The organism is Devosia faecipullorum (genome assembly GCF_015158295.1).
Classification (GTDB): domain Bacteria; phylum Pseudomonadota; class Alphaproteobacteria; order Rhizobiales; family Devosiaceae; genus Devosia; species Devosia faecipullorum.
Window position 1 is genome coordinate 169,379 of record NZ_JACDXV010000001.1, and the last position, 457,770, is coordinate 627,148.

General features: G+C 61.4%; 442 protein-coding genes, 16 tRNA genes and 2 pseudogenes (1 of these 460 running past the window's edge). 186 read left to right on the top strand and 274 right to left on the bottom strand.

Going from position 1 to position 457,770, the window contains the following annotated elements; all coding sequences use genetic code 11:
- The 8 genes from lexA to H0482_RS00880 all read right to left on the bottom strand — a co-directional run.
- Positions 1-288, bottom strand: the beginning of a protein-coding gene (lexA, locus tag H0482_RS00845; protein ID WP_193729044.1) for a transcriptional repressor LexA. It extends 426 nt beyond the left edge of the window; 288 of the gene's 714 nt are visible here — the first part of the coding sequence; it begins with the start codon at positions 286-288; the stop codon falls past the left edge of the window.
- A 77-nt stretch (positions 289-365) separates the two neighbouring features.
- Positions 366-1,568 (bottom strand): molybdopterin molybdotransferase MoeA, encoded by a 1,203-nt coding sequence (locus H0482_RS00850; RefSeq protein WP_193728145.1) that lies wholly within the window; start codon positions 1,566-1,568, stop codon positions 366-368.
- On the bottom strand, positions 1,565-2,044 hold the full coding sequence (gene moaC, locus H0482_RS00855) for a cyclic pyranopterin monophosphate synthase MoaC (RefSeq protein WP_193728146.1): 480 nt from the start codon (positions 2,042-2,044) through the stop codon (positions 1,565-1,567). The genes H0482_RS00850 and moaC overlap by 4 nt, the downstream gene beginning before the upstream one ends.
- A gap of 2 nt (positions 2,045-2,046) precedes the next feature.
- Complete coding sequence (trpC, locus tag H0482_RS00860; RefSeq protein WP_193728147.1) at positions 2,047-2,859, bottom strand: indole-3-glycerol phosphate synthase TrpC; 813 nt, start codon at positions 2,857-2,859, stop codon at positions 2,047-2,049.
- Positions 2,856-3,878, bottom strand: a complete 1,023-nt coding sequence (gene trpD / locus H0482_RS00865) for an anthranilate phosphoribosyltransferase (protein WP_193728148.1) — start codon at positions 3,876-3,878, stop codon at positions 2,856-2,858. The genes trpC and trpD overlap by 4 nt, the downstream gene beginning before the upstream one ends.
- The gene (locus H0482_RS00870) at positions 3,875-4,474 is read right to left on the bottom strand and encodes an anthranilate synthase component II (protein WP_193728149.1); all 600 of its coding nucleotides are present in this window, start codon (positions 4,472-4,474) and stop codon (positions 3,875-3,877) included. Before H0482_RS00870 ends, trpD begins: the two co-directional genes overlap by 4 nt.
- 224 nt (positions 4,475-4,698) lie before the next feature.
- Positions 4,699-6,207, bottom strand: coding sequence for an anthranilate synthase component I (trpE, locus tag H0482_RS00875; protein WP_193728150.1), 1,509 nt, complete (start codon positions 6,205-6,207; stop codon positions 4,699-4,701).
- Positions 6,208-6,236: 29 nt separating this feature from the next.
- A complete protein-coding gene (locus H0482_RS00880) occupies positions 6,237-8,111 on the bottom strand; it encodes a peptidylprolyl isomerase (RefSeq protein ID WP_193728151.1) in 1,875 nt (624 codons plus the stop codon).
- 122 nt (positions 8,112-8,233) lie between these two features.
- Between H0482_RS00880 and tpiA the strand changes: the two genes are divergently transcribed.
- The 4 genes from tpiA (at position 8,234) to gatB (ending at position 12,935) form a co-directional block, all read left to right on the top strand.
- Positions 8,234-8,989 carry a triose-phosphate isomerase gene (gene tpiA / locus H0482_RS00885; protein WP_193728152.1) on the top strand — a complete coding sequence of 252 codons (756 nt, stop codon included), beginning with the start codon at positions 8,234-8,236 and terminating at the stop codon, positions 8,987-8,989.
- A 149-nt stretch (positions 8,990-9,138) separates the two neighbouring features.
- Entirely contained in the window at positions 9,139-9,615 is a 477-nt protein-coding gene (gene secG, locus H0482_RS00890) for a preprotein translocase subunit SecG (protein WP_193728153.1), read from the top strand.
- Between the two features lie 112 nt (positions 9,616-9,727).
- Complete coding sequence (locus tag H0482_RS00895) at positions 9,728-11,356, top strand: CTP synthase (RefSeq protein ID WP_193728154.1); 1,629 nt, start codon at positions 9,728-9,730, stop codon at positions 11,354-11,356.
- A 79-nt stretch (positions 11,357-11,435) separates the two neighbouring features.
- The gene (gene gatB, locus H0482_RS00900) at positions 11,436-12,935 is read left to right on the top strand and encodes an Asp-tRNA(Asn)/Glu-tRNA(Gln) amidotransferase subunit GatB (protein ID WP_193728155.1); all 1,500 of its coding nucleotides are present in this window, start codon (positions 11,436-11,438) and stop codon (positions 12,933-12,935) included.
- Between the two features lie 62 nt (positions 12,936-12,997).
- Here the strand turns inward: gatB and H0482_RS00905 are convergent, their stop codons facing one another.
- From H0482_RS00905 to purM, 3 genes are all read right to left on the bottom strand, one after another.
- Positions 12,998-13,888, bottom strand: a complete 891-nt coding sequence (locus H0482_RS00905) for a DMT family transporter (protein ID WP_193728156.1) — start codon at positions 13,886-13,888, stop codon at positions 12,998-13,000.
- A gap of 117 nt (positions 13,889-14,005) precedes the next feature.
- On the bottom strand, positions 14,006-14,542 hold the full coding sequence (gene purN, locus H0482_RS00910; protein WP_193729045.1) for a phosphoribosylglycinamide formyltransferase: 537 nt from the start codon (positions 14,540-14,542) through the stop codon (positions 14,006-14,008).
- Positions 14,543-14,586: 44 nt separating this feature from the next.
- On the bottom strand, positions 14,587-15,663 hold the full coding sequence (purM, locus tag H0482_RS00915) for a phosphoribosylformylglycinamidine cyclo-ligase (protein WP_193728157.1): 1,077 nt from the start codon (positions 15,661-15,663) through the stop codon (positions 14,587-14,589).
- 135 nt (positions 15,664-15,798) lie between these two features.
- Here purM and H0482_RS00920 point away from each other — a divergent pair, with 135 nt between their 5' ends.
- From H0482_RS00920 to H0482_RS00935, 4 genes are read left to right on the top strand one after another with little or no spacing between them, the layout of a single operon-like run.
- Positions 15,799-16,890 (top strand): AI-2E family transporter, encoded by a 1,092-nt coding sequence (locus H0482_RS00920; RefSeq protein WP_193728158.1) that lies wholly within the window; start codon positions 15,799-15,801, stop codon positions 16,888-16,890.
- A complete protein-coding gene (locus tag H0482_RS00925) occupies positions 16,871-17,605 on the top strand; it encodes a P-loop NTPase family protein (RefSeq protein ID WP_193728159.1) in 735 nt (244 codons plus the stop codon). The genes H0482_RS00920 and H0482_RS00925 overlap by 20 nt, the downstream gene beginning before the upstream one ends.
- Positions 17,598-19,763, top strand: coding sequence for an RNA degradosome polyphosphate kinase (locus tag H0482_RS00930; RefSeq protein ID WP_193728160.1), 2,166 nt, complete (start codon positions 17,598-17,600; stop codon positions 19,761-19,763). The genes H0482_RS00925 and H0482_RS00930 overlap by 8 nt, the downstream gene beginning before the upstream one ends.
- A 2-nt stretch (positions 19,764-19,765) precedes the next feature.
- Complete coding sequence (locus H0482_RS00935; protein WP_193728161.1) at positions 19,766-21,301, top strand: Ppx/GppA phosphatase family protein; 1,536 nt, start codon at positions 19,766-19,768, stop codon at positions 21,299-21,301.
- Between the two features lie 32 nt (positions 21,302-21,333).
- On the opposite strand, the gene rnd is transcribed toward H0482_RS00935, so the two are convergent.
- Complete coding sequence (gene rnd / locus H0482_RS00940; RefSeq protein ID WP_193728162.1) at positions 21,334-22,503, bottom strand: ribonuclease D; 1,170 nt, start codon at positions 22,501-22,503, stop codon at positions 21,334-21,336.
- A gap of 189 nt (positions 22,504-22,692) precedes the next feature.
- Between rnd and aspS the strand changes: the two genes are divergently transcribed.
- From aspS to H0482_RS01000, 12 genes are all read left to right on the top strand, one after another.
- Positions 22,693-24,477: an aspartate--tRNA ligase gene (aspS, locus tag H0482_RS00945; RefSeq protein ID WP_193729046.1), complete on the top strand. Its 1,785-nt coding sequence runs from the start codon at positions 22,693-22,695 to the stop codon at positions 24,475-24,477.
- Positions 24,478-24,615: 138 nt separating this feature from the next.
- Positions 24,616-26,223: an EAL domain-containing protein gene (locus H0482_RS16830; RefSeq protein WP_193728163.1), complete on the top strand. Its 1,608-nt coding sequence runs from the start codon at positions 24,616-24,618 to the stop codon at positions 26,221-26,223.
- Positions 26,224-26,328: 105 nt separating this feature from the next.
- Positions 26,329-28,614, top strand: coding sequence for an NADP-dependent malic enzyme (locus tag H0482_RS00955; protein WP_330998154.1), 2,286 nt, complete (start codon positions 26,329-26,331; stop codon positions 28,612-28,614).
- 108 nt (positions 28,615-28,722) lie between these two features.
- Positions 28,723-29,121, top strand: coding sequence for an FtsB family cell division protein (locus H0482_RS00960; protein ID WP_193728164.1), 399 nt, complete (start codon positions 28,723-28,725; stop codon positions 29,119-29,121).
- Between the two features lie 112 nt (positions 29,122-29,233).
- Positions 29,234-30,253, top strand: a complete 1,020-nt coding sequence (gene pdhA, locus H0482_RS00965; protein WP_193728165.1) for a pyruvate dehydrogenase (acetyl-transferring) E1 component subunit alpha — start codon at positions 29,234-29,236, stop codon at positions 30,251-30,253.
- Positions 30,254-30,333: 80 nt separating this feature from the next.
- Positions 30,334-31,719, top strand: a complete 1,386-nt coding sequence (locus tag H0482_RS00970; RefSeq protein ID WP_193728166.1) for a pyruvate dehydrogenase complex E1 component subunit beta — start codon at positions 30,334-30,336, stop codon at positions 31,717-31,719.
- An 11-nt stretch (positions 31,720-31,730) separates the two neighbouring features.
- Entirely contained in the window at positions 31,731-33,095 is a 1,365-nt protein-coding gene (locus H0482_RS00975; protein WP_193728167.1) for a pyruvate dehydrogenase complex dihydrolipoamide acetyltransferase, read from the top strand.
- 10 nt (positions 33,096-33,105) lie between these two features.
- The gene (locus H0482_RS00980) at positions 33,106-33,744 is read left to right on the top strand and encodes an SGNH/GDSL hydrolase family protein (RefSeq protein WP_193728168.1); all 639 of its coding nucleotides are present in this window, start codon (positions 33,106-33,108) and stop codon (positions 33,742-33,744) included.
- Between the two features lie 24 nt (positions 33,745-33,768).
- Positions 33,769-35,208, top strand: coding sequence for a dihydrolipoyl dehydrogenase (gene lpdA / locus H0482_RS00985; protein ID WP_193728169.1), 1,440 nt, complete (start codon positions 33,769-33,771; stop codon positions 35,206-35,208).
- A 177-nt stretch (positions 35,209-35,385) separates the two neighbouring features.
- On the top strand, positions 35,386-36,336 hold the full coding sequence (lipA, locus tag H0482_RS00990; protein ID WP_193728170.1) for a lipoyl synthase: 951 nt from the start codon (positions 35,386-35,388) through the stop codon (positions 36,334-36,336).
- Entirely contained in the window at positions 36,337-36,780 is a 444-nt protein-coding gene (locus H0482_RS00995) for a type II toxin-antitoxin system RatA family toxin (RefSeq protein ID WP_193728171.1), read from the top strand.
- A gap of 3 nt (positions 36,781-36,783) precedes the next feature.
- Positions 36,784-37,074 carry a putative quinol monooxygenase gene (locus tag H0482_RS01000; RefSeq protein ID WP_193728172.1) on the top strand — a complete coding sequence of 97 codons (291 nt, stop codon included), beginning with the start codon at positions 36,784-36,786 and terminating at the stop codon, positions 37,072-37,074.
- Here H0482_RS01000 and H0482_RS01005 read toward each other — a convergent pair.
- Together H0482_RS01005 and H0482_RS01010 are read right to left on the bottom strand one after the other, a co-directional pair.
- Positions 37,052-37,555 carry a CinA family protein gene (locus H0482_RS01005; RefSeq protein WP_193728173.1) on the bottom strand — a complete coding sequence of 168 codons (504 nt, stop codon included), beginning with the start codon at positions 37,553-37,555 and terminating at the stop codon, positions 37,052-37,054. The genes H0482_RS01000 and H0482_RS01005 overlap by 23 nt on opposite strands.
- Positions 37,556-38,746 carry a bifunctional 2-C-methyl-D-erythritol 4-phosphate cytidylyltransferase/2-C-methyl-D-erythritol 2,4-cyclodiphosphate synthase gene (locus tag H0482_RS01010; protein ID WP_193728174.1) on the bottom strand — a complete coding sequence of 397 codons (1,191 nt, stop codon included), beginning with the start codon at positions 38,744-38,746 and terminating at the stop codon, positions 37,556-37,558. It lies immediately after the preceding gene.
- Positions 38,747-38,924: 178 nt separating this feature from the next.
- Between H0482_RS01010 and dusB the strand changes: the two genes are divergently transcribed.
- From dusB to ntrC, 3 genes are read left to right on the top strand one after another with little or no spacing between them, the layout of a single operon-like run.
- Positions 38,925-39,926 (top strand): tRNA dihydrouridine synthase DusB, encoded by a 1,002-nt coding sequence (gene dusB / locus H0482_RS01015; RefSeq protein WP_330998155.1) that lies wholly within the window; start codon positions 38,925-38,927, stop codon positions 39,924-39,926.
- Positions 39,923-41,053, top strand: a complete 1,131-nt coding sequence (locus H0482_RS01020; RefSeq protein WP_193728175.1) for a two-component system sensor histidine kinase NtrB — start codon at positions 39,923-39,925, stop codon at positions 41,051-41,053. Before dusB ends, H0482_RS01020 begins: the two co-directional genes overlap by 4 nt.
- Entirely contained in the window at positions 41,050-42,498 is a 1,449-nt protein-coding gene (ntrC, locus tag H0482_RS01025; protein ID WP_193728176.1) for a nitrogen regulation protein NR(I), read from the top strand. Before H0482_RS01020 ends, ntrC begins: the two co-directional genes overlap by 4 nt.
- Before the next feature lie 29 nt (positions 42,499-42,527).
- On the opposite strand, the gene fliP is transcribed toward ntrC, so the two are convergent.
- Both fliP and H0482_RS01035 read right to left on the bottom strand, forming a co-directional pair.
- Positions 42,528-43,289 (bottom strand): flagellar type III secretion system pore protein FliP, encoded by a 762-nt coding sequence (gene fliP, locus H0482_RS01030; protein ID WP_330998205.1) that lies wholly within the window; start codon positions 43,287-43,289, stop codon positions 42,528-42,530.
- A complete protein-coding gene (locus H0482_RS01035) occupies positions 43,279-43,956 on the bottom strand; it encodes a flagellar biosynthetic protein FliO (RefSeq protein WP_193728178.1) in 678 nt (225 codons plus the stop codon). Before H0482_RS01035 ends, fliP begins: the two co-directional genes overlap by 11 nt.
- 227 nt (positions 43,957-44,183) lie before the next feature.
- Here H0482_RS01035 and flgB point away from each other — a divergent pair, with 227 nt between their 5' ends.
- From flgB to hflX, 10 genes are all read left to right on the top strand, one after another.
- A complete protein-coding gene (gene flgB, locus H0482_RS01040) occupies positions 44,184-44,588 on the top strand; it encodes a flagellar basal body rod protein FlgB (RefSeq protein WP_193728179.1) in 405 nt (134 codons plus the stop codon).
- Positions 44,589-44,599: 11 nt separating this feature from the next.
- Entirely contained in the window at positions 44,600-45,010 is a 411-nt protein-coding gene (gene flgC, locus H0482_RS01045; protein ID WP_193728180.1) for a flagellar basal body rod protein FlgC, read from the top strand.
- A gap of 20 nt (positions 45,011-45,030) precedes the next feature.
- Positions 45,031-45,363, top strand: a complete 333-nt coding sequence (locus H0482_RS01050) for a flagellar hook-basal body complex protein FliE (RefSeq protein ID WP_193728181.1) — start codon at positions 45,031-45,033, stop codon at positions 45,361-45,363.
- A 105-nt stretch (positions 45,364-45,468) separates the two neighbouring features.
- The gene (gene fliQ, locus H0482_RS01055) at positions 45,469-45,735 is read left to right on the top strand and encodes a flagellar biosynthesis protein FliQ (RefSeq protein WP_193728182.1); all 267 of its coding nucleotides are present in this window, start codon (positions 45,469-45,471) and stop codon (positions 45,733-45,735) included.
- Position 45,736: 1 nt separating this feature from the next.
- Entirely contained in the window at positions 45,737-46,504 is a 768-nt protein-coding gene (gene fliR, locus H0482_RS01060) for a flagellar biosynthetic protein FliR (RefSeq protein WP_330998157.1), read from the top strand.
- A 3-nt stretch (positions 46,505-46,507) separates the two neighbouring features.
- Complete coding sequence (gene flhB / locus H0482_RS01065) at positions 46,508-47,596, top strand: flagellar biosynthesis protein FlhB (RefSeq protein WP_193728183.1); 1,089 nt, start codon at positions 46,508-46,510, stop codon at positions 47,594-47,596.
- A gap of 171 nt (positions 47,597-47,767) precedes the next feature.
- On the top strand, positions 47,768-50,101 hold the full coding sequence (locus tag H0482_RS01070; protein ID WP_193728184.1) for a sensor histidine kinase NtrY-like: 2,334 nt from the start codon (positions 47,768-47,770) through the stop codon (positions 50,099-50,101).
- The gene (gene ntrX / locus H0482_RS01075) at positions 50,102-51,484 is read left to right on the top strand and encodes a nitrogen assimilation response regulator NtrX (RefSeq protein WP_193728185.1); all 1,383 of its coding nucleotides are present in this window, start codon (positions 50,102-50,104) and stop codon (positions 51,482-51,484) included.
- 184 nt (positions 51,485-51,668) lie between these two features.
- Positions 51,669-51,920, top strand: coding sequence for an RNA chaperone Hfq (gene hfq / locus H0482_RS01080; protein WP_056307782.1), 252 nt, complete (start codon positions 51,669-51,671; stop codon positions 51,918-51,920).
- An 8-nt stretch (positions 51,921-51,928) separates the two neighbouring features.
- Positions 51,929-53,296: a GTPase HflX gene (hflX, locus tag H0482_RS01085; RefSeq protein ID WP_193728186.1), complete on the top strand. Its 1,368-nt coding sequence runs from the start codon at positions 51,929-51,931 to the stop codon at positions 53,294-53,296.
- Here hflX and mazG read toward each other — a convergent pair.
- A complete protein-coding gene (gene mazG / locus H0482_RS01090; RefSeq protein ID WP_193728187.1) occupies positions 53,290-54,102 on the bottom strand; it encodes a nucleoside triphosphate pyrophosphohydrolase in 813 nt (270 codons plus the stop codon). The two genes, hflX and mazG, sit on opposite strands and share 7 nt — an antisense overlap.
- A gap of 296 nt (positions 54,103-54,398) precedes the next feature.
- Between mazG and H0482_RS01095 the strand changes: the two genes are divergently transcribed.
- A complete protein-coding gene (locus H0482_RS01095) occupies positions 54,399-54,704 on the top strand; it encodes an ArsR/SmtB family transcription factor (protein WP_193728188.1) in 306 nt (101 codons plus the stop codon).
- 6 nt (positions 54,705-54,710) lie between these two features.
- On the opposite strand, the gene H0482_RS01100 is transcribed toward H0482_RS01095, so the two are convergent.
- From H0482_RS01100 to H0482_RS01125, 6 genes are all read right to left on the bottom strand, one after another.
- A complete protein-coding gene (locus H0482_RS01100) occupies positions 54,711-55,712 on the bottom strand; it encodes a hypothetical protein (RefSeq protein ID WP_193728189.1) in 1,002 nt (333 codons plus the stop codon).
- Positions 55,709-56,797, bottom strand: a complete 1,089-nt coding sequence (locus H0482_RS01105; RefSeq protein WP_193728190.1) for an AAA family ATPase — start codon at positions 56,795-56,797, stop codon at positions 55,709-55,711. Before H0482_RS01105 ends, H0482_RS01100 begins: the two co-directional genes overlap by 4 nt.
- Positions 56,794-59,070 carry a DDE-type integrase/transposase/recombinase gene (locus H0482_RS01110; RefSeq protein WP_193728191.1) on the bottom strand — a complete coding sequence of 759 codons (2,277 nt, stop codon included), beginning with the start codon at positions 59,068-59,070 and terminating at the stop codon, positions 56,794-56,796. The genes H0482_RS01105 and H0482_RS01110 overlap by 4 nt, the downstream gene beginning before the upstream one ends.
- Positions 59,067-59,867, bottom strand: a complete 801-nt coding sequence (locus tag H0482_RS01115) for a TnsA endonuclease N-terminal domain-containing protein (RefSeq protein WP_193728192.1) — start codon at positions 59,865-59,867, stop codon at positions 59,067-59,069. The genes H0482_RS01110 and H0482_RS01115 overlap by 4 nt, the downstream gene beginning before the upstream one ends.
- 127 nt (positions 59,868-59,994) lie before the next feature.
- On the bottom strand, positions 59,995-60,858 hold the full coding sequence (locus H0482_RS01120; RefSeq protein WP_193728193.1) for a site-specific integrase: 864 nt from the start codon (positions 60,856-60,858) through the stop codon (positions 59,995-59,997).
- 80 nt (positions 60,859-60,938) lie between these two features.
- Positions 60,939-61,871 (bottom strand): nucleotidyltransferase family protein, encoded by a 933-nt coding sequence (locus H0482_RS01125; protein ID WP_193728194.1) that lies wholly within the window; start codon positions 61,869-61,871, stop codon positions 60,939-60,941.
- 210 nt (positions 61,872-62,081) lie between these two features.
- Between H0482_RS01125 and H0482_RS01130 the strand changes: the two genes are divergently transcribed.
- The 3 genes from H0482_RS01130 to H0482_RS01140 are packed head-to-tail and all read left to right on the top strand — an operon-like array spanning position 62,082 to position 64,611.
- Positions 62,082-62,612 carry a TIR domain-containing protein gene (locus tag H0482_RS01130; RefSeq protein WP_193728195.1) on the top strand — a complete coding sequence of 177 codons (531 nt, stop codon included), beginning with the start codon at positions 62,082-62,084 and terminating at the stop codon, positions 62,610-62,612.
- 8 nt (positions 62,613-62,620) lie between these two features.
- A complete protein-coding gene (locus H0482_RS01135) occupies positions 62,621-63,796 on the top strand; it encodes a toll/interleukin-1 receptor domain-containing protein (RefSeq protein ID WP_193728196.1) in 1,176 nt (391 codons plus the stop codon).
- Positions 63,793-64,611: a hypothetical protein gene (locus tag H0482_RS01140; protein WP_193728197.1), complete on the top strand. Its 819-nt coding sequence runs from the start codon at positions 63,793-63,795 to the stop codon at positions 64,609-64,611. Before H0482_RS01135 ends, H0482_RS01140 begins: the two co-directional genes overlap by 4 nt.
- On the opposite strand, the gene H0482_RS01145 is transcribed toward H0482_RS01140, so the two are convergent.
- The 8 genes from H0482_RS01145 to H0482_RS16835 form a co-directional block, all read right to left on the bottom strand.
- A complete protein-coding gene (locus H0482_RS01145; RefSeq protein WP_193728198.1) occupies positions 64,608-65,156 on the bottom strand; it encodes a toll/interleukin-1 receptor domain-containing protein in 549 nt (182 codons plus the stop codon). The two genes, H0482_RS01140 and H0482_RS01145, sit on opposite strands and share 4 nt — an antisense overlap.
- Positions 65,157-65,419: 263 nt before the next feature.
- On the bottom strand, positions 65,420-66,256 hold the full coding sequence (locus H0482_RS01150) for an MBL fold metallo-hydrolase (RefSeq protein WP_193728199.1): 837 nt from the start codon (positions 66,254-66,256) through the stop codon (positions 65,420-65,422).
- On the bottom strand, positions 66,256-67,035 hold the full coding sequence (locus H0482_RS01155) for a TatD family hydrolase (protein WP_193728200.1): 780 nt from the start codon (positions 67,033-67,035) through the stop codon (positions 66,256-66,258). The genes H0482_RS01150 and H0482_RS01155 overlap by 1 nt, the downstream gene beginning before the upstream one ends.
- Positions 67,036-67,043: 8 nt before the next feature.
- Entirely contained in the window at positions 67,044-68,594 is a 1,551-nt protein-coding gene (metG, locus tag H0482_RS01160) for a methionine--tRNA ligase (protein ID WP_193728201.1), read from the bottom strand.
- The gene (locus H0482_RS01165; RefSeq protein ID WP_193728202.1) at positions 68,591-69,616 is read right to left on the bottom strand and encodes an AAA family ATPase; all 1,026 of its coding nucleotides are present in this window, start codon (positions 69,614-69,616) and stop codon (positions 68,591-68,593) included. The genes metG and H0482_RS01165 overlap by 4 nt, the downstream gene beginning before the upstream one ends.
- Complete coding sequence (tmk, locus tag H0482_RS01170) at positions 69,613-70,299, bottom strand: dTMP kinase (RefSeq protein ID WP_193728203.1); 687 nt, start codon at positions 70,297-70,299, stop codon at positions 69,613-69,615. Before tmk ends, H0482_RS01165 begins: the two co-directional genes overlap by 4 nt.
- 492 nt (positions 70,300-70,791) lie before the next feature.
- The gene (locus H0482_RS01175; protein ID WP_330998160.1) at positions 70,792-71,934 is read right to left on the bottom strand and encodes a D-alanyl-D-alanine carboxypeptidase family protein; all 1,143 of its coding nucleotides are present in this window, start codon (positions 71,932-71,934) and stop codon (positions 70,792-70,794) included.
- A gap of 54 nt (positions 71,935-71,988) precedes the next feature.
- A complete protein-coding gene (locus H0482_RS16835; protein ID WP_330998161.1) occupies positions 71,989-73,026 on the bottom strand; it encodes a septal ring lytic transglycosylase RlpA family protein in 1,038 nt (345 codons plus the stop codon).
- A 264-nt stretch (positions 73,027-73,290) separates the two neighbouring features.
- Between H0482_RS16835 and metH the strand changes: the two genes are divergently transcribed.
- The 3 genes from metH (at position 73,291) to H0482_RS01195 (ending at position 78,490) form a co-directional block, all read left to right on the top strand.
- Entirely contained in the window at positions 73,291-77,046 is a 3,756-nt protein-coding gene (gene metH, locus H0482_RS01185) for a methionine synthase (protein WP_193728204.1), read from the top strand.
- Between the two features lie 126 nt (positions 77,047-77,172).
- Positions 77,173-77,523, top strand: a complete 351-nt coding sequence (locus tag H0482_RS01190) for a P-loop NTPase family protein (protein WP_193728205.1) — start codon at positions 77,173-77,175, stop codon at positions 77,521-77,523.
- A gap of 34 nt (positions 77,524-77,557) precedes the next feature.
- Positions 77,558-78,490 (top strand): patatin-like phospholipase family protein, encoded by a 933-nt coding sequence (locus tag H0482_RS01195; protein ID WP_193728206.1) that lies wholly within the window; start codon positions 77,558-77,560, stop codon positions 78,488-78,490.
- A gap of 37 nt (positions 78,491-78,527) precedes the next feature.
- Here H0482_RS01195 and H0482_RS01200 read toward each other — a convergent pair whose 3' ends face one another.
- Positions 78,528-80,069: an NAD(P)H-hydrate dehydratase gene (locus H0482_RS01200; protein ID WP_230989410.1), complete on the bottom strand. Its 1,542-nt coding sequence runs from the start codon at positions 80,067-80,069 to the stop codon at positions 78,528-78,530.
- 157 nt (positions 80,070-80,226) lie between these two features.
- Here H0482_RS01200 and H0482_RS01205 point away from each other — a divergent pair, with 157 nt between their 5' ends.
- The gene (locus H0482_RS01205; protein ID WP_193728207.1) at positions 80,227-80,892 is read left to right on the top strand and encodes a PilZ domain-containing protein; all 666 of its coding nucleotides are present in this window, start codon (positions 80,227-80,229) and stop codon (positions 80,890-80,892) included.
- Between the two features lie 105 nt (positions 80,893-80,997).
- The gene (locus H0482_RS01210) at positions 80,998-81,654 is read left to right on the top strand and encodes a hypothetical protein (RefSeq protein ID WP_193728208.1); all 657 of its coding nucleotides are present in this window, start codon (positions 80,998-81,000) and stop codon (positions 81,652-81,654) included.
- A 54-nt stretch (positions 81,655-81,708) separates the two neighbouring features.
- On the opposite strand, the gene glnA is transcribed toward H0482_RS01210, so the two are convergent.
- Both glnA and H0482_RS01220 read right to left on the bottom strand, forming a co-directional pair.
- Positions 81,709-83,118: a type I glutamate--ammonia ligase gene (gene glnA, locus H0482_RS01215; RefSeq protein ID WP_193728209.1), complete on the bottom strand. Its 1,410-nt coding sequence runs from the start codon at positions 83,116-83,118 to the stop codon at positions 81,709-81,711.
- Positions 83,119-83,174: 56 nt separating this feature from the next.
- Positions 83,175-83,513 (bottom strand): P-II family nitrogen regulator, encoded by a 339-nt coding sequence (locus H0482_RS01220; protein WP_193728210.1) that lies wholly within the window; start codon positions 83,511-83,513, stop codon positions 83,175-83,177.
- Positions 83,514-83,831: 318 nt separating this feature from the next.
- Between H0482_RS01220 and H0482_RS01225 the strand changes: the two genes are divergently transcribed.
- The 3 genes from H0482_RS01225 to H0482_RS01235 all read left to right on the top strand — a co-directional run bounded on the left by H0482_RS01225 (position 83,832) and on the right by H0482_RS01235 (position 86,685).
- Positions 83,832-83,916, top strand: a tRNA-Leu gene (locus H0482_RS01225).
- 47 nt (positions 83,917-83,963) lie between these two features.
- A complete protein-coding gene (gene tig / locus H0482_RS01230) occupies positions 83,964-85,343 on the top strand; it encodes a trigger factor (protein WP_193728211.1) in 1,380 nt (459 codons plus the stop codon).
- Positions 85,344-85,509: 166 nt separating this feature from the next.
- Positions 85,510-86,685, top strand: coding sequence for a GGDEF domain-containing protein (locus H0482_RS01235; RefSeq protein WP_193728212.1), 1,176 nt, complete (start codon positions 85,510-85,512; stop codon positions 86,683-86,685).
- Positions 86,686-86,750: 65 nt separating this feature from the next.
- Here H0482_RS01235 and H0482_RS01240 read toward each other — a convergent pair whose 3' ends face one another.
- Positions 86,751-88,262 carry an ATP-binding cassette domain-containing protein gene (locus tag H0482_RS01240; RefSeq protein ID WP_193728213.1) on the bottom strand — a complete coding sequence of 504 codons (1,512 nt, stop codon included), beginning with the start codon at positions 88,260-88,262 and terminating at the stop codon, positions 86,751-86,753.
- A 708-nt stretch (positions 88,263-88,970) separates the two neighbouring features.
- On the opposite strand from H0482_RS01240, the gene parE reads away from it, so the two are divergent.
- The 4 genes from parE to H0482_RS16840 all read left to right on the top strand — a co-directional run bounded on the left by parE (position 88,971) and on the right by H0482_RS16840 (position 94,401).
- Positions 88,971-90,986, top strand: a complete 2,016-nt coding sequence (gene parE, locus H0482_RS01245) for a DNA topoisomerase IV subunit B (RefSeq protein WP_193728214.1) — start codon at positions 88,971-88,973, stop codon at positions 90,984-90,986.
- 7 nt (positions 90,987-90,993) lie between these two features.
- A complete protein-coding gene (locus H0482_RS01250) occupies positions 90,994-91,416 on the top strand; it encodes a GFA family protein (RefSeq protein ID WP_210319080.1) in 423 nt (140 codons plus the stop codon).
- Between the two features lie 331 nt (positions 91,417-91,747).
- Positions 91,748-93,190, top strand: a complete 1,443-nt coding sequence (locus H0482_RS01255) for a DEAD/DEAH box helicase (protein WP_193728216.1) — start codon at positions 91,748-91,750, stop codon at positions 93,188-93,190.
- A 143-nt stretch (positions 93,191-93,333) separates the two neighbouring features.
- Positions 93,334-94,401: a GGDEF domain-containing protein gene (locus tag H0482_RS16840; RefSeq protein ID WP_193728217.1), complete on the top strand. Its 1,068-nt coding sequence runs from the start codon at positions 93,334-93,336 to the stop codon at positions 94,399-94,401.
- A 41-nt stretch (positions 94,402-94,442) separates the two neighbouring features.
- On the opposite strand, the gene aroA is transcribed toward H0482_RS16840, so the two are convergent.
- The 8 genes from aroA to H0482_RS01300 all read right to left on the bottom strand — a co-directional run bounded on the left by aroA (position 94,443) and on the right by H0482_RS01300 (position 103,002).
- On the bottom strand, positions 94,443-95,711 hold the full coding sequence (gene aroA, locus H0482_RS01265) for a 3-phosphoshikimate 1-carboxyvinyltransferase (RefSeq protein ID WP_193728218.1): 1,269 nt from the start codon (positions 95,709-95,711) through the stop codon (positions 94,443-94,445).
- A gap of 192 nt (positions 95,712-95,903) precedes the next feature.
- Positions 95,904-96,299: a HesB/IscA family protein gene (locus H0482_RS01270; protein WP_193728219.1), complete on the bottom strand. Its 396-nt coding sequence runs from the start codon at positions 96,297-96,299 to the stop codon at positions 95,904-95,906.
- A 53-nt stretch (positions 96,300-96,352) separates the two neighbouring features.
- A complete protein-coding gene (locus tag H0482_RS01275) occupies positions 96,353-96,727 on the bottom strand; it encodes an SUF system Fe-S cluster assembly protein (protein WP_193728220.1) in 375 nt (124 codons plus the stop codon).
- A 10-nt stretch (positions 96,728-96,737) separates the two neighbouring features.
- A complete protein-coding gene (locus H0482_RS01280; protein WP_193728221.1) occupies positions 96,738-97,958 on the bottom strand; it encodes a cysteine desulfurase in 1,221 nt (406 codons plus the stop codon).
- 204 nt (positions 97,959-98,162) lie between these two features.
- A complete protein-coding gene (sufD, locus tag H0482_RS01285; RefSeq protein ID WP_193728222.1) occupies positions 98,163-99,371 on the bottom strand; it encodes a Fe-S cluster assembly protein SufD in 1,209 nt (402 codons plus the stop codon).
- Positions 99,372-99,373: 2 nt separating this feature from the next.
- Positions 99,374-100,135 carry a Fe-S cluster assembly ATPase SufC gene (gene sufC, locus H0482_RS01290; protein WP_193728223.1) on the bottom strand — a complete coding sequence of 254 codons (762 nt, stop codon included), beginning with the start codon at positions 100,133-100,135 and terminating at the stop codon, positions 99,374-99,376.
- A 60-nt stretch (positions 100,136-100,195) separates the two neighbouring features.
- Complete coding sequence (gene sufB, locus H0482_RS01295; RefSeq protein ID WP_193728224.1) at positions 100,196-101,725, bottom strand: Fe-S cluster assembly protein SufB; 1,530 nt, start codon at positions 101,723-101,725, stop codon at positions 100,196-100,198.
- 131 nt (positions 101,726-101,856) lie between these two features.
- A complete protein-coding gene (locus H0482_RS01300; protein ID WP_193728225.1) occupies positions 101,857-103,002 on the bottom strand; it encodes a cysteine desulfurase family protein in 1,146 nt (381 codons plus the stop codon).
- A 383-nt stretch (positions 103,003-103,385) separates the two neighbouring features.
- Between H0482_RS01300 and H0482_RS01305 the strand changes: the two genes are divergently transcribed.
- The gene (locus H0482_RS01305) at positions 103,386-104,048 is read left to right on the top strand and encodes an alpha/beta hydrolase (protein ID WP_193728226.1); all 663 of its coding nucleotides are present in this window, start codon (positions 103,386-103,388) and stop codon (positions 104,046-104,048) included.
- A 130-nt stretch (positions 104,049-104,178) separates the two neighbouring features.
- On the top strand, positions 104,179-105,423 hold the full coding sequence (gene tyrS, locus H0482_RS01310) for a tyrosine--tRNA ligase (protein WP_193728227.1): 1,245 nt from the start codon (positions 104,179-104,181) through the stop codon (positions 105,421-105,423).
- Positions 105,424-105,604: 181 nt separating this feature from the next.
- Here the strand turns inward: tyrS and H0482_RS01315 are convergent, their stop codons facing one another.
- Positions 105,605-109,087: a hypothetical protein gene (locus H0482_RS01315; RefSeq protein ID WP_193728228.1), complete on the bottom strand. Its 3,483-nt coding sequence runs from the start codon at positions 109,085-109,087 to the stop codon at positions 105,605-105,607.
- A gap of 235 nt (positions 109,088-109,322) precedes the next feature.
- Here H0482_RS01315 and H0482_RS01320 point away from each other — a divergent pair, with 235 nt between their 5' ends.
- Positions 109,323-109,796 carry a peroxiredoxin gene (locus H0482_RS01320; protein WP_193728229.1) on the top strand — a complete coding sequence of 158 codons (474 nt, stop codon included), beginning with the start codon at positions 109,323-109,325 and terminating at the stop codon, positions 109,794-109,796.
- 74 nt (positions 109,797-109,870) lie between these two features.
- A complete protein-coding gene (locus tag H0482_RS01325) occupies positions 109,871-111,010 on the top strand; it encodes a M23 family metallopeptidase (protein WP_193728230.1) in 1,140 nt (379 codons plus the stop codon).
- 102 nt (positions 111,011-111,112) lie between these two features.
- Here the strand turns inward: H0482_RS01325 and prfB are convergent.
- A protein-coding gene (gene prfB / locus H0482_RS01330; RefSeq protein WP_193728231.1) for a peptide chain release factor 2 occupies positions 111,113-112,238 on the bottom strand; the annotation gives its coding sequence in 2 pieces (ribosomal slippage) (positions 111,113-112,168 and positions 112,170-112,238; 1,125 coding nt in all).
- Between the two features lie 71 nt (positions 112,239-112,309).
- Complete coding sequence (locus tag H0482_RS01335; RefSeq protein ID WP_193728232.1) at positions 112,310-112,810, bottom strand: peptide deformylase; 501 nt, start codon at positions 112,808-112,810, stop codon at positions 112,310-112,312.
- A 76-nt stretch (positions 112,811-112,886) separates the two neighbouring features.
- Between H0482_RS01335 and H0482_RS01340 the strand changes: the two genes are divergently transcribed.
- A tRNA-Arg gene (locus tag H0482_RS01340) sits at positions 112,887-112,963 on the top strand.
- A 12-nt stretch (positions 112,964-112,975) separates the two neighbouring features.
- Here the strand turns inward: H0482_RS01340 and H0482_RS01345 are convergent.
- The 4 genes from H0482_RS01345 to H0482_RS01360 form a co-directional block, all read right to left on the bottom strand.
- Positions 112,976-113,959, bottom strand: coding sequence for a carbohydrate kinase family protein (locus tag H0482_RS01345; protein WP_193728233.1), 984 nt, complete (start codon positions 113,957-113,959; stop codon positions 112,976-112,978).
- 69 nt (positions 113,960-114,028) lie between these two features.
- On the bottom strand, positions 114,029-114,916 hold the full coding sequence (locus H0482_RS01350) for a siderophore-interacting protein (RefSeq protein WP_193728234.1): 888 nt from the start codon (positions 114,914-114,916) through the stop codon (positions 114,029-114,031).
- Positions 114,913-116,655: an ABC transporter ATP-binding protein gene (locus tag H0482_RS01355; protein ID WP_193728235.1), complete on the bottom strand. Its 1,743-nt coding sequence runs from the start codon at positions 116,653-116,655 to the stop codon at positions 114,913-114,915. The genes H0482_RS01350 and H0482_RS01355 overlap by 4 nt, the downstream gene beginning before the upstream one ends.
- 98 nt (positions 116,656-116,753) lie before the next feature.
- On the bottom strand, positions 116,754-118,217 hold the full coding sequence (locus H0482_RS01360; protein WP_193728236.1) for a sensor histidine kinase: 1,464 nt from the start codon (positions 118,215-118,217) through the stop codon (positions 116,754-116,756).
- Between the two features lie 291 nt (positions 118,218-118,508).
- Between H0482_RS01360 and H0482_RS01365 the strand changes: the two genes are divergently transcribed.
- Both H0482_RS01365 and H0482_RS01370 read left to right on the top strand, forming a co-directional pair.
- Complete coding sequence (locus tag H0482_RS01365; protein ID WP_193728237.1) at positions 118,509-118,985, top strand: CAP domain-containing protein; 477 nt, start codon at positions 118,509-118,511, stop codon at positions 118,983-118,985.
- Entirely contained in the window at positions 118,975-119,205 is a 231-nt protein-coding gene (locus H0482_RS01370) for a sulfurtransferase TusA family protein (RefSeq protein ID WP_210319051.1), read from the top strand. The genes H0482_RS01365 and H0482_RS01370 overlap by 11 nt, the downstream gene beginning before the upstream one ends.
- A 4-nt stretch (positions 119,206-119,209) precedes the next feature.
- On the opposite strand, the gene H0482_RS01375 is transcribed toward H0482_RS01370, so the two are convergent.
- Positions 119,210-120,376, bottom strand: coding sequence for a D-alanyl-D-alanine carboxypeptidase family protein (locus H0482_RS01375; protein ID WP_193728238.1), 1,167 nt, complete (start codon positions 120,374-120,376; stop codon positions 119,210-119,212).
- A gap of 156 nt (positions 120,377-120,532) precedes the next feature.
- On the opposite strand from H0482_RS01375, the gene H0482_RS01380 reads away from it, so the two are divergent.
- Both H0482_RS01380 and H0482_RS01385 read left to right on the top strand, forming a co-directional pair.
- Positions 120,533-121,102 carry a DJ-1/PfpI family protein gene (locus H0482_RS01380; RefSeq protein ID WP_193728239.1) on the top strand — a complete coding sequence of 190 codons (570 nt, stop codon included), beginning with the start codon at positions 120,533-120,535 and terminating at the stop codon, positions 121,100-121,102.
- Positions 121,103-121,219: 117 nt separating this feature from the next.
- Positions 121,220-121,636 carry a winged helix-turn-helix transcriptional regulator gene (locus H0482_RS01385; protein ID WP_193728240.1) on the top strand — a complete coding sequence of 139 codons (417 nt, stop codon included), beginning with the start codon at positions 121,220-121,222 and terminating at the stop codon, positions 121,634-121,636.
- 12 nt (positions 121,637-121,648) lie between these two features.
- Here H0482_RS01385 and H0482_RS01390 read toward each other — a convergent pair whose 3' ends face one another.
- Positions 121,649-122,545: a division plane positioning ATPase MipZ gene (locus H0482_RS01390; RefSeq protein ID WP_210319052.1), complete on the bottom strand. Its 897-nt coding sequence runs from the start codon at positions 122,543-122,545 to the stop codon at positions 121,649-121,651.
- Between the two features lie 226 nt (positions 122,546-122,771).
- Here H0482_RS01390 and H0482_RS01395 point away from each other — a divergent pair, with 226 nt between their 5' ends.
- From H0482_RS01395 to H0482_RS01410, 4 genes are all read left to right on the top strand, one after another.
- Positions 122,772-122,924 (top strand): hypothetical protein, encoded by a 153-nt coding sequence (locus H0482_RS01395; protein ID WP_193728241.1) that lies wholly within the window; start codon positions 122,772-122,774, stop codon positions 122,922-122,924.
- A 200-nt stretch (positions 122,925-123,124) separates the two neighbouring features.
- Entirely contained in the window at positions 123,125-123,274 is a 150-nt protein-coding gene (locus H0482_RS01400; protein WP_193728242.1) for a DUF1127 domain-containing protein, read from the top strand.
- 200 nt (positions 123,275-123,474) lie between these two features.
- Positions 123,475-124,857, top strand: coding sequence for a methylenetetrahydrofolate--tRNA-(uracil(54)-C(5))-methyltransferase (FADH(2)-oxidizing) TrmFO (gene trmFO / locus H0482_RS01405; RefSeq protein WP_193728243.1), 1,383 nt, complete (start codon positions 123,475-123,477; stop codon positions 124,855-124,857).
- Positions 124,854-125,297 carry a YiiD C-terminal domain-containing protein gene (locus tag H0482_RS01410; protein ID WP_193728244.1) on the top strand — a complete coding sequence of 148 codons (444 nt, stop codon included), beginning with the start codon at positions 124,854-124,856 and terminating at the stop codon, positions 125,295-125,297. The genes trmFO and H0482_RS01410 overlap by 4 nt, the downstream gene beginning before the upstream one ends.
- 492 nt (positions 125,298-125,789) lie before the next feature.
- On the opposite strand, the pseudogene H0482_RS01415 reads toward H0482_RS01410, so the two are convergent.
- From H0482_RS01415 to yajC, 4 genes and pseudogenes are all read right to left on the bottom strand, one after another.
- Positions 125,790-126,491 (bottom strand): annotated as a pseudogene (locus H0482_RS01415) (phytoene/squalene synthase family protein); the annotation flags it as partial.
- Positions 126,491-126,895 (bottom strand): Mth938-like domain-containing protein, encoded by a 405-nt coding sequence (locus H0482_RS01420; protein WP_193728246.1) that lies wholly within the window; start codon positions 126,893-126,895, stop codon positions 126,491-126,493. The pseudogene H0482_RS01415 and the gene H0482_RS01420, both read right to left, overlap by 1 nt.
- Before the next feature lie 161 nt (positions 126,896-127,056).
- A complete protein-coding gene (secD, locus tag H0482_RS01425; RefSeq protein ID WP_193728247.1) occupies positions 127,057-129,618 on the bottom strand; it encodes a protein translocase subunit SecD in 2,562 nt (853 codons plus the stop codon).
- 63 nt (positions 129,619-129,681) lie between these two features.
- Positions 129,682-130,029, bottom strand: coding sequence for a preprotein translocase subunit YajC (yajC, locus tag H0482_RS01430; RefSeq protein ID WP_193728248.1), 348 nt, complete (start codon positions 130,027-130,029; stop codon positions 129,682-129,684).
- 203 nt (positions 130,030-130,232) lie between these two features.
- Here yajC and H0482_RS01435 point away from each other — a divergent pair, with 203 nt between their 5' ends.
- Positions 130,233-131,096: an ATP-binding protein gene (locus H0482_RS01435; protein WP_193728249.1), complete on the top strand. Its 864-nt coding sequence runs from the start codon at positions 130,233-130,235 to the stop codon at positions 131,094-131,096.
- A 205-nt stretch (positions 131,097-131,301) separates the two neighbouring features.
- Here H0482_RS01435 and H0482_RS01440 read toward each other — a convergent pair whose 3' ends face one another.
- The 12 genes from H0482_RS01440 to H0482_RS01495 form a co-directional block, all read right to left on the bottom strand.
- Positions 131,302-132,588: a peptidoglycan DD-metalloendopeptidase family protein gene (locus H0482_RS01440; protein ID WP_193728250.1), complete on the bottom strand. Its 1,287-nt coding sequence runs from the start codon at positions 132,586-132,588 to the stop codon at positions 131,302-131,304.
- A gap of 303 nt (positions 132,589-132,891) precedes the next feature.
- Complete coding sequence (gene surE / locus H0482_RS01445) at positions 132,892-133,665, bottom strand: 5'/3'-nucleotidase SurE (protein ID WP_193728251.1); 774 nt, start codon at positions 133,663-133,665, stop codon at positions 132,892-132,894.
- Position 133,666: 1 nt separating this feature from the next.
- Complete coding sequence (gene serS, locus H0482_RS01450) at positions 133,667-134,995, bottom strand: serine--tRNA ligase (RefSeq protein WP_193728252.1); 1,329 nt, start codon at positions 134,993-134,995, stop codon at positions 133,667-133,669.
- Positions 134,996-135,094: 99 nt separating this feature from the next.
- Positions 135,095-135,913: a twin-arginine translocase subunit TatC gene (tatC, locus tag H0482_RS01455; RefSeq protein ID WP_193728253.1), complete on the bottom strand. Its 819-nt coding sequence runs from the start codon at positions 135,911-135,913 to the stop codon at positions 135,095-135,097.
- A gap of 3 nt (positions 135,914-135,916) precedes the next feature.
- A complete protein-coding gene (gene tatB / locus H0482_RS01460) occupies positions 135,917-136,582 on the bottom strand; it encodes a Sec-independent protein translocase protein TatB (protein WP_193728254.1) in 666 nt (221 codons plus the stop codon).
- Between the two features lie 57 nt (positions 136,583-136,639).
- Positions 136,640-136,852, bottom strand: coding sequence for a twin-arginine translocase TatA/TatE family subunit (locus H0482_RS01465; protein ID WP_193728255.1), 213 nt, complete (start codon positions 136,850-136,852; stop codon positions 136,640-136,642).
- A 59-nt stretch (positions 136,853-136,911) separates the two neighbouring features.
- Positions 136,912-138,021 (bottom strand): ABC transporter ATP-binding protein, encoded by a 1,110-nt coding sequence (locus tag H0482_RS01470; RefSeq protein ID WP_193728256.1) that lies wholly within the window; start codon positions 138,019-138,021, stop codon positions 136,912-136,914.
- On the bottom strand, positions 138,021-138,689 hold the full coding sequence (scpB, locus tag H0482_RS01475; protein WP_330998164.1) for an SMC-Scp complex subunit ScpB: 669 nt from the start codon (positions 138,687-138,689) through the stop codon (positions 138,021-138,023). The genes H0482_RS01470 and scpB overlap by 1 nt, the downstream gene beginning before the upstream one ends.
- The gene (locus H0482_RS01480; RefSeq protein WP_193728257.1) at positions 138,686-139,474 is read right to left on the bottom strand and encodes a segregation and condensation protein A; all 789 of its coding nucleotides are present in this window, start codon (positions 139,472-139,474) and stop codon (positions 138,686-138,688) included. Before H0482_RS01480 ends, scpB begins: the two co-directional genes overlap by 4 nt.
- 189 nt (positions 139,475-139,663) lie before the next feature.
- The gene (locus H0482_RS01485; RefSeq protein WP_193728258.1) at positions 139,664-141,634 is read right to left on the bottom strand and encodes an SPOR domain-containing protein; all 1,971 of its coding nucleotides are present in this window, start codon (positions 141,632-141,634) and stop codon (positions 139,664-139,666) included.
- Between the two features lie 98 nt (positions 141,635-141,732).
- Entirely contained in the window at positions 141,733-143,478 is a 1,746-nt protein-coding gene (gene argS, locus H0482_RS01490) for an arginine--tRNA ligase (RefSeq protein WP_193728259.1), read from the bottom strand.
- 30 nt (positions 143,479-143,508) lie between these two features.
- Entirely contained in the window at positions 143,509-144,699 is a 1,191-nt protein-coding gene (locus H0482_RS01495) for a deoxyguanosinetriphosphate triphosphohydrolase (RefSeq protein WP_193728260.1), read from the bottom strand.
- An 84-nt stretch (positions 144,700-144,783) separates the two neighbouring features.
- Here H0482_RS01495 and H0482_RS01500 point away from each other — a divergent pair, with 84 nt between their 5' ends.
- Both H0482_RS01500 and xth read left to right on the top strand, forming a co-directional pair.
- Positions 144,784-145,137 (top strand): HesB/IscA family protein, encoded by a 354-nt coding sequence (locus H0482_RS01500; RefSeq protein ID WP_193728261.1) that lies wholly within the window; start codon positions 144,784-144,786, stop codon positions 145,135-145,137.
- A 7-nt stretch (positions 145,138-145,144) separates the two neighbouring features.
- Positions 145,145-145,924: an exodeoxyribonuclease III gene (xth, locus tag H0482_RS01505; protein WP_193729056.1), complete on the top strand. Its 780-nt coding sequence runs from the start codon at positions 145,145-145,147 to the stop codon at positions 145,922-145,924.
- Positions 145,925-146,211: 287 nt separating this feature from the next.
- On the opposite strand, the gene H0482_RS01510 is transcribed toward xth, so the two are convergent.
- The 9 genes from H0482_RS01510 to H0482_RS01550 all read right to left on the bottom strand — a co-directional run bounded on the left by H0482_RS01510 (position 146,212) and on the right by H0482_RS01550 (position 157,196).
- The gene (locus H0482_RS01510) at positions 146,212-147,015 is read right to left on the bottom strand and encodes a tetratricopeptide repeat protein (RefSeq protein WP_193728262.1); all 804 of its coding nucleotides are present in this window, start codon (positions 147,013-147,015) and stop codon (positions 146,212-146,214) included.
- Positions 147,016-147,640: 625 nt separating this feature from the next.
- Positions 147,641-150,394 (bottom strand): valine--tRNA ligase, encoded by a 2,754-nt coding sequence (locus tag H0482_RS01515; protein WP_193728263.1) that lies wholly within the window; start codon positions 150,392-150,394, stop codon positions 147,641-147,643.
- Positions 150,395-150,575: 181 nt separating this feature from the next.
- On the bottom strand, positions 150,576-151,373 hold the full coding sequence (locus H0482_RS01520; protein ID WP_193728264.1) for a DUF2497 domain-containing protein: 798 nt from the start codon (positions 151,371-151,373) through the stop codon (positions 150,576-150,578).
- A gap of 186 nt (positions 151,374-151,559) precedes the next feature.
- Entirely contained in the window at positions 151,560-152,927 is a 1,368-nt protein-coding gene (locus H0482_RS01525; RefSeq protein WP_193728265.1) for a TolC family outer membrane protein, read from the bottom strand.
- 302 nt (positions 152,928-153,229) lie between these two features.
- Positions 153,230-153,400 carry a hypothetical protein gene (locus H0482_RS01530; protein WP_193728266.1) on the bottom strand — a complete coding sequence of 57 codons (171 nt, stop codon included), beginning with the start codon at positions 153,398-153,400 and terminating at the stop codon, positions 153,230-153,232.
- 162 nt (positions 153,401-153,562) lie between these two features.
- Positions 153,563-154,216 (bottom strand): HD domain-containing protein, encoded by a 654-nt coding sequence (locus H0482_RS01535; protein ID WP_193728267.1) that lies wholly within the window; start codon positions 154,214-154,216, stop codon positions 153,563-153,565.
- Positions 154,217-154,244: 28 nt separating this feature from the next.
- Positions 154,245-155,531: a TRAP transporter large permease gene (locus tag H0482_RS01540; protein ID WP_193728268.1), complete on the bottom strand. Its 1,287-nt coding sequence runs from the start codon at positions 155,529-155,531 to the stop codon at positions 154,245-154,247.
- A gap of 5 nt (positions 155,532-155,536) precedes the next feature.
- Positions 155,537-156,085, bottom strand: coding sequence for a TRAP transporter small permease subunit (locus tag H0482_RS01545; RefSeq protein ID WP_193728269.1), 549 nt, complete (start codon positions 156,083-156,085; stop codon positions 155,537-155,539).
- A gap of 43 nt (positions 156,086-156,128) precedes the next feature.
- Positions 156,129-157,196 carry a TRAP transporter substrate-binding protein gene (locus H0482_RS01550; RefSeq protein ID WP_193728270.1) on the bottom strand — a complete coding sequence of 356 codons (1,068 nt, stop codon included), beginning with the start codon at positions 157,194-157,196 and terminating at the stop codon, positions 156,129-156,131.
- 141 nt (positions 157,197-157,337) lie between these two features.
- On the opposite strand from H0482_RS01550, the gene H0482_RS01555 reads away from it, so the two are divergent.
- Entirely contained in the window at positions 157,338-158,237 is a 900-nt protein-coding gene (locus tag H0482_RS01555; RefSeq protein WP_193728271.1) for a LysR family transcriptional regulator, read from the top strand.
- Between the two features lie 174 nt (positions 158,238-158,411).
- On the opposite strand, the gene H0482_RS01560 is transcribed toward H0482_RS01555, so the two are convergent.
- Positions 158,412-158,485: transfer RNA gene (locus H0482_RS01560), tRNA-Cys, on the bottom strand.
- 79 nt (positions 158,486-158,564) lie between these two features.
- On the opposite strand from H0482_RS01560, the gene H0482_RS01565 reads away from it, so the two are divergent.
- The 10 genes from H0482_RS01565 (at position 158,565) to H0482_RS01610 (ending at position 167,496) form a co-directional block, all read left to right on the top strand.
- Positions 158,565-158,777: a hypothetical protein gene (locus H0482_RS01565; protein ID WP_193728272.1), complete on the top strand. Its 213-nt coding sequence runs from the start codon at positions 158,565-158,567 to the stop codon at positions 158,775-158,777.
- Positions 158,778-158,840: 63 nt separating this feature from the next.
- On the top strand, positions 158,841-160,019 hold the full coding sequence (locus H0482_RS01570; protein WP_193728273.1) for a benzoate/H(+) symporter BenE family transporter: 1,179 nt from the start codon (positions 158,841-158,843) through the stop codon (positions 160,017-160,019).
- Positions 160,016-160,612: a molybdenum cofactor guanylyltransferase gene (gene mobA, locus H0482_RS01575; RefSeq protein WP_193728274.1), complete on the top strand. Its 597-nt coding sequence runs from the start codon at positions 160,016-160,018 to the stop codon at positions 160,610-160,612. The genes H0482_RS01570 and mobA overlap by 4 nt, the downstream gene beginning before the upstream one ends.
- A gap of 93 nt (positions 160,613-160,705) precedes the next feature.
- Positions 160,706-160,781, top strand: a tRNA-Asn gene (locus H0482_RS01580).
- 96 nt (positions 160,782-160,877) lie between these two features.
- Positions 160,878-162,098 (top strand): MFS transporter, encoded by a 1,221-nt coding sequence (locus tag H0482_RS01585; RefSeq protein ID WP_193728275.1) that lies wholly within the window; start codon positions 160,878-160,880, stop codon positions 162,096-162,098.
- The gene (locus H0482_RS01590; protein ID WP_193728276.1) at positions 162,095-162,547 is read left to right on the top strand and encodes an SRPBCC family protein; all 453 of its coding nucleotides are present in this window, start codon (positions 162,095-162,097) and stop codon (positions 162,545-162,547) included. The genes H0482_RS01585 and H0482_RS01590 overlap by 4 nt, the downstream gene beginning before the upstream one ends.
- Positions 162,548-162,601: 54 nt before the next feature.
- Positions 162,602-163,999: a cryptochrome/photolyase family protein gene (locus H0482_RS01595; protein WP_193728277.1), complete on the top strand. Its 1,398-nt coding sequence runs from the start codon at positions 162,602-162,604 to the stop codon at positions 163,997-163,999.
- 209 nt (positions 164,000-164,208) lie between these two features.
- Positions 164,209-165,258 (top strand): cysteine synthase A, encoded by a 1,050-nt coding sequence (locus H0482_RS01600; protein WP_193728278.1) that lies wholly within the window; start codon positions 164,209-164,211, stop codon positions 165,256-165,258.
- Between the two features lie 64 nt (positions 165,259-165,322).
- The gene (gene cls / locus H0482_RS01605; protein WP_330998166.1) at positions 165,323-166,774 is read left to right on the top strand and encodes a cardiolipin synthase; all 1,452 of its coding nucleotides are present in this window, start codon (positions 165,323-165,325) and stop codon (positions 166,772-166,774) included.
- Between the two features lie 8 nt (positions 166,775-166,782).
- Positions 166,783-167,496, top strand: a complete 714-nt coding sequence (locus H0482_RS01610; protein ID WP_193728279.1) for an alanyl-tRNA editing protein — start codon at positions 166,783-166,785, stop codon at positions 167,494-167,496.
- A gap of 11 nt (positions 167,497-167,507) precedes the next feature.
- On the opposite strand, the gene H0482_RS01615 is transcribed toward H0482_RS01610, so the two are convergent.
- The 5 genes from H0482_RS01615 to H0482_RS01635 all read right to left on the bottom strand — a co-directional run bounded on the left by H0482_RS01615 (position 167,508) and on the right by H0482_RS01635 (position 172,953).
- The gene (locus H0482_RS01615; protein ID WP_193728280.1) at positions 167,508-168,530 is read right to left on the bottom strand and encodes a transporter substrate-binding domain-containing protein; all 1,023 of its coding nucleotides are present in this window, start codon (positions 168,528-168,530) and stop codon (positions 167,508-167,510) included.
- A gap of 161 nt (positions 168,531-168,691) precedes the next feature.
- Positions 168,692-169,492, bottom strand: a complete 801-nt coding sequence (locus H0482_RS01620; protein WP_210319053.1) for an amino acid ABC transporter ATP-binding protein — start codon at positions 169,490-169,492, stop codon at positions 168,692-168,694.
- Between the two features lie 5 nt (positions 169,493-169,497).
- Positions 169,498-170,625, bottom strand: coding sequence for an amino acid ABC transporter permease (locus H0482_RS01625; RefSeq protein WP_193728281.1), 1,128 nt, complete (start codon positions 170,623-170,625; stop codon positions 169,498-169,500).
- A gap of 9 nt (positions 170,626-170,634) precedes the next feature.
- Positions 170,635-171,825, bottom strand: coding sequence for an amino acid ABC transporter permease (locus H0482_RS01630; protein ID WP_193728282.1), 1,191 nt, complete (start codon positions 171,823-171,825; stop codon positions 170,635-170,637).
- Between the two features lie 111 nt (positions 171,826-171,936).
- Positions 171,937-172,953 carry an amino acid ABC transporter substrate-binding protein gene (locus tag H0482_RS01635; RefSeq protein ID WP_193728283.1) on the bottom strand — a complete coding sequence of 339 codons (1,017 nt, stop codon included), beginning with the start codon at positions 172,951-172,953 and terminating at the stop codon, positions 171,937-171,939.
- 217 nt (positions 172,954-173,170) lie between these two features.
- On the opposite strand from H0482_RS01635, the gene metC reads away from it, so the two are divergent.
- Complete coding sequence (gene metC, locus H0482_RS01640; RefSeq protein ID WP_193728284.1) at positions 173,171-174,358, top strand: cystathionine beta-lyase; 1,188 nt, start codon at positions 173,171-173,173, stop codon at positions 174,356-174,358.
- Here the strand turns inward: metC and H0482_RS01645 are convergent.
- The gene (locus H0482_RS01645) at positions 174,340-175,077 is read right to left on the bottom strand and encodes a phosphatase PAP2 family protein (RefSeq protein ID WP_193728285.1); all 738 of its coding nucleotides are present in this window, start codon (positions 175,075-175,077) and stop codon (positions 174,340-174,342) included. The two genes, metC and H0482_RS01645, sit on opposite strands and share 19 nt — an antisense overlap.
- A 103-nt stretch (positions 175,078-175,180) precedes the next feature.
- Between H0482_RS01645 and H0482_RS01650 the strand changes: the two genes are divergently transcribed.
- From H0482_RS01650 to H0482_RS01660, 3 genes are all read left to right on the top strand, one after another.
- Positions 175,181-175,257, top strand: a tRNA-Pro gene (locus tag H0482_RS01650).
- A 29-nt stretch (positions 175,258-175,286) separates the two neighbouring features.
- Positions 175,287-175,592, top strand: a complete 306-nt coding sequence (locus H0482_RS01655) for an ETC complex I subunit (RefSeq protein ID WP_193728286.1) — start codon at positions 175,287-175,289, stop codon at positions 175,590-175,592.
- 89 nt (positions 175,593-175,681) lie between these two features.
- Positions 175,682-176,560 carry a TraB/GumN family protein gene (locus H0482_RS01660; RefSeq protein ID WP_193728287.1) on the top strand — a complete coding sequence of 293 codons (879 nt, stop codon included), beginning with the start codon at positions 175,682-175,684 and terminating at the stop codon, positions 176,558-176,560.
- A gap of 128 nt (positions 176,561-176,688) precedes the next feature.
- Here H0482_RS01660 and H0482_RS01665 read toward each other — a convergent pair whose 3' ends face one another.
- The 8 genes from H0482_RS01665 to H0482_RS01700 form a co-directional block, all read right to left on the bottom strand.
- Positions 176,689-177,840 (bottom strand): Gfo/Idh/MocA family protein, encoded by a 1,152-nt coding sequence (locus H0482_RS01665; RefSeq protein WP_193728288.1) that lies wholly within the window; start codon positions 177,838-177,840, stop codon positions 176,689-176,691.
- 87 nt (positions 177,841-177,927) lie between these two features.
- A complete protein-coding gene (locus H0482_RS01670) occupies positions 177,928-178,986 on the bottom strand; it encodes a sugar phosphate isomerase/epimerase family protein (RefSeq protein WP_193728289.1) in 1,059 nt (352 codons plus the stop codon).
- Positions 178,987-179,144: 158 nt separating this feature from the next.
- On the bottom strand, positions 179,145-180,287 hold the full coding sequence (locus H0482_RS01675) for a Gfo/Idh/MocA family protein (protein ID WP_193728290.1): 1,143 nt from the start codon (positions 180,285-180,287) through the stop codon (positions 179,145-179,147).
- A 5-nt stretch (positions 180,288-180,292) separates the two neighbouring features.
- Positions 180,293-181,042 (bottom strand): sugar phosphate isomerase/epimerase family protein, encoded by a 750-nt coding sequence (locus H0482_RS01680; RefSeq protein ID WP_193728291.1) that lies wholly within the window; start codon positions 181,040-181,042, stop codon positions 180,293-180,295.
- Between the two features lie 156 nt (positions 181,043-181,198).
- The gene (locus tag H0482_RS01685; RefSeq protein ID WP_193728292.1) at positions 181,199-182,281 is read right to left on the bottom strand and encodes an ABC transporter ATP-binding protein; all 1,083 of its coding nucleotides are present in this window, start codon (positions 182,279-182,281) and stop codon (positions 181,199-181,201) included.
- A gap of 6 nt (positions 182,282-182,287) precedes the next feature.
- Positions 182,288-183,223, bottom strand: a complete 936-nt coding sequence (locus tag H0482_RS01690) for a carbohydrate ABC transporter permease (protein WP_193728293.1) — start codon at positions 183,221-183,223, stop codon at positions 182,288-182,290.
- The gene (locus H0482_RS01695) at positions 183,220-184,161 is read right to left on the bottom strand and encodes a carbohydrate ABC transporter permease (RefSeq protein ID WP_193728294.1); all 942 of its coding nucleotides are present in this window, start codon (positions 184,159-184,161) and stop codon (positions 183,220-183,222) included. Before H0482_RS01695 ends, H0482_RS01690 begins: the two co-directional genes overlap by 4 nt.
- 95 nt (positions 184,162-184,256) lie before the next feature.
- Positions 184,257-185,495 (bottom strand): ABC transporter substrate-binding protein, encoded by a 1,239-nt coding sequence (locus H0482_RS01700; RefSeq protein ID WP_193728295.1) that lies wholly within the window; start codon positions 185,493-185,495, stop codon positions 184,257-184,259.
- Between the two features lie 232 nt (positions 185,496-185,727).
- Between H0482_RS01700 and H0482_RS01705 the strand changes: the two genes are divergently transcribed.
- Positions 185,728-186,771, top strand: a complete 1,044-nt coding sequence (locus H0482_RS01705; protein WP_193728296.1) for a LacI family DNA-binding transcriptional regulator — start codon at positions 185,728-185,730, stop codon at positions 186,769-186,771.
- A gap of 5 nt (positions 186,772-186,776) precedes the next feature.
- Here H0482_RS01705 and H0482_RS01710 read toward each other — a convergent pair.
- Positions 186,777-186,853 (bottom strand) — tRNA-Arg (locus H0482_RS01710).
- A gap of 245 nt (positions 186,854-187,098) precedes the next feature.
- On the opposite strand from H0482_RS01710, the gene H0482_RS01715 reads away from it, so the two are divergent.
- A complete protein-coding gene (locus H0482_RS01715; protein WP_193728297.1) occupies positions 187,099-187,839 on the top strand; it encodes an HAD hydrolase-like protein in 741 nt (246 codons plus the stop codon).
- Here H0482_RS01715 and H0482_RS01720 read toward each other — a convergent pair.
- Positions 187,836-188,279 (bottom strand): ArsR/SmtB family transcription factor, encoded by a 444-nt coding sequence (locus tag H0482_RS01720; protein WP_193728298.1) that lies wholly within the window; start codon positions 188,277-188,279, stop codon positions 187,836-187,838. The genes H0482_RS01715 and H0482_RS01720 overlap by 4 nt on opposite strands.
- Positions 188,280-188,444: 165 nt before the next feature.
- Between H0482_RS01720 and trhA the strand changes: the two genes are divergently transcribed.
- Entirely contained in the window at positions 188,445-189,131 is a 687-nt protein-coding gene (gene trhA, locus H0482_RS01725; RefSeq protein ID WP_230989411.1) for a PAQR family membrane homeostasis protein TrhA, read from the top strand.
- 10 nt (positions 189,132-189,141) lie between these two features.
- Here trhA and H0482_RS01730 read toward each other — a convergent pair whose 3' ends face one another.
- Positions 189,142-189,636, bottom strand: a complete 495-nt coding sequence (locus H0482_RS01730) for a DUF192 domain-containing protein (RefSeq protein WP_230989412.1) — start codon at positions 189,634-189,636, stop codon at positions 189,142-189,144.
- 7 nt (positions 189,637-189,643) lie between these two features.
- Complete coding sequence (locus H0482_RS01735; RefSeq protein ID WP_193728299.1) at positions 189,644-190,264, bottom strand: cold-shock protein; 621 nt, start codon at positions 190,262-190,264, stop codon at positions 189,644-189,646.
- 188 nt (positions 190,265-190,452) lie between these two features.
- On the opposite strand from H0482_RS01735, the gene H0482_RS01740 reads away from it, so the two are divergent.
- From H0482_RS01740 to H0482_RS01790, 11 genes are all read left to right on the top strand, one after another.
- On the top strand, positions 190,453-190,869 hold the full coding sequence (locus H0482_RS01740) for a VOC family protein (protein ID WP_193728300.1): 417 nt from the start codon (positions 190,453-190,455) through the stop codon (positions 190,867-190,869).
- A gap of 245 nt (positions 190,870-191,114) precedes the next feature.
- Positions 191,115-191,591, top strand: a complete 477-nt coding sequence (locus H0482_RS01745; protein ID WP_193728301.1) for a YcbK family protein — start codon at positions 191,115-191,117, stop codon at positions 191,589-191,591.
- Positions 191,592-191,683: 92 nt separating this feature from the next.
- A tRNA-Glu gene (locus H0482_RS01750) sits at positions 191,684-191,758 on the top strand.
- Positions 191,759-191,805: 47 nt separating this feature from the next.
- A tRNA-Glu gene (locus H0482_RS01755) sits at positions 191,806-191,880 on the top strand.
- Between the two features lie 557 nt (positions 191,881-192,437).
- Positions 192,438-192,740: a hypothetical protein gene (locus H0482_RS01760; protein WP_193728302.1), complete on the top strand. Its 303-nt coding sequence runs from the start codon at positions 192,438-192,440 to the stop codon at positions 192,738-192,740.
- Positions 192,740-193,237 (top strand): hypothetical protein, encoded by a 498-nt coding sequence (locus tag H0482_RS01765; RefSeq protein WP_193728303.1) that lies wholly within the window; start codon positions 192,740-192,742, stop codon positions 193,235-193,237. Before H0482_RS01760 ends, H0482_RS01765 begins: the two co-directional genes overlap by 1 nt.
- 38 nt (positions 193,238-193,275) lie before the next feature.
- Entirely contained in the window at positions 193,276-194,409 is a 1,134-nt protein-coding gene (locus tag H0482_RS01770) for a leucine-rich repeat domain-containing protein (RefSeq protein ID WP_193728304.1), read from the top strand.
- A gap of 136 nt (positions 194,410-194,545) precedes the next feature.
- Positions 194,546-195,268: a hypothetical protein gene (locus tag H0482_RS01775; protein WP_193728305.1), complete on the top strand. Its 723-nt coding sequence runs from the start codon at positions 194,546-194,548 to the stop codon at positions 195,266-195,268.
- Positions 195,269-195,364: 96 nt separating this feature from the next.
- Positions 195,365-197,113, top strand: a complete 1,749-nt coding sequence (locus H0482_RS01780; protein ID WP_193728306.1) for a LuxR C-terminal-related transcriptional regulator — start codon at positions 195,365-195,367, stop codon at positions 197,111-197,113.
- 320 nt (positions 197,114-197,433) lie between these two features.
- A complete protein-coding gene (locus H0482_RS01785; RefSeq protein WP_193728307.1) occupies positions 197,434-197,919 on the top strand; it encodes a hypothetical protein in 486 nt (161 codons plus the stop codon).
- A 29-nt stretch (positions 197,920-197,948) separates the two neighbouring features.
- Positions 197,949-198,269, top strand: coding sequence for a Rap1a/Tai family immunity protein (locus H0482_RS01790; protein WP_193728308.1), 321 nt, complete (start codon positions 197,949-197,951; stop codon positions 198,267-198,269).
- 338 nt (positions 198,270-198,607) lie between these two features.
- Here the strand turns inward: H0482_RS01790 and H0482_RS01795 are convergent, their stop codons facing one another.
- From H0482_RS01795 to H0482_RS01810, 4 genes are all read right to left on the bottom strand, one after another.
- Positions 198,608-198,823: a cold-shock protein gene (locus H0482_RS01795; RefSeq protein WP_193728309.1), complete on the bottom strand. Its 216-nt coding sequence runs from the start codon at positions 198,821-198,823 to the stop codon at positions 198,608-198,610.
- A gap of 332 nt (positions 198,824-199,155) precedes the next feature.
- Positions 199,156-199,638 carry a transcription elongation factor GreA gene (gene greA, locus H0482_RS01800; protein WP_193728310.1) on the bottom strand — a complete coding sequence of 161 codons (483 nt, stop codon included), beginning with the start codon at positions 199,636-199,638 and terminating at the stop codon, positions 199,156-199,158.
- 133 nt (positions 199,639-199,771) lie between these two features.
- Positions 199,772-200,494 carry a DnaJ domain-containing protein gene (locus tag H0482_RS01805; RefSeq protein ID WP_193728311.1) on the bottom strand — a complete coding sequence of 241 codons (723 nt, stop codon included), beginning with the start codon at positions 200,492-200,494 and terminating at the stop codon, positions 199,772-199,774.
- Positions 200,491-201,213, bottom strand: coding sequence for a VWA domain-containing protein (locus tag H0482_RS01810; RefSeq protein WP_193728312.1), 723 nt, complete (start codon positions 201,211-201,213; stop codon positions 200,491-200,493). Before H0482_RS01810 ends, H0482_RS01805 begins: the two co-directional genes overlap by 4 nt.
- Positions 201,214-201,336: 123 nt before the next feature.
- Here H0482_RS01810 and H0482_RS01815 point away from each other — a divergent pair, with 123 nt between their 5' ends.
- Positions 201,337-202,560 (top strand): MFS transporter, encoded by a 1,224-nt coding sequence (locus tag H0482_RS01815; protein ID WP_193728313.1) that lies wholly within the window; start codon positions 201,337-201,339, stop codon positions 202,558-202,560.
- A 15-nt stretch (positions 202,561-202,575) separates the two neighbouring features.
- Here H0482_RS01815 and H0482_RS01820 read toward each other — a convergent pair whose 3' ends face one another.
- The 4 genes from H0482_RS01820 to H0482_RS01835 all read right to left on the bottom strand — a co-directional run bounded on the left by H0482_RS01820 (position 202,576) and on the right by H0482_RS01835 (position 205,439).
- On the bottom strand, positions 202,576-203,925 hold the full coding sequence (locus H0482_RS01820) for an MFS transporter (RefSeq protein ID WP_193728314.1): 1,350 nt from the start codon (positions 203,923-203,925) through the stop codon (positions 202,576-202,578).
- A gap of 210 nt (positions 203,926-204,135) precedes the next feature.
- On the bottom strand, positions 204,136-204,618 hold the full coding sequence (locus H0482_RS01825; RefSeq protein ID WP_193728315.1) for a hypothetical protein: 483 nt from the start codon (positions 204,616-204,618) through the stop codon (positions 204,136-204,138).
- Positions 204,619-204,706: 88 nt separating this feature from the next.
- Positions 204,707-205,006, bottom strand: coding sequence for a hypothetical protein (locus H0482_RS01830; RefSeq protein WP_193728316.1), 300 nt, complete (start codon positions 205,004-205,006; stop codon positions 204,707-204,709).
- 109 nt (positions 205,007-205,115) lie between these two features.
- A complete protein-coding gene (locus tag H0482_RS01835) occupies positions 205,116-205,439 on the bottom strand; it encodes a hypothetical protein (RefSeq protein WP_193728317.1) in 324 nt (107 codons plus the stop codon).
- A 110-nt stretch (positions 205,440-205,549) separates the two neighbouring features.
- Here H0482_RS01835 and H0482_RS01840 point away from each other — a divergent pair, with 110 nt between their 5' ends.
- Positions 205,550-205,867 (top strand): hypothetical protein, encoded by a 318-nt coding sequence (locus tag H0482_RS01840; protein ID WP_193728318.1) that lies wholly within the window; start codon positions 205,550-205,552, stop codon positions 205,865-205,867.
- Between the two features lie 92 nt (positions 205,868-205,959).
- Complete coding sequence (locus H0482_RS01845) at positions 205,960-206,433, top strand: cell wall hydrolase (protein ID WP_193728319.1); 474 nt, start codon at positions 205,960-205,962, stop codon at positions 206,431-206,433.
- 53 nt (positions 206,434-206,486) lie between these two features.
- Here the strand turns inward: H0482_RS01845 and H0482_RS01850 are convergent, their stop codons facing one another.
- The 7 genes from H0482_RS01850 to H0482_RS01880 form a co-directional block, all read right to left on the bottom strand.
- The gene (locus H0482_RS01850) at positions 206,487-206,765 is read right to left on the bottom strand and encodes an EscU/YscU/HrcU family type III secretion system export apparatus switch protein (RefSeq protein WP_193728320.1); all 279 of its coding nucleotides are present in this window, start codon (positions 206,763-206,765) and stop codon (positions 206,487-206,489) included.
- Complete coding sequence (fliK, locus tag H0482_RS01855; RefSeq protein ID WP_193728321.1) at positions 206,762-208,483, bottom strand: flagellar hook-length control protein FliK; 1,722 nt, start codon at positions 208,481-208,483, stop codon at positions 206,762-206,764. The genes H0482_RS01850 and fliK overlap by 4 nt, the downstream gene beginning before the upstream one ends.
- A gap of 62 nt (positions 208,484-208,545) precedes the next feature.
- Positions 208,546-209,286, bottom strand: coding sequence for a glycosyltransferase family 2 protein (locus tag H0482_RS01860; RefSeq protein WP_193728322.1), 741 nt, complete (start codon positions 209,284-209,286; stop codon positions 208,546-208,548).
- 83 nt (positions 209,287-209,369) lie between these two features.
- Positions 209,370-212,081: a sensor histidine kinase gene (locus tag H0482_RS01865; protein ID WP_193728323.1), complete on the bottom strand. Its 2,712-nt coding sequence runs from the start codon at positions 212,079-212,081 to the stop codon at positions 209,370-209,372.
- On the bottom strand, positions 212,081-212,284 hold the full coding sequence (locus H0482_RS01870) for a hypothetical protein (RefSeq protein ID WP_193728324.1): 204 nt from the start codon (positions 212,282-212,284) through the stop codon (positions 212,081-212,083). The genes H0482_RS01865 and H0482_RS01870 overlap by 1 nt, the downstream gene beginning before the upstream one ends.
- A gap of 13 nt (positions 212,285-212,297) precedes the next feature.
- The gene (locus H0482_RS01875; RefSeq protein WP_193728325.1) at positions 212,298-212,681 is read right to left on the bottom strand and encodes a response regulator transcription factor; all 384 of its coding nucleotides are present in this window, start codon (positions 212,679-212,681) and stop codon (positions 212,298-212,300) included.
- An 84-nt stretch (positions 212,682-212,765) separates the two neighbouring features.
- Entirely contained in the window at positions 212,766-214,367 is a 1,602-nt protein-coding gene (locus H0482_RS01880; RefSeq protein ID WP_269144652.1) for a helix-turn-helix domain-containing protein, read from the bottom strand.
- 189 nt (positions 214,368-214,556) lie between these two features.
- On the opposite strand from H0482_RS01880, the gene H0482_RS01885 reads away from it, so the two are divergent.
- From H0482_RS01885 to H0482_RS01905, 5 genes are all read left to right on the top strand, one after another.
- On the top strand, positions 214,557-215,912 hold the full coding sequence (locus H0482_RS01885; RefSeq protein WP_193728327.1) for a substrate-binding protein: 1,356 nt from the start codon (positions 214,557-214,559) through the stop codon (positions 215,910-215,912).
- 147 nt (positions 215,913-216,059) lie between these two features.
- A complete protein-coding gene (locus H0482_RS01890; protein ID WP_193728328.1) occupies positions 216,060-217,091 on the top strand; it encodes a branched-chain amino acid ABC transporter permease in 1,032 nt (343 codons plus the stop codon).
- 1 nt (position 217,092) lies between these two features.
- Entirely contained in the window at positions 217,093-218,235 is a 1,143-nt protein-coding gene (locus H0482_RS01895) for a branched-chain amino acid ABC transporter permease (protein ID WP_193728329.1), read from the top strand.
- Positions 218,236-218,244: 9 nt separating this feature from the next.
- Entirely contained in the window at positions 218,245-219,012 is a 768-nt protein-coding gene (locus H0482_RS01900) for an ABC transporter ATP-binding protein (protein ID WP_193728330.1), read from the top strand.
- Between the two features lie 11 nt (positions 219,013-219,023).
- On the top strand, positions 219,024-219,803 hold the full coding sequence (locus H0482_RS01905; RefSeq protein ID WP_193729061.1) for an ABC transporter ATP-binding protein: 780 nt from the start codon (positions 219,024-219,026) through the stop codon (positions 219,801-219,803).
- Between the two features lie 118 nt (positions 219,804-219,921).
- On the opposite strand, the gene H0482_RS01910 is transcribed toward H0482_RS01905, so the two are convergent.
- The 5 genes from H0482_RS01910 to H0482_RS01930 all read right to left on the bottom strand — a co-directional run bounded on the left by H0482_RS01910 (position 219,922) and on the right by H0482_RS01930 (position 223,034).
- On the bottom strand, positions 219,922-220,746 hold the full coding sequence (locus H0482_RS01910) for a LamB/YcsF family protein (RefSeq protein WP_193728331.1): 825 nt from the start codon (positions 220,744-220,746) through the stop codon (positions 219,922-219,924).
- Entirely contained in the window at positions 220,743-221,645 is a 903-nt protein-coding gene (locus H0482_RS01915; RefSeq protein WP_193728332.1) for a 5-oxoprolinase subunit C family protein, read from the bottom strand. Before H0482_RS01915 ends, H0482_RS01910 begins: the two co-directional genes overlap by 4 nt.
- On the bottom strand, positions 221,642-222,289 hold the full coding sequence (locus tag H0482_RS01920) for a 5-oxoprolinase subunit B family protein (RefSeq protein ID WP_193728333.1): 648 nt from the start codon (positions 222,287-222,289) through the stop codon (positions 221,642-221,644). The genes H0482_RS01915 and H0482_RS01920 overlap by 4 nt, the downstream gene beginning before the upstream one ends.
- Positions 222,290-222,414: 125 nt before the next feature.
- Positions 222,415-222,591 (bottom strand): hypothetical protein, encoded by a 177-nt coding sequence (locus tag H0482_RS01925; protein ID WP_193728334.1) that lies wholly within the window; start codon positions 222,589-222,591, stop codon positions 222,415-222,417.
- A gap of 206 nt (positions 222,592-222,797) precedes the next feature.
- Entirely contained in the window at positions 222,798-223,034 is a 237-nt protein-coding gene (locus tag H0482_RS01930) for a hypothetical protein (RefSeq protein ID WP_193728335.1), read from the bottom strand.
- 121 nt (positions 223,035-223,155) lie between these two features.
- Between H0482_RS01930 and H0482_RS01935 the strand changes: the two genes are divergently transcribed.
- Positions 223,156-223,245, top strand: a tRNA-Ser gene (locus tag H0482_RS01935).
- Between the two features lie 74 nt (positions 223,246-223,319).
- Positions 223,320-224,150, top strand: a complete 831-nt coding sequence (locus H0482_RS01940) for a hypothetical protein (protein ID WP_193728336.1) — start codon at positions 223,320-223,322, stop codon at positions 224,148-224,150.
- A gap of 84 nt (positions 224,151-224,234) precedes the next feature.
- Here H0482_RS01940 and H0482_RS01945 read toward each other — a convergent pair whose 3' ends face one another.
- The 3 genes and pseudogenes from H0482_RS01945 to H0482_RS01955 form a co-directional block, all read right to left on the bottom strand.
- Positions 224,235-225,206, bottom strand: coding sequence for a quinone oxidoreductase family protein (locus H0482_RS01945; RefSeq protein WP_193728337.1), 972 nt, complete (start codon positions 225,204-225,206; stop codon positions 224,235-224,237).
- Between the two features lie 224 nt (positions 225,207-225,430).
- Positions 225,431-226,171, bottom strand: a pseudogene (locus H0482_RS01950) (TerC family protein); the annotation flags it as partial.
- On the bottom strand, positions 226,164-226,358 hold the full coding sequence (locus H0482_RS01955) for a hypothetical protein (protein WP_193728339.1): 195 nt from the start codon (positions 226,356-226,358) through the stop codon (positions 226,164-226,166). The gene H0482_RS01955 and the pseudogene H0482_RS01950, both read right to left, overlap by 8 nt.
- Here H0482_RS01955 and H0482_RS01960 point away from each other — a divergent pair.
- Positions 226,357-227,559: an FAD-dependent monooxygenase gene (locus tag H0482_RS01960; protein ID WP_193728340.1), complete on the top strand. Its 1,203-nt coding sequence runs from the start codon at positions 226,357-226,359 to the stop codon at positions 227,557-227,559. The two genes, H0482_RS01955 and H0482_RS01960, sit on opposite strands and share 2 nt — an antisense overlap.
- 167 nt (positions 227,560-227,726) lie before the next feature.
- On the opposite strand, the gene H0482_RS01965 is transcribed toward H0482_RS01960, so the two are convergent.
- The 3 genes from H0482_RS01965 to H0482_RS01975 form a co-directional block, all read right to left on the bottom strand.
- Complete coding sequence (locus H0482_RS01965; protein ID WP_193728341.1) at positions 227,727-228,443, bottom strand: invasion associated locus B family protein; 717 nt, start codon at positions 228,441-228,443, stop codon at positions 227,727-227,729.
- A 145-nt stretch (positions 228,444-228,588) separates the two neighbouring features.
- Positions 228,589-232,077 carry a transcription-repair coupling factor gene (mfd, locus tag H0482_RS01970; RefSeq protein WP_193728342.1) on the bottom strand — a complete coding sequence of 1,163 codons (3,489 nt, stop codon included), beginning with the start codon at positions 232,075-232,077 and terminating at the stop codon, positions 228,589-228,591.
- Positions 232,074-232,352: an FAD assembly factor SdhE gene (locus tag H0482_RS01975; protein WP_193728343.1), complete on the bottom strand. Its 279-nt coding sequence runs from the start codon at positions 232,350-232,352 to the stop codon at positions 232,074-232,076. Before H0482_RS01975 ends, mfd begins: the two co-directional genes overlap by 4 nt.
- Positions 232,353-232,795: 443 nt before the next feature.
- On the opposite strand from H0482_RS01975, the gene recG reads away from it, so the two are divergent.
- Positions 232,796-234,904, top strand: coding sequence for an ATP-dependent DNA helicase RecG (gene recG / locus H0482_RS01980; RefSeq protein WP_230989414.1), 2,109 nt, complete (start codon positions 232,796-232,798; stop codon positions 234,902-234,904).
- A 134-nt stretch (positions 234,905-235,038) separates the two neighbouring features.
- On the opposite strand, the gene glmS is transcribed toward recG, so the two are convergent.
- Together glmS and glmU are read right to left on the bottom strand one after the other, a co-directional pair.
- Entirely contained in the window at positions 235,039-236,865 is a 1,827-nt protein-coding gene (gene glmS, locus H0482_RS01985) for a glutamine--fructose-6-phosphate transaminase (isomerizing) (RefSeq protein WP_193728345.1), read from the bottom strand.
- A 1-nt stretch (position 236,866) separates the two neighbouring features.
- Positions 236,867-238,216, bottom strand: a complete 1,350-nt coding sequence (gene glmU / locus H0482_RS01990; protein WP_193728346.1) for a bifunctional UDP-N-acetylglucosamine diphosphorylase/glucosamine-1-phosphate N-acetyltransferase GlmU — start codon at positions 238,214-238,216, stop codon at positions 236,867-236,869.
- A gap of 142 nt (positions 238,217-238,358) precedes the next feature.
- On the opposite strand from glmU, the gene H0482_RS16845 reads away from it, so the two are divergent.
- The 4 genes from H0482_RS16845 to H0482_RS02010 all read left to right on the top strand — a co-directional run bounded on the left by H0482_RS16845 (position 238,359) and on the right by H0482_RS02010 (position 240,145).
- A complete protein-coding gene (locus H0482_RS16845; RefSeq protein WP_193728347.1) occupies positions 238,359-239,141 on the top strand; it encodes an SPOR domain-containing protein in 783 nt (260 codons plus the stop codon).
- Between the two features lie 138 nt (positions 239,142-239,279).
- Positions 239,280-239,354: transfer RNA gene (locus H0482_RS02000), tRNA-Lys, on the top strand.
- Positions 239,355-239,385: 31 nt separating this feature from the next.
- Positions 239,386-239,559 (top strand): hypothetical protein, encoded by a 174-nt coding sequence (locus H0482_RS02005; RefSeq protein ID WP_193728348.1) that lies wholly within the window; start codon positions 239,386-239,388, stop codon positions 239,557-239,559.
- Positions 239,560-239,617: 58 nt separating this feature from the next.
- Complete coding sequence (locus H0482_RS02010) at positions 239,618-240,145, top strand: hypothetical protein (RefSeq protein WP_193728349.1); 528 nt, start codon at positions 239,618-239,620, stop codon at positions 240,143-240,145.
- 229 nt (positions 240,146-240,374) lie between these two features.
- Here the strand turns inward: H0482_RS02010 and map (H0482_RS02015) are convergent, their stop codons facing one another.
- From map (H0482_RS02015) to tgt, 3 genes are read right to left on the bottom strand one after another with little or no spacing between them, the layout of a single operon-like run.
- Positions 240,375-241,130: a type I methionyl aminopeptidase gene (gene map / locus H0482_RS02015; RefSeq protein WP_193728350.1), complete on the bottom strand. Its 756-nt coding sequence runs from the start codon at positions 241,128-241,130 to the stop codon at positions 240,375-240,377.
- 4 nt (positions 241,131-241,134) lie between these two features.
- Entirely contained in the window at positions 241,135-242,775 is a 1,641-nt protein-coding gene (pgi, locus tag H0482_RS02020) for a glucose-6-phosphate isomerase (protein ID WP_193728351.1), read from the bottom strand.
- A 10-nt stretch (positions 242,776-242,785) separates the two neighbouring features.
- Positions 242,786-243,913 carry a tRNA guanosine(34) transglycosylase Tgt gene (tgt, locus tag H0482_RS02025; RefSeq protein WP_193728352.1) on the bottom strand — a complete coding sequence of 376 codons (1,128 nt, stop codon included), beginning with the start codon at positions 243,911-243,913 and terminating at the stop codon, positions 242,786-242,788.
- 127 nt (positions 243,914-244,040) lie between these two features.
- On the opposite strand from tgt, the gene H0482_RS02030 reads away from it, so the two are divergent.
- Complete coding sequence (locus H0482_RS02030) at positions 244,041-244,472, top strand: hypothetical protein (protein ID WP_193728353.1); 432 nt, start codon at positions 244,041-244,043, stop codon at positions 244,470-244,472.
- Between the two features lie 205 nt (positions 244,473-244,677).
- Here H0482_RS02030 and H0482_RS02035 read toward each other — a convergent pair whose 3' ends face one another.
- From H0482_RS02035 to gyrA, 8 genes are all read right to left on the bottom strand, one after another.
- On the bottom strand, positions 244,678-245,301 hold the full coding sequence (locus H0482_RS02035; protein WP_193728354.1) for an exopolysaccharide biosynthesis protein: 624 nt from the start codon (positions 245,299-245,301) through the stop codon (positions 244,678-244,680).
- Positions 245,298-246,377, bottom strand: coding sequence for a tRNA preQ1(34) S-adenosylmethionine ribosyltransferase-isomerase QueA (gene queA / locus H0482_RS02040; RefSeq protein WP_193728355.1), 1,080 nt, complete (start codon positions 246,375-246,377; stop codon positions 245,298-245,300). Before queA ends, H0482_RS02035 begins: the two co-directional genes overlap by 4 nt.
- A 92-nt stretch (positions 246,378-246,469) precedes the next feature.
- Complete coding sequence (locus H0482_RS02045; protein WP_193728356.1) at positions 246,470-246,982, bottom strand: peptidylprolyl isomerase; 513 nt, start codon at positions 246,980-246,982, stop codon at positions 246,470-246,472.
- A 196-nt stretch (positions 246,983-247,178) separates the two neighbouring features.
- Positions 247,179-247,763 (bottom strand): peptidylprolyl isomerase, encoded by a 585-nt coding sequence (locus H0482_RS02050; protein WP_193728357.1) that lies wholly within the window; start codon positions 247,761-247,763, stop codon positions 247,179-247,181.
- Positions 247,760-248,254, bottom strand: coding sequence for a pantetheine-phosphate adenylyltransferase (gene coaD, locus H0482_RS02055; protein WP_193728358.1), 495 nt, complete (start codon positions 248,252-248,254; stop codon positions 247,760-247,762). Before coaD ends, H0482_RS02050 begins: the two co-directional genes overlap by 4 nt.
- Before the next feature lie 36 nt (positions 248,255-248,290).
- Complete coding sequence (locus H0482_RS02060; RefSeq protein ID WP_193728359.1) at positions 248,291-249,511, bottom strand: MFS transporter; 1,221 nt, start codon at positions 249,509-249,511, stop codon at positions 248,291-248,293.
- Positions 249,501-249,887 carry a tautomerase family protein gene (locus H0482_RS02065; RefSeq protein ID WP_193728360.1) on the bottom strand — a complete coding sequence of 129 codons (387 nt, stop codon included), beginning with the start codon at positions 249,885-249,887 and terminating at the stop codon, positions 249,501-249,503. The genes H0482_RS02060 and H0482_RS02065 overlap by 11 nt, the downstream gene beginning before the upstream one ends.
- Before the next feature lie 134 nt (positions 249,888-250,021).
- A complete protein-coding gene (gene gyrA / locus H0482_RS02070; protein ID WP_193729062.1) occupies positions 250,022-252,700 on the bottom strand; it encodes a DNA gyrase subunit A in 2,679 nt (892 codons plus the stop codon).
- Positions 252,701-253,046: 346 nt separating this feature from the next.
- Here gyrA and H0482_RS02075 point away from each other — a divergent pair, with 346 nt between their 5' ends.
- Together H0482_RS02075 and H0482_RS02080 are read left to right on the top strand one after the other, a co-directional pair.
- Positions 253,047-255,446 carry an efflux RND transporter permease subunit gene (locus H0482_RS02075; protein WP_193728361.1) on the top strand — a complete coding sequence of 800 codons (2,400 nt, stop codon included), beginning with the start codon at positions 253,047-253,049 and terminating at the stop codon, positions 255,444-255,446.
- 187 nt (positions 255,447-255,633) lie between these two features.
- On the top strand, positions 255,634-256,161 hold the full coding sequence (locus tag H0482_RS02080) for a hypothetical protein (RefSeq protein WP_193728362.1): 528 nt from the start codon (positions 255,634-255,636) through the stop codon (positions 256,159-256,161).
- Positions 256,162-256,211: 50 nt separating this feature from the next.
- Here the strand turns inward: H0482_RS02080 and ssb are convergent, their stop codons facing one another.
- A complete protein-coding gene (gene ssb / locus H0482_RS02085; protein WP_193728363.1) occupies positions 256,212-256,706 on the bottom strand; it encodes a single-stranded DNA-binding protein in 495 nt (164 codons plus the stop codon).
- 334 nt (positions 256,707-257,040) lie between these two features.
- Here ssb and H0482_RS02090 point away from each other — a divergent pair, with 334 nt between their 5' ends.
- Complete coding sequence (locus tag H0482_RS02090; RefSeq protein WP_193728364.1) at positions 257,041-258,543, top strand: succinate CoA transferase; 1,503 nt, start codon at positions 257,041-257,043, stop codon at positions 258,541-258,543.
- A 339-nt stretch (positions 258,544-258,882) separates the two neighbouring features.
- Here H0482_RS02090 and uvrA read toward each other — a convergent pair whose 3' ends face one another.
- From uvrA to mgtE, 4 genes are all read right to left on the bottom strand, one after another.
- Positions 258,883-261,777 (bottom strand): excinuclease ABC subunit UvrA, encoded by a 2,895-nt coding sequence (gene uvrA, locus H0482_RS02095; RefSeq protein WP_193728365.1) that lies wholly within the window; start codon positions 261,775-261,777, stop codon positions 258,883-258,885.
- 235 nt (positions 261,778-262,012) lie between these two features.
- Positions 262,013-262,438 (bottom strand): DUF1489 family protein, encoded by a 426-nt coding sequence (locus tag H0482_RS02100; RefSeq protein ID WP_210319054.1) that lies wholly within the window; start codon positions 262,436-262,438, stop codon positions 262,013-262,015.
- Positions 262,435-263,112 (bottom strand): glutathione S-transferase family protein, encoded by a 678-nt coding sequence (locus tag H0482_RS02105; protein ID WP_193728366.1) that lies wholly within the window; start codon positions 263,110-263,112, stop codon positions 262,435-262,437. Before H0482_RS02105 ends, H0482_RS02100 begins: the two co-directional genes overlap by 4 nt.
- Positions 263,113-263,489: 377 nt before the next feature.
- The gene (mgtE, locus tag H0482_RS02110; RefSeq protein ID WP_230989415.1) at positions 263,490-264,905 is read right to left on the bottom strand and encodes a magnesium transporter; all 1,416 of its coding nucleotides are present in this window, start codon (positions 264,903-264,905) and stop codon (positions 263,490-263,492) included.
- A 117-nt stretch (positions 264,906-265,022) separates the two neighbouring features.
- On the opposite strand from mgtE, the gene H0482_RS02115 reads away from it, so the two are divergent.
- Positions 265,023-265,379 carry a hypothetical protein gene (locus H0482_RS02115; RefSeq protein WP_193728367.1) on the top strand — a complete coding sequence of 119 codons (357 nt, stop codon included), beginning with the start codon at positions 265,023-265,025 and terminating at the stop codon, positions 265,377-265,379.
- A 78-nt stretch (positions 265,380-265,457) separates the two neighbouring features.
- Here the strand turns inward: H0482_RS02115 and H0482_RS02120 are convergent.
- From H0482_RS02120 to H0482_RS02130, 3 genes are all read right to left on the bottom strand, one after another.
- Positions 265,458-265,542: transfer RNA gene (locus H0482_RS02120), tRNA-Leu, on the bottom strand.
- A gap of 92 nt (positions 265,543-265,634) precedes the next feature.
- Positions 265,635-266,123: a hypothetical protein gene (locus tag H0482_RS02125; protein WP_193728368.1), complete on the bottom strand. Its 489-nt coding sequence runs from the start codon at positions 266,121-266,123 to the stop codon at positions 265,635-265,637.
- 20 nt (positions 266,124-266,143) lie between these two features.
- Positions 266,144-266,377 (bottom strand): FliM/FliN family flagellar motor switch protein, encoded by a 234-nt coding sequence (locus H0482_RS02130; RefSeq protein ID WP_193728369.1) that lies wholly within the window; start codon positions 266,375-266,377, stop codon positions 266,144-266,146.
- Between the two features lie 76 nt (positions 266,378-266,453).
- On the opposite strand from H0482_RS02130, the gene lipB reads away from it, so the two are divergent.
- Positions 266,454-267,191, top strand: a complete 738-nt coding sequence (lipB, locus tag H0482_RS02135; protein WP_193728370.1) for a lipoyl(octanoyl) transferase LipB — start codon at positions 266,454-266,456, stop codon at positions 267,189-267,191.
- A gap of 39 nt (positions 267,192-267,230) precedes the next feature.
- The gene (locus H0482_RS02140) at positions 267,231-267,776 is read left to right on the top strand and encodes a DUF4282 domain-containing protein (protein WP_193728371.1); all 546 of its coding nucleotides are present in this window, start codon (positions 267,231-267,233) and stop codon (positions 267,774-267,776) included.
- 67 nt (positions 267,777-267,843) lie between these two features.
- Here the strand turns inward: H0482_RS02140 and H0482_RS02145 are convergent, their stop codons facing one another.
- On the bottom strand, positions 267,844-268,221 hold the full coding sequence (locus tag H0482_RS02145; RefSeq protein ID WP_193728372.1) for a DoxX family protein: 378 nt from the start codon (positions 268,219-268,221) through the stop codon (positions 267,844-267,846).
- A 240-nt stretch (positions 268,222-268,461) separates the two neighbouring features.
- Between H0482_RS02145 and rimO the strand changes: the two genes are divergently transcribed.
- Positions 268,462-269,781 carry a 30S ribosomal protein S12 methylthiotransferase RimO gene (rimO, locus tag H0482_RS02150; protein ID WP_210319055.1) on the top strand — a complete coding sequence of 440 codons (1,320 nt, stop codon included), beginning with the start codon at positions 268,462-268,464 and terminating at the stop codon, positions 269,779-269,781.
- A 21-nt stretch (positions 269,782-269,802) separates the two neighbouring features.
- Here the strand turns inward: rimO and H0482_RS02155 are convergent, their stop codons facing one another.
- Positions 269,803-270,534, bottom strand: a complete 732-nt coding sequence (locus H0482_RS02155) for a GGDEF domain-containing protein (protein WP_330998171.1) — start codon at positions 270,532-270,534, stop codon at positions 269,803-269,805.
- Positions 270,535-270,745: 211 nt separating this feature from the next.
- Between H0482_RS02155 and H0482_RS02160 the strand changes: the two genes are divergently transcribed.
- From H0482_RS02160 to folK, 4 genes are all read left to right on the top strand, one after another.
- Positions 270,746-270,997 (top strand): GlsB/YeaQ/YmgE family stress response membrane protein, encoded by a 252-nt coding sequence (locus H0482_RS02160; RefSeq protein WP_193728375.1) that lies wholly within the window; start codon positions 270,746-270,748, stop codon positions 270,995-270,997.
- Positions 270,998-271,183: 186 nt separating this feature from the next.
- Positions 271,184-272,029: a dihydropteroate synthase gene (gene folP / locus H0482_RS02165; RefSeq protein WP_193728376.1), complete on the top strand. Its 846-nt coding sequence runs from the start codon at positions 271,184-271,186 to the stop codon at positions 272,027-272,029.
- A gap of 96 nt (positions 272,030-272,125) precedes the next feature.
- A complete protein-coding gene (folB, locus tag H0482_RS02170) occupies positions 272,126-272,509 on the top strand; it encodes a dihydroneopterin aldolase (protein WP_193728377.1) in 384 nt (127 codons plus the stop codon).
- Positions 272,506-272,940 carry a 2-amino-4-hydroxy-6-hydroxymethyldihydropteridine diphosphokinase gene (gene folK, locus H0482_RS02175; RefSeq protein ID WP_230989416.1) on the top strand — a complete coding sequence of 145 codons (435 nt, stop codon included), beginning with the start codon at positions 272,506-272,508 and terminating at the stop codon, positions 272,938-272,940. The genes folB and folK overlap by 4 nt, the downstream gene beginning before the upstream one ends.
- Positions 272,941-272,978: 38 nt before the next feature.
- Here folK and H0482_RS02180 read toward each other — a convergent pair whose 3' ends face one another.
- From H0482_RS02180 to crcB, 4 genes are read right to left on the bottom strand one after another with little or no spacing between them, the layout of a single operon-like run.
- On the bottom strand, positions 272,979-273,755 hold the full coding sequence (locus H0482_RS02180; protein WP_193728378.1) for an ATP12 family chaperone protein: 777 nt from the start codon (positions 273,753-273,755) through the stop codon (positions 272,979-272,981).
- A 2-nt stretch (positions 273,756-273,757) separates the two neighbouring features.
- Positions 273,758-274,423, bottom strand: coding sequence for an HAD family hydrolase (locus H0482_RS02185; protein ID WP_193728379.1), 666 nt, complete (start codon positions 274,421-274,423; stop codon positions 273,758-273,760).
- Entirely contained in the window at positions 274,420-275,409 is a 990-nt protein-coding gene (locus tag H0482_RS02190) for an RluA family pseudouridine synthase (protein ID WP_193728380.1), read from the bottom strand. Before H0482_RS02190 ends, H0482_RS02185 begins: the two co-directional genes overlap by 4 nt.
- Positions 275,406-275,789, bottom strand: coding sequence for a fluoride efflux transporter CrcB (gene crcB / locus H0482_RS02195; RefSeq protein ID WP_193728381.1), 384 nt, complete (start codon positions 275,787-275,789; stop codon positions 275,406-275,408). Before crcB ends, H0482_RS02190 begins: the two co-directional genes overlap by 4 nt.
- Positions 275,790-275,896: 107 nt before the next feature.
- On the opposite strand from crcB, the gene H0482_RS02200 reads away from it, so the two are divergent.
- Positions 275,897-277,018, top strand: a complete 1,122-nt coding sequence (locus H0482_RS02200) for a patatin-like phospholipase family protein (RefSeq protein WP_193728382.1) — start codon at positions 275,897-275,899, stop codon at positions 277,016-277,018.
- Here the strand turns inward: H0482_RS02200 and H0482_RS02205 are convergent, their stop codons facing one another.
- Both H0482_RS02205 and H0482_RS02210 read right to left on the bottom strand, forming a co-directional pair.
- On the bottom strand, positions 277,019-278,341 hold the full coding sequence (locus H0482_RS02205) for a replication-associated recombination protein A (RefSeq protein WP_193728383.1): 1,323 nt from the start codon (positions 278,339-278,341) through the stop codon (positions 277,019-277,021).
- A gap of 34 nt (positions 278,342-278,375) precedes the next feature.
- Positions 278,376-279,857, bottom strand: coding sequence for a Do family serine endopeptidase (locus H0482_RS02210; RefSeq protein ID WP_193728384.1), 1,482 nt, complete (start codon positions 279,855-279,857; stop codon positions 278,376-278,378).
- 245 nt (positions 279,858-280,102) lie between these two features.
- Between H0482_RS02210 and H0482_RS02215 the strand changes: the two genes are divergently transcribed.
- Positions 280,103-281,284, top strand: coding sequence for a type III PLP-dependent enzyme domain-containing protein (locus H0482_RS02215; protein ID WP_193728385.1), 1,182 nt, complete (start codon positions 280,103-280,105; stop codon positions 281,282-281,284).
- Positions 281,285-281,462: 178 nt separating this feature from the next.
- Here H0482_RS02215 and rplQ read toward each other — a convergent pair whose 3' ends face one another.
- From rplQ to secE, 43 genes are all read right to left on the bottom strand, one after another.
- Positions 281,463-281,885, bottom strand: a complete 423-nt coding sequence (gene rplQ, locus H0482_RS02220; RefSeq protein ID WP_193728386.1) for a 50S ribosomal protein L17 — start codon at positions 281,883-281,885, stop codon at positions 281,463-281,465.
- A gap of 31 nt (positions 281,886-281,916) precedes the next feature.
- Complete coding sequence (locus H0482_RS02225; protein WP_193728387.1) at positions 281,917-282,936, bottom strand: DNA-directed RNA polymerase subunit alpha; 1,020 nt, start codon at positions 282,934-282,936, stop codon at positions 281,917-281,919.
- 102 nt (positions 282,937-283,038) lie between these two features.
- On the bottom strand, positions 283,039-283,431 hold the full coding sequence (gene rpsK, locus H0482_RS02230) for a 30S ribosomal protein S11 (protein ID WP_169194879.1): 393 nt from the start codon (positions 283,429-283,431) through the stop codon (positions 283,039-283,041).
- A gap of 156 nt (positions 283,432-283,587) precedes the next feature.
- Positions 283,588-283,956: a 30S ribosomal protein S13 gene (gene rpsM, locus H0482_RS02235; protein ID WP_164534017.1), complete on the bottom strand. Its 369-nt coding sequence runs from the start codon at positions 283,954-283,956 to the stop codon at positions 283,588-283,590.
- A 175-nt stretch (positions 283,957-284,131) separates the two neighbouring features.
- The gene (locus H0482_RS02240) at positions 284,132-284,695 is read right to left on the bottom strand and encodes an adenylate kinase (RefSeq protein ID WP_193728388.1); all 564 of its coding nucleotides are present in this window, start codon (positions 284,693-284,695) and stop codon (positions 284,132-284,134) included.
- Positions 284,692-286,029 carry a preprotein translocase subunit SecY gene (gene secY, locus H0482_RS02245; protein WP_193728389.1) on the bottom strand — a complete coding sequence of 446 codons (1,338 nt, stop codon included), beginning with the start codon at positions 286,027-286,029 and terminating at the stop codon, positions 284,692-284,694. The genes H0482_RS02240 and secY overlap by 4 nt, the downstream gene beginning before the upstream one ends.
- Positions 286,030-286,166: 137 nt before the next feature.
- The gene (gene rplO, locus H0482_RS02250; RefSeq protein WP_193728390.1) at positions 286,167-286,667 is read right to left on the bottom strand and encodes a 50S ribosomal protein L15; all 501 of its coding nucleotides are present in this window, start codon (positions 286,665-286,667) and stop codon (positions 286,167-286,169) included.
- 13 nt (positions 286,668-286,680) lie between these two features.
- Entirely contained in the window at positions 286,681-286,869 is a 189-nt protein-coding gene (gene rpmD, locus H0482_RS02255; protein WP_067453366.1) for a 50S ribosomal protein L30, read from the bottom strand.
- Between the two features lie 21 nt (positions 286,870-286,890).
- Positions 286,891-287,424 carry a 30S ribosomal protein S5 gene (rpsE, locus tag H0482_RS02260; protein WP_193728391.1) on the bottom strand — a complete coding sequence of 178 codons (534 nt, stop codon included), beginning with the start codon at positions 287,422-287,424 and terminating at the stop codon, positions 286,891-286,893.
- Between the two features lie 21 nt (positions 287,425-287,445).
- A complete protein-coding gene (gene rplR / locus H0482_RS02265) occupies positions 287,446-287,808 on the bottom strand; it encodes a 50S ribosomal protein L18 (RefSeq protein WP_193728392.1) in 363 nt (120 codons plus the stop codon).
- Positions 287,809-287,820: 12 nt separating this feature from the next.
- Positions 287,821-288,354, bottom strand: a complete 534-nt coding sequence (gene rplF, locus H0482_RS02270) for a 50S ribosomal protein L6 (protein WP_193728393.1) — start codon at positions 288,352-288,354, stop codon at positions 287,821-287,823.
- A gap of 36 nt (positions 288,355-288,390) precedes the next feature.
- A complete protein-coding gene (rpsH, locus tag H0482_RS02275; RefSeq protein WP_193728394.1) occupies positions 288,391-288,789 on the bottom strand; it encodes a 30S ribosomal protein S8 in 399 nt (132 codons plus the stop codon).
- Positions 288,790-288,802: 13 nt separating this feature from the next.
- Positions 288,803-289,108, bottom strand: a complete 306-nt coding sequence (rpsN, locus tag H0482_RS02280) for a 30S ribosomal protein S14 (RefSeq protein ID WP_193728395.1) — start codon at positions 289,106-289,108, stop codon at positions 288,803-288,805.
- Between the two features lie 30 nt (positions 289,109-289,138).
- A complete protein-coding gene (gene rplE / locus H0482_RS02285) occupies positions 289,139-289,696 on the bottom strand; it encodes a 50S ribosomal protein L5 (RefSeq protein WP_193728396.1) in 558 nt (185 codons plus the stop codon).
- Positions 289,689-290,000, bottom strand: a complete 312-nt coding sequence (rplX, locus tag H0482_RS02290; protein ID WP_193728397.1) for a 50S ribosomal protein L24 — start codon at positions 289,998-290,000, stop codon at positions 289,689-289,691. The genes rplE and rplX overlap by 8 nt, the downstream gene beginning before the upstream one ends.
- A complete protein-coding gene (rplN, locus tag H0482_RS02295; RefSeq protein WP_169194892.1) occupies positions 290,000-290,368 on the bottom strand; it encodes a 50S ribosomal protein L14 in 369 nt (122 codons plus the stop codon). The genes rplX and rplN overlap by 1 nt, the downstream gene beginning before the upstream one ends.
- A 64-nt stretch (positions 290,369-290,432) precedes the next feature.
- Positions 290,433-290,666: a 30S ribosomal protein S17 gene (rpsQ, locus tag H0482_RS02300; protein WP_193728398.1), complete on the bottom strand. Its 234-nt coding sequence runs from the start codon at positions 290,664-290,666 to the stop codon at positions 290,433-290,435.
- Between the two features lie 11 nt (positions 290,667-290,677).
- Positions 290,678-290,872, bottom strand: a complete 195-nt coding sequence (gene rpmC / locus H0482_RS02305) for a 50S ribosomal protein L29 (protein WP_046104452.1) — start codon at positions 290,870-290,872, stop codon at positions 290,678-290,680.
- Positions 290,873-290,883: 11 nt separating this feature from the next.
- A complete protein-coding gene (gene rplP / locus H0482_RS02310) occupies positions 290,884-291,297 on the bottom strand; it encodes a 50S ribosomal protein L16 (protein ID WP_193728399.1) in 414 nt (137 codons plus the stop codon).
- A gap of 15 nt (positions 291,298-291,312) precedes the next feature.
- Positions 291,313-292,050 (bottom strand): 30S ribosomal protein S3, encoded by a 738-nt coding sequence (rpsC, locus tag H0482_RS02315; RefSeq protein WP_193728400.1) that lies wholly within the window; start codon positions 292,048-292,050, stop codon positions 291,313-291,315.
- Positions 292,050-292,430 (bottom strand): 50S ribosomal protein L22, encoded by a 381-nt coding sequence (gene rplV, locus H0482_RS02320; RefSeq protein WP_193728401.1) that lies wholly within the window; start codon positions 292,428-292,430, stop codon positions 292,050-292,052. The genes rpsC and rplV overlap by 1 nt, the downstream gene beginning before the upstream one ends.
- Positions 292,431-292,432: 2 nt before the next feature.
- On the bottom strand, positions 292,433-292,711 hold the full coding sequence (rpsS, locus tag H0482_RS02325) for a 30S ribosomal protein S19 (RefSeq protein ID WP_193728402.1): 279 nt from the start codon (positions 292,709-292,711) through the stop codon (positions 292,433-292,435).
- A 3-nt stretch (positions 292,712-292,714) separates the two neighbouring features.
- The gene (gene rplB / locus H0482_RS02330) at positions 292,715-293,554 is read right to left on the bottom strand and encodes a 50S ribosomal protein L2 (RefSeq protein ID WP_193728403.1); all 840 of its coding nucleotides are present in this window, start codon (positions 293,552-293,554) and stop codon (positions 292,715-292,717) included.
- Positions 293,555-293,572: 18 nt separating this feature from the next.
- Positions 293,573-293,866: a 50S ribosomal protein L23 gene (locus H0482_RS02335; RefSeq protein ID WP_193728404.1), complete on the bottom strand. Its 294-nt coding sequence runs from the start codon at positions 293,864-293,866 to the stop codon at positions 293,573-293,575.
- Positions 293,863-294,483: a 50S ribosomal protein L4 gene (rplD, locus tag H0482_RS02340; RefSeq protein ID WP_193728405.1), complete on the bottom strand. Its 621-nt coding sequence runs from the start codon at positions 294,481-294,483 to the stop codon at positions 293,863-293,865. Before rplD ends, H0482_RS02335 begins: the two co-directional genes overlap by 4 nt.
- On the bottom strand, positions 294,484-295,179 hold the full coding sequence (gene rplC, locus H0482_RS02345) for a 50S ribosomal protein L3 (RefSeq protein WP_193728406.1): 696 nt from the start codon (positions 295,177-295,179) through the stop codon (positions 294,484-294,486).
- A 134-nt stretch (positions 295,180-295,313) separates the two neighbouring features.
- Complete coding sequence (rpsJ, locus tag H0482_RS02350; RefSeq protein WP_035080820.1) at positions 295,314-295,622, bottom strand: 30S ribosomal protein S10; 309 nt, start codon at positions 295,620-295,622, stop codon at positions 295,314-295,316.
- Between the two features lie 67 nt (positions 295,623-295,689).
- Positions 295,690-296,880 (bottom strand): elongation factor Tu, encoded by a 1,191-nt coding sequence (gene tuf / locus H0482_RS02355; RefSeq protein ID WP_193728407.1) that lies wholly within the window; start codon positions 296,878-296,880, stop codon positions 295,690-295,692.
- Positions 296,881-296,945: 65 nt separating this feature from the next.
- Positions 296,946-299,036, bottom strand: a complete 2,091-nt coding sequence (gene fusA, locus H0482_RS02360; protein WP_193728408.1) for an elongation factor G — start codon at positions 299,034-299,036, stop codon at positions 296,946-296,948.
- A 12-nt stretch (positions 299,037-299,048) separates the two neighbouring features.
- Positions 299,049-299,519, bottom strand: coding sequence for a 30S ribosomal protein S7 (gene rpsG / locus H0482_RS02365; RefSeq protein WP_193728409.1), 471 nt, complete (start codon positions 299,517-299,519; stop codon positions 299,049-299,051).
- Positions 299,520-299,531: 12 nt separating this feature from the next.
- A complete protein-coding gene (rpsL, locus tag H0482_RS02370; RefSeq protein ID WP_035080811.1) occupies positions 299,532-299,903 on the bottom strand; it encodes a 30S ribosomal protein S12 in 372 nt (123 codons plus the stop codon).
- A 410-nt stretch (positions 299,904-300,313) separates the two neighbouring features.
- Complete coding sequence (locus tag H0482_RS02375; RefSeq protein ID WP_193728410.1) at positions 300,314-301,426, bottom strand: Gfo/Idh/MocA family protein; 1,113 nt, start codon at positions 301,424-301,426, stop codon at positions 300,314-300,316.
- Between the two features lie 17 nt (positions 301,427-301,443).
- Complete coding sequence (locus tag H0482_RS02380) at positions 301,444-302,226, bottom strand: ATP-binding cassette domain-containing protein (RefSeq protein ID WP_193728411.1); 783 nt, start codon at positions 302,224-302,226, stop codon at positions 301,444-301,446.
- Between the two features lie 3 nt (positions 302,227-302,229).
- Positions 302,230-303,354 (bottom strand): ABC transporter permease, encoded by a 1,125-nt coding sequence (locus H0482_RS02385; protein ID WP_193728412.1) that lies wholly within the window; start codon positions 303,352-303,354, stop codon positions 302,230-302,232.
- A gap of 80 nt (positions 303,355-303,434) precedes the next feature.
- A complete protein-coding gene (locus H0482_RS02390; RefSeq protein ID WP_193728413.1) occupies positions 303,435-304,385 on the bottom strand; it encodes a sugar ABC transporter substrate-binding protein in 951 nt (316 codons plus the stop codon).
- Between the two features lie 172 nt (positions 304,386-304,557).
- Positions 304,558-308,742 (bottom strand): DNA-directed RNA polymerase subunit beta', encoded by a 4,185-nt coding sequence (gene rpoC / locus H0482_RS02395; protein ID WP_193728414.1) that lies wholly within the window; start codon positions 308,740-308,742, stop codon positions 304,558-304,560.
- Between the two features lie 79 nt (positions 308,743-308,821).
- Positions 308,822-312,964 (bottom strand): DNA-directed RNA polymerase subunit beta, encoded by a 4,143-nt coding sequence (gene rpoB, locus H0482_RS02400; RefSeq protein ID WP_193728415.1) that lies wholly within the window; start codon positions 312,962-312,964, stop codon positions 308,822-308,824.
- A gap of 423 nt (positions 312,965-313,387) precedes the next feature.
- Positions 313,388-313,759, bottom strand: coding sequence for a 50S ribosomal protein L7/L12 (gene rplL, locus H0482_RS02405; protein WP_193728416.1), 372 nt, complete (start codon positions 313,757-313,759; stop codon positions 313,388-313,390).
- A gap of 57 nt (positions 313,760-313,816) precedes the next feature.
- Positions 313,817-314,335 carry a 50S ribosomal protein L10 gene (gene rplJ, locus H0482_RS02410; protein ID WP_193728417.1) on the bottom strand — a complete coding sequence of 173 codons (519 nt, stop codon included), beginning with the start codon at positions 314,333-314,335 and terminating at the stop codon, positions 313,817-313,819.
- A 400-nt stretch (positions 314,336-314,735) separates the two neighbouring features.
- Positions 314,736-315,428 carry a 50S ribosomal protein L1 gene (gene rplA, locus H0482_RS02415; protein WP_193728418.1) on the bottom strand — a complete coding sequence of 231 codons (693 nt, stop codon included), beginning with the start codon at positions 315,426-315,428 and terminating at the stop codon, positions 314,736-314,738.
- 5 nt (positions 315,429-315,433) lie between these two features.
- Positions 315,434-315,862 carry a 50S ribosomal protein L11 gene (rplK, locus tag H0482_RS02420; protein ID WP_193728419.1) on the bottom strand — a complete coding sequence of 143 codons (429 nt, stop codon included), beginning with the start codon at positions 315,860-315,862 and terminating at the stop codon, positions 315,434-315,436.
- A 115-nt stretch (positions 315,863-315,977) separates the two neighbouring features.
- Entirely contained in the window at positions 315,978-316,508 is a 531-nt protein-coding gene (gene nusG, locus H0482_RS02425; RefSeq protein WP_193728420.1) for a transcription termination/antitermination protein NusG, read from the bottom strand.
- A gap of 39 nt (positions 316,509-316,547) precedes the next feature.
- The gene (secE, locus tag H0482_RS02430; protein WP_193728421.1) at positions 316,548-316,742 is read right to left on the bottom strand and encodes a preprotein translocase subunit SecE; all 195 of its coding nucleotides are present in this window, start codon (positions 316,740-316,742) and stop codon (positions 316,548-316,550) included.
- A gap of 258 nt (positions 316,743-317,000) precedes the next feature.
- Here secE and H0482_RS02435 point away from each other — a divergent pair, with 258 nt between their 5' ends.
- Both H0482_RS02435 and H0482_RS02440 read left to right on the top strand, forming a co-directional pair.
- Complete coding sequence (locus H0482_RS02435) at positions 317,001-317,267, top strand: hypothetical protein (RefSeq protein WP_193728422.1); 267 nt, start codon at positions 317,001-317,003, stop codon at positions 317,265-317,267.
- 182 nt (positions 317,268-317,449) lie between these two features.
- Positions 317,450-317,525, top strand: a tRNA-Trp gene (locus H0482_RS02440).
- A gap of 378 nt (positions 317,526-317,903) precedes the next feature.
- Here H0482_RS02440 and H0482_RS02445 read toward each other — a convergent pair.
- Positions 317,904-318,395, bottom strand: a complete 492-nt coding sequence (locus H0482_RS02445) for a hypothetical protein (protein ID WP_193728423.1) — start codon at positions 318,393-318,395, stop codon at positions 317,904-317,906.
- A gap of 292 nt (positions 318,396-318,687) precedes the next feature.
- Here H0482_RS02445 and H0482_RS02450 point away from each other — a divergent pair, with 292 nt between their 5' ends.
- Positions 318,688-319,224 (top strand): DUF488 domain-containing protein, encoded by a 537-nt coding sequence (locus H0482_RS02450; RefSeq protein WP_193728424.1) that lies wholly within the window; start codon positions 318,688-318,690, stop codon positions 319,222-319,224.
- 223 nt (positions 319,225-319,447) lie between these two features.
- Here H0482_RS02450 and H0482_RS02455 read toward each other — a convergent pair whose 3' ends face one another.
- A complete protein-coding gene (locus H0482_RS02455) occupies positions 319,448-319,771 on the bottom strand; it encodes a hypothetical protein (RefSeq protein ID WP_193728425.1) in 324 nt (107 codons plus the stop codon).
- Positions 319,772-320,069: 298 nt separating this feature from the next.
- Positions 320,070-320,143, bottom strand: a tRNA-Gly gene (locus H0482_RS02460).
- Between the two features lie 199 nt (positions 320,144-320,342).
- On the opposite strand from H0482_RS02460, the gene H0482_RS02465 reads away from it, so the two are divergent.
- A tRNA-Tyr gene (locus H0482_RS02465) sits at positions 320,343-320,427 on the top strand.
- Positions 320,428-320,622: 195 nt separating this feature from the next.
- On the opposite strand, the gene H0482_RS02470 is transcribed toward H0482_RS02465, so the two are convergent.
- The gene (locus H0482_RS02470; protein ID WP_193728426.1) at positions 320,623-320,949 is read right to left on the bottom strand and encodes a hypothetical protein; all 327 of its coding nucleotides are present in this window, start codon (positions 320,947-320,949) and stop codon (positions 320,623-320,625) included.
- 351 nt (positions 320,950-321,300) lie between these two features.
- Here H0482_RS02470 and H0482_RS02475 point away from each other — a divergent pair, with 351 nt between their 5' ends.
- The 4 genes from H0482_RS02475 (at position 321,301) to H0482_RS02490 (ending at position 323,731) form a co-directional block, all read left to right on the top strand.
- Positions 321,301-322,200, top strand: coding sequence for a glycosyltransferase family 32 protein (locus H0482_RS02475; protein ID WP_193728427.1), 900 nt, complete (start codon positions 321,301-321,303; stop codon positions 322,198-322,200).
- Between the two features lie 72 nt (positions 322,201-322,272).
- Positions 322,273-323,028, top strand: coding sequence for a 23S rRNA (guanosine(2251)-2'-O)-methyltransferase RlmB (gene rlmB, locus H0482_RS02480; RefSeq protein WP_193728428.1), 756 nt, complete (start codon positions 322,273-322,275; stop codon positions 323,026-323,028).
- Positions 323,025-323,414: a hypothetical protein gene (locus H0482_RS02485; protein WP_193728429.1), complete on the top strand. Its 390-nt coding sequence runs from the start codon at positions 323,025-323,027 to the stop codon at positions 323,412-323,414. The genes rlmB and H0482_RS02485 overlap by 4 nt, the downstream gene beginning before the upstream one ends.
- Positions 323,415-323,506: 92 nt before the next feature.
- A complete protein-coding gene (locus H0482_RS02490) occupies positions 323,507-323,731 on the top strand; it encodes a hypothetical protein (RefSeq protein ID WP_193728430.1) in 225 nt (74 codons plus the stop codon).
- Between the two features lie 12 nt (positions 323,732-323,743).
- Here H0482_RS02490 and H0482_RS02495 read toward each other — a convergent pair whose 3' ends face one another.
- Both H0482_RS02495 and H0482_RS02500 read right to left on the bottom strand, forming a co-directional pair.
- The gene (locus tag H0482_RS02495) at positions 323,744-324,634 is read right to left on the bottom strand and encodes a polysaccharide deacetylase family protein (RefSeq protein WP_330998172.1); all 891 of its coding nucleotides are present in this window, start codon (positions 324,632-324,634) and stop codon (positions 323,744-323,746) included.
- 80 nt (positions 324,635-324,714) lie between these two features.
- Entirely contained in the window at positions 324,715-325,179 is a 465-nt protein-coding gene (locus H0482_RS02500) for a YaiI/YqxD family protein (RefSeq protein ID WP_193728431.1), read from the bottom strand.
- Positions 325,180-325,277: 98 nt separating this feature from the next.
- Here H0482_RS02500 and hemN point away from each other — a divergent pair, with 98 nt between their 5' ends.
- Positions 325,278-326,633 carry an oxygen-independent coproporphyrinogen III oxidase gene (hemN, locus tag H0482_RS02505; RefSeq protein ID WP_193728432.1) on the top strand — a complete coding sequence of 452 codons (1,356 nt, stop codon included), beginning with the start codon at positions 325,278-325,280 and terminating at the stop codon, positions 326,631-326,633.
- A gap of 133 nt (positions 326,634-326,766) precedes the next feature.
- On the opposite strand, the gene H0482_RS02510 is transcribed toward hemN, so the two are convergent.
- The 5 genes from H0482_RS02510 to xylF all read right to left on the bottom strand — a co-directional run bounded on the left by H0482_RS02510 (position 326,767) and on the right by xylF (position 331,999).
- The gene (locus tag H0482_RS02510) at positions 326,767-327,894 is read right to left on the bottom strand and encodes an S-(hydroxymethyl)glutathione dehydrogenase/class III alcohol dehydrogenase (protein WP_193728433.1); all 1,128 of its coding nucleotides are present in this window, start codon (positions 327,892-327,894) and stop codon (positions 326,767-326,769) included.
- Positions 327,895-327,956: 62 nt separating this feature from the next.
- Positions 327,957-328,574 (bottom strand): DUF1345 domain-containing protein, encoded by a 618-nt coding sequence (locus tag H0482_RS02515; protein WP_193728434.1) that lies wholly within the window; start codon positions 328,572-328,574, stop codon positions 327,957-327,959.
- 165 nt (positions 328,575-328,739) lie between these two features.
- On the bottom strand, positions 328,740-329,522 hold the full coding sequence (locus H0482_RS02520; RefSeq protein ID WP_193728435.1) for an ATP-binding cassette domain-containing protein: 783 nt from the start codon (positions 329,520-329,522) through the stop codon (positions 328,740-328,742).
- Positions 329,523-329,533: 11 nt separating this feature from the next.
- The gene (locus H0482_RS02525; protein WP_230989466.1) at positions 329,534-330,835 is read right to left on the bottom strand and encodes a sugar ABC transporter permease; all 1,302 of its coding nucleotides are present in this window, start codon (positions 330,833-330,835) and stop codon (positions 329,534-329,536) included.
- Between the two features lie 129 nt (positions 330,836-330,964).
- Positions 330,965-331,999, bottom strand: a complete 1,035-nt coding sequence (gene xylF / locus H0482_RS02530) for a D-xylose ABC transporter substrate-binding protein (RefSeq protein ID WP_193728437.1) — start codon at positions 331,997-331,999, stop codon at positions 330,965-330,967.
- A gap of 229 nt (positions 332,000-332,228) precedes the next feature.
- Between xylF and H0482_RS02535 the strand changes: the two genes are divergently transcribed.
- Complete coding sequence (locus H0482_RS02535) at positions 332,229-333,482, top strand: ROK family protein (protein ID WP_193728438.1); 1,254 nt, start codon at positions 332,229-332,231, stop codon at positions 333,480-333,482.
- A 166-nt stretch (positions 333,483-333,648) separates the two neighbouring features.
- On the opposite strand, the gene cysN is transcribed toward H0482_RS02535, so the two are convergent.
- Positions 333,649-335,535: a sulfate adenylyltransferase subunit CysN gene (cysN, locus tag H0482_RS02540; protein WP_193729067.1), complete on the bottom strand. Its 1,887-nt coding sequence runs from the start codon at positions 335,533-335,535 to the stop codon at positions 333,649-333,651.
- Between the two features lie 2 nt (positions 335,536-335,537).
- Complete coding sequence (cysD, locus tag H0482_RS02545; protein ID WP_193728439.1) at positions 335,538-336,446, bottom strand: sulfate adenylyltransferase subunit CysD; 909 nt, start codon at positions 336,444-336,446, stop codon at positions 335,538-335,540.
- A 310-nt stretch (positions 336,447-336,756) separates the two neighbouring features.
- Here cysD and H0482_RS02550 point away from each other — a divergent pair.
- A tRNA-Thr gene (locus H0482_RS02550) sits at positions 336,757-336,832 on the top strand.
- A 109-nt stretch (positions 336,833-336,941) separates the two neighbouring features.
- On the opposite strand, the gene H0482_RS16850 is transcribed toward H0482_RS02550, so the two are convergent.
- The 5 genes from H0482_RS16850 to H0482_RS02575 all read right to left on the bottom strand — a co-directional run bounded on the left by H0482_RS16850 (position 336,942) and on the right by H0482_RS02575 (position 342,550).
- A complete protein-coding gene (locus H0482_RS16850; protein WP_193728440.1) occupies positions 336,942-338,603 on the bottom strand; it encodes a GMC oxidoreductase in 1,662 nt (553 codons plus the stop codon).
- A gap of 191 nt (positions 338,604-338,794) precedes the next feature.
- Positions 338,795-339,961, bottom strand: a complete 1,167-nt coding sequence (locus tag H0482_RS02560) for a glycosyltransferase family 4 protein (protein ID WP_193728441.1) — start codon at positions 339,959-339,961, stop codon at positions 338,795-338,797.
- A gap of 471 nt (positions 339,962-340,432) precedes the next feature.
- On the bottom strand, positions 340,433-340,978 hold the full coding sequence (locus H0482_RS02565) for a transglutaminase-like cysteine peptidase (protein WP_193728442.1): 546 nt from the start codon (positions 340,976-340,978) through the stop codon (positions 340,433-340,435).
- An 88-nt stretch (positions 340,979-341,066) separates the two neighbouring features.
- Positions 341,067-341,441, bottom strand: a complete 375-nt coding sequence (locus H0482_RS02570; RefSeq protein WP_193728443.1) for an EamA family transporter — start codon at positions 341,439-341,441, stop codon at positions 341,067-341,069.
- 20 nt (positions 341,442-341,461) lie between these two features.
- Positions 341,462-342,550, bottom strand: coding sequence for a UbiA family prenyltransferase (locus tag H0482_RS02575; RefSeq protein ID WP_193728444.1), 1,089 nt, complete (start codon positions 342,548-342,550; stop codon positions 341,462-341,464).
- Between the two features lie 330 nt (positions 342,551-342,880).
- On the opposite strand from H0482_RS02575, the gene H0482_RS02580 reads away from it, so the two are divergent.
- From H0482_RS02580 to H0482_RS02610, 7 genes are all read left to right on the top strand, one after another.
- Positions 342,881-344,203 (top strand): hypothetical protein, encoded by a 1,323-nt coding sequence (locus H0482_RS02580; protein ID WP_193728445.1) that lies wholly within the window; start codon positions 342,881-342,883, stop codon positions 344,201-344,203.
- A gap of 4 nt (positions 344,204-344,207) precedes the next feature.
- Positions 344,208-344,903: an HAD family hydrolase gene (locus tag H0482_RS02585; RefSeq protein ID WP_193728446.1), complete on the top strand. Its 696-nt coding sequence runs from the start codon at positions 344,208-344,210 to the stop codon at positions 344,901-344,903.
- A gap of 123 nt (positions 344,904-345,026) precedes the next feature.
- On the top strand, positions 345,027-345,803 hold the full coding sequence (gene rfbF, locus H0482_RS02590) for a glucose-1-phosphate cytidylyltransferase (RefSeq protein WP_193728447.1): 777 nt from the start codon (positions 345,027-345,029) through the stop codon (positions 345,801-345,803).
- A gap of 41 nt (positions 345,804-345,844) precedes the next feature.
- A complete protein-coding gene (locus H0482_RS02595) occupies positions 345,845-347,164 on the top strand; it encodes an NAD(P)H-dependent oxidoreductase (protein WP_193728448.1) in 1,320 nt (439 codons plus the stop codon).
- Entirely contained in the window at positions 347,161-347,706 is a 546-nt protein-coding gene (gene rfbC / locus H0482_RS02600; RefSeq protein ID WP_193728449.1) for a dTDP-4-dehydrorhamnose 3,5-epimerase, read from the top strand. Before H0482_RS02595 ends, rfbC begins: the two co-directional genes overlap by 4 nt.
- A gap of 15 nt (positions 347,707-347,721) precedes the next feature.
- Entirely contained in the window at positions 347,722-348,822 is a 1,101-nt protein-coding gene (locus H0482_RS02605; RefSeq protein ID WP_193728450.1) for an NAD(P)/FAD-dependent oxidoreductase, read from the top strand.
- 103 nt (positions 348,823-348,925) lie between these two features.
- Positions 348,926-349,966, top strand: a complete 1,041-nt coding sequence (locus H0482_RS02610) for an NAD-dependent epimerase/dehydratase family protein (RefSeq protein WP_193728451.1) — start codon at positions 348,926-348,928, stop codon at positions 349,964-349,966.
- A gap of 582 nt (positions 349,967-350,548) precedes the next feature.
- On the opposite strand, the gene H0482_RS02615 is transcribed toward H0482_RS02610, so the two are convergent.
- Entirely contained in the window at positions 350,549-351,877 is a 1,329-nt protein-coding gene (locus H0482_RS02615; protein ID WP_193728452.1) for an O-antigen ligase family protein, read from the bottom strand.
- 97 nt (positions 351,878-351,974) lie between these two features.
- Complete coding sequence (locus H0482_RS02620; protein ID WP_193728453.1) at positions 351,975-352,655, bottom strand: hypothetical protein; 681 nt, start codon at positions 352,653-352,655, stop codon at positions 351,975-351,977.
- Positions 352,656-352,838: 183 nt separating this feature from the next.
- On the opposite strand from H0482_RS02620, the gene H0482_RS02625 reads away from it, so the two are divergent.
- Positions 352,839-353,318: a hypothetical protein gene (locus tag H0482_RS02625; RefSeq protein WP_193728454.1), complete on the top strand. Its 480-nt coding sequence runs from the start codon at positions 352,839-352,841 to the stop codon at positions 353,316-353,318.
- 352 nt (positions 353,319-353,670) lie between these two features.
- On the opposite strand, the gene H0482_RS02630 is transcribed toward H0482_RS02625, so the two are convergent.
- From H0482_RS02630 to H0482_RS02645, 4 genes are all read right to left on the bottom strand, one after another.
- On the bottom strand, positions 353,671-355,611 hold the full coding sequence (locus tag H0482_RS02630) for a tetratricopeptide repeat protein (RefSeq protein WP_193728455.1): 1,941 nt from the start codon (positions 355,609-355,611) through the stop codon (positions 353,671-353,673).
- Positions 355,612-355,735: 124 nt separating this feature from the next.
- Positions 355,736-356,131 carry a hypothetical protein gene (locus H0482_RS02635; RefSeq protein WP_193728456.1) on the bottom strand — a complete coding sequence of 132 codons (396 nt, stop codon included), beginning with the start codon at positions 356,129-356,131 and terminating at the stop codon, positions 355,736-355,738.
- A gap of 111 nt (positions 356,132-356,242) precedes the next feature.
- Complete coding sequence (locus H0482_RS02640) at positions 356,243-357,394, bottom strand: glycosyltransferase (protein ID WP_193728457.1); 1,152 nt, start codon at positions 357,392-357,394, stop codon at positions 356,243-356,245.
- 15 nt (positions 357,395-357,409) lie between these two features.
- Positions 357,410-358,468 (bottom strand): glycosyltransferase family 4 protein, encoded by a 1,059-nt coding sequence (locus H0482_RS02645; RefSeq protein ID WP_193728458.1) that lies wholly within the window; start codon positions 358,466-358,468, stop codon positions 357,410-357,412.
- A gap of 246 nt (positions 358,469-358,714) precedes the next feature.
- Here H0482_RS02645 and H0482_RS02650 point away from each other — a divergent pair, with 246 nt between their 5' ends.
- Complete coding sequence (locus H0482_RS02650; RefSeq protein WP_193728459.1) at positions 358,715-359,632, top strand: hypothetical protein; 918 nt, start codon at positions 358,715-358,717, stop codon at positions 359,630-359,632.
- Positions 359,633-359,655: 23 nt separating this feature from the next.
- On the opposite strand, the gene H0482_RS02655 is transcribed toward H0482_RS02650, so the two are convergent.
- On the bottom strand, positions 359,656-361,785 hold the full coding sequence (locus tag H0482_RS02655) for a GumC family protein (protein WP_193728460.1): 2,130 nt from the start codon (positions 361,783-361,785) through the stop codon (positions 359,656-359,658).
- Positions 361,786-362,065: 280 nt separating this feature from the next.
- Here H0482_RS02655 and H0482_RS02660 point away from each other — a divergent pair, with 280 nt between their 5' ends.
- The 3 genes from H0482_RS02660 to H0482_RS02670 all read left to right on the top strand — a co-directional run bounded on the left by H0482_RS02660 (position 362,066) and on the right by H0482_RS02670 (position 366,808).
- A complete protein-coding gene (locus H0482_RS02660) occupies positions 362,066-364,279 on the top strand; it encodes a LamG-like jellyroll fold domain-containing protein (protein WP_193728461.1) in 2,214 nt (737 codons plus the stop codon).
- A gap of 305 nt (positions 364,280-364,584) precedes the next feature.
- Positions 364,585-365,352 carry a sugar transferase gene (locus H0482_RS02665; RefSeq protein ID WP_330998174.1) on the top strand — a complete coding sequence of 256 codons (768 nt, stop codon included), beginning with the start codon at positions 364,585-364,587 and terminating at the stop codon, positions 365,350-365,352.
- Between the two features lie 76 nt (positions 365,353-365,428).
- Positions 365,429-366,808: an O-antigen ligase family protein gene (locus H0482_RS02670; protein WP_193728463.1), complete on the top strand. Its 1,380-nt coding sequence runs from the start codon at positions 365,429-365,431 to the stop codon at positions 366,806-366,808.
- A gap of 23 nt (positions 366,809-366,831) precedes the next feature.
- On the opposite strand, the gene H0482_RS02675 is transcribed toward H0482_RS02670, so the two are convergent.
- The 6 genes from H0482_RS02675 to H0482_RS02700 are packed head-to-tail and all read right to left on the bottom strand — an operon-like array spanning position 366,832 to position 372,796.
- Positions 366,832-367,572: an SDR family NAD(P)-dependent oxidoreductase gene (locus H0482_RS02675; protein ID WP_193728464.1), complete on the bottom strand. Its 741-nt coding sequence runs from the start codon at positions 367,570-367,572 to the stop codon at positions 366,832-366,834.
- A gap of 2 nt (positions 367,573-367,574) precedes the next feature.
- Positions 367,575-368,873 (bottom strand): class I adenylate-forming enzyme family protein, encoded by a 1,299-nt coding sequence (locus tag H0482_RS02680; RefSeq protein WP_193728465.1) that lies wholly within the window; start codon positions 368,871-368,873, stop codon positions 367,575-367,577.
- On the bottom strand, positions 368,870-369,115 hold the full coding sequence (locus tag H0482_RS02685) for an acyl carrier protein (protein WP_193728466.1): 246 nt from the start codon (positions 369,113-369,115) through the stop codon (positions 368,870-368,872). The genes H0482_RS02680 and H0482_RS02685 overlap by 4 nt, the downstream gene beginning before the upstream one ends.
- Positions 369,116-369,164: 49 nt before the next feature.
- A complete protein-coding gene (locus tag H0482_RS02690) occupies positions 369,165-370,616 on the bottom strand; it encodes an MBOAT family O-acyltransferase (RefSeq protein ID WP_193728467.1) in 1,452 nt (483 codons plus the stop codon).
- A 36-nt stretch (positions 370,617-370,652) separates the two neighbouring features.
- Positions 370,653-371,690: a hypothetical protein gene (locus H0482_RS02695; RefSeq protein ID WP_193728468.1), complete on the bottom strand. Its 1,038-nt coding sequence runs from the start codon at positions 371,688-371,690 to the stop codon at positions 370,653-370,655.
- Positions 371,687-372,796 carry a glycosyltransferase 87 family protein gene (locus H0482_RS02700; protein ID WP_193728469.1) on the bottom strand — a complete coding sequence of 370 codons (1,110 nt, stop codon included), beginning with the start codon at positions 372,794-372,796 and terminating at the stop codon, positions 371,687-371,689. The genes H0482_RS02695 and H0482_RS02700 overlap by 4 nt, the downstream gene beginning before the upstream one ends.
- 557 nt (positions 372,797-373,353) lie before the next feature.
- Here H0482_RS02700 and H0482_RS02705 point away from each other — a divergent pair.
- Positions 373,354-374,133, top strand: a complete 780-nt coding sequence (locus H0482_RS02705) for a metallophosphoesterase family protein (protein ID WP_193728470.1) — start codon at positions 373,354-373,356, stop codon at positions 374,131-374,133.
- Between the two features lie 529 nt (positions 374,134-374,662).
- On the opposite strand, the gene H0482_RS02710 is transcribed toward H0482_RS02705, so the two are convergent.
- The 3 genes from H0482_RS02710 to H0482_RS02720 form a co-directional block, all read right to left on the bottom strand.
- Positions 374,663-376,009, bottom strand: a complete 1,347-nt coding sequence (locus H0482_RS02710) for a UDP-glucose dehydrogenase family protein (RefSeq protein ID WP_193728471.1) — start codon at positions 376,007-376,009, stop codon at positions 374,663-374,665.
- 175 nt (positions 376,010-376,184) lie between these two features.
- Complete coding sequence (locus tag H0482_RS02715; protein ID WP_193728472.1) at positions 376,185-377,192, bottom strand: glycosyltransferase family A protein; 1,008 nt, start codon at positions 377,190-377,192, stop codon at positions 376,185-376,187.
- 206 nt (positions 377,193-377,398) lie between these two features.
- A complete protein-coding gene (locus tag H0482_RS02720) occupies positions 377,399-378,889 on the bottom strand; it encodes an oligosaccharide flippase family protein (RefSeq protein WP_193728473.1) in 1,491 nt (496 codons plus the stop codon).
- A gap of 191 nt (positions 378,890-379,080) precedes the next feature.
- Here H0482_RS02720 and H0482_RS02725 point away from each other — a divergent pair, with 191 nt between their 5' ends.
- A complete protein-coding gene (locus H0482_RS02725; RefSeq protein WP_193728474.1) occupies positions 379,081-379,482 on the top strand; it encodes a hypothetical protein in 402 nt (133 codons plus the stop codon).
- A 429-nt stretch (positions 379,483-379,911) separates the two neighbouring features.
- Here H0482_RS02725 and H0482_RS02730 read toward each other — a convergent pair whose 3' ends face one another.
- A complete protein-coding gene (locus tag H0482_RS02730) occupies positions 379,912-380,781 on the bottom strand; it encodes an inositol monophosphatase family protein (RefSeq protein WP_230989417.1) in 870 nt (289 codons plus the stop codon).
- A gap of 254 nt (positions 380,782-381,035) precedes the next feature.
- On the opposite strand from H0482_RS02730, the gene H0482_RS02735 reads away from it, so the two are divergent.
- Positions 381,036-382,052, top strand: a complete 1,017-nt coding sequence (locus H0482_RS02735) for a LacI family DNA-binding transcriptional regulator (protein ID WP_193728475.1) — start codon at positions 381,036-381,038, stop codon at positions 382,050-382,052.
- Between the two features lie 89 nt (positions 382,053-382,141).
- On the opposite strand, the gene H0482_RS02740 is transcribed toward H0482_RS02735, so the two are convergent.
- The 7 genes from H0482_RS02740 to H0482_RS02770 form a co-directional block, all read right to left on the bottom strand.
- Positions 382,142-383,734: a metallophosphoesterase family protein gene (locus tag H0482_RS02740; protein ID WP_193728476.1), complete on the bottom strand. Its 1,593-nt coding sequence runs from the start codon at positions 383,732-383,734 to the stop codon at positions 382,142-382,144.
- Positions 383,731-384,369, bottom strand: a complete 639-nt coding sequence (locus H0482_RS02745) for a dual specificity protein phosphatase family protein (protein ID WP_193728477.1) — start codon at positions 384,367-384,369, stop codon at positions 383,731-383,733. Before H0482_RS02745 ends, H0482_RS02740 begins: the two co-directional genes overlap by 4 nt.
- Complete coding sequence (locus H0482_RS02750) at positions 384,366-385,211, bottom strand: inositol monophosphatase family protein (protein WP_193728478.1); 846 nt, start codon at positions 385,209-385,211, stop codon at positions 384,366-384,368. Before H0482_RS02750 ends, H0482_RS02745 begins: the two co-directional genes overlap by 4 nt.
- A gap of 182 nt (positions 385,212-385,393) precedes the next feature.
- Positions 385,394-386,500 (bottom strand): ABC transporter substrate-binding protein, encoded by a 1,107-nt coding sequence (locus tag H0482_RS02755; RefSeq protein WP_193728479.1) that lies wholly within the window; start codon positions 386,498-386,500, stop codon positions 385,394-385,396.
- Between the two features lie 62 nt (positions 386,501-386,562).
- Positions 386,563-387,621: an ABC transporter substrate-binding protein gene (locus tag H0482_RS02760; RefSeq protein WP_230989472.1), complete on the bottom strand. Its 1,059-nt coding sequence runs from the start codon at positions 387,619-387,621 to the stop codon at positions 386,563-386,565.
- Between the two features lie 73 nt (positions 387,622-387,694).
- Complete coding sequence (locus H0482_RS02765) at positions 387,695-388,843, bottom strand: ABC transporter ATP-binding protein (RefSeq protein WP_193728481.1); 1,149 nt, start codon at positions 388,841-388,843, stop codon at positions 387,695-387,697.
- Positions 388,843-390,663: an ABC transporter permease gene (locus H0482_RS02770; protein ID WP_230989418.1), complete on the bottom strand. Its 1,821-nt coding sequence runs from the start codon at positions 390,661-390,663 to the stop codon at positions 388,843-388,845. Before H0482_RS02770 ends, H0482_RS02765 begins: the two co-directional genes overlap by 1 nt.
- A 401-nt stretch (positions 390,664-391,064) precedes the next feature.
- Here H0482_RS02770 and H0482_RS02775 point away from each other — a divergent pair, with 401 nt between their 5' ends.
- Complete coding sequence (locus H0482_RS02775; RefSeq protein WP_193728482.1) at positions 391,065-391,220, top strand: hypothetical protein; 156 nt, start codon at positions 391,065-391,067, stop codon at positions 391,218-391,220.
- A gap of 51 nt (positions 391,221-391,271) precedes the next feature.
- The gene (locus H0482_RS02780) at positions 391,272-392,072 is read left to right on the top strand and encodes an NAD kinase (protein ID WP_193728483.1); all 801 of its coding nucleotides are present in this window, start codon (positions 391,272-391,274) and stop codon (positions 392,070-392,072) included.
- 64 nt (positions 392,073-392,136) lie between these two features.
- On the opposite strand, the gene H0482_RS02785 is transcribed toward H0482_RS02780, so the two are convergent.
- Positions 392,137-393,303, bottom strand: a complete 1,167-nt coding sequence (locus tag H0482_RS02785; protein WP_193728484.1) for a DUF2336 domain-containing protein — start codon at positions 393,301-393,303, stop codon at positions 392,137-392,139.
- A 290-nt stretch (positions 393,304-393,593) separates the two neighbouring features.
- Here H0482_RS02785 and H0482_RS02790 point away from each other — a divergent pair, with 290 nt between their 5' ends.
- The 3 genes from H0482_RS02790 to H0482_RS02800 all read left to right on the top strand — a co-directional run bounded on the left by H0482_RS02790 (position 393,594) and on the right by H0482_RS02800 (position 396,739).
- Complete coding sequence (locus H0482_RS02790; protein ID WP_193728485.1) at positions 393,594-395,018, top strand: mannose-1-phosphate guanylyltransferase/mannose-6-phosphate isomerase; 1,425 nt, start codon at positions 393,594-393,596, stop codon at positions 395,016-395,018.
- 126 nt (positions 395,019-395,144) lie between these two features.
- Positions 395,145-395,405 (top strand): spike base protein, RCAP_Rcc01079 family, encoded by a 261-nt coding sequence (locus H0482_RS02795; protein WP_193728486.1) that lies wholly within the window; start codon positions 395,145-395,147, stop codon positions 395,403-395,405.
- Positions 395,405-396,739 (top strand): hypothetical protein, encoded by a 1,335-nt coding sequence (locus H0482_RS02800; protein WP_193728487.1) that lies wholly within the window; start codon positions 395,405-395,407, stop codon positions 396,737-396,739. The genes H0482_RS02795 and H0482_RS02800 overlap by 1 nt, the downstream gene beginning before the upstream one ends.
- A 21-nt stretch (positions 396,740-396,760) precedes the next feature.
- Here the strand turns inward: H0482_RS02800 and H0482_RS02805 are convergent, their stop codons facing one another.
- The 8 genes from H0482_RS02805 to gmd form a co-directional block, all read right to left on the bottom strand.
- Positions 396,761-397,321, bottom strand: a complete 561-nt coding sequence (locus tag H0482_RS02805) for an LbetaH domain-containing protein (protein ID WP_193728488.1) — start codon at positions 397,319-397,321, stop codon at positions 396,761-396,763.
- Positions 397,318-398,478: a glycosyltransferase gene (locus tag H0482_RS16855; protein ID WP_193728489.1), complete on the bottom strand. Its 1,161-nt coding sequence runs from the start codon at positions 398,476-398,478 to the stop codon at positions 397,318-397,320. Before H0482_RS16855 ends, H0482_RS02805 begins: the two co-directional genes overlap by 4 nt.
- Positions 398,475-399,572 carry a glycosyltransferase family 4 protein gene (locus H0482_RS02815; RefSeq protein ID WP_193728490.1) on the bottom strand — a complete coding sequence of 366 codons (1,098 nt, stop codon included), beginning with the start codon at positions 399,570-399,572 and terminating at the stop codon, positions 398,475-398,477. The genes H0482_RS16855 and H0482_RS02815 overlap by 4 nt, the downstream gene beginning before the upstream one ends.
- Positions 399,569-400,681 carry a polysaccharide biosynthesis protein gene (locus H0482_RS02820; protein WP_193728491.1) on the bottom strand — a complete coding sequence of 371 codons (1,113 nt, stop codon included), beginning with the start codon at positions 400,679-400,681 and terminating at the stop codon, positions 399,569-399,571. The genes H0482_RS02815 and H0482_RS02820 overlap by 4 nt, the downstream gene beginning before the upstream one ends.
- A 252-nt stretch (positions 400,682-400,933) precedes the next feature.
- Entirely contained in the window at positions 400,934-402,160 is a 1,227-nt protein-coding gene (locus H0482_RS02825) for a hypothetical protein (RefSeq protein ID WP_193728492.1), read from the bottom strand.
- Positions 402,126-403,406, bottom strand: coding sequence for a WcaI family glycosyltransferase (locus H0482_RS02830; RefSeq protein ID WP_193728493.1), 1,281 nt, complete (start codon positions 403,404-403,406; stop codon positions 402,126-402,128). Before H0482_RS02830 ends, H0482_RS02825 begins: the two co-directional genes overlap by 35 nt.
- Positions 403,403-404,350, bottom strand: coding sequence for a GDP-L-fucose synthase (gene fcl, locus H0482_RS02835; protein ID WP_230989419.1), 948 nt, complete (start codon positions 404,348-404,350; stop codon positions 403,403-403,405). Before fcl ends, H0482_RS02830 begins: the two co-directional genes overlap by 4 nt.
- The gene (gmd, locus tag H0482_RS02840; protein WP_193728494.1) at positions 404,338-405,417 is read right to left on the bottom strand and encodes a GDP-mannose 4,6-dehydratase; all 1,080 of its coding nucleotides are present in this window, start codon (positions 405,415-405,417) and stop codon (positions 404,338-404,340) included. Before gmd ends, fcl begins: the two co-directional genes overlap by 13 nt.
- Positions 405,418-406,034: 617 nt before the next feature.
- Between gmd and H0482_RS02845 the strand changes: the two genes are divergently transcribed.
- Positions 406,035-408,161, top strand: coding sequence for a GumC family protein (locus H0482_RS02845; protein WP_193728495.1), 2,127 nt, complete (start codon positions 406,035-406,037; stop codon positions 408,159-408,161).
- Between the two features lie 36 nt (positions 408,162-408,197).
- Here the strand turns inward: H0482_RS02845 and H0482_RS02850 are convergent, their stop codons facing one another.
- The 5 genes from H0482_RS02850 to H0482_RS02870 all read right to left on the bottom strand — a co-directional run bounded on the left by H0482_RS02850 (position 408,198) and on the right by H0482_RS02870 (position 413,232).
- Positions 408,198-408,932, bottom strand: a complete 735-nt coding sequence (locus tag H0482_RS02850; RefSeq protein WP_230989420.1) for a sugar transferase — start codon at positions 408,930-408,932, stop codon at positions 408,198-408,200.
- Positions 408,933-409,131: 199 nt separating this feature from the next.
- Entirely contained in the window at positions 409,132-410,565 is a 1,434-nt protein-coding gene (locus tag H0482_RS02855) for a phosphohexomutase domain-containing protein (protein WP_230989421.1), read from the bottom strand.
- Positions 410,562-411,572, bottom strand: a complete 1,011-nt coding sequence (locus tag H0482_RS02860) for an NAD-dependent epimerase/dehydratase family protein (RefSeq protein WP_193728496.1) — start codon at positions 411,570-411,572, stop codon at positions 410,562-410,564. The genes H0482_RS02855 and H0482_RS02860 overlap by 4 nt, the downstream gene beginning before the upstream one ends.
- Positions 411,573-411,756: 184 nt before the next feature.
- On the bottom strand, positions 411,757-412,563 hold the full coding sequence (locus H0482_RS02865; RefSeq protein WP_193728497.1) for a transglycosylase SLT domain-containing protein: 807 nt from the start codon (positions 412,561-412,563) through the stop codon (positions 411,757-411,759).
- Between the two features lie 84 nt (positions 412,564-412,647).
- Positions 412,648-413,232 (bottom strand): nitroreductase family protein, encoded by a 585-nt coding sequence (locus H0482_RS02870; protein ID WP_193728498.1) that lies wholly within the window; start codon positions 413,230-413,232, stop codon positions 412,648-412,650.
- A 193-nt stretch (positions 413,233-413,425) separates the two neighbouring features.
- On the opposite strand from H0482_RS02870, the gene H0482_RS02875 reads away from it, so the two are divergent.
- Together H0482_RS02875 and H0482_RS02880 are read left to right on the top strand one after the other, a co-directional pair.
- Positions 413,426-414,400 carry a hypothetical protein gene (locus H0482_RS02875; RefSeq protein ID WP_193728499.1) on the top strand — a complete coding sequence of 325 codons (975 nt, stop codon included), beginning with the start codon at positions 413,426-413,428 and terminating at the stop codon, positions 414,398-414,400.
- Between the two features lie 302 nt (positions 414,401-414,702).
- Positions 414,703-416,493 carry a hypothetical protein gene (locus H0482_RS02880; RefSeq protein ID WP_193728500.1) on the top strand — a complete coding sequence of 597 codons (1,791 nt, stop codon included), beginning with the start codon at positions 414,703-414,705 and terminating at the stop codon, positions 416,491-416,493.
- Between the two features lie 424 nt (positions 416,494-416,917).
- Here the strand turns inward: H0482_RS02880 and arfB are convergent, their stop codons facing one another.
- The 5 genes from arfB to H0482_RS02905 all read right to left on the bottom strand — a co-directional run bounded on the left by arfB (position 416,918) and on the right by H0482_RS02905 (position 420,585).
- On the bottom strand, positions 416,918-417,346 hold the full coding sequence (gene arfB / locus H0482_RS02885; protein ID WP_193728501.1) for an alternative ribosome rescue aminoacyl-tRNA hydrolase ArfB: 429 nt from the start codon (positions 417,344-417,346) through the stop codon (positions 416,918-416,920).
- Between the two features lie 22 nt (positions 417,347-417,368).
- Positions 417,369-417,593: a hypothetical protein gene (locus H0482_RS02890; protein ID WP_126150163.1), complete on the bottom strand. Its 225-nt coding sequence runs from the start codon at positions 417,591-417,593 to the stop codon at positions 417,369-417,371.
- The gene (thrS, locus tag H0482_RS02895; protein WP_193728502.1) at positions 417,593-419,584 is read right to left on the bottom strand and encodes a threonine--tRNA ligase; all 1,992 of its coding nucleotides are present in this window, start codon (positions 419,582-419,584) and stop codon (positions 417,593-417,595) included. Before thrS ends, H0482_RS02890 begins: the two co-directional genes overlap by 1 nt.
- A gap of 237 nt (positions 419,585-419,821) precedes the next feature.
- Positions 419,822-420,121 (bottom strand): membrane protein insertion efficiency factor YidD, encoded by a 300-nt coding sequence (gene yidD / locus H0482_RS02900; RefSeq protein ID WP_193728503.1) that lies wholly within the window; start codon positions 420,119-420,121, stop codon positions 419,822-419,824.
- Between the two features lie 11 nt (positions 420,122-420,132).
- Complete coding sequence (locus tag H0482_RS02905; protein WP_193728504.1) at positions 420,133-420,585, bottom strand: iron-sulfur cluster assembly scaffold protein; 453 nt, start codon at positions 420,583-420,585, stop codon at positions 420,133-420,135.
- Positions 420,586-420,736: 151 nt separating this feature from the next.
- Between H0482_RS02905 and folE the strand changes: the two genes are divergently transcribed.
- Complete coding sequence (gene folE, locus H0482_RS02910) at positions 420,737-421,360, top strand: GTP cyclohydrolase I FolE (protein WP_193728505.1); 624 nt, start codon at positions 420,737-420,739, stop codon at positions 421,358-421,360.
- A 182-nt stretch (positions 421,361-421,542) separates the two neighbouring features.
- Positions 421,543-421,992 carry a phosphoribosyl-AMP cyclohydrolase gene (gene hisI, locus H0482_RS02915; protein ID WP_193728506.1) on the top strand — a complete coding sequence of 150 codons (450 nt, stop codon included), beginning with the start codon at positions 421,543-421,545 and terminating at the stop codon, positions 421,990-421,992.
- Between the two features lie 17 nt (positions 421,993-422,009).
- Here hisI and H0482_RS02920 read toward each other — a convergent pair whose 3' ends face one another.
- A complete protein-coding gene (locus tag H0482_RS02920) occupies positions 422,010-422,756 on the bottom strand; it encodes a rhomboid family intramembrane serine protease (protein WP_193728507.1) in 747 nt (248 codons plus the stop codon).
- Between the two features lie 183 nt (positions 422,757-422,939).
- On the opposite strand from H0482_RS02920, the gene H0482_RS02925 reads away from it, so the two are divergent.
- The 3 genes from H0482_RS02925 (at position 422,940) to H0482_RS02935 (ending at position 425,180) form a co-directional block, all read left to right on the top strand.
- Complete coding sequence (locus H0482_RS02925) at positions 422,940-423,593, top strand: PAS domain-containing protein (RefSeq protein WP_193728508.1); 654 nt, start codon at positions 422,940-422,942, stop codon at positions 423,591-423,593.
- A gap of 103 nt (positions 423,594-423,696) precedes the next feature.
- Positions 423,697-424,329: a PilZ domain-containing protein gene (locus H0482_RS02930; protein ID WP_193728509.1), complete on the top strand. Its 633-nt coding sequence runs from the start codon at positions 423,697-423,699 to the stop codon at positions 424,327-424,329.
- A 230-nt stretch (positions 424,330-424,559) separates the two neighbouring features.
- On the top strand, positions 424,560-425,180 hold the full coding sequence (locus H0482_RS02935; RefSeq protein ID WP_193728510.1) for a transglutaminase-like cysteine peptidase: 621 nt from the start codon (positions 424,560-424,562) through the stop codon (positions 425,178-425,180).
- Between the two features lie 152 nt (positions 425,181-425,332).
- Here H0482_RS02935 and H0482_RS02940 read toward each other — a convergent pair whose 3' ends face one another.
- Entirely contained in the window at positions 425,333-425,653 is a 321-nt protein-coding gene (locus H0482_RS02940; protein WP_193728511.1) for a DUF6949 family protein, read from the bottom strand.
- Between the two features lie 86 nt (positions 425,654-425,739).
- On the opposite strand from H0482_RS02940, the gene H0482_RS02945 reads away from it, so the two are divergent.
- Positions 425,740-426,417 carry a hypothetical protein gene (locus tag H0482_RS02945; protein WP_193728512.1) on the top strand — a complete coding sequence of 226 codons (678 nt, stop codon included), beginning with the start codon at positions 425,740-425,742 and terminating at the stop codon, positions 426,415-426,417.
- 27 nt (positions 426,418-426,444) lie between these two features.
- Here the strand turns inward: H0482_RS02945 and H0482_RS02950 are convergent, their stop codons facing one another.
- From H0482_RS02950 to H0482_RS02960, 3 genes are all read right to left on the bottom strand, one after another.
- Positions 426,445-426,663 (bottom strand): DUF3126 family protein, encoded by a 219-nt coding sequence (locus tag H0482_RS02950; protein ID WP_193728513.1) that lies wholly within the window; start codon positions 426,661-426,663, stop codon positions 426,445-426,447.
- A 116-nt stretch (positions 426,664-426,779) separates the two neighbouring features.
- A complete protein-coding gene (gene cysE, locus H0482_RS02955; protein ID WP_193728514.1) occupies positions 426,780-427,604 on the bottom strand; it encodes a serine O-acetyltransferase in 825 nt (274 codons plus the stop codon).
- An 80-nt stretch (positions 427,605-427,684) separates the two neighbouring features.
- The gene (locus H0482_RS02960; RefSeq protein ID WP_193728515.1) at positions 427,685-428,455 is read right to left on the bottom strand and encodes an alpha/beta fold hydrolase; all 771 of its coding nucleotides are present in this window, start codon (positions 428,453-428,455) and stop codon (positions 427,685-427,687) included.
- Positions 428,456-428,615: 160 nt separating this feature from the next.
- On the opposite strand from H0482_RS02960, the gene H0482_RS02965 reads away from it, so the two are divergent.
- The 4 genes from H0482_RS02965 to H0482_RS02980 all read left to right on the top strand — a co-directional run bounded on the left by H0482_RS02965 (position 428,616) and on the right by H0482_RS02980 (position 432,024).
- Positions 428,616-428,861 carry a zinc-finger domain-containing protein gene (locus H0482_RS02965; protein WP_193728516.1) on the top strand — a complete coding sequence of 82 codons (246 nt, stop codon included), beginning with the start codon at positions 428,616-428,618 and terminating at the stop codon, positions 428,859-428,861.
- 8 nt (positions 428,862-428,869) lie between these two features.
- Complete coding sequence (locus H0482_RS02970) at positions 428,870-430,042, top strand: FAD-dependent monooxygenase (RefSeq protein ID WP_269144653.1); 1,173 nt, start codon at positions 428,870-428,872, stop codon at positions 430,040-430,042.
- A gap of 187 nt (positions 430,043-430,229) precedes the next feature.
- Positions 430,230-431,564 (top strand): TCR/Tet family MFS transporter, encoded by a 1,335-nt coding sequence (locus H0482_RS02975; RefSeq protein ID WP_193728518.1) that lies wholly within the window; start codon positions 430,230-430,232, stop codon positions 431,562-431,564.
- Complete coding sequence (locus tag H0482_RS02980) at positions 431,545-432,024, top strand: GNAT family N-acetyltransferase (protein ID WP_193728519.1); 480 nt, start codon at positions 431,545-431,547, stop codon at positions 432,022-432,024. Before H0482_RS02975 ends, H0482_RS02980 begins: the two co-directional genes overlap by 20 nt.
- Positions 432,025-432,317: 293 nt before the next feature.
- Here the strand turns inward: H0482_RS02980 and gndA are convergent, their stop codons facing one another.
- Entirely contained in the window at positions 432,318-433,736 is a 1,419-nt protein-coding gene (gene gndA / locus H0482_RS02985; RefSeq protein ID WP_193728520.1) for an NADP-dependent phosphogluconate dehydrogenase, read from the bottom strand.
- A 192-nt stretch (positions 433,737-433,928) separates the two neighbouring features.
- Between gndA and H0482_RS02990 the strand changes: the two genes are divergently transcribed.
- Both H0482_RS02990 and H0482_RS02995 read left to right on the top strand, forming a co-directional pair.
- Positions 433,929-434,708, top strand: a complete 780-nt coding sequence (locus tag H0482_RS02990; RefSeq protein ID WP_407925678.1) for a glucose 1-dehydrogenase — start codon at positions 433,929-433,931, stop codon at positions 434,706-434,708.
- Complete coding sequence (locus H0482_RS02995) at positions 434,677-435,240, top strand: gluconokinase (RefSeq protein WP_193728521.1); 564 nt, start codon at positions 434,677-434,679, stop codon at positions 435,238-435,240. Before H0482_RS02990 ends, H0482_RS02995 begins: the two co-directional genes overlap by 32 nt.
- 45 nt (positions 435,241-435,285) lie before the next feature.
- Here H0482_RS02995 and H0482_RS03000 read toward each other — a convergent pair whose 3' ends face one another.
- The 4 genes from H0482_RS03000 to H0482_RS03015 form a co-directional block, all read right to left on the bottom strand.
- A complete protein-coding gene (locus tag H0482_RS03000) occupies positions 435,286-436,038 on the bottom strand; it encodes an SDR family NAD(P)-dependent oxidoreductase (protein WP_193728522.1) in 753 nt (250 codons plus the stop codon).
- A 113-nt stretch (positions 436,039-436,151) separates the two neighbouring features.
- Entirely contained in the window at positions 436,152-436,925 is a 774-nt protein-coding gene (locus H0482_RS03005) for a MerR family transcriptional regulator (RefSeq protein WP_193728523.1), read from the bottom strand.
- Positions 436,926-436,961: 36 nt separating this feature from the next.
- Entirely contained in the window at positions 436,962-437,450 is a 489-nt protein-coding gene (locus H0482_RS03010; RefSeq protein WP_407925679.1) for a CYTH domain-containing protein, read from the bottom strand.
- Entirely contained in the window at positions 437,451-438,041 is a 591-nt protein-coding gene (locus H0482_RS03015) for a methylated-DNA--[protein]-cysteine S-methyltransferase (protein ID WP_230989422.1), read from the bottom strand.
- Positions 438,042-438,068: 27 nt separating this feature from the next.
- On the opposite strand from H0482_RS03015, the gene H0482_RS03020 reads away from it, so the two are divergent.
- Positions 438,069-438,740 (top strand): RluA family pseudouridine synthase, encoded by a 672-nt coding sequence (locus tag H0482_RS03020; protein WP_193728524.1) that lies wholly within the window; start codon positions 438,069-438,071, stop codon positions 438,738-438,740.
- A gap of 247 nt (positions 438,741-438,987) precedes the next feature.
- Here H0482_RS03020 and H0482_RS03025 read toward each other — a convergent pair whose 3' ends face one another.
- The 5 genes from H0482_RS03025 to H0482_RS03045 form a co-directional block, all read right to left on the bottom strand.
- Positions 438,988-439,272, bottom strand: a complete 285-nt coding sequence (locus H0482_RS03025; protein WP_193728525.1) for an ASCH domain-containing protein — start codon at positions 439,270-439,272, stop codon at positions 438,988-438,990.
- Positions 439,272-439,652 carry a RidA family protein gene (locus tag H0482_RS03030; protein ID WP_193728526.1) on the bottom strand — a complete coding sequence of 127 codons (381 nt, stop codon included), beginning with the start codon at positions 439,650-439,652 and terminating at the stop codon, positions 439,272-439,274. Before H0482_RS03030 ends, H0482_RS03025 begins: the two co-directional genes overlap by 1 nt.
- Before the next feature lie 16 nt (positions 439,653-439,668).
- Positions 439,669-439,752 (bottom strand) — tRNA-Leu (locus H0482_RS03035).
- Between the two features lie 11 nt (positions 439,753-439,763).
- Positions 439,764-440,261, bottom strand: a complete 498-nt coding sequence (gene gpt, locus H0482_RS03040) for a xanthine phosphoribosyltransferase (RefSeq protein WP_193728527.1) — start codon at positions 440,259-440,261, stop codon at positions 439,764-439,766.
- Between the two features lie 112 nt (positions 440,262-440,373).
- Entirely contained in the window at positions 440,374-441,150 is a 777-nt protein-coding gene (locus H0482_RS03045) for a competence/damage-inducible protein A (RefSeq protein WP_193728528.1), read from the bottom strand.
- A 219-nt stretch (positions 441,151-441,369) separates the two neighbouring features.
- Between H0482_RS03045 and map (H0482_RS03050) the strand changes: the two genes are divergently transcribed.
- Both map (H0482_RS03050) and radC read left to right on the top strand, forming a co-directional pair.
- Positions 441,370-442,206 carry a type I methionyl aminopeptidase gene (gene map, locus H0482_RS03050; protein WP_193728529.1) on the top strand — a complete coding sequence of 279 codons (837 nt, stop codon included), beginning with the start codon at positions 441,370-441,372 and terminating at the stop codon, positions 442,204-442,206.
- 29 nt (positions 442,207-442,235) lie between these two features.
- Complete coding sequence (gene radC, locus H0482_RS03055; protein WP_193729076.1) at positions 442,236-442,925, top strand: RadC family protein; 690 nt, start codon at positions 442,236-442,238, stop codon at positions 442,923-442,925.
- Here radC and H0482_RS16860 read toward each other — a convergent pair.
- Both H0482_RS16860 and H0482_RS03065 read right to left on the bottom strand, forming a co-directional pair.
- Positions 442,911-444,143, bottom strand: a complete 1,233-nt coding sequence (locus H0482_RS16860; protein WP_193728530.1) for a GNAT family N-acetyltransferase — start codon at positions 444,141-444,143, stop codon at positions 442,911-442,913. The two genes, radC and H0482_RS16860, sit on opposite strands and share 15 nt — an antisense overlap.
- Before the next feature lie 127 nt (positions 444,144-444,270).
- Positions 444,271-445,008 carry a cytochrome c biogenesis CcdA family protein gene (locus H0482_RS03065; protein WP_330998179.1) on the bottom strand — a complete coding sequence of 246 codons (738 nt, stop codon included), beginning with the start codon at positions 445,006-445,008 and terminating at the stop codon, positions 444,271-444,273.
- A gap of 205 nt (positions 445,009-445,213) precedes the next feature.
- Here H0482_RS03065 and rpe point away from each other — a divergent pair, with 205 nt between their 5' ends.
- Positions 445,214-445,894, top strand: coding sequence for a ribulose-phosphate 3-epimerase (rpe, locus tag H0482_RS03070; protein WP_193728532.1), 681 nt, complete (start codon positions 445,214-445,216; stop codon positions 445,892-445,894).
- Positions 445,895-446,306: 412 nt separating this feature from the next.
- Here the strand turns inward: rpe and H0482_RS03075 are convergent, their stop codons facing one another.
- Positions 446,307-446,564 (bottom strand): PilZ domain-containing protein, encoded by a 258-nt coding sequence (locus H0482_RS03075; RefSeq protein WP_193728533.1) that lies wholly within the window; start codon positions 446,562-446,564, stop codon positions 446,307-446,309.
- Positions 446,565-446,780: 216 nt separating this feature from the next.
- On the opposite strand from H0482_RS03075, the gene purB reads away from it, so the two are divergent.
- The 3 genes from purB to H0482_RS03090 all read left to right on the top strand — a co-directional run bounded on the left by purB (position 446,781) and on the right by H0482_RS03090 (position 449,177).
- The gene (purB, locus tag H0482_RS03080; protein WP_193728534.1) at positions 446,781-448,112 is read left to right on the top strand and encodes an adenylosuccinate lyase; all 1,332 of its coding nucleotides are present in this window, start codon (positions 446,781-446,783) and stop codon (positions 448,110-448,112) included.
- Positions 448,109-448,657, top strand: coding sequence for an RBBP9/YdeN family alpha/beta hydrolase (locus tag H0482_RS03085; RefSeq protein ID WP_193728535.1), 549 nt, complete (start codon positions 448,109-448,111; stop codon positions 448,655-448,657). The genes purB and H0482_RS03085 overlap by 4 nt, the downstream gene beginning before the upstream one ends.
- Positions 448,658-448,889: 232 nt before the next feature.
- Positions 448,890-449,177 carry a DUF1344 domain-containing protein gene (locus tag H0482_RS03090; protein WP_193728536.1) on the top strand — a complete coding sequence of 96 codons (288 nt, stop codon included), beginning with the start codon at positions 448,890-448,892 and terminating at the stop codon, positions 449,175-449,177.
- 71 nt (positions 449,178-449,248) lie between these two features.
- On the opposite strand, the gene H0482_RS03095 is transcribed toward H0482_RS03090, so the two are convergent.
- Positions 449,249-449,572 carry a DUF1476 domain-containing protein gene (locus tag H0482_RS03095; protein ID WP_193728537.1) on the bottom strand — a complete coding sequence of 108 codons (324 nt, stop codon included), beginning with the start codon at positions 449,570-449,572 and terminating at the stop codon, positions 449,249-449,251.
- A gap of 206 nt (positions 449,573-449,778) precedes the next feature.
- Between H0482_RS03095 and purC the strand changes: the two genes are divergently transcribed.
- The 9 genes from purC to H0482_RS03140 all read left to right on the top strand — a co-directional run bounded on the left by purC (position 449,779) and on the right by H0482_RS03140 (position 457,683).
- Positions 449,779-450,543 (top strand): phosphoribosylaminoimidazolesuccinocarboxamide synthase, encoded by a 765-nt coding sequence (gene purC, locus H0482_RS03100; protein ID WP_193728538.1) that lies wholly within the window; start codon positions 449,779-449,781, stop codon positions 450,541-450,543.
- 14 nt (positions 450,544-450,557) lie between these two features.
- On the top strand, positions 450,558-450,803 hold the full coding sequence (gene purS / locus H0482_RS03105) for a phosphoribosylformylglycinamidine synthase subunit PurS (RefSeq protein ID WP_193729077.1): 246 nt from the start codon (positions 450,558-450,560) through the stop codon (positions 450,801-450,803).
- 434 nt (positions 450,804-451,237) lie between these two features.
- Complete coding sequence (locus H0482_RS03110) at positions 451,238-452,305, top strand: acyltransferase family protein (protein WP_193728539.1); 1,068 nt, start codon at positions 451,238-451,240, stop codon at positions 452,303-452,305.
- 224 nt (positions 452,306-452,529) lie between these two features.
- Positions 452,530-453,198, top strand: a complete 669-nt coding sequence (purQ, locus tag H0482_RS03115; RefSeq protein ID WP_193728540.1) for a phosphoribosylformylglycinamidine synthase subunit PurQ — start codon at positions 452,530-452,532, stop codon at positions 453,196-453,198.
- Positions 453,199-453,411: 213 nt separating this feature from the next.
- A complete protein-coding gene (gene purL / locus H0482_RS03120; protein WP_193728541.1) occupies positions 453,412-455,637 on the top strand; it encodes a phosphoribosylformylglycinamidine synthase subunit PurL in 2,226 nt (741 codons plus the stop codon).
- 87 nt (positions 455,638-455,724) lie between these two features.
- Complete coding sequence (locus H0482_RS03125) at positions 455,725-456,324, top strand: hypothetical protein (protein ID WP_193728542.1); 600 nt, start codon at positions 455,725-455,727, stop codon at positions 456,322-456,324.
- A gap of 112 nt (positions 456,325-456,436) precedes the next feature.
- The gene (locus tag H0482_RS03130; protein ID WP_193728543.1) at positions 456,437-456,670 is read left to right on the top strand and encodes a BolA family protein; all 234 of its coding nucleotides are present in this window, start codon (positions 456,437-456,439) and stop codon (positions 456,668-456,670) included.
- A 69-nt stretch (positions 456,671-456,739) separates the two neighbouring features.
- Positions 456,740-457,051, top strand: a complete 312-nt coding sequence (locus H0482_RS03135) for a DUF6665 family protein (RefSeq protein WP_230989423.1) — start codon at positions 456,740-456,742, stop codon at positions 457,049-457,051.
- Positions 457,048-457,683 (top strand): HAD family hydrolase, encoded by a 636-nt coding sequence (locus tag H0482_RS03140; RefSeq protein WP_193728544.1) that lies wholly within the window; start codon positions 457,048-457,050, stop codon positions 457,681-457,683. The genes H0482_RS03135 and H0482_RS03140 overlap by 4 nt, the downstream gene beginning before the upstream one ends.
- The last annotated feature ends 87 nt before the right edge of the window (positions 457,684-457,770 follow it).

A 457,770-nucleotide genomic window follows, 5' to 3' on the forward strand; every position in this document is an offset into this window, starting at 1 on the left:
CACCTTGCCCAGATTGCCTTCGATCACCGCAGGCTCGAAACGCGCCTTGCGGCCGCCCAGCGACGGGTTCATCGAATCGGGGAGCTTGATCACCTCCAGCGCCCGAGCCCGATTGGGCAGGCGGCGGATGAAGCCGCGTTCCTCGAGCGCGGTGATCAGCCTGTGGATGCCCGATTTGGACGCCAGATCGAGCGCGTCCTTCATCTCGTCAAAGGAGGGCGGGATACCGCTTTCCTTCATCCGTTCGTGGATGAACATCAGCAGTTCGTGTTGTTTGCGTGTCAGCATCGGCCCCAGACCCCAGAATCGGAACATAGACGGAACGACCATATCTGTTCCATTTATGTTCTGCAATAGCGCCGAAACTAGAAGGCGTCGATGGGCAGCACTTCAACGAAGGCCCCTGCGGGCTGGCCGGGATCACTTTCGGGCTGCACGATCAGCATGTCGGCATAGGCCAGCGAAGAGGTGTGACCGCTATCGGTCTGGGCGATGGGCATGACTTGCGGCCCGGAGGGCGTATGCAGCAGATTGGCGCGCATGAAATGGCGCCGGGCGCTGTTGGGCGGCGTCGGGCCGGCGAGGGGCAGGCGCCAGTGAGCCGGTTCGGCATAGCCCAGCCAGGCCCGCAATGCCGGCTTGATGAAGACAATGGCGGTGACCATGGCCGAGACCGGATTGCCCGGCAACCCGAAAACCAGGGTCTTGCCGCAAGTGCCGAACATCAACGGCTTGCCGGGACGCATATTGATCCGCCAGAAATCCAGCGTCACGCCGAGATCCTTCAAGGCGTCCTGAACCAGATCATGCTCACCCACCGAAGCGCCGCCGGTGGTGATCAGAATATCGGGCGAGGCCGCGAACGCCTCGGCGAGGCGCTGGCGGAGCAGGACAGGATCGTCAATGGCAATGCCCCAGTCATCCACGGCCTGGGCATAGGGGGAGAGCATCGGCGTGAGGCCAAAGCTGTTGGATGCCACGATCTGATCGGGAGCCAGCGCCGTACCGGGGAGAACCAGTTCGTCGCCGGTGGCGACGAGGCCGATGCGCGGCCGGCGAGCGACGGAAAGCGATGGCTGATTGGCGGCGGCGGCCACGGCAATCTGCATCGGCGTGAGACGCGATCCGGCCGCGACCAGCACATCACCCGTCATGAAGTCGTTACCCTTGGGCCGGACGCTGTGGCCGAGCCGGGCAGGGCCGGTGAAACGGACTAGGTCGCCATCCCGCACGGCTTCTTCCTGCATGATGACGGTGTCGGCACCCGGCGGCAGCGGCGCGCCGGTGAAAATGCGCACGGCTTCGCCCGGCCCGATCACGCCGGAAAAACGCGCCCCTGCCTGCGACATGCCCACAACGCGCAAGGCGACACCCTCGGCCACATCGGCGGCGCGCATGGCATAGCCATCCATGGCGCTGGCATCGAAAGGCGGCTGATCATGGGCGGCGATGATTGGCGCGGAGAGCACTCCGCCAGCGGCGGCGGTGAGGGGCACGGATTCCGACAGGGAGGAAGGAACCCGGGCGAGAATGGCTTGCAGCGCCTGTTCGACGGGCATCAGGCTCATGGCTGATGCACATAATCGCCCGACTTGCCGCCGGATTTCTCCAGCAGACGGATGTCGGAGACGACCATGCCCCGGTCGAGCGCCTTGGCCATGTCGTAAAGGGTGAGCGCAGCCGTCGAGGCGGCGACGAGTGCCTCCATCTCGACGCCGGTCTGTCCATTGGTTTCCGCGCTGGCGAGGATTTTGATGCTGGCGGCGCCGTCCCCGGCAATGTCCACACTGACTTTGGTGAGCGGGATGGGATGGCAGAGCGGGATCAGTTCGGCGGTTTTCTTGGCCGCCATAATGCCAGCGATGCGGGCAGCGGCCAGGGCGTCGCCCTTTTTCATGTCGCCAGCCAATATGGCGGCAATGGTGGCTTCCGCGCCGCTGATCCGCGCCTGGGCAACGGCGCGGCGGCGCGTGACCGACTTGTCGCCGATGTCGACGATATGGGCCTCGCCCCGCTCGTTGAGATGCGTGAGGCTCCCCGACACGGTCAGTGTCCCGTTTCGGCCGCGCCCATCAGCAGCGTCCGCGTGGCGGCGACAACATCGTTCTGCCGCATCAGGCTTTCACCGACGAGAAAGGTGCCGACATTGCAGCGCTCATCGAGCATTTTGATATGTTCGTGGGTCATGATGCCGCTTTCGCTGACCAGCAGCACATCGTCGGGAACGCCGGCGGCCAGCGTGACCGTCGTTTCCAGCGTCGTCTCGAAGGTGCGCAGATTGCGATTGTTGATGCCGATGAACTTGGCGTCGAGCGCCAGCGCCCGATCAAGTTCGAGTTGGTCATGCACTTCGACAAGGGCGTCCATGCCCCATTCCTGCGCGGAATCGAGCAGATAGCGGGCGGCATCGTCGTCCACGGCGGCGAGGATGACGAGAATGCAATCGGCACCCCAGGAGCGCGCCTCGGCGACCTGATAGGTCTCGAACAGGAAATCCTTGCGCAGGACCGGCAGGCTGGTCGCGGCGCGGGCCTCGATCATATAGCTCGGAGAGCCCTGAAAGCTGGGACGGTCCGTCAGCACGGAAAGGCAGGCGGCGCCGGCCGTTTCGTAATCCCGGGCAATCGCGGCGGGGTTGAAATCGGCACGGATCAGGCCCTTGGAGGGGCTGGCCTTTTTCACCTCCGCGATGAGGGCATATTCGCCCCTCGCGCGTTTGTCCTTGATCGCCTTGACGAAGCCGCGCGGCGCCGGTTGGTCATGCGCAGCCGCGACTACTTCGGCCCAGGGCCGCATGGACTTGGCGGAGGCAATCTCCTCGCGCTTATAGGCTTCGATCTGCTTGAGAATATCGGTCATTCCGCTCGTCCGTTCGATGCCGCCACCAGGCGGGCGAGTGTTGTCTTGGCCTTGCCCTTGTCGATGGTCTCGCGCGCCAAGGCAATGCCATCCTCGATGGTTTCAACCTTGTCGGCGACCAATAGGGCCGCGCCGGCATTGAGAAGCACCGTATCACGGTAGGCGCCCGGAGCCCCCTCGAACAAAGCGAGGATGGCCGCGGCATTGTCGGCGGGCTCGCCGCCCAGCAAGTCTTTGGGATCGGTGAGTGAGAGGCCGACCTTTTCGGGGTGAATTTCAAAGCTGCGCAAATCGCCGTTGGCGATCTGGGCGACGAAATTGGGGCCGGAAGTGGAAAGCTCGTCCAGCCCTTCGCTGGAATGGACCACCCAGGCCTTGATGGCGCGATTGGCCAGCAGCGCCGCCGCCACCGGCTCCACCCATTCCTGCGCATAAACGCCGAGCAGGTAACGGCGAACTCCGGCAGGATTGGATTGGGGGCCGAGAAGGTTGAAGAGGGTCCGCACCCCCAGTTCCGCCCGGGCGGGGCCGACATGGCGCATTGCGGGGTGGTGGTTGGGCGCGAACATGAAGCCGATATTGGCCTCGGCAATGGTCTTGCCGATCTGCTCCGGCGTCAGGTCGAGCCTGACGCCCAGGGCTTCTAGGGCCTGGGAGGAGCCTGATTTGGACGACAAGGCCTTGTTGCCGTGCTTGGCGACCGGCACGCCCGCAGCGGCCACGACCAGGGCGGTGGCGGTGGAAATATTGAGGCTGCCGACGCCGTCGCCGCCCGTGCCCACGATGTCGATGGCGTTTTCGGGCGCGATGACCGGCACCATCTGCTCGCGCAGGATGGAGACGGCGGCGGCGATTTCGCCGACGCTCTCACCCTTGATGCGCATGCCCATGAGAAAGGCGCCGATCTGGGCCGAACTGGCCTCGCCGCCCATGATGATTCGCATCACCGAGCGCATTTCCTCGCCGGTCAGATCCTTACGGTCCGCGATTTTGCCGAGAGCTTGCCTGATGTCCATCACGCGGCCTTTTCCAAGTTGAAATCGCGCGCAATGTTGAGGAAATTCTGTAGCAGCGCGTGGCCGTTCTCGGAGGCGATGCTTTCGGGATGGAATTGCACGCCATGCAGGGGCAGGCTCTTGTGCTGCATGCCCATGACGAGGCCGTCATCGGTGGTTGCCGTGACCTCCAGAACATCGGGCAGGGTCTCCGCGCTGACGATCAGCGAGTGATAGCGCGTGGCTTCAAATCCGGCGTTGAGGCCACGGAAAATGCCCTTGCCATTGTGATTGATGCGGCTGGTCTTGCCGTGGAACAGGCTCGGCGCGCGGATGACTTCGCCGCCCAGCGCCTGGCCCATGGCCTGATGGCCAAGGCAGACGCCCAGCATGGGAATGTCCGCCTTGAAGCGATCGATGACCGCAAGGCAGATGCCGGCCTCGTTCGGCGTGCACGGACCGGGCGAAAGCACGATGGCCTCCGGCGCCATGGCGGCAATTTCATCAAGCGTAATCTTGTCGTTACGTCTGACGCAGATGTCCGCGCCCAGTTCGCCAAGGAAATGGACGAGATTGTAGGTGAAACTGTCGTAATTATCGATGACGAGAATCTTGGTCATTTTGGCTCGGTCCTCAGTAGGCTGTTTCTAACCAAAGGGGCATTGCGGCCAGCGCAGCGATCCCTGTTTTCAGAACCAGCCCCGCCATCGATTTGACGATCTCTCAATGACGTCACCACGGGACCTCTCCCTATGGTCCATGCGATGCGGCATCGAGCCATGGATTGTCCGGACCGGCCGGGCAATGACGGTGAAGGGAAGCATGGTAGACGTCTGCGCTGCCATCATTGCCCCAAACCTGCCTCGCCGGCATAGCGTAGCGCTTCTTCGGCGGCGCTGAAAAGGGCGCGCGCCTTGTTCTCGCATTCGAGTTGCTCAAGCTCCGGCTTGCTGTCGGCGACGATACCGGCGCCGGACTGCACATATAGCGTGTTGTCCTTGACGATGCCGGTGCGCAACACAATGCAGGTATCCAAGGTGCCGTCGGCGCCGAAATAGCCGACACAACCGCCATAAATGCCACGGCGCGACTTTTCCAGCTCGTCGATGATCTCCATGGCCCGCACCTTCGGCGCGCCGGAAACCGTGCCCGCCGGGAAGCCCGCCGAGAGGGCATCGACGAAATCATATTGCGGGTCCAGCACACCGACCACGTTGGAAACGATGTGCATGACGTGCGAATAATATTCGAGGAAGAACTTGTCCGTAACCTTGACCGTACCGGTCTTGGCGACGCGGCCCACATCGTTGCGGCCAAGATCGAGCAGCATCAGATGCTCGGACAATTCCTTGGGATCGGACAGGAGTTCTTCCGCCAGTTCCTTGTCCCGCGCCGGGCTGTCTCCGCGCTTGCGGGTTCCGGCGATGGGTCGGATGGTCACGTCGCCGTCCTGCACGCGGACGAGGATTTCCGGGCTCGATCCGGCAATCGCGAAGCTGCCGAAATCAAGGAAATACATATAGGGGCTGGGATTGGTCCGCCGCAGCGCCCGGTAAAGCGCCGTCGGCGGCAGGGTAAAATCGGCCGAGAAGCGCTGGCTCAGCACGACCTGGAAAATATCCCCGGCGCTGATGTAGTCCTTGGCGCGCGCCACCATGCTGAAATAGTCGTCTCGGGACGTATTGCTGGTGACGGCAATGGATTCGAGATCGGTCAGCGCGGGACTGGTGGGCAGGGCCCTTGACAGCCGGGATATGGCGTCGTCGATGCGGCTTTCTGCGGCCTCCAGCGCCTGCGCGGCGGTGACGCCGGCGCGGACATAGGCGGGGGCGGTCAGGTAAAGCTCGTCCTTGACCGTATCGAAAATGGCGAGCAGCGATGGCCGCATCAGGATTGCTTCTGGCGTCTGCAGATCGTCCGGATTGCCGTTCGGCAGCACTTCCATGTAGCGGACCATCTCATAGCCGAGATAGCCATAAATGCCCGCCGATTGCGGCGGCAGGCCAGCCGGCATCTCGATCCGGCTTTCGGCCACGAGGGCGCGCAGTGCATCGAGCGGCATGTCATCCAGCGGCTCGAAAGCCTCGGGAGCCGATTGCGCCGAGCGATTGATCGCCGCCTTGCCGTCTTCGACCTTGAGGATCAGGTCGGGCAACAGGCCGATGATGGAATAACGGCCGCGCGTGGTGCCATCCTGAACGCTTTCCAGCAGGAAGGAATGCGTACGCCCGGCCGCGAGCTTGAGATAGGTGCCGATCGGCGTTTCCAGGTCGGCCACGACGCGACGCCAGACGATTCCAGACTTTCCGGCGTCATATTGCGCGGCAAAGGTCTTGGAAAAGTCGTCGTCCATTTTGGTCTGGTTCCGTGTTCTGGCTCGGCCTATTCGCCGAAATTTTGGATAAGCAGCTGATTGAGCGCCTGCTGGTTGACCCGCAACCCGGCATCGTCGCGCAGGGCCGAGACGAATTCGGCATAGAAACCATTGCGGGCTTCGTTGCCGAGGCTGGCAAGGATCTGTGCGTCGAGGGCGTCAGCCGGGGCGGCATTGTCCACCACGTCAAAGATGATGAACTCGCCGCTTTCGCTGACCACCGATCCCTTGTGGCCCGGGCCGCCGGCAAAGACCGCCGAGGCCAGCGTGCCGTCGATGAAGCCATCGTCGGAGCCGAAACGGGTAAAGGGGGTGCTGATCTGGGGGAATGTATTCAGCTCGAAGGCAATATCCGCCAGCGCCTCGCCGTTCTCCAACCGGGTGACCACAGTCTCGGACAGTGCCAGAAGAGCCTCGTTGACGCGCTGCTCGGTAATGGCGGCGACGATGGCGTCACGCACCTCGTCCAGCGTCTGGTCGCGGGCAGGCTCGACATTTTTGAGGTCGAACCACAGATGCGCATTGCCGCCCAGCGCTACGGAAGGAAGCAATTGCCCGTCCTGGGCCCTGAAAATCGCCTGAGCCACGCGGGCATAGTCGGTCGGGGCCAGATTGGGCAGGGCGGACAGTTCCGCGCCCGAAGCGGTGACATCGATCTCGTAAACGTCAAGGCCGAACCGGTCGCCGATGGCGTCGAGAGGCTGGAAGGCAGCCCGCAATTCCTCGATCTGGTCGAGAACGTCGTTGATTTCGGTCCGGGCTGCGGCGGTGCCGAGGCGCGCGACGATGTCGGCGCGGGCTTCTTCCAGCGTCGGCTGGCCCTGGGATTCGATGGCGGCGACATGCACGGCGCGCTTGCCGCCAATGCCGGCGATAATGGCGAATTCGCCTTCGGCAAGGCCGAATGCAGCCTCGGCCAACCTTGCATCGGTCACCTGGCTCCGCGCCAGGGTACCAAGACTGGTGGGGGTAACGCCGGCTTCGGCGATCAGCGCGCCGAAATCAGTGCCCGCAGCGAGCCCTGCTTCAAACTGCGCCTCGCGCTCCGGTGTATTGAGGACCACCTGTTCGATGGTGCGGCGCTCGGGCGTGGTCATCGTATCCTTGACCCGCTCGAACTCGGCGGCAATCTCGGCCTCCTCGAAGGTCCGGGTCGCAGCAAGCGAGGCGAGAGACAGGTCGAGCAATTGCACCTTGCGCGTCTCGACAGTGCGATATTCGCCCTGATGCTCGGTGAGATAGGCCGAAAGCTCGGCTTCGGTCGGCTCGGCAGGCGTTTCGATATTGGTCTCGCCCAGCGCGATATAATCGATCGTGCGCGTCGCCGAAGCATAATCGGTAACCAGTTCGATGGCCACCGAAGGCAGGCCGATATTGGCAAAGAGCGAGTCGGTGAGCTGGTCGCGCTTGGCCTCGTCGCCGCGCACGGCGAAATATTCGGCCTCGGTCCAGCCGGCGCGTTGCAGCGTCTGCGAGAAAATTGCCGGCTCAAACGTGCCAAGCGTGCCCTGGAACGAGGGATCTTCGCGCAGCATCTGCCCCAGCTTTGCATCGGACACACCAAGCCCGAACTGATCAGCAAGGCCGTCCAGTGCCGCGCCTTCCGACAGGCCCAGCAGCACTGCGGTAGGAATGCCCATCGCTTGCGCCTGGCTGGTGGTGGGAATGGTGCCGATCTGGCTCGACAGGGCGTTGACCTGGCTCTGATAGGCCCGCAGGAATTGCCGCGCGCTGATCTCTTCGTTTCCGACGCGGGCGACATTGCTGCTGCCCAGATCGACGATCACATTATTGATGCCGAAGCCCGCGACGCCGACAAGGAGAAATGCGCCAAGAATTTTTCCCGGCCAGGATTTTGCAAAATCACGCAAACCATCGAGCATTTCAAACGTTCCAGTTTGGGGTCATAGCCTTTACCCAAGGGCAGGGGCCGGACTAGTAAGACAATTCGACTGCCGGGGTTAGGACAAAGCCCTCTCCGGCGCAAGAGGCAGGAGTAGCAAGATTGACGACCATTTCACCGCTGATCGCCGGAAACTGGAAGATGAACGGGCTCACCCACTCGCTGGAAGAGCTTGCTGAACTGGCGCGTCTGCTGACGGCCGGCGCTGCTCCGCGCGCCGTGGTTGCGATCTGCCCGCCCGCCACTTTGTTGGCAATCGTGGCGGCACAGGGCGCCTCAAGCGGCATTCTCGCTGGTGGCCAGGATTGCCACATGGCAGCATCGGGCGCCCATACCGGCGACATTTCGGCGGGAATGATCGCCGATACCGGTGCGCAATTCGTCATCGTGGGGCATTCCGAGCGCCGCGCTGACCACAACGAGACCGATGATGTGGTGCGCGCCAAGGCCGAAGCGGCCATCGGCGCCGGCCTCAAGCCGATCATATGCGTTGGGGAAACCGAAGCGCAGCGCGACGCCGGCGAAGCCGAATCCGTGGTGGCGGCGCAATTGGCCGGTTCCATTCCCGATGCCGCCGAACAGCACGAAGTCGTTATCGCCTATGAGCCGGTCTGGGCCATCGGCACCGGGCGTACGCCGACGCTTGAAGACATCGCTGCCATGCATGCCTCCATCCGCTCTAGGCTCGAGGGCCGCTTCGGCGCTGACCACGCCGCCACTATCCGCATCCTCTACGGCGGGTCGATGAAACCGCAGAATGCCCGCGATATTCTGGCCATCGAAAACGTCAATGGCGGCCTTGTTGGTGGCGCGAGCCTCTTGGCAAAGGACTTCTATACGATTATCTCGGCTGTGTAGCTGAACGGAACGCTGTCCGGTTGGGGCGAATAATCGCCGCGACCGGCTGGTATTTGCCGTTAGAGGGGTGTATGACCCCCCATCCTTTCATAACCGGAGCTGGTGGCTTTTTCACCCGATCCGGCCTGACGCGAAGACAAGACCGACACATGGCCAATGCTCTGCTCGCCGCCTATCTGCTGATCGTATTGGCGCTGATCGTGGTAATCCTGATGCAGCGCTCCGAAGGTGGCGCGCTGGGCATAGGTGGCGGCAATAATGGCATGATGGCGCCGCGCGGGTCGGGCAATCTGATGACCCGCACCACGGCCATCCTTGCCACTCTGTTTTTTGCCTCGGCCATCGGGCTGACCCTGTTGAGCGAACTGGACCGCACGACGTCCGACATTCTTCGGAATGCCACGACGACGCCCGAGGGGCAGCAGCCGGCCACCGTTCTCGACGCGCTCGGCGCCATGCAGGGCGATCTGCCGATTCCTGCGCAGACGACCCCCGCCGCTCCGGCCGAGACCACCGGCACCGACCTGCCCGTGCCCGCCGCTCCCGCTGAGACCGAAATCACGCCCGACGCCGACACGATGATGGCGCCTGCGCCTGAAACGCCGTCCGCGCCGACGGGCAATTGATCCGCCGAAAGGCGTAACCGGAAAAGGGGATGGCGACATCCCCTTCTTCTTTTTGTGTAGAGCGGGCTTCCCACTCTGCGAATCGTTGTTGATATGCTTATGGTGATCGCCCATGGCTCGGTACGTTTTCATCACCGGAGGCGTGGTTTCCTCCCTTGGCAAAGGTCTCGCTTCGGCGGCGCTTGGCGCTGTGCTGCAGGCGCGCGGTTATAAGGTCCGCCTGCGCAAGCTCGACCCCTATCTCAATGTCGATCCGGGGACGATGTCGCCGACCCAGCATGGCGAGGTCTTCGTCACCGATGACGGCGCCGAGACCGACCTCGATCTGGGCCATTACGAGCGCTTCACCGGCCGTTCCGCCAACAAGCGCGACAATATCACGACGGGCCGCATCTATTCCGACCTGCTGGCCAAAGAGCGCCGCGGCGAATTTCTGGGCGCGACCGTGCAGGTCATTCCCCACGTTACCGACGCCATCAAGAACTTCGTTCTCGAAGACAATGAGGACTTCGATTTCGTTCTCGTCGAAATCGGCGGCACGGTCGGCGATATCGAGGGCCTGCCGTATTTCGAGGCCATTCGCCAGCTCGGCAATGATTTGCCGCGTGGCCACGCGGCCTATCTGCATCTGACGCTGATGCCCTACATCCCCTCGGCGGGAGAATTGAAGACCAAGCCGACCCAGCATTCGGTCAAGGAATTGCGCTCCATCGGCATCGCGCCCGATGTACTGCTGGTGCGTTGCGACCGGCCGATTCCCGAAGGTGAGAAGAAAAAGCTCAGCCTGTTCTGCAATGTCCGCGAAAGCGCGGTCATTCAGGGGCTGGACGTGTCTTCGATCTATGACGTGCCGCTGGCCTATCATCGCGAGGGGCTGGATCGCGAAATCCTTGCCGCCTTCGGCATCACCGACGCGCCGGAGCCCGATCTGTCGGCCTGGGAGGAAGTCTCGCAGCGCCTCCACAATCCCGAGGGCGAAGTCAATATCGCGATCGTGGGCAAATATACCGGTCTCAGGGACGCCTACAAATCGCTGTCGGAAGCCCTGTACCACGGCGGCATCGCCAACAAGGTCAAGGTCAATATCCAGTGGATCGATTCCGAGGTATTCGAGCGCGATGAACCGGCGCCCTATCTCGACCATGTCCATGGCATTCTCGTGCCCGGCGGTTTCGGCGAGCGCGGCTCGGCTGGCAAGATCGAAGCAGCCCGCTTCGCCCGCACCAAGGACGTACCCTATTTCGGCATCTGTTTCGGCATGCAGATGGCTTGCATCGAAGCGGCCCGCAATACGGCAGGCATCAAGAATGCATCCTCCACCGAATTCGGCCCGACCAAGGAGCCGGTGGTCGGCATGATGACCGAATGGGTGAAGGGCAACGAGACGCAAAGCCGCGCCTCGGACGGCGACCTGGGCGGCACGCTGCGCCTCGGCGCTTACCCGGCCCAGCTGACGCGCGGCTCGCGCGTGGCCGACATCTACGGCACGACCCGCATTTCGGAGCGCCATCGTCACCGCTATGAGGTGAATATGGATTACCGCAAGCTTCTAGAAAAGAACGGTCTTTTGTTCTCCGGCGTTTCGCCCGACGGCACGCTGCCAGAGATTGTGGAGCGCACGGATCATCCCTGGTTCATCGGCGTGCAATTCCACCCCGAACTCAAGTCCAGGCCGTTTGAGCCGCATCCGCTGTTCACCAGCTTCATCGCGGCGGCGATGGACCAGAGCCGGCTGGTCTGACCGGGCGGGGTTCTTGCCACGCAAGGGCAAGCCCGCTAAGCACTCGAGCTGACATTTCAAGACTATTCAGGACTGCCAAGTGAGCCTCGTCGATACCCGCACCCCCGACAAGAAGCGCCTGATTTCCGGTTCGACCGGCGATTGGGAAGTGATCATCGGCATGGAAGTGCATGCGCAGGTGACCAGCGAAAGCAAGCTGTTCTCCGGCTCATCTACCGAGTTCGGCAATCCTCCCAATGCCAATGTCAGCTTCGTGGATGCGGCCATGCCCGGCATGCTGCCGACCATCAACGAGGAATGCGTGCGCCAGGCCGTGCGCACCGGTCTTGGCCTCAAGGCCCAGATCAACAAGCGCTCAGTGTTCGACCGGAAGAATTATTTCTATCCCGACCTGCCGCAGGGCTATCAGATCTCCCAGTTCAAGGATCCCATTGTAGGCGAGGGCAAGGTGCTGCTCGACGTCGATGGCGAGCAGATCGAGATCGGCATCGAGCGGCTGCATCTGGAGCAGGACGCGGGCAAGTCGATCCACGACCAGCATCCGAACATGAGCTTCGTGGACCTGAACCGCTCCGGCGTGGCGCTGATGGAAATCGTCTCCAAGCCTGACCTGCGCTCGTCCGAGGAAGCCAAGGCCTATCTCTCCAAGCTGCGCACCATTCTGCGCTATCTGGGCACCTGCGACGGCAATATGGAGCAGGGCTCCATGCGCGCCGACGTCAACGTGTCGGTGCGTCGCCCGGGCGGTGAATTCGGTACGCGCTGCGAGATCAAGAACGTCAATTCCATCCGCTTTGCGGGCCAGGCCATCGAATATGAAGCCCGCCGCCAGATCGACATTCTGGAAGATGGCGGCTCGATCGATCAGGAAACCCGCCTGTTCGACCCCAAGAATGGCGAGACCCGGTCGATGCGCTCCAAGGAAGAAGCGCATGACTATCGCTATTTCCCCGATCCCGACCTGCTGCCGCTCGAATTCGACGATGCGTTCGTCGCCGGTCTCGCCAAAGACCTCCCTGAACTTCCCGACGAGAAGCAGGCGCGTTTCATTGCCGATTATGGCGTGACGCCATACGATTCCATGGTGCTGACGCTCGACCGCGAAACCGCCGATTATTACGAAGCCTGTGTCGGTCACGATGGAAGCAAGCGCGACGGCAAGGCCGTGGCCAATATCCTCAATGGTGACGTGGCGGCCTTTGCCAATAGCCAGGGCCTCGCCGTGTGGGAAACTCATCTCAAGCCGGCGCAGATCGCCGGGCTGGTCGATCTTATCGCCGGCGGCACGATTTCGTCCAAGGGCGGCAAGGACGTGCTGCAAATCCTGATCGCCGAGGAGCCGGAAGGCGAGCCGGCTGAAATCGTCGAGCGGCGCGGCCTCAAGCAGGTGACCGATCTGGGCGCCATCGAGAAGATCGTCGATGAGATCATCGCCGCCAATCCCGACCAGGTCGAGAAGGTCAAGGCCAAGCCGACCATGATCGGCTGGTTCGTCGGCCAGGCCATGAAGGCATCGGGCGGCAAGGCCAATCCGCAGGCGCTGAATGATCTCATGAAAGCCAAGCTCGGGATCGAATGATCCGGACCACAAGTTCATTTGCGAAGGGCCGCCCCAGCCGGGCGGCCCTTTCTATTTGACCTTCAGGCCGCTCTCGGCCGCCAGATCTGGCGGATACGGCCATCGATGAACAAAAGTCCCGAAAAGATCACCAGCATGCCCAGGATCTGGATCGGCAGAACGGTTTCGTTCAGCACCGTGACGCCGATCAGCAGCGCCGAAATCGGAGCGATGAAGGTCGTGGTGGCAAAATTGGTGGCGCCGACGCGCGGCAGGATCCTATACATGATCTGAAAGGTGAAGGCCGTGGACAGAAGGCCGATTGCCAGCGCCGCGGCCCAGCTTTCCGGGCGGGTCATCACGGGCACCCCTTCGCTGACAAAGGCGACGGGAATGGCGACAAGGGCTGCTCCGGTCAATGCGATTGCCGCAAAGGCGGTCGGCTCGACATGCTGAAAACTGCGGGTGATGTTGAGCGACAGCGCATAGCACAAGGTTGCGCCCAGGCACGCCAGAACGGCCCAGAGCTGCGAGGCGCCGCCGGATGACAGGGCGGGCGAGACGAGGATCGCAGCGCCGATGAAACCGATGAAAACGCCGGTGAACTTGGTGCGGGTCGCCTTTTCGCCACCAATCCAGAAATGAGAGATGACGGCGGTGACCATCGGGGTCAGGGCGTTGATGATCGCCGCGATACCGCTGGCCAGATGCGCCTGCGCCAGCGGAAATAGCGCAAAGGGAATGGCATAGGCTATGACGCCCAGCGCGCCCAATTGCAGCCAGAGTCGTGGGTCGCGCGGCACTGATTTGCGCAGGGCGAAAAGAAAGACCCAGCAGCCAAGGGCTCCGATCCCCACACGGAAAGAGGTCACCCAGAGCGGGCCGATCTCGCGGATCAGTATGGCGTTGAACACAAATGAGCAGCCCCAGATGGCGCCCAATGTAATAATTAAAAACCAGTCCCGCAGACTCATTCCGATCCCCTGAAAACTCGCGCGACGCTATGCCCGGGAAGAACCCAGGTCGAACCGATTTTGACGATGGGTGTGATCAATTGCGGTGATGTGGGCCTCGCCACCGGCAAGCCAGTGCTAAAGGCCGATTTCACCGCCGGCGAGCATGCGCAGGGCTTCGGGATAAATCCGGTGTTCCTCCACCAGAACACGCGCCGACAGCGTGTCCGACGTGTCGTCTGCAAGCACGGGCACACGGGCCTGCAGGATCGCGGGGCCCTCATCGAGGCCGGGCGTCACGAAATGCACCGTGCAGCCATGCTCGCCAACGCCATCGGCCAAGGCGCGTTCATGGGTGTGCAGACCCTTATAGGCGGGGAGCAGGGAAGGGTGGATATTGATCATCCGGCCCTGCCAGCGGGCGACGAAATCCTCGCCCAGAATACGCATGAAACCGGCGAGGCAGACAATGTCGGTCTCCCAGCTTTCCAGCACCTGGGTCATGGTGTCTTCGAACATGTCCCGGCTGGGAAACCTGCTCTGCGCCAGAGAGGCCGTGGCGATGCCGTTTGAGGCGGCAAGGCCGAGACCCGGCGCGCTGGCCTTGTTGGACAGCACGCCCACGATTTCAGCTGGATAGTCAGGTGCGCGCGCCGCCTCGATCAGCGTTGCCATATTGGAGCCGCGTCCTGAAATCAGGATGGCGACCTTCTTGCGGCTCACAGCGACAGCTTGCCGCGGAAGGTGACGGCTTCGCCACCCCGCTCGGTCAACGTACCGACGATGGCGGCGATTTCGCCGGCGGCATCGAGGTGCCGGACGAGGTTTTCGGCGTCGTCCGGCGCCACGGCCACCAACATGCCGACGCCGCAATTGAAGGTGCGCAGCATTTCGCGCTCCGCCATGCCGCCAGTGCGGCTGAGCCAGCCAAAGACCGGGGGCACATTGACTGCGCCCAGATCGATGTCGGCGGCCAGTGCGTCAGGCAAAACGCGCGGAATATTGTCGATGAAGCCGCCGCCGGTGATGTGGGCCAGTGCCTTGATGTTGAGTCCGGCGCGAAGCGCGGCGAGCAGCGGCTTCACATAAATGCGGGTGGGTTCGAGCAGGGCCTCGGCCAGGGTCTTGCCCTCGGCGAAGGGGGCAGGGGCGTCCCAGGCCAGGCCAGACAGTTCGACGATCTTGCGGACCAGCGAATAGCCGTTGGAATGAACACCCGAGGAGGCAATGGCCACCAGAACGTCGCCAGCGGCAATATCGGTGCGGGGCAGGAGAGCGCCACGCTCGGCCGCGCCCACCGCAAAGCCGGCCAGATCATAATCATCGCCGTGATACATGCCCGGCATTTCCGCGGTTTCGCCGCCGATCAGCGCGCAACCGGCGAGGCGGCAACCATGGGCGATTCCTTCGACGATGGCCGTGCCCTGCGCCACGTCGAGCTTGCCGGTGGCCAGATAGTCGAGGAAGAACAGCGGCTCGGCCCCTTGCACCACGAGATCGTTGACGCACATGGCGACGAGGTCCTGCCCGATCGTATCGTGCCTGCCGGTATCGATGGCGATCTTGAGCTTGGTGCCGACGCCATCATTGGCCGCCACCAGAACAGGGTCGGTGAAGCCGGCGGCCTTGAGATCGAACAGGCCGCCAAAGCCCCCGATCTCGCCATCGGCGCCGGGGCGGCGCGTGGAGCGCACAGCCGGCTTGATCGCTTCGACCAAGGCATTGCCGGCATCGATATCGACCCCTGCCTGCTTGTACGAAAGTCCGTTTGGTGGCAGGTTTTGCGCGTCGGACATGAGCCTCAATGCCAATGCTGGGGATTGCGGGCGCAACAGGATGCGCGCGATCCGGGTTGGTTGAATTTTTCGGTGCTGGCCGTTAGACGGCCTGATAGCTTTTCGGTTACTCATACGCAAGGGCCGCCCGGCACCATGACGCTCAGAAATCAAGTGTTCATCTGGATCGGCCTGCTGCTGGTGCTGATCCTGTCGCTATGGATTTTCCGCGGCATCCTGCTGCCATTCGTGGTCGGCGCCGCGCTGGCCTATCTGCTCAATCCGCTGGTCAACCAATTGCAGCGCTGGCGTTTCAACCGCGTCTGGGCCAGCGTGGTGGTGCTTTTGTGCATGATGGCCATCGTCGTCACGCTGTTCTCGATTTTCCTGCCATTGATCGGGCAGCAGATCGTTGGCCTCATTCAGCGCCTGCCGGCCTATTTCAGCGATCTGCAGCAATTGGCGACTCGCTATTCGCCCGAGCTCAATGAGTGGCTTGGACCGGAGCGGGCCGGGCAAGTGCAGGCGAGCATTAATGACCTGACCCGCAATGCGCTGGGATTCATCGCTACGCTTCCGGCCGAACTGGTCAATATTGGCCTGACCGGCGCGGCGGTTGTCGGCTTCACCATTCTCTCCCCCGTCGTTGCCTTTTATCTGCTGCTCGATTGGGAAGGCATGGTGCGGGGCATCGATGGATTGCTGCCAAAGGCCCACAAGAGCGAAATCAAATCCATCCTGCACGACATCGACCGGTCCATGGCCGGGGTTATTCGCGGGCAGGGCGGTGTGCTGCTGATCGACGCCGCATTCTATGCTTCGGCGCTGAGTCTCGCTGGGCTCAACTACGGCCTCGCCGTCGGCCTGATCGCCGGATTGCTCAGCTTCATTCCCTTTGCAGGCTTCACGCTCGGCCTGGCGCTGTCGGTGGGCATCGCCATCGTGCAATTTGCGCCGAACTGGTGGGCGGTGGCCGGCATAGCCAGCATTTTCCTGTTCTGGCAATTCATCGAGGGCAATGTGCTCTATCCCAAGCTGGTGGGCTCCTCGATCAATATCAATCCGGTCTGGATGATGTTTGCGCTCCTGGCCATGGGCGCCCTGTTCGGCTTTGTCGGCCTTCTGTTGGCCGTGCCATTGGCGGCCATCGCCTCGGTTCTGGTGCGTTATGGGGTGCGCAAATACAAGGAAAGCGCCCTTTACCTGGGGCCCGAGCCCGGCGGGGCCGATGACGATGCCGCTGCCTGAAAACGGAATACGGCAATTGCCGCTCGATCTGGGTCACGAGCCATCGCATGCCGAGGATGATTTTCTGGTGGGCGATGGCAATGCGCTGGCGCATGCGCGCATCCTGGCCTGGCCGCTTTGGCCCGATGGAATGACGGTGCTGATCGGGCCCGCCGCATCCGGCAAATCGCATCTGGGGCGGATATTCGTGGAGCGAAGCGGGGCGCTGGTCGCAGCCCCCGAAAATATCGCCGCTATTGCCGCGTCGGGCGGAAACGCGCCGCTCCTGATCGAGGATGTGGATCGCGCCCATTATGATGAACACGCCTTGTTCCATCTGCTCAACCAGGCCATGCGCGGCGAACGCAGCCTGTTGATGAGCGCGCGCGAGGATATTGCCAATTGGCCACTCCAAACCGACGACGCGCGTTCCCGGGCCCGGCGGGCGCCAATTTTCCGGCTGGAGATCAGCGACGACATCGAACTGTCACAGATGATGGTAAAACTGTTCGCGGATCGGCAGATCAGGGTCGATCCCAAGGTGGTGGCATATGTGGTGCAGCGCATGGAGCGCAGCCAGCAGGAAGCCGCCGCCCTTGTCGATCTGATGGACCGGCTGGCCCTTGCCAAGGGGACGGCCATTACGCGTAATCTGGCGGCAGAGGCGCTGGCGCATCGCCAGGACAGGCGGGCCGCTGCCCGCGAACAGGATTTGGACGACCACGACGATGAATGATTCCGGTGATTTCGCTGAAAACTCTGCGTCCGGTCCCGATATCGAGGCCCTGCGCACCAGCCCGGCCCGCTTCGTCAACCGCGAGGTGAGCTGGCTGCAATTCAACATGCGTGTGCTGGAGGAAGCGGGCAACACTGCCCATCCCTTGCTGGAACGGCTGCGTTTCGTCTCCATTTCTGCGAACAATCTCGACGAATTCTACATGGTGCGCGTTGCCGGAATCAAAGGGCAGATCCGGGCAGGCCTCTCCAAGCAGAGCGCCGATGGCCTGACCCCCAGCGAACAGCTCGAAGAGATCGGTACGCTGGCCCAGCACCTGCAATTGGAGCAGCAGGATCAGTGGAAGGATCTGCGCGAAGAACTATTCGCGCAAAACGTGGTAATTCACGAGGCCGATGACCTCAGCCCAGAACAGGTCGGCTATCTGCAAAAGCTGTTCCGCGAGGAAATTTTCCCTGTCCTCACCCCCATCGCGGTCGATCCGGCCCATCCCTTTCCCTTCATCCCCAATCTGGGTCTGGCGCTGGCCTTCGAACTGAAGCGCCCCAATAGCGACCAGAATCTCACGGCGCTGGTGCGCATTCCCGGCAATCTCGACCGCTTCATCAATCTGCCGCTCGACCTCGTTTCCGAAGGGCGCAGCGAAGTCGTGACCATCGATACTTTGGTCAAGCTCTTCTTCCACAAGATGTTTCCCGGCCATGAAGTGGTCGGCTCCGGCGCCTTCCGTATCATCCGCGACAGCGAGATCGAAATCGACGACGAAGCGGCTGACCTGGTGGTGGAGTTCGAATCGGCGCTGCGCCAGCGTCGGCGCGGGCAGGTGATCCGCCTCGAAATAGAGCGCTCCATGCCGCGGGCGCTCAAGCGGCAGATCGGCGAACAATTGGGCGTCAAGGAGGCCGATGTCTTCGAAGTGCAGGGCTTTCTCGGCCTCGCCGATGCCCGCAAGATCTGCGATATCGACCGACCCGACCTCAAGTTCACGCCCTATCTGGCCCGGTTCCCCGAGCGCATTCGCGACTATAACGGCGACAGCTTCGCCGCCATCCGCGCCAAGGACATTCTGGTCCACCACCCCTTCGAGAGCTTCGACGTGGTGGCGCAATTCCTGATGCAGGCGGCGCGCGATCCCGATGTCGTGGCCATCAAGCAGACGCTTTACCGCACCTCCTCGGACAGCCCCATCGTCAAGGCGCTGGTGATGGCGGCGGAAGCGGGCAAGTCCGTCACCTGCCTGGTCGAACTCAAGGCGCGCTTCGATGAAGAAGCCAATATCCGTTGGGCCCGCGATCTCGAACGGGCCGGGGCGCAGGTCGTGTTCGGCTTCATCGAACTCAAGACCCACGCCAAGCTGAGCCAGGTCGTGCGGCGCGAAAAGGGCAAGCTGGTCAGCTATTGCCATATCGGCACCGGCAATTATCATCCGATCACCGCCAAGATTTACACCGACCTGAGCTATTTCACCATCGACCCCGCCATTACCCGCGACGTTGCCCGGGTGTTCAATTTCATTACCGGCTATGCCCGCCCCACCGAGCTGGAAACGCTGGCGGTCTCGCCGGTCAACCTGCGCCAGACGCTCATCGACAATATCAACCGCGAGATCGAATTGGCGCGCGGCGGCCAGCCGGCGCATATTCTCTTGAAAATGAACTCGCTGGTGGACCCCCAGGTCATCGACGCGCTCTACGACGCCAGCCAGGCCGGGGTGAAGATCGAGCTGATCGTGCGTGGCATCTGCTGCCTGCGCCCGGGCATTCCCGGCTTCTCCGATAACATCCGGGTCAAATCGGTGGTCGGCCGGTTCCTCGAACACAGCCGCATCTATTGCTTCGGCAATGGCGAGATGATGCCGTCGGCGCGGGCCAAGGTCTATATTTCCTCGGCTGACCTTATGGGCCGCAATCTCGATGGTCGTGTCGAAGTAATGGTGCCGATCCTCAACAAGACCGTGCACAAACAGATTCTCGACCAGATCATGGTTGCCTATCTCAAGGACAATCACCAGAGTTGGGAAGTGTTGCCCGATGGAAGTTCCCATCGCATTAGGCTGGCCGAAGGCGAGGAAATGTTCAACGCCCACGCCTATTTCATGACCAATCCCTCGCTGTCCGGCCGCGGCAGCGCCGGCATGGTGGAGATCGACGAAGGTTGAGCGTGACACAATTCTGGGGCGTCGATGCCGATCCGACCGCGCAGGGGCGCATCAAGGGCGCTCGTCCGGTCGCGGTTCTGGACATCGGCTCCAACTCGGTGCGCCTCGTGGTCTATGAACGCCATGCCCGCGCCCTGACCCCGCTATACAACGAGAAATGCTCCTGTGCCCTGGGCCGCGGCATGGCCAAGAGCGGCAAGCTGTCCAATGCGAGCATGGCGACGGCGCTCGACGCCATCAGGCGCTTCGCGCTGGTGGCGCGCATGATGCGCGTCGGCAAGGTATACGTGCTTGCCACGTCCGCAGTGCGCGGCGCCTCCAACCGTGACGAATTCGTTTCCCAGGTCGAAGCGGTCATCGATACTTCGGTCCGGGTGCTGAGCGGTGAGGAGGAAGCCCATTTCGCCGCCATGGGCGTGGTGGCGGGCATACCCGGCTTCGCCGGCATAGTCGGGGATCTGGGTGGCGGCAGCCTCGAGCTTTCCAGAATCAGCAACGGCTCCGATACCAATGGCGAGAGTTTCGAGCTCGGCGTCATTCGTTTGCAGGACGATGCCGACGGTTCCCCGAAACAGGCCGCCAGCCTGATCCGACAGCGCCTCGAGGGCAGCATTCTGGCCGCCGCCGCCCCGGGCGGCCGGTTCGCGGCAATCGGCGGCACTTGGCGGTCGCTGGCCAAGTTGCATCAAGCGCGCACCGATTATGCGCTGCATATGGTGCAGGACTATGTGGTGCCGGCAGCCGACATGTTGGCCTTCTGCGACGATATCGTTGCCGCCGACTCGCTCAAGACCTATCCCGGCTCGAACAGTGTCAGCGCATCGCGACGCGATCTCGTGCCGATTGGTGCCGCCGTCCTGGCCGAAGTGCTCCGCGCCGGAAATTTTGGCAGCGTCGTCTTTTCGGCGCTCGGCGTGCGCGAGGGCTACCTCTATAGCATGCTGGACCAGCGCGAGCGCTCCATCGACCCGCTAATTCAGGGTGCGGAAGAATTGTCGGTCCTGCGCTCGCGTTCGCCGGCCCATGCCAATGACCTGATCATGTTTACTGCGCAATATCTCGGAATTGCCGGTATTCTGGAATTGCCATCCGAATTGCGGCTGCGCACCGTCGTCTGCCTTCTGGCCGATATAGGCTGGCGCTCGCATCCCGACTATCGCGGTCCCCAGAGCGTCGATGCCGTCGCCTATGGATCGCTGACCGGCGTCGATCATCCCGGCCGCTCATTCCTCGCCCAGACCATCGCCATTCGCTATGAGGGGCCAAAGAGCAAAGCAGGCCAGTCCGTCGTGGCCCTCGGCACGCCGGAGCTCACGGCACGGGCGCGGCTGATTGGCGCCCTGTTCCGGGTCGCCTATCCGATGACGGCGGCGATGCCGGGCATCCTGCTGCGCACGGGCTTCAGTATCGAAGCCGAAACATTGGTGCTGCACCTGCCAGCGGACTTCGCCTTCCTGGATGGCGACCATCTCCGCAACCGCCTGCGGCAGTTCGCGGAGATCGCCGGGCACGAAAGCTCACGGGTGCAGGTCGGATAGATCGGTTCAGCGTTAAGTGAAAACGCTTGCCTCTATTCGGCCGCTTCGGCGCGGGTGACGGCGAATTCAACAATTCCCTGGCGGGTGGCCACGAGGCCGACGCGGCCATGCTTGATGGCCAGCGCCTTGTCCCCAAACAATTTGCGCCGCCAGCCCTTGAGGGCAGGGACATCGGCATCGTCGTCGAGAACCAAAGCGTCAATGTCGTCCGAGGTGGCGATGATCCTGGCAGCAACGCCATGCTGTTCGGCCACGGCCTTGAGCAATACCCGAACCAGGTCTCCGACCGCACCCTTGGGCGAGGGACCGCGATAACGCTCGGGCAGGACGGGTAATTCGGACTTCGGCAGGGCCTCAACGGCCTTGAGCAGGGCCATGATTTCACCTGCCGCGCCGCTGCGGCCGAAGCCGCGCGGCACGGCGCGCAGCTTTTCGAAGGCCTCCGGGGTCAGCGGGCGCTGGGTCGCCAGTTCGGCGATCACGTCATCCTTGAGCACCCGGCTGCGGGGCTGGTCCGTCTCTTGCGCCCGCCGCTCCCGCCATTGCGCCAGCACCTTGAGGGCCGCAAGGTCGCGGGAACGGTTGAATTTCATTTTCAGCCGTTCCCAAGCCTGTTCCGGGCGAACGACATAGGTGTCGACGCTGCGCAAAATGCTCAATTCGTCCTCGACCCAGTCCCAGCGCCGCGTCGCTTCCACTTGCTTGCGCAATTCGCGATAGATGTCGCGGAGCCAGGTGACGTCAGCCAATGCATAGGAAAGCTGCTTTTCCGAAAGGGGACGGGCAGACCAGTCGGTGAAGCGGGAGGACTTGTCGAGTTCCACCTTGCAGATGCCTCGCACCAGGCTGTCATAGGAGGCGCTGTCGCCAAATCCGCAGACACTGGCCGCGATCTGGGTGTCAAAGATGTTGTGCGGCACCACGCCGGTCAGCTTGACGAAGATTTCGATGTCCTGCCGCGCGGCATGAAAAACCTTGGTCACATTGGGGTTGGCCAGCAGCTCGAAGAATGGGGTGAGCCTGATGTCGGGGGCCAGAGGATCGATGAGCACGGCTTCGTCATCGGTCGCCACCTGAATGAGGCACAGCCGGGGCCAATAGGTGGTTTCGCGCAGGAATTCGGTATCAACCGTCACGAATTCGTATCTGCCAGCGCGCTCGCAAAAAGCGGCAAGCGCATCTGTGGAAACAATCAAGTCCATCCGGCTACCGTCCTAGAAAAGTCATTATTCTTCCTAGCAGGTGTGATTGGTTTGCTCCACCGTCGACTTCCCTTGGGGTGAAGAGCGAAAGGCCGATATGCCGCGCAGCTTGACAAGGGCGGGTTGCCATGCGCTTTTCCCGCCCGAGATTCCGGCATTTTTCCAGTAAATTCGAGCTTCGCCATGACCATACATCGCTACCGCACCCACACCTGTGGCGCCCTGACGGCTGCCGATGCCGGCAATAATGTTCGCCTCAGTGGCTGGGTTCACCGCGTTCGCGACCATGGCGGCCTGCTTTTTATCGACCTGCGCGACCACTACGGCATCACCCAATTGGTGATCGATCCTGATTCTGCTGCCTTCGCGCAGGCCGAGAAGGTGCGTTCCGAATGGGTGCTGCGCATCGACGGCGAGGTGAAGCTGCGCGACGCGGCGGCGGTGAATCCGAACATTCTCACCGGCGGCATCGAAATTTTCATCCGCGAGATCGAAGTGCTCTCCGCCGCCAAGGAATTGCCGCTGCCGGTCTTCGGCGATCAGGAATATCCGGAGGATATTCGCCTGCGCTATCGCTTCCTCGATCTGCGCCGCGAAAAGCTGCACGCCAATATCGTTAAGCGCACGCAGATCATTTCGGCAATGCGCGCCGGCATGGGTGGGGCAGGGTTCACCGAATTTTCGACCCCGATCCTCACCGCCTCCTCGCCGGAAGGCGCACGCGACTTCCTCGTGCCCAGCCGCATTCATCCCGGAAAGTTCTTTGCGCTGCCCCAGGCGCCCCAGCAATATAAGCAATTGCTGATGGTGGCGGGCTTCGACCGCTATTTCCAGGTTGCTCCCTGTTTCCGCGACGAAGACCCGCGCGCCGACCGCCTTCCGGGAGAATTCTACCAGCTCGATCTCGAAATGAGCTTCGTCACCCAGGAAGACGTGTGGAACACGGTCGAGCCGGTGATGACGCAAGTGTTCGAGCAGTTCGCCGATGGCAAGCGCGTCACCAAGGGTTGGCCGCGCATCCCTTATTCCGAGGCCATCCGTAGATATGGTTCGGACAAGCCCGACCTGCGCAACCCCATCGAAATCCAGAGCGTGACCGAGCATTTCTCCGGTTCCGGCTTTAAGGTTTTCGCCAGCCAGATCGAAGCCGATCCGAAGGTCGAAGTTTGGGCCATTCCGGCCAAGAACAAGGCGGGCGCCGAGCCGATTGGCCGCGCCTTCTGTGATCGCATGAATGGCTGGGCCCAGGGCGAAGGTCAGCCGGGGCTCGGCTATATCTTCTTCAAGGATGGCGCCGGCTCCGGCCCCATCGCCAAGAATATCGGTGAAGAGCGCACGGCGGCACTCAAGGCACAGCTTGGCCTGACGGATGGCGACGCGGTGTTCTTCGTCGCTGGCCGCCCGGAAAAATTCTACAAGTTCGCCGGGGAAGCGCGCACCAAGGTCGGCACCGATCTGGGCGTCGTCGACACCGAGCAATTCGCTCTGTGCTGGATCGTGGACTTTCCGTTCTACGAATGGAGCGAGGAAGAAAAGCGCCTCGACTTCGCCCACAATCCGTTCTCCATGCCGCAGGGCGGCATTGACGGGCTCAACGGCGACGATCCGCTCTCGCTCAAGGCCTATCAATACGATGCCGTGTGCAATGGTTTCGAAATCGCCTCGGGTTCGATCCGTAACCAGGAGCCCGAAACCATGGTCAAGGCGTTCGAATTGACCGGAAAGAGCCGGGAAGAGGTCGAGGAACAGTTCGGCGGGCTCTATCGTGCCTTCCAATATGGCGCTCCGCCCCATGGTGGTGCTGCCTTCGGCATCGACCGCGTGGTGATGTTGCTTTGCGGTGTGCAGAACCTGCGCGAGATCACCGCCTTCCCAATGAACCAGCAGGCGGAAGACCTGCTGATGGGAGCACCCAGCCCGGCAGACAACAAGCAATTGCGCGAATTGAGCATCAGGCTCAACATCCAGAGCTGACCAGCTCGATCGAACCAGAAAGGGCAGCCCCGGTGCTGCCCTTCATTTTTGGTTAGCGCCAATTAATCTGCGTTAATGACCTGTTAAATCCTTGATTGCTACCGCTTGAATACACCTGTCTCGGAGTGGATTCGTGGCGTGAAGTCAAACTTGTCCCATGTCCTGATGTTGGCTGGCGCCATTCTGGCGTTCGTGCCGATCATTGCCGTGGACTATTTGCTGGACGCTTATGTTCGGTACAAGGAAAAGACGATTGCTCAACAATATGTTGAGACGGTAAGTTCACAAATAAATTTAAGCGCTATGGATGGCGTTGCGGCTCTGCGCAAGGTCGTTGCCGAGAGTCCGTCTCTATGCACGCCGACCTTTGTGACCAATGCCCAGGTGGCCATCGAAACCAGCCTGAACATCAAGCAGTTTCTGGTCGAGAACAACGATAACGTTCAATATTGCGATGCCTATGGCCGGATCGTCGCCTATTCGCCGCTGTCGCAGGTGCTGCCGGTACCGGGGCTGACGGAAACCGTTACCGTGGTGAAATTCGCCGAAATGGCCATGCCCGCGCTCAAGATCAGCCAGGCTTTCGGGGGGGCGCGGCGGGTCTCGGTCTTCGTGCCGTTGCTGAGCCAGTCGGAAGCCGCATTGTCCGAGCCACTTGGCAGTGCAGCGATGATGCGCGTCACTCTGACAAACGGCTTGTCCATCGTTGCCATAGGCGATCCCGCCAGCTTCGACCGGCGCCCGGCAAATACCGAATATGTCAGTGCCCAGAGTTATGCCGGGCAGTTTCCCATCAAGGTGGAACTGGCCGTGCCTTTCGCCATCCTGCGCGCCAATTATGCTGACCTCGACGCTGTCTTCACCGTTCTTGCCTGCATTGCCAGCGCGGCCTTCCTGCTGTTGAACCTGAGTTATGCGCGCCGCACCCGCATGCCGGCCTTTGACCTGGAAAGGGCTATCGAGCGAAACGAGATCAAGCCTTATTATCAGCCGGTGATCAATCTGCGGACCGGCGAACTGGTCGGGTGTGAAGTGCTCTGCCGCTGGGAAAAGCGCAACGGACAGATGATCATGCCGGGCGCCTTCATCGACTATGCCGAGGTGACCGGCCTCGCCATTCCCATGACCCTGTCGCTGATGCAGCAGGTGCGCAACGATCTGGGTGACCTGTGCACGACGCTGCCGGACATGAAGATTTCGATCAACCTGTTCGAAGGTCATTTCCGCGATGGCGGCATCGTGGAAGACGTGCAGGCCATTTTCGGGCAGTCGCCCATCAGTTTCCGCCAATTGGTGTTCGAGATCACCGAAAGACGGCCGCTGAACAATTCTGTCGCCACCACCAGCGTCATTGCCGGCCTGCACGCGCTCGGCTCGCGCCTGGCCATGGATGATGCCGGCACCGGCCATTCCAACCTTGCCTATCTCGCAACGCTCGGCATCGATGTCATCAAGATCGACCGTATCTTTGTGGACATGATCAAGCCCGGTACGACGCAGGTTCCGGTTCTGGACGGGCTGATCGCCATGGCCAAGGATCTCGATTGCGAGATCGTCGCCGAAGGCGTGGAAACAGAAGAGCAGGCGCTGTATCTGCGGGCTCGCGGCGTCTTGCATGCGCAGGGCTATATCTTCGCGCCGGCGCTCAAGGCGGCGGCCTTCAAGGAATTGGCGCTTGCCCTGGGCACGGCTGGCGCACCGCAGATCGACGCCGCCGTTCCCGGTCTTATCTCGACGGCGGCCTGACGCCGTAATTTCGCCCGCAAACGCCATCATCGACTTATTGTCCCCTTTTCAATCGATGTGATTGATGGCACCAACGCGGCGCATGGGAGCGGGGAGGTAATTTACGTGTCCACCGACATCAATGAACAACGCAAGGCTCTGCGGGACGCCGCGCTGCATTTCCACGAATTTCCCAAGCCGGGCAAGCTGGAAATCCAGCCGCTGAAGCCATTGGGCAATCAGCGCGACCTCGCCCTGGCCTATTCCCCCGGTGTGGCCGCGCCATGCGAGGAAATTGCGCAGACGCCCGAAGCGGTGGCGCGCTATACCTCCCGGCAGAACCTCGTCGCCGTGATCTCCAATGGCACCGCCGTGCTGGGCCTCGGCAATATCGGTGCGCTGGCCAGCAAGCCGGTCATGGAAGGCAAGGCCGTCCTGTTCAAGAAGTTCGCCGGCATCGATGTGTTCGATCTGGAGATCGACGAACTCGATCCAAAAAAATTCAGCGATGCCGTGGTGCCGCTCTGGCCAACCTTTGGCGGCATCAATCTTGAAGACATTCGCGCGCCCGATTGCTTCGAGATCGAGGAAACGCTGCGCGAGCGCATGCCGATACCGGTCTTTCATGACGACCAGCACGGCACGGCCATCATCGTCGGTGCCGCTGTTCTCAACGGCCTCGAACTGGCCGGAAAAAACATCGAGGACGTAAAGATCTGCACGTCGGGGGCAGGGGCCGCGGCCATTGCCTGTCTCAACGTGCTGGTGGCGCTGGGCGCAAAACACGAGAATATCTGGGTTGCCGACAAGGATGGCCTAGTGACTCACAGGCGCAATGACGTCAACGACAAGTGGCGTGGACAATTCCGCCGCACCAGCGACGCCACGAGCCTCGCCGAAGTGATTGAGGGCGCCGATGTGTTCCTCGGCCTGTCCGCCGCCGGCGCCTTGAAGCCCGAAATGCTGGCGAAAATGGCCTCCAAGCCGCTGATCCTGGCCCTGGCCAATCCCAACCCGGAAATTATGCCGGAACTGGCCAAGCAAACCCGCCCCGACGCCATGGTGTGCACCGGGCGGTCGGATTATCCCAACCAGGTCAACAACGTCCTCTGTTTCCCCTTCATTTTCCGTGGTGCGCTCGACGTTCACGCCACTACCATCAACGAGGAAATGAAGCTGGCGGCCGTGCGCGCCATCGCCAAGCTGGCACATGAGCCGGGTCTGGAAGTCTCGCCTTCGGGAGCGCCGGCCGTTTATGGCCCGGATCATATCATTCCCAACCCCTTCGATCAGCGCCTCATGCTCCGCATCGCGCCGGCCGTGGCGCGGGCGGCGATGGAATCCGGCGTGGCCAAGAAGCCGATCGAGAACTGGGGTGCCTATCTCGACGGGCTCAACCGTTTCGTTTTCCGTTCCGGTCTGGTGATGAAGCCGATCATCGATCGCGCCCGGGGGAAGGACAAGCGCATTGCCTTCGCCGATGGCGAAGATGAGCGCGTGTTGCGCGCTACCCAGGTGCTTTTGGAAGACCAGATCGCGCGGCCCATCCTGATCGGGCGTCCCGCCGTGCTGGAAGCCCGCATCGAACGCTTCGGCCTCAGCATCAAGCCAGGCGTAGATTTCGAGGTCATCAACCCCGAGGACGACCCGCGCTATCGCGATTACGTCACCCTGTTCCACTCGCTGGTGGGACGCGACGGGGTGACCCCGGATACGGCGCGCACCATCGTGCGGACCAATACGACGGTGATCGCCGCGCTGGCGGTGAAGCGCGGGGAGGCCGATGGCCTGATCTGCGGCTTGCAGGGGCGCTATATCAAGCATGTGCGCGATATCCGCTCGATCATCGGCCTGCAGGACGGAGTCACCGACGTTTCCGCCATGTCGATGCTGATCATGTCGCGCGGCGCGTTCTTTCTCACCGACACCTATGTGACGCAGAGCCCGAGCGCCGACGAAATCGTCGCCATCGCCCTGCAGGCACGGTCGCATTTGAAGCGGTTCAACATCGAGGCTCGCGCCGCGCTGCTGTCCTATTCCAATTTTGGTTCGCGAGAAGGCGATAGCGCCTCCAAGATGCGCGAAGCCTATGAAAAACTACGGCTGGCAGCGCCCGATTTCATCGTCGAAGGCGAAATGCAGGGCGATCTGGCACTGAACGAGTCGCTGCGCGAGCGCTACGTGCCGGGCACGGCGCTGCGCGGCGAGGCCAATCTGCTGATCTTCCCCGATCTGGACGCGGCCAACCTCTCCATGACCCTGCTCAAGGAGATGAACAATGCGCTGTCGGTGGGGCCGATCCTGATGGGTACGAGATCGCCTGCTCATATTCTGGCGCCTTCGGTGACCAGCCGCGGCATCGTCAATATGGCCGCCATTGCCGCCAATGAGGCGCTGGGGCTGGACGCATAAATCGATCATGCCGAAAGAGGATTGGCGGATATGTCTTGATCCCGCCAATCCTCAACCCTGCATTAATTCCTCATTGGGCATAATGGGCTGGTCTAGATCGGTCAGCCCATGCCCACCCGCCTCAAACGTCCTCCATTCTGGCGCCCCCTCGGCATTACGGCCAGCTTGCTGGCCTTCCAGTTTTATCTGGGCTATTCGGCAATTTCCGGCCAGTTCGGAATTGAGAGCCGGACCGAGATTCGTGGCGAAATCGAAATTCTTGAGGATCGCAGTGCGGCCTTGCAGGCGGAAATCGACGCCTACAAGCATCGCAATTCGCTGATGAATCCGCGCCATCTCGATCCCGATCTGGTCACGGAACGCGCCCGGGCGCTCTTGAACATGGCACATGCCGACGATGTGCTGATCATGGTTCATCCGCAGAACGGTAAACCGATTTCTGGTCAATTCGTAGAATTAATCGATGATGAGTTAATCTCGATTATTGAAGCGGATTCAACGCTCTAAGTGCAATAGATGCGTCAGTTTCGGGTAATGTTATTGCCTGGATGCTTGCGATATGATGCGCATCGTGGCCTGATTGGCCCAGCGGCAAATCCCGACCCAAGCGGAGTGTAGCATGGCGCGCAAGGCGACGGCCCCCAAGGCCAAGGCACAAGCCAACGTCCCCCAGTTTACCAACGAACAGGATCTCGAAGCATTCCGCGAAATGCTGCTGATCCGCCGGTTCGAGGAAAAGGCCGGCCAGATGTATGGCATGGGCCTGATCGGCGGCTTCTGCCACCTCTATATCGGCCAGGAAGCGGTCGTCACCGGCATCACCATGGCCTCGGAAAAGGGCAAGGATGCCCAGATTACCGGCTATCGCGATCACGGCCACATGCTGGTCATGGGGCTCGACCCCAAGGGTGTCATGGCTGAGTTGACCGGACGACAGGGCGGCCTTTCCAAGGGCAAGGGCGGTTCGATGCACATGTTCTCCAATGAGCATCGCTTCTATGGTGGCAATGGCATTGTTGGCGCGCAGGCTTCGCTCGGCACCGGACTCGGCTTCGCTGCCAAGTACAAGGGCGATGGCTCGGTCTCCATCGCCTATTTCGGCGACGGTGCGGCCAATCAGGGCCAGGTCTATGAGAGCTTCAACATGGCCAAGCTCTGGAAACTCCCGGTCGTCTACATCATCGAAAACAACAAATATGCCATGGGCACGTCCATCGAGCGCGCCGCGGCGACGACGGATTTCTCCATGCGTGGAGCATCCTTCGATATTCCTGGCGAACAGGTGGACGGCATGGATGTGCGCATGGTCTTTGATGCCGCCCAGCGCGCCATCGAGCATGCCCGCTCCGGCAAGGGGCCGTACATTCTCGAAATGCTGACTTATCGCTATCGCGGCCATTCCATGTCCGACCCGGCGAAATACCGGTCCAAGGACGAAGTCACCAAGTTCCGTCAGGAACGCGATCCGATCGAGCAGGTCCGCGCTAGGCTTCTCGAAAACGGCGTCGTGACCGAGGACGATCTCAAGAAGATCGAAACCGATATTCGCGCCATCGTCACCGAGGCCGCCGATTTCGCTACAAACGATCCCGAGCCCGATCCGTCCGAATTGTGGACCGATATCACCATCGAGGCTTGAGCCGGCGGGACGCCACGCCGTTTTATTTGAGTTTCGCCGTGCGGCCGCAGAGCCCGGCGTAGAGTTGCTGGAGAGCAGATATGCCCCAAATCCTGATGCCCGCTCTGTCCCCGACCATGGAAGAAGGCAAGCTCGCCAAGTGGCTAGTCAAGGTTGGCGACGTGGTGAAATCGGGCGACGTGCTGGCCGAAATCGAAACCGACAAGGCGACGATGGAAGTCGAGTCGGTCGATGAAGGCACGGTGTCCGAAATTCTCGTGGCCGAAGGCACCGAGGGCGTGAAGGTCAATACGCCCATTGCCTTGGTTCTCGCCGAAGGCGAGGCGGCGGGTGAGGCCCCAGCCACAGCGCCTGCCGCCGTCGAAGCACCTGCACCGAGCATGGTTGAGGCCCAAGCGCCCGCAGCGCCGGCTGCTGCGCCCGTGGCCGCCGCCCCGAAATTCGAGCCGCAGGCTGATCCCGATCTGCCCGCCGACGTCGAAATGGTCGAAATGACCGTTCGCCAGGCGCTGAACGAGGCCATGGCCGAGGAATTGCGCCGTGATAAGGACGTCTTCATCATGGGTGAGGAGGTCGCTGAATATCAGGGTGCCTACAAGATCACCCAGGGCCTGCTGCAGGAATTTGGCCCAGAGCGCGTCATCGATACCCCGATCACCGAGCACGGCTTTGCTGGTCTCGCGGTCGGTGCAGCCTTTGCCGGGTTGAAGCCGGTCGTCGAATTCATGACCTGGAATTTCGGTATGCAGGCCATCGACCAGATCATCAATTCCGCTGCCAAGCAGCTTTACATGTCCGGCGGCCAGGTGACGGCGCCGATGGTGTTCCGTGGCCCCAACGGCGCCGCCGCCCGCGTCGCCGCCCAGCACAGCCAGGACTTTTCTGCATGGTACAGCCATGTTCCTGGTCTGATCGTCATCGCGCCCTATAGCGCCGCCGATGCCAAGGGCCTGCTCAAGGCCGCCATCCGCTCACCCAATCCGGTGATTTTCCTCGAGAACGAAATTCTCTACGGCTCCACCGGCCTCGTGCCCAAGGTTGATGACTTCCTGCTGCCGATCGGCAAGGCCCGCATTGCCCGCAAGGGCGCGGACGTCACCATCGTCTCCTTCTCCATGGGCATGCGCTACGCATCGCAGGCCACCGAGAAGCTGGTCGCCGCCGGGGTGGATGTGGAACTGATCGACCTGCGCACCCTGCGCCCACTCGACAGCGACACCGTGATCGAATCGGTCAAAAAGACCGGCCGTCTGGTGACCGTCGAGGAAGGCTGGCCGCAGGGCGGCATCGGCGCCGAGCTCTCGGCCCGGGTCATGGAACAGGCTTTCGATTATCTCGACGCGCCGGTGCTGCGTGTCACCGGAAAGGACGTTCCCATGCCCTATGCCGCCAATCTCGAAAAGCTGGCGCTGCCCAACGTTGATGAAGTGATCGCGGCGGTCAATGCCGTGACCTATCGCTCGTAAGGAGACAAGGGATGCCAATCGATATCACCATGCCCGCACTCTCCCCGACGATGGAAGAGGGCAAGCTCGCCAAGTGGCACGTCAAGGAAGGCGACAATGTCTCCTCCGGTGACGTCATTGCCGAGATCGAGACGGACAAGGCCACGATGGAAGTCGAGGCTGTAGACGAGGGCAAGATCGGCAAGATCCTCGTCGCCGAAGGCACCGACAATGTGAAGGTCAATGCCGTCATCGCCGTGCTGTTGCAGGATGGTGAAGAGGCGGGTTCTATCGGCGCGGCTCCCAGGGCCGAAGCCACCAAGACCGACGCGCCCAAGACCGACATTGCCAAGACGGAAAAGCCCAAGGCCCCCGAGCCCGCGCTTGCTCCGGCGCCAGCTGTGAGCAATGCCAATAAAGGCACCAGCGCGCCTGCCGCCGCTCCGGCGAAAACCGAAGGCGCCCGCGTCTTTGCTTCGCCTCTGGCCAAGCGCCTCGCCAAGGAGGCAGGCATCGACCTCGCTGCCATTTCCGGCACCGGTCCCAAGGGCAGGGTGGTGAAATCGGACGTTGATGCCGCCAGGTCCGGCAAGGCTCCGCTTAGGGCTGTTGCGGCTCCTGCTGCGGCCTCTGCCGCTGCGGCGCTGCCGGCGGGCCTCAGCAAGAACCAGGTCATGGCCATGTTCGAGGAGGACACCTACGAGGTCGTCCCCAACGATGGCATGCGCAAGGTTGTTGCCGCGCGCCTCACCGAGAGCAAGCAGACCGTTCCGCATTTCTATCTGACGCTCGATTGCAAGATCGACTCGCTGATGGCTGCCCGCGAGCAGATCAATGCATCTGCTTCCAAGGGCGCGGACGGCAAGCCGGCCTATAAGCTTTCGGTCAATGATTTCGTCATGAAGGCCTGGGCCGTAGCGCTACAGCGCGTGCCTGCCGCCAATGCGACATGGGCCGGCGACTCGATCCTCTACCACAAGCGTTCGGATGTGGCGGTTGCCGTATCAGTGCCGGGTGGTCTGTTCACTCCGGTGGTCAAATCAGCAGACACCAAGAGCCTGCGCGAGATTTCCGAAGAGGTGAGGGATCTGGCCACGCGCGCCAAGTCCAAGAAGCTCGCGCCGCATGAGTATCAGGGCGGCTCGTCGTCGGTGTCCAATCTCGGCATGTTCGGCATCAAGCACTTTGCCGCCGTGATCAACCCGCCGCATGGCACGATCCTGGCGGTCGGCGCCGGCGAAGAGCGGGTCTATCCCGAGAATGGCCAGATCAAGATCGGCCAGTTCATGACGGCGACGCTTTCCTGCGATCACCGCGCCGTCGATGGCGCGCTGGGCGCCGAAGTGCTCGGCGTCTTCAAGAGCCTCATTGAAAACCCGGTGATGATGCTGGCTTAGGAACAGCGCGATGAAGACCATTCTCGCCTATGGTGACAGCCTGACCTTCGGCGCCAACCCGACAGGCGGGCCGCGCCACGCCTACGAGGATCGGTGGCCGACCGTGCTCGAAAATGGCCTGGCGGGCAAGGCGCGCGTCATCGCCGAAGGGCTGGGTGGCCGCACGACGGTATTTGACGACTTTTCCAGCGTCGCCGACCGCAACGGCGCGCGTGTGCTGCCCACTTTGCTCGACAGCCACAAGCCGCTCGATCTGGTCATCATCATGTTGGGCAGTAATGACCTCAAACTCTATCTGAACGGCACCGCCTTCGGCGCCGCCATGGGGATAAAGCGGCTGGTGCAGATCGTCCGCCAGCATCCTTATGATGTGGGCCAGCCCGTTCCCGACGTGATTATCGTCGCCCCGCCGTTGACCGTGAAAACCGATCATGCCGACCTGCATCCGATGTTTTCGCCCGGCGCTGACGAGGTCAAGCTGTTCGATGTCCATTACAGCCGCGTCGCCCGCGACCTGGGCACCGGTTATTTCAACGCCGCTTCGGTTGCCGTCGCCGACAAGGCCGATGGTGTCCATCTCGACCCGGCCAATACCCGCGCCATCGGCGAGGGGCTGGTGCCGCTCGTCAAACAAAGATTGGGCCTCTGAGTCCGAAACATTCTGGAGGCCCTCATGGCTGACCAATACGATCTTCTCGTCATCGGCGCCGGCCCCGGCGGCTACGTCGCAGCCATTCGTGGCGCGCAATTGGGCATGAAGGTGGCCATTGTCGAGCGCGAACATATGGCGGGCATCTGCTCCAATTGGGGCTGTATCCCGACCAAGGCACTGCTGCGCTCCGCCGAGATTTACGGCCATATGTCCCACGCCAAGGATTATGGCCTCACGGCGGAAAAGTTCGGCTTCGACCTCGATGGCATCGTCAAGCGTTCGCGCGCCATTGCGGCGCAGATGAACAATGGCGTGCAGTTCCTGATGAAGAAGAACAAGGTCGATATCATCTGGGGCGAGGCGACAATCACGAAGCCCGGTGAAATCAAGGTCTCGGCCAGCAAGAAGCCAATCGTGCAGCCGCAAGGGCCGGTGCCGAAAAATGCGCTGGGCGAGGGCGCCTACAAGGCGAAGAACATCATCATCGCCACCGGCGCCCGCCCGCGTGTGCTGCCGGGCATCGAGCCCGATGGCGACAGAATCTGGACCTATTTCGAGGCGCTCAAGCCGGCGGAAATGCCCAAATCCCTGGTGGTTATGGGGTCGGGTGCCATCGGCATCGAATTCGCCTCCTTCTATCGCTCGCTGGGCGCGGAAGTGACCGTCATCGAACTCTTGCCGCAAATCCTGCCGGTTGAAGATGCGGAGATTTCTGGCCTAGCCAGGAAACGGCTGGAAAAGCGCGGCATCAAGTTCCTCACCGAAGCCAAGGTTGCCAAGGTCGAAAAAACGGCGTCCGGCGTCATCGCTCATGTCGAGACCAAGGACGGCAAGAGCCAGCAGATCGTCGGCGACAAGCTGATTTCCGCTGTTGGCGTCATGTGCAATATCGAAGGACTTGGCCTTGAGGCTCTCGGCGTCAAGACCGAGCGCGGCGCCATTGTCATCGACGCCTATGGCAGGACCAATGTGGATGGCATCTGGGCGATCGGCGACGTGGCCGGCCCGCCCATGCTGGCGCACAAGGCCGAGCATGAAGCCGTCATCACGGTGGAGAAGATCGCTGGGCTCAAGGTGCATGGCCTGGATAAGACCAAGGTGCCCGGCTGCACCTATTGCGAGCCGCAAGTTGCATCTGTCGGCCTGACCGAAGCCAAAGCCAAGGAAGCCGGTCGCGAGATAAAGGTCGGGCGTTTCCCCTTCGTCGGCAACGGCAAGGCCATCGCGCTGGGCGAGCCCGATGGGTTGGTCAAGACCATTTTCGATGCCAGGACCGGCGAATTGCTCGGTGCGCATATGGTCGGCGCGGAAGTCACCGAACTCATTCAGGGCTTCGTCGTGGCCATGAACCTCGAAACCACTGAGGAAGAGCTGATCCACACCATCTTCCCGCATCCGACCCTATCGGAGACAATGAAGGAAAGCGTGCTGGACGCCTATGGAAAGGCGCTCAATATCTAAAGCCTGTCTCCCGAAAGCGGCCCCCGATTCCGGGACAAGGACAGGCGATAGAATAATGTGCCGAAGCGCACGATGCGACAATCTCGGCGCACTTCGGTGCCTGCTGCAAAAGGCCGGGTTGCACCGGCCGGGTGGGGGGACGATATAGAGGGCTCCATAAGCCCAGTCAGGACTGATATGGTCACGCTCATCGATAGTGCGGCTCGCCCGCGCCACCCAGAAAAAGCCAACCGGCCCGACAGCATCGTGCTGCGCAAGCCGGATTGGATTCGCGTCAAGGCGCCCGGTTCCCCGGTCTATAAGGAAACCCAGCAGATCGTGCGCGAGAACAATCTCGTTACGGTTTGCGAGGAAGCCGGCTGCCCCAATATCGGCGAATGCTGGAGCAAGAAGCACGCCACCATGATGATCATGGGCGAGATCTGCACTCGCGCGTGCGCTTTCTGCAATGTGCGCACCGGCATGCCGACAGCGCTCGATCCGAATGAGCCGGAAAATGTCGCCAGGGGTGTGAAAACGCTCGGCCTGGAACATGTGGTGATCACCTCGGTGGACCGCGACGACCTGCCGGATGGCGGCGCGCAGCATTTTGCCGATGTCATCCTGGCCATCCGCGCGCTCAATCCGAAGACCACAATTGAAATTTTGACGCCGGACTTCCTGCGCAAGGATGGGGCGCTGGAAATCGTCGTGGCGGCGCGGCCCGACGTGTTCAACCACAATCTGGAAACGGTGCCGTCGAAATATCTCAAGGTGCGTCCCGGCGCGCGCTATTTCCACTCGATCCGGTTGTTGCAGCGGGTCAAGGAACTCGACCCGACCATCTTCACCAAATCCGGCATCATGGTCGGGCTGGGCGAGGAGCGGAACGAAGTGCTCCAGCTGATGGACGACCTGCGGTCGGCCGATGTCGATTTCCTCACCATCGGCCAGTATCTCCAGCCGACCAAGAAGCATTATCCGCTACAGCGGTTCGTGACGCCGGAGGAATTCAAGTCCTTCGCTACGGTCGCGACGGCCAAGGGGTTCCTGCTGGTGTCGTCCAGCCCCCTGACGCGCTCGTCGCACCACGCGGGGGAGGATTTCGCCCGGCTCAAGGCCAATCGCATGGCAAGGCTCGGCCACTGAATGAAACGCTTTTACGAACGGCACGTCGAACATCTGCCCGAGCAGATGTTCGACATTGTCGCCGACCTGTCCGATTATCCCCGGTTCATTCCCAATTGCAGCGCCATGCAGGTGCGCCCGGACCCGCAGGCCGGCAGCGGCAATGTTTATCTGGCGAAGATGACGATTTTCTTCGGCCCCATCACCCAGGCCTATACCAGCCGGGTGACGCTCGACCGGGAGGCGCATACCATTCGCGCCAAGGCGGTGGACGGCCCCTTCGCCTATCTCGACAGCGTCTGGAGCTTCGCGTCTGAAGGGCAGGGCACGCGCGTGCGTTTCGAGATTGACTTCAAGATTTCCAATCTCCTGATCGCCGCCGTGGCCGAACCTGCATTCGCAGCCAAGCAGGAAGAAATCATGCAGGCCTTTTCCGACGAGGCCGATCGCAGGTTCGGACTATGATCCATGTCCGGTAACATCAGGCTGACAGGCAGCCTGATTTGCACATCGGAGGCGGAATGCGACATGGTTCGCGCCTATCTGCCCGAGCATATAAGGCTCACAAGACAGGAGCCCGGCTGCTTGTCCTTTGCGGTCACGCAGAGCGATGATCCGTTGATCTGGCGCATCGAGGAACTTTTCGTGGACCGCGCGGCATTCGATGCGCATCAGGCACGAACGCTTGCGTCCGAATGGGCCCACAAAACCGCTTCGATCCGCCGCGACTACACGATCATTGCGGAGGATCGCTCGTAAGCACCTGCAGCACCAGATTCAGCGCCGCCTCGACGCTTGCCTGGCGAATGCCGTTGCGGCCCAGATCGCCGAAGCGGTGCTCAATCACCAGCGTGGTCAGTTCCGAAGACACGGCGATATAGACCAGGCCCACCGGCTTTTTCTCGCTGCCCCCGTCGGGTCCGGCAATGCCGCTCACGGCAACGGCGAAATCGACATTGGCGGTGTTGCGGGCGCCGTCCGCCATGGCGCGGGCGACTTGATTGCTCACCGCGCCATAATCGCGGATGAGCCGCGACTGTACGCGGATCATCTTCGACTTGGCGCTATTGGCATAGGTGACATATCCCCCATAGAGCACCGCCGATGCGCCGGGAATATCCGTCAACGCCGCCGCCACCAGCCCGCCCGTGCAGCTCTCGGCCGTCACGATGGTCTGGTTGCGCTCGGTGAGGATGTCGATGATCTGCTTGCCAATGTCAGGTTTGGTCTTGGCTGCCATTCATTCGCCCCTCGGCATTTCCACGCTTGCACTGGCCATGGCCACGATCCCTTCCTCCCGCCCGATAAAACCGAGCTTCTCATTGGTTGTCGCCTTGACCGCCACGCGGCGCACCGAAATCCCCAGGGTTTCGGCGATCTCCGCGCACATGGCAGGGGCGTAGGGGCTGATCTTCGGCGCTTCGGCGACTATTGTCACGTCGCAATTGACGATGCGCCCACCGGCCCTGGCTACCAACTCGCCGGCATGCTTGAGGAAAATGCTTGAGGCCGCGCCTTTCCATTGTGGATCGCTGGGCGGGAAATGCACGCCGATATCGCCTTCGCCGATGGCGCCGAGGATGGCGTCGGTCAGGGCATGCAGGGCCACGTCGGCATCAGAATGGCCATTGAGCTTTGAATGATGCGGAATCCTGACGCCGCCCAGCCACACGGCATCCCCCGGCTCGAAGGAGTGCACGTCATAGCCGGTGCCGATGCGGGTTTCCATGCGTGCGTCTCCTAGAAGAATGTGTTCTGCCCGCACAAAATCCTGCGGGTGGGTAAGCTTGATATTGTTCGGATCGCCCTTGACCATCGCGACTCGCAAGCCCGCCCATTCGGCGATTTCCGCGTCATCGGTGAAGTCGCGCCGCACGTTGCCGGCGCGCATATGGGCGGAAAAAATCTGTCCGAACCGGAATCCCTGCGGCGTTTGCGCCGCCGAAAGCTGCCTCCGGTCTTCGGTACCGCTGACCTCGTGCCCGTCCCGGGAGCGCTTGATCGTGTCGGTTATCGGCAGGGTTGGCAGGGCGCCGTCGGCCTGTTGCAATGCGGCGATGACATTCCCAATCAGCTCGACTGTGGCAAAGGGGCGGGCGGCGTCCTGGATCAACACCAGATCGGGGCGCAAGGGTGCAAGTGCCTTAAGTCCCTCCAACACCGAGGCCTGACGGCTCGCTCCGCCCGCAACCGGCGGCAAGAGCCGGACGTCTTCAAGCTCCAAGGCATCATATTGCTGGCGGTGCTCGTCATTGATCACCGCGATAACCTGGCTCACCTGCTCATGCGCGAGGAAAGCGGCAATCGTACGCGACAGGACCGGAACGCCCAGGAGGCTGCGATATTGCTTGGGAATGACATTGCCATCCAGGCCGGCGCGCTCGCCCTTGCCGGCGGCGACGACGATCACGGCTATGGATTTTGACTGCATGGGCCTATACGCACTTCGAGATGAAAACCGTCTCCCTGCATGGGTCTAGCCTCCGCCCCGTCATGCGGCAAGAGCAGGGCTGATTTACCGCTGTCGAGGCGGTTGAGCCAGTTGCGCCCTGCAACGAACTGACTATTATGCAGGCACCTATCAAATTTGATCATTTCTGGGGCAGATCGTGCAAGACAATGCCTGCGCTTTCAGCATTGGAGGCCATGCGATCCGCAATCGCGCCTTTCTGGCGCCGATGGCGGGGATCACCGATCGACCCTTTCGCCAGATCGCCGAGCGTCATGGTGCGGGCATGGTCGTCTCCGAAATGGTGGCCAGCGCCGCTCTGAGCACCGGGCATGACGATATGGTCCGCAAGCTCACTCGCACGGGGGACCTGCCGCATATGGTGCAATTGGCGGGATGCGAGCCGGCCTGGATGGCCGAAGGCGCGCGCATTGCCGAAGCGTCGGGCGCTGACATCATCGACATCAATTTCGGCTGCCCGGCAAAACGCGTCACCAATGGCTACGCCGGGTCGGCGCTGATGCGGGTGCCGGATCAGGCCCTTGCCATCGTCGATGCCGTGGTCAAGGCGACCCGGCTTCCGGTCACGGTCAAGATGCGGCTGGGCTGGGACGACGAGAGCCTCAACGCGCCTGAAATCGCGCAGCTTGCCGTTGGAGCCGGGGCGCAGATGATTACCGTTCATGGACGGACGCGGCAGCAATTTTACAAAGGCGTCGCGCGCTGGGAAAAGGTTCGCGCCGTCGTCGAGGCGGTGCCGGTACCTGTCATCGTCAATGGGGATATTGTCGATGCCGACAGCGCCCGCTTGGCATTGCAGCGATCTGGCGCCGCCGCCGTGATGCTCGGCCGTGGGGCGCAGGGGCGCCCATGGCGCGTCGGCCAGATTGGCGCTGAACTGGAGGGGAATAGCCCTGCGCAGGCTCCCGAGGGCACTGAACTCATTGCTTTGATATGCCGGCATTACGAGGACATGCTGAGCGATTACGGAATCGAGGTCGGTCTGCGCGCTGCGCGCAAGCACCTCGATTGGTACGCAGAGGCCGCTGGCCTGCAAATGGACAAGCCGACGCGCAAAGCATTGCTGGACAATGATGATCCTCAGGCCGTCATCGCCCTGATCGGCGCCCTGTTTTCCGGCACCTGGAAGGCGGCGGCATGAGTGCCGACGACACGAGAATCGATTCCGTGCCGGCGCGTGCAGTGTTGCAGGCATTGCCGCAACCCATTCTGGTTCTCGACGAAAACCGGCATATCCTCTTCGCCAATTATGCTGCCGAAGGCTTTTTCGGTGCTTCCCTGGCGGTGCTGACGCGGCAGCGTCTGGACGATCTCATCGCCTTCGGCTCGCCGATCATCTCCCTCGTCGAAACCGTCAGCCAGCGCCACGCGCCGATGACCGAATATCGCGTGCGGGTTGGCTCGTCCCGTTTTGGCGACGAACGGGTGGCCGACGTATTCGCCACGCCGATCTCCGATAGTGATGGTCGAGTCACTGTGCTCATCCAGGAGCGTACCATGGCCGACAAGATTGACCGGCAGATGGTGTCGCGTGGCGCGGCCCGTTCAGTGACGGGCCTTGCTTCCATGTTGGCTCATGAGATCAAGAACCCGCTCTCCGGCATACGCGGCGCGGCGCAATTGCTTGAACAATCGGTTCCCGCCGAAGAAGTGCCTCTCGCTCGGCTCATCCGCGACGAGACGGACCGCATTGTCGGCCTGATCGACCGGGTTGAAGTGTTTGGCGATGAGCGGCCGCTAGAGCGGGAGCCGATCAATATCCACATTGTCCTCGACCGGGTAAAATTGCTGGCCCGCAATGGCGTGGCGCACGGCATTACCTTTTTTGAGGAATACGATCCCTCGCTGCCACCCGTCTTCGGAAACCGCGACCAGCTCATCCAGATATTCCTTAACTTGATCAAGAACGCCTCGGAAGCGCTTGAAAGAACACAGAAACCTGAGATCAAGATAACCACCGCTTTCCGCCCGGGCATTCGGATCAGCGTCGCCGGTGTGGCGGAGCGCATTTCGTTGCCGCTGGAAATCGTCATCGAGGACAACGGGCCGGGCGTGCCTCCGGACATCCTGCCTTTCCTGTTTGATCCCTTCGTTACCACCAAGACCAATGGATCGGGCCTAGGTCTGGCGCTGGTCGCCAAAATCGTCGGCGACCATGGTGGCGTCATCGATTGCGAGAGCCGCCCAGGCCGGACGCGGTTCCGTATTCTGCTGCCGGTTGCCAGTGGCGTCTTCCAGTCACAAGCCGAAGAGGGGCCGTTTCAATGAGCCATGTTGTCCTGCTCGCCGATGACGATGCCGCCATCCGCATGGTGCTCAACCAGGCGCTGACCCGGGCCGGCTATGAGGTGAGGCCCACCGGTAATATCTCCACCATGTGGAACTGGGTAAGTCGTGGCGAAGGAGACATCCTTATCACCGACGTTGCCATGCCCGATGGCAATGCCTTCGAGGTCATGCCCAGGATCAAGAAGCTGCGGCCCGACCTGCCGATGATCGTCATGAGTGCGCAGAACACCTTCATGACCGCGATCCGCGCCTCCGAAGTGGGTGCTTATGAATATCTGCCGAAGCCTTTCGATATCACCGAGGTGCTTTCGGTTGTGGCCCGGGCCCTGGCCGATTCCAGAAAACCGAATTCGGCCGAACGCAAAGTGGAGGAGACCGGCGAAACCATGCCGCTGGTGGGGCGCTCCACCGCCATGCAGGACATCTACCGCGCATTGGCGCGGTTGATGCAGACCGATCTCACCGTGATGATCACCGGCGAAAGCGGCACCGGCAAGGAATTGGTGGCGCGGGCGCTGCACGATTTCGGCAAGCGCCGCAACGGTCCGTTCGTGGCGATTAACATGGCCGCCATTCCACGCGACCTGATCGAAGCCGAATTGTTCGGGCACGAAAAAGGGGCCTTTACCGGCGCCAGCACCCGCTCCTCCGGCCGCTTCGAGCAGGCGGAAGGCGGCACTCTGTTTCTCGACGAAATCGGCGACATGCCGATGGATGCCCAGACGCGCCTGCTGCGGGTGTTGCAGGAGGGTGAATATACGATGGTGGGTGGCCGCAACGCCATCAGGACCAATGTGCGTATCGTCGCCGCAACCCATCGCGACCTGGGCCAGTTGATCCGCCAGGGTCTGTTCCGAGAAGATCTCTATTATCGCCTGAATGTCGTGCCGATCCGCCTGCCGCCGCTGCGCGAGCGTGCCGACGACATCCCGGACCTGGTGCAGCATTTCCTCAGGCTGGCCGAACGCGACGGCGAAGCCTCTAAGTCGATGTCGATGGACGCCATAAGGCTGATGCAGAACTATTCCTGGCCGGGGAATATCCGCGAGTTGGAAAATCTCGTGCGGCGGCTCTCCGCACTTTATGCCGATGAGCAGATTTCTGCCGAGATCGTGCAGAACGAGCTCAATATTGGTGATCGCCCATCGGCAGGCAATGGTGCTGGTCCGGTGGACATCTCCACGGCGATCGAAACCCATGTGGGTCAGATTTTGCGGGAATATGAACCCAACCTGCCGCCGGCGGGCCTTTACCAGCGGGTTCTCGACAAGGTTGAGGCGCCGCTGATCGCGATGACGCTGAATGCCTGCGGTGGCAACCAGATCAAGGCGGCGGATCTGCTCGGCGTCAACCGCAATACGCTGCGCAAGAAAATTCGCACCCACAGCATCGAGATCGTCAAGCACAGCCGCCGCGGCGGCTGAGATCCGGCATGGACGGCAGCGCGCCTGTATTACCCCGTGAAACTGCGGACCAGTGAACCGGCGACGAGGAACCAGCCGTCCACGAGTACGAAGAAGATCAGCTTGAAGGGCAGGGAGATGACCACGGGCGGCAGCATCATCATGCCCATGCTCATCAAAACCGATGCCACCACCATGTCGATGACGACGAAGGGCAGAAACAGGAGAAAGCCAATCTCGAAGGCGCGGCGCAGCTCCGAGATCATGAAGGCCGGAATCAACAATTGCAGGGGAATGGCTTCGGGCTCGTCGGGCGGTTCAGCGGCGGTCAGGTCGTAGAACAGCTCCAGATCCTTGTCGCGCACATTGCTGCGCATGAATTCATGCACTGGCGCGGCGCTTGCCTCGAAGGCCTCGGCAAACTCGATCTGCCCCGCTATCAGTGGGGCAATGCCCTGATCGTAGCTTTGCTGCAGCACAGGTTGCATGATGAACAGTGTCAGGAACAGCGCCAGCGACACCATAACCGAATTGGGCGGCGCCGTTTGCAGGCCTATTGCCGTGCGCAGCAGCGACAGCACCACCACGATGCGGGTGAAGCTGGTGACCATTACCAGAATGGATGGCGCCAGCGACAACAGGGTAATAAGCCCGATGAGCTGGACGGCCCGCTCGGTCAGCGTCGTTTCGTCGCCGAAATCGATGGAAAGATCCTGGGCCTGACCTTGTGCGGTCAGGGCTAGCACTAGGAAGCCGGCGGCAAGAAACGGAGCCCAGCGCAGCCAGCGCTTTCGCGCGGGCTCAGCCGCGATTTGCCTCGTTTCCGTCCTGCTTTTCAAGCGCCGCGCCTTCGCTGATCCCGCCCTTGCCGACTTCATTAGCTGAGTCGGCGGCGGTCTCGGCCGAAATGTCCGGGTTTTGCCCGGATTCAGGCCGCTCCGTGGCGGCGCCCTGGCGCATCAGGCCGGTCTTGCGCAGTGAAACCCTGGTCTTGCGCGCACCGGAATGACCCGCCTGCTGCAATTCTTCCAGGAGGGTCCCCGGCTCGGCCTTGGGAAAGGGGGCGGCGGGGCGCACCGTTTCTACAATTGGAGCGGGAGCGGAAGGCACAGAGGCAAGGGCAGGGTGTTGCGCGGCAGGCGCGGGGATAGTGGCCGTACGCCGCGCTGGCAGGGCCGCTGGCCCCTCCGCAATCGCGATGCCGGTTTCCACGACCACGTCCTGCGGCCCGCCGGTCAGGATAAGGTGTTCGACATTATCGCGCCGGACGATCAGCAATTGCCGCTTCTGGTCCAGAACCAGCGTGTCCACCACCGCCAGCCTTCTGTTTCGCCCGCGCGCGCCAGTGCTGGACACCTTGAAGACGACCTTGAGCAGCCAGACCACCAGCAGGATCAGCGCGATGACCGCCGCGAGCGCGAAAAGCATGGTCAGGATGGTGGCGCCGCTATCGCCAAAAAGGCCGGTAATGAACTGCACGAATCAAAGCTCCCACTGCGTCCGCAGATAAATGCGTTGCCTTATACGCCGTCAGGGCCACCGACAGCGAGCCGCGGCCGAATCCTGGTCGGCACTTATTGCCTAATTAGCCGATGCAATGTGCAAAATGCGAGGCATGTTTCGCGCGGTGCTGGCAGGTTGTTAACCAATACTTAACCATGACTGGGCAGAATTTGCCCATTAAGGACTCGTTTGGAGGTCGGCCCATGGGCCTCATGGATATGCCGGTTTTCTCGGCGCTGACCGACAAGATGCGCTGGCACCAGACCCGCCAGGGCCTGCTGGCCGAGAATGTCGCCAATGCCGAGACGCCCGGCTATCGAGGACGCGACCTCAAGCAATATGACGCAAATTCGTCCTTCGCCGCAATGAGTTCCGCCAGCGTTTCGACGCTGGTGACGCAGCCGATGCACTTTTCCGTTTCCTCCGGCGCCGGCGGGTTCGACGCCCAGCGCATGGCCAATTTCGAGATCACGCCGGAAGGCAATGGCGTCACACTCGAGGAAGAGATGATGAAGGTCACCACCAATATGATGGATTATCAGGCCGCCACGTCGCTGTACCAGAAATCCATCCGCATCCTGCGCGTCGCGCTGGGAAAGAACGCCTAAGGGATTGATTTGTGGATTTTAATTCTTCCCTCCGCATCGCAGCGACCGGCCTTCAGGCCCAGACCGCACGCATGCGCGTCATTGCCGAAAACATCGCCAACGCCGATTCCGCCGGCAAGGCGCCGGGCGATGAGCCCTATCGCCGCCGCATCCCCACCTTCCAGACGGTGCTGGATCACGAGATTGGCGGGCGTGTCGTCGAGGTAGGACGCCTCGCCTATGACATGAGCGATTTCTCGTCGCGCTACGAGCCGGGCCACCCGGCCGCCGACGCCGCCGGTTTTGTTCAATATCCCAACGTCAACACGCTGATCGAGACGGTGGACATGCGCGAGGCCCAGCGCAGCTACGAGGCCAATCTCAACGTCGTCACCGTAACCCGCCAGATGCTCGGGCGCACGCTCGACATCCTGCGCGGCTGATCGGTTCAGGGAAGCTCTCCATGGCTACTACTACCCCGTTCAACGCCGCAACCGCCGCCTATGGCAATGCCAGCCGCCTGATCAATCAGGCCGCAAAGCCGGCGACCGACCTTACCGCCAAGGCCAACATTGGCGGCAACAGCTTCGCCGATCTTCTGGCGCAGAATGTCCAGGGCGTGATCGATCAGGGCAAGGTGTCGGACCAGATGGCAATGGACATGGTCAGCGGCAAGGCCAATGTCGTGGACATGGTCACGGCCCTGTCCGAGACCGAAATGGCCATCGAAAGCATGGTCACCATCCGGGACCGAGTCATCTCCGCCTATGAAGAAATCATGCGGATGCCGATCTGAGCGCCCCGCACCCCATCCATATTAGTGGGTATGTAGCGCCTGCGGCGGTAGAAAGGACGTGGCAGGGGTATAATCTATGCTGGTGATTCCAACGGACCCTAGGCCATGACCGGCGCAGAAGTGCTCGACATCGCGACGCAGGGCATCTGGACGCTTCTTATCGTGTCCCTGCCGATGATGCTGGTGGGTCTGATTGTCGGCGTCGTGATCGCCCTGTTCCAGGCCCTGACGCAAATCCAGGAAATGACCCTGGTTTTCGTGCCCAAGATCATCGCCATCTTCATCACCATGCTCATTGCTTTGCCATTCCTGGGCGCAACCATGGCCGCCTATATGGACCGGGTAGTCGACATGATCATCATGGGCTCTTGAGGTGACCCTGAGCCTGGACTGGCTCCCGGCCATGGCCTTTACCTATATCATTCTCTTCGCGCGCATCGGCGCCATGATAATGCTTCTGCCTGCGCTTGGAGAGCAGATGATCCCGATGCGCCTGCGCCTGAGCTTCGCGCTGGCCTTCACGCTGGTGCTGTTCCCGCTGCTGAGTGACCTCATGCCGGCCATGCCCGCCGCGCTTGACGGCATGATCGGGATTTTAGGCCATGAACTGGCTATTGGCCTGATGATCGGGGCCATAATACGCCTCACGGTCATGGCCACGCAATTAGCCGGCGCCGTCGTCGCCTTTCAGACCGGACTTTCCGGTGCCATGACAGCGGATCCGACCATGAGCGGCATGCAGAGCGCGGTTTTCGCCAGCTTCCTGTCGTTCCTCGGCGTGACGCTGATCTTTGCGACCGACCTGCATCACGTCGCGCTGGCGGCCATTTATGACAGCTATATGGTGTTTTCCCCCACCGATCCGCTGATGATCGAGGACGCAATGCAGATGGCCATTCGCACCTTAGCCGCCGCATTCACCGTCGGCGTGCAGATGGCTGCGCCTTTCGTCGTCTTCGGCCTTGTGTTCAACCTCGGAGCCGGCATCCTGGCGCGCCTTATGCCGCAATTGCAGGTTTATTTCGTGCTCATGCCGGCAAATATCATCGTCGGCCTGCTTCTCTTTGCCGTTTTGCTGACCATGATGATGGGCTGGTATCTCACCGCCTTCGAAAATCATCTGGCAATGTGGAGGGGGTGATCCATGTCGTCCGAAGCGCCCGACAAAGACTCCAAAACAGAAGATCCGTCCCAGAAAAAGCTCGAGGATGCGCACAAGAAGGGTGATGTCGCCAAAAGCCAGGAGGTGACGACCTGGTTCATGTTGCTCGGCTCGGCCATCGTGTTCACCGGGCTGGCCCCATGGGTGAGCGCGAATCTGAGCGCTTCGCTAAGCCTGGTCATCATGAACGCCGACCAGTTTGATCTCAGCGGTTCGGGTTTTTCCGATTTCTTCAATGGGTTGGCACTCAATCTGCTGGCGATCGTCTTGGCGCCGCTGGCGGTGCTTTACACCTGCGGCATCGTTGCCAATCTGATTCAGCATCGACCGGTCTGGTCCGCCGAGCCGATAACACCAAAGTTCTCGAAAATCTCGCCGCTTTCCGGCGCTAAGCGCCTGTTCTCCAGCGATGCGCTGGTCAATTTCGGCAAGGGCCTGTTCAAGATCAGCGTTGTGGGCACGGTCGTGGTGGTGGTCTGCTGGCCCGAGCGCGACCGGCTCGACACCATGATGACCGCCGATCCTCTGTTCATCTTGCTCGATTTTCAGGAGATTGGCATCAAGATATTTGCCGCCACCCTGGCGATCATCACCGCCGTGGCCGCCGCCGACTATTTCTATGTGCGCCAGAAATGGTGGAAGCGACAGATGATGACCGTTCAGGAAACTCGTGAGGAATACAAACAGATGGAAGGCGATCCTCATGTAAAGGGTCGCATCCGGCAACTGCGTCAGGAGCGGTCGCGGCAGCGCATGATGGCTGCCGTACCCGACGCCACAGTGGTCATCACCAACCCTACCCACTATGCCGTCGCACTCAAATACGACAAGTCGATGAGCGCGCCGAAATGCGTGGCGAAGGGCGCCGATGCCATTGCGCTGCGAATCCGCGAACTTGCCAATGAGCATGACGTTCCCATCGTTGAAAATCCACCGCTGGCCCGCGCCCTTTTCGCCGCCGTGGACGTGGACGACACGGTGCCGACCGAGCATTTCAAGGCCGTCGCCGAAGTGATCGGGTTCGTTATGAAACTAAAGCAGGGCAGAAGCGGATCGGGTAGGGGCGCATAGCTTGACTAGGGTCTCGCTTGCCGGTGTCACATTTTGGCAACATTTGTCTTGAAGGCTTAGGCGAATTGGGTCAGGCTTCGCGTTCCATCTTTGCTCCCTCCATAGCGGGGGCAGGATTGGAAAGGTTTGGTGCTGGATCGGCACGCTGACGAAGCGGAGGAATAGGCTTTTATGACCGATCTGGTCTCGCCCACGGACGAACAGGCAGTCGGTCGCGCGGCATCAATACGGCCATGGCGTCCGCCGCTGCTGGGCTGGGAGCAGAACCGCTCCCTGCGCATCCTCGGCTTTGTGGTGGTCTCTGCCTCGGTGCTGATGTCCACAATATCGTTCCTCATCCTGTCTGGAACCACTGGCATCGAGCCTTCGGCGGTCATCTGGACCATTATCTGGATCGCCACTGGTATCCTGGTCCTGCTGGTGATCGCGCTGGTCGTCACCGAGGCCGTGCTGCTGTTGCAGGCGCGGGCGCGCCACGCTCCCGGCTCTGGACTGCAATTGCGGATGGTCACCATGTTCGCCTTTGTCGCCACGGTGCCCGCCGTGCTGGTGGCTGTGGTCGCCACGATTTCCCTCAATCAGGGGCTCGATCAATGGTTCTCGGAACGCACCCGCGCCATGGTGGAAAGCTCGCGGCTCGTCGCCCGATCCTACATGCTCGAACATGCCCAGGTGCTGCGCGACGACATCATCTGGGTCGCGACCGAACTGGAGCAGGCGCACAGTACTTTCGAGAGCGATCCCGCCCGCTTCGAGCGCATCCTTACAGCTCTTGCGGTGACCCGTTCGCTGCCCTTCACATCGCTGATCGACCAGAACGGCAATACGCTGATCCGGGCCCAGATCAACGTCGCCGGCGCCTATCCACGCCTGCCTGACGGCATCACGCAAGGGGTCATCGAAGGAGTGCCAACCGCCATCGCGCCGGGTTCGACAAATCTGGTCGGCTCTGTGGTCAAGCTGCGCGGCTATACCGAAACCTATCTGTTCGTCGCCCGGCCGGTGGAAGCGGAAGTGCTTCAATATATGCGGCTAACCGATGAGAATATAACGGAATACCGAGAATATGCGTCGAACCGCCTGGTGTTCCAGATCACCTTTACCATCATGTATGTCGGCCTCGCCGTGGTGTTGCTTCTGGCGGCGTTGTGGATCGGCATCGCGCTGGCCAATCGATTCGTCGATCCCATCCGCAACCTCATGATCGCCTCGCGGCGCGTCAGCGGCGGCGACCTTGACGTGCAAGTGCCGGTGCAGGAGGGCAGGGGCGACCTGCGCGATCTCAGCAACGGCTTCAACCGCATGACGCAGCAGCTCAAGACGCAGCGCGAGGAATTGCTCAAGGCCAATGAGGTGAACGAGAAGCGGCGCCAATTCACTGAGGCGGTGGTGGAGGGCGTGTCGGCCGGCATTATCGGCCTCGATCCCTTTGGCGCCATCACCCTCGTTAATGCGCGCGCCTGCGAAATGCTGGGAAAGACCGAGATCGAGCTCATGGGCGAGCGCATGGAGGCCATCCTGCCCGAAATCGGCCCAACGATGGAAAAAACCCGTTCTGCCCGCCGGGGGCAGGTGCGCGATCAGATCCAGCTCGGCAACGAAACCAATCGCCGCATCTATCAGGTGCAACTGACGCGCGAGGGCTCGATCACCGAATCGAAGGGCTATGTACTGACATTCGACGACATCACCGACCTCGAATCCGCGCAGCGCACCAGCGCCTGGGCTGACGTGGCGCGACGCATTGCCCATGAGATCAAGAACCCTTTGACGCCCATCCAATTGTCGGCGGAACGCCTGCGCCGCCGCTACGGCAACAAGCTGGACGATGACCGCGAAGTTTTCGACAAATGTATCAACACGATCGTGCGGCAGGTGGGAGATATCGGCCGCATGGTCGATGAATTCTCCGCCTTTGCCCGCATGCCGGAATCAGCGCCGGAGACGGCCGACCTGAGCGATACGATCCGCCAGGCGGTGTTCCTTGAAAGTGTGCGCCTCCCAGAGGTCAATATTGTCACGCTCCTGCCTGAGGAGGCGATCCACGCCTGGTTCGACAACCGCCTCGTGTCGCAGGTTCTGACCAACCTGATAAAAAACGCCGTCGAAGCATTCGAGGGCATTTCTCTCTCCGATGGCTGGCAGCCGACGATCACAGTCGAAGCCCATATCGAAGACAACCACGCCCGCATTGCGGTTTCCGACAATGGCAAGGGCTGGCCTGGCGACAATCGCCAGCGCCTGCTCGAGCCTTATATGACGACCCGAGAGAAAGGCACCGGCCTGGGGCTGGCCATTGTCGCGAGGATCATCGAGCAACACGGCGGTATCGTCGAACTCATCGACGCCGAACCGGATCCACAGGGTCGGGTCGGGGCATGCGTTACTTTCACCCTTCCTTTGCATTCACCTGCAAAGTCCACCAGCGCGGGCGATTCTGCATCGGCAGAAGCAATTCCGTCCCAACAGGAGGAGTCGCGGGCTGCCGCGATTGTTCATAAATAAATGGCTTTGGATATTTTGATTATCGACGACGAGGATGACATCCGCGACCTGATCGCGGGCATCCTTGAGGATGAGGGCTTCGAAACGCGGCAGGCTCAAGACGCCGATAGCGGTCTCAACGAGATTGCGCGGCGCCGTCCGAGCCTGGTGTTTCTCGACATCTGGATGCAGGGCTCACGCCTCGATGGGCTGCAATTGCTCGACGTGTTCCAGAGCCAGCATCCCGACATGCCGGTGGTGATGATCTCCGGCCACGGCAACGTCGAGACCGCCGTCTCCGCCATTCGCCGTGGCGCTTATGATTATATCGAGAAGCCATTCAAGATCGACCGGCTGCTGCACATCACTCAGCGGGCCATGGAGGCTACGCGCCTGCGCACCGAAGTGGCGGAACTTAAGGAACGCTCGGCCAGCAAAAGCGTGGACATGGCGGGAAATTCCCCGGCCCTCCAGCAGGTCAGGGCGATCATCGACAAGTCCGCGCCGACCAATTCTCGGATATTCGTCTCCGGTCCCTCGGGCGCCGGCAAAGGCCTCGTGGCCCGCCTCATTCACCAACGCAGCCCGCGCACCAATGCGCCCTTTGTGGAAATCAACGCCTCGCTCTACGCGCCCGATGAAGTTCCAGTCGTGCTCTTCGGTCGTGAGGCCAGGGAAAAGAACGGCCTGCTCAAGGTGGAGGTCGGCGCCCTGGAACGTGCCCATGGCGGCACGCTCTACCTCTCCGAAGTGACGACGCTGCCCCAGCAGGTGCAGACGACGCTGCTCCGCACTCTGGTGGAAAACCGCTTTCACCGCGTAGGCGGTTCCCAGGCCGTGCCCATCGATGTCCGCATTATCGCTTCGAGTTCTCAGAACGTCGCCGCACAGATCGAGGCCGGTGAATTCCGTTCCGATCTTTTCCACCGGCTTTCCATCGTTCCGCTGCCGCTCACGCCTCTGCGCGACCGCCGGGAAGACGTGCCGCCGCTGGTCTCGGTATTCATCGACCAGGTCTGCCGCATGCACAATCTGCAGCGGCTGACCATCGGCGACGACGCCATGGCGGTCTTGCAGGCCCAGGAATGGCCGGGCAATGCGCGCCAACTGCGAAATTCCATCGAACGCCTGCTCATCTTGATGAAGGATCAGCAGCCCGAAGACGGTGTTATCACCGCCACCATGTTGCCGTCCGATATCGGCGAAGTGCTGCCCACGGTCGGGGACACGGACGCGTCGGCGCATCTGATGAGCCTGCCGCTGCGCGAGGCTCGCGAAGTGTTCGAGCGGCAATATCTGCTGGCACAGATCGAGCGATTTGGCGGCAATATCTCCAGGACTGCCGAATTCGTGGGCATGGAACGCAGCGCGCTACATCGCAAGATCAAGTCGCTGGGACTCTAGGCGGCGCAGAAATACCTTGGTGCCATGCGTTTGCGGCGGGTAGGCAGGTTCACGCTTCTGTGCCATAGTGCCGAACGCTTGATAATTCCGGACCTTAGGGACTGTGCGGCAGTCCGTAAGCGCCGGGCGCAAGTGATTGCGACGACAACAGCGACAATCAATGCCGCGGCAAAAGAGGCCACAAATGGCTAGCGAAAAGCAGCAAAACCTGCAGGATTCCTTTCTCAATCACGTCAGGAAGCAGAAGGTTCCGGTCACCATCTTTCTGGTCAACGGCGTCAAGCTGCAGGGTGTAATCACCTGGTTCGACAATTTCTGCCTGTTGCTGCGCCGCGATGCGCAGTCGCAACTGGTCTATAAGCACGCCATTTCCACCATCATGCCCGGCGCGCCGATCCAGTTGTTCGATCCCGAGCAAAACAACGACCACGACTGACGGTTTTCATGGGCGAATATGACGAGGATGGGGGCGCCGTCCCGGGCGGTCCCAAGCCCTATATCGATCGGCAATCCATGCCGACGAGGACCGGGCTCGTCTGTCCTGATGTTCGCGGAAACTCTTCGCGTCACGACATAGACTCCCGCCTGTCCGAGTTTGAAGGACTGGCCGGTGCCATTCGGCTGGACGTAATCTTTTCCGAAATCCTGAAAGTGCGCGAGGTCAAGCCCGCCACCTATCTGGGCGCGGGCCATGTCGAAACCCTTGCTGACCGAGTCAAAGCGGACGATATCGAGCTCCTCCTGGTCGATGCTGCGCTTTCACCCATCCAGCAGCGTAATCTCGAACGAGAAATCGGCGTCAAGGTGCTCGATCGCACGGCGCTCATTCTCGAAATTTTCGGCGAGCGGGCGGCAACGCGCGAAGGCGTTCTGCAGGTCGAACTGGCCCATCTCAACTATCAGAAGGGGCGCCTGGTGCGCTCCTGGACCCACCTGGAGCGCCAGCGCGGCAGCGGCGGCATGGGCTTCATGGGCGGTCCGGGCGAAACCCAGATCGAAAGCGACCGCCGCCAGATTGGCGACCGTATTGCCTTGTTGGAAGACCGGCTCGAAAAGGTCAAAAAGACCCGCGCCCAGCAGCGCCGGCAACGGACGCGGGCGCAAATTCCAGTCGTCGCGCTGGTCGGCTATACAAATGCCGGAAAATCCAGCCTTTTCAACAGACTGACGGGAGCAGGGGTGTTTGCCGAAGATTTGCTCTTCGCCACGCTCGATACCACGGTGCGCAAGATCGAACTGCCCCATGGCCGCGAAGTGATGCTGAGCGATACGGTGGGTTTCGTCGCTGATCTGCCACATGACCTCGTCGCCGCCTTCCGCGCCACGCTGGAAGAAGTTATCGACGCCGACATCGTCCTGCATGTCCGCGACATTGCCAATCCCGACCACGCGGCACAGGCCCAGGACGTTCTGGGCGTGCTCGAGGAACTGGGCGTGTCGTCTGAAACCACCACCATGATCGAGGTCTGGAACAAGGTCGATCTTCTGGAAGATGCCACCCTGACGATCGCCGCGGCGGTGCCGGCCGGCAAAGTCATGGCCGCAATCCCGGTCTCAGCCCATACCGGGCAGGGCATACCCGCACTGCTGCTGGACATCGAAAAGGCGCTAGGCGAACAAAGCCGGACCTATCACGTCCATGTTCCGCACACGGCAGGGAGCGATATCGGCTGGCTCCACAGCCATGCCGAAGTAATTTCGCGGCAGGAGCCGACCGAGCATGGGTCCGATTTCGTGGTAAGGATCGATCCCCGGCACCGGACGGAATTCCTGGAACGGTTCAACGGCCGGATCGCCGCGACCGATCACTGATCCTTGTCGCGCATCCGTATTTCGTTCCAATAGCGATCCAGCCGCTCAAGCCCGGCCATTGCCGGCTCGATATTATCCTCGCGACATCGCGCCTCGACGTGATGGAACCGGCGGGTAAATTTGCTATTGGCATCCCGCAATGCTGCCTCCGGGTCGAACCCAGCCTTGCGAGCCAGGTTTGCGACCGCGAACAGCAGATCGCCGATTTCCTCGCGCAGCGCCGCCTCATCGCCTTGAGCCTCAGCTTCGGCAGCTTCCGCCAATTCTTCGCTAACCTTGGCACGGACGGACGTCAGATCGGGCCAATCGAACCCCACCTTGGCGGCGCGCTTGGTCAGCTTTTCAGCGCGGGCAAGGGCAGGGAGCACTTGCGGCACGTCGTCGAGCAGCGACGGTTCCGCTTCGCCTTTGCGCTCGGCCTTGGCGGCCCGTTCACGCACCTTGATCGCTTCCCAGCGCTCCTGCGCATCAACGGCGCCATCGGCCACCACATCGCCGAACACATGCGGATGCCGGCGGATCAGTTTCTCGGTGATGGCATAGACGACGTCGCCAATGTCGAAATGACCGGCTTCCTTGGCCATCTGCGCGTGATAGATCGGCTGCAACAAGAGGTCGCCAAGTTCTTCGCGGAGATCGGAGAAATCCTCGCGCTCAATCGCGTCGGCGACCTCATATGCTTCCTCGATCGTGTAGTGGCGGATCGAACGAAAATCCTGCTCCAGGTCCCAAGGACAACCACCATTCGGATTGCGGAGCGCCGCCATGATTTCGATGAGGCGGGAAATATCGCGGGAAGGCTGCATGGGAATCGTCCTGTGAATCGCTGCGGACACTGTAGCAAAACGCAGGGGGAGATGCTGAAGGCCGATGTCGCACCGGACTGAATCTGGCACTGGGGTCTATGCTAAATCCCACGAGACCGGGCCCGCTCTGATGGGCCAATTTGGCACTACCGCAGCCTAGTCTGGCACTGCGCGGAGACCTGCGGTCAGATTTTGGCACTACGCGGAGAATCAACGCGTGGCAGAACGAGAACACTTTAATCAAATGCTGAGGGGATTGATGCAGGCTACGTGCTTTCTGCACAGGTAGCTCTCTCATGTTCAATTCGGAATTCCCGGCGCCGCTGCCGAATGACCCCGACTATGTCTATGAGAATGCCGCTTTCCTTGCCTTGGGGCACCCGCCCAGCCGGCGCATCCTGGAATTGCTACGCGTACAGCCGCGAACGGCGTTCGAACTCAGTCCGCACGTGTCCGGGCATATCCACGCCACTGATCGCTGGCTTCGAGATCTCGAGGCAACGGGTTTCGTGTCATCGACCGTCGTAGCCAAGAGCAAGGTCTATCGTCTCGAAGGCAATGCCATGGAGCGCGTCAGGACATGGCTGGCGGGTTTCGACTGACCGGTCTCAAATATCGACGTATTGGGCAGGCCTGCCTGTCGAGGGGGGCTTGCCCCTATCCTTGATGGCGAGGCGCATCAGCTCGATAGCTTGCGGCAAGATGGACTTCTTGAGCTCACCCACCTGCAACGTCTTCACCAGGTGGGGCAAGACTAGAAGGGCCTTTTCGTCCGTTTCCCACGATTGCCGTGCCGTCAGGATCACCAGCTCGGACATTGCCTGCGGCCACTGCTGGGCAACACGCAGTCCGACGACCGCGTTCAGAAAGCTGGAAGACGTCCCGGTTCTCCGCAGCATTCCGTCCAGCTGGGCGCACCATCCCAACACCTTCACCTGCTGCTCAAGCGTCAGATCACCGAACGGGGGCGGAAGATCCAGAGGTTGGCCGGCAAGTGCCTTCTCGCCTAACCCCAGCGGACCTGCCAGGGTCCGTGTCGCTTGTAACGTCTCCCCGTCCGCGTATGCCTGGCGCGCTTGGCGCAGATCGAAGCGGCAGGAATGACAGAAGGCAACTTCCGTTGCTTCCCACCTGAGCTGTTCGACACAGCGGGGACAGCGGGTAACCAGCATCTCGCCGGTCTCGATATCGCAAGGCAGCGCGGGGAATCGCCATGCCAATCGTACATACGGGTCGTCTCCATCGGCAAGGAGCTTTCCCGGCGCGATGCGCTTCTGCGTTCCTATCCAGGCCTGATGCATCTTCACGCCCCGGAACAACCCTCGGTGCCGAATATCACCAGGCGCTTCGCTTGTCCCGCCGATCGCATTCGCTAGCAGGTCTTCCAAGGGATTTCCGGATAAGATCGCCAAGCGCGTCACGGCGGTGAGGTTGAAGGGGAGATGGGCCGGATCGAGTTCTTTCTGCCCAAGATACCTGACCACGAAATCACGAACCGACATGGCACCCATCGCCGCCATGCGCGCGACGAGAGAGCAAATGTCCTCATCGTGGTAAAACACAGCGGGTGTGCGCCATGGCTCCAGGAATACGTCAGGCTCCATCGTCATCCGGCAATCTTACTCGCACGCTGTCGCCTGCGCTTGGTGACCGCCGGTATCTCGAAAGGCTCTACCTGTTCCTCCGCCTGATTGCGTGGCACGGTCGGGAGGTCACCCTTATGATCGAAAGGGTTTATGCCGTGCATTCTGCTCTCCTGCAGGAACGTCATGTCGAACGCCTGCTTGAGATGTGCGATTTCCAAGGTCACCGGCATGACGTCCTTCTTGGCCTGGAACGCAAATATCGTCGCCTTCTCGACCAGCTTGGACAGTCGCCCCGGACGCCCCCGGGTGGCGAAGAAGAACGCATCGTCGAGCTTCGGGTTGGATAGCGGGGTAGTCAAGAAGGGCATCTCCACGTCGAACTCACGGAGGAACTTGCGGAATGCGGCCCGGTCAGCGGCTGTCTTGTGGGCGAACGGTTCGATCTCGATGAAACTGTCTTTTCGGTCGCGGATGGTCGGGTGGCTATCCATAAGCAGCTGGAGGTCGGGGCTGCCTGCGACGACCACCCGGAACAGGCGTGCGTTCTCCAGAGAAAGCAACCAGTTGGCGAACTTCTCCGCGGCGGCACCCGTGCCTCGGGCGATCATCTTCTGGCCTTCGTCGATGATGAACATGTCGATCTTGGCCTTGCCGAAGAAGTGGATCACCTTCTCGCTTGCCTGGTTTTCCCTCACCGTCAGCCGGTACTGGAAGAGGTCGGCCAGCATGGATATCGATGCTTGCAAGGGAGTGGCGCCGTTGGTGCAGTCGAGGAAAACAATGCGATTGCCGTTTCCCTCAAGATAGACCGAGCTCGTGGACCTGCCGTTCGGCATGGGCTTGCCGATTTTGTCCCGAATGAAGCGGCGCAACGTCTGGGTCTTTCCGCAGCGGCTGTTGCCTATGATGAACGACGTGCTCCCTTCGTGAAGCCGCAGTGCGTAATCCCAAGAAAAATCCAGTGCCTGCCGCGCCTTCACCACCTGGCGGTGAAGGATATAGATCTGGTTGATGCGCTTGAGCCGCCGGTCGATATCCCAGGTGGACATTTCGCCCTTGGTCGGCCCGGTCTTCTTGACCGCGTCGTCGGACGCATTTTCGCTCGTCATTGCTCGTCCTCGTCATAAGCGGCGGCACCCCAGTCGGCTTCACTCCCAGCACCGCTGTCCTGCTCGCTTGACGTCTGCGTTTCGGGCTCCGGAACTGTCGTGTCTTCCAGATCTGCAAGGCTATTTTCCTTGCCACCGCCCGCCGCAAATTCCGCGAGCAGATCGTATCGGTCCATGGTCTCCCGAACCCTGGCCATTGCAGGCTGCGCTGCGCCTGCCAGATAGACACCGGTGAACCTGGGTGCCTGGCCTCCGGTCAAGGTGACCTTGCCGCCATCGCCATCCGTATCCATTCCCATCGCCACCATGGCGTTGCGGAACAGGGTAAGGAAGCCGATTTCATAGTCGGCGGCATTGGTAGCAAGACGCTTCTTGGAGCGGAGCCAGTCGCATACCGCCTGATGCTGCCACATGGTCCGTCCATGGGAATGCGGGTTGGTGGCCGGCACGACGATCTCGCCGCCGTCCGGGAAGCCGGGAGTGTTCCTGGGAACGGCCACGTATGCCTTGCCGATGTCGAGCAGGGGAATGCGAACGGTGACCGGCGTCGGGCCATTGGTGCGCTGGCCGGACAGTCCACCGAAACGGCGGAGCTTCTGCAGCTCGGTAGACTGATAGAAGAGGTTCTTCCAGCGGATGCCATCACGCGTCGCGTTGAGATCCAGCTCCAAGGTCGTGACGACATCCCAACGCGACTTCTCATAGGTCGTCAGCGGGCGCGGACGGTGCGACGGGCTGCTCGCGCCGCGAACCCATCGCTGTTCCGGAGTGTCCCAGTCGAGACCCTCCTGCGGTCGGCGGGCGAGCACTTCGATCAGGTACTGATGGAACAGCATCTGGAAGTCATCGAGATTGACGGCGGCCTCGCGCTGCGGGCGGCGATCGCCCTTCTCGCCGATGTTGGCGCCCATGGAGCCCTTGAGCCAATGGACGAAGTCGCGTTCGATCGTGCCGAAGTGGCGCTCGACATAAGGCTTGCTGTTCGGTCGACCGGGAATTGCCAACTCAAAGCCGACGCCGATACGGGCCAGGTTCTGCTGGAGCTGCAGGCTGACGAACTCCTTGGCATTGTCGTAACGAACCTTGACCGGCTTGCCGAAGCCCAGGAGATCGCCCTTGATGTCCGGCCAACGCTCGGACACGTAGGTCTTGGGGCGGACCGCATGGTCGATACACATGACGGCGGGGATTAGCCCGCCCGGCTCGAAGGTAATGGCGAATCCAAGCGGATATCCCGAGTGCACATCAAGTGCCAAGCAAACCCAGAAGCGGTCGAGACCGCCCTTGGCGAGCTCAAGACCGAGGTCGGTCTGGCCCAGGTCACCGGTGACCGGATGCAGGTCGAACTTGTGGTGGTCGATCTCGACCAAGTCGAGGATACGCTCCGGACGCGGCAGCTTGCCGATGGCGCCATATTCGAGATCTGCGGCGGCGACACCCTTTTCACGCGCCAGGCGAATCCAGGCATCGTAGCGGCGGTACTGGTCCTGGACCGTGGAGATCGACGGGTAAGGCAGGGACGTTCCGTGTTCGAGATTATGGGCGTCGATGGCGGCCTTGACCATGATGAGGATCTTCGTGGGTCCGAACTTGTGGGAGACCCCGACCATCACGCGGATCTTGGCCGCGATGATCTCATATACGGTGCGCGGGATTACATGGGGCCGTGGCGTCACCGAATTGCCGTGCAGCAACCCGGACTCCTGTAGCCCGAGCGCTTCTTCCTTCGCGATCCAGCGGAGCACGGTGCGCGGCGAGACCTTCCTGGGCAGGATCACGCCTTCCGTCCCGGCTTCCCCGTTGGCAACATCGGTGAGGACCGACTTGATGACTTCGGCGGCGTTATCCTCGTTGCGGGGGAAGACGCCTCCCTTTTCGCCGAGCAGCTGCCTGTACTTGGCGACGAACAGGAACTTGCCCTTCGCCTTTAGGCGGCCCTCTTGAGGGAATGCGTTGAAGGCGACCTTGATGCGGTCACGATGCTCCTGCTCTGCGCCGTCATCACGGAACACCGGGCCCGAACGACCCGGGCGGAAATAGCGATCCGCCGCCATCAGGTTCAACAGTTCGACGGTGCCGTAACGCTCCTCGCGGTTTTCGCCGCCGTTCCAGAATACGTGGGGCCCGTGCGGCACCTTGAGCAGGAACTTGTGCGACACGTCGTCGATCATGACGATGTCGTTTTCGCGCAGGTCGTCCGCCATCAGGTCGTCGAGCGTGGAATGGTGGACCGGGACTTCGCCGCCTGCGCGGTCGGTACTGAGGTCGTTCATCGGGCGGCCTCCAGCAGCGTTACCGGCGTGTCGTCGCCGATCGTTTCATGCAGGTCGATCGACACCAGGCGCTCGGGCATCCGGGCCAGCACGTCGCCCCTGGGGAATTCGGAGGCTTCCAGCTGCATGCAGCAATCGGCCATGCTGGCAGTGTGTCCGGGAGCCGCCGCCAGAAACGAGACAAGGCGCGCCAGGTCGGCAGGCTCCAACGGGCGACCGGCATTGGCCACGATCTCGTCGACGGTCGCGCGGCTGGCCAGGGCATCGAGATCGCGCTCGGTGAAGAGCTGCCAGTCGATCCCGCAGTCGCGGTAAGCCATTGCCACCAGCGCCAGACGGCGACGCGTCTTTTCGGCCTTCGCGAAGCGGTACCAGCCGGCTTCATCATGGTCGCTGTCTGGCCGGGGCGGGCGGATGTCGTCATAGAACTTGTATTCGACGCGCAGTTCTCGGCTGCCGAACCGGATCAGGAAATCGGGGGTATAGCGCACCGGGCGCCTCTCGCCTTCGACCTGGAAACGGATCTGCTCGGGCTGGCCGAAGTACGCGGTGACGTCGGGATGCACCTCGAGGACGCGAGCACAATGCTCCTCGCCCGAGGATTCGTGGGCGACATGGGCTCGGTTCTTCCAGCTCCAGAAGGCACCGACCTTACCGGCACGACGACCCGTGATGATCCGGCGAACCGGCTCGTTGCCGGGCAGGCGAAACCGTTGGATACCGGGAGCGAGCTGCTCCCAGTTCTCGGCCAACGTTTCGACCTGCTCGTTTTCCCAGCTGTTATTCTGACTGACCATGGCTGACGTCCCTGTGCTGCGGACTCTGCGGCCCTCGAGCGGATGAACAATGAGGCGGCAAGGGTTTACGGGATCCTCACGCCAATGCCGGTGGAGGGGTGGATCTGTCGTGGTGGTTTCCGAGGCGTTATCCGTCGCGCAGGTGCACCAGGACCGTTTCGGCCACGATGCCCATCTGTTCGGCGATCAGGTCGACTGGCATCCCGGAGGCGGCGAGCTCGCGGATACGGTTGCGACGGAAGGCTCCGGCGACGACGTATTCGGGCAAATCCGCCATGGCGCGCCGCCGGCGCAGCATCTGCTGCAGGGAGCGAGACGACATCCGTCCACCCTCGAGATTTCGCCAGAGCGGTCCTCCGTCCTCGAACGGATAAGGGCATTGCTCGCGATAGGCGTCGATCGCGGCCATGGCCCGTTCGGTCAGCTCCACCAGGCGAAGCCTGCAGTCGGTCCGGTAAATCAGCATGAGACGCCCGGCCAGGTGCTCGCAGCTCCCGTTGGAGAGCTCGCCGGTGGTCAGGCCGCGCTCGAGCACCAGCGTCAGGATCGCTTCGTCACGGAGCGAAACCCAGTCGCGGGCACCACCGCTGGAGGACAGCAGGATCTCGAGGTTTTCAAGGTGCACCGGCGGGGCCACAGGGACGTCGATTTTCGGAAAGGTCGCGGACAGCAGATGACCGGTGGCACCTGTGCTCGCCGCCAGCCAAAGCGAATACCTCCGCAGCGAGACAAGGCGCCGCCGGGCCGTCGAGGGTGCCTCCGCCGACCATTGCGCCACCAGTGCCTCCAGATCCGCAGTTCCGAGGTTCAGCAGATCGGTCGGTGTCACGTCGGGTGTCGCCGAGCTCTGCAGTGCAGCGGCGATCTGCCGGATATCGCGCAGATAGCAGTCCACCGTCGAGCTGGACTTGTCCCCGAGGTGCTCCGCCCATAGCGAAAGCGAGGCGGACAGGGGCCGGGAATTGGTTGTTTCGGTATCGAATGAGGGCATTTCGTACCTCCGTTACGGCAATAGGGTTCCGCACCGCCGGCAGGGTGGCCGCGGCCGAGTTCATGGCTGCTTGGATTTTCCTAGATACGGGGGCCGAGGCCGCCTATCCGGTCAGCAATCGCGGGAAATTTCTCGAGTTCGTGCTCCTCCACGACGAAGTCGCCGTTGCGGGTGGCCAGTTCGGCCAGGGCAGGGCCGACATCGGCCTCGGGATCGCCGATGCAGGCCATCATCGCCATGGTGATCGGATCCGGCACCGAAATCGGCACGGGGCGCCCGGACCGGTCGAACGTAAAGGTCGCGATATGGTCGTCGGCCAACCGGGCCTCGACGCATTCGACCTGATCGTCGTCGCCATTCCTGGCCAGGCCGCGCAGAAGCCGCGATCGCGTCATGACGGCGAACTCGATGTCGCCGAATGCCAGATCGACCATGCCTGATCGGCTCTCCTCGATCGAAACCCCAGGCAGCGCGCCCGACAATTCGCCATAGAAGTCGTCGGCAATGGCGTCGTCGAGCAGCATGAAGTGCAGGGCAGGGGCCTCGGACACGGACAATTCGTGCGCGAACATCGTTTCGTAGCCATGTAACGCGAGCGAGCTCGTCATCACTAGGTGAGCTGCCATCCCGGTGCTGTCCAGCACCGTCAGGAACTCGCCGGTCGCCCGCGGCAGCCGACCGAGGCGCAATGCCTTGGACACCCGCGCCTGGGTGGCGACGGCGTCCTCTAGCGGCGGCAAGTCCAACTTCACCAGGGCCCGACGCTCCATGAAGCGCGCGTGGACCGCTTCGGTCTCTGCCGTTCGTGGGCCCAATGACGTGGAGCGCTTCTTCTTGGTCACCGGATCGGGTGCGTAGCGGTACAGGTATTCCCTTCCACGGATCGTCTTCCACTGCATGCCACCGACCAGGTCGCGGCTTTCGGCCATGAGCGGGGCGTACCGCGCCCACAGGTTCTGGACCTCGCGGACGTGGCGCTTCTGCTCTGCGGAATAGGGTTCGATGTCCATCATGCATCCTGCATATCACACGAATGCACAAATTGGTAGTAATTTATCTCTTACAAGGCGCGGAGGAGAATTTTCTTAGGCCCGTAACCAGGTGAGCTGCGCGTTTCCCTGAAATGTATTGCTTAATTCTTACTCAAACCCGATCTTAGGCGTCTGATGTGTCGGGAAGGCTACTGCAGCCTGATATGAGTTTCGAGGGTTAGGGGCTACTACATGAGCGGACTGGGGCTGTCGCTGCTCGACTTAAGCATTCGAAGGAAGGTGTTCGTGAGCTATCATCATGGTGGTGATCAAGCGTACTACGACGTTTTCACAACTACGTTTCACGACAACTATCAATTGATCTCGGACACTTCTTTGGAGCGACGGGTAGACAGCGACGATCCGCAATACGTTATGCGCCGCATTCGTGAAGACTACATAACTGGCAGTTCTTGCACGATCGTATTGGTGGGTTCTAACACGGCAGGCCGCAAGTATGTGGATTGGGAGATCGACGCATCGCTGCAAAAGGCCCATGGCCTCATAGGTGTCCAACTTCCATCATTGCCGGTTTCGGCAAATGGGATAGTCCAGGTGCCCCCGCGCCTAAACGACAACATCAAGTCTGGATATGCTGTTTGGGTTCACTGGTCGCACATCACCTCAAACGAGACAGCGTTACGCCACTGCATCGAACAGGCAAACGCAGCCAGTGCGCTTTTAATCGATAACACCCGTGAACGCCGATACCGTAACGCGTAGGCAACCAAATGTCCGCACCCACTCGACCATTTCTAGTCGTTTACATTGTTTGGCACCCGGCATTTGAACAGGGCAGGGAACTTGCCCGACACCTGTTCGAGCATTACCGCCGCGAACATTATGGGAATGTGGCCGGCGGAGCAGGGCTTAGCGTTCTCTATAGATTTGAAGCAGACGCCAGTACCGGCGTTCCGATAGCGATAGACTTGAATGAAGGTGATACGACCGCTGTCGTCGTCCTTTTCGACGAACATTTTGCGGGTGACGCTGCGTATATGGGATGGCTCAAGCAGGTTGAACAATCCTGTGACGAGGCTGGGCTATCTGCCCGAGTGTTTCCCGTTGCTATGGATGCTTCGCTGGTGCGCGTTGGCATCGAAGAACAGGGAACTCGCTGGGACAAATGGGACGGCCTTGAGCAGGGGGCCAAGCAGCAGAAACTGACCTCCGACCTGACCTACCAATTCAGTCGCATGCTCCGAACCTATCTCGAAGGCCTTAAACGTCCACAGGATGACGAAGAGGCTCTGCAAAGCTACCTAAAGAAAGTTCAAATTTTCCTTAGCCATTCCAAACGAGACAATGATGGTCAGAGGATCGCTAAGGCGATCCGCGCGGCCTTATTCGAAAACGGCGGTCTCTCTTCTTTCTTTGACGTGATCGATATTCCGACAGGAATTAAGTTTAGTCGCGCGCTGCTTGCCCAAGTACGCGTCAGCGCGGTCGTAGCGATCCATACCGACAGTTTTTCTTCGAGGGAGTGGTGTAGACGCGAGATCATCGAGGCTAAGATTCACAACGTTCCGCTGGTCGTGGCAAATTGCATCTCTGATGTGGACGAACGCGGGTTTCCTTACATGGGAAACGTGCCTGTGGTGCGCATGGACCCAATCGCTGTCGATCGTATCGATTTCGTGGTCGGGCGATTGCTGGATGAAGTGCTGAAGGATTTTCTTTGGCGCTGCCGGGTGCTGTTGGCTGGGGATGGCGCTGTCTTTCTACCGCGTCCACCTGAACTAATATCCCTCGCTGGCCTAGCCCAGCACGCCGACGCCGCTGTCACCCTGGTATATCCAGATCCACCAATCGGGTCTGAAGAACAGCGCCTGTTCGAACTGATTGCCCCGCGAGTGGTTTTAAGAAGTTTGACGGAGTGGATCGCACAGTCGGGATTGAAGCCATGACCTATAAAGAACCGCTCAGTCAGATGGCCGTCGCAATATCGATTTCCGAAAGCGACGACCTGTCGCAACTTGGCTTGGCAGAGGAACACTTACACGACGCGATGGCGGAGATGGCCGGGCACTTTCTGGCTATGGGCGCGCGGCTGGTGTACGGCGGAGACCTGCGAGCCAACGGTTTTACTGAACTTCTGTATGAACTGGTTGCAAGGCACAGAAGGGACGCTGACATCGGGGATAAACGACCTGCAGTCATTAGCTATCTCTCTTGGCCAGTGCATTCCATGAAATCAGCCAAAGAACTTGTCGAACTGAGGGACGAGCTTCAGGGTGTCGGCGAACTGCATTGCCTAGACGAGAACGGTATGGACATTGCGATGGATAACCTCGCGACTGACCCATCGCCGTCGGCAAGCGAACGCGTATGGTCCGACAGTTTAACGGCGATGCGCAATGTGATGACGAAGGCAAGCGATGCACGCGTCGTGGTCGGTGGGCGCGTGACCAAGTTCAAGGGTAGGATGCCAGGCATCGCTGAGGAGACTGTGGTCTCACTGGACGCAAAGCAGCCAGTTTATCTAATGGGCGGCTTCGGTGGATGTGCACGTGATATTGCGGTCGACATGGGGGTGATGGACCAGGATAGAAAAGCATTGGAATGGCCCGGGCGCAGGCAGTTCGATGCTTTCAACATCTCCGACTTTAACAACGGGCTACAACCAGAGGAAATCAAGACTCTGGCTCGGACCGTCCACGTAGATGAGGCGATAGCTCTCATTCTTCGCGGTTTACTTCGGCTTTCCAGGTTAGAATCTTAGCGTCGCAACCACTCTGACAGGGTAACCGCAGTGTTAGTGGCGGAGTCCCTCACAATCCAAAGAAAGCCACTGTGCCCCTGGAGGTCGCCCCACACCACCTTGGGATACAGTCCCATATATTCCCATTCTGGCCAGGTATCCGATCCTGAATCGACGGCAGGGAAGATCGCAATACGATCAAGTCCCTTTTTCCCGTCTGCGATGCCAAGCTCCCACGGCACCCAGTTACTGTTCTTGCTGTTTTCCGAGGCTAGAAGAATAAAACGTCCGCACTGGCCAATACGGTCCTTCAGTGTTTTAGCGGTCTCTTTTGATGTGTAGGGTGGGAGGGTGGGATCCTTCTTGTCGAGATACGCTACGCCACCGTGCCCCTCGATCACACGCAGTGCGCCGACAACCAGATCCTCATCTTTGCTGGAATGGGAAAGAAACGTCGCGTTGGAAGGCTGCCGCTGCTGCGCACTTCTCTTGATTGTCGTCTGCTCATTCAAGGGCAGTTCGTTGGCAAAACGCCTGAAGGTTTCCTTGGTTGTGTAATTGAACATGTCTGACGCTTCCCACGGGGTACCGGCGCTAGGTTAGGGCGCCTCGTGGCTAGCCACAACTGCAGGCTATGAGCTCCCAGTGCCAAATTGGATTGTGGCCAGTGTCAAATTGGATTGCGTACGACAGCCGATTACCACGCCGGCAAATCCATGTATCACTGATTCGCATAATATATATTATGGAACATTTATGTGTAAGAATTTGCAGGAATTGCTGGGGTTCTCAGCTTTTACCATACCCACTGCATGCGAGGATAAGTCTGTTATCGATTGAGGATTTGACCAGTCATAACGTCGATCCGCATGCCGTCGAAGGCCGGCGTGACATTGTCTGGCGTTTCGGCCTCGGTTGTAGCGTAGTCGAGGTCGATATGCATGTCGGTCAGCACGGCCTGGCGCGGACGGAAACGCCCGATCAGGTCAAGGGTTTCTGGAAGACTGAGATGGCTGGGATGCGGCGTTGGTCGCAAAGCGTCGATGATCCAGAGGTCGAGATTGCTGATCGCTTCGTGCGAGCTTTCGGGAAAACCGGACAGATCGCAGCTATAGGCGAAATTGTGCAGGCGGAATCCGAGAGAGTCGATATTGCCGTGCAGCTGCAGAAAAGCCTGTAATTTCAACGTTCCGCCCGGACCATCGACGGAAATTTCGTCCCCGGGCACGATGTCGTTGGCATTGAGGATCGGCGGATAGCCACTTCCTGTGGGCGTAGCGAAGCAATAGCCGAAGGCCTCGCGGAGCCGCTCGCCGCATTCATGGGTGAAATAGACGTCGACCCGCTTGCGATTGCGCAAGGCCAGGACGCGCAGATCGTCGATCCCATGGGTGTGGTCGGCATGTTCGTGGGTATAGAAAACCGCGTCGACGCGGTCCACTTCGGCGTCCAGAAGCTGCTCGCGCACGTCGGCGCCGGTATCGATAAGTGCCCGTGTTGGTTGATCAATTCCGTCGCGCCATGCCTCGATGAGCAAGGAACAGCGGCGGCGGCGATTGCGGATTTCGTTGGGATCGCAGGCACCCCAATCATTGCCGATGCGCGGCACGCCACCCGAGGAGCCGCAGCCCAGAATGGTGGCGATGATCCGGTCCGGCGGCGCCATTAGCTTATGCCGGTCTTTGAGAACAGGCGGCCAAAATTGCTGGTGGTTTCCGTGCCCAGCTGTTCGAGGCTAAGTCCCCGTATTTCCGCAACTTTTTCCGCCGTGTGGCGCACGAAAGCAGGCTCGTTGGGCTGACCGCGATGCGGGATCGGCGCCAGATATGGGGCATCGGTTTCGACCAGATAGCGGTCGGCGGGAACGATGGCCGCAACCTCTTGAATTTCCTTGGCATTCTTGAAAGTCACGATGCCGGAAAACGAGATATAGCCGCCCAGGGCCAAGGCCCGTCGGGCTAGGTCCATTCCGGCCGTAAAGCAATGTAAAACAAAGGGAAAAGCCCCCTGCCCGGTCTCTTCTTCCAGGATTGCCGCCATGTCGTCGTCGGCAGCGCGGCTGTGGATAATCAGTGGAAGATTGGTGATTCGAGACGCCGCGATATGGCGGCGCAGGCCGATGGCCTGAGCCTCGCGCGGGGCATTGTCGTAGAAATAATCGAGACCGGCCTCGCCGATGGCAACGCAGCGTTCATGGGCACTTAGCCGCACCAAGTCGCTGGTTTCGATGTGCAATTCCTGATCTGCATTATGCGGATGGGTGCCCACCGAGCACCAGACGTTGCTGAAACGTTCCGCCAGCGCGGCATAGGTGGAAAAGTTATCCACCCTTGTGGAAACCGTCACCATGCCAGTGACGCCAGCCGCCGCCGCCCGTGCCATGATCCCGTCCAGATCGGCGGTCAGGGTCTCGAAATCGAGATGGCAATGGCTGTCAATCAGCATGATTTTCGTCACTCATTCGGCTTTTCCAGCCGCGCAAATACGCCCTGGGGTAGCGGCAGATCGCTCTTCGCTAGCAGACTGTTCACATTTGCGGCTGCGGCGAGCGAACGTTGGTCTTCCGGCACACCAAGCTGGTCGAGCAGGCGCGCTGCCGAAGCCGGAACGAAGGCCAGCATCGGGATCGACAGGCGGCGGACGGTATCAGCGGTAACGTAGAGTACGGTCGCCATACGGGCCGGATCGGTCTTTTTCAGCGCCCAGGGTTCCTGCCCTGCAAAGTAATTGTTGGCCGAACTCAAGGCAGCGATGATCGCGCCGGTCGCCTCATGGACCAACTGCTGGTCCATGGCCTTCTGGGCCGCGTCGAGCGCTTCGCTCACTTCGGCGATGATGGCGTTGTCGGCATCGGTCAGCGGGCCAAGCTCGGGCACCTTGCCGTCGCAATTCTTGTTGATCATCGACAGCGAGCGCTGCGCCAGATTGCCGAGATTGTTGGCGAGGTCGGCATTGACGCGGTTGACCAGCTTTTCGTTGGAATAATCGCCATCGTTGCCGAAGGAAACTTCGCGCAGGAAGAAATAGCGCACGGCATCGGCGCCGAAGCTGTCGACCAGATGGAACGGGTCGATGACATTGCCAAGCGACTTGCTCATCTTCTGGCCATCGACGGTGAGGAAGCCATGGGCGAAGACGCGATGTTGCACTTCGAGGCCGGCGCTCATCAGGAACGCGGGCCAATAGACGGTGTGGAAGCGGATGATGTCCTTGCCGATGACATGCAGGTCCGCCGGCCAGAATTTCTTGAACAATTCGCTCTGTTCATCGGGATAGCCGACGCCGGTAATGTAATTGGTGAGCGCATCGACCCACACATACATGACATGCCCAGGCGCATCGGGAACCGGAATGCCCCAGTCGAACGTGGTGCGGGAAATGGACAGATCCTGCAGGCCGCTCTTGACGAAGGAAATGATCTCGTTGCGCCGCTCCTTGGGCGCGATGAAATCGGGATTGGCTTCGTAAAGGTCGAGCAGCTTCTGTTGATAGGCCGAGAGGCGGAAGAAATAGGTGGGCTCCTCCACCCATTCCACCTCGGCGCCGGACGGCGCGAGGCGCTTGCCGTCTTTCTCGGTCAGCTCGGATTCATCGAAATAGGCTTCGTCGCGCACAGAATACCAGCCCTTGTAGGTGGACTGGAAAATGTCGCCATTCTGACTTTCCGCCATCTTCTTCCAGATGGCCTGCGAGGATTCGAAATGGCGCTGTTCGGTGGTGCGGATAAAATCATCGTTGGACAGATTGAGCGCACCGGCGAGCTTCTTGAATTCGCCGGCATTGCGATCAGCCAGTTCGCGCACCGGAATGCCTTCCTTGGCGGCGGTCTGCACCATCTTGATACCGTGCTCGTCGGTGCCAGTGAGGAAATAGACCTCCCTGCCCTCCAGCCGCTTCCAGCGGGCGATGGCGTCGGTGGCGATCATCTCATAGGCATGGCCGATATGGGGGGCGCCATTGGGATAGGAAATCGCGGTGGTGACGTAAAAGGGCTTGCTATTCATGCGGGCTCGGCGGGGCTGGCGGACAGGGCGCAATGCTTCCGGATGGAATCGAAGATGACTACCAGCGTCTGCTTCATATCGAGATTGACGCTGTCGGCTTCGCCCAGAAGTGCGCCTGCCTTCTCCCATAGCTCGGTTGCCGAGGCAAGCCGCCAGCGCAGCCCCTGCTGCATGGCCGCCGCGCGTATCTCATCGGCCAGCCAGTCATTGAGGATTTCGCGGGCAAAGGACATGTCCGGCCCCTGCGGGTCGCTGCCCAGCGCATCAGCCAGTTTCAGCTCCGCTGCAATGGGCATTTCATCGGGGCGCTGAAGCCATTGGATCAGCGCGCCCACCGGCGAATCCTCGGCCAGAGCCAGCGTCTCGAACGCGCGGCGCGGCCTGCCGCCCGCCAATTGCACCGCCCGCGTCAGCGAAGCGCTGTCGAGTTCGGGCATGCTGGCGGTGACGACCTGCGCCAGGAGATCGTCGGACAAGGCCCGCAGGCCCAGATTGTGGCAGCGCGAGCGTATCGTGGGCAGCAATTGGCCGGGGCGATGGGAAATCAGGAAGAAGGTCGTATCTGCTGGCGGCTCCTCCAGCGTCTTGAGCAACGCATTGGCGGCATTGGGATTGCAATCGTCGATGGCGTCGAGCACGGCGATGCGGTGCCCCGCCCTGCCCCGCGTATGTTGCAGGCTTTCGCGCAGCTCGCGCACATCCTCGACGCGGATCACCGAGTAAAAGCTCTTGCTGTCCTTGGCGCGGCGCCGCAGCACCGAGAGATTGGGATGGGACAGGGCCGCGATCTGCTCGCGGACGCGCAAGGGGTCTTCATCGCCAGTGGCCATCAGGATGGCGGCGGCCAATTCGAACGCCAGCGTGGCCTTGCCGATGCCCTGCGGGCCATGCAGCATGATGGCGCCCGGCAGGCGATGTTCAGCCAATTGCCCGAGAATGGCGGCGCGGGCCGCGTCATGGCCGATGGCCACCTGCCTCTGTTCCGGCAGCGGCAGGCCGGAAATCGCGCTTGGATCGGTCACGCCAAAGACCTGCCCTGCAGTTCGGGGAAGCGGCTGGTGATCAGGGACCAGATGGCGCTTTCAAGCGCTTCCTCACTCTGCTCAGCTGAAATGACGACGCAGCGATCGGGATTATTGCGGGCGATGTCGAGAAAATTGGCGCGCAGAACCTTGTGCCATTCCAGCTCCTCTTTTTCGAAGCGGTCGCCGGTCAGTTGCAGGCCATCCTCGATGGTGCGCTGTTCGACACGGCGAAAGGCAGTTTCGGGGTCCATGTCGAGTAGGATGGTGAGGTCCGGATTGTGTCCGTCGAGCGCTAGGTCTTCCAGCGCATTGATCAGCCGGTCATCGACGCCACCGGTCAGTCCCTGATAGGCGCGGGTGGAATCGCAAAAGCGGTCGGAAATGACCCAGGTGCCCTTGGTAAGATTGGGCGCGATCAACTGGGTGACGTGATCGAGCCGCGCGGCGGCGAACAATACCGCCTCGGCGCCCGCGCCCCAGACCTCGGACCGGCCTTGCAGGATGAAGGAGCGGATGGCTTCGGCCTTGGGCGTTCCTCCCGGCTCGCGGGTGCGCACAACATCGATCCCCTCGCGGCCCAGATTGTTGAGCAGACGCCGCACCTGCGTCGATTTCCCCACGCCTTCGCCACCCTCGAAAGTGATGAAGCGGGCTGGTCGTCGATTGGGCGCTTCGAGCATGGGCAGGTCGATTCCTTGATTATTAGTCTTTTAGGACACTCAGGCCGGTGGGGAAAGACGGGGCCGCATGGACGCCACCCTTTGTCGTCATTGCCGGCCCTGTCTCGGCAATCCACGTTCGGGCCGGCATCGTGTGGACCACCCGGATGAACCGGGTGGTGACGTTGGGGAGGGAGCGGTTTTCAGGGCTGGAAACATTTTGGCCCGATTGGAAGGTCGATAGATCGGTCGGGCTGCAATTCCTGATGCCGGAGGTGGATTAGGGACAGGGCGCGGACCAGGCATGTATGTCCAATTCCATCGTCATTGCCCGGCTGGTCCGGGCAATCCAGTCTTGTTGCATCCTCCATGGACCACCCGGATGAACCGGGTGGTGACGTTGGGGAGGGAGCGGGCGCGGTTGAGGCGAGCATGTTGAGCTATTCGTCCACAGCTCTCATGGCCTTTTCGCCTCAAATCGCTCCACCGGAGCGATTTGGCCTGCGGCGCGATTTAAAGCCAGCCCAATGCCAGATGTTTCATCGCATCCGTAGCGCGGCGGACCAGGTCGCCTTGCCTGACGTCTTCGGCGGCGTAGAGCGGAGCGGCTTGCACGAGCTGGTCGTTGCAGAAGACGCGCAATTCCGCGACCTTGTCGCCCTGGCGCACCGGCGGCATGAGCGGGCCGGTATAGTTGAGCGTCGCCGAGAGGCATTGGCGCGAGCCGCGCGGCAGGTAGAGGGCGATTTCGCCCTTGCCGACCAGCCCGACCTGCGGATTGTCTCCACCATAGACATCGGCATAGCCAACGACGGTGCCGGCAGCGTAGGGCGTGATCCGCTCGAAGGCGCGCTGGCCCCAGGTCAGCAATTTCCGCCCTTCCTCGGCGCGCTCGCGCATCGAGGCGAGGCCATGGACGACGGCGATCAGCCGCCGGTCGCCCTGCGCGGTGGAAAGGACGACGCCGTAACCGGCCGATTGGGTATGGCCGGTCTTCAGCCCATCGACGCCAATGCCCACATCGATCAGCGAATTGCGATTGGCCTGCTTGATCTTGTTCCACTCCATCTCCGGCTCGGAGAAATAGTGGTAATATTCCGGAAATTCGCGGATCAGGTAGCGGCCCAGATCCGCCAGGTCGCGCGCCGTGGAATATTCGTCGGCGTCCGGCAGGCCGGTTGCGTTGGTGAAATTGGAGCCCTCGAGGCCCAGATCGCCCGCCAGCTCGTTCATCATCAGGGCGAAGGTCGCCTCGGTGCCGGCAATGCCTTCGGCCAGGATGATCGCAGCGTCATTGCCGGACTGGATGATCACCGAGCGAATGAGGTCTTCAACGCGGATCTGTGAATTGAGCTCGGCGAACATGGTCGAGCCGCCTGAGGTCGCGCCGCCGGTGCGCCAGGCATTTTCGGAGACGAAGAACAGATCGTCGAGACTGACGCGGCCGGCACGGATTTCGTTGAACACCACCGCCAGCGTCATGAGCTTGGTCATGCTGGCCGGCTCGAGCCTTGCATCAGCGTCTTTCTGGAAGATGACGGCGCCGGATTCATGATCCATCAGCACCGCGAACCTGGCCTTGGTGTCGAAATCCACCTGTGCGGAGACCGGCGCGGCCAGCGCCAGAATGGCGGCAATGGCGATCAGCAGTCTCACGCAGGCCCCTCCCTCGCGCCCGCACCCCGCAATGAAGGGTGGCAGGCCTTTATATCAATAAAGAACTATGTCAGTGACGCCAAGCGCCCGGGCCAGATCGGAAATATCCGCCTGGTCCACGCCGGGCTTCAGATAGGTGAGCGTCAGCCTGGTGGCGGCACGGCCATTGCTGGTCACCGCATCTTCGGTGACGGCGCCGAGCAGCGCGAATTCCTGGGCCAGCCGGGCGGCATTGGCGGGATCGGAATAAAGGCCGAGGCCGATGCTGACCTTGCGGTTGTCGGCATCGACCGAAGCGGCCCAATCGGCCAGTTCGGCATTGCCCGAAGCCATGGCGTTGACGGCTGCATGGGCGCTGCCGATGGCCGCGTCGGCTTCCGTCGCATCGGCATAGGAGAACAGGCCATTGAAGAAATTGGTGGTCATGCCGACCAGGCTGCGATCGCTTTCGGCACTGGCCACGCGGGTCGCGCCCGTATCGTAGCCGGAGGGACCATTATAGCTGGCCACCAGCGTGCGGGTGTCGTCGCCATTGAGCGGGGCCTCGCCCACATATTCGACCTTCACATTGGCCGAGCCGTTATTGACATAGCCGAGCATGGAGGCAGCGCGGTGGCTGAGGTCGATGATGCGGCCCGAAACATAAGGGCCGCGATCGTTGACGCGCACCACGATGGAGCGGCCATTGTCCTGATTGGTGACGCGCGCATAGGACGGCAGCGGCAGGGTCGGATGCGCGGCGGTGATGTGATTGGCCGAGAAAATCTCGCCATTGGCGGTCTTGCGGCCATGGAAGTCCGAACCGTACCAGGAGGCGGTGCCGGTCGCCGCGTAATTGGGATTATGCTCGGGCACATAGGTCTTGCCGCGCACCGTATAGGGCTTGCCGACCTGATAGCGCCCGCCCCCGCGCGGCGGATTGGGATTGGAGGTGACGCGGGGCGAGACGGCGACGCCATATTCGCCGGAGGTAAAGGCGGAGCGCTTGACGGTGGCGCCAAGCCCCCCGCCCGTCGCGCAGGCAGCGATCATGGGAACAATCAGGGCCGAAAGGGCGATGATACGGACGGCGCCGCGCCAGGAGGTCGTCACGATATGCAATACTCTAGAAAACCGGAACTATTCGCGCGCAAGGGTAACGCAGCGGCCCGGGCGTTCACAGAAAGGAACAATTTTACGGTTTAGAGGAGGTTAAGGTGAGCGAAGCGTTAGCCTTTGGAGGCGCATTGTTGACAAATGCCCCGCGCATCGCCGGCACAGCCTCCCATATCGCCTTCGCGCTTGACTGATATAAAGATATCTTTATGTGATGTCCCGAGCGCAGTTTGCGCAGACCCCGAAAAGAAAGAGGACGCGATGAGCCCCGCCCCTGTCGCCACCATCATTCCCGATTGGAAAGAGGTGCGCAAAGCCCTGGCCAAGGCCATGGAGGAGCGCATCCTGATCCTCGACGGCGCCATGGGCACCATGATCCAGCGGTTGGGGCTGTCGGAGGAGAATTTCCGCGGCGAGCGTTTCAAGGATTGGGCGCACCCACTCAAGGGCAACAACGACCTGCTGGTGATCACCGAGCCGCAGATGATCGAGGATATTCACTACGCCTATTACATGGCGGGCGCCGATATCGTCGAAACCAACACCTTTTCCGGCACCTCCGTGGCGCAGGCAGACTATGGCTGCGAAAGCGCGGTCTATGACATCAATTATCAGGGCGTGGTCGTGGCGCGCCGCGCGGCGCTGCGCGCCGAGGCGGTGGACGGCAGGCGGCGGTTCGTCGCCGGCGCATTGGGGCCGACGACTAAGACCTCGTCCATGTCCACCGACGTCAATAATCCCGGCCACCGCTCGATCACCTTCGACGATCTGGTGGTAGCCTATGGCGAAGCGGTGCGCGGACTGGTCGATGCCGGGGCGGACCTGCTGCTCTTCGAGACCGTCACCGATACGCTGAACATCAAGGCCGGCATTTTCGCGGCGCAGAAGCTGTTCCGCAAACGCGGCATCGACGTGCCGGTCATGATCTCGGGCACTATTACCGACCTCTCGGGCCGCACGCTGAGCGGGCAGACGCCGACCGCCTTCTGGTATTCCATCCGCCACGCCAATCCGCTGACCATCGGGCTGAACTGCGCCCTGGGCGCCGACCTGATGCGCGACCATATCGCCGAGCTTTCGGGCGTGGCCGACACCTTTGTCTGCGCTTATCCCAATGCCGGATTGCCCAACGAAATGGGCGCCTATGACGAGACGCCCGAGCAGATGGCCAGCCAGTTGCGCGCCTTTGCCAGCGACGGCTTGCTCAACATCGTCGGCGGCTGCTGCGGCTCGACGCCCGACCATATCCGCGCCATTGCCGAAATGGCGGCGCAATATGCACCCCGCAAGGTGCCTCATATCGAGCGCAGGCTGCGGCTGGCAGGCCTGGAGCCGTTCACGCTTACCAAGGACATTCCCTTCGTCAATGTCGGCGAGCGCACCAATGTCACCGGCTCGGCGCGGTTCAAGAAGCTGATCAAGGCCGGAGATTACAGCACGGCGCTCGACGTCGCGCGCGACCAGGTGGTCAATGGCGCGCAGATCATCGACATCAACATGGACGAGGGCCTGATCGATTCCAGGCAGGTGATGATCGATTACCTCAACCTGCTGGCGGCCGAGCCCGACATCGCCAAGGTGCCGCTGATGATCGACTCCTCCAAATGGGAGGTGATCGAGGCGGGCCTGAAATGCGTGCAGGGCAAGGCGCTGGTCAATTCCATTTCGCTCAAGGAAGGCGAAGAAGCGTTCATCCATCACGCAAGGCTGGTGCGCGCCTATGGCGCAGCGGTCGTGGTGATGGCCTTCGACGAGACCGGACAGGCCGACACCAAGGAGCGCAAGGTCGAAATCTGTAGCCGCGCCTACAAGATCCTCACTGAAGTGGTCGGCTTCCCCCCCGAAGACATCATCTTCGATCCGAACGTGTTCGCGGTGGCGACCGGCATCGAGGAGCACAACAATTACGGCGTCGATTTCATCGAGGCCACCAGGGAGATCACCAACAGCCTCCCGCATGTGCATATTTCGGGCGGTATTTCCAACCTCTCCTTCTCGTTTCGCGGGAACGAGCCGGTGCGCGAGGCGATGCACGCCGTCTTTCTCTACTATGCCATCCAGAATGGCATGGACATGGGCATCGTCAATGCCGGCCAATTGGCCGTCTATGAAAGCATCGACAGGGAATTGCGCGACGCCTGCGAGGACGTGATCCTCAACCGGCGCCCTGACGCGACCGACCGGATGCTGGAACTGGCCGAGCGCTACAAGGGCCAGGGCGGCGGCGCCGGCAAGGAAAAAGACCTCTCCTGGCGTGAATTGCCGGTCGGCGAGCGCATTTCTCACGCGCTGGTCAATGGCATAACCGAATTCATCGAGGCCGACACCGAGGAAGCGCGGCTGTCCTATGACCGCCCGCTGCACGTGATCGAAGGCCCGCTGATGGCCGGGATGAACGTGGTCGGCGACCTGTTCGGTTCGGGCAAGATGTTCCTGCCTCAGGTGGTGAAATCCGCCCGCGTGATGAAACAGGCCGTGGCCTATCTCCTGCCCTTCATGGAAGAGGAAAAGGCCGCCAATGGCGATGTCGGCGGCCGCCAGAGCGCCGGCAAGGTGCTGATGGCGACGGTGAAGGGCGACGTACACGATATTGGCAAGAACATCGTGGGCGTCGTGCTCGCTTGCAACAATTACGAGATCGTCGATCTCGGCGTCATGGTGCCGACGCAGAAAATCCTGGAAACCGCCAGGGCCGAGAATGTGGACATTATCGGGCTCTCCGGGCTCATCACCCCCTCGCTCGACGAGATGGTGCATGTGGCCTCGGAAATGGAGCGCGAAGGCTTCGACATTCCGCTTCTGATCGGCGGCGCGACCACCAGCCGCGTGCACACGGCCGTCAAGATTCACCCGCGCTATGCGCGCGGCCAGGCCGTCCATGTCAATGACGCAAGCCGCGCCGTGGGCGTGGTGTCCAACCTGCTCTCGAGCGACAGCAAAGTGACCTTCATCGAAGGGCTTCGGGCCGAATATGCCAAGGCGGCGGCGGCGCATGAACGGGCTGAATCGGAAAAGAAGCGGTTACCGTTGGCGGTCGCCCGCGCCAATGCGTTCAAGCCGGACTGGCAGACCTACGATCCCCCTGCCCCCAGCTTCCTCGGAACGCGCACTTTCGAGGAATTCGACCTCGCCGAACTCGCCGAATATATCGACTGGACGCCCTTCTTCCAGACCTGGGAATTGCGCGGGCGCTATCCGGCTATTCTCGAAGACGAAAAGCAGGGCGAGGCGGCGCGGGCGCTGTGGGCCGACGCCCAGAAAATGCTCAAGCAGGTCATCGACGAGAAATGGTTCGCGCCCAAGGCCGTAGTCGGATTCTGGCCGGCCAACGCCGTGGGCGACGACGTGCGCCTGTTCACCGACGAGAGCCGGAACCAGGAACTGGCCACCCTCTTTACCCTGCGCCAGCAATTGACCAAGCGCGACGGCAAGGCAAACATGGCGCTTAGCGATTTCGTGGCGCCGCTGGAGAGCGGCAAGCCCGACTATCTGGGCGGCTTCGTGGTGACGGCGGGCCTTGGCGAAGTGGCGATCGCCGAACGTTTCGAGCGCGCCAATGACGATTATTCCTCCATTCTGGTCAAGGCGCTGGCCGACCGCTATGCGGAAACGCTGGCCGAGTTCATGCATCTCAAGGTGCGCCGCGAGCTCTGGGGCTACGCCGCCGACGAGAACCTGACGCCGGCTGAAATCATCCTCGAAAACTATCAGGGTATTCGTCCGGCACCGGGTTATCCGGCCCAACCAGACCACACCGAGAAAACCACCCTGTTCGCGCTGCTCGATGCCAAGAACAAGGTCGGCGTCGAACTGACCGAGAGCTATGCCATGTGGCCAGGCTCGTCGGTGTCTGGGCTCTATTTCTCCCATCCTGATTCCTATTATTTCGGGGTCGCCAAGGTGGAGCGGGACCAGGTGCTGGACTATGCGCAGCGCAAGGGCATGGCGGTGGAAGACGTCGAACGCTGGCTGGGGCCGATCCTGAACTACATGCCAGGCAAGGTGGCGGCGGCGTGAAATCGTCGCGCGCATTCGGTGCCCTCACCGGGATGGTCCATGCGCCAGGACGATGAAACTGGATTGCCCGGCCAAGCCGGGCAATGACGCCGAACGAAAGAATTGAGCGAAACAGCGATCGAGATCATGTCCCGCAGTGCCCCGATCCCCGTCACCCTCGTCACCCGGCCCGGCAAGCCCCTGTCGGTCGATGCGGATATTGCGTTGATCCGGCTGCCGGCCAATTCGGGGCATGGGCACAAGGATGGCGAGGTCTGCATTGCCTGTTCGGGCCAGACCGATATACGCGCCCTGCTCTACAATCTGCTCGAAGAACAGAAACGCGGCATGCGCCCGGCCTTCAGCCGCGTCGTTGTGGATGCAAGCGCACTGGCCGATCCCGAGCAGGTGGTGCTGGCGCTCAAGGGGAAACTGCCCGCGCAGGCATTGCGCGACCATAGCGTCGCCCGCATGTTTTTTCTTGCCGACACACTGTGAGCGGCTATCGTCGCCCTAAGTGAGGGAGTGGGCGATGCGCAAACCGAAAATCGGCCTGGCCCTGGGCACTGGCGCGGCGCGCGGCTGGGCTCATATCGGGGTGCTGGATGCGTTGATCGAGGCGGGCATAGAGCCCGATATAGTCGTGGGCACGTCCATGGGCGCGCTGGTGGGCGGCGTCTATGCCAGCGGACGCCATGATATTTTGCGGGACTGGGCCATGTCCGCAGACCGCCGTGTGGTGGCCTCGCTGATCGATGTCGGCTTTCTCGCCGGCGGGCTGGTGGACGGCATGCGCATTCTCGATTGGCTGGGCGGGCTCGAAATCGCCCGCAATATCGAAGACCTTGAACTCCCTTTTGCCGCCGTCGCCACCGATCTGACGACCGGAAGGGAAGTGTGGCTGCGCGAAGGACCGCTCGACCGGGCCATTCGCGCCTCGATCTCGCTGCCGGGTATTTTCAGCCCCGTTGATATTGACGGCGAATGGCTGGTGGATGGCGGATTGGTCAATCCCGTCCCGGTGTCGGTCTGCCGGGCGCTGGGCGCCGATTTCGTCATCGCCGTCAATCTCAACGAAGACCTGCTGGGACGGCGGCTGCTGCCCGAGGCGGTAGCGGCGCCTGACCCCGATGACAGGCAGAAGCCGGGAAATTGGCTTGATATGGTCAAGTCCATGCCGGCAGCGCTGGCGGCGCAGGTGTCGGGCTTCAAGCTATTCGGCAATCCCGGAACGACGCCGGGCTATTTCGACGTTCTGGGCAATGCGCTCAACATCATGCAGGATCATATCACCCGCTCACGGCTGGCCGGGGAGCCTCCGCATGTGCAGATCCTGCCGCGCGTCATCGATATTGGCCTCATGGACTTTCATCGGGCGCCGGAGGCCATTGAGGAAGGCCGCGCGGCGGTCGAAAGGGTGCTACCAATCATCGAGGCCAAATTGGGTCGAAGTCCCGCGAACTAGGGCGTTCCCAACCTGCTGGGAAGCTGGTCCATTACGGTCAAGCCGTGGAACTGGATTGCCCGGACCAGCCGGGCAATGACGATGAACCGGAAGTATCCGGCAAGTCGGCCAGCGCCTTGAGGATGGGCGGCAGCAGCGCGGGCAAATCCTCGCTCAGCATGCCGGAACCGCCAAAGCTTTTTGCCGCCTCGCCATGCAGCCAGACCGCGGCCGCGGCAGCCTCGAATCCGGGCATGCCCTGGGCCAGGAGGCCGGCAATTATTCCGGCCAGCACATCGCCCGATCCCGCCGTGCCGAGCCAGGCCGGTGCATTGTCGTTTATCGCGGCGCGGCCATCCGGCGCGGCAATGACGGTGTCGCTGCCCTTGAGGATCACGACCGCGCCGGACTGGCGGGCAGCGGCACGGGCGCGATCTAGCTTGCTGCCGGACTTGTCGCCGAACAGGCGCTGAAATTCGCCTTCATGCGGGGTGAGCAGGACGGGCGCCTGCCGGGCGGCGATGGCGTCGAAGAGGCGCCGGGGGTCGGCGGCGCTGACACTTATGGCGTCGGCATCGAGCACGGCGGCGGCGCTGCCGGCCAGCACCAGATCGACCCTGGCCTGGGTATCGGAATTGATGCCGGCAGCGGGGCCGATGACGATTGCGTTGATCCGCTTATCGGCGAGCACTTCGGCAAAGTCGCCTGCGCTCTCGACCGGCTTCAGCATGATGGCGGTGACGTGGGCGGCCTGGACCAGCAGCGCGTCCTTGCCGCCGGCAAGCGTCACCAGCCCCGCGCCGCTGCGAAAGGCGGCAAGGGCGGAGAGGCGGGACGCACCGGTCTGCAAGGGGCCGCCGGAGACGACCAGAACATGGCCGCGACTGAACTTGTGATCGTCGTCGCGCAAGGCGGGCAAAGTCCAGAGAGCCGGGCAATTGCGCCAGGTCCGGGCTCCTATGGGCTCCAGAACCGCATCGGGAATGCCGATATCGGCAAGCGCCAGCGCGCCGCAATGAGCGCGGCCGGGCAGCAGCAAATGGCCCGGCTTGCGACGGAAAAACGTTGATGTGCGCATCGCCCTGATGGCCGTGCCGCGGATTTCTCCGGTCGCGCCGTCGATGCCGGAGGGAATATCGATGCTGAGGACGGGAACGCCCGAAACATTCACCGCATCGATCAGTCCGGCCATTGCGCCGATCACCGGCCGGTCCAGCCCCGCCCCGAGCAAGGCGTCCACCACGAGGCCGAAATCCGTCACGTCAACGCCCGAAACCGGGCGCACGGGGCCATCCCATCGCGCGGCCACAATGGCCGCCTCGCCTCGGAGAGCGGCGATGTCGCCTGCCAGGACCAGAGTCACGGCCCATCCATGCGCCCGCAATTGCCGCGCGACCACGAAACCGTCGCCGCCATTATTGCCCGGCCCGCACAGCACCAATGTGGGACGCGGCGAAAAATGGGCGATTATGTCGGCGGCCACGGCCTCCCCCGCTGTCTGCATCAGTGTCAGGGCGCTGATCCCGGATTGAACCGCCAGCGCATCGGCCTGCGCCATTTCGGCGGGCGTGAGGAGTGTTTCAGCCGATCCAGAACTCATTCAGATGCCCTCCGCCTCAAAAGATCGCCTATTTGGCCTTTGCAATCGATGCAGTTAGCAACAAATTTACAAACATCAGGTCTTCTGCGCCCGCCCTGGTATAATTCCGTACGAACATGTTCGGGGCCATGTCGAGTGATTTATGGGAGGGGGGCCCGTGTCACTGATTGCTGCATCCAATGGTGATGGGCAAAAATCGGACTATGAAAGGCATGACGTGCGCTTCATCGGTGCGCTGCACGGACGCTATGCCCTCCCCGATCGCCGCCAGTCGCCCAATGAAAAACTTCCCGTCTATGCCTGCCGCCTCTGTTCCATTTCCACCCGTATGCTGGTGGCCGTGGGGCCGATGGTCGGCCGCGAGGGCGAAATCGTCTCCTCTCACTTCGATGAATTCGGCATATTGCGGGGCCGCATCACCCGACGCCTGCCATCCGGCTTCGTCACCGACATCATGATGTCCGACAATGACCGCAACAGGCTCGGCGCCAGGATTGAATGGCACAAGAAGCGGGTCAATGCGCAGGTGCCCGACAAGCGCGGCCACAAGCGTATCCAGCCGCGCGATCCGCGCAGCGTCCTCACCCTGGGCGACGGCACCACCATCGCTTGCTTCGTGATGGACATTTCCCAGTCCGGCGCGGCAATCTCCGCCCATCTCTGGCCGGAAATAGGAACCCCGCTGGCGGTTGGGCGGCTGGTCGGTCGCGTGGTGCGCCATCTCGATGTCGGTTTCGCGCTGCAATTCGTCGAGGTTCAGGACGTCGATGACCTGGAAACGCTGCTTCAGCCGCCCAGCGGCCAATCGGCGGCCCCATCATAGTAACCGCAAGGTTACGCTTTCCGGCAAAGTACGATGGTTGCGCGAAACAGCCCATTGACGCGGTGCGCTCATGCTGATGGGTAGGCACCGGAGGAAGGCTGCATCATGACCGACATTCTCGAACGGCCCAGCATTGCATTGCACGGCATACGTACGGTCACCGGCCGCTATGTCATCGGCAAGCAGGCAGTGCAGCCGGGCGTCAACCTGTTCGGTTGCCGCCTGCGCATGATGTCCAGCGACGCCTTCCGCGTCACGGCTCCGGTCATTCCCGAACAGGGCGAAGAGGTGACGGCCAGCTTCGGCCCGCTGGGGACGCTCAATGGCCGGGTCGAGCGGCAATTGGAGGACGGCTTCGTCGTGGCCATCGCGCAGAATCAGGTGAGCCGGGACAAGCTCAATGCCCGCATCACCACGTTCAGCGAACGCCTCTGGACCGGCGAGCTCGACCGGCGCAGCGACAAGCGCCTCATGCCCCGCAATCCGCGCACCGTACTTTCCCGTCCCGATAACTGGTCCCAGCCCTGCCTCGTCCTCGACTATTCCGGGGCCGGAGCCGCTCTGTCCGCCGCCTTCCAGCCCGCCGTGGGCGAAGTGGTGACGATTGGAAAGATCACGGGCGAAGTGGTGCGGCTTTTCGATGTCGGCTTTGCCGTCCGCTTCTTCGAAAGCCAGCAAGTCGATCAGGTGGAGGGCTTGCTCGAAGCCCCGGACGAATGGAGCGCCATCGTCCGGCGGTCCTTTCCCCCGGACCTGTCGTAGAAACTCAAAAGCGAAGGGGCCCCGAAAGGCCCCTTCCCCATTTCTGCCCAGCGGTCAGGCCGAATAGTACATCTCGTACTCCACCGGATGCGGTGTCTGGTCGACCCGGACCACTTCAGCCATTTTCAGGTCGATATAGGCATTGATGAAATCGTCATCCATCACGCCGCCGACCTTGAGGAAATCGCGGTCCTTGTCGAGGTTTTCCAGCGCTTCGCGCAAGGAGGCCGACACGGTGGGGATTTCCTTGAGTTCTTCCTTGGGCAATTCATACAGATCCTTGTCCATCGGATCGCCGGGATGAATCTTGTTCCTGATGCCGTCGAGACCGGCCATCAGCAGCGCGGTATAGGCGAGATAGGGATTGGCCAGCGGATCAGGGAAGCGCACTTCCACGCGCTTGGACTTCGGCGACTGGCCGAAGGGAATGCGGCAAGAGGCCGAGCGATTGCGCGCCGAATAGGCCAGCAGCACCGGCGCTTCGAAGCCGGGAACCAGGCGCTTGTAGGAATTGGTGGTCGGATTGGTGAAGGCGTTGATGGCCTTGGCATGCTTGATGACGCCGCCGATGTAATAGAGGCATTCCATCGACAGGCCCGCATATTGATCGCCGGCGAAGAGCGGCTTGCCGTCCTTCCAGATCGACATGTGGCAATGCATGCCCGAGCCATTGTCGCCATAGACCGGCTTGGGCAGGAAGGTCGCGGTCTTGCCATAGGAATTGGCGACCTGCTGCACGGCGTATTTGTAGATCAGCACGTCGTCGGCCGACGGGATCATCTGCTTGTATTTGAGCCCCAATTCGTGCTGAGCAGACGCCACTTCGTGGTGATGCTTCTCGATGATGACGCCCATCTGCCCCATGGCTTCGAGCATTTCACCGCGCATGTCCTGGGCGCTGTCCAGCGGCGGCACCGGGAAATAACCCTTCTTGATACCGATATGGTGGCCATTGTTGCCGCCTTCATATTCGGCGTCATTATTGGTCGGCAGCTCGGGATGATCGACGGAGAAACCGACCTTGTAGGTGGTGGCCGAATAGCGCACGTCGTCGAAGATGAAAAATTCCGGCTCCGGCCCGAACAGGACGGTGTCGCCGACGCCGGAGGACTTGACGAGAGCCTCGGCCTTCTTGGCGATGGAGCGCGGATCGCGGTTATAGGGCTGGTAGGTCGCCGGTTCGAGAATGTCGCAATTGATGGCCAGGGTCGACGCGGCGAAGAACGGGTCGATATAGGCCGAATTCGGATCGGGCATCAGCACCATGTCCGACTCATTGATCGCCTTCCAGCCGGCGATGGAGGAGCCGTCGAACATGATGCCGTCTTCGAACAGATCGGCGTCGACGACCGATGCGTCCATGGTCACGTGCTGGAGTTTGCCGCGCAGGTCGGTGAAGCGCACGTCGAGATACTTGATGTTCTCGTCTTTCATGCGCTGGATAATGTCGGCTCCGGTCGTCATTCGGTATTCCCCTGTCTAAATCGGAATGCTGGTATTGTATGGTGCGGTGCGTGCGGTCAGAGCGCGTCGTCGCCGAATTCGCCCGTGCGGATGCGGATGGCCTGCTCGATGGAGTAGACGAAGATCTTGCCATCGCCGATGCGCCCGGTCTGGGCGGCAGTACGGATCGCCTCGACCGCCTTGTCGGCAAGTTCATCGGAGCACACGACCTCGACCTTCACCTTGGGCAGGAAATCCACGACATATTCCGCGCCGCGATAAAGCTCGGTGTGGCCCTTCTGGCGGCCAAAGCCCTTGGCCTCGGTTACGGTGATGCCCTGCAGGCCAACCTCTTGCAGCGCTTCCTTGACCTCGTCGAGCTTGAACGGCTTTACGATAGCCTCGATTTTTTTCACTTACGCCTCCACTGACCGTTTTCGGCAGTTACCGCCAAGCCGTATGCACTTGCCATGCCACGCCATGCCAGGACCAAAAACACCATATAATATAACCATTTAGACGAGCAGACCCCAGGGGATGTGGATGCCGCTCATAGGCTGTTTGCGCAAAAAATGAGCAATATGCCCACGATATAATCAAGTCTGGCGCGGCGCGCCATAGGATGTGACGCGCAAATGGGCGGCCTCATCGACAGGGGGCGGTGAACAATGAGGCTTTGACTGGCTTTCAGTCTTCATATAGATGCAACGCCAACCCGGCCGACGGGGGCCCTTGCGGGTGTGGCGGAACTGGTAGACGCACTGGATTTAGGTTCCAGCGCCGCAAGGCGTGGAGGTTCGAGTCCTCTCACCCGCACCAAAATGGCCTCGGCCTAACGAGACAAATCAAGACGGAACAAGACCCCAATGCAGGTTACCGAAACCCTCAATGAAGGCCTGAAGCGCAAACTGAGCGTCACCATTCCGGCCGCGGACCTCAACACGCGCCTCGATGCCAAGCTCGAAGAGCTCAAGGGTCAGGCCAATATCAAGGGCTTCCGTCCCGGCAAGGTGCCGACCGCGCATCTCAAGAAGGTCTATGGCCGCTCGGCCATGTCCGAAGTGATGACCGACGCGATCAATGCCACGGTGTCCGACACGCTCGACGAGCGCAAGGAACGCGCCGCCGCACAGCCGAAGGTCGATCTGCCGCAGGACCAGGCCGTCATCAATGACGTGCTGGACGGCAAGTCCGACCTGGCTTTCGAAGTCGAATATGAAATCCTGCCGCCGGTCACGCTGATGGACATCAAGGGCGTCAAGCTCGAGAAGCCCGTCGTCGCCGTCACCGACGAAGAAGTCGAAGCCGAAGTCAATCGCGTGTTCAGCCAGAACCGCGGCTATACCGACAAGGGCGAAGGCGCCATCGTTGAAAACGGCGACCGCCTGGGTCTCTCCTTCGTCGGCAAGATCGACGGCGTTGCCTTTGATGGCGGCACTTCGGACCACGCTCACCTGACCGTCGGTTCGGGCGAATTCATCCCCGGCTTCGAAGAACAGCTCGTGGGCATGAAGAAGGACGAAACCCGCACCATCACGGTGACCTTCCCCGCCGACTACCAGAACAAGGAACTGGCCGGCAAGGAAGCGACCTTCGACGTCACCATCCTGCATGCCGATGGCCCGAACCAGGGCGATCTGGACGACGATTTCGCCAAGCGCCTTGGCCTCGAGGACGTTGCCGCCCTGCGCAAGGCCGTGCGCGACCAGATGGAAGCCGCTCTCACCTCCATGGGCCGCCAGCACATGAAGCGTCAGGTTCTCGACGCTCTCGATGAAGGTCACAAGTTCGACGTTCCGGCCCAACTGGTCGAAGCCGAGTTCAACACGATCTGGCAGCGCGTCGAGCACGAAATCCAGAGCCATGGCCGCTCCTTCGCCGATGAAGGCACGACCGAGGAAGAAGCCCGCGCCCAGTATCAGCGCATCGCCGAGCGCCGCGTGCGCCTGGGCCTCGTCGTTGCCGAAATCGGCAATGTCAACGAAGTGCAGGTGACCGACGAGGAGCACCAGCAGGCGCTGATCGCCGAAGTCCGCCGCTTCCCCGGCCAGGAACAGCAGGTTTACGACTATTACCGCAAGAACCCGCAGGCGCTTGCCAGCCTGCGCGCTCCGATCTTCGAGAACAAGGTCGTCGATCACATCATCGAACTGGGTGAGATCACCGACAAGACGCTGAGCCGCGACGAGCTGGCCAAGCTGATCGAAGCTGGCGAGGACGAGGTTCCCGAGGAACACCACCACTAAGCGAAGCCATTCGCCGGTGAATTCAAGGCCGCCCCCCGGGGCGGTCTTTTTTTTGCTCTGTGCCCAAATTGAATCGACACGTCGAAACGAAGTTTAACGCTCGATTATCGGTCTTCCCGCTACGATCCGGACCGCTTTGGGGAATCGGGAAGCACGAGCAATCAGAATGGCGGGCCATATCTTTTTTTCGCTGCTCAATCCGGTCATCGCCGCCATCTTTGCTACGATGTTCCTGCTTCTCTGGCGGCGATTCCAGGCGCATCGGCATTTCGGGCTGCTCGCGCTGGCCTTCCTGCTATTGGCGGCCGGATTCGCGTTTTACGATTTCAGCCCCCTCGGCAGCGAAGTGGCGAACCGGCTGATCAGCAATATCGCTTTCGCCGCAGCCATCATCATCGCTTGTTGCGCCGCGTTGCAGCGGAGCCGGATCCCCATTCCATTTGCGGCCTTCGCCGCCCTGCTCATTCCCGGATACGCCGCCTTCGTCTGGTTTCTCGTCCTTGTGCCGTCAATAGATGCCCGCATTGTCATCGTCGGCCTGATCTTCAGTGGCCTGTTCCTGATCTCGGTCACCAAGCTGTTGCAGGCCGGGCCCTCCTCCACACCCGACCGCCTGATCGTTGCTGCCGGCATCCTGGGCGCAATTCTGCCGCTCGCGCGCCCGATCCTGATCCTCCTGGGCATTCTCGACGCCGCCGACGGCCCTACATTCCGGGAATCGAGCTATTGGCTCTCACTACAGGCCTTTTCGCCCATCCTTAGCGGAACAGTGGCGCTGCTGTTCCTCTCGGCCATGACCATGGACATGGTGGATCGGCTCAAGGCCGAAGCCAATCATGATTATCTCACCGGCCTGCTCAACCGGCGCGGCTTCGAATCGGCCATCGGCAAGGCGCTGCTCGGCAACCGGCATTCGGCGCTGCTGATCGCCGATATCGATGATTTCAAGCAGGTGAACGACCGTTTCGGACACAAGGTCGGTGATCTGGTGATCGCCGGCGTGGCGCGGGCCCTGTCCAGCCATAGCGGGGCGAAATTTGCGGCACGCGTCGGCGGCGAGGAATTCGCCCTTTATTACGACCACAGCGACCAGGACGCGCTGCAGCGCCACGCCGAAGCCATCCGCGCGGCGGTCCGGCATATGGTGGTGGGCGGACTGCCCAAGGATTATAATCTGACGCTCAGCATCGGCCTGCATACACATGGCCCGGGGCAAACGCTGTCGGACATGCTGATCGAAGCCGATCGCGCGCTCTATAGGGCCAAGAGAGATGGCAAGGACCGGGCGGTCACTTCCAGAGCGCCGCTGCACTCCTTCAAGCCCAAGGCGCGGCTCGCTTGAAGCATCGGACCGAAAAGTGTCCTCGCGGCTTTCGGTCCGATGCGCAAACAAGGGATTAGAGCGGATCAGCCCGCCATACCGGCCAGAAACGCTTCCGGACCATCCACCTCGCGCAGTTTGCGGCCCTCGATGACCAGAAAGCGCGTACCGATGGCGCGGAGGAAGGCGCGGTCATGAGTGACGAGGATCGTCGTCGCCCCCTGCCCTGTGATGTCGGCCTCCAATTGCTCCTGACCGGGAATGTCGAGATGATTGGTCGGCTCGTCCAGAAGGTAGAAGTTCGGTTTGGCAAGGCGTAAGGCCAGAAGGGCCAACCGCGCCCGCTGGCCCAGCGACAGCGTCTGGATGGGCTTTGTCTGCCGGTCCGGCTGAAAGCCTGCGCCGGCCAGAAGCGCAATCGTCCGGCGGTCGCCTTCATCGAAACGGTCCAACAGGTAATCGAGCGGTGACGGATCGAGCGGCAGCCAGCCCAAGGCCTGGTCGAGATAGCCTGGCGCCAATTGCGGGCTGACGCGCATTCCCTCAGGCACAGCGCCAGCCAGCGCTTCTGTGACCAGACGCATGAATTGCGATTTCCCGGTGCCATTGCGGCCCAGCAGCACCAGCCTTTCCCCTTGAAAGACATGCAGCTTGTCGATGGTGAACAGCAGCCTCGCGTCGGGCGTGGTGACAGCTACCTTGTCGATGGCCAGCATTACCCGCGCGTCGGCGCCGCTATTGCCCAGCCTGACAAGGCCCGTGCGGTCGCGATGGGCCTCCTGCACCTGCGCTTCGATCTTTTCGGCGCGGTCGCGCAATTGCCGGGATTTGACAGTCAGCAGGTCGGAGCCCGAATTGATACCGATATTGGTGAGTTTGGCCGCCTGCCGGCGTAGTTGGCTGGCCTGTTTCAGATCGCGCTCGCGCTGGGCCTCGATGGCGGCGTCCACCTGATCCAGCTCGGCCCGGGCCGCCGTATAAGCCAGCGGCAGATAGACCTGCTCGCTAGGCCGCAGGAACAGCGTGCGGTTGGTCGTCGCGTCAAGAAAGGCGCGGTCGTGGCTGGCGATGATGACAGGCAGGCTTTTCGCCGCATAGGCGAGCCAGTCTTCTAGCATCGTGATCCGGCCCAGATCAAGATGATTGGTCGGCTCGTCCAATAGCAGCGCACCGGGCTGGGTGACCCAGGCGCGCGCCAGAAGCGCCATGCGCTGCCAGCCCCCGCTCAGCTGGTTCAAGGGACGATCGCGCAGGTCGAGGGGAATGGAAAATTCCTCCATCACCACATCGACCCGCCAGCCTTCGCTGTCCAGAATGGCCGTATCGAGCGCCGAAGCGACGAATTGGCTGAGGGACTGGCCCAGCGCTGCCTCCGGCACATCCTGCGGCACATAACCGACGGCAAGGCCGCGCGAGCGGGTGATTTCGCCGTCACTGAGTTCGGCGAGACCGGCCATGGCGCGCAACAGTGTGGACTTGCCCCGTCCATTGGGGGCGACAAGGCCGACATGATCGCCTTCGCCGATGACTAGATTGAGATTGGAGAACAACAGCTCGCCAGCGCGGTGGCCAGCATTGCGGAGGCTGATCATGCCCATGGGATTTCACTCACTGGATCGGCGCGATGATTTCGAGCGCCATTTGCCTACAAGCGGAGCGCTGAAACATGCAGCGCGCCATGACGGGCAAACCAGAGGTGAGGCAAACTTGACGAAGCGCCCGGACCGGCTGGTCAGCCCTGCAGCGAAAACCGCAGGGCATGAACGGGACCGCGCGTGCGATGCGTATGAAATGTCATGCAGCCCTCCCCGTTTCAGGTGTTGAACAATGCTTCATTGCTAACCACGTTGGGCAGGCAAGGCAAGTAGGATCACACGAGGTAGAACACCAGGCTCACGCCCAGCAACGCCCCAAGGCGCGACACGCGGAAATTGGCCAGCCGGTACGCAATACTCAATCCGGCTTCCGGCCAATGTCCAGGCGTGTTCGTCCCGAACCTGATCCCTCGATACGCAATACTGGGCAATTCGGGTCGCATACGGCAACTCCAGACAAACCGTATGTCCCTAGTTCTAACAGCGGGCATTTAAGAAAATGCTCCCAAAGGACGAATGGGCGGTAAACCGAGTGACTTATCTTGGGACGAACCTGTCCCGACCGGCGCGCGGGGTTCGCCAACCGTTCCCCTTGACGCCCCCGATGCGGCCATCCCTGTGGGAATTGCTCATGCGGCCAGACCCACGGAAACGGCTGGGATATGGTAGAAAACGACCCGGCCTGATTCGGGCAGAACATATGGAACGTGCATGTCTGATCTCTTCGGTAGCGCCGCGCCCCAGCCTGAACAGCCCAAGAAGGCAGAGTCCAAAAAGGCGGCAGCAAATGCCTCCCTGCCGACAAATGGCGACTATGGCGCGGGCGATATCGAGATTTTGGAAGGGCTTGAGCCGGTCCGGCGTCGGCCCGGCATGTATATTGGCGGCACCGACACCAATGCCTATCACCACCTTTTTGCTGAGGTGATCGACAATTCCATGGACGAGGCCATTGCCGGCCATGCCACGCGGATCGAGGTGCATCTGGGCGCCGACGGATACCTTACGGTTACCGATAATGGCCGGGGCATTCCGGTCGAGAAGCACCCGAAATTCCCCAATCGCTCGACCCTCGAAATTGTGCACACCGTGCTGCATGCCGGCGGCAAGTTCGATTCAAAAGCCTATGAAACCTCCGGTGGCCTGCACGGCGTCGGCGTTTCCGTGGTGAATGCCCTTTCCGACGACATGGTGGTGGAGGTGGCGCGCGACCAGCAGCTGCACCGCATCATCTTCTCGCGCGGCAAGGTGGTGCAGGACGTGGAAAATATCGGCCGGGTGCAGAACCGGCGCGGCACCTCCACCCGGTTTCATCCCGACCCCGAAATTTTTGGACCGTCGGCGCATTTTTCGGCGGGCCGTATCTTCCGCATGACGCGGGCCAAGGCCTATCTGTTCGGCGGCGTGGAACTGCGCTGGAGCTGCGACGAGAGCCTCGCGGGCGAGGACGTGCCCGCCAAGGCAGTGTTCCACTATCCCGATGGCCTCAAGGATTTCATGACCGCTCGGATCGAGGGCGAGACGCGGATCACCGACGAGCTTTTCGCCGGCAAGAGCGGACGCCCCGGCAGTCACGGTTCTGTGGAATGGGCCATTGCCTGGACGCTGGGCGATGGTGGGGTGCAATCCTATTGCAACACCGTGCCGACGCCAGATGGCGGCACCCATGAATCGGGCATGCGCCTCGCTTTGCTGCGCGGCCTCAAGAATTATGCCGAACTGACCAAGCACAAGGGCGCTGCCAACCTCACCGCCGAAGATATCCTGACCTCATGCTCGGTCATGCTCTCGGTCTTCGTGCGCGAGCCAGAATTCGTCGGCCAGACCAAGGACAAGCTGGCCTCGGGCGAAGCGGCCCGCATCGTCGATAATGCGCTGCGCGACGCCTTCGACCATTGGCTGGCCGCCTCCCCCAACCAGGCGGGGAAGCTGCTGGACTGGGCTGTGGAGCGCGCCGAGGAGCGCCTGCGCCGCCGCAAGGAAAAGGAAATCGACCGCGCCAGCGCCACGCGCAAGCTGCGCCTGCCGGGCAAGCTGGCCGATTGCACGCAGAACGCGGCGCAGGGCGCGGAGCTTTTTATCGTCGAAGGGGATTCGGCCGGCGGTTCGGCCAAGCAGGCCCGCAGCCGTGCCAATCAGGCAGTGCTGCCCCTGCGCGGCAAGATCCTCAACGTCGCCGGCGCCAGCCGGGACAAGCTGGCCGCCAACCAGCTCATCGCCGACATGATCCAGGCCCTGGGCTGCGGCACCCGCGACCGCTATGTCGAAGACGATCTGCGTTACGACAAGATCATCATCATGACCGACGCCGACGTGGACGGCGCCCATATCGCCTCGCTGCTGATTACGTTCTTCTTTCAGGAAATGCCGCGCCTGATCGAGAACGGGCATCTCTATCTCGCCATGCCCCCGCTCTATCGCATCAGCCAGGGCGGCAAGACGCTCTATGCCCGCGACGACGCGCACAAGAATGAACTGATGGAAACCGAATTCGCCGGCAAGGCCAAGGTGGACATCACCCGCTTCAAGGGGCTTGGCGAAATGCCCTATGCCCATCTGCGCGAAACCACCATGTCACCCAAGTCGCGCACCTTGTTGCAGGTGAAAGTGCTGGACGACCGTGAAGCGACCAAGATCACCGTGGACCGCCTCATGGGCACCAGACCCGAAGCCCGTTTCGAATTCATCCAGGAAAATGCGGCTTTCGTGACCGATCTGGATATTTAGTATGAAGCTGGACCTCGACATTAAAGACATCGAAGGCGCCTGCCACTGCGGTTGCGTGACGTTCCGCGTCAGGCTGACGGATGGACTGCGAACGGCGAGGCGTTGCGATTGCAGCTATTGCCGCATGCGCGGGGCCATTGCGGTGACGGCGGATCTGGGCGCGTTCGACATTCTCACCGGCGCCGGGAAACTGAGCGTCTATTCCTTCAACACCATGACCGCAAAGCACTATTTCTGCTCGTCCTGCGGTATCTACACACACCATCAGCGCCGTTCCAACCCCGGGCAGCTAGGGGTCAACGTGGCGTGTCTGAAGGGGGTAAGTCCGTTCGACTTTCCCGAAGTTCCCGTCAATAACGGCATTGCTCACCCAAGCGACGGGCATGGGTCAGGACTGGCCGGCATCTTGCGGTATGTTCCGGAAGCATAATCGATATCGTAACGGTGTTAGTTGTTAAGCACCTAAGGACGTTGACTCATCAGAGCTTTGCGGTATGGTCCGCGCCGCCGGTATGGTACGCAGTGTGCGCAGGTCTATTGCTGCCGCAGCGCCTGAGTAGCCGGCTGGGTTGAGCGGCAGGCCGAAAAGGCGGTCGCAAGCCCGAGCCGAGGGTGCTGAGGAATTTGTCGATTGGTTGGCACCCGCAAGAGGCATGGTCCCGCAGGATTAGGCCTGTTGACCTTCCAATGACCGGACGCGCGACCCAGGCAATCCAGCCCGCCGCGACGCCGGACAGAATCCTTGAGTGGAACGACCGACTTTGACCGATACCTTTTCTGGACTTGGCCTCTCAAGCAAGGTTACCGATGCCGTGACCGCGGCTGGCTATACCAAGCCGACCGAAATTCAGGCGCAGGCCATCCCTCACCTTCTGGAAAAGAAGGATTTGATCGGCATCGCCCAGACCGGCACCGGCAAGACGGCAAGCTTCGTGCTGCCCATGCTGACGATACTGGAAAATGGCCGCGCCCGCGCCCGCATGCCGCGCACGCTCATTCTTGAGCCGACGCGCGAACTGGCGGCGCAGGTTGCCGAGAATTTCGAAAAATACGGCAAGAACCATCGCCTTTCGATGGCCCTGATCATCGGCGGCGTCTCGTTCGAGGACCAGAACAAGAAGCTCGATCGCGGCGTCGACGTGCTGATCGCCACGCCGGGCCGCCTGCTCGACCAGATCGAGCGCGGCAAGATCATGCTCAACGGCGTCGAAATCCTCGTCATCGACGAAGCCGACCGCATGCTCGACATGGGCTTCATCGACGACATCGAAAAAATCGTCAATCGCCTGCCGCCGCGCCGCCAGACCATGCTCTTCTCGGCCACGATGGACGCGCAGATCGAGCGGCTGACCAAGAAATTTCTCCGCGACCCGGTGCATGTGCAGGTTTCGCGCGCCGCCTCGACCGCCGACACTATCGATCAGAGACTGGTCAAGGTGTCTTCGAAGCCGGACGAGAAGCGTGCTGCCCTGCGCGAGCGCATCGACGCCGCCGAGGGCCTCACCAATGCCATCATCTTCTGCAATCGCAAGCGCGATGTGGCCACCCTCGCCCGCTCGCTGCAACGCCATGGCTATTCCGCCGGCGCCCTGCATGGCGACATGGACCAGAAGAGCCGGATGGAAACGCTGGATGCGTTCAAGACCGACAGGCTGACCCTGCTGGTCGCCAGCGACGTCGCTGCACGTGGTCTCGACATTCCCGCCGTGAGCCATGTGTTCAATTTCGACGTGCCGGTGCATGCTGAAGACTATGTGCACCGTATCGGCCGCACCGGCCGCGCTGGCCGCAAGGGCGCGGCCTATACTTTCGTGGCGCCCGCCGACGGCAAATATCTCGAGACGATTCTCAAGTTGATCCAGAAGCCGATCGACTGGCTCGAAACGCCCAAGGCAGGACGCAAGCCGGCAGAAGAGACCGAGGCCGATGAGGGCAAGGTCAAGCGGCCGTCGCGCCGCCGCACCACCGCTTCGGCCAAGGAGAGCGTGGAGCCCGCCGCCGAGACCAAATCCGCACCCGCCAGCACTGAACCCGTAAGTGAAAAGCCCGTTCGGGAGAATTCTGCGGAAGCAAAGCCGAAGCAAGAAAGCCGCCGGCGCCCGAAAAAGGTCGAGGAAACCATCGAGGACGGCCCGGAGGATGGTCCGTTCGGCTCCGCCGGCCCGATTCCGGCCTTCCTTCTGCGGCCCGTGCGAACGACTTGAGTGCCCAAAGCAATATTGAGGGCGCTGAACTATCGAATCTTGGCGCTTTATGATCTTATTCGCAAGTAGGACCAAGATGGGGCAAGTACCGACACAATGAAGGTCGGCTTTGCAAGGCAGCGTAACGGCGCGCGGGGTGAGCAGTGTCGGATCAGGAATTCATGCGGGCGCTTGGTTATGCCAATGCTGCGTTTGATCTGCTCAAGCGCAGCGCGATCCCCCCTTATCCGCAATTCTACGAACTGCTCTATACATATGCAACGGGCGTAAATCCGTCCCTCAACAACCGGATCAATGCCGTTTTTCGCAGCGGTACCTCGCCGTCTTCGGATCTGGCCGAGGCGCTCTATAACGAATTTCTGCGCTCGGACATGACCGAACGCATGTCGAGCGTTTCCGAACGCATGCATGCGCGCATCGAATCCGTTCATGAAGCCATCGACGCGGCCATGACCACCGCCAATGCCTATTCGGGCTCGCTGCAATCGGCGACCGGCGACCTGGAGCGCGATCTGGGTGGCGATGCGATGAAGGATCTCGCCGCCCGGCTATTGTCCGAAACGCGGCGCATGCAGGACACCAATCGCGAACTGGAACGGAAGCTGGAAGCCTCGCGCGACGATATTTCCGCCTTGCAGCGCGACCTGGACGATGTCCGGCGGGAATCCATGCTCGATCCGCTGACCAAGATCGCCAACCGCAAGAGCTTCGACGAGGGGCTCGCCCACGCCATTGCCGAGTCGGAAAAGAGCGGCGCCCCATTGTGCCTGATGCTGGTCGATATCGATCACTTCAAGACATTCAACGATACATTCGGCCACCAGACCGGCGATCAGGTGCTGCGGCTGGTAGCGATGACGCTGAAATCCAATATCAAGAACAGGGATCTGGCGGCGCGCTATGGCGGCGAGGAATTCGCCGCCATCCTGCCCTCGACAGACCTTCAGGGCGCGATCATCGTGGCCGAAAATATCCGCAAAGCCATCCAGACCAAGGAATTGCTCAAGCGTTCCACCAATGAAAAGCTGGGCCGCATCACGGCATCGTTCGGTGTCGCCGAGTTCAATCCTTCGGAAAGCGCCTCGACCCTGATCGAGCGGGCGGACCAATGCCTTTACGCCGCCAAGCATGCGGGCCGGAATCGGGTGATCAGCGAGGACGAACTCGTCGAAATCGCCGAAATCCCCACCAAGGACGTATCCGCCGCCTGAAGCGGTTCAACACCTCACCCGGTTGAAAGACCGGCAGTTTTTCAACTGCCGGCGATCAACTCGACGCCGAGCCCGCCCAGCATATCCCAATATTCGGGATAGGTTTTTCCAGTGCAGGAAGGGTCGAGAATGGTGATGCCATCCACCAATAGTCCGGCCAGCGCGAAACTCATGGCAATGCGGTGGTCGTGATAGGTCTCGATGCAGGCCGGAAGTGTCTGGCCGGCGAGGCCCGGATCAGAATGGACGACAAGGTCGTCGCCTTCCTCGACGGCGAGGCCGGGCCGGATGCGGTTGAGTTCATTGGCGACGGCACGGATGCGATCGGTTTCCTTGACCCGCAGATTGGCAATGCCGACGAAACGCACGGGACGATAGTTGAAGGCTGCGACCACGGCCATGGTCGGCACAGCATCCTGCATCTGTGAGCCATCGATGACAGAAGGCATATTCGGATAGGCGGCGATGACGGCCTGAGCGGCAGCATCAGGCTGAGTAAAGGCATCGGCGGCGACGCCCAGATCGATGTTACCGCCGGTCAACGCCTCGATGCCCCAGAGATAGGTCGCGGCGGAGGCATCGGGCTCGATATGAAAATCGCCGGCGACATAGCCCGTGGGCTCCACCAGCCAGGCGCCCTCGCCGCTCTCCCGCACCCTGGCGCCAAAGGCGCGCATGGCGGCCAGCGTCAGATCGACATAACCGCGCGCGCCGATGTCCTTGCCGGTAAGGGCGATTTCGATTGGACCGTCACCAAACGGCGCAGCCATGAGCAGGGCCGAGACATATTGGCTGGAGAGCGAAGCATCGATCTCCACCCTGCCCTTGCCGAATTGTCCCCTGCCGCGAATGGTCACCGGCGGGCAGCCGGTGGGCGCCTCGGCGGCAATGCCCAGCGCATTGAGCGCATCGACCAGCGGCTTGATCGGACGCAGCCGCATGTCCTCGTCGCCATCCACGATGATCGTGCCGTCGATTGTCGCCACGGCAGCCGTCAGGAAGCGCGTGGCAGTGCCGGCATTGCCAAGAAAAAGTGGACCATTCGGCGCGACCAGCTTGCCGGTGCCGGTAACGAGAAATGAGGTCGCGTCAGGCTCCTCGACATTCACGCCCATTTCTCGCAAGGCCCGGGCCATCAGCACCGTGTCCTTGCTCTTGAGCGCACCGGTAAGGCGGCTGGTGCCATTGGCCAGTGCGGCCAGCAGCAGGACGCGATTGGTGATGGACTTGCTGCCGGGCGGCAAAACGCGGCCGGTCAGCGGGCGATTGGGCGGGGTGATGGTGTAGGCGGCGGGAAGAGTGTTCTGCATGGTGTGGGATCAATGCACCAGTGGAAAGCTAGAGGCAACTGAAGTCATCTCGAATTATCAAACGCTTCACCATCGGGCATGCGGACGCCGGACAGCGCTCGTCGCTCACGGGTTTGATCCGTGAACTTTTTTTCGCAGCGGCTTTTGCAGGATCCCTTAGGACAAGCTCGATGGGGACGATCCGTGGGGGGATCAGGCTCCGGCAGGATGGCCCGACGCCCGCGCCTCGGCCAGCGCCTTGAGATCGGCCGGGGCCAGGGTAACGCTTTCGCCGCAACCGCAGGCGCCGGTCTGGTTGGGATTCTTGAAGGTGAAGCTGGAACCGAACTTGCCAGCCTCGAAATCCATCACCGTGCCGAGCAGATACATGGTCGCCTTGGGATCGACCCAGACGTTGACGCCGCGTTCCTCGACATGGTCGTCGCCCTTTACCGGCTCGGTGACGTAATCCATCGTGTAGGACACGCCCGCGCAGCCGGCATTCTTGATGCCAACGCGCAGACCCAGGACCGGCTTATCCGAATCCTCGATGATCTCGGAGATGCGCTCGGCAGCGGCATCGGTCAGCGACATGATCTTGAAAGGCATCGACGGCAAACCTTTATCGGCGTTTCACGATATATAGGACGAAACGCGCCGGATTACCACCAGTTCAACGCAACCTGGGCTTCCTCGCTCATGCGGGAAGCGTCCCACGGCGGATCAAAGACCATGTTGACGGTCACATCCTGAATGCCTTCGACGCCGCGCGCGGCATTTTCCACCCAGCCGGGCATTTCGCCGGCGACGGGGCAGCCCGGCGCGGTCAGGGTCATGTCGATGGTCAAATTGCGGTCGTCATCCAGATCCACCTTGTAGATAAGGCCAAGCTCATAGATGTCCACCGGGATTTCCGGGTCATAGACGGTCTTGAGCGCGCCGATCAGATCGCTGGTGATGCGCTCGACTTCCCCTTCCGGCAGGCTGGATGGCAGGTTCGGCGTGATGCGGGGATCAAGTGTCGTTTCTTCGCTCATAGCGGTTTCCTCAGGCGAAAAATTTCCGGGCACGTTCGATGCCGTCCACCAGCGCGTCCACATCGTCCTTGCCATTATATAGGGCGAAGGAGGCGCGGCAGGTAGAGGTGACGCCGAAACGGGCCAATAGCGGTTGGGCGCAATGGGTACCCGCGCGAACGGCGATGCCGTAGCGGTCGAGAATGGTGGCGACGTCATGGGCATGGGCGCCGGCAATCTCGAAGGAGAAAATGCCGCCCTTGCCCGGCGCCGTCCCGATGAGGCGCAGCGAATTGATGCGGCTCAGCTGCTCCTGCGCATAAGCGGCAATTTCATGCTCATGGGCGGCAATGGCCTCGCGGCCGAGGCTTTCCATATAGTCGAGGGCCGCGCCGAGCCCGATGGCCTGCACGATGGGCGGCGTTCCGGCTTCGAATCGATGCGGCGGCTCGTTATAGGTGACGCCATCCAGCGTGACGGTTTCGATCATCTCGCCGCCGCCCTGATAGGGCTGCATTTCCGCCAGCAAGTCGTATTTGCCGTAGAGCACCCCGATGCCGGTGGGGCCATAAAGCTTGTGACCGGTCATGATGTAGAAATCGGCGTCGAGATCCTGCACGTCCACGCTGATATGCACCGCGCCCTGCGAACCATCGACCAGGACCACAATGCCCTTGGCATGCGCCATGGCGATCATGTCCTTGATCGGGTTGATGGTGCCCAGGACATTGGACATATGCGTGATGGCGACGATACGGGTGCGGCTGGTCAAAGCAGCTTCGAAGGCGTCGAGATCGAGCGCACCATCCTCGCGCACGTCGATGAATTTCAGCACCGCCCCCTGACGCTCCCGGTGGAAATGCCAGGGCACGATATTGGAATGATGCTCCATGATCGTGGTGACGATCTCGTCCCCCGCGGCGATGCGTGGACCGGCGAAGGATGACGCGACCAGATTGATCGCCTCGGTGGCCGATTTGGTGAAGATGATCTCCTCGATCCGCCCGGCATTGAGAAAGCGGCGGGCACTTTCGCGCCCGGCTTCATAGCCCTCGGTGGCGCGATTGGCCAAGGTATGCAGGCCACGATGTACGTTGGCATATTCGTGCCGGAACGCGCGATCCATGCGCTCGAGAACCTGAGCCGGCTTCTGGGCCGAGGCACCGCTGTCGAGATAGACAAGGCGATTGCCATGAATCTGCTCAGACAGGATCGGAAAATCGGCGCGGACTTTTTGAAGGTCGAAGGTCATATATCCACCTGCTCCGGGCATAGGCCCCTCCCCCTTGAGGGGGAGGGGTGGGGTGGGGGTGGGGACTGTTGCCGTCCCAACCCGAAGGTCGTCATCGTGTCGCTGCTTCAATACCCACCCCGGCTTTGCTAGGGGCTCTTTGGGCCTAGCTCCGCGCTAATCTCCCCTCAGGGAGGAGGTTGGGCAAGGGAAGCAGCTTCCGCTTCACTTGCCCAGCAACCAGCCGTCGACAACGCCTTGCAGGGCTTCGTTCAGTGCTTCGTCCTCTACCGGATCGAGCAATTCGGCGATGAAGCCGCGCACCAGCATGGTCTCCGCCTCGACCTTGGAAATACCGCGGCTGAGCAGATAGAAGAGGCTGTCCTCGTCCAGCTTGCCGCAGGTCGAGCCATGGCCACAGACCACGTCGTCGGCATAGATTTCCAGCTCCGGCTTGGAGAGGATTTCCGCGTCATCGGACAGCATCAGCCCCTGATGCATGAACTTGGCATCGGTCTTCTGCGCGTCGCGGAGGACGACCAGTTTGCCCTGTATCACGGCCTTGGAACGGCCACGGGCAATAGACTTGAACAGCGGCTGCGACGACGTATGAGGCACCGCATGGGTGGTTTCCATGGTGATGTCGGCGTGCTGGCCCTCGGAAACGAGGTTGAGCCCGGTAACATCGGCATGCGCCTCCGCTCCCACCAGGTTCGGGAACAGCTGGGTGCGCGCCAGATTGGCGCCCGCATGAATGACCAGCGTGCGCAGCCTGGCGCCATCGGCCAGATGGTATTCGTTGGTGGCGAAATGGCTGACGCCCGACGCACTCAGATCGAGCGTGATATGGGTCAGCACTGCCCCCTTGCCTAGGGCAATATAACTGGCGTGATTGCCGACATGGGCTGCGTCGGAACCGGAGAAGGTTTCCAGAATGGTGGCCGAAGCACCATCGGCGAGGAAAACCTTGACCGCATCGGCCACGTGGGCGGCTTCACCTTCGATGCGGCGTTCGATCTGGATGACCGGATCGACGCTGCTTTCGAGCGTCAGCGTCAGGGCTTCCTTGACCAGACCATTGTTGAGATGGACCAGAACGTCGTCGCGGGTGGTCAGCACGCCACCATTGGCCTTGCCGACGATGATTCCCGCCGGGGCCGTCGCCGCGTTCTGGATGACACCATTGGCGATCATCAGGTTGAAGGCTCCGGGCACCCGCAAGGCGGGCGCGCTGGCCTCGTTGGCCGGCTGACCGAGCGCCGGCACAGCGCGCAGCAGGGTTTTGAGATCGGTATAGTGATAGGACTCGACACGGCGCGTCGGCAGGCCGACCACGCCGATGCGCTCGGCAACCTGGTCGGCGCCGACGGACTTGAGCTGATCGATCAGGGCTTGCTCGGCCGGGCCGAGACGGACAGGAAAGCTGGGTCGCATGGTCAGGCCGCCTGACCGTCGTAATCGGCATAGCCCTTGGCTTCGAGCTTGAGCGCCAGATCCTTGTCGCCGCTCTCCACGATCCGGCCGTCGGAGAAGACGTGAACGACATCGGGGACGATGTGGTTCAACAGGCGCTGATAGTGGGTGATGACCAGCATGGAGCGCTGACCGTCGCGCAACGCGTTGACGCCCTTGGAAACGACCTGGAGCGCGTCGATGTCGAGACCGGAATCGGTTTCGTCCAGCACCGCGAGGGCGGGCTTGAGCAGCGCCATTTGCAGGATCTCGGCGCGCTTCTTCTCGCCACCGGAAAAGCCGACATTGAGCGGGCGCTTGAGCATGTCGCTGTCGATATTGAGCTGGGCTCCGGCTTCCTTGACGGCGCGCATGAAGTCGGGCGTCGAAATCTCGCTCTCGCCCCGTGCCTTGCGCTGCGAATTGATGGCAGCCTTGAGGAAGGTCATGGTCGCGACGCCGGGAATTTCGATCGGATATTGGAAGGCGAGGAAGACGCCGGCGGCGGCGCGCTCATCGGGCTCCATCTCAAGGATGGATTCGCCATTGAGCAGGATTTCGCCCTCGGTGATCTCGTAGTCTTCCTTGCCGGCCAGTACATAGGACAGCGTGGACTTGCCCGAGCCGTTGCGGCCCATGATGGCATGGACTTCGCCGGGCGGGATGATGAGGTTCACACCCTTGAGGATTTCGCGATCCTCGATACGGGCATGCAGATTGCGGATTTCAAGAACGGGAGTGGTCATTTCGTTTCTCCTGGTCCCGGGGTCGCGTCAGCGCCGCCCGGTAAGTGAATTGTTACGGGTTTAGCCGACGCTGCCTTCGAGGCTGATCGAAATCAGTTTCTGGGTTTCAACCATGAATTCCATCGGCAGGTGCTGAAGCACGTCGCGGACGAAGCCATTGACGATCAGAGCCACGGCTTCCTCTTCGTTGAGCCCGCGCTGACGGCAATAGAACATCTGATCGTCGGAAATCTTGGACGTGGTCGCCTCGTGCTCGAACACGGCGGTGCCGTTACGGCTTTCGATATAGGGGACCGTGTGCGCCCCGCATTTGTCCCCGATCAACAAGCTGTCGCATTGGGTGAAATTGCGGGCGTTTTTCGCCTTGGCATGGGCCGAAACCTGGCCGCGATACGTATTGTCCGAGAAGCCGGCGGCGATGCCCTTGGCGATGATGCGGCTGGACGTGTTCTTGCCCAGATGGATCATCTTGGTGCCGCTATCGACCTGCTGATGGCCGTTGGAGATGGCGATGGAATAGAATTCGCCACGCGAGCCGTCGCCGCGCAGGATGCAGCTCGGATATTTCCAGGTGATGGCCGAGCCGGTCTCCACCTGGGTCCAGGAAATGTGCGAATTGACGCCCCGGCAATCGCCGCGCTTGGTGACGAAATTGTAGATGCCGCCCTTGCCGTCCTTGTCGCCCGGATACCAGTTCTGGACAGTGGAATACTTGATCTCGGCATTGTCGAGGGCGACCAGTTCCACCACGGCGGCGTGCAGCTGGTTCTCATCGCGGGTCGGCGCGGTGCAGCCTTCGAGATAGGACACGTAGGAATCATCTTCGGCGATGATCAGCGTCCGCTCGAACTGGCCGGTATTCTTCTCGTTGATGCGGAAATAGGTCGACAGCTCCATCGGGCAACGGACGCCCTTGGGGATGTAGACGAACGAACCATCGGTGAAGACCGCCGAATTGAGCGTGGCGTAGTAATTGTCGGAGACCGGAACCACCGAGCCGAGATATTTCTTCACCAGCTCGGGATGCTCACGCACCGCTTCAGAGATGGAGCAGAAGATGATGCCGACCTTGGCCAGTTCCTCGCGGAACGTAGTGATGACCGAGACGGAATCGAACACGGCATCGACGGCGACATTGGCGCCGAACGGCGTGCCCACCGATTCCGCCGCGCCCTGAACGCCGGCCAGGATCGCCTGTTCCTTGAGCGGAATGCCGAGCTTTTCATAGGTGCGGAGCAGTTCGGGATCGACTTCGTCGAGGCTCATCGGGCCTTTGACGCTCTTGGGCGCCGCATAATAGCTGATCGCCTGCAGATCGATCTTTGGATAATGCAGCTTGGCCCAGTTCGGCTCTTCCATGGTCTGGAAACGGCGGAACGCGTCGAGACGCCATTCCAGCATCCATTCCGGCTCGTCTTTCTTGGCGGAAATCAGGCGGACGGTATCCTCGTTGAGGCCAATCGGGGCCACATAGGATTCGATGTCGGTCTCGAAGCCGTATTTATACTTGTCCACATCGAGCGCCAGAACCTGCTCGACGGTTTCCCGGTCGATCTCTTCCTTGAGAGTTGGAATATCGTAGTCCGCCATGAGGCTCTCCTTTGTGCTCATCGGCGGTTCAAGGCCGCCGCGAACGAATTCTCTTCTAGCGCTTCCGAACCGGAAAACCGGTGTCCACTTTCAGTGTCCACCTTTCCTGGAAGCGCCCCGTGTCCGGCCTGTCAGGCCGCCTGTCCTGCCCGCTTGTGGCGGGCAAGAAGTGTTTCAAATCCGGTGAGAAACGCATCGGCGTCCTCACGCGTCGAATTCCAGCCGAAGCTGACGCGCAGCGCGCATTCGCACAACGCCTTATCGACCCCCATCGCGGCAAGCACATGGCTGGGGCCGACCTTGCCCGAGGAACAGGCGGAGCCCGAGGAGACCGAAAGGCCCATCAGGTCCAGCCCCATCATTGCAATGGCATTGCCGAGGCCGGGCACGGCGAAATTGACCACATTGCCAATCCGCTCCGCCTGCTCGCCGAAAATGACCATTTCCGGCACCATGGCCCTAAGGCCGGTTTCCACGCGCTGTGTCAGCGCAGTCGTGGCCGCGCTATCGAAACTGTTGGCCTCGGCGGCCGCGCCGAAGGCGGCGATAAACGCCGTGGATTCGGTGCCGCCGCGACGGCCCTGTTCCTGCCCACCACCGGGGATGAGCCGGACGATGTCAGCATGGCCCTTGACCAGCAGGGCGCCAATGCCGGCAGGAGCGCCGATCTTATGGCCGCTTATGGCCATCATATCGGGTGCCGAAGCGGCAAAATCGAGAGGCAGCTTGCCGCAGGCCTGCACCGCATCGACAAACAGCGTGTGGCGAGTGGCGCCGACCATGGCATTGATGCGGGCCATGGGCTGCACGATGCCGGTCTCGTTGTTGACCCAGTGGACCGCTACCAGCAGCGTTACGCCCTTCTCGTCGGCGCGGCGCAGGATTTCGGCCAATTGATCAAGATCAATGCGCCCTTGCCCATCCAGGCCGATAGTCCATAAAGGCAGGCCCGTGGCCTCCGCCGCCTTGATGACGGCGGCGTGTTCCCCTGCGGACATGGCGATGGCCCCGGACGAAAACGCTTTCGCGCCGCCGACAATCGCCTGGGTGATCGCTTCGGTGGCCGAGCCGGTGAAGACAACCTGGCGGGTTTCCGCCCCGGCAAGGCGCGCCACGCGCTGACGGCCGGTTTCGATGACATCACGCAGCGCCCGTCCATGCGCATGGACGGACGATGGATTGCCGTGGAGATCGAGCGCGGCAAGCAGAGCCGCCCTCGCCTCGGGACGAAGCGGGGACGCGGCATTGTGATCAAGATAGACCGCCGGTCTCGTCATCTTACCTTGGCGCCGGACGTTCCGATGACTTCGGACCCGGCGCTCCACTTTCCTGTTTTCGCAGCGTCACCAGCAGAAAAACGTTGCCAATTTTTCCGCACAATGCTGTTGGCGCATGCGCGCCTGTCATGTCTTATATGCCCGGCCCGAGGCGATACCGCCCCGCGAAAGCCAAACACTTCTTGAAATTCTGAGCGCAACTTCATTACAAGGGGCGCTCAAGCTGGCCGTCACACAGCCAGAAACACGTTTTGAACAATTCTAAACTGGTGTTTCGGACCCATGTTTTATGGAGAGCACGGCGCTTAGTCAAGCGTCGCACACCGCTTTCCCGAGGCCCGAATGACCATTGTGATAAAGCCTGAAAGGCCGGAAACAAACCTATGCCTGAAGTGATCTTCAATGGCCCGGAAGGGCGCCTCGAAGGCCGGTACCAGCCGGGCAAGGAACCCAATGCGCCGGTGGCCATCGTGCTGCATCCGCATCCGCAATTCGGCGGGACGATGAACAACCAGATCGTCTATAATCTGTTCTACATGTTCGCCGAGCGCGGCTTCTCCGTGCTGCGTTTCAATTCGCGCGGCGTCGGCCGCAGCCAGGGCGTGTTCGACCACGGGATCGGCGAGCTGAGCGACGCTGCTTCGGCACTGGACTGGCTTCAGACCATCAACCGCGAGTCGCGCGGCTGCTGGATCGCCGGCTTCTCCTTCGGCGCCTGGATCGGCATGCAATTGCTGATGCGCCGCCCGGAAGTGGAAGGCTTCATCTCGGTGTCCCCGCCCGAAAATCTCTATGATTTCTCGTTCCTGGCCCCCTGCCCCTCCTCTGGCCTGATCATCCATGGCGACAAGGACCGCGTGGCTCCGCCCTCGTCGGTCCAGAAGCTGGTGGACAAGCTCAAGACCCAGAAGGGCATCACCATCGAGCAGCAGATCGTGGATGGCGCCAACCATTTCTATGAAGGCAAGATCGACGAATTGACGACGCGCTGCGCCGAATATCTCGACCGTCGCCGTCAGGAGATCGCGGACGGCGGCGGGCGCTGAATTAGCAGCGCATTGAGGCGATCGTCCTCAACCCGGAAGATTGCCGCAAGCCGCAATCTCCGTTCTGAATAGTGACGAACCAGTGGGCCTCCGCATTGTCGGGCGCCCGCTGGATCGAATGGATCGCACAATGACCAAATTCAAATCCGACTTCCTCCGCACGCTCGACGAGCGCGGCTATATCCATCAAATCTCCGACCCCGAAGGGCTCGACAAGCTGGCCTCCGAGGGCCAGATCACGGCCTATATCGGCTATGACCCGACCGCGGCCAGCCTGCATGTGGGCCATCTCACCCAGATCATGATGCTGCACTGGTTGCAGGCCACCGGCCATCGCCCCATCGCGCTGATGGGCGGCGGCACCGGCATGATCGGCGACCCCAGCTTCAAGGACGAGGCGCGCAAGCTGCTCGGCGTCGAAGGCATCAAGGACAATATCGAAGGCATCAAGGCCAAATTCGGCAATTTCCTCAAATTCGAGGATGCCGGCGGCAATGGCATCATGGCCAACAATGCCGATTGGCTGCTGGGGCTCAATTATGTCGAGTTCCTGCGCGATGTGGGCCAGCATTTTTCGGTCAATCGCATGCTGAGCTTTGACTCGGTAAAGCTGCGCATCGACCGCGAGCAGTCGCTGAGCTTCCTCGAATTCAACTACATGATCCTGCAGGCCTATGACTTCGTGGAGCTGAACAAGCGCTACGATTGCGTCTTGCAAATGGGCGGCTCGGACCAATGGGGCAATATCGTCAACGGCATCGACCTCGGGCACCGCATGCTCGGCAAGCAATTCTATGCCCTGACCTCGCCGCTTCTGACCACCTCGTCCGGCCAGAAAATGGGCAAGTCGCTCGGCGGAGCCATGTGGCTCAATGCCGACATGATGAGCGTATATGATTTCTGGCAATATTGGCGCAACACCGAGGATGCGGACGTCGAGCGCTTCATGAAGCTCTTCACCACGCTGCCGCTCGACGAAATCGCTCGGGTTGCAGCGGGCGACATCAATGAGGCCAAGAAACGCCTGGCCACCGAAGTCACAGCTTTGGTGCATGGCCGTTCGGCGGCCGACGAGGCAGCGGAAACGGCGCGTGCCACTTTCGAGACCGGCGCCATCGACCTGTCCTTGCCCACGGCCGAAGTCACCCATGCCGAACTCAATGCCGGCATCGGTGTGCTCAATGCGCTGGTCAAGGTGGGTCTTGCCACATCGAACGGCGAAGCACGGCGGCACGTGGCCTCGGGCGCGGTGCGCGTGAACGATGCGGTCATCGACGACGACAAGCTGAGCCTCGCCGAAAACGCCCTTCTGCCCGAAGGGGTGATCAAGCTCTCGGTGGGCAAGAAGCGCCACGCGCTGATCAAGCCGGCTTAGGCTTTCTCGTCATTGCCCGGCCCACTGGTCGCTTCGCGCCCGGGGATAAACTTGTCCGGGCAATCCATTTCGCCGAAACAATGTATGGGCCACCCGGATAAACCGGGTGGTGACGATCTGGAGGGATTGGCTTAGTCAGTTCCGGCAGTTTGAAAGGGCGTTGCGTGTGCAGCGCCCTTTTCTATTGCGCGACCGGCACCGCGCGGGAACGGAATTCGAACAGCTCGCGCAGGAAGCCGGGAGCGAGAATCGAGAGGGGGTTGACCAGGAATTGCGGCTGGTTGAGCGGGCCGCGCACCGCGAAGGTGACGCCGACCAGCCCCTCGCCGTCGCGCCCGCCGAGCAGCGGACCCAGAAGCGGAATCTGGCTGAACATGTTGTTGAGCCCGAACAGGGGCACATAGGTGCCGACAAGGTCATATTGGCGGCTGCCGGTATGGATGAAGCCGCGCAGCGTACCGCCCACCACATCACCGGCCAGAACCGCATTGGTGACTTCCACGCTTTCCTCGCGGCGGATGAAATCCACCTGGCCCGCGTCGAAATCCAGCCGGTTCCGGGCCGCGATCGCCGCGCGGGAATCGGAGTGGTTCCCCAGGATCTGGACGACATTGGCTTCGTCCACGATGGCGAAATCGCGCATGATGAGCTGGCCGACCTCCTGATCCCGATTGCGGTCGGTGGTCATGACCAGACTGCCAGAGCCGCCCGCCAGTTGGGAATAGATGCCGAGGAGCCGCAGCACCGTGCCCGCATCGTTGAATGCCATGACCAGCGAACGGCCATTGGGCGCGGGATTGGTGGTGATGGAGAGCGCATTGCCCTCGCCGAACTGGGTGGAGAGTGCCGCGCGGCTGAGCTGGGTGCCGCGCAGCAGCAGGTCGAGATCGAGGTTGAACGCGGTGGTCGCGTAATAGCCCACGGCCCGATCAAGCTCCACATCGAGCGCTATGGGCGCACTGAACTGAGTGCTCTGCACCCCGCCACTGCCCTCGCCCAGACTGAAGAAGCGGCCGAGTACCGGCTTAAGATCGAGCTGGCGCCCCCTGATCCGCACGGAATAGCCGCCATCCATCGGTGCGAGACTGACGCTGGCATTGTCACCGCTGCTCAGCGCGAAATTGTCAAAATTGGCTGAGACCAGGCCGTTCTTGGCGTGGAAATCGAGCTTGCCCTCCAGCCGGACATCGCCGAAGGCCAGGGCGATCTCCTCGAGATGGGTGACTTCGCCATCCGGACGGATCGTGGCATTGAGACTGCCCGGCGTGCCGCGCGCCTTGGAGATGCCGAGATCGCGTATATTGAGGCCCGCCTGCTGAAGATCGATAGATATCTGCATTGCGTCGCCGGCGAGCGGCTGGGCCACGAAGCGTACCTGACCGCTGGCGAATTGGGAAACATCGAAGCCCATGGATGCGAGGCCAGCGACATCCATCGTTGAGGCCAGGCGGAAAACCGGCTCGGTTTCCGGCGTTCCCTCAATCGCCACTTCGGCAACCATGCCGTCAATCTCGGCAGTGCCGCCGAGCTGATAGCCCAGTTGCGAGGCGGAAAAGGCCAATTGTCCATTGCCGATCTTGCGCCCCTGGATCGGCTCCGTGCTGGCGAAATCGCTGACCTTGCCGTTGGCCACGTAATCGAGCTTCATCTCCCGGCCCGTTGTCTCGTCGGCCAGCGCGATGGTGGCGACAAGGTCGAGATTGATCTTGCCGGCAAGACTCGCCGGATCAATGGGCAAGTCCACGCTGCTCAGCGCGTCGGGCTGCTGTTCCTCGACCAGCGCCAGCAGAGCCGGAATAGGCGCATCGAGATTGCCCGAAATTTCGACAATGCTCTCACCGGGCACCGAATTGTCCATCACCAAAGCCGGATTGTTGACGGCGATGATTCCAGCCCTGGTTTCGAGCGTGCCGCCACCTCCGGCGACCGACATGCTCACGTCGCTGACATGCAGTCGCGTTTCCCCGGCGATGATTATGGGCGACATGGCCGGAGTCGGCTTGACGGCCACCTCCTCCCCGACGATGTCGATCTGCATGCTGTCCTTGGGAATAGGCCGGGTTTCATCGCCAATGGCCATGGAGCCGACCGGGAAATTGAAGGCGAGATGCGCATTCTTGACCCGACCATCGGTGACATTGGCGACGAACCAGTCGCGGCTTTCTCCGCCCATGATATAGGGCCAGAGCCGCTTGACGTCGTCGGCACTGACCCCGTGCCCGGCAATGTTCATATTGATGCCAAGGCCATCCTGAACCAGGTCGAGCCTGCCCGCCGTTTCTACCAGCGCATCGCCCTTCTGCGCGACAAGCCGGTCAATCCCGACCGCGCCGTAGAGAGGCGCCGACCAGCCGGAAAACTCGACGTCTTCAAAGGGCTGTTCGGGCTCCTCCATGTCGTTGGGATGGATGAATACATCGCGCGCCCGCAGCGACATGCCGATGGTGGGGCCGTATTTCGGATCGAGCCCCATGGCAAAGACACCAGCCACCCGCGCCCGACTCTGGCCGATCTGCAAGGCGCCTTCCTTCATCTCGAACTGCCCCTTGGAAGGAATCCATGAGACATCGAGAATGGAACTGGCAACCGGGAAATAATCGTCGGCCAGGCGCAGATCGATGCCGGTGAGGTCGATCTTGAAATCGCCGCCGATCAGCTTGCCCTCTTCGGGCGTGAAGGTGACGTCGATGGAGATGGCCCCTGCGCCGCGCATCGCGGCCAGACTGTCCTTATCGTCCATGAACGGCAGGAAGGCCGCGAAATCAAGATTGGTGACGTCAGCCTGAAGCCGGCGCGTACCATCGTCATCGATGGACCGCTCCACCGAGCCGAACACATTGCGCCCGCCGATCACGGCCGAGAAATTGCCCTCCGTGCGCCTGCTGCCCGGCACCGGCCCGATCTCGAGCGAGACATTGGTGAACTGGCGGAACAGGCCATAAAGCGGGTCGGCCATGTCGACATGGCCGCCGCGGATCACCAGCCGCGAAAACAGTCCGCGCGCCGTCTGCTCCACCAGATCGGCAAGCGCCACCTCGCTGGCCTCCAGATTATAGACCAGCCAGTCATTGTCCGAGCGCATTGGCGGCGCATCCCCGGCGGCAAAGGAAATCCCTGACGTCGAGATGTCGACGGCAGGAAAGGCATCGTCCCCTTCCAGAACCCGTATGGTGGGCGGCGCGCCATCCAAGCTTTCGGTAATCTCGATATTGGCGGGGCGCGGCCCGTAAAGATCCTGAACGATCTGGATATGCGGGCCGACGATGGCGATCGTTGTGCCCGGTTGCCCGAACAGCGCCCGCGACGGCGAAAAGCCGATTTCCAGCGCCTCCATGGCGACGCGCGCACCCGATTTGTGGTCGAGATATTCAACCGGAGCGAAACGCAGGACCGGCCAAATGCCCCGTTCCAGCGCCAGCGCCATGTCGCCCATGGTCAGTTCGGCCGTCTCGGGAAGGAACGACTGAACGAAATTGCGGATGGCCGGACCGGTAAACGGCAGGCGGACTGGTGTAATCAGCAGCACGACATAGAGCACGAGCAGCAGCGCGCACGGGATGCCGACGAACCAGACGGCAATCTTGGCGGCCCGCCGCGCCGGCGTCCGCGCCGGCGGGGGAGACGAAGACTCCGTCTTGTCTGTCAGAATCGTCGCTTCGGTCACGTGTCGCCATGCCAGAGAGGCAGATCAGGTCTGGTCCGCACAGAATCATCCGCACCATGCGGTCCATTGCTGGATGATACCGGCTGGATTGTGACGCCGACACCCTGAACAGCATCGGGGGGCCTTTGTTGCGGGAAAATGTGCAAATTCGCCGGGGTATCCGCATCGAACGGCGAGCGAGGTCGCAAATGACGGCGAAAGTCATTATGCCGGTGGGTAGAACAGGATGGCGTCGATGACCGATCTCAAGCCGGGCGATCCGGCCCCCCAATTCACCCTGCAATGCGACGACGGCACCGAAGTCAGTGCCGCCAGCCTCAAGGGCCGACCGGCGGTACTGTACTTCTATCCGCAGGACGATTCGGGCGGTTGCGTCGATGAAAACCTGGAATTTTCAGCCCTGGCTCCGGATTTTGCCGCGCGCGGCGCCACCTTGATCGGCATATCCCCTGACGACATGGACAGTCATCGCAAATTCCGCGCCAAATATGGTCTGGTCGTGCCGCTGGGCGCTGACCCAGATCTGACCACCATTGAAGCATTCGGCCTGTGGCAGCTCAAAAAGCTCTATGGACGCGAATTCATGGGCCTCATCCGCACCAGTTTCATCATCGACGCCGATGGCAAGATCGCCCGGATCATCCGCGCCACCCGCATCAAAGGCCACGCCGCAAAAGTGCTGGCGGCGCTCGACGAAGTCATCGCTTAGGCGGGACGTTTCCGGCTTTCTTAACCAAAGCCCTCCATACTCCGCTAACCATGTTCGTGCGTGTGGGGAGTTGTATGCGTCAGTCAGCCAGCTTTGGCAGCCGGGACTACAAGGATGCTCCGCCCCCGCGCAAAGGCATCCACCCTGCCCTGTTCTACGCCATGTTCGCCCTGCTGCTCGGCGGCAATGCTCTGACCGGCACTGCCCTGCTCATGGCGCCCGACATCGCCCGACTGATGGGCGGGCAGAATGACCTCGTGGTCGCCGCCTATGAGGACAGGCTGGCGCAGATGCGGGTGGAAATCGACCGGTTGCATTCGCGCTCCTATGCGCAGACGGGCGACATCAATCTGCAATTGCAGGAATTGTCCCAGCAACAGGACGTGCTGCTGGAGCAGCACCAATTGGTGCGCGCACTGGTGGACAAGGCCGACCGGCTCGGTCTGGCCGACATCGATGTGACGATGAGCAGCCCCGACGATCTGGCTGCCGCCACTACGCCCAACGGCAATCCTGACATAGCGGCCACGGCGGAAAACGTGGCCCGGATGATGGACGAAACGGCGCAGGCGATGACCGGCATTGCCATTGCCGCCACTGCGCGAACTGACAGCATTGTCAGCGAATTGAGCAAACTCGGCATCGCCACTGCAATGCCGGACGGCGCCTTGACCGGCATGGGGGGCCCGCTGCTGGCCGCGTCGGGCAGCGTGGAAAGCGCCGCCCTGGTCGATGACGCCAATGCGGTGATGGACGCCCTGCTGCGCTACAAGGCGGCGCGCGACAGCCTGACGCTGGCGCCGGTGCACATGCCCATTTCCGGCAATTTCCGGCAAAGCTCCGGCTTCGGCAATCGCAAGGATCCCTTTACCGGCGGCAGAGCCTTTCACTCGGGGCTGGATTTTGCGGCCGCCACCGGCACTAATGTCTTCAGCGCCGCCGATGGTGTGGTGAGTTTCGTGGGCGAAAGGTCAGGATATGGCAAGGTGGTGGAGATCAGCCATGGCAATGGCCTTGTGACCCGCTACACCCATCTCAGCTCCTATCTGGCCAAGTCCGGCCAGACGGTCAGCACCGGCACCCCGATCGCCAAGGTCGGCACGACCGGCCGCTCCACTGGCCCCCACCTGCATTTCGAAGTGCGGCGCGGCGACGAGGCTCTCGATCCTCGACCGTTTCTTGAAGCCGGGAAACGCCTGCTGGCAATCCTCTAGGCGCGCCAACGGCCATTCAGCCCGGCTCATCCGGATGCTCCATTTTTCGTCACCGCCTGGCGTAGCCGCACGGTGACGAAAAATGGCAGGTCGGCGGCGAAATCAGGACTCTGATTCTACATCCGTCGCCACGCCGACGCGCTGCGCCAGGGCAGCTTCCATGAACTCGTCGAGATCACCGTCCAGCACCACCGAGGGCTGGCCGCTTTCGACGCCGGTGCGCAAATCCTTGACCATCTGATAGGGTTGCAGGACGTAGGAGCGGATCTGGTGGCCCCAGCCGATGTCGGTCTTGTTGGCTGCCTGCGCATTGGCGGCCTCTTCGCGCTTCTGCAACTCGGCCTCGTAAAGACGCGATTTCAGCATGGCCATGGCCGTCGCACGGTTCTTGTGCTGGCTACGCTCCTGCTGGCAGGCCACGATGATCCCGGAGGGAATATGGGTGATGCGGATGGCCGAGTCGGTGGTGTTGACGTGCTGCCCGCCCGCGCCCGAGGAGCGATAGGTATCGACCTTGAGATCGGCTTCGCGGATTTCGATGTCGATGGAATCATCGACCACCGGATAGACCCAGCAGCTCGAAAAGCTGGTATGGCGGCGCGCCGCTGAATCATAGGGCGAGATGCGCACCAGCCGGTGAACCCCGCTCTCGGTCTTCAGCCAGCCATAGGCATTGTGGCCGGAAACCTGAATGGTGGCGGACTTGATGCCGGCTTCGTCGCCGTCATGCATTTCCAGCACCTGCACCTTGAATTTGCGACGTTCGGCCCAGCGGGTATACATGCGGAGCAGCATGTTGGCCCAATCCTGGCTTTCGGTGCCGCCGGCGCCGGAATGGATTTCGACATAGCAATCGTTGGCGTCCACCTCGCCCGAGAGCAGGGTCTCGATCTGGGTGCGCCGGGCCATGGCCTTGAGTTCGATCAGGGCGTTCTCGGCGTCGCGCACAATGGCTTCGTCGCCCTCGGCCTCGCCAAGTTCGATCAGTTCGGTATTGTCGCTAATGCCCGTTTCCAGCTCGCGCACCGTCTTGACGGCCACATCAAGCTCGTCACGCTCGCGCATGGTGACGCGGGCCTTGTCCGGGTCGCTCCAGAATTCGGGCGATTCAGTCTGCGCGTTTAGCGCATCGAGACGGAGTTGTGCTGTATCCCAGTCAAAGATGCCTCCTCAGCAGGGTCAGAACCTGCTCGATTTCGGCAACGGTCTTTTCAATTTCCGTGCGCATTGTCGTTCCTTTTTTGCTGCGCTCCGTTTAGCGGAGGCGCGCGGACGGATCAACCGGCAGCCTCACTTGCCTCAACGCGAAAGTTTCCGGTATCGCCGCAGCGCCGCGTCGCGCTTGAGCCGGGAAAGCCTGTCGAGAAAGAACATCCCGTTCATCTGGTCGATCTCATGCTGCGCCACACGCGCGGTAAAACCGGATAATTCAGTGTTTTGGCTCTCGCCCTCGGCGTCCTCATAGGTGACGAATATCGATATGGCCCGCGAAATGTCGGCCTCAACGCCCGGCAAGGACACTGAGCCTTCAGGCCCCATGACGGTCTGAGCCGAAAGGCTCAGGATCTGCGGATTGAAGAGCAGGTGATAATCCCGCCCCTCCTCCGGCCCGAAACTGACCACCGCCACGGGCTCCGCCTCACCGATATGGCTTGCGGCCAGGCCATAGGCGCGATGGTGTTGCGCGGTAGCGAGAAGACGCCTGCCAATGGCAACAAGCGCCTCATCGAGCGGGCGTGGATTGGCGCGCAGGGACAAAACCGGAGCGGGATATAGAACAATGTCGGCAGGCTGGGTCATGCGCCCAGCTAGCGCGAAATCCGCCACACCGCATAGCTTGAATATTGGCTTCGGCACTGCTAGGTCGGTGCCGGCTGGTCCCGTAGCTCAGCAGGATAGAGCGCAGGATTCCTAATCCTGAGGCCACTGGTTCGAATCCAGTCGGGATCACCAAGTTCTCACACCTCAAGCATCTAGTACCATCGAATTCAGCGGGCCGTTCTGGACGATCTTGGTGCGCGCCAGCAGGAAGCCGCGACGGGCGGCCGTGAGCGGGTCATTCGCATGAGTGGCAAAATGCCAGAGGAAGCCGCCGCAGAAGGTGTCGCCGGCACCATTGGCGTCGACAATAGCGGGCGGCAATGGCGTGTCCGGCAAGGTCTTTTGCTCCAGGGCGCCATCGCCCATGTCCTCGTAGACCGTCGCGCCGAGATGGGTGCGGGCGACGATCAGCCGCCGCGACGGCGCGAGCCGCGCGGCCAGTGAGGCCGTGGTATCGTGCCCGCCCATATGCGCGAATTCCTCGCTATTGAGGTGCAGGATATTGGTTTGCGCGAGCAGCAGCGTAAGATTTTCGCCGCCGGGCAATATCCAGGCGGCGCCGGGATCGAGCGACACCAGAAGGCCGGGATTGAGCTGCCGGGCGCGGGAAAGCACAGTTGCAATCAGCGCTGGCGCTTTCGGGTGGAGATAAGAGGTTACGTGTACGAGGTCGCAACGGGCGATGCCGACCGCCAGTTTTTCGCTCTCACGCGCAAGAAAATCAGCGATGCCGGCATTGGCGCCGCTCGCCGTGAGCAAGGTGCGACCGCCGCTTTCCACCATGGCGAGGCAGGTCGCGGGCGGCGATGCGCTTTGTTCCACACCATCGACATCCACCTGCCAGCCGCGCAGCGCCTCAAGGTGCGGATAGGCGTCGCCTACCGCGCCGGCAATGCCGAAAAATGCCAGTTCGAGGGGGTTCTCCGCACGATTGAGAAACGCGGCGATGCGGGCGGCGTTGAAGGCCGAGCCGCCCAGATATTCTGCGGCGCCCAGGCCGAGCAATCGCTCCACCCCATGCTTCGCGATGGCATCGGGCACCGCGCTTTCCATCAATGCCGCCGCCCCTGGCGCGAGATCGGGTAATATCAGGGCGCCCGGAATGGCCGCCACAAGATCGCGATTCATCGCCCCGAAAAAACCCAATCTTTTCATAGGCGAGTGGTAGCGTTTGCGATCTTGGGCCGCAAGACGGGTTCAGAGGCCGTATTGTTCCAGCGTCGCGTAATATTCGTCGCGCAGTTCTTCCATGTCGCGCCCCGATGACCAGGAGGCGTCGATACTGGCCCGAACCGCCTCAGGCAGGTTCTTCCAGCGCTGCTCCCAGGCTTCACTTTCCTGTATCCAATAGGCGACCAGCTCATAACGCTCCGGCGGCAGCTTCAATTCCTGGCGAACATGCTTGCGTATGGCGCGGATGGCCTTCTGCTCGCCCGCCGCCCAGATATAGCCGGGAGTCAAAGGTAGCGGCATGGCCTTGACCACATCGGCCATGCGGCTTGGCGCGACGCCATTGCCGCTGCGGTGCAGCCAGGTGACGGTCGCAAATTCATGATGCGGCAGCGCCTGTTCGTGTTCGGCCGTGGCGATTTCGACAAAGACGCGCGATTGCACCTGTTTTGGTGTCTGTTCAAGGATGCGCGCCAGGGCTGGCAGGCCGGTGGCGTCGGCCACCAGCAATTGCCAGACAATATCGGCGGGCGGCGCATAGAGACCACGCGGGCGATTGACAATGATTGCATCGCCCGGCTGCGCCCTCTGCGCCCAGTCGCTGGCCACACCGCCCTCATGGACGACGAAATCGATGTCGATTTCGCCGCGAGCAGCATGGTGTTGGCGCACGGTATAGGTCGAGCAATGGATAACGTCCTGCCCCTCGGGATAGGTCCAGCGGCCATCCTCGGAAATGACGGGAAGGTGGAGACGACCGGTTCCGGCATCGGGAAAGAACAGGCGCAGATATTCGTCGGGTAGGCCGGTTCCGGGAAAGTCGGTCAGTCCGTCCCAGCCGAAGGAGAGCCGGATCATCCCGGGGGTCAGAACCCGGCGGTCAAGAACCCTGGCCTCGAAGAACATCGCACTCATCCGGTCTGGCCCGGAAAGGCAAGGCCACCAAATTGGGCCCTGTGCAGATGCGCATAGGCCCCATCCCGCGACAAGAGCAGGTCGTGCGAGCCCTCTTCGACAATGCCGGTTTCATCGACAACCACGATGCGGTCGGCATGCTGAATGGTGGCGAGGCGATGGGCGATGACCAAAGTGGTACGCCCGCGCGACAATTCCGCCAGCGATTGCTGGATCGCCAGTTCGGTCGCGGTATCGAGGGCCGAGGTGGCCTCGTCCAGCACCAGGATCGGCGGGTTTTTGAGGAATATGCGGGCAATGGCGACGCGCTGCTTCTGGCCGCCCGAGAGCTTGACGCCTCGTTCCCCCACCAAAGTATCGAGCCCATTGGGCAGGCGGGCGATGACATTTTCGAGCCGCGCCTGGCGGACGGCGTCCATGATCTCCGCGTCGCTGGCGTCGAGGCGGCCATAGGAAATGTTGTCGCGCAGCGTGCCGCCAAACAGGAAGACATCCTGCTGCACGATGCCGATCTGGTTGCGCAGGCTGGCCTGCGTCATGTCGCGAATGTCGATGCCGTCAATTGTGATCGCGCCGCCATCGATCTCGTAAAATCGCGGCAGCAGCGCGCAAAGCGTGGTCTTGCCGGCGCCGGACGGACCGACAATGGCGACAGTTTCGCCCGGCGAGACGGCCAGATTCAGCCCGTCGATCACCTTGCGGCCACCGGGCTCATAGGAAAAACTCACGTCGCGGAACACGATGTCGCCGCGCAGATGCTCCACGACCCTGGCATCCGGGCGGTCGGCGATATCGGGCTCGGTGTCGATCAGATTGGTGAAACGGGTAAAGCCGGCAATGCCCTTCGGGTACATTTCCAACACCGTGGTGATCTGGTCGATGGGCTTCATGAAGACGTTGACCAGCAGCAGGAAGCTGACGAAACCGCCATAGGACAAGTCCCCAGCGGTGACGAGCCAGGCGCCGAACAGCATCACCGCCAACTGGACCAACCTGGTGCTGAGAAAGGTCACCACATTGCTGGCCGTCATCAGCGCATAGGCCCGCAGCTTGGTGACGCGATAGGCTTCGTTATTCCCTGCAAAGAGCTGTTCTTCGTGCCGCTCATTGGCGAAGGCCTTGACCACGCGGACGCCGCCGATCGAATCCTCGACGCGCGTATTGAAGTCCCCTACCCGGCCATAAAGCTCGCGCCAGTTCTTGTTCATGCGCGCGCCATAGGTGCTGACCAGCCAGGTCATGACCGGCACCAGCGTGACCGTGATCGCCGCCAATTGCCAATTGGTCATGAACATCAGCACAAAGGCGCCGAGAAAGGTCATGATGGCGAGGAACAGGTCTTCGGGACCGTGATGAGCGACCTCGCCAATGTCCTCAAGTCCCTTGGTCACATGGGTGATGAGGTGCCCCGTCTTCTGGTTGTCGAAGAAGCGGAAGCTGAGTTTCTGCAAATGGCTGAAGACCTGCCGGCGCATATCGGTTTCGATATGGATGCCCAGCATGTGGCCGAAATAATTGACCACCCCGCGCAGCACCGCCGTAAGGCAGTAAATGACCAGCAGCACGATACTGGTCAAAATGATCAGGCCGAAATCGTTCTGCGGCAGCAGCGTGTCGATGAAATAGGCCACGGCCAGCGGGAAGGCCAGTTCGAGAAGACCAGCCACGACGGCGCTGCCGAAATCCAGGGCGAACAGCCCCTTATAGGGTGCATAATAGGAAAAGAATCGTCTGAGCATTTTAACTTGACTGAATAGGTATCCTTATTCCAATGCCCGATTGGCCATCGCGCCACAAGTCCCAATAGCGGAATAAGCGCAATCATGGCGGATCCGCATCAGGCGAGGCCAGCATGGCCGGCCGACGCCAATGCCAGTTCCGCCTCGAACCGCGTGCCATCCTGATCGACATAGCGATAGGTGCCGCCCATCTGCGAGACAATGCCGCGAATGAGGCGCAGCCCCATGCTGGTCGGGGCGTCCGGCAGCACGCCAATGCCTGTGCCATTGTCCGCCACAACCAAAGAACAGCGGCCATTGCCCAGATCGCGCAGGGTAACGCTTATCGCGCCCCGCCGGCCATCGGCGAAGGCATATTTGAGCGTATTGGTGATCAACTCGCTCAACAGCAGCGATAGCGGCGTCGTATGATCTCGATCTACCGCCGCATGATCCACATCGTAGCGCAGATCGACGTCGGCCCCATAGGCCTGCACAACTTCCCCCGCCACGACCGGGACCAGGTCGTGAGCATCGATGTCCTCGTAACGGTCATGGCGGTAGATGTGCTCGTGCATGGCCGCCATGGCGCTAAGCCGGCTTTGCAGATCGATCTTCGCGCTGGCGGGAATGTCCTGCATCCGCACCAGCGATTGCACCGATTGCAGATTGTTCTTCACCCGATGGTGGATTTCGCGGAACAGCAGCACATTGGTGTCCTGCGCCGCCTCGAGTTCGGCACGGCGGCGGGCGTCGCGCCGCAGCAGAACCAGCACCCAGGCGCCAATGCCGAGAAGGGCAAGAACGATAGGGGTGACGGTGATCAGCAGCGCGATGATCACCCCGCGCAGCGTCTGCGAGGTGCCAATTGTGGCGATGGACGCCACGGCCAACATTTCGGTGCCGGGAACAGTCTGATAGCTCACCATCCGCGCCACCCCATCGACCGGCGAAGATTCGGAGAAATAGGTGCCGGACTCGCTCGCGGGCAGATGTTCGGTAATGAGCGGATGATCCGACAGATCAAGAGGCCGCTCCGGAGCGGGAAAGCGTGCCATCAATGCCCCGTCGCGGCGAACCAGACTGACGGTGGATTGCGGGTCCAGATCCAGCGACACCCAGAATGGCTGCAGCACAGAATCCGAGAATGAAACCATGATCGCCCCGGCGAATTGGCCGTTGCGGGTAACCCGTTTCGAAAATACGAAAATGGCCTCGCCGGTGATGCGGCTGACTATCATGTCAGACGTATAGAAGAGCCTGCCCTCACGCACGGCAGTGAAATATTCCCGATCGGATACATCGATCTCGGCCGCACCGGGCACGGTCGAGAACATGGTCCGGGCATTGGCATCGATGATATAGATGTCGATATCGGCGGGCAGGCCTTCGATAGCCGCCTGCAGCGCCGCCGGATCGCCGCTCATCTCGGGTCCGAGTGCGGCGTCGATGCGGCGCAGGGTCTGCTGTGCCACCTCCCCCAGCCAGCCGGCATTCGTGGCTACGATCTGGGCCGCCGCGCGCGAACGATCTTCGAGCCGGCTGCGCGCCTGATTGACGGCCTCGGAGATGAAATAGGTCAAAATAAAAGCGAAAACCGCTATGCTAAGTGAAAGAAATACGATGGCCACGCTCGTGGCACGCACCTCACGCCCGGCCCTCTTTGTGCCCCGTGCCAGACTGACCTCCCCAAAACTGCCCTTATTGCCCGGTTTGCTAGACTTGTGAGTCCAACCGCTGCACGTCCCCCAAACGCGCGAAATGGTAAAAGGCTCCCGCGATCACAAAAGGGGGAATTTGCCCCGCGTTAACGCCGGGGAAGCCGCAGGCTGCTAATGGAGCGGGAAACGGTTTCTCCCCCGAGAAGGACTATCATGAAACGACGCCCGATCCTGCTCTGCACCGCAATCGCCTCGGCGCTGCTTATGGCAGGTTGCTCTTCCATTGGTGGGGGCAGCAGCTCCGCCGGCGCGCTGGCGCCGGCCCTGTCAGCGCGCATGGACCAGCCCAACGCCACGCTCGACAGTGTGCAGGCCATCAACCTGGTCAATGCCTATCGCACCACCCAGAACATGCCCCCGCTCACCGCCGACGCGGGGCTCAACGGCACCGCGCAGGCATTGGCCAGCCAATATGCGCAGACCAATAATGCACCCACCAAACCGCAGGGCCTGGGACAGATGAAGCTGTCGGCAGGCTATTCGAGCTTCGCGGAAACCTTTTCAGGATGGCGCAACAACGCCGCCGACGCTATTGGCCTGGCGGCGCCCGGAACCAAGGCCGGCGTCGCCGTCGCCTTCAATCCCGCATCCAGCTTCGGCACCTATTGGGTTTTCGTGATTGGCAATTGAGCCCGAGATCATCGACGCCAGGGGGCTGAAATGCCCCCTACCCGTGCTGAAACTGGAGAAACGCCTTGTCAGCCTGGCGCAGGGCGCAGTGCTGATCGTCCTCGCCACCGACCCGATGGCGAAAGTGGACATACCGCTTCATTGCCGGCAGAACGGCCATGACTACACACTGGACGACGCCGAAGGTGTGCTCAGGTTTACAGTAACGAAGGCGCCGTAAAAGATCAGAGATCGGCCGGGCGCGGGCGCGGCATCGGCACATTGAGACCGCTGGCTGTCGTCAACCCAGGACGCAGCACATCCTCGATATTGGCGCTTTCCACGACCGCTGGAACTGGGGCCGAGAACATCGGAACATGCGTGGCCGGGCGCGGGCGCGGCAGCGCAATATTGTTGCGCACGCGGCCCAGGTCGACCGCCCGATATTCGCTCAGCACAATTTCGTCGGTCAGATAGCTAGGCTGCCCCTTGAGGCCGATCGGATAGGCCGCTTCCTGCGCCTTGACATAGTCGGCAGCCTCTTTGCCACAGATCATCTGCCGCATATCAGTGGGGGCGCCGCCGCTATTGGCCATGTTCAGAATTGTCTGGCCAGTGGGATTGGCACGGCCATTGAGGGCGTTGAGAAACAGTTCGGCCGCCCGCTCGTTCCGTTCACGCCCGGAGGAGCCACCCAGCACCACGGCCAGCAATTGCCGCCCGCCCCGATCCACCGTCGCCACCAGATTGAGCCCGGAGGCGCAGACATAGCCGGTCTTCATCCCGGTCGTGCCGGCAAAGCCTTCCAAGAGGCCATTATTGGACTCCATTCGCGTCTTGCCCAAGTTGACGACACCGGTGCCGAACATCGGCATATATTGAGGAAAGGTCTGTTCGATATAGAGGGAAAGCACCGCCAGATCGCGCGCGGTGGTGACCTGCGCCGGATCGTGCAGACCGTGCGAATTGACGAAATGGCTGCCCGTGAGGCCCATGCGGCGCGCCACATCGTTCATCTTGGCCACGAAAAGCTCTTCGCTGCCTCCAATTGTTTCGGCAATGGCGACGGCAACGTCGTTCGCCGATTTGACAATGAGGATGTAAAGCGCATCCTTGAGCGAAATGGATGAATCCACGGCAAGACCAGACTTGCTCGGCGCCTGATTGAACGCCTTGCGGGAAATGGTGACCGGGGTGTCGAGCGTCACATTGCCATTGGCGATTTCCTCGAACGCCACATAGGCGGTCATCAGCTTGGTCAGCGACGCGGGATGCCAGGAGGCGCCTGCCTCCTGCGCGTAAAGCACCTGCAGGTTCGAGCGGTCCACCAGCAGCAGCGGATTTGCCCAGGTGGGCACAAGGCTCAGCAACGCAAGCGACATGGCCAGGGCAAGACGGCGGACAAGGAACAAACCGGAAGACTCCGTGGCGGAAGTGGATCGGCGTTTCTCTTAACAGTGCCTTACTGCAAGCTCAAGGAAAGCGGCCGCGCCTGACGGCCATGTGAAGGTGCTGACATGAACTGTCGCCTCGCCAGCCGAGGATGCCGGAAAGAAACGGAGTTCTTGATGACCAGGATCGTCACCATCCTTACCCCCGGCTTTGCCGATTGGGAAACCGCGCTGCTCAATGCTGGCGCGCGCGAATATTATCGCATCGAAACCAGCTTCGCCTCTCCGGGCGGAGAAATGGTCACCTCGGCAGGCGGCTTGCGGGTCATGCCGCAGATGGCAATCGAGGAGATCGATGTCGATCAGATGGATGCCGTGCTGGTCAATGGAGGAACGATCTGGACGACGCCGGAAGCGCCGGACCTGGCTGATCTGTTGCGTTCCGCCTATGCAGCGGGCAAGAGCCTCGGCGGCATTTGCGATGGCGTTCTGGCCCTGGCGCGCGCCGGCCTGCTCGACGGAGTGTCCCATACGGCCAATGGCCCCGAAAGCCTGCCCGACACACTTTATGGCGGCAGCGCGCATTTCATCGCTTCACCCCGAGCCGTGCTGGACCGGCGGATCGCTACCGCCCCGGGCACCGCCCCCGTGAGCTTTATGAGTGCCGTGCTGGAATCGCTTGGCCTGCGCAATGGCGATCTGGACTTCTATCTGGGCCTTTACGGCGCCGAGCATCAGGCCACGTAGAGCAGTGTGCGCCCTCGGGCGCGCACCACGCTTTCTTCCCCTTCAGCGACAGGGCTGGTAACAAGAAGTAACTGTGTCTATATTTGTGCCTCAGTACCCACTTTAGGAAGCACAGACATGTCCTTGACCGACACATCCCAGGTCGCGAACTGCTCCGCCATGTCGGACGTCCTCAACCGGATTGGCGATAAATGGAGCGTTATGGTGGTCGGCATGCTCGGCCGCAACGGCACCTTGCGCTTCAATGAGTTGAAGCGAATGATCAATGGCGTGTCGCAGCGCATGCTGACGCTGACCCTGCGCAACCTTGAGCGCGACGGGCTGGTGACGCGCACCATCTACCCCGAAGTCCCGCCGCGCGTCGAATATGGCCTGACGGAGCTGGGCAAGACTTTGCAGGATCCGATTGCCGCTTTGTGGGATTGGTCGGCGGAAAACCACCACGCCATCATCGAAGCGCGGGCCATCTACGATTCACGGGCAAGCACGGTCGCGGCGGAAGAAGGCCGCAAGATTGCCTATGCGCGAGGCTGAACGCAGATAGCTTCAGGACTCGCTGCGTGCCATGAGGGCAAAGCGGCTGACCTCACCCGACGGACCGGCAAGCACGGCCCGCCGGGCCTCGCTGCGCTGTCTGTCCGGCAGGTTGAGCGCCCCGACCAGAGCCCGGTATTCCTGCCTTGCGCTCATGTGGGACATCGACGGCACCCCACCCAGCAGGTCATCGTCCAGCGGATCGAACACCGTCATGCCGGTCGCAAAGAGCGACCGGAAAATGACCCGCTCGGCAATACCATCGGCCACGCGACACCCCAGACGGGTCGCAATGCGTTCGAGCATGGTCTGTACCTGGCGCATATTGCGCGACGACAGCATGGAAATGCGGTTGCGCACCAATACCCAATCGATGTTGCGGCCATCGATCGACAGGCGTTCGGACCGAGCCCGCTGCACCAGCCGTGCGTAATGACTGAGATCCCGCGGCTCCCCGGTCACCTGATCGATCTGCGCCATGACACTGAGATCGATCAGGCTGTCATTGACCGGAGTGATCAGCGTATCGGCCAGTGAATGGGCAAGGCGGCTGAGATTGGTGTCGAAACCGGGGGTGTCGATGATGATGAAATCGGCTTTGCTCTCGACCTCGCCGATGGCTTGGCGAAACAGGTCGAACTCGATGCGATGGTTCTCCCGTACGGAGTCTCCCCGGGCCAGCGGCAGATGAAAATGCGTGGTGTGGGGAACGTTCAGTCCATGCGAACGGGCCCAGTCGCGGCGATTGCGGACATATTGGGTCAGCGTCTGCTGACGGCTGTCCGCATCGATCGAGGCGACCTTATGGCCTTGATACAAAAGGAAAATAGCCAAATGAAAGGCTGTGGTCGATTTACCCGACCCGCCTTTTTCATTACCGACGACAATGACATGCGCACCTTGCCGCAAGAACGAATCCCCAATTCAACTTCGTCCGGAGTGTGTTGCCTTGGGCCTTTCCGCACAAGAAAAATTGTGGCGAGCAGGGCGAAAAGCCGGGCGAACACCATGCCCCGTACGATGAATTTGCTATGCAGTCTGTGCATGTGGCACTTGACCAATGCGGCATATCGGGCGCGAGGAAAAAGATTCATCTTGGTGGCAATCCCAGCCTCTGAATTACAGGATCGTGCCCATGCTAGTCCGTGCCGTCTGGCAGTTGAAGCGCCTGGCCAATAGCCGGCGGGCAAGGCGGGAATTGCGCAAGCCCGCACCGCAGAACATTGATATTCTGGGGATCTCCAGCGCAGACTTCTCCTGGATGACCCATTCGCTTTTCGACCGCTGATATTTCGGCCGGCCGGCAAATCCCGCACCGGCCGCCGCGTCGCCGCCCGGCGGCCACATCTTTGCCGCAAGCATGAAGGGCAGATGAACGATTTCTGCCACCGGGTTGCGTGGGGCGCATAGCTTGTTTGATCAATTTCCATCTGCTCATTCACCAAGACTTCGCCTATCTTCCACACTGCAAGCGAAAGGAGAATTCAAATGGACATCCGCAAGACATTCAAGAAGTGGGCCGCCTATCAGCAGACCGTTCGTGAGCTCACCGCTCTCGACAATCGTCAGCTCAACGATCTCGGCATTTCCCGCACCGACATCAGCCGCATTGCTCGCGACCATGCCAGCAGCCTCTAATATATCCGGCGACAACACTGCAAACCGAACGCCCGCCTCTCACTGAGATGCGGGCGTTTTTCATTGTTTATTATTATCAGGCAATTGGCGCCGTTTCGCAGCTTTATCTGCATCCAGCCCCCATTCGCTAACAGACTGCCAGCATCTGGCGCGGGCCAAGGGTGATTGCGCGCGCCGCCGCCGCTTGGTATCTCGCTGCCATGTCAAACCAAGTCATTCACATCATCGGGGGCGGCCTGGCCGGCTCCGAAGCCGCGTGGCAGGCCGCTGAGGCCGGCGCCAAGGTCATCCTGCACGAAATGCGGGGCGTCAAAGGCACGGACGCCCATCACACCGACGATTTCGCCGAGCTGGTCTGCTCCAATTCTTTCCGCTCGGACGATTTCGAGCAGAACGCCGTGGGATTGCTGCATGAGGAAATGCGGCGCTGCAATTCGCTGATCATGCGCGCGGCCGACCAGCACAAGCTGCCCGCAGGCGGTGCGCTGGCGGTGGACCGGAACGGTTTTTCGGCGGCGGTGACGGCAGCGATCTCAAGCCACCCCAATATCACCATCATGCGCGAGGAAATCGCGGGCTGGGCCCCGTCGGACTGGCAGCATGTGATCATTGCCACCGGCCCCCTCACCTCCCCGGCGCTTGCGCAGGCGGTGCTGGACAAAACCGGCGAGGATTCTCTGGCCTTTTTCGACGCCATCGCACCGATCATCCACTACGACAGCATCGATCACGAGATTGCCTGGAAGCAATCGCGCTACGACAAGGCCGGCCCGGGTGGCAGCGGCGCGGATTACCTCAATCTGCCGATGGATCGCGACCAGTATTACGCCTTCGTGGAAGCGCTCAAGACCGCGCCGCTGCACGAATTCAAGGATTGGGAAAAAGTCCCCTATTTCGACGGCTGCCTGCCTATCGAAGTCATGGCCGAGCGCGGGCCGGAAACCCTGCGCCATGGCCCGATGAAGCCGGTCGGCCTGACCAATCCGCGCAACCCGACCGTCAAGCCCTATGCCATCGTGCAACTCCGCCAGGACAATGCGCTCGGCAGCTTGTGGAACATGGTCGGTTTCCAGACCAAGATGCGCTACGGCATCCAGGCGGAAATCTTCCGCATGATCCCGGGGCTGGAAAATGCACAATTTGCCCGGCTGGGCGGATTGCATCGAAACACCTTTATCAACTCCCCCAAGGTGCTGGCGTCCGACCTTAAACTGAAGGTTGATCCACGCATCCGCTTTGCCGGCCAGGTGACGGGCGTCGAAGGCTATGTCGAGAGCGCCGCGTGCGGACTGATCACCGGAAGACTGACCGCCGCCGAGGCGCTGGGCTCCTCGCTCGACATGCCACCGGCGACGACGGCGCTAGGCGCGCTTATCGGCCATATCACCGGCGGCCATCTGGAAGCGGAGAGTTATAGCGGCGCGCGCAGCTTCCAGCCCATGAACATCAATTTCGGGCTGTTCCCGGAAGTGGAGATCACCAGGCCCGAGGGCGTCAAGCGCTGGCGCGGGGCCGAAAAGACCATTGCCAAGCGCCGGGCGATTACCAGCAGAGCGCTCGAAGACCTCAGGGCCTGGGCATGAACCCGGCGGCATTGACGACTTTCCTGCACGACAATATCCCGCTTTCGCGGGCCATGGACGTGTCGGTTCTGAGCGCCGATGCCGAAGGCGTGGTGCTGACCGCCCCGCTCGATCCCAATATCAATGTGCACGGCACCATGTTCGGCGGCAGCGTTTCGACGCTGGGCCTGCTGGCGGCATGGTCGGTGCTGCACCTGCGGCTGGAAGCCGAGCACATCGCCAATCAATTGGTGATCCACAAAAGCGCGGTGGACTATCTCCTGCCGATCCGGGGCGCGGCAAAGGCCATTGCCAGACTGGACGACAATGGTTGGGAGAATTTCCGCACCACCCTCGACCGCCGGGGCAAGGCTCGGCTCAGCGTGGTCGCAGAATTGCTGTCCGAGGGTCAGGTCGCGGCGCGGCTGACCGGCGAGTTCGTGGCGTTATTGGAGCGGTAGGCGCAGATTTTGGAAGCCATCCAGCAGGCCGGACCGATTCCAACCTTCCAAACTCGCCCCCTCCCCAACGTCACCACCCGGTTTATCCGGGTGGTCCAGCCACCGGATCGACAAACTGGAGTGCCCAGACAAGCCGGGCAATGACGATGGAATGGAGGGAGCGCCTTCAAGAGGCTCAAGTGCAGGGCTAAGCGCTCTGGAAGCGCCTGCTCACTCTCCCCTTCCCGCCTCCCCGGCCAAGGTGAGGGGCCGGGCCGGTGATCGTGGGGAGATAATGTCTCAAACTCAATCTCGCACCTCCCCGGAGAAGTTTGGGAGGGGATGCAGCGCGCCTGATCTGTAGCGCGGCGTCTATCGGTTCCGCCACGCCCAGCCGGTCAATCGGACGATCTTGCGCCAGTCCGGCTCGTCTTTCGGCGGCAGAAAGGGACTGGCGCCGCTGCGTTTCCAGTCCGCAAGCTGCTTTTCCAGCAAGGCCATGGCGGCGTAAGCCGGGCGCAGACCGGCAGGCAGGCCAGCGATGGCGCTGCGGGCCTTTTGCAGATGGTTCTCGGCCAGTTCGGCGACCTGAGCGAGTGCCGCGTGCAGGCCCTCACTGTCCTGACCCCGGAAAATCTCGGTTTCGCGAACCCCATTGGCCTCAAGAATGGTCCAGGGCAGCATGATGCGACCCTGCGCGGCGGTAAAGCCGAAGGCGCGCAGATGGCCCAGCATGGCCTGCGCCACCCCGAGATGCCCGGCAGCATCCCCCTGCTCAACCACTTGCCCGCCATTGAGTATCATCGCTGCAAGCTGGAACAGGGTGGAACTGGTTTCCCCGGCATAGCCCTCGAAACTTTCGAGATCGGGCATGGGATCGTCATAAAGGTCGAAGCGGCGCGCTCCGATGAGGCGTTGCAATGTGCCAGCAGGAATAGAGTAACGCGCGATTGTTTCCAGCAAGGCGTCGGCCAACGGGTTCTGCCGCACTTCGCCATGCCCGCCCCCGGTCAGCGCATCATTCCACCATTGCAGGCGGATTTCGCCGGGCTGCGGACCGGACACACGTTCGCGAATGGCGGCGATGTCGGCATTGAAGGCGAGGATCGCCGTGACATGCGGGCGGGATTCCGCCGAAAGCACGAGGGTGGCCAGATAACGGTCGCGGTCATGTTCGCGCAGGAATTGAGCGGCGAAATCGTGGCTGGATGACATCAGCGGGCCTTTTCCACGGCAATCAGCGCGGCGGCCACGGCGCGGTCTTCGGCGAGAAGCACATTATAGGTGCGGATAGCACCGCCGGTCTGGGTCGGCTCGATGATCACGCGCTGCTCGCGTAAGGCCACGCGGATCGCCGGGTCAATGGCAACGATGTCGGGCCCAAGACCGATAAGCAGCACATCGATCCGGTCGGCCAGTTCGATCACCGGTTGCAGGCTGGCCAGGGTCAATTCCGCCGCCGAATTGATGGACCATGCCTGCATGCCCGAAGGCAGGCAGAGCAGCGAACCGCGATGCGACATCTCGGCGAAGCGAAAGCCGCCATTGCCATAGGCGTCGATGCCCACCTGATGCGGGAAATGGCGGAAGGGCTTGGATTGGTCAGGATCGACCTGCATTTGGCTTCACCTCGTAAGCACGCTCTCACCGCTCGTCACCCTCGGGCTCGACCCGAGGGTTCTGTGTTAGCGACTGCTCCTGCATGAGCTCTCGGGTCAGGCCCGAGAGTGACGAACAGCGGGGCGGCCAGCAAGCCACCTCAACAGGACGGCATAACGCCTTACACCGCAGCCCCATCGGGCGAACGCTTCTTCTTGTCCGCATCGGCCTTGTCGTCGTCATCGGTTTTCTGCTTGAGGCCGAAATTGATGAGGATGGGGCCGTTGATGATGACCGAAGAATACATGCCCACCAGGGAACCGAAGGTCATGGCGATGGTGAAGCTGCGCAGCGCCTCGCCGCCAAAGAATACCAGCGGGAGCAGCGCCAGAAGCAGGGTGAACTGCGTCAAGGACGTGCGCACGATGGTCTGGTTGATCGACAGGTCGATCAGTTCCGGCAGCGGCATAGTGCGGTATTTTCGCAGGTTCTCGCGGATACGGTCGGAAATCACCACCGTTTCGTTGAGCGAGATACCCACGAGCGTCAGCACCGCTGCAATGGAGCTGAGATTGAACTCCATGCCCGTCAGCGAGAACAGGCCGATGGTCATGATCAAGTCATGCGACGTGGTCGTCACGGCTGCCATGGCGAATTGCCACTCGAAGCGGAACCAGATGTAGATGAGAATACAGATCAGCGCGACGACGACAGCAATCGTGCCGGTCCAGGCCAATTCGCCCGAGACCGTGCCCGACACGGCTTCGACGCGGCGGACTTCATAATTTTCAGTCGCCAGCGCTTCCTGAACCTGTTGCACCGCAGCCTGGTCGGCCGACTGGCCACCCTCCTGCGCCTGAACTCGGACGAGAACATCCTGCGGCGTGCCGAAGCCCTGCACCTGGATTTCACCGAGGTCGAGGCCGCTCAGCGCCTCACGCACCTGTCCGACATCGGCCGGACCGCCGACATGCTGGATTTCAATCGCCGTGCCGCCGACAAAGTCGATGCCCAGATTGAAGCCCTTGGTGAAGGCCGAACCGATGGAGACCAGGGTCATGATGACGGAGAGCACGATAACCGTGCGCGAAATCTTCATGAACGGAATTTTGGTGCCGTCGGGAATGAAGCGGAAATGCTGGATTTTCAGCTTCTTGGGACGAACGCGCTTGTACCAGAGGTTCACCTGATAGGAGGTAACCGTATAGGAGGTGAAGAGCGAGGTCAGAATGCCGAGGCCCAGGGTCACGGCAAAGCCCTGAATGGGGCCCGAGCCCATGAAATACAGCACCACGGCCGCCACGAGCTGGGTCAGGTGGGAGTCGATGATGGTGCCCCAGGCGCGCTCGAAACCGGCATTGATCGCCTGTAGCGGCGATTTCCCGGACGCCTGCTCCTCACGCATTCGCTCGTAGATCAGCACGTTGGCGTCCACGGCCATGCCGATGGTCAGAACGATACCGGCAATACCCGGCAGGGTCAGCGTCGCCCCCAGCGTCGAGAGCGCGGCAAAGATCAGGATAATGTTGAGGATCAGCGAGACATTGGCGAACACGCCCCACACGCCATAGGCCATGACCATGAAGACGAGAACCAGCACGGAGGCGATGACGCCGGCGGTGAAACCGGCCTGAATGGAATCGGCGCCAAGGCTGGCATCGACCGTCCGCTCCTCGATGACGTCGAGGCTGGCCGGCAGCGCGCCGGCGCGCAGCAGCACGGCGAGGTCATTGGCCGTCGCCGTGGTGAAGGAACCGCTGATCTGGCCCGAGCCGCCGGTGATGGGCTGCTGGATGACCGGGGCGGTGATGACGGTATTGTCCAAGACGATGGCGAAGCGCTGGTTGACATTGCGCGAGGTCAATTCGCCGAAAGTGATGGCGCCACGCGTGTCGAACTTGAAGCTGACGACCGGAATATTGCGCTGCGAATCATAGGCCGGCTGGGCATCGACCAGCGATTCACCGCCAATGGCGACGTCTTCGTAGAGCAGTTCGCGTCCGCCATCCTGGCTGGGCAGGATCATAGTGCCGACCGGCAGGCCCTGAACGTCGGCCTGCTCGGCAGTCATGCCGGGATAGACCAGGTGGAAGGTGAGGCGCGCGGTCTGGGAAATGATATTCTTGAGGCGCTCGCTATCGCCGAAGCCCGGCACCTGCACCATGACGCGGGTATCGCCCTGGCGCTGGATGGTGGGCTCGGTGGTGCCCAATTCGTCGATACGGCTGCGAATGACTTCCATCGACTGCGCCACGAGCGAACTCATGCGCTGATTGATGCCCTCGGGTGTCAGCGTGATGGTCAGGCGCCCGTCGGCGGTTTCGCCGAAGCTGAGTTCCTCGACGCCGGCGCCGGAAAACATGAAGTCGCTGAGCGTGTTCTGGAGGCCGCGAATGGCGGTTTCCGCCTGCGCCTTCTGGCTCGGATCAGTCAGCTCGATGGAAATGGTATTGCGGGCCACATCGGTGGTGATGATGTTGCCGATGCCGTTCTGGGTCGCCAGTGTGTTGCGCGCATCGCGGCGGATGTCGCTGAGGCGCTGCGTTACGATGCCTTCGCGGTTGACCTCGAGCAGCAGGTGCGAACCGCCCTGCAGGTCAAGGCCGAGAACCAGACCCGGCTGCGGCAGCCAGCCCGGCAACGCTTCCTGAACGGATTTGGGCAGGAAATTGGGCGCTGCAAGCAGGATACCCGCGATCGCGACAAACAGGATGACGAAGACGCGGAACGGCGACTGATTCATAAAAGACGTCCTGAAAAGGCAGAAAAGCCGGGGCGTTGCGCCCCGGCCAGCTTGGCAACCCGCTTAGGCGGGCTTGTTGTCGTTGACCGGCTCGGACTTGGAGCGGACATCCGCCACCATGCCGCGCACCAGCTTGACCTTGACGCCCTGGGCGATCTCGACTTCGAGATCCTCGCCCTCGACAGCCTTGGTCACCTTGCCGATAATGCCGCCGGTGGTCACCACGGTGTCGCCGCGGCGAATGGCCGACAGCATGGCCTGCTGGGCCTTGAGGCGCTTCTGCTGCGGACGGAAAATCAGCAGCCAGAAGATCAGGACCAGCAGGGCGATCGGCATGAGCTGAACCAAAATGTCAGTCATGCCGCCAGTTGCCCCAAGCGCATCCTGTGCATAGGCGGGCGTTACAAACATCAAGCGATCTCCTAAGTATTTTTCTTGTCGTTTCTGGTGGAAGGGGACGCCGCCGCACCTGACACCTCAGGCAGTGGACGCTAATGGGCTTGTCCGCACTTGCGCCCCGGCCAAAATCGCGCGGACTATACATTTGGGTATTCGTGATTGCAAAGCCAATCCGGGTGCGGCAATCGCGACTGAAAATGTGAAGGACTAGACAGTTGAAGACCAAGGACCATCTGGGCAGAATTGCCGACGCACTCGAAACGATCGCGGCGGCGCTGAACCCGGAGGCACAGGCCCGCGCCTTCGTGCTCGGCCCGGAAAATGCCTATCACTGGCAGGGCGACAGAGGCGCGCTCCTCGCCGTGCCCAAGGTGAGCCGGGTGCCGCTCGCCATGCTGAAGGGCATCGACCATGTCCGCGACCTGCTGCTGGCCAATAGCGAGCAATTCGCGCGCGGCCACGGCGCCAACAATGCCCTGCTCTGGGGTGCGCGGGGCATGGGCAAGTCCTCGCTGGTCAAGGCCATCCATGCCGATATCGAATCGCGCAGCGGCTTCGAGCGGCTGGTGCTGGTGGAAATCGCCCGCGAAGACCTCGAAACCCTGCCCCTGCTGATGCGCGCCATTGCCGATCAGGATGCCCGCTTCATTGTTTTCTGCGACGATCTGAGCTTCGACTCCGGCGAAACCAGCTACAAATCGCTCAAGACCATCCTCGATGGCGGGCTGGAAGGCCGGCCGGACAATGTGCTGTTCTACGCCACATCCAATCGCCGCCATCTCATGCCGCGCGACATGATCGAGAACGAGCGCGCCACCGCGATCAATCCCGGCGAGGCCGTGGAAGAAAAGGTGTCGCTGTCCGACCGCTTCGGGCTGTGGCTGGGCTTCCACAATTCCGACCAGGACACCTATCTGGCCATGGTCGCCGGCTATGCCGAATTTTATGGCCTCACCATCGATGCCGAAAATTTGCGGGCAAGGGCCATCGAATGGGCGGCGACGCGCGGCGCCCGCTCCGGCCGTGTTGCGATCCAATTGGTTCGGACCCTGGCCGGCGAGGAAGGCAAGACGGTTTAGAGGATCGCTCCGGAATTCGGAGCGCTTCGCGCCCCCGGATAAACTTGTCCCGGCAATCCAGCTTGCGGAGGCATGGACCACCGGGACAAGTGTAAAGCCCGATGGTGACGCTAGCATAACAGTCCTTGGCTTGAGGACTGCGCAATCATGAAAAAAGGCCGGAGCACCACGCCCGGCCTTTTTTCGATTCTGGAGGTCGGCAGACTTAGCCGGCGAGCAGCGGGACCGGATCGACCGGGGTTGCACCCTTGCGCAGTTCGAAATGCAGTTGCGGGCGGGAGACGGAGCCGGTCTGGCCGACAGTTCCGATGGCCTGGCCGCGGCTGACCACGGCGCCCTTGGCCACGCTCATGTTCTTGAGGTGAGCATAGGCGGAAACGAAGCCATTGGGGTGACGGACCAGGATCAGATTGCCATAGCCTTCCACGCCGGAGCCGACATAGATGACCGTGCCGTTTTCGGCGGCCTTGACGCTGGACCCTTCCGGCACGTCGATATTGATGCCGGTGCCGCGCGAGGCGGCAAAATCGGTGATGACCCGTCCGGAAACCGGCCAGCCGAACTTGTCATTGCCCGATAGTGCCGGCTCGGCAGCGGGTGCGATGGACGCCTGCTGCTGCACGGCGACCGGCGCAGCAACGGGCTGGGCGACGGGCGCGGGCGTAGCAGTTACCGGAGCCGCAGCGACCGGGGTAGCGGCAGCGGGCGCGGCCAGATTGGTCGGACGCTCCGCCGGCAGAACCCCGCCGGTCGTGGTGGGCGCGATGCTCGCAATCTGGGTGGCGGGGGCGCCGGCATTGAGATCGCCGCGACCGGGAATGGTGATCTTCTGGCCGACAATGATCTTGTCGGGCGAGGACAGGCCATTGGCCAGAACGATGGCCTGCGCCGTGACGTCATAGCGACGAGCGATGGTGTGGAGCGATTCACCGGCGGCGATGGTGTGCGTATAGCCATTGGTGTTCGCGGCGGCCTGAACGGGCACGCTGGAATTCACCGGCAGCGCGGAGGATGCGGCGGGATTGACGCCCATGGCGATTGCCGGAGGTGTGGCCGGCATCGGGGCAAGAGTCTGCTGTGCGGGCATGGTCTGGGTGGCTCCCATTGAGGTCGATGAGTTCAGCGGCGGCAGGGCCTGGGTCTGTACGCCCGGCGCGACGACAGGTGCGTTATTCGCGAATGACGGCTGGGCAAAACCATTGCCGACCGGCGCGGGCGGCAGCGTATTGCCACCACCGCTCCAACCACCCCCAACAGGCGCGGGCGGCAGATATTGCGATGCGGCGACCTGCGTGGATTGCGGCGCACCAAGACTGGCGGGCATCGGCTGATTGAACGTGGGAGATGGAGCCTGCGCCACCGAGCCGGTCACGGTCGGGTCGCCAAAAGAGCGGCTACCCAGGCTGTTACAACCGGACAAGGCGACCGCAGCCGCGATCATTCCGGCAATGGCGACCGTTCTTCTCGGCCGCAGAGAGACGCGAATACTCATCGGCTTACTCTTACGCAGGTACTACTCAACAACTGAGTGTGAGACTAGGCCGGTAAGGTAAAGACGAGTTTAAAGCCGATGCGATTTGAGTGAATTCGTCTCGACGCGATTCAGGGATGGGTAGGGTTAACGCAGCGGCGCGGCACAGGAGTAAGTCATGCGCTCTCGGCAGCTACCGTGCCCAACGGGGATTCTACCGCCTATCGTCACCACCCGGTTTATCCGGGTGGTCCATGTTGCCGCCAAGATGGATTGCCGGGACAAGCCCGGCAATGACGATCGTTGTGACACTCAGCTTTAAGCCTACCGACCCTTGAGCCCGATGGTCGCGAGCCGCGCCAATGCGCCCCGGTGCGTCTGCTGCAATGCGAAAGGCGTGACGGTGATGGCATTACCGCGCCGCAGCACTTCGAAATCGGCCTCGGGATCGAGCGGCAGCGGCGTTTCGGGAATCGCCATGAAGAACTCGCCCGCATTGTCGCTGGGATAGTAGCGAATGGGCGAACGGGAGAAGCGCTGGTGGGCGACGGCGGAAAGGCCCGTCACTTTGCTGGTGCCGCAATAGGGGAAGTTGACGTTGTAAAAGACATCGTCCCCGTCATGGGCGCCAAGAATGGCATCCACCACTTCCGCGCCAAAACGGGCGGCATTGGCCCAGTCGGGGTCATGGGTGATCGCATAATCCATGGACTGGCTCATGGCGATGCCGATAGCGCCCTGCAAGACCCCTTCCCGCGCCCCCGCCGCGGTGCCGGAGCAATTGACGATGTCGCCCAGATTCTGTCCGGCATTGACCCCGGACAGAACGAGATCGGCGGGCTTGTCACCCAGAAGGTGGGTCATGGCGGCGACGACGCAATCGGCGGGAGAGCCGCCCTTGACCGAGAAACGGCGCGGGCCGTGCTCGACATAGGACAATTCGCGCCCGAAGCTGAAGCGGTGTCCCGCCCCGGACTGATTGCCGTCGGGAGCCACGATCCACACATCGTCCGAAAGCGCCGCGGCAATGTCGGCCATGATGGCCAGGCCCGGCGCATCCACGCCATCGTCATTGGTGAGCAGGATGCGCAGGCCCATATCAGCGGCCGCCGATGGAGGTAAGCCCGTTCATGTAAGGCTGGAGCGCCTCGGGAATCAGCACCGAGCCGTCTTCCTGCTGATAATTCTCCAGAACGGCGATCAGGCAGCGGCCGACCGCCGTGCCGGAGCCGTTGAGCGTGTGGACATAGCGCGGCGCCTGCTTTTCGCCGGCGGGGCGATAGCGCGCCTCCATGCGGCGGGCCTGAAAATCGCCGCAGACGGAAACCGAGGAAATCTCGCGATACGTGTCCTGCCCCGGCAGCCAGACTTCGATGTCATAGGTCTTGCGCGCACCAAAGCCCATATCACCGGTGCACAGGGTCATGACCCGGTAATGGAGGCCCAGCCTTTGCAACACCGTCTCGGCGGCGGCGAGCATGCGCTCATGCTCGGAAATGGCCTGTTCAGGCGTGGTGATGGACACCAGCTCGACCTTGTTGAACTGATGCTGGCGCAGCATGCCGCGCGTGTCGCGACCCGCCGAGCCGGCCTCCGAGCGGAAGCAGGAGGTGAGCGCGGCAAAGCGCAGCGGCAATTCTTCTTCCGCCAGGATGGATTCGCGCACCATATTGGTCAGCGGCACCTCTGCGGTGGGGATCAGCGCCAGACGGTTTTCGCCATGGGCGGTGAAGAAAAAATCGCCGTCGAACTTGGGCAATTGGCCGGTGCCGAACATGGCCTCGTCGCGCACCAGAACCGGGGGCTGCACTTCAAGATAGCCGAATTCGCTCGTGTGAAGATCCAGCATGAACTGGCCCAGCGCCCGTTCGAGCCGGGCGATCTGGCCCTTGAGAATCACGAAACGGCTGCCCGAAAGCTTGGCGGCGGTTTCGAAATCCATGTCCTTTTCGGCAACGCCGATGTCGAAATGCTCTTTCGGCGCGAAGGCGAAGACCGGCTTGGGCGGGCGCGCTTTGGCAGCGGTTTCCGGCGAGCCATTAGGCCCGAAATATTCGACATTGCCGGCCTCGTCGTCGCCGACCGGCACATCGTCATAGGCCATGTTGGGGATAGCGGACAGCGCGTCGCGCAGCTCTTTCTCTACGTCGCGTTCTTCGGCCTCGCCGGCGGGGATGATCTCCTTGAGCCGGGCGACTTCCGCCATCAGCTCGGCAGCCCGGGCATCGTCCTTCTGCGCCTTGGCCTGGCCGATCTGCTTGGAAAAGACATTGCGCTTTTCCTGTGCCTCGTTGAGGCGCGAAATGATCTGGCGGCGGCGCTCGTCGATACCGATGAGATCGGAGGCGCGGACGGACACGTTCTTGCGCTGCGACATGGCTTGGTCGAAGGCGTCAGGATTGTCTCTGATCCACTTGATATCGAACATCGTCGTTACGGGCCGCGCCCGCCTCTGGTTGAAAAAACTAAGCCGCCCTGCCCCAAGCCGGGCAAGGCGGCCGGGACAGGACGGAATGGATTGTCGCGATCAGGCGGAGGCCGCTTCTTCGGCCAGCTTCTTGGCGCGGCGGCGCTCCACCATCCTGACGGATTGTATGGCGAGTTCGTAGAGGCCGTACATGGGGATGGCAAGACCGATCTGCGAGATCGGATCGGGCGGCGTAATGAAGGCCGCCACGGCCAGAATTCCGACAATGGCGTAGCGACGACCCTTCTTGAGCTGCTCGACATTGATCAGGTCAATCTGCGCCAGGAGCGTCAACACGACGGGAAGCTGGAAACAGACGCCAAAGGCCAGGATCAGCGTCATGGCCAGGCCCAGATATTCGGACACCTTAGCCAAAAGCTTGATTTCTTCGGTCTGCATGCCGGCGAAAAAGCCGAGCGCCATGGGCAGGACCACGAAATAGACCATGCAGGCGCCCAGGAGGAAGAAGATCGGCGTGGCGATCAGGTAGGGCACCAGCGCCTTGCGCTCATGCTTGTAGAGGCCGGGCGCGACGAAGCGGTAAATCTGGGTGGCAAGATAGGGAAAGCCCAGAAAGATCGCGCCGAAAAACGCCAGGTTGAGCTGGGTGAAGAAGAATTCCTGTGGCGCGGTATAGATCAGCTCCATATCGCCCGGATTGGGATAGATAGAGCGAAAGGGATTGAGCAGGATGTCGAAAATCCGCCCGGCAAAGATGAAACAGATGATCATCAGCGCCACGATGGCGATGGCGCTGTGGATCAGGCGCTTGCGCAATTCGATGAGATGCTCGAGCAGCGGCGCTTCGCTGCCCGCAAGCTCGTCCTCGGGCTCCTGCGCCGTCTTGCTCTTGTCTTCGATCCGCTTGCTGTCGGCCATGATTTAGCTCTTCTCGGCCGGTTCGGCAGGCTTCTTGCGCGGGGCGCGGGGCTTTTTCGGGGCGGCTGCAGCGTCCACGACCGGCTTGCTCGCGGCGGCGCCGGATTTGGCGCGCGGCTTCGGCGCCGGCTTGGCAGCAGCCGGCGCGGCATCGGCCTTGGCAGCGGGAGCGGCCCGCTTCACGGCAGGCTTGGCTGCCTTGGCTGTTGCTGCTTTTGGATTCACGGCCTTGGGAGCGGGCGCGGCAGCGGGCTGTTCCGGCGCAGCCTTGGGCTTGAAGCCATATTCGCTGGCCAGTTCAGTGCTGGTCTTGGCTGGCGACATGCCAGCCTTTTCCTTGATGGCGTCGGCGACGCTTTCCACCTTGGGATCGGTGGGCGCGAGCGCCCCGGACGGCTTCTGCTGCCCGTCCTTGCCGATGGCATTGAATTCCTTGCGGATTTCATCGGCGGTCTGCTTGAGCGGGTTGGTAATCGAATTGCGCAGGCTGCGCACTTCATCAAGCCCGGTCGTCTTGTTGATCTCGCGCTGGAAATCTCGGCCCATGCGCTGAATCTGCCCGACGACCTTGCCCACCTTGCTCATGACGACCGGCAGGTCCTTGGGGCCGATAAAGATCAGCGCCACGACGCCGATCACCATTATCTCTGTCCAGCCTAGGCCGAGCATGCGAAAAGTCTCCGATTGGCGGCAATGCCACCTTTAGTGGTGAAGGCGGGACGTCGATCAGGCGTCCTTGCTCTTGTCCACTTCGCGGGCATCGATCTCGGCACCGGCCTGAATACGCTCGGCGGGCTTGTCGTCGTCCTTCATGCCCTTCTGGAAGGCTTTGATGCCGGAGGCGACTTCACCCATCATGCCGGAAATCTTCCCGCGGCCGAAGAGCAGGATAACGACGACGGCGACAACGAGAATGCCCCAAATAGACGGCGCGTGCATAATAGTCTCCCTAGAACCCGGATGCGCTTGGAGCGCTATAGATAGACCGAGAAATAGGTTTAATCGCGCCCAAACACAAGAACGTGTTCCGGGTTGAGGACAAGGAAAATGTCCTGTCCCGGAGTCAAAGTGCCATTGGCGGGCTGGCGGACGCCGAGCGGCGCATCGAGCCCATCGATCTTGACCTCGAGCAGATCGACGCCGATGGCATCGCGCCTCGCCACGATTCGTCCAGGCGTTCCGGGGCTTTCGGCCCGCACCTGAACGCCCCCGACCGGGCGGATCGCCACCGTCACCGGCGTTCCATCGGCAAAGCCGGGCGCGGCCACCGGCCCGAGAGGGGTCTGGGCAATGCCGGAATGGACATGCGTTTCCACCTCGCCCAGCGGCGAAAGGAAGCGGGCCGCTGCCAGATCCACGGGCTGGCGATAAAGCTCTTTCGCCGTGCCGATCTGGGCGATGCAGCCATGGCGCAGCAGCGCCACGCGGTCGCCCATGATCATCGCTTCCTCGGGATCGTGGGTGACGACGAGGCTGGTCGCATTGGTTTCGCGCAGCACCGCCAGCGTCTCGTCGCGCACAGTTTCGCGCAGCCGCGCATCGAGGCTGGAAAACGGCTCGTCGAGCAAGAGCAGGCCCGGTCGCGGCGCGACGCTGCGGGCCAGAGCCAGGCGCTGCTGCTGCCCGCCCGACAATTGATGCGGGAAATCTTTCTCGCGCCCGGCCAGACCGACGCGGCGCAGCGCGGCGCGAGCCTGATCCAGCGCCGCGGCCCGGCCAAGACTTTTCAGCCCAAACAGCACATTCTGCAGCACCGTCAGATGCGGAAACAGCGCGTAGTCCTGAAACATGAGGCCAATACCACGCCGGTCGGGCGGGACGGTCCGGCCGGGCGCCGACATGACCTCGCCATTGATGCGCAGCGCCCCAGCGCTGACCGGCTGAATGCCCGCCGCCACCCGCAGCGCGGTGGATTTCCCCGACCCCGATTCCCCGAGGAGACACACGATTTCGCCGGGCCGGAGCGATAAATGCAGATGGTCGAGCACCGGACGATTGCCCAGTTCGACACAGACGCCGTCAAATTCCAGCGAAGCGGCGAAGGACACGCCCGCCGTACCCCGCATGCCCCAGTTCTGCACGTCGCCCGACTGCGCCCGCCCGGTCATCAATTCTCCTCGTCCGCGTCACCGTCGCCCGGATCTGAAGGATCGAGCGGGTCTTCGTCCTCGCGCAATTCGCCATCGAAAGGCAAGGGAATCTGCAAACCGGGCGGCAGGCGGCCGGAAAGCAGCCCGGCTCCCTTGAGTTCATCCAGACCCGGCAGGTCCGAAAGCCGTTCCAGGCCGAAATGATCGAGAAAGGCATCGGTCGTGCCATAGGTGACCGGGCGGCCGGGGCTGCGGCGGCGGCCGCGCATGCGCACCCAGCCCGCTTCCATCAGCAGGTCCAGCGTCCCCTTGCCGGTGGCAACGCCACGCACATCCTCGATTTCAGCCCGCGTGGCGGGCTGGTGATAGGCGATGATGGCGAGGGTTTCGAGCGCGGCGCGCGACAGCGGCCGTGTCTCCTGCTCCTCGCGGCGCAACAGGAATCCGAGGTCTTCGGCGGTGCGAAAGGCCCAGCCATCCCCCCGGCGGACCAGATTCACCCCCCTGCCCGCATAGTCGGCCTGCACGGCCCGCAGTAAGGCTTCGATGTCGGCGCCCTGTTCCAGATAGGGCGCAATGTCGCTGACGCGCAACGGCTCGGACGAAGCGAAGAGCAGCGCTTCGACAATGCGCAGGAGACGACGCAGAACCTCGCCCTGCTCCTCGATCGGCGCGGAATCGTTCACCTGTCCTCGCTCCTGCGGCGGCGCAGCAGCAAGGGTCCGAATGTCTCGGACTGGCGCATGTCGATCGAACCGAGCCGCACCAGTTCGAGGCTGGAGGCGAAGCTGGAGGCGCGCACCGTGGCGCGCTCGGCGGGTATTGCCAGATAATCGGCCAGATAGGTGTCCAACGGCACCCATTCCTGACTTTCCCCGATCAGCCGCTCCAGAATGTCGCGGGCATCCTGCAAGGACCAGACGGTGCGGACGAGCGGCGAATAATCGACATTGATGCCCCGTTCGCGCTGGGTCGAATAGGCCTTGAGCAGATCGAAAAGGCCGGCCTCCCAGAGCGAGCGGCGCGAAATTTGCAGCGGTTCGGGGGCGCCCCGCGCATAAATCTGAAACCCGAGGCGCGGCCGGTTCATCAATTTGTTGGCGGCGACCCGCATGGCTTCGAGGCGCTTGAGCCGGAATTGCAGCATGGCCGCCAGCATTTCCCCGCTCGGCTCGTCATCGCCTTGCGCCTGCGGCACCATGAGCCGGCTCTTGAGATAGGCGAGCCAGGCCGCCATGACCAGATAATCCGCCGCCACCTCGATCCGGCGCTCGCGCACATTGTCGATGAACGCCAGATATTGCTCGGCAAGCGCGAGGACGGAAATATTGGCGAGATCGACTTTCTGCCGCCGCGCCAGATCGAGCAGCAGATCGAGCGGGCCTTCATAGCCGCCGACATCGACGCGCAGAACCTCATCCGCCGGCACCGGCGGCGGCGTTTCGAACCAGTCGGTTTGTGCGCTCGTCATCAGGTTTTAGTGCCGGTGGACCTCATGGTCCATCCTTGGCCGCTGCTGCGGCCAGCGTCAAGGATCACCAATGTCACCTCCCGGTTTATCGGGGTGGTTCATTGGTTCGAAGGATGGATTGCCGGGACAAGCCCGGCAATGGCGATGATTGGTGGAGTGGGGCTGGATTTGGGCCAGCCCCAGAATTTTCTAAAGCAGCAGGCAATCGCCGCCGGCAGCGCGGATATTGTTGCAGATATTGGCGGCGGCATCGCGGGACGCGGCGGGGACCAGAACGCGATAGTAGATGCCGCGTTCGCCAAGATCGACACGCTGGATTTCCGGGCTCGAGCCGCTGAACAGCACGCCATAGCGGGTTGCCATGGACTGGGCCGATTGACGCGCCGCCTCCTCGCTGCGCTGGGACGCCAATTGCACATAGGCAGCAGCCCCGCCGGTCGTGGCGCTTATCGAAGGCGTGGCGGCGGCAGGCTGGGCGACAGGAGCGACCAACGCGCCATTGGCGGAAGCAGCGGGCACCGCCGCCGCGGCCAGAGCGCTCGCCGCGGCCTGCGCGAAATCAGCGGGACGGTCCATCGGAATTGTGACGCTGCGGCCGGCCAGCGCCGCGCCACTGGCATCGACGACCGGAACAACCGAGCCAGGCGACACCACGGCAACGGTCGGGACCGGAATGGAAGCGGCTGCAGGAGCGGAAGCGGCCGCCTGCTCGCCGCTGGCAATGGCGCTGGCGATCAGATCGGGCGTGGAGAAATCGGCACCCGGAACCTCGGGCACATTGGGCCGCTCGACAGGCAGGATGGACGAGCCAGCCATGCTGTCGGCGCCGCTGATAATGGTGCCGTCGGGGCGAACCGTTACTGTTCGGACCTTGCGGTTGACCAGGCCATCCACATTGGGATCGACACTGGTGCCGTCCTCGGAGATCAGCGTACCGCTATTGGCGATCGCCGCCTCGGACAAAGCGGCTTCGTCGGCCTGATCGCGCGGCACGATCTGTTCGTCCGCCGCATTGCCAGCGCCAGAAATTTCATTGAATACAACCGATTGCGAGCTGGTGGTCTCGGTTGGCGCGGGCACTTCCTTGACGACATTGTTGTCGGCCAGCAGCAGCGGCGCGGGTCCAGTGGGTGTGCTGCCCTGCCCAAGAACCCAGTAGAGGCCAAGCCCGGCCACACCCAACAGGCCGACGGCGACCAGCGGACCAACGACGGCACGGGAAAGCGCGAAGCCCCGGCGCGGGCGCGGCTCAACCAAATCCAGATCATCGGCAACGACATCGGCCGGCGCAGCGTGCGGCTCCACCCATTCAACGTGAGCGCCCGTCGCGGCGGCGGCGGCCAGAATGGCGTCATCCACAGAACCGGGTTCGGTATGCCGCGCCATGGGAGGAACCTCGGCGGGCGGCAAAGTCGGCGTCGCCAGGCTGCGCAGCGCCGGACTGGGAGAACGCACCTGTTCGACCTCGTCCTGCGCGCGCTGCACCACCGGTGCGAGCAGACGCTCAATATCGGTCAGCGCATCGCCCGGATCGCGTTCAGGAAACGGCGCCGCAACAGGGGCCGAATTCTCCTCAACCGGGTCCATTTCGACGGCATCCGGCTCGACGAAGGCGGCAATTGGCTCCGGCGCGGTTTCGCGCGCGGCGGGTGCGCCGAGACCGAAGACCGGCGGCACACCGAAATTATCCTCACCCCTGACGGGGCCATCGGCAACGGGAAGCGGCTCGGGCGGCGTCATGTCGCTGGCCAGTTCAGCCGCGATGAGATCGGCCAGACCATCGAAATCCAGCGCTTCGGAATCGGGGGAAGATGCTGCTGCTTTCATCGGTTCCGGCGTCAGCGCCGGCGCGACCGGCAGGACCGGAGCGGGCTTGCCCGCCAGCGTACTGGCCGGCCCAGCAGCGCGGTCAGAAAAATCGTTCAGCGAAAAATCGAAATTGAACGGGTCCGCCTCCGGCTTCCGCTCTGCAGGCGCACCGGGAATACGCACCGGCGCGGCGGCAGCGGGCGGCGTATCGGCGCCCGGAATGCGAACCGTTGGAGCAGGTTCGTTGGCAGCTTGCGGCGTACGTGCACTATGGTCGGAGCGCGCATCGTCGGCCATCAGCCTGGCGAGTTCGGCAATAAGATCGTCCGGTGCGTCAGTCTGTGCGGCCATTGATTGCGGTTTCGCCGACGTCATCTGGCAGCGCCCCTATTATTTGGATCGGCCCAGTCAAAGGCCGGCCCGCGAGTGTTCACACCAATGCGCCCGAATTATGAAAGCTCCTCTGGCGCAGTGACCCCCAGAATCCCCAAACCATTGCGGATCACCTGACGTACCGCATCGACAAGAGCGAGTCGAGCAAGCGTCAAATTCGCGTCCGAAAGGTTAACAAAGCGTAAATCATAATCATCCTTGCCCTTGGCCCAGAAGCCATGGAAAGCCGCCGCCAGGTCGTGAACATAGAATGCGACACGATGCGGCTCATGCGCGATGGCCGCCGCAGCGGCAATGCGCGGCCATGCGCCGAGGAGGCGGATCAGCTCGATATCAGCGGCGCTGGCGAGCCGTTCGACCTCCGCTCCGGCAAGGGCGGCGGGCGAAATATCGAGTTCGGGCATGTCGCGCGCCGCTGTGCGGAAGATCGAGCAGGCGCGGGCATGGGCATATTGGACATAGAAGACGGGATTGTCGCGGGTCTGCTCCTTGACCAGCGCGAAATCAAAATCCATGGACGCATCATTGCGCCGGAACAGCAGCATGAAACGGGTAGCGTCCGGCCCCACTTCCTCCACCACGTCGGCCAGCGTCACCAGATCGCCCGAGCGCTTGCTCATCTTGAACGGCTCGCCGTTCTTGAGCAGGCGGACGAGCTGGCAGATGCGCACGTCGATGTCGGCCTCTCCGTGGGAAACCGCCTTCACCGCCGCCTGCAGGCGCTTCACATAGCCGGAATGGTCGGCGCCCAGCACGTTGATCATGTGCTTGAAGCCGCGCAGATATTTGTTGCGGTGATAGGCGATGTCGGCGGCGAAATAGGTGTAGGAGCCGTCGGACTTGATCAGGGCGCGGTCGGTGTCGTCGCCATAATCCTGCGCCCGGAACAGGGTCTGCTCGCGGTCTTCCCAATCTTCGGGCGTCTTGCCCTTGGGCGCTTCGAGCCGGCCTTCATAGACCATGCCCTCCTCGCGCAGCCAGGCCAGCGTCTTTTCGATGTCGCCGCCGGGGCCATGCAATTGGCGCTCCGAGAAGAACACGTCGTGATGGATGTTGAGCTGGGCCAGATCGGCCTTGATCAGCACCATCATCACGCCGAGAGCCGCTTCGCGGGCGATCAGCACCGCTTCGTCCTCCGGCAGATCGAGCAGCGCCTCGCCATGTTCGGCGGCCAGCGCCTGCCCCACGGCGACGAGATAGTCACCGGGATAGAAGCCGGGCGGAATTTCGATGCTCTCGCCCAGCGCCTCGCGATAGCGCAACAGCGCCGAGCGACCGAGAATGATGGTCTGCCCGCCGGTATCGTTGATGTAATATTCGCGCGTCACGTCATAGCCCGACCAGGCCATGAGCGAGGCCAGGGCATCGCCGAAGACCGCGCCCCTCGTATGGCCGACATGCATGGGACCGGTGGGATTGGCAGAGACGAATTCGACGTTGACGCGCTCGCCCTTGCCGATATCGGAGCGGCCATAATTGTCGCCCTGCGCGCCCACAGCCTTCAGCACCTGATGCCAGATCTCGTTGGACAGCCGGAAATTGATGAAGCCGGGGCCGGCGACCTCCACGGATTCGACATCGGGCGCATGCGCGAAACGGCCGGCCAGCGCGACGGCCAGTTCACGCGGATTCTTGCCCAGCGGCTTGGCCACGACCATGGCGGCATTGGTGGACAGGTCGCCATGGGCTGGATCGCGCGGTGGCTCCACCACGACACGCGACAGCAGCGCCTCGTCAAGCTCCGGATGGTCGGCACGAAGGGCTTCGATGACCCGTGTGGTGAAGAGGGCGAAGATATCCATGACAAACCTGCGGAAAATGGTCGGGCCGGGTTAACGGAAATCCGGTCGAGCGTCAAACAGGCGCTGATAGGCGTCGAGCGCATATGGATCGGTCATCCCGGCGACGAAATCGGCGACGATGCGGGCCCGCGCCGCTCCATCGGCGCTCCGACCCGCCCTGCCCCAGGCCTCCGGCATGTCGGGCTCGGCCATGTAATGGGCAAAGAGCCGCTCCACCACCGCTTCGCTTTCCAGCACCGGCCCCATGACGCTTTCGTGCCGGTAGACCCGCGCGAACAGGAATTGCTTGAGCTGCTTTTCCGCCGCCGCCATCGAGGGTGAAAAGGTAACCAGCGTCTGACCGGCCATGCGCACATCCTCCACCGAGGCGACGCCGGACGCGGCAATCCTGGCGGCGCTCGTCGCAATGACGTCCTCCACCGCGCGCGTGATCATGCGGCGCTGCACTTCATGGGTCTGCCGCTGGACGGCAATATCGGGGTAGCGATCCAGCACCTCGGCCACGATCGGCCCCGCCATCGGGACATCGAGAAAATCTTCGAGCCCGACCAGTTCGGCCCGCAGGGCATCGTCGATGTCGTGGGCGTTGTAGGCGATGTCGTCGGCAATAGCCGCCACCTGCGCTTCAAGGCTGGCATGGCTGTCGAGGCGCAGATCGGCCGGGACGGGAATGACATCGAGCCCGGACGGCAGGCCCTCCTCCTCATAGCGGCCGAATGGCGCGCCTTTGGCATCGATCAACGGGCCATTGTGCTTGAGAATGCCTTCGAGGCTTTCCCAGGTCAGGTTGAGCCCATCATGCTCGGCATAGCGATTTTCCAGCAGGGTAACGACGCGCAGCGCCTGAACATTGTGATCGAACCCGCCGAAATCGGCCATCGCCCGGTGCAAGGCGCGTTCTCCGGCGTGGCCGAAAGGCGTGTGGCCCAGATCGTGGCTCAGCGCCACGGCTTCCGCCAGATCTTCGTTCAGTCCCAGTGCGCGGGCAATGGAACGGGCAATCTGGCTGACTTCGAGCGTGTGGGTCAGCCGATTGCGGAAATGGCGGCCTTCATGGGCCAGAAAGACCTGCGTCTTGTGCTGCAACCGACGAAAGGCGGTCGAATGAATGATGCGGTCGCGGTCGCGCTGAAATTCGTTGCGCGTCGGGCTGGGGCCGGTGCCGTAGAGCCGCCCGAGGGACAGGCCGGGCTTGCTGGCATAAGGGGCAGTCTCACTCATGTGTGTTCGCGGGCCTTTGCAATGGCGCTCCGAGCGCCTATCTTAGCTGCATTGTTATGACATTACGAATGTCCGGACCTTTCCATGACAGACGCTGCCCTTGCTGATCGCCCCGCCGTAACGCTTTCGGATCGCGCCGCCAAGCGCGTCTCGCGCATCGTGGCCAAGGAGGCGCCGGGAACAGTGCTGCGCGTGTCCGTGGCCGGGGGCGGCTGTTCGGGTTTCCAGTATGAATATAATCTGGTGCAGGAAACGGCCGGCGAGGACGATTTCGTGCTGCAAAAGGACGACGCCATCGTGCTGATCGATTCGCTGAGCCTGGAATTCATGGGCGGCGCGGAAATCGACTTCGTGGACGATCTGGTTGGCCAGTCCTTCCAGATCAAGAACCCCAACGCGGTCGCCTCCTGCGGCTGCGGCACCAGCTTCGCGGTCTGACATGACCCTGCGCATAGCCACCTGGAACATCAACGGAATCAAGGCCCGGATCGAGCTGCTGCTGCGCTGGCTCGAAGAGGAAAAGCCGGACATCGTCGGCTTGCAGGAAATAAAGTCCATCGACGAGGGCTTTCCGCGCGCCGAGATCGAGGCGTTGGGCTACAATATCGAGACCCACGGCCAGAAAAGCTGGAACGGGGTCGCCCTGCTCTCCAAAATCCCCTTCGATGAGGTGCATCGCGGCTTGCCCGGCGATGATGCCGACGAGCAGTCACGGCTGATCGAGGGTGTGTTTTCCGTCGATGGCGGGGTAGTGCGGGTCTGCAATATCTACCTGCCGAACGGTAACCCGGTGGATACGGAAAAATTCCCTTATAAACTGGCCTGGATGGATCGACTCAACCGCTTCGTCGCGGCGCGGCTGGAACTGGAGGAGCCGTTCGTCCTGATGGGCGATTTCAACCTCATCCCCGCCCCTATCGACGCCCACGATCCCGACGCCTGGTGGGGCGACGCGCTTTACCGGCCGGAAAGCCTCGAAAAATTCCGCATCCTCAGCCATCTCGGCATGACCGACGCCCTGCGTGCGGTCACGGCAGAACAGGCTTTCACCTTCTGGGATTTCCAGGCCGGCGCCTGGCGGCGCAATGCCGGCATCCGCATCGATCACCTGATGCTCTCGCCACAAGCCGCCGACCGGCTGGACGGGGTCAATGTGCATAAGGATGTACGCGGCTGGGACAGGCCCAGCGACCACGTGCCGGTGGAAGGGGTTTTCAGCCTGTAGAGGTTGCCGCGCGCCTGCGCCCGACCGACGCGACCATCAGAATGCCTGTGGCCCAGGCTATGGATTGCCCGGACGAGCCGGGCAATGACGATGACACGAGAGCGCGGAATGAATGTGTACGGCCAGAGTGCTTCTGAGCAGAGCCGGAGCGTTTCGGTCTGTCGCTGAAACCCAGTATCGGCCCCCCCTCCGCTCCACCGTCATTGCCCGGCTCATCCGGGCAATCCAGTTCGGCATCACTTATGGGCCGGAGGGCCTACCTGCTGGCGGAAAGAGCCGGAACGGGTTCAGAACTCGATGCCGACCTCATAGCTCATATTGGCCATGGCATGGGCTGCGGCACGGTCTTCCGGGCTGGCAATCGACACGGCGCGACTGAGCATTTCGTCCGCCACCGCCTGATCAGCGGTGCCGTGGCAGGTTTCGTGGGCGATGTTGAGCCACATCAACCCCTCGGCGGGACGCGGAGAATAGGATTCCATGCCGTTGAACAGCAAGTCGCCCAGCCCGGCCTGCGCCAGGCAATGCCCCTTGCTGGCGGCCGATTGCAGCCAGCGGGCGCTGAGCATCGGGCTGACACCAAGGCCATCCTCGCGCTGATAGAGCAGGCCGACGCGGTATTGCGCCTCGGCATCGCCAAAATAGCTTGCGGCATGCATCAGCAGGCGATGCGATTCCACCGGATCCTGTTGCACGCCGATCTCGGGCGCGCCCTCGCTGAAATAATCCCCCAGCTTGACGAAGGACCGGGCGACGATGTCGGCCTCGAGGCCCCGCGGCGCGGTATCGACATGCTGAATGGCGATCTGGGAATAATAGCCGAAGGCCTTGACCGGATCCTTGCTGACGCCCTCGCCATGTTCATACATGGAGCCCAATTGCCACAGAGCCAGCGGCCGCCCTGCCTCCGCGTCGCTTTCGAGGGCGGAAATGAAGGTGTCATTGGGCACGCCGACACTGTCCATGGAGGTGATGCCATCCATGGCGCGGGCCAAACCGGAGGCGGCATCGATGGCAGTCTGCGCCTGCGCCGGTGCGGTGGCGCAGACTGCCAGAAGCAGTGTGAAGACGGCATGGGACAGGGTCCGCATGATACTCCTTTCGCCCATGGGGCCATGGGCGGGCACAAATTGCAGCGGCCAGCAGGCTGGCTGCGCTATGGCGGCGGACCGGGCCGCCGGGCCGTTATTGATCGTCAATGACCTTGCCCCGAAGCTGAAAACGGGCAAAGCCAAGTCTGAACAAGAGGTAAACATGCTTTGTGGCCGCATTCGGCCAGCGCCATCACAAGCGCGCGCCTGACGGTCGGAAGTGGCTTTTCGGCCACATGTTGCAGTGCTTGCGATCCGCGTTCTTGCGTCCATGCTCACCACGTCAGGCGGACATTCATCCGCTATTCGTCCTGAAAATCCGGGGGAGTACGCGCCTTTCCATCCCGCGAATTGTTCGCAGGCCGGAACTGGCCGACATCCGCCCCCGAATGCCCAATCCTTGCAACACTTGAGGGCATGAGGATTGCGCCAGACGCCCCGGTATCGTTATCGACGAGTTGTTTACGGGCAGATTGTGGCGGGAAATATCGCCAAAAGGTTGCCGCCGGATGCAGCGGACCTGAATCCCAAACATTGTTGCGGAATCGTCACAGAAACAATGTAAGAAAAACGGCCCCCGGATCAAATCCGAGGGCCGAATGGAGATTGTGCTGCAAGCGAGCGATCAGCTTACATGCTTGAGCGCTGCCAGGATTTTCTCGCGTCGAGCCTGGGCGGCATCGCGGCGCGCCTTCTGCTCCTCGATCACTTCTTCAGGCGCCTTGGCGACGAATTGCTCATTGCCCAGCTTCTTGTCGATCTGGGCGATTTCGGCGTCGAGCTTGCCGACTTCCTTTTCAAGACGGATTTTCTCAGCCGAAAGATCGATCACGCCGGCCAGCGGCAGCGCATATGTGGCGTCGCCGACCACGAACTGCGCGGATTCACCGGGCACTTCATTGCGCGGCGTAATCTCTTCGAGACGCGCCAGGCGGGAAATCAGCGAGGTGCCGGCGACAAGCCGCGCCAAGGTCTGCTCCCCTGCCCCGGTCACCACCAATTGCAGCTTGGCGCTGGCTGGCACGTTCATCTCCGAGCGCACCGAGCGGATGTTGGAAATGACATCCACCAGCCAAGCCAGTTCGGCGTCGGCTTCCGCATCTTCGAGACCCGAAAGGTCGGGCCATTCGGCGAGCACGAGCATGCTCTCCCGCTTCGGGCCAAAAGCGCCGGTCTTTTCCCAAAGCTCCTCGGTCACGAAGGGCATCATGGGATGGAGCATGATCAGGATCTGGTCGAGCGCCCAGGCGGCAGTTGCGCGGGTTTCGGCCTTCGCCGCCTCGTCCTCGCCCATGAAGACCGGCTTGGCAAATTCCACGTACCAGTCGCAGAACGTGCCCCAGACGAAATCATAGGCACTGTTCGCCGCTTCGTTGAACTTGTAGTCCTCGATGCCGGAGCGCACGGCGGCAAGACCACGCGCCGTAGCCCCGACGATCCAGCGATTGAGCGGCAACCTGTTGGCGCGCGGGTCAAAACCCTCGACGCGGCGGGCCTCGTTCATCTCGAGGAAGCGCGCGGCGTTCCAGAGCTTGGTGACGAAGTTGCGATAGCCTTCGACGCGATTGATCGAAAGCTTGAGATCGCGGCCCTGCGCGGCCATGGCGGCCAGGGTGAAACGGGTGGCGTCGGCGCCATATTGATCGATGAGCTGTAGGGGATCGATGACGTTCCCCTTAGTCTTGCTCATCTTCTGGCCCTTCTCGTCGCGGACAAGGGCATGCATGTAAACGGTGTGGAACGGCTCCTCGTCGAGGAATTCCAGCCCCATCATCATCATCCGGGCCACCCAGAAGAAGATGATGTCGAAGCCAGTAACCAGCACGCTGGTGGGATAATAGCGCTTGAGTTCCGGCGTCTCGTCCGGCCAGCCCATCGTCGAGAACGGCCAGAGAGCGGAGGAAAACCAGGTGTCGAGCACGTCGGGATCGCGGGTCAGTTCGACCGGCTTGCCGTAATGCTTCTCGGCAGCCTGCCTTGCCTCGTCTTCGTCATAGGCGACGAACGCCTCGTTGTCCGGACCATACCAGGCCGGAATCTGGTGTCCCCACCAGAGCTGGCGGGAAATGCACCAGGGCTTGATGTTTTCCAGCCAGGCGAAATAGGTGTTCTCATATTGCTGCGGCACGAATTTGGTGCGGCCTTCGCGCACCGAAGCCATTGCCGGCTCGGCCAGCACATCGGCCTTGACCCACCATTGATCGGTGAGGAAGGGCTCAATGACGACGAGCTTGCTCTTCTCGTCGTGCGGCACCATGATTTTCTTGTCTTCGATATGGCTGAGACCGCGCAGCGGATCGGCCTCCGCCAAGGCCGCCAGGTCGGCGACGATGGCCTTGCGCGCCTCGAACCGGTCCAGCCCGCGATATTTCGCCGGCACGAAATCGGCGTCGATGATCGCCCCGCGCGTGGTGAAGACGTTGATCGGCTCGATGCCGGCGCGCGCACCCACTTCGAAGTCGTTGAAATCATGGGCCGGGGTGATCTTCACCGCACCCGTGCCCAGCGCCGGATCGGCATAGTCATCGGCGACGATGGGAATGCGGCGGCCGACCAGCGGCAATTCGACGAACTTGCCGACCAGATTGGCGTAGCGCTCATCCTCGGGATGGACGGCGACGGCGACGTCGCCCAGCATGGTTTCCGGGCGCGTCGTGGCGACGACGATATAGTCGCGCGTTTCCGTGCCGGTGACATTGCCCTCTTCGTCCTTGATGGGGAACTGGTAGGTTACGCCATCGGCCAGCGGATAGCGCAGATGCCACATATGGCCCTTGATCTCAATATTCTCGACTTCGAGGTCGGAAATCGCCGTTTCCAGTCCCGGATGCCAGTTCACCAGCCGCTTGGCCCGGTAAATCAGGCCACGCTTGTGCAATTCCACGAACACCTTGGTGACGGCGCGAACCATCTGGTCGTCCGGCTGGCCCGCAGCGCCCATGGTGAAGCGCTCACGCGAGAAGTCAGCCGAGGCACCGAGGCGCTTGAGCTGGTTCATGATGGTGCCGCCGCTCTCGGCCTTCCACTCCCAGACGCGCTCGATGAACTTTTCACGGCCAAGGCTGCGGCGGTCGATCTGCTGGGCGGCAAGCTGGCGCTCGACGATCATCTGCGTGGCGATGCCGGCATGGTCCATGCCCGGCTGCCAGAGCACGTCCTTCTTCAGCATGCGGTTGAAGCGGACGAGGATGTCCTGCACCGTATTGTTCAGCGCATGGCCGATATGCAGCGACCCGGTGACGTTGGGCGGCGGAATGACGATGGTGAACGGCTCGGCGCCGGGCTTGGCCCCTGCCCCCGCCTCAAATGCCCTGGCATCGACCCAGGCATCGAAAATGCGGCTTTCGACGGCGGACGGTTCATAAGTCTTTTCAAGCATCACGTCACTCGCAACAGCAGCGACCCGCCCGGTTGGACCGTGGCGGGTCGAAAAAAGGTTGGCAGACTTCAAGCAAATGCGCAGTGCGTGGTCAACAAAAACGCACATGCACGGGCCATTCGGACACCGCCCCCACTCTCATCTCGTCAGAGTAGAGCTTTAACGGTGGCGCGGTTCGTAATTATTCGCCGCGGGAAATGCGGGACAATTCCTTTTCCACCATGCGCTCGACCACCGATGGCAGGTTCTCGTCCAGCCATTCCTTGAGCATCGGGCGCAACATGTCGCGCATCATGGCCTCGATAGTGAGGCCCGGATTGCCGATTCCCAATGCGTTGAGCTTGCCGATGGAGGATCGCACTGCCGCCCGCGTGGCGGGCTCGAGCAGTTCTTCCGCCATATCCGAAGTCAGCGTCGGATCTGGAAGCGATGGTGCTTGTGCCAGCACCGGCTCCGGCTCGAATATCGGCTCTGGCTCGGGCTCAGGCTCGGGAATGAACTCGGGCACGGCGTCAACCAGGGCCATGATGTCCGGCTCGGGCTCAGGCTGCGGGGCAGGCACGGGCACGGCCTTGGGCTGCGGATCGGCCTTCAGCATGCGGCTGGGCAAGGGGTCGAAACTGGGCAGGCCATCGTCGGGCTCGAAGGTCACGTCCTCCGCCTCGACGAGACTTGGCGCCGAATGGTCTTCCGCAGTGTCGGCAAGAATGGAATCGAAGCTGAAGCCGGCGGCGCCGTCATCATCCTCGACAATCTGTGACGGCGACAGAGCCAGCGGCTCGATATCGTCCAGCATGTCGGACAGATCGCGTTCAGCCTGGCTGCCCAGCGGTTTGGCCGGAGCCGCCTGCATCGGCGGCTGGGCCGCCTGGAAAGCCGGCCGGCGCGGCGCCGCAGCCGCATCGTCATCGGCAATGATCTGCCGGATGGACGACAGGATTTCGTCCATGGACGGTTCTTTGGGAGCCGGCTTGTTCATCGATGCCTCTTACTCAATGCGCCCGACCGGACAGTGGCATCCGCATGCCTCATGCCCTGATTCGTAAACAATATCTTAGCGGCAAGCGGCGGTATTAGGAATCATCCCAAGGCCGAACAATTGCGTCTTCCACGAAAACTTGTGGCCGGGACGAGCTCGGCCACTGTGGCATCCGCTGAAATCGGCCTATTCGGCGATGGTGCGCAATTCCTGCCAAACGTCCTCGACCGCGTCGCGGTATGGCACCGCAGTCTTGACCTGCACCGGCAGGCCCAGCGAGGAGGCGGTCAACCGCCCGGTCGCGTTGAGCAGCGCGAAGGAGGCCAGCACCTTGTTGTTCGAGGCGGTGATCAGGCTTTCGCGCGCCGTGGTGAGATCGGCCTGCGCGTTGAGCACGTCCAGCGTGGTGCGCGTACCGAGGTCACGCTCCTGCACCACGCCATCCAAAACGGTATTGCTCGAAGCGACAGAGGCCTGGGCAGCATTGATCTGCGCATCGGCGCTCTGAACGCCGGTCCAGGCGGCGATGACCGCTTCCCGAACCTGGTCATAAGCGGACATGGCGTCCACCTCCGACTTGATCTGGCCGAGATTGGCCTGCCGGACTGCCGAGCCGGTGCGGCCGCCCGAATAAATGGGAATGCTGATGCGGAAGCCGACTTGCGCCGAAAGCCCGTCGGTCGGCGCGCCGGAAGGTCCGGTCCAGCTCGATCCCAGCGAGCCAGAAATACCCGCCGTGGGGCCGAACCCGGCCTGCGCGATATCGATCCCGGCCTGTGCGGCACGAATGCCGGCCTTGGCGAGCAGAATCCCCGGATGTCCCGCTTCAGCCTCGGCAAGCGCCGCATCGAGCGAGCGCGGAAAGACATTGCTGAAATTGTGACTGCGCGACAGGCTTTGCGGGCGCATGCCCACCAGCCGCTCGAAGGTGGCCTCGGCGCTTTGAATGCTCCCCAGGGAGGCCTGATAGGCGGCCTGAACCTGCGCCAGACGCGCCTGGGCCTGCGCAACGTCGATGCGAGTGCCCTCGCCCACATCGAGACGATCCTGGGCCGACTGCAACTGGGCCTGGAAGAAATTGATGTTTTCCTGGCGAAGCGCCAGCAATTCCCGCCCGCTCAGGACATTGAGATAGGCCTGAACGACCTGATAGAGCACAGTCTGCTCGGTGGTCCTGATCTGAAGTTCAGCGACCTCGGCTCCGGCTCGCGCCGCCTCGACCTGCGCCGCCGTTGCGCCGCTATCAAATATGTTCTGTCCATATTCGAGGCTCGTGTTCAAGGACGTCCGCCCCGGCGTCCAGCTGCCACCGATCAGGCTCGTGCCGTAGCCCCCGGAAACATTGGCCGAAACGTTCGGCATGAGACCGGATTTGGCCTGAACGATCCTTTCCGCCGCTGTCTTTGCGTCCAGAACCGCAGCCTGCAAATCTGGCGCGTGATCATAGGCGGCGGCGAGCGCCTGCGAAATGGATTGTGCATGGGCCGGCAATACCGAGCCGCAAGCGACGACAACGGCAAGAACGCTTGCCCCCAAAAACGCACGATACTTCATTTGCCGCCTCCAGACCCCACCACACTAACGTTCGCCAGATGGGGAGCACAACCAATCCGGGCAATCCCTACAAAACTTTAATCATATCTTCATGCCACGCCGTGGCCGCCACGCAACACAAAGGCAAACAAACGCCCTGTTCTCCACAGGCCCGGATGACCCAATGCCGCGCGCCATCCGACTATCAGCGCAAAAACCGCGTTTCCGCGCCACTTCGTCACGAAACCATATGCCGGTCGTGAATATGACGGCCTGACGAAATTGACAACCGGGAACGCGCATTTGCGACGATTTTGTCTCGACTAGCGTTCGGCGCGCTTGCCGCCCTTGGCTTTCCCGGCGTCCTTGCCGATCGGCTGTTCCTGTACCTTGCCATCGGGCCCGCGTCCCAGATCGTCGATATTGTCGTCCTTTTGCCTGCCCTCCCCGGTCTTTAGCGGTGCTGGCGTGGCTTGCTCCTTGCGGCTGGCCATGGTGCTCTCCTGTTGGTGGTAGAAGGAGCAACTTGCAGGCACGCAGGACGTTCCATGGCGGGCCGGTGCGGCCCGAATTGGACGAAGACGAAATGAATGAGGGCGGAACAGCAATTGCCGCTCCGCCCTCATTTCACATCAAAGACATACTAAAGCCTGGTGTCAGGCCACCTTTGCGGGCGGAAGCCAGGTATCGACGTCATCGAGCTGGTTGCCGGACTCGACGATTTTCCAGAAGCTGTGGTCGGCCCAACGAATGATGGTGTTCTCGAGCGAACGGGTAACCAGCTCGCCTTCGGCCGAATGGCCGCCCGCGATGTGCGCCACAGTCTCCGGCAGTTCCAGCGTCAGGCAGATATAGACGCCATAGCCCGGATGCCGAATGGACGGCATGCCCGTCGCCGACGGATCGGCGCGCCAGCGCTCGACGTTCTCGGGATCGAATTCCCACACCTTGCCGATGTCATGGCAGAGTCCACCGGCCAGCAGGATATCACGATCGTATTTGAAGCCTGGGAACAGCTTGTCGAGTTCTTCGGCCATGCCGAGCGCCATCCGCGCCACGGAGCGGATGTGGTCGGCCTGGGTGCCGGTACGCAGCGGCATGGAATCGTAATTGCCGGAGGGCTTCAGTTCGCCAAGCTTGCGAAAGCCGCTTGCAGCCAGGGCCGCAGCCCAGGCATTGAGCACCTTGGTGCGCAGCTCGACATTCTCGATCCAGCCGATTTCCGGCATTTCATCGAGCACGGACTGACGCATGGGCTCGGTGATGGTGACCGTCTTGCCACGCAGGCGAACGGTTAGGTCTTCGGACATTCAGTAACTCCAATTAGTCGGAAAAGGGTCAGCCGCGGATCAGCTCGGGAAGCCAAAGCGCGATTTGCGGGAAGGCGATAACCAGCGCGATCATGGCCAGAAGGGCCAACATGAACGGCAGGACGCCGATCATGATGTCGACCAGCGACCCGCGCCGGCGCACGCCCTGCACGACGAACAGATTCATGCCGATAGGCGGCGTGATCAGCGCCATCTCGCAAAGCAGAACGATGATGATGCCGAACCAGATCGGGTCGAACCCCGCACTCACCACCAAGGGCGTCAGCACGGGCACGGTGACGATCATCATCGGCAGCGGGTCCATGAAGCAGCCCAGCACGAGGTAAATGAGGATGATCATGGCCAGCAAAGCCATTGGCTCCAGGCCGAGCGAGACGATCCCGGCATTGACGGACGTCACCAGCCCCATCGCTGAGATCACGAAATTGAGGAACCAGGCCGCCATGACGATCAGCATGATCATGCCGGTCGTTCGCATCGTGCCGTCGATAGCCTCAAGCAGCATGCGCCAGGAAAGTTGCCGATAAACACCTGCAAGCAAGAGCGCCGATGCTACGCCCAACGCCGCCGATTCAGTGGGCGTCGCAATGCCCATGTAGATCGAGCCGATAATCACCGCGAAGATAAAAAGCGGTGGCAACAGGGAAGGCAGGCTTTCAAGCCGGGATTTCCAGCTGGTTTCGATCTTCTGCCCACCAAGACCAGGACGGATGATGCAGAAAATGATGATGGCCAGCGAGAAAACCAGCGCCAGGATCACGCCGGGCACGATGCCGGCCATGTAGAGCGCCGGAACCGATGTGCTGGTCAGCCAGCCATAGAGAATAAGATTGATCGAGGGCGGAATAAGGATGCCCAGCGTACCACCGGCAGCGATCGAGCCGTAAAACAGCCGCTCGTTATAGCCGTGGCGGGCAATCATCGGCTTGGCGACCACGCTGATAGTGGCCGCGGTCGCCACACTGGAGCCTGAGGTTGCCGCAAAAGCCGTGCTGGCGCCGATATTGGCGTGCATCAGGCCGCCCGGTAGCCAGCCAATCCACTGCACGATGGCGCCATAGAGGCGATCTGCAATGCCGGCTCGCAACAGGATTTCACCCAGCAGCACAAAGAGAGGAACGCTGACCAGAAGATAGTTGGACGAGGACACCCAACTCAGCTCCCCTGCCGCCAGGATCAGCGGCATGGGTGAGAAAATCCAGTCCAGACCCAGCGCCAGAAGCAGCATGACGGCGCCAATCGGCAGGCCGATAGCCAGCATGCCAAAAAGAAGACCCAGGGTTGTTGGGATCATGATTGCTACTCCGATTTGCCCAGGCGGCTATTGGTTTCCGCGATGGCTTCCTCGACCTCGTCGTCAGCGCTGGGCGACGCGGCTATGCGTGAAGCTTCGCCAATGTCGCGAGCCAGAAGAGCCCGGAGCGCCTGAATGGTGCGACCGATGGCAACCAGCGTGAACCAGGCCAGCCCAAGCGTCCAAAGCGCCTGCGGGATAGCAAGAGGAATGCCCAGGGTCGTGTTCGAGCGGGCGCCGAGGCGCAGCGACGTGCTGACCATGCCCCAGGCTCCGTTCGTGAGAACGGCGCCGACAACGGCAAGGCTGGACAGTGCGAACAGATCGAGCACGATCCGCGGCACCTGCGGCAATTGCCGGGCAATGACGTCCACCCGGACGTGACCGCGTTCCAGAACCACATATGCAAGCGACCAGGTCGCACCAAGGGCCAGCGCATAGGAACCCAGTTCAGTCCCGACGCTCATGTTGCCAATGCGAAACATGCGCAGCAAAACTTCGAGGCAGATCAACAAGGCGACGCCCAAAAGGGCGCCACCTCCGAGCCTGGCCATCCACAGCGATATCGCCGTGGTAATTGGTTCGACCCTTTGCATATTAGCGGTCTGCGATCTGGATGCCGATCACCTGGCCTGCCGTGGCATTCCAGTTGGCCACGCATTCGTCGCCGCAGCGATCAGCCCAGCTCGGCAGCACGCTGCCGCTCAGCACTTCAGCGGCGTGGGCGCGATCTTCATCAGACAGCTCGACCAGGGTCATCGGCCTGTCGGCGACGATGCCGTCCTTGCACTCGCCCTCGGCAGTATTGCAGTTGATGCCGTCCTGAATGTCGCTGGCGGCCTGCGCCCACTGACGATTTTCCATGCCGGCGAACTGCGCGGTCAGCAATTCCTGCGTCTCGGCCGGCAGACGGGCCCAGCTGTCGGAATTGGCAGCAAAGAAGGTCATCGACCAGCCCATGGGAAGAATGACCAGATGATCGGTCACTTCCCACCAACGGGCGGTATTGCCGGCGGAGGTTCCGGTGATGGCGCAATCGGCGACGCCACGGTCCATGGCAGGCACAACTTCAGCGAACGGAATATTGACGGACTGGCCGCCCAGCCCTTCGACCAGCTCAGCCATCGAACGGTTGAACGTGCGGACCTTCAGGCCAGACAGATCCTGCAGACCGGCAACCGGCTTGTTGCAGTAGAGCACCTGCAGCGCGATCGGCGCCATCGACAGAAGCTTGACGTTGAAGCGCTCGGCCATCACCGCCTCAAGCTCGGGACGAAGGGCATCCGCCATGGCGCGCTGCTGATCGATGTCTGCCGTCAATCCGGGCAGATCGAGCGATTCGAACTGCGATGCCTCGCCGGCCATGTAGCTCAGCGTGCCCTCGGAAATGTCGAACATGCCCAGGCTGAGCAGGCGCAGCACTTCGGGTCCCTGAATGCCCAGATCGTCAAGCGAGCCGAACGTGGTGGTGATCGCGCCACCGGAAGCCTCGGTCAACTCCTTGTTGAAGAAGGGCTCCTGAATATAGCGGAACTGATTCTGGGTGCGGTTGCCACCGGAAACCTTGAGGTTGACGGGGGCGATTTCCTGCGCAACCAGCGCCCCGCCCGCAAGAGCGGCAACGCAGAACGCCGCAGCTCCCAAGCATGTCTTCACGCGATTCATGACTTAACTCCCCATATTCGCAGATTTGCGCATTGTTTGATCCTGAAGCCACAAACTTACGCTTCATGATAAAAGCTAGCAGTATTGGCTGAACTCAACTAATTAGTAATTCTGGGCCATTCCCATTGGAAATTTCAATACATGCGTATCTCACTGGGACATTTGGAAGCACTGGTTTGGGTAGCGCGGCTGGGCGGCGTAAGCGCTGCCGCGGAGCATCTCGGCCTAACCCAATCTAGCGTATCATTGCGACTGCGTGACCTGTCGGATGCGCTGGGGCGTCCGATGTTCGTGCGCCAGGGACGAGGTCTGCATCTCACGCCGGATGGCTCCACCACCATGGCCCACGCTGTCCTGATCATTGAGCAAATGGAAAAGCTCTATGAAAACGCCCGCCCGCAGAAAATCGCTGGCACGTTGCGCATGGGGACCAGCGAAGCCATCGCCATGGCCGCGCTGCCGAGCATTATCAATCGCCTTGCCGAGGCTCACCCCATGCTGAAGCTGGACGTCGCCATTGGCACCAGCGCCGATCTGGAGCGGGACTTGCTGGCAGGCAATACCGATCTGGCGCTGGGCATCAATCTGCATGAAGATCCGCGCCTCAAAGTCCTGCCCCTGGGGGAGCAACGCTCTACCTGGCTTGCCCGCGCCGATCTGCAATTGCCAGACTGCATTCGCCCCCGCGATATCGGCCACGTGCCGGTGCTGACCAATCCGAGCCCTTCGCCCATGTACCAGCAGACGGTAAACTGGTTCCGCACCGAAGGCCTGTCGCCGCATCACATCTCAGTCTCCAACAGCATAACCGTCATTGCACATATGGTAGCAGCGGGCGTTGGAGTGGCGATCCTACCTCAGCGGCTGGTGGAAAAGGAAATCGCGGCTGGTGAAGTGGTCGCCCTCCGCAGCGAGCCGGCCATAGAAACGTCGCTGCTCAGCGCCGCCTATCGCCTCGACGACTGGCGCCCCGCAATCAATGCTGCACTAGACGTTGCCCGGGCGGTCATCGACGACATTCATTGGCTGGAGCCTGCATAGGCGACCGATGGGTCGGGTGGACGCGGCCGGAGGTCGGAATCACCGCAGATCGGAACCGCCCTCTATCTGTTGGATTGGACGGGCGGCGCGCATGGCCGGACGCAAACGCCGTGCCGCTTTCGACCACTAAATGATCAAAGGCATGCAGATTCTTGAATTTCTGTGGGATTCAGTTGGAGGCCACGTCCGGAATCGAACCGGAATACACGGATTTGCAATCCGCTGCGTAACCATTCCGCCACGCGGCCTCTGAGCGCAGTACCTATTGGAGCCAAACACCTTATGCAATAGGCTGAATGCCAAGAGGTGAATATTCGCGGGCGTTAGATGCAATTCAAGGTGACCTCAGCCTATTACGACGAGGCCAGCAAATATCTCGTCTATAGCGCCACCGGCGAGGAGAATGGCGCGCTTTATACCGTGTCGTCGCGGGTGAAATGCCTCAAGGCGCCCACCACGCCGGAACGGCTGCATATGGTGGTGTTGCTGGCCCTGACGGACCAGTTCAAGCGCACCAGTCCTTCGGGCAGACGCCGGTAGCATTGCCTCCCGCAAACCTTTAGCTTTCAGCGACCCGCCTTCGTGGAATCGCCTGGAACTTCAATGTCCGCACCGCTTACCCGAAACGATTATGCGCAGCCGATCATTGCTGGCGTCCTCGCCGCCATCGTTGGCTATGCCAGCACATTCACCCTGATGCTGGCGGCGCTGACCGCTTCAGGAGCCTCGCCGCAACAGGCGGGATCGGGCCTGTTTTCCACCTGCGTCGCCATCGGCATCCTCAATATCGTCGTGGCCTGGCGCATCCGCACGCCGACCAGCTTTGCCTGGACGACGCCGGGCCTGGCCTTTCTGCTCACCGTGGGCGAACCCGTGGGCGGCTTTCCGGCTGTCGCCGGCGCGTTCCTCGCTTGTGCCGCGCTGATCCTGCTCACCGGTTTTATCCGGCCGCTGGCACGAGCGGTCGCGGCCATCCCCTCCGCCCTTGCCAATGCGATGCTGGCCGGAATGCTGCTGGTGCTGTGCCTCGCGCCGGTCAACGCGGCAGCCGAAATGCCTTTTCAGGCGCTACCCATCCTCGCCGCCTGGGCACTCGGACTGCGCTTCGCCCGCCGTTATGCCGTACCCATCGCCGTGGTTGTGACAGGGATCGTGCTGGCCACAACCACGCATTTGCCGCCCAATACATTCGACGGCGCCTGGCCGAATCTCGTATTCGTCGTTCCCGAATTTACCGCCGATGCCCTGATCCGCATCGCCTTGCCGCTCTATGTCGTCACCATGGCATCGCAGAACCTGCCGGGCGTGGCGGTGATGAAGGCCAATGGCTATACCATCCAGCCCGCGCCCATCTTCGTGCTGACGGGTGTTACCAGCGCCCTGACCGCATTGTTCGGCGGCGTCACCAACAATCTCGCGGCCATCACCGCCGCTATCTGCGCCGGTCCGGAAGCCCATGCCGATCCGAACCGGCGCTGGCCGGCCCCGGTCGCTGCTGGCTTCACCTATCTGGCGCTCGGCCTCCTCGCCAGCCTGGCTGCCGCCTTCATCGCTGCCTCGCCGCCCTTGCTGATCCAGGCCGTCGCGGGCCTGGCGCTGTTTTCCAGCCTTGCCGGCTCGCTCGCCGGTGCACTGGCGGATGAAGAATCGCGGCTGCCGGCCATCCTCACCTTCGTGACCACGGCTTCGGGAATCACCATTGCCGGAATTGGCGCCCCGTTCTGGGGCCTGGTCGGAGGCATTGTCCTGCTGATCATGCTGCGCACCAGCAAATCGTCTTGAGCGCATATGCGCTCATTCTCGCCGGCGGGCGCGGCAGCCGATTGGGCGATGTGCGTAAGGGCGACCTGCGAATCGGCGGCCACAGGCTGATCGAACGAATCGCCGGCCGATTGCCCGACATGCCGATTCTGGTGTCCACCGGCCCGGGACAGGCGCCCGAACTTAGCTCGGGCACCGCCATCGCGGACGATTCGTCCGCCTTCGACGGCCCAATGGCGGGGATTTTGGCAGCGACCCGCCACCTTGCGGGCCGGGCGCGAGACAATGTTCTGTTGCTGACTGTCGCGGTCGATACGCCTTTCCTGCCGCGCGACTTTGTAACCCGCATGGAATCTGCGCTCACCGGGAGCGTCAGGGCCGCCTATGCCGCTTGGGGCGACGAAATTTATCCCACCAATGCAATCTACCGCCTTTCGGCTCTGGCGCCGCTGCTGGTTGGCCCGGCCCCCGACAGCCCAAAACGCCTGCAGGCGGGGCTTGAGGCCGCGCGGATCGACTGGGCCGGTCTGTGCGCCGCCAATCCCTTTGCCAATCTCAACACGCTTGCCGACCTCATCGCCCTGGGCCAGAGAGCCCTTGCCGACGAAGAATGACAAGTTATTCACATCGCTTTGCATTGAGGGCTTGGCAAACCGGATCAGTTTGGGTACACGGACCTCGCTCTCGAAATGAGGGCGCCAGAATGTTCCGCGATAGCTCAGTTGGTAGAGCGTTCGACTGTTAATCGAATGGTCGCTGGTTCGAGTCCAGCTCGCGGAGCCATTCTTCTTTCCCCGCCCTGCTCCGATATTGGCAATCCCGATTGCTCTTCTCATGAGCGCGGGATAGGACGGGTAAAACCGTCTCGAAGAATTTCCCATGACCAGCGTTTCTACCGTCTCTGCGTCGAATACGCAGCGCGCCACCCTGACCATCCTTCTGGCTGTCAGCGGCGCGCATCTGCTCAATGACCTGATGCAGTTCCTGCTGCCGGCGCTCTATCCGATGCTGAAGGACAATTATAACCTGTCCTATCTGCAGATCGGTCTGCTGACGCTGGGCCAACAGATTACCGCCTGCGTGCTTCAGCCGGTGTTCGGGCTGTCCGGCGACCTCAAGCCCAAGCCCTATTGGCTGGCGCTGTCCATGGCCGTCGTGGCGGCGGGCGTGGCGCTGCTGGCGGCGGCAAATGGCTTCTGGCTGCTGTTCGCCGCGTCGGTCATCATGGGCACCGGCTCGGCTCTCTTCCATCCCGAAGCATCGCGCGTGTCACGCATGGCATCGGGCGGGCGGCTGGGTTTTGCCCAATCGCTGTTCCAGGTCGGCGGCAATGCGGGCACGGCGCTCGGCCCATTGGCGGCGGCGCTGATCCTGCTGCCGCTGGGCCAATCCAGCATTTTCTACTTCCTGATCGTCGCCGCCCTCGGCCTCGCGCTGCTGACCTATGTCGGCCGCTGGTTCGTCGAGCATCAGCGCCAGACGGCCAGCCGGCCCAAGGCGGCCATATTCAAGCCCGCACTGTCGCGCCAGCGGCTGATCATCGCCTTCATCGTGATCGGCGCGCTGCTGCTCAGCAAATTCATCTATATCGAGGGCCTCAAGAGCTATTACGCCTTCTTCCTCATCGAGAAATTCGCGCTGACCGCCCAGGAGGCCCAGCTTTACCTCTTCGCCTTCCTTGGCGCGGTGGCCGCCGGCACCTTTATCGGCGGACCGGTGGGCGATCGCTATGGTCGTCTCGCCGTAATCTGGGTGTCGATCCTGGGCGCCCTGCCCTTCACCCTCGCCCTGCCCTATCTCGATCTGTTCTGGACGGCGGTGATGAGCATCATTATCGGCCTCATCCTCTCCTCGGCCTTTTCCGCCATGGTCGTTTATGCGCAGGAACTGGTTCCCGGCAAGGTCGGCATGATTTCCGGCTTCATCTTCGGTTTTGCCTTCGGCATCGGGGCCATCGGCGCGGCGCTGATGGGCGCCATGGCCGACTGGATCGGCATGATTCCCGTATTCCAGATTTGCGCCGTGCTGCCGGCACTTGGTATTCTCACCATCTTCCTGCCGAGAACGGCCGAACTGCACCCTGAAAGGAAGCTGGCATGAGCAGCGGATCGGAAATCGACGGCGAAAGCCAGATCACGCTGACGCGCACCATTGCCGCCAATGTCAGCGACGTCTTCGCCGCATGGACGGACCCGGCGCTGATCGAACAATGGCAGGTGGACGAAGCCGAGTTCGACGCCTTCGAGGGCGGGCATTATCATTTCATCACCTTTTCGGATGAAGACGACGAAGCCGATCACGAAGTTTCGGGCGAAGTGCTGCAATTCGCCGAAGACCAGAAACTGGTCCTCTCCTGGGTGCATCGGGATGCCGAGGCCGACGAAGATCTGATTTTCGTGCTCGACATCACTTTCACGCCGCTCGGCGAAGATGCCACCCGCATCACGCTGATCGAGCGCGGCCTCGCCCATGCCGATGCGCAGACGCGGATTTTCTCCATGGAAGCCTGGAGCGCGGCGCTGGAGCAATTGGCCGAATTGATGGAATGAACTGAACCGGGACGCGCCCAACATCGTATCAGAGGCAATTCCGGAGCCTCGCCCGTGTCCAAAGCCCTGATCTGGCTGCGCAACGATCTGCGCCTTGCCGACAACCCCGCCCTTGCACAGGCCTGCAAGGCCCAGGAGGTCGTGGCCCTTTACATCCACGAAATGGACGCCGGATTGCGGCCACCGGGTGGCGCGGCGCGCTGGTGGCTGCATAACAGCCTGAACGCGCTCGGCCGCGACCTGGCGGAGATTGGCATTCCGCTGCTGGTCGAAAGCGGCCCGGCGCAGTCAGTTCTTGCTCGCGTGCTGAGGCAAATTGGCGCCACGGAACTGCACTGGAATCGGCGTTATGCCCCGGCCAGCCGCGAGCACGATGCCGCGTTGAAGACATCGTTGCAGGCTCAGGAGATAAATGTCACCTCCCACAGGGGCAATGTGCTGGTCGAGCCCTGGACCATCCAGACCGGGCAAGGCAAACCGTATTCGGTCTTCACCCCCTTCTGGAAATCGCTGAAACAGCACGAGATCGCCCAGCCCCTTGCCGCGCCTTCTGGCCGGGCCAAAAAATTCGGGCTGGTGGATATTGATTATCGCCAGCCGGCCTGGGCGGCGAAACTGGCGCCCCATTGGGCCATTGGCGAACAGGCGGCGACCGAAAGGCTCGCGGATTTCCTCGATAGCCAAGTCGTGCACTATCCGCAGGAGCGGGATTTTCCGGCAAAGGAGGCGTCCTCGCGCCTCTCCCCGCATTTGCATTTCGGGGAAATCAGCCCGCGGCAGATCTGGCATGCTGCCCAGATTCTCGCCCATGCCAAGCCGGCCCTTGCCGGGGCCATCGACAAATTCCTCTCCGAACTGGCCTGGCGCGATTTCAGCTATCACCAGCTCTATCACCGACAGGACATTGCCAGCGTGCCGATGCAGGGCAAATACGAGGCCATGCAATGGCGCGATGCACCGGAGCACTTGCGGGCCTGGCAGCAGGGACGCACAGGCATCCCCATCATCGATGCGGGCATGCGCCAATTGTGGGAAACCGGCACCATGCACAATAGGGTGCGCATGCTGGTTGCGTCCTTCCTGACCAAAAACCTATTGATTGACTGGCGGGCAGGCGAAAGCTGGTTCTGGGACTGCCTGGTCGATGCCGACGAAGCCAATAACCCGGCAAGCTGGCAATGGGTCGCCGGCAGCGGCCTCGATGCCGCCCCCTATTTTCGCATCTTCAATCCCGTAACCCAGGGCGAACGCTTCGACCCGGATGGTGCTTATGTGCGCCGCTTCGTGCCCGAACTGGCAAAGTTGGATGACAAGTGGATCCATAGGCCCGCAGAGGCGCCCACAAACGTCCTCAGCGCTGCCGAGATAGGGCTGGGAGAAACCTATCCCAGGCCCATGCTCGATCTTAAACTCAGTCGGCAGCGGGCTCTGGATGCGCTATCGGCTCTATAGCCGGAAATTCTATTCCGCTTCTCCACGCCGCCGCGGCCTGTGCTTGCGCAGAGAGCGCGGAGAAGGAAATCCCCTGCCCAATTGAGCGTTTACGCCTTGCCGCCCTTGGCCGCGACACCTACCATAAATGACTGATCCGCTTGGTTTTGCGTTTCTTCCCACGGCAAAACCGCTCTCCAATTGCGCGACAAATTCTAGAAAACAGATCCATGGCCAAGCACGAAGACCTCATTTCCGCCATCGGCAATACGCCGCTCATCCGCCTCAAGCGCGTGTCGGCGCTGACCGGCTGCGACATCTGGGGGAAGGCGGAATTCCTCAATCCCGGTCAATCGGTCAAGGATCGGGCGGCGCTGTTCATCATTCATGACGCGGTGAAGTCGGGAAAGCTCAAGCCGGGCGGCACGATCGTCGAGGGGACCGCTGGCAATACCGGGATCGGGCTGACGCTCGTCGCCAATGCGCTCGGCTTCAAATCGGTAATCGTCATCCCCGATACCCAGAGCCAGGAGAAGAAGGACGCACTGCGTCTCTATGGGGCCGAATTGATCGAGGTGCCGGCCAAGCCCTACAAACACCCCAATAACTACATCAAGGTTTCGGGGCGGCTGGCGAACAAGCTCGCCGCCGAACTGCCCGATGGCGCGGTCTGGGCCAATCAATTCGATAACCTGTCCAATAAACGCGCCCATGTCGAAACCACCGGCCCCGAAATTTGGCAGCAGACCAATGGCCGCATCGATGGCTTTATCTGCGCCGTGGGTTCCGGCGGCACCTTGGCCGGCGTGGCCGAGGCATTGCGCGCCCGCAATTCCGACATCCAGATCGGCCTGGCCGATCCCGAGGGGGCGTCGCTCTATGAATATTACGCCCATGGCGAACTGAAATCCTCGGGCAATTCCATCACCGAGGGCATCGGTCAGGGCCGGATCACGGCCAATCTGGAAGGGCTGGACGTGGACCTGCCCTATCAGATCCCCGATGCGGAAGCCCTGCCCTATATCTACGACCTGCTCGAATATGAGGGCCTGTGCGTCGGCGGCTCCAGCGCCATCAACATTGCCGGTGCGGTGCGCATGGCGCGCGATCTGGGCCCCGGCAAGACCATCGTCACCGTGCTGTGCGATTATGGCAATCGCTATGCCAGCAAGATCTATAATCCTGCCTTCCTGCGCGAAAAGGGCCTGCCCATCCCCTCCTGGACGGAGGGCCGCACACCCATCGACATCTCCGGCATCATGGAGCCTGACCCCGCCTAGTTTCGGGATTGCGGCCCGGCAAGCGCCTGCTAGAGTGCATCGCGACTAGCGCTCATGAGGCAAAGTGATCGGAATAGACGACATCCTGCGCGCCGTTGTTGCGGACCTGCATATCGTGGCCCTCATCATGGGCGCCACCTATGTGCTTGCGATTGTGTGCGCCGTTCGGGAAATCCTCAATTCCCGCACTTCGCAGGGATCGATCGCCTGGCTCCTGTCCCTGATTCTGCTGCCCATCCCCTCGGTGCTGCTTTACCTGGTCTTCGGCTGGAAGCTGTTCGACGACTACGCCACCGACCGCATGCAGAACGGGCGCGCCGACCGCCCCTTGCGCGCCAAGGATCTGGCGCTGATCGACCGCGAAACCGATGCGCTCTGGCCGGTCCAGGTCCACGTTTCCGAACTGCCCTTCCTCAAGGGCAATGATGTGGAATTGCTGATCGACGGCAAGGCGACCTTCGATTCGATCTTCGCCGGCATCGATGCTGCCCAAGAATATCTGCTGGTGCAGTTCTACATCGTCCGCGACGATGCGCTGGGCCAGCAATTGGCCGAACGGCTGATCGCCAAGGCCAAGGCGGGCGTCCCCGTCTTCCTGCTCTATGACGACATCGGTAGTTCCGGCATGCCCAGGCGCTTCCGGCGCGAATTGCGCGAAGCCGGGGTGAAGGTGGCCGGTTTCAACCATCGGCACAAGCTGTTGCGCTTCTATGGTCCGACCCGGATCAACTACCGAAATCATCGCAAGATCGTCGTTGCCGACGGCAAGCATGCCTGGGTCGGCGGGCACAATGTGGGTGTGGAATATCTGGGCGAAGACCCCAAGGTGGGCCCCTGGCGCGATACCCATGTGCGGGTATCGGGGCCGGCCGCACTGGGCTGTGCGCTGCTGTTCCGCGAGGATTGGGAATGGGCGACGGGCGAAAGCCTGCCCAACCGACCGCCCAGGGAATTGGAAACCTTCGGCGATCAATCGGTGCTGGTGATGGGCAGCGGACCGGCCGACAAGCTGGAAGAATGCGCCATTGCCTTCACCGATCTGATCGGGCGGGCGCGGGAGCGACTGTGGATCGTCAGCCCCTATTTCGTCCCAGACACCGATATTCGAACTGCCCTCTACGCGGCGCGGCTGCGCGGGGTGGACGTGCGCATCATGCTGCCCGCCAATCCCGACCACAAGCTCGTCTGGCTGGCCAGCATTTCCCATGCCGACGCCATGGTGGAGCACGACATCGGCGTCTACCGCTACAATAACGGGTTCCTGCACCAGAAGGTCGTCTTGATGGACGACCAGATCGCCACTGTCGGCAGCGTCAATTTTGACAATCGATCCTTCGCGATCAATTTCGAGATCACCCTCTGGTTCGTCGACCCGGAGATGATTGCGGACGTCGAGACCATGCTGCTGAAGGATTTCGAATCCTGTCACCAGGTGGGCCGCGCCGAGGTCGAAAGCCGTCCCTGGCCGCTTTACGTTCTGGCTCAGGCGGCGCGTCTCCTTTCTCCCGTTCTCTAGAGTTCACGATGACCGAATTTCTGTTCCGCGACGACGCCTATCTCCGTTCGACGGAGGCTCGAGTCACCCGCATCACCGAACAGGGCGGGATCGTGCTGGACCGGACGGTCTTCTACGCCACTTCCGGCGGCCAGCCCGGCGATAGCGGCAGGCTGGTGCTTGAGGGCGGCAGGTCTTTGCTCGTAGGCACCGCCCTCCATCCTGATGGCGACAAGACTTCAATCGTTCACGTCCCGGCGGAGGGGCAGTCCCTGCCGCAGGTCGGCGAGATTGTCGGCATCGAACTGGACTGGGACCGGCGCTACCGCCTGATGCGCATGCATACGGCGCTGCATCTGCTCTCGGTGGTCTTTCCCTTCCCGGTCACCGGCGGACAGATCGGCGAAGACAAAGGGCGCCTCGATTTCGATATGCCGGAGGTTCCCGACAATCTTGCTGCGCTGGAACAGGATTTGAACGCAATGGTCGCAGCCGACCATGCGGTCAGCACCGAATGGATCAGCGACGCCGAAATGGAAGCCAAGGCGGATCTGATCAAGACCATGAAGGTGAAGCCGCCTATGGGACAGGGCCGGGTGCGGCTGGTGCGGATCGGCGATGTGGATCTGCAACCCTGCGGCGGCACGCATGTGGCGCGAACCGGCGAGATCGGCAAGCTGGAACTGGGCAAGATCGAGAAGAAGGGCAAGCAGAACCGGCGCGTCAGCCTGCTCTTTGCCTGAGCCCTTTGGGCCTACAATATCGGCGGCGCGTAGAGCAGGCCGCCATTGCTCCAGAGCGCATTCTGGCCCCGCAACATGGCCGCGCCGGTCAGGGCCCCGAAATGGCGGTCGTAAAGCTCGGAATAGCTGCCCACCGCGCGAATGGCATCGCTCATGAAGGTCGGCCTTAGGCCAAGCGCGCTGCCGAAATCGCTCTCAAGGCCGAGGATGCGCCGCACCGCCGGCGTGCGCGCGGCGGTCAGCGAGTCGATATTGGCACTGGTGACCCCCACCTCCTCGGCGGTGATCAGCGCGAAAATGGTCCAGCGGACGATCTCGAACCATTGATCGTCATCCTGGCGCACCACCGGACCCAGCACTTCCTTGGAAATCCGCTCCGGCAGGATGCGATGCAGCGCCGGCTCCTGAAGTTCGCGGCGGATGGCCTGCAATTGCCTGCCCGATGCCGAAACGACCTGGCACAGGCCGGCGCGATAGGCGGTCAACAGATCGGCGGTTTCCTCATAGACGACCTCCCTGAACGAGGTCTGGTTCGAAAAGAAGAATTCACCCAGCGCCTCAACGTCGCCAAAACCGTCCACGACACAGATACTGATATCGTCCAGTTCATAGGCGGATACCACGCCCAGCGATTGCGGAACCAGAAAGGCCTGGCCGTCGAAGAAGGTCGGCGTCACGTAGCGGGCGCCGAAACGGCTGTCGCGCCCCGCCGTCCAGGCGCCGTTGCGCATCAGCACATCGACGCTGCCGGTCTGGAGCGGCGCGAAGCGGGCCTCGCCACGATAAGACCGAAACTCGATGAGGTCGGGATTGCCGAAAATCGCGGCGGCCAGCGCCCGGCAGAGATCGACGTCGAAACCCGACCAGCGGCTATCCGTATCCATCTGCGCGAACCCGGCCAGCGGATTGCTCGAACCGCACACCAGAAATCCCCGCTCCCGCACGCTCTCCAGCGTTTGCGCCACAACCGGCTGCGCCGCCAGCCCCAAAAGGCAGGCGGCCAGAAGCAGGACTGGCTTGAACGGATTAGGCAAAATCGCGGCTCTCTATTTTCAGCCATTCATATTGTCAGCCAGACAAAAGGGGTCAAGCCGACGACCGGCCTGACCCCCGATTATTTGCTGCTGCAATGACGAGGACGATGGATCACCGGGCGCGTCCGGCTCCCAATCGCCCTGCCATTTGGGCATCACTCCTAGTGCAGGATCTGGCTGAGGAACAACCTGGTCCGTTCGTGCTGCGGGTTGGAGAAGAAGGCTTCGGGCTCGTTCTGCTCGATGATCTGGCCCTGATCCATGAAGATCACCCTGTTGGCAACCTGGCGCGCAAAGCCCATTTCGTGGGTGACGCAGATCATGGTCATGCCTTCTTCGGCGAGGTTGATCATCACTTCGAGCACCTCCTTGACCATTTCGGGGTCCAGCGCCGATGTCGGTTCATCGAACAGCATGATCTTGGGCTGCATGCAGAGCGAGCGGGCAATGGCGACGCGCTGCTGCTGGCCACCAGAGAGCTGGCCCGGATATTTGAGCGCCTGCTCGGGGATCTTCACCCGCTCCAGATAGTGCATGGCGGTTTCTTCCGCCTCGGCCTTGGGCGTGCCGCGCACCCAGATTGGCGCCAGGGTGAGATTTTGCAGGATGGTCAGGTGGGGGAACAGGTTGAAGTGCTGGAACACCATCCCCACCTCGCGGCGCACCTCGTCGATGCGCTTGAGGTCGGCGGTCAATTCGGTGCCATTGACGATGATCTGGCCTTCCTGATGCTCCTCGAGGCGATTGACGCAGCGGATCAGCGTCGATTTACCCGAGCCCGACGGCCCGGCAATGACAATACGTTCGCCCCGCATCACCCGGAGGTTGATGTCGCGCAGCACATGGAAATCGCCATACCATTTGTGCATGCCGATGACGTCGATGGCCACATCGGTCGTGGAGACCTGCATCTGGCTTGTGTTGATCGAGCGATCAATTGCGGTTTCGGAAACCTGAGACATGGGCGCTACCTCTTGTAGCCAGTGTTGAGACGGCGTTCCATGAAGATGGAATAGCGGGACATGCCGAAACAGAAGACCCAGAAGACCATGGCGGCAAAGATATAGCCGGTGGTCGCCGTATTGGCCGACTGCCATTCGATGGCGGAGTCGTTCTTGGTCTTCACCGCTTCGAGCAGGTCGCGCATGCCGACGATATAGACGAGGGACGTGTCCTTGAAGAGCGAGATGAAGTTGTTGACGATGCCCGGGATCACGTATTTGAGCGCCTGTGGCAGGATAATGAACCACATCCGCTGCCAATAACCGAGGCCCAGGGCCGCCGCCGCTTCATATTGCCCGCGCGGAATGGCCTGGAGCCCGCCGCGCACCACTTCGGCCAGATAGGCCGAGGTAAAGAGCGTCACCCCGACCAGGGCGCGCAGGAATTTGTCGATGGTCATCCCCTGGGGCATGAACAAGGGCAGCATCACCGACGCCATGAACAGGATGGAGATCAACGGCACGGCGCGGATCAGTTCGATGAACATAACGCAGGCCGTCTTGATGATCGGCAATTGCGATTGCCGCCCCAGCGCCAGCACGATGCCGATCGGGAAGGACAGCGCGATGCCCACGACCGAGATGATCAGCGTCACCAGGAGGCCGCCCCATTGCTCGGTGGGCACGACCCGCAGGCCGAACGGGCCACCAGCCAAGAGGATATAGCTGACCACCGGATAGATCAGCAGCAGCAATACCGCATTGACCCGCTTGAACGGCACTTTGGGGATCAGCAACGGCACCAGCAGCAGGGCGCCGAGCGCGAAGACGAGGTTAGGACGCCAGAATTCGACTGCCGGATAGAAGCCATAGATGAAGAAATTCATCTCCGCGGCGATATAGGCCCAGCAGGCGCCGGCATTTTCCATGCGGCACTGCTCGACCGTCCCGCCTGGCATGACGGCATTGCCGAGGAAAAAGCCGTAAAGCGGCGGCACCACCCAGAGAAGGAAGGCGACCCCCAGAACGGTGAGCACCGAATCCAGCGGCGTGGCGAAGAGGTTCTTCTTCATCCAGGCCAGAGCGCCGCTGGTGCGGACCGGCGCCGGACGGGCTTCCACCATGTCGGTGCGGACGAAACCAATATCTGTCATGGCCTGCCCCTACCGTTCCACCAGCTTAACGCGGGCATTGTACCAATTCATGATCGCCGAGGTGAGCAGCGAGAACGTGAGATAAACCAGCATGACGATGGCGATGCACTCGATCGCCCGTCCGGTCTGGTTCAGCGAGGTTCCGGCAAAGACGTTGACCAGTTCGGGATAGCCGATAGCCGCGCCCAGCGACGAATTCTTCGTCAGGTTGAGATATTGGCTGGTCAGCGGCGGGATGATGACGCGCATCGCCTGCGGGACGATCACAAGCCGCAGCCGGTCGCCGTCCTTGAGCCCGAGCGATGCCGCTGCTTCGGTCTGGCCATGGCTGACCGCCTGGATGCCGCCGCGCACCGTCTCGGCGATGAAGGCCGCCGTATAGATGGTGAGACCGAAGGCCAGCGCGATGAATTCCGGCGGCAATTGCAGCCCGCCGCGGAAATTGAACCGCTCAAGTACCGGATTTTCGAAGGACACGCTGGCACCGCTGATCCAGAAAACCAGTCCGGTGACGCCGAGCAGCAGGACCAACGAAGTCAGGAAAACCGGAAAGCGCTTTCCCGTTCGTTCCAGCCGCTTCTTCGCCCAGCGGCTCAGCATCACGACTGCGACAATGGCCAAGGCCAGCCCGATCCACACGAATCCGAACTGCTCGTCCGGTATCGGCCGCGGAATCATGATGCCGCGCTGATTGATGAAGGAGCCGAACGGCAGTTCAAAGGAATTGCGCACCGCCGGCATGGCCTTGAGCACCGCGAAATACCAGAAGAAGAGCTGCAGCAGCAGCGGGATGTTGCGGATCACCTCAATATAGAGCGTGGCCAGACTCGCCACGATGAAATTGGTGCTCAGCCGCGCAATGCCGATGGTGAAACCCAGGATCGTAGCGAAGAAGATGCCGACCACGGCCACGAGCAGCGTATTGATCAGGCCGACGAGGAAGGCTTCGTAGTAATAGGACGCGCGCGACCAGGGCAGCAGCGAGAAAGAAATGTCGAAGCCAGCTGTGCGCCAGAGAAAGTCAAAGCCGGTCGTCTTGTTCTGCGCCGCCAGATTGGCCGCTGTATTGCCGATGATCCAGGCAATGAAACTGATGATAAGGGCCGCGACAACGACCTGGTAGATGATCCCACGGATCACCGGATCGTTGAGAAAGCTCGCCCGTGGAGCCGTCGAGGCCCCATTATCGAGTGTCGTCATGTGAGTTGTCCCTTGGCCGCAAAAGGCCGCTGTACGCCGGGATAGACGCGGCAGGCGGCGGAACAAAAAGTCCGGCGCTCCGTTAAGGAGCGCCGGCCCAATTCGTTCGGCTTAGCGGATCGGCGGGGAGTACTGGATGCCGCCATCGCGCCACAGGGCATTCAGGCCACGCTCAAGACCGATCGGGGTATCCGGCCCGACATTGCGCTCGTAGGTTTCGGCGTAATTGCCGACCAGCTTGATGATCTGGTAGGCCCAGGCATTGTCGATGCCCAGCGGGGCGCCGAATTCGCCTTCAACGCCAAGCAGACGCTTGATCGCCGGATTGTCCGAGCCCAGCTGTTCATCGACATTGGCCGAGCTGATGCCCAGTTCTTCGGCTTCGAGCAGCGCGAAATAGGTCCAGCGCGCAATGTTGAACCACTGGGTGTCACCGGCGCGGACCACCGGGCCAAGCGGCTCCTTGGAGATGATTTCCGGCAGGATGATGTGATCGTTGGGATTGGCGAACTTGGAGCGTTCGGCGGCCAGTGCCGAGGAATCGGTGGTGTAGACGTCGCAGCGGCCATCTTCATAGGCCTTCACAACTTCGTCCTGGTCCACGAACACCACAGTGTTGAATTCCATGCCATTGGCGGCGAAATAGTCAGCGGCGTTGAGCTCGGTGGTGGTACCGGATTCGATGCAGATAGCCGCACCGCTCAAATCCAGTGCGGATTCGATGCCGTCGTCCTTGCGGACCATGAAGCCCTGGCCATCGTAGAACATGGTGCCGATAAAGCTGATGCCCAGCTGGGTATCGCGGCTCATCGTCCAGGTCGTGGTGCGGGAGAGCACGTCAATTTCGCCCGCGGACAGGGCCGTGAAACGCTCCTGGCTGGTCAGCGACGTGAAGCGAACGGCGTCGGCGTCGTTGAAGATGGCCGCGGCCATGGCACGGCAATAGTCAACTTCAATACCGGTCCACACATTGTTCGAATCGGGAGCGGAGAAGCCGGCCACACCGCCGGTCACGCCACATTGGATGTATCCCTTGGCCTTGACGTCGTCGAGAATGGCCGCCTGGGCGGCCGTCGCGCCGAGGCCCAACGAGGCCGCGACTGCGATCGATACGAGCGCTTTTTGCATATTTTTGCCTTTTGTTTCCTGACCCTGTGTTTCGGAACCTATCTAGTTTGCCGAGGCTCCGATCGCACCACCGCTTTGTTGTCGGTTTGGATGCTGCTAAACATGCAAACCTCTATTGACTGTAACGTCAAGGGAATATGGCATGTTGGGACAGGAAACCTGTCGTTTAATTAGCCAACCATCCCCAATTGATTTCTTTTTGAGCACCGAGCTTACTATGAACGACCATAAAACCGGCACTTCAACTGTAGAATCTGTGGAAACGATCCTTACCCATGGGGGACGTCATCCCGAGGAGCAGTTCGGCTTCGTCAACACGCCGGTCTATCGCGGCTCAACCGTTCTGTTCAAAACGCTGGCCGATCTAGACGCGCAGGCGCAGCGCTACCTCTATGGCCGCGCCGGAAACCCGACCACAGAATCAGTGGAATCGGTAATCAACGAATTGGAGGGAGGCTATCGCACCAAGCTGGTGCCTTCGGGGCTGGCGGCGATCACCATTGCGCTGATGGCCTGCGTCAAGGCCGGCGACGACATCATGATCAGTGACAGCGCCTATGAGCCGGGCCGCAAGTTTGCCGATGGTTACCTCGAGCGCATGGGGGTCAGTGTCCGCTATTACGATCCCCATATCGGGGCCGGCCTCACCGCGCTCATGCAGCCCAATACCAAGGCAGTTCTCGCCGAAAGCCCCGGCTCGCTGACATTCGAGATCCAGGACATCGCCGTTCTCGCCGCAGCGGCGCATGCGGGCGGCGCCCGGCTGATCGTGGACAATAGCTGGGCGACGCCGCTTTATCATCGCCCGCTGGCGCTGGGCGCCGACATCGTCGTCCATGCGGCCACCAAGATGTTCGTGGGGCATTCGGACGTGATGGCCGGGACTATCTCAGCCACCCAGGAAGCATGGCCCGATGTCGATCGGGTGCGCAACCTGCTCGGCTTCTTCAGCTCCGGCGATGACGCCTATCTGGTGGCGCGCGGTTTGCGCACGCTGGCCATAAGGATGAAGGAACACCAGGCCCGGGCGCTCGATATTGCCGCATGGCTCGAAGGACAGGCCGAGGTCGAAAAGGTGCTGCACCCGGCTTTGCCCAGCCATCCCGACCACGCCATCTGGAAAAAGAACTTCACCGGCTCCGGGAGCCTCTTCGGCTTCGTGCTGAAGCCGGCGCACCGCGAGGCCGTAGCCGCCTTTGTCGATCACATGCGGATTTTTGGCATGGGATATTCCTGGGGCGGCTATGAAAGCCTCTGCCTGCCCGTTCTCATGGGCAAGTCGCGAACAGTCAATCCCTGGCCCAATGACACAAATCTCTTCCGTGTCCATATCGGACTGGAGGGACTGGACGACCTCAAGGCCGACCTTGCAGCGGCGCTGGGCCGCTATTCAGCGGCGCGGTAAACAAGCTGGCGCAGGCCGCTCAGCGGCTTGCGCACGATCTTTCCATCGGTGCGCTTTTCGAACAGCCAGCCTTTGCGGGCAAACACATTGCGCACCAGATAGGCGCCGAGCATGCCCACGATCATGCCGGCGAATACGTCGGTGGGATAATGCGCGCCCACCGGCACCCGCGAGATGGCTACCACTACCCCGACCACCAGCAGCACCAGAAATGTGCGCGGCCAGAGAAAGCCGATGGTGAAGGCGGTAGCGATGGCCGTCGCCGAATGGCCGCTGGGAAAGCTCTGAAACGTCCAGTCATTGAAGAAATGCTGGAAGGAGAAGGCACCGGAGGTTTCAAATTCGGTCGGCCTGCTCCGCCCGATCAGCCGCTTGAGGACATTGGTGACAAGGCCGGGCGCGCCAACACCCACGAAGACGAAGGCGAAAATCATCGCCATCTCGCCCGTCGCTTCGCGCCAAAGGCCCCGCAGCGGAAACATGGCGAGGCGCAACAGAATCATCAGCACCAGGCTGGGAATCAGGATCCAGTCGGACAATCCGTAATCGGTGATGAAGAAAAACGGCGCCCGCCATTCAGCGGGCCAGCCGATCGCCCCTCGCGACGCCGCGATATCGATGCTCGCCAGCGCGGCAAGAACCACAACCATTCCAGTGATGAAGAATGGCCACGAGGAGCGATTGAGGCCCGGAGGCCAGGGCTTTTGCAGGTCTATCATGACGTTCTTGTCCCTTGCATGTCCTGTTGTCGTCAAGTGTGCCACGGCGCTGCGAGCGGCCTTGCCCTTTGGCGGCGAACGCGCTAACGGAGAGGCGCGATGTCGGAGTGTAGCTCAGCCTGGTAGAGCACCGGTTTTGGGAACCGGGGGTCCAAAGTTCGAATCTTTGTACTCCGACCATTCGCCTCGCATCGTGTTGAGGACTTTGCATGACCGCTCGCATCTACCGCCCTGCCCCCAACGCCATGCAGTCCGGCAAGGGAAAGTCCAATAGCTGGGTGCTGGTGCATGAACCGCAGGTTCCCCGCAGCATCGACCCCCTGATGGGCTATACCAGCAGCACGGACATGAACCAGCAGGTGAGGCTCTCCTTCCCGACACAGGAAGAGGCCGAATCTTACGCGCAGCGCAACGGCATCCCCTATTCCGTGCAGCCGGCCCACGATGCCACGCCCAAGCGCGTCAGCTATCCCGACAATTTCCGCTCGGACCGCAAGACGCCCTGGACCCATTAGGCGTCTACGCTGAAGATTGATTGCACGCGACGCCGCAAGAGATTGCGGCGTTTTGTTTTTTGCCGCTAGGCTCGCGCCGAGAGTTCAAAATGAGAGGGTTCGACATGATGCGCCAGTTCATCGCCCCCCTGGCTGCCCTGATATTGAGCACCGGTGCCGCCCAGGCCGCTCCGGCGATGTGGAAGGTCAGCGACGGGGACAGCGCGATCTGGCTGTTCGGATCGGTACACCTGCTGCCCGACTGGCCGGAATGGCGCACGGGGCACCTCGACAAGGTCATGTCCAAGGTGGATCTCGTCTATTTTGAGACCGACATCAGCCTTGAGGCGCAACTAAGCATTACCAATCTGAGCTACGAGCTGGGATTTTCCAGGGACGGCCGCCTGCTCAGCGAGAAGATCGGGCCTGAACTGACCGCGCAATTGCGGGAAAAGGCAGAGGAATACGGCCTGCCCATGCCCATGCTGTTGACCATGGAACCGTGGATGGCGGCAACCACCCTGTCCGTGGGCGTGGTCGCAACCCAGGGCTACGCGCCCGAGCTGGGGGTGGAGACGCTGTTGAGCCAGGAATTGCCGGCGGAACGCAAGGGATTCCTCGAAACGCCAGAGCAGCAGCTTGGTTTTCTCGCGGGCGGCGACATGGACGAGCAGATCGCCATGCTGCGCGCTACCCTGGACACGCTCGATGACGCCTCCAGCGACATCAGCGCCATGGTCGATGCCTGGCTGGGCGGCGAACCCGAATTGCTCGGCACCATCTTCGATGCACAGATGGGCGGATATGGTGGTGGCATGGTCGAACGATTGATCGATCAGCGCAACCACAATTGGGTCGAGCAGATCGAGGCCATGCTGGCCCGTAACGAGACCGCGCTGCTCGTGGTTGGCGCGGCGCATCTGGCCGGCGATGTCAGCGTGGTGAAACTACTCGAAGAGCGCGGATTCACCAGCGAGCGGGTACAATAGGTCTGTCGTGTCAGCCCTGTTCACCGCTCGTCACCCCCGCCTCAAGCGCGAGGGTGACGATCCGGAATGGGGAGGCGCGACACGCCCTCTCTCAAGTTAAGGGAGAGAGGGAGCCCTCATAACCTGCCTCAGACCTCGCTGAGTTTCGTCCACTTGCTGTCATTCTGGCTCGACTTTACCGAAGCCACGATGAATTCCATGCCCTCGACGCCATCGGCCAAGCTCGGCAGCAGGCCTTCATACTCGGCGCCCTCGCCGCGGATGACGGCAGCGAACTGGCTGTAGAGTGTGGCGAAGGCTTCCAGATAGCCTTCCGGGTGCCCCGAAGGAATGCGGACATTCATTGAAGCCGCCGCGGGCACCGAAATGGACCCGCCACGGGTGAGCAATTGCTTGGGCCTGCCGAACTCGGTGAACCACATATAATTCGGGTTGTCCTGACGCCATTCAATGCCGCCCTTGTCGCCATAGACGCGCAATTGCAGGCCGTTTTCGCAGCCCACCGCAACCTGGCTGGCCCAGAGCATGCCCTTGGCGCCGCCTTCGAAGCGCAGCATGATATGCACATTGTCGTCGAGCTGACGGCCCGGCACAAAAGCGGTGAGGTCAGCCGACACCGCTTCGGTCTTGAGCCCGGTAACGAAGCGAGCGAGATTATAGGCATGGGTGCCGATGTCGCCGATGGCCCCGCCTACGCCGGATTTGGCCGGATCGGTGCGCCAGGCCGCCTGCTTGTTGTCGTCATCGGTGGCTTCGGTGAGCCAATCCTGCGGATATTCGGCCTGCACGACCCGAATTTTGCCCAGCGCGCCGGAGGCGACCATTTCCCGCGCCTGACGGATCAGCGGATAGCCGGTGTAATTATGCGTCAGCAGGAATTTCGCGCCGTTCTTCGGCTTGATTTCGGCCAGCCTGCGCGCATCCTCGAGCGTCGAGGTGATCGGCTTGTCGCAGATCACATGAATGCCCGCTTCGAGAAACGCCTTGGCGGGACCAAAATGCATGTGGTTTGGCGTAACGATGGAGACGGCCTCGATGCCATCGGGACGCGCAGCCTCCGCCTTGGCCATCTCCTCGTAGGACGTATAGATGCGATCCTCGGCGAGACCGAGATTCTTGCCAGATTCCCGGGCCACTTCCGGGCGCGACGACAGCGCTCCGGCCACCAGGTCAAAATCCCCGTCGATACGGGCGGCGATACGATGCACATAGCCGATAAAAGCCCCCGTGCCGCCGCCCACCATGCCCAGGCGAATGCGCCTTGCGCCATTCTCAGCCATTTTTCATCTCCCTGATCAATGCTCTTTCATTCCGCCTCATTGCCCCTCTTGCCCGGGAAATGACGCGGAATATGGACATGCGCGATATTATGACAGGCCCAGCATCTTGCGATTGGCCGCCTGATCGGCGCCGCCACTGGCGAAGTCGTCGAAAGCTTTTTCGGTGACGCGGATGATATAGCTCTGGATCAGTTCCGCCCCTTCGCGGGCGCCGTCTTCCGGATGCTTGAGGGCACATTCCCATTCGAGCACGGCCCAGCCCTTGAAGTCGTTGGCCGCCATCTTGGCGAAGATCGCCGGAAAATCGACCTGACCGTCGCCGATGGAGCGGAAGCGCCCTGCCCGGTCCACCCAGGACTGGAAACCGCCATAGACACCCTGCCGCCCGGTTGGATTGAACTCGGCGTCCTTGACGTGAAATGCTTTGATCCGGTCCTTGTAGATGTCGATATAATCCAGGTAGTCGAGCTGCTGCAGCACGAAATGGCTCGGATCGTAAAGCAGATTGGCGCGCGGGTGGTTTTTCACCCGATCGAGGAACATCTCGTAGGAAACGCCATCATGCAGGTCTTCACCCGGATGGATTTCGTAGCAGACATCGACACCGGCTTCATCAAACGCATTGAGGATCGGCGTCCAGCGGCGCGCCAGTTCGTCAAAGGCCTCCTCGACCAGACCCGCCGGGCGCTGCGGCCACGGATAGATATAGGGCCAGGCCAGAGAGCCTGAAAACGTGGCATGCGCATCGAGGCCCAAATTACGCGAGGCCTTGGCGGCGTTGAACAAAGTCTGCACCGCCCATTCCTGCCGGGCCTTGGGATTGCCGTGAACAGAGGAAGGCGCAAAGCCGTCAAATGCGGAATCATAGGCGGGATGCACGGCGACAAGCTGGCCCTGGAGATGGGTGGACAGCTCGGTAATTTCCAGCCCGTGGCTGTTCACAATTCCCTTGATCTCGTCAGCATAAGTCTTGGAATTAGCGGCTTTTTCGAGATCGATGAAGCTCGATACCCAGCTGGGAATCTGCACGCCCTTATAGCCGAGCCCGGCCGCCCAGCGGCAGATATTGTCGAGGCTGTCGAAGGGCGCCGTGTCGCCCGCGAATTGGGCAAGGAAAATGGCGGGGCCTTTAATCGTGGTGGCCATAAGGGGTCTCCTCTTGAGGCCCCGCGCACCGCATTGCCGGGGCTTGTTCTTGTCGTTGCGAACGAGCCGCATGAATGATGGGCGGCGATCGCTCGCCGCCCGACCTGTTCATCATCAGTCTTGACCGGCACCATCTGCCTGTCAATGAGGCACGTCCATCAGTCCTTGAGCAGCGCCTGCGCCTCGGCAATGCCAAGGGCGCGCGGACGCTCGCAGGTGGTCTGTAGAGTCAGTACCTGGCCTGTCTCGCCCGCCTTGAGCAGACCGGTCATCACGTCCACCACATGCAGCGCCACATCCAGCCCGCAGCGCGCCGCGAGGCCCGCTTCATGCGAGAGCATCATGTCGGCGAGACCGGCGCAGCGATAATTGGCGCGCGGATTGTCCTGATCGAGGCCCTGGTTCGGCTTGCCGAATGGGTGGTTCCACGCCGCCACCGGGCTGCGGGCGCCACCCAGATCGGCGGTCACCAGATCGCCGCCGAAGAAGTTCGGATCGGGCACGAAGATCGAGCCATCGGTCCCGTACAGCTCGATATTGTGGTGGCCATGGGCCGCCACGTCCCAGCTGGCGCCAATGGTGACGATGGCGCCATTGTGGAATTCGAGCACGCCATGGATCGTGGTCGGGGTGCCGACCTTGATCACGCTGCCCTTGTTCGGGCCCTCGGCGGTGACGACGCGCTCATCGCGGGCCATGTTGGTGAAGGCCGACAGGCGCTTTACCGGCCCGAGCAGATGCACCAGATCGGTGATGTAATAGGGACCGAGATCGAGGATCGGGCCGCCGCCGGGCTGGAAGAAGAAGTCCGGGTTTGGATGCCAATGCTCCATGCCGCGGCTCATCACGTGGGTGGTGCCGCTCATGATCTTGCCCAGCGTGCCGCTATCGATGATGTCGCGGGCCTGCTGGTGCGCCCCACCCAGGAAGGTGTCGGGCGCGGAGCCGACCTTGAGGCCCCTCTCATCGGCGGCCTTCTTGAGCGACAATCCGTCTTCCACCGAGAGCACGAAGGGCTTTTCGGAATAGGAATGCTTTCCGGCAGAAATGATGTCCATCGAAACGCGGTAATGCGCCGCCGGAACGGTGAGATTGACGATGACGTCGATCTCGCTGTTCTTGAGCAATTCGTCGGGCGTCTGGGCGGCGACGCCGAATTCCTCGGCCCGGCGCTGCGCTGCCTCGGGCACGATATCGGCGATAGCGCGAACTTCAAGCCCCTTGAACAGCGGCGCGAGGCCCAGATAGGCGGCCGAGATATTGCCGGCACCCATGATGCCGACGCCATAGGTCTTTGCCATTTGGCTTATTTCCAGTTCTGTGCGGTGGCGATCGAGCGCGTGGCGAAACGCGCTGCATCGCTGGGATTGTCATGTTCGGCGACGAAATATTGCGCCTTGGTCTTTGCCTGGACCTTCTTGATCAGCTCGTCCCAGCCGACGACGCCATGGCCCACATCGGCCCAGCCGCTTTCCTCGGGATTTTCTCCCTCGGCGGCGATGTCCTTGACGTGAACGGCGGTAATGCGGTCGCCATACTTGTCGAACCAGGCGACCGGATCGGCCTTGCCCCGGATCACCCACGCCACGTCGCACTCCCATTCGATCTTTGGCGCGGTTTCGAGGATGATTTCCATCGGCGTGCGACCCGAAGTGGTCGGCACGAATTCAAAATCGTGATTGTGCCAGCCGAAGCCATAGCCTTCCTTGGTGAAGACCTCACCCAGCGAAGCCAGCGTTTCCGCCAGTTCGAGCCACTTGGACTCATCTTCGCTGCGCTGATCCGGCATGATGAAGGGACAATAGATGCGCTTGATGCCAAGGGTTTCGGCAATTCTGAGCGCGCCGGAGCTATCCTTGAGCTGGTCGAGCCCAAAATGGCCGGTCGGCATGATCAGGTTGTTCTTCTTGAGATCGGCGGCAAGCCCTGCGGCATCGGCGTAGAGCCCGCCAAAGCCTTCGACCTGGCGATAGCCGAGTGCGGACAATGTGCCGAAGAATTCGGACATGGAGGAGACGTTGCGAGCGCTGTAAAGCTGGAAAGACAGCTCGGTCATGGATGGCCTCTTGGATACTGGCGATTGAATGCGGTATCGCATCTGATCGAGGTTTTAGCTGCCGGGAAGACGGGCGTCGCCGCGCCGGAGCAGATCGAATACCGCAAAAGTAATATTGGACGGCGTCCCGGGGGACGCCGCCGAATTCAGGGTCGGTTACAGCCGGCTCTCGGTCGTAGCATCGAACAGCGAGCCGCGGGCGATGTCGAAACCGAGATTCACCTTGTCGCCGGCGGTCAGCGGAACATCGCTGGAGCAGCGGAAGGTGATAGGAACGCCGGCCACCCGGGTCCAGGCCAGGGTTTCCGATCCCATGGGCTCGACGATCTCGATCTCGGCCTCCGTCTTGAACGGCATGGTCTGGGCACCTTCCCCGATAAAGATATGCTCGGGGCGAACGCCGAGAACTGCCTTGCCCGAAGCAGCGGACGCCGATTCAAATTCATAGGCGCCGACCGGAATCTTGGTGCCGTCGTCGGCGGTAAATGTCTGCCCTTCCAGCGTGCCGCTGAGAAAGTTCATCGAAGGCGAGCCGATAAAACCCGCCACATAGAGGTTGACCGGCTTGTTATAGATCGTGTGCGGGTCGGCAAGCTGCTGGATCACGCCGTTTTTCATGATGGCGATGCGGTCCGCAAGTGTCAGGGCCTCGATCTGGTCGTGGGTCACGTAGATCATGGTATTCTTGAGCCGCGCATGCAGGCGCTTGATTTCGACTCGCAGATCGCTTCGCAGTTTGGCGTCAAGATTGGACAGCGGCTCGTCGAACAGGAACACGTCCACGTCCCGAACCAGCGCGCGGCCGATGGCGACGCGCTGGCGCTGCCCGCCGGACAGATTGGCCGGCTTGCGATGCAGAAGCGGTTCGATCTGGAGGATTTCGGCGGCGCGCTTCACGCGGCTTTCGATTTCCGCCTTGGGCATGCCGGCGACGCGCAGCCCGAAGCTCAGATTCCGCTCCACCGTCATCTGCGGGTAAAGCGCATAAGACTGGAACACCATGCCGATGCCGCGGTCCTTGGGCTCTTCCCAGGTCACGTTCTTGCCATTGATGAAAATCTGCCCGTCCGAAACGTCCAGAAGCCCGGCAATGCAATTGAGCAAGGTGGACTTGCCGCAGCCCGAAGGCCCGAGCAGCACGATGAACTCGCCCTGGGCAATGTCGAGATTGAGGTTCTCGAGCACCTTCACACTACCGAAGTTGAGCGACAGATCCTTGATGGAAACGCTAGGTTGCATAGTGATTTATCCCTTCACGGCGCCAGCGGCGACGCCGCGTACGAACAATTTGCCGGAGACAAAGTAGATGATCAGCGGCACGAGCCCGGTCAGCACGGTCGCGGCCATGTTGACGTTGTATTCGGGCGTCCCCTGAGCGGAGTTGACGATATTGTTGAGCTGAACGGTCATCGGCAGGTTCTGCGTGCCGGCAAAGACGACGCCGAACAGGAAGTCGTTCCAGATGCCGGTCACCTGCAGGATGATCGCCACGACGAAGATCGGCAGTGACATGGGCAGCATGATCTCGAAGAAAATGCGCCAGAACCCTGCCCCGTCCACGCGCGCCGCCTTGAACAATTCCTGCGGCAGCGCCGAGAAATAATTGCGGAAAAGCAGCGTCAGGATTGGCATGCCGAAAATGGTGTGGATGAGAATGACCGCCTGCAGCGAGCCGAAAATCCCCAGTTCACGGGTGATGATCACCAGCGGATAGAGCATGACCTGATAGGGAATGAACGAGCCGAAGATCAGCACGGCGAAGAAGAAATCAGCCCCCTTGAACCGCCAGTTGACCAGCGCATAGCCGTTCACCGCCGCGATGAAGATGGAGACGATGGTGCTCGGAATGGTGATCTTGACCGAGTTCCAGAAGCCCGGCGCCAGCCCCTGACAGGTCAGGCCCGTACAGGCGCTGGTCCATGCCTTGGCCCAGGCATCGAAATTGATCTGGCTGGGCAGCGCGAAGATATTGCCGAAGCGGATTTCCGGCATGGTTTTGAACGACGTAATCACCATGATGTAGAGCGGAAACAGGAAGTAGAGCGAGAAGAAGACCAGGGTCGTGTAGATCATGATCTTCTTCGGCGTGAAGAACGGCTTGGGACGCGGCCCGCGCGGTTCGACGCCGTTGGCGGCGCCGCCTTGTGGCGTCGTGTCCGTCATAATGGCTGACTGGCTCATGTGCGGCGCCCCTTTCCACCGAATTCGAGATAGGCCCACGGAATGACGATGATGAGGACGGTGAGCAGCATCATGGTTGCAGCCGCCAGGCCCTGGCCGATATTGCCGCCCCCGAACATGTAATTGATGACGTATTTGGCCGGCACTTCCGAGGAGATGCCAGGGCCGCCATTCGTCAGCGCCACGACCAGGTCATAGAGGCGGACAATGCCCGAACCGATCAGCACCACGGCGGTGATCAGCACGCCCCGCATCATCGGCAGCACTACCGAGACATAAGTGCGCCAGGTGGGAATGCCGTCCACGCGCGCCGCTTTCCAGATTTCCTCGTCCACCCCGCGCAACCCAGCCAGCATCAGGATCATGCAGAAGCCGACGCCCTGCCAGAGCCCCGCGATCAACAGCGCGAACAGCACCATGCGCGGATTTGCGATCCAGTCGAAGGTGAAACTTTCCCAGCCCAGCTTGCGCATCGTGCCCTGAAGGCCGAGCGTGGGGTTCATGATCCATTGCCAGACCAGGCCGGTCACGATGAAGCTCAGCGCGAATGGATAGAGCATGATCGTGCGGAAGGCGCTTTCGAAGCGGATCTTCTGGTCCATCAGCACCGCCAGGAGGAAACCCAGCGTCAGCGTGAGAACCAGCGACATGGCGCCATAGCTCACCAGATTGGTGACCGAGATATTCCAGCGCGACGTCGCGAACAGCCTCTCATATTGATCGAAACCGACGAATTTTCCGGTCGGGAGCAGTTTCGAATTGGTGAAAGAATAGTAGACGGTCCAGATCGTGCAGCCGATGAACACGATCAGCACCGTGGCCACCATGGGGGTGGCCGCAATCTTGGCGGGCAGGTTGTGAAAGAATATTTTCTTGAGGAGCCCCGGACGTTCGGCTTGCCGAGCACCCTCCCCCGATTGAACGGCAATGTCCGCCATTTCGTCTCTCCATAACAAAGTGGTCGACCTTGCCAATCAAGGCCGACCACCGCTTTTCAGTGATGAGAACCGAAGTTCATCAAAACCTGCCGCTTTTAGTCGGCCTGTTCGATGATCGAGGCATAACGCTCGACATAGTCATCGACGGTGATGGAATCGTCGGCGATGAATTCCATGTTCAGATCCTGCATCTGCTGCTGGGTGTCGCTGGAGAGCGCGAAGTCACCCGACGGCAGCAGGCCGTTGCCCAGCAGACCGATTGCCTTTTGCATGCAGGCATTGGCGCCCGACAGGTCGATGTCGGTACGGATCGGCATCGAACCCTTGACCATGTTGAACTTCAACTGGGCTTCGGGCGAAATCAGGATGCGGGCCAGCTGGGTCTGCGCTTCGATCACTGCCGGATCGGTGCCTTCAGGCAGGATCGGGAAGTAGAAGGAGTCGCCACCGCCGGTCAGCTGGTCGCCGAGGCCGAGCGCGGGCAGACATTCGTAGTCTTCGCCCGGAACGCCGCCGGCCACCTGGAGATCGCCAGCCAGCCAGTCACCATGGATATTGCCGGCTGCTTCGCCAGCCAGGAGCTGGTTGCCGACGTCACCGAAGGAGGGGACCATCATGTCCGGCGAAATCACCGAACGCAGATCGTCCATGGCTTCGGCGACCTTGCGGAACTCGGGGCCGCGCACGGCCGCTGCATCCTTGTCGCGGTTGATGGCGATGACCAGGTCGCTGCCGCCCAGGCCGGACATCAGCACGCCCGGAACGCCCGAGATCGGCCAGCCGGTGGCGAGACCGAAGGGCAGGATGCCCGCTTCCTGGAGTGCTGGCCAGGAATCCACATATTCGTTCCAGTTGGTCGGAACCGGCTGGCCGATCTTCTCATAGGCGGCGGTGGAGAGCCACAGCCAGTCCCAGGAGTGGATGTTGATCGGCAGACAATAGAGACCGCCTTCGTAGCGGCAGGGCTCGAGCAGCGACTGGTCTACGTAGAAGGAGTCGATATCGAGATCGGCGACGACATCGGTCAGGTCGCGCATCAGGCCGGCCTGAATGAGTTCTTCGGCGTCGCGACCGGTATTCATCTGCGTGGCGCCCATCGGGTTGCCGCCGATGATGCGGCTGATGATGACGGGGTTGGCGCCGGTGCCCGAACCAGCCAAGGCGCTATCGACCCAGGTATTGCCGGTTTGTTCTTCGAAGACCTTGGCGAATTCGGCGATGGCAGCGGCTTCACCAGCCGACGTCCACCAATGCGTGACTTCCAGCTCGGCGGCATAGGCCGTGGAGCCGAGGAAAGCGGTTGCCATAGCGGCGACCACTGCAAACTTTTTCATAATTGTCCTCCCAACGAACACGAGGAGCGAGCGCTCCAGTGATGCACCAATTGCAGGCCTGCCACTCCCTGGGCGCAACCCTCAACTGCGTGTAATCGATTGCACTACACGTTCCAAATGGGTTGTGCAATCGATTTCAGGAGTTTCATACAAGCCTTGCGGACCTGTCAAGATCGATTTAGACCCTTTGGATTATTGACAGCACAACAGGGTGCTGAAAGCGGTGAATCACTTGAAAAAAACACCGACGATTCAAGATGTTGCGCGATTCGCATCGGTTTCTGCTGCCACGGTCAGCCGTGCTCTCTCGACACCCGAACGGGTAAGCGAAGACACTCGTGCACGCATTTCCGAAGCCATTCATGCAACAGGTTACACGCTGAACCAGGCTGCCCGCTCGCTGCGCCGGCGCAGCGCCAGAACCATCCTTGTTGCGCTGCCCGATATTCGCAATCCGTTCTTCTCGTCCATCCTCGATGCCATCGAGAGGGAGGCGACCAGTCGCGGCTATGGCGTGCTGGTTGCAAATCTCTATTTCGGCGCCGTGACCGCCCGGCGTCTACAGGATTACATGCTGTCCAATCGCGCCGATGGCCTGCTGCTCCTCGATGGGTCGCTCGATCCCGAAATGCTCGACGCCATCACCATGCCGCCCTATTCCGTGCCGCTGGTTGTGGCCTGCGAAAGCATTCCCGACACCGATTTCCACACCGTGCAGACGGATAACGCCCAGGCCGCGGAGCGCGCCACCCAGCATCTCCTGGATCTGGGCCATGTCAGGATCGGCCACATCATGGGGCCGGACAGCAATGTGGTGGCGCGCGACCGACTCGCCGGCTTCAGGCGGGCCATGGAGCGCGCCGGGCATGACGTGCCGCCCGAATGGCTGTTTCGCGGCAATTTCGAGATGAGCAGCGGCTTTTCCGCCGCCGCGCGCTTCATGGCGCTGGGCGAACGCCCGACGGCGATTTTCGCGGCCAATGACGAAGCGGCCATAGGCTTCCTCTCCGGGATGCGCCAGCATGGCCTGCAATGTCCCGACGACGTCTCGATAGTGGGCTTTGACGATCTGGCCGTCGCGGCCCATTACGCACCACCCCTGACCACGATGCGCCAGCCTCGGGAAACGCTGGGGCGCATGGCTGCCGAAGCGCTGATCGACATTCTGGAGGGCGCTAGCCCGGCGCAAGGCCCATTGCACATCGTTCTCAATTCGGAGCTGGTCGTGCGCGACAGCACAGGACGCCCTGCCCCAAAAAATAGGAAAATTGCTTGAAGAATTGGCGATCCCGACAGGATTCGAACCTGTGACCAACAGCTTAGAAGGCTGCTGCTCTATCCAGCTGAGCTACGGGACCGCAACGGGCACTCCTTTACAACATTTTCTGGCGATGACCACAGGCCAATGGCCTCCATTTCTATTCGCCACCCCTGCCACGCTCACAGGCAAGGCCCGTCGCAGCACCTCCCGAATCTCGGCCGATTCCGGTTGTTTTCGTGTGGAAAACCCGCCTCGTCCTGACCTGGGTCACAGGTTGATTACCCGCTGATTTACCATATACCCTTGCTCGGAAGCGCGAATTAGGCCACTTTGCCGCCACAAATGGGGATCGATCCACTGGCTGAAAACGCGACCCGACCCACCATCGTGCTCTTCGACCTCGATGGAACATTGGTGCATCACGTCAATCCGCGTGTCCTGCAAATGCTGGAATTCCTGGACGATTGTTCGCACAGGGGTGGCCGGTTGGCGGCGCGGTTCCGGCTGATGCGGCGCCACCGCGTTGTGGACCGCACGCCCAAATTGCTCGTGCACAAGGCCATCCACAAGGTTCGCCGGAAATCGGTGGAGCAGATGCTCATGCCCTGCGCCACCATGCGCTGCGTGCTTGGCCGCCTGCGCGCCGAAGGCGTGGCGCTGGGCGTGGTCAGCAATGGCCTGGGCGCCGGCTATGGCCACGACGTGCTCGAGGCTTTCGACCTCAAGAAATATTTCTCCACCTCGGTGTTCCGGGAAGATGTCTCTCGCGGCAAGCCCTGGCCCGATTCCATCGTCGCCGCCCTCAAGGGCCTCGGACGCGAACTGCGGGCCAGCGACGTGATCTGGTATATCGGCGACCAGCGCAAGGACATCGCTGCGGCGCAGGCGGCTTCCGCCGCCATCGGACGGACCATCATCCCCTTCGCACTGGGCGCGCGCGCCGCCCTCACCGTCGAGGCGCTGGTTCCGCCCGCCCAGATCATGTGGACGGTCTCCGATTTCGAACGGGCAGTGTCGTCCGCCTTCGACATGGACGAACGCGGTCTGTCGCTGATCGATTCCCTGCCCGCGCCCCTGCTCTAGAAATCGAAACCCATCTGGTTGATCGCAGCCTTCGGCCCGTCCAGCTTTTCGGCCGACCTGGTCTTTTTCGGCCTGACCATATCCTCGGGCGTTGCGGCCACCACGATCGGCTGCGGCGCGACCATGTCAACGACTGGGACCGGCTTTGGCTCGCCGACCTCGTTCGCGGCCCGCAGCGTTTCAATCCAGCCGATGGCCTTGTCCAGCTTCCGGGGCCGGAAGGCATAGAGATTTTCCCGGCCCTTCTTCACCTCGGCAACCAGCCCGGCCTGCTTGAGAACCCGCAGATGCCGGGAAATCGCCGGACGGCTGATCGAGAATTCATCGGCCAGCCGATGCACCGGAATCGGTCCATTGGCCAGGATTTCGATGATGCGGCAGCGCGTCACGTCCGCCAGCGCGGAATAGAGGGCAATGGGTGGCTTGGATGTCCTGCTCATGACGCTGGTTAAAGTAACGCCGGCGTTACCCGTCAAGGCCCCGGCAAGCCCGCAAGCACTTGTTCACCAGGAAAGTTGCGCGCCCCTTTACGATGCCACGCGATAGTGAGCGCCATTAAAGCTTCCGGTCACACCCCTGCCACACGATGTAGGCAAGGAGGACCGATGATGACCAGCGCAGCCAGGATCGTGCCAAGAGGATCGGACGAGCGCCGCCCCTATTCGCTTGCCGAAATCATCGCCGATGCGGCGGTACACATTTTCGGTCTGGTCGTGGCCATTGCCGCCGGATCCATACTGCTGGCCTTTGCGCTGCTCCACACCGCCCCCGAAGCCTTTCCGGCGCTTGTCGTCTATGTCGCCACGCTCATCGTGGTGCTCGGCGTTTCGCTCGCCTACAACATGTCGCCTTCCTCCCCGGTCAAGCGCTATCTGGCGCGGCTCGATCAGGCGGCCATCTTTCTGTTCATTGCCGGCTCCTATACGCCTTTCCTCGCCGTGCTCGGCGGCACGCCGACCGGAATCATCATGATGAGCCTGGTCTGGGGAGCCTCATTGGTCGGCGTGGCGCTCAAGCTGATCGTGCCGCAGCGTTTCGGCCGCGTCGCCATCCTGCTCTATCTCGCCATCGGCTGGAGTGGAGTTCTGGTATTCCAGTCGCTGGGCCAGGCCCTTCCCGCCACCACGCTCTGGCTGCTGCTGGCCGGCGGCATCACCTATTCGGCGGGCATCATCTTCCATCTGTGGGAGAAGCTGCGCTTCCAGAACGCGCTCTGGCACGTCTTCGTGGTGGCCGGCGCCAGCCTGCACCTCTGGGCCGTGATCGACTGCATGGTCGTCGCCCGCCTCTGACGCATCGATTTTATTTGATTCTGGCGTGCTCGACTGTGTCGCCCGCCGCAATGCCCAGTTCGACCGAACGGCCGCCCGGAATTTCCAGCACATATTGCACCGGACCATCGGAGGGGATCGAGGTCACATCATGCGGCCGCGCATTGACGTGGATATTCTGCACCACCCCATCGGCCTTGATGAAGATCATGTCCAGCGGGATATAGGTATTGCGCATCCAGAAGGACACGGCGCGCTCCGCCTCGAAATCGAACAGCATGCCGGCATCCGGCGCCAATTCCATCACATACATCAGGCCCTGGGCGCGGCTCTCCGGCGTGTCCACGACTTCGACCGCAAAGGCATGCGCGCCCGAGGCGCTGTTGATCACCAGCCGGGATTCATCGCTGCACGCGGCGAGCGAGATGCCGACCAAGGCGACCATCGCCACACTGGCGAAAGCGCGCAAGCGCGGGGGATGGGCTGGCAGGCTTACGGAATTGGGCACGGCCGGAAGGCCTTTCATGGAAGAATCAGTGCGAAGACGGCGCTTCGCCCCAACCATCCGGGCGAATTTCGGCGACCATGAGGCCCTTGGGGCCATTTCCATAGCGCACCAGCACGAACTGACCCGGCCGCAATTCGGTAATGCCGAAGCGGCGCAGGGTTTCCATATGCACGAAAATATCCGGTGCACCGTCACCGGCGGACAGAAAGCCGAAGCCACGGATGCGGTTGAACCATTTCACTTCCAGCCGCACCATGCCCGAGGTCGGCTCGACCACGACATGGGTACGCGGCGCCGGCATTTGCGAGGGATGAAGCGCGGTCGATTCGTCCATGGAAACGATGCGGAACGCCTGCAATCCACCTGGCCGGTTCAGCGCCTCGACGACGATGCGCGCGCCCTCATAGGCGGTCTGGTAGCCATCGCGGCGCAGACAGGTGACATGCAGCAACACGTCCGGCATGCCATTGTCCGGCACGATGAAGCCGAAGCCCTTGCCGGCGTCGAACCACTTGATGGACCCGGCAATCTCGATGACATCGAGCGACGATTGCTGGCCGGCAGGCACACCAATCTCGCGCAGGTTTTCCGCTGTTTCGGATAGCCCGGTGGACTTGTCGTCCTCGCCGCTGACCTTGGCCCCCATATTCCCAACGCCCTCTTACACGCCCGCCGCCTGCGGGTACTCCAACTTGCTCAAATCAGTCTGGCCGATTCAACGCCAAAAGTTAAGAAGTTCTTGCGATTTTATTGACAGGGCATTTCGCCGCCATTGCCCCTGACCGCCGGGATTGTTAGGCCATGGATGGATTTTGCCGCCATAGGAGGATTGCCATGAAATACCTGCACACCATGGTGCGCGTCACCAATATCGATGACAGCCTCCGATTCTATTGCGACGGCCTGGGTCTGGAAGAGGTGCGCCGCAGGGAAAACGAAAAAGGCCGCTTCACCCTGATCTTCCTGCGCGCCCCCGGCGATGAAGGTAGCGAGGTCGAACTGACCTATAACTGGGATCCCGAGCCCTATGCCGGCGGCCGCAATTTCGGCCACCTGGCCTATCGGGTCAAAGACATCTACGCCCTGTGCCAGCATCTCTCCGGCATGGGCGTGGTGATCAACCGCCCGCCGCGCGACGGTCACATGGCCTTCGTCAAATCTCCGGACGGAATTTCCGTGGAACTGATTCAGGATGGTCATCTCGACCCGCAGGAGCCCTGGGCCTCAATGCCCAATACCGGCACCTGGTAAGCGGCGGGCCTTTGCCCTTGGGATAGGCCACCGGCTCACCGCTCGTCACCCTCAGGCTCAACCCAAGAGTGACGATCCGGGGCGGAACACCATCCGGTGCCAGCTGCGATGCCTTTCGCCCCCTTAACCTGCCGCTAACCCTTCCGCTTAGGTCCGGGTTAGCGAAACCGCTCTAATTTTATCGATCATACCCACTCGCCCATTGCCTGTTGCTTCTATGCGACAGCGACCCCGGTAAGGTCGATATGCCTCGATTGTTTCGCTCCTTCGCCGCCCTTGCGCTGACCGCCATTACCCTGGCCGGCTGCCTGCCCATGGCCATGTTCGCCAGCGGCGGCGGCGCGGGCTATTCCGGCCTCAGGCAGGACTGGGGCACCTATGTGAGTTCCAACGAAGTCAACGCGCTCTGCATCTCGCCCAAGCTCCGCTTCGTCATCTGGGAATTCGAGGGCCATTTCGGCAAGCGCATCGTGATGAACTCGGGATATCGCAATGCCTTCCACAATTCCGCGGCGGGGGGCGCCGACAATTCCTTCCACACGAAATGCATGGCGGCCGATTTCTACATGCCTGGCGTTCCCAAGGAGCAATTGATCGCCTTTGCCCGGCGCACGGATGGTGTGGGCGGGCTCGGCTGCTATCCGGGCCGCAATTTCATTCATGTCGATGTGCGTGACGTTCCCCGTGGCCGCAAGGGCCCTGTCACCTTCGAAGGCTGTTGATAACTCGCCTTCAGGAAATTTCCTCACAGGATCAACGCAAAAGGGGTTGCGCAATCAGATGCACCCCACTATACGACGGCCATCGCGCAGATGCGCCCTTCGTCTATCGGTTAGGACGGCACCCTTTCACGGTGCAGAGAGGGGTTCGATTCCCCTAGGGCGTACCATCCCCCTCGCTTTTGAAGCGAGTGGCGATTAACTTAGCGTAGAGCGTGCGCCCATCGTCTAGCGGTCAGGACACCGCCCTCTCACGGCGGGAACAGGGGTTCGATTCCCCTTGGGCGTACCAATAAAATCGAGGGCTTTGTCAGGCCCCTCCTTCAGATCAAGTATCAGTGCAATGTTCCGTGATGAACAGTCGCGAACAAACGCATCTGTTGTCGACTCGACCGATTCCGGCCTGACAGCCAATGGAAATTCCCACTGGAGCACCGCTGCAAGCGCCTGCTAGCGTAAGGCAACCGCTGGCCTGGCGCCGCATCAGCGTCTGCCCTGACCGTCCTGCGTCGAACTTCACACAGCAAGTGTTCTGCTCCTTTCTCCCCTGAGCGCCAGAAGCAGATACGGCCATTACTCCGCTCGACCAATGAGTCTCGGGACAACCCGCCCAAGCAGCCGGCGAGCCGGCGCTCTCAAGGCCAGAAAGGATCGGAGACGCCTTAAAAGCTGCAGATCCGGCAACGTCGCCGAAATCCGGAAACCGCTGCGCTTCCCAGCGGCGCCCATATACCTGGCCAAAACAGCCATGCCTATTCCGTCGCCCTACCCCAATTGGGTTATTCTGAGCAATGTCGGCGGGCGCTAGCTTCGGGCCATAAACTATTATGGCTCTGGAGTATTATCTCAATGAAGCACCATTTCGCTCTACTGGCCTCCGTGCTGGCCATCGGCCTTGGCGCGAGCATGACCAATGCGCAGTCTTTGGAGCTCAACACCTACATGATCGCCTGGGGCGCCGAGAATTGCGAGAGCTTCGATTACCCCGAGGATCTTCAACGCCACGCCACCATGGATGTGCTGCAGTCTCCCGCCCATGAAGTGACGGACATGCAGGCTAAAATGGATTTTGCGCTCGATGGCTTTGAAAACAATATCGAGGAATTGTGTGAGTTCCTTCCCTATATGCTTGAGGAAGATGAAGAGGAATAATGCGACGTCTGGGCTCCATAGCCGTGGCGCTGATGCTGGCGCTGGCATCCGCAACGATGGCCAGCCAGCCGGACGTCGGTGAATGGGCTGATCCCATAAGGGCCGGCCTCGCCGCCTATGCCGACGCCGCGCCGCCCCTCGACCGTGTTGAGAATCTCGAGATTTCCCTCCCAAGCGATGCGGTCATGACGCTGCGTTGGTCGGCCAGTGCTGAACGCTTCGTAGAGGTCCTGAAAATGATCGAAGCACGGGCCGAGCCGTCCGGGGATGGTTATGACCATACAACCGGTCTCAACCGCTTCGCCCAGCACTTGCCTGGTGGCGCATATGTGGCCGTCGAGCACTGGGCCGACCACTTTGGCCTGTATCGGCTTGTCATGGTCACGTCGGTCTCGCCCTGGATTGCCGATGAATGGTTGACCGCCTTCGAGACCTATCGCCGGGCCGGGGGCTTCGGCGGCACACCTTTGCTTACGCCGCCGCTGCCTGCGCCCTGAATGCGGCTGTGGCTGGCGCTATTTGCCCGGAGAAACCGATGTTGAAACGCCAACGTATTCGCGCGGCTCTTGCAGCTCTCGTCTTTTTCGCGGCCCCGCTCGTTGCGTCTGCCGATTCCCAGGTGATCCTCCGGCTCAATGAACTGGACGTAAAATGGAAAAATGGACCGGTCGACGCCGAGGGCTTCGAGCAGCTGCAATCGCTGACTTTGCCGCACACGGCGCGCGATAGCTTCACCAATGCCGATCTTGCCCTGCTGGCCAAGCTGCCCCGGCTCGGCCATCTCGACCTGTCTCTGGTCAAAACCATCACCCCCAAGGGATTGGCCGCCCTTCTCGACGCGCCCGCTCTGTGGAATCTGTCGTTTCGCATGTCCCAATTGGGCCCAGAACACGTCGCGGTCCTGTCGCAGCTGACCGGCCTCAAGGCTCTGGCCCTCGATGACAACCAGGCCGTGGGCGACGATGCGCTGGCAATGCTGGCAAAGCTGCCGCAGCTCAAAGTGCTGACGCTGGATGGCACAAGCCTCACCAATGGAGGGATATCGACTCTTGCCGGTCATCCCACTCTGGAAAGCCTGAGCCTGGCGCGCACCAGGGTCGATGATGCCATTTTCCAGCCGCTCAGCATGATAGCGACGCTGCGCGAACTTTCCCTCGCTAAGACCTCTGTGACCGGTGAAGGCGTGGCGCAACTCAAAGCTGTTTCAGGCTTCCAGCAGATCGGGCTGATGGATTCAAAACTGACAGATCGGGGAGCGGCCGAGCTTGGGGAGATTTCATCGCTGCGGCGGGCCTATCTGTGGAGAACGGGCATCGGCGATGCGCCCATGCCGGCCCTGGCTGCCTTGCCGGAACTGGCCACTTTATACCTCGACGGCACGAAGATTACGGACACGGGCCTTGCCATGCTCGGCCAGTCCCGGTCGATCGAGACACTTTGGCTGTCTGAGACCAGCATTGGCGATGACGGCATGGCCGCGCTGACGGGCCTGCCGCTCTCCTCCATCCAGATCAACAAGACCGGGGTGGGGAATGACGGCCTGCTTGTGCTCGCCGCGATACCAAGCCTTCGCAACATTTCCGCACGGGACAGCGCGATTACCGAGGAAGGCGTCTCTGCCGCCATGAATGTGGACGGACGCAATGAAAAGCTCGCCATCACGCGATAGCAGGACAAATCCCCGCGCAAACGCGCGAGCCGCGATCGCGCTGGAGCCGTGGCAGGCTTGGGTGGCGCCGATCATTTTGGCCCCACTCCTGCTCAGCGCGCTGCCTTCAGGTCTTCACCTGGCTCGGAACGAGGACTTGCCCCCGCTCTGGGCCTCGGCGCTGATGGTATTCGGCGGCGTCATCAGCAATCTCACAGCTTATGTTATGGAGGGGCGGGTCGAGGCCAACATTCTCACCAAACTGGCCACCCGCCGTAGCCTGGGCTTCCATTCCCTGCCGACGCGTCGCCTGTCTCTCCCCGATGGTATTCTGCCCAAGGGCGAGCATCGGCGGCTGCGCAATTTTTTCTATCAGGACCGTGACGCGCCGAAATGGTCAGCATTCTGGTATCAGGCTGATCGCCGGGATCGTGGAAAATACCAGAAATCGCTCTATGGGGCGGCGATCCTCGAGCTCGCGCCCGTCGGAAACGCCGATTTCCTGGTGCGGCGCGTCCGCCGCCATTTCCCCCGGCACGGCATCCAGCCGGCATCGTTCCTCACAACGCCCGTTCAAACCTATACGCGCCATGGAAGAAGCTGGGACATTTTCGGCGACCCCGGGGGCCACGCTGCAGCGCTGACTGTGCTGGACGCACTGGGAGAAGGTCTCCAGCAACATGTCGATGCCATTTTCAGCAATCGGGAGCAATTGTCTGTCGTCATCGCCAATCGGCGAAGGATGTTCTCGATCTCCCCCTGGCAGCTCTGGCCCTTTTCTGCCGACATTGCTCTAGGCGGGGTCCACGACGACCTGGACCTTTGCCAGCACTATGCGACGGCATTGTCTGCGGCGCATGGGGAGGCCATCCCCGATTGACTGTCATATCCGGCTTGCAGTTAAACTACGGTGAGATATGTTTTTTCCGACTATTGACACCCGCAGCGCCACGGCAAAAAGCTTGAGCCTTCCCTCATGACCAAGCGGCCGGATCACGCAGCCGAGGCCATCGAACATCTCTATGACGTCGCCCTCGATCCAACGAGCTACGAACGCATGCTCGATTTCTGGGAAGATTTCGTTCGTTTGCCGGCAGGCTCCGAGGCTGGCACTGATGATATTGAGGCGTCCATTGCCCGGCTGACCGGTCATTTGGAGCGCGCCGACAAGGTGCTGGGCCAGAGCATGCAGGCCCCGCCCGATGAAACGGCCGAGGTCGCCGTGGGCAATATCCATCACGCCGCCACGTTCGCCATTGGTCGCTCGGGCCGGCTGATATCGGCCAATTCCGCGGCGGCGCAGGCCCTGGGGATCACCGACGGCGCGCGGATCGCGGATGTGCCCCTTGCTCCGGGCGAGGTTCAGCGTCTGATCGCGGAGACGCAGCGCATGCTCATGGGCAATAGCCAGGCGAGGGGTGTCGTCTGCCTGCGCGCCCGCGGCACCGAGCGGCTGATTGTCGTCCATTTGCGGCTGTTCCGCCCGCTGACCGAGGAAGCCTTTGTCCTCTGCGTCACCTCGGAAATTTCCTGGCCGCTGGGTTTTGCCGATCAGCTCCAGCAATCGTTCGGCCTGTCTCAGGCTGAGGTCGACCTGCTGCGTCATCTGTCCGAAGGCCATTCCGTCAATGACATAGCGACCCTGCGCACCCGTAGCCGGGAAACGGTTCGGGTTCAGGTCAAGTCGCTTCTGGCAAAGACCGGAACGCGCAGCCAGCTCGAACTGGTCAGGTTGGCGCTCTCCACGGTGGAGTCGCTCTATGCCGGCTCCACCCCATTGCCCCCCGACGCACAGCCCCAGGCCTCGCTCGACGCGCAGACCTGCACGCTTTCAGATGGTCGAAAGCTCGACTACGTCATTCAGGGAGACCCCACAGGTCGCCCCGTCCTTTTCATGCCGATGGACTTCGGATTCATTCGCTGGCCGCCGGCCATGGATGCGGAAGCGCGGCGTCGCCACCTCCGGATAATCGTGCCCATTCGGCCCGGCTATGGTCGCTCCACGCCCCTGCCGGACGGGGATAACTACCTCCAAAATCTCGCCAGGGACCATCTGGCCCTGCTCGATCATCTGAAGGCCCAGCGGCTTCCTTTGATGTCATTGGGCGACGACAGCCTGCTTGCGCTTTTCCTCGTTGCGGCCGCGCCGCACCGTTTCTCGACAATCCTGTGTTGTGCAGGCACCATGCCGCTCACGGCCCCGGAGCAATATGAGCGCATGGGCAAGTGGCATCGTTTCGTCCAATCCGCCTGCGCCTTTACCCCGCAATTGCTTCCCTTCGTCGTCAAGGCCGGTGCCGCCATGGCCCGGCGCGTCGGCAAGCGCCGGTTCCTCGAAACCATTTATGCCGTCTCTCCAGCCGATAGCGCCACGTTCGCGCTGCCCGACATCCGCGAGGCGCTGCTGAGCGGATCGGACGTCACCCTCGCCGAGAGTTTTTCTGCCCACGAAGCTTTCTCGCGCGAACTCATCGCCAAGGTGAAGGTCAATTGGGAAGTGACGCTGCAGCGTCTCGAAAGCGCCGTCAAACGCGGGACGCTCAAGGTCCAGTTTTTCAACGGCGAGCAGGATCCCCAGATCCCGGCAGACACGATTGAGGATTTCAGACGGGAGTTCCCCTGGATCGACTTTCGAAGCTACCCCGACGCAGGCCAACTCGCCTTCTACCTCAAATGGCGCGACGTGCTGGACGAATTGGAGCGGCAACACCCTGCACAAAGGTGAGGTGGTCCGCATCCTTGTTCTCGGAATGCTCCAATTAAGAAAAGTCATTCTTGGTCAGGCATCTAGCCGCCATACCGGCTGACGTCAGGACAATTGTCCTCTGCTGGTAGCGCCAGTTTGTGCGGGAAAGCGCCAGCAGCTTTGCCGACCATGGGCCCTACAACCCGCACACCATGGGCCGCCCGCAAGACCAACCTAAGCACCACCCCTTGGGGATGGAGGCCAGGAAATCTTGAGGCCATACCCCGTTTCCGGGGTTGTGGCCCTTTCACACTTTTCTAGGCTGCACGCCAATAATGGGGGTGCCCATGCGACCATTCATGCCGGTACTCGTGCTGCCGCTCATGGCCCCGGCGGTACTGGCCGCACCCTGGCAGACCGGCACGATGGACCCGGAAGATCCAACCTATCTGGCCTATCAACTAGACCCCGAGAATGAGTCCATCCTGATCGTGGACTGCTATCACTTCTTGGGTTCCCCTGGCATCTGGGTGCTCGCCAACAAAGCCTGGGAGCAAACCACAAGCTATGCACCCGAGGTGGAACCCGAATTCGCCGTAGATGGGATAGAAATCGTAGCTCCGAAATTCCACTACTACGACTATCAAGGCCGGGAAGGCATTTTTGCCGGCCCACTTTCCGAGCTGGAGGCATTCAGCTCGCTCTATAGCGCCATCTTCTACGCGGAACAGAGCATCACGATCAGCTATTTCGACAAGCGCGCTACCTTTTCAGCGGAAGGGGCTGCAGAAGCGATCACGAGCGTGGAAGAAGCCTGCGGCTTCGAGGCGACGGCGCAGTATTAAAAGACGGTTCAATCTGAGGAGGAAACAAAATGATCCGAGCCATGCTGGCAATTGCCATTCTGACGCTGACTACAACCGTCGCTTGGTCCGCCGGTTTTCTCAAAGGGTCCGATTTACATGCACTGTGCCAAAGCGCATCGACCTTGGATAAGCAAAGCTGCATGGCATACATTCTTGGCGCGCTCGATACGATGGGAAACACGGGAACTGCCCCCTGCAACGTGTCGGACGTTTCAGGCACCGAGTTTATCGATGTGGTGAAGGCCTATTTGCAGAACAATCCGGCTTCGCTGGTATATGAAGCGCCAATGTCCATCCATCTGGCATACGACAATCAATTTTGCCCCTAGATATCCAACTTTCACATGGGGCCGGTGCCAGAGGCCATTGAGAGGCCAATTGGCCTTCCACGCAGCATCGGTGACTACTGCATTTGCAATCATCGCCAATGGGAGCCAAACCGAAGTTCACCGTGATGTTGCACCTGCCAGACCCAGCGCATCGATCGCCGCTTCACTCCCCTTGGGTTATACTAATCTCCATTCACTCGTTCGACACCCTGCGCTTGCAGCGCGGATAACTGCGCGCGCCGCCCATGGCGTCGTGCGCGGCTTTCGCCGTCTTTCCCTAAAAACGAAAAAGGCCGCCACGAGGGCGACCTTTTCCGTATTGGAACTGACTGCGAAGCTTACTTCAGCAGGGTCAGGTTCACAGCCGATTCACGACCATCGCGGCCGGCTTCGACGTCATAGGAGACCTTGTCGTTCTCATAGAGGCCATCGATGCCAGCGCGCTGAACGGCGGAGATGTGGACGAAGTGGTCCTTGCCGCCATTGTCAGGGGTGATGAAACCAAAACCCTTGGTGGTGTTGAAGAATTTGACGGTACCGTTGAAGGCGGCCATTTCAGATAATCCTAAAAGCTCGGAGCCGAAGCGAACGAGCGGTTTCCCCCCGCGACATGCAAGAGGGCCTACAAAACGTTCGCAAGACAGATCAGTGAGCCAGGAAGTGCAAAGAAGCGCATCAGGCAGCCAACTTTGGCCAGAAACGTATGCGGCGAAAGATAGCACCGAATGACAAAAATGCAAGAGGATCGTCTGCCCCAGATCCACATGCCCGAGTCCGAGCCGCCTTTGCGCCTTGGAGCGCCAAAATAGGGCCGCTGTTTGGAATAAAACTGCCGCACCGACAAAAAACGTAGCAATAACGTGCGTTTGCCGGAAGTCCCGCCTCGCTAGCCGATGGCGACGATTTCCACTTCACCGCCGCCGACACCGGCAACTTCGCCGATTCCCTTGCCGATCAGGGCCCGGGCGATGGGCGAGGTGAAAGAGATCGTTCCCGCTTTCGGGTCGGCTTCGTCTTCTCCCACGATGCGATAGGTCTGCACCCGCCCGTCATCGCGCTCGAAGGTCACGACGCAGCCAAAGGCCACCACGTCCCGATTTTCGGGCGGCGGCACAACCTGGGCGCTACGCAGCCGCTCGGTGAAATAGCGCAGGTCACGGAACGGACTGGCAGCCTGGCGCCGGCGCTCATTGACGTCTTCCACGCTCATGGCGGCGTCATAGGTGGCGCGCGCATCGGCCAAGTGCTGTTCCAGCGCTGCGAGGCCGGCCGCCGTCACCAGATTGGGCCCCTCGGGCAAGGGGCGGTCGGGCAGCATGGTTTCCGATGCAGTTTCCGCGCTCTCTTCCTTGGTAAAGGCGACGCTCAATATTCTACTCCGATAGTCATGGTTTTGGGAGATCCGGGACTGGTTCAGCCGTATCCAGCCGCAGCCTCATATCCAGCCGGACATGGGTCATGCGGGGCGCGAAACCGCCGGAACTGAAAATTACTTCATCGCCTCAAGTCCGCCCGACCCGCTCCAGAAGCAGGTCACGCGCCTCGTTGATCTTGGCGGCGAGAAATTCCGACCCACCGCGATCGGGATGCACACCCTTCATCAATTCCCGATGCGCCGCCTTGATCGCTTCTGCATCGGCGCCAGGCTTCAGGCCGAGCACGGCATAGGCCTCCGCCACCGGATCGCGCGATTCGCCTGAAGGTGCGCCGCTCCGTGAGTTGCTTCCCGCCGCCTGTTCGGCGAAATATTCGCGCCAGCCGGCGCGATTGGTGTCGAGCCAGCTTTCCAGCAGATTGACGCTTTCCGCGTCATGGCCAATCTCATCGATCAGCATGCGGGTTTCGTGTTCACCGAGGTCGAACAGATCCCAGCCGGCAAATTGCCCGTCCAGCACCCGGCCCGACAGATCACCGGTATCGTGATCCAGCTCCATCGCCAGATAGCGGCTGCGGACCTTGGATACATTCGGATTTCCGCTGGCAATGCTGTCGAAAGAAAACTGGCCGATCCGCCCGCGCAACAGCACCGATGCCGCCAGCGCGCCGACGATCATGGCAACATCGATCCGGCGCAGCAGCAGAGCCGCCAGCGCGATCAGCCCCGCCAGCCCACCCACGATCCAGCGCAGACTGGCCATCAGCACGCGCCGATCCATCTTGCGGGCCGCCTGAAACAGCCAAAGCGCCGTCAACAGGCCGAATCCGATAATCAGAATCCAGTTCATCTACCCTCGATCTGCGCCAGCAGCGCCCGCGCCTCACCACCGTCTTGCAGGCGCAGATGCGCCCTGCCCCCGCTCGCATATGCCGCGACCGCCTTCAGCAAGGCTGCCAATTGCCCCGGCGCGGAACTATCGAAATGTGCATAAGCGCCTTTGGACAAACGCGCAAATTCGCGGAATGCCGCCTCGACCCGAGTGTCCCGGCCTTCCTGGAACAGGAATAGCGGCAGACCGAGCAGGCCCAGCTCGCCCGCCTTGGCGCTCAGCGCATCCACATTCTCCTCGATGGCGTCGCCCACAAACACTACGGCATTGATACGCCGCCTTTTGTGCTCGTCGCGGGCATGGGAGAACACCTTGCCGATCTGCGTGTTGCCGCCCTGGCAGGCAATCCCACTCATCAGCCGCGACAGCGCCGACGCATCCTTGACCCATTTGGAGGCGCGGCATTCGCCCAGCCCGCGAAAATACAGCAATTGCACCTGCAAATGCGCGTCGCGCGGAATGGCGTCGAACATGCCGGCCTGCAAAGACATCGCCATGTCCCAGGTTGGCTGGCGGCTCATGGTTGCGTCCATGGCAAACAGCAGCCGCCCATCGTCCTGCGCATTGGGGCGCGCCAGCCTGCCCACCTTCTGCACGAAGGCGGCGATCTCGTCCCGCACTTCACCCTGTGGCCGCACCGCGCCTTCGCGCCGTGTCGTCGGATTCTTTTCGGTCATGCTTCGAATATGTGGCGCGCCGCGCGCCCCGGCAAGAGACCCACGAAAATCTGCTTGCCAGCGTCGTTTTCGAAGCGCCTCATCCGTCATGGCTTGGCAAACCTGCTGAGAAGGAATTCCTCCATGGAAAGGCATTATGGCTGGGTCATCGTCGCCGCCGGCGCGCTGATCACCTGTCTGGCAATGGGCGCCATGTTCGCCCTGCCCGTCTATCTCCAACCCATATCCGAGCAAACCGGCTGGAGCCGCGCCGGCATTTCCGGCGCCATGACCGTGGGCTTCGTGGTCATGGGCGTTGCCGGCTTCATCTGGGGCACGCTGACCGACCGCATCGGCGCGCGCCCCGTCGTGCTGATCGCGGCCTGCCTTCTGGGCCTCGGTCTTTTCGTCGCCAGCCGTGCCGACAATCTGCTGGTCTTCCAGTTCGCCTATGGCGGCCTGGTCGGCGCCTCGGGCGGCGCCTTCTTCGCACCCCTGATCGCCACCACCCTGGGCTGGTTCGACAAGCATCGCAGCCTCGCCGTTTCGCTGGTCTCGCTCGGCGGCGGCATTGCGCCCATGACCATCACACCACTGGCCACGATCCTTATCGAGAATTTCGGCTGGCGCGATGCCATGATGATGACGGCCATTGCCGCCACCGTCCTGATCGTCCCCGCCACCTTTCTCATTCGCCGCGCGCCCGAAGCCGTGGCGACCGCGCCGACGCCAGCCAGCGATGTCGCCCCGGCCGAGCCGCGTCCGCCCAATATGGCGGCGATTTTTCGGACGCCGCAATTCTTCATCCTCGCCGGCGTCTTCTTCCTCTGCTGCGCCGCCCATTCCGGCCCGATCTTCCATACGGTAAGCTATGCCATGCTCTGCGGCGCTTCGGCGCTGGCGGCGGCCAGCATCTACAGCGTGGAAGGTTTTGCCGGCCTTTTCGGCCGCGTATTCTTTGGCCTGCTGGCCGACCGCATCGGCGTCCGGCGCGTCATCGTCGGCGGTCTCGCGCTCCAGGCGCTCGGCATCTATCTCTATATCTATGTCAGCGAATTACAGCATTTCTACATGCTGGCGCTGGTGCTGGGCCTGGTCTATGGCGGGGTCATGCCGCTCTATTCGGTACTGGCCCGCGACTATTTCGGCCCGCAAGTCATGGGCACGGTGCTGGGCGGCATCACCATGACCTCCTCCATCGGCATGGCCTTCGGCCCGCTTGGCGGCGGCTTCCTGTTCGACACTTTCGGCAATTACCACTGGCTCTACGTGACTTCGGCATTCATTGGCCTCGGCGCAGCGGCATTGGCGCTGGCCTTCCCGCCCAGGAACGAGGACACGACGCCAGCAAGCGCCGTGCCCGCGTAACTGCCGCGCTACCGATCAGGCGGGGCTGGCGACAGCCGCCCCGCCATCTTCGCCATCATCGTCCTGCCCCGCCGCATAGGCCGCCGACAGATCCCGGTAATAACGGGAATTGAAGGCGACGATGGTGATGATCACCCCGACAATACCGGCAAGGGTAAAGACCAGCGCCATGCCGCGCGCAGGCCCGGTGCCGAACCACCAGCCGATGGCGTCGGCCCCCGCCCCATCGGTCATGAAGGGAATGACCACGAATTGCGTCAGCGGTCCGATAAGGAACGCCGTCAGCGGCGATGCCGATTGCTCCACCGATTGCGCAAAGCCGAAAACCCGTCCCTGCCGCTCCAGCGGAACCACCTTTTGCAGCGTCGTATGTTCGGCTGCTTCGGCATAGGGTCCGAGCAGCATCCAGACGAAACAGCCCCCCGCCAGCAGCCAGATCGAGGGCTGGATGGTAAAGACGCAGCACACCGACCAGGTGATGAGATTGACCATGAGCAGCGTCTTCAGCGGGTTTTTGCCCAGCCCGGTGCGCGCGATGATGATGCCGCTGGCGATGAAGGCGGTCGACAGAACGCCGAACATCAGGCCCCAGACCTCCACCGACACCAGCGACAGGCCATAGGCGTCGAGCAGCGCCATGAAGATGCCGCCGAGGAAATTGTTGAAACAGGCAAAAAAGATCAGCGCGAACAGCCCCGGCACGGCGGCGATGACGCGGATTGTGCCGCCGATATCCACCCGTTTCGGCTCCGCCGGCGCGTCGGCACTCGGCGCTGGCCGTCCCTCGTCGATATGCACGCTGCCCAGATGCAGGAAAGCCAGGATCGTCATGCCAAAGGCCAGCGACAGAACGCCGAGCATGCCCGTATAGGCCACCAGGAAGCCTGAGATCACCGAAGTGGTGAGAAAGCCGATGCCGCTCACCATACCCACCAGGCCATTGGCCTTGTCGCGCTCATTCTCGGGAATGAGGATCGTCACCAGCGTCGGCAGCGCGATGGCGCGAATATTGCCCGCAAGCACACCCAGCATGACCACGAGCACGAACAGCCAGAGATAGGGCCCGAACGGATCTTTGAACGCCCCCTCCGGTTCGAACAGCACCAGCGCCAACGCCGCAGCATAGAACAGGGCCGACACCACGCTGGACCCCATCATGGTCAGTTTCTTGGCATTGTGATCGACTATGGAACCGAGCCAGAAGCCCAGTCCCGCGGTGAAGATCAGATAGATACCGGCGACCATGCCTGTGGCGAAGACCGAGCGGGTTTCGAGGAAAATCCAGAAGGTGATGGCGAACCACACCGTGAAATTGGTGACATTGGCGACGAGATTGTTCGCCAGGATTTGGTGAAAGGGCTTCATGACAAAGGATCCGGTTCTGGCGCTGCCCCCATATTTAGAACGCAGCGCTTTCATGCTCAACGGCTAGTCCGGGCCGGCGACAGCCTGTGTCAGGGGCCATTCCCTACTTTGGCGTATTTGTGATCAAATTGAGGCGCCAATACCGGTCCCGCTATGCCTGCCATGATGACGAATGGCGGGCGACCGCTTCGACAGCAGGTCGGAACGGTTTCATTGGCTCGGGCAGTTTTGGGCCAATTGCTCGATCGAGGATCGGGCGTTTTCCGCCGGAAACACATAGCTGCGGTCAAAATAGGTGAGGCCGATCGTTTCCCTAGCCTCCGCAATGGCCAGGACGACATCACCCAGATTGTCCACTTCGAAACTGGAGGTGTTGATCAGCACTTCTCCTTCGTAACTATCGAAAAACGCCGTCACCTCGGCCTTCGGTTCACCGTCGATAATCACACCCAGCACGCCGTCTTCCGCGTAGCTGGTGGTGGGCTCAAACGTCTCGGCCGTATAGAGGATCAACTCGACATTGCCGACAAACCAGTCGTCGCAGTAAAATTGCAATTCGAACGCGCCGGTCGTGTCGGCCGTCCCGACCAGATAGGCGATGACCTCATCGTCGCTCACATCGACGAAAAACCATTCCGCCTGGGCCGGCGCGGCGAACAGCAACAGGGCGGCGACGGGCAACAGGCGGCGCATGGCGAAATCTCCCGGACCGTCAGAGACTCGCGCTCGACGCCCTTCGAGTCACCCCCCGTTCAGGGTATCGCCGGAACTGGCCATGCGCCTACCAGCAGCGTGGCCAATAAAGATCGTCCCGGAAATCATTCGGTATGTTCGACTTGCGCGATAGCGCCATGGAAGCCAGATCGACCTGCTCGCAGAGCTGGCGGATGCGAAGCGGAATCGGCTCGCCGCTTACATATTCGCGCAATCGCCATTCATCGAGGCCCAAGGCCGCCTTGCGCCTGCGCGCTTCGTCCTCGACTTCCCACGGATGCACCGAACTTGCCTCCGTGAGCACGAGGCCCTGCTCACTCCATTCCCTGCTATCGCTCACCACTGCAAAACGCATGTCGTCACCCACCGGGCCGCCCGCCTCCTGCTGCGCCCGATTGAAAAAATAACAGATGACCTCTTACAAAAGCGCAAAGAACAGAGGCGCTTGGCAACCTGGAACGCGACCGGATGTGCCGTTATTGATGGTTCTTTTTCTTGTCCCGACGCGAACGCTGCCAGCTCGTCCATTTGCGCGAGCCGCGCAGGATCGCCATGTTGACCGGCCCTTGCAGGAACATCAGGTCCACCGCGAGCAGCAGCAACCCCAGCGGCAGCATCCATATGCCAAGCACCGGCAGGAAGCTGAATATCCCGCCGAACACCAGTAGCACACCAAGCGGAATACGCACCCAGCGCGCCTCGGGTCGACGCACCCGCGCCAGCCAGTTCGCGGCAAAAGCCGGAATGCTTCGCTCCAGCCGGTTGAACAGGCGGTTGAGGCGGTCCGTGCTCTTGGTCATCGATGTGTCTCCATCATCGGAATTAAATGACCGCCCCGTGGCGGCGGATCAAGGGCAATCGGAACCTGATCGGATATTTTTCGTTGTCCCCCCGAAACACGGAGCGTCCCATGTCCCTTGATCATATCCTGTCCAGCCTCGGCCTTTCCCATCGCGACCCCAACAGCCTCGAGGCCAGAATTGAATCCCTGCAACGCGACATGCGCCGGATCGGTCGCTCGCTGTCGAAGCAGGCCAGCCATGCTGCCGATGACTGGAGCGAGAACCTCTCCGATTTCGGCCGCGAGGCATCGCGCCAGGGTATGCACCTCGCGGAAATGGCAGGCAGCCAGGCCTGGCGCGGCGCCCGCGCCCTGCGTCGTGATCCCGTGCCGGCCATTGCCGTTGTCGCCACGGCCCTGCTGCTCGCCAGCCTCATGCGCAGGTGATGTTTCGTTTACCCTTTTCCTGAGCCATTCCTTAAGCCTGCGGGCGCATTTTCAGGCCGAGACACTTCTTTGTCACAGCCTGGAATACCCCCATGTCCCGATTTGCCGGCGCCGTTCTGCGCCTTGCCGTCTTTACCGTCGCCGTCACCACCCTGGGCGGCTGCTCTTTGCTCGGCATGAATTTCGCTTTCAATCGGATGAGCGAGAAGGAATGCATGATGCGGGCCATGTATTTTGAATCCAACCGCTCCAGCGCCGAAGGCATGCTGGCCGTGGGCACGGTGGTGATGAACCGCGTCAACGATCCGCGCTATCCCAAGAGTGTGTGTGAAGTCGTCGGCCAGAAGAACCAGTTCGCACAAGGCGTCCTGAGCAAGCCGATGATCGATAGCGGCGCGGTTCTGGCCGCGCAGGTTTCTGATCAGGTGCTGCGTGGCGCGCGCCATCCCGGCGTCCAGAATGCCCAGCACTTCCACACGGCGGGCCTGCGCTTCCCATATAACAACATGTTCTACGTGCTCGAGGCCGGCGGCAACGAATTCTACGAAAAGCGCAGCGTCCGCTGACGCCAGCAAAAGTCGTTTCCGTCCGGCTCCGAATCCTCAGAACCCGCCGCCATTCATCCCCGGGGCCTTGCCTGCCGCAGCACATAGCCGATGACCACCGCGATGGCTTCGTAAAGCTCGACCGGAATGGTCTCGTCCAGTTCCACCCCGCTCAACGCTTCCGCCAGGACCGGATTGGCTTCGATCACCACGCCATTTTCCTCGGCCAGTGCGATGATCTTTTCGGCAACCAACCCCCTGCCCTTGGCGACCACGCGCGGCGCTTCGCGCGAGCCCTGTTCATAGTGCAGCGCCACCGCCAGCGCCCTGGGATCGCTCGGATTGTCGCTCATCGCACCGCATCCACGATATGGCCGGAGGCCGCTGCCGGCTGCGCCGGCATATTGGGCGCGCCTTTGCGCACCACGATGGCGCCCGGCAGCAGCGACAGAGCCTCCAATTCTTGCCGCAAGGCGCCGACGCCCTCGTCGAGCGCGGCGGCCAAGGCATCATTCTCGGCCCAGAGCAGCACGCCGGTCGCCGCACCGCGCAGGGATACCTGCGCGCCAACTTCGCCCATGTCACTGAGATTGATCGCGAATCGCACCTGCCAGCCCCGATCTTCCTCCGGCCCGGCCTCATCGCCATTGCGATCCCGGTGGATCTGAATATGCAGAAGACTCTGCTGGCCATTCAACACCACCGGAAGGTCGAGGCTCCATTGCGCCTCCTGCCGCGAAGCCGGTTCGGGCAATGACGCGTTCTGGTGCAATCGTAGCCGCGACAAGGCCGCCTCGGTGCGCTCCAGCAGCACCTTGCCGGCCAGTTCGGGCTCGTCCGGCAAACTACCCTGCGAGCCATTCTCCGCCCGCGCCCGGGGCAAGACGCCTTTGAGCGGCGGCGGAATGGCGCGCACCTGCTCCACCCCCGGCTGATCGCCCAGCCAGGCCCCAAGCTGGCGTTGCAATCCCAGCAGCGCCGTTTTCATGTCGCCGCCAGCCGCCTTGGCCTGCCCGCCTGCCAGCATGGCCTCCTGGAAAATTCCCGAATTCTTCACTGCCCTTTGCAGCGCCGCGCCGTCCGGCCCGCCCCCATCCAGCGACAGGCGCTGCGCCAGAACCTGCTGCGCCGCCTTCATCACCGCTTCGGGCAGCGCTACCCGCCCCACTATATGGGTCAGTGCCGTGGTGAGGCCGACCACGCTGTCCTGCCGCACCAGCGCCTGCTGCACCATCTGCGTCAGCGCCGCCTGCGGGTTGGCTACACCCGGAGCAGCGGAGGGCGCAATGGCCGGGGCCTGCGTCACCATATTGGCCGGAAACTGCGCACCGCGCGGCGGCGCATGCTGGCCGACATTGCCGGCAATCGTCGATTGCGCCACCGGCGGCAACACAGCGCTGGTGGCGCCCTGCATCGGCGCGGCGGCGCTGGGAAGGGCCGCGGGCCCAGCCTGGGCATAGGGAATGGCCGGGCGCATGCCCGGCGCGGACGTTGCGGCATTGACTGGGGGCGCCGCCTGCTCGCCCATGGCCCGCGGAACGGCGCTATTGGACACCGGCCTTTGGTCCAAAGGCGCCGCCATCGCTGCCGGCGGCGCATTACCCGAAGTAGTGGTGGGGGACGCATTGGCAATCGGCGCGCCCGGCCCGGGCAGAGGTGGCGGCACGAACGGCTGAGCATTGGCCGCGCTGGCCACCAAAGGCGCGGCGGAGGGTGCGCCAGGTGCCGCCAGGGCAGCGGCCGACAATTGCACCGAGGTGGCCGGCAGGCTCGCCGGCGGCGGCGGCGGCACGCCGCCCGGCGACGCTGCTGGCGGCTGCGTCGAAACCAGCGCCACCCGCACCTGCCCCTCGGCCTGTTGCACCGCCAGCGTCAGCGTAGCGCCCACCGGTGGCATGGCAGGCAATTGCAGGCTCATAACCTGCCTGCCGATCTGCACTTGGGTCAGCCCGCCGGGCAAGGGCCCCAGGACGCGGGCCTCGACATTCTGCCCCGGGCCCTGATCCAGCGCGCGCAACATCGCACTGGCCTGCGCCAGCGGAAGAGGCGGCAATTGCGACCCAATGCTCATCTGCCAGACCGGCTCCGGCCACATCAACTGGCCCGCAAGTCTAGCGCACTATATCCGAATCGTCAGGAGCGGATGTCGTTATAGGCCTTGGTGGCCGGCTTGCCCCGGAACGTCACCCAGAAGAAATTGAGCGTATAGGTGCCAGCGGTACGAAACACGCCTTCCTTTTCAAGCCGTCGGCCGGAAGTCTTCATCTTGAGCGCGAAGGTAAATTTAACTCCGCCGACCTTGGACAGGCGCACCGCCACATCGGTATCTTCACCGAAGAACTCGATGGTCCGGTCATAGCCGCCGACCGCTGCCCAGGCATCGCGTTTGAACACGAAATTGCCGCCCTGCACCACCGAGCCCACGCGCAGCACGAAGCGGTTGAGCAGGTAGATGAGATAGGTCAGCCCATAAAACATGCCGACCAGGGCGCGATTATGCAGCGCCATATCATAGTAGATATAAGGGCCGCTGAGACAGACCAGCTTGGAATCCTTGTCGAATTCGCGCCGAACCACATCGAGCCAGCCTTCAGGAACGATCGTGTCGCTGTCGATATTGGCGACCAGGTCATAGCCTTCGCTGGCGGCGAAACCGGCATCGCGGGCATTGACCAGCCCCTTTTTGGGCTCGTCCACCACCCGCACGCCCTCGAACGAGCGGGCGATTTCGCCGGTGCGGTCGGTGGAGGCATTGTTGACCACGATGACATCGGCATTCATGCCCGACCGCGCGATCTCCGCCTGCACCGATTCAAGACACTTCCCGATCAGCGCCTCTTCATTATAGGCGGGGATGACAAAGGCCAGTTTCATCGCATTCCTCATGCCGGCTGGGCGGCGGTGTCCAATCCTGTGCACATAGCGCGCAGCGAAGCCATCGGCAACCTTGGGCTCAATCACCCCTCTCGCCCAGCGACCGGAAGCCGGACCCGAAAACAGGCGCCGGGCATCGGTCCGGGAACCAGTTCGAGCACCCCATTCATCCGGGCGATGATCTGGCGGCTGATGGCGAGGCCAAGCCCCGCACCGCCCTGATCGCCCGAGCCGGATACGCCACGCCAGAATTTCTCGAAGATCATCTTGCGCTCGGTCTTGCCGATGCCCGGACCATTATCCGAGACTTCCACCACATAATTGCCGTTGCGCACCGATGAGGTGACGAGCACCACGGGATTGTCCACGTCGTTATATTTGACCGCGTTGGAAATCAGGTTGATGAACACCTGGCACAACCGGTCCGCATCGCCCTCCACCATGGTCGTATGCGCCCGCTCGCCCAGCTCCACTCGCATGCCCTTCTGCCGCAACAGCGCGTCGCAGACACTGAGCGCCCGGTTCAGCGCGTCCTCGGCATCGACAGGGGCGTTCTGCCAGGTCCGCTCGCCCCGCTCCAGCGCGCTCAGGTCGAGGATTTCGTCGAGCAGCTTGGTCAGCCGCATGCTCTCCTGATGGATGGTGGAGAGAAACCGCCTGCGCTGGACTTCATCAAGTTCCCCGGTGTCGAGCAGGATTTCCGAGAACGAGCGGATCGACGTCATCGGCGTGCGCACTTCATGGCTCACCTGACTCAGGAATTCGTCCTTCTGGCTGTCCAGCTCGCGCAATTGCGCATTGGCGTCTTCCAGCTTGCGCGCCGTCAGGCGCAGTTCCGCCGAGGTCTTTTCCAATTGCTGGGAATATTCGATGACCTGCTGGGTTTCGTCGGCCATCTGCATCATTTCTTCCAGCGATACGTCGCCGCCGGCCACCACCTTGGACAGCATAACATGCGCCGAGGATGCGCCGATGGACCCGGCAAGTTCGCGTTCCAGCCCGCCGATGAATTCCGATGTCGGCTCCAGCTGCGCCGGATCGACCCCCGATTCCAGTGCCGCCGCTTCGAACAGCGCCACGGCCCGCTTCTCGCCCAACACACGCTCGGCGACGAAGAACAGGTCATTGGCCGTGGCCGAACCGGCGAGAAAGTTGCGCTGCGGCAAGCCGTGGCGGCGGAAAATATCAACAAAGGCCGTCGCCTGGATGCGTTCGAGCGAGGATGGCCGCGTCATCAGCGATCCGAGCGTCAGGATGAGCGTATTGATGGACAGGCTCCAGAATGCCGCATGCGCCAGCGGATCCCAGCCCTCCAGCCCGAACATGGCCTCCGGCCGCAGCCAGACAATGCCCCACGGCCCCTCCTCGAGCAGCACCGACACCAGCGGCGAAACCGAGGCCAGGGAGGGCAGGAAGCAGGTCCAGGCCCAGATGATCGCACCCACCAGAATGGCGGTCGTCACTGCCTTGAGCGAGGCATCGCGCCAGAAGATCGCCGCCAGCAGCGCCGGAAAGAACTGCGCTATGGCCGTGAAGGAGATCAGCCCGATTGGCGCCAGCGCATCGGAATCGCGGGTGAAAAAGAAATAGAAGAAACCCAGCAACAGGATGAGGACGATAGCGAAGCGCCGCGCGATCAGCAGCACGCTGCTGACGCCCTGCCCGTCTCCGCTCTGCGAGACAGCGCCCAATTTGAGCACCAGCGGCATCATGATGTGGTTGGACACCATGATCGAGAGCGCGATGGATTCCAGGATGATCATTGATGTAGCGGATGAAAAACCGCCGATAAAAGCAAAGAGAGCCAGCGCATTCTGCCCCGCTGACAATGGCAGGGTCAGGGCGAACATGTCGGGATTGGAGCCTTCGGGCATCACCGTCAGCCCATAGACGGCGATGGGAATGATGAAGATGCTCATCAGCATCATATAGGCCGGGAAGGCCCAGCCGGCGACGCGCAGGTGGTTTTCGTCCGAATTCTCCACCACCGTCACCTGGAATTGCCGCGGCAGGCAGATGATGGCGGCGATGGACAGGACCAGCGTGGTGATCCAGCGGCTGTCGAAACTGGCCGAGGTGTCGAAAGCGAAGCCCTTCGCCGCCGCCTGGGTGAATATGCCTTCGACCCCGCCCCCGATATAGACGACGAAGACGCCAACGGCGACCAGCGCGGTCAGCTTGACCACGGCCTCGAAGGCAATTGCCGCCACGACGCCGTGATGCTGCTCCTTGGCGTCGACATGCCGCGTGCCAAACAGGATGGTGAAGAGCGCCATGGCCGCCGCCACGCCCAGCGCCAGCCCCACATCGTCGATGCCGGTAAGGCTGCCGCGCCCGAATTCAGAGGCCCCGGCCACTGCCTGGATGGACGAGGTCACCGCCTTGAGCTGCAAGGCGATATAGGGCGCGATGCCGATCACAGCGATGCAGGTCACCAGCACGCCGAGCCGGCTGGATTTGCCGAACCGGGACGATAGCAGGTCGGCCACGGAGGTGATCCGATGCAGGTGGCTGATGCGCACCAGACGGCGGAGCAGGAAATACCAGCCCACGAAAACCAGCGTCGGGCCGAGATAGATGGTGAGGAATTCGAGCCCGCTGCGCGCCGCATTGCCCACCGCGCCATAAAAGGTCCAGCTCGTGCAATAGACCGAAATCGAGAGCGTATAGACCGCCGGCGAATTGAGCCATGAGCGCTTGTTGGCCCGCGCCCGCCTGTCTCCGAAATAGGCCAGCACGAATAGCAGGCCGACATAGGCGACGGAGGTGGCGATGACGAAATCGGCGGATAGCATCAGCCGTCGCCCTCTTCCCGGGGCGCCGTGGGGTCCGGCGCCAGGTAATGAGTCAGCAGCACGGTGCCGAGGATCAGCACCAGCCAGATGAAGAAGAGATAGACGACGATCTGCGGGACGCCGAACACAGTGCTGTCACGGTTGAATAGGGTCACCACCGGCGGCACGAGCACAACAAGCCCCATCACCGTCAGCAGGAGCATTCCCCCGACGACCCTACGCCTCTCCGACATTGTCACCCAGCAATTTTCGCACCGCCCCCACCACTTCGGAATTGGAATATGGCTTGGTGACGAAACTGTCGGCGCCCAGTTCCTCGGCGATGCGCCGATCCTGTTGCTGGCCCTTTGCGGTCAGGATCAGCACCGGCAGGTCGCGCGTTTCCGCATCGGCGCGCAATTGCCTGAGCACATCGAACCCGCTTCTTTTGGGCAGCATGACGTCGAGCACCAGGACGCGCGGCGGCGCACGGCGCACCCGCTCCAGCACAGCTTCGCCATCCGTCACCGATTCGATGCTCCAGCCGGCGCGGCGCAGGATGAAATCGAGCGATTCGAGAATGCTCGGCTCGTCTTCGGCTATCAGGACATCGATGCCCAAATTCTCCCCCGGTTTGTTCCCGGTCTCCCCACCGCGAACATCCGCACTAAACCGCAATCGCGAGTTTTCGCCAAGCGCTATTCCTCATGGCACCAGCGGCGCGCGCAGCGGCTTCTCGCTCAGGGATGGCCCCAGGGCTTCCTCCTGCCGGCTGGCGCAATCGGAACGCGTGCAGAGCCGGCAAGTCGGCCCCACCGGCACGTCGGCGTCGTGATTACCCAGATCGAGGCCCTGTGCATAAACCGTCCCATCGGCATGCATCACGTCGCAGGCCAGCATGATCGAGGCGGTCACCGGAGGCTGGTGAAAGGCCGCAGCACGGCGCTGCACCGTGCGCGCGACAAACAGATAGCGCGATCCATCGGAAAACCGCACCACCTGCCGCAGCGGCATGTCCGGCGTGCGGAACGCGCCATAAATGGCCCAGAGCGGGCAGGCATGGCCCGAATAGGGCAGCAGCAGGCTCGGCAGCGGGAAATGCTTGGTCAGCCGTCCGGCGGGGTCGGAGCGCAGGAAACCGAACGGGATGCCCCCTTCCCCCTTGCGCCGCAGCGTCACCAGCCGATGCGCCACCTGCTCGTAGCTGGCATTGTAGTTCTGCCGCAATTGGTCGATGTCATAGGCCGCGTCCTCGGCCAGTTCCAGAAATTCGGAATAGGGAAACACCATGGCCCCGGCGAGATAGGAGCCGAGGGCCCGCCGCGCCAGCCGCCGCGCCGCCACGCTGCCCAGCGCCGCCTTCTGCAATTCTTCCTCGATGGTTTCGTCCGCCGCCAGCTCGCCATAGAGCCGGGCCAGCTGGAATTGCCTCGTGGCCAGCGTAGTCGCTCCCGCCAGCCACATGGTCCCGATCTCTGGCAGGAACCGATACTGCCCCGGAAAATTCGCTTCGCCGCCCGGAGGCGCGCCCCCCACCACGATGTGCAGACCGAAGCGCCGCTCCAGCAGGTCGGTCAGGGTCCGCATGCCGAATGACCCCTCGATCTCGATCTCCCGGCGCAGGCTGGCAGCGACTTCTTCCAGCTCGGGAAAATGATTGCGCCGTTCGATCAGCAGGTCGTCGATCTCACGCGCTGGCGAAATCGACCGCCTTTCGGCGCTGGCATTGTCGAAATAGCCGATCATGTTGCGCGCGACATCGCTGAGATTGCGGGTCTCGCGCCCGATTGCTGCAAGAAAGCGCTGCCGCTCCGCCTCGTCGAGGTCCGGCACTTCCTCCAGAATTTCCGCGCTCGAACGCACTGCGGTGATGCCGGAAAGTACCTGATGCAGCAATTGCATCAGCAGCGGATCGCTGCGCAGCCGGTCGGCATAGGCATCGGCGCTGGCGATGGCGTCCGAATAGGCCCGGTGCAGGCGCGCCAGCGCCGTGGCGCTGGCCGGATATTGCGCCACCAATTGCCGTCGCTCGTCGGGCTGGAACGGCAGGGATTCGACCATGGGGTCGGCATAGGTTTCTTCGAGGTCGGCCAGCAATTTCTGCTCGGCCTGCCCAGTGAGGTCGCCGATATCGATCTGCAAATGATGGGCGACCCGCTGCAACAGCGTCCCGCCGACATCGCGTTTGTTGTTTTCGATCAGGTTCAGATAGCTGGGCGAGATGCCGACCAGGCGCGCCAGCGCCGCCTGGGAAATCTTCAACGATTTCCGCCTGTTGCTGATCCGGAATCCGATCGGCGCCCTCATGATCTCCCCTCCGGGGCTGGGCAAATTGTCAACGTTTTGACAAATACCCACAAAGAACAGATCAACAATTTACAATTTTCTAGAGGAATTACAATGGCCTATTGCCGCCATTTTCAAATGCGCCGAATACTAGGCAGGCGGTGAACCTCCGACGATGTATCGGACGTCCCGCGCCAAAGGAGGAGATCTATGACACTTTTGAAGCGCGGGTTCTCCCGCCGTAAAGTGCTGCAAACCGGCATGGCCGGCATTATCGGCACGGGCGTTGCGCCCATGATGTTCACCAAGGGCGTCTGGGCGCAGGAATTCTGCAACAACCCCACTGGCGACAGCGTCACTATCGGCCTCAACCTGCCCCTGACCGGCGCTTATGCCGAAGAAGGCGCGGACGAGCTCAAGGCCTACGAGCTTGCCATCAAGCACCTCAATGGTGAAGGCGATGGCGGCCTGCTCAATGTGCTGACCCCGTCCGCCCTCAAGGGCAACGGCATTCTCGGCAAGAAGGTCGGCTATGTGTCCTCGGACAGCCAGACCAAGTCCGACGTTGCCCGCGCCGGCGCCACCCGCATGATCGAGCGCGACGGCGCCATCATGATCACCGGCGGCACGTCTTCGGGCGAAGCCATCGCGGTCCAGAGCCTGTGCCAGGAAAAGGGCATCATGTTCATGGCCGGGCTGACCCATTCCAACGACACCACCGGCAAGGACAAGCGTCGTTACGGCTTCCGCCATTTCTTCAACGCCTATCAGTCCGGCATCGCGCTGGGCCCGGTTCTGGCCGAGCAATATGGCGGCGAGCGCCGCGCCTATCACCTGACCGCCGACTATACCTGGGGCTGGACGCAGGAAGAATCGATCAAGGCCACGACAGAAGGTCTGGGCTGGGATACCGTGGCAACCGTGCGCACGCCGCTCGGGTCCTCCGACTATTCCCAATACCTCACCCCGATTCTGAATTCGGGTGCGGACGTGCTGATCCTCAACCATTACGGTCTGGACATGGTGAACTCGCTGCCGCAGGCAGTCCAGTTCGGCCTGCGTGACCGTCAGGCCAATGGCAAGCAGTTCGAAATCATCGTTCCGATGTTCTCCGAACTGATGGCCAAGGGCGCCGGTGAGGCCGTGCGCGGCGTTTTCGGCACCTCCAACTGGCACTGGAACCTTCAGGATCCGGGCTCCATCGCCTTCACCAAGTCCTTTGGTGCGGAATATGGCGCTCCGCCCTCGCAGGCTGCTCATACCTGCTACGTTCAGACGCTGCTCTATGCAGACGCGGTTGAACGCGCCGGCACCTTCTATCCGCCTGAAGTCATCAAGGCGCTGGAAGGTTTCGAGTTCGACGGCATGGGCAATGGTCGCACGCTGTACCGCGCCGACGACCATCAGTGCATGAAGTCGGTTCTGGTTGTGCAGGGTAACGACAATCCCTCCAGCGAGTTCGACGTCCTCAACATCGTCCAGGAAGTGGATCGCGAGACCACCACCTACGATCCGGCGATCTTCGGCGGCGAACTCGGCCCCGCAGAACCCGCACCGCAGTGCTGAGCGCGTAACCTTCGCTCTATCCAACGTCGTCATTGCCCGGCTCGTCCGGGCAATCCATTCCGCCAACGCGCCGATGGACCGCCGGGACAAGCCCGGCGGTGACGACCGAGACGACAGAAGCGTCCTACGGCCACGCTGGAGCTACCTATGTTCGAAGTCATCTTTCTGCAATTTCTCAACGGGCTCGACAAAGGCGCTGCCTATGCGCTGATCGCCCTTGGCCTCACCCTGGTGTTCGGCACTCTGGGCGTGGTCAATTTCGCCCATGGCGCGCTCTTCATGCTCGGCGCCTTCTGCGCCGTCACGGTGCGCATGCTCCTCACCATGGAAACCGTCACCATCGACCCCGAAAAGCTCTCCCCCTGGGGCGCGCCGCTGGAAATCCGCGAGCCGCTGGTCCAGGCCTGGTTCGGCGATTTCGGCGCGGTGCTGGTCAATTATTCCGTGCCGCTGTCGATCCTGATCACCATTCCGGTCATGCTGGTCATCGGCATTGCGCTGGAGCGCGGCATCATCAAGCACTTCTACAAGCGCCCCCATGCCGAACAGATCCTGGTGACCTTCGGCCTCGCCATCGTGGCGCAGGAAGTGATCAAGTCGATCTTCGGCCCCAACCCCATTCCCCAGCCCATGCCCACCGACCTGCGCGGCGCCGCCGACATCGGCGCCTGGCTCGGCATGCAGGCCAATGTCATCACCTATCCGATCTGGCGTCTGGTCTATTTCCTGTTCGCCGGCGTCGTGATTGGCGGCGTCTTCGCCTTCCTACAGTTCACCACATTCGGCCTGGTCGTCCGTGCCGGCATGGCCGATCGCGAAACCGTGGGCCTGCTCGGCATCAATATCGATCGCCGCTTCACCATCATGTTCGGCCTGGCGGCCGTCGTGGCGGGTGTCGCGGGCGTCATGTACACCCCGCTCCTGCCGCCCAATTACCACATCGGCATGGACTTCCTCGTCCTCTCCTTCGTGGTGGTCGTGGTGGGTGGCATGGGCTCCCTGCCCGGCGCCGTCGCCGCGGGGTTCATGCTCGGCATCCTCCAGTCCTTCGCCTCCATGAACCAGGTAAAGGCCATTTTCCCCGGCATCGACCAGATCATCATCTATCTGATCGCTGTCGTCATTCTGCTCGTTCGTCCGCGTGGCCTCATGGGTCGGCGCGGTGTGATGGAGACCTGACATGAATTCCACTCTCATGTCCCGCAACGACCTCCTGCTGCTGCTCGGATTCTCTGTCGTAGTCCTGGCCATGCCGATCTGGCTGGCGCCCTTCGGCGCCGGCTACCCGGATCTGCTGCAACGCTTCATGATCTACGGCATCTTCGCCGTCGGCTTTAACATCCTGTTCGGCTTGACCGGCTATCTCAGCTTCGGCCATGCCGCCTTCTTCGGCGTCGGCTCCTATACCGCCGTCTGGTCGCTGAAACTGCTGACGCTCGATGCCATTCCGGCCATGGTCTTCGCCGTGATCATCTCGGGGCTTTTCGCCCTCGTCATCGGCTTCCTCTGCCTGCGCCGCTCTGGCATCTATTTCTCCATCCTCACCCTGGCCTTCGCCCAGATGAGCTACAACCTCGCCTATTCGGTGCTCACCCCGATCACCAATGGCGAAACCGGCCTGCAACTGACCCTCAACGATCCGCGCATCATCGACGCGGCGGTGGGCCATGGCTTTGTCGGCCAGCCGATCCCGACCCTGTTCGGAACCCCCATTGGCGGCTATGCCGGCTTCTATTTCTGCGCCGCCTTCCTCATCGCCGCCTTCTTCCTGGCCCAGCGCATTGCCGGCTCGCCCTTTGGCATGATGCTCAAGGCCATCAAGTCCAACCAGACCCGCATGCAGTTCACCGGGTTCAATACCCGCCCCTATGCCCTCTCCGCCTTCGTGATATCGGGCATGTATGCAGGTCTCGCCGGTGCGCTTCTGGCGGTCACCGATCCGCTTGCCGGTGCCGAACGTATGCAGTGGACGGCCTCCGGTGAAATTGTGCTCATGACCATCCTTGGTGGTGTCGGCACACTGGTCGGCCCCGTCATCGGCGCCTGGATCATCAAGTATTTCGAGAACATCCTCTCGGCGCTCAACGACAACATCCTCGCCCGCTTCTTCGACTTCCTGCCCGATGGCGTGGACACGTTCTTCGTCACCATTGTTGGCAAGTTCGTCGGCGATGGCTGGCACCTGACGCTGGGCCTGGTTTTCGTGATCATCGTGATCTTCCTGCCCGGTGGCATCATGGAAGGCGTGCGCCGCGTCGCCTCGGCCTTCCGCAATCGGGGCAAGACGCCCCGCGCATCCAACCAGACCCAGGCCGCGGAGTAGGATCAGCACATGTCCAATGGAAACATTGTCCTGCACGTCGCGGACGTTCACAAGCGCTTCGGTGGCCTGCACGCCCTGGCCGACATCGACCTTCAGGTCGAGGAAGGCAAGACCCACGCCATCATCGGACCGAATGGGGCGGGCAAGTCCACCCTGCTCAACGTCATCATCGGCAAGCTGGCTCCGACCAGCGGCCAGGTGGTGTTCGACGGCGCCATCCTGACCGGGCGCAAGCCCTATCAGATCAACCAGCTCGGCATTGCCCGCGTGTTCCAGACCCCGGAGATCTTCGCCGATCTCTCGGTTCTGCATAACGTGATGATCCCGGCCCTCGCCAAGCGCGACGGCATGTTCAAGCTCAACATGCTCCGCACCCTCGAAAGCGAGACCACCATCCGCGCCGAAGCCGAGGAAATGCTTGAAGATGTGGGCCTGATGGCCCGCAAGGACAGCATGGCCGGCGTGCTCTCACGCGGCGACAAGCGCCGGATGGAACTGGCCATGTGCCTGATCCAGCATCCGCGCCTGCTGCTGCTGGACGAGCCCACCGCCGGCATGAGCCGCCACGACACCAACACCACTATCGAGCTGCTCAAGAAGATCAAGAAACGCGGCATGACCAAGGTGATCATCGAGCACGACATGCACGTAGTCTTCTCGCTGGCCGACAAGATTTCCGTTCTCGCCCAGGGCCGCATCATCGCCGACGGAACGCCCGACCAGGTGCGCGGCAATCCCAAGGTCCAGGAAGCCTATCTTGGAGGAGCCCACGAATGAGCGCCATTGCCATGACCGCACAAACGACCGCACAAAGCCCTGCACAAGCCTCTGCTGGCAGCCTGTCCGCCAATATCGAAACCAGCCGCCCCTTCTTCTCGGTGCGCGACGTTCACGCCTATTACGGCGAGAGCTATATCGTGCAGGGTGTGTCGCTGGACATTCGCAAGGGCGAAATTCTTGCGCTGCTGGGCCGTAACGGGGCGGGCAAGAGTTCGACGCTACGCACCATAGCCCGCGCCGACAATCCCGAAATGCGTGGCGGTGAAATCTGGCTCGACGGCAATCCCATCCACAAGATGAAGAGTTTCGAGGCCGCCCGCGCCGGCATCCAGCTGGTGCCCGAGGATCGCCGCATCATCCAGGGCCTGACCGTGGAGGAAAACCTCAACCTGGCCAAGGTGGCCCCCGGTCATGGCTGGAGCCTCGAACAGATCTACGAGAGTTTCCCGCGCCTCGCCGAACGCCGCACCCAAGATGGCGTCACCCTTTCGGGCGGCGAACAGCAAATGCTGGCCATTGCCCGCGCTTTGGCCCGCGATCTCAAGCTGCTGCTGCTGGATGAGCCCTATGAAGGTCTGGCGCCGGTCATCGTGCACGAGATCGAGCGCATCCTGCATTCGATCAAGCCGCTGGGCATCACCACGATCATCGTCGAGCAGAACGCCGTGGCCGCGCTCAAGCTGGCCGACCGCGCCGTGATCCTCGATACCGGCGAAGTCGCCTTCACCGGCACCGCCAGGGAAGTGCTCGACAATGCCGAACTCCGCCACGAATATCTGGCGATCTAGGCGCGCACCGGACCGCCAATTGTCGTCAAGGCCCGGCCCGTCCGGGCAATGACGACAAAGGCAACCTGGCAGCCGGTTACGTCGGCAGATTTCAACTTCGGCCCTCGGGCCAGCACGCCTACTCTGGGGCCTTTGGGTTCAAAGGCATGATGCCGATCTCACCCTCTCCCTCCTGAAGGCCCCAGAGTTCATCCGTCTCCGGCGCGACCGCCGCGATGGTCACACCCTCGCCCTCGAGCGCATCGCGCACCTCACGCGCCAGATCGACAGCCCCCGGCGTATCGCCATGCAGGCAGATCGAGCGCGCCGAAGATTTCAGCACCGAGCCGTCAACAGCCTCGATTTCCCCATGCAGGGCCAGCCGCAGGCAGCGCGCAATCACCGCTTCGGGATCGTGGATCACGGCCCCTTCTTCGGAACGCGGCAATAGCAGGCCATCGGCAGTATAGGCCCGGTCGGCATAGGCTTCCCGGATGATTGGCAGCCCCACAGCCCCCGCCGCCCGCACTTGCTGGCTATTGTCCAGCGCCAGCACCGCCATATGCGGGTCCATGGCGTGGATCGCGGCGAAGATGCCCACGGCAAAGGTCAGTTCCTCCGCCGTCTGGTTGGCCAGCGCGCCATGCAGCTTCACATAGTCGAGCGGCACGTCCACTTCGGCGGCAATATGGCGGATGAGGAACAACTGGTCCCGGATTTGGTTCAGCAATTGTTCCAGCGGCATGACCAGCCGGAAGCGCCCAAACCCCTTGCGATCCATATAGCCCGGATGCGCTCCGGCCCGCACGCCGCGCGCCTTGCACACCTTGAGGATGTGCCGGATGCTCGCTGCGTCGCCCGCATGCCCGCCACAGGCAATCGAGGCGCTCGACACGATGGCCAGCAGGTCGTCGTCGCCGCCCATGCCTTCGCCCAGATCGGCGTTGAGATCGATGCTCGTCATGTCCGCCCACTCCGCAACAGGCCATGGGCATGCTCCACCGAGATTGGCGCGAACGCAAGCGCGCTGCCGGGCCGCAATTGCGCGAACCGGTCGAGATCGGCGGAAATGATGGTGCCGATGCGCGGATAGCCGCCGGTCGGCTGGTGATCGCGCATCAGGACGATCGGCGTGCCGTCCCCCAGGATTTGAATATCGCCGGGCAGGACCGGGTCGGAAATCAGCGACAGGATGCTTTCGCCGGCAAAGACCTGCTCTTCATCGGCCAGCCGAACCCCCATCCGGTCCATCATCGGCGTCACCCGAAACCGCGCCGCGACAAAACTTTCCTGCACCCGGCGCGAAAAACGCTCCCAATGCAGGCCGCGAATGAAGCGGATCGGACCGCCCTCCACCATCGGCGGCGGAAGCTCCTCCGCCTGCACGCCATTGCCCTCGAGGATCAATTCATCGCCGGCCGCCAGCGCCCGCCCAGCAAGCCCTCCCAGCCCCACCCTGATATTGGTGGAGACGCTTCCCAGCACCGGCTTCAGGTCCAGCACCGCGCCAAATCGCAGATAGCCGTAATTGCCCGCCGCCCCCGGCGTTACCGACAAACGATCGCCTTTCGACAAATGCGCGGAACCGGGCCAAGCCACGGCCTGCCCGTTGACGCGGATAGTGAAAATCCCTCCCTCCCAGCCGATAGAGGTGCGGCCTTCCCTCACCACCAGGTCGAGCCCCGCCTGGGTGAATTCGATTCCACCCTCGCCCCGGGCTCCCGCCAGTGCTCCCGCTCGTCGATAGGCGCCGCGATCCATCGGCCCCGACGCGCTCACGCCATGCGCCAGCATGCCTTCGCGCCCCTCGTCCTGAATCGTGGCCAGCGGCCCCGCCCGTTCGATACGCAGAAGCACCGTCATGCCAGCGCCTCGAACAGCACTTCGTCGCCCGCAACAAGCTGGGTGGGCGGCATAAGCTCGGGATCGAAATTGCGAAATTCGGTGCGCCCGATCACATGCCAGCCGGTTGGAATATCGGTGGCCGCAATCGCCGTCTGCCCGGCGGCGAACAGCACGCTTCCCGCCGGAACCCGGGGCCGCACCTGTTGGCGCCGGGGCACGTTGAGACCCGGAGGATGAAATCCGCAATAGACGAAACCAGGCGCAAAGCCGGTCGCCAATATGCGCAGGGGCGCCGCGCAATGCTGTTTGATGAATTCCGCCGGACCAAGTTTCAGCCCCGCCGCCAGATCTTCGAGATCGGGTCCATCCGCTCCGCCGAAACGCACGGAAATGCGGTGCGTGGTCACGCTGGAATCGGCCTTTTTCGACAGCCGTAGACCGATTTCGCTCGCCAGCCGCACGGGTCCGACCCTGCCCGGATCGTAACGTACCAGCACCGATACCAGGCTCGGCACTATTTCGATCGCGCCGGCAATGGGGTCGGCCAGTAGCGCCCTTGCCAAAACCTGCGCGCGCCGATTGGCCCCGTCGTCCATCGTACTGCCGAACTGTACCAGCATGGCATGGTCGCCCAGCGGCACGATCTGGCATGTCTCGCTCATTGCCAACCCATTTCCGTTCTGCCGGGACGCAGTTCAATAATCTGCACTGCGTCCCGTCAAGCCGTCCGTCGCGGCAAGTGGCCGGATCAGGATAAAACAGGTTCAGGCGTCAAAGCGCTTCTTAATTAATTGGGGTCGCGGCCCTCCTGCTCGATCACCGCCTCGAACAATTCGCGTGCCGATCCGGCGCCGATGGCCTCGATGGCCACCGCCGCAATGGCAGCGAACAATTCCGCGATTTCCTGGGGATCGGTGATTTCGGCGTCGTCGTCTTCAGCGTCGGCGTTGATCAAGGTAAACATGAGGAACGCGCCTCCACACTAAAGCGGGCTGCGGAATGTAGGAGCCAGGTTCCGCAGAAACCCCGCGACCAAAGAAGAAGTCCGAAGCAGATTTTTGCTTCGAACGAGCCTACGCCACCAATGTGCGGCGATTCCTGTTAAGTTTTAAATAAGGGATTGTGGCATTGCCGGGGAAGAAGCCGCCTTGCCACCCCCGACCGCCGGCCTTACTCTTCGCCCGCGCCCAGCCCATCGATATAGGCTTCGATCTCGTCGAGCGTCGCCGAGAATGGTTTCGGTGTATCCCCGAAAACGATGTTGAAGCTGGCATCTTCGCGCAAGGCATGCCCGCCGGGCTGGCCCAGAACCTTGATCTTTTCCGAGGTGAGAATGGTCAGCCCATGCCGGGCCGCCACCCGTTTCATCCGCCGCATCCGCGACGCATCGAATTCCTTGCGGCTCATGTTTCCGGCTCCCGCTAAAAATCTTTCCGAGCCAATAGACCAGCGTCGGGTCTTTTCCAATCCCCGAGCGTCCGGCGCCGTACTGGACAGAAACCGCTTCTCTCGTTAAAGGCAGCGCGTCGGGCAGGTGGCAGAGCGGTTGATTGCTCCGGTCTTGAAAACCGGCGAAGGTGCAAGCCTTCCGGGGGTTCGAATCCCTCCCTGCCCGCCAGCCCCTGTGTTGCAATTGTTTCGCCGCGATTCTGACGAAAAAGCTCGGTGGCAGGGACGCAATGAGGAGCGGTTTTGTACGCTGATCTAAAAGCCGTTACCGCTCTTTATGATCTGGGCCGAGGCAGCTTTGGCCGCCCGATTGAACAATATATTGACTGGCTGAACGCCACACTGCGCTTGCCAATCGCTTTCAAAGTTTTTCTCGATCCAGCCATCGATCAAAGCCAAATTGCCCTAAAACCTGGCGACCGGATTTTCCCCGTTCCTATGGAACAGTTTTATCCAATGCGCTGGACTGAAAAGGTCGAGCGCGTTCGGAACGCCTCTGCCAGCCAAGACCTGACCTTTGTCTTGCCAAATTATTCGCTGCTTATGATGTCCAAATTCGACATGCTTCAGCGGGTGGCACTGGAGTATGGTGAAGATTGCAGAATGGTGTGGATCGATGCCGGCCTGTCCCGTTTCTTCCGCACCGACATGGCCGAAGGCCAGCTATCGCACGAATATCTGGGCAAGCTGCAAAACGCCACTTTCGCCGGGTCGATTACGGATCAAGGCCTCAAGAGCATGCGCGAGAAAAGTGCAGATGCACTTGTCGGCACTTCAACAAGGCTGGTTTCTGGAGGCGACCTTTACGCGACCGGCAGGGGTGCCGCCGAGGCCGCGCGCCAGCTTCACGAACTGGTCGAGACGATCTGGCTTCCCCGCGGCAAATGGGACAATGAGCAGGTGGCCATGGGCTGCATGCTGGCCGATGGCTGGCCTGGCTTCCAGGTCGCCCGAGTGTCCCCAAAATTTGGTACACTTGTCGCTGATCTGTTCTCGCTGCAATTGCGCCGTGGCGGTTTACCCGGCCGCATCGAGAAATGGCTCGAAACAAGAATCCCCGGCCGCAAGACGTAATCCGGAACCGCGCAGGACACCGCGCCAACACCCTCGGCGCTGATAGGCGGCGACCTGTTCAGCCCCGTGCCCGGTGACCGACCTCTATGGCAGCAGCACCACCGACCCTGTCGTTTCCCGTCCCTCCAGCGCCCGATGCGCGGCGGCGGCGGCGTCGAGGGCAAAGGTGCGGCCGATTTCGACCTTGATCGCGCCGGATAGAACCGCGTCGAACAGCGCCTTTGCGCCCTCCAGCAAATCGTCCCGCCGCGCAAAATAATGCGCCCCGGTGGGGCGGGTCACATAAAGCGAGCCCTTGCGCGCCAGGATGCCGAGATCGGGAATGCTGACCACGCCCGAGGCATTGCCGAAGCTGGCCAGAAGGCCACGTGGCCGCAGGCAATCGAGCGAGCCTTCAAAAGTCGCCTTGCCGACCCCGTCATAAACCACATCGACGCCCCTGCCCCCGGTGATCTCCTTCACCCGTGCGGCAAAATCGTCGGCCCGATAATCGATGACGTGGTGGCAGCCATGTTCCAGCGCCACTTTGACCTTTTCCGCTCCGCCCGCCGTGCCGATGACAGTCGCGCCCAGCGCCCGCGCCCATTGCGTAGCGATCAGGCCAGTGCCGCCCGCCGCCGCATGCCAGAGCACAATTTCGCCCTTCTGCATCGGCCAGGTCTTGAACAGGAGATAATAGGCAGTCAGTCCTTTGAGCAGGGCGGCGGCGGCAATCCTGTCGTCCACGCCATCGGGAATGGGCACCAGCTTGGCGGCCATGATCAGCCGCTCCTCGGCATAGGCGCCGATCGTGCCCTGATAGCAGACCCGGTCGCCGACCTTCACCTCGGTCACGCCTTCGCCAATGGCCGTCACCACGCCCGCCGCTTCATTGCCCGCCACGAAGGGCAAGGGAACCGGATAAAGCCCGGAGCGCTGGTAGGTATCGATGAAATTGAGTCCAATGGCGGTTTGCCGGATGCGCGCCTCGCCTGGCCCCGGCTGTCCGATGGACCGCTCTTCGCTGGCAAGAGCCTCCGGTCCACCGGTCTGGTTGACGACAATAACCCTGGTCATTTCGCAGCCTTTGGTTTGCGAGGCGCGGATTTGGGCCGCGCCTGCGTCCGTGCGGCCGGGCCGGACTTGGTGCGCGGCTTGGGCTCAGAGGCGGCGGCGGTGCTGCTTGCGGCCCGCTTCGCCCCGACACCTGCTCCGCCCATGACGGCCAGCGCTGCATCGCTCGAAACCGCGCCAATATCTCCGGTAAAGGGCGTGAATTCAGCCTTGCCCGCAGGTTTGCCATCCCGCTTCTGCTTGCGCGACTTGGCGAAGATATTGACCGCTTCGACCAGCACCGAGAAGGCCATGGCCGAATAGATGTAGCCCTTTTCGATATGGAAGCCGGTACCTTCGGCCACCAGCGTGGTGCCGATCAGCAGCAGGAAGGCCAGGGCGAGAATTTTGGTGGTGGGATGCGCGGCGACGAACCGGGCGATCGGGCCGGAGGCGACGAACATCACCAGGACCGCGATCAGCACCGCCGCGACCATGACCCCGACGCGCACCGGATAATCCAGAGTTGCCGGAACCATGCCCACCGCAGTGATGATCGAATCGATGGAGAACACCATGTCGATGACCACGATCTGCACCAGAATGGCTTGCAGCGTGGCGCCGACCTTGCTGTCCACCTTGGTTTCGTGCGGCTCCTCTATGGCCGCATGCATTTCGTGGGTTGCCTTGTAGATCAGGAACCCGCCGCCGCCGATCAGGATGATGTCTTTCCAGGACAGGCCCTGCCCGAACAGGGTGATGATGGGCTGGTCCAGTTGCACGATGACCGAGATCAACAGCAAGAGGACGATGCGGAACACCAGCGCCAGTCCGATGCCCATCTTGCGAGCAAATTCCGCCTGTTCGCGCGGCAGCCGCGATACGAGGACGGAGATGAAGACGATATTGTCGATGCCGAGTACGATTTCCATGACCGTCAGGGTCAGGAACGCCGCCCATACGGCAGGGTCTGCTAGAAACTCAAACATCGATTGCTCCTGAGGCCGAGTCGGTTGAAGGGATCAATTTAGATTTACGCTTTCCCTTGGAGAAGAGGGGCGCACAGATTTTCAGCGCCTGCGTCATCGCGGGGAATGGTGGCCCGCCCGACGCGCTGGTATCGCCGCAATGGCCGATGCTAGTCTGCGGTTCCAAAAGGTCAGCGAGATTTTTCATGCATGCCTCCTCCTCCCCAAGCCATCCCGGTGCTGGCAATGCCCTGAAGCAGGACGCCGACATCATCGTGGTTGGCGGCGGTCTGGCCGGCCTTGCGGCGACGATCAGCCTGGCGCGGCTGGGTCTGACGATCATTCACCTCGCGCCCCTTGCCCCGCCTGACCGGCGCACTTCGGCGCTGATGATGCCCAGCGTGGACTTTCTCCGCCGCAGCGGGCTGATCGAGGATCCCGCCACCATCGGCCACGCCCTCACCGCCATCCGCATCATCGATGCCACGCCCCGCCTGATCCGCGCGCCCGAAACCCTGTTCGACGCCACCGAAATCGGCCTGCCCGCCTTCGGCTGGAACTTCGGCAATGCCGCGCTCCTCGCCCGGTTTCAGCAAGCCGCGCCCGAGGGCGCCATTGAAACCCGTAATCTCCCCGTCACCGATTATCGGCGCGAGGGCAATCTGGGCGCGGTCACGCTGAGCGATGGCGCAATTCTGCGCGCACCGCTGGTCGTGGGCGCGGATGGCAAGAAATCCCTGATCCGCACCAAGGCGGGCATCGGCACGCGCGAGCATCCTTTCGCCCAATCCGCTCTGGTCTGCGACCTGGAGTTGGGCCGCCCCATCGGCGGCACCTCGGTGGAATTCCACTATCCCAATGGCCCCTTCACCCTGGTGCCCGCCGGCGGCAGCAAGGCCAATCTGGTCTGGATCGATGAGGAACACGTGCTCAAAGCGGCGCAAGCGGGTGGGCCGGAAACCCTCCTCGCCGCCCTCCGCGAAAAATCCCAGCGCCTGTTCGGTGCGATCAGCCTCACCTCGCCCAGCGCCATCTTCCCGCTGAGCGTGCTGAGCGTTGCCCAGGCTGGTCGCGACGGCGCGGCTCTCGTGGGGGAATCGGCCCACGCCTTCCCGCCGATCGGCGCACAGGGGCTCAATCTGGGCCTGCGCGACGTCGCCGATCTGGTGGCCTCGGTCAGCGCCACGGATCGGACCCGCCCCGATTGGGGCATCGCCGTCAGCGCCGATTATGCCGAAAGGCGCGCCGGCGACCTCCTCCGCACCGGCTCGATCGTCGAAACCCTGTTCCGCTCGCTCCTCGCCGACATGCTGCCCAGCCAGACGATGCGCGCCGGCGGTCTCTGGGCCCTCAAGCTCCTGCCCGGCCTCCGCAAACAAGCATTCGCATTGGGCATGGGCGAACGCTGAGACCTCCCGCCGGTCGGCCCCTTCACAATTCGTCACTCTCGGGCTTGACCCGAGGGCTCTTGGGCCGCTGGTAACACCTTCGGCCAGGCTCAATATTGACTGGCCCGGCCAAAAGCAAAACGGGCGCGATTGCTCGCGCCCGTTGCAAAAACCAATATCTGGCAGACTTACTGCGCCGGCGCTTCCGCCGGGGCTTCGCCTTCGGCCGGAGCGGTTTCGCCCGCGGACAATTGCTGGCGCAGCTGTTCGGCGCGATCCTGCAAGACCTGCTCCAGAACGTTCTGGCCCGATTCCTGCTGCTGCAATTGCTCGAAGGTCAGCGAGGCGTCGCCATCATAGGTGGCGGTGAACCCGGCCAGGGTGAATTCGATGGTGAGATCCTGGTTCTGGCGGTTCTTGGCCGTCAGCTTGAGCGTGTTGCCGCGCTTGAGCGAATTGACATATTGCTCGTTGATCACCAGCTGCGCCGAGCAGGACACCGGATCGCACAGCATATAAGGCACGCGCACCGGCTTGGCATTGTCGATCTGCCAGGAGAGGCCGAAAGGCAGCAGCACCCCGAGCGGCACCGCGGCGACGGCCAGCAGGCGGCTTTCCTGGCCCGGATCGTCGCGCAACAGGAACGAGCCGAGGAACTGGCCATTGGCCAGCACCACCTGGCGCATCAGGCAGGCCTTTTGCCCGTCTTCGAGCGGATCGCACACTTTGAGCCAGTTCTGCGAGGCCAGGCCGTCCACTGCGGCGGCAACGGCATCCACGGCGCCCTGCTCACCCGCTTCGGCGGCGGGCGCTTCGGTCGTGGTTTCCTGCGCAAAAGCCGAGACGGGCGCCAGCATCATGGCGACGGCGGCAGCACCGGCAACGAGGTTTTTGCTGAACATCATAGAAATATCCTTGCCTTCCTTGGCGGTCCGGCGGCAGCAAGCCACCCGAAAATCTGTACTGCCCTTCAAGGGCGCAAATCGGGCAATAACATGACCGATGGGTGTTGCCAAAACATTACGCAAACGGCGCGACGATCCGGCGGCGTCATGCGCCACTTTCCGCCAGTTTTGCGAGCTTTGACAGGATGGCAGCCGTTCCCTTGAGCCGCTGCTCCGGCGTCGGCCAGTTGCGCGCGAACACGAGTTTCTGATCGGGCTTGATACGCACCTGATTGCCCGGATCGCTCACCAGCTTCACCAGCCCCACCGGATTGGGGAATTCATTGCGCCGCAGCGTGATCACCGCGCCCTTGGGGCCGGCATCGACCTTTTCGACATTGGCCTGCCGGCACAGCGATTTGACCAGGATGACCTTGAGCAGCGCCTCCACCTCCTCGGGCAAGGGCCCGAAGCGGTCGATCAGTTCGGCCCCCGCCGCATCGATGTCGCGAATATCGTTGAGATCGCCAAGCTTGCGATAAAGCTGCATGCGCAATTGCAGGTCCGGCACGTAATGCTCGGGGATCATCACCGGCATGCCCAGCGAAATGGAGGGGCTCCATTCGTTGCGGTCCTCGTATTCCTCCTCGCCGGATTTGAGCGCGGCCACGGCCTCTTCCAGCATGGCCTGATAAAGCTCATAGCCCACTTCGCGGATATGGCCCGATTGCTCGTCGCCCAGAAGATTGCCCGCGCCGCGAATATCGAGGTCGTGGCTGGCCAGTTGGAACCCGGCCCCGAGGCTTTCCAGCGATTGCAGCACGCCCAGCCTGCGCTCGGCGGTATCGGTCAGCTTGCGGTCGGGCGGTACGGTGAACAGCGCATAGGCGCGCGCCTTGGCCCGTCCGATCCGGCCCCTGATCTGATAGAGCTGCGCCAGGCCGAAATTGTCGGCCCGATGCACGATCAGCGTATTCGCATTGGGAATATCGAGTCCCGATTCCACGATGGTCGTGGCCAGCAACACGTCGAACTTGCCGTCATAAAAGGCGTTCATGATGTCGTCGAGTTCGCCCGGTGCCATCTGGCCATTGGCGGCAACGAACGAGACTTCCGGCACCTGCTGGCGCAGGAATTCGGCGATGTCGGGCTGGTCCTTGATGCGCGGCACCACGTAAAAACTCTGCCCTCCGCGATATTTTTCGCGCAGCAGCGCCTCCCGGATCGAGAGCGGATCGAACGGCGAGATGAAGGTGCGGATGGCGAGACGATCCACCGGCGGCGTCGCCAGCAGCGACAGGTCGCGCACTCCGGTCAGCGCCAGTTGCAGCGTGCGCGGAATCGGCGTCGCCGTCAGCGTCAGCACATGCACATTGGCCTTGAGTTCCTTGAGCCGTTCCTTGTGACCGACGCCGAAATGCTGTTCCTCGTCGATGATCAACAGGCCCAGATCGTTGAACTTGATGGATTTCGACAGAAGGGCATGCGTGCCCACCACGATGTCCACTTGCCCGTCGGCTAGCCCGTCCTTGGTCGCCTTGAGTTCGGCCGCCGGCACCATGCGCGAGGCATGGCGCACGCGCACCGGCAATCCCTTGAACCGTTCGGAGAACGTCTTGAAATGCTGCCGCGCCAGAAGCGTGGTCGGCACCACCACCGCCACCTGCTTGCCCGACAGGGCCACGGCGAAGGCCGCCCGCAGAGCCACTTCGGTCTTGCCGAAGCCGACATCGCCACAGACCAGCCGATCCATGACCTTGCCGGAGGTCAAATCGTCGAACACCGCCTCGATGGCGGTGAGCTGGTCCTCGGTTTCCTCATAGGGGAAGCGCGCCGCGAATTCCTCGTAGCTGCCCGGATTGAGGTCCACCACATCGGCCTTGACCAACAGGCGCTGCGCCGCCAGCTTGATCAGCTGCTCGGCCATTTCGCGGATACGCTGCTTGAGCTTGCCCTTCTTGGCCTGCCAGGCGACGCCGCCGAGCTTGTCCAGCGTGACGCTGGCATCGTCCGAGCCATAGCGAGTCAGCAATTCGATATTTTCGACCGGCAGATAGAGCTTGGTGTCGCCGGCATATTGCAGTTCGACACATTCATGCGGCGCGCCGCCCGCCTCGATCACCTTGAGCCCGATAAACCGCCCGATACCGTGATCGACATGCACGACCAGATCGCCGGCATTGAGCGAGGCCGCCTCGGTCAGCGCGTCGCTTGCCTTCTTCTTGCGCTGCGGCCTCAGAATCCGTTCGCCCAGAATATCCTGTTCGCTGAGAACCAGCAGATCCTTGGTCTCGAAGCCGGTCTCCAGCGGCAGTACCACCAGTGAGGTGGTCGCCGCGCTGGTCGTTTCGGCGTCGCGCCAGTTCTCCGCGAGGCGCGGATTGGTCAGCCCATGATCCTTGAGCACCTGCGCCATGCGGTCCCGCGTGCCCGCGCTCCAGCAGGCGACAATGGCCCGCCTGCCCGCCCGCCGCTCCGCCAACAGCCGCTCGACCACCGCTTCGAACAGATTGATGTCTGACGCCACCCGTTCGGCGGCGAAGCTGGGCGCGATATGCCCACCGGCATCGTCGCCCTTCTGAGTCTGCGGCGACAGGAATGGCGAAAGCTGGATCACCGAGGCCCCGGCCAGCGCTGACGGCGCCACATCGAGATCGTAGAGCAGTTCCGGCTTGACCGGCTTGTAGGGCGCGCCGGCTCCGGCCACCGGCGGCGCCAGCCGCGCCGCCTCGCGCGCCTCATAATAGTCGCGCACCTGCGCTACACGCTCGGCATAGGCTTCGGCGGCCTGGTCGTCGAATACGAAGGGCGCGTCCCCGACATAATCGGCCAGCCGGTCCAGGTGATCGTAGAAAAAGGGCAGCCAGTGCTCGGTGCCCGAATAGCGCGATCCCCCGCTGACCGAGGCATAGAGCGTGTCATCGACGGTATTGCCGCCGAACGCGGCCGTGTAATTCTGCCGGAAGCGGCGGATGGTCTCCTCATTGAGCACCACTTCGCTCATCGGCGTCAGCGAGATGCTCCTGAGATTGCCCGTCGTCCTTTGGCTGTCGGGATCGAATGTGCGGATGGTTTCGAGCTGGCTGCCGAAGAAATCGAAGCGCAGCGGCGCCTCGGCGCTGGCCGGGAACAGATCGACCAGCCCGCCGCGCACCGCAAATTCCCCGCTTTCGCGCACGGTCGGCACCCGCAGATAGCCATTATTCGCCGCCCAGGCCGCCAGCCTGTCGCTGTCCACCACCCGGCCCACTGCCGCCGAGAAGGACATGGTTTCCACCATGGCGCGCGGCGGCAATTTCTGGATCAGCGCATTGACCGCGGTCAGCACGATGGCGCCCTTGGTCCCGCTGGTCAGCGCTGCCAGACTATTCATCCGCGCGGCAATGGTGACATTATTGGGCGAAACCCTGTCATAGGGCAGGCAGTCCCAGGCCGGCAGCGTCAGAATATTGTGCCCCGGCAGCATCGCGCCGAGCACTTCGGCCAGCCGCTGCATGCGCCGCCCGTCCCGCGCCACGAAAACCAGGCTCGCCGCATCCTCGGGCGCATCCTTCAGCCGCTGTTCGACCATCCGGCCAAGCACCACGGGCTGCATCCCATCCGGCACGTTGGAAATGGTGCGCACCGACGGGGTGATGCTCTTTGCCTCGTTCATTTGCCCATCCGCGCCTGATGGTCGGCGATCACCATTTCCAGAAATTCCCGGTCCACATGGGCCGGCGGCTCTTCCTGTCGCATCACCCAGGTGAGCAGCGGCGGATCTTCCTCGTTCATCAGCTTTTCCAGCCTGTCGAGTTCTTCGGTGCCATAGGCCTCGACATGGGCATCCGCGAACGGCCCCAGAATGAGGTCCATCTCCTTGGTGCCCCGGTGCCAAGCCCGGTAACGCAGCCGCTTGCGGCGAATAGCAATGTCCTCACCGGCCGTCATTTGACACCCATGATCCAGTTTGTTCCCGATTTGGACGTGTCCTTTACGCGGGTTGCACCCACTTGTCAGCCCCCACCCTTGCAGCGCACCTCCTCGCTCGTGAGGCGCGACGACCGCAGATATTCCCTAGCCGGATCCTAGGAGATCGGCACCCGAAAGTGCTTGGCACACCCGGCTCCTGCCCTGCCTCCCCTTCGGGGTAGGCCGGGGTGGAGCCGATGGGTAAGCACTATTCCGACACGCCCACCCTGCACCCATTCGCCCAGCATAGGCCGGCAACAGAAATACATGTTCATCCATCGCCTGATCTGCTGCACTCCGCATCATCGATCCGGACCTGCTCGTTATTTCCTATTGGCGCGGCACGGACAGCAAGGCCAACAGGCAATCGCACACTTCATTCCCGCGCCGCCTTTCCCTACCCTCGCCCGAGGAGATTCGCCTTGTCCCGTCCCGAAACCCTCGCACCGCTCTTTCGCTCGCTGCACACCGTCAAGGGCGTCGGTGACAAACTGGCTGCGCTGCTGACCCGCTATTTCGGTGCCCCGGAGGGACAGGAAGCCATCATCCTCGATGTGCTGATGCACATGCCCTCCGGCGTCGTGGACCGCCGCCGCCAGGTCGGCATTGCCGAGGCGCATCTGCAACAGGTCGTCACCCTTCGTCTGCACATCGACCGCCACCAGCCGCCACCGCGCGGCAAGCCGCATGTACCCCACCGCGTCTTCGCCCATGACCAGAGCGGCGACATCAACCTGGTCTTCTTCCGCGCCCAGGGCGGCTGGGTGGAAAAGGCCCTGCCGGTCGGCGAAGAGCGCTACGTCTCGGGCAAGATCGACGTCTTCAACGGCGAAAAGCAGATCACCCATCCCGACTACATCGTCGAGCCGGACAAATTCGCCACCCTGCCGCTGGTCGAGCCGGTCTATCCGCTCACCAGCGGCCTCTCGTCCAGGGCGCTGGCCAAGCTGGTCCGCCATGCCGTCGATGCTCTGCCCGATCTTCCCGAATGGATCGATGCCGAAACCATGGCCAGCCGCAAATGGCCCACCTTTGCCGACGCCATGCGCATGGTGCATCTGCCCGAACAGCCCGGCGATGCCGAACTCTGGTCCCCTGCCCGCCAGCGCCTTGCCTATGACGAATATCTCGCCGGTCAGCTCACTTTGCAGATCGTGCGCGCGACCATGGTCACCGCGCGCGGCATCGCCCGGCGCTTTGACGGCAGCGCCACGCGAAAGGTAAACAGTCTGTTACCCTTCGCGCTCACGGAGGGACAAAAACACGCCTTGAATGACATTCTGGGAGACCTTTCGGCCCCTGAACGCATGTCGCGGCTACTTCAGGGGGACGTGGGCTCGGGCAAGACCGTCGTCGCCCTTATGGCTATGGCTGCCATGACCGAATCCGGGGCGCAATCGGCGCTGATGGCCCCGACAGAATTGCTTGCTTCTCAACACTTTAGGACCATAAAGCCGCTCTGTGACGCCGCCGGGATCACCTGCGCTCTGCTCACCGGGAAGATGCCAGCCGGCGAGCGACGCGCCATCCTCGCCGGCCTTGCCGATGGCAGCATCGCCACTGCCGTAGGCACCCATGCGCTGTTCCAATCCGATATACAATTCAAGGACTTGGGACTGATCGTCGTGGATGAGCAGCACCGTTTCGGCGTCCACCAGCGCCTCGCCTTGACCGACAAGGGCCGCCATACCGACCTGCTGGTCATGACCGCCACGCCGATCCCGCGCACCCTTGTCCTCACCCATTTCGGCGACATGGAAGTCAGCGTGCTCCACGAAAAGCCTGCCGGTCGCCAACCTATTGATAGCGCTGTTCTTTCCATCAACGATTATGACCGTGTCATCACCCGGCTCCAGGCCCGTCTCGCCGAAGGCGCGCAGGCCTATTGGGTCTGCCCACTGGTGGAAGAAAGCGAGACATTGCAGGTAGTTAACGCCGAAGACCGCTTCGCCGAACTACAAAAAACTTTCGGCGATTCCGTAGCGCTGGTGCATGGCCGCATGTCCGCCGCCGCCAAGCAGGCAGTGATGGATCGCTTTAAGGCCAATGAAATCAAGCTCTTGGTGGCCACGACCGTCATCGAAGTGGGCGTCGATGTGCCCAATGCCACCATCATGATCATCGAACATGCCGAGCGTTTCGGCCTCGCCCAATTGCACCAATTGCGCGGCCGCGTCGGTCGCGGCTCACAACGCTCAGCCTGTTTATTGCTGTATAAAGAACCACTTAGCGAAACCGCAAAGGCCCGTCTGGAAACGATAAAATCCACCGAAGACGGTTTCGTCATCGCCGAGAAAGACCTCGAACTGCGCGGTCAGGGCGACCTCCTCGGCACCCGCCAATCCGGCATGCCCGGCTATCGCCTTGCGGTCCCGGACGTCCACCGCCACCTGCTCGAATTCGCCCATGACGACGCCAAGGCGCTCTTCGCCCGCAATCCCGGCCTCACCGGCGAGGACGGCGAAAATATCCGTATCCTCTTGTATCTGTTCCGAAAACACCTGGCGATCCCGCTGATCCGGGCGGGGTAGGCTCCAGCTCATCCCCCAATCGTCACCACCCGGCCCGTCCGGGTTGTCCATGTCACCGAGAGCAGCATTGCTCGCCCGGCCGGGCAAAAAAAGCCGGGGACCAGCATAATTATCCCCGCCTCCGTCGTCGCGTGTTATTCCACCGTCACCGACTTGGCGAGATTGCGTGGCTGGTCCACATCGGTGCCCATGAACACTGCGGTGTGATAGGCGAGCAATTGCACCGGAATTGTCGCCAGGATCGGCGCGACGAACGGATGCACATGCGGGATCTCGATGATGTCGGCCACGCGATGACCTACCGTCCTGGCGCCTTCGGCATCGGTGATCAGGATGATCTTGCCGCCCCGCGCCGCCACCTCCTGCATGTTGGACAAGGTCTTGTCCACCAACTCGTCCGATGGCGCCACCACGATCACCGGCATGGCCTCGTCCACCAGCGCGATGGGGCCGTGCTTCAACTCACCCGCCGCATAACCTTCCGCGTGGATATAGCTGATTTCCTTGAGCTTTAGCGCGCCTTCCATGGCCACCGGGAACATCGGTCCGCGCCCCAGATAGAGCACGTCCTTGGCCCGGGACAGGCGCTTGGAAATCTCGACGATCTGGCTTTCCGCCGCCAGCGCTGCCGACACCGCGGAGGGCAGCGCCGTCAGCGCCCGCACCAGTTCCGCTTCCTGTTCGGCGCTCAAAATTTCGCGCGCCCGACCGGCCGCAATGGAGAGGCTGGCCAGAGCGGTCAATTGCGCCGTCAGCGCCTTGGTGGACGCCACCCCGATTTCCGGGCCGCAGAGTATGGGAAACACCACCCCCGATTCCCGGGCAATGGTAGATTCGAGCGTGTTGACCAGGCTCGCCACGTGCTGACCCTGCCCGGCGCAATAGCGCAGGGCTGCCAGCGTGTCCGCCGTCTCGCCCGATTGCGAGATGAACAGCGACAGCCCGTTCTTTTCCAGCGGCGGCTCGCGATAGCGGAATTCGCTGGCCACATCGATATCCACCGGCAGGCGCGCATAGCGCTCGAACCAGTATTTCGCGATCGCCCCGGCATAATAGGCGGTGCCGCAGGCGCTCATTGTCAGCCGGGAAAGCTTTGAAAAATCAAAGGGCAAGCTCTCGCGGATCGCCACTTTTTCGGCGCCCATGTCCACATAATGGCTCAGCGTATGCGAGATGGTTTCCGGCTGCTCGTAGATTTCCTTGGCCATGAAATGGCGGTGATTGCCCTTGTCCACCATCAGGGCCGAGGCCTGCGACACCATCTGCTCGCGCTGCACCAGCGCGTCTTTGCCGTCGCGAATGGTGACGCCCTTGGGGGTGATCAGCGCCCAGTCGCCATCTTCGAGATAGGTCAGCCGCGAGGTGAACGGGGCCAGCGCCATGGCGTCCGATCCGAGATACATTTCGGTCGCGCCATAGCCCACCGCCAGCGGCGCGCCATGCCGCGCGGCGATCAGCAGATTTTCTTCGCCCTTGAACATGAATGCCAGGGCAAACGCCCCCTTGAGCACCTTGAGCGTCCGCGCCACGGCCAGTTCGGGATCGGCGCCCCGGTCCAGTTCGCGCGACACCCAGAGCGCCACCGATTCGGTATCCGTCTCGGTCTTGGGCAGGTAGCCGTCCTGCGCCAGATCGGCCAGCAGTTCGCGGAAATTCTCGATAATGCCGTTGTGCACGAGCGCCACGCGCTCGGTGGCGTGAGGATGGGCATTGTTCTCGGTAGGCGCGCCATGGGTGGCCCAGCGGGTGTGGCCGATGCCGACATTGCCGCCCAATGGCTCCATGCCGAGCTTGGTCGCGAGATTGCCCAGCTTGCCCTCGGCCCGCCGCCGCGCAATGGCTCCGCGCTCCAACGTTGCCACGCCGGCGCTGTCATAGCCCCGATATTCAAGGCGTTTCAGCGCATCCACCAGACGGCTTGCAACCGGCGCGTCGCCGACAATCCCTACGATTCCGCACATCCTATTTCCCCTTGGCCGCCTTTTTTGCCAGCGCGCGCGCTTTCAGCCGGGGCGCATAGCCTAGCTTGTTTTCCTGTCGCGCCCGCCCGAGCGCCAACGCATCGGCCGGCACATCCTGGGTAATGACACTGCCCGATGCGGTATAGGCGCCGTCGCCAATGCTCACCGGCGCGACGAGCGAGGCGTTGGAGCCGATAAAGACATTGTCGCCGATCAGTGTCTTGTCCTTGTTCACGCCATCGTAATTGCAGGTAATGGTGCCCGCCCCGATATTGGTCTCCGTGCCGATTTCCGCGTCGCCGAGATAGCTCAGATGGCCGGCCTTGGTGCCGGCGCCGATCTTCGAATTCTTCACCTCGACGAAATTGCCCAGATGCACATCCGGCCCCAATTCGGCGCCGCCGCGCAGGCGCACGAAGGGCCCGATGCGCGCGCCATCCCCGATGGTCGTATCCTCGATGTCGCAAAAGGCACGGATTTCCACATTGTCGGCGACTTTGACGCCCGGCCCGAACACCACATTGGGAAAGATCGTCACGTCCCGGCCGATTTCGGTGTCCCAGGAAAACCACACGGAACCAGGGTCGCGCAGCGTCGCCCCCGCTTCCATGACCTCGCGCCGCTTGAATGCCTGGAACGTGGCCTCAGCCTCCGCCAGCTTGATGCGATTGTCGACACCCACCAATTCGCTGGCATCGGCCTCGATGAAATCCACGCGCTTGCCGTCGCCCGCCGCCAGTTCCACGGCATCGGTCAGGTAATATTCGCCCTTGGCATTGGAATTGCCGATCCGGTCGATGACCGCCCGCAAGGTTTCGCCCCGGAACCCGATAATGCCGGAATTACAGAGCCCGATCCGCCGCTCGTCCTCGCTGGCATCCTTGTGCTCGCGAATGGCCGTCACCCTGCCATTCTTGGTAAGCAGGCGGCCATATCCGGTCGGATTGTCCGGCGTGAAGCCGACCACCACCATGTCGGCTCCGCCATCGAGCCGATCCACGATGGCGGCGATGGTCGCGCCCGTCACCAGCGGCGTGTCGGCGTAGAGCACCAGGACGTGTCCGGGGGCGTCCTCATAAGCGGCGCGCGCCTGTTGCACGGCATGGGCCGTGCCCAGCCGTTCCATCTGCCTCGAAATCTGGGCGTCCGCCTCGAAACGGGTCACGGCAGCCTCCACCTCTTCGTGGCCGGGGCCGACAACCACCGCAATGCGCGAACCCGCCGCCTTGGCGGACCGGATCACATGGCTGACCACGGGCAGGCCGCCGACACGATGCAGCACTTTGGGCATGGCAGACCGCATCCGCGTCCCCTCGCCCGCCGCGAGAATGATGGAAAGCAGTTCGGTCATCTGTGGCTTCTCCGTTCCACCCGTTTGTCCAGCCGCATTTTCACAGTTTTATGGCACAGGACTGTTGGCGAACCGATAACGAGAAGATCAATCTGATGTCCAGTGCGCCCGACGATTCGCGGCGCTGCAACAGGTATTCCCGGTGGCTAAAGCATCTGAGCAATTCCGGCAATCGGACGTGACCCTCTGGGCGATGATTGCGCTTGTCAGCGCCGGCCTCGCGGTGTTCGGCGCCAATGTATCGTTGCTGGTGCCGCAGAGCCTGATCGGCGGCCTGCATCAGCCCCGCATTGCCGGGGCCTCCATCGAGACGCTGCGCCGGGAAGTCGGCGAACTGCGCGGCGAAACCGTGCGCATCAAGCGCGAGAACGAATTGTTGCTCAGCCGCTTCGCCTTGCAGGAGAAATCCGGCAGCGACATCACCCGCCGGGTCGGCGCGCTGGAATCCACCATGCCGCTGATCATCGAGGGGCAGCCGGACGGGCTGGTCGATCGCTCCAATGTCACGGCCTCCATCCTGCCGGAAGAAACCGTCTCCTTCGATGTCGATGGCGGAACCATCTCCATCCGGCAGTCCACCCTGCCCCAGTCCATGCAAGCCCAGCCGCTGCCGGCGCCCATCGAAACCCAGACCGCAGCGCTCGCCATGCCCGACCAGGCGGCCTATGGCATCACGCTTGGCGCCGCCGTGCCCTTCGAACAGGCGCAAGGTCTCTGGGCCGATTTGAGCCTCAAGCTCGGCCCCCTGCTGTTCGGTCTCGCGCCGCTGCTGGTCGATGAGGCCAATGGCGACGACAAGCGCATCATTGTCGGGCCCATTGCCGAACTCACCGAGGCCCGCGCGCTGTGCCAGCGCTTCGAGCGCGTCTCCATCGCCTGCATGCCCATGCCCTATGACGGCACCCCGCTGGACGTGAATCCATAGGGTGTGGCCGCAGAGCGTTACAAACTCTGGAACACAGCACTTAATGCGGTTGACAGCCGATCAACTCCGTTTATGTTCCGCCGCGAAGCCGAAGGGCATCCTTGCGCATCCGATTTCTGTGACGCGCTTGAAACACATGCGCCGGTAGCTCAGTGGTAGAGCATTCGACTTTTAATCGAATGGTCGCGGGTTCGAACCCCGCCCGGCGTACCATTTTTCATTTTTGCCGGCTTTCTCGACCATAATGGCTGACACGCCGCAATCCTGCATCGACCCCTATGCCGAACTCGACAATCGCGCCGACGCGGGCGAATTGTCCGAGGAATTCCGCAAGCCGGTGCGCATTCTGACCGCGCCGCGCCACGGCCTGCCGCATACAAGGACCGGTCAGATCAGTCGGCGACGCATTCATATTTGAGAATCACCCTGCTGCCGTACTATCGCGGCATGGAATTTGGCTGATGGCCGGGGGAAAGATGTCACAGGATACGACGGACCTACTCAAGGTTCTTGCGGTCACATTGCTGATCTTCGCCGGCGGCACGCTGGTGATGCTCTATGTCATCCTGCTGCTGGCCACCTATGGCGCCAACCTGCCCATGGTCGGCTCACTGCCGCTCAATTCGCCGCCTGAATTGGTGCCGGTGCTCGTCGGCAGCGGCGTTTTCGCCACCCTGGCCGCCGTGCACGTGACCACATCGGGCATCGCCCTGCTGCTCTACAGCAATACAATCGACATGGCCCTGATCATCGCCGCCAAGGCCGTATCGGTGGTCATCATGGCGCTGATCGGCTTTGCCGCCGGCCACATGGTCTATCTGCAATTGACCGAAAATACCGCGCTCAACCTCAATCCGCTGCTGCCAGCCTTGATCGCACTGGTAGGGTTTTTGGTGCTCGCCACCGTGCTGAGCGTGCCGGCATTGCGGCGCCTCGGCAATCTCCGCTTCGTTTTGGGCGTCGGCCTCATCATTCTCGGCCCGTTGCTGCTGATCTGGCTCTAAAGCATCGGACCGAAAAGCGTATTTGCGGTTTTCGGATAATCCGATGCGCAAACAAAGGATTGGAGCGGTAATTCGCGTTCGATAGACCGCATTCCGCTATAGTTGGCGCGCGGCAGACCAGGCGCCGCCCTCAATATCCATCGCTGCCGTCGGGACTGTCCCATCGGCACATGCCTCCGAGACTTTGGATTGTCGGGCAATTATGACCAGAGTTGGTCGCAACGAAACGCTACCCCGCCAGCGTCACCACCACTGCCCCGCGCGGCGTCGCCACGATCGTGTGCTCATATTGAACACAGGGCGCCAATGGCTCGGCGGTCAGCGTCCACTCGTCGTCTTCATACATCTGCTCGGCCATCTGCCCGCCTAATGACAGGAAGGGCTCGATGGTGAACACCAGCCCATTGCCGATCCTGCGGCGCTCCGAGCGGTCCGGCCAGGTCGGAATTTCACCAGGTTCGTCATGGAGGCTGTCGCCGACGCCGTGGCTGGCGAGATTGCGGATCAGCGTATAGCCGCCCTTTTTCGCCACCTTGCCGATTTCGGTGCCGATATCGGCCAGCGCCGCGCCGGCCTTGGCGACGCGGATACCGGCCCACATTGCCTTCTTGCCGTCGCGGCACAGCGCGTCGAGCCGGGGATCGCCCTTGCCCAGCACGAAAGACGCGCCGCAATCGGCAAAGACGCCGTCCTTGACCGCTGAAACGTCGATATTGACCAGATCGCCTTCCTTCAGCACCCGCTCGCCGGGAATGCCATGGGCGATTTCCTCATTCACCGAAATGCAGGTGGCGCCTGGAAAATCATAGGTGACGATGGGTGCCGACAAGGCCCCGTTCTCCGCCAGGATTTTCGCGCCGATCTCGTCCAGTTCCAGCGTCGTCATGCCCGGACGCATGGCTGCGGCCATGGCGTCGCGCGCCACGGCACAGATGCGACCGATGGCCTTGAGCTTTTCAAGCTGTTCCTCGGTGGTGATGGTCAAGGGCTCAGCCCTTGTTCGCGCGGTAATAGGCGAGGAGGCCCTGGGTGGAACTGTCATGGTCCTCCCCGCTCGCCTCGCCCTGAACCTTGGGCAGCAACGCCTTGGCGAGTTGCTTGCCCAGTTCCACGCCCCATTGATCGTAGGAATTGACGTTCCAGATCACGCCCTGCACGAACACCTTGTGCTCATAAAGCGCGATCAGCGAGCCCAGCGCTTCCGGGGTCAATTGCGGATAGAACAGCGTGTTGGACGGGCGATTGCCCGGAAACACCTTATGCGGCGCCAGTTCCTTGATCTGCTCCTTGCCTAGGCCCTGTTCCTTCAATTCCTCGACCACTTCGGTCTTGGTCTTGCCCAGCATCAGCGCCTCGGACTGCGCCAGCACATTGGCCACCAGCTTGTCGTGATGTGGCGGCAGGCTCTCATGCGGCCGGGCGGCGATCAGGAAATCGGCGGGGATGACATCGGTGCCCTGGTGGATCAGCTGATAGAAGGCGTGCTGGCCATTGGTGCCCGGCTCGCCCCAGACGATGGGGCCGGTCGGCCATTCGACGGGCTTGCCACTGAGCGTTACCGACTTGCCATTCGATTCCATGTCCTGCTGCTGCAGATAGGCGGCAAACCGGCTCAGCCGCTGGTCGTAGGGCAGCACCGCATGGGTCGAGAAACCCCAGCCATTGCGATACCAGACCCCGAGCAGCGCCATGATCACCGGCAGGTTCTTTTCCAGCGGCGTTTCGAGGAAATGCCGGTCCATGGCATCGGCGCCGGCAAGGAATTTGGCGAAATTGTCATAGCCCACGGCCAGCGCGATCGGCAGGCCGATGGCCGACCACACCGAATAGCGGCCGCCCACCCAGTCCCAGAAGCCGAAAATCCGGTCCTCGCGAATTCCGAACTTGGCGCAGGCCTCGATATTGGTCGACACCGCCGCGAAATGGTTCGGCACCGCTTCCTCGCCCAGCGCGTCGGCGAGCCATTTCCGCGCCGAATTGGCATTGGTCATGGTTTCGTCGGTGGTGAAGGTCTTGGAGGCGACGATGAACAGCGTCTTCTTCGGATCGAGCCGCTTCAGCACGTCATGGATATGGGCGCCATCGACATTGGAGACGTAGTGCGCCCGCAAATCGGCCCGCGTATAGGGCTCCAGCGCCAGCGTCACCATGGCCGGTCCGAGATCGGAGCCACCGATGCCGATATTGACCACATCGGTGATCTGCTCACCGCCATGGCCGCGAATTTCGCCCGAGCGCACCGCATTGGTGTAGTTTTCGATGGCCTTGAGAACGCCGCGCACATCCGGCATCACGTCCTTGCCATCGACCATCACCGGATGATCGCCCTGATAGCGCAGGGCCATGTGCATCACGGCGCGGTCTTCGGTGATGTTGATATGCTCGCCCTCGCACATCTGGGTGCGGCGTTCCTCCACCCCGGCGGCGCGGGCCAGGTCGAATAGCGCAGCCATGACCTCCTCGTCGATCCGGTTCTTGGAATAATCGAGCAGGATATTGGCGCCGCTGGCGGAAAACCGCTGGAAACGGTTGGGATCGAGCGCGAACATCTCGCGCATAGTGATTTCGCTCAAGCGCTTGCGGTGCTTGTTGAGCGCATTGAACCCAGAATCCTTCGAGCCCTTGGCCATACTCATATCCTCACAAAACCGGCAGATCGCCAGCGGCCCATGCCGCCCGCGTTTCCGCTGCAAAATCGCTCATCCGCCCGGCCTCGATGGCCGCGCGCGTGCCCGCAGTCAGTTCCTGATAATAGGCCAGGTTGATCTGCGAAAGCACCATGGCCCCCAAAATCTCCTCGGTCCGCACCAGATGGTGCAGATAGGCTCGGCTCCAGCGCCGGCAATTGGGATTGGGCGATTGCTCGTCCAGCGGCCGGTGATCGTCCTTATGCCGGGCATTTTTCAGGTTGATGACGCCAAAGCGCGTATAGGCATGGCCATGGCGACCGGCGCGGGTGGGGTGCACGCAGTCGAACATGTCGACGCCACGCTCGATGCCGCCGAGAATGTCGTCCGGCTTGCCCACGCCCATCAGATAGCGCGGCCTGTCCCAGGGCAGTTCGGGGGTGATGTCTGAAAGCACCCGGAACATCACCTCCTGCGGCTCGCCCACCGCCAGCCCGCCGATGGAATAGCCGTCGAAGCCGATCGATTGCAGCCCGGCCGCCGAGCGCGCCCGCAATGCCGGATCGTCGCCGCCCTGCACGATGCCGAACAGGGCACGGGTCTGCTGGTTGTTGAACGCCGTCTTGGAGCGGTCGGCCCAGCGGATCGATAATTCCATCGCCCGTTCCATCTCCTTGCGCTCGGCGGGCAAGGCGATGCACTCGTCGAGCTGCATGATGATGTCGCTGTCCAGCAGCGTTTGGATTTCGATGGAGCGCTCCGGCGTCAGCTCATGGCTCGAGCCGTCGATATGCGACTTGAAGGTGACGCCCTTCTCGGTGAGCTTGCGCAGCTTGGCCAGCGACATGACCTGGAACCCGCCGCTATCGGTGAGGATCGGGCGCTGCCAGTCCATGAAAGTGTGCAGCCCGCCCAGCGCCGCCACCCGCTCGGCGCCGGGCCGCAGCATCAGGTGATAGGTATTGCCCAGCAGAATATCCGCGCCGGTTTCGCGCACCTGCTCGGGATACATGGCCTTGACCGTGCCCGCCGTGCCCACCGGCATGAAAGCGGGCGTGTTGATCTCGCCGCGAGGCGTGTCGATGCGGCCGCGGCGGGCCATGCCGTCACTGGCGAGAAGGGAGAATGTGACCTGTTTCATGCAGCGGGTTCTAGCCCCTCGTCGGCATTCCGACAATCGCCCATGCAAGAACTGGAAAACAGGCTCCGAATTCCGCCACGCTTTGGCATAAGGCTTGGCGTTCAATCACTGATTCCAGGATACTTGTATGCTTCGTCCTACACTCGCCGCTTTGCTTCTTTCCATCCTGGGCGCTGTCCCGACATTGGCGCAGGAACATCAGGGCCATTGGTTCGGCGAGGGCGAAGGCGAAATCACGCTCGATCTCACCCATATCGAGAGTGACATCTATGCAATTTCCATCTCCACCGTCGTGCCGATTTCCGACATGGCCGGCTGTGGTGGCGGCATCGATGGCGAGGTCATTCTGGACAGCAAGGGCGGCAATTTCTTCGTCGAGAACGAAGACTATGATCCCGGCCAGGGGGAAACCGGCCTCAACCGTCGCTATTGCGAAATCTCGCTGACCTTTAACGAAGACGGCACCCTGACCACCGAAGAACAAACCGGATGCCTCTATTATCATGGCGCCGCCTGCGGTTTTTCCGGCGTTCTCCAGCACGATGCGGCGGGGATTTAGAGCCTGTCTCCCGAATGTGGCGCAGGTTTCAGGATAAAGACATCCGCCAAAACCAGGAGCTAACGCGCAGGAAGCACATCCGCAAGAACGCGACGCGCTTCAGTTTCCGAACCGCAGCGCCTTCTCGCCGAGCATCTGCATTCCATCGTCATTGCCCGGCTCGTCCGGGCAATCCAATTGCGCAGCGTTGTCTGTCAAGGAGCCCTTAGGTAACCGCGTCGACGGCGGCCATGCCGAGGTGAAACACTCCCGTCAGCAAGGCGCCCGCGACCAACAGGCCCATGGTGCAGATGACCAGCCCGATCACGACCCCCAGCCCATCCCGGTTCAGCATCGAAAAGGCGATGATGCAGAGCCCGATATTGGGAATGGCATTGATGAAAGGGATCGGCAAAGTCATGAACACACTGAGGATCATGGTGAAAACGCCATAGGGCAGCGTCGCCGCGGCGCCGGTCAGCCAGCGCAGCCGGGGCCGCGAGAAGCGCGCGATGATCGCCGTCACCCGCGCCACCTGTTCGCTGGCCTTGAGCAAGAGTCCGAGCGGCAATTTGCGGTCGCCAATAACGGCGGGTAGGCGAATGGGCCGGCCCAGCACCATGAACAGCGCCACCGCGAATGTGGTCCAGGCGATGGTACCACCAAAGCCCGGCGGCCCGGGGATCATGTTGAGCAGCGTCAGCACCAGGATGACCAGGCGGTGCGAATGCCGCCCCATGGCCTCGATCAGCCGGTCAAAGCTGAGCCTGGGTGCATCGCTCTCCGCCACGCGCCGCAATCCGGCGACAATCCGATTGGTATGGCGGTTTATCGGGCGATATTGGCTCACCCATCATCCTCGGGATGCGCCGCCCGGTGCAGCAGCGATGAATCGCCATAGGAATAGAAGCGATAGCCATTGGCGATGGCGTGAGCGTAAGCCGCTTTCATCGTCTCGAAACCGGCAAAGGCGCTGACCAGCATGAACAGGGTCGATTTCGGCAGGTGAAAATTGGTCATCAGCACATCCACTGTGCGGAAGCGGAAGCCGGGGGTGATGAAAATATCGGTATCCCCGACAAAAGGCTGCAATTGCCCCGTCGCCCGCGATGCCGTTTCCAGAAGGCGCAGGCTGGTCGTGCCCACGGCAACCACCCTGCCCCCGGCGGCGCGGCGCGCCTGAATGCGCTCGACCGTCGCCGCGTCGATTTCGCCCCATTCGGAATGCATGACATGGTCGTCGGTGTCGTCCACCTTCATCGGCAGGAACGTGCCAGCGCCGACATGCAGCGTCACCCGCTCCAGCGCCACATCCATGTCGGCAAGATCCTGCAACAGCTTTTCGGTGAAATGCAGGCCGGCCGTCGGCGCGGCGACAGCGCCGTCCTCGGCGGCATAGACCGTCTGGTAATCGGTCTTGTCGCGTTCCTCGACCTCCCGTTTCGCCCCGATATAGGGCGGCAGCGGCATGGCCCCATGCGATTTGATCGCTTCGTCGAGCTGCGCTCCGCCCAGTTCGAACTCAAGCGTGACCTCGCCGGTTTCGCCCTTGCCGGCAATGCGCGCCACCAGCAATTCGCCTTCGCCATTGCCCAGTTCGAGCCGGTCGAGCAGCGCCATCTTCTTGGCCGGGCGCGCAAAGGCCCGCCAGGTATGGGCATCGACGCGCTTGTGCAGGTTGAACGACACCCCGGCCCGGTTCTCGCCGCGAATACGCACCCCGCGCAATTCGGCGGGCAGCACCCGCGTATCGTTGACCACGAGAACGTCACCCGGGCGCAGCAAAGTCCGCAAATCGGGAATATGGCGGTCCTGCACCGCCGCTCCCGGGCGCACGACCAGGAGCCTCGCGCTGTCGCGCGGCTCAACCGGATGCAGCGCAATCAGGGATTCGGGCAGCTCGAAGTCAAAATCGGAAACACGCATGGGGGCTCGGTAATATGGGGCTGCGACAGCGCGAACACGGCCCGGAGCGCAGCCCAAAAAGCAACTGGCGGCCGCAGCCGCCAGTGTCAGGATTATTCGGCGATGTCGGCCGCGACTTTCACCGAGACCATCTGGTCCGGATTGACCACCGGCTCGCCGCGCTTGATCTGGTCGACATTTTCCATGCCTTCGATCACTTCGCCCCAGACGGTGTACTGGCGGTTGAGGAAGGGAGCGTCCTCGAAGCAGATGAAGAACTGCGAATTGGCGCTGTTCGGGTCTTGCGAGCGGGCCATCGAGGCGGTGCCGCGCTTGTGCGGCGTCTCGTTGAATTCCTGCTTGAGGTTCGGATAGCTCGAACCGCCGGTGCCGGTGCGCGAAAGGTTGAAATCGGGCGAATTGGAATTGCCGAACTTCACGTCGCCGGTCTGGGCCATGAAGCCCTCGATCACGCGGTGGAACACCACGCCGTCATAGGCGCCTTCGCGGGCCAGCTTCTTGATGTGCTCGACATGGCCGGGCGCCACTTCGGGCTTCATGGCGATGACCACCTTGCCCTTGCTGGTTTCGATGACGAGCGTGTTTTCGGGATCGGCATAGGCCATGAACGGTCTCTTTCGCTAAAAGAAGGTGGCCCGGATGTAAGGCCATTGCTCTCGGGGCGCAAGCAGCAACGGCCCATCAAATACCATCATTGCCCGGCCATCCTCGGACTTGATCCGAGGACCAGGCAATCCAGCTGCGCCGCTCTATTGCATGGACCACCCGGACAAGTCGGATGGTGACGGTGGCGTGTGTACCTTACTTGTATTCAATACTCGCCTTGACGATCCGATCGGGATTGGCCACGGCGCCATTCTGCTCTTGCGGGCCCTTTTCCAGCGCGTCCACGGCTTCCATGCCGGAAACCACCTTGCCGAACACCGTATATTGGCGGTCGAGGAAGCTGGCATCGGCCGTGGTGATGAAGAATTGCGAATTGAAGGAATTGGGATCCTGCGACCGCGCCGCGCCAAGCACGCCACGCACGAAGCTTTCGGAATTGAACTCCGCCTGCACATTGGGCAGTTCCGAACCACCGGTTCCCGCCATGGCCAGATTGTAATTCGGGCTGTCGGCATTGCCGTTCTTGACGTCGCCGGTCTGGGCCATGAAGCCGTCGATCACGCGGTGAAACACCACGCCGTCGTAGAGCCCCTGTTCGGTCAGCGTCACCACGCGCTCCACATGCAGCGGCGCGATTTCCGGCAGCAATTCAATGTCCACCACCCCGTCTTCCAGCGTCAGGATCAGGTGCGGATTGCCATCCTGGGCGAATACCGGCGCGGCGAACAGGGTCGCGCCCAGGGCGAGGGCGGCGAAAGTGCGGCGAGTGAATTTGGTCATTTCGATTGCAGGGCCTTAAATACGATTGGCGGGACGAAGGCGGAAATATCCCCGCCCATTTCAGCGATCTGCCGCACCAATGTGGCCGAGATATGCCGCACTGGCGGGCTGGAGGGCAGGAAGACGGTTTGCAGGTCCGGCGCCATCTGTGCGTTCATGCCCACCATCTGCATCTCGTAATTGTAGTCGGTGGTGTCGCGCAGCCCGCGAATGATCAGCTTGGCGCCATTCTCGCGCGCCGAATTGACCATCAGCCCGGAGAAATCGACGATGCGGAACTGGGTATTGGTGCGCGTGCCGATGGCGGGCAAGACCTGTTCAAGGATCGCCACGCGGTCCTCATGGGCGAAAAGCGGGTTCTTCTTGGTGGCGCTGACGCCGACGGCCACGACCAGCGTGTCCACCAGCTTGCAGGCGCGCTCGATCACATCGAGATGCCCATTGGTCAGCGGATCGAAAGACCCCGGATAAAACCCCACCAGATCGCTCATGGAGCCTCCCTTCGCTTTGTTGTTGTTCAGTTTCTGTCACGACCGCCGCATGCTGGCAAGCGTGGCGGCGCCCAGGCAGATCAGCAGCAGCCCGCCCGCGAGAAACGCCGCTGGCGTACCCCAGCGCCCGGCGATGAAACTGCCAATCAGCGGCGCTGAGAGCATGGTCAGCGTAATGGCGGCCTCCCCGGCGGCAAACACGCGGGCGATGCGGTCGGGCGGCGCTTCCTTCTGGACGATGGTGCGATAGGGCACCAGCATGAATGCCGTCATGCCGCCGATAAATCCCAGGGCCAGCAGGAATGCCGGCAGGGGCATCGCCCAACCCTGCATGGCGAACCAGGCAAGCGCGGCCGTCGAAGCGCCCGAGACTATTGCGGCCAGCGCCATAGTGAGGATCGGTCGCATGTTCGCCACCTGCCCGGCCAACAGCGCGCCGGCCAGCCCACCGGCTCCCGATGCGGCAATCGACAGGCCGAAAGCGGTGCCATCAAAGCCAAATCCCTGCGCCAGAAGCGCGATCAGCGCGTCATAGAGGAAGAAGGCGAAATAGGCGCATGCCGAAAAAATCAGCGCCACGAGGAGGATTTGGCTGCGGCCATATTCGGTAATGCCCTTGAGCGATTCCGTCAGGAAACGGCCGCGCTCCTCGCTCGGCGTCGGGCGTGGCGGCAGCACTATGGTCCATGACACCAGCATGGCCACCAGCGACAGCAGCGCGTTGAACATGAAGACGTGTTGCGGTTGCCAGACGATCAGCAGTAGCCCGCCAATGGCCGGCCCGGCGATCTTGGAGGTCTGGTTGATGGCCTGATGCAGGCCATTTGCGTGAGTAAGCAATTCCGGCGGCGTACTGGCCTGGATCGCCGATTGCCGCGCCGGGGTGAAGGCGGAATCGATGCTGCCGCGCAAAAACACCAGCGCCAGCAGCACCAATGTCTGGTCGACGAAGGCGAAAGCCAGCGTCGCCAGCCCGCGCCCGAGGTTGGAAATCACCAGCACCCGGCGGATCGGCGCATGATCGACGATGACCGCGAGAAAGGGGCCGACCAGCACATAAGGCAGGCTCAGCGCCAGGGCCAGCAGGGCCAGCGCGAACGGCCCTTCGCCCCAGGCAAAAACTACCAGCGCGATGACGGCGGCATAATCCAGCCAATCGGAAAAATCCGCCGGAATGCTCGCCAGCGCCAGCCGGCGCGGCAGCATCAGCGACAGCAAGGCACGATAGCCGGTGGCGGGCGTGGTGCTAGACGTCAACCTTGAAACCCAGTTCGATTTCGCTGCCCGGCTTGCCGCGCAGTCCCCAGTTCTCCCGCGGCACTTCATGGAGGATGATTTTGAGGTCGTGTGCCGCCAGCCCGAACGGCGTAAGCGCCGCCACCAGTTCGGTATAGAGCCGCCTCTTGGCCTCGATGCTTCGTCCCGGGAACAGGCTGATCTCGATCACTGTATAATGGGGCCCCTTGTCCGGCCCCGTGACAAAGGCTTCCTCATCATATTCGGCCAGCCTGATGCAGCGGTCCGCTTCGGGAATTTGAATGCCCGCGACCAGCGCCGCCTGCACCGCCTCGATGAAATCGCGCCGCCGCTCGCCCAGCCAGCCTTTGCGTGTTTCGATTCTGGTAGAAGGCATTACGCGATCTCTTTGCTGTAAAGGTTCAGCGCCAGGAAAGGGCGGAACCGCATGGGCGATCTCGGGAGTGGCAATGCAGAACGTCCATTCCCTCCCACACCCGCCATGAAAAAGGGGCGCCGAAGCGCCCCTTGCTATTCCACGATCGGTTCGGCCGGCGCATTCTCGCCGCCTTCATCGTCCTCGCCTTCCGGCTCGCTGATGCGCTCCACCGAAACGACCTTCTCGCCTTCGGCGGTATCGAAGACGATCACCCCCTGCGAGCCGCGCGACACGATGCGGATCGGCTTGTCGCCGCCCACCGGCAGACGGATTGTCTGCCCGCCATCGCTGATCAGCATGATCTGGTCATTGTCCTCCACGGGGAAGGACGCCACCAGATTGCCATTGCGCTTGTTGACCGCCATGGCGACGATGCCCTTACCGCCACGCCCAGTGATCCGGTATTCGTGGCTGGATGTGCGCTTGCCATAGCCGTTTTCGGAAATGGTCAGGATGAACTGCTCGCTGGCGCCCATTTGCGCGTAGAGCTCGGGGCTCAATTCGCCCGCGACCACGTCGGCCTCGTCCGAACCGCTGTCCTCGCCATCCGCCTCGCCGCGCACCGCGCGGCTCATCTTGAGATAGGCGGCGCGCTGCTCGGCATCGGCCTGCGAATGGTTGATCACCGCCATCGAGATGACATGATCGCCCTCGGCCAGTTGAATGCCACGCACACCCATGGAATCGCGGCCCTTGAACAGGCGCACATCGTCCACCCGGAAGCGGATCGCCTGCCCGAGCGCCGTGGTCAGCAAGACGTCATTGCTGGTGGTGCAGGTTTCGACGCCGACGATCTCGTCGCCCTCATCCAGCTTCATGGCGATCTTGCCGTTCTGGCGAACTTCGACGAAATCGGCCAGCGAATTGCGGCGCACAGTGCCGCGTGTCGTGGCGAACATGATGTCGAGATTGCCCCAGGAGGTTTCATCCTCCGGCAGCGGCATGATCGTGGTGATGCGCTCGCCCTGCTCCAGCGGCAGGATGTTGATCAGCGCCTTGCCCCTGGCATTGGCGGCCGCGAGCGGCAGGCGCCAGACCTTGAGCTTGTAGGCGATGCCCCGGCTGGTGAAGAACAGCACCGGCGTATGGGTATTGGCGACGAAGAGGCGCGAAACGAAATCTTCCTCGCGCGTCGCCATGCCCGAGCGGCCCTTGCCGCCACGGTTCTGCGCCCGATAGGTGGAGAGCGGCACGCGCTTGATATAGCCGCTATGGCTGACGGTAACGACCATGTCCTCGCGGGCGATCAGGTCTTCATCGTCAAAATCGGCGGCATAGTCGGAAATCTCGGTGCGGCGCGGCGAACCGAACTGTGCGCGGACCTCCTCCAGCTCGGTGCGGATGATGTCGCGGACCCGCTCCCGCGAGCGCAGGATGTCGAGATAATCCTCGATTTCCGTGCCCAGCCCGTTCAATTCGTCGCCGATTTCGTCGCGACCGAGGGCCGTGAGGCGCGCCAGTCGCAATTCGAGAATGGCGCGGGCCTGTTCTTCGGAAAGGTTGAACGTGCCGTCATCGTTGATGCGGTGGCGCGGATCGTCGATCAGCCGGATCAGCGGCTCGACATCGGCTGCGGGCCAGCGGCGGGTCATCAATTGCTCGCGCGCCGTGGCCGGATCGGGCGCGGTGCGGATCAGCGCGATCACTTCATCGATATTCGCGACGGCAACGGCGAGGCCAACCAGCACATGGGCGCGATCCCGCGCCTTGTTGAGCAGGAACCGGGCGCGCCGCGTCACCACTTCCTCGCGGAATTCGATGAAGGCGTCCAGAATCTGCTTGAGATTCATCAATTCCGGCTTGCCGCCATTCAGCGCGACGAAATTGCAGCCGAACGAGGATTGCAGCGCCGTGAAGCGATAGAGCTGGTTCAGCACCACGTCGGGCAGCGCGTCGCGCTTGACCTCGACCACCACGCGCATGCCTTCGCGGCTGGATTCGTCGCGCAGGTCGGCAATGCCCTCGATGCGCTTGTCGCGCACCAGTTCGGCGATCTTTTCCACCATCGCCGCCTTGTTCACCTGATAAGGAATTTCGGTGATGACGATGGCTTCGCGCTCCTTGCGCACCTCCTCGATGGAGGAGCGCCCGCGCACGATGATCGAGCCCCTGCCCGTCTCATAGGCCTGCCGGATTCCGGCGCGGCCGAGAATGATGCCGCCGGTCGGGAAGTCCGGGCCCGGAAGATGTTCGAGCAGCGCTTCGGTAGTGATGAACGGATCGTCCATCACCGCCAGCGTCGCATTGATGGTCTCGGCCAGGTTGTGGGTGGGGATATTGGTGGCCATGCCCACGGCGATGCCGCCGCCGCCATTGACCAGCATATTGGGGAAGCGCGCCGGCAACACGGTCGGCTCATGTTCGGAGCCGTCATAATTGTCGCGGAAATCCACCGTATCCTTGTCGAGGTCGTCGAGCATGGAATTGGTGATCTTCTGCATGCGCACTTCGGTATAGCGCATGGCAGCCGGCATATCGCCGTCCACCGAACCGAAATTGCCCTGCCCTTCCACCAGCATTTCGCCCATGGAAAATTGCTGGGCCATGCGGACCAGCGCCATATAGACGGCGCTGTCGCCATGCGGGTGGTATTTACCGATGACGTCGCCGACCACGCGGGCCGATTTGCGGAACGGCTTGTTATATTCGTAGCCATTCTCGCTCATCGAGAACAGGATGCGGCGATGCACGGGCTTGAGGCCGTCGCGCACATCCGGCAGGGCGCGGCTCACGATCACGCTCATGGCGTAATCGAGATAGCTCTTGCGCATTTCGTCGGTGATATAGATCGGGGCGATGTCCGAGGACGGCGCGCCGCCACTCACATCCTGAGGCGTATCTGTCACGTTGTGATTCTACGTTGGTTCTTGTTGCCGTATAGATAGGCGATTCCAGCGCAAAACGCCAATTTTTGGACCTTTCATTTTGTGGAGATCGGACGATTTCCCGTCGCGGAGCCTATGCAATCGCTCGCATGGCGGCCCGATCGTCGCTCCGGCGCGCCGTTTCGATACTGGAAATGCTCCAATCCGCGCCGTCGCGCACTCGCGCTGGACGGACTCAGATCAAAGCCCTAAAAATCTTGGCCTGTCGCCGGTTCGGGGGAGTTCGGTCTCTTTGTCTTCTAGTTCTCTTTTGAGGCGCGCCCTCGACCGCATCACCTACAAGCGTTCCATCGGTTTCGGCCTCGAATATATCGGGCTCACCACCTTGCGCTTCCCACGCGTGGTCGCGCTGGCCGTACTCGCCTTCACCATCCTGGCCTTCTCCCAGATCCCCAAGGCCAATGTCGATGGCGACCTGCTGCGCGTCTATGCTCATTCCGGCGAGCATTACGACGCCTATGACCAGCTTTCCGAGACGTTCGGCACCTTTGAGAACGACATCTATGTCCTGGTGAATTCGGAGCGCCTTGCCGATCCCGAAATCATCGAGGAAATCCGCTACCTCGCCTTCGAGCTCGAACTCAACGACTATGCCGTCGGCACCATGTCGCCCTTCACCCTGCGCAAGCCTATTCCGGGCGGTGGCTCGGTTCCGGCCGTGCCCGAAGGCATGCTCACGCCCGACGAAGTGGCTTTCGCGCTGATCGATCTGCAACAGAACGATCCGATGATGCGCAACCTGATCACCCCCGATCTGACCGGCGTGGTGATCATCTTGTTCCCCAACCAGGAAAAGGTGAAGGCCGAAGGCGCCAAGGCTCTGATCGACAGCCTGCGCGAAACCATCGCCTTCTACCAATCCGACGACATCCAGATCGAACTGACCGGCCCACCGATCTGGACCACTGAAATGCTCGATGCCTCGGTGTCCGATCAGGTCAAATTCACCGTCTGGGGCTTTGGCCTCGGGGCGCTGATCGCGCTTGTGGCGCTGCGTTCGTTCTTCGGCGCCATCATCGTCGCCGCCACGCCGTTCCTGGCGGTGATGTGGTCGATGGGCATGATCCTGCTGTTCTTCGGCTCCTTCTCCTTCCTGACCATCATCGTCACCACCCTGGTCCTGGTGATTTCCTTCGCCGAATCCATGTTCTTCGTCTTCAATTGGCTGGCGTTCTGGCGTGACGGCATGGAGCCGAACAAGGCCGTGGACGCCACGGTCAAGCTGGTTGGCCCGGCGGCGGCGCTGACCATGCTCACCACTCTTGTCAGCTTCGCCTCGCTGGCGCTGACACCTGGTCAGGGCATTCGGGAATTTTCGGCTGCGGGCGCCATGGGCACGTTCCTGCTGTTCGTCTGCCTGATGACCTTCATGCCGCTGCTGCTCAAGCTCGCCATCCGCCTCGGCTTCAGGGCGCCGCCCAAGACCAGCAAATTGCTCACCGCGCCGCTCCCCTTCGCCTGGTTCATGGCCAAGCGCTTCGGCCGCCCCCTCTCGGTCATCGCCATCGTGGTCACGCTGCTGCTGCTGATCCCCTACAGCCTCATCGAACCACGCTTTTCCTTCGAGGATTTCGTCGCCACCGATTCCAACGCGCTCACGGCGGCGGCCGACATCGATGACGGCGTTGGCGGTGTCGCGCCGCTCTATGTCCGCGTGCCCTTGATCGGCAACGATCCCAATATCGGCCCGGTGGATTTCGAGAAGGTGCGCGCTGTTCACCAGATCGTCGAAAGCCATCTGGGCCTCAACAAGGTCATTTCGGCCGCCAGCCTCACCAATTACACCGATAGCGGCTTCACCCGCGAGGAGGTGTTCGATTCCGTTGGCCCCTTCATGCGCAAGCGCTTCGTTACCGATGACGGTTCGCAGGCACTGGTCACCGGCTTCATGCCGACCATCATCGAATCCGACCTGCTCAAGGATCTGGTGGACAATCTGGAGGCCGATCTGGCCGCTGCCGGCATCGACGATGCCGAGATCGGTGGCTTCCGCATCCTCACCACCTTCGCCACCGACGACATCGTGCGCGGCCTGCAACTCGACCTGACCCTGTCGGTCATCGTCAACCTGGCGCTGATCGGCTTCGCTTTCCAATCCTTCCGCGTCGCGCTGGCCTCCGCCATTCCCAACCTGTTCCCAATCCTGGGCACCGAGGCATGGCTGTATTTTTCAGGTGCCGGCCTGCAATTGACCACGGTGATCGCCCTCACCATCGCTTTCGGCATTGCCGTGGACGACACTGTGCATTTCCTCTCCCATTACCTGCATGCTCGCCGCAGCGAGGGAATGAGCCACGAGGATGCGGTACGGCACACGCTCAACCGCATTGGCGGCGCCATCGTCGCGACCACCATCATCCTCTGCGCCGGCGTGGCCATCGTCACCTTCTCCGAACTGCCGCAGGTGGCGCTTTTCGGCACGCTGTTCGTCTCGACCCTCGCCTTCGCGCTGATTGGCGACCTCTTCATCCTGCCGGCCTTGCTGGCCGCGGGCGGCAAATTCTTCCAGCCGCTGGGTAAGATCAGCGTGCGCATGGCCGACGAAGATTCCACGCCCGACGATCCGACGGCCGACACCCACACGACGCGCGATGGCCGTCCCACCGAACTGGAACAGCCCGGTCCTTCATGAGCATTCACTTTCCCGCAGAAATGGCCGCGCCAGACGTGCTTAAATTTGCTAATCGACGATTCGCCGAACAGCCGGGGGGCTGGTTTGCACCAGTATCGAATCCAGACTTGCGGTTTCGATGCTCAACAAAGGACATGGAGCGCTCGTTCAAGGGAACGTACGGCGCTCCGCTTGGAGGCGCTACTTCATGATCTCTTTCGGACCCCTGACCCGTGCTGCCGCGCTGGCGGGCCTGCTGTTTTCCGCCGGCGCCGCATCGACCCCGGCGCTGGCCGCCCCCGCCGATGTGGCCCTGCTCAAGTCCTATGTCGGCGAGTGGCGCGGTCGCGGCGTGCTGATTGGCGCCAGCCAGGAAAGCGTCGTCTGCCGCCTCTCCCTCAGCCACGGCAACCAGGACAAGGTGAATTATAATGGCCGCTGCACCCTGGCCGGAACCACCCTGTCGGTCGCCGGGACCATGGCCTATATCGACGCCAATCGCCGTTACGAGGCAGTGATGAGCTCCAACGCCACCTTCAATGGTGTCGCCGTAGGCCAGAAGCGCGGCCAGAATCTCATCTTCAACCTGCGCGAGCGCGAAAAGGACGAAGACGGCAAGGATCTCAACATCTCCGCCCAGATCCAGCTCAGCAGCGAGGCCATTCAGGTCGTGTTTGAAGTGGTCTATGTCGAATCCGGCGACAGCCTGCGCGCCGAAGTCCCCTTCAGCCGCTGACCCCTGCCCTAAAACATAAAGGGCGGCCCCAGGCCGCCCTATCTCTCCGCTTAGAACGGAATATCGTCGTCCATGCCGCCCGGCTCGAAGGCCGGCGCATTGGCCTGCGGACGGCGCGCGCCGCCGCCACCGCCCTGATCGCGGACACCCCTGAAGCCACCGTCATTGCCAGCGCCATAGCCGCCGCTATCGCCGCGGCCATCCAATAGCGTCAGGTTGGAATTGAAGCCCTGCAACACCACTTCGGTGGAATATTTGTCCTGTCCCGACTGGTCCTGCCATTTGCGGGTCTGCAATTGGCCCTCGATATAGACCTTGCTGCCCTTGCGCAGATATTGCTCGGCAACGCGCGCCAGACCTTCCGAGAAGATCACCACCCGGTGCCACTCGGTCTTTTCGCGGCGCTCGCCGGTATTGCGGTCCTTCCAGCTTTCCGAGGTGGCGACGCTCAGGTTCACCACCTTGCCGCCGCTCGGCAGGTTGCGCACTTCCGGGTCATTGCCCAGATTGCCGACCAGAATAACCTTGTTCACACTGCCAGCCATGGCATCAATCCTTCCAATTCAGCCCCGGTCTGCCCGGTTGCGAGGCGCTCTCATCCGTCGCAGGATAAAGAACAGCCCGGAACGCCTTCCCTGCAACGGTGCGCAGACTAGACCTTTCCGTGCCACCACGGGGTTTCGTTTTCCTATTGCGCACACATTTTCCGCGTAATAGCACGCCGCCCAGGCAATACCCGGCGATGAGAAAACGACCTTGTTCGCATTTTGTTCCATAAATTTGCGCATGGGTCAATGCTGACTTGACCCGGATCAATGCGTCGGCCCTGGCTGCCGCTAGGCACAATATTCTACGCGCCGCATGACCAAGAGTTATTGAATGAATCCCGCCGACCTCTCCGCCCGCATCCGTCATCCCGCCCTTCTGGAGCGGATCGTCGCGCCCGAAATTGCTGCCGCGATGATCGAGGATGGCATGATCATCGGCATGAGCGGCTTCACCAAGGCCGGCGATGCCAAAGCCGTGCCCATTGCCATGGCTGAGCGCGCCAGAACCGATCCGTTCCAGATCACCCTGATCACCGGCGCTTCGCTGGGCCATGACATCGACCGCATGCTGACCGAGGCCCATGTCCTGTCTCGCCGCATGCCCTTCCAGGCCGACCCCACTTTGCGCAAGGCCATCAATCGCGGCGAGGTCATGTTCATCGACCAGCACCTGAGCGAGACGGTGGAACACCTGCGTTCGAACCAGCTCGGCCCCATTGACTACGCCATTGTCGAGGCGGCGGCGATCACCGAGGATGGCGGCCTGATCCCCACCACCTCCATCGGCAATTCGGCCAGCTTCGCCATGCTGGCCAAAAAGGTCATCGTCGAGATCAACCTGTCCCAGCCGCTTGGCCTCGACGGGCTGCACGACATCTATATCCCCGGCAAGCGCCCGACCCGCGCGCCCATTCCGCTCATGGCCTGCGACAGCCGCGTCGGCACACCCTATGTGCCCATTGCGCCCGAAAAGATCGCCGCCATCGTCATCACCAACGAGATCGACAGCGCTTCGTCCGTTCTTCCCGGCGATTCCGAAACCAGCGCCATTGCCCGCCACCTGATCGCCTTTTTCGGAAACGAAGTCGCGTCCGGCCGCCTCGACCTCACCCTGCAACCGCTTCAGGCCGGCATCGGGACCATCGCCAATTCGGTGCTCAAGGGACTGGCCGATGGTCCCTTCCACCATCTGCGGCTCTATTCGGAAGTGTTGCAGGATTCCACCTTCGACCTCTTCGACGCCGGCAAGCTCAGCTTCGCCTCGGCCTCCTCGATCACCCTCAGCGCCCCCTATGCCGAGCGGGTATTCTCGAATTTCGAGCGCTACAAGGACAAGCTGGTCCTGCGGCCGCAGGAAATCTCCAATCACCCCGAGATCATTCGCCGTCTGGGCATTATCGGCATCAATACCGCGCTCGAATTCGACATTTACGGCAACGTCAATTCCACGCATGTGGACGGCTCCAACATGATGAACGGCATCGGCGGCTCCGGCGATTTCGCCCGCAATGCCTATCTCTCGATTTTCGTCACCAAATCACTGGCCAAGAACGACGACATTTCCTCGGTGGTGCCCATGGTCAGCCATGTCGATCACACCGAGCATGACGTCGATATTCTGGTCACCGAAATCGGCCTCGCCGACCTGCGCAATCGCGCGCCCCGCGAGCGGGCGCGTCTGATCATCGACAATTGCGTCCACCCTTCCTATCGCGCCCAGCTCGACGACTATTTCACCCGCGCCACCGCCCGCGGCGGCCACACCCCGCATCTGCTGGAAGAAGCGTTTTCCTGGCACATGCGGCGGAAAGCGACGGGCAGCATGAAAGCCTGAAGTCGCGCCTCTCTCGAACCCGCACCTCCCCCATCGTCATTGCCCGGCTTGTCCGGGCAATCCATCCCTCCCCATCCATCGCAACTCGCATCGACCACCCGGACAAGCCGGGTGGTGACGCCGAACCGTGGGCCGAGCGAAACACGTAGGCTTTTTCCTCACCCCACAAATCCAGCAATAACCCTCCTCACCTACCAGCCGCACCTCCCCCATCGTCATTGCCCGGCTTGTCCGGGCAATCCATCCCTCCACATCCATCGCAACTCACATCGACCACCCGGATAAACCGGGTGGTGACGCTGAACCGAGGGCAGAGGTTGAGAAAGGTGCCGCGTTTGCCTATTCGGCGGCGCGCGTGGCGAAGTGGGGGCGACGGTCCATCACTTCCTTGAGGAAGGTGCCGGTGTGGGAGCGCGGATTGGCCGCGACCTCCTCAGGCGTGCCGATGGCGACGATTTCGCCGCCACCATCGCCGCCCTCGGGGCCCAGATCGATGATCCAGTCGGCGGTCTTGATCACTTCCAGATTGTGCTCGATGACCACGACCGTGTTGCCGCCATCGACCAGTTCATGCAGCACTTCGAGCAGTTTGGCGACGTCGTGGAAATGCAGGCCGGTGGTCGGCTCGTCCAGCATGTAGAGCGTGCGGCCGGTGGCGCGTTTGGAGAGTTCCTTTGATAGCTTGACGCGCTGCGCCTCGCCGCCCGACAGGGTGGTGGCGGGCTGCCCGACCTTTACATAGCCCAGCCCGACGCGCTGGAGCGTCGCGAACTTGTCGCGGATCACCGGCACGGCGGAGAAGAAGTCCACGCCCTCGTCGATGGTCATGTCCAGGATGTCGGAAATCGACTTGCCCTTGAACTGCACTTCCAGCGTCTCGCGATTGTAGCGCTTGCCCTTGCAGACGTCGCAAGTGACGTAAACGTCGGGCAGGAAATGCATTTCGATCTTGAGGACGCCGTCGCCCTCGCACTTCTCGCAGCGCCCACCCTTGACGTTGAAGGAGAAGCGCCCCGGTCCATAGCCGCGCGCTTTCGCTTCCGGCAGCCCGGCAAACCATTCGCGCAGCGGGGTGAAGGCCCCGGTATAGGTCGCCGGATTGGAGCGCGGCGTGCGCCCGATCGGCGATTGGTCGATGTCGATGACCTTGTCGAGAAATTCCAGCCCAGTCAGGCTTTCATGCGGCGCCGGAACCACGCGCGCGCCGTTGAGGCGGCGGGCGATGGCCTGGTACATGGTGTCGATCATCAGCGTCGACTTGCCGCCGCCCGACACGCCGGTAATGGCCACGAACATGCCCAGCGGCACATCGGCGGAAACATTCTTGAGATTGTTCCCGGTTGCGCCGCGAATGGCGAGCGCCTTGCCCTTCGTGCCGGTGCGGCGCTCGGCCGGCACCGGAATCCCCATGCGGCCGGAGAGATATTTGCCGGTGAGGCTGTCCGGGTGATCGAGAATGTCCTGCGGCGAGCCCTCGGCGACGATGCGGCCGCCATTGACCCCAGCGCCGGGACCGATGTCGAGCACGTAATCGGCGGTGAGGATGGCATCCTCGTCATGTTCGACGACGATGACGGTATTGCCCAGGTCGCGCAGCCGCTGCAACGTCTCCAGAAGCCGCGCATTATCGCGCTGATGCAGGCCAATCGAGGGTTCGTCCAGCACATAGAGCACCCCGGTCAGGCCCGAACCGATCTGGCTGGCAAGGCGGATGCGCTGGCTTTCGCCGCCCGACAGGGTGCCGGAATTGCGCGACATGGAGAGATATTCCAGCCCCACATCGTTGAGGAATTTCAGCCGCTCGCGGATTTCCTTGAGAATGCGTTCGCCGATCTGGCTCTGCGTTTCGCTCAACTTGTCGGAAAGATCGACGAACCACTTGCTCGCCACCTTGATCGACATTTCCGAGACCTGGCCGATATGCAGGCCATCGATCTTGACCGCCAGCGTCTCCGGCTTGAGGCGATAGCCGCCGCAAGCCATGCAGGGCTTGGCCGACATGTATTTCTCGATTTCCTCGCGCATGCCGGCGCTTTCGGTTTCCTTGTAGCGGCGCTCAAGGTTGCCGATCACCCCTTCGAAGGGCTTCGTCGTCGAATATTTGCGCAGCCCGTCGTGATATTCGAAGGCGATCTTGGTCTTGTCGGTGCCATAGAGAACGGCGTGCTGCACCTCGAAGGGCAATTCGTTCCAGGCCGTGCCGATGGACGCGCCATAATGCTTGGTCACCGATTGCAGCGTTTGCAGATAATAGGGCGCGCTGGTCTTCGACCATGGCAGAATGGCGCCATCGCGCAGCGACAGCGTCGGATCGGGCACGATCTGGTCGGGGTCGATCTTCTGCTCGGTTCCCAGGCCATCGCAGACCGGGCAGGCGCCAAAAGGATTGTTGAACGAGAACAGGCGCGGCTCGATCTCGGCAATGGTGAAGCCGGATACCGGACAGGCGAATTTTTCCGAAAAGGTGATCTGGCGCGGCGTGCCGTCCTCATTCTTCTCGTCGGCGAATTCGACCAGCGCGATGCCTTCCGCCAGCTTCAGCGCGGTTTCGAAACTTTCCGCGAGCCGTCCGGAAATGTCGGGCGAAACCACGAGCCGGTCCACCACCACTTCGATATCGTGCTTGTATTTCTTGTCGAGCGCCGGAGCGTCCTCGATCTCGTGATATTCGCCGTCGATTTTGACGCGCTGGAACCCCTTGCGCATCAGGTCGGCCAGTTCCTTCTTGAACTCGCCCTTGCGCCCGCGCGCGATCGGGGCCAGCAGATAGAGCCGCGTGCCTTCGGGCAGTTCCAGCGTGCGGTCCACCATCTGGGAGACGGTCTGGCTTTCGATGGGCAGGCCCGTCGCCGGCGAATAGGGAATGCCGACGCGCGCATAGAGCAGGCGCAGATAGTCGTAGATCTCGGTGACGGTGCCGACAGTCGAGCGCGGATTGCGCGAGGTCGTCTTCTGCTCGATGGAAATGGCGGGGCTGAGGCCCTCGATGTGCTCGACGTCGGGCTTCTGCATCATTTCCAGGAATTGCCGCGCATAGGCGGACAGCGATTCCACATAGCGGCGCTGGCCTTCGGCATAGATGGTGTCGAAGGCGAGGGATGACTTGCCCGAACCGGACAGGCCGGTCATCACGATCAGACTGTCGCGCGGCAACTTGACGTCGATGCCCTTGAGATTGTGCTCACGGGCACCGCGCACGACGATTTCGCGGTTGAGGCTCGGCTTGTCGGTCATATTCTGTCCAGTGATGTCGCGGCGGCATGGAGGGGCCGGCGAAGGCCAAGAAATAGGACTTCGGCACCGGCCCTGCAAGCCAGGCTGTCGCATGCGTGACTTACGTGAACGTAACCAGAACAATATGGATTCGGTCAAGCCGGGTTTAGGGGAGCCTGCTGACAGGGGGAGTCAGGAGCGGCCACGCCTTGACGATCCCCGGTTGCCAAGGCCCCCGATCGAGAGCCGAAAAATCCTAGATCAGGCCCATCCGCGCCAGTTCGGCGGCGATTTCGGCTGAATTTTCATTGTCATTGCTGTCCATGTCCGGCGGCGCATCCTCTGGCCGGAGATAGCGCCAGCCCTGGAATGGCCGTTTGGGATAGGGCAAGGTGCGCACGATGTCCGGCGACATGATGATGTCGCAATAATCGATCCCCTCTGCATTGGTGTATTTCGCCAGCCGCAGGATGGATTGCCGGCAGCAGATCGTGCCCGACATCACCCAATAGATCGAGGAAACACCCTCCATTTCCTCGCGGCGCTTGGGCATCATGCGGGTGCGATGCACATGCACGTCCTCGCCGTAATCGGCATCCCACCAATGCGCCCGCTCGTCGCGGTAGCTTTCCAGTTCCTCCACGCTGGCCACGCCGACGCAGAGCTTAATCATATGGATCATACGATCGTCCCGGGCGCCACCCGCCCCTGGATGACGTCGATTTCGTCGTCGTCCACCACCCATGGCTCCTGCAGGGCGAGGCCCCGCCATTCCTGGAAGGCGGGCAGCGCATAGATCGCCTCGACATAGCGCCCCACCATGTCGGACACCGGCAGGTCATAGGTCCGCAGCCGCGTCGCCAGCGGTGCGAACATGGCATCGGCGCCCGAAAAATCGCCGAACAGATAAGGCCCGCCGGATTTTTCCAGCAACCGGCCCCATAGCGTCTCCACCCGATGAAGATCGCCCCGCACCGCGTCGAGATCGACCTTTCCGGGATGGCTGGCCCGCAGATTCATCGGAGCATGGCTGCGCAGCGCCGAGAACCCGCCATGCATTTCCGCCGCCGCCGCCCGGGCCAGTGCGCGCGCCTCCCGCCCTTGCGGCCAGATGGCCTTGTCGGGAAATGTTTCGGCCAGATATTCGATGATGGCGATGGTTTCGGGGATCACCAGCGCGCCGTCGATCAGCACCGGCACCTTGCCGGTCGGCGAGCGCTCCGCCAGCACGTCGCGCCAGCCCGACCCTGAAAGTTGCAGCACCTCATCCTCGAACGGGATTTCAAAATGCCGCAGCACCAGCCAGGGCCGCAGCGACCAGGTCGAGTAATTCCGATTCCCGATCAAGAGTTTCATCGAATATCCTCATCCTCAGCAACAAGGGCGCCCAGTGGCCGGGCGCCCTTGTCATAATCTTCTGGGTGAAAAACTCCAGCGTCTTCCTATGGCGTTCTCGGCAAATGTGAAAACCGCTTCTGCGATCCGAAAACGCGACGGCCAATCACACGCCAGCGACTACGGCGACAACCAGCCCCATCGAAAAGAGGCATACCAGCGCCCAGCTCAAGGTCTGCATGACGTTGGTCTTGGGTAGACTGCGCATAGATTGCTCCTTGTCAGTCGTTCACACCGACCCGAACGGGGCCGGCGATGAATCGTTAACCGTCCGCCAGATGGGAAGCAAGCGGCCAGATTGCAACACTCGACCGCCGCTTTCGGTTCAATTTTTCGCCCTAGAAAAGGCCGAACCAGAAGCCGGCCAGCGCCAGAAACGCAAAGAAACCAACCACATCGGTGATGGTGGTTACAAAGACCGCGGAGGCGATGGCCGGATCGGCCTTGTATTTGTCCAGCGTCAGCGGCACCAGAATTCCAAACGTTCCCGCCACGATCATGTTGATGACCATGGCCAGCCCGATCACCACGCCCAGCTCCGCATTTCCATAGCGCAGGCTGGTGACGATGCCGATCAGGATGGCGAAAATCACCCCATTGGCGAGACCGACCACCATTTCGCGGCGGATCAGCCGTTTGAGGCGCCCGCCATCCAGTTCCCGCATGGCCAGCGCCCGCACCGTCACCGTCATGGTCTGCGCCCCGGCATTGCCGCCCATGGAGGCGACGATGGGCATCAGCACGGCCAGCGCCACCATCTGCTCGATCGTGGCGTTGAACAGCCCGATGACCATCGATACCAGCACCGCCGCAACCAGGTTGACGCCCAGCCATGGCGCGCGGCTGCGCACCGTATCGACCATCGTGTCCGACAGGTCTTCGTCGCCCACGCCCGCCAGAAGCTTGATGTCTTCTTCGGCTTCTTCCTGGATGACGTCGACGATGTCGTCGATGGTCAGCACGCCCACCAGCCGACCATTCTCGTCCACCACTCCGACTTCCACCAGGTCATAGCGCTCGAAGCTGCGTGCGGCCTCTTCCTGGTCTTCACCGGCCTTCACCAGCACCAGGCTGGTATTCATGATGCTGTCGATCTTGGTGGCGCGCGGCGTCCGCAGGAATTTGTCCAGCGGCAGCGTACCCAGCACCTTATAGGCGGCATCCACCACATAGATCTGGTAGAATTCGTCCGGCAGATCCTTTTCGCTGCGCAGGTAGTCGATGGTCTGGCCCACCGTCCAGAATGGCGGGATGGCGATGAAATCGGTCTGCATCCGCCGTCCGGCGGATTCCTCGGGAAAATCCAGGCTCCGCTTCAGCGCCAGCCGCTCGAATGTCGGCAGCGCCGAGAGAATTTCGTCCTGGTCTTCCTTTTCGAGGTCTTCGAGCAGATAGACCGCGTCGTCATTGTCCATCTCGGCGACGCCGCGGGCAATGGCCGCATTGGGCAGCGCGTCCATCAGTTCGACGCGGATGGATTCGTCCACCTCGGTCAGCGCCGAAAAGTCAAACTTGTCCCCGAGCATCCGCACCAGCGCCAGCCGCTCGTCATGCACGAGCTGTTCCAGCGCGTCGCCGGCATCGGACATGTGCAGCGGCGTCATCACCAGGGCCACGTCGTCGGCGCGGCCGGCCTCGATAAAGGCGCGCAACCGCTCCAGCCAGAGCGGGCTTATCCGCCCCTCGGCGTCGCGGAAGGCATCATTGTCGATCCCGGTTTCATTTCCGGGCGCCATTTCGAATTCTTCGCTCATTGGGAGCCCTTTCGTGTCCTGAGTGTTTCAGGGGCAGTAGAGCCATAGCCAATCGCCTGCCATTGCGCCAGTCTGGCCTTGTGGCTTTTTCGTCGAGACACAGGAGGTGTCACGAAAATGAGCATGAACGTTGAACTGAACGAAGGTTTCCTGCGCCTGCACCGGCTGGCCGTCGCCCGGGACCTGCCCGGCATTGCCCCCTCCACCCATGAAGGCGCCCCTGCCCTCATGGTCGCCGGCGCCGTGTTCGTCCACCTGCTCGATGCGAAGACGTTGGTCCTGCGCTGCCCGGCAGATCAGAAAGTGCTGCTGATGGAGATTTCGCCCGACATTTATTTCGAGACCGACCTTCACGTCGGCCAGGACGTCATGCTGATCCGCCTCGACCGGATCAGCGACGAAGAACTATCGCTGCGCCTGCACGACGCCTGGGCCTTCAAGGCCCCCGAAAAGCTGAAGACCACCCGAAATTGATATTCAGCGCCCGGCGAGGCCGCCCAGACAACAAAAAAGCCGCCTCGCGGCAGCTTCCTGTTTCGTCACCAAAGTGACTGGTGCGGTCGAGAAGACTCGAACTTCCACGCCTCGCGGCACAGCGACCTCAACGCTGCGCGTCTACCAATTCCGCCACGACCGCACGTTGTGGTAGAAGCTTCATCCGCCAGCGGCGGCGAAGCGAGTGGGGATGTAGCAAAGCTCCGGGCCAACCTCAAGCGCTTAAATACGTTTTCATTCAGCTTTGTGCATGCGGGTCGGCGTGGATGGCCGTAATCCCGCTTTCCAGGCGCTTTCGGGGACCATGGCCTCTATGAGCTCGAGGTCCGGGTGCCCGTCGTCCGAAAGATAGAACCAGAACAATTGCCCGGCATGCTCGAAACTGATCTCGCTATAGGTCTCGCGCTTGTAGCGCCGCGTGCTTGTTTGCCAATTGCCGATCTCCGCCAGCTTCATGCGCAGCAATTCCCCGCGATCCCGATAGTGCACCCTGCGCGCCAGCAGGATGTCACCGTCCAGCGCCAGCCAGCTTAATTGCCGCCGTCCCGTTATCCTTGTTGCGATCAAGATGATGGCGCAAAGAATGGCGAGGCCCACGGCGCCGACGGTCAGGCCGACCATCGGGTCGCCGTCATAAAAGCCGATGACGACGGCCATGATGACCATGCTGCCCAAAATGATTCTGGTGAGAGGTGCCGATCGCCGGTCGAGAAGAACTTTCAAATTCTCCTCCGCCCGTCTCTTCAGCCGAGCTTGAATATCTTCTCGGTGACGAAGACCCGCAATTGGCCTTCTTCCACATTGACCTCGCCCTTGGCGATCAGCGTGTTATTGGCGTAAATCCTGAGCGGATCGTGCTCGCCGGCATCCAGTTCGATCACCGCGCCGCGGCCCATGCGCAGCAAATGGTGGATGGGCATGGTCGTCGCGCCCAGTTCCACCGTGATATCGACTTCAATATTGTCCAGTGTGCCCATAGATAAGGGTTTCGAGCAAAATGATCCGCGCCCCGCGAGCGGATTCGGTAAACGCGAAAGTCGGCCATATCTGGTTATGGAAGTGTTAACAGCCAATAACGGAACGTGCCAAAGCGGCGCAAAACTGCGTCGCCCCGACCAGCAGCCGGTGGAATGGCGTATCTTCGAGACACCCCTCGAATACGAACAGGCGCTCGCCATGATGGACGAGCGCGTTGCCGCCATTGCCAATGGCGAAGCGCGCGAGGCGGTCTGGCTGCTCGAGCATCCCGCCCTTTACACCGCCGGCACCTCGGCCCGCCCCGAAGACCTGCTCGATCCGCGCTTTCCCGTCTTTGCCGCCGGGCGCGGCGGACAATATACCTATCATGGCCCCGGCCAGCGCGTGGCCTATGTCATGCTCGACCTGACCAGGCGCGGCCGCGACATCCGCTGCCTGGTGCAGGGATTGGAACAATGGGTCATCGACACTCTGGCCGCCCACAATATTTCGGCTGGACGGCGCGATGGCCGTGTCGGCGTCTGGGTGTCTCGCCCCGAAAAGGGCCCGGGCAGCGAGGACAAGATCGCCGCCATCGGCGTGCGGGTGCGCAAATGGATCACCTTCCACGGCATCTCGCTCAATATCGCGCCCAACCTCTCCCATTACGATGGCATCGTGCCCTGCGGCATCATTGATCAGGGCGTCACCTCGTTCGAGGATCTGGGCCTGCTCCTGTCCATGCCCGAGGTCGATTCGGTGCTGCGCCGCCGCTTTGAGGCCATTTTCGGCCCAACCGCTTCCTTCCGCCCGGGCCTTGCCATCCCGGATTGAGCCGACCAATTTATAGACAGAACCGGAATCGAGGACACGATGACCCTGGACGATCTAAAACGCCTCCTGACGCGCCAGACGCTGTTCCGGCTCGATGCCATTCTGTCTCCGCGTCTGGTGCCGATTTTTTATGCGCTGGGCCTGGCCGCCATCCTGCTCTGGGCCATCAGCCATTTCTTCTTCCGCTTCGGCACCGGCTTTGGCGACGGGCTTTGGGGCCTGCTGGAAATCGCGGTATTCGGCCTGCTGGCCTTTGTCGGCCTGCGCATCGGCTGCGAGGCCCTGCTGGTCTGGTTCAAGAAGCACGAGGAGAGCGGCGATTCGCTGCAACGCTCGCGCTATTCGGCGTCCCTGCTCGATGAGGTGCGCGACGCCATTCGCGATCTGGCCGAGGAAGGCCAGGACAGCGATTATGCCGAGGCCGACGAATATATCACCCCGGCCACCGAGCCCCTGCCCTCGATGACGCCGGCGCCGACCCCGCCTCCCGCCGCTGAACCGATGCGCGCACCGGCCACCAAGCCGGGCGAGACCCACAAGCCGCGCCGCACCGCCAGGCGGACGCCGCCCAAAACCACCAATTGAATAAAAAAGGCCACCGGATCGGTGGCCTTTTTCACGCATTGCACAGCGTATATGTCCCGCGCCGCTCTTATTTCTTGTTGATGCTCCAGGCGCCCGGTCCGGCAAAGACCAGGTAGAGGAAGACGAAACAGAACAGGATCGCCGCGTCGCCGGCATTATTGGTCGGATAGAGATCGCCCGGCGCATGCGCCATCCAATAGGCCACCGCCATGGTGCCGGAGGCGAGGAATGCCGCCGGGCGGGTGAAGAAGCCGATGGCGATCAGCACGCTGGTGACGATTTCGATGACCCCCGCGAACCAGAAAATGCTGCCCACCGGCGGCATGAACTCGGCGGCGGGGAAGCCGAAGAGCTTCTGCGTGCCGTGCAGGAAAAACAGCAGCGCGGCAACGATGCGCAAGACAGCAAGGGCCTGCGGCGCATAGGGGGAGAGGCGGTCGGTCATGATCTTCCTTTCAGGCAACGCCAGGGCGGCGTCGAGAGAAAACCACGCCTAGCCAAATCGGTTCCTCCCCGGAACCAGCGCATTTCCGCACGCACTGTTCGCCGTTCGGCACCGGTCAAATCGGCGTGTTCACCGTTTCCGGAAGGGCTGCTCCGCCCCTGGTGACGGGCAGTCACATTGCCTAGAAGCCAGACTTTCGCTATGACGCGCCATCCAATCCAGAACTGGAATGCCCCGCGCATGACTCAGGCGCCCAAAATCGGTCTCGTCAGCCTCGGCTGCCCCAAGGCTCTCGTGGACAGCGAGCGCATCATGACCACCCTGCGCGCGCAGGGTTATTCGTTCAGCCGCGACTATGCCGGGGCCGATATCGTTTTGGTCAATACCTGCGGTTTTCTCGACAGCGCCAAGCAGGAAAGCCTTGAAGCCATTGGCGAAGCGCTCAACGAAAACGGTAAGGTGATCGTTACCGGATGCCTCGGCGTCGAGGAAAACCTGATCCGCGAGACCCATCCTTCGGTTCTGGCGATTACCGGCCCGCATCAATATGAAAGCGTGGTCTCGGCGGTGCATGATCATTTGCCGCCTGTGCCGAACCGCTTCGTGGACCTGGTGCCCGAAAGCGGGCTCAAGCTCACCCCGCGCCATTACGCCTATCTCAAGATTTCCGAAGGCTGCAACAATCGCTGCACCTTCTGCATCATCCCGCAAATTCGCGGCGATCTCGCCTCCCGCCCCGCCGCCGGCATCCTCTCGGAAGCCGAGGGCCTGATCCGCTCCGGCGTCAAGGAATTGCTGGTCATTTCCCAGGACACCAGCGCCTATGGGCTGGACCTCAAATATGCGACGTCCAAATATCGCGGGCGCGAGGTCAAGGCCAAATTCTATGATCTGGCCAAGGAACTGGGCGAGCTGGGTGCCTGGGTGCGTCTGCACTATGTCTATCCCTATCCCCATGTCGATCCGGTGATGGAATTGATGGCCGAAGGCCTGGTCCTGCCCTATCTCGACATCCCCTTTCAGCATGCTTCCCCGAACGTGCTCAAGGCCATGCGCCGCCCCGCGCATCAGGAAAAGACCCTCAACCGCATTCTCGACTGGAAGCGCCAGGTGCCCGACCTCACGGTGCGCTCCAATTTCATCGTCGGCTTCCCCGGTGAGACCGAGGAAGATTTCGAAATGCTGCTCGATTTCATCGAGGAAGCCGAGATCGACCGCGCCGGCTGCTTCAAATACGAGCCCGTCACCGGCGCCACCGCCAATGAACTTGATGGCGTGGTTCCCGACGAGGTCAAGGAAGAGCGCTTCGCCCAATTGATGGAAGTGGCGCAGAACGTCTCCTTCCACCAGCTTCAGAAGAAGGTCGGTCGCACCATCGATGTCATCGTCGACGATGTGCGCCCCGAAGAAAACCGCGCCATTGCCCGTTCCAAATGGGATGCGCCGGAAATCGACGGTCAGGTGATCATCGAGCGGGCGGACAATATCAAGATCGGCGACATCGTTTCGGTCAAGGTCACCGATAACGACGAATACGATCTCTTCGCCGAACCCGCCTGACCCCTATGGCACGCGGGCCGCTCAGGCGGCCCGTTCGGCGTCGCGGCGCGCATGCTTGTGCCCATAAAGCCGCATATCGGTGCGCTCCATCGCCTCGCGAAACGTCGTGCCAGCGCGGCAGGAGGCAATTCCGAGGCTTACCGAGAGCGACTGGCCCACGATATTGCTCCTGCGGGCGAATTCTACGCTCGCTATCTGATTGATTTCGGCCAGCCAGGTCGCGTCCGGGCCACCGCTGCGATTGGGCAGGAAGGCGCAGAACTCATCGCCGCCGATGCGGCCGATCAGGCTGTCGTCGCCCAGCACATTCTCCAGCGCCTGGGCGATGGCGACAATCGCGTCATCGCCCGCCAGATGTCCGTGCTGGTCATTGATCCTTTTGAGATGATCCGCGTCCGCCAGAACAAACAGCCCGCTCACCCCATGGGACATGGCCAGGTCGAACTGTTCGACGAAGCTGCGGCGATTGAGCAATCCGGTCAGCGGATCGGTTGCAGCATGACGCGCCAGCTCACTGCTGCGCCGCATCAGGGCGCGATAGGATTTCAGCACCTGGTCGAGCTTGGAAAAACCCACCAATGCTATAGGGATGGCAATGGCGAAGGGCAGGACCAGCCGCATGATCACCGTCACCAGATCGGCCTCCGCCCCGATGATCATCCGTAACCCCGTCGACAGCGAAATGGAGATGGCTGCCGCCACCAGCGACACCAGCGCCGTGTTGCGCAGCACGAATCTGGAGGGCCACTTCACTTGCTTTTCTTTCGCTTCGCCGGAAACCGGTTCCTGCTTCGCAGGCATCCGTAAACAAACCTTAACGGACGATTCCGCAATTGCGTCCATGTCCCCGGACTTCCGCCAGATGCGGCATTTCTCGGCGGTCTGCGCGTAGCGACCTTGCTATTTCCGTTCACTATGCCACGCTCGCAATGTCGAAAGACTCAGTTGCGAGAGGAGAAGCATAATGGGTTTTGACGGAGTAGGTTGGATTGCGGCCATCCTGATCGGCGGCGTGGCGGGCTGGCTCGCCAGCATGTTCATGAGTGCCGGCGGCGGTGTACTGAAAAATGTCATCCTGGGCATAGTCGGCGCCATCCTCGCCAGCCTGGTGTTCGGGCTGCTGGGAATCTCCTTCGGCGGCTGGATCGGCTATCTGATCGCTGGCTTCATCGGCGCATGCATCATCATCATCATCGGTCGCGCCGTATCGAAATAAATCTTGAAGACGGGCCGGTCACCCCGGCGGCCGGCCCGCCTTGCGAACTGACCTCGCAGTTATTCGGCGCCCCAGCGTCAACGACAAGTCTCCCCCACTTGCGCGGTTTCAATAGAGGCAGGAGAGCCTGACTCTCCTCTTGAGCAGCCCCCCGCTCCGCCCTAAACCGGACCTGTTGGAGCCGCCATGCACAAGATTCACACCATCGTCCTGCGTCACCGCCCGCCGCTCGTGCTTGGCCGGCAGGCGCTCATTATGGGCATTCTCAATGTCACGCCCGACAGTTTCTCGGACGGTGGCGCCCATAACCGTGTCGATGCGGCGCTCACCCATGCCCGCCACATGCTGGCCGCAGGCGCCGACATTATCGACATCGGCGGCGAAAGCACCCGCCCAGGCGCCGAACCGGTCGGCGTGCAGCAGGAACTCGACCGCGTCATGCCGGTCATCGACGCCATCCGCGCCGACGGCATTGCCGCCCCCATATCCATCGACACCATGAAGCCGCTGGTGGCCGATCAGGCCCTTCAGGCAGGGGCCGACATCGTCAACGACGTCAACGGCCTTCAGGACGCGCCGGAAATGGCGGAGATCGTCGCACTTCACGGCGCCCCGATCATTGCCATGCACTGGGACCGCGACTGGACCGCCGAAACCGATCCCATCCCCGCCATGATCACCTATTTCGACCGCACCCGCTCCATAGCGGCGGGGGCTGGCATCGATCCGGCCCGGATCGTTCTCGATCCCGGCTTCGGCTTCACCAAGACCTTGAATCAGAATTACAGCATTCTGCGCCAACTCCCGGATTTGACTCGCAATTTCTCCGACCAACCCCTCCTGATCGGCACCTCGCGAAAATCCATGATCGGCCGCCTGCTCGACCGGGACGCGGCGGACCGCCTCCCCGGCACCGTCGCCACCAATGTTCAGGCCTATGAGCGCGGCGGCCATATTTTTCGGGTGCATGACGTAAGAGAAAACCGCGACGCCCTTCGCGTTGCCCAGGCAACATTGTATGGTGCCGAATAGTCGAGCCCAACCGCTCCTGCGCCTCCTCCCGCATGATGGGAAGGAATGAGGCTGGGGCGCAGGCAGTTCCGCGTATTTCGACTTGCGAGAGACAGAATGACCGCATCCTTCACCGGTGATCGCATCATCCTCAACGATCTGGGTTTCTATGGCTATCACGGCCTCTTCAACGAAGAAGCAAGGCTAGGTCAGCGCTTCCTCATCGATCTGCAATGCGGCGTCGACCTGTCCGGACCCGGCCACACCGACACAATAGGGGCTACCGTCTCCTATGCCGACATCTATGACGTGGTGAAGTCTGCCTTCGAAACCCGCCGCATGCATCTGATCGAGGCCGTTGGCCAGAATATCGTCGACGCCCTGTTCACGGCCTTTTCCGACATCGATTGGGTCATCGTGCGCGTCCGCAAGCCCGAAGCGCCCATCGCCATGGTGCGCGGCGAAGCCGCCATCGAACTCCATCGCGTCCGGCCTGCATGATGGCGACGGCATGGCTCAGCCTGGGCGCAAATATCGGCGACCCGCAGGCACAACTGGAAGAGGCAGTGCGCCTGCTCGACGCGCATGAGCGCATCGCGGTCACCGCCCGCTCGTCCATCATCATCACCAAGGCATGGGGCAAGACCGATCAGCCCGATTTCGCCAATATGGCGCTGGCGGTCGAAACCGGCCTCTCGCCCATCGACCTGCTCCATGCCTGTCTCGACATCGAGCGCGACATGGGCCGGGTCCGTCATGAGGTCTGGGGGCCGCGTCTCATCGACATCGACCTCATCGCCTATGAGCGTGTCGAAATGGACAGCGCTAAGCTGACTCTGCCGCATCGCTTCGCTCATGAACGCGATTTCGTGCTGCTTCCCTTGCGCGAAATCGCGCCGGAAACCGCCGACTGGATCAGCAACCGCGCCTGACCCTTCGAAATGTTAGCAATGTGCTGACGAAGACGGCTTCAACGCAGTTCTGCGACGACTTTTGCCGCCATATCGAACTCGATTCGACGCTTTTTGCGGCGTTCCTGCGCTTCCTCGTCCTCGCCCCAGAGGCGGATCTGGTAATCCTCGTCCACATGCGCGGCTTCCCAGATTTCATCCTCATCAAGCAATTGATTCAAAAGCGCAATTGCCAGCAGGCCCGATCCTGTCAACCCGGTAATGGAGACCAGCGCGGTCAGCATGTGGAGCCCCTGCCCCTCCAGCGCCGCATCCAGCGCCAAAAGCGTCGCATCCGGTTGTTTCTGATGCAGAATTCCGATTGTCGGCTGAAATGACACGTCGAAATGCCGCGCCAACTTGACCAGCGCACCATCCCAGTGCCGCTCCTGCTCCGCCACCAATTCCTGAGGAGAATCAGCGCGATAGAGCAAAAGATCGTTGCCGGCGAACTTGCCGATTTCGGCACGGAAGGCCGGCACCATCTCGTCGCCGCTCTCCACCGCCGAATTGATCAGCCGCACCATCGGCATACTCGCCGGATCGATGAACTCGCCCTGCGCCGCCCATTCCTCGGCCATGGCCTGCGCAATGCCAAGTGATTGCACGACAACGGGAATTTTGTGTCCCGGCGTGCGCACCTGCTTGCCGTCCAGCGTCACCGAGAAGCCATCTTCTCCCCGGGCCACGTCCACACTGCTATAAAAGCGCTTCGGCAATTCCACCTTGTTCAGGTGCTGCGCCCGTCCATAGCCATCGTCCTGGTGCCTGTGTGCGTCTTCCAACTGGTCGCGCATCTTTATGCTCCTAGAATCGTGTCGATCGCCGCGGGTAGATCCGCATAATCCCGTACGATTATGTCAGCACCAGCCCGGAGCAATTCATCGGGATTATGGTAACCCCATGAAACACCAATGGTTTTTGTTCCAGCGGCCTTGCCCATCTCGATATCGAACGTGGTGTCTCCGACAATCAGCGTCTGGCTTTTATCAGCCCCGGTCTCCTCCATCGCCCGCAGCATCATGCCGGGATGCGGCTTTGAAGGATTGTGGTCTGGCGTCTGCAAGGTCACAAAATGTTCAGCAATTCCATGGAGTTGCGTCAGCCTATGCACGCCGTTCAGCCCCTTGCCGGTGGCAATTCCGAGCAGCATTCCGGTTCGACCGTGAAGCTCGTCCAGAGCCTCCCGCGCACCGGGAAACAATCCCTCCCGGCCCTCGGCGGAAACCAGCGACGCACGGTAGTGCTGACGATATTCGTCGGCTAATTTGTTCGCAAATTCAATGTCTTGAGACCCAAGCAGCGCCAGCATGGCCTGCGGCAGGCTCAGCCCGATGATCCGCCTTACCTGCTCCGGGCCCGGCGCCGCCAGCCCGGCCCCGACAAAGGTCGTCGCCATATGCTCGGCGATCAGGGAGCCGGTATCGATCAGCGTCCCGTCCATGTCGAACATGACAAGGTTCACGCCCCATCCTCCGGGTCGGAATTCTGGGCATCGAAGCGGTCGGGATCGAAGCCGAGTGCCTCGAAACTCTGCCGCATGTGTGGCGGCAAAGGCGCTGAAATATCTATCTTTTTTCCGTTGCGCAGCGGCAACGCGATGCGGCGTGCATGCAGATGCAACCCCTCCGCCAGCCCCGGCGCTTCCTGCCAGTTCTCGATATTGAAATAGCGCGGATCGCCGATGATCGGCGTCCCCAATTGCGCCATATGCACGCGCAATTGATGCGTCCGCCCGGTCACCGGCTTCAACGTCACCCAGGCAAAGCGGCGGCTGGCCGTATCGGTGGTCGAATAATAGCTCGACGAATGCACCGCCCCCGGCGCCCCATTGCGCACCACCACCATCTGCTCGCCGTCAGTGGTCTGTTGCTTGGCCAGAAAGCAGGAAATCTCGCCCTGACGGGGACTTGGATTGCCCGCCACCACCGCCCAATAGATCTTGCGCGCCGAACGCGAACGAAACACCGAGCCGAAATGCTTGGCCGCTGCCGCCGTCTTGGCAACCACCAGGCACCCCGACGTGTCCCGATCCAGCCGATGCACCAGTCGCGGCGCTTCCCCCTGCTTGTTGGGCAGGTTCTTCAACAGGCCATCCATATGTCGCACGGTGCCGCTACCGCCCTGCACCGCAAGGCCATGAGGCTTGTTGAAAACGTAGAGGTCATCGTCCTCATAGAGGATCAAGTCCTTGAGGAACCTCACATCTTCCGCATTGACCTTGAATGGGCGAACCGTATCAGGATCGTCGATCGGCGGAACGCGAACGATCTGACCTTCGGTCAGCCGCGTGCTGGTCTGCACCTTGGCCTTGTCGACCTTGACCTCGCCATTACGGATCAGTTTTTGCAAACGGGCAAAACCGAGCTGCGGAAAATGCCGGGAAAACCAGCGGTCAAGCCGCATCCCGTCATCATCCGCCGTAACTTCCCGATGTTGAACGCCGCTCATGTCATGCCGCCTCTGGTGATCAGGAGCCCGAGATATAGGCCCAGAAGGCAAACCACAACCGACAACACGACATAGAGGCCCGCCTGCACGAGTTCACCGCGCTCGATCAACACGATCGTATCTAGGGTGAACGAGGAAAAGGTCGTAAATCCGCCCAGTACGCCGACCGCCAGGAACAGCCTTGCCTGCTCCTGCCATGGCGGCAGGAAGCGGGCGAGCAAACCAATGCAGATCCCCATGGCGACAGCGCCGATTATGTTGACCAGGAGGATCGCGAGCGGGAACGGGCCGTGCCAATACCGAGCCACCAGAACGGAGAAGAAATAGCGCGCCATTGCGCCGACAGCGCCGCCGGCACCCACCAAAAAGGCGGTATTCATGAGCGGTAAACCATTGATGAAAATAACGAAACTTCCACTGAATCGTTTGCCATTCACTAGGGGGAACAGTAGTAGCTAGAGCCAGTATAGCGCCAGGGGGGCCAGGCATGAACGAGTTTTCCAGACTTTTGTCGGCATTATTTGTGTCGGCATTCGTGCTTTCGGGATGCGCCGCCTTTGCCGGTAAGCGCGCCGAAATACCCGTCGACCTTGTCGCCCGGGGGGCAATGGCAACGACCTCCCCGCTGCGCTATTGGGGCGACGACCCGGATTTCGCCGCCAGCCATACCAGGGTAAAGCAAGGCTCGGACGGCCAGGTGGATTTCCTCACTTTGTCGGGAGGCGGCATTAACGGCGCCTATGGCGCCGGCTATCTGATCGGTTGGACCAATTCCGGCGCGCGCCCTGATTTCGAAGTCGTCACCGGCATCAGCGTCGGCGCCATCATCGCGCCACTGGCGTTCCTCGGAACCGACTATGATCAGCACTTGCACGAGGTCTATCTGGCGCTGAGCGGCGCCAGCAATCCCAAGGCCAACTTTCTTTCGGCCCTGCTCGGCGGCAGCGCCATTCTCGATAACGGCCCGATCAGGAATGCCATCGACAAGGCCGTGGATCAGGGCATCCTTGACCAAATCGCCCTCGCCCACCGTCAGGGACGCCGCCTCTATATCGGCACCACCAATCTCGATGCTCAGCGCCCCGTCGTCTGGGACATCGGCGCCATTGCCAATAGCAACGATCCACACCGACTCGAACTGGTACGCAGCGTCATACTGGCCTCAACGGCGGTGCCCACCGTATTCCAGCCGGTGCTGATCGAAGTGTCCAGCAATGGCCACGACTACAGCGAAATGCACGTCGATGGTGGCGTCACCGAACAGGTGCTGCTGATGCCGGGCGGCTGGGGCAAGGTCGGAGCACGCGGCGATACACGCCTCTATGTGATCTTCAATGGCGTGGTCGATGCCTCCCCAGCCACTGTTCAGCCATCCAGCATGGCGCTGATCGGCCGCGCGGTGCCAACGCTGTTGAAATATCTTGGCCGTGCCAATCTGGCGGAACTGGCCAATTCGGCGAAATCGGGCGGTGTACTGTACCGGATGACGGCCATACCTGGCGAATTCCCGGAAAGTGACAACCTGTTCGGGTCGCCCGAATGGCTGGCCTCGCTCTATCAATTTGGCCTTGAAAGCGGCCAATCGGGGCGATGGCGCGACAGGAACTAGCTAGTCAGATTGACCGCCGTCGGCCTTGGCGGCGCGAAGCCTGGCGAAATAATCCATGCGCTTGCGCAGGTCACGCTCGAAGCCGCGTTCGACCGGATGATAAAAATCCTGCCGACCGATCTTCTCGGGGAAATAGTCCTGGCCAGAAAATGCCTCAGGCGTGTCATGGTCATAAATGTAACCATCGCCATAGCCTTGCCCCTTCATCACCTTGGTCGGGGCGTTGAGGATCACCATAGGCGGCATCGGCGAGCCCGTCGATTTGGCGACAGAAATGGCGGCTTTATAGGCGGTGTAAACGGCGTTGGATTTGGGAGCCAGCGCCAGATAGACCACAACCTGCGCCAGCGATAGTTCGCCCTCCGGCGAGCCCAGCATCTGGTAGGCGTCGCGCCCGGCAATAGCGAGTTGCAGCGCCTGCGGGTCGGCCAGGCCAATATCCTCGGAAGCCATGCGGATCAGACGGCGAGCGAGGAAGAGCGGATCTTCGCCTGCGTCCAGCATGCGAGCGAAATAATAAAGCGCCGCGTCGGGATCGGAACCGCGTATCGTCTTGTGCAGGGCCGAAATCAGGTTGTAATGGCCGTCCTGCGCCTTGTCGTAGATCGGCGCCCGCCGCTGCACCACGTTGAGCAGGCTGGCCGCGGTCAATATCTCGTCCGGCTGCGCCGAGGCCAGGATCTCCTCGACCAGCCCCAGCAGGGCGCGCCCATCGCCATCGGCGAGGCCAAGCAGGGTCTCGCGCGCTTCATCTTCAAGTGGCAATTTCGCGCCGAGCAAGTCTTCGGCGCGGGTCAGCAGCTTTTCCAGATCGCCCCGCCCCAGCGATTCGAAGCGCAGGACCTGGCTACGCGAGAGCAGCGCCGCATTGAGTTCGAACGACGGGTTCTCCGTCGTCGCCCCCACCAGCACCACGGTGCCATCTTCCATAACCGGCAGGAAACTGTCTTGCTGGGCGCGGTTGAAGCGATGGATTTCGTCCACGAACAACAAGGTGCGGTGCCCCGAGAGACGCTCGAACCGCGCCTTCTCGAACACCTTCTTGAGATCGGCCACACCGGAGAAAATGGCCGAAATCTGCTCGAAGCGGTAGCCGATCTGATCGGCCAGCAACCGTGCCACGGTCGTTTTGCCGGTGCCCGGCGGCCCCCAAAGGATCAGCGAGCCGAGCCGGCCAGAGGCCAACATACGCCGCAGGGTTCCGCCGGAGCCCAGCAGATGCTCCTGACCGATCACCTCGTCCAGCGCGCGCGGACGCAGTTGATCGGCAAGCGGGCGAGCCTTGTCGGCATCATCGGGTTCGGCGGCGAAGAGATCGGACATGGCTTCCCTCTAGCAGACCCCGCCGTGTCATGCATCACCCGCTGACGATCGACCTGCTCACCCGCCCATTCCGCTGCAAGATGATCTGCCAGGTACGGGCGCGCTGGCTGGCGATCTGCTGGAATGCCGTTGCGCTGGCAATCTCGGTGTCATTGAGCGCCAGGATGATGTCGTCCACGCGCAGGCCCATGGCTTCGGCAGCTGAACCGGCTTCGATGGCCGTGACGATGACGCCGCTGGCCTCGTAGGGCAGACCTTTGGCCTCGCTGAGCGCTGGATCGAGCTGGCGCACGGTGACGCCGGCAAAGCGCGTATTGCCCGAGATCGTGACGCTGGCATCCGCAGCGGGACGTGGCGCGGCTTCCACCGGAAAGGCAATCATCTCCGACGCACCACTACGCAGCCGCTCCAGATTGGCAATTTCGCCGAGCTTGCGCGTCGCCAACCGAAAATTGAATGCGGAGGGGTCGTCCACCTTCTGACCGTCAACCGAGAGAATAATGTCTCCGGACTGGAAGCCGGCACGCTGCGCTGGCCCATGCGGCGCCACCTCGGTCACCATGGCTCCATGCGGCGCGTCCAGGCCCAGGCTTGCCGCAATATCGGAGGTGACGGCCTGCAACTTGGCGCCAAACCAGGGACGCACGATCTCGCCGCCGGTGACGCCTGCTTCAGCCACCAGTCGCGCCATATTGGCAGGAATGGCAAAGCCGATACCCACCGAGCCGCCCGATTGCGAATAGATCGCCGTATTGATGCCGACAAGTCGGCCTTCCATATCGACCAGGGCACCGCCGGAATTGCCCGGGTTGATCGCCGCGTCGGTCTGGATGAAGAATTCATACTCGGACGTCTCGACGCCGGTGCGCGCTAACGCCGAGACAATTCCGCTGGTGACCGTCTGCCCGACACCGAACGGGTTGCCGATGGCCAGAACCAGATCGCCCACCAGCAGCGCATCGCTATCGGCAAAGGTAATGGCCGGAAAGCTGGCGCCGTTCATGTCGCGGACGCGCAGCACCGCCAGATCGGTCTGGCGATCTTCGACCACCAGATCGACGGCAAATTCACGTCCGTCATTGAGCGCGATACGGATATCGGTGGCACCGCTGATCACATGGCTGTTGGTGAGGATGACGCCCCCCTCATCGACGATGACACCCGAACCGAGCGAGCGCGATTCTCTTGGCCTCGTCTGGAAATACTGGTCACCAAAAAACCTGGAGAAAAACGGATCGCTGGCAAAAGGTGACACCGCCTGCTGCTCGATGCGCGTGGCATAGACATTGACCACCGACGGCGACACAGCCTGAACGATGGGCGCGAAGCTCAGTTTCACCTGGGCATCGCTTTGCGGCAGGGCCCGTTCGAGCGGCCTCGGCTCCAACAGATCAGGTGAGGCAGTCTGTGACTGGGCCTGCGGCGGCGCGAAATTCCACGACGCCAGAACCAGGGAACCTCCAACGCCCAGAACGGCGAGCGTCAACACCGAAAAAACAAGTGTTCGCAACGACATGAGTACACTTTCTGATTCAGTTTGGCGGCAAAAACCAAAGCCTGCCGCCCCATGACGAAAACACAGCAAATCTGTCACCAAAATGACGTTTCGGCATAGTTGGTATTGCAGTCAAATAATCGTTTGCGCCTGGGGTCACACAGCCCTATATGCAGCGCTCACTTTGATGCGATTTCTAATCGGAAAACCCTAGAACGCATTGAAGTTCCCGCGTTCTCTCCAGCCCCTGAAAGGCCTGTTGTCCAATGACCGACGAGCCGAAAATCGTCCACGCCAATACTTCCGCGCTGATCGCCGCCGAAGCGCCGGACTTTCCCTCCTTCCTGTTTTCAGAAAAGGAGTTTCATAGGGCGATCAAGGTCTTCAAGAAGGGCTTCGACGGCCTGCTGACCTATGCGGTCAAGTGCAACCCGTCGCCACACATCATCGCGCAGCTTCACGCCGAAGGGTTGAAGGCGTTCGACGTCGCCTCCAACGTGGAAATGGAGCTGGTGCGCGACCACGCTCCGGGCGCGGTGATGCACTACAACAATCCGATCAAGAACAAGCGCGAGATCGAGCGCGCCTATGAAGAGTTCGGCGTCCGTAGCTTTACCATCGACCATCCTCAGCAGCTCGACCAGCTCGCAGCCGTGGTGTCGCCCAGTCGCGACGTGGAAGTCACGACGCGCTTCAAGGCCGGCAAGGCGCTCAAGAGTTACGACTTCGGCATCAAGTTCGGTGTCATGGAGCAGTCCGCGGCCGAAATCGTCACCGCCGTCGAAAAGATGGGCTATACGCCCAGCCTCTGCTTCCACGTCGGCAGCCAGTGCGAAGACGCCTACGCATATGAGCGCCATATCGCGGCCGCTGCCCGGATCGTCGACGAAGCTGGGATCGAATTGAAGCGCCTCAATATCGGCGGTGGCTATCCTGCCCCCTACCCGACCAGTGTGGCGCCCCCAATGGACCATTATTTCGAGACCATCGCTGCCGCCGTCGACGAGCATTTCGGCAAGAAGAAGCCGGACCTGATCATCGAACCTGGCCGGGCCCTGGTGACCTCATCCACCTCCCTGCTGTTGCGCGTCAAGCATCAGCGCGGCGGGCAGTCAGTCTATGTCAATGACGGGGCTTATGGCGCATTGATGGAAGTGAAGTTCATGCACTTCACGCCGCCGGTACGCGTCTGGCGCGGCCCGCGCCTGCACGACAATAACGGCGAGTTTTCCGAGTTCACGCTCTGGGGTCCCACCTGCGATTCCTATGACGTGCTGCCGCAGGTCTTCACGCTACCCGCAGACATCGATGAAGACGACTGGATCGAATTCGGCCTCATGGGCGCCTATACCCAAGCCTCGCTGACCCCATTCAACGGCTTCATCCGCCGCGACCAATATTGGGTGGATGAAGTTTACACCGGCAAGGATATGGCACCGACCGAATAGGATTAAGCTACCAAAGAGCGAAAAGGGCACTGCCGATGCAGTGCCCTTTTTTATTGACTGCGCAGCCACACATTCCATCAGAACGAACAATCAATCCGCCAGCACCGGCCCCCAGCCAAAATAAAACGGCCCCGGAAACCCGGAGCCGTTTCAATTTCATAAAGCTGAAGCCGAAGGCTTATGCCGCTTCGTATTCGTCGTCCTGAGCAAAGCTCGGACCGGAATCCAGACCCTTGGCATTGACGTCGCGATCAACGAACTCGATCACGGCGAGCGGGGCATTGTCGCCATAGCGGAAGCCGGCCTTGAGGATGCGGATATAGCCGCCCTGACGTTCGGCATAGCGCGGGCCGAGCACGGCAAACAGCTTCTGCACCTGTACTTCATCGCGGATCTGCGCGATGGCCTGGCGGCGGGCATGCAGGTCGCCGCGCTTGCCAAGGGTGATGAGCTTCTCGACGATCGGACGCAAGTCCTTGGCCTTGGGAAGCGTGGTGACGATCTGTTCGTGCTTGATCAGCGCAGCAGACATATTGGCAAACATCGCCTTGCGGTGCGATGCGGTCCGGCTGAACTTGCGGCCTCGATTAGCGTGGCGCATGGGTTTCTCCTAAAATCTTGGCAGCGCCAGATCAGTAATGATCTTCGTAGCGCTTGGCGAGGTCATCGATATTCTCGGGCGGCCAGTTGTTGACGTCCATTCCGAGATGAAGCCCCATCTGTGCCAGGACTTCCTTGATTTCATTAAGCGACTTGCGGCCGAAATTCGGAGTCCGCAGCATCTCGGCTTCCGTCTTCTGGATAAGGTCGCCGATATAGACGATATTGTCGTTCTTGAGGCAGTTGGCCGAGCGAACGGACAGCTCGAGCTCGTCCACCTTCTTGAGCAGCGCCGGATTGAAAGCCAGTTCGGGAACCGAATCCTGCGCCTTCTCCTTGGTGGGCTCTTCGAAGTTGACGAAGACCGAGAGCTGATCCTGAAGAATGCGGGCGGCAAATGCCACAGCATCCTCTGGCGACAGCGCGCCATTGGTCTCGACGCTGAGAGTCAGCTTGTCCTTGTCCAGGCTTTCACCAGCACGAGTAGCATCGACCTTGTAGCTCACGCGGCGAACCGGCGAGAACAGCGCGTCGACCGGAATGTAGCCGATCGGTGCGTCCTCGGGACGGTTCTTCTCGGCTGGGACGTAACCCTTGCCGGAATTGACGGTGAACTCGATATTGATCTCAGCACCGTCGTCGAGATGGCAAATGACCAGCTCGGGGTTCAGCACTTCGATGTCGCCGGAAACTTTGATGTCACCGGCGGTAACCGCACCAGGGCCCTGACGGGACAGGGTCAGGCGCTTCGGGCCTTCACCACCCATCTTGAGAGCGATTTCCTTGACGTTCAGCACCAGGTCGGTGATGTCCTCGCGCACGCCTGGCAGCGAAGAGAATTCATGCAGAATGCCGTCGATCTGGATTGCGGTCACTGCCGCGCCCTGAAGCGACGACAGCAACACGCGACGCAGGGCATTGCCCAGGGTAAGACCGTATCCGCGCTCAAGCGGCTCGGCAACCACCGAGGCCAAGCGCGCGTTGTCGCTGCCCGAAACAATGTCCAGTTTGGTCGGCTTGATCAGTTCCTGCCAGTTCCTCTGGATCGTCACGGTATTGTCCTTTCAAAATCGCGGTCCTGGAAGACCGCACCGCCGCAAACACAATAGGACTCCCGACCCATCCAATCGGCCGGGAGCTCATTAATGGTCTTGTTAGACGCGGCGCCGCTTGCGCGGACGGCAACCATTGTGCGGAATCGAGGTCACGTCGCGGATGGAGGTGACGTTGAAGCCGGCAGCCTGGAGGGCGCGCAAAGCAGATTCACGACCTGAACCGGGGCCGCGAACTTCCACTTCGAGGGTCTTCATGCCGTGTTCCTGCGCCTTCTTGGCAGCATCCTCAGCGGCAACCTGAGCAGCGTATGGGGTCGACTTGCGCGAGCCCTTGAAACCCATCACGCCCGAGGACGACCACGAAATCGTGTTGCCCTGCATGTCGGCGATGGTGACCATCGTATTATTGAAGGAGGCGTTCACATGCGCGACGCCAGACGTGATATTCTTGCGCTCTTTACGGCGAACGCGGGCGACTTCAGCCTTGGCCATTCTTATCCTCTAGGGGGTATCGGCGCTGCCGTAATACCAGCAGCTCCACCACGGATTTAGCGGATCAAGTCTTTTCGGACACTCTATCGAGCAACCCAAAAGCCCTGCCCCGCCAAACCCAATCAAACAAACCGGCCTGCCATGGCAGGCACAGCATTACTTCTTCTTGCCGGCGATCGGCTTTGCCGGACCCTTGCGGGTGCGAGCATTGGTATGAGTGCGCTGACCGCGGACCGGCAGGCCACGACGGTGACGCAGACCGCGGTAATTGCCCAGATCCATCAGACGCTTGATGTTCATCGCCACATTGCGGCGAAGATCGCCTTCCACGACATAGTCGCGGTCAATGGCTTCACGGATCTGAATGACCTCGGCGTCGGTCAGTTCATTGACGCGGCGCTCTGCCGGAATGCCGACCTTCTCAGTAATATCCTTGGCGAACTTGTCGCCGATCCCGTGAATATACTGCAGCGCGATCACCACGCGCTTATTCGTCGGGATATTGACGCCAGCAATACGAGCCACGTCTGCTCTCCTTCATTCGACATGCGCCATCACGGCGGATGCCTTTAAACAACAAGGGACCGGAATTCGACCCCCAACCAAGGGAAAACCGAATCCAGCCCAATGATCCATGAGACTGGTGCGGTTCTTTAAGGATAAGACTGGCCAGAGTCAACAGCCCTGCCCGGCCCCAAATCTATCGTCCAAGCGCCGAATTGATCGCCACAGTAACGTCTTCCACCGGCGCCATGCCATCCACGGGACGCACCAGCTCCTGCTTGTCATAATAGCTGACCAGCGGCGCCGTGCTGCTTTCATAGACATCGAGTCGCTTGCGAATGACATCAGGATTATCATCGGCGCGATTGCTGTCTTTCGACCGCTGGATGACCCGGCGCACCAATTCGTCTGCATCGGCCTTGAGTTCGATGACGGCGTCGAGCTTCACGCCCTTTTCCGCCAACATCCGATCCAGCGCTTCGGCCTGCGCAATGGTGCGCGGAAAACCGTCCAGAATGAACCCAGGCTTGCAGTCTTCAGCGTCGAGACGCTCCGAGACAATGCCGTTGACCACATCATCGGACACGAGGTCGCCACGATCCATGATCGCCTTGGCCTCGAGCCCAAGCGGTGTCTGCTCGGCAATGGCATTACGAAGAATGTCGCCCGTTGAGAGCTGAGGAATGCCATAGGCATCCACCAGAATCTTTGCTTGCGTTCCTTTGCCCGCCCCTGGCGGTCCCAACAGGATCAACCTCATCGACGCTTGCCTCCTCCAAGACGTGATTTCTTCAGCAGCCCCTCGTATTGCTGGGCCACCAGATGGCTCTGAATCTGCGTGATCGTATCCAGCGTCACCGTCACCATGATCAGCAGCGACGTGCCACCGATGAACTGGCTGACCGCCAATTGGCTGAACATCACTTCCGGGATCAGCGCCACGACCGCAAGATAGGCCGCGCCGAGAACCGTGATACGCGTCAGCACATAATCGATATGCTGCGCCGTCCGCTCGCCGGGACGAATCCCCGGAATGAAGCCACCGGACCGCTTCAGATTATCGGCCGTTTCGGTCGGATTGAAGACGATTGCCGTATAGAAGAAGGCGAAGAACACGATGAAGAACGCAAACAGCGCCAGATAAAGCGGCTGGCCGCGGCCCAGAAGTGCCGTAACCGTCGTCAACCAGGCCGGTGCATCGCCCTGCGCGGCAAATGAGGCAATAGTCGCCGGCAGCAGCAGCAGGGATGAACCGAAGATCACCGGGATCACACCTGACGTATTGAGCTTGAGCGGCAAATGCGACGTGTCGCCCTGGAACATCTTGTTACCGACCTGCCGCTTCGGATACTGGATCAGCAGCCGGCGCTGCGCACGCTCGAAGAACACGATGACGCCGATGACAACGAGAGCCAGAACCAGCATGCCGAGGCCGGCGAACCCTGGAATGGCACCAGTGCGGGCCAGTTCAAGCGTCTGTGCCACCGTCGCCGGCAGGTTTGCCACGATACCGGCGAAGATGATCAGCGAAATGCCGTTACCGACACCGCGTGCGGTGATCTGCTCACCCAGCCACATCAGGAACATGGTGCCCCCGACCAGGGTGATCACGGTCGAGATGCGGAAGAACCAGGGCTCCATGAGCACAACATTCTGGCTGCCTTCGAGACCAATGGCGATACCATAGGCCTGCACCGCGCAGAACAGCACGGCCAGGTAGCGCGTATATTGGTTCATTTTCCGACGACCGGACTCGCCCTCCTTCTTGAGAGCTTCGAGCCGCGGCGACGCGGTCGACACGACCTGGATCACGATCGACGCAGTGATATAGGGAATAAGGTTGAGGGCAAAGATCGCCATGCGCTCGACGGCACCGCCGGCGAACATGTTGAACATGCCGATAATGCCCTGCTGGCTCTGCTGGAACGTCGCGCGGAACGCATCGGGATCGATGCCCGGCAGCGGGATATAGGTGCCCAGACGATAAACAAGCAGCGCGCCCAGTGTGAACCAGATGCGCTGCTGAAGGGCTTTCGCCTTCGAGAAGGTCGAAAAAGAAAGATTACGTGCGAGCTGTTCGGCTGCGGACGCCATATAAATCGCTCCTATGGCCTAAGTGCCAAGTGCGCTCGGAGCGCTGGAGGAGCATATATGGGATATGTACCGCCCAGACGCAACAAACCATAAGAGCGCACCCAGCCGTCATAGCCGGGTGCGCCCTGCCGAATGGATTATTCGGCGCGTGGGGCCTTCTTCCAGGTCTCCTTGACCGGGATGAGGTCGACCTTGCCGCCAGCCGCTTCAACGGCAGCGGTGGCCCCCTTGGTGGCGTAATCAACCTTGAAGGTAACCTTCTTGGCCGAGAAGCCCTCGGCGCCGATCAGGCGGACACCATCCTTGGGGCGGCGGATGACACCAGCCGCTACGAGCGCAGCAGCGTCGACCACGCCCTTGATGTCCAGCTTGCCGCTGTCGATATAGGCCTGAATGCGGTCGATGCGCACTTCGTTGAAATCCTTCGGATTCCAAGCATTGAAGCCGCGCTTCGGCATACGCATGTGAAGCGGCATCTGGCCGCCTTCGAAGCCGTTGATGGCAACACCGGCGCGAGCCGTCTGGCCCTTGCCGCCGCGGCCGCCGGTCTTGCCGACGCCCGAGCCGATACCACGACCGATACGGACTTTGGTCTTGTTGGCGCCAGGATTGTCACGAAGATCATTCAAACGAGTCATGTTCGTAACTCCCTTACTCGCCGACGACGCGGACGAGGTGCGGGATCTTGTTGATCATGCCGCGAACTTCGGGCGTATCAACCAGCTCACGCTGCTTGTTCATCTTGTTGAGCCCGAGCCCGATCAGGGTCGCGCGCTGGCTCTTCTCACGGCGGATCGGCGAACCGACCTGCTGTACGACGATGGTTTTTGCTTTAGCCATTGTTCTTCTCCGAGCCCGCTATCAGGCTTCGACGGCAGTCTCGCCACGGCGAGCCTGCAGTTCGGAAACCTTGAGGCCGCGACGCGAAGCCACCGCACGGGGGCTGTCAACGCGCTTGAGCGCATCAAACGTGGCGCGAACCATGTTGTAGGGGTTTGCAGTGCCCTGCGACTTGGCAACGATGTCGTTGATGCCAAGCGTTTCGAACACGGCGCGCATCGGGCCACCGGCAATGATGCCTGTGCCTGGGACAGCGGCACGCAGGATGACCTTGCCGGCGCCGTGGCGGCCAGCAACGTCATGATGCAGCGTGCGCGCATCGCGCAGCGGAACGCGGATCATCTGGCGCTTCGCCTGCTCGGTGGCCTTGCGGATCGCCTCAGGAACTTCACGGGCCTTACCGTGACCGAAACCGACGCGACCCTTCTGGTCACCCACGACGACGAGCGCCGCGAAACCGAAGCGACGGCCGCCCTTCACAACCTTGGCCACACGGTTGATGTGGACCAGGCGATCGACGAACTCACTTTCGCGCTCTTGAACGTCTCTGCTCATTTTATCTCTTCCTCGCCGTGGTTAGAATTGCAGACCGCCCTCACGGGCAGCGTCTGCAAGGGCCTTAACACGGCCGTGATAGATATAGGCGCCACGATCGAAAACGACCTCGCCAACCCCGGCCTTCACGCCACGCTCGGCGATCAGCTTGCCAATCTGGGCAGCGGCCTCGGAGGTCGCGCCATTCTTGAGCGAGGACTTGACGTCCTTTTCCAGGGTCGAGGCAGCGGCCAGCGTACGGCCGGTCGTGTCGTCGATGATCTGTGCGTAAATATTCTTGTCCGAACGGAAAACCGACAGACGGGGACGTCCAAAGGCACGAGCCTTGAGCGCCTTGCGGACACGGGCCTTGCGGCGATCCGCACCTTTTGCAGAAATTGCCATTTCCGGCGCTCCTTACTTCTTCTTGCCTTCTTTGCGGAAGACCTGCTCGTCGGCGTAACGCACGCCCTTGCCCTTGTAGGGCTCGGGGGGACGCCAGCCGCGGATCTCAGCCGCAACCTGGCCGACCTGCTGCTTGTCAATGCCGCTCACGACGATCTCCGTCGGAGCCGGCACGGCAAGCGTGATGCCCGTGGGAGCCGCATAGATCACTTCATGGCTGAAACCAAGCGAGAGCTTGACATCCTGACCCTGCATCGCAGCGCGGTAACCGACGCCCTGGATGGCGAGCTTCTTTTCGAAGCCGGCGCTCACCCCGGTAACGAGATTCTGGATCAGCGCGCGGGTGGTTCCCCATGCAGCGCGGGCCTCACGGCTATCGTTTGCCGGGCTGACGACAATGCCGTCCGAACCCTGCTCGATATTGACGATATCCATGAGCGTGAGGCTCAGTTCGCCCTTCGGGCCCTTCGCCGAAACGACACGACCATTGATCGTGATCGTAACGCCGTTAACCGGGGCCACCGGTTTCTTGCCAGTACGTGACATAATGCTTCCTTGAGTAATCGTCTTGCCACGTCTTCCTTAGAAGACGCGGCAGAGTACCTCGCCACCCACATTGGCGGCCTTAGCTTCGTGGTCGGCCATCACACCCTTGGGGGTAGAGAGGATCGAAACACCTAGGCCATTGGCAACCTGTGGAATATTCTTCACCGACGCATAAACGCGGCGGCCGGGACGGGACACGCGCTCGATCGTGCGGATCACGCCTTCATTGTCCGAATACTTGAGTTCGATTTCATATTCGGATGCACCGTTCTCGAACTTCGTCTCCGAATAGCCGCGGATGAAACCCTCGGACTGGAGAACGTCAAGCACACGACCGCGAAGGGTCGAGGCAGGAGTCGTGACGGAATTCTTGCGACGCTCCTGAGCGTTGCGGATGCGGGTCAGCATATCGCCGATGGGATCGGAAAAGCTCATCTCTAGTTTCTCCTTACCAGCTCGACTTCACCAGACCCGGGATCTGGCCCAGGTTGCCCAGCTGACGCAGGGCAATACGGCTCATCTTGAGCTTGCGATAATAACCACGCGGGCGACCCGACACTTCGCAACGGTTGCGAATGCGGACCTTGGCCGAGTTGCGCGGCAGTTCCGCCAGCTTGAGGCTGGCCTTGAAACGCTCCTCGATCGGAGTGTCCTGGTTCTTGATGGTCGCCTTGAGGGCAGCACGCTTCTCGGCATACTGCTTGGTCAAAGCAGCGCGCTTCTTGTTCTTTTCGATGGAGCTGGTCTTTGCCATGTCCTGATCCTTTATCCCTTCCCTATCCGCTTACTGGCGGAACGGGAAGTTGAATGCCTTGAGAAGCGCGCGGGCCTCGTCATCATTCGTCGCCGTCGTGGCGATCACGACGTCCATGCCCCAAACCTGATCAATCTGATCGTAGTTGATTTCGGGGAAAATGATGTGTTCCTTGATGCCGAAGGCATAATTGCCACGACCATCGAAGGCGTTGGGATTGAGGCCACGGAAGTCGCGGACGCGCGGCAGGGCGATGTTCACCAGGCGGTCCAGGAAGTCATACATGCGCGCCTTGCGCAGCGTGACCTTGACGCCGAGCGGCATGTGCTCGCGAACCTTGAAGCCGGCGATCGACTTGCGGGCATATGTGATAACCGGCTTCTGACCGGCGATCAGCGCCAGCTGGTCGGCGGCAGACTTAACCTTCTTGGAATCGTTGACGGCTTCGCCAACGCCCATGTTCAGGACGATCTTGTCGAGCCGCGGAAGCTCCATGACGTTCTTGTAGGCAAACTGCTCACGCAAAGCTGCCTTGATCGTGTTGTCATATTCGGTCCGGAGACGCGGAACGTAAGCGGTCTCAGCCATCGATCTGATCTCCGGTGGTCTTGGCGACGCGGGTCTTCACGCCGTCCTTGATCTGGAAACCGACGCGCGTGGGCTTACCCTTGGCATCGGCGACGGCCAGGTTCGACAGATGGATCGGCGCTTCCTTGGTGAAAATGCCGGCATCCTGCGAGGCAGTCTGCTTGGTATGACGACGCACCAGGTTGATACCCTGGACGATCGCGCGGGTTTCGGCCGGAATGACGGACAAGACCTGACCGGTCTTGCCCTTGTCCTTGCCGGCCAGGACAACCACTTTGTCGCCCTTCTTAATCTTGGCGGCCATTACAGCACCTCGGGAGCGAGCGAAATGATCTTCATCTGGTTCTTGGCGCGAAGTTCGCGCGGAACAGGTCCGAAGATACGGGTGCCGATCGGTTCCTTCTGATTGTTCAGAAGAACGGCGGCGTTCTTGTCGAAACGGATGACGGTGCCATCGGGGCGACGGATGTCGGTTGCGGTGCGAACCACCACGGCCTTCATCACCTGCCCCTTCTTAACGCGGCCACGCGGAATAGCGTCCTTGACCGAAACGACAATGATGTCGCCGACCGAGGCGTACTTGCGATGCGAACCGCCCAGCACCTTGATGCACATGACTCGCTTGGCGCCGGAATTATCGGCGACGTCGAGATTGGACTGCATCTGGATCATGACTGGATGCCTTCTAATTTATCGGCAGCACCGTCACCCGGCGCGCCGACCTGAATTGTTTCTCTTACGCGGACGGAACAAGCGACCAGCGCTTGTTCTTGCTGATCGGCGCGGTTTCCTCGATCCACACGGTCTGACCGACCTTTGCCACGTTGTTTTCGTCGTGGGCGTGGTACTTCTTGGAACGACGCACGGTCTTCTTCAGAAGCGGGTGAGTAAAACGGCGCTCGACACGAACCACGATGGTCTTGTCGTTGGCGTCGGAGACGACAGTCCCCTGCAAAACGCGCTTTGGCATGGACCTATTCCTTACTTAGCTGCGTTCTTCTGGGTCAGGATCGTCTTGATCCGCGCGATGTCGCGGCGGACTTCCTTGACCCGGGCCGGCTTTTCCAACTGCTGGGTAGCGCGCTGGAAACGCAGGTTGAACTGTTCTTTCTTCAGGTCGACGAGCTGATCTTTCAGTTCGTCTGCGGTCTTGGCCCGCACATCACTGGCTTTCATGCTCGTGTTCCTTAGTCGGCAATACGCGTGACGATACGCGTGGTGATCGGCAACTTCATTGCTCCGAGGCGAAGCGCCTCCTTTGCAACGTCTTCGGGTACCCCGTCAATCTCAAAAACGATACGACCGGGTTTTACGCGCGCGGCCCAGAACTCCACGGAGCCCTTACCCTTGCCCATACGGACTTCGGTAGGCTTCTTGGAAACCGGCAGATCCGGGAAAATCCGGATCCAGACGCGGCCCTGGCGCTTCATCTCGCGGGTGATGGCGCGACGAGCAGCTTCGATCTGCCGGGCAGTAACGCGTTCCGGCTCGGTGGCCTTGAGAGCGTACTGACCAAAGGCCAGCGAGGTGCCGCCCTTTGCTTCGCCGTGGATGCGGCCCTTATGGGCCTTGCGGAACTTTGTTCTCTTCGGTTGCAGCATAGTGAACTGACCTTCTTATGCGCGTTCGCGGTCGCGGTCGCCACGCTCACGGCGCGGTTCGCGTTCGCTACGCTGACCACCTTCGCTACCTTCGGTGGCGCGGCGCTCATGAGCCGACGGATCATGCTCAAGGACTTCGCCCTTGAAGATCCAGACCTTGATACCGATGATGCCGTAAGTGGTTTCGGCTTCGGCAGTACCATAATCGATATCGGCACGCAGGGTGTGCAGCGGCACGCGACCTTCGCGGTACCATTCGGTACGAGCGATGTCGGCACCACCGAGACGGCCACCAACATTCACGCGAATGCCGCCGGCGCCCATGCGGATTGCCGTCTGCACGGCACGCTTCATGGCGCGACGGAATGCCACACGGCGTTCGAGCTGCTGGGCAATGCCCTGGGCAACCAGCGTCGCGTCGGTCTCAGGTTTGCGCACTTCAACGATATTGATGTGCACTTCGCTGTCAGTGAACTTCTTCACCTTGGCGCGGATCTTGTCGATGTCAGCGCCCTTCTTGCCGATCACGATGCCCGGACGGGCAGTGTGGATCGACACGCGGCACTTACGGTGCGGACGCTCGATGACGATCTTGGAGACCGCAGCGGCCTTCAAATCCTTCATCAGAGCCGTACGGATCTTCAGATCTTCCTGCAGCAGCGTACCATATTCGCCCTTGTTGGCGAACCAGCGGCTATCCCAGGTGCGGTTGATGCCCAGGCGGAAGCCGATGGGATTGATCTTCTGGCCCATTATGCGGCCTCCTCAACTTGCCGCACGATGATCGTCAGGTGCGAGAATGGCTTCTCGACACGCGCCGACTTGCCACGGCCGCGAGCCATGAAACGCTTCATGACCAGCGAATTGCCAACGAAGGCTTCGGCAACGACGAGGGCGTCGGTGTCCAGGCCATGGTTGTTCTCGGCATTGGCGATGGCGCTCTCGAGCACCTTCGTCACCTGGCCGGAGATGCGCTTATGGCTGAATTCGAGATCGGCCAAAGCCCGCTCGACCTTCTTGCCACGGATCAACTGCGCGACGAGGTTCAGCTTCTGAGGGCTGATGCGCAGCATGCGCAGCACAGCCTTAGCCTCGTTATCCTTGAGAGCGCGCTCAGTCTTAGGCTTGCTCATCTCTACTTCCTCTTGGCCTTCTTGTCGGCCGCATGCCCGTAATAGGTACGGGTGGGAGCGAACTCACCGAACTTGTGACCGATCATGTCTTCAGTGACGCTGACCGGAACATGCTTCTGGCCGTTGTGCACGCCGAACGTGATGCCGACAAACTGCGGCAGGATGGTCGAGCGACGCGACCAGATCTTGACCACATCGTTGCGGCCAGAGGTCTGGGCCTTCTCGGCCTTCTTGAGCAGATAGCCGTCGACGAACGGCCCCTTCCAAATCGAACGGGTCATGTCTTACCTGCCCTTCTTCACGTGACGGCTGCGAACGATAAACTGGTCCGTAGCCTTATTGCTGCGCGTACGCTTACCCTTGGTTGGCTTGCCCCACGGGGTCACCGGATGACGGCCACCCGAAGTACGGCCTTCACCACCACCATGCGGGTGATCGACCGGGTTCATGGTCACACCGCGGTTGGCAGGCTTGCGGCCGAGCCAGCGATTGCGACCGGCCTTGCCGAGCGAGGTGTTCGCGTGGTCCTGGTTGGACACCGCACCAACGGTAGCAAGGCAAGTGCCATGCACACGGCGCTGTTCACCCGAGTTCAGGCGAAGGATCGCCCAGCCGGAGTCACGACCGACATACTGAGCATAGGCACCGGCGGAACGCGCCACCTGGCCGCCCTTGCGGGGCTTCAGCTCGATATTGTGCACGATCGTACCGACCGGCATGCGCTCCAGCGGCATCGCATTGCCCGGCTTCACGTCGGCGCCGTTCATCGAAGAAATGATCTTGTCGCCGGCGGACAGACGCTGGGGAGCCACGATATAGGCCAACTCACCGTCTTCGTACTTGATCAGAGCGATCCAGGCCGTGCGGTTCGGATCGTATTCGAGACGTTCAACGGTCCCGACAACGTCGAACTTCACGCGCTTGAAATCGATCATACGATAAGTGCGCTTGTGACCACCACCGCGATGGTAGGCAGTGATGCGGCCGTGATTGTTACGGCCACCGGATTTGCTGAGGCCTTCGGTCAGGGTCTTGACCGGCTTGCCCTTCCACAGATCCGAGCGGTCGGTCGTAATCAGGGTACGACGGCCTTCGGAGGTGGGATTATAAGTCTTTAGAGCCATTTGTCTGTCTCTTGTCCCTTAGAGGCCGGTCGAAATATCGATCGACTGGCCGTCAACCAGAGTTACAACGGCCTTCTTGACGTCATTGCGGACACCGACGCGACCGCGGAAGCGCTTCACCTTGCCCTTGCGAACCAGGGTATTCACTGCCTTGACCTTGACCGAGAAGAGCTGCTCGACGGCAGTCTTAATGTCGGTCTTGTTGGCGTCGATGGCGACGTCGAAGACGACCTGGTTGGCTTCGGAAGCCATGGTCGACTTTTCCGTCACAACGGGGTTACGGATGATGTCGTAAGCGGCAAGCTTGTTCATGCGAACCTCGCTTCGAGCGCCTCAAGCGCTGCCTTGGTGAGGACGAGCTTGTCACGCTTCAGGATCGACACAACGTTGATCCCCTGCACCGGCAGCACGTCGATATTCGGGATGTTGCGGGCGGCCAGAGCAAAGTTCTGGTCGACATTCGCACCATCGATGATCAGGGCGTTTGCCCATTCCAGCTTGCCGAACGTGGTGCGCAGAGCAGCCGTCTTGGCCTCTTTCTGGGCGACGCTGTCGATAACGATCAGCGAGCCAGCCTTAGCCTTGGACGACAGAGCATGCTTGAGCGCCAGGGCGCGAACCTTCTTGGGAAGGTCGATAGCATGGCTGCGCGGGGTCGGGCCGAAAGCACGGCCGCCACCACGGAACTGCGGAGCCTTGCGGTCGCCGTGACGAGCGCCGCCCGAACCCTTCTGCTTCACGAACTTCTTGCCGGTCGCGGAGCCCTCAGAACGGTTCTTCACGTCATGCGTGCCGGCCATGGCCTTGAGCTGCTGATAGCGAACCATGCGGTGCAGGATGTCCTGGCGAACTTCGAGACCGAAGACTTCGTCCTTGAGATCGACCGTACCGGCGGCCTTGCCGTCGAGTGTGGTTACCTTGAGTTCCATTTACTTCGCTTCTCCCGCAGCTGCGGCCTCGAACGAGCCTGGGAAGGCAGCGTTCGCGGGAGCCGGCTTCTTAACAGCGTCCTTGATCATGATCCAGGCACCCTTGGCGCCGGGAACCGAACCCTGGATCATGATCAGCCCACGCTCCACGTCGGTCTTGACGACCTTGACGTTCTGCGTGGTGATGCGACGATCACCCATATGGCCCGGCATCTTCTTGTTCTTGAAGGTACGACCCGGATCCTGGCGCTGACCGGTCGAACCGATCGAGCGGTGCGACACGGACACACCGTGCGAAGCGCGCAGACCACCGAAGTTCCAACGCTTCATACCGCCGGCGAAACCCTTACCGATGGAAGTTCCGGTCACGTCGACCAGCTGCCCTTCGGCGAAATGGTCGGCCTTGAACGTAGCGCCAACCTCGATGAGGCTGTCGGCATCCACGCGGAACTCGGCCACGTGACGTTTGGGCTCGACCTTGGCGACGGCATACTGCCCACGCTCGGCCTTGGAAACGTTTTTGGCCTTAGCCTGGCCAGCGCCAAGCTGCAGGGCAACATAGCCGTCCTTCTCGACGGTACGCTGACCAACGACCTGACAATTCTGCAGGCTGAGCACCGTCACGGGAACGTGCGAGCCGTCCTCGGCGAAGATGCGGGTCATCCCCAGCTTCTGTGCGATCAATCCAGAACGCATCGGTTTTACCTTCTCATTTGGCGCTCTGCCGGGTCATGTCTTCAGAGGACCCTTTTTGCGGCAGGCGCGGAAACTTTAATCCTTAGGCCGCGAGATTTATCCGAAAACCGCGAGGCACTTTTCGGATTTCGCGCTTAGAGCTTGATTTCGACGTCGACGCCGGCGGCGAGATCGAGCTTCATCAGTGCATCGACCGTCTGGGGAGTCGGGTCCACAATGTCAAGCAGACGCTTGTGGGTCCGGATCTCAAACTGCTCGCGCGCCTTCTTGTCGATGTGCGGAGAGCGGTTGACGGTGAACTTGTCGATGCGGGTCGGCAGCGGGATCGGCCCGCGCACCTGCGCACCCGTACGCTTGGCGGTATTGACGATCTCGCGGGTCGACGTATCGAGCACGCGATGGTCAAACGCCTTGAGGCGGATGCGAATATTTTGACCGTTCATCTTCTCAAATCCTGACAAAATGGATCGCGGCGCGCTGACACGCGCGCCGCGAAAGTCTCTAGGACAATTACTTCAGGATCGAGGCGACGACGCCCGAACCGACCGTACGGCCACCTTCACGGATAGCGAAGCGGAGCTTCTCTTCCATGGCGATCGGCACGATCAGCTGAACGTTGATGTTCAGGTTGTCGCCCGGCATCACCATCTCGGTGCCTTCCGGCAGGGTCACAATGCCCGTCACGTCAGTCGTACGGAAGTAGAACTGGGGACGGTAATTGCCGAAGAACGGAGTGTGACGGCCGCCTTCTTCCTTGGTGAGGATGTAGACCTCAGCGGTGAAATCGGTGTGCGGGGTCACGGTGCCGGGCTTGCAGAGAACCTGGCCACGCTCAACCTGCGTACGGTCGATACCGCGGATCAGCGCACCGATATTGTCGCCGGCTTCACCCGAATCGAGCAGCTTGCGGAACATCTCAACGCCGGTAACGGTCGTCTTCTGGGTGGCCTTGATGCCGACGATTTCGACTTCTTCACCAACCTTGACGATACCGCGCTCAACGCGACCGGTCACCACGGTACCGCGACCCGAGATCGAGAACACGTCTTCGATCGGCATCAGGAACGGCAGGTCGATCGGACGCTCCGGCTGCGGGATGTAGGCGTCAACGGCTTCCATCAGCTTCAGCACGGCATCGTGGCCGAGTTCACGGTTGCTGTCTTCGAGAGCAGCAAGAGCCGAACCACGGATCACCGGGATGTCGTCGCCGGGGAATTCGTAGGACGAAAGCAGCTCGCGCACTTCCATCTCGACGAGTTCGAGCAGTTCCGGATCGTCGACCATGTCGCACTTGTTCAGGAACACGACCAGGGCCGGCACGCCAACCTGACGAGCGAGCAGGATGTGCTCACGGGTCTGGGGCATCGGGCCGTCAGCGGCGGACACGACCAGGATCGCGCCGTCCATCTGGGCAGCACCGGTGATCATGTTCTTCACATAGTCGGCGTGGCCCGGGCAGTCGACGTGAGCGTAGTGACGGTTGGGCGTCTCGTACTCGACGTGCGAGGTATTGATGGTGATGCCACGTGCCTTTTCTTCGGGCGCGCTGTCGATCGACGCATAGTCGCGAGCCTGAGCACCGCCGGCTTCAGCCAGAACCTTGGTGATCGCTGCCGTCAACGAGGTCTTGCCATGGTCAACGTGACCGATGGTGCCAATGTTGCAGTGCGGCTTGGAGCGGGAAAACTTTTCCTTACCCATCTTTTTTCTCCAAAAACGTCAGCGCAATCGCCGACTTTCAGTTGAGTTAATAGCTTGCGCTGTTTTTAGGCGTACTTGGCCTGGACTTCGTCGGCTACAGCCTGCGGAACCTGCTCGTAGTGATCGAACGTCATCGTGTACTGAGCACGACCCTGGCTCATGGAGCGCAGCGAGTTCACATAACCGAACATGTTTGCAAGCGGCACGAACGCATTCACGACCTGAACAACACCACGGCTTTCAGTGCCCTGGATCTGCCCACGACGCGAGTTGAGATCGCCGATGACGTCGCCCATGTAATCGTCCGGCGTCACAACTTCAACCTTCATGATCGGCTCGAGAATTTTCGGGCCTGCTTCACGAAGGGCTTCACGGAAGCCTGCGCGGCCAGCGATTTCGAAGGCCAGAACCGAAGAGTCGACGTCGTGATAGGCGCCATCGACCAGGGTAACCTTCACGTCAACGACCGGGAAGCCGATCAGCGGGCCTGCGCCCATGACCGATTCGACACCCTTCGACACGCCGGGCACATATTCCTTGGGAACGGCGCCGCCGACGATGGCGTTGACAAATTCGAGGCCAGTACCAACTTCGCCTGGCTCGACGATGATCTTGATGCGGGCGAACTGGCCCGAACCGCCGGACTGCTTCTTGTGGGTGTAGTCCTTCTCGGTCTTCTTCGTGATGGTTTCACGATAGGCGACCTGCGGCTGACCGATATTGGCCTCGACCTTGAACTCGCGCTTCATGCGATCGACAAGAATGTCGAGATGCAATTCGCCCATGCCCGAAATGATGGTCTGGCCAGATTCTTCGTCGGTCTTGACGCGGAAGGACGGATCTTCAGCGGCCAGGCGGTTCAGGGCAAGGCCCATCTTCTCCTGGTCGGCCTTGGACTTCGGCTCGACGGAAATGTCGATAACCGGATCCGGGAAGATCATGCGCTCAAGGATAACCTGCGAATTGGTCGGAGCCAGGGTGTCACCGGTGGTGGTGTCCTTGAGGCCGACGATCGCAACGATATCGCCTGCGAAAGCTTCGGTGATCTGTTCGCGGCTGTTCGAATGCATCTGGAACATGCGGCCAACGCGCTCGCGCTTGCCCTTCACGGTGTTTTCCAGGCTGACACCAGCTTCTAGGTGACCCGAATAGATGCGGCAGAAGGTCAGCGAACCCATGTGCGGGTCGTTGGCGATCTTGAACGCCAGCATCGAGAGCGGCTCGTTGTCGTCGGCATGACGCTCGATCGGCTCTTCGGTCTTGGCATCGATGCCCTTGATGGCAGGGATGTCGGTCGGAGCCGGCAGGAAATCGATCACGCCGTCCAGAAGCGGCTGCACACCCTTGTTCTTGAACGCGGAGCCTGCATAGACGAGGAAGAACTTCGTATCGAGGACGCCCTTGCGCAGCAGACGACGGATCGTGTCGTTATTGGGAGCCTCGCCATTGAGGTAAGCTTCCATGGCAGCGTCGTCCATTTCGACGGCCGCCTCGATCATCTGCTCGCGGAACTTCTCGGCAGTTGCCTTGAGGTTCTCGGGAATCTCGACAACGTCCCAGGCAGAGCCCAGCTCTTCGTTGTGCCAGATCAGGGCATTCATCTCGATCAGGTCGACCACGCCCTTGAATTCGGTTTCAGCACCGACCGGGATCTGCACAGGAATGCCCTTGGCGCCGAGACGGGTGCCAATCATTTCGACGCAGCGGAAGAAGTCGGCACCGATCTTGTCCATCTTGTTGACGAAGATGAGACGCGGAACTTCGTACTTGTCGGCCTGACGCCAGACGGTTTCCGTCTGCGGCTCGACACCGGCATTGGCGTCCAGCAGAGCGACGGCACCGTCGAGCACGCGCAGCGAACGCTCGACTTCAATGGTGAAGTCAACGTGGCCGGGGGTGTCGATGATGTTGAAGCGGTGCTGCACGCCATCGCGCGACTTCCACGACGTGGTGGTCGCTGCCGAGGTGATGGTGATGCCGCGTTCCTGCTCCTGCTCCATCCAGTCCATGGTGGCGGAACCATCATGGGTTTCACCCATCTTATGGTTCTTGCCCGTATAGTACAGGATGCGCTCAGTCGTGGTCGTCTTGCCAGCATCGATGTGAGCCATGATGCCGAAGTTACGGTACAGATTGATAGGGATTTCGCGTGCCATAGTCAGCTCCTACTACCAGCGGTAGTGCGAGAAGGCACGGTTGGCATCAGCCATACGGTGCGTGTCTTCGCGTTTCTTCACGGCCTGGCCACGACCGTTCATCGCATCCATGAGTTCGCCGGAAAGACGCTCACGCATGGTGTTCTCGCCGCGCTTGCGGGCGGAATCGATGAGCCAGCGGATAGCCAGGGCCTGCTGACGGTCTGCACGGACTTCCACTGGCACCTGGTAGGTAGCACCACCGACGCGGCGCGAACGAACTTCGACGGCCGGACGGATGTTTTCCAGGGCACCATGGAAGACGGTGATAGGATCTTGCTTAGTCTTGGTCTCGACGATGTCGAATGCACCATAGACGATCGACTCTGCAGCCGACTTCTTTCCATCCCTCATGAGCGAATTCATGAACTTGGTAAGGACCAGGTCGCCATACTTGGCGTCCGGAATGACGTCGCGTTTCTCTGCGCGGTGACGACGGGACATATCTCGATCTCCTTACTTCGGACGCTTCGCGCCGTACTTCGAACGGCGTTGCTTGCGGTCCTTCACGCTCTGCGTGTCGAGGACGCCGCGGAGCACGTGATAACGAACACCCGGCAGGTCGCGCACGCGGCCGCCACGGATAAGCACAACAGAGTGCTCCTGAAGGTTGTGACCTTCGCCTGGGATGTACGAAATCACTTCGCGCTGGTTGGTCAGGCGAACCTTGGCAACCTTACGCAGAGCCGAGTTCGGCTTCTTCGGGGTCGTCGTGTACACACGGGAGCATACGCCGCGCTTCTGCGGGTTAGCTTCCATGGCCGGAACCTTGTTCCGCTTTGGCTTGCTGGCGCGTGGCTTGCGGATCAGCTGATTAATGGTGGGCATTGCGCTCTTTCCATTGGTCCAAAAATATACGGTCTACACAAGCAAACCAAAGCGGCGCTTGCCCGATCCGCTCAAGGATTCGGCAGCGCCTCTATTGCAGCGGACCACCGACCAGGGGCGGCAGTCATGCGTACAAGGATTTGCTTCGTCTAGTTACCCGACAGTGTGTTTGATTGCCCTGGATTCCCGCGCTTGGTGGCAGGGACCCGGTGTGACAATCACGACCGACCGCTAAGGTAGGCGCTGTTTAGAACCGAAGACTCGCCCCGTCAAGGATTCTTTCTTGAAAAACCGAGGGAGAGCCATGCGTTTCGGTCGGTTGAGACCTGCATGGCCGAAATATGACGACTGGACGGAGTTTATAAAATCCGTTCGGTCGACGGCATTTTCGACAGAAGCACCCTGCCCTGTCAGACGTCTATCCAGCGCTTCTCATCATGGCTGCGCGCCATGGCATGCACGGCGCGTTCAATTTCCAGCCCTGCCGCGAAATCGATCACTCTGGCCTTCTCCCCGGAGATGGCTCGCAGCAATTCGTGACATTCGATGGTCTTGAGATCGTTGAAACCAAGACCATGTCCCGGCGCGGGAATGAACCGATCATAGGGCTTGTGACCCGGAGCTGCCAGCACGGTCAGGAAGCCTTGGTCCGCGGTTGGTCCGCTGGCCCGATAGGCCTGCAACTCGTTCATACGCTCTTGATCATAGACGATACTGCCGGCGGAGCCATAGATTTGCAGCGCTATGCGGCCCTTGCGGCCCCACGCGGAGCGGTTGGCCGCAAGGATACCGCTGATCGGGCCGATCTCAAACAGGACGCTGGCAATATCGTAGGTTTCAACGGCCCGCCGCCCCCCGCCCGCAATCGGGCGCTCTGCATAAGGCTTCGCCTGATGCGCGAACACACGCGTGGGGTCGCCGAACAGGGTCTGAACGAGGCTCAGGGGATGTACGGCGAAATCATCCAGCGCCCCATAGCCGGAACTGGCTTCGCTCTTCCAGTAGAACAGCGCTTCGGGGTCAGCCATAAAGTCCTCATCCATCTCCAGACGGATATGGTTGACCTCCCCAATCGTGCCGGCCGCGATCAGTTCACCAATCTGACGGATCATCGGGTTCTGGATATAATTGTAACCCAGTATGGCGACATTGCCGCTGGCGCGCGCCGCAGCCGCCATGCGCTCGGCGTCGGCAAAACCGACGGCCATGGGCTTTTCGCACCAGACATGCTTGCCGGCCTCCAGCGCCGCGACGGCCATGTCGGCATGGAAGGCATTCGGGGTGGTGATCGACACCACCTCGACATCCGGGTCAGCAATCAGCTCACGCCAGTCTGGCGTTGACCGTTCAAAGCCGAATTCTTCGGCCCGCCGAGCAGCCAGTTCCTCGCTGGCCTCGGCCAGGTGCACGAAACGAGGTCGCGGCCCCGTGCCGAACACCGCCTTGACCGAGTGCCATGCCAGAGCATGACACTTCCCCATATAGCCGGTGCCGATAAGCCCGACGCCAATGCCGTTGGACATCTTGTTCCCGATCCTGTCTAGACGGTGCCGCCGAGCGAACTGCTGAGTTCAGCCAGTTCCACGCCGCCCGCCATCATGTCCTGCAATTGTTCCGGCGTCAGCTCGCCCTTTTTCGCGGTACCCAGCGTCCTGCCACGATTGAGCACGGTGAACCGGTCGCCCACGGCCATTGCATGGCGAACATTATGGGTGATGAAGACAACACCAACACCGCTCTTGCGCACCCGGTCGATCGTCGCGAGCACATTGGCCGTCTGCCGAACACCCAAAGCCGAGGTCGGCTCATCGAGGATCAGAACCTTGGCACCGAAATAGACCGCGCGAGCAATGGCCACAGTCTGGCGTTCGCCGCCCGATAATGTGCCGACCGCCTGGTCCGGCTCCCGCAGGGCGATCCCCATGCGGCGCATTTCCTCAAGTGCAACCTTGTTGGCCCGCTCCATGTCGAGGAACTGGAATGGCCCCCAACCCTTGCGTGGCTCCCGCCCCATCCAGAAATTGCGCGTCACCGACATCAGTGGGATCATCGCCAGATCCTGATAGACCGTCGCGACACCTGCGCTCATCGCGTCACGGGGATTGGCAAAACTTACCGTCTCGCCATTCATGCGGATTTCACCCGAACTCGGCTTGTGCACCCCTGCCATGGTCTTGATGAAGGTCGATTTGCCGGCGCCATTGTCTCCGAGGAGGCAGTGACATTCCCCCGGCATCACCGACACGGACACACCATTTAGGGCGATAACCGGACCGAATTGTTTCTTGATATCGATAAGCTCGATGAGAGGTTTGTCGGTCACGGCTCAGCGCTCCCCGGTAATCAGGCGGCGGATATAGGTATTGAGGATGACTGCGAGCAGCAGGATAACGCCGAGGAAAACCCTAAACAGAGAACTTTCGACACCCGCAAAGAACAATCCCTGTTGCACCACGCCGAAGATCAGCGCGCCCAACGCGGCACCGATCACCGAACCATAGCCGCCGGTCAGCAACGCGCCGCCAATAACCACCGCGATAATGGCCTCGAACTCCTTGAGCAAACCGCGGTCCGCGGCGGCCGAACCGAATTCCATGACCTGGCAGGTGGCGAAAATGGTGGCGCAGAAGGCCGAGAATACGAACATGGCGATCTTGACCCGGTCCACCGGCACACCGACATAGCGCGCCGCCTTGGCATCACCACCGGCGGCATAGATCCAATTGCCAAACCGCGTGCGCGTCAGCAGCACATGCGCGAAAACTATGAGGGCGACGGCCCACACCATCAGCATGGGTATGCCATCAACGACAGGCTGCCCTGCCCTGTTGCCACCCTGGAAGGTGGCGATCCATCCCATTTCGGCCAGCCAGTAGAAGATGAAACCCAAGACCTTGCCGCCGAACAACGCGGCGAACCAGTCGTCCTGCGCCGCCTCGCGGACTCCGCCGATAATGGTTTGGCGCGTGGTGGAGATCGACAGATATATGGTCAGGCCCCGCAGAATGTAGAGCGATGCCAGCGTTACGATGAAGGATGGCAGGCCGGTCTTGATGACGAGATAGCCGTTGGCGGCGCCGATCAGCATGGCAACGATGAAGGCGGCAATGATCGCGGCCCACATCGGCCAGCCGAGATGAACGCTCAACAGCGCAATGACTATGCCGGCAAAACCGATCATCGAGCCGACCGAAAGGTCGAATTCGCCCGCGATCATTAACAGGCACGCGCCCACGGCAATGATGGCGAACTGAGCGGAGACGACACCCCAATTCATGATGCCGTCAGCACCGAACATACCGGTTCCGCCGGCGACGACCGCAAAATAGACGAACACCAGGACAGTTCCGGCCATGGCGCCAAGTTCTGGGCGGACGAAGGCTCGGCGCAGGCCCGACTGGCGCTGAATACGCTCATCGGCAACCGGCGCGCCCGAAGGCTGGTCAACCATCTTCATTCTCCGAATTCGGGAGGCGCTATGCGCCGGTCAAAGAGCCGGGGCCACTGGCGGCAGCCCCGGCGGAAGGTCGATCAGCGGTACTGACCGGCATATTGCTCGACCAGAGCAATATTGTCCTTGGTGATGAAGCCCGGGCCAGAATTAATGGAATTGCCCGGAACGACGCCATAGCGGGCCAGATTGGTGAGGATGACCACCGGCAGATAGCCCTGCAAGAAGGGCTGCTGGTCGATGGCGAAATTGATCGTCCCGTCCTTCACCGCAGCGGCGATTTCATCAGAAAGGTCGAATGTGCCGAAAAAGATCGCCCCCGCCTGACCATTGGCATTAAGTGCGGCGATAGTCGGGTGTGCCGAAGTCGGCCCCAGCGTCAGAATGCCATTGGTGCCGGAATTGGTCTGCAAATAGGCCGCGACCTTGGACTGGATTTCACCCGGATCTTGTCCGGCGTCGATCATCTGGTTGCCCAGATCAACGCCGAGAGCATCGGCAAAGCCCTGACAGCGCTCCACCGAAGCCGGATTGGTGATGTAGTGATTGACACAAAGGAAGCTGGTCACGCCAGCAGCCTTGGCCTTTTCACCCGCACCGAACCCGGCGTCATATTCCGGCTGGCCGACATGTAGCAGTGCGCCGATAGCCTTGGACTGCTCTATTGTGCCCGAATTGATTGTGATGACCGGAATGCCACGGTCCACGGCATCGGTCAGCGGGCCGGATAAAACGTCGAAGTCGGCGATAGTGGCGATGATGCCATTCGGGTTCGACGCCGCTGCCTGCTCGATGATGCGAGCCATATCGGCCAGATCGCCCGTCTGCGGGTTGCGGTATTCGACCGTCACGCCCATCTGCTCGCCGGCCAGGGCGATGGCGTTCTTGATAGTATTCCACCAGCTGTCGGAATCCGGCGCATGCGACACCAGAACGAAACGCTCACCCTCAGCAGCCGCCGGAATGATCGTGGCTGGCAATGCAATTGCCGCCAGCGCCAGGGCCGCAAAGCCCTTCGTCAGAATGTTCATCGATTTTCCTCCCTCGTGAACGGAAAGCCGAAATAGCTCATACGTTCTATTTCACACTTATCACGAAACAAATATTCCATTTCTAAGCATCGGCGTCAAGCGGTTCCGAATTACGCGGGCAAAAGAAAAGGGGCCCGAAGGCCCCTTTCCCAGTCCGTTTCTCTAAAACGCCTTACTCGGCGGCCGGCGCCGCGAGAGCGGCGGTTTCAGCCTGGCGGCGGCGTTCATCAAGGATGAGATCGTCTCGCTTGCTGGCGATCTGCTTGGCCTTGGTCTGGCCGGCCCCGGTGCCGGCAGGGATCAGACGGCCCACGATGACGTTCTCCTTGAGTCCTTCGAGCAGGTCGGCCTTGCCGGAGACGGCAGCTTCGGTGAGCACCCTGGTCGTTTCCTGGAACGACGCGGCCGACACGAAGGAGCGAGTCTGCAGCGACGCCTTGGTAATGCCGAGCAGCACCGGATTGGCCGTTGCCGGCTTCTTACCTTCGGCCACCAGAGCGTCATTGAGTTCGTCGAAGTCGAGCTTGTCGAGCTGCTCGTCCTTGAGCAGGCCGGACTCACCCGGATCCACGATTTCGACCTTCTGCAGCATCTGACGAACGATCACTTCGATGTGCTTGTCGTTAATCAACACGCCCTGCAGGCGATACACTTCCTGGATCTCGTTGACGAGATAGCGCGCCAATTCCTCGACGCCCTTGATCGCAAGGATGTCATGCGGAGCCGGATTGCCATCCAGAATGTACTCGCCCTTCTCGATGGTGTCGCCTTCCTGGAGGTGGAATGGCTTGCCCTTCGGGATCAGGTACTCGACCGGATCGGCGCCGTCTTCATTCGGCTCGATGATGACACGACGCTTGTTCTTGTAATCGCGGCCAAAGCGGATCGTGCCATCGATCTCGGCGATGATGGCGTGATCCTTTGGACGGCGAGCCTCGAACAGTTCGGCCACGCGCGGCAGACCACCGGTAATATCCTTGGTCTTGGCGCTATCGAGCGGAATACGCGCCAGCACGTCACCCGGCGACACCTTCTCGCCCGGCTCGACAGCGATAACCGCATCAACCGAGAGCAGGTAACGAGCTTCGCCACCGCGATCTACCTTGGCGATCACGCCGCCGCGACCGATGGCAATCGCCGGCTTGAGGCCTTCACCACGCTGGTTGCCGCGCCAGTCGATGACCACGCGCTTGGTGAAGCCGGTCGCCTCGTCGGTGTTTTCTGCAACGGAAACGCCGTCGAGCATGTCCTCGAACACGGCTTCGCCTTCGACCTCGGCCAGGATGGGACGGGTATACGGATCCCATTCGGCCAGACGCTGGCCACGACGCACGCTATCGCCTTCCTTGACCAGCAGCTTGGAGCCGTAGGTCACCTTGTGGCTGGCGCGTTCCTTGCCTTCGCCATCGACGATCACAAGCGCGACGTTACGGGCCATGACGACCTGCTTGCCACCTTCGACAAGCGCCAGGTTCGGATTGCGGATCTCGATCTTGCCTTCCGCACCCGCCTCGAGGAACGAGGAGTCCACCACCTGCGCAGTACCACCGATGTGGAACGTCCGCATGGTGAGCTGCGTACCGGGTTCACCGATGGACTGAGCGGCAATGACGCCGACAGCTTCACCGATATTGACCGGCGTGCCACGGGCCAGATCGCGGCCATAGCAGGCGGCGCAGCAACCCTGACGCAGATCGCAGGTCAGCGGCGAGCGAATGCGGATCGACTGAATGCGAGCCTCTTCGATCACGTCGACATGCTTTTCCTCGAGCATGGTGCCCTTGGGGGCAATCAACTCGCCGCTCAGCGGATGGAACACATCATCGGCAGTGGTACGGCCGAGCACGCGCTGACCGAGCGACGCCACGACCTGGCCGGCGTCAACGATCGGCTCCATGGTGAGGCCGCGTTCGGTACCGCAATCCTCGGAGACGATGATCGCATCCTGCGCCACGTCCACCAGACGGCGGGTCAGGTAACCCGAGTTGGCGGTCTTGAGCGCGGTGTCGGCCAGACCCTTGCGGGCACCGTGGGTGGAGTTGAAATACTCCAGCACGTTGAGGCCTTCCTTGAAGTTCGCGGTGATCGGCGTCTCGATGATCGAGCCATCCGGCTTGGCCATCAGGCCGCGCATACCGGCAAGCTGCTTCATCTGGGCCGGCGAACCGCGAGCACCCGAGTGCGACATCATATAGACGGAGTTGATCGGCTTCTGGCGGCCGGTTTCCTTGTCGATCTGGACAGTACGGATCGCGTCCATCATCTCTTCGGCAACCTTGTCGCCGCACTTGGCCCAGGCGTCCACGACCTTGTTGTACTTCTCGCCCTGAGTGATCAGGCCGTCATTGTATTGCTGCTCGAATTCTTCGACCAGCTTACGGGTCTCTTCCACGATCGTGTACTTGGACGCGGGGATCACCATGTCGTCCTTGCCGAACGAAATGCCGGCGTCGCAGGCGTTCTGGAAGCCAAGCTGCATGACGCGGTCACAGAAAATGACCGTCTCCTTCTGACCGCAACCGCGATAGACGGTGTCGATCATCTTGGAGATCATCTTCTTGGTCATCAGCTGGTTAGCCGTCGAGAACGGTACCGCCGGATCGTTGGGCAGGATCTGGCCGATCAGCATGCGGCCGGGGGTCGTTTCCACGATCTCGGTCGTCTGCTTGCCATTCTCGTCCCAGGCCGGCACGCGCGCCTTGATCTTGGTGTGCAAGGTGACGACCTTGGTGTCGAGCGCATGCTCCAGTTCGGCATAGGAGCCGAATGCCATGCCTTCACCCGGCTCGCCGTCATTCATCAGCGACAGGTAATAGAGGCCCAGCACAATGTCCTGCGACGGGACGATGATCGGCTGGCCGTTCGCGGGGTGCAGGATGTTGTTGGTGGACATCATCAGCACGCGCGCTTCCAGCTGCGCTTCGAGCGACAGCGGAACGTGCACGGCCATCTGGTCGCCGTCGAAGTCGGCATTGAAGGCCGAGCAGACGAGCGGATGCAGGCGGATTGCCTTGCCTTCGATCAGGATGGGTTCGAAGGCCTGGATGCCAAGACGGTGCAAGGTGGGCGCGCGGTTCAGCAGAACCGGGTGCTCGCGGATCACCTCGTCCAGGATATCCCAGACTTCCGGCTTTTCCTTCTCGACCAGCTTCTTCGCCTGCTTCACCGTCGAGGAAAAGCCCTTGGCTTCGAGACGCGAATAGATGAAGGGCTTGAACAGCTCGAGCGCCATCTTCTTGGGCAGACCGCACTGGTGCAGCTTGAGGTTCGGACCCACGGTGATCACCGAGCGGCCGGAATAGTCCACGCGCTTGCCGAGCAGGTTCTGGCGGAACCGGCCCTGCTTGCCCTTGAGCATGTCGGACAGCGACTTCAGCGGGCGCTTGTTGGCGCCGGTGATCGTGCGGCCACGGCGACCATTGTCGAACAGCGCGTCAACAGCTTCCTGCAGCATGCGCTTTTCGTTGCGGATAATAATATCCGGCGCACGCAGTTCGATCAGGCGCTTCAGGCGGTTATTGCGGTTGATCACGCGACGATAGAGATCGTTGAGATCGGACGTGGCGAAGCGGCCACCATCCAGCGGCACCAGCGGGCGAAGCTCGGGCGGAATGACCGGAATGACGGTCATGATCATCCATTCGGGCTTGTTGCCCGAGACGATGAACTGCTCGACGATCTTCAACCGCTTTGCGAGCTTCTTCGGCTTAAGTTCGGTGGTGGACTCAGCAATTTCCACGCGCAGGTCAGCCGCGATCTTTTCAAGATCGAGCGAAAGCAGGATTTCGCGGATGGCTTCAGCGCCGATCTTGGCGGTGAAGGTGTCGGCGCCATATTCATCCTGGGCATCCAGGAACTGTTCTTCGGTCAGCAGCTCATGCTGGGTGAACGGAGTCAGGCCGGGGTCGAGAACGACGTAGTTCTCGAAATAGAGGATGCGCTCGATATCCTTGAGCGTCATGTCGAGCAGCAGGGCGATACGGCTCGGCAGCGACTTCAGGAACCAGATATGGGCAACCGGCGCGGCCAGCTCGATATGGCCCATGCGCTCGCGACGAACGCGGCTCAGGGTGACTTCCACACCGCACTTTTCGCAGATAACGCCCTTGAACTTCATGCGCTTGTACTTGCCGCACAGGCACTCATAGTCCTTCACGGGGCCGAAGATGCGCGCGCAGAACAAGCCGTCACGCTCAGGCTTGAACGTGCGGTAATTGATGGTCTCGGGCTTCTTGATCTCGCCATAGGACCAGGACAGGATTTTTTCGGGCGACGCGATCGAGATCTTCATCTGATCGAAAGTCTGCACCGGAATGGCCGGGTTGAACGGGTCCATGACGTGGGAATGGTGGTTCATCTAATCTCTCCTCTATCCGTCTGGTCCCCGAATATGAACGGGTTCCAGACGGAAGGTGAATGGGGTGGGAAGTGCCGGATTATTCCGCCGCTTCCTGAGGAGGCGCGAGTTCGCCTTCAGCTTCATTGGCCGGTGCCGCCAACTCGCGGTTCTCAAGTTCGACATTGAGACCGAGCGAACGGATTTCCTTGACCAGGACGTTGAAGCTTTCCGGAATACCCGCTTCGAAGGTGTCATCGCCGCGCACGATGGCCTCGTAGACCTTCGTACGGCCCGCCACGTCGTCCGACTTGATGGTGAGCATTTCCTGTAGCGTATAGGCGGCGCCATACGCTTCGAGTGCCCACACTTCCATCTCGCCGAAGCGCTGACCGCCGAACTGGGCCTTGCCGCCCAGCGGCTGCTGGGTGACCAGAGAGTAGGGACCGATCGAGCGTGCGTGGATCTTGTTGTCCACTAGGTGGTCGAGCTTGAGCATATAGATGTAGCCGACCGTCACCTGACGATCGAACTGCTCACCGGTACGACCGTCAAAGACGGTGGACTGGCCCGAAGACTTGAGCCCTGCCCGCTCCAGAAGTTCGACAATGTCAGCTTCCTTGGCGCCATCGAACACCGGCGTTGCAATCGGAACACCCTTGGACAGATGCTCGCCCAGACGAACCAGACCGTCATCGTCGAGATCGGTGATGGACTCGTCATTGGCGAAGAGCTCGCCGATTTCGAGACGCAGCGGCTTGAGATCGCCCTTGGCATGATAGGCGCGAACCATCTCGTCGATCTTCTTACCCATGCCGGCGCAAGCCCAGCCCAGGTGCGTTTCGAGGATCTGGCCCACATTCATGCGTGACGGCACGCCGAGCGGGTTGAGCACGATATCCACCGAGGTACCGTCTTCGAGATAGGGCATGTCCTCGACGGGCACGATGCGGGACACCACGCCCTTGTTGCCGTGACGGCCAGCCATCTTGTCACCCGGCTGGATCTTGCGCTTGGTGGCAATGAAGACCTTGACCATCTTCATCACGCCCGGAGGCAGTTCGTCACCGCGCTGCAACTTGTCCACCTTGTCGATGAAGCGCTGTTCGAGCAGACGCCGGCTCTCTTCATACTGGGCATGAAGGGCTTCCATCTCGGTCATGACCTTGTCGTCTTCGACCGCGAACTGCCACCACTTGGAGCGCGGCTGCGCCTCGAAGATGGAATCGTTGAGCTTGGTGCCCACGACATAGCCCTTCGGGCCTGCGGTAGCGGCCTTGCCGAACAGCATTTCCTTGAGACGGGCATAGACGTTGCGGTCGAGGATCGACTGCTCGTCGTCGCGGTCCTTGGCCAGGCGCTCGATTTCCTCGCGCTCGATGGCCATGGCGCGCTCGTCCTTGTCGATGCCGTGGCGGTTGAACACGCGCACTTCAACGACGGTACCGGCATCGCCCGGCGGCACGCGCAGGGAGGTGTCACGAACGTCAGACGCCTTCTCGCCAAAGATGGCGCGGAGCAGCTTTTCTTCCGGCGTCATCGGGCTTTCGCCCTTGGGCGTGATCTTGCCGACCAGAATGTCGCCCGGCATCACTTCGGCGCCGATATGCACGATGCCGGCTTCGTCGAGGCTCTTCAGCGCTTCTTCCGAAACGTTCGGAATATCGCGGGTGATTTCCTCGGGACCGAGCTTGGTATCGCGAGCCATGACTTCATATTCCTCGATATGGATCGAGGTGAAGACGTCCTGCATCGCGATCTTCTCGGAGAGCAGGATGGAGTCTTCGAAGTTGTAGCCGTTCCACGGCATAAACGCGACAAGCACGTTCCGGCCCAGGGCCAGATCGCCCAGTTCGGTGGACGGGCCGTCGGCGATGATGTCACCGGCATTGATATGGTCGCCCACGACCACCAGCGGACGCTGGTTGATGCAGGTCGACTGGTTCGAACGCTGGAACTTCATCAGATTGTAGATGTCCACGCCCGACTTCGACGCATCGGTCTCGGCGGTGGCGCGAATGACCACGCGGGTCGCATCAACCTGGTCAACGATACCGGTGCGCTTGGCCACAATGGCGGCACCCGAGTCACGAGCCACGACCGGCTCCATGCCGGTGCCCACGAAAGGAGCCTCTGCGCGCAGCAGCGGCACGGCCTGACGCTGCATGTTCGAGCCCATCAGGGCGCGGTTGGCGTCGTCGTTTTCCAGGAAGGGGATCAGCGAGGCGGCAACCGACACCATCTGCTTGGGAGAAACGTCCATCAGGTCGACGTTTTCCTTGGGCGTCAGGCCGTTGTCGCCGGCATGGCGAGCCACCACCAGGTCGTTTTCAAGCTCGCCGTCCTTGGTGAAGCTGGCATTCGCCTGAGCAACGTAGTGCTTGGCTTCTTCCATGGCGGAAAGATAGACCACTTCCTCAGTCAGCTTGCCATCCACGATCTTGCGGTACGGGGTCTCGATGAAACCGTACTTGTTGACGCGCGCAAAGGTCGAGAGCGAGTTGATCAGACCGATATTCGGGCCTTCCGGCGTCTCGATCGGGCAGATGCGGCCATAATGGGTCGGATGCACGTCGCGGACTTCGAAGCCGGCGCGCTCGCGGGTCAGACCACCAGGTCCAAGCGCCGAAAGACGGCGCTTGTGGGTGATTTCCGACAGCGGATTGGTCTGGTCCATGAACTGGGACAGCTGCGACGAACCGAAGAATTCACGCACAGCGGCGGCAGCCGGCTTGGCGTTGATCAGATCCTGCGGCATCACCGTGTCGATTTCGACCGAGCTCATGCGCTCCTTGATGGCGCGCTCCATGCGGAGCAGGCCAAGACGATATGAGTTTTCCATGAGTTCGCCGACCGAACGGACGCGGCGATTGCCCAGATTGTCGATGTCGTCGATTTCACCACGGCCATCGCGCAGGTCGACAAGGGTGCGGACGACTTCGACGATGTCTTCCTTGCGCAGGGTGCGCATGGTGTCGGGCGCATCGAGTTCGAGACGCATGTTCATCTTGACGCGGCCGACCGCACTTAGGTCATAGCGCTCGCTGTCGAAGAACAGCGACTGGAACATGGCCTCCGCCGTATCGACGGTCGGCGGCTCGCCGGGACGCATGACGCGGTAGATGTCGAACAGCGCATCTTCCCGGGACTCGTTCTTGTCCACGGCCAGAGTATTGCGAATATAGGCGCCGATGGTGACGTGGTCGATGTCGAGGATCGGCAGCTCGTCGAAGCCGAGGTCCACCAGCTTGGTGAGCACCTTCTCGTCGATCTCGTCGCCGGCCTCGGCATAGATTTCGCCGGTCTTGAGGTTGACCAGATCCTCGGCGATGTACATGCCGTACAGATCTTCATCGACAGCCAGCAGATGGGTCAGGCCGTTCTCGGCCAGCTTCTTGGCCTGGCGGGCCGAAAGCTTCTTGCCGCCCTCATGCACGACGTCGCCAGTCGTGGCGTCGATCAGGTCATGGCTGGGCTTCGCAGCCTTCCACTTCTCGGCATCGTAGGGAACGCGCCAGCCCTTCTCGGTCTTCTCGTAGGGCAGCGTCGAATAATAGGTCGCAAGGATTTCCTCGGCATCCATGCCGAGCGCCTTGAGCAGGCTGGTCACCGGGATCTTGCGGCGACGGTCGATGCGGGCATAGACGATGTCCTTGGCGTCGAATTCGATGTCGAGCCAGGAACCGCGATAGGGAATGATGCGGCCGGCGAACAGCAGCTTGCCGGACGAATGGGTCTTGCCCTTGTCGTGGTCAAAAAACACGCCCGGCGAACGGTGCATCTGCGAAACGATGACGCGCTCGGTGCCATTGACGATGAAGGTTCCATTCGGCGTCATGAAGGGCATGTCGCCCATATAGACGTCCTGCTCCTTGATGTCCTTGACGGACTTGGCGCCGGTTTCTTCGTCCACTTCGAACACGATCAGGCGCAGCGTGACCTTGAGAGGGGCAGCGAACGTCATGTCGCGCGCACGGCACTCATCGATGTCATATTTAGGCTGTTCGAATTCGTAGCGCACGAATTCGAGCGACGCCGTGTTCGAAAAATCGGTGATCGGAAAAACCGACCGGAACACCGATTGCAGGCCCTCGTCCGGACGACCGCCCTTGGGCTCGTCGACCAGCAGGAACTGATCGTAGGAAGCCTTCTGGACTTCGATCAGGTTGGGCATCTCCGTGACTTCGCGGATCGTACCGAAGGATTTGCGAACCTTGCGGCGGCCGTTGAACGTGGTAGCCATGAAAGCTCCTGTTTCTGTTTTGGCGCAGCTTCCAGACAAACGAGGAACCCCTCTCCGGAAACGCGCACCTATTGCTTTGTCTCGGAGGCAGATATCCAAAGAACCGACCATCAGCCGTCGGCGCTCGGGATATATGCCCGTCAGTCAAATTCAGCGGACCTTCAGGACGTCGCTTTTCATCCCACTCCAGGCCCGGAAGCGGGATCACAGTCTCGTGATCAGCAGCTAAAACCCCGCATGCGGCACAGCCCGCAGCGAGGTCATCAGAGGCTTCAACGTGCCTGAGACATCCAAAATCGTCATATATTTCCGCAAATTGGCGCCTGAACCCATTCAATCGGCCCGGCGAATCGTTCCGTCAGAAACGGAAAAGCGAAATGGCACATAAAGCGCCATTTCGCAAATTTCAAGAGGGAACTGAAATTACTTCAGTTCGACCTTTGCGCCGGCATCTTCCAGCTTCTTCTTGATGTCTTCGGCTTCAGCCTTGGACACGCCTTCCTTGACGGCCTTCGGTGCGCCTTCAACCAGAGCCTTGGCTTCGCCCAGGCCCAGGCCGGTGATGGCGCGGACTTCCTTGATGACGTTGATCTTGTTGTCGCCGAAGGCGGCCAGGATCACGTCAAATTCGGTCTTTTCTTCAACGGCAGCAGCCGGGGCAGCGCCAGCGGCAGCAACAGCAACCGGAGCAGCGGCGGAAACGCCCCACTTTTCTTCCAGCATCTTGGACAGTTCAGAAGCCTCGAGGACGGTCAGAGCCGAGAGGTCATCAACGAGCTTGGCGAGATCAGCCATTTTATACTCTTTTCAGTTTGTGTTCAGGTTCGAATGTTGAGGTAGTCTGGAACGGCCTTACGCCGCTTCGCTCTTTTCGGCGTGAGCCTTTAGGACGCGAGCAATGCCCGCACCCGGCTGCACGAGAATGGAAGCGATGTTCGTTGCCGGCTGCTTGACCAGGCCAGCGAGCTTTGCCCGCAGCTGATCGAGAGACGGCAGCGTCGCCAGTGCCTTGACGCCATCGGCGTCGAGTGCGGTTGCACCCATGGCGCCACCGAGAATGACGAACTTCTGGTTCTTCTCGGCGAAAGCCGCTGCGATTTTCGGCGCAGCGATGGGATCTTCCGCATAGGCGATGACGGTCGGGCCAGTAAACAGGCCCGAAATGTCAGCGACATCGGTTTCCTTAAGAGCAAGCTTGGCAAGGCGGTTCTTGGCGACCTTGACCTTGCCGCCAGCCTTCTTGACCTGCACGCGCAGGTCAGTGAACGCAGCGACGGTCAGGCCGGTATTGTGCGCAACCACGATCGATCCAGCACCCGCGAGGGCTTCCTGGAGCGAGGCAATGACTGCACTCTTTTCCGCTCTTTCCACACTAGTCTCCACTAGTCTGGTCCCATTGGCCGAAGCACGCCGGGACCATTGCCAATTGCTGCCCCCTGCCCTTTTCGGGACCGGGGAACAACGGTTAGTGCCTGCCAACCGAGCGCCCCGAAGGGCAACTGGCCTAGGTTCGAACCGAACGAAATTCGGTCTTCACCCCGTCTATTGCTGGCCCTGATCGTTTCAGATTTACTGGCTTTTTCGCCAACCGGCAGTCTCGGACAGGTCTTTCGCCAGCAGTTCGAAGCTATTCGCTAACAGACTGCTAACGTCTCGCGGCCGAAGCCGCGAATTGCTGGAGCGCGGCATCGTCCCTGACGGAACCGCGCTCCAAATTCATCACCAGAAGGGCCCTGTTCGAAAAGTGAAACCCACTTTTCAGGCCGACTTCTTAGAGAGCCGTCGACGGCTCGACATGGACGCCCGGGCCCATGGTGGACGACACGGCGACCTTCTTGACATAGGTGCCCTTGGCGCCAGCCGGCTTGGACTTGACCACGGCGTCGGTGAACGCCTTGATGTTCTGCAGCAGGGCTTCTTCCGAGAAGGAAACCTTGCCAATGCCGGCATGGATGATACCGGCCTTCTCGACGCGGTATTCCACGGCGCCGCCCTTGGCAGCACCGACAGCACCCTTGACGTCCATGGTCACGGTACCGACCTTGGGGTTCGGCATCAGGTTGCGCGGGCCGAGGATCTTGCCGAGACGGCCGACCAGCGGCATCATGTCCGGCGTGGCAATGCAGCGATCGAAATCGAGCTTGCCGCCCTGAATGGTTTCCAGGAGGTCTTCGGCGCCGACGATGTCGGCACCAGCGGCCTTGGCCTCATCAGCCTTGGCGCCACGGGCGAACACGGCAACGCGAACGGTCTTGCCAGTGCCGTTGGGCAGCGACACGACGCCACGGACCATCTGGTCAGCGTGACGCGGGTCAACGCCCAGATTCATGGCGATCTCGACCGATTCATCGAACTTGGCCGAAGCCTTCGACTTCACCATCTTGATGGCTTCATCGAGGCTGTAAAGCTTGTTGCGGTCGATGCCTTCACGGGCAACGGCGACCTTCTTTGCGATCTTTGCCATTTCTATCAGCCCTCGACCTGGATGCCCATGGAGCGCGCGGAACCGGCGATCATGGTCATTGCGGTTTCAACGTCGTCGGCGTTGAGATCCTTCATCTTCTTTTCGGCGATATCGCGCAGCTGAGCCTGCGTGATGGTGCCGGCGCTATCCTTGCCCGGCAGCTTGGAGCCGGACTTGAGGTTAAGCACCTTCTTGATGAAATAGGTCACCGGCGGCTGCTTCATCTCGAAGGTGAAGCTCTTGTCGGCATAGGCGGTGATCACGGTCGGAATGGGCGAACCCTTTTCCAGTTCCTGCGTAGCGGCGTTGAACGCCTTGCAGAATTCCATGATGTTGAGGCCGCGCTGACCGAGAGCGGGACCGATCGGGGGCGACGGCGTGGCAGAGCCGGCCGGCACCTGGAGCTTGATATAGCCCGTAATCTTCTTAGCCATTCTTCATCCTGTTCAATGCCCAGATCGGGCGGTTGATGGCCGTGGTGCGGTTTCCTGACGCCGGCTGAGCGCCATCCCCTTCCACGGGTTTCGCGGGATTTTCCCCGCGTGACGGTCAGACCTTTTCGACCTGACCATATTCGAGCTCCACCGGAGTGGGGCGACCGAAAATCGAGACCTCGACCTTGAGGCGGGAGCGCTCCTCGTCCACCTCTTCGACGACGCCGTTGAAGCTGGCGAAAGGACCGTCCGACACGCGGACATTCTCGCCGACCTCGAAACTGATCGTGGGCTTGGGATGATCCACGCCTTCCTGCACCTGTTGCAGGATCGACATGGCCTCATTCTCCGAAATCGGCATCGGCCTGTTGTCCGAACCGAGGAAGCCAGTGACCTTGGGCGTGTTCTTGATCAGATGGAACGCCTCATCGGTCATCTCCATCTTCACCAGCACATAGCCCGGAAAAAACTTGCGCTCGGCATCGACCTTGCGGCCACGACGAATCTCCACGACCTTTTCGGTCGGCACGATCACGTCTTCAAACAGGTGATCGAGTTTCTTCTGCGCGACCTTCTGGCGAATGTCCTCCGCCACCTTGCGCTCGAAATTCGAATAAGCCTGAACGATATACCAGCGCTTGGCCATAAAGGGTGCCGCTCCCAGTAACCTAATAAAATGAACCGCTTAGCGGATCGACAACATCAAGGACACGAGCCAGGAAATGACCTGATCCGCCAGAAGGAAGAACATGCTGGCCAGGATCACCAAAACGACGACCATGATCGAGGAGATCAGGACTTCATTGCGGCTCGGCCAGGTCACCTTGCTGACTTCCGAGCGAACCTGCTGGAGAAACTGGATCGGATTCGGACGGGCCATAGGCTAACCAACTCTTCGTGTCTTGGTGCAAAACCAAACGCCGCGCAGGAATCCCGCACGGCTAGAGACCGGCTATCTAGAAGTTTTGCCCGCACATTGCAACAGGCAAGCCCAAGAGAATCGCCAATGCCGCCACCCGCCGAAAACGCCACGCTGTAAAGCATAAGTGCAAAAGCCGACGAATTCCACTTGCGCAGGGCACCGCCTTGGATTTGGATTGATCCCTGCCCGACAGAGGCAGAGCTCAAGGAGGGAGCGATGTCGTTCGACGTGATTGGTTGCCAACTTCTGCATTTCGGCCCGCACAAGGCGATTCCCAACCGCATCACCGGCGCCGTCCGCGTGCGTATCCGCGAAACCTTCCTTTGCAACCGGACGGAATATTCGCTCGACCTCAAGGTAAAAGCCGATTGCGGCTCCGTGCCCCATGAACAGGTGCGCACCGCCCTGCTCTCCCACGCGGCGCATCAGCTCAACAAGCTCAAGGCCCGCCACACCGACAAATTGCCCGCCGCCGCTGAATAGCGCGTATGGCCTTGAAGGCCGCGCCACACCCCGACCTCATGCCGCGGCGCATGTCGGGCTTCGCCGCATGTGATCCTATCCATCAAAAGCGCACAACGCCGTCCCGGCGACAAAACCCACAGACGAGCGCGCAGACCCACTTGCATCGCCGCGCCTTTGCCATTAGACACGGCCTCGCCTGAAGGGGTTTAGCTCAGTTGGTAGAGCATCGGTCTCCAAAACCGAGGGTCGTGGGTTCGAGTCCCCCAGCCCCTGCCAGGCCCGGATTTTCTCGACATTACCGGTTTTGTGGACGCAACAGCGCGTAGTTGCGCTGCCTTGTGTTGAGTATCGCGACGATTGCGTTCACACACCCGAACTGTCGGGCCCCAGTATGCACGATTGACGCGGCCCTCAGCGCCATGCCCGGACAACTCAGATGGCTGTTTGGCAAACATTCACGTTAGCTGAGGAGAAGCGGCCATCGTTGAGCGATTTGTGGATTCCGGCTTCATGGAGTGAGGCCCAAGCCGTACCCAGCACCCCGGCGCAATGGCACGTCATCCATACCGTCTCCCCAATGCAAAAGCCCCTCTGGTTAGAGAGGGGCTTGTTCAAGTGTGAGGCGCTACAAAATTGCAGCGAGCAAATCAAAAATTACTCGACTACAAATGAGCCTTCTGCCCTAAATTCCGGCTCTTGCACCCCTGAAGTCCCAGCGGCCAGGCCCTGTGCTATTGGATTCCGTCCGACCGTGAACTGATACGTGCCGGGCCTGATTGGCACGAAGCCGAATGAAACTTTGCCTGGCTCGTCAAACTCAAATGCCCTGAAAACGAGGCTTTGCAAATGCACCTCAATGCCATCATTCACGGTCAAAACGCGGAGATGAGAGTTTGCAAGAAGGTCTGGTGCCTCAAAGCGCCAATCGGTCTCACCATCGCTCAACACGTTTAAGCGGTAATATTCCCCCGTGATCAACTTGACTTCGGTGGTTGATAACTCCGGCGTACCGGCCTCGGTCTCGTGGATCATTATTTCCAAGTCCACCGGCGGGAATTGGGCCAAGTTTCCTCCAACTTGTCCATATGCAACATTGGCTCCCGACATCATCGCCGCAAGCGTCAAAACCGAAACAAATTTTTTCATGAAAAGTCCTCCTGCAAGCGAAAGCAGGGCCATTTCACGGGATGAAGTCAACATCGACGCATCTAGGTATTTGGTTGCACTTGCCAACTAAAGGTCACGCGACAGGATCCCGCAGCCGCCTTGCCCTGGCCCGCAAACCAGGCGGCTTGATGAGACACCTCATTTGCTGATCAAGCAGCGCCGGATCGTGCGAAGCCATTCCGACCGGTGACTTTTTGGTAAACATTCACGCGAAAATGTGGGGCATACCGCCCAATCGGAACCGCCGCCATGCGGGCGCGTTGGTCCAAGTATGACAACTTTCCTGACGATTGGACATTCGAGCCGATCCATTGGCGAACTGGTCGGGATGCTGCGGGACGCCAAGGTATCCATGCTGATCGATGTTCGGGCCATTCCGCATTCCCGGACCAACCCTGCGTTCAACATTGAGAACCTGCCGCATGATCTCACCAAGGTGCAGATCAGCTACCAGCATTGGCCGGCGCTCGGCGGCCGGCGGGGCAGACAACCAATTGACGAGAAAATCAACGCAAACTGGCGAGTTCAGAGCTTCCACAACTATGCCGACTATGCACTAGGCGATGCGTTCGCCGCGGCGCTCTTCCGGTTGGTTGATCTGGGCCACAACCAACGACTGGCACTCATGTGCTCCGAAGCGGTTTGGTGGAGATGTCATCGCAGGATCATCGCCGACTATTTGCTGATGGGTGGGCATGCTGTCGATCATCTCATGGCGCCTGGGCGTATTGAGCGGGCGATGTTAACCCCTGCTGCGATGAAAACCTCGGATAGGAAATTGGTCTACCCTCTCGAGACCTCTCCGTAGCGAAGCTGTGCATTTTGCGTTGCCAGATGCCGCTAGGCGCCTCGAAGCAGGTCGGCGCCACTTGACCGCCGTCACCTTGATATGAATTGAGGCGGAGCCCGCTATCCCGCTTCGAGAGCCTCAAGGACCAGCATAGGCTTTCGCAACCTGGCGCATAACGATTTCGAACAGGCTCCCTCTCGCCCTGCCATGCGAGGCTTTACCCGCAAACCCGTTGGCCCCCTCAATCGGTCACACGCAAGACCTGGCTGACGCAGGTATCCAACGTGGCACGCATATCGGTTCCGTCCGCCAGTGTCACAACTGCCAGCATGGGGCCACACTGGGCCGCCAATTGCACGGACACGGCCTGTCCCGGCGCCAGGTCGTCATAGGAGCCACCCAGATTGTCCTCCACGGGATCTCCATCCGCATCAATCGGATAGACGCTGAGTGACGTCACCACCCGATTGGATTCGTTCATAAGGCGCAGGCTGACCTCGCCCTGGGCCGATGCCGGTACAGCGGCCAAGGCGATCGTGAAAGCGGCCAAACGCAGCAGGTGCATTGCAAAATCCTCATGATCACTTGTCATTTGTGATGCCGATCTTGTCGCTGCGCAAGACCGCCGACGCTTCTCAAGAAGTGCGACTGGGAAGGCGCTGTCTTCGAAGCCGAAGCGTCCACAGACGGCCTTGGCCCGGCCGAAGCAGGGTCGGGCACACTTCAAAAAGCGTCATTGGTCAATGTTCGAGATGGCTATCTGACGAATGAAAGGCGGGGCGCCGTATTGCGGTCCAGCAGCCGCACTTGAAGCGGACGATTTGATCAAATCGTCAGACAGCTTCTATGACGGAAATGATTTTTGGAGCGGGTAGCGGGAATCGAACCCGCGTATTCAGCTTGGAAGGCTGCTGCTCTACCATTGAGCTATACCCGCCTGGAGGCGATGCCATGGCCTCGCTTAGCAAGATCGGCCACGATATTGCAAGTGCGAGCTGGCTATGCGCACCACAAAAAGCGCAGCCTGGGCAATTTCTTGCGGGAGAGACGCTTAGGGGAGTTGACACCTTTGCCCCGGCCCACCATAAACCGCCCCGACGAATGCGAGAGCTGTTCGTCTCCTGCCCGGAAAATGTGGAGGGGTGGGAGAGTGGTTAAATCCATCAGACTGTAAATCTGACGCCTCAGGCTACACTGGTTCGAATCCAGTCCCCTCCACCACCCCGCCCAAAAGGGCCCCGAAATTTCAAATACTTACAGAGCGGATTTTGCCAGGCTTTTGACTGGCAATTTGTCGTTCGCGGCATGAATTGCCGCGGCCATGCCACCACGCACAAGGATCCGGCGGACCGGTGGTTTTCTCGGAGGGTGCGATCTCGGGACGCGTAGCCAATGCCTTGTGGCGGTGACGGCTATTCAACGGGCGATCAAAAGGCGAATTAAAGGGACGCGTTCAAGAGTATATCTCGGTGATGCCGGACAGGTGTTGAGACTTGCGCCCGCGATGGTCAAGCCGGTCGTTGGCGAAAGCGGCAGGTCATACGCAATGCTTGCGAGCAATGCGTTGCCAATTGCCGTCGCGTCGAAAGTGGACGACACCCCAAAGAGCGGGAATGTTGCATCCCAGCTCGCCTGGCCACCCAGATATTGGTATTCGACGAACTCGGATAGCGGGCCATCAAGCCGATATCCCAGATATCCGCCAATGCCGGTCGCAAGGCCGAATTTTACGTTGTCGACCACGCCGCCACCGGCGAATGAAGCGCCGCCATCCGTGGTGTGCGAGGTGCCTCACGCAACGCCTGCCAGAAGATCGATGCCCGCAAACGCGCCACTTTCCTGAGCAAAGGCAGAAGCGCAAAAGGCCCATAGGGCGACGGAAATCGCCGAGGCAATACGCAGCGGCACCACGTTCGCCCTTCCCCCATATGGAACCAAGAAGGTGTCACGTAATGGTAAACGCGCCGCTACGGTTGACGCTCGATGGGCATGGAAAACGCGCAGTGCCTTTTTCCGACTGAGTTGCTGCCGTCCTGATGTCTGGGCTTTTCGATTCCGGGCCGCAAAAGGCTGGCAGACTTGACGTTTCGGGGGATGAAACTAAAACCAAAATCCAGTTTTGGGGGCGGGCCGTTCGAATTGAAAACCAGCACGACAATTTCCGGCGCTTATCACCAGACCCGCGATCACGCGCCGATGCCCAGGAAAATATGGGCCTATTGGTCGAGCACTGACCTGCCCGAATTGATCGCCGCCTGCATGCGGACATGGACCTTGCACAACTCGGACTACGACGTGATCCTGGTCACGCCGCAGACGCTTCCAGATTATGTGCGGAATATCCCGGAAAATCTGTTCGAGGAGACGCCGCAGCGCCAATCGGACTGGGCGAGGCTGGCGCTGCTCGCCGAGCATGGCGGCATCTATATGGACGCGACCATCGTGGTTTCCGGCGACATCTCGTTCGTCGGCGAAACGATGGCAGAAGCCGGGGCGGAAGCCTTCGGATATTACCTCAATCGCTGGACAAGGGACGCCTCGCGGCCGGTGATCGAAAGCTGGATGGTGGCAGCTGCGCCGCATTCCGAATTCATCACTGCCTGGAAGGATGAGTTCGAAAACGCCATCCGCCTCGGCGCCGGAAATTACGTGCGCATGCTGAAACGGGAAGAGAATTTTCCTGCGCTGCGTCAGGGCATATCGGCGCCGACCTATCTCAACATCCACCTCGCCGCGCAGCGCATCCTCGGGCGCGACCATGGCTACAAAATCGTGATGCTCAAGGCCGAAGATGGGCCCTATAGCATCCACCACGCCTTTGGCTGGCGGAAGCGCCGCATCCGCCACGCGATCTGCGATATGAACGCTGCCGAAATCAGCCAGTCCTCGATCACCAAGCTGCGGGGCTGGGAATGGCGCGCCATACTCGCCCGGCTGAGCAACAAGAAACGCGGTGTCGCGGAAAATTCGCTGGTGGCCTCGCTGGTCGGATAAAAGCCCGGTATTGCACGGGCGCGGGCCTGCAAGCTGCTTGCCGCGCCGCTGCAAAACCGCTACCGCTCAGCCATGAGCCGCAACAAATTCCCCCCCAAGCCCAAATATGATCCCGATACCGGGCCGGTCTATCTTTATGGCCTGCATACGGTTCGCGCCGCGCTGGATAATCCCGGCCGCGTCAAGAAAACGCTGCTGGCGACGCCCAATGCCCTTGGCCGGCTGAAGGAAAGCGGCGAGATCGGCAAGGTGAAGGTCGTCGAGACCAACCCCAAGGAACTCGACCGTCTGCTGGGCGGCGAAGCCGTGCATCAGGGCGCGGCGCTGGAAGTCGATCCGGTCAGCCGCTTCGGGCTCGACGATATTTCGAACCTGAAACTGGTCGTAGTGCTGGATCAATTGACCGATCCGCACAATGTCGGCGCCATCCTGCGCACCGCCTGCGCCTTCGGCGCCGATGCGGTGATCACCACGGCGCGCCATTCTCCGCGCGAAACCGGCGTCATGGCCAAGGCCGCCTCCGGCGCACTGGACCTGGTGCCGATGATCGAGGTGCGCAATCTCGGCGACACGCTAGAAAAGCTCAAGCAGCGCGGGCTCTTGGTGCTGGGCTTTGATTCAGAATCTGAAGTGCAGCTGAAGCCGCGCACCGACGACAGGCCGCTGGCCGTGGTCATGGGCGCCGAGGGCAAGGGCCTGCGCCAGCGCACCCGCGAACTCTGCGACGAGATGGTGCGGCTCGACATGCCCGGCCCGATCAAATCGCTCAATGTCTCCAATGCCGCCGCCATCGCCCTCTTCGCCGCCACTGCCGGACGCAAATCATGAGCCAGTTCGAGCCTTTCGCCATGGCCTTGCGCCTCTCGGGCGTCTCGGTGCCGCAACCGGACCTCGACCGCGCACTCAAGCAATTGAGCGTACGCTACGAGCCGGAAGACGCGGCAGACAGTTTCTACGCCCAGATCGACGTGGCAGTGACCAATCCGGTGCGGGCCCTGCTTGAGCTGGCGGATCGCTCCGGCCCCGCCATCGCCGCCATGCTGGACGACCGCCGCATCGGCAAGGCGGTGCTGGATATTGCCTTCGATTATCCGGTTGAGGGCGAATCCATGTCCGCCCGGCTGCCCGCCCATGCCGCCGCCGCCATTGCCAATTATGGGATCGACATCGAAATCTCAGTCTACCTCACCGATGTCGAGGACGACGAAGATTAAGCGAACCTCGCTAGAATAAACCATTCCGGCAATCGGGTTTGGACCTCGGCCAAATCATGCGTTAAGGCTTTGCTAACCATTGCGAGGCCGGCATGCGCGTACCAGATATCGGACAGCCCCTTTACGAACGTCGCATCGTGCGCGAGGGCAAGCGCATCGCCGAGCGCATGCTGGAAGGCTATTCGGTGACCGCCAATGGTCGCTTCGTGCCGGATCGGCAGGGCCGGGGCGGCTTGCAGATGTGGTCGGGTGGATTGTCCCGCGCGGCTGAGACGCTGACCGGGCTGTATCGGCGCGCCGCCAGAAGCCTCAAATAAACCAGACCCGCCTCAGAGCGTCTCGCCATCCTTCTGGGCCTGCGCCGTGATCACACTGCGCCCGAACGCGCCGCCATTCTTCGGCGCCAGACGCACGACGGAATAGCCGCGCGCCTTCAACTCATCGAGAAACAGCGGCAGCATGTCCACGGTGCGCTGGTGAATGTCGTGGAAGAGGACGATGCCGCTGCCCCGCGCCTCAAGCCTTTGCAGCGTCCGAGCGGCCACGGCTTCAGCTGAATCGCGGTAATAATCCTTGCTGTCGATGTCCACATCGAGAACCACCATGTCGCCCTGCAGCAGCGTGGTGCGCAGATAGCCGCTCTGCGACAGATAGGGAAAACGGAAGAAGGGCGACGCCGCGTAGCCTGAACCGGACAGGGCATCGGCGACTGCCGCCTCGCCCCTGACGATCTCGTCCAGCGCGGCCTGTCGGCTGAGCCGGGTGAGATCGACATGGTCATAGGTGTGACTGCCCACGCCATGACCGCGCTGGGCCACCAATTGCACCAGTTTCGGATTGGCTCTCGCCGCCGAGCCCAGCATCAGGAAAGTCGCCTTGACCCCATGCGCATCCAGCGTGTCGAGAATGGCCGGCGTCTTGCCGGCACGGGGACCGTCATCAAAGGTGAGAACGACTTCGCCCGGCCGCAAGATGATGTCGGCGGTCGAAGCGACCTGCAAGGTGCGACCGGCCAAAGCGCCGCCGGAGAGGATTTTTCTGGGCATGGCCTGTTCCAGGCGGGCGCTTGCGCCTTGCAGCGGCGCGCTGCCGGTCACGATGCGATCCTGCGTGGCGACCGGTCCGGACGAGACCTGATCCTTCTGGCTGATCGGCTTGGCGCAGCCACCCAAAGCAAGCGCAACCAGACCGGCAAGAACGAAAGCAGGAATAAGCCGCACGAGGACACCCGAAACACTTGGTTAAACAGGCATCAATATTTTCGATTATGGTTAATAATCCCCTCGTGAATTATTAAGAACTACTTACCCGCCAAGGATTTAGCCTTGCGACCCAGACTATCCAGCGCACTGAGAAAGGCCGAGCGGTCGGCGGGACGGAAGCCGGGATTATAGCCCGCAATCTCGCCGGTCTCGCGCAGGTGCTGCTTGAGGTCGCGCATGGCCAAAGCCATGCCGATCGAGGCAGGGGTGAAGGGCTTGCCGGTGAAACCAAGGACGTGGCAGCCTTTGTCGATGGCGCGGCTGGCCAGCGGAATGTCTGCGGTAAGGACGATGTCGTTGGCCACGGCCTGTTCGACGATCCAGTCATCGGCGGCATCGGCCCCCGAAGGCACCACGACGACCCGCACCATCGGGTCGCGTGAGGGACGGATACCGCCATTGCTGACCAGGACGACGACCAGGCCAAGCCGCTCGGCGACGCGCTTCGCCTCGTCCTTCACCGGGCAGGCATCGGCATCGACATAGATCATGGGATCGGACATGGCGGCTCCATAAAACGTCTGCACGGCTTGATCCAGGGCAAATGGCCCCTGCCCCGTGCTTGATAGAAGGTCGCCATCCCGCATGGAACCCTATCGGCATGGACATCGAGACCAAATCACTGATCGAGCGCTATTCCCAACCGGTGCCGCGCTATACCAGCTATCCCACCGCGCCGCATTTTCATGCCGGCATCACGCCCCAGACCTATGCGCGCTGGCTGGCCGAATTGCCGCAGGACGCCACGATCTCGCTTTACCTACATATCCCTTATTGCGACCGGCTGTGCTGGTTCTGCGGCTGCCACACCAAGCACACGCTGCGCTATGAGCCGGTGGCCGATTATCTCAGGGCACTTCATGCCGAAATAGACTGGGTCTCCCGGCAATTGGACGGACGCAGCAGCGTCACCGCCATCCATCTCGGCGGCGGTTCGCCGACCCTGCTGACGCCCGACGATCTGCTGGCGCTCAAGCGCAAGCTCGCGGGCGCGTTCAGGATCGATGCGGCGGCGCAGATCTGCATCGAAATCGATCCCAACGATCTCGATGACGGCCGTTATGATGCCATGGCCGCGTTCGGGCTCAACCGCGCCAGTCTCGGTGTGCAGGATTTCGATCCGGTGGTGCAGAAGGCGATCAACCGGCTGCAAAGCTTCGAGCAGACCAAAAGCGTGGTGGACGCCATGCGCAGTCGCGGCGTGGATTCGGTCAATCTCGATCTGCTCTATGGCCTGCCCTTCCAGACCGAGGAGGGGCTGACGCGCACGGTGAAAGCGGCGCTGTCGCTCGACCCCGACCGGGTGGCCCTGTTCGGCTATGCGCATGTGCCGTGGATGAAGTCGCATCAGAAGATGATCCCCGAGACCGCCCTGCCCGGCCTTGATGCGCGCTTCGCCCAGGCCCAGCGCGCGGCCAGCCTGCTTGTCGAGGCCGGCTTGCAGCCCATCGGTTTCGATCATTTCGCCAAGCCCGGCGACAGCCTCGCCATCGCCGCCCGAAACGGCACGCTGCGCCGCAATTTCCAGGGCTATACCGACGACGCCGCCGATGCGCTGATCGGGCTCGGGGCTTCGTCCATCGGGCAATTGCCCCAAGGCTATGTGCAGAACATCATCGCGACCGGCGACTATTCCAGGGCGGTGCTGAGCGGCGGCGTCGCCACGGCCAAGGGCCTTGCCTTGACGCAGGACGACCGGCTGCGCGCCCGCGCCATCGAGACCCTGCTGTGCCATTTTCGGCTCTCGGCGTCAGATCTGGAGGGTTTTGGCGCCGCCGGACGGGCGCTGATGGCGGAGGCGCAAGCCATTGCAGCGCCCGACGAGGATGGGTTGGTGAAGATGGCCAATGATGTCTTTGCCATTACCGACCGCGGCAAACCCTTCGTGCGGGTGATCGCATCGCGGTTCGACCGCTATTTCGGCACCGGCACAGCGCGCCACTCGGTGGCGGTGTAGCGCAGAGCATTTGCGGATACCGCGTTGCCCCGGCATTCGTCACCGCCCGGTTTATCCGGGCGGTCCATCTGCGTCGTGGAAAGGTGGATTGCCCGGGCGAGCCGGGCAATGACGATGGGTCGGAAGGTCTGGATTAATAGACCACGACGGAGCGGATGCTTTCGCCGGCGCGCATCATCTCGAAGCCCTTGTTGATGTCTTCAAGACGCAGGGTGTGCGTGATCATGGGGTCGATCTCGATCTTGCCGTCGAGATACCAGTCCACGATCTTGGGGACATCGGTGCGGCCCTTGGCGCCGCCAAAGGCGGTGCCCATCCAGGTACGGCCGGTGACCAGCTGGAACGGGCGGGTGGAGATTTCCTGCCCGGCCCCGGCCACGCCGATCACCACCGACTTGCCCCAGCCGCGATGGGAGCATTCGAGCGCCTGACGCATAACCTTGGTGTTACCGGTGCAATCAAACGTGTAGTCGGCGCCACCGATCAGGTCGCCCCGCCTTTTGGTCATGTTGACGATATAGGGAACGATGTCCTCGCCGATCTCGGTGGGATTGACGAAATGGGTCATGCCGAAGCGCTCGCCCCATTCCTTCTTGGAATTGTTGAGATCGACGCCGATGATCATGTCGGCCCCGGCAAGGCGCAGGCCCTGAATGACGTTGAGGCCGATGCCGCCCAATCCGAACACTACGGCAGTCGAGCCGATCTCCACCTTGGCGGTATTGATCACCGCGCCGATGCCGGTGGTGACGCCGCAGCCGACATAGCAGACCTTGTCGAACGCCGCTGCCGCATCGATCTTCGCGACGGCGATTTCGGGCAGGACCGTGTAATTGGAGAAGGTCGAGCAGCCCATATAGTGAAAGATCGGCTTGCCCTCGAAGGAGAAGCGCGAGGTGCCGTCGGGCATCAACCCCTGCCCCTGGGTGGATCGGATGGCGGTGCACAGATTGGTCTTGCCTGAGCGGCAGGAATAGCATTCGCGGCATTCTGGCGTGTAGAGCGGAATGACGTGATCGCCCTTTTTCAAGCTGGTGACGCCGGGGCCGACATCGACCACAACGCCAGCGCCTTCATGACCGAGAATGGCGGGGAAAATGCCTTCCGGGTCGGCGCCGGACAGGGTGAAATCATCGGTATGGCAGAGGCCGGTCGCCTTGATTTCGATCAGGACTTCGCCTGCCTTGGGGCCTTCGAGATCAACATCCACGATCTCGAGCGGTTTGCCTGCTGCAAAGGCGACGGCGGCGCGGGTCTTCATGGGATTCGGCTCCTTTAGTTCATTCTGCCCGAGGTTTGGCATGGGGAGTGCCCTGCGGCAACTCACATGCCGCCCATCGACACCGCCACATTGACCGTCGCCGCCACGATCACCGTGTTGAAGAAGAAGGAGAAGATGGAATGGATCAGCACCACCTTGCGCATTTCATTCTTGGTGATGGCCACATCGGCGACCTGCGCGGTCATGCCGATGACATAGGCGAAATAGAGAAAGGCCAGCCCATCCGGCTCGGCCTTGCCAGGAAAATCGAGCCCACCGTCCTCGGCCTCGTAGAACTCATAGGCATAATGATAGGTGGCCAGCATGTGGACGACGCCCCAGCCCAGCACAACTGCGACGATGCTGAGCGAAAGCTGTAGAGCCCCCGCTTCGCCGCCGGAATTGATTACCTGGAACAGGGACACGACGCACACTCCGACGATGAGCGCGGTGATCATGAAGATGGCGAGCACGGGCGCGTCTTCCTGCCCGGCATGCTGGCGCAGGAAGCTGGCCGTCATCCTGGGGAGGCGCAGAAACGCCTGGATCAGATAGGAGGCAAAGAAGGAAATGGCAGAAATGGTCACCGCCCAGCCGGGCAAAACGAGCAGGCTGGCGACGGCCACGGCGAGGCCAATGGCAATGGAGACATAGAAGGCGTGGAAGCGGCGGCGGGCCATGACGCTCTCCAGAAAGCATGGCGCCCAGCAGAGCAGCACCATTGGCCGGCTGTCCAGCCCCGGTGGCGATCGACGCATTGGCCAATGGCAATCGGGCATGCGGAGCGCTGGCCCTCGGATCAGCTCCGAGCGCCAGCGGCGGGCAGACCGGGCGTGTAAACCGCCCTAGCCCGCAATGGCTCCCGGCCCCGGTGTCGCGCCGGGCGGCACCTTGCCCATGATGATCATGCCCAGAACCTCGTCCTTGGTGACGTCCGAGGTCTTCGCCTGGCCGACGACCTGTCCGTTCTTCATCACCACCACGCGATCGGCGAGATCGAAGACGTCGTGAATGTCGTGGCTGATGAGGAAAATGCCGATGCCATCGGCCTTGAGCTGCTTGATCAACTCGCCCACCTGCGCCGTTTCCTGCGGACCCAGGGCGGCGGTCGGCTCGTCCATGATCAGGATGCGGGCATTGAAGAGGATGGCGCGGGCAATGGCGACGGATTGGCGCTGCCCGCCCGACAGGGCTTTGACTGGCTCCTTGAAGCGGCGGAAATTGGGATTGAGCCGCCCCATGACTTCGCGCGCCTTGGATTCCATGGCAGCGTCATCCAGCGTCCCCAAAGGCGTGATCATTTCGCGCCCGAGGAAGAGATTGGCCGCAGCATCGACATTATCGGCCACGGCGAGCTGCTGATAAATGGTCTCGATGCCATAGGCCTTGGCGTCGCGCGGATTGTTGATCGTGGCGGTTTCGCCATTGATGCGGATGTCGCCCGCATCGCGCCGATAGGCCCCCGAGAGGATCTTGATCAGGGTGGATTTTCCCGCGCCGTTATGGCCGAGCAGGGCCACGACCTCGCCGCGATGCAGGCTGATGGACGCCTGATCGACAGCGCGAATGCCGCCGAAGGAGATGGAGATGTCGGTCATTTCGACCAGAGGCGTAGAGGTGTCCAGCATGATCGGAACTCCTAATGCTTGTTCCGGCGGTAAAGCGTGTCGAGCCACACCGCAAAGACCAGAACGATACCGACGACGATCGATTGCAGCGGCGAGTCGATGCCCATGAGCACCATGCCCGATTGCAGCGATTGCATGACCACCGCCCCCAGCAGCGCACCGGCAACCGTGCCGACACCGCCAGCCAGCGAGGTGCCGCCGATGACTGCCGCGGCGATGACGTAGAGTTCATCCAGCGTGCCCAGGGCATTGGTCGCCGCATTGAGGCGTGCCGTGGAAATGGCGGCGGCGATGGCGCAGAGCGCCCCCATCAGCATGAAAATCTTGACCGTCACCCAGCGGGTATTGATGCCGGCCAGCTCCGCCGCCTCGGGATTGCCGCCCATGGCATAGACATAGCGGCCGAAGCGGGTGCGGGTGGTGAGGAAGGTCATGGCCACGCCTACGCCGATGGCGATCAGCACCGGGATGGCGATGCCATGAGAGATGAACAGTCCGCCCTCGGGCACCGGGATATTGTTGGCGCCGGCATAGTTCTGCGCAATGCGCACCGGCCATGGATAGGCATTGGCGACTGCGACCGCGCCGATGGCGGCAGCGCAGCCGATGACGGCCAGCGTGATTTCGGCCCAGACCGGGCGCTGCGGGAAATTGAAGCGGCGACGCTGCTGCCGACCGAAATAGAGGCCAATGACGATGGCGGCGCAGGCGATGATGCCCACCACCCAGCTCCACATGGCGCCGATGGCGCCGAAGGGGCCACCGCCCATGAGCTGGAAGGTCGTATCCATCGGCGCAACGGTGCGGCCGGCCGTGACCCACCACGCCGCTCCACGCCAAACCAGATAGCCGCCCAGCGTCACGATAAAGGCCGGCACCTTGAGATAGGCGATGATCGTGCCCTGCAGCGCCCCGATGCCAATGCCAACGGCTATGCCCGCAGCCAGCGACAGGATCCAGATCATCGGATGGCCCAGACCGAGGCCGAGTTGCACCGGCAGGATCTGCGTCTGCATCACGCCCATCACCATGCCGACCAGCCCGAGAATGGAGCCGACCGATAGGTCGATATTGCGGGTGACGATGACCAGAACCATGCCGGTGACCATGACGGCGACCGAGGCCGTCTGCACCGACAGGTTCCACAGATTGCGCGGCGTCAGAAACAGGCCGCCGGAGAAAATGTTAAAACCCACCCAGATGATGGCGAGCGCGCCGATCATGCCGAGCAGGCGTGTATCGACTTCGGTTGCCGTGAGGAACCGCTGAAGGGGACTTTGCGCAAAGCTGCTGGGATGCGCGGGGGTCGTCATGGCATGCTGTTCGGCCATCGAAATCTCCCGTGGAAACGACGCCCCGGAGAGCCGCGGCGCGAGCCGGTTACAGAAGTGCCGCAGCGCGAACGCCGCGGCACCTCCAAACCAGTTTATATGGTTTCGACCTTAGTTACACGCGGGAACCGAACCGGCGGCAACACCCTGGCAGACCACATCCTTGGACACCCAACCGGCATCGATGACGACGTCGAGATTATCCTTGGTGATGGCGACGGGCGAGATGAAGAAGGCATTCATTTCCACGCCCTTCGGCCCGCCGGCGAACGGCACGACGCCGGTAACTTCGTTGAGCGCCTTGCCGCCGGCCAGTTCGAGGGCCACTTCCGCAGCCTTCTTGCCCAGCTCGCGCGCATCCTTCCACACCGACACGGTCTGGGTGCCAAGCGCGATGCGGTTGAGCGCGGCATGGTCGCCGTCCTGACCGGAAACCGGCACCGAACCGGCCAGACCCTGGGCGGCGAGAGCAGCGATGGCGCCGCCGGCAGTGCCGTCATTGGAGGCAACGACAGCATCGATCTCGTTGTTATTGGCGGTCAGGAACTGTTCCATGTTCGCCTGCGCGACTTCCGGGTTCCAGTTGTCGGTATAGGCTTCGCCAACATTCTTGATGTTGCCGGCATCGATACCGGGCTTGAGCACTTCCATCTGGCCTTCGAAGAGGAAGTCGGCGTTCGGATCGGCCGAATTGCCCTTGATGAAGACGAAATTGCCCTCGGAGACAACGGCGGCGACACCGGCAGCCTGAAGGCGACCGACTTCCTTGTTGTCGAAGGTCAGGTAGAAGGCGTCCGGGTTCTCGATCAGGCGGTCATAGCCGACCACCGGAATGCCCTCGGCGACGGCAGCGGCGACGGCGGGACCGACAGCTTCGCTGTCCTGGGCCAGAACGATGATGGCGTTGGCGCCCTGGCTGATCAGACTTTCAATGTCGGTCAGCTGCTTGGACGCGGACGACTGGGCGTCAGCGGAAATGTACTGGGCGCCGGCGGCGTCGAGCACGGCCTTGATGGCGGCTTCGTCGGTCTTCCAGCGCTCTTCCTGGAAATTGTTCCAGGACACGCCGACCGTGATCTTGTCCTGCGCAATAGCCGAACCGAAAAGAACGGTCGAGGCAAGCAGGACCGCTGCAAATTTATTCATGTCTGTCCTCCCATGGGCAGCTGCATGCCGCCCGGATTGCAAGCTGGAGATTATCCCCTACCGGGCCTCCTCCACTTGCGCCCTGAGCATTATTTTAGTGCTCGAAAAAACCACTCGCATAGTGCCCGGCGACGTGTCAACATCAATTTCAGGGCTCGAAATAATTCAGCGGTTGCGATTTCGCGCCCGGCGGTGTTGAGGTGCGCGCGAAGTTGAGGGAGTGGTCCGTTTGACGCGAACTGTCGGCGATAGTGACAGCATCCGAAGAGAGAATCGGGGACTGCTCCTGGCCGCCTTGCGGGCAGCCGGGCCGCAATCGCGCACCGCCCTCGCCACCCGCACTGGACTCAGCCATGCCAGCGTGACCGCCATCATGCAGGATCTTCTGGCGCAGGGCCTGGTAGAGGAAATGAGCGCCGCCGCGCGCAGCGACACAAAGGTGCGAGGCCGCCCCGCCATTCTCGTCGGCTTCCAGCGCAGCGCCGCCTATGTCGCCCTGTTCGAAATCGATGTGAACCGCGCGCGCCTGTCGCTGGTCGACTATACGGGCATATTGGTGGACCGGATCGAAAGCGAAGTCAGTCCAACCACGTTTCAGCTGACCCGGCCCGACGTCTTCTTCGCCGAAAAGCTGGAGCTGCTGCGCGAGCGCACCCCCACCGCTTCAGCCGCCTTGCGCCGCGTCGCCATTTCGGTTCAGGGCATTCTCGACCGCGACGGCGGTGGCCTCAAATGGTCCCCCATTTCCGGCCTCGCCGGCACCCCTTTCGCCGCCAGGCTGCAAGACGAGACCGGCCTGCCGGTCAGCCTGCACAAAAGAGGGCGGCTGCTTGCCGAAGGCACCCGCTGGCTCGACCCCGACCTGCTGAACGCCAGCGTCGCCACGGTATTCATCGGCTCCACCGTGGCCATGGGGCTGAGCCTGCACGGGCAGATCATGGGGCGCGGCGAGGACGGGGCCACCGAATTCGGCCACATGAACCACATTCCCAACGGTGCCCTGTGCCGCTGCGGCATGCGCGGCTGCATCGAAGCCTATGCCGCCGATTACGGCGTATTGCGCACCGCCTATTCGGTGCCCGAGACGGCGCCCCCTGCTCCGGCAGTGCCGGCGCAACAATATGAATCCCTGATCCAGCGCGCCGAACGGGGCGAGCGCGCCGTCACCCACGGCTTCAACCTCGCCGGGCGCGCCATCGGCTATGGGCTGGCGCGCATGCTGGCCATGTTCGATCCCTCCCATATCCTGATCGTGGGGCCCGGCGCCCGCGCCCTTGGCCTGATGCGGCCAGAAATCGAAGGCGCCCTCGACGCTTCCCTCGTCTGCAAGATCAACGGCATGCCCCGCATCATTCCCCATGCCGACGAGCGGGAACCCATTTTCCGCGGCCTGATGATGAAGACGCTGAACGACATCGACCAGAACGCCTTTGCCGGCCTTGCGGCTGCGGATCGGGCGCTAGATCAGCCGGGGATGACCTGAAGGAGTGGATTGCCCGGACGAGCCGGGCAATGACGCTAATACGGGGCTTCGAGGGCGCGACGCCAACATTGAAGACAGCCCACAATCTCTCAACTCGTCGTCATTGCCCGGCTCGTCCGGGCAATCCAGCGCCGTCATTCATGGCACGGCAACAGCCCGGAAAATGCTAAAATTTCAACCAGTCATGCAGCTGATCGGCTAGTGCCACCGGCTCGGCTTCGGCTCCATGCAGCACCAGTTCAGGATTGCCCGGCACTTCGAAGGGGGAGTCGATGCCGGTGAAATTCTTGATCTCGCCGGCGCGGGCCCGCTTGTAGAGGCCCTTGGGGTCGCGGGCTTCACACATTTCCAGCGGCGTATCGACATAGATCTCGCTGAAGTCGACGTCGCCGGCAATTTCGCGAGCCAGCCGCCGCTCCTTTTCGAACGGCGAAATGAACGAGACCAGCACGATCAGCCCGGCATCGGCCATCAGCCGGGCGACTTCGGCAACGCGGCGGATATTTTCCACGCGCGCCGCCTCGGTGAAACCGAGATCCTTGTTGAGCCCGTGCCGGACATTGTCGCCATCCAGAATATAGGCATGGCGGCCCTCGGCGGTCAGGCGCTTTTCCAGCAAATTGGCGATGGACGACTTGCCCGACCCCGAAAGCCCCGTGAACCAGACGATCCGGGCGTCCTGCCCCTTCTGCCGCGCCCGGACCTCCCGGTTCACGTCAAAATTCTGATAGGTCAGGTTTTGCGCCCGACGCAGGCCGAATTCGATTGTTCCTGCCCCCAGGGTCGCATTGGACAACCGGTCGATGAGGATGAAACCGCCGGTCACGCCATTGGCGACGTAAGGATCGAAGGCAATCGGCTTGTCGGTGGCGATAGTGACCGTCGCCACCTCGTTGAGATCGATCTTGGTCGCGGCGCTCTGCTCCAGCGTGTTCACATTGGTGCGATATTTGAGATCGGTGATGGTGGCGGGCACCAATTGCGTGCCGATCTTGAGGAGATAGGAGCGCCCCTGAAAGGCGGGCTCGTCACTCATCCAGACCAGCCGCGCCTGAAACTGGTTCGAATAGTCCGGCGTCTCCCCGGCATGGGCCAACACATCGCCGCGCGAAATATCCACCTCCCGGTCCAGCACCAGCGTCACTGCCTGCCCGGCCATGGCCCGGTCGAGATCGCCATCCATGGCGACGATACGCCGGATCACGGCCGGCTTGCGCGAGGAGGCGATCAGCACCTCGTCGCCGACCGCGACGGCGCCGGTCGATATCGTGCCGGAAAACCCGCGAAAATCGAGATCGGGCCGGTTCACCCATTGCACCGGAAAGCGGAATTTCTTCGTGCTGCGATCCTCGGCAACCTCGATGGTTTCGAGATAGGGCACGAGCGGCGATCCCTTGAACCAGGGCGTATTGGGGCTGGGCTTGAGGATATTATCCCCGCGCAAGGCCGAGACCGGCACCGCGGCCAGGCTGGCGAAACCGAGCGGCTCGGCAAAGGCGCGATATTCGGCCACGATGCGCTCGAACAAGGCCTCATCGTAATCTACGAGATCGATCTTGTTGACCACCAGAACCACATGCTTCACCCCGATCAGCGACAGGATGAAGGAATGGCGGCGCGTTTGCGTCAACATGCCCTTGCGCGCATCAATCAGCACCAGAGCCAGATCGGCATTGGACGCGCCGGTTGCCATGTTGCGGGTATATTGCTCATGGCCGGGCGTGTCGGCGACGATGAACTTGCGCTTGCCGGTGGCGAAGAAGCGATAGGCCACGTCGATGGTGATGCCCTGCTCGCGCTCGGCGGAAAGCCCATCCACCAGCAGCGAAAAATCGATCCCCTCCTCGCCTATTGTGCGATTGCGGCTCTCCTGCCTGAGGCTCGCCAATTGATCGTCGAGGACGAGCTGGCTGTCATAGAGCAGCCGCCCGATCAGTGTGGATTTGCCGTCGTCGACCGATCCGCAGGTCAGGAAACGCAGCAGAGACTTGTCCGTCTGCTGCGCCAGCCACAGGTCGAGATCGGGCCTTGCATGGGCAATGGCGACATTCATGCTCAAAAATACCCTTCCTGCTTTTTCTTCTCCATCGACCCCACGGAATCGGAATCGATCAGCCGCCCTTCCCGCTCAGACGTGCGGCTGGCCTGCATTTCCATGATGATCGCGGGCAGGTCGGCGGCGCTGGAGCGCATGGCCCCCGTCAGCGGGTAGCAGCCGAGCGTGCGGAACCGCACCACTTCCTCGCGCACCGTCTCGCCGGGAAGGAGCGGCAGGCGCTCGTCATCCACCATGATCAGCGTGCCGGACCGCTCCACCACCGGGCGCGGACGGGCGAAATAGAGCGGCACAATGGGAATATTTTCGGCGTAGATGTATGTCCACACATCCAATTCGGTCCAATTGGAGATCGGGAAGACCCGCATGCTTTCGCCCGGATTGAGCCGTGTATTGAAGATCCGCCACAGTTCGGGCCGCTGGTTTTTTGGATCCCAGGCATGGCTGGCATTGCGATGGGAAAACACCCGCTCCTTGGCGCGGCTCTTTTCCTCGTCGCGCCGCGCCCCGCCGATCGCCGCATCGTAGCGGCCTGCATCGAGCGCCTGCCTGAGCGCCGCGGTTTTCATGATGTCGGTATAGCGCGACGAGCCGTGGGTGAAGGGATTGATGCCGTCGCGCACGCCATCTCGATTGGTATGGGTGATCAGCTCAAACCCGTATTCATCCGCCATGCGGTCGCGGAAGGCGATCATCTCGCGAAACTTAAAGGTCGTATCCACATGCAGCAGCGGGAACGGGATCCGGCTGGGATAGAAGGCCTTGCGCGCCAGATGCAGCAGCACGCTCGAATCCTTGCCGATGGAATACATCATCACCGGCCGCTCAAAGCTCGCCGCCACTTCGCGCAGGATTTCGATGCTCTCGGCTTCCAGCGCCTGCAAATGCGTCAATCTTGTCTGGGTCACGTCTGTCCGGCCTCACCAGAGCCACGCATTTCGCATGGCACTCTGCGCCGCAAAATACGGCCCGGCAGCCTCCGCCTTCAAGCCGGAAAAGCCCGGAAACACTAGGGTTACAAGGGCTTAAGGCAAATTTGTGCGGCAATGGGTCAAAGGATGTGAAAGCGGACCAAACCGGCGTCGCAGGAGATGGTCAGCAATGCGCGCGCCGCGGCACACAGAGAATAATAGTTCACAGGCCAGACCGATTAGCGGGCCCAAAACCGCAATCGCTGTTGCCGCTACCGCCAAACCGATGCTAAACGCCATTCCCGATGCCGGTATAGCTCAGTTGGTAGAGCACCTGATTTGTAATCAGGGGGTCGCGGGTTCGAACCCTGCTGCCGGCACCACGTTAAAACCCTCGGGAAACCGGGGGTTTTTGCTTTTGGGATTGCGGCGGCGTCCCTTCGAGCGAAACCGCCTCCGACGGTTGCCATTGCTACTTGAAGCAACACCAACTCATATCGCCGCCCGGCGCGGCGGGAACATGGCGCTGGAAAACTCTTCGGCGATCTTGTTGGCGAGGCGCAGGGCCAGCGCCACCAGGGTAATGGTCGGAGAATCGCTGCCGACGGTTGGGAAAACCGAACTGCCGGCAATGAAGAGGTTGCTCATCCCGTGAACCCGGCAATCGGCGTCCACGACACCCTTGCGGGGATCGGCGCTCATGCGCGTCGTTCCCATATGATGCCAGCACCCCACAATGTCGTCCGGCCAGGCAGCCTCGCCTTCATGCGTACCATTCAGCGGATCGATGATTCCGGCCTGCGCCAGCCCGTCCAGCACCAGCCTGGTTTGCCGGGTGAAATTATCGTGATCCTGCTCGGTCAGGCGCCAATCCACCGCGACGCGCGGCAGTCCCAGCGCGTCGCGGCTGCCAGTTAGGGTGATGCGGCTGTCGCGATTGGGCACCGGCTCGAACACCGTTTCAATGGAATAATATTGCCGCGCCCGGGTGGAATTGAAGCGCACATCGGCCACGGTCAGCGCCGTTGTCGGTGCATTCAGGACGAGGGTCGGGATCTGGCTCAGCACATCGCGCAGCACCCGCGAGCGCGGATAGCCGAAATGGCTGCGGCCCGAGATGGCCCGTTGCAGCGCCTTAAGGGCCAGGAACGACTTGGTCAGGTCATTGCTATGGCGCGCAACGAAGTAGGTGCGGGAATTGGAGAGATGAAGCGCACGCTGCATTTCAAATGTGGGGGCCAGGTGAATCTCGATGTCCCGACTGACCTTGCCGCGCCCGGTGTGGATGCGATGCAGCGTCGCATCGTAGAGGGAGCGGAAACGCCTGGCATCGGCCAACCGCAGCCAATGCGATTTCACCCGGGGATGGTCCATATAATATCGCCCCACGACATCATGCTGGTTTCCCACGCCCGCCGGCTGAATCTGGTTCGACATGAGCATAAGACGCGCATTCTCGATGCCGCCGCAGGCCAGCGTGAAATATCTTGCATGTACCGAAAAACGCTTGTTGTTGAGCGTCGCCACCTCCATCGACTCCACGTTCGCCCCGCTGTCATCGGTCACGATCCGCGTGGCATTGGCGAACAGGAAGACCTTGAGATTGGGAAGCGCGTTCAGCTTCGCGCGATATTGCATGCCGAACCGGGTCGGCGGGCTGAGCTGGCTCAGCACATTCTGGAGCCCCGTGCCATCGAGCGGCAGGAGATCGGCATGGCGCGACGCTATGGAATGGGCCCACTCGGAAAGCCCATAGCCCACTTCAGGCAATTGCAGCCATTGCTGGGACTTGGCATAGCTGGGGGCCAGCACCGACTTGGTGATCGGCCAGCCGCTATCGGGTATCCAGGGGCGGTCTTCGAAGTCGATATCATCGAGCGGTCGACACCAGCCCCCCCAGCAATTGGTGCTGCCGCCGAGATAGCGGCTGCGGGTTTCCTCCAGATGTTCCCGCGCCAATCCGAGATTTTCACCGGCATAAAGCTGTTGGGTCAGCGGGTCGGGCAACAATCCCCCGCCTTCGAGAAGGACAACGCCGAAGCCGCGCTCTGCTAGTTCGATCGCCAATGCTATTCCGGCTGCGCCACCGCCGACGATACAATTGTCGGTGGAGATGGTTTCGTCCTGGGCCAACTGCCTTGCGTCAACGATCACGACGATGCCTCGCCAATAACGTCCGATATGGAAACCTGCGTGAGATCCAACAAAGAACAACTCGCATCGCTCACAGTTTTCGCGACACCGAACACGAGTCTACATTTCTATCTATGGGATTATTCTGGATAAAAATATGACCGACGCTCAATAGTGTAAATAACTATTTTTAAACATTGCGATCAGAAGAGTTATATCCCTGTGCCAATTGAAGGATTTACGCTTTTGTACACAGAAAACGTTTTGCGACCGACCTCTGGCCAATTGAACATTTTCAGCAATTCCGCCCAATCGCGGCCATTTTTGATTGCATCGCCATCCGCCAGAGCTTCGGCAAGCTTGCGACTCAGATCCGCGATGTCCCCGACCTTGTGATAGTTCTGCGCGGGCAGGCCCACATCGAGATTGGCCGCGATGGCGCTGGCAATCACGTTCCGCCCAAAAGACATGGCTTCCAGAAGGGCGATGGGCAATCCTTCATGGCTCGAGGGCAAGGCGAAAACGCCCGCATGACTGTAGAACTGATGAAGCGCCTCCCCCGTCAGCACGCCGGTCATGATCACATTGGAAACTTGCCGCGCGCGCGCCAAGACGGCATCCGCATAGGACGATGCGTGATCCGAACCGCCGACCAAAGCAAGTCGCACCCGGGACGGTGGCAATTTCGAGAATGCTTCTATGAGATCGAGATGCCGCTTTTCCGGAACCAGCCGGCTGACGGTGAGAACATATTCTCCCGGCACCAGTCCGAACCGTTCGAGTTCAGTGGCTTGAGCGCTGGGAGAATGCGGGCGCACGCCATTGGGAATATATTCGAAGTGCCGCCCGTAGCGGTTTTCCAGCCGCTTTGCCAGGCTGGACGAGACGCATATGCGCGCATTGGCGAACATTGCCTGGCACCATTCGCCCAGCCGTAGCGCAGCCGCGGCGATGATGCCCCACTTCTCCCGGTTGTAATCCTCGCCATGATGCGTGGTAACGACCTTGAGGCCCGCCAGCCGCAGAAACGGCACAACCAGGCTCGGCCCAATGGCATGGACATGCACAATGCGCGGCCGTTGGACCAATGCAAAGATGCTCACCAGCACGCTGTGCACCACCGCCTCCCAGTTCTGTCCCAGTGGTGCCCAGAACGGGACGAAAAGGGTCGATTTCCCGCGACCGCCGCCCTGATTGGCGAACCGGGAGCGCGTGGCAACAAGAATGGAAAGCCCCAATCCATCCAGTTCCTGCACCAGATTGTCGACATGGGCTTCAACCCCGCCCTGGCCATTCCCGATGCTCCGCAGCCCGAACATCAGTACGTCCGCCTTCTTGCGGCCTGAGGAGGTTAAAGCTCTGTCGCCAACGTCAGTCATTGCCGCCCTCCGCTTCCACCGCCAGGCACAAGGGCCGACGACGCGGCGATCGCGTGGTGAAGCGTTGCAATCATCAAGCACGCTAGTATTGGCGTCGGCTCATTTCGCGCCGGCATCCCAATGGAACAAAGGCATCGGCCAGACGCCTGCCACAAGCAGCAATGCAAATGACCGTTCGGTCAAGACTTGATACCCGCCGGCAATCACCGATGTATACTACATCATTATCAGTTGATTGCAGATTTTTTATCATAATAAAACACGATGTTCAGTCACATTCTTTCGAAATTGACATCGTGCTTGATGCAAAGAGGGCATCAGAGAATAGAAAGCCTCTGGATCGAAATTGTCAGGCGGCCACAAGCAGTAACTACTATTGCAAAAGCAGGCTGATTAGCGGATCGATTTGATATGCAGGTGCATGGGGAACATTCCACTGACTGCCCAAAAGAGCCGGCCTTGCCAAAGCCTTTACTGGATTTTTTGCCAGTTCCGGCCATTGGCACCGGCAATGGCAATCCAATGCAAGCCGGTTTCATCCCAGTTTTTGATGTGTGACGTCAGATTGTCGAGCACAAGGTCGCCGACATCGGTTCGCACGACGACCACTGCGTGCCACTCCCCGTCCCCGGTCTTCGCCATGGCAATGCGCACGGCGCTGGCGGCCACGCCATGCCGGATGAGCGCAAGGCGCTTGGCCAGCGCATATTCCTCGCAATCGCCCTGGCTCACCCCGACGGACCAGACATCCTTGCGGTCGGAGCGAGGACTGATCGCGCGATTGACCTGGCTATTGATCGATTGCAGCAAGGTTACGAGCTGGTCCGTGTGACGAACCTCGCTGGCTCCGCCGCCGCGACAATGCGGCGGATTGGAAAGGCAGAATACCTGATAGCCCAGGGGCGCGTTGGCGCTGCCCTGCAAGGTCATGCGGGCGCGCCCGACATCGGCGCTGACCGAAGCAGTCAGGCCAAGAGAAAAAAGCGCCGCGAACAATAAAACCAGACGTCGCCCCATGAGGCTTACCTCCACCAGGTAAGCCTAATTTGCGCCAAACTCGTTTATCGAAAGTTTCCACGCCGGTTTTCGCCAGAGCGGAACTCCATCAACTGCGGCTGAGAAAGATTATGCCAATTCCAACGAAGACGATGCCGATCACCCGGGCAAGAGTGACTGCTTCGCCCAAGACCAGGACACCAAACCCCAGTGTGATCAGAAACCCAATCCCCACAAACGGATAGGCCTGACTGACGTCAATTCGCGCCAGCACCAGCAGCCAGACCACCGCCCCCATCGCATAGAGGGCAAGTCCGAGAAAGACCATTGGCGAGAGGCTAACGGCAACGAGCTTCTGCATCAGGTCGTCACCGTCGAGGGCACGCTGGACGATTGGGCCGGCCATGCCGCGCTTGAGGGCAACCTGGGCCAGGGCGCTGATCGTTACACTGACCAGGATCAGCAGGAAAATGCGCAACGTCATGGCGATCTATTGCCTCTCGACTACCAGGAAAGACGCGCCAGGACGACGCAGACCAGTGTCATTGCGCCGATGATCCAGGAGACGCGGTCCCTGGCGGCGAAGACGATGGGATCATCCGTCATGCGGCCATGCAAGGTCTTGTGCCATAGCTTCAATTGCCAGAACAGCATCATCGGCACAATAAGCCAGAGACGGACCGGCTCGACATAGACCAGCCCTACAGCGTCGCTGTCGAGATAAAGCGCCAGCACCAAAGCCGCACCGAAAGAACTGGCAATGCCTGCGGACATGAGCAGGGGTTGATCGATCTGTTTGTAGCCACGGCGCTTCAACTTGTCGGCCGTGGTGCCCACCAGTTCCGCCATGCGCTTCATCAGCGCCAGACCGAGAAACAGGAATACCGAAAATGCCAGCAGCCAGACCGAAGGGCTCTGGCCCGACATTTCACCACCACCAAACAGCCTTACGGTATACAGCGCGGCCAGCGCGAACACGTCAAAGAATGTCCGCTTTTTCAGGTCCAGCGAATAGCTGATGGACAGCACGGCATAGAGCAGCAGATAGGGCAGTCCGCCCGCAACGAGGGCCGTCACGATGCCGGCGCCGAGCAGGACCGGCGCCATCACGAAACCCCAGACAACCGGCAAGGCGCCTGAGGCAAATGGGCGAAGCCGCTTGCGAGCATGGAGGCGGTCTGCCTCCAGGTCACTGAGATCATTGAGAATATAGATGGCCGAGGCGGTAAGCGAAAAGGCGATGAATGCAAGGCCGGCATAGAACCAGGCCGACAGATTGTTATATTCGCCCGACACCAGCAGCGGCACGAAGACGAGGACATTTTTGACCCATTGATGTGGGCGAATGGCGCGCATCGCCGCCTTGAGCCGATCAGTCGGCTTTGGCCGGGACACCTGAACCGGTACGGCCCCAACAGGCTCCCCGGTTCCGCCGGCACGGACCACATCATCGAACAGGCCGAGATGGTCGCTGGCGCGCCGGGCCAGGTCGAGATCGCCTCGCGTCACCAGCACAATCCTCTGGCCCCGCGCCTTGGCCTCCCGCGCCTGCCCGAGCACCTCCTGCCGCCAGGGCAAAATCGAAAAATCCATGGCGCATTCGCGTGACAAGTCCTCCCATCGGCCAAGTAGAAGCCGCGGGATATTGCGCGGCTGTCCGCTGATGGAGGCGAGAACTGCTTCATGAATGAGAGAATTGGGGAGCAGGTCGCGCTCGAGGTCTATGCGGAGTGCCGGCTGAGCGTCCTGATCGTTGACAGTCGACGTCGCATCTACAAAGTCAACCACCTGCCGTCTCCAAGTTAACTTGTGCAAGACGAATATATGGAATTTTTTTAATCAGGTCGATAATTATGAGGCTAGCAGATCGACCAGAATACAATAACCTCGATTGTCAAACGCAGTGCCGCCTAGGATTAGCCCATGGCCACGGATCGAAACGGAATGCACCGCACCTTCAATATTGCTTTGCTGACTGCCCTACTCGTGCTGGCAACTGCCGTGAGCTTCCAGGCATCGTATTATATTGGAGATAACCTCTATCATATGCCATTTACATCGCTGGATGCGTCAGAGGATATCTGGTTTGATTCAGACACAAGATCCGTTGTGTCAAACATGACTGATATTACGCGCCATCATTGGACATTATACAAGCACCCAATGTTCTCCGGTATTGCATTTCCTGTAACCCAAGCCGTTGCAGCAATTGTTGGCGATACTCTTTTGGCCGTACACATAGTCTACGCCGCCAACGCACCAATAACCGTTTTACTTTTGTGGCTTTTGCTCGCCCGCCTCGGCGTGGCAAGCATGGACCGCGCACTGCTCTGCCTGCTGTTCATCGCCTCAAGCACAATGCTGTTCTGGTATTCTGTACCGGAGACTTTTCCGTTCGGCGCCAATACCCTGCTCATTGCGCTGCATGCCGCCATATCAGGCAGGCCGCAATCGCGGCTCGGTTATCTCGGCCATGCGCTTGCCAGCCTTGCGACCTTCAGCATGACCATCACCAATTGGGTCGCGGGCATGATCGCGACTGCTACTGCTTTCAGCATGCTCGACCGCCCGCTTCGCACCCTCTCGGAACTGATGCGCGGCCGACCGGAGCAATGGGTCAGGTTGAAATCCGTCTTCTTAATCACCGCCAGCGTCCTCGCCGTGGCCGTGCCCATCGCCTTGCTTCAGAACGAGATTTTCGGCGAAGCCTCGGTATTTTTCTATCCGCCACACCTGCTGAATGAGACCGAGTTCATGTTCGACTATCGGTTCTCGAACCCGTTTATGCGACCGTTTGTGATGCTCCTGAGCCCAATCGTTGTCGGCACGGTGGAAACCTGGCACGACGGCACAAGATTGATGGCCGACAACTTCATCCCCGGCACCTGGTATGGCCTGATTGCCCTGGGCCTCTGGATTGCACTCCTGCTGGGCGGATTGTGGACAGCGCTCAACCAGTTTCGCGATCCATCCCGCGATGATGCCCCAGCGCGGCGTCTGGCCATTGCCGCGTCGCTCTCCCTGCTCTTCATGATCGTGCTGCACTTGGTCTTCGGCTATCTCATCTTCCTCTATGTGCCGCACACGCTCCCCTATGTTCTATCGATCGTGGGCCTGCTCTTCCTGACGCCGGCGCGCAATCCGGCGCGCATCCTCACCATCGCCCTCATCGTCTTCGCCCTGATCCACAACCTCGAAACCTTGCGGGCCTCAGTGGCGTTTATCGACACGCTGTTGCCGGGATAGGCCGATGGACGGGATTGCACGCTGGGACGATTGTCGGATCGTCGTCTTCGACATCGACGGAACGCTCTATGATCTCGCGCCGATGCGCCTGCATATGGCCGCCATGGTCGGCTGGCAGGCGATTGCCACGCTGGATCCGAAACTGTTTCGCCTGATTTCAACCCTGCGTCGGCGCCGCGAAGAACTGGCCGAGAAAGAAACAGCAGATTTTGAAGCCGTGCTGGTCGCCGACGTCGCCGCATCCATGGGGCGCAGCGAGGCAGCGATCCGCATTGCCCTCAGCGATTGGTTCGACCGCCGCCCCCTGCCCTATCTCAAGCGCTATCGCGTGCCCGGCGCGCAAGAACTGTTCCTGGCATTGCGCCAGCGAGGCATCCAGATTGGCGTGCTGTCGGACCATCGCGCCGTCGACAAGCTCACCGCGCTGGGCCTGTCTGCCGACCTCGTGCTATCGGCGGTCGATCCGGAGATCGGCGTACAGAAGCCCCACGCCAAGGGCCTGCTGACCTTGCTCGACCGCGCAGGACGGCATCCTGCCGAAGCCATCATGATCGGCGATCGCCTCGACCGCGACGGCGCGATTGCCCGGCGCGCCGGGACCGGCCTGCTTCTACGCGGGACCGGCCCTGACGCCAATTTCCAGCGCTTTACCGATCCGATTTTCCATCCCGTCCTGGAAGCAACGCCCGGCGCGCTATAAATCTCCAAGTTGATTGCAATAAATTCGTGATAATTCAGAGCATTTGACTTAGACTAACTTGTGATAACTTGGAACACACAAGACAACGAAGATCAAAGCAGGTCCATTCACGGAGTTTGCGGAATGAAAGTTGCGTTGCTCGCCGGAGGGTTCGGGACGCGCCTGAGTGAGGAGACTTCCATCCGCCCCAAGCCCATGGTCGAAATCGGCGGCATGCCGATCATGTGGCATATCATGAAGATGTACGCCCATTACGGCCTCAAGGATTTCGTGGTGCTGGGCGGCTACAAGGTCGATTTCATCCGCGACTATTTCTACAATTTCCGCGCCCGCCAGAACAATTTCACCATCGACCTGAGCAGCGGCAAGACCGAATGGCTGGAGGCGGCGGGGGAAGACTGGCGCGTCACAATTCTCGATACCGGCGCCGAGTCCATGACCGGCGGCCGCATCCGCCGCGCCCGCAAATATCTCGAAGACGACACTTTTTGCCTGACCTATGGCGACGGTCTCAGCGACGTAAACATCGACAAGCTGCGCGAAGCCCACAAACAGGGCGGCGGCTGGTGTACCATGACGGCGGTAACCCAGCCGGGTCGCTATGGGGCGCTGAAGCTCGATCCCAGCATGACAAAGGTCGAAGGTTTTCGGGAAAAGGGCGCTGCGGATGGCGGCCTGATCAATGGCGGCTTCTTCGTTTGCGAGCCCGACGTGTTCAGCGTCATCGACGATGACCTGACCACCTGGGAACAGCAGCCCATGGACCGCATGGTCGAAATGGACAAGCTGCGCGCCTATCATCATGACGGCTATTGGCAAAGCATGGATTCCCTGCGCGACAAGCAGGTGCTGGAAAGCCAATGGTCAAAGGGCGCGCCCTGGAAACTCTGGTCCAACTAAAGCATCGGGCCCGGCCCCCGCGAGCAGTTTGGAAGAATGGCATGATCATTGTCGACACCGCATTGGCCAAGGCAGAAGCAGAAGGACGCCCCATCCGCGTGGCCTTGATCGGCGCGGGCTTCATGGGGAAAGGCGTGGCGCGCAACATCCTGACGGCCAGCAAGGGCATCCGTCTGGCCGGAATTGCCAGCCGCCAGCTCGAGCCGGCTTTCGAAGCCTACCGGTCCTGTGGCCGCGAGCCTGTCGCCTGCGGCAAACAGCGCGAGATCGAGGCAGCCATCGCCTCCGACACGCCACTGGTCACTGAGGACGCAGTTTCCCTTGCCCGGGCCGATGGCATCGACCTGGTCTTCGAGATCACCGGCTCCATCGAGCACGCCGCCAACGTGGTGCAGGCGGCCATCGAGGCCGGCAAGCACGTCGTGCAGATGAACGCCGAACTCGACGGGACCGTCGGCCCCATCCTCAAGCGCAAGGCGGACGCGGCGGGCGTTATCTATTCCTTCTCCGATGGCGACCAGCCGGGCGTGGAGATGAACCTTTTCCGCTTTGTCACGGGCCTCGGCGTCCGGCCAGTGCTCTGCGGCAACGTCAAGGGCTTGCACGACCCACGCCGCAATCCAACCACCCAGGAAGGTTTCGCCAGGAAGTGGGGCCAGAAGCCGGCAATGGTCGCCAGTTTTGCCGACGGCACCAAGATTTCCTTCGAACAGGCCGTGGTTGCCAACGGCACCGGCATGCGCGTGGCGCGCCGGGGCATGCTGGGCCCGGATTATTCCGGCGGCGATCCGAACGCGCCGCTCGTTCAGCTCGACGACACGATAAAATCCTTTGCCGCAACGCTCGACGCCCATCTCGCTGCCGGTGGTCCCGGCATTGTCGATTATGTGGTCGGAGCCCGCCCCGGCCCAGGCATCTTCGTCATCGGCACCACCGACGATCCGTTTCAGCAGCAGCGTCTCAACCTCTATAAGCTCGGCGCTGGCCCCTATTACTGCTTTTACACGCCCTATCATCTCTGCCACTTCGAAGCGCCTGCCTCCATCGGCCGTGCCGCCCTGCTCCATGATGCCGTGCTTGCGCCCAGGGCCGGACCGGAAGTGGGCGTGATCGCGATTGCCAAGCAGGATCTCAATGCTGGCGACGAGATCACCGAATTCGGCGGCTATCACTGCTATGGCGTCGCCGAAAACCATTCGGTGATCCGCAGCCAGAACTTGCTGCCCATCGGGCTGGCCATCGGCGCCAGGGTCAACAAAGCCATTGCCCGGGATACGCCGCTGACCTGGGCCGATGTCGATATTCCCCCCGGCCGCACCGTCGATGCCCTCTACGCCGAACAGGAACGGGTATTCGCATGATCTTTCATGAAACCACGCTCAAGGATGCCTGGCTGATCGAGTTGCAGCCGCGCGGCGATGATCGCGGCATGTTTGCCCGCACCTTCTGCCGCGACGAGTTTGCGGCGCACGGCATGGAAACGAATTATGTGCAGCAGAACATGTCGGTGTCGGCGTTCAAGGGCACGCTGCGCGGCATGCATTTTCAGCGCCAGCCCCATGCCGAGGTCAAAGTCATTCGCTGCGTGCGCGGCGCAATCCTCGATGTCATCGTCGATATGCGCTCCGATTCACCGAGCTATCTCAAACATGAGGGCTTCGAATTGAACGCCCAGAACCGCCGTCAGCTTTACGTGCCGCGCGGTTTTGCTCACGGCTTCATGACGCTGAGCGATGATGTGGAAGTCACCTATCTGGTATCGGCGCCCTATACGCCCACCGCCGAAGGTGGTCTGCGCTACGACGATCCCAAACTTGCAATTTCCTGGCCGCTCGACGTCACGACGATCTCCGACAAGGACGCCGCCTGGCCGTTCCTCACCGAAACGCCGCCCGCAATCTAGCATCGGAGTTGGGGCATGAGCGCGATCGTCATTGGCGCCGGGATCATCGGCCTCGCCATCGGGCGAGCCTTGGCGATGGCCGGCCACGACACGTTCATCCTCGACGGCGAAGCGGATTTCGGCACCTGGACCAGCGCCCGCAATAGCGAAGTCATTCACGCCGGGATCTACTATCCCAAGGGGTCGATCAAGGCGCGCCTTTGCGTTGAGGGCAAGTCGAGGCTCTACGCCTATTGCATCGAGCGCGAGGTGCCGCACCGCAATTGCCGGAAACTCATCTTTGCTGCCGATGCCAGCCAGTCGGCAAAGCTGGACGAGATCGCCGCCAGTGCGCAGGCCGCCGGGGTCACGGACCTTACGCGCTTCACGGGCGCGGACGTGCGCCAGCTGGAGCCGGCATTGGCTTGCCACGAGGCTTTATTGTCCCCTTCGACCGGGATCATCGATTCCCACGCCTATATGCTGGCGCTGCTGGCCGACGCCGAGACCCATGGCGCTCAACTGGTTTGCCGCACCAAGGTAGACCGCATCGTTCGACGGGGTGGCGAATGGCTCGTCTATGCCAATGGCGAAAGCCAACCCGCCGCCATTACGGACCTTGTGGTCAATGCCGGTGGGCTGGGCGCGCAGCAGCTCGCCGGCAACATCGAAGGGCTGGACCCTGCGACCATCCCGCCCCTTCATTTGGCCAGAGGGGTGTATTTCAGCTATGCTGGCGCATCCCCTTTCCAGCACCTGATCTACCCGATCCCCGAGCACGGCGGGCTGGGCACCCATCTCACCATGGATCTGGCCGGACAAATCCGCTTCGGGCCCGATGTCGAATGGATTTCAGAAATCGACTATCGGGTCGATCCCAACCGGCACGCCAAATTCGTCGCCGGAGCGCGGCAGATCTGGGCCGATATTGACCCAACCAAGCTCCGCCCCGCCTTTGCCGGCATCCGCCCCAAGCTCTCCGGACCGGGCGAACCAGCCGCCGATTTCTCCATCATGGGACCGGCGGATCACGGCGCCCCCGGCCTGGTCAATCTCTTCGGCATTGAATCCCCGGGACTGACAGCATCTCTTCCCATTGCGGACCTGGTACTCGAAAAACTGGCCACCAACATTTGAGAAACAACAGCAACTGTGCTTTATCAAATAGATATTTGCGGACTTCATTTTTGCGATAATCTCGACAAACAGGTGGCTGAACCTTAAAAACACGGAGCAAGACATGCGGATATTGATTGTCGGCAATATGGGGTATGTTGGTCCTGTCGTCGTACGGCACCTGCGCAAGGCGCATCCCGGCTACGTGATCGACGGTTTCGACACCGCCTTTTTCGCTCATTGCCTGACCGGGGTCTCGCAGGTTCCCGAGCGCAATCTCGACCATCAATTCTATGGCGATGTCCGAAATGTATCGCCGGACCTCGTCGCGGGCTACGACGCGGTCGTGGAACTGGCCGCCATTTCCAACGACCCCATGGGCAATCGCTATGCGGCAGTGACCGAGGCGATCAATCAGAAGGCCTCGGTCGGCATCGCCGAAGCCGCAGCCAGGGCCGGGGTGCGCAATTTCGTGTTCGCGTCGAGCTGTTCGGTCTATGGAGTCGCAGTCGGGCCGGCCCGCAAGGAAGGCGATCCGCTCAATCCGGTGACAGCCTATGCCAAGTCCAAGGTCGGCACCGAAATTGAGCTGGCAAAGCTCGACGGCAACATGGTTGTCACCAGTCTTCGCTTCGCCACCGCCTGCGGCATGTCCGATAGACTTCGCCTTGACCTCGTGCTCAACGATTTCGTTGCCTGCGCCCTGAGCGAGAAACGCATCACCGTGCTCAGCGACGGCACGCCGTGGCGGCCGCTGATCGACGTGGCGGACATGGCCCTCGCCATCGACTGGGCGATCCATCGCCGGCCCGATATTGGCGGCCGCAACCTGGTGATCAATGCTGGTTCAGATGACCGGAATTATCAGGTGCGCGACCTGGCCCATGCCGTTGCCGCCGCAGTCCCCGGCACCGAGGTCAACATCAATACCGATGCGCCGGCGGACAGTCGCTCATATAAGGTCGATTTTGGGCTTTACGCCGCGCTTGCCCCGAAGCATCAGCCGCGCGTGACGCTGGCCCAGTCCATTGCGAGGCTCAAAGATGGCATGGAGGCGATGGGGTTCGTCGACGCCGATTTCCGCAATTCCCAACTGATCCGGCTCAAGGTGCTGGAGCGCCACGTCAATGGCGGAGCGCTCTCCGATGACCTTTACTGGGCATAGAGCCGAACAAGCTCACTACGGCCGGCCGGTCGCTTGCACCGCACACAGCCACATCATCCTAGCGCCGCGATTTGTCGAAATCGTGAACAGGCTCGTGGTGATCGCATTCGGCAACAGTGACTTCGAGGGGCGCTGTGGCCTTCGCCCTGGACTTCCGATCCGCCGTTGTCGACGAGGTTCTGGCCCGCCCATGAGCCGCTACTGCAAGTGCGATCACATTGAACGCGATCAGGCCGGCCAGGCCTTCAGCGGTTGATGCCCAGGTCCAGCCCCACACGGCCTGTGCGGCGCAAATCACAAAGACAATAATCCCTCCCAGCATCCATATCAGCGGAGTTGGTCTGAGCCCAACCACGATGCCAGAAGCGGCAGCTGCAATTATTGCGAACATTGTGTGCCTGATCACATCAGTCAAAATTCCTGCGCAACCTAGCCATGATTGGCAACAAAACCGAGGCGAGTTTGCGGATATTCTGTGGATATTGCGATTTTCGGCGTCACATCAGGCGGGGAGGATCGTCGCTGGCCCGCTCCTCCGAACAATGTTCCGCCCTGAATATACTTGGAAATAGCTTCTAAACCTTAGCTTTTCGTACGCTCGAGCTTGACGGCGGCCGCAAAGCCCAAAGCGATTAGCGCAAGAAAAACAATAGTATTCGCCTGTATCTCAAGGCTGAAATCAAAGATGGAATGTACGGCGCCGACCACAATCACTCCGAGCGCCACCGTCTTTGAGCGCCAAGCCCGACGGCTTTTGAACAGCGAGGTCAGCAGGCGCACGGCCATGATGGCAATCAACACCAGCGGAATGGAGCCGGCAACAAGGCCCAGTTCGACCCACAGCGACAGATAGGTGTTGTGCGCCTTGTCCCAGAGAGCGTCGCCGCTGACCGGCAATTCGTGCACCAGGGGAAAGGCATGGGCGAAGGCGCCACCGCCAAAGCCAGTAAGCGGCCGCTGGGCGATGAGCTGAAGCACCTGTTCATAAAGCCCGAGGCGCACTTCCAGGGACCGTTCCAGCGATCCGACACGATCCAGCAGCCCGTCGCCATAAAAGATCAACATGCCAACAACGGCGAATGTGCCTAGCAAAAGCAGGATGATGGCCCATCGCGCAAACCGCAGGCTGACGCCGATGGCCAGGCCGATCACCGTCAATGCGCCGGCCACACTGGCGACAAAGCCCATTCTGGACTGCGTGGACACGATGGCAGCGAGGATCAGGAGCAGCGCCGCTCCATAGAGAAGCCAGGCCGGCATGACCCGCCGAAACGGCTCCCTGTCCTCTCCCTGCTCCACCCAATATCGGACGATGTCGATCAGCTGGGTCAAGGCCAGCACGGCGCCGAAAGCCAGAAAGGTCGCAAATGAATTTCGATTGACAAACGTCCCCGTCGCCGACCCCAGATAGGCCCATTTCTGAAAGCCGAGTATGGTATCGCCCATGCGCAGCGACATCAGGCCGATCAGCGCATAAATTGTGATGATGACGAGCATGACATCCAGCACCCGCCCGCGCTGGCTGTCGCTGGCGCCCACCTGCACCATCAGGAAATAGAACACCGCATAAGTGAGCTGACGGAGCAGCATCAATATGGTTTCGCCAGGCGCCAGCGATATGGTGCGCGGCACCAGGTCCAGCCCTTCGAGACCGGCACTCGCCAAGCCTCCCAGCATGGGTCCGATGGGCAGGATCTGGACGATCAGGAACAGCATAAAGACGCAAAAAAGCACGACCTGCACGCCCATCTGGCTGAGCGGCACGGCGGGATGTCGCACTTTGATGAGGTTGGAAATCACCCACAAGAGCAGGATTATGCCCATCACGCAGGCCGTCAGACCCCAGAAAAACGGGCGATTGCTGGCCAGGGGCAATGGCACCAGGGCAATGACGGCCAGCAGCATGCGCATTTGCGCTCGGCTGGAGCGCCGGCCTGTCCTGCGGCCTCTCGGCCGCGGATCGCGTGGACCTGCCGACGGCTCCGGCGACAAATCGTGTGCGCTCATCCTAGTGCCCCGCCTCCTCCGTCACCAACCGCACCCGACGTTCGAACTTTTCGCGAGTCACCTCCGGACGGGTGGCGATCACCGACGCAATGCGATCCTGGGAGGTTGGTGATGCCACGAAAATCCGCGCCAGTTTGAGAAGACCGGCATCGTTGTCGGTGAGCAGAAGCATATCCGCCCTATTTCCTGCCCTAAGGTCGTCCGTCAATTGATCGTAATATTGTTCAAATAGCGAAATACGCATTTCGGCGACCCATTGCTCGTTGGGCGCCGAGCGCAGCGATCGCAGCATACGGGAGTTGAAGGCGGGCCAGTCCCTCATCTGGGCCGCCGCGATAGCGCCGGTCAGCCACGCAATCGACAGGGTCGGCTGGATGGCCGCAAAGCTGTCGCTCAGCGCTAGGCAGTTGCTATAGACGGAGCTGCGAATGGCTGAGGGTTGGAGGCGCACCTCCAGTGACAAGGTCGCCCGACGGCAATCCGCCAGCGCCAGCTCGCGCGACGACGTCGACAGACCGTAGTCGATCCGCCCGGCGGCGATCTCTTGTACGCGCCATTCCACGGGGCTCTCGGAGGCGAGAAACGGCTTAAATTCCAACTGCATCGTCAGCAGGCCGCCTAGGCACAGCACCAATCCAACGATGATCAGGACGAAATTCGCGGTGATCCGAAGCGTGCCCATGCCGTCTCTAGTTGTTGCGCTCGCTGGCGCATTGAATACGGCGCCTAGTATTGAGATCATGGTGCCGGCGCCTATTTCCCGACCCTATATGAACATCTATCAATTATTAACTATTAAATTGACGCCGCATCGAAGCAAACGTATAATTTTTATTGCGGCACTATTTTTGAATGGTCCAGTAAGATGTACAAAGCGCTTCACCTCGCGACCGCGTTTGCAGTGCTCGGAACCCTTCAGATGGTTCCTGCTCATGCGGCAACTTATGACTCCGCAATCAAGCAATGTCGGCTCGTCGCCCAGGAGGAGGCGAGCCTGGAGAATTTGGAAGACAATCGATACCGAGGCTATTGCATTGCAGCCACGGCAGATTATCTCGCCAGCCTGCCAAGCTTCCGGCTTCCGCAAATCGTAGTTGGAGAAGAGCTGGCGACATATGTCGTGCTTCTTACCCAATTGCTCAATGAGCGTGTTTGCGGCCCCGAGAGCGAAATTCCGCGCGCCATCGCCATGGCCGCCAATGCGTCTAAGGACAAGGAGCAGGCCGAACAGATGCGTCTGATCGCCCGCGCATTGTCGAGTTGCGACATAACGGCGACAGCAGCGATAAGACGGCCCGTGCTGACATTCGACGAATCCAATAGCCTCCCCGCCAGCCCGAACTGAACGCATAGCAACAACGCGCTCCTGCATCTTGTACCGTCGGAGACAAAGGCCGATCGGTGCCGCTGAGGCATTTCGGAGCGTCTGCGGCTTGCCTGAAACGGCATCTGACCCATCGTGTGCAGTGGCTGCAGCACCGGTCGCACCTCATCGAGATAGGTTGCCCGGCGAGCCGGCAATGACGATGGCGCGAAATTTCATCCCAATTCACAAAGGCTATGCCTATTTGGCCACGCCTCCTGAGGCGGCAAGCATCTTGCGCGGCACAGTTCGGGCCGCCCCCTTCTCTGCGCGAGTCAATCCCTCGCCTCGCCATTGATCGGACCGGTATTGAAAGCACGTGGAACCTGATCGTTCAGCTTTCCGTCTCCACGGCGCTCACCGCAGGATCGAAAAGATAATTGGCCAGCACCTGCACCGCACCATCGGTCAATGGCCCGGCGTCGCAGGTGCGCTCCGCGCCGACTTGTTCGCAGGCGGTGCGCATGGCTCCAATCGTAGCGGTATCGAGCATGCCATGCAGCGGGCCCGAGTACATTCCCCGCTCCTTCAACCGCTTCTGCACGATATAGACATAGGCATGGGCATTGGAAGTGCGGAGGTGACGCAGAACCTGGACGCCAAAACCGCGCTTCAGCTTGGAAAACTCCGCATCAATCGCCTGTAGATTGTCGACAATTGGTCCATCGGGCGCGGCAAGATAGATCCGCTCCACCGCCACGCCTTCCGCGCCAAGTACCGGCTCGAGCGAGGCCAGGAGATTTTCGGCGGCTTCATGGTCAGGCTGCACAACCAACCCATAACCTTCGCGATAGAGCTGCAGCAGATAGCGTGCGGCCGCGGCGTCGCCATTGCGCGCGCCGTCGAGCAGCATGGACAACACGCCATCAAGGCCACGGCCCGGGAATGTCCCTGCCAGTTGCAAGCGCGCCAATTCTGCGGATGCTCCCGGCAACCCGCTTTCGACGGCCCCGGTCAGAAGGTTCAGCGCCTCGTCACGATGCGCCACGGCAAGCGGTCCCGACACCAGCGCCTGCGCCAGATCCAGGATGGCGTTGGAATTGCCAAATCCCAGCGCCATCTCGAAATAGGCCTTGGATGTATCATAGTCCGCCTGCACCAGATCATTGACCGAATAGAGGTCGCCCAGACGAATGGCGGCCGTGGCGTCGCCCTTGGAGGCGGCGGTCTTGAGCAGTTCAATCCCCCGCGAAGGGCTCGCAAAGGGCTGGTTCAGATCGAGATAGAGATTGCCCGCATAGCGCTCGGCGCCCGGAGCGCCCAATTCGATGGCTCGATTATAATATTCCAGCGCCTTGCCCGGATCGGGCGCCAGGCCGACCGCGCCCAGTCGATAAAGATCGCCCAGCCTCAGCAAGGCGGTGGCATTGCCCGACGCCACTGCCTTTTCTAAATATGCCAGTGCATTTGTCAGGTTGACGGGGATGATCTCGCCACGCAGGTTATAGTCGGCCAGCGCCAGATAGGCCTGCGGATCGCCCTTCCCGGCTTGCTCTTCCAGCATCCCTATCGCGGTTTCGGGGCTGGCGGATACGCCCTCGCCATTCAAATACATATCGGCGACCCGCCGCGAAGCGACGGCATATCCCAAAGTCCCTGCATGGTTATAGAGCGCAAGCGCTTTGCCCGGATCAGGCGCGATGCCGGACGCGCCACTGCGGTAAAGATCGCCCATCGACACCATTGCCGGCGTATTGCCGACGATCAGTCCCATCTCGAAATATTCAAGGGCGCGCTCGGGATCGATGGGGACGCCGCGCCCCTGAAGGTAGAGCCCACCCAATAGATTGGCGGCATTGATGTTTCCCGCGTCAGCCGAATTCTGTAGCAGATCAAGTGCGCGATCCCGGCCGGCCGCGCCCAATTGCGTATCCAGCACAAACGAGCCCAGGGTAAGGACGGCGCTGGCATCGCCGGTTTTTGCGGCCTTTTCCAGCAAATCCAGGGCTCGTTGCGCGTCGGGCGGCGCACCATGCCCCCCTCGCCGCACCAGATTGGCGAACTGCACCTGCGCATCGACGATACCGGCATCGGCCGCGATTTCGAGATATTTCGCTCCCTCCAGGGCCTCGCTCGGATCAGGCTCACCCGCCAGCAATCCACGGGCCAGGGCAAAGGCCGCGCCGGCATTGCCCGTATCGGCTTCGGCGCGCACCGTCACCAATGCCTCGCCATACATTTCTTCGTAAAGGCCATTGTCGGGCGGCAATGTCGCGGTCTGGCCGTATGCCGTCGTGCTCAAAGCAAGCGCGGCGATCATGCTGACGATGCGCATCACGGCGCCCCCCTCAACTTGCCGACGCGACATGCCAGTCGACGCGGCAATATTCGATACTCAACCGCTGCACCGGCTTTGCGGGGCCTGCCGGGTCCGACTGGCGCGGCGGCCCCACAATCGTTCAATGCACGGTGAAATAAACCGCGCCTGCCACCCTTGAATTGCCGGGGTTCTGGCGCGAGGTGGCAATATCTGCCTTCACGAAACCGCTGCCGGTCAGCGTGTCTCGAACGGCCACGCATTGCAGCCGCGCAATTTCCCGCGCCGCATCACCGCTATCCGTGGCGACGCAGACCAGCTCGATCTTGCAGCCGCCCATCTTCGCGCTACGCCCATATCCGGCAATGTCCCGCTGTTGGCTGGGGACAATTTGCGACCGCGACGGGGGAATATTCTGTAAGACAATCGATCCGGGCGTCGCGCAGGAGGTCGATCCATCCTGCGCCAGAACCGCCGATGCACCGGCCAAGGTGAATAGTGACGCCACGATCGCCAAGACACTTATCGCACGCTTCATTCCGACCCTCCATCTGGAAATAGTCGTCGTCGATATCGAGCAATATTGGAGTTAATCTCGCCTCTTAGTATACTGTCAATCGACAGAATTCAAAAACGGTCAATTGTGATCTTATTGGGCCGACCGTCCACCGTAGGCCATCACGCTCCCCAGCACATCCCAATATCGCGCGACGGCGACTTCAAGGCCATAGCGAGCGGCGCCTTCGGCAGCGGCCTTGCCCAGACGCTCCCGTTCGCCGGGCAGAACCAGATGATTGAGCGCCTCGACCATCGCAGCCTTGTCATTGGTCGGGACCAAGAGGCCGTATTTTCCCAGATGCAGGCCGGTGGTCTGCCCTTCCGCCCGGTCATCGAGGATTTCGGCCGGGCCGGAGCGACAATCGGTCGAGATTACGGGAATACCCGTGACCATTGCCTCGACCAGACCGTTGGGAAAGCCTTCGTCGTTGGATGGCAGGACATAGGCAAAGCCATTGCTGATCAGCGGGAATGGATTGGTCTGGAAGCCGGGAAACCGGGCACGCCCGGCAAGTCCCAGATCGTCGGCCAACGCTTTCAGTTCCTGCTCCAATGGCCCTTGTCCAAGGATCACCAGATCGAAATCCACCAGCCGCGAGGCGGCGAATGCCTCCAGCAGCAAGGCAAAATTCTTGCCCCGTACAAATCGGCCCATAGCCACGATATAGGGGCCGTCCGGGAGATGGGCAGGCGCTTCCTCGGCTAGCGTCCGGATCGCCTTCGCATCGATGGGATTGGCGATGATATGCATGCGGTCACGCTCCACCCCGAAATTGTCGACGAGGTCGTCGGCTATGCCCGTTGAAACAGCGATTACGGCATCAGCGCGAGAATAGGTGCGGCGGATAATGAGGCGCGACACCAGGCCCGCCACGCCGTGCTCGTGGTGCGCCGAGGTATTCGAACGCTCGCTGATGACGGAGCGAAAACCGAGTGCCTTTGCCGCGAGCACGGTGGCAATATTGGCCCGGGTGAGGAAGCTCATGATCAGACAGGGGCGCAGCCGGCGAAGCAATGAAAAAAGCCGAAACACGGACGGCATTGATTTTCCATCACAATCAAGCCTGTGGACTCGCACCCATGCCGGGATGGCGTAAGCATCGTCCTCGTTGTCGAGAAGAACCAGATGAAACTCGAAGGCATCGAGCCGGTCGCGTGAATATTCGACCAGACGCATCATCACGCGCTCGGCGCCGCCACCGGCAATCGAGTTGATCACAAAAACAATCGATGGCTTTTTCACGCGCAGAACGCACCTTTATAATATTGCCAGATAGACTGAATTCGTTTTCCGCGCCACGTCGTCCCAATTGAGGAACCCTGCCCGGTTCACCACAAACCGCTCCGGGTTCGTCAAGGCCGCCTTGAACGCCGCCACAATTGCATCGACATCGTGCCGGTCGACGAAATTCTCCGGCATGAGAGGCATTTCTCGATTTTCCGGAAGGTCGCTCACCAGAACCGGACATCCATGGGAAATGGCCTCGAGCGTCGCGTTGGAATTTCCCTCGTGATGCGACAGATTCACATAAAGAGCGCATTCGCTCAACTGCTGGGGCACCTCGCTTCGCATCGCCGCGCCGGTCATGATCACATGGGGCGTCGTGAGCGCGGACAGGCTGGCCACATAGGCCGTGTCACTGAGGCTCCCGACGATCCGCAAGTCGAAATCGGGGTTCTCTACCGACAGCAATGAGAACGCCTTGAGCAAGGTGTCGATATTCTTCTGGAAGGTAACCCTGCCAACCGCGAGGATATAGGGCCGTCCATGCCTCCATCCGGGCCATTGCGGCTCAGGGGCGTCAAGCGCGTTCGGGATGGAATGAACCCGGGACGTGATGCCGTGTCCGTTCAACCTGCGGGTCAGTGTGTCCGACACGGAAATGACCGCATTGGCAAATCGCAACTGAAACTCGGCGGCGAGAAACCCCGCTTTGCCGACCAGACCCCACTTGGCCAGAACGTAGTCGGCGGAGCCATAGCGGACCACAACCCGCAGACCCAGCAGCTTGTAGACCCAGAGAAACAGCGCCGCGCCCAGGCCCTGCAGATGCACGATATCGGGGCGCTGTCGCGCCGCGTAAAAAATGCCGGCGCAATAATAAATCAGCTTGTCGGTCTTCAGCAGCCAGAAGGTGGGAGCCGGAAGCAGCTTTACGCCGCGATAGGTTGGCGCCCGCACATTTTTCTCGAGCGAAAGCAGCGTGACTGCATGACCCGCCTCGACCAGCCGGGGAAATAGCTCTTCGGCGTTTTTCTCTGCACCGCCCTCAACGTCGGGGATTCCCCGCGCACCGATGACTAGGATGCTGGCCATCTGTTGCCGAATTCTCCGATACAATCGGCGTCATGAGTCTATTAATCGACCACTGCAACATGGATAGCTATTACTAGCTGACCATCATTATCACTTAGCAGGATAAGCATTTCAAATGCAAGAATACAGCAACTCTGCTAAAACCAAATGAATTTGAGCGCAGAGCCGCCCATCACTACCATCAATCAATTCCAGACCTGGGAAAACTGTTCGATCGTCGTTGCATGCGCGCCCAGGAGAGTGGTCATGAACAACCATCAGCGTGAACCTGACAGCACCATCGAGGGACTGATCAATCGCCTGATCGAAATCCACAGGAGCGCAGGCCGTCCCAGCAGTGCCATGTCTCATGCCGAGCGAGCAGCGCTTGCCGGCGAAGCCATCCAGATATGGTGGGATATTTATGACCGGCTGGTCTTCTGGACCCAGTGCGAACTTCTGGGCCAGGATCTGTTGCGCCAGAACTTCGATCTTCTGGTCATGCTTCGGGACCGTGGCCTGCTGCGGCAGGAAACGGAACGCAGGCTGTCGCAGGCGCTGGGTTATTATTTTTCCGTCTCTGACAAATCCAGGGCCAGCGACGTGCTGATGCCAATATTGGGAAGCGGACAGGTGGAGGTGATGTCGCTGCTGGCCAGAGCCGGCCTGAATGCGCCGCATGCTTTCCTGGCTCGACTACTGACCCCGAATGCAACGGACAATTCCTATCTTAGGTCTGAGCTGGCCCGCCTGACGGGAGCCCTGCCCGACCCGAGCCATGCGACAGACCGCGACCTGGACCACGCCCAACCGGGCGAAACCACGCGATGGAAACTGGAAGCGCTGCGGCAGGTCCGCGCCATGGTGGGCGGCGGGCTGAAGAAAATCGCGGCCCTGTCCGAAGTGGCCACCGCCCTGAAGCGCAGCATAGACGAAATGCAGTCGTGGGAGCGTGATCTGGTCAAGTTCGGCGACTACGAGAACGACCTCTTCTGTGCTGAACTCGCCGGCGAGCTGGGAGACGAGCTGCGCGCCAGCCATTATTCCAACATCAGGAACTATCGGTTCTACGGGTCATTCAACGGCGTTTACAATCTTGAACGCGCATCGACATTGGCCAATCATTTGCGGCAGGTCCGGATGTCGGACATTGCCCAAGGACTGCGCAGCGTGCGTTCATCCTGATCGCCGGGCAGCCCGGTAGCGGGCTAATCCTCATTGTAATAGCCGCCATATTTGCGGCGGTTCAGGAATTTTGACTGCTCCGCCTGGCTCAGGACACCCATGATTTCGGCGTCGTCGCGCTTGGCGTCGGAGAGCGCCTGAAGCGTGGCTTTGGCATCGCGCTGCGACGTGGTGGAATAGCGGGTCACGACCACGATTGCGTTCGCATATTGCGCAAGATGAAGGGCATCAACCACAGCGCCGACAGGCGGCGTGTCGAGGACCACGATTTCGTAATTGGCCTGCGCAGCCTGGATCAGGCGGCCGAACAACTCGCCTGTGACCACCTGTCCACCCCGAATTTCCGCCTTGCGCGCACCGATGACCACCCTTGCCCGGGTCAGTCGATCCGTCACCGCAATGGCTTCGAGATCGGCGCCTTCACCGCCCTCGTTGAGGAAGTTCAACAGCTTGGGCGATGCCGGCATGCCTAGATGCACATGCACGCTCGGCTTGCGCAGATCACAATCGATCAAGAGGGTCTTCTTGCCTGCGAGCGCATATGCGCGTGTCAGCGACATAGACAGCGTCGTCTTGCCCTCATTGGCGTTGGCCGAGGTGACCATAACCACCGGGCCAGTTTTGGTATTGGCGTTCCAGCTCCGCCGGAAGGCCTGATCGACCCCGACCTGCAGGCGCCTGATCGACTCCGCGAAATGCGAAAACGGCGCAGAGATCATCAGGTTGGCGAGGCTCTCTTTTGAAGCTGAGCCTCGTTGCCGGGGAATGGTGGACGCAACCGGCATCTTCAGGACCGAGGACAATTGCACGTCGGAGGTGAAGCCGCCGATGACATTTTCACGCAGGAAGGCCAAGCCGATGCCCAGTCCGAGCGAGAGCACGCCGCCCAGAAGCAGGAGGAGCCGCGTATCGGGGAACGACGGCAGTTCCGGAACAAGGGCCGAAGAAATGATGCGGCTATCGGCAACCTGAAGGAATGACTGCGCTTCCAGATCCTTGAGGCGCGTCAGCAGCGTCTGGTATTGGCTTCTCGCCAGTTCGGCGGTCTGCTGAAGCTCGTAGATATTGGTGACGATGGCCGGCGGCAGGTCGCTGCTGAGCACGGACGAACGCAATTGCAGCTGCAGATCGGCCGCGCGCGCCTGTATCGAGGCGATCTGAGCCCGCAGGCCGGTCAATTGATTGCCCGCCTCCACGCCGAGGGCGGCCACGACCTGGGCAAGTTCCGCCCGCAATTCAAGCTCCGCCGGCGAACCGCTGGTCACCGAGGTCAGCCTTTGTTGCAGGTCACCCTCGCGCTCGCGCAAGCTGCGCAGCGTGTCGCCCTGGAAGGCATCCGCAAGGCCAGCCCAATTCCGCGCGGCGATGTCGGTTTCCGCATCGTCGGCCATGGCCGTCAAAAGCTGGCGATTGGTATTGAGGACCTCGAGTTCATTGCGAACCTGGTTCAGATCCGTGCGTCCCGTTTCCGCCACGATGCGCTCAACACTGTCCGCAATGAAGCTGTCCATCGCCTCTTCGGTCTCGATCACCGTAGCCGAGGCCTGCTGAACCCGCTCCTCGATAATGTCCCGGCTCGCCTGCGTCGCGGCGATCTTGGTCTCAAGCTGTAAGCGGATATAAACGTTGGCCAGAATATTGGCGATATTGGCCGCTGTCTCCGGATCATCCGCGGTAGCGGAGATCGTTATAAGAAAGGTAAGCCCGTTGCGAAAAACGCGAACAGCGTGACGCAGCTTGGTCTGAGCCGCCATTAATTTGCGCTCGGGTGTCACGGGCACAGGATCAGCCAGCCGGAGCATGGCCATAAGGCGTTCTCGAACATCGAAGACCACATCGAATTCGGGATCGTTCAGCAATCCAGCCTCGTTCACGACCTTGAGCAACGTGCTTTCCGCGGTGGCGATCTGCACCTCGCTATCGACACGCGCATCGGCCGAGCCGAGCGCCGCCCCCGGCGCGGTCGGGTCCAACAGATTTTTGTCGCTGGTGTCCACGAAGATCAGAGCAGACGCGGTATAGGCTGGCTGAAGCGCAAATATCCCCAAAACCGCCGCGCTCATGACTAGGACAAACGTTATCGCGATGAGGCGCCATTGGCGACGTAGCACGCCAAGCGCGCGGATGATGTCAAAGTCCTGGTCATTGATCATCTTATGTTCAACCAAACCCTGCCGTCAGTAATGTCAGGCATGGCCTTGAGGCCTGTCAACACCAAGACCTGACAAGTTATTATCAACAATTCTATTCGGAACCGCTCACCCAGACATGGATTTTGTCTCGCTAAGCCAATCGTTGCACCAAGGGATAATGGAATGACACAGGTGAAAGGCATCGAACAAGTGAGAATTGATTGCGAAGAATATTGAAAGACATTCATCTATCAAACATCATGCATGCACTGCCTGGGACAATACAAGCAGGTTCATCGAAATGAATCGATCGCCACGCGAATCCGAAAAAATCGACCGGACTGACCTGTCTCGCCGCTCATTCCTTGTCGGTGCAGCCAGTCTGGCAGCGTCCCCTGCCCTGGCGCAGGCCGTTTCGGGCAGCACGGCCTTTGTTTCGCCGGACGGCGAAGGCGACGGCGTCTCGCCCGAAAATGCCGCGCCATTCGCCGCCCTCGGCGAACTGATCCGCGCAGTCGGGCCGGGCGGAACGATCTACATTCTCGCCGACAGGGGCGAGTATCGTGATTGGGATACCGCAATCATCGACGCCGGGGGCACCGCTTTGGCGCCGGTAAATATTCGCGGCGTGGATAGCGGCCTCCGCCCCGGAAATCCCGTTTTTTTCGGCTCCAGAACTCCGTGGACCCGCCCGATCGACGAGGGCGCTGCGCTCAACGCCGCCGAATTCGGCGGCAACACCGCGTTCGAGTTCACACACAATGCCGGCCATCTGCACTTCTCGGATATGTCTTTTTCCGATGTGGGCCGGATTTTCAATTTCGCCGGTCAAAGGGCGCGTGGCATCACGATCGAGGATATTGCCTTTCTCAATGTCCGAGACGGTTTCTTCACTGATGAAAATTCTGAACTGGAAGACGTCGTCCTGCGGCGCTTTTCCGGCGTGGGCTTCTCCAAAAAAGGCATCCGCATGCACGGCAGGTCACATGGCTGGCTGGTGGAAGGCTGCGACCTGGATAGCGGGTGGCAGTTTGGCGACAACTTTTCAGTAGGCATCGAACTCAACCATGAGGCGCACGACCTGACGATCCGCGGCGGCTACACGATCAATGGCCTGGATACCCAGGACGGCGACCAGGAAAAATACTGGAATGCCGACGGCGTGGCGGCCGAGCGCGGCAATTACAATGTGCAGATCATTGACCACAAATCGTCCGGCCACAGTGACGCTGGCTACGATCTCAAATCCGAGAATACCAGACTGGTCCGCTGCATATCGTCGGACAACAAGCGCAATTACCGGATCTGGGGCGGCATCGGCCGCGACCCCACCCAATTGACCGATTGCCAGAGCCTCAATCCACGAACCCGCGGCGGCATTGGCGCGAGCGCCCATCTCTGGCTACCCGGAGCCGACGACGATATTCCGGCCGCTTCGGTCATTTTCACAGGCGGCGCGCTCAAGGATTCCAGTCCCGGCAGCACGGCGGTCTATACGGATGGCGACGGCGTCACCGTTCATTTCATCGACGCGGACATGCTGGGCCTCGGCCATCGAGAGAGCTTGTTCGAGGGCGAAGGAGACAGCGGCAGCCAGATGATCATTGTGGGCAGCGCGTCCGAGCCGGGCCTCACCGGCATCGCCACGAAAAAAGACATCACGGCTATTGAAGGCTTGAGCATTGCCGTCCCACTGGTCGCCGATGGCCCCGCAAGCTGGCGCCTCATTGACGACGGCCCCGCCGCTGGCCGGTTCCAAGTCCTGGGGGACCGCCTGAAGGGCGCGGCAGGCATGAGTGGAACCAAGGACACGCTCATCGTGCAGGCTCGCGGGCGCAATGGAATTGCCATTACCAGCAGCTTGACGGTCTCGGTGGCGCAAAACCCGATTGCTCAGGGGGTGGCTTTGGCCGTGTCATTTTCAGGGCCGGATGGGACGAAGTCGGCCATAGACCGCACCGGTCTCAATCCGGTGCAATTTGCCGGCGACGCCTCGATCCAGGACGGAGCCGTCGAATTTTCCCGGGGCGACGACTTCATCACCATCCCTGACAGCGACAATTTCTCCTTCGAAGGCCCATTCACCCTAGACACTGAATTCATGCTCGATGACCCCCTCAAAGAGGGGGGCCAGGACGTCCTATCTCATTGGGGTGATGCCTCCCGGCAGCGCGGTTACATGATCCGCGCAGGAGAAGACGGCGCCCTCGCCTTTGTCTGGACCTATGACGGGTCCGACAAGAATATGTCCGTGATCAACGGCCCCATTCTCGAGGCCAAAAGATATTACAGGATACGCATCGATCGCGACACGGCCGGCACGGTTCGTCTCTATGTCGATGGCCAGATGGTGGGAAGCATGCCCGGCTCGTCGGCACCAATTCTCAATTCAGCGGTCGCCCTGCGCATTTCCGGGCGGGAAAGCGGAAAATATGGTGCGAACGGACGTATGCGATCACTCACGATCACCAAGGGATATGCGTTGGCGGGCAGCGATGCGGGCTATCAACCTTGACGCCGACTGTTTTTAAATTTCTACAAACAACTCGAAACGAGCGGCCATATTACACAAATTGGGCCATGTCTATTGTACAAATATCACGTCTATTGATTTTAATACTTTGTAAAAAGTAATTTTCATCAAAAAATATCGTCAAAAGGCCAATATGATAATCTTCGCGATTGCGCAATGGTTAGGAAATAGTAAAATCAACCACTGGGGCGGCGTGTGACAAATAAGGTTCGGATCGAATGTCAGCACATGACAGCCGTAATGCCGAACCTGACCCCCGCATAGAGGCGGGCTTCAGGTCGGTTCTTGTGTTTACACTGAATTTGTGGCGAGGGGGCCAGACGGCCCAGGCTTTTGCCGACGAAACACAGCTCCACGACACCACCGACCTGCACATCATCAGCAAGAGCGGCCTGCCCTCCTTCTGGATCGAGGGCATTCCAGCGGCTGCCGAGCCGTCGGCAACACGCTCCGTCAACGTCGCACTCAAGCGGATCTTCGACATTGCCTTCGCCTTTGCCGCCCTGGCAGCCCTGGCGCCCTTGTTCATCTTGGTGGCACTGGCGATCAAACTGAGCGATCGCGGTCCCGTCTTTTTCACACAGCCCCGCGTGGGGAAGGACGGAAAATCCTTTCAGATCATCAAGTTTCGCTCGATGTATGTCGAAGCCTGCGACTATTCGGGAGCCCAACAGACCGTCGCCGGCGATCACCGGGTCATGCCCATCGGCCAGGTCCTGCGCAAGACCAGCATCGATGAACTGCCGCAACTGGTGAACATCCTGCGCGGCGAAATGTCGGTCGTCGGCCCTCGCCCCCATGTATCGGACCAAATCGCGGCCGGCCGACCCTATGTGCAGGTGGTTCCCTACTATGATTATCGCCACGCCATGCTGCCCGGTTTGACTGGCTGGGCCCAGGCCAATGGTTTTCGCGGTCCTACTGTGGACTGGCAATTGGCCAAGGATCGCATCGATCACGACGTGGCCTATATCCAGAACTTTTCCTTCGTTCTGGACTTAAGGATCATCCTGAAAACCGCCATCCGCGAATTCTTCACCGGCAGCGGGTTCTGAGTTCTTGAGCAATTGTGGTCGGCTGGCATCCGGACACACTTCAATAACAAAGCCTTAGCAGTTGCGGGAAACAAGCGTGTCGACCCTCCTGTTCGTACCAGTCATGATGCCGATCGCCATTCTGGGGCTTGCGGTCTTGGGCTGGTTGCTGATCACGGTGCGGGCGCTATCAGGTCAACCGCTGACCATGAAGTTCCTCTATCTGGCCCTTTCAATTCGCTATATGGCGAATTTCTTTCATGCCCACACGGCTTTCACGCTGACCGCCGGCCAGTCGATAAACTCGCTTATCGGGCTGGCAATCGTTGGCTTCGGCCTGATGTTGTCGCGCAATCACCTGCTGCGGTACCGGGCGTTCCTGCCGGTCTATCTGTTCATCGGGATCATGATTTTCAGCAGCATCTATAATGGTGGGTCGCCCGGATTGCTCAATGCGGTGCTGCGCCAGGCCATGTTCCTGGTGCTGGTCATCAGTTTCATCCGGGTGCTGGACAGCGCCCCCCATGACGGCAGTTTTCCGCACAGACTGCTCAGCATTTTCACCATTCCGCTGCTACTCCAGCTCGCCTCCATCATCCTCGACATCCGCAATCAATTCGAGGCCGATGGATCGGAGAGCTATATCGGCGGCTATGTACATGAAGGCGTGTTTTCCGCCCTGCTGTTGTGCGGCCTGTCCATAACGGTCCTGTCCCGCGGACTACCATGGCGGCGCGCCACGCTCTATGCGGCGATTTTTTTTACCGCGATCATCTTCGCCAATTACCGCACGGCCCTGCTCGCCGCCCTTCCCCTGATGGCGGGACATCTGCTGATCGGCAGCGGTCAGGGATTCAAGGCAGACATGGCCATGCTCGTGCGCATCCTTGTGGGCGTCGTCACTGTCGTCATCGCAATTTTACTGTTTTCATTCCTCGCGCAGCGCCTTGTCGATATTGCCACGGCGGCGTCGGATATCGGCAGCCTCTTCACCGCGCCTGAGCTCTACAGTTCAAGCGACCGCGAACTGTTCTCCGGCCGCGTCTTCATCTGGAGCGATTATGTGTTCAGGACGATCACGGGCAACCTGTCCAATATCCTGATCGGCTTCGGGCCCGACGCCTGGGAAGGAACCTTCACAATCTACGCCCACAACGTCTATGTGTCTTACATTTACGAGTTCGGCTTTCTCGGGCTGGCAGTCTACGTGCTGCTCAACCTGTCCTTTTTCTGGATGGCTCTTACCACAAGGCATTCTCGCCGCTGGGCCGTTGTCGCCTGCCACCTCGGCTATTTCATCCTGTCGATCGGCACCATGCCGACGGTGACGATTGAAGGCGTGTTCCTATACGCCACCATCTGCGGCTATACGGTCTATTACAAACTTGCCTCCACGCAGAAGACGCCATTCCTCTTCGCGGAGAATGCACGCCACCTCGCCGCACGCCGGCAACGGGGCAAATTGCGGTTCACCTGATCGGCGCTCGGGTGACCAACCCTTCAGCAGCTTATGCCGCCATCCACCAGGATGACCTGGCCCGTGACCATGCGCGAAGCGTCGCTGAGCAGGAAACGCAACACATCGAGAATGTCCTGTTCGGTCGCCAACCGCCCCAGGGGAGTGCGATTGGCAATCTGCGACAGCTGCGCCGCGGTGAGGGTCGACGACATCTCGGTTTCGACATAGCCCGGCGCGAGGCTGTTGACCGTGATCTGACGCCGCCCCAGTTCGCGCGCCAGCGCCCGGCTCATGCCATCCATGCCGGCCTTGGACGCGCTATAAGCGGCCATACCGTTATAGCCGCGCGAGCCGATGATCGAGCTGATATTGACGATGCGCCCACCCGTATTCTGCCTGAGCATCGCCTGCGCGGCGGCGCGGGCCATTTCGATGGCGCCCAGCAGGTTGATGCGCAAAATTCGTTCGCTTTCCACATTCGGGAACGAGGCCAGAATGCCGGCCTGCGCGACCCCGGCATTGTTGACCAGCCCATAAAGGCCATCGTCGCCAGCGGCCGCGACAGCGGCCTTGACGAAATCATCCGCCTGCCCCTCGTCGCCGATGCTGCATTCCTGCCAAAACAGGCGCCCACCATATTCGGAGCTTCGCAATTGCTCGATGGCGTCGGTCTTGCTTCGGCTGCAAGTCGATACCCGATAGCCATCGGCAAGCAGGCCCTCGACCATCTTGAGCCCGAGCCCCCTGCTGCCGCCGGTGACGATGACATGCTTGCGTTTCATCTCTAGCCCTTCTTACCCGATGTCCGAACCTCGATTTCATCGACAATCTTGAACATGCGGGGCTGCTGGTAGGCCGGCAATTCCGCCCGGCATGAAGCCAGAATTTCTTGCCTGGCCTTCGCCGCGTCCAATCCGCTCTCCAGCACGATCTCTGCCGCCACCAGCGCGCCGCTGATCGGATTGGGGATGCCGAAAACGCGCGCCTCGGCCACGCCGGGCTGCCTGAGCAGGAAGGTCTCGATAGCCAAAGGATAGACCTTTGAGCCTCCGACATTGATCGTGGCGTCGTCGCGCCCAATGATGCGAACCCGTTCACCGGCTATCTCGACGCGGTCGGAGGTCGAGAGCCATCCATCGCCAAGCAGGGGCTGGCTGGCCTCGGTCAGGTAGCCTCGCATGGCATTGGCGGTCTTGATCTGCAGGAAACCGTCCCGGACCCGGAGTTGAACAGGCCCATCCATCCTATCCAGCCAATTGGCGGGAAAGCCCTCCTGGCCGTCATGTACGGCATAGACCACGCCAGCCTCCGTCGAGGCGTAAGTATGGGTGATCCGCGCTTCGGGAAACGCCGCCCGGATGCGATCAAGCGTCACCTGATCGCTCGCCTCGCCGCCCAGGGTAATCTGCCGCAAATCCAGTTCGCCAGGTCGCGCCACCATGAGCAAGGATCGCCAGAATGTCGGCGTACCGCTGATCTGGTTGACGGCGTAGCGGCGGGCCGCCTCGTAGAAACCCGCCGGATTCCGCTGCCCGGCAGCCACAACCAGCCCCTTTGTCAGCGCTGCTGTAAGCACGACCTGGACCCCGGCAAAGCCGGTCGTCTGGTAGGTCAGCAGCCAACGGCCATTCGCGACCGCACCCTTTCTGGCGCCATTGCGCACCCGCGCCAACAAAGTCTCAAGGGTGTGCGACGCCACCTTGGGCCGCCCGGTGGTTCCCGATGTCATCATCAGGATGCGCCCGGAAGCCGGCGCTGCTTCCAAATCGCGCCACACAATCTCCTCGCCAATGACGAGTTGCACGGAATTGTCGGCACAGATCGCCTCAATATGCTCGTCCGGCACCGTCACATGGGCGATGAACAGGTCGACACCGGCCCGGCTGCATGCATCCACGGCGCGCAGCACATGCAGCGGATCGTCGCTACGCACCATCGCACGGGTGACACCCCGCGCCGCCATTTCAGCGATCAATTCGTCGGCCTGACGCCGCACGTCACCCCGGCTGAATTCCCCGCCGCCCGAAGCAACCAATATTGCTGTCGGCGCGGTCGCCAGGTCCAAACCGACCAGCGCGCTCATTTTGCGTAGAGCCTGGCCAGCTCCCCAGCAGTACGAAAATCGATGAAACCGCGGGCGAATGGATCATGGCCCATGGTGCCCTCCAGTTCGGACACCAGCATGGCCAGATCAAGCGAGTCGATGGCCAGGGCACCGCTGAGCAGTTCCGTGGCGGGGGTAATGTCGGGCACGTCGGCGCCCTTGTCCTCGAGGATCTGGCTTACTGCACGTTTGATCTCACTAAAGGCTTCAGTTTCGTTCATTGTCGTCTCCCAGTTAAACTATGTTCAGCACTCGGGTACGGATTGGGGGTCAAAATCTGAAATAGATGAACTGCCCAGCGCCATCGAAAGCGCCGAACAGCACGATGGCCAGCACCATCACATATTGAAGGCCCCAGCTTCGCCAGAGCGGCGGTTCAGCGGCTTCGCCTACCTTGCGTTCGGGGAAAAATTCCGGGGCCATGACTATGGCGATGCCGAGGAAAACCAGCAAAATGTCGGTGTTGTCGCCCTGCACGACTGAAGCAATGCCACCGCCAAAGTTGCCCCAACCGGTCCATATATTGCCCATCATGAACAATGCGTCGCTCATGTCGGCAGCGCGGAACAGAATGTAGGCGAAGCACACCAGCAGGAAAGTCCGCGCGATTTTGAAGCCGGTATAGAAACGCGGATATTTCGTCAGCCCGATCTGCTTGGCGAAACGGTTCCAGGGCTTCTGCACCAGCAGCGAGACAACGATATAGGCGCCGTGCAGCGCACCCCAGACGATGAAGGTCCAATGCGATCCGTGCCAGAAGCCGGACACCACGAAGGTTACCATCAGCGCGATGAGGATCAGGTTGTAGAGCTTTATCTTGATCCGCTTGGAGCGAGTGATGGGTGTATAGACATAGTCGTTGAGCCAGGAGGTGAGGGAAATGTGCCAGCGCTTCCAGAAGTCCTGCACCGAGACGGCAAAATAGGGCCGGTCGAAATTCTGCATCAGCCTGATGCCAAGCATCATGGCGGCGCCCAGCGCCATGTCCGTATAGCCGCTGAAGTCGAAATAGAGCTGGAAGGCATAGAGCCAGGTCGCAAAGCTGGTGGCTACGCCGTCAAAGTCCTGCGGGGCCGAATAGACGCGATCGACGAATGGCGCGATCCGGTCCGCCACTACGACTTTCTTGAAGGCTCCCCATAACAGGAGCTGGAACCCGGCAATGGCCAGGGGAAAGCTGAACCCGGGTAGAGCATGCAATTGTGGCAGCAGGTTCCGCGCCCGTTCGATCGGCCCCGAAACCACTTTTGGGAAGAACATGACGTAAAGCACGAATAGTCCGAAATGACGTTCGACCCGTTCGCCACGATAGACATCGACGATGTAGGAGATCACCTGGAAGGTATAGAAGGAAATGCCCAGCGGCATGATGAGCGTGATCAATGGCTCATCGCCCCCGCCCCGGCCCGCCAATGGCGCAAGCAGGTCGTTGAAGAAGGGGGCATATTTGAACATGCAGAGGTTTGCCAGCAGCAGCAGCACGCCCAGCGTCAGGCGGCCTTGCTTCGCGGCCGCGCTCGGGGCCTGTTCGATGGCAAAGGCGATAAGATATCCAACAGCGCTCGCCGCCAGGATTTGCAGCAGGAAAACCGGCCCGGCATAGGCATAGAAAAACACGCTGGCAAGCAATAGCCACACCCAGCGCCAATTGGCCGGCACCATCGCATATCCGACCAGCACCACTGCGAAAAAGCCAAGAAACTCGAGTGAACTAAAGCTCACGTCATTCCTCCCTGGCGCTGTTTGCAGGGTGCCTCTTCATCGTGCCGGCCCGCCGCATGTCACCGGATTGCCATTGATGATGTCGCCAGCGAGCTGTTCGCTTCGTATGGGGCGGCCGTCCCCGTTCAGGTGATAAACGGTGTCGAAAAACAACGATGGATCAAACAAATAATCTTTTGGCGGGCGTGGGGAACGACCAGGCAATTCGGCTTCGACAAGCGCATAGGCCTGCTCGATGGGCTCCGGCCGCTGCGCATAGGCGGACGCCATATAGGGCGTATAGGACACGACCACGCGCACGCCCCGCGCTTCCATCTCGTGGGCGAAGTCGGCAATAACGGGAATGACCTCGGGATCGACGTGATCGCTGAACACCGCCTGTTCGATATTGCCCTGCCATTGGACGCCGACATGGCTGGTGAGGTCGCCTTCCGGGGTAAAGCCGGCAAAGGACTCGATCTCGTTGATCGCCTCATTGGCCCTGACCGGCTTGCCGGAGGTGCGGATCATCGCGACGGTGTCGACTATCATCCTGCGCAGTTTGGCGCGGGCGGCGAGCGGAATGCCTATTGAGGCGGCTTGCAGGCGTTGCTTCCATGTCATGAAGCCCAGCGCTCTAGGATTGGCCTTGCTGACCCCGAACAGATTTGCCGGCGATCCATCGATCGACTTGAAATAATTGTCCCATTCGAAGGCCAGGACGACGACATCGCCTTTGCGCAATGCCGGCTTGACCTCCTCGAGCATGTAACGGACGCCGAAATATCCATTCATACCCATGTTCACGACGGGGCAATCGGTAACCTCTTCTATGATCGGACTGACGATACCGAAGGCGAGGTTGGATCCGCCCACCAGCGCAATCTTGTTACCTTCCAGCGTGTTGAGCCTGTCCTGCTTCAAATTGCTTGCGAGGCCGTAGTCATTTTCGTCCGGCACGAGGAACACAATGGCCAGCACTGTAATCAGGGCCAGAGCGGCGCTGGACAGAACCATTACGAGAAACCGGGCAAGCGCCCGGAATGGCCGGGTCTCCACCACGTCTGATTCAATGAGTGACCCCGCGGCGGTCATGTATTCACTCCTCTTGTGCCGGTTGCGGCAGGGACCGGGGCCGTCCAGCCCCGCGTCGCGATCTGTCGCCGGCACCAGACAAGCAGCCCAAACAGGCCGATACTCCCGACGAGCAGGTATGAAAATATGAGGGGAAGAAATGCATCGAGCCCGGCCGGGGCGGCCCACCGCAGATAGGCGGGGGAACACAGCAGCACCAAAGCGGCCAGCAGCATTGTCGGGACCGATGGGCGCCCCATCTGCCGCAGAAACGTCCACAGCCACATGATGGGAAGTAGAAGCCAACTGAAATAATGCGTCCAACTGAGGGTGCTGACGCAGAGCACCAGGACGATGATGAGCATGAGGTCAGCCTCAAACTCATCCTTGCCGACCAGCCAGTTCCGCCACGGCGCTGCCGCCCACAACGCCAGCAGAGCGAGCAAAGCGGCTAGCGACAAGCCGGCATAGCGCAGCGCGGCCGGAACAGGCAGCGGGCTCCAATTATCCAGTGCGTCCACGCCGTAATGGAACCGCGCCAGCACCGAAGCGATGGAATGAGAATTACGCGCGGCGACGACGTCCTGTGAAAAGGTTCCCAGATTTGCGGAGAACCATAGGACGTGCATGTCCCAGCCGAAGATCCAGATGGACAAAATCGCGCTCGCCAGCAGCACACTGGAGACACCGAGCACCATTTGCCAGCGAAACCGCACCAGGGCGTAGAGACAAAGGAGGATCAGGGGCGGCTTTATCAGGGCTGAAAGCCCGAGCAGCAGGCCGGCACCGAATTCTCTGTTCTGGCGCAGGTTGATGACCGCCAGAACCAGCACAAGCAACAGGAAATGCGTCAGATTTCCTTCGCGGAGGCTGTAGATCAGCGGTCCAAAACCTGCAAACATCAGCAGGCTGACACCCCTTTCCACTTCGTTGAAGCGGAAATGGGCCGCAGCCAGCCACCAGGCGGCAATCAGACTCGTCACCCCCAGAGCGGTGTAGATCCATCCGGCCAGATAGGGTGGAAGCAGGGCAAACGGCGTGAACAGATAGGCCAGGACCGGCAAATTGACGAAGCCGCCATCGACGCCTTTACCAATCAAAGGCATCAATCCGGCTGGACCGCTCAATACAGCTGATCCAGCACTCCAATAGACCGGAACAAAATCCTCGAAAACCGGGTCGCTATGCGAAACCATAAATATAACGGCGACAAGTAGAATAGAAAGGATGCATGAGGCCGGCCAAAAAAATTTACGCCTCTTATCGCCCTTATCCAGCCACCAAAGAAAAAAACTGCACCCAATCAAACCCGCGCAGTGCAATAGAATGAATGTTACTGCTCGCATGATACGGTATCCGAATACGCGATACGTAAACACTGCCGAACAATGCCAGTCTAATGTTTGGCAGGTCTATTTGCTCCTGTAGAAAAGCATATAATAACTGAATCACGCAAGCAGCCTAACGCGCTCGATGTCGATTTATCTGCGAATGTAGCGGGGGCGACCCGTCGCGAACATTACAGACCGGCTTCTCATAGCCGGGACGAAAACTATCGCTCCAGACCGCAGCGGCACTGTTCACCGGCGGTTTTTTGGCCCTATATTCCGGAAGCCGGTCCGACCTGGCGGTGACATTCCAGTGTTTCGTTGCTCGGGCGGCCCAAATTCCGAGGTGCCGCCCAATGCTGTCTGGCTTGCGCTCCCTGCTTGGTTTCGGCAACGCAGTCGAAAGGGCCCTGCCCGCCCGACAGCGCCTTGCACTCGATAGCGCCCCGGCGGCCATCTATGCGGTCGGCGACGTTCACGGCTGCCTCGATCAGCTATTGCGGCTTCACGAAACAATTCTGGCTGACGGCGCAGATATTTCCGGTCAGAAGCTCATCCTGATGCTCGGCGACTACGTCGATCGCGGGCCGGATTCCGCCGAGACGCTGGACTTCCTGCTGGAACCTCTCGATGACAGTTTTCAGCGGCTCTGCCTATGCGGCAATCATGATGACATGATGCTGGCCCATATCCTCGATCCGCAGATTTCGTCCTGGCTAGACTATGGCGGGCTCGAAACGCTGGCGTCCTACGGAATCGACGTCCTGGCCTATCGCGATGCGACGCTGCGCCAGCGCAAGGCTCTGGTGGAAAGCCATATCCCACAATCGCATCTGGACTTCCTCGCCAATCTGCCGGTCCTGGTGACTGTGCCCGATGCCATATTCAGCCACGCAGGCATTCGCCCTGACCTTCCCCTGAACGAACAGGCCGATGCGGACCTGATGTGGGTGGTGCACGATTATGACGCCAGCGCCTATTCCGGCCTACCCCTCGTCGTTCACGGCCATACGCCGATGCCAGAACCTGTGGTTGAACTCCACCGCATCTGTGTCGATACCGGCTGCTTTGCCACCGGAACGCTTACCGCCATACGTCTGCAACACGGTTCAGAGCCGAAAATACTGGCTTCCTAGACCTCAGGCCTCACCACCGGCCAAATCCGCAAGAATGAGATAGCTAGAAGCTGGAAACTACAAACGAAAACAGCCCCTGCGTGACGAACCACAAAGTCAGCAGAACCAGCCAGCCTGCCAACGCGGCACCCACGACGACCCAGCCACGCGGAACGACAAGCGTATTTCGGGTCCGGGTCTCATTTGCTGCTGAAGGGCGCATCGCGATCTCCACACGACCGTCGGTTCTCGAGGCGGCACATGAGAGCCGTCTCCCCTAAATGACCTCACGAGCCCATTGTCAGGGCCTCATTGTACAGCCCGTGCCGATCAATTCACTAACGTCAGAAACGGCGACGAGGTTCACTATGGGCCAACCTGCGCCGACTTGATTAATACGCAGGATAGCGCTGCAATTAGTCGAAACTGCGCCTGCATTTATTAACAATTCGTTACCAGAAACGCACTCAATCCCCTTGAATAGAGGGTAGCCGCAACAGTGTATTGCGAGAATGCAGGGTGGTAAGAAATCATCAGGTCGGTCAGGTCGTTATTCGGCGGCCTGCGCCTCGGACGTTCCCCGGCTATCGCCGTGACGGCCAATACTGGCATAGGCAAAGCCGTGCCTGGCGACCTCGTCATACCGATAGACATTGCGCAGATCGACCAGCACCGCAGACTTCATCGACAGTTTGAGCCGCCCGAGGTCGAGTGAACGGAATTCATTCCACTCGGTGATCAGGACAAGCGCATCCGCATCGATTGCCGCCTCATAGGCGCTGTCCGCATAATCGACTTCCTTCGGCAGCAGTTCTCGGGCTGAATCCATGCCCTGCGGATCGTAGGCCACGACGTGAGCGCCCTTGTCCATAAGGCCCTGGATGATGTCGATCGAGGGCGCCTCACGCATGTCATCGGTATTCGGCTTGAATGTCAGCCCCAGCACCCCGATGGTCTTGCCGCGCACATCGCCACCGCAGGAAGCGATCACCTTGCGCGCCATGGCGCGCTTGCGCTGGTCGTTGATGGCGACCGTGGTTTCCACCAGCCGCATGGGGCTTTCAAAATCCTGGCCGATCTTGACCAGGGCCAGCGTATCCTTGGGAAAACAGGATCCACCATAGCCCGGACCGGCATGGAGGAACTTGCTGCCGATGCGATTGTCCAGCCCGATGCCGCGAGCCACCTGCTGCACATCGGCGCCGGTAGCCTCGCACAGATCGGCAACCTCGTTGATGAAGGTGATCTTCATGGCAAGGAACGCATTCGCCGCATACTTGATCAGTTCCGCCGTTCGGCGGCCGGTAAACATGATGGGAGCCTGGTTGAGATAGAGCGGCCGATAGACCTCGTTCATGACCGAACGAGCCCTCTCTTCTTCGATGCCAACCACGATCCGATCCGGCCGCTTGAAATCTTCGATTGCCGCGCCTTCGCGCAGGAATTCGGGATTGGAGACCACGGCGACATCCGCTTCCGGATTGGTATTGGCGATGATGCGGGCAACCTCGTCACCCGTCCCGACAGGCACGGTCGACTTCGTCACCACCACCGTAAATCCATCTACGGCGTCAGCAACCTCTCGAGCCACGGCGAAGACATAGGTCAGGTCGGCATGACCATCTCCCCGGCGGGACGGCGTGCCCACGGCGATGAAAACCACCTCGGCTCCGGCCACCGCGTCGCGCAGCTCGACGGAAAACGACAATCTACCGGCCCCGGCATTGGCTTTGACCAAATCCGCCAGGCCAGGCTCGTAAATCGGGATTTCCCCCCGGTTCAGTGCGTCTATCCTGCACTGGTCCTTGTCGATGCAAACCACATCATGGCCGAAATCCGCCAGGCACACTCCCGTCACCAGGCCGACATAGCCAGCGCCAATGATAGCAATTTTCATGTGAACGGCTCCACGAACCAGCACCAACCAATTGTAGTCTATCTACGCCAATGTCGCCAATGACTTCACCCGCGACAGTGCAATCATTTCAGATACTTAGTCTGCTCGATGCGTCAGGATAAGGCCGCCAGCCAGATGACACCTTGTAGGCAGAGTCCGAGCAAAGTCCTCCAGATCAGTGCAGTTGCGCGCTTCTCACCCGCAGCATGGCCGAGACCAGCGGCTTTCGTAGAAACAGCGGCAGGCGGGTTATCGCCAGCACCAGCCGCGTCAGCGACGTCAAAGGCAATCCGTGCTTCGCCCACTGTTCGCGCAGCTTGACCAATTCCTCCGGATCGCCCCCGGAATTCATCACCTTGGTGACTAATCCCTGCCGAAGCGCCCGCGACATGTGCTCCTGGCAATAGCGTACCGCCATCTGCCGCGCCTGCGCTATCTCCTGCCGCTCCTGCTCGGAACCCGCCTTCGCCTCGGCGCGATCAAGGATGCCCATGATTTTCCTGCGGGCGATCTGCGTGGCCTCAATGGCCGCCTCGTAATCCCTTTCGAGCACCGATGAAACGGACGATCCGTGCAGCCGGATTCGACACAGGGCCTGCTCGTCGCAGATGACTGGCCCAAGAATCGCCAAGTCCGCCCAGGCCAGGCGATCCAGATGCCTGGCCGCATAAAGTGGGGTAAAGCCGCCCAACGCCTTCAAGGCGTGGGGTTGAAACATGAAGCCGCTGAGATTTACCCGGAACGTTTCTGCCTGCGGCAGATAGAGGTCGAGCAAAAACCGGCCCGGCGTCGACACATGAGGTGATGCTGGATCGGTCTGAATGACCTTGCCTTCAATATCGATCCAGGTATTGCGCGACCGGAGCAGGCTGGCATCGGGGTGATTGCGGCTATTGGCGATCAAACGGGCAACGAAGTCCGGCTCGAGAACGTCATCGTCGCAAAGGATGACCATCCATCCGCCACGCGCCACGTCGAGGAAATCATCAAGTTTCGGGACGAAGCCCAAAGCCGGCACGTTGCGCCTGTAGTGCAGGTTCGGCGCAGCGTAGCTTCTGACGATCGCGCCGATGTCGTCGTTGTCAGAGTCGTCGCTGACCAAGATTTCGATGTTCGGATAGGTTTGGGCGAGGGCCGAGTCCAGCGCCTCTCTCAGGTAGGTCGTGCGCATATAGGTGGGCATGCAGACCGAAACCAAGGGCATCGCATCTGCAGGCCAATCGGTGTGAATTGCGCCCCTATTCGCGCTCAATCCCTGCCCTCAAGAGGTTGTCAATTCAGGACACACACAAATTTACTTATATTACAAAAGCATCTTCAGCACTCATCTTAGCACATTGCCATTACCACACCAGTAACAACACATCTCAAAGCATCGACCCCTGAATTTCATTCAGTTCCTGTCGATTTTTGCTTTAGCGGCCACAAGAACCGGTTGAGCCCGGGGAACATCTCACCGGCGGCCGCGGCAATTTCGGCGACATGGCGCCGGAAACCAAGAAAAAGAAACCCTGCATAGGTGGCTGCCCCCATCATAACCGACACGAGCAGCATGACCGACGTGGGCAGATCGGTGTAGAGCATCAGTCGCACGCCCCATACCGCGCCAAACATCGCCAGTGAGGACAGAAACGGCGGCGCAGCAGCGCCGATGATTGCCATCGTGTCCAGTCCCAGTTCACGCCTCAGAACGACCAGAAGGACGAAGACGCCAAGATAGGCGCGAAACGCCAGGCCGGCAGCCAGGACAATCGGCCCATGCCCCGCAAGCAGTAGGCAAGTCAGCACCATGGTGAGCGCCGCACCCAGATTGAGCCAGAAAATCAATGCTGTGCGCCCAAGCGCATTCAGAACGGGATGGAGCAGCACTCCCAATATGGTCGGCGGCGCTGCAATGGCCAGCGCCAGCAAGACTTCGCTCGACACCTGCCAGCCCCTGCCGAAGACCAGCGGCACGAAATCCTGGGCGATTGCAGCAGTGCCGAAAAAGACCGGAAAGCTGAATGTGCTGAAAAATCCGATCGTACTGACATAGGCCTTGCCAAGCGTCTCCCGATCCGGGAGCCGGGCGAAACTGGACATGGCCGCGCTCAACAGCGGGAAGGCGGTAAGCTGAAAGAGAGCTTCATAGGTTCTGAGCCCGACACCATAGACCGCCACGCCAAGCGGACCTTGTGCGATGCCAAGAGCGAGTTCGGGTATGCGCTGCACGAGAATTTTGAGGGTACTGGCTCCCAGCAGGCCCGCTCCTTGCCTGACCTGATCTCGAGCGTCGATCTTCGACCACACGAAACTGGGCCTCCAATCCGACGAGAACCAGGTCATGGCACTTGTCACCACGGCGCCCACTAGGCGCTGCGCCACCAGTGCCCAGACGCCAAGCCCGGCATAGGCCGCCCAAACGCCAATGGCACCCGAAACCACTACGCCAGTGGTGTTCCTGATAGCCAGGGCGCGATAGTTAAAATCGCGCCTGAACTTGGCCTCGTGAACGACCCGGCTCGCATCGGCGAACAAGCTCAATGAGATAACGGCCAGCACGATGCCGCTGCCTTTCTGGAACACCATGTCGACAAGGGGCGCCAAGACGCACGCGAAGATTACGAAGGCCAAGGCAGAATTGGCCAGATTCAGCCAGAAAGCCACTGAGGCAAATTGCTGATCGAAGGTGGGGCGGCGCAGGATCAGTTCCGGGGTGCCGGCTTCAACGAAGACCCGGCCGAACACGATGAAAACCATGGCAAACGCCACCACACCGATGGCTTCGGCATCGACCTGACGAACCACCAGCGCAAAAACTAAAAACGTAACAAGACTGCTTGCCCCATTACTGAGACTGGACCATGCCGCGTTCGTTAGAAACTGTCGCTTGAAGTTCATGTGCGCAATGGTCTCTGGAAATAACAATGTCCATAGCGCATACAATGCCAATTTTACCCCAGACAGCCAACCCGACAAATAGGGCGTCGAATTATATTGATGCGGCAACAATGGTGGTGAAATAACTCTTTACGGTACAGGCGGAATGCGGCTCACTTTTCTCCATTTTCGGGAAGAAACGCGGCGCTGCATTGCCCTTTGACACGATCTACCAAGATGGTGACGTTACCTTGGCAAATCGGGAAACGACGTCGGCACATTCGACAGCGTGGCGGCTGGCAACCGTATTGCTTATCTTTGCGCTGGCATGGGATGCGCTCGATCCGGCTCTGCGGCCGCCACACGGCTTCGTCCTCGCCTCCTATGGCCTGCTCGGCTTCGTCTGCACCGCCTCGTTTTCGCAGCGCACCTGGATTGGAATCCTGCTGGCCATGGCCGCTGCTATTGGGCTCGAACTGCTCCAATCGCTGGTGCCCCTCCGCGATGTGCGGGGCATCGATCTCCTGCTCAAATGGGGTTGCGTGCTGGCGGGCGTGATTCTGGAACTGTTGGTGAATCTGCTGCGGCAAACCCTTGGGCGGCCAGGCGGCTGATCGTCCGAACTGGCGGCGGCGACCTTGCGGCAAATAATCCGACCCATTCCTTTTTCGCGTACACCAATAGCCGGCATCTCCTCGCGACCGGAGGGATCAAGGGGCACTGGCAATATGCTTCTGAAACAAATGCCTGAATTGCAGAAAGCTTTCACACCCGACCACGCGCGCCAGCCGCGTCACCGTTGCCGGGGACGCCCCGCACAATGCCGAAATGTCGCGCGTGGAGCCGAAAGCCACTATATCCGGCCGCTCGAGGCACTTACGGAGAACCAGGCCCTGCTTGCTCGACAAGGAAAACTCGCGCCTTGCAACACGCTGTTTAAGATCGGTCAATGTCGAGGGCGCCATTGTGCTCGGATATGCCGACATGGAGACCTTACCACTTGCGGATATTGACGGGGGCGCGCCCGCCCCTGACTCGGATCGCTAGCGGACGGACCGCAATTCGCGCTGCTCGCAAATTGCATCGGCGACCCGGTCTAGCGTCGGGTACATGCCTCCGGCACCAGTGGCGACATAGCCGGGGCACATATAGGACGGCACATCCTTGCCCACCTTGCCCAAGGTGAGCGGACGATAGCGGCCTCCCGCGTTGCGCAGGATCAGGATTGCGGCGGTCACGTCCCAGGGACTGACACCGAAACCGGCAGCAGCATCGCACCAGCCCGCAGCAACATGCGCCAAGGTCAATGCGGCGCTGCCCGGTCGGCGGAGGGTTGAAAACGTCTCCGCCAACTCCCCGAAATGCAGCAGCGCTGCCTCCCTGCCATCCAATCGAAAATCCCGCGCCACCGGGTAGCCGGTAATGAGGGTCGCATGGCTCTCCATGCGCGCAGCGTTGGAACGTATCGGCCGGTTATTGAGCCAGACCCCACCAATGTTGGCGCTGAACATATGTCCCGCGATGGGGTCATAGATCACGCCGGCCACGACCTCCCCATCTATGACCGCACCGATGGATACGCACCAGAAGGCCAGCCCCCTGGCAAAATTGGAGGTGCCGTCTATCGGATCGACATACCACTGCACCCGCCCCGTGCCGACGCTGCCCCCCTCTTCGCCCAACAACGTGGAATCGGGCGCCTCGGCCAAAATATGGTCTCGGATCACCACTTCGCTTTGCGTGTCATGCACGGTCACGATGTCATGCAGATCGGCTTTGTAGTCGACCGTCATATGCGAGCGGAACGCGGCCTGAAGCGCGGTGCCGACCTTGAGAGCGGCACCTTTGGCGATCTCCATCAGCCGCGTGGATTCCTCAGCCAGAGCAGTGGTCAATTCGGTGGAAACAGTCATGGCTGCTTTCCTTGTCGCAAGTGACGGACGATTTGCAGGACGCCGGTTTCAGTCAGTAAAAACATTGCATGCATTGCACAGCTTTGCAATGTTGCCTTTTAGCGTTAGAAGAAGGGCGTTGCGGCTTGATCAGGGCCGCCAGGATGCTTGGATTCGGGCGCCCTCGGGCCCAGCGGCCGCTGATGCCTGACTTGCAGGATAACCGTCCGCCAGCAAAATTGTGCTACAAGCCGGGCGCCGCAGGAGTAGCAGAGATGTCAACGCTGAAGACAAAATCGCGCAAGGCTTCGGTCAGCGCCGACAAGGTCGCCAAACTGGCCGGCGTCTCGCGCTCAGCTGTGTCCCGTGCCTTTACGGACGGCGCCAGCGTTTCCCCCGAGACCAGGGCCAGGGTGCTAGCGGCGGCGGATCAGCTCGGCTACCACGTAAACCATCTCGCGCGCGGCTTGCTATGGCATCGCACCGGCATCGTCTGCCTGATCGTCGCCGAAATGCAGGCTCCTTTTCAGGCCTCTCTGGTGGAAGTCGTCACCCGGCGGCTCCAGGCCATTGGCAAGGTCGTCATGGTGCTCAACACCTCGGGCGAGCAGGACAGCGTCGAAGGCGCCCTGCGGCAGACACTGAATTATCGTGCCGACGCAACGGTGTTCATCTCCGGCACACCACCCGCCTCGCTAGTGAATACCTGTCTAGAAAACGGCCAGCGCGTCATTCTTATCAACCGCGCAGACCCGATAGAGGGCTCCGAATTCATCTCGGTCGAAAACCAGAGCGCAGCGCTCGAGGCCTGCCTCATGCTCAAACGGGCAGGATGCCAACGCGTGGCCGTAGTCAGTTCCACTGCCGGAACGCCGGGGCCAGAGGCACGCGAAAAGGCATTTCTGGAGGCTGCCGCCGCGCACGGCATGCAGGTCAGCGTTTCCCGCGCCGGACGAACCGGCTACCAGACTGGCGTCGAGAGCGCACGCCAGGTGCTGGCGACGTCCCAACGTCCCGACGGGGTGTTCTGCGTCACCGACCTGCTCGCCCTCGGCTTCATGGATGCGGCGCGACTGGAATTCCGCATGAGCATTCCGGACGATCTCTGCGTCATAGGCTTTGACGACATCCCCGAAGCGGGCTGGTTGGGCTATGAGCTCACCACCTTCTGCCAGCCCCTGAGGGAAATTGCCGATCACATCGCCAATATCGTCGAGAAGGAAGACGCAGAACCCGGCCCGCCGACCATATTGCCGACCCAGGTCGTCTGGCGCAAAACGGTGCGTCCCTAGATCATTTCAATATTTGGTAGAAACACTGAAACGATCTAAGCGCTTGTATTGTCGCGTTTCCGAAAGGGAAATCGACACCCGCGTCTCCGCTAGCTGGGCTGGGCGATGATCTCCATCGACGGCAGGATGGTAAAATCGCCATTGGGCGACCGGTTCAGGTAAAGCGCCATAATATCCAGCAGCCCCGTCATGCGAGCGGCAAGACCCGGCACAGGCATGGGGCGAGCAAATGCCGCAAGGCGCCGATAAAGCACTACCCTCTCCGCATCGATGTCTGCACAAGCCAGCTCACCGGCCATGCGCATGCGATACCAGTCGCCCACAAAGCAGAGCAACGAAAAGTCCTCGCTCAAAGGCATGTCGATATCCAGAAGTTCCAGGAGGTCGGACATGGCCGAGCGGCGGACAAAAGCCGCCATGTCGGGCGGCCAGTCGAGCGGCAGATAGCGATGCTGGACGAGGTGTTCCAGATGCGTATCGAGGAACTGCCCATGATCATCCGCCTTGCTGGCAGGCGACAGCACTTCGCCCCTGCGTGTGGCTTCGGTCTTGTAGGCTGCATAGGCGCGGGCGTGGCCGGGCACGTCGCGCAAGGGCAAGGTGCGGACATGAATGACGTCATGCGCCAGATCGACGATTTTTAGCGCCGCACCGTAGCCAACAGGCGACGGCACCGCGACATTAATGAAATCGCCCGATGATGAGACGTGGCGGGCAGTGTCGTTGACATGCAGGTGGCCGGAGAAATGCAGGCGCACGCCTGTTGCCGCAAATGCCTCGCCCAGGGCCGTCTCTGGGATGCGATGGGCCAGCCCGTTCGCACCAAAGATAGACATGTCCTGGGCCGCGCTGTTTCCCAATACGTCTAATGGAGGATAGTGGGAGAAAGCCACAAGTTGCTTGCCAAGATGGCGCGCCCGCTTTGCCACATCGCCGATCCAGGGCAACAGATGAGGACGATGCCGCATGACGGCATTCCAGCCGGACCTGCTGGGATCCAGAAAATGCGTCGGATCGCTGAAATCGCTGGCATCGTCGCGCGGGACACAAACGTTGGCGTCTATGGACAGCACCCAAAGCCCCTCGATCGGTTCGACCAGATAGGAGGCATCGATCATGTCGCAAGAGGCACGACCCAGCGGGCTGGAAACCCTGTAGGTGCGACTATTCCAGGCCGGGTTCTGTCCGAAGGGCGTTTCCCAATAGAGGTCCGCGTCCTGCGGAGTAAAACCCAGTCCCGAAAGGCTTTCCAGCGCCTCAAGCGTACCCAGCGTCGCCGCCTCCGGGCAGTCCTGGCTGTCCACGACGACGGGCGTACCGTCCGCTCCGAGAAAGGTTTTGCGCTGGTCGCGCCCGGACAGGGCATAGAAATCGTGATTGCCCGGCGTGGTCAGAACCCGCAGACCGTACTGCTGCCGGAACTCCTCGAGAATGGCCAGCGCCTTGTCGACGTTGGGCCTTTGGCCGTCGTCGGTGAGGTCGCCCACCAGCAAGACCAGTTTCGCCCCAGCCTCGACGGCAGCCACCAGTGCCGCTCTGAACGCCGGAATGCTTTCGTTGAATACCCGCGTGGATTGGCCGGTTTCTCCGAAACTGCGGATCGCACTGGCAAGACCTGAGCCCGAAGGCGCCCAGTCGCAATCATGCACATGAGGATCGGCAATGACGGCAAAACGGATCAAGCAGAAGCCTCACCCCTCGTGGCGACGGCACGATCCGCCTCCACCAGGTGCACCCAATGCGCCGTGCGCTCGGCAGCCGCGACAAGCATGGGCTTGGGCGTTTCATGCCACTCGTCCTGCCGCAGCTCGCGGTGTATGCGCACATGATTTATGGCATCCAACAGCCGAGGAAACTCCTCCGGAATATGCAGGTGCAGGAACAAGGCCGCAAGAATGACCGAGCGAGAGCGCCCTGCTCGGCAATTGACCAGCACATTGCCCCGCTCCCGCATCGGATAACTGGGCCGTTCGGGCAAAATCTGATCAAGCGCGCCACGCAATTGATAATAGCCCGCCAGCATCATGGTGTCGGGATTGCCTGGTCCGTCGACAATGCCCAGCTTGTAATATCGGATGGGCGCGGCGCCGTAGCCGACCCGGCTGTCATGTGACACCTCATCAGGCTTGGCCACGTAATTGAAATCCAGATTTACCGCGCAATTCAGCACGGTGGAAATGCCGTTTTTCAAGAGGAGCGGAACATCAGACGCGCCTTCCCGGCCACCGACATAAAGATCGACGCCAAAGCCGGGCAGCTTGTCATAGACCTTGCTGATATGCGGCCGGTCATAGCGCGGGCTGGGCTTCTCGTTCATGCCGTTCTCCTTTGCCGGCAAGCAGCGTCCGGCAAAAAATCCGGCTCCTGTTGCAAAGCGATGCCCGTTGCCCGCGACATCAGCTCGGCAACGCCCGGAGCCGCAGCCAAAACCGGCGCGCCATGCGCCAGTCCATCGACGGACAGGAATGCGCCTGTGACGCCGCCGGCCTCGCGCACCAGCAACAGTCCCGCCAAACAATCCCAAGGATTCATATGCAGCTCCGCATAGCCATCGCTGCGCCCATCGGCAACATAGGCCAGGCCCAACGCCCCGCAGGACGAGCGTCGCACATTGGTACCGGCTGCAAACAAATCCTCAATCGCCCGAAGGTATTGCGCCAGCGGCCGGCGCCCCGACCATCCCATTTCCACCGACGACGCCTCGATAGCTGAAATTTCGGACACCCGTATCGGGCGCCCGTTCAGCGTCGCCCCGCGGCCAAGGCGAGCCGCATAGGTTTCGTCCAGCGCGGGATTGATAATGGTGCCGAGTTGTACCAGTCCGCCAGCGACGAATGCGATGGCGATACAAAAATGGGGGATGGAGCGGGCAAAATTTGCCGTTCCGTCGATGGGATCGACAATCCAGGCCTGCCGTCCCGGCGTACCGCCCCCCTCTTCGCCGAGAAAACCATCCTCCGGAAAGGCCTCGGCAATCCGACTGCGCACAAAATCCTCAACCTGCCCATCGGTCTCGGTAAGATAGTCCTGCGGCCCCTTGAGACCGATAGTCTCGCCGGACTGCCGCCTGAATCCCTCAAGCGCAATAATGGCGGCCTCTTGCACCATCAGAGCCAGAAACGTTTCGCGTCGATCGATGGCGAGCGCATCCAGAGTCATATACGGGAATCCTTCACTGACCGCATCCTGCGATTTATTGCAAAGCTGTGCAACATAACTTCAAAAACATTTTTGGGGGGATTTTAGGGAGTCCTTGCAGTCCAGCGCGGCTCGCGAATGCTGTCCGCCTTTCACCACCAATTGGTAGGGACGGGCATCAACTGCCCGCCCCCCAAACCGATTCAACGCTTGTAGTGGATACGCCAGAAATCCTGCCAATCCTGCCGTGCTTCCCAATCATCCAGACCGCTCGCTGGATTGTAGGCCAGCACGGTATCGAGGTGATCGGCAATGCCGGACGGCTCATCATCAGGCAGACCGACCTTGGTGTTGGACGAGACCTTGCCGTCTTCGGCTTGCGGCGCAATTCCTTCCGCCGTCATCGCATAATGGATGAAGAGCTTGGCAGCGTTGGGACTGTTCGTGCCTTTGACGATAACCGCGACGGTGGAATTGCTGAAGCCGATAATCGGGTCCATGCCCGAGCACAGCCCCAGGGTAAAGCCCGCTCCCTCATTGTCCCGGAACTTCGCCGCTGAAACCAGACCCACAAACGGCTCGGTCTGACCAGGCGCCGCCACTGCTTCCGCTGCATTGGCGTCGGAATCGGTAAGCAATGGCCCGTTTGCTGCAAGGGCAGCAACAAAGGCCTCGGCAGCGCTGTCAAACGTACCATCCAATGCCTTGCCATACTGGGATTCATAGGCAGCTGCGAGCCTGTCGTCGGCATAGCTGCGCATCTGGTTGAACCAGTCGGTGTAGCTGGGCTTGCCCAGCGGATCCTGCATGGCGACCCTACCCTTCCATTCGGGCTCGGTCAGCTGCCAAATGTTGGTGATTGGGCAGCTGTCGTACAGAGCCGTATTGTACGTGAAAATGTTGGGGCTCGACACAACAAGGAGCGGGTTGCGCGCTTGCGGCACGATGTCAGCCTCAAGATCGGGCGGCACCCAGCTTTCGACAAAGCCGGCGGGCAGCAATTGTCCGATCACGGCTGCCGGATCGGAAATCAGCGACACGTCCGTCTGCACGTTGCCGGACTGTACCTCACGGATAATCGTCTCCATCTGGGCCGTTGCCTTGGACTTGGTCCCGGTAGCCTCGAGGCCATATTTGGCGCTAAACGCCTCGGCCATGTCGACAATCTTGCCGGTGCTGTCGAAAATGGTCAGCGGCGGCTCGCCGCGAGCGGCCTCGATGAGCGCATCGAGATCAAAGTCCTGGGCAAGAGCACCGCTGGCGAGCAGCACACCAAGCGCTGTGCCAATAGCTAGACTAGTTAGTTTCATTTGTTTTCCTCCGTTGAAAAACCACGCCGCCCTCTCCTCCTCGAGCGGCGCGGATCTGGTGATCAGCGCTTCAGATTGGTGCGCCAGATATCCTGCCAGTCCTGGCGGGCATCGATGTCCGAAACCGCCGTGGACGTATCCCAGACCATCATCTGATCCATCAGCGCGCCGATCCCCGAAGGTTCGTCATCGGGCAGCCCGATACGCGGATCGGACGGGACTTTTCCATCGACGCGCTGCGGGTCGATCCCCTCCTCGGTGAGTAGATAATGGATGAACAGCTTGGCGATGTTCGGAGACGGTGTTTGCGACGCGATGACGCCCAGGCCAGGATAGAGCCAGCCGGAAAAGGGCTGCATCTGTGCGCAGATGGCGAGCTTGAAGCCCTTGCTTTGATTTTCGCGAAATTTGGCCGTGGACAGCATGCCGAAAAACGGTTGCTCCTGACCCGGGGCGCCAATGGCCTCGGCCACTACGCTACTGTCGCCGATCAAAGGACCGTTGGCGGCGAAGGCCTGAACCCACGCCTCTGTCGCGCTCCCCGAACCGTCGAACGGCTTGCCGTAGTGAGCTTTGTAGGCCGCGGCCATAGCCGCATCGTGATGATCGGCCAATTGGTTGAACCAATCGGCATAGGCGGGCTTGTCGAGTGGGTCCATCAAGGTGACGCGACGCGACCAATCCGCATCGGTCAATTCCCAGACATTGGTGATCGGGCAGTTCTCATAGGCCTCGCTGTTATAGGCCCAGACATGAGGATCGCTAACGACGACCAGCGGATCGCGAGCCGCTTCCGGAAGGTGCGCGGCAATATCTTCAGGCACCCAGCTTTGTACCAGCCCCTGCCCCAGCAGATCGGCGATGATGACCGATGCATCGGACGCCAGCGATACCGAGCCGGCAACATTGCCGGCCTGGTGCTCACGGATCAAAAGGTCGATTTGACCGGATTCATTGACCTTCTTGCCAGTCACCTGCAGGCCGTACTTGGCGCTGAAGGCCTCGGCAGTTTCCACGATCTTGCCGGTCACGGCATAGACAGTGGTGGCCGGCTCCGCCTTGGCCGCAGCGATCAGATCATCCAGTTCAGCCGCATGGACCGGGGCTGACGAAAGCGCCATCGCGATGACAATTCCGAACGCACGAAGTTTCGACACGAAAACCTCCCTTGAGACTGAGCCCCGTATTCCTGACTCACGCATCCTTGACCGCAGCGACGCCGATCGCCGCGCGTTGCAAGGCGGCGTCGGCACCCTCCAGCCGCTCGCCGGCCTTGTCGAAAACATGCAGCGCCGCCGGCCGCGCATACAACCAGACCGCCTCCCCGCCCCGCATCGTGGGAGCATCCGTGGTGGTTGCGAAAACGATGCGGCCATTCACCTTGAGCTCGATGATCCAACTGCCACCGGTTGGCAGAATGCCTCCGACTTCCGCAGCATGGCGGAAACTGCCAGCTGGCACGGCCGCCTCGTTCAAGGCAAAGGAAAGCGCTTCGGGGCGAATGCCCACGGAACCCACTTCGTTGCGCGTGCCCAAGCGCGGCCGCAGCCATTCGTTCACAGCCAGGTCCAGGGCATGGCCCGCACCGATTTCAAGAATATTGATGGGTGGACTGCCGACGAATTCGGCAACGAACCGATTGGCCGGGCGATCATAAATGTCGTTGGGCGTACCCAATTGCTGCAGCGAGCCTTCGTTCATCACCGCGATTGAGGTCGCCAGCGTCATGGCTTCCCATTGATCATGAGTCACGAAAACGATGGTGGTACCGAACTCGGCATGGATGCGCTTGAGCTCCGCCCGCATCTCCAGGCGCAGCCGGGCGTCGAGATTGGAGAGAGGTTCATCGAGCAGCAGCACGCCGGGATTGACCGCGAGCATGCGAGCGAGCGCCACGCGCTGTTGCTGACCTCCTGAGAGTTGGGACGGATAGCGTGTGCGATATTTCTCGATGTCGAGTGCTTTCATGACCTTGGTCACGCGCGCCTCGCGCTCGGCCTTGGGCACCTTGCGCAGGCGCAGGCCGAAATCGGTATTACGCTCGATAGTCAGATGCGGCCAGAGCGCGTAAGACTGGAACACCAGTCCCATGCCACGCTTTTCGGGGCCGACGAACTCCGCCCGCGCTGGACTATCGACCACCTTGTCGCCCACCACAATCTCGCCATCACTGAGATTTTCGAGACCGGCGATCATCCGCAGGGTCGTAGTCTTGCCGCAGCCGGACGGGCCCAGCAGGCACATGAACTCACCATTGCCAATACGGAGGTCCAGATCACTGACGGCCTTGGGCGAATTGGCGCTGTAGGATTTTTGTACGTTGCGCAGAATGATGTCGGGCATCAGTTGCCAAGTCCTTCGGCCAGGTTGGTGTGGGTCAGCTTTTGGGCGAGCACGGTGCCGCCATAGGCCAGGCCGGCGATGATGAGGACTACCGCATTCGCGGCCTGGGTGTAGTTGTAGTCAACAAGGCGCAATGAAAAGGTCGTCAGCACATCCGTGGCCGGCACCGCGAGAACGACGAAAAGAGACAGTCCTTTTATGCCCGAGATGAAGGGCAGCAAAATGCCGGTGACCAGCGATCCCTTCTGGATCGGTATGACCACAGAAACCATCCGCCGGAACCAGCTCGCGCCGACGATCTGCGCCGCCTCCTCGGGCTCCTTGCCCAATTGCATCATGGCCGAAATACCGGCGCGCGAGGCATAGGGCATCTGGTCGGCCATCAGTGCCAGAACCAGGATCATCGAGGTACCATACAGAGCCGGGATCGGCCCGCGCGGCACCGCAAACAGCGAGAGATAGGCGGCTGCAAAGGCAATGCCCGGTACTAGATACGGCATAAAGGTGACCTGCCGCATGAAAAAGGAGAGCGGCCGCAGATTGGAACGCACGACCACATATCCGGTGAGTATGCCCAAGACCCCCGAACAGATCGACGCCGTACCGACAATGACGATGGTGTTCGTCGCCGCACGCCACAGATCGGGGCTGAACAGGATGCCGGTACGCATGGCCACTGTAGGCAGATCCTGACCGATCCAGAAATCCAGCGTGAAATTGGACCATTCGAAATTACCGGGGCGGCGCATCACGGTGGAAAGCGCCAACGTCAGGAGCGGCAGACCTACCGACACCACGAACATCAGCGCAGCGAAACCAGACGCAGGCAGGCGCCAGTTCTGAAGGCGCGACGTACGGTTCATCGAACCTTTCGAGCCGACGGTGACGAAACGTCGGGCCTCGCGCGCCAGATAGCCATCGACAAGAATGGCCAAAATGCCGATCAGCATGATTGCGCCGGCCAGCACCCCGGCCACACCGGTCTGACGGGAACTGATGGACCGATAGAGCGAGGTGGCCAGCACATCGAACTTGACTGGGAGGCCCAGCACATAAGGCACGCCGAATTCACCCAGACATTTGGCGAATATCAGAACCACGGCCGACATCAGCGCCGGACGCATGAGCGGCATGATCACCTGCCAGGCGACCACGCGTCCTGACGCACCCAGGATGCGCGCGGAATCTTCGAGCTGGCTGTCGAAGCGCCGCAGGGCCGACCCAAAAAGCAGGATGACGAAAGGCGTGTAATGTAAGGCCAGAATGATGGTGATCGGCACCTGCCCATAGGCCAGCCAGTCGGGCGGCGACAGGCCGATGGCCTCGAGCCATCCCGGCTGTCCTCCGATGGTTCGGTTCTTGAACAGCGTCGTCCAGGCCAGCGCAAAGGTCCAGGCCGGCAGCATATAGGGTACGATCAACGCTGTCGCGAACCACCTGCGGCCGAACATGTCGGTGCGCGCCACGAGCCAAGCGAGGATACCGCCGACAATGACCGATATGATGATGGCACCAAAGCCCACCTTCAGCGTGTTGAGTAGCGGCTCCCAGAACAAATCTTGCGCTACTGCCGAGGTGAAGGCGCGCTGAAGATAGTAAAGTGTGTGAGTGCCGACCGCCGCCTGGCTGCGCCGCTCATCCCCGAACTGTACCGTCACCGCATCTGAGAGAATGGAAAAAATCGGCACCGCAATGAGATAGAGGAACAGCGCCGCCATCACGAGGCCAATCAAGGTCGCTGGCTCGCGCATGGCGAGCTTGAGCCGGTAGCGCCAGCGGCGAGTGGGACTCCTGGGCGCCGCCAGGTCAAGCTGCGTCATGAGCGTCCCCATGGCGACGTGACCCTGTTGAAACCAAGCCTATCGCAAAGCCGTGCAATGATAACCTCCTCCTGAGCACACCCCTCGTGCCCCGGACTGCCATGGCGTGCAGCGCAGTTTCTGCTTGTCCGCTCGCCACTCCTCAACGCCGAGCATTTCCCACAGCAAGATGAGTGTCAATACAAATTGCACAGCTTTGCAGCACAGGGCTCGAACGTGAATGAGCAGCGTCCTTCCAGCCGGAATTTGCCACGCATCGCCGGCGACGGCGCGCCGACAGGGAGCAACCTCCGTTCTCGAGCGGCCGCAATGCGCGGTGCGCAATTGGGCATAACTCGCGCCAGACAATTGCGTCCGCCCGGTTCTGGGCTCAAAGTCTGGCTCGCTGGGGGAGGACGGATATGCGGCGCATCAACCTGGACCATCGGCGCAAGAAATTGCTGCAGCACCAGAACATTGTGCTGACGGAATTACGCCGCAAGCAGACGCGGGTGTCTCTCGACCGTTTCAGCCACGCGCTGCGTGTCCTCGACAACGAGGGGCGCACCACGGTTTGACTTGACAGCCGCGCCCCTGCCCGCCGCGGGATGGACGCCCGCGCGAGGCCCATGCTAGGGAGGCTCAATTTTCGGAGGCCGCACGTGGCAGACCCCAGAATTTGCTTCGTGACCAACAATACGCCGGCGGCCAATGACGCAGCGGACCATCTGCGCGCCCGCTATGGCAAGACCCCCATCGCGAGTGCCGATTTTGTTGTCGCCCTTGGTGGTGACGGTCTGATGCTGCAGACCTTGCATCGTGTCATGGGCAGCAACATCCCGGCCTATGGCATGAATTTCGGCTCGGTCGGCTTCATGATGAACGAGTTCAGCGAAGATGAGCTGGACAAGCGCCTCGCCGCCGCCCACCGTACCCACATATATCCGCTGTCGATGACGGTGCTCGACTCCTCAGGAGAAACCCATTCGGCGCTGGCCATTAACGAAGTGTCATTGTTCCGGTCCTCGTATCAGGCCGCCAAGTTGCAGATTTTCGTCGATGGCGAATCCCGCCTGGAAGAGCTGATCTGCGACGGCGCGCTGCTCTCCACCCCGGCAGGCTCCACGGCCTATAATTTGTCGGCCCACGGCCCGATCCTGCCGATCGAGGCGCAATTGCTGGCACTGACGCCGATCTCCCCGTTTCGGCCCCGCCGCTGGCGTGGCGCCATCCTGTCCAACCGCGCGGTCGTGAAATTCGTGACCCGCGAGGCCGAGAAGCGTCCGGTCAGCGCCGTCGCCGATAATGTGGAATTCCAGAATGTGCGCGAAGTCACCGTGCGGGAAGACCGTAGCCAGCGCGTCACGCTGCTATTCGATCCGGGCACTAGCCTGGAAGAGCGGGTATTGAGCGAGCAGTTCCGCTTCTAGAGCGTTACCAGCATTGGCGAAAGCGGCTCTGCGGTTCGGAACCGCTATGAAATGGGGGCTTAGATCAAGCCGCCGGCAAGTGCAGCATTTCGGTGCGGGACTGAACAAAGGCCCGCATGACACCCCGCGCCGCCTGCCGGGCGAGGCTCACATTCTGCTCGCTGAGATAGATAAACGTCTCTTCCAGTTCCGCCGGAATGTCGCCTTCGAATTCCGCCAGCAATTCCTCGGTCAGTGCCGTGACCACGTAGTGGCGGGCGGCAAGGTCGTCGGAGAGGTCCGCAATACGCGCATGCATCACCATGCGAACGAACATCCGCGCGACAGCGGAACTCAGCCCGCAGCGGACGAAAAGCGCGTTGAGCGCCGCACGACTGCCGTTTTCGAGGAGCCCGAAGACCTTGTCGCGGCTCACCTGCCCCAGCGATGCCAGGCAGGCGGAAAAGAACATGACATGGCCGGTGACCATGGATTGCAGCAGCAGGCGCGTATTGACCTGATCCGTGCCGATCAGTTGTTCCACAAAATCGGGGGACGCATCGGCTGTCTCGCCAATGACGGACACAGCCATATCGGTGCCGTCCCGCAGCAGCCGGTCCAGCCTCTCGGGGGCGAGAGCGCCTTTTACCAGCCGGCATTGGCGCAGGCTTTCGGCAGCGCGACGCACCAGAACCACGCGCGCTGGCGGCGGCAGGTCGTGGCGAGCCAGCATTGCGCCGCGAAGCTGAGCATCGTCTCCATGCGTGTCCGCCAGCGCTTGCAGGACGGCCGGCGCGAAGGGCACATCCCGCCGGCGCACCAGCCGCAAGGTCAGGCTGTGATCATCGCGCGCCAGCAGCCCGGCTGCGACCCGCTCGCTGACGGTGGCGCGCTGCGCAATCGCCAGCAGCGCCGCCGCGTTCCCTGCCCGCACGATCGGCATGAGATCGGCATCCACAAGCAGAGGCGAGTATTGCAGAATGGCTCGCGAAATGATCGGGCTGTCACGCAGCAATGAGAGGATGATCGGGCGCGGCGCTTCAGTGGAATGCAGCAATCCATAGGCCAGGGCCGCACGCACTTTTACCGAAGGATCATCGAGGAATCCGATCAGGGCCGCATAGAGCGCGGCATGTTCCTCGATGGAACCGCGATGATCGAGATAGGTGAGCGCCGCCAGATGGGCCGCATGCCCTCGCTCATTGCTGTCGCTGGACTGCGAAAAGTCCGCAAAAGCCTGATACCCGATCATTACGCCTACTCCAGCCACGCCGGATAACCTAGAGACGAGAGTTTAAGGAACGGTTCACCATAAGCTCGAGGCCGTGGCGACACGCCTGATTCAGCCCTAGACCTGCACAAAAGGCTCCGCGCACACGGCCTTCCGATTTGTGGCAGGTCGAAGAGAGACGCCGTTAACATCATTTGCTGCGAGCGAATTCGGGTAACCACGGCGGATGATACGTAGTGCCGGAAAAGCGACACCCTCACGAATTTAATGTATATGGTGCCCTTCGACCGACCACCGGAGTAGATAGTTCCATGAGCATTGTCGTTGTTCCTCTGATCCTTGCTGGTGGCCAGGGAACCCGGCTTTGGCCTATGTCGCGTGCCGCGCGCCCCAAACAATTCCTGCCGCTGACGGGGCCGACCAGCCTCTACCAGCAGACGCTCGAACGGATCGCGGACAAGCGCTACGCTCCGGCAGTGGTTATCACCAATTCCGAATACCGCTTCATTGTCGGCGAACAGGCTGCGGAACAGGGCATGGAACTCACCGCCGTTCTGCTGGAGCCTACCGCGCGCAATACCGCAGCGGCCATCAGCGCCGCCGCAACCTATATCGCACAGCATTTCGGCGCTGATGCCGTGATCCACGTCCTGCCCTCCGATCATCAGGTAAATGCCGATGCCGGCTATTGGTCGGCTGTTGACCGGGCCATTGCGGCCGCCGCCGATGGCCAATTGGTCACGTTCGGTATCCGCCCCACCCACCCCGAAACGGGTTTCGGCTATATCAGGTCTGATGCGACGGTCGGCGGCGACGCCAGGCGGGTGGAGCGCTTTGTCGAAAAACCCGATGCCGCCCGCGCTGCGCAGATGCTCGCCGATGGCGGATATTTCTGGAACTCGGGCATGTTCATGCTCGGCTGCGGCCATTTTCTCGCCGAAGCGCAGCGGCTGGCCCCCGACACCCATGCAGCGGCGGAAGCCGCCGTCAACGCCGCCCGAGAAGACCTCGACTTCATCCGGCTGGACGAGACAACCTTCGCCCTGGCGCCGAATATTTCGGTCGACTATGCCATATTCGAAAAGACCGACCACGCCTCGGTCGTGGCGGTGGACTTTGCCTGGTCCGATCTCGGCAGTTGGGATGCCGTTTGGAAAAACGGCTCTGCCGATGCGGCGGGCAATGTCACCCAGGGGGCGGTCACGCTGACCGATGTCTCCAATTCTCTGGTGATAAGCGACCATGCCCATGTGGCGGTCAGCGGTCTCGATGATGTCGCCGTCATCGCCACCAATGACGCGGTCTATGTCAGCCGCGTTTCTCAGGCCCAGCAGGTGGGCGACATGGTCAAGCGCCTGCGCGCCAGAAAGGAGACGGCGTCACTGACGGAAATCCACCGCACAGCCTATCGGCCCTGGGGCGGGTATTCCTCGGTGCTGAACGGGGATCGTTTTCAGGTAAAGCGTCTCTTCGTCAAACCTGGCAAGAAGCTCAGCCTGCAGAAGCACCACCACCGCGCCGAACACTGGATCGTGGTGCGCGGCACAGCCGAAGTGACCGTGGATGGCATTGTGACCACTCTGACCGAAAACCAGTCCATCTACCTGCCACTGGGCTGCGTGCACCGGCTGGCCAATCCAGGGAAAATCCAGCTGGAACTGATCGAGGTTCAGACCGGATCCTATTTTGGCGAAGACGACATTATTCGCATCGAAGACGAATTCGGCCGCGCCTGACCCTCGTTCGCATCGGCGGCACACGCCATGCCCGCCGCCCAGCTTTGAGTGTGTACCAACTTATCCGCCTTACTCCCGCGTCCCTGCCCCCGCGCCATATTGGCGTCTCCAGCATGGGGAGCAATCATGAGCGACCAATATCAAGACATGGCATCTGGCCTGACAGCGCCAGCGTCCGGAGCCTATTCCGTAACGCCCAGCGATAGCGCGGCCCTGTCCATCGTTCCGCGCGCGCTCTATATCGGCATTGGCGGTTCACTGAGCGTTGAGATGAAATGGGGTGGCATCGTCACCTTCCAAAACCTGCCTGACGGGGCGCTGATACCGATCCGCGCGGTCAAGGTATTGGCAGCGTCTACCGCCAGCGCCATTGTCGGGCTTTATTGATGCTGGGGCTCGGTGGAAGTCTGGCGCTGACCGGCCGGGCGGCAATGATCGACATTGGCCAGAGGGTCAGTGTCGGCTCTGTTCCGGCACGTTCGCCCATCGTCGCCTGGGGAGACAGCATGACACGGGGCTACGTGGCCCCAGCAGCTACCCTGTTCGATCCGCCCCGCGCCATCGTCAATCGGGGCGTCGGCCATCAAAGCTCCACGGCAATTGCGGCAAGGCAGGGCGGGATTGCCATCACCGTGACGCTGGCGGGCAATACCATCCCCATGGCATCGCGCCTGACATGGGACTTTTCCGGCGGCTCGGATGGGTGGATCACCACGGACGCGACCAGCGCCATCAACCCATCCAGTGTGAGCATGATCGCCACCGGCCCTGATACCTTGCGGATCACGCAATCGGGTGGTGTGGCCAACGCTTCCGCCCGGCGCTTGCTCGGACCGGCAACCGCGTTCGGCGCCGTTGCCGACAGCATTGTCAGGATCAGTGCCACCGTATCAAGATTCCCGAACCAGGTGCAGGAAATCGGGCTGGTCAATACCGGGAACGCCACCGGCGCAGGCGGCGCATGGGTGACAACGAACCGCTCCTTCGCCAATGGCGTCCGAACAACTCTTGCCAATGCGCTTGCCACCACACCCGCGAATTACCTGGCGCTGGCGGCATGGTTATCCGGCTCGGAAGCCCAGGAATTACTGCTCACCCAGCCGGTCGTCGAAATTGCGACGCCCGTCGCGATAATCGAAAAATCCATCAATGTGCTGTTCGACAGCGGCAATTTCACCGGCACGATCTCCGGCAGACTGGCCGGTATCCATGGCGTCATCAGCACCGATAGCGCGGGCAATTGGAGCTTCCTGCGCGACGATTTCGGCCCGGCAATTTCCTGCCCGCCCGGCTCGGTCTTCGTGCCGGACGAGGCCAATTCGCTGCGGCGCCATACCGCCTGGATCTGGTCGGGGCGCAACAATTTCGTCAATCCGGCCAGCGTCAAGACCGACATAGCGGCCATGGTCGCCCATCTCGGCCACAGCCGCTATCTGGTGGGCAGCATCTGCAATGGCAATTATGAGAGCGAGTTTGCCGGAGGCGCAAATTATGCCACTTTGATGCAGCTCAACGCCGATCTCGCTTCGCTTTACGGCTCGCGCTACGTGGACATACGTAGCGCCCTGATCGCCGCCGCCGATCCAGTGGCGGATGCGATCTGGATTACGCGCGACACCGTGCCGGCATCCCTGCGCACCGACAATATTCACCTCAACCCAGCCGGAAATGCCATCGTGGCACGGGAAATGGTGGCGGCGACGCTGGCGCGGGGCTGGTGACCCGTCGGCGGGGCCGCTGGCTCAGAAGGGTGATCGATCCCTGATCTTGCGGGCCGGATTTCCGGCCCATATTTCCCAGGCCGAAACGTCGTTTACGGCGACCGCCCGCGCCCCGACCAACGCGCCCTCCTTGACGGTCACGCCCGGTCCAACAAAAGCCTCAGTGGCGATCCACGCCTTGCGCTCGATGACAATCGGCCTGGGCTGGAGCTGGAACCAGGCATCGTCGGGATCGTGCGTGCCGCCACAAAGGTGCGCCCGCTGGGAGATGATCGCGTAGTCGCCGACAAATAGGCGGTCCATGCAATAGCAGATCACGCCCGGCCCCATAACCGAATGGGCACCCATTTCCAGATTGGGTGGATAAAAGATGCTGGCTGACGGATAGATTCTGGCCGTCCTGTCGATCCTGGCTCCGAAGCAACGCAGCAACAACCGGCGCCAGGCATGGAAGGGAACCGGGGTCCAGCGCCCGAGCAGCCCCCAAACTGTGCCCCAGGCTAGCCGCAGAAGCCGGTGCTTCAGGGAAAAACTCGGGCCACCCTCACGCGGATTGAGTTGCCTGGCGTCAAGCACGCTCATTTCGTTCTCCTCGCGCGTTCCAATGCCAGCTCAAGATCGGCAGCGGCGGCGTCAATATGAAAGCGCTGCCGGAAACACTCCCTTGCCCGCTCGCCCATCTCGCCGCGAGCCGCAGGCGTCAGCGCAAACCAGCGCCGCAATAGCCCGGCGACACCCTCCGTACTATCCGGTTCGACCAGCCCGCTGCCCGTCGCAGCAATCTCGCGCCAGATATTGACCTTGTCGGTGATCAACACCGGGGTGCCACAGGCCATCGCCTCGGCCACCGCGATCCCGAAATTTTCCTGATGCGAGGGCAAAACAAACGCCTCGGCCCCGTAGAATGCGCCATATTTCGCCGCGCCGCTCAACATGCCGGGCCAGTGGATACGCCCGGCAATACCCGCATCCGCTGCCCAGCCCTGCAATCGCGCCTGCAAGCCGCCGGCATCCGGACCGGCAATGACCAGATCGGTGCCCGGCTGCGCCGAGGCGATTTTGGCGAAGGCCTCGACCAGCAGGTCACAGCCCTTTTTCTCGTGCAGCCGCGACAGGAACAGCAAATAGGGCCGCGCCCCGAGAGCCGGGACCAAGGCATGAAAGGCCTCGCGCTGTGCTGCTGATTCCGGCGGCGGCACCGTCGTCCCATAGGCAATGATCGTTTCCCGATAGGCATGACCGTAGAAGACGCCCCGGGCCGACAATCGCTCTTGTTCGGAGGTGAACAGCACCTCCGAGGCGTCCCGCAAAACTTTACCCTGCCACAAAGTCCAGAAAATCTGTTTTGCGACATGCTTGACCCTATAGGTATCGCGGAACCACGGATCCATCATGCCATGGGTAAAGGCCACATAGGGCAGCCCCGACCTTTGGAGCCCCTGCCAGCTGCCGACAGAAGCGTGGTTCCACAGGCCATGGATCACGGCGGCATCGAAGCGACTGGCATTTCGGGCGATCCAGCGCGCCAGCTTCGGCGTATAGCCATAACGCCTGATCATGCGCCCCTGCGGATGCACCGGGTAAGGAAAGGCGGCGACATGGGCCGAGCCCGGCTCGTCCAGCGTTACCACCTCGGTGTCGTGTCCCCTCATGCGCATGGCGTCGGCACAGTGCATCAGACCTTCCACTGGTCCGCCATCCCGCGGGTCGATGCTGGCAATGACGCGGAGGATGTTCACAATGCCTCCGTCAGCAGTAGCGACAGGTTTTTGCGGAAGCTGTCATCGAGATATGACGCCGTGAGCTTTTGTGCCCCCTTTCGTCCCATGACGGCAGCGCGGCTGGGATTGGTGGCGAGGCGACGCATGGAGGATGCCAGGTCAACGATATTTTCCGGATCGACCACAAAACCGTCCTCACCATCCGTCACGATGTCCCGTGCACCTCCAACATGGCCGCAGATCACTGGAAGCCCATGTTTCCAGGCTTCGAGATAGACGATGCCAAACCCTTCTTTTGTTGACGGCAACACGAAAGCGCTGGCGCGCCGGTAGGCGGCATCACGTTCATCATCGCTGACCCGGCCAAGAAACCTCACGCGCTCGCTCCCCTCGAGCGTTTCACTGAGCGCCTGCAATCGCGGCCGCAAAGCGCCATCCCCGATAATCTCGAGCACCGCCCCGCTTTCTCTGGGCATGAGCGCAAAGGCCTGGAGCAGCTTATCGATATTCTTGCCATGATCATGCGCCTCCATGCGGGTCACGCAGAGAAAGACCGGCTGTTGCGGAGAGGTCGGCTTCACCCTGACAGGGCCGTCTATCGCATTGGGCAATATGGCAAATCTGCTGGCCGGGACGTTGAGGCGCTCCGCCATGATGCGTGCCGTTTCCTGGCTGACCGATGCCACACAAGCGACTGCGCGCAGCAGCGCCGGCTCGTACCAACGCCGGCGCCGATATGCCGGATCGTCCCACACCTCGATGCCATGAACGAATAAAATCAGCCTGAGCCGGGGCTTGAACGCTTTCGCCAGCCAGCCCAAAGGTAGGAGATTGATATGGCCGAGCAGCAGCGTATCGGCGCTGCGAGCCGCCCGCAGCGTGGCCCAGGCAAAGCTGAAACGGTCTGTATCGTACCCCCTCGCCAAGGCCCGCACGTCTTTCGGCATGTCTTGGTCAATATCGCGCAGGACATGGATGCACGGGATTGGGTCAGAGGCGGCGGAAATATCGGCCAGACTCGCCGCCACCCGCCGGTTGAACGCTTGCATGCCGCCAAGGCAAGACCACGCATCGAGCGCCAGAAAAACCACCCTGCCCCCGGCCCTCGTCATGGCCCTGCCTTAACCGGACTTGCGCCCAGCGTCGCAAGATCGGTCCTGTAGGTTCTGGCGAACAGCAGGGCGGAAGCGAGCAGCACCACCACATGGACCGCACTGACCGATACCGCCAAATCAATAGACGTTGCGGCAAATGCGACCGAAACCACAAGACTTGCAGCGCTGCTCACAGCCAGCAGCAGGGCAATGGCCCGGTGAGCGTTGATCGCCGACAGGGGGGAGAAAAGACCTGACCAAAGCATCTCGGCCACGACACCGATTGCCATGAAGCCGGTCAGCGCCGCCACGGGCACCACCTCACCACGCGACAGCAACCCGACACCAAAACCGCCGGCAACCTGCATCAGGCCGAGATAGAGCAACACGCCCCCGGCCAGCAGTGCGGCGTGAAAGCGAAAATAGTTTCGCAGTCGCGGCAAATCCCGCCGACCATAGGCAAAGCTGTATTCGGGTGTGAAGGCGAGATTGATCATGTTGGCGGCGGCTATCCCGAGCCGGCTCACGCTGCGCGTGACCGCATACAGCGTCACCACCACCGGGGTGGCAATGGCCCCCAATATGATGACTGGCCCCTGGATCAGAACTGCATGGCTGATGGGTACCAGCATGTAGCTGAGAGCGGGACCGGCAAGCTCTTTCGCCCGCGAAAGCCGGGCTTGAGAAAAACTGATCTTCAGCCAGGGCACGTTGACTCGAAGCCAGACGAGGAGGAAGACGATATTGCCTATTCTGATGGCCAGGCCAGCGAGAGCCGCCAGCGCCAACCCGCCGCCAGTCAGGGCGACGGCAATGAAGGCCGCCGCCTCGCCAAGTCGCCAGGATGCGGCCAGAACTGTTTCCGCCGCCGCATGGCCTTCGCACCGAATACCGGCATAAAACAGCAGGCAGAACTGATAGAGCAGCAGCGACAGAATATGCGCGCCAAGTACCGCCTTCGCCGCGCCTGCGGCCTCCGGGCCGAGATGCAGCATTGCCTCAATGGGCAGCAGAAAAAGCGCCGCTCCGATCAAAATGCCGACAAAGAGCAGGACCAGTCCAAGCAACGCCAAAATGCTTTGAAAGCTTTGCAGCGCACCGTCCCGGTCTCCGGCGGCAACGCGCATGGCCATGTCGTTCTTGGCGATGAAGGTGAAGCCGAAATCGCTGAAGGCCAGCGCGGCGGGTAAGGCGGTCAGCACAACCCAAATGCCGTAGGATTCGATGCCCCAGGCCGAAATGAGCAGCGGCACCGAACCCAATTGCACGACGATAATCGTCGCCTGACTGTAAAGCTGGGCCGCAAGATTTCGATTTATGGGCCGAACATCTGAAATACGCATCCCCTCACCGATATTTCGACTGCTTTTTGCCGATCGTCACGCAGCCAGTTTCCGTCCCGTTCCCCTGTAAAAAAAGCACACGGAACTCAGAACTCCATAGATCCAATATTGATTGGCATGCGGGGTCTCAAATGCCGATCCATTGGCCGCCATGACCACGACCACATAGATCAGCGGAACAAAAAACCTCCGCATTGACCTGCTCTTGAAGGACAGTGCCGTCAGATGCAGCAGGAAAGCTGCCATCGTCAGAATGAAGAAGGGATAGCCGTATTTCGCTGCAATTCTGAACGAGGATTCCGATATGGCGCCGCCACCTTCGAGCGTCCAAAAACCGACGCCATACCGCAACACCTCGGCATCGTGGCCGTGGCCAAACAGGGGTGCTTGCCCAGCAGCTTCCAGCATGACCGCATTGAGAAGCGCCCGCCCCGCAGTAAAATCGCCGAGATAGTCGGCCTGATCCTGCCCAGCGACGGCCCGCACCGTCTCCATCGCGAAATTAAGCAGCTCTGCATCCAATGTAAAAACGACGATAATTCCGACACTCGTCAAATGAATTACCGATTTCATGCGATTGTCATTGAACAATATTTCCAGAGACAGCGCATAAAAAACCAGAAAAATTGCAATATAGGCTGCCGATGATTTCGATAGCAGGATTATCGAGAGCAAAATTCCGATAAGAAAAAATCTGACGCTCTTGGCGAAAAAGGTCGCGCCGCAAGCAAGAGCCAAAAACACGAGAATCGACAGGTCAATGGCCAGACTGTGCCCTGAAGTCCGCTCGTTCAAAATGCGTAGCCGCGCCCCTGCGGCCAGATCGGCAAATGGATCAGCCAGGGACAGGGTTTCGGCAAGCAACACCGAGAACGCTATTCCTGCGACCAGCACCGCCGCCAGGGCCAGGACGGAAAGGTGCAGCGCTCGGCGGAAATCCATTTGCGACAGCGCATACGAAAACAAAACGATGAAGATATCGGCAGCCAGAATTGCGCCTAGATTGACAAGGCTTGCGGCATTTCCCGCGTAAAACACCAGTAATAGCGATAAAAGCGCGAATTTTGCGATATGGACGGCACTCAGGACAAACGAAGTTCTGACAAAAAACAAATACAGGGAAATTAATACATAGACGACATACACAAAGCTAAAATCAACCAGCAGCAGGAACGGCATAGTGCATGCCAGAGCAGCAACAAAACCAATATTGGATCTTCCGCCGAGTTCACCTCGCCCGAGGATATTGTAATGCTCGTGCATTTTTTCGCTTCCGGACCCTGTTGAGGCAAGTGTTTTCGGCCACCAGCCGCGCTTCCTGCGCGCCGAGAATGGCCTGCCCGTCCCATTTCTGTTCGGCTCTGCGCCGGGCCTCTTCGGCCATTTTGCGATAGCCATTTCCATGTGCCAATTGCATTATCGCGCCGGCAAAAGCGGCGGCGTCGCCCGGCGGCGTCACCAGACCACAACCCTCGACCTCTATGGCCAATCCTGTGCCTTTGTCCGCCGTTGCCACCACCGGACGTCCCGATGCCAATATGCCGGTCAGCTTGGAAGGCAGCATGAGGTCGGCGGCGGTCGCGACTTGCGGCAAGAGGTGAATATCGGCCAGCCCGAGCAGAGCGTTGAACCGCTCCTGTGGTTGCAGGTCGTGGAACTGGATATTGTCCAGCCCAATCGCCTGGCGTTCGAGACTGGCGCGATTTGGCCCTTCGCCGCAGATCACGAAGGTGAGGTCCTTCTGGTTCCGGAGCAGCCGCGCCGCCTCGACCACGATTTCAATGCCCTGCTTATTGGCAATGGCGCCTGAATAGAGCGCCACTTTCTGCGTGGTGATGTTCCATTCCGCCCTATAGGGCGAGGGCTCGTGCATCGGCCGGATCGCCTCAATATCGGCCCAGTTGCGGAACTCGGCGATCCGCTCCGCCGCTACGCCCTTCTCGGCCAATTTTCTGCACATTTGCGGAGAAACGGCGCTGACGCTGTCGAAGGCGCCCAGCACCTTGGCTTCGAGCCAGCGCGCCAGCCACCCGGCCCTCTTGCCATCCTTGAGCAGGCCCATGGCGAAGGCGGCTTCCAGCTCGAAATCCTGAATATGCAGCCAGCTGCGCGCGCCGCAAAGCGCTGCCGCCATCCGGGCAATAGGGGCAGCGATCAGCGATGGCGCAATCGTGAGCACAACGTCGGGACGCCAGGCTATTGCCCTCGATAGTGCTGGAACGAGCGCACTCAGGGCAAAGCTGGCATGATGCAGCAGACGCTTCGCTCCCGATGGGTTGCGCGGGACATAATGCGGCACCCTCGTAATATCGACGCCGCGCTCGATCCCGCGCCCAACGGCCAGCGCATTGTGGCCGTCCATGATTTTCCAGGCTGGATAATAGGGCCGGCCCGCGACGACCTGAACCTTGTGGCCGCGACTGGCAAAGTCCTCGGCCATGCCCGTCGTATAGACGGCGATACCGATTTTTTCAGGCGCGTAATTGAGTCCAATTATGAGGATTTTCATGCGCCGCAGGCCTCCGCCAAATGGGCGAGAAACCAGGAATAGACCTCTTCGATCCCTCTCTTGAGCCCGATCCTCGGTTCCCAACCCAAGCTGCGAAGCTTATCAATTGCCATCAACTTGCGCGGCGTGCCGTCAGGCTTGCTCAGATCGTGCGCCACCCTGCCATCGAAGCCGACTGCGGCGGCGATCATGAGCGTCAGCTCATGAATGCTTATGTCCTCCCCCGAGCCGACATTGACGTGGTCATCGCCCGAATAGGTCTTGAACAGATGCACGCAGGCATCGGCGCAATCGTCCACATGCAGGAATTCCCGCCGCGCCGTGCCCATGCCCCAGATGACGATTTCCTCCGCGCCACGGCCCTTGGCCTCATGCGCCTTGCGGATCAGCGCCGGCATGACATGGCTGGACGCAAGATCGAAATTGTCGCCGGGACCGTATAGATTTGTGGGCATGGCCGAGATGAAATCGTCGCCATATTGGCGGCGATAGGCCTGGCACAGCTTGATGCCGGCGATTTTGGCTATGGCATAATATTCATTGGTCGGCTCAAGCGCGCCGGTCAACAGCGCGTCCTCGCGAATCGGCTGCGCGGCAAATTTCGGATAGATGCAGGAGGAACCGAGAAACAGCAATTTCTTCACGCCGGCCTCGTGGGCCGCATGAATAACATTGGTTTCCATGATCAGGTTGTCATAGAGGAATTCCGCCGGAAAGCTGTCATTGGCGAGAATGCCGCCCACCTTTGCCGCCGCGACGATGACGCCATCCGGCCGGCCTTCGGCAAGAAAGCGCTCCACCTGGTCCTGCCGTCTGAGGTCAACCCGGTCGCGCCCGGCAAGGATTACCTCGCAGCCTTCCCGGGCCAGCCTGCGGACGATGGCACTGCCCACCATGCCCCGATGTCCGGCGACCCAGATGCGCTTGGCTGTCAGGTCAAACATGGCGCGTCCTCCTTCAGTCCGGCGGCTCGCATCGCGCGCAGGTCTTCGCGCACCATTTCGGCCGCCAGTTCGCGCGCTAAAATCGTGGGCTTCCAGCCGAGCTTTTCCCGCGCCTTTGTCGCATCGCCCCGCAGCAATTCCAGTTCCGTGGGGCGAAAATAACGCGGATCGACTTCCACGAGACATCGGCCATTGGCGGCGTCATAGCCTTTCTCCTCGCTGCCCTCCCTCCGCCAGATCAGCACGATGCCGACTTCGGCAAAGGCCCATTCCGCGAAGTCCCGAACGGCATTGGTCTCACCGGTTGCCAGCACGTAATCATCGGCGATGTCCTGCTGAAGCATGCGCCACATGCCATCGACATATTCTCTCGCGTGCCCCCAATCGCGCCTGGCGTCCAGATTGCCGAGATAGAGCCTCTCCTGCCGCCCGAGATGGATTGCGGCCACCGCCCGGGTGATCTTGCGGGTGACAAAGGTTTCGCCCCGCAGCGGGCTTTCATGATTGAAAAGGATGCCGTTGGAGGCATGCAGGCCATAGGCCTCGCGATAGTTCACCACGACCCAATAGGCATAGAGCTTCGCCGCCGCATAGGGTGAACGGGGATAGAAGGGCGTGGCCTCGTTTTGCGGTTCTTCCTGCGCCAGCCCATAGAGCTCCGAAGTCGAAGCCTGATAGAAGCGAACCTTCTCCACCAAGCCGAGAATGCGGATCGCCTCCAAAAGGCGCAGCGTGCCCAGACCATCGGCATTGGCGGTATATTCGGGCGTCTCGAAACTTACCTGCACATGGCTTTGCGCCGCCAGATTGTAGATTTCGTCGGGTTGGCATTCCTGCACGATGCGAACCAGGTTGGTCGCGTCGGTGAGATCACCGTAATGCAGTATGAAGCGCGGGTCGACGACATGCGGATCCTCGTAGATATGTTCGATACGTTCGGTATTGAACGACGAGGATCGCCGCTTCACGCCATGGACGACATATCCCTTTTCGAGCAGAAGCTGCGCCAGATAGGCCCCATCCTGGCCCGTAATGCCAGTGATCAAGGCGACTTTTCTGTTGTTCATGGCCACTTCCCCCCAAAGCCTGCCAGAAAAACAAAGATGAATGTCTATTCACGCCAAATAAAAATACGCGGCCGTGTCGCTCCGTTGAAGCGAAGCCGCAGAATATGCGCACAGGACAGCAAGCGTGATTTTGCTCTCCGCGCTCAGAAGAAGTGAGTATTCTCACTAATGTCACACAACATTTTCAACTTGTCGATAACCATACCTCCACCTTGTGACTATCGGTGGAAAGTCAATCCGCTGGCGTCATATTTCCAGGCGCTGTCGAGAACTCAAAAGCGTAGACCCGTGTCTGAATTTGGACAGTGCAAGCCTCGGCATACACGGCACTGGATCGTGAAGTACGCCACTGCGGCGAGCGAAGGCCCTTCGGGCTCCCGGTGCGAGAACACGGGCCAATCAGATCATCCGTAGTCGAGCCATTTCAAATATGCATAGATACTGGCGCAACACGGTCAGAATATTGAGCGCAGCCACCATCCATCGGAAAAAAAATTCGAATTCATCGGATCGCGCAATAGTTCGGGAGACGTCCGTGGTGATTAAGAATATTCGCGCTGAAGATTACATCGTCAAAGAGCTTGAGCGTCACCAGATTTGACCTGCAAGGATCATTCATGGAAGCCGAAATCGATCTCCGCGCAATTTTAGGCTTTCTCGGGCGGCAGCTTCGCCTCATCCTCGCTGTTTTTCTCGCCGTTCTGGTCGCTGCGTCGGCGCTTGTCTTCGCCATGACCCCGCTATTCACCGCGACAACGCTGGTCATGGTCGATCCGTACGACAGAAATTTGCTTCTGCCGCAGAACCAGCTTGGCCCCGCGCCGCCGGCCGATGTCCGCGTCGAAGGCGAGGTATTGCTGGCTCGGTCGGACAATGTGCTCCTCACGGTCATCGAGCGCGAAAATCTGGTCGATAGCGACGAATTCGGCCCCGATCAGGGTCTTGCCGGCCTACTGTCTTTTCTACGCGAACCCAGCCCGCCCAATCCTGAGGAAGCGCTGCGCCAGACGTTGCGCAAGCTCGATGCACGGGTCAGCGCAAAGCGGCATCGGGGAACCTTTCTGTTGTCCATTTCGGCAAGCTCGGTCGATCCGGATCGGGCGGCGCTTTTGGCCAATGCGGTGGCCAAGGCCTATATCGACACGCAAGTCACCGCCAAGATCCAGAGCACCATGAATGCGCACGACGTATTGCGTGGGCAGGTCAATGCCGCGCGCGAGAGCGTCATCGACAGCGACGGCTCATTTGACAGTTTCATCGATACCAATCTGGACACGATCATCCGGCAGACCGGCAATGCCGAGCTCGCCGACATTCATGCCGAAATCGGCATGCTCGCGGCCCTGCGCCAATCCGAAGCCACCGAAATGGCGTCATTGCAGATGCAATTGGTTCAGCGCGAATACGCTGCTTTTACCACAGGTCTGGCCGACGCCGCCGTCACCAGCCTGGAGCGGGAGAGACAGGAGCTTCTCGACCAGCTCGAGCGTAGCGGCGCCACTGCTGCCGAAACGGATTTGCAAGCTCGCCTGGCGCAGGTCGAAGACAATCTGCAATCGCGGGGCACCCAGGCCATTTCCGACCGCCAGGCCGAAATCCAGCGCATGCACGCCATTGAGACATCCTCGCGCCAAAGCCTGCGAACCGCCATTCTGTCCGGCGGATTGTCCCGCGACACGCTCGCCGAAATCTACGACCTGCAGCAGCAGGCTGAGTTGGCCCGGCGTCAATACGACCAGTTGATGGCACGGTCCCAGCAATTGCAGGCGGAATCGGCGCTCCAGCTCGCCGATAGCCGGGTGGTTTCCCCGGCCTTGCGGCCAGGCAGCGCCAGCTTTCCCAATATTCCCAATCTGTTGCTGCTCGCGGCGGCCATCGGTCTCGCCGCCGGCATCATCGTGGCATTTCTCTGCGAGCGCTTCGTTGGCGGCATCACCTCAGACGATCAACTGGCAATCATCGCCCGAACCAAGACCGCCCTGCCCGTGCCCCGCGCCAAAAAACAACCCGATCACCACAGCATTGCCGATCTCGTCGTCACCGCGCCGATTTCAACATTTTCGGAAGCGATAAGGCGGATTCGCACCACGATTGACCACACGCTCGCCGTCAGGCTGGACGCAGATCCAGAACGCGCGCCGATCATCATGGTCACATCGGCCGCGCCCCTGGAGGGCAAAACCACTATGGCCCTGGCGCTGGCCCGGTCCTATGCTCAGGCTGGCCGCAATACTCTGCTGATCGATTGCGACCTGCGGCGGCCGGCGCTGCATGATCATCTCGGCGTGGAAGCCTCGGAGGGCCTGACGAACACGCTGAAATCCGGCGCACCGCTGGACAATTTCCGCACCGCGATGACCGAAGACCGGCAAACCGGCCTGCTCACTCTTATCGGCTCGCGGGCCAGCAGCGCCGCGACGGATCAATTGGTGGCCGGCCGGAATTTTGATCGCCTGCTGAATGCCGCCGCCCAGGCCTTCGAAATCGTCGTGCTGGATACCCCGCCCCTCGGGCCGATCGTGGACGGCACCTACATTGCTCGAAAATCCGACGTGGTGCTCATGGTGGTCAATTGGGCGTCCACTGCTCAGCAGGACATCCGCAAGGCTCTGCTATCGCTGGAAGCGGCTACCGGCGCGCATACGCGGCTCATTCCCGTGCTTAACCAGCAAAAGCGTTCCGCGCCCGCCTATTCTCGACGCTCCGGCGGCCTCTACGCCGACACGGGACCGGCGCCCCCCTGATGCGTTCGTCCGGGGCCCGGCATCGGCCAAATTCGCCTAGCTGCCGGTGCCACCGCTGAACTCGCGCCGCAGGGTCCGCAGCAAGATCCGGCAATCCAGCGCCAGGCTCCAGTTCTGAATATAGGCGATATCGTGGTTGATCCTGTCCACTGCCAATCCCGGCTCCGCTATCGGTCCACGCAAACCATTGGCCTGCGCCCATCCGGTAAGGCCCGGCCGGACATTGGTTCGCAGGTGATAATAGGGCACGACCTCCCGATAGAGCCGGCCGGCAACACGCATATCGGGCACGTGCGGGCGAGGGCCGACCAGCGACATGTCGCCCATCAGCACGTTGATGAGCTGCGGCAGTTCATCCATGCTGGTTTTGCGCAGGAAATGTCCCAGCGGCGTGATCTGCTCTACGTCCGACCCGCCCCGCATCGACCTGAATTTATAGACGTCAAAAAGCTTGCCGCCCAAGCCTTCGCGCTGCTGGCGGAAGAAAACCGCCCCCGGACTGGTCACCTTGACCAGCACGGCCACGCCGACCAGCAAGGGCAGCAACAACACGAGCCCGACAAACGCCAGCGCAAGATCCAGCGCGCGCTTGGAAAAGCCATTGACGCGAAGGCTGTCCACCGCCGCCGGAACCGCAATGCTCTGCATGCGCAGCTTCAGCCCGCTCTGGCTGAGACACAGCCCTTGTCCGTCAAGGACAGCCATGCCGGAGCCAACGGCTGCGTCCCGCGACGGCCTATTCGCGATGGCGGTCCAATCGTACAGTGTCATCGTACTCTCGACGAATTTATGACTGTAGAATGAGCTTTACCCGGCGTCGCACATGCCGTCGTCGCAACAACAATATCCAGCTGGCAATTAGATCGGCCCGCATGCCATGCATAGGACGACGCATCCCCGGCATCGCCGCCACTACGTAGAGTAACGAAGCTGGTTTCCAGCCGCAGGTCAAGCCGGCGCAGCAGATAGTCTAAAAAGCCAGATCGACCCCGCCCCCGGTCTCGCGCGCGGCGATGGCCATGCCCCAATCGAGCAGCGAGCGTGCCAGCTCGAGCGTCGGCGCCTCCACATAGCAGCGCAGTTCCGGCGCATTTCCCGAGGCTCGAAAATGCACCATGCCTTGGGGCGACAGGTGAAACTGCATGCCATCGATCGGCGAAAGCCTTCCGATACGGCGAGGTGCGAACAGGGCCTCGGCATAGTCCTTCTCTTCCCCAAGCCGCCGCAGGAAATGCGCGCTGCGCTCGCTCGGCACGTCGGGCAGACGGTCGGCGAGTGCAACTTGCAGCGGCAAATCCGCCACCAGAGCGTTGATAGTCTGCCCACGCTTTGCCGCCGCGCCCAGCACGCAAAGCAGCGGCAAGATGGCGTCGCGCGTCTCCAGCGGCGACAGGAGGCGCCCATTCGTCATGACGTCCTTGCCGACGAAGGTTCCGCCATTGGCCTCGAAACCAATGGCTGGCCCATCCGCTCTGGCAAGCCCCTCCACCACATAGGGCGATCCCACCCGCGTGCGGATGACGGCGGAGAAATAGCCCATGCGTTCGATGGCCGAATTGGACGTCACCGGAGTGACCACGCTGCGCGCGCCGAGATAAGCGGCGGTGACGAGCCCAAGAATGTCGCCGCGCACGAACTCGCCCTTGGCGTCCATAAGCAGCGGTCTGTCGCCATCGCCATCGGCCGAGACCACGGCGTCGAGCCCATGCTGTTCGACCCAGTTGCGCAACGGTTGGAACACCGCGTCTCCAAAGGCCTCGGTATCGACCGGAACGAACCCGTCAATGCGTCCGAGACTGATCGTTTCCGCCCCGAATTGGCGGAGAATTCTGGTCAGAAAGTCGCGCGCCACGCTGGAATGTTCGAAAACGCCGATACGCAATCCCGCCAGCGCCTCCTTGGGCAGCAAATGGTCGAAGCGCTCGACATAGCGCTCCGAGGCCAGCTCGAACTGGTCCTGCGAAACGAAATCCCGATCAGCAATCTCTTCGTCGCGCAGCGCCGACATTATGCCGGCTTCATCGGCTTTGCTGATCTCCCCGCCCGGCAGGTAGAATTTCAGCCCATTCCGGTCCGCCGGAATATGGCTGCCGGTGATCATGATGGCCGGACCACCCAATGCCATGGCGTGATTGGCAAGGGCCGGAGTGGGGATGGCGCCGCAATCGATGGGCGACAAACCCGCCTCTGCAATGGCAATGGCGCAATCGCGCTGGATGGCGGCGCTGGAGGGGCGAAAGTCACGCGCGAGGAACACCTGCCCGCCCCCAATCATGCCGATCCGGGAGAGATGGCGCAGAAACGCAGCGGTATATTGCCTTGCCGACTGCCCTTCGAGTTCCACGGCAAGGCCACGCAGGCCACTCGTTCCAAATTTCAGGCTGCTTCCATGCATATCGCTCATCTGATCCCGGTATAGCGGTAATAAGGCCCGAACCAGTCGATGAAGTGACGCACGCCCGTGGCCAAAGGCGTTGCAGGCAGCCTGCCGACCAGGGTCTCCAATAGCTTGGTATCGGCATCGGTGGCAAATACGTCACCCTGCTGCATCGGCAGCATATTCATCTGCGCTGGGCGCCCGATAGTGTCCTCGACTGCCCGGATGAAATCCATGAGAACGGTCGGATGTCCGCCGCCAATATTCACCACCCGAAAGGGCGCCACCGGCGAGAGACTGTCATGGGCGACCGGCTGGCCCATTTCCGGCACGACCGGGATCAGGCCGGCAATGGCATTGATGAGATCGTCCACATAGGTGAAGTCGCGGCGCATCTTGCCTTGTCCATAGACGTCGATGGCTCGGCCCTCGAACATGGCGCTAGCGAATTTGAACAGCGCCATGTCGGGCCGCCCCCAAGGCCCATAGACGGTGAAGAACCTCAGACAGGTCGCCGGAATTCCAAACAAATGCGAATAGGAATGCACCATGGCTTCGCCAGATTTCTTGGTCGCCGCATAGAGCGAAACCGGTCCGTCGGCGCGGTCGGTTTCGGCGAAGGGCAATTTGATATTGCCGCCATAGACCGAACTGGTGGAGGCAAAAATCAGGTGTCGCGGCGGCGTGGCGCGCGCCGCTTCCAATAGATTGGCGGTGCCGACCAGATTGGACTGGATATAGCTCTGCGGCGCTTCGATGCTGTAGCGAACCCCCGCCTGCGCCGCCAGGTGCACGATAATGTCGGCCCTGGCATCCGCTATGCTTTGCGACAGCAATGCGGCATTTTCCAGCATGCCTTCGACCTGCCGAAATTTGGCGGACCGGGCCAGAATCTCGAGCCGCGCGCGCTTCAGGGCGGGATCGTAATAATCGGTAACCCCGTCATATCCAGTCACGTCATGGCCCGCATCCAGCAGATGCCGCGCGAGATGAAATCCAATGAACCCGGCTGTACCCGTAATGAAAACTTTCACGAACCACCTGTGCCGATATGTTCAGTGCGGGCATATCCTGCCGAAAAACAGGGCCGTCGGGCAAGCACCGACAATCAGCGCCACCCCATCGCAATCCGCGACAGTTTACAGAATTAGCCTTCCCCGTGCCATCGTCATTGCCGGCTCGTCCGGGCGATCCGGTGCACAATGCCGCCAATCACCACTATTGCTGATAGAGCTGGGTAAAGAATGCAGCGCCGACTTCTCCATCCTCCATCGCCCTCGTCGCCGCCTCGGGCTCGGTCAGGAACAGGCCGGTAAAGGACATGTCTTCTCGCGAAAAGCGCGATGGGATTGGCGGTGGCGATTCCCGGCCCGCGCCCTGCCCCGCAGCCTGCTGCGTGGAAAAGTTCGCGCTCGGCTCCGACGCATGCTTGGCGGTCAGCACCTGATAGACCTGCCTTATGGTGCGCGCCGCTCCGCTCTGGTCGTAGAAAATCGCCCTATTGGCCTGCGCCTGCCGCGGAAACAGATTGACCGCCACCTGATCGGGATTTTGCAGGCCGGCGCGAAACATTTTCTCGGCGCCCTGCGCACCGAGAAAATGCGCGATATAGAGTTCACCCGGGCTGGGCATGCGCCCGAACGCCGTCTTGAGATAGTCGCCGTTCGACCGTGTGAAGGCGGCGGCAAGATCGGCGGCGATCTGCGGGTCTTCGCGCAGTTTCAGGATCTGGGCCCGCCGCGCCGGATCGCGCACCACATAATCGCCGCCGGAAACCTCGATCTGGTCGGCATAGGCCTGATAGCCCAGGCGCGGTCCGTCCTGCTTCATCACCTGGAGCCAGGTGCCTTCGAGGAATTGAAACAGCCCCACCGCCGACGATGTGCCCGCCTTGGCTTGCGGGTTGAGGCTGCTTTCTCGGATCGCGGTCTGCAACAGATAGCCAAAATCCACCCCGCTGCGATTGCTCGCCGATGTCAGCGCGCTGGCGAGATTCTGGGGAATCGAAATCGGCTGAACACCCATTATCGGGCTTTCACATGGGAATCGCAGGTTAACGGATCATTGCGGTAACGCGTTAATAAGCCATTAACCAAGCCTAAGGCGCGGTTAAGATCTGTCCTGCCAGCGCGTCACCACCTCGGCCAGCGCCGGGCGGGGCCGGTCCTCGATCAATGTGGCAGGCGTGCCGACATGCACGAAACCAACGAATTGCTCGCCCTGCCCGGCTCCCAGCATCTGCGCTGCCTCCGCATCGAAGGTGAACCAGCGCGTCACCCAGCATGCAGCATAGCCAAGGGCAAAGGCCCCATGCACCAGATTGAAAGCGACATTGCCCGCCGACAGAACCTGTTCCAGTTCCGGCACTTTCGGATGGTCCTTGGGAGCCGAAATCACGCCGATGGTGAGGGGCGCTGGCAGGAAACGGTTGCGCTCCACCTCCAGCCCCGCTTCGTCGAGGCCAGGATTGCGCCGCGCGGCGATCTCCGCCAGCCTCTCACCGGCGGCACGGCGCGCCTCGCCCTCGATGACGACCAGCCGCCAGGGCGTGATCTTGCCGTGATCGGGCACCCGCGTGGCAATGGTCAACAGGGTTTCGATCTCTTCCGCCGACGGCCCCGGCTCCTTGAGAAAGGCCAGCCCCACCGAGCGGCGGGTCAGCAGATAATCGCGCAGGGCGGGATTGGCAGGCATCACATTCTCCTTTGTCGGCAGACTGATACCCCCCAACTCTGCCCACGGCAAAGGGAACAGCGCGAAAAAGCTGCGATCGGCCACTGCCCTGTTTAAAAGCCCTGCCGTTTGTGACACAGCTTTTCCCCAATCGCGGTCTAGCTTTACTGGAAGGATTCGGCCGCCCTTTCGACACGGCTGCCCGGGAGTTCTCATGCGTTTCGTAGCGCTTATCGCGATAGTTCTCGGATTGACCGGCCTTGCCCTCCCGCCAGTCTCCATCATGCCCGTCGCGGCGCAGGAGCAGGCGGATTTTCCACCCCTGCCCCGCCCCCGGCCCGACCGCAACGCCGCCGAAACTCCTCCGCCGCCGGTGCCGACCGCTGAGCAAAGCGCGGCCACAGAGGCAATCGCGGCACTGACCCGGGCGCCGCAACCCGTGAGCCTCACGGCCCGCATAACTGGCGAGGGCATGCCCATCCCCAGCGGCCTGATCTGGCGGGTTTTTGATGCCGCGCCGGACGCCAATGGCGAATTGGCGCTGGTCGCCAAGACGGAAAGCGGCAATGCCAGCCTCGAACTACCGCCCGGCGAATATGTGGTGCACCTTGGCTATGGCCGGGCACAGATCAGCGAAAACCTCTCGGTCCAGCCCGGCGGCAGCCATCTGGACATCGTGCTTGAGGCTGGCGCTTTGCGGCTCAATTCCGCCGTCACCGGCGACATTGCCATTTCCCCGTCTCTGCTGAAATTCGACATCCTCACCACCGGCCCGGGTGCCGAACGAGCCGTGGTTGCCGAAAATATCCCTCCTAACGAAATCGTCACGCTCAATGCCGGCACCTACCAGGTCGTTTCGCATTTCGGCCAGATCAATGCCGTCGTCCGCGCTGATCTGCGCGTCGAGCCGGGCCAGCTGACCGATGCCACGCTTTATCACCACGCCTCCGAAGTCTCGTTCAAGCTGGTTTCCGAAGCGGGCGGCGAGGCCATTGCCGACGTCGAATGGACGGTCAAGAGCGCCGACGGCACGACGATTTTCACCGAGCGCGGCGCCTTCCCCTCTGCCGTGCTCTCCGAGGGCGAATACCTCGTCTTCGCGAAGCTGGGCGACCAAGTCTATAATCGCGAAGTGGAAGTGCGTCCCGGTGCGCAGCGGGAGATCGAAGTTCTGACCTCGATTTATTGAAGTCAGGCCCGCCCCCACATGCCACCCTCAGGTCGTTGCAGAACAAGGAATGCTCGCCTCGAGCGCGAGGGAGACTATCTCGGCGGAGCAGGCGGGGCCTGTTCCCCACCCGCAAAGCGTCACCCTCGGGCCTGACCCGAGGGCTTTGGCAAAGGAGCCCCCGCTCAAACCTTCCGCGCCAGGTCGTGGCGCGGCTGTCACGCTTGTATTCATATTCTTCACCCCCCCTCGACTCCGAGGTGTCTTCGGTTGAATCTTATTCTGCCCCCCATCAGAAATTTCGTATGAAACGGGAGAAATTTATGGTCTTCAACTCAACCGCCTTGCGCGCTCTTCCTGCTCTGGCCGCTGCCTGCCTGCTTAGCGTCGCCCTGCCCGCCAGCCCGGCCTTGGCTCAGAAGACCAAGACCAAGACCAAGACGCCGCCCGCGCCTACGTTTGCCGTCGATCATTCCGTCTCCATCCCCAGCCTCGATGCAGTGGATTCTAACGTCTCCGACGAAGTACTTACCGCCATTTTGTCCGGCGCCATTGCCGAGAACGCCGACGCGCTGGCCGGGCTCGACGCCGCCAGCATCACCGTGCCCGAAATCGCGGTCGCCATTTCAACCCGGCACGGCGAGACCAGCACCCAAACCGTCTTCACCCTCAACGACTTGGTGCTGACCAACGTGGTGGACGGCGTTGCCACGACGATCAGCCTCGGCAGCATCGACATATCCAGCGACGAGGCCAACGCCGCTTTCGGCACCATGTCGGCGGCCAATTTCGACATCGGCGGCATGCTGGGTGTCTATGGCCTCGTGGATACCGGGGGCCGCACGACAATCGAGACCATCTACACCGATTTCTCCGCCAGCGGCGGCAGCCTGACGGGAGATGGGTTGGAATGCAATATCGGCGCGGTCTCGGGCGCCGAATTCAAGGCAAGGCCCCTCAAGACCTCTTTCGTTGACATGATGGCGCTGGCCCAGGCGATGGAAGACGATCCCGATTCCATCGATCCCGCTTTGATCGGCCACGTCGCCAGAATGTATGCGGACATTTTCACCGCCTTCGAAACTTCCGAAATCAGGTTCGACGGCATGTCCTGCGACGGCCTCGACGATGATGGCCAGGTCATGAATTTCGACATTACCGGCATCGTGATGGGTGCCATGTCGCCCGGCATCTATCCCTCGATCGCCATGGACGGCTTCAGCGTCGTGGTGGACGGCGAGGGTGAGGTCACGCTCGACAATCTCACCATCAAGCCCATGGACCTCAGCGCTGCCATCGCGACGTTGGAAAATCTGCCCGCCAATGTCGATGAAGCCTGGTTCGATGCAAATGCGCGCCTGCTCGTTCCGGCTATGGACGGCTTTTCCTTCGCCGGCCTGACGATCGACATTCCCGATCCCGACGATGAAGACGCCCGCATTCTCGCCAATATCGGTGGCTTCGACCTGTCCCTGGCCAATTACGTCAACGGCATCCCCTCCGACATCGATATCTCGGCCAGCAATGTGCAGGCGACGCTACCCGAGGGCGGTGACGAAGCCATCGAGCAGCTTCGAGCCCTGGGCATTACCGAGGTCGACGCCAGCCTGCGTCTCGCCGCCGCCTGGGACGAGGCTTCCGAAACCATCACCATCAAGGAAATCTCTGCCAGCGGCGTCGATCTGGGCACCATCGCTCTCGCCGGCACGATCGCCAATGCCAGCGCCGATCTGTTCGCGCTGGATGAAAACACCGCCCTCATGGCCGGCATGAGCGTGGCCGTGAAAAGCCTCTCGATGAGCGTGTCCGATGCCGGCCTCGTTGACCTGGTCCTGAACATGGTTGCTGCCGAGCAAGGCGGCGACGTCACGCAATTGCGTCCGATCTATGCCGATCTGGCCAAGGGTACTCTGATCAGCCTGCTGGCCGGGGTCGCCGATGCAGCCAAGCTGGGCGATGCCGTCGGCGGTTTCATCAAGGGCGAGGCAAAAACCCTCGAAATCGGTATCACCGCGAAGAATGATCCGGGCCTCGCCATGGAAGATTTCATCGCCGCCGAAGAAAACCCCGCCTCGCTGCTGGGCAAAGTGAATATCAGCGCCGACGCCAGGTAGACGGCAGGCCGTCCATCAGCCAGGGCATCCCCCGCCCCATCCCTTCGATCGTCACCACCCGGCTCGTCCGGGTGGTCCAGGCGATAGTTCAACACATTGGATTGCCCGGACAAGCCGGGCAATGACGATGGGGTGGGCATCTGCCCTCAATCCTAAAGACCGTTCGCCACCAAGAAGGGCAAGGCCAACACCAGCGCCCCACCAATCGAAGCGAATAAACCGCCTTCAGACCATCCTTCGAACCCATCCCCTCCGTCGTCACCACCCGGCTCGTCCGGGTGGTCCACGCGATGGTTCAACACGCTGGATTGCCCGGACAAGCTGGGCAATGACGATGGGATGGAGCGCGTCCATCAAAAAGCTGGTGAGGTTGTCGTGGCGGCGAGCCCCCGTTCGCGCCCGGGATCAGCTCCGGCTTTCCCGACTAATCTTCGTCCGGACGCCCGCGCATCTGCTTGATTTCGGACCGCTTCGACTTGCCCTCCAGCCGGCGCTTTTTCGATGCCAGCGTGGGACGCGTCGCGATGCGCGGCTTGGGTGGATAGGCCCCCTCGCGGATCAGCGCCACCAGCCGCGCCAACGCTTCGGCCCGGTTGAGGGGCTGATCGCGGTGGGAATTGGAGATGATGACGATCACCCCGTCCTTGGTCAGCCGGCTACCTGCCAGCGCCGCCACGCGCCGCTTCACCGGCTCCGACAGGCTGGAGGAATTGACCAGGTCAAAGCGCAATTGCACCGCGCTGGCCACCTTGTTGACATTCTGGCCGCCCGGCCCCGAGCCGCGCACGAATGTCTCTTCGACCTCAGCCGGATCGATGGAAATGGAGCGGGTGACAAAGATGGGGTCAGCCATTTTTCCTCCGCTCCTTTCCTGCTCAGCGCTTCCACCGCCCGGTGAAATAGACTTCCTCGTCGTGGATGACGCGGCCCTTTTCGGTGGTCCGGAATTTCCCCGGCTCCACCTCTTCCACCCATTTCTTCTTCAGCATGCCGGCAAAGGTCTTTTCGCCAATATCCTTGAAGTCATCCGGGCCGAGGATCTTGTCCTCGCCCAGATGGTAGAGCGCCTTCATTTCGCGGTTCGACGGACGCTGCGGCATCAGGCTGCCTTTTCGGCTTTTTCCTTGAGGTCCGGCGGGTTGGCCTCGGCCATCAGGTCCACCAAAGCGTCCATGAACGGGCGCACCTGCTGGCCTTCAGCACCGAGCCGGCGCACCGACACATTGCCTTCTTCGGCCTCGCGCCGCCCCACCACGAACATCAGAGGCACCTTCTGCACCGAATGCTCGCGCACCTTGTAATTGATCTTTTCGTTGCGCGTGTCGATTTCGGCCCGGATACCAGCCGCGCGCAATTGCCTGACCAGCTTTTCGGCGTAATCATCGGCTTCCGAAACGATGGTCGCCACCACCACCTGGGTCGGGGCGAGCCACATCGGCATCTTGCCGGCATAGTTCTCGATCAGGATGCCGATGAAGCGTTCCAGTGACCCCAGGATCGCCCGGTGCAGCATGACCGCATATTGCCGGCTGCCGTCCTCGGCCACATAGGTGGCGTCCAGCCGCTCGGGCAGCACATAATCGAGCTGCAATGTGCCCACCTGCCAGGAGCGCCCGATAGCGTCCTTCAGATGGAATTCGAGCTTGGGCGCATAGAATGCCCCTTCGCCTTCGGCGATCTCGAAATCATAGCCCGTGGCGCGCAACGCATCGCCCAGCGCCTTTTCCGCCGCATCCCAGCGCTCGATGGTGCCGCCAAACTTTTCCGGCCGCGTCGCCAGTTTGATGACGACATTGTCGAAGCCCATATGACCGTAGACCGAATAGAGCAGATGCACGAAATGCTCGGTTTCGGACTGGATCTGGTCCTCGCGGCAGAAAATATGCGCGTCGTCCTGCGTCATCTGCCGCACGCGCATCAGGCCATGCAGCGCGCCATGCGCCTCATTACGATGGCAGCAACCGAATTCCGCCATGCGCAGAGGCAGATCGCGGTAAGACTTGATGCCCTGGTTGAAGATCTGCACATGCGCCGGGCAGTTCATGGGCTTGAGCGCCAACAGGTCGCCCACATCCTCGAAAACCGGCTTGTCGTCCTCGGTATTGGGCACCTGGTCGGGCACCACGAACATGTTTTCGCGGTATTTGCCCCAATGGCCCGACTGTTCCCAGAACTTGGCATGCATCAACTGGGGCGTCTTGACCTCGACATAACCCGAGGCATCGAGGCGGCGGCGGATATAGGCTTCCATCTGGTTGTAGATGGTAAAGCCGCGCGGGTGCCAGAACACCGACCCCTGCGCTTCCTCCTGGAAATGGAACAGGTCGAGATCGCGGCCAATGCGGCGGTGATCGCGCTTTTCCGCCTCTTCCACCATGGTGAGATAGGCGTCCAGTTCCTCGCGCGTTGCAAAGGCAGTCCCATAGATGCGGCTCAGCACTTCGCGATTGCTGTCGCCCCGCCAATAGGCGCCTGCCACCTTGGTCAGCTTGAAGGCCTGCCCGACATCCTTCACCGAGCGCATATGCGGCCCGCGGCAGAGGTCGATCCACTGGCCTTGCTTATACATTTTCAGCGATTGGTCGGCGGGAATGGCGTCCACCAGTTCCACCTTGAAGTCTTCGCCCCTGGTGCGGAAGAAGTCCTTGGCCTGGTCGCGCGTCCATACTTCCTTGGTAAAGGCCGCGCCACGCTCGACGATCTCGGCCATCTTCTTTTCAATGACGCGCAGTTCTTCTTCCGTGAACGGGCCCGCCGGACGATAAAAGTCGTAATAGAACCCGTTTTCGATCACCGGCCCGATCGTTACCTGCGTATCGGGCCAGAGTTCCTGCACCGCCTCGGCCAGAACGTGAGCTGCGTCGTGCCGGATCAGCTCCAGCGCCTCTTTCGAGCCGCTATCGCGCGTCACGAATTCTATTCGGCCATCGGCGTCCAGCGCGTCCGCCAGGTCGGACAATACGCCGTTCCACTTCATGGCAACGGTCTTCTTGGCCAGCGACTTGGAGATGCCCTCGACCACGGTGGTGCCGGTGGTGCCGCGCGGAAAGTCGCGAACTGCACCATCGGGGAACGTCACCTTGATCGACATTTTAGGTCTCCAGAAATAAGTTTGCCGCCGCGGAAATCGCGGCAAGGCGGCCTGAATAGCACGATTTCCATATCCTGCCAGCCCTCAGGCCTACGCTGGCAGACCAAGATCGCCGCAGCTTTCAACCATCGTCATCGCCGGGCCTGTCCCGGCGATCCATGATGGCGGTGAAATGGATCGCCCGGACGAGCCGGGCCATGACGTGTCATTGAAATGCCGACGCCTCTCACGAAAGCGCTATTTCCACCGCCCATAGCGCCACGGCAAATACCACCGCCCCGGTTCAGGCACGCTTTCCGGTACCGGGTCATAGCCATGTGTACCGCCGGGGCGACAGCGCCAGAACCGGGCCAACCCCATCCAGCCGCCGGGCCAGAAGCCAAATTGCCAGATGGCGTCCCGCGTATATTCCGAACAGGTCGGCAGGTGCCGGCAGGTCCGCCCCATAAAAGCGGAGAGCGTGTAGCGATAGACCGTGATCAGAAAAACGGCAGCGAGCTTGAACGGAAAATCCAGCACCCGCCAGAACTGCGCCATGAATCGATCCATCAGCCTTGCGCCACAACCTGCTGGGATGATTCGCGTTTTTCCAAAGCCGCCGCCACCGCGTCGAAGACCAGCAGCGTCGAAGCATGGCGCGCCGGATAATCGCGAACCGGCTCCAGATATTTGAGATCGTCCCACTTGCCACCGGGCGGCCTGCCGCCTTGCTTGAGCATGGCGTACATGGCCTCGCGCACGGCAAGAAACTCGCTTGCCGGCGTGCCCAGAATTTCCCGCGCCACAATGGCCGCCGAGGTCTGGCCCAGCGCGCAGGCGGAAATCTCGTGCCCATAGCCGATGATCACCCCGTCGCGCAGCTGGAGATCGACTTCGATCACCGAGCCGCAAACCCGGCTGACCTTGCGCGCCGACACATCGGCATCCGCCAGTCGCCCCGGTTGGCGCGCATTCCCCGCCAGATCGAGGATCTTTTCGGAATAGAGATCGCTTAGCTCCATGATCCCGACAATTCTGTTTCTTGTTCCGGTCCCGTTCCGCTTCTATATAGGAGCTCTCCAGCGGGCTGTCAGGACAATCTGCTGCTGACATGATCCGACGCGCCCTTTGCGGCGTTATGAACAACTATCGCAATGCAAGGAGCACGACCCCATGGACGTTCCCGTCAAGCTGCCGTTTCCGGCGCCCGCCTCCGGCATTTCGCTGTCGCGCCCCAGCCGGGAAGAGGCCGAAGCTGCGGTACGCACCCTTATCGCCTGGGCCGGTGACGACCCGAACCGTGAGGGCCTCTTGGAAACCCCGGCCCGCGTCGCCAAGGCCTATGGCGAGCTTTTCGCCGGTTACGAGCAGGACGCCGCCGAAGTGCTCTCCAAGACCTTCAAGGATGTCGGCGGCTACGACGACCTGGTTCTGGTCCGCGACATTCCATTTTATGCCCATTGCGAGCACCATATGGTGCCCTTCTACGGCAAGGCGCATATCGCCTATCTGCCCCATGACGGCGTTGTCGGCCTCTCCAAGCTTGCCCGCCTCGTGGATGTCTTCGCCCGCCGCCTGCAGACGCAGGAAACCATGACCGCGCAGATCATCGACGCCATCAATGAAAATCTGGGGCCGCGCGGGGCCGCCGTCATGCTCGAAGCCGAACATATGTGCATGACCATGCGCGGCGTGAAGGCGCATGACGTCAAGACCGTCACCCACCGCTTCACCGGCGTCTTCGCCGAAGATCGCGTCGAGCAGGATCGCTTCTTCGCCATGGTCGCGCGTCGCTAGAGCGCGTCTCCCGAAAGTGGCTCCGTTTTCGGGATAAAGACCTGCGCCAAAACAAGGGGCTGAGACGCAGAGCGCGAATCCGAAGATCGCGACGCGCTCTGGGAGGCGCGACCTGCATCGATCTGGCATTCGCATCTGAAGCGCGCTACAGCCAGAAAAGCAAAACCAGCAGCCGGTGCATCATGATTGCCTTTACCGATTCCGCATCGCTCGATCACGAGGCGCTGGAGGAAGGCCCAATCTTCGCGCCCCGTTTCGACGCGCAGGGTCTGATCACCGTCGTCACCACCGAAGACGGCACCGGCGACGTGCTCATGGTCGCCTACATGAATGAAACCGCCCTGTCGCTGACGCTGGAAACCGGCATCGCCCATTATTGGTCGCGCTCGCGCAATTCGCTCTGGAAAAAAGGCGAGACCTCGGGCGAATTGCAGGAAGTGGTCGAGCTACGCACCGATTGCGACCAGGATTGTCTGGTCATGATCGTACGCCAGACCGGCCGCGGCGCTGCCTGCCACACCGGCCGCAAGACCTGCTTCTACCGCCGCGTTGCGCTGACCGATGGGTCGGCGGCCCTCGAAGATCGGGGCCTGCCGAAACTGTTCGACCCCAAAACCGTCTACGGCGGCTGATTCCCAAAGCCTGCCGCTCAGCGACCGGGCTTGGTGTCGCGCTCGAACACTCCCACGAGCAGGAATCCGGCGAGAAAACCGCCGAGATGGGCCTGCCAGGCCACTTCCAGCGAGGCGCCGGTCAGCATCGGCACCAGCGGCACGGCTGCGTTCAGCACCAGCCAGACCAGCGTGAAATAGCGCGACGGTGGATTGGCGAACACCGCGCCGATACTGGCGAGCCGCCGCCCGAGCACGATCCTCTCGCCCGTTTCGGGATGCCGCCCCACTACGACTGGCTGGAACATGAAGCGAATGGCAGCCCCGGTGAGGCCAGCTACCCCGCCCGATGCACCGATCAGATAGATGCCGCTATGAAGCGTGGTGGCAGCGAAAAACGCCGCGCCCGCCGCCGCCGAGACCAGGAACAGCGCCAGCATCGGCCCTGCCCCGTAACGGCGCGTCACCGGAGTAGCGAAGATCACCAGCCAGGCGGTGTTGAACAGCACATGCTCCCAGCTCGCATGCAGCAGCGCATGGCTGAAGGGCGTCCACAGCAGCGGTATGCCGAAACTGGGATCGGCGCCCATCAGTACGATTCGATAGGGCTGGAAGGCGAACCAGAACACGAGCTGGTTCTGCCCATCGGCGTTAAGAACCAGGGTTGACGCAAGATGAATGGCGACGAGCAATCCCGCGAGGATGCTAACCGCGCCCGGAAGCAGAAAGACCGGTTCCCTCACCGGCGAGCCCGGCGCGGCGGGCTCTTGACCTTGTTCATTCATCTTCACGTCCTGAAACAGCGGCGCCGCCTGCTCCCGCGTTAACTTTTCCACATCCGGCCGCAGGCGTTAACCTTAACTCTTCTTTAAGCGGGCATTTGCGGCGGCATTTTGCGATTGTCTGCGTGTTGCGGGCGGACCTCAAGGGGGAGGTCTTCCGAGGCCATCAAGACCGGGTTCCTGAACATGCAGATGCCGAGCACCACGTCGCTCTATACCTATTGGAACACGATTCGCGGCTCGCGTAGCGCCCCTGATCGGCGCGACATCGACCCGACCCGCATTCGCGAGGCGCTGGCCAACACCTTCATCCTCGAACTGGACGACAACGACAAGTTCTCGTTCCGCCTCGCCGGCTCCCATCTCTGCACGTCCTATTGCCGCGAACTGAAGGGGCGCTCCTTCTCCGCCCTCTGGCATGACCGCGACAGCGACGCGATGGATACCCTGATCCGCGCCGTCACCGAGGATCACGCCGTGGCTTTGGTCACCTTTCAGGGCTCGACCGCGCTCCAGACCAAGGTGAATTTCGAGACCATCCTCATGCCGCTGCGCCACAACGGCTCCACCCATACGCGCATTCTCGGCGCGATGACGGCGCAGGAAGAGCCCTATTGGCTTGGCGTCCAGCCGGTGCTCGAACAGCGCATTACCGGCCTGCGGCTGATCTGGCCCGATGAAATCTCGGCCGGCGACAATGTGCGCGAAGTCATGTCCAGCGTCGTCAACGACGTGCAGTTCGCCACCGGCCCCACTACGGGCCTGCCGACGACGGTCTATGGCCGCAGCGCCCGCCGCTATGCCCATCTGGCGGTCATCGATGGCGGACGCAATAACTGAATGCGGCCTTTGCCGCTAATCGCCCGATCAAATCTCATCAAGCGTTAACCAAGAGCAGCTACCTTCCTGTGGATTCCCCCGAATGCGAGGAACGGGTTGGCCAATGCTCAGTGACGATATTTCAGCGCCGCGACCGGCAATTGCCGACGGTCTGGACCGTGCCGAGCAACGTTTTCAGCGCGTTCGCGTTTCGATTCTTGGCCGCTACATGCTGGCCGATCGCCGGGAATTCCCCTGCCAGGTTCTGTCCATGTCGCCGGGCGACGCCGTGGTGATCGCCCCGGTCGCCGGCATCGTCGGCGAGCGGATCATCGCCTATCTCGACCATATCGGGCGCATCGAAGGCACGATCCTGCATCAGGTCGATGGCGGCTTCGTCATGGACATTGCCGCCTCCCCGCGCAAGCGCGACAAGATGGCGGCGCAGCTGACCTGGCTCGCCAACAAGGATCTACTGAATTTGCCCGAGGACCGCCGTCACGAGCGCGTCGTCCCCGATATTCGCCATTCCACCGTCGTACTCGACGATGGGCGGCGCTATAATTGCAAGATCATCGACATCTCGCTCTCCGGCGCCGCCATCGAGCTGGACGTCCGCCCTGCCATGGGCACGCCGATCACCCTCGGGCGCATGCGCGCCCGTGTCGTTCGTCACTTCCAGAATGGCGTCGCCGTCGAATTCGCCGCCGCTCAGGAAATGATGAATGTCGTGCAGCAAAACCTGCGCGTGAACTGAAGCATCGGATCATTCGCACCCTCGCCGTTGCCACCTGGCAACGCATCCTCTCCATTGTCACCACCGGACCTGTCCCGGTGGACCATGCCTCCCCACACCCGGCACTCCCAACCACCATGGTAAATCAAAGCCTGCCGGCATCGATAAAACACGCATAAAAACTGCGTTGCACTTTTCGGATCGGCCTAAGCCGCGCCCCCTAACGTGGTCTCCATCAGGGAGACTACATCATGGCTTTGAACAAGAAGGGAATGCTGGCAGGGCTGATCATCGCGTTGATCGCGCTGGCCAATCCCGTCGCCGCTATCGACTTCACCAATGTCGCTTTCGTCCAGACCGCCGCCGGCGCCACCTCCATTCCCGTGGGTCATCTGGAATTCTGCCAGACAAGGCCGTCCGAATGCCGCGCCTATGATCAGGTCGTGCCCGCCACCACGCTGACCGACGCCAATTGGCAGCAGCTCGTCTCGGTCAATACCTATTACAATCAGGCGATTGTGCCGATCACCGACCAGGATCTCTATCAAGTTGCAGAATTCTGGACCTATCCGAACGGCTATGGCGATTGCGAGGATTTCGCGCTCATCAAGCGCCGCGACCTCATCGCCGCCGGCTGGCATCCCAGCACGCTGATGATCGCCGTGGTCAAGGAAGCCAATGGCAATGGCCACGCCGTCCTGATCGCCCGCACCGATCGCGGCGACCTGGTGCTCGATAACCAGGAAGGCTCGATCAAGCTGTGGAGCGATACGCCCTACAAATACATCAAGCGCCAGTCCCAGGCCCATGCCGGCCAGTGGGTGGACATGATCGACGACCGCGTCACCATCGTCGCCGCGAATATGAATTAAGACATCACCGCAAAGCGCAGCTTTTGAGTGCCTTGACCGCGCTCACCAGTTTCCGGGCCCCGCCCCAAGCCTATCCCTGATAGGGGTCTGAAGAGCAAAGCCGGCCTCGCGCAAGCGAAGTCGGCTTTGCTGTATTCAGGTCTGTCGGTGGCCTAGAAGCGAATGAACACGTAGGCGCTCATGAACAAGAGCCCGGAAATGAAGGCCCAGCCAAAGGCCACGAGCGCCGAAATCAGGACCGAGGCCATCGAGATCGTGCCGCCCTGCTCATGCCGCCAGCCATATTGCAGCATGATATAGGGGCCGCAGACAAAGCTCATGAACACATGGCCCAGGCTCGCCAGATAGGTGCTGCCGTCCATGCGCAACATCGCCGGCTGACGCGCCAGCCATTGATAGAGATGCGTCGCCATCCCCGAAACGCACAGCCCCACGCCCATGATGAACGCCGCCAGCACGAGTTCCCTTGCCATGGCACGATCCTGATAGATTTCTTTACCTTTTGTTAATCTTAATGATTGCCTAATCGCCTGTCACCTGCAGGCGGAAAAACTGGTTAATGCCGGCTCCAATATCCACAGATGGCCCCACCGAGGGGCCGGGTGCGCTTTTCTATAATCTGGCCGGAATAGCGGTGCTGGTTCTGCTGATGGCGGTGGGGCAGGCCTATCTCATTGACCGCGCCGGCCAATCGGCGACCGTCACCGGGCCCGCCTTGGGCGACGGCAATATCGTGCAACAGACCGTCGCCGGACGGGAACTCGACATTCCCGCCGCCTGGTTTCGTTTTGGCGAGCAGATGAAGGGCGGCTTTGCCAGCCAGGTGGATTTGCGCTTCATGCTGGCGCTTGAACCCGGCGTTTCCGCCCATCCGGTGGACGTCACCCTGCTGCCGCGCAGCCGCGCCCGCGCCAGCAGTGCCCTGCTCGACGCGGTCTATCTGCATCAATTCGATGAAGGTACGAAGGGCGGCGTTGCCGGTCTTGTGGGTAAATCGCTGCTGCCGCGCGATGGCTATTCAGGCGAAACGGTCTGGTACGATCCGCTCTCGCCGGTGCCATTCGTGGCCAAATGCGCGCCCGCCGTCGTGCCGGCAGAGCCCGATCTGTGCCTGCGCACCATCCATCTGCAAAGCGGATTGGCGGCGGTCCTGAGTTTCAGGGCTGACGCCCTGCACTCCTGGCGGCATTTCGATCAGGAACTGGCCCTGTGGCTGGGCCAGATCGGCGCACTTTGATACCTGCCTTGCCCCGATGGGCAGGCGTCAGTCCATATCTTCCAGATCGATGTCGAGAATGGACATCGAGAACATGTAGGACTTGTCGCCATCCTCGTCGTCGACATGGATCAGTCCGATCGACTCGTCGCCGATGAACACTTCCACGGAATCGTTGAGCTTGGCGCGCGGGCGCACGTCGATATTGCGGTTGTTGAACTTCTGCTGCAAAAATTTCTGCAACTTGATGATTTCGGGATGGTTCACTGGACCCTGTCCTGCTGATTTCGTTGAGCCGGCAATCTAGTGTCTGCCCCGGCGCTGACAAGTGCCGCGCCGGGTCATTTCCGGGTAAAACGCATTCAGCGGCACTTGCGTTCGCCTCAACTCGCGTCGTGAACCAGAACCATCTGGTCCATGACCAGCGCCGGCTGTGCGCAGCCCGCCTCACCGATGACCTTGGCGGGCACGCCCGCCACCGTGGTGCGCGGCGGCACTTCCTTGAGCACCACCGACCCAGCGCCGATGCGCGAGCAATCGCCCACCTTGATATTGCCGAGCACCTTGGCCCCCGCCCCGATCAGCACGCCATTGCCGATCTTGGGATGGCGGTCCTGGTCGGACTTGCCGGTGCCGCCCAGCGTGACATTCTGGAGCATGGAAACATTGTCCCCGACAACCGCCGTCTCGCCGATGACAAGACCCGTTCCGTGATCAAGCATTATGCCCCGCCCCATGACCACCGCCGGATTGATGTCCACCTGGAACACCTGGCTGGACCGGCTCTGCAGATAAAGCGCGAAGTCACGCCGTCCCGCCTTGTGCATGGCATGGGCGAAGCGATGTGTCTGGATAGCCTGATAGCCCTTGAAATAGAGCAGCGGTTCGAAGGCGCGGTGGCACGCCGGATCGCGCTCCATGGTCGCGGCCAGATCGACGCGCGCCGCCTGCCCGATATCGGGATTGTCCCTGAGCGTTTCGGCGAGCGCCTGCCGGATCATGTCGGCGGAAACGTCCTCATGATCGAGCCGTGCCGCCAGCCGATGGGCCAGCGCCTCCTCGAAGGAATCGTGATTGAGAATATTGGACAGGACCAGATTGGCCAGCGCCGGCTCGCTGTCGAGCACCTGAGCTGCGCCGGATCTCACTGCTTCCCATACCGGGTCGACCGATTGAATCCGGGCAGGCTTTCGGGCAGCACCATTCATGGCATCGCACTCCGCTTCATCGACAAACGACGATATAGTCAGACCGTTCTACAAAACAAAGGGCCAGCGGCGCAATTGGTTCACGAAAGTGGCACAATCGGGAACACCCTGCCCAGAAAATCGAGCGCCGCCTGCTTGAACACCTTGTCGCCGGTGGCGCGCATATGGTCGCGCCTGGGGATCAGTACAGCTTCACCCTGCGGCAGCAATTCGGCCAGGACGTCTGGCGGCCCGGCCATGTCGTCCGCTTCCCCCACCGCCACCAGAACCGGCACCGCGATGCGGCGCACATCGGCGCGCGCCATGGGCTGGCGCGAGGTTTCCATGCAGGCCGCCAGCGCCTCCCGGTCCGATCCGGTGTGATCGGCAAAGATGCGGAATTGCCGCGCCGTGGGATGGGTCAGGTCGGCGAGGGCCGGCGCGCGCAGCCCGGCAATGATGTCATTGCCATCCGTCAGCCCGTTGACCAGATTCATGCCCATGCCCCCGAAAATCGCCGCGGCCACGCGCTCGGGATGGGAAAACGCCATGAAGGCGCTGATTCTGGCGCCCATCGAATAACCCAGCACGGCGGCGCGCCCGATGCCGAGATGATCGAGCAGGGCAATGGCGTCGTCGGCCATCTGGCTGGGATAATAAAGTTCGGGATCGTGCGGCTTGTCCGATTGCCCATGGCCGCGATTGTCGAGCGTGATCGCCTGATAGCCCGCGCCGGTCAACGTCTCCACCCAGCCGGTATCGATCCAGTTTACCTTGCCGCTGGAGGCAAAGCCATGAACACAGAGCACGGGCGCGCCCTCTCCATGCGTCTGATAGGCAAGCGACAGGCCCGATGTGGTAAAGTGCGGCATGAGACGGTCCCGATTGAATCGTCCCGGTTTTGCGGTTTAGCGGCACAAAATCAAGGCCAAACGCCAGAACCGTCTCCGCCGGTGGTGCCTTTGCCCTTTTCTTGCCTCGGACCATTGGCTATGGTCGCGCCAATTCCAATCATTCTCCTAGGTTCCGACCATGGCCCACGGCTCGACCCCGCATTTCCACAACACCCAAGGTCTGCGTTCCATCGAGGTGGGCTCCAAGGAATTCAAGTGCGTCGGCGCCCTGCCCCCCTTCGATCATCCGCATATCTACATCGACATGGGCAAGGACAATGAAGCGGTCTGCTCCTATTGCTCGACGCTCTATGTCTACAAGCCCGAACTTGGCGCCGGTCAGGCCAATCCCGCCGCTGCCGTCTTTGAGGCGCATGCCGCCTGAGTGATGCCATGCCCGCCACGGGCCGCAATTATGTCATAGCCGGCGCCGGGATATCCGGCATGACGCTCGCGCTCGGCCTCGCCCGGCGCGGCGCCAATGTCGTCATGCTCGAACGCAGCCCCGACATCCAGGAATTCGGCGCGGGATTGCAGATCAGCCCCAATGCCCGCCATTGCCTGGACCAGCTCGACCTCGGCGACGCACTGGACAGGGTAGGACTCGAACCACTGGCGCTCGATCTCTTCCCGCAGGGCGCGCAAGGCCCTTCCGCGCATATGGAACTGGGTCCGCTGATGCGCAGCCGCTTCGGCGCGCCATATTCGGTCATGCATCGCGCCGATCTGGCCGACCTGCTCTACAAGGCCTGCCGGCGTTTCACCAATATCGACATTCGTTTCGGCGTTCGGAACTGGGATGTGGTGTCCCATGCAAAGGGCATCACCTTAGCCGTGGACGAGGCCAATGGCCAAAGCCGCACCACCCGGGCCGACGCCTTTATCGGTGCCGATGGCGTGCATTCCCATACGCGCCGCGCCGTGCTGGACGGCCCAGACGCACGTTTCGGCAATCGGATCGCCTGGCGAACGCTGGTGCCCTTCGATCTGGTCTCCGGCCAGATCGCCACCGATCGCGTCTCGGTATTCTTCGGATCGGGCTTTCATCAGGTCTGCTATCCCCTGCCCCACCGCAAGCAGGTCAACCTGGCCCTGTTCATGCCGGGCAAGACCCCGACCCCGCAAGACCAGCCGCGCCCGGCGCAGCCCGGCCCGCGCGTCTCGGCCATCGTGGCGGCGGCAGGACAGAACTGGACGCCGTGGCCGCTTTATACGGTCGAAACCGCAACCTGGCATCGAGGCAATATCGCCCTGATCGGCGACGCCGCCCACGCCATGGTGCCCTTTCAGGCGCAGGGCGCGGCCATGGGCATCGAGGATGCGGCCATTCTGGCGCCGCTGCTGGCGACAAGTACAAACGCCGAAGCCGCCTTCACCCGATATGCGCAATTGCGCCAGCAGCGTGTGCGCAAGGTCGCGGCGCTCTCCGCGCAAAATGGCAGGATCTTCCACCTGCCCTGGCCCCTGAGCCTGGCGCGGGACAGTGTCGTGGCCGCCCAGGGTCCACGTGCACATCTGGCGCGTCTTGGCTGGATTTACGACTACAAGGCCGGCACAAGCACCTGACCGGCCTTGCTTTGCCGGGCGGGGGCGTGTCAATTGCAGCGTTTGATCGCATCGGACTGAAAAGTGCACTGGCGGTTTTTGAGCCAATTGATGCGCAACCAACTGGCTTGAGCGGCACTTTGGCTTCGGTAGAATACAGGCCGGTCAAGTCACCGGAGCGGGACAAGAAAAGGTTCAACAAAACCGCATGCAAGCTGCCACACGCTCCCGCCTGACTCTCATCTGCATCCTCATCACCATTCTGCTCGACATGATCGGCGTTGGCATCATCGTGCCGGTCCTGCCCGAATTGCTCGAGGAACTGACCGGCGGCAGCGTGGCGGAAGCGGCGGTCATCGGCGGCTATCTGGTATTCGTTTATGCCGTCATGCAATTCGTGTTTTCGCCGGTTCTCGGCAATCTGTCGGATCGCTTCGGCCGGCGTCCGGTGCTGCTGGCCTCGCTCATGGGCCTCACCTTCGATTACCTGATGATGGCGATCGCGCCCTTCGTCTGGTACATTTTCATCAGCCGCATCGTTGCGGGCATTGCCGGGGCCGCGCTGGCCACCGCCACCGCCTATATGGCCGACATCACCCCGCCACATAAGCGCACCCATCGTTTCGGCCTCATCGGCGCCGCCTTCGGGCTGGGCTTTATCATCGGCCCGGTCATTGGCGGCGAATTGGGCGAGTTCGGTCCGCGCGTGCCCTTCTTCGCCGCAGCGGGCCTCGCCTTCGCCAATTTCCTCTTCGGCCTTCTGGTCCTGCCCGAAAGCCTGCCCAAGACCCGCCGCCGCAAGTTCGATATTCGCCGCGCCAATCCGCTGGGCGCGGTGCTGGCGCTCAAGAAATACCCCTCGGTGTTGTGGCTGCTTGGCGTGCTGTTCTTCTTCCAGCTTTCGGCCCAGGCCTTGCCGACCGTATTCAGCTATTTCACCGTCGAAGTCTTCAACTTCACCTCATCGACCATTGGCCGCACCCTGGGCGCCTTCGGCCTCGGCTTCGCCATCAGCCAGGCCCTGCTGGCCGGCCCGATGTCGCGCGGCCTCGGCGAGCCCGCCGTCGCCATGATCGGTCTATTGGCGGCGATCACCGCCTTTGCCGGCGTCGCCTTCGCCAATGAGGTCTTTTACCTCTATCTCTTCATCATGGTCGGCACGGTCAGCGGGCTGGCCCCACCGGCCATCAATGGCGTGCTGTCGCGTCAGGTGCCGGACAATAGCCAGGGCGAATTGCAGGGCGCGGTCAATGCCGCCAGTTCCCTCGCCACCATGCTGGGGCCGCTGGCCGCCACCCAGATCTTCTCCTATTACACCTCCTCGCCCGGCACCCGCGACTATTTCCCCGGCGCGCCCTTCATCGCCGCCAGCGCCAGCGTCGTCGCCGCGCTCCTGCTCTTTGCTTTCACCGCATGGCGGTTCGAACTGGGCCGGCGCCCCAGCATCGCCGACAATCCGCAGGCGCCCGAAATGCCACCGCCCGGCCAGGTCCGCATCGCCCCATTGGAAGATGAACCAGACAATGATCCGCCCCGCAACTGAAGCCGACTGGCCCGCGCTCCTTGCCATCGTCAAGCCGGTGCTGGCCGCCGGCGAGACCTATGCCATCGACCGCGATCTCGACGATGCCGGCGTCCACGCCTATTGGATGATGCCCGCCCATGAAGTCTTCGTGGCCGAACTCGATGGGCAGGTCGTGGGCACCTACTATTTGATGCCCAACCAGCGCGGCGGCGGGCGCCACGTCGCCAATTGCGGCTACATGACCGCCCCCGAGGCGCGCGGCAAAGGCATCGCCCGCGCCATGTGCCTCGATTCCCTCGACCGTGCCCGCCAGCGCGGCTTCCGAGCCATGCAGTTCAACCATGTGGTCTCGACCAATCACGGCGCGGTGGCGCTCTGGCAGAAGCTGGGCTTCAACATCGCCGGCACCCTGCCGCTGGCCTTCAACCATCCAGTCCACGGCTATGTGGATGCTTATGTGATGTTCCGCGCGCTGTAGCCGGGCCGACGGCAATTCTCAAACCGCACGGATTGCCCGGACAAGCCGGGCAATAGCGATGGAACGGAAGACACGCGGCAACAAAACACCCGGGCAAATACCCGCAGCGCTCCGTCCCAACTCACCGCCAAATCTCTCCCCGATCGTCACCACCCGGTTCATCCGACTGGTCCGTGCCTTGCATAGATCGAAGGAGTTTCCGACACGGGCGCAACATCGCCGCCCCATGGATGCATCCCTGAAACGCAAAGCCCCGGATCGCTCCGGGGCCTGTATTGCTCAGTTCGACTCGCCTATTTGCCCAACGTCGAAGGCCAGGTGCCGTGCAAATCGCCGCCACGGCCCTCGATCTCGAAACCATGCGCGCCGAAGAAGTCGCGCTGGCCCTGAATGAGGTTCGCCGTGCCCTGTGCCTGGCGGTAGCTATCGAAATAGCTCAATGCCGCCGAAAGGCAGATCATCGGGAATTCGCCGATGGCGGCTGCGGCGACGACTTTGCGCAGGCTTGGATGGCTGTCCTTCATGATGGCCACGAAATCGGGCACCACCAGCAGATTGACGGCCTCACCCTTGGCATAGGCCGAGCTCATCTGGTCAAGGAAGCGCGAGCGGATGATGCAGCCGGCGCGCCAGATCTTGGCGATGGTGGCCAGCGGCAGCGCCCAGCCATTTTCTGCCGACGCCTTGGCAATGACGGCAAAGCCTTGCGCATAGGAAACGATCTTGCCCGCCAGCAGCGCCTTTTCCAGGTCTTCCAGCGTCACATTGGTCTTGGCGCGGTTCGGCTTGCCGTAAATGGCTTCGGCGGCGACGCGCTCGGCCTTGCGCGAGGAAATCGAGCGGGCGGCGACGGCGCCTTCGATGGCGGTGGCGGGCACGCCCATCTGCTGGGCGGCGATGGCGGACCAGACGCCGGTGCCCTTCTGGCCGGCCTTGTCGAGGATGAGATCGACCAGCGGCTTACCGCTCTGCTCGTCAACGGCATCCAGCACATGGCCGGTAATCTCGATCAGATAGGAATTGAGCGGGCCCTGGTTCCATTTCTTGAACACTTCGGCACATTCCTTGGCCGACATGCCCAGCCCATCGCGCATGACGCCATAGACTTCGGCGATCATCTGCATGTCGCCATATTCGATGCCGTTGTGGATGGTCTTGACGAAATGGCCCGCGCCGCCTTCGCCCAGATAGGCGCAGCAGCTCTCGCCGTTGAACTTGGCGGCGATGGCCGTCAGCACGGCCTCCGCATTGTGCCATTGCTCCTTGGAGCCGCCAACCATTATCGAGGGGCCGTGGCGGGCGCCCTCCTCGCCGCCGGACACGCCGACGCCGAGATAGCCGATATTCTTGGGCTTGAGATAGTCGAAACGGCGCTGCGTATCGGTGAACAGCGAATTGCCGCATTCGATAATGGCGTCGCCCGGCTCCAGATGCGGCAGCAATTGCTCGATCATGTCGTCCACCGGCTGGCCGGCCTTGACCATGATGATGATGGAGCGCGGCGCCTTCACCGTCTGCACGAAATCGGCGAGGTCGTATTTGGGAATGGTCTTGCCGTCGAGCCCCTGCGCCTTAGCCTCGGCGACGAATTCATCGATGCGGCTTGCCGAACGATTGTGAACGGCGATCGTATATCCTTTTTCCGCGATATTGAGCGCCAGGTTGGAACCCATCACCGCCAGGCCGATCAGGCCAATATCCGCAGTCGCCATCCGCAAAAACCCTTCCAAATCGTCGTGCCATGCGCCCAATGCAAGGCGCGCGGCCGGAAATGACCACAATATGGCGCTTGAAGGAAGGGCCAAAGCATAGTTTTCGCCCCGGCCCACAGTCTTGTATGGAAGTTTCATCACAAACTTGCGCGCGCCTGTCCGCTAAACTAACAAGTTCAGACACAAAAGGGAGTGGCTGCCATCGCCATCAGGTCTCCATTCGATCTCACCGGGCGTTTGGCGCTGGTGACCGGCTCCAGCCGCGGCCTCGGCTTTGCCATGGCGAAAGCCTTGGCGGAGGCCGGTGCCGCCATCGTGCTCAATGGCCGCGACAGCGCGGCCTTGGGCAACGCTGCCGCCGATCTGGCCGAACAGGGTCATGCAGTGCGCGCCGTCGCCTTCGACGTCACCAGCCGCGACAGCATCAATGACGCCATCGCCCATATCGAAGACGAAATTGGCCCCATCGACATTCTCGTCAACAATGCGGGCATGCAGTTCCGCAGCGCGCTGGAAGCCTTTCCGCCGGAAAAATTCGACCAGATCGTCAGCACCAATCTCACCTCGGTGTTCAACGTCTCCCAGCCCGTGGCGCGGCAGATGATTGCGCGCGGTCGCGGCAAAATCATCAATATCTGCTCGCTGCTGGCCGAACTCTCCCGCCCCTCAATCGCGCCCTATGCCGCCACCAAGGGCGCCGTGGCCAATCTCACGCGCGGCATGGCGGTGGATTGGGCGAGACACGGTCTCAACGTCAATGGCATCGCCCCCGGCTATTTCGCCACCGAGATGAACGAGGCGCTGCTTCGCGACGAGAAATTCAATGCCTGGATCGCCAGCCGTACTCCGATGGGGCGCTGGGGCGCTCCCGAGGAATTGGGCGGCGCCGCAATCTTCCTCGCCTCCGACGCTTCCCGCTTTGTCAATGGACACATTCTTTATGTCGATGGCGCCTTTACAGCCACGGTCTGAGCCCGCCCGCATCATCATCGTGATGGGGGTATCCTCCTCCGGCAAATCCACTATCGGCGCCGCCATCGGCCGGGTGCTGCACGCGCCCTTTCTCGATGGGGACAAATATCACCCCGAGGCCAATGTCGAGAAAATGCGCGCCGGCATAGCGCTAACCGACGAAGACCGCTGGCCCTGGCTGGCTTCCCTGAGTGCCGCCCTGGTGGCGGCATCGGCGAAAAAAGGTGTTGCGGTGGGTGCCTGTTCGGCGCTGAAAAAAGCCTATCGAGATTTCATCATCGAACAGGCGGGCGAGCCGGTTCTGTTCGTTTATCTCGACGGCTCGAAAGAGATCATCGCCGAACGCATGGCCCGGCGCAGCCACGACTACATGCCGACCAGCCTGCTCGACAGCCAGTTCGCGACGCTCGAAATACCCGACCCGGCGACGGAAAATGTGTTGCCGGTGCCGGTCACCGACAGCGTCGACAAGATCGTGCGCACCGTCACCGGCGCGCTCGGCCATCTCAAGACCTTCAAGCGCTGGCAATAGCCGGGAGCTTCCGAGGACAAGCCGGAAGCTCCCCACGCAAGTCGCCTATTGCGCCGTGAAGCCGCCATCCACCAGATGGTAGGAGCCGGTAATATTGGATGCCGCGTCCGAGAGCAGGAACAGCGTCAGCGCCGCCACCTCGTCCGCCTTGCCCAGCCTGCCGATCGGGTGGATCGAGGTCAGCCCGTCATAGGCCTCTTTCGGCACCGCGGCCAGGAGCGGCGTATCGATGAAGCCGGGGCCGACGGCGGTCACGCGAATGCCCTTCTTGGCATAATCTAGCGCCGCCGATTTGGTCATGCCGACCACGCCGTGCTTGGCCGCGACATAGGCCGGCGCATTGGGGAAGGCGACGGAGCCGAGAATGGAGGCCATGTTGACGATGGCCCCGCCCCCCGCCTTCAGCATGGCGGCGATCTCGTACTTCATCGAATAAAAGACCGAGTGCAGATTGACGTCGATCACCTTGTGCCAGTCGTCGAAGGAATAATCGCCCAGCGGCGCCGAAACGCCGCCGATACCGGCATTGTTGACGGCCAGATCGAGCTTGCCAAACGTATCGATGGCGAACTGCACCGCGCTTTCCACGGCATCGGCCTGCCCGACATCGACCGCCACGGCGGCGGCTTCCCCACCAGCGCCCTTGATCGCATCGACAACCTTCTGTGCGGCGTCGAACTTGAGATCGGCGACAACGACCTTGGCGCCGCGCTCGGCGAGCTGTTTGGCGACAGCTTCACCGATGCCGGAAGCGGCGCCCGTTACGAAAGCGACCTTGCCTGCAAAATCCTTGATCATATGGACCTCCTGTGTTGTCCCGTTGATGTGGGACATCCGGCGGCGGTCTGCCATGATCGAAGTCAAACTTCGCGGGTGAACGCATTGTTCGGCCTGCCCGCCTTGAACCGCCCCTATTCACGCTGCCTTCGAGCCCAGGCCTTCATCGCCGCGATCAGGTAATCGGCAAAACCGGCATGGATCGTCTCATAGCGGGCGCGAAAATCGGGATGCTCATAAATGCCCGCCAGCGTCGCGTAAGCGTCCGGCGGACAGTCACGCCCCCATGACGCCGCCACCCACCGCCGGTGCCGCTCGATCAGCGGCTCGAGCGCCGCTGCCTGCGGCGGTAGCCCACGGCGAAGCCCCTCGGCCAATGCGTGCTCGATGGCCTTGAGTTCGTCCATATGCGCGGTGCGCTCGTCCGCGCTCATTCCGCCCACGACCTTGCGGCTCCGCTCGATTTCCGGCTCCATCCAGGCGCCATGATTATCGATCAGCCAGGCCTCATATTCGGCCTGCTTTTCGGGCGAGACCAGGCCCGAATACAGCTCTTTATCCTGCATTTCACGCTCTCCTTTGAGATGGGCGATCGTGCGGTCGATCGTCCTCACCATTCCGGCATAGCGCTTCGCCATGTCTTCCAGACGCAGACGCTGAGCTTGCAGCGCCTCCAGCCGGTCGAAACCGGGCGCATCGAGGATGGCACCGATTTCAGCCAGCGGAATGTCCATTTCCCGATGGATGAGGATTTGCTGCAAGCGCAGCAATTCATCTTCCCCGTAATAGCGATAGCGGTTCTCACCGGTGAATGCGGGCTTGAGCAGACCGATCTCGTCATAATGGTGCAATGTGCGCACCGACACGCCCGCCAGTCGGGCCAGGTCCTTGACGGAATAGGTCTTCATCTTCCCGCATCCTCCGCAGGAATGCTCGCTAGGCCCTCACGCCGCGTCAGGGTCAATAGCGGGAATGCCGGGATTGCGGGCGAGGCTGGCATTGGCATAGCGGTCGTCATGGCTCACCTCTCGTCCCACCCATGAGGGCAGGTTCAGGGCCTGATCGGCGCGCTCCAGCTCGATTTCCGCCATCACCAATCCGGCATGCGCGCCTTCGAACACGTCCACCTCCCAGACGAGCCCGCCATCGGGGACGAAATACCGACGTTTCTCGACCACGTCGGGCCGCGCCATGTCCAGCAGGGTCCGAGCATCGGCCATGGGCACTTCATATTCGAACTCGGCCCGGCTGATGCCGCTGACCGGCCCCTTGAGGGTGAGCAAAGCCCTTTCATCGTCGATGATGCGGATGCGCACATTGGCCTTGGCATGGGTGGAGAGATAGCCCTGCCGCATCGCCACGCTGTTCCGCGCCGCCAGCCGCCAATCGTCCCCCAGCACCAGGAATTTGCGTTCGATCTCGACGCCCATCATTCAAAATCCGAAATTCATCTGGCCCGCCGGCACGCCCACCACGACGCCCTCCAGCGCCAGCATCTTCACCTTCGACAGCGCCCCGCCCGGCGCCGAAAACCCGCCCGGCTTGCCATTGCTGGCCAGAACCCGATGGCAGGGAATGATCAGCGGAATGGGATTGGCGCCCATCGCCTGCCCCACGGCGCGCGACAGGTTGACGTCCCCGAGCAGGCGCGCCAGTTCGCCATAGGTCAGCGTCTCGCCCCACTTCACCTGCAATAGCAGATCATAGGCGCGGCGGTGGAAATCCGGCACACCGGAAAGGTCGACCGCAACGTCGAAAAACTCCACCTGCTCACCCTCGGCATAATCCTCGATCCGGTCCATCAGCGCCGAAATGGCGCGGGTCGGCTCGCCCGGAACTCCCCCGCCGCGACCGAGCCCCTCGCGCATCGCCGCCTCGTCGTCGCCGGGCAACAACACCCGCGCCAGCCCCTTGTCGGTCCAGCCAATGCCGAAGGCCCCCAGCGCCGTATCGAAAATCGCCGTTTCCATGCGCTGATCATAAGGCGGTGGTCCGGCAGGCGCCAGCGTTCCGCTCTTGGTCAAACCGGCAAGTCTCTGCTACAGGGCCTCATGCCCGGTCCCATGCCCACATTGCTCGACTACTTTCCGCCGACTGATCCCTATCTCAACGTCATCCATGTCGATGACGATATTCTGGTGGTGGACAAGCAGTCCGGCCTGCTGAGTGTGCCGGGTAAAGACCCCAGCCTGTGGGATTGCATCGAATATCGCGCCCGCCAGCAATGGCCCACCGCCGGCATGTGCCACCGGCTGGACAAGGACACGTCCGGCATATTGGTTCTGGCGCTGAACAAGCCGGCCCATGGCTTCATCGGCAGCCAGTTCGAACACCGCAAGACCACCAAGCATTATGTGGCGCGCGTGTCGGGCATCGTCGAGCAGGATAGCGGCCTCATCGATCTGCCGCTGGCCACCGATTGGCTGAACAAGCCACGCCAGAAAGTGGACTACGATCACGGCCGCCCCTCCCAGACCCGCTGGGAAGTCATCGAGCGCGAAGAAAAGGCCACGCGCCTCAAGCTCGTGCCGCTGACCGGGCGCACCCATCAGCTACGCGTTCACATGAAGGCCCTCGGCCATGTGATTCTGGGCGATGCATTTTATGCCGAAGGCGACGACATGAACGCCGCCAGCCGTCTCCAGCTTCACGCCGCCGAACTGGGCTTCACCCATCCGACAACGAAGGAATTCATGACCTTCCGCGCCCCGGTGCCGTTCTAGTTTTCCCGGCAGCCCGTCCTGACGCTCCCGAACCCTCTCCCCATCGTCATTGCCGGCTCGTCCGGGCAATCCATCTTGAGAGACCCGCTCGCTCCCACAAGCCTCGCGGTAACGGCGAAGTGGCAAACACAGCGCCCTGGCCCAATGCGGAGCCGACTCGCGGGCCAAGGCCCCCAAGCCCCGCCCCTCCTTCGTCATTGCCCGGCTCGTCCGGGCAATCCATCTCGAGAGGGCGCCCACCGCCGCGCTATTCTTCCACGATATAGCCGACTTCGATCCGCTGGAAGAGCGCGCCCTCTTTCATCGTATCGAGCCAGCGCCTGAAATCGGCGACATCCCTGAACCCGGCGCGCTGCGCTTCGGCCTCGGTCACCGCGTCGGGGCTCATGTCGGTAATGGCCTTGATCGCCAGCAAACCCACCTTGGTTTTCAGCGTACCGCCAGCCTTCACGCTCGGACGGTTCCAGCGCCGGAAAATCAGGTCCACCTTGCCGGCCTTGATGTCTTCGAGAAGATCGCGCTTGAGCAGCATCAGTCCAACACCCCCTGCGCCGTGATTTCGATCCTGAGGCCCTTGGCCAGCAATTCCTTGACCACCACTGTCGCCCGCACCGGAAAAGGCTGGCTGGTGAAGAATTCGCGATAGACCGCATTCATCCCCGGCGCATCGGCGCTATCGATGAGAAAGATCTGCACCATGACCAGATTGGCCAGCGTGCCGCCGGCCGCCCTGATGGCAATGTCCAGGTTTTCGATGCAGCGCCGCGCCTGCGCCTCGATTCCGCCGCTGACGATCTCCCCGGTCGCCGGGTCTTCGGCAATGGCCACCAGCCACACCTGCTTGCCGGCGCGCACCGCGTCATTGATCGGCGCGGAAGATGGGGCAATGCCGGTTTCGATGCGTTCGATCATGTGGTCTTCCAGTTTATGGTGCGGGCGGCGGGGCTCGAACCCGCATGCCTATCGGCGAGGGATTTTAAGTCCCTTGTGTCTACCATTTCACCACGCCCGCAAACCTGAAACTCAGTCCGTGCCGCCCGAGATCGGTGCGACATAGGCGACGTCCAGATCCCAGGGGAAGAAGATCCAGGTATCCTGGCTCACCTCGGTGATGAAGGTGTCGACCATCTCGCGGCCCTTGGGCTTGGCATAGACGGTGGCAAAATGCGCGCCGGGCAGCATTTCGCGGACGACGCGGGCGGTGTTGCCGGTATCGACCAGATCATCGACGATCAAGACCTTGCCGCCATTCTTGGCCAATTCGAGAATCTCGGGCGTGATTTCCTTGAGCACCTTGATGCCGCTCTGGTTCTGGTGGTCATAACTCTTGACCGCCACCGTTTCCACGGTGCGGATATTGAGTTCGCGCGCCACGATGGCGGCCGGCACCAGCCCGCCACGGGCAATGGCGACCACCGCGTCGAACGGACCGAGGCCCGTCAGGCGCCAGGCCAGCGCGCGGCTGTCACGATGGAACTGATCCCAGGTGACGGGAAAGGACTTCTGGTTACTTGTGCTCAAAACCTGCTCTCCTGCCGAGCGCGCTATTCGTTGAAGGGTGAGTGCTTAGCAAAACAAGGAGCCCGCGCCAATTCCGCGCGGGCGATTTCGTGGCATTCGCCTTAAATGGCTCTCAATAGGCATCGTCCGGCAGGGCAATGCCGGCTTTGCGATGCGCGCCGGTGACCATTTCGCGCACTTTACCCGCTGCCTCTTCCAGCCGCGCCGGGTCAGAGGAGCGCAGCACCAATTCGGTCATCACCCGGTTCTGCCCCATCTGCGGATAGGAGCCCATTTTGACATCCGGATATTGCTCCTGCAGCGCCGCCAGCGGCCCGCCCAATGTTCCCTCGCCGACCGCCGCCTTGACGGTCACCGACATTACCTTCTTGCCGCCCTTGAGTGTCGGCGCCAGTGCTTCGAGCATGGCGCGCATGATCACCGGCACGCCGGCCATGACATGGACATTCTCCATGCGGAAACCCGGCGCCGCGCTCACCGAATTGACGATGAGATCAGCCCCTTCGGGAATCCGCGCCATGCGCAGCCGGGCTTCGTTGACCTCGGTGCCGGTCTGCTGCCAGCGCGCTTCGAGCATGGCGCGCGCCTGCGCATTGATCGGCAGCGCCACCCCGAACGCATTTGCAATTGCGTCGGCGGTGATGTCGTCATGGGTGGGGCCGATGCCGCCCGTGGTGAATACATAGGTGCAGCGGGGGCGCAGCGCATTCACCGCCTCGACAATGGCGTCCATCTCGTCGGCGACCACGCGCACTTCGATCAGGTCGATGCCCAGATCGGTGCAGAAATCGGCGACGGCGCCGATATTGACGTCCTTGGTACGGCCCGAAAGGATTTCATCGCCAATGACGATCATTCCGGCGGTGACGCGATTGTCTGGCTGGGTCATGCTTTTGGGTCCGCAAAAGTGTGGTCAGGAAAAGTTGCAGGCTTTTCCGGTTCGACCGCACGACAAACAAGGACATAGAGCCGAATTTCGATTCAACGAAGCGAAATCCCGCTCCAGGAGCTTTCTCTGGATGCCTTGTCGCGCAAAGCCGAGTCAAGCCGCCGATCGGCCTTCCAAATGCCCGGGTAAACCCCTAACTTGCAGGGCAGGAGACAATTCATGATCACTTATGTCGATGCAACCAGCACAGCCCGCCGCACCCATGGGGTCATTCCCCTCCATGGCGCGGAAGGTTTCGAGGGCATGCGCAAGGCCGGCGCGCTGACCGCGCAGGCGCTGGACATCCTGACCGAATATGCCCAGCCCGGCGTCACCACCGCCCGGATCGACCAGATTGCCTATGAATTTGCGCGCGACAATGGCGCCGTCCCCGCGACCATCTTCTACAAGGGCTATCGCCATTCCCTGTGCACTTCGATCAATCATGTCGTCTGCCACGGCATTCCCGACCAGCGCCCGCTGCGCGAGGGCGACATCGTCAATATCGACCTGACGCTGGTGGTGGATGGCTGGCACGGCGATTCGAGCCGCATGTATCCGGTCGGCGAAATTTCCCGCAAGTCCGAGCGGCTGATCGAGATCACCTATCAATGTCTGGATGCAGGCATTGCCGCCGCCAGACCCGGCAACACGACCGGCGATATTGGCGCGGCCATCCAGACCATCGCCGAAGCCGAACGCATGAGCGTGGTGCGCGATTTCGTCGGCCATGGCCTGGGGCGGCTGTTCCACGACGAGCCCAATATCCTGCATTTCGGCACGCCCGGCACCGGCGTTCCCCTCAAGCCGGGCATGATCTTCACCATCGAGCCGATGATCAATCTGGGGCGGCCCCACGTCAAAATCCTCTCCGATGGCTGGACCGCGGTAACGCGCGACCGCACGCTTTCCTCCCAATGCGAGCATTCCATCGGCATCACCGAAACCGGCTGCGAGATTTTCACCCTCTCGCCCACCGGCCTGTTCAATCCGCTGGCCAGCCGGGCGGGCGCGTGAGCAAAAAGCCGGGCGTCAGCGACAAAGGCATGGAAGAAGCGGTGAAGCCGCACTATCTCGGCCATCGCGAACGCGCCCGCGAGCGCTTCAACACCATTGGCGGCGATGCGCTGGCCGATTACGAATTGCTCGAATTGCTGCTGCACATCCTCCTACCCCAGCGCGACACCAAGGCACTGGCCAAGGATTTGCTGGCCCATTTCGGCTCGTTCTCGGCGGTCCTCGGCGCCTCCCCGACCCGCCTGGGCGAGATCAAGGGATTGGGTCCGACATCAATCACCAATCTCAAGGTCATCCAGGCCGCCGCCCAGCGCTATGGCCGGGACCAGATCGACCGCGAACAGCCGATTCTCGCCTCGTGGTCGCAATTGATCGATTATTGCCGCAGCCAGATGGCCTATGAAACCATCGAGCAGTTCCGCATCCTGTTTCTCGACAAGAAGAACCGCCTGATCGCCGACGAGGTGCAGCAGACCGGCACGGTCGATCACACCCCGGTCTATCCGCGCGAAGTGATCCGCCGCACGCTGGAACTGTCAGCGACGGCGCTGATCCTGGTGCACAACCATCCATCGGGCGACCCGGCCCCGTCATCTGCCGATGTGCGCATGACCCGGGAAATCGCCGACATCGCCAAGCCGCTCGGCATCGCCCTGCATGACCACATCATTATCGGCAAGTCCGGTCACGCCTCTTTGCGCGGCCTAAAGCTCATCTGAAGGGCGGCCATTGCGCAGCTTTTCGCGGAAGTGCCGCAGGCCCCGCAACCCATCGCGCACCGCCGGATTGGCCTTGCCCCATAGCCGCAGGCGCTGCCAGGCCTGATGCGCCTCCACGACCACCTCGCCCATGGCCGTCAGGCTCACATAATGATGGCGCAGCCCGGTCTGCACATTGCACCAATGCCGCTTTTCATCGGTATAGCCGGCGCCCATGTCGAAAACCGCGAAACCCGCCTCGAACACGCTCTGCATCACCCGCAACAGGCATTGCTTGCCCGGCGAGCCGGCCTGTATCTGCGCGCACTCGCTCATCGAGGAAATGAGGCAGAACATGCGATCGTCATGGACGATATTGTAGCGCACCGCGACCACCGCCCCGTCGAGACGCAGCACATGCAGTCGCACATCCAGCCCCGAACTAGGCTCCATTGCGGCCTGATAAAAGCCGATGAGTCCGTCTTCAACGAAACAATCGCGGATGCCCTGCGCCTTGAACCGCTCGGAACGCTGCTGGAACATGATGTCGATGATGTCGCGGCCCGCCGTCGCATCGCTCACTTCGGCAAAGCTCACATCGCCCATTGCCGCTAGTCGCTCGCCCTGCTGCCGGTCATGCTTGCGGCGCGAGCGGCTGCGCTGCTCGGCGTCGCATTGCTGCCAGGAGGAAAATTGCGCGCGGTACAAAGTCTCGGTGTCGAGCGCCGTACCCAATTCATCGAAAAGTCCCGGATAGGCATCGATATCGCGCGGTATCGAACGCATATAGACCAGCCCTGCCCCCGACAATTGCCCGAACATGGCGCTCCACAATGCCGCCCGCCCGTCCGGACCAAGCGCAGCGACCCGCGCCGCATCGACCACCGGCGCATAACAGCCTGCATTGGAGCCCGGAAACCAGGTAAAAACCTTGATGCCCCAGACGCTTTTGCGATGCAGCGGCAGGATGGCGACGACCTGCCCATCCACCTCGCCAAGCGCATAGAATTGCGCCGATTCGGGAATATTGCGGTTGGCGACCCAGAGGCGAATGAAATCGTAGCTCTGGCCGGGCGATTCGATGGCGCTATCGGTGAGCAGCCGCCAATCCGCCTCCACCTCCTCGATCCGATTCGTCACCCGGACCCGGATGCGATCGCGCAGCGCCGAAGCGTCGTGAGGCATCGCTTGCGCAATGCCGCCGATCATGTCGCCAAACGAATGGCTGTTTGCGTCCACGCCCCAATGCTCCGGATTGGAAGTTGACGCCACCATTGCGCCGGAGGGTAAAGCAGCGCTGAACATCCCCCGCCAATTCCCGGCCGACCCGAGGAAATTCACGCGACGGTTAATGCGGTCTTCAGGTCTATCCGAAGGTTGCGAGCACCGGGAAGGTTTCGAGGAACCAATAGGATATGCGCGTGAAATTGCCGGTCAGGAACAGGATGCCGGTCACCACCAGCAGGCCGCCCATGACCTTCTCGACCACGCCCAGATGCTTCTTGAAGCCCTGGAAGAAGGTGAGAAACGGCCCAACCGCGATCCCGGCGAGGAAAAACGGAATGCCGAGGCCGAGCGAATAGAGCCCGAGCAGCGAAGCCCCTTCCCAGGCGGTGTCGCGGCTGGCAGCCACGGACAAAATGGCGGCCAGAACCGGCCCGATACAGGGCGTCCAGCCGATGGCGAAGGCCAGCCCGAGCAGAAACCCGCCCAGCGGCCCCGAAGCGACGCCCGGCCCGCTATGGCGGATTTGCCGGTCGAGAATGCCGATCCGGTACACCCCCAGAAAGTGCAGGCCCATGGCAATGATGACCACCCCGGCAATGGGCGTCAGAATCGGCAGGATTTGCCGGAACACCTGCCCGAAGGCGGTTGCGGTTGCGCCCAGGGCCACGAAAACCACGGTGAAGCCGAGAATGAAGAAGATGGAGGTGAAGGCAACGCGCAATTGCAGCCGCCCGCCGACACTGGCGGATTCGTCGCGCAATTGGTCATAGCTCGCCCCGCTCATATAGGTGAGATAAGGCGGCACCAGCGGCAATACGCAGGGGCTGAGGAAACTCAGCACGCCCGCACCGATAACCAGAGGCAGGGAAAATTCCACTTTTCGACGCTCCTTAGCTGGCCCCTGTGTAGCGCCTGCCATGGGCAAAGCAATGAGCCGCAGCGTCGCATCGCGGACACGTGAGCGGCAAGCGCTCCCAACAGCAGTCGCGCCGCCCGTCACCGGTTCATGCGTGCCCTTGTCGCCTCACCGGCCCCGCCCTATAGCAACAGCAGCCTTTTTCCTATTCCGGCAGGGTCCGTCCATGTCCAACCGTCCGCTTCGCATCGCCCCCTCCATTCTCTCCGCTGACTTTGCCCGGCTGGGCCAGGAAGTGAAAGACATCGTCGATGCCGGGGCCGACTACATCCATATTGATGTGATGGACGGTCATTTCGTGCCCAATATCTCGTTCGGCGCCCCGGTGATGAAAGCGGTGCGCGGCGTCACCGACAAGGTGTTCGACGTCCATCTGATGATCGCTCCCACCGATGCCTATCTGGCCGATTTCGCCGCTGCCGGAGCCGACATCATCACCGTCCATGCCGAAGCCGGCCCCCATCTGCACCGCTCTCTCCAGGCCATTCGCGCAATGGGCAAGAAGGCTGGCGTGGCCCTCAATCCGGCCACCCCGGTTTCGGCCATCCAGCACGTGATCGACGATTGCGATCTGGTGCTGGTCATGAGCGTCAATCCCGGCTTTGGCGGCCAGAACTTCATTCCCGAAAGTCTCAACAAGATTCGGCAGGCCAGGGCCCTAATCGGCGGACGCGACATCGACCTCGAAGTCGATGGTGGCGTCACTGCCGCCAATGCAAACGACATCGTCGCCGCCGGCGCTAATGTGCTGGTCGCGGGCTCCGCCGTCTATGGCGGCAACGATCCGGCCACCTACGGGCCCCGCATCAAAGCCATCCGCGACGCCGCAACCTCCCTGCGCGCCTGACCGCCCACAACCTTCCCAGCCTTCAAACCGCCCCTCCCCCTTTCAGCCCCTGAAACCGCCCCCTCCCCAACGTCACCACCCGGTTCATCCGGGTGGTCCATGTTGCGGACCGTCAAGCTGGATTGCCCGGACGAGCCGGCCAATGACGACGCATAGGAAATACCCGGCAAACCCGCGCCCCCTGTCCCCTACCCGTCCCCCGGCATGAGAAATTGCGGCTCGACCTTCCAATCAGGCCCTCGCCTTTCCCCGCGTTTAAACCGCCCCTCCCCCTTTCAGCACCTGAAACCGCTCCCTCCCCAACGTCACCACCCGGTTCATCCGGGTGGTCCATGCCAAGGTTCGACAATCTGGATTGCCCCGGACAAGCCTGGCAATGACGCTAAAATGGGAAACCAGCGCCCCCTGTCCCCTACCCCTCCTCCGGCATGAGGAATTGCAGGCCGGCTGACCGGCTGGCTCTCCAGACCAGGCGGAAAGGCTCCATCCTGTTGTCGAAGAGGATATAGCCCTCCTCGCCGATTTCCGCCTCACGGTCGAGACGGATGCGCAATCCTCCGCTCGACAGGTCGAGGATGACGGCAAAGGCGCGGCACAGGTCATTGCCCCATACGACGATGGCTCTCGTATTGACGGCGATGCGGGCAGCGGTGCGACGTTCCAGAAACATGGTCCTGATCTGCCGCGAGTCGTTGAACGACGACCTAACCGAAACGTTAAAATGCCATCCTTCACAGCCCAGGCGCCACCAGCGCGCCCTCTTGGGGCTGGCCCTCATGGCCTTGGCGCTGTAGTGAAGGCGGCACAGTCAAGGCACGCCGGCCCGCCCGATGCGCAGGCCATGCCGCCCTCATGAATCAAACTCTGACCAATCAAGGCTAAACCTATGATTCCGCGCTATTCCCGTCCCGAAATGGTTGCAAACTGGTCGGCGGAAAGCCGCTTTGCCATCTGGTTCGAGATCGAGGCGCATGCCACGTCCAAGCTCGCGGAACTGGGCGTCGTCCCCAAGGAGAGCGCCGAAAAGATCTGGGACGTGATGAATGCCCGCAAGGCCGAGCTGGGCGATTACGGCTTCGATGTCGAGCGCATCGACGAAATCGAGCGCACCACCAAACATGACGTCATCGCCTTTCTCACCCATCTTTCAGAGATCGTGGGGCCGGATGCGCGCTTCGTCCATCAGGGCATGACCTCGTCGGATATTCTCGACACCACGCTTTCGGTGCAGTTGCGCGACGCTGCCGACATCCTGCTCGCCGATATCGATGCGCTACTTGCCGCGCTCAAGAAGCGCGCCTACGAACACAAGAACACCATCACCATTGGCCGCAGCCATGGCATCCACGCCGAGCCGACCACATTCGGCGTCAAGCTCGCCGAGGCCTATGCCGAGTTTTCCCGCAACCGCGCCCGTCTGGTCGCCGCCCGCGACGAAATCGCCACCGCCGCCATTTCCGGCGCTATCGGCACTTTCGCCAATATCGACCCATCGGTTGAAGAATATGTCGCTGAAAAGCTGGGCCTTTCCATCGAGCCGGTCTCGACCCAGGTCATCCCGCGCGACCGCCATGCCATGTTCTTTGCCACGTTGGGCGTCATCGCCTCGTCCATCGAGCGCGTCGCCGTTGAAATCCGTCATTTGCAGCGCACCGAAGTGCTCGAAGCCGAGGAATATTTCTCCCCGGGCCAGAAGGGCTCCTCGGCCATGCCGCACAAGCGCAATCCGGTGCTGACGGAAAACCTCACCGGCCTCGCGCGTCTGGTGCGCGGCATGGTCACTCCCGCGCTGGAAAACGTGGCCCTCTGGCACGAGCGCGACATTTCCCATTCCTCGGTCGAGCGCATGATCGGCCCCGACGCCACCATCACCCTCGACTTCGCTCTGGCCCGCCTCACCGGCGTCATCGACAAGCTGGTGGTCTATCCCGAGAACATGCGCAAGAATCTCGACCTGCTCGGCGGCCTGCACAATTCGCAGCGCATGCTGCTGGCGCTGACCCAGGCCGGCTATAGCCGCGAAGACAGCTATGCCGCCGTCCAGCGCAACGCCATGAAGGTCTGGGAGCATCGCGGCGACCGCACCGGCCTCTTTGCGCAAAATCTTAAAGACGACCCGCAAGTGACTCTGAGCGACGAACAAATCGACGCCATGTTCGATGACGCCTATCACTTGAAGCATGTCGACACGATCTTCGCCCGGGTTTTCGGCGCATGAGGATTGCCGAGGCGGACATCCTGATATTGCCGGGTCTGGGCAATTCCCTGCCCGGCCATTGGCAGGCGCGCTGGGCCGAGAAAATGCGCACCGCCGCCATGGTCGAGCAGGCCGAATGGGTCGAGCCCGATCCCGACGACTGGGCAGACACCATTGTCGCGGCGGTGGACCTCGCCACGCAGCCCGTGGTGCTGGTGGCCCATTCGCTCGGCTGCATCGCCCTGGCGCAGGCCGCGCCGCGTCTTGCCGATGGCAAGGTGCGCGGCGCCTTCCTCGTGGTCCCGCCCGACCTTGAACGCATTGGCGCGCCCGACGCGCTGCTGGATTTCCTGCCGGTTCCGCGCGATCCCCTGCCCTTCCCGTCGCTGCTCGTCGCCTCGGCCAGCGATCCCCATTGTTCGCTCGAGCGCGGCGCCGATCTGGCCGGCGCCTGGGGCTCGGATTTCCACAATGCCGGAGATGCCGGCCATATCAACATTCAGTCCGGCCACGGCCCCTGGCCCGAAGGGCTGCTGATGTTTACGCGGATGATGCAGCGGCTCTGATCCGGCCGCCGGAAATTTGTCGAAATATCGCCGCAAGTGTCGGAAATTGCGGCGTTTCCGCCATGTTCGGAATTAAATCTTGTTAACTTGAGAACGCCGTCCGGCGCGCCTAAACCGGGCGCGCTGGTTTGGAGCCGCCGGCGGATCCGCAAGGCATTCGCGACGCGACGACCCCCGAAAACCGGTTCTGATGGGCCCGACCGGCCCGCGCAGTCTCATGGGAGACATCACCATGCGCAAATATCTCGTACCCGCCTTCATCGCCCTGCTTGCCGTCGCCCCCGGAGCGGCATTCGCGGCATCCCCGACGCCCGCAGCCTCCACCGCCGCGGAGCAGACTGCCACCGGCACGGTGAAATTCTTCAATTCCGGCGCCCGCTCGCTAGAGCTTGAGGACGGCACCTGGTTTTATCTGCCCATCGGCTACAAGGCGCCCGATGTGACAGTCGGCCAGAAAGTGACGGTGCACTGGAAAATGAACGGCACCGCCCATGACGTGACGAGCATCGACATCGGCTGATCGCTGCCGGTGCAAAAGCAAAGGGAGCCGGCAAGGCCGACTCCCCCGAAAATTCATCGAAATGACTGAAATCAGCCTTCCGAGGCCACCTGTTCATTGGCCAGAGCGGCCAATTGCACCATCTTGGCGCGGAGGGCGGAGTCCTCGACAGACACGCCCTTGGCCTTGAGGTCGCCCGAGACCTTCTCGAAGACGTCTTCGTCGCCGGGCTTGGCGAAATCGGACGCCACCACTTCGGCCGCATAGGCATTGGCCGCGTCACCCGTGAGCCCCAGCAATTCGGCAGCCCAGATGCCCAGCAGCTTGTTGCGGCGCGCCTCGGCCTTGAATTTCTTCTCGGCGTCGAAGGCAAACTTGGCTTCCTGGCCCTTCTGCCGATCTTCAAACTGGCTCATGGTCTCTCCCAAATGGCTTTATGTCGCCGCCTAACCGGCAATCGCCTTGGACATAAGCGGTCTTTGCCGTCAAATCAATTGCGGCGCATCCCCTGCGACCGCATGCCCTGCGCCGGGACCGGCAGGAAAAGCCCTTGCTTTTTGGCTCAGTTCTGGCGCATGAAGCGCCCGAACTTCCCCCATCACATCAGGGCATCGGATTCGAGATGAACCGTAGACGTAAAATCTATGAGGGCAAGGCTAAGATCCTGTTCGAGGGTCCGGAGCCCGGCACTCTGGTTCAATACTTCAAGGACGACGCCACCGCCGGCAACGGCGCCCGCCATGAAGTGATCGATGGCAAGGGCGTGCTGAACAACCGCATTTCCGAGTTCATCTTTTCCAAGCTCAACGATCTGGGCATCCCGACCCATTTCCTGCGCCGCATGAACATGCGCGAGCAGTTGATCAAGGAAGTCGAGATCATCCCGCTCGAAATCATCGTGCGCAATTACGCTGCCGGCTCGCTGGCCAAGCGGCTGGGCCTCGAGCCCGGCACGCGCCTGCCCCGCTCGATCATCGAATTCTGCTACAAGGACGATGCGCTGGGCGACCCGATGGTTTCCGAAGAGCACATCACCGCTTTCGGCTGGGCCAATCCCGCCGAGCTTGATGACATCATGAGCCTAGCGGTCCGCATCAACGATTTCCTCACCGGCCTGTTCATGGGCGTCGGCATCCAGCTCGTTGATTTCAAGATCGAAGTCGGTCGCCTCTATGAGGGCGATCTGATGCGCATCGTGCTGGCCGATGAGATCAGCCCCGACAATTGCCGTCTGTGGGACATCAAGACCCGCAACAAGATGGACAAGGATCGCTTCCGCGAAAATCTCGGCGGCCTGATCGAGAATTACCGCGAAGTGGCCCAGCGCCTCGGCATCCTCGTTGAAAACGACAATGCGCTGACCACCGGTCCGCGCCTCGTCCAGTAGTTTCGGGAATCGATCTGATGAAAGCGCGCGTCACAGTCACGCTCAAGAACGGCGTTCTCGATCCTCAGGGTCAGGCCATTGAAGGCGCCCTTGCCGGTCTCGGCTTCGGCGGCATCGGTTCTGTCCGCCAGGGCAAGGTCTTCGATCTCGTCCTCGAAGGAACCGACATCGAGGCCGCGCGTTCCCAGATCACAGCGATGTGCGAAAAGCTCCTCGCCAATACCGTGATCGAAAACTTCGCCATCGAAATTTCAAATTAACGCCTTTACGGCACACTGCCCATTCGCGCCCACTTTGTCCGGCGCAGGACCATATCGACATGCGTAAAACCCAGATTGCTCTCTCCGTGCTGTTCTTTGCCTCGATGGGGCTGTTGTTCGCGGCCTATGCCTCGGTGCCGGTCTAAGACCGGCCTTGGAGCGTTTCCAGGAAAAGTGGATACCGGTATTCCGGTTCGGAAACGCGATAAGACAAACACTTGGAGCATGTCTCCCGAAAGTGGCTCCGGCTTCGGGATAGTGACATGCGCCAAAACAAGGAGCTAAAGCGCAGGGAGCGGATCTGAAGGATCGCGACGCGCTTTAGCCAAATCCTTACCAAATCCGCTGTTTTGCGCATTGTCGCTTCCGGTTTAAATCGGCGGTGACATAAGCCTTCTATGCTCGCCCCCGTCTTTATCAAAGGGGCGCGCGGGATGGAAAACGGCAAGGCAAGGCTCGACTGGGTGGATATGGCCAAGGGCCTCTCCATCTTCCTCGTCGTCATGATGTATTGCGCCGCCAGCGTGGGCGAGGATACCGGCCGCACCGGGTTCCTGCACTGGACAGTGGCCTTCGCCATGCCCTTCCGCATGCCCGAATTCTTCCTGCTTTCCGGCCTTTTCCTCGGCCAGGTGATCGACCGGCCATGGCGCGCCTATGCCGACCGCCGCGTCGTGCACTATTTCTATTTCTACGCCCTCTGGGCCCTTATCCACATCGTCTTCAAGGAAGCGCTGATCGGCCGCGATCCCGGCGGCGCCGCCCTCTCGCTCGCCTGGGCCATCGTCTCGCCCTATGGCGTTCTGTGGTTCATCTACATGCTGGGAGCCATGGGCCTCGTCACCAAGCTGCTGCATCAGGCGCGAGCCCCCCATTGGGCCGTGCTGATCGCCGCCGCCGCGCTCCAGATCGCCCATGTCCAGACCGGCCTTTATCTCATCGACCAGTTCGCGGCCTATTTCGTCTATTTCTACGCCGCCTATGCCTTGGCGCCACGCATCTTCCGGCTGGCGCATTGGGCGCATGACCATGTCCTGCCGGCGCTCGGCCTGCTGGCAGCCTGGGCCGCGCTCAATGCACTCATGGTGTTCTCGCCCGGCTTCCGCATGGACCCAGTGCATATCCAGATGGGCTGGGGCGCCCTGCCCGGTCTCCATCTCGTGCTGGCCTTTATCGGCGCGCTGGCCATCGTCGTCAGCGCCTCGCTTCTGGTGCGCCTGCCCTGGATGAATTGGCTGCGCTGGCTCGGCTCGAAATCGCTGATCGTCTATGTCGCCTTCGTGCTCCCCATGGGCATTGCCCGCATCCTGCTGCTGCGCTTCGGCATCGAGGAGCCCAACCTGGTGAGCCTGCTCACCATGGCCGTGGCCATCACCGCGCCACTGGTCCTGTGGTGGATCGTCCGGAAGGTCGGCTTCGGCCAATTCCTCTTCGAGCGCCCGGCCTGGGCGCATCTGCCCGGAACCGGCAGCAACAAGCCGGCACTGGCCGCCGCCGAATAGCGAGTTGTTCCCGGACCAAGGCCGGGAACAACCCCCTTGGAGGAGTGCAGCGCAAACGCCGCGCTGATAAACGCCGCCACTCCCCTTCCGTTGCATGCGCTCCCTGCATGCCCCCCAACCGGTTTTCGGACACTTTTACGCCCGCGGCGTCTCCGGCCCTTGCCTTTTCGGTCAAGACTCACCACAAGGGCCTCGCACACCCCTCAGTGACAAAGGATCGAGCGATGAAGGCTGCCGTCATCGTGTTTCCGGGACTCAATCGCGACCGCGACATGATCGCGGCGCTGACCAAGATTTCGGGCGCAAAACCCGCAATCGTCTGGCATCAGGACGCCGACATCCCCGATGTTAACCTGATCGTCATTCCGGGGGGCTTCTCCTACGGCGATTACCTACGCTGCGGCGCCATCGCCGCGCGCTCGCCGATCATGGACAAGGTGCGTGAGCGCGCCGCTCAGGGCGTCAAGGTTCTCGGCGTCTGCAACGGCTTCCAGATCCTGATCGAGGCTGGCCTGCTGCCTGGCGCGCTGATGCGCAATATGTCGCTGAAATTCGTCTGCCGCGAGGTCAAGCTCGAAGTCGTCAACGCCGATACCGACTTCACTCGTGGTTATGCCAAGGGCCAGATCATCCGCTGCCCGGTCGCCCATCACGATGGCAATTACTTCGCCGACGCCGACACTCTGGCGCGCATCGAGGGCGACGGGCGCGTGGCGTTCCGCTACGCCGAGGGCACCAATCCCAATGGCTCGGTCAACGATATTGCCGGCATTTTCAACGAGCAGAAAAACGTGCTCGGCCTGATGCCGCATCCCGAAAATCTCATCGAATCCGCGCATGGCGGCGATGATGGGCGGGCGCTGTTCACCTCGCTTCTCAAGCAGGTGGCCTAGCCCTGTGACGCGGAACCGCGCGCTCATATGGGCGGCACTGCTGCTTGGACGTGCCGGACTGGTGCTTCAGTTCACCATTCCGATGCCGTCCCGGTTCCGCCTTCCGCTGGCCCGCATCAACGCCCTCGCCGTGACCACCTCCCCCGCCGCGTCGGCGCTTTGCGTCATCGCCGTCGACAAGTTTCTTGCCCGAACCTCCCGGACAATACGCCAATGACCCTGCGCAACGACATCGCCATCACCCCCGAACTGGTCGCCAGCCATGGCCTCAAGCCGGATGAATACCAGAAGATTCTCGATCTGATCGGCCGCGAGCCGACCTATACCGAGCTGGGCATCTTCTCGGCGATGTGGAACGAGCATTGCTCTTACAAGAGCTCGAAGAAATGGCTGCGCACTCTGCCCACCAGCGGGCCGCGCGTCATTCAGGGCCCCGGCGAGAATGCCGGCGTCGTCGACATCGGCGACGGTCAGGCGCTGGTGTTCAAGATGGAATCCCACAACCATCCCAGTTTCATCGAGCCCTATCAGGGTGCGGCGACCGGCGTGGGCGGCATCCTGCGCGACGTCTTCACCATGGGCGCCCGCCCTGTTGCCGCCATGAACGCCCTGCGCTTCGGCGCTCCCGAACATGAAAAGACCCGCCACCTCGTCTCGGGCGTGGTGTCCGGCGTCGGCGGCTATGGCAATGCCTTCGGCGTGCCAACCGTAGGCGGTGAGGTCGAATTCGACCCACGCTATAACGGTAACAATCTGGTCAATGCCTTTGCCGCCGGTCTCGCCGATGCGGACAAGATCTTCTACTCCAAGGCCGAAGGCGTCGGCCTGCCGGTCGTCTATCTCGGCGCCAAGACCGGGCGCGACGGCGTCGGCGGCGCCACCATGGCCTCGGCCGAATTCGGCGACGACATCGAGGAAAAGCGCCCCACGGTGCAGGTCGGCGACCCCTTCACCGAAAAGCGCCTGCTCGAAGCCTGTCTTGAACTGATGGCCACCGGGGCCGTCATCGCCATTCAGGACATGGGCGCTGCCGGTCTTACCTGCTCGGCCGTCGAAATGGGCGCCAAGGGCGATCTCGGCATCGAACTGGATCTCGACAAGGTTCCGGTGCGCGAGGAGCGCATGACCGCCTATGAGATGATGCTCTCGGAAAGCCAGGAGCGCATGCTCATGGTCCTGCACCCCGACAAGGAAAAGCAGGCCCGCGCCGTCTTCGAGAAATGGGAGCTCGATTTCGCTACGGTCGGCAAGACCACCGACGATCTGCGTTTCCGCGTCTTCTGGCAGGGCGAGGAAGTCGCCAACCTGCCGATCAAGGAACTGGGCGACGAAGCCCCCGAATACGACCGTCCCTGGACCGAGCCGGTTATTCCCGCCGCTCTTGCCAAAAACGACGTGCCGCAGATGGACGTGGCCGAGGCTTTGCTGGCGCTGATCGGCGGACACCAATGTTCGTCCCGCCGCTGGGTCTATGAGCAATATGACACGCTCATTCAGGGCAATACCATGCAGCGCCCCGGTGGCGATGCCGGCGTGATCCGCGTCGAGGGCGCCGAGCACAAGGGCCTGGCCTTCACCTCGGACGTCAATCCGCGCTATTGCGAGGCCAATCCCTTCGAGGGCGGCAAGCAGGCCGTCGCCGAATGTTGGCGCAACCTGACCGCCACCGGCGCGGAGCCGATTGCCGCCACCGACAATCTCAATTTCGGCAATCCCGAACGCCCCGAAATCATGGGCCAGCTCGTCAAAGCCATCGAAGGCATCGGCGAAGCCTGCCGCGTGCTGGAATTCCCGATCGTCTCGGGTAATGTCTCGCTCTACAATGAAACCAATGGCCGGGGCATCCTGCCCACCCCCACTATTGGCGGCGTCGGCCTCCTGCCCGAATGGAACAAGAGCGTCGGCATCGGCTTCGTCGCCGACAACCAGCCGATCCTGCTCATCGGTGGCCCCGCCGAACGCGGTTCGCATCTGGGCCAGTCGGTCTATCTGCGCGACCTGTTCGACCGCCGCGATGGCGACGCCCCCCATGTCGATCTCGCCGCCGAAAAGAAGACTGGCGATTTCGTCCGCAAGCTCATCCGCTCCGGCGCCGTCACCGCCTGTCACGACCTGTCCGATGGCGGTCTCGGCATCGCCCTCGCCGAGATGGCGATTGCCGGCGGCATCGGCGCGAACGTGACCGACGTGGACGGCAATGATCCGATCCTCACCTTCTTCGGCGAGGATCAGGGACGCTATCTCGTCACCCTAAATCTCGACCCGCAGGGCGATGAAATCGTCGCGCTCTGGGACGAGGCGAAGGCGCTCGGGATTTTCGCATCCTGGATCGGCTCAACGGGTAGCAATGCGTTGACACTTGGCGCTGCAACGCCAATCCCCGTCGCAACTTTGGCGACTGCGCACGAAAATTGGTTCCCCAATTATATGAACGGCTAGTCTGGCTTTCGCCGCTCACCGCCTTATGTTCGCCTTGCTTTGGGGTGCTTTGCTCCCCATGTGGCGATTGCGAACAGGAGCGGACAGATGAACCATAACAAGGCCTTGGCCGTCCTCACGGGTCTCGGGCTGGCGCTGACGCCGGCCCTCGCCGCCGCTCAGAGCGTCAACATCACCCGCTCCATCCTCACCGACCTGCCCTATACCCTGATTTACCCCGCGGAAATGGTCGCAACCGGCGGCGGCGACGCCCCATTGACCATCAATCACCCCGACGCCCCGCTGCAATGCGAGATGAGCGTCGTGCCCGTCGAGGACACGGATTGGTCTGCCGACGCGGCGCTGGCCGGCATCGACGATGACGAAATCACCGCTGCCTGGGCCGGACCACTTCCCGGATTTTCATTGTCCAGCAAAGGGTTGACTACCTATCAGGACGCCACGGCGCTGACTTATGAAGGCACCAGCACCGACTCGGCCATGGGCGTTCCGCTGACCCTGGTTCACACCGAAGCAGTCGCCACCGGGCGCGGTTATATCCTCGACTGCATCTTCGCCGCCGACCAGGCGGAACAGGCCCGGCCCCTGGTCGATTTCATCATCGCCAATTTTTCCACCCGCGCCGATGCCGAATGCTGCGTCGGCGCCAGCCCCGCCCCCGAACCGGACCAGCCCGCGCCGCAATAAACCGCCATTTCCCGGCATTATCCCCACCCCAGTTGAAGCGCCCCGACCTGCATGCCATATCAAGGCTATGGGCCGGGATGGTTCGGCCGACAAACCTATGGGGAGACAGCACATGGCCATGGACGCCAAAGAGATCGAGCGCCGCATCAAGGCCGCCCTGCCCGATGCCCAGATCGAAATCCGCGACCTTGCCGGTGACGGCGACCATTACGCCGCCACGGTGATTTCCGAGCAATTCCGCGGCAAATCCCGCGTGCAACAGCACCAATTGGTCTATGCCGCGCTACAGGGCGACATGGGCGGCGCGCTGCACGCACTGGCCCTGCAAACCAACGTACCGGACTAGAGGACCGAACCGCATGCAACGCGGCTTCCGCGATATTACCGTGCGCCAGCAGGGGCTTGGAGCATCCTGATGCCCGGCCTGCGCGATTCCCTCGATCTGATCCGCATGGTTCGCCCCGAAGCCAGCACTGGTGCGCTGGAGCATGAAATCAACTCCGAGCGCGCCAGCTCGCTCGCCGCTGCCGAAGCAAGAGCGAGAAAAGCCGTCGCGGCGCTCGGCGACAACCAGGATAGCCTCGCCGAAGCCCGTGACGCCGTCTGGAGCTATTTCGTGCAGCGCGAACTGATCGGCTTCCGCCGCCACAATGACGTGATCCGCGACCTCGATATTCCCGCCAAAGTGCTCTATGGGCTAGGCGTCATCTCCGCAAAACGCCCATGACGCGCGCCGTCTTCTTCGACGTCGACGGCGTATTGGTGCATGGCATGCACCACAATCCGGCTCGCACGCGACGCTGGGACACCACACTCATGAACGACCTCGGGGTAGACCCGGCGCGCTTCACCAACGAGTTCATTTTTGACGTCTTCGTCAAGAAGGTCGTGAATGGGAAGATGTCGGTGATCGAGGCGCTCGAGCGCCACTTGCCCGCCTTAGGCTACAAAGGGTCACCGATGGTCTTTCTGGATTACTGGCTCAAGAAAGACAGCGTACTCAATCAGGAACTGATTCAGGCGATAAAACAACTTAAGGCCAAGTCCGATATTCGCCTCTATGTTGCGACCAATCAGGAACATATCCGTGCGAGTTGGCTTTGGTCCCAGTGCGGACTCAGCCAAATATTCGATGACATGTTCCATTCGGCACGGGTCGGGATCAGGAAGCCCGATCCAGCATATTTCGATTTCATCCGTCGGCGTATCGGCGCCCAGGACGAGGCCCCGCTGTTCTTCGACGACACGCCCAAGGTCGTGGATGGCGCCCGAGCCCATGGCTGGGACGCGGTGCTGTTCGATACCAACAGGGATTTTTTCGAGCATCCCTGGATCGCAGAAAAACTAGCCTCGGCCTGACCCTCGCCTTTGCTTGCGCCAGCGCACACAGTGCCAATCGTTGATCTGCGATACACTCGACAGCGTCCCAATCCTGACCTATCTAAA

Excerpts from the sequence above, each read along its gene's own strand:
- H0482_RS02780 (WP_193728483.1), top strand. The coding sequence starts at position 391,272 with ATGCTAGGGAGGCTCAATTTTCGGAGGCCGCACGTGGCAGACCCCAGA.
- metH (WP_193728204.1), top strand. The coding sequence starts at position 73,291 with ATGAGCCCCGCCCCTGTCGCCACCATCATTCCCGATTGGAAAGAGGTG.
- H0482_RS02045 (WP_193728356.1), bottom strand. The coding sequence starts at position 246,982 with ATGGCCTATGCCGATCCCGAAAACACGCTCGTCATCGAAACCAGCAAG.
- radC (WP_193729076.1), top strand. The coding sequence starts at position 442,236 with ATGGAAGAAGCGGTGAAGCCGCACTATCTCGGCCATCGCGAACGCGCC.
- H0482_RS01565 (WP_193728272.1), top strand. The coding sequence starts at position 158,565 with ATGCAATTCAAGGTGACCTCAGCCTATTACGACGAGGCCAGCAAATAT.
- H0482_RS02105 (WP_193728366.1), bottom strand. The coding sequence starts at position 263,112 with ATGAAACTCTTGATCGGGAATCGGAATTACTCGACCTGGTCGCTGCGG.
- cysN (WP_193729067.1), bottom strand. The coding sequence starts at position 335,535 with ATGAATGTCGCCATTGCCCATGCAAGGCCCGATCTCGACCTGTGGCTG.
- rplN (WP_169194892.1), bottom strand. The coding sequence starts at position 290,368 with ATGATCCAGATGCAGTCCAATCTCGACGTCGCCGATAATTCCGGCGCC.
- H0482_RS01520 (WP_193728264.1), bottom strand. The coding sequence starts at position 151,373 with ATGAACAAGCCGGCTCCCAAAGAACCGTCCATGGACGAAATCCTGTCG.
- H0482_RS01805 (WP_193728311.1), bottom strand. The coding sequence starts at position 200,494 with ATGAACTGGATTCTGATTATCGGATTCGGCCTGTTGACGGCGCTTTGG.
- H0482_RS02240 (WP_193728388.1), bottom strand. The coding sequence starts at position 284,695 with ATGAGGTTGATCCTGTTGGGACCGCCAGGGGCGGGCAAAGGAACGCAA.
- fusA (WP_193728408.1), bottom strand. The coding sequence starts at position 299,036 with ATGGCACGCGAAATCCCTATCAATCTGTACCGTAACTTCGGCATCATG.
- H0482_RS01630 (WP_193728282.1), bottom strand. The coding sequence starts at position 171,825 with ATGACGACACTCGATAATGGGGCCTCGACGGCTCCACGGGCGAGCTTT.
- lipA (WP_193728170.1), top strand. The coding sequence starts at position 35,386 with ATGGTCACGCTCATCGATAGTGCGGCTCGCCCGCGCCACCCAGAAAAA.
- rpmD (WP_067453366.1), bottom strand. The coding sequence starts at position 286,869 with ATGGCTAAAGCAAAAACCATCGTCGTACAGCAGGTCGGTTCGCCGATC.
- nusG (WP_193728420.1), bottom strand. The coding sequence starts at position 316,508 with ATGGCCAAGCGCTGGTATATCGTTCAGGCTTATTCGAATTTCGAGCGC.
- H0482_RS02615 (WP_193728452.1), bottom strand. The coding sequence starts at position 351,877 with ATGCGCATGCTGCTGGCCGTCATTGCCCTGGTGCCATTGCCCCTGGCC.
- H0482_RS02790 (WP_193728485.1), top strand. The coding sequence starts at position 393,594 with ATGAGCATTGTCGTTGTTCCTCTGATCCTTGCTGGTGGCCAGGGAACC.
- H0482_RS01715 (WP_193728297.1), top strand. The coding sequence starts at position 187,099 with ATGGGGATCGATCCACTGGCTGAAAACGCGACCCGACCCACCATCGTG.
- H0482_RS01470 (WP_193728256.1), bottom strand. The coding sequence starts at position 138,021 with ATGACCGGGCGGGCGCAGTCGGGCGACGTGCAGAACTGGGGCATGCGG.
- H0482_RS02975 (WP_193728518.1), top strand. The coding sequence starts at position 430,230 with ATGCAAGCTGCCACACGCTCCCGCCTGACTCTCATCTGCATCCTCATC.
- H0482_RS01235 (WP_193728212.1), top strand. The coding sequence starts at position 85,510 with ATGGCGGGCCATATCTTTTTTTCGCTGCTCAATCCGGTCATCGCCGCC.
- rplV (WP_193728401.1), bottom strand. The coding sequence starts at position 292,430 with ATGAGCAAGCCTAAGACTGAGCGCGCTCTCAAGGATAACGAGGCTAAG.
- H0482_RS01795 (WP_193728309.1), bottom strand. The coding sequence starts at position 198,823 with ATGGCCGCCTTCAACGGTACCGTCAAATTCTTCAACACCACCAAGGGT.
- H0482_RS01300 (WP_193728225.1), bottom strand. The coding sequence starts at position 103,002 with ATGACGAGACCGGCGGTCTATCTTGATCACAATGCCGCGTCCCCGCTT.
- H0482_RS01350 (WP_193728234.1), bottom strand. The coding sequence starts at position 114,916 with ATGAGTGCGATGTTCTTCGAGGCCAGGGTTCTTGACCGCCGGGTTCTG.
- trpC (WP_193728147.1), bottom strand. The coding sequence starts at position 2,859 with ATGACCGATATTCTCAAGCAGATCGAAGCCTATAAGCGCGAGGAGATT.
- rplO (WP_193728390.1), bottom strand. The coding sequence starts at position 286,667 with ATGACTCGTTTGAATGATCTTCGTGACAATCCTGGCGCCAACAAGACC.
- H0482_RS01815 (WP_193728313.1), top strand. The coding sequence starts at position 201,337 with ATGGAAAGGCATTATGGCTGGGTCATCGTCGCCGCCGGCGCGCTGATC.
- H0482_RS01190 (WP_193728205.1), top strand. The coding sequence starts at position 77,173 with ATGTCCCGCAGTGCCCCGATCCCCGTCACCCTCGTCACCCGGCCCGGC.
- rpsE (WP_193728391.1), bottom strand. The coding sequence starts at position 287,424 with ATGAGCAGAGACGTTCAAGAGCGCGAAAGTGAGTTCGTCGATCGCCTG.
- H0482_RS02180 (WP_193728378.1), bottom strand. The coding sequence starts at position 273,755 with ATGCGCGACCAGTTGGAAGACGCACACAGGCACCAGGACGATGGCTAT.
- H0482_RS02625 (WP_193728454.1), top strand. The coding sequence starts at position 352,839 with ATGTACAAAGCGCTTCACCTCGCGACCGCGTTTGCAGTGCTCGGAACC.
- H0482_RS03005 (WP_193728523.1), bottom strand. The coding sequence starts at position 436,925 with ATGAAGACCTATTCCGTCAAGGACCTGGCCCGACTGGCGGGCGTGTCG.
- rplF (WP_193728393.1), bottom strand. The coding sequence starts at position 288,354 with ATGTCACGTACTGGCAAGAAACCGGTGGCCCCGGTTAACGGCGTTACG.
- rpsC (WP_193728400.1), bottom strand. The coding sequence starts at position 292,050 with ATGGGCCAGAAGATCAATCCCATCGGCTTCCGCCTGGGCATCAACCGC.
- H0482_RS02745 (WP_193728477.1), bottom strand. The coding sequence starts at position 384,369 with ATGAACGAGAAGCCCAGCCCGCGCTATGACCGGCCGCATATCAGCAAG.
- H0482_RS02050 (WP_193728357.1), bottom strand. The coding sequence starts at position 247,763 with ATGACCAAATTCACTCGCCGCACTTTCGCCGCCCTCGCCCTGGGCGCG.
- H0482_RS02645 (WP_193728458.1), bottom strand. The coding sequence starts at position 358,468 with ATGGCCAGCATCCTAGTCATCGGTGCGCGGGGAATCCCCGACGTTGAG.
- H0482_RS01380 (WP_193728239.1), top strand. The coding sequence starts at position 120,533 with ATGACCAGGATCGTCACCATCCTTACCCCCGGCTTTGCCGATTGGGAA.
- H0482_RS02215 (WP_193728385.1), top strand. The coding sequence starts at position 280,103 with ATGACCGACGAGCCGAAAATCGTCCACGCCAATACTTCCGCGCTGATC.
- H0482_RS01385 (WP_193728240.1), top strand. The coding sequence starts at position 121,220 with ATGTCCTTGACCGACACATCCCAGGTCGCGAACTGCTCCGCCATGTCG.
- H0482_RS00850 (WP_193728145.1), bottom strand. The coding sequence starts at position 1,568 with ATGAGCCTGATGCCCGTCGAACAGGCGCTGCAAGCCATTCTCGCCCGG.
- H0482_RS02825 (WP_193728492.1), bottom strand. The coding sequence starts at position 402,160 with ATGCACGAGCATTACAATATCCTCGGGCGAGGTGAACTCGGCGGAAGA.
- H0482_RS02940 (WP_193728511.1), bottom strand. The coding sequence starts at position 425,653 with ATGGCAAGGGAACTCGTGCTGGCGGCGTTCATCATGGGCGTGGGGCTG.
- crcB (WP_193728381.1), bottom strand. The coding sequence starts at position 275,789 with ATGAATACCGCCTTTTTGGTGGGTGCCGGCGGCGCTGTCGGCGCAATG.
- H0482_RS01840 (WP_193728318.1), top strand. The coding sequence starts at position 205,550 with ATGTCCCTTGATCATATCCTGTCCAGCCTCGGCCTTTCCCATCGCGAC.
- H0482_RS01720 (WP_193728298.1), bottom strand. The coding sequence starts at position 188,279 with ATGAGCAGGACATCCAAGCCACCCATTGCCCTCTATTCCGCGCTGGCG.
- H0482_RS01200 (WP_230989410.1), bottom strand. The coding sequence starts at position 80,069 with ATGAGTTCTGGATCGGCTGAAACACTCCTCACGCCCGCCGAAATGGCG.
- H0482_RS02375 (WP_193728410.1), bottom strand. The coding sequence starts at position 301,426 with ATGTCCAACGGCATTGGCGTCGGGCTTATCGGCACCGGCTATATGGGG.
- H0482_RS01785 (WP_193728307.1), top strand. The coding sequence starts at position 197,434 with ATGCCGGTACTCGTGCTGCCGCTCATGGCCCCGGCGGTACTGGCCGCA.
- H0482_RS02685 (WP_193728466.1), bottom strand. The coding sequence starts at position 369,115 with ATGAACGAAACTGAAGCCTTTAGTGAGATCAAACGTGCAGTAAGCCAG.
- rlmB (WP_193728428.1), top strand. The coding sequence starts at position 322,273 with ATGAGCCGCAACAAATTCCCCCCCAAGCCCAAATATGATCCCGATACC.
- H0482_RS01610 (WP_193728279.1), top strand. The coding sequence starts at position 166,783 with ATGACCGAATTTCTGTTCCGCGACGACGCCTATCTCCGTTCGACGGAG.
- rplD (WP_193728405.1), bottom strand. The coding sequence starts at position 294,483 with ATGGAACTCAAGGTAACCACACTCGACGGCAAGGCCGCCGGTACGGTC.
- H0482_RS01485 (WP_193728258.1), bottom strand. The coding sequence starts at position 141,634 with ATGGCCGCACAGACTGACGCACCGGACGATCTTATTGCCGAACTCGCC.
- mgtE (WP_230989415.1), bottom strand. The coding sequence starts at position 264,905 with ATGAGCGAAGAATTCGAAATGGCGCCCGGAAATGAAACCGGGATCGAC.
- rnd (WP_193728162.1), bottom strand. The coding sequence starts at position 22,503 with ATGGACTTGATTGTTTCCACAGATGCGCTTGCCGCTTTTTGCGAGCGC.
- H0482_RS01975 (WP_193728343.1), bottom strand. The coding sequence starts at position 232,352 with ATGACGGCCGGTGAGGACATTGCTATTCGCCGCAAGCGGCTGCGTTAC.
- rpsQ (WP_193728398.1), bottom strand. The coding sequence starts at position 290,666 with ATGCCAAAGCGCGTTTTGCAGGGGACTGTCGTCTCCGACGCCAACGAC.
- H0482_RS02920 (WP_193728507.1), bottom strand. The coding sequence starts at position 422,756 with ATGAATGAACAAGGTCAAGAGCCCGCCGCGCCGGGCTCGCCGGTGAGG.
- rplR (WP_193728392.1), bottom strand. The coding sequence starts at position 287,808 with ATGGCAATTTCTGCAAAAGGTGCGGATCGCCGCAAGGCCCGTGTCCGC.
- H0482_RS03010 (WP_407925679.1), bottom strand. The coding sequence starts at position 437,450 with ATGATGGGCGTCGAGATCGAACGCAAATTCCTGGTGCTGGGGGACGAT.
- yidD (WP_193728503.1), bottom strand. The coding sequence starts at position 420,121 with ATGGCGCAGTTCTGGCGGGTGCTGGATTTTCCGTTCAAGCTCGCTGCC.
- H0482_RS02960 (WP_193728515.1), bottom strand. The coding sequence starts at position 428,455 with ATGCCGCACTTTACCACATCGGGCCTGTCGCTTGCCTATCAGACGCAT.
- arfB (WP_193728501.1), bottom strand. The coding sequence starts at position 417,346 with ATGGCTGACCCCATCTTTGTCACCCGCTCCATTTCCATCGATCCGGCT.
- H0482_RS01020 (WP_193728175.1), top strand. The coding sequence starts at position 39,923 with ATGAGTGCCGACGACACGAGAATCGATTCCGTGCCGGCGCGTGCAGTG.
- H0482_RS01420 (WP_193728246.1), bottom strand. The coding sequence starts at position 126,895 with ATGCAGGTCGATCCTGACCAATCCAAGCCCTTCCGCCATTTCCCGCAT.
- serS (WP_193728252.1), bottom strand. The coding sequence starts at position 134,995 with ATGTTCGATATCAAGTGGATCAGAGACAATCCTGACGCCTTCGACCAA.
- H0482_RS02475 (WP_193728427.1), top strand. The coding sequence starts at position 321,301 with ATGAAACTAAAACCAAAATCCAGTTTTGGGGGCGGGCCGTTCGAATTG.
- tyrS (WP_193728227.1), top strand. The coding sequence starts at position 104,179 with ATGACCAAATTCAAATCCGACTTCCTCCGCACGCTCGACGAGCGCGGC.
- H0482_RS02765 (WP_193728481.1), bottom strand. The coding sequence starts at position 388,843 with ATGCCCGACATCATTCTGCGCAACGTACAAAAATCCTACAGCGCCAAT.
- thrS (WP_193728502.1), bottom strand. The coding sequence starts at position 419,584 with ATGTCGATCAAGGTGACGTTCCCCGATGGTGCAGTTCGCGACTTTCCG.
- H0482_RS01825 (WP_193728315.1), bottom strand. The coding sequence starts at position 204,618 with ATGCGCCGCCTGTTGCCCGTCGCCGCCCTGTTGCTGTTCGCCGCGCCG.
- H0482_RS01700 (WP_193728295.1), bottom strand. The coding sequence starts at position 185,495 with ATGAAAAAGTTTGCAGTGGTCGCCGCTATGGCAACCGCTTTCCTCGGC.
- H0482_RS01105 (WP_193728190.1), bottom strand. The coding sequence starts at position 56,797 with ATGACGAGCGAAAATGCGTCCGACGACGCGGTCAAGAAGACCGGGCCG.
- H0482_RS01600 (WP_193728278.1), top strand. The coding sequence starts at position 164,209 with ATGGCCAAGCACGAAGACCTCATTTCCGCCATCGGCAATACGCCGCTC.
- coaD (WP_193728358.1), bottom strand. The coding sequence starts at position 248,254 with ATGAGCGATCTGGTGGGGTTTTATCCGGGGTCTTTCGATCCGCTGACC.
- hfq (WP_056307782.1), top strand. The coding sequence starts at position 51,669 with ATGGCTAGCGAAAAGCAGCAAAACCTGCAGGATTCCTTTCTCAATCAC.
- mfd (WP_193728342.1), bottom strand. The coding sequence starts at position 232,077 with ATGAACGAGGCAAAGAGCATCACCCCGTCGGTGCGCACCATTTCCAAC.
- H0482_RS01125 (WP_193728194.1), bottom strand. The coding sequence starts at position 61,871 with ATGATGGACATCGAACCCTATTCCGCAGAGCAGAAGCGCCACGTCCGC.
- H0482_RS02605 (WP_193728450.1), top strand. The coding sequence starts at position 347,722 with ATGAGCGCGATCGTCATTGGCGCCGGGATCATCGGCCTCGCCATCGGG.
- H0482_RS03095 (WP_193728537.1), bottom strand. The coding sequence starts at position 449,572 with ATGAGCCAGTTTGAAGATCGGCAGAAGGGCCAGGAAGCCAAGTTTGCC.
- H0482_RS01325 (WP_193728230.1), top strand. The coding sequence starts at position 109,871 with ATGCGTCAGTCAGCCAGCTTTGGCAGCCGGGACTACAAGGATGCTCCG.
- H0482_RS02570 (WP_193728443.1), bottom strand. The coding sequence starts at position 341,441 with ATGACGTTGCGCATTTTCCTGCTGATCCTGGTCAGTGTAACGATCAGC.
- H0482_RS02385 (WP_193728412.1), bottom strand. The coding sequence starts at position 303,354 with ATGGTTGACCAGCCTTCGGGCGCGCCGGTTGCCGATGAGCGTATTCAG.
- H0482_RS01410 (WP_193728244.1), top strand. The coding sequence starts at position 124,854 with ATGAACCCGGCGGCATTGACGACTTTCCTGCACGACAATATCCCGCTT.
- H0482_RS02830 (WP_193728493.1), bottom strand. The coding sequence starts at position 403,406 with ATGAAAATCCTCATAATTGGACTCAATTACGCGCCTGAAAAAATCGGT.
- rpe (WP_193728532.1), top strand. The coding sequence starts at position 445,214 with ATGTCCAACCGTCCGCTTCGCATCGCCCCCTCCATTCTCTCCGCTGAC.
- ssb (WP_193728363.1), bottom strand. The coding sequence starts at position 256,706 with ATGGCTGGCAGTGTGAACAAGGTTATTCTGGTCGGCAATCTGGGCAAT.
- H0482_RS02695 (WP_193728468.1), bottom strand. The coding sequence starts at position 371,690 with ATGACCGCCGCGGGGTCACTCATTGAATCAGACGTGGTGGAGACCCGG.
- trpE (WP_193728150.1), bottom strand. The coding sequence starts at position 6,207 with ATGGACGACGACTTTTCCAAGACCTTTGCCGCGCAATATGACGCCGGA.
- H0482_RS02800 (WP_193728487.1), top strand. The coding sequence starts at position 395,405 with ATGCTGGGGCTCGGTGGAAGTCTGGCGCTGACCGGCCGGGCGGCAATG.
- H0482_RS01585 (WP_193728275.1), top strand. The coding sequence starts at position 160,878 with ATGACCAGCGTTTCTACCGTCTCTGCGTCGAATACGCAGCGCGCCACC.
- H0482_RS01680 (WP_193728291.1), bottom strand. The coding sequence starts at position 181,042 with ATGACCGAGCTGTCTTTCCAGCTTTACAGCGCTCGCAACGTCTCCTCC.
- H0482_RS02445 (WP_193728423.1), bottom strand. The coding sequence starts at position 318,395 with ATGAAAAAATTTGTTTCGGTTTTGACGCTTGCGGCGATGATGTCGGGA.
- flhB (WP_193728183.1), top strand. The coding sequence starts at position 46,508 with ATGTCGTCCGAAGCGCCCGACAAAGACTCCAAAACAGAAGATCCGTCC.
- purC (WP_193728538.1), top strand. The coding sequence starts at position 449,779 with ATGAACCGTAGACGTAAAATCTATGAGGGCAAGGCTAAGATCCTGTTC.
- H0482_RS01555 (WP_193728271.1), top strand. The coding sequence starts at position 157,338 with ATGCGTATCTCACTGGGACATTTGGAAGCACTGGTTTGGGTAGCGCGG.
- H0482_RS02200 (WP_193728382.1), top strand. The coding sequence starts at position 275,897 with ATGAACGAGTTTTCCAGACTTTTGTCGGCATTATTTGTGTCGGCATTC.
- H0482_RS03045 (WP_193728528.1), bottom strand. The coding sequence starts at position 441,150 with ATGACCCAGCCAGACAATCGCGTCACCGCCGGAATGATCGTCATTGGC.
- H0482_RS02880 (WP_193728500.1), top strand. The coding sequence starts at position 414,703 with ATGGTCTTCAACTCAACCGCCTTGCGCGCTCTTCCTGCTCTGGCCGCT.
- H0482_RS01515 (WP_193728263.1), bottom strand. The coding sequence starts at position 150,394 with ATGCTTGAAAAGACTTATGAACCGTCCGCCGTCGAAAGCCGCATTTTC.
- H0482_RS03020 (WP_193728524.1), top strand. The coding sequence starts at position 438,069 with ATGCCCGGTCCCATGCCCACATTGCTCGACTACTTTCCGCCGACTGAT.
- H0482_RS02770 (WP_230989418.1), bottom strand. The coding sequence starts at position 390,663 with ATGACGCAGCTTGACCTGGCGGCGCCCAGGAGTCCCACTCGCCGCTGG.
- H0482_RS03075 (WP_193728533.1), bottom strand. The coding sequence starts at position 446,564 with ATGTTTCTGGAACGTCGCACCGCTGCCCGCATCGCCGTCAATACGAGA.
- H0482_RS01745 (WP_193728301.1), top strand. The coding sequence starts at position 191,115 with ATGCCTCGATTGTTTCGCTCCTTCGCCGCCCTTGCGCTGACCGCCATT.
- H0482_RS02660 (WP_193728461.1), top strand. The coding sequence starts at position 362,066 with ATGAATCGATCGCCACGCGAATCCGAAAAAATCGACCGGACTGACCTG.
- H0482_RS03125 (WP_193728542.1), top strand. The coding sequence starts at position 455,725 with ATGAACCATAACAAGGCCTTGGCCGTCCTCACGGGTCTCGGGCTGGCG.
- H0482_RS02030 (WP_193728353.1), top strand. The coding sequence starts at position 244,041 with ATGCTTCGTCCTACACTCGCCGCTTTGCTTCTTTCCATCCTGGGCGCT.
- H0482_RS01100 (WP_193728189.1), bottom strand. The coding sequence starts at position 55,712 with ATGACGATGGAGCCTGACGTATTCCTGGAGCCATGGCGCACACCCGCT.
- H0482_RS01845 (WP_193728319.1), top strand. The coding sequence starts at position 205,960 with ATGTCCCGATTTGCCGGCGCCGTTCTGCGCCTTGCCGTCTTTACCGTC.
- H0482_RS01570 (WP_193728273.1), top strand. The coding sequence starts at position 158,841 with ATGTCCGCACCGCTTACCCGAAACGATTATGCGCAGCCGATCATTGCT.
- folE (WP_193728505.1), top strand. The coding sequence starts at position 420,737 with ATGGACGTTCCCGTCAAGCTGCCGTTTCCGGCGCCCGCCTCCGGCATT.
- rpsJ (WP_035080820.1), bottom strand. The coding sequence starts at position 295,622 with ATGAACGGTCAAAATATTCGCATCCGCCTCAAGGCGTTTGACCATCGC.
- H0482_RS02750 (WP_193728478.1), bottom strand. The coding sequence starts at position 385,211 with ATGACTCTGGATGCGCTCGCCATCGATCGACGCGAAACGTTTCTGGCT.
- metC (WP_193728284.1), top strand. The coding sequence starts at position 173,171 with ATGAACGACCATAAAACCGGCACTTCAACTGTAGAATCTGTGGAAACG.
- H0482_RS01140 (WP_193728197.1), top strand. The coding sequence starts at position 63,793 with ATGACCTATAAAGAACCGCTCAGTCAGATGGCCGTCGCAATATCGATT.
- H0482_RS02735 (WP_193728475.1), top strand. The coding sequence starts at position 381,036 with ATGTCAACGCTGAAGACAAAATCGCGCAAGGCTTCGGTCAGCGCCGAC.
- H0482_RS02140 (WP_193728371.1), top strand. The coding sequence starts at position 267,231 with ATGACCCTGGACGATCTAAAACGCCTCCTGACGCGCCAGACGCTGTTC.
- folK (WP_230989416.1), top strand. The coding sequence starts at position 272,506 with ATGATGGCGACGGCATGGCTCAGCCTGGGCGCAAATATCGGCGACCCG.
- H0482_RS00870 (WP_193728149.1), bottom strand. The coding sequence starts at position 4,474 with ATGACCAAGATTCTCGTCATCGATAATTACGACAGTTTCACCTACAAT.
- rpsK (WP_169194879.1), bottom strand. The coding sequence starts at position 283,431 with ATGGCCAAGGCTGAAGTCGCCCGCGTTCGCCGTAAAGAGCGCAAGAAT.
- glnA (WP_193728209.1), bottom strand. The coding sequence starts at position 83,118 with ATGACGACCGGAGCCGACATTATCCAGCGCATGAAAGACGAGAACATC.
- H0482_RS02510 (WP_193728433.1), bottom strand. The coding sequence starts at position 327,894 with ATGAAGACCCGCGCCGCCGTCGCCTTTGCAGCAGGCAAACCGCTCGAG.
- H0482_RS01625 (WP_193728281.1), bottom strand. The coding sequence starts at position 170,625 with ATGACAGATATTGGTTTCGTCCGCACCGACATGGTGGAAGCCCGTCCG.
- hflX (WP_193728186.1), top strand. The coding sequence starts at position 51,929 with ATGGGCGAATATGACGAGGATGGGGGCGCCGTCCCGGGCGGTCCCAAG.
- H0482_RS01945 (WP_193728337.1), bottom strand. The coding sequence starts at position 225,206 with ATGACCAGGGTTATTGTCGTCAACCAGACCGGTGGACCGGAGGCTCTT.
- H0482_RS01070 (WP_193728184.1), top strand. The coding sequence starts at position 47,768 with ATGACCGATCTGGTCTCGCCCACGGACGAACAGGCAGTCGGTCGCGCG.
- H0482_RS02005 (WP_193728348.1), top strand. The coding sequence starts at position 239,386 with ATGGCTGACACGCCGCAATCCTGCATCGACCCCTATGCCGAACTCGAC.
- H0482_RS01320 (WP_193728229.1), top strand. The coding sequence starts at position 109,323 with ATGACCGATCTCAAGCCGGGCGATCCGGCCCCCCAATTCACCCTGCAA.
- H0482_RS02935 (WP_193728510.1), top strand. The coding sequence starts at position 424,560 with ATGGCTTTGAACAAGAAGGGAATGCTGGCAGGGCTGATCATCGCGTTG.
- rplL (WP_193728416.1), bottom strand. The coding sequence starts at position 313,759 with ATGGCTGATCTCGCCAAGCTCGTTGATGACCTCTCGGCTCTGACCGTC.
- H0482_RS02565 (WP_193728442.1), bottom strand. The coding sequence starts at position 340,978 with ATGGGGCGACGTCTGGTTTTATTGTTCGCGGCGCTTTTTTCTCTTGGC.
- folP (WP_193728376.1), top strand. The coding sequence starts at position 271,184 with ATGCACAAGATTCACACCATCGTCCTGCGTCACCGCCCGCCGCTCGTG.
- H0482_RS00960 (WP_193728164.1), top strand. The coding sequence starts at position 28,723 with ATGCCCACCCGCCTCAAACGTCCTCCATTCTGGCGCCCCCTCGGCATT.
- rfbF (WP_193728447.1), top strand. The coding sequence starts at position 345,027 with ATGAAAGTTGCGTTGCTCGCCGGAGGGTTCGGGACGCGCCTGAGTGAG.
- aroA (WP_193728218.1), bottom strand. The coding sequence starts at position 95,711 with ATGCAGAACACTCTTCCCGCCGCCTACACCATCACCCCGCCCAATCGC.
- H0482_RS02100 (WP_210319054.1), bottom strand. The coding sequence starts at position 262,438 with ATGATCCATATGATTAAGCTCTGCGTCGGCGTGGCCAGCGTGGAGGAA.
- rplK (WP_193728419.1), bottom strand. The coding sequence starts at position 315,862 with ATGGCTAAGAAGATTACGGGCTATATCAAGCTCCAGGTGCCGGCCGGC.
- rfbC (WP_193728449.1), top strand. The coding sequence starts at position 347,161 with ATGATCTTTCATGAAACCACGCTCAAGGATGCCTGGCTGATCGAGTTG.
- purL (WP_193728541.1), top strand. The coding sequence starts at position 453,412 with ATGACCCTGCGCAACGACATCGCCATCACCCCCGAACTGGTCGCCAGC.
- rplP (WP_193728399.1), bottom strand. The coding sequence starts at position 291,297 with ATGCTGCAACCGAAGAGAACAAAGTTCCGCAAGGCCCATAAGGGCCGC.
- yajC (WP_193728248.1), bottom strand. The coding sequence starts at position 130,029 with ATGTTTGTAACGCCCGCCTATGCACAGGATGCGCTTGGGGCAACTGGC.
- H0482_RS01765 (WP_193728303.1), top strand. The coding sequence starts at position 192,740 with ATGCGACGTCTGGGCTCCATAGCCGTGGCGCTGATGCTGGCGCTGGCA.
- H0482_RS01510 (WP_193728262.1), bottom strand. The coding sequence starts at position 147,015 with ATGCGGACCCTGTCCCATGCCGTCTTCACACTGCTTCTGGCAGTCTGC.
- H0482_RS02635 (WP_193728456.1), bottom strand. The coding sequence starts at position 356,131 with ATGAAGCGTGCGATAAGTGTCTTGGCGATCGTGGCGTCACTATTCACC.
- H0482_RS02485 (WP_193728429.1), top strand. The coding sequence starts at position 323,025 with ATGAGCCAGTTCGAGCCTTTCGCCATGGCCTTGCGCCTCTCGGGCGTC.
- rpsG (WP_193728409.1), bottom strand. The coding sequence starts at position 299,519 with ATGTCCCGTCGTCACCGCGCAGAGAAACGCGACGTCATTCCGGACGCC.
- purN (WP_193729045.1), bottom strand. The coding sequence starts at position 14,542 with ATGGCAACGCTGATCGAGGCGGCGCGCGCACCTGACTATCCAGCTGAA.
- secE (WP_193728421.1), bottom strand. The coding sequence starts at position 316,742 with ATGGCCCGTCCGAATCCGATCCAGTTTCTCCAGCAGGTTCGCTCGGAA.
- tmk (WP_193728203.1), bottom strand. The coding sequence starts at position 70,299 with ATGCTCGAAGCGCCCAATCGACGACCAGCCCGCTTCATCACTTTCGAG.
- H0482_RS00980 (WP_193728168.1), top strand. The coding sequence starts at position 33,106 with ATGAAGACCATTCTCGCCTATGGTGACAGCCTGACCTTCGGCGCCAAC.
- glmU (WP_193728346.1), bottom strand. The coding sequence starts at position 238,216 with ATGACCGAACTGCTTTCCATCATTCTCGCGGCGGGCGAGGGGACGCGG.
- H0482_RS01155 (WP_193728200.1), bottom strand. The coding sequence starts at position 67,035 with ATGCTGATTGACAGCCATTGCCATCTCGATTTCGAGACCCTGACCGCC.
- sufC (WP_193728223.1), bottom strand. The coding sequence starts at position 100,135 with ATGACCACTCCCGTTCTTGAAATCCGCAATCTGCATGCCCGTATCGAG.
- H0482_RS01355 (WP_193728235.1), bottom strand. The coding sequence starts at position 116,655 with ATGCTCAGACGATTCTTTTCCTATTATGCACCCTATAAGGGGCTGTTC.
- H0482_RS01525 (WP_193728265.1), bottom strand. The coding sequence starts at position 152,927 with ATGAAGTATCGTGCGTTTTTGGGGGCAAGCGTTCTTGCCGTTGTCGTC.
- H0482_RS02655 (WP_193728460.1), bottom strand. The coding sequence starts at position 361,785 with ATGATCAATGACCAGGACTTTGACATCATCCGCGCGCTTGGCGTGCTA.
- H0482_RS02115 (WP_193728367.1), top strand. The coding sequence starts at position 265,023 with ATGAGCATGAACGTTGAACTGAACGAAGGTTTCCTGCGCCTGCACCGG.
- H0482_RS01115 (WP_193728192.1), bottom strand. The coding sequence starts at position 59,867 with ATGGTCAGTCAGAATAACAGCTGGGAAAACGAGCAGGTCGAAACGTTG.
- H0482_RS02850 (WP_230989420.1), bottom strand. The coding sequence starts at position 408,932 with ATGACACTGTACGATTGGACCGCCATCGCGAATAGGCCGTCGCGGGAC.
- H0482_RS01770 (WP_193728304.1), top strand. The coding sequence starts at position 193,276 with ATGTTGAAACGCCAACGTATTCGCGCGGCTCTTGCAGCTCTCGTCTTT.
- H0482_RS00895 (WP_193728154.1), top strand. The coding sequence starts at position 9,728 with ATGGCTCGGTACGTTTTCATCACCGGAGGCGTGGTTTCCTCCCTTGGC.
- glmS (WP_193728345.1), bottom strand. The coding sequence starts at position 236,865 with ATGTGCGGAATCGTAGGGATTGTCGGCGACGCGCCGGTTGCAAGCCGT.
- H0482_RS01590 (WP_193728276.1), top strand. The coding sequence starts at position 162,095 with ATGAGCAGCGGATCGGAAATCGACGGCGAAAGCCAGATCACGCTGACG.
- H0482_RS01870 (WP_193728324.1), bottom strand. The coding sequence starts at position 212,284 with ATGCTCCTGCTGACGGTGATGGGGCTTGTTGTGCTCGTGCCGCCGGTG.
- tig (WP_193728211.1), top strand. The coding sequence starts at position 83,964 with ATGCAGGTTACCGAAACCCTCAATGAAGGCCTGAAGCGCAAACTGAGC.
- lipB (WP_193728370.1), top strand. The coding sequence starts at position 266,454 with ATGGAAGTGTTAACAGCCAATAACGGAACGTGCCAAAGCGGCGCAAAA.
- H0482_RS02560 (WP_193728441.1), bottom strand. The coding sequence starts at position 339,961 with ATGACTGACGTTGGCGACAGAGCTTTAACCTCCTCAGGCCGCAAGAAG.
- mazG (WP_193728187.1), bottom strand. The coding sequence starts at position 54,102 with ATGCAGCCTTCCCGCGATATTTCCCGCCTCATCGAAATCATGGCGGCG.
- H0482_RS01835 (WP_193728317.1), bottom strand. The coding sequence starts at position 205,439 with ATGACCAAGAGCACGGACCGCCTCAACCGCCTGTTCAACCGGCTGGAG.
- H0482_RS02210 (WP_193728384.1), bottom strand. The coding sequence starts at position 279,857 with ATGTCGTTGCGAACACTTGTTTTTTCGGTGTTGACGCTCGCCGTTCTG.
- H0482_RS02890 (WP_126150163.1), bottom strand. The coding sequence starts at position 417,593 with ATGCCGCAGCGTCCGTCGAACCGCGAAATGAAGGCGCTCTACCATCTG.
- H0482_RS01960 (WP_193728340.1), top strand. The coding sequence starts at position 226,357 with ATGCATGCCTCCTCCTCCCCAAGCCATCCCGGTGCTGGCAATGCCCTG.
- H0482_RS01270 (WP_193728219.1), bottom strand. The coding sequence starts at position 96,299 with ATGCCTTTCAAGATCATGTCGCTGACCGATGCCGCTGCCGAGCGCATC.
- H0482_RS02130 (WP_193728369.1), bottom strand. The coding sequence starts at position 266,377 with ATGGGCACACTGGACAATATTGAAGTCGATATCACGGTGGAACTGGGC.
- H0482_RS01620 (WP_210319053.1), bottom strand. The coding sequence starts at position 169,492 with ATGTCTCAGGTTTCCGAAACCGCAATTGATCGCTCGATCAACACAAGC.
- H0482_RS02930 (WP_193728509.1), top strand. The coding sequence starts at position 423,697 with ATGCTCAGTGACGATATTTCAGCGCCGCGACCGGCAATTGCCGACGGT.
- H0482_RS03140 (WP_193728544.1), top strand. The coding sequence starts at position 457,048 with ATGACGCGCGCCGTCTTCTTCGACGTCGACGGCGTATTGGTGCATGGC.
- H0482_RS02715 (WP_193728472.1), bottom strand. The coding sequence starts at position 377,192 with ATGCCCACCTATATGCGCACGACCTACCTGAGAGAGGCGCTGGACTCG.
- H0482_RS01820 (WP_193728314.1), bottom strand. The coding sequence starts at position 203,925 with ATGAAGCCCTTTCACCAAATCCTGGCGAACAATCTCGTCGCCAATGTC.
- H0482_RS02815 (WP_193728490.1), bottom strand. The coding sequence starts at position 399,572 with ATGACGAGGGCCGGGGGCAGGGTGGTTTTTCTGGCGCTCGATGCGTGG.
- H0482_RS01690 (WP_193728293.1), bottom strand. The coding sequence starts at position 183,223 with ATGAGCCAGTCAGCCATTATGACGGACACGACGCCACAAGGCGGCGCC.
- sufD (WP_193728222.1), bottom strand. The coding sequence starts at position 99,371 with ATGCGACCCAGCTTTCCTGTCCGTCTCGGCCCGGCCGAGCAAGCCCTG.
- H0482_RS01670 (WP_193728289.1), bottom strand. The coding sequence starts at position 178,986 with ATGGCCACCACGATTAAAGGCCCCGCCATTTTCCTTGCCCAATTCGCG.
- H0482_RS01540 (WP_193728268.1), bottom strand. The coding sequence starts at position 155,531 with ATGATCCCAACAACCCTGGGTCTTCTTTTTGGCATGCTGGCTATCGGC.
- purQ (WP_193728540.1), top strand. The coding sequence starts at position 452,530 with ATGAAGGCTGCCGTCATCGTGTTTCCGGGACTCAATCGCGACCGCGAC.
- H0482_RS01305 (WP_193728226.1), top strand. The coding sequence starts at position 103,386 with ATGCCTGAAGTGATCTTCAATGGCCCGGAAGGGCGCCTCGAAGGCCGG.
- H0482_RS02755 (WP_193728479.1), bottom strand. The coding sequence starts at position 386,500 with ATGAAACTAACTAGTCTAGCTATTGGCACAGCGCTTGGTGTGCTGCTC.
- H0482_RS01480 (WP_193728257.1), bottom strand. The coding sequence starts at position 139,474 with ATGACGAGCGCACAAACCGACTGGTTCGAAACGCCGCCGCCGGTGCCG.
- H0482_RS01145 (WP_193728198.1), bottom strand. The coding sequence starts at position 65,156 with ATGTTCAATTACACAACCAAGGAAACCTTCAGGCGTTTTGCCAACGAA.
- H0482_RS02680 (WP_193728465.1), bottom strand. The coding sequence starts at position 368,873 with ATGAGCGCGCTGGTCGGTTTGGACCTGGCGACCGCGCCGACAGCAATA.
- H0482_RS01880 (WP_269144652.1), bottom strand. The coding sequence starts at position 214,367 with ATGAGGGCGCCGATCGGATTCCGGATCAGCAACAGGCGGAAATCGTTG.
- H0482_RS01895 (WP_193728329.1), top strand. The coding sequence starts at position 217,093 with ATGAATTCCACTCTCATGTCCCGCAACGACCTCCTGCTGCTGCTCGGA.
- H0482_RS01910 (WP_193728331.1), bottom strand. The coding sequence starts at position 220,746 with ATGACGAGCATCGATCTCAACGCCGATCTGGGCGAAGGCATGGGCGGC.
- H0482_RS02585 (WP_193728446.1), top strand. The coding sequence starts at position 344,208 with ATGGACGGGATTGCACGCTGGGACGATTGTCGGATCGTCGTCTTCGAC.
- purM (WP_193728157.1), bottom strand. The coding sequence starts at position 15,663 with ATGTCCGACGCGCAAAACCTGCCACCAAACGGACTTTCGTACAAGCAG.
- gmd (WP_193728494.1), bottom strand. The coding sequence starts at position 405,417 with ATGAACAACAGAAAAGTCGCCTTGATCACTGGCATTACGGGCCAGGAT.
- H0482_RS02855 (WP_230989421.1), bottom strand. The coding sequence starts at position 410,565 with ATGAGCGATATGCATGGAAGCAGCCTGAAATTTGGAACGAGTGGCCTG.
- H0482_RS00970 (WP_193728166.1), top strand. The coding sequence starts at position 30,334 with ATGCCCCAAATCCTGATGCCCGCTCTGTCCCCGACCATGGAAGAAGGC.
- H0482_RS02525 (WP_230989466.1), bottom strand. The coding sequence starts at position 330,835 with ATGACGACCCCCGCGCATCCCAGCAGCTTTGCGCAAAGTCCCCTTCAG.
- gyrA (WP_193729062.1), bottom strand. The coding sequence starts at position 252,700 with ATGCGCAAGAGCTATCTCGATTACGCCATGAGCGTGATCGTGAGCCGC.
- H0482_RS02805 (WP_193728488.1), bottom strand. The coding sequence starts at position 397,321 with ATGAGCGTGCTTGACGCCAGGCAACTCAATCCGCGTGAGGGTGGCCCG.
- H0482_RS01730 (WP_230989412.1), bottom strand. The coding sequence starts at position 189,636 with ATGAAAGGCCTTCCGGCCGTGCCCAATTCCGTAAGCCTGCCAGCCCAT.
- H0482_RS01790 (WP_193728308.1), top strand. The coding sequence starts at position 197,949 with ATGATCCGAGCCATGCTGGCAATTGCCATTCTGACGCTGACTACAACC.
- H0482_RS02575 (WP_193728444.1), bottom strand. The coding sequence starts at position 342,550 with ATGGATTTTTCGATTTTGCCCTGGCGGCAGGAGGTGCTCGGGCAGGCG.
- H0482_RS02705 (WP_193728470.1), top strand. The coding sequence starts at position 373,354 with ATGCTGTCTGGCTTGCGCTCCCTGCTTGGTTTCGGCAACGCAGTCGAA.
- surE (WP_193728251.1), bottom strand. The coding sequence starts at position 133,665 with ATGGGCCTGCGCATCCTGCTCACCAATGACGATGGCGTGGATGCGCCG.
- H0482_RS02595 (WP_193728448.1), top strand. The coding sequence starts at position 345,845 with ATGATCATTGTCGACACCGCATTGGCCAAGGCAGAAGCAGAAGGACGC.
- xylF (WP_193728437.1), bottom strand. The coding sequence starts at position 331,999 with ATGAATAAATTTGCAGCGGTCCTGCTTGCCTCGACCGTTCTTTTCGGT.
- H0482_RS01150 (WP_193728199.1), bottom strand. The coding sequence starts at position 66,256 with ATGGCGCCGCCGGACCGGATCATCGCCACCATTCTGGGCTGCGGCTCC.
- H0482_RS01130 (WP_193728195.1), top strand. The coding sequence starts at position 62,082 with ATGAGCGGACTGGGGCTGTCGCTGCTCGACTTAAGCATTCGAAGGAAG.
- H0482_RS03130 (WP_193728543.1), top strand. The coding sequence starts at position 456,437 with ATGGCCATGGACGCCAAAGAGATCGAGCGCCGCATCAAGGCCGCCCTG.
- H0482_RS01685 (WP_193728292.1), bottom strand. The coding sequence starts at position 182,281 with ATGCAACCTAGCGTTTCCATCAAGGATCTGTCGCTCAACTTCGGTAGT.
- H0482_RS01365 (WP_193728237.1), top strand. The coding sequence starts at position 118,509 with ATGAAACGACGCCCGATCCTGCTCTGCACCGCAATCGCCTCGGCGCTG.
- H0482_RS01695 (WP_193728294.1), bottom strand. The coding sequence starts at position 184,161 with ATGGCGGACATTGCCGTTCAATCGGGGGAGGGTGCTCGGCAAGCCGAA.
- folB (WP_193728377.1), top strand. The coding sequence starts at position 272,126 with ATGACCGCATCCTTCACCGGTGATCGCATCATCCTCAACGATCTGGGT.
- H0482_RS00930 (WP_193728160.1), top strand. The coding sequence starts at position 17,598 with ATGAATGATTCCGGTGATTTCGCTGAAAACTCTGCGTCCGGTCCCGAT.
- rplE (WP_193728396.1), bottom strand. The coding sequence starts at position 289,696 with ATGGCTGAGACCGCTTACGTTCCGCGTCTCCGGACCGAATATGACAAC.
- H0482_RS02630 (WP_193728455.1), bottom strand. The coding sequence starts at position 355,611 with ATGCGCATCGTCAGCATGATCGCCGCGCTTGCTTTGAGCACGACGGCA.
- H0482_RS02010 (WP_193728349.1), top strand. The coding sequence starts at position 239,618 with ATGTCACAGGATACGACGGACCTACTCAAGGTTCTTGCGGTCACATTG.
- H0482_RS00920 (WP_193728158.1), top strand. The coding sequence starts at position 15,799 with ATGACGCTCAGAAATCAAGTGTTCATCTGGATCGGCCTGCTGCTGGTG.
- H0482_RS01735 (WP_193728299.1), bottom strand. The coding sequence starts at position 190,264 with ATGGGGGCCAAGGTCAGCGGCGAGGACGACAAGTCCACCGGGCTATCC.
- H0482_RS01050 (WP_193728181.1), top strand. The coding sequence starts at position 45,031 with ATGGCTACTACTACCCCGTTCAACGCCGCAACCGCCGCCTATGGCAAT.
- H0482_RS02775 (WP_193728482.1), top strand. The coding sequence starts at position 391,065 with ATGCGGCGCATCAACCTGGACCATCGGCGCAAGAAATTGCTGCAGCAC.
- tatB (WP_193728254.1), bottom strand. The coding sequence starts at position 136,582 with ATGCTCGGCCTAGGCTGGACAGAGATAATGGTGATCGGCGTCGTGGCG.
- H0482_RS01195 (WP_193728206.1), top strand. The coding sequence starts at position 77,558 with ATGCGCAAACCGAAAATCGGCCTGGCCCTGGGCACTGGCGCGGCGCGC.
- H0482_RS02455 (WP_193728425.1), bottom strand. The coding sequence starts at position 319,771 with ATGCACCTGCTGCGTTTGGCCGCTTTCACGATCGCCTTGGCCGCTGTA.
- rpsN (WP_193728395.1), bottom strand. The coding sequence starts at position 289,108 with ATGGCAAAGACCAGCTCCATCGAAAAGAACAAGAAGCGCGCTGCTTTG.
- H0482_RS01930 (WP_193728335.1), bottom strand. The coding sequence starts at position 223,034 with ATGAGCCGCAAGGAATTCGATGCGTCGCGGATGCGGCGGATGAAACGG.
- H0482_RS01920 (WP_193728333.1), bottom strand. The coding sequence starts at position 222,289 with ATGAGCGAGACATGCCAGATCGTGCCGCTGGGCGACCATGCCATGCTG.
- cysE (WP_193728514.1), bottom strand. The coding sequence starts at position 427,604 with ATGAATGGTGCTGCCCGAAAGCCTGCCCGGATTCAATCGGTCGACCCG.
- H0482_RS02515 (WP_193728434.1), bottom strand. The coding sequence starts at position 328,574 with ATGGCCCGCCGCCGCTTCCACGCCTTCTATGTCTCCATTGCCATTGGC.
- H0482_RS01550 (WP_193728270.1), bottom strand. The coding sequence starts at position 157,196 with ATGAATCGCGTGAAGACATGCTTGGGAGCTGCGGCGTTCTGCGTTGCC.
- H0482_RS02580 (WP_193728445.1), top strand. The coding sequence starts at position 342,881 with ATGGCCACGGATCGAAACGGAATGCACCGCACCTTCAATATTGCTTTG.
- H0482_RS02980 (WP_193728519.1), top strand. The coding sequence starts at position 431,545 with ATGATCCGCCCCGCAACTGAAGCCGACTGGCCCGCGCTCCTTGCCATC.
- H0482_RS02785 (WP_193728484.1), bottom strand. The coding sequence starts at position 393,303 with ATGATCGGGTATCAGGCTTTTGCGGACTTTTCGCAGTCCAGCGACAGC.
- H0482_RS02145 (WP_193728372.1), bottom strand. The coding sequence starts at position 268,221 with ATGACCGACCGCCTCTCCCCCTATGCGCCGCAGGCCCTTGCTGTCTTG.
- rpsH (WP_193728394.1), bottom strand. The coding sequence starts at position 288,789 with ATGAGCTTTTCCGATCCCATCGGCGATATGCTGACCCGCATCCGCAAC.
- sufB (WP_193728224.1), bottom strand. The coding sequence starts at position 101,725 with ATGGCGGACTACGATATTCCAACTCTCAAGGAAGAGATCGACCGGGAA.
- H0482_RS01500 (WP_193728261.1), top strand. The coding sequence starts at position 144,784 with ATGACAGACGCTGCCCTTGCTGATCGCCCCGCCGTAACGCTTTCGGAT.
- rpsS (WP_193728402.1), bottom strand. The coding sequence starts at position 292,711 with ATGACCCGTTCGATTTGGAAGGGGCCGTTCGTCGACGGCTATCTGCTC.
- H0482_RS02970 (WP_269144653.1), top strand. The coding sequence starts at position 428,870 with ATGCCCGCCACGGGCCGCAATTATGTCATAGCCGGCGCCGGGATATCC.
- H0482_RS03090 (WP_193728536.1), top strand. The coding sequence starts at position 448,890 with ATGCGCAAATATCTCGTACCCGCCTTCATCGCCCTGCTTGCCGTCGCC.
- H0482_RS01095 (WP_193728188.1), top strand. The coding sequence starts at position 54,399 with ATGTTCAATTCGGAATTCCCGGCGCCGCTGCCGAATGACCCCGACTAT.
- H0482_RS02500 (WP_193728431.1), bottom strand. The coding sequence starts at position 325,179 with ATGTCCGATCCCATGATCTATGTCGATGCCGATGCCTGCCCGGTGAAG.
- tuf (WP_193728407.1), bottom strand. The coding sequence starts at position 296,880 with ATGGGTAAGGAAAAGTTTTCCCGCTCCAAGCCGCACTGCAACATTGGC.
- H0482_RS00880 (WP_193728151.1), bottom strand. The coding sequence starts at position 8,111 with ATGCTCGATGGTTTGCGTGATTTTGCAAAATCCTGGCCGGGAAAAATT.
- H0482_RS02925 (WP_193728508.1), top strand. The coding sequence starts at position 422,940 with ATGCAGATGCCGAGCACCACGTCGCTCTATACCTATTGGAACACGATT.
- H0482_RS02520 (WP_193728435.1), bottom strand. The coding sequence starts at position 329,522 with ATGCTGGACACCTCTACGCCTCTGGTCGAAATGACCGACATCTCCATC.
- rplX (WP_193728397.1), bottom strand. The coding sequence starts at position 290,000 with ATGGCCGCCAAGATTAAGAAGGGCGACAAAGTGGTTGTCCTGGCCGGC.
- flgB (WP_193728179.1), top strand. The coding sequence starts at position 44,184 with ATGGGCCTCATGGATATGCCGGTTTTCTCGGCGCTGACCGACAAGATG.
- H0482_RS00905 (WP_193728156.1), bottom strand. The coding sequence starts at position 13,888 with ATGAGTCTGCGGGACTGGTTTTTAATTATTACATTGGGCGCCATCTGG.
- H0482_RS03000 (WP_193728522.1), bottom strand. The coding sequence starts at position 436,038 with ATGATCAAGGATTTTGCAGGCAAGGTCGCTTTCGTAACGGGCGCCGCT.
- H0482_RS02675 (WP_193728464.1), bottom strand. The coding sequence starts at position 367,572 with ATGAAACGCAAGCATGTCATCGTCACCGGCGGCAGCAGGGGGCTCGGG.
- H0482_RS01635 (WP_193728283.1), bottom strand. The coding sequence starts at position 172,953 with ATGCAAAAAGCGCTCGTATCGATCGCAGTCGCGGCCTCGTTGGGCCTC.
- H0482_RS02730 (WP_230989417.1), bottom strand. The coding sequence starts at position 380,781 with ATGACTGTTTCCACCGAATTGACCACTGCTCTGGCTGAGGAATCCACG.
- H0482_RS02905 (WP_193728504.1), bottom strand. The coding sequence starts at position 420,585 with ATGGAGCTAAGCGATCTCTATTCCGAAAAGATCCTCGATCTGGCGGGG.
- tatC (WP_193728253.1), bottom strand. The coding sequence starts at position 135,913 with ATGGCCGACAGCAAGCGGATCGAAGACAAGAGCAAGACGGCGCAGGAG.
- secG (WP_193728153.1), top strand. The coding sequence starts at position 9,139 with ATGGCCAATGCTCTGCTCGCCGCCTATCTGCTGATCGTATTGGCGCTG.
- H0482_RS02390 (WP_193728413.1), bottom strand. The coding sequence starts at position 304,385 with ATGAACATTCTGACGAAGGGCTTTGCGGCCCTGGCGCTGGCGGCAATT.
- H0482_RS01780 (WP_193728306.1), top strand. The coding sequence starts at position 195,365 with ATGACCAAGCGGCCGGATCACGCAGCCGAGGCCATCGAACATCTCTAT.
- H0482_RS03135 (WP_230989423.1), top strand. The coding sequence starts at position 456,740 with ATGCCCGGCCTGCGCGATTCCCTCGATCTGATCCGCATGGTTCGCCCC.
- H0482_RS03085 (WP_193728535.1), top strand. The coding sequence starts at position 448,109 with ATGAGGATTGCCGAGGCGGACATCCTGATATTGCCGGGTCTGGGCAAT.
- rplQ (WP_193728386.1), bottom strand. The coding sequence starts at position 281,885 with ATGCGCCACGCTAATCGAGGCCGCAAGTTCAGCCGGACCGCATCGCAC.
- H0482_RS03110 (WP_193728539.1), top strand. The coding sequence starts at position 451,238 with ATGGAAAACGGCAAGGCAAGGCTCGACTGGGTGGATATGGCCAAGGGC.
- rplB (WP_193728403.1), bottom strand. The coding sequence starts at position 293,554 with ATGGCTCTAAAGACTTATAATCCCACCTCCGAAGGCCGTCGTACCCTG.
- H0482_RS01925 (WP_193728334.1), bottom strand. The coding sequence starts at position 222,591 with ATGTTTACCTTGATCAACGCCGACGCTGAAGACGACGACGCCGAAATC.
- H0482_RS01965 (WP_193728341.1), bottom strand. The coding sequence starts at position 228,443 with ATGATGTTCAGCAAAAACCTCGTTGCCGGTGCTGCCGCCGTCGCCATG.
- H0482_RS01915 (WP_193728332.1), bottom strand. The coding sequence starts at position 221,645 with ATGACGGTGCTTCTGCGTATCGAACGGGCGGGGCCGCTGGCCACGATT.
- H0482_RS02160 (WP_193728375.1), top strand. The coding sequence starts at position 270,746 with ATGGGTTTTGACGGAGTAGGTTGGATTGCGGCCATCCTGATCGGCGGC.
- H0482_RS02490 (WP_193728430.1), top strand. The coding sequence starts at position 323,507 with ATGCGCGTACCAGATATCGGACAGCCCCTTTACGAACGTCGCATCGTG.
- H0482_RS01675 (WP_193728290.1), bottom strand. The coding sequence starts at position 180,287 with ATGGCAAAGACCTATGGCGTCGGCATCATGGGTGCCGGCAATATCTCG.
- H0482_RS01760 (WP_193728302.1), top strand. The coding sequence starts at position 192,438 with ATGAAGCACCATTTCGCTCTACTGGCCTCCGTGCTGGCCATCGGCCTT.
- rpmC (WP_046104452.1), bottom strand. The coding sequence starts at position 290,872 with ATGAAAGCCAGTGATGTGCGGGCCAAGACCGCAGACGAACTGAAAGAT.
- H0482_RS01665 (WP_193728288.1), bottom strand. The coding sequence starts at position 177,840 with ATGGCTGAGAATGGCGCAAGGCGCATTCGCCTGGGCATGGTGGGCGGC.
- uvrA (WP_193728365.1), bottom strand. The coding sequence starts at position 261,777 with ATGACCGACAAGCCGAGCCTCAACCGCGAAATCGTCGTGCGCGGTGCC.
- H0482_RS01240 (WP_193728213.1), bottom strand. The coding sequence starts at position 88,262 with ATGGGCATGATCAGCCTCCGCAATGCTGGCCACCGCGCTGGCGAGCTG.
- rpsL (WP_035080811.1), bottom strand. The coding sequence starts at position 299,903 with ATGCCCACCATTAATCAGCTGATCCGCAAGCCACGCGCCAGCAAGCCA.
- H0482_RS01890 (WP_193728328.1), top strand. The coding sequence starts at position 216,060 with ATGTTCGAAGTCATCTTTCTGCAATTTCTCAACGGGCTCGACAAAGGC.
- parE (WP_193728214.1), top strand. The coding sequence starts at position 88,971 with ATGTCTGATCTCTTCGGTAGCGCCGCGCCCCAGCCTGAACAGCCCAAG.
- H0482_RS01280 (WP_193728221.1), bottom strand. The coding sequence starts at position 97,958 with ATGACCTTCGACCTTCAAAAAGTCCGCGCCGATTTTCCGATCCTGTCT.
- H0482_RS02650 (WP_193728459.1), top strand. The coding sequence starts at position 358,715 with ATGAACAACCATCAGCGTGAACCTGACAGCACCATCGAGGGACTGATC.
- H0482_RS02945 (WP_193728512.1), top strand. The coding sequence starts at position 425,740 with ATGCCGGCTCCAATATCCACAGATGGCCCCACCGAGGGGCCGGGTGCG.
- H0482_RS02610 (WP_193728451.1), top strand. The coding sequence starts at position 348,926 with ATGCGGATATTGATTGTCGGCAATATGGGGTATGTTGGTCCTGTCGTC.
- H0482_RS02620 (WP_193728453.1), bottom strand. The coding sequence starts at position 352,655 with ATGGGCACGCTTCGGATCACCGCGAATTTCGTCCTGATCATCGTTGGA.
- tgt (WP_193728352.1), bottom strand. The coding sequence starts at position 243,913 with ATGAAACAGGTCACATTCTCCCTTCTCGCCAGTGACGGCATGGCCCGC.
- H0482_RS01860 (WP_193728322.1), bottom strand. The coding sequence starts at position 209,286 with ATGAAACTGGCCTTTGTCATCCCCGCCTATAATGAAGAGGCGCTGATC.
- H0482_RS01010 (WP_193728174.1), bottom strand. The coding sequence starts at position 38,746 with ATGCAGTCAAAATCCATAGCCGTGATCGTCGTCGCCGCCGGCAAGGGC.
- H0482_RS00995 (WP_193728171.1), top strand. The coding sequence starts at position 36,337 with ATGAAACGCTTTTACGAACGGCACGTCGAACATCTGCCCGAGCAGATG.
- H0482_RS01210 (WP_193728208.1), top strand. The coding sequence starts at position 80,998 with ATGACCGACATTCTCGAACGGCCCAGCATTGCATTGCACGGCATACGT.
- H0482_RS01005 (WP_193728173.1), bottom strand. The coding sequence starts at position 37,555 with ATGGCAGCCAAGACCAAACCTGACATTGGCAAGCAGATCATCGACATC.
- rplC (WP_193728406.1), bottom strand. The coding sequence starts at position 295,179 with ATGCGTTCTGGATTGATCGCACAGAAGCTGGGGATGACCCGCATCTTC.
- purB (WP_193728534.1), top strand. The coding sequence starts at position 446,781 with ATGATTCCGCGCTATTCCCGTCCCGAAATGGTTGCAAACTGGTCGGCG.
- H0482_RS02995 (WP_193728521.1), top strand. The coding sequence starts at position 434,677 with ATGTCGATGGCGCCTTTACAGCCACGGTCTGAGCCCGCCCGCATCATC.
- gndA (WP_193728520.1), bottom strand. The coding sequence starts at position 433,736 with ATGGCGACTGCGGATATTGGCCTGATCGGCCTGGCGGTGATGGGTTCC.
- trmFO (WP_193728243.1), top strand. The coding sequence starts at position 123,475 with ATGTCAAACCAAGTCATTCACATCATCGGGGGCGGCCTGGCCGGCTCC.
- secD (WP_193728247.1), bottom strand. The coding sequence starts at position 129,618 with ATGAATCAGTCGCCGTTCCGCGTCTTCGTCATCCTGTTTGTCGCGATC.
- H0482_RS01345 (WP_193728233.1), bottom strand. The coding sequence starts at position 113,959 with ATGAATCGCGATCTTGTGGCGGCCATTCCGGGCGCCCTGATATTACCC.
- H0482_RS02080 (WP_193728362.1), top strand. The coding sequence starts at position 255,634 with ATGATCTCTTTCGGACCCCTGACCCGTGCTGCCGCGCTGGCGGGCCTG.
- H0482_RS02065 (WP_193728360.1), bottom strand. The coding sequence starts at position 249,887 with ATGCCTTCTACCAGAATCGAAACACGCAAAGGCTGGCTGGGCGAGCGG.
- H0482_RS02435 (WP_193728422.1), top strand. The coding sequence starts at position 317,001 with ATGTCGTTCGACGTGATTGGTTGCCAACTTCTGCATTTCGGCCCGCAC.
- H0482_RS01120 (WP_193728193.1), bottom strand. The coding sequence starts at position 60,858 with ATGCCCTCATTCGATACCGAAACAACCAATTCCCGGCCCCTGTCCGCC.
- fliK (WP_193728321.1), bottom strand. The coding sequence starts at position 208,483 with ATGAGCATTGGGTCGCAATTGCCGCCTCTTCCGCTGGCGCAGGCCAGT.
- H0482_RS02720 (WP_193728473.1), bottom strand. The coding sequence starts at position 378,889 with ATGAACTTCAAGCGACAGTTTCTAACGAACGCGGCATGGTCCAGTCTC.
- pdhA (WP_193728165.1), top strand. The coding sequence starts at position 29,234 with ATGGCGCGCAAGGCGACGGCCCCCAAGGCCAAGGCACAAGCCAACGTC.
- H0482_RS01335 (WP_193728232.1), bottom strand. The coding sequence starts at position 112,810 with ATGACCCAGCCTGCCGACATTGTTCTATATCCCGCTCCGGTTTTGTCC.
- ntrX (WP_193728185.1), top strand. The coding sequence starts at position 50,102 with ATGGCTTTGGATATTTTGATTATCGACGACGAGGATGACATCCGCGAC.
- H0482_RS01275 (WP_193728220.1), bottom strand. The coding sequence starts at position 96,727 with ATGAGCGAAGAAACGACACTTGATCCCCGCATCACGCCGAACCTGCCA.
- H0482_RS01135 (WP_193728196.1), top strand. The coding sequence starts at position 62,621 with ATGTCCGCACCCACTCGACCATTTCTAGTCGTTTACATTGTTTGGCAC.
- lpdA (WP_193728169.1), top strand. The coding sequence starts at position 33,769 with ATGGCTGACCAATACGATCTTCTCGTCATCGGCGCCGGCCCCGGCGGC.
- pgi (WP_193728351.1), bottom strand. The coding sequence starts at position 242,775 with ATGGCCAAGGGCTCGAAGGATTCTGGGTTCAATGCGCTCAACAAGCAC.
- H0482_RS02870 (WP_193728498.1), bottom strand. The coding sequence starts at position 413,232 with ATGCCTGCCAATCCCGCCCTGCGCGATTATCTGCTGACCCGCCGCTCG.
- H0482_RS02845 (WP_193728495.1), top strand. The coding sequence starts at position 406,035 with ATGGAAGCCGAAATCGATCTCCGCGCAATTTTAGGCTTTCTCGGGCGG.
- H0482_RS01400 (WP_193728242.1), top strand. The coding sequence starts at position 123,125 with ATGGACATCCGCAAGACATTCAAGAAGTGGGCCGCCTATCAGCAGACC.
- H0482_RS02965 (WP_193728516.1), top strand. The coding sequence starts at position 428,616 with ATGGCCCACGGCTCGACCCCGCATTTCCACAACACCCAAGGTCTGCGT.
- H0482_RS02090 (WP_193728364.1), top strand. The coding sequence starts at position 257,041 with ATGAATCCCGCCGACCTCTCCGCCCGCATCCGTCATCCCGCCCTTCTG.
- H0482_RS01655 (WP_193728286.1), top strand. The coding sequence starts at position 175,287 with ATGACCGCTCGCATCTACCGCCCTGCCCCCAACGCCATGCAGTCCGGC.
- rpoC (WP_193728414.1), bottom strand. The coding sequence starts at position 308,742 with ATGAACCACCATTCCCACGTCATGGACCCGTTCAACCCGGCCATTCCG.
- H0482_RS00975 (WP_193728167.1), top strand. The coding sequence starts at position 31,731 with ATGCCAATCGATATCACCATGCCCGCACTCTCCCCGACGATGGAAGAG.
- fliQ (WP_193728182.1), top strand. The coding sequence starts at position 45,469 with ATGACCGGCGCAGAAGTGCTCGACATCGCGACGCAGGGCATCTGGACG.
- hisI (WP_193728506.1), top strand. The coding sequence starts at position 421,543 with ATGATTGCCTTTACCGATTCCGCATCGCTCGATCACGAGGCGCTGGAG.
- H0482_RS01885 (WP_193728327.1), top strand. The coding sequence starts at position 214,557 with ATGACACTTTTGAAGCGCGGGTTCTCCCGCCGTAAAGTGCTGCAAACC.
- H0482_RS02875 (WP_193728499.1), top strand. The coding sequence starts at position 413,426 with ATGCGTTTCGTAGCGCTTATCGCGATAGTTCTCGGATTGACCGGCCTT.
- H0482_RS01865 (WP_193728323.1), bottom strand. The coding sequence starts at position 212,081 with ATGCTATCCGCCGATTTCGTCATCGCCACCTCCGTCGCCTATGTCGGC.
- H0482_RS01850 (WP_193728320.1), bottom strand. The coding sequence starts at position 206,765 with ATGAGCGACAATCCGAGCGATCCCAGGGCGCTGGCGGTGGCGCTGCAC.
- H0482_RS02820 (WP_193728491.1), bottom strand. The coding sequence starts at position 400,681 with ATGCGCGTTGCCGCCGGAGACCGGGACGGTGCGCTGCAAAGCTTTCAA.
- H0482_RS00925 (WP_193728159.1), top strand. The coding sequence starts at position 16,871 with ATGACGATGCCGCTGCCTGAAAACGGAATACGGCAATTGCCGCTCGAT.
- H0482_RS02795 (WP_193728486.1), top strand. The coding sequence starts at position 395,145 with ATGAGCGACCAATATCAAGACATGGCATCTGGCCTGACAGCGCCAGCG.
- H0482_RS02190 (WP_193728380.1), bottom strand. The coding sequence starts at position 275,409 with ATGAGCGGCGTTCAACATCGGGAAGTTACGGCGGATGATGACGGGATG.
- H0482_RS02450 (WP_193728424.1), top strand. The coding sequence starts at position 318,688 with ATGACAACTTTCCTGACGATTGGACATTCGAGCCGATCCATTGGCGAA.
- H0482_RS01495 (WP_193728260.1), bottom strand. The coding sequence starts at position 144,699 with ATGAGTGAGACTGCCCCTTATGCCAGCAAGCCCGGCCTGTCCCTCGGG.
- H0482_RS01900 (WP_193728330.1), top strand. The coding sequence starts at position 218,245 with ATGTCCAATGGAAACATTGTCCTGCACGTCGCGGACGTTCACAAGCGC.
- fcl (WP_230989419.1), bottom strand. The coding sequence starts at position 404,350 with ATGTTTGACCTGACAGCCAAGCGCATCTGGGTCGCCGGACATCGGGGC.
- H0482_RS02760 (WP_230989472.1), bottom strand. The coding sequence starts at position 387,621 with ATGGCGCTTTCGTCAGCCCCGGTCCATGCGGCTGAACTGGATGATCTG.
- H0482_RS02205 (WP_193728383.1), bottom strand. The coding sequence starts at position 278,341 with ATGTCCGATCTCTTCGCCGCCGAACCCGATGATGCCGACAAGGCTCGC.
- H0482_RS02865 (WP_193728497.1), bottom strand. The coding sequence starts at position 412,563 with ATGGGTGTTCAGCCGATTTCGATTCCCCAGAATCTCGCCAGCGCGCTG.
- hemN (WP_193728432.1), top strand. The coding sequence starts at position 325,278 with ATGGACATCGAGACCAAATCACTGATCGAGCGCTATTCCCAACCGGTG.
- rimO (WP_210319055.1), top strand. The coding sequence starts at position 268,462 with ATGACTCAGGCGCCCAAAATCGGTCTCGTCAGCCTCGGCTGCCCCAAG.
- metG (WP_193728201.1), bottom strand. The coding sequence starts at position 68,594 with ATGAATAGCAAGCCCTTTTACGTCACCACCGCGATTTCCTATCCCAAT.
- secY (WP_193728389.1), bottom strand. The coding sequence starts at position 286,029 with ATGGCGTCCGCAGCCGAACAGCTCGCACGTAATCTTTCTTTTTCGACC.
- ntrC (WP_193728176.1), top strand. The coding sequence starts at position 41,050 with ATGAGCCATGTTGTCCTGCTCGCCGATGACGATGCCGCCATCCGCATG.
- H0482_RS03030 (WP_193728526.1), bottom strand. The coding sequence starts at position 439,652 with ATGATCGAACGCATCGAAACCGGCATTGCCCCATCTTCCGCGCCGATC.
- rplA (WP_193728418.1), bottom strand. The coding sequence starts at position 315,428 with ATGGCAAAGATCGCAAAGAAGGTCGCCGTTGCCCGTGAAGGCATCGAC.
- rpoB (WP_193728415.1), bottom strand. The coding sequence starts at position 312,964 with ATGGCTACCACGTTCAACGGCCGCCGCAAGGTTCGCAAATCCTTCGGT.
- H0482_RS01955 (WP_193728339.1), bottom strand. The coding sequence starts at position 226,358 with ATGAAAAATCTCGCTGACCTTTTGGAACCGCAGACTAGCATCGGCCAT.
- H0482_RS02335 (WP_193728404.1), bottom strand. The coding sequence starts at position 293,866 with ATGAACAAGCTTGCCGCTTACGACATCATCCGTAACCCCGTTGTGACG.
- H0482_RS01645 (WP_193728285.1), bottom strand. The coding sequence starts at position 175,077 with ATGATAGACCTGCAAAAGCCCTGGCCTCCGGGCCTCAATCGCTCCTCG.
- H0482_RS01110 (WP_193728191.1), bottom strand. The coding sequence starts at position 59,070 with ATGAACGACCTCAGTACCGACCGCGCAGGCGGCGAAGTCCCGGTCCAC.
- H0482_RS01395 (WP_193728241.1), top strand. The coding sequence starts at position 122,772 with ATGCTAGTCCGTGCCGTCTGGCAGTTGAAGCGCCTGGCCAATAGCCGG.
- queA (WP_193728355.1), bottom strand. The coding sequence starts at position 246,377 with ATGCGTGTTTCCGATTTTGACTTCGAGCTGCCCGAATCCCTGATTGCG.
- H0482_RS02710 (WP_193728471.1), bottom strand. The coding sequence starts at position 376,009 with ATGAAAATTGCTATCATTGGCGCTGGCTATGTCGGCCTGGTGACGGGA.
- argS (WP_193728259.1), bottom strand. The coding sequence starts at position 143,478 with ATGGATATCTTCGCCCTCTTCACCACACGGGTCATCGAAGCCCTTCGT.
- H0482_RS01530 (WP_193728266.1), bottom strand. The coding sequence starts at position 153,400 with ATGGCCAGCCGCAAGGAGCAAGCCACGCCAGCACCGCTAAAGACCGGG.
- map (WP_193728529.1), top strand. The coding sequence starts at position 441,370 with ATGATCACTTATGTCGATGCAACCAGCACAGCCCGCCGCACCCATGGG.
- H0482_RS01740 (WP_193728300.1), top strand. The coding sequence starts at position 190,453 with ATGAAATACCTGCACACCATGGTGCGCGTCACCAATATCGATGACAGC.
- H0482_RS01810 (WP_193728312.1), bottom strand. The coding sequence starts at position 201,213 with ATGACCGAAAAGAATCCGACGACACGGCGCGAAGGCGCGGTGCGGCCA.
- H0482_RS03025 (WP_193728525.1), bottom strand. The coding sequence starts at position 439,272 with ATGCTGCTCAAGCGCGATCTTCTCGAAGACATCAAGGCCGGCAAGGTG.
- H0482_RS01440 (WP_193728250.1), bottom strand. The coding sequence starts at position 132,588 with ATGAGTATTCGCGTCTCTCTGCGGCCGAGAAGAACGGTCGCCATTGCC.
- trhA (WP_230989411.1), top strand. The coding sequence starts at position 188,445 with ATGATGACCAGCGCAGCCAGGATCGTGCCAAGAGGATCGGACGAGCGC.
- H0482_RS01660 (WP_193728287.1), top strand. The coding sequence starts at position 175,682 with ATGAGAGGGTTCGACATGATGCGCCAGTTCATCGCCCCCCTGGCTGCC.
- H0482_RS01535 (WP_193728267.1), bottom strand. The coding sequence starts at position 154,216 with ATGTCCGAAGACCTAACCGTTCGCCTGCGTGGCAAGACGGTCACCATC.
- H0482_RS01545 (WP_193728269.1), bottom strand. The coding sequence starts at position 156,085 with ATGGCCAGGCTCGGAGGTGGCGCCCTTTTGGGCGTCGCCTTGTTGATC.
- H0482_RS01465 (WP_193728255.1), bottom strand. The coding sequence starts at position 136,852 with ATGCACGCGCCGTCTATTTGGGGCATTCTCGTTGTCGCCGTCGTCGTT.
- H0482_RS01905 (WP_193729061.1), top strand. The coding sequence starts at position 219,024 with ATGACCGCACAAACGACCGCACAAAGCCCTGCACAAGCCTCTGCTGGC.
- H0482_RS01000 (WP_193728172.1), top strand. The coding sequence starts at position 36,784 with ATGTCCGGTAACATCAGGCTGACAGGCAGCCTGATTTGCACATCGGAG.